Below are 461,373 nucleotides of genomic sequence, written 5' to 3' on the forward strand. Positions count from 1 at the left end.
CTGAAGGATGCGATTTTTTATGGTTCCCCTTGGTTCAGTTGGGTGATCGCTTCTGGAATTGTTGGGCTCGTTGTTGGTCTGCTTGTGGCTAGAATTGGGATTCATGACGGGGAGTTCGGACGAAAGGAACTGATTCGTTTTAATCTGGCCCAGATTGTAGCAAACGCAATCGCCTGGTTCTTAGTAGCACCTGTACTGGATATTCTAATCTATGCGGAACCAGCGAATAAAGTATTCTCACAAGGACTTATCGCCGGAGCATCCAATATAGTCACTGTAGCAGTGATTGGCTCACTACTCGCAATTGCATATGCAAAGACAAGAACGAAGCAAGGCAGCTTGACCAGAGAAGCCTGAGTAGCATATAATCCAAACCAAAAGCCGGTGGAGATCACCGGCTTTTTTATGGCTGTAAAACATATAATGGAAGTGAAATTCTTCAAACGAAGCTAAGAGGAAGGTCAAGGATGAAAAAAGCAGTGATTGAATTTAAGGATTTTAGTTTTCAATATCGAGCACAGCAGGAGCCTACACTCACAGATATCAACTTAACGATTGCCGAAGGGGAGAAGGTACTTATTGTGGGACCCTCTGGTTCTGGAAAAAGTACACTGGCTCATTGTATAAACGGACTCATCCCTTTTGCCTATAAAGGTGAAATGTCAGGGTCATTGCGAATTATGGGTCTGGAGCAGAAAGAACTTAGTATTGCGGCATTGTCGGATCAGGTCGGGACTGTACTACAAGACCCGGATGGACAATTTGTTGGATTAACGGTTGGTGAGGATATCGCCTTCAGTCTGGAGAATCACGCGGTTCAACAGGCCGAAATGATAGAAAAGGTAGTGGCTGCGGCAACAGCCGTGGATATCCACGAATATTTGGGAGCGTCACCTCAGGAATTGTCAGGTGGTCAGAAGCAGAAAACAACCTTAGCTGGTGTTCTGGTTGGTAATGTGGACATCCTGTTGTTTGATGAGCCTTTGGCAAACTTAGATCCATATACCGGCACAAAAGCGATTGAGCTTATTGACCGAGTGCAAAAAGAGACCGGTAAAACGGTTATTATTATCGAGCACAGACTCGAGGAAGTACTTCACCGTGCGGTGGACCGCATTATTGTGATCCATGACGGACGCATTGCGGCGGATATGCCAGCCGCTGAGCTATTAAGCACTCGCTTACTTTCAGAAGTAGGTATTCGGGAACCTCTCTATTTAACGGCTTTAAAGTATGCAGGATGTACGATTGCATCAGATATGAATCCACAGCATATAGATGAAATTCGGCTGGACTCTTGCTCCAGCAAGCTTGAGTACTGGTATGATAATAATAATTCGCAGCAGGATAAACGTGAGAGTCTACCTATCCTTGAGTTACATGATGTTTCATTCGGTTATGAGAAGAGCAGACCAGTACTTCATAAACTTAACCTTCTTATTCATAAAGGAGAGATGGTCTGTATAGCTGGGAGAAATGGTGCTGGGAAATCCACGGTATCTAAGCTTATCTGTGGCTTTTATAAGCCCACTTCCGGTTCGATATTGATGAACGGAAGGGATATTGCCAAGGATACGATTAAGGAGCGGGCAGAGCGGATCGGTTTCGTGATGCAGAATCCTAATCATATGATTTCTAAGACGCTTTTATATGATGAGGTTGCGCTAGGCCTTAAATTACGAGGGGTGTCCGAGGAGATTATTCGTGAGCGAGTGCATCATGTTTTGAAAATATGCGGTCTATACGCTTTTCGTAGCTGGCCTATCTCTGCGCTCAGCTACGGACAGAAGAAACGTGTGACTATTGCTTCTATTATGATCCTGGAGCCGGAAGTGATCATATTAGATGAGCCGACTGCAGCACAGGATTATAGGCACTACAACGAAATGATGGAATTTCTTTTGACGCTTCGGGAACAGGGAATGACGGTCATTATGATTACGCATGATATGCATCTTATGCTGGAGTATGCCGATAGAGCTGTAGTGTTGTCTGATGGTGTTAAGCTTGCTGATGATAGCCCTGAGCGAGTATTAACCAATATAGAAGTAGTGAAGAATGCTAATTTGAAAGAGACCTCACTATTTACATTGGCAATGAAGGTCCAATTGGATCAGCCAGAAGAGTTCGTAAGAAGATTTATTGCATACGACAGGAGGAGCCGGGGCGGATGAAGGCCACAATGTTAACTTTTACGAAGCAAGATTCACCTATTCACCGTCTTACAGGCGCTACTAAGCTGATTTTATTTATAGTCTGGTCTGTGACAGGGATGATTACATATGATACAAGATGTTTAATAGTGATGCTATTTTTTAGTTTGATTGCCTTTAGAGTCTCTAAAGTTCAATTTCAGGATTATGCTTTCGTACTATATTTTATCCTGATCTTCTTTGTGCTTAATCATATAGCTATCTTTATTTTTTCTCCTTTGGAAGGTGTAAAGGTTTACGGTTCACGTCATGATATTGTTCATCTTGTAGGTCGGTATACCGTTACATATGAGCAGCTATTCTATCAATTAAATATTGCCCTTAAGTATGCAGTAGTCATTCCTATGGCACTGTTGTTCCTTCTAACGACAAATCCTAGTGAATTCGCAGCATCTTTAAACCGGATTGGCGTGAATTATAAAATTGCATATTCTGTATCGCTTGCGCTGCGGTACATTCCGGATATCCAAAGAGATTATGAGAATATATCGTTCTCTGCTCAGGCACGGGGAATAGACATTTCTCGAAAAGAAAAGCTGCCTAAGCGGCTTAAAAATATCATTTCGATTCTAATGCCCTTGATTCTGACTAGCATTGAGCGAATTGAGAATATTAGTACGGCTATGGAGTTACGTGGCTTCGGAACTAATAGAAAACGGACTTGGTACAGCAGTCGTCCGTTCTCAAGAAATGACTATATTGCTTTAATCTTATTCGCTCTGATCGCAATATCTTCGACGGTAATCACTTTTTACGATGGATCGCGGTTTTATAATATTTTCGATTGAAGTATAATAGTACAGTTGTGGAAAGTTTGGGATCAGGCGTTACAGTATATTGTTACGATTGAAGACGTTTCTCCAGTCTTGACCATACAGGCAGGTAACATAATGGCAGTGCGATTAGCGAGCATACTACATTAAAAATAGTCTGTGCATGGGCAATTTGTGAGGCGGCTCCTCCGCCAATCCATGCAGCAGTTGCTTGTAGGGGACCGATTAGAGGTAGAAACAGTAGCGCACCGCCTACATTGAGCGCAACATGCGACCAAGCGACGAAGACGCCGGAAGATGAGCCGCCGATGGAAGCAATGACTGCCGTGACGCAGGTACCGACATTAGCACCCAGCACGATGGCTATGCCGAGCTCTGGCGGCATGGCACCCGAGGCGGCAATACCCATGGCCATGGCTATAACTGCTGCGCTGCTATGTAACAGGGCAGTTAAGCAGGCACCTGCGGCGAGTCCCCATAGGGCACTTGTGGCGGCATGATTCAGGAACCAGAGGAATAGGCCACTCTCTTGAAGAGTTCCGCCGATGGATTGCATGACTGCGATTCCCCATAAGACTAGGGCGAATCCTGATACAGCCAGGCTGATGAATTGCAGCGGCTCTGATATTTTCCGGCACAGTGCTACCGCCCGTGACGTATGTGGTAACTCGCCTGCTATAACCGCAGCTGCCCACAGACTCAGCGAGGTAGCCAGCAATGGGGAGGCCATGGAATTGATCTGAAGTCCGATCAGTTCTGTGGTCAAAGTAGTGCCGATGTTGCTACCTAAGATAATGCCTAGTGTACGAGCATAGGTGAGCAGGCCGGCATTCACCATACCGATCGTCAACACGGTTACAGCCGTGCTGCTCTGAAGCAGGGCCGACAGCAAGCTACTGGCAATCATTCCTTTGATTGGTGTAGAGGTAGCCTTATTAAGGCTTCTAGTCATCAGAGGGCCTGCGAGCTTGGACAAGGCTGTTTCCATTAGCTTCATGCCAGCCAGAAAGATAATAAGACCATATATGATAGGGAAAAGCAGTTCACGGAACATAGGGCATACTCCTTTGGACGAGGGTTGTACACCAATATATGAAAGTAACAAGTAGGACATGTATAAAATCATTTTTAGAAAAATAGGGAGTTGAAGTCATTGGCATCGGTTATTTTAGAACGCAATCGTAAAAAAAGACTGGAACAGGGCCATCCATGGGTCTACGCAGGTGAAGTTGCATCAGTAGAAGGAAACCCAGAGGCTGGGGGATTAGTTGATGTCCTTAACCATCAAGGTCGGTTTCTGGCTGTAGGATATTACAATCCAGCATCGCAGATTCGGGTGAGAATTGTATCACAGGGACCGTTGGCTATCATGGACACCGCTTTTTTCGCAGAACGGTTTACGAATTGTCTACAGCATAGAGAACGTTTCCTTCCTGGGGCAGATGCTTACCGTTTGGTTTATGGAGAGGCGGACTTTTTGCCAGGGCTTATTGTGGATCGATTCGGGGATATTCTGGTTGTGCAGCTCCTTACACTTGGAATGGACAAGCGCCGTGCAGAGATTGTTGAAGCACTTGTACAGATTATGGCACCGCGTGGTATTTATGAACGCAGTGATGTTAGCGTGCGCGAACTGGAAGGGATGGAGCAGACTACAGGTGTGCTGTACGGGGAATGCCCACGTCATGTTACCGTAAGTGAGAATGGCCTTAAGCTGGTAGTAGATATCGAAGAGGGCCAAAAGACAGGCTACTTCTTTGATCAGCGTGAGAATAGAGCATCCATTGCCCCACTCATGAAGGGCTGGGGTGGACGAAGTGGCATTACGCTGCAAGAAATCGAAGCAGAAGATGGCTCGTTACAAACTTTGCCGGTAAACAAGAGTGGTAAACACGTAACCTTCCCTTATTGGGATGGTGCTACAGTGCTGGAATGTTTCTCGCACACAGGCAGCTTCACTCTGCATGCTTGCAAGTATGGCGCGAAAAAAGTAACCTGCCTTGACGTTTCTGCTCATGCCATAGAGAGTGCCAAGGTCAATGTGGAGCTGAATGGCTTTAGTGATCGAGTGGAATTTGTAGTGGATGATGCTTTTGCTTACCTGCGCAATCAGGTAAAAGGTCTGGAGGAACGTTCGGAGCGGGCGACGATTGCAAGCGGAACGGAATCAACAGTAGCGTCTACAAATGCTAAATCCGGAGGCAAAACAACCAAAACGGATACCTCCAAGCCGATGACAGCAGGTGGAGGTAAAACTTGGGATGTAGTTATCCTAGACCCTCCAGCGTTTGCGAAAACTAAAAGTGCAGTAGCAGGTGCTTGCCGTGGTTACAAGGATATCAATCTACACGGCATGAAGCTGGTGAACGAAGGCGGATATTTGGTTACTGCAAGTTGTTCTTACCACATGCAGCCGGATCTATTCCTTGAGACGATTGCCGACGCAGCTAAAGATGCAGGTAAAGTATTGAGACTTGTGGAATGGCGTGCCGCAGGCAAAGACCATCCGCAGATTCTAGGCGTTAACGAAGGACACTATCTGAAGTTTGCGATTTTTGAAGTGCGGAGTAAGAAATAAGCTGGCTGTTCATATAGGTAATGGATTTTAATCCGTAAAAGGAGTCTTCGATTGAGGCCTCTATTTTACGGATTTTTTGCTATGTTCTAAGAAGAGTAGGATTCGGGATTAACAAGGTATGTCCGCTTAGTCCGAAAAGTTGCCAAAACAGCACGAAATTCATGAATGGCGACTCCTGAGTCCGAATGTAATCCAGAAAGTATAAGCCGCTGTAATGCGGCTTATACTTTATTTTGATGGAAGTCACGATCAAGCTTAATTTTGGGCCTCGGGTACATCACAAGATAATCGATTTACGGGTCGGATCAACAACTTTATCAAGGTGATTTTCCATTACAAGAGGGAAATTTTATCGGTTATTATCTGACTTCATACGATCCAATATTTAACTACTGGCTACTCAGAAAATTGTAAGGTAATATCGCCGTTATTTGTATAAGCAGATAATTTTTTCGAACCATTCTCTTTATTGGCAGGCAAATTGCTATCTCCTTTCTTTACCTTGCTTAAGATCGCGAAATCATCATATGACCCTGAAATTGAACCGCTAATATTTCCGTTTTTTGTTTCAAGGGTTATAGCCGTCCCTACATTCAATTTATCCAGTTGGATATTTCCGTTATTTATGTTTACTTCCACTGTCCCTAAAAACACGATTGTTGGTAATACAATACTTTCATTTGATGTTTTTAAAGTCAAATTTTTTAAAGTTGCATCAGGTATCGATACCTGAATAGTTCTGGTTACTTGCGAGCCTTTTCCTCCGATATAGTCGTTCCATTCCTTATTACTGTCACTTACCATTGACAGTTCTTTATCGTCAGATAGATCAATCTTGTAAAAATCTTTCTCACTTTCATAGTAAACAATATGAATTTGTTCATCTTTAGATTGGAGGATATTTATTTTTTTGTCCTTTACATCAATTGTTAAGCTATCAATCTTTTTGGCAGGTATGGTGTAATTTTTTTCCTCCATGGAAGTGGAGTCGGAGGAACATCCTGCTAATGATATCAATAGTGTCACCAATATGCCTATAGTAGTTATTAATTTTTTTGCAGTACTCTTCATTATAAAACGCTCCTTCGTTAAATCATTTTTCTTTTAAATATAGCCTGTCCTACGAATGCCAATCTTAAGCTGCTATGCAGACAAGTTCCGATATGCAACAAAGCATTAGAGTAATACATGATTTAGTTCTTCATGTTTGCCTTCCTCTCTGGTAATAAATTCATTTTGTATTTCGTTGTGTTTATCAGTTGCATATGTTTTAATCATCATAAACTTTTGTGTTACAAAAAGGTCAAGAGGGTAGATATGAACAACTATTTTACAATTAAGCAAGCAGCAGAGATCGTAGAGATGACCACTGAGACCTTGCGGCACTATGATCGTATTGGATTAGTCAAACCATGCTATAAAGATGAATTGTCGGGATATCGATACTATTCCGAGCAGGAGCTCGTAAAGCTGCAAACCATTGAACTGCTCAAAGCAATGGATCTTACTTTAATGGATATAAAAGATATTTTGCAGCAGAATGATCTCTCTAAAGTAATTGCATTTCTAAAACAAGCAGAAAAAAGAGCAGACGATAAAATTGCTCGTCTGCAGTATGCAAAATCGAAAATTAAACGTGCCTATCTACATTATGAAAATAAGTTCCATGACGGTTATAGTCAAAGTGAAAATTACTTTGTCAGACACATAGAGGAAAGGGTAATTATGCTTTCGAATAAAATGGAAAGCCCCACACTTAAGAATTTATGGGACTATCACAGACATTTCTATCAACAAATTGAAACGTCTCTGCATTCACAATTTCTGTTTGAAGATATGGCAGGAATGTTCACGACTGAAGGAATAACACGATTATTTGCTGTTTGCTTGAAATATCCGTCTTTAGAGGGGCTGACTGTGCTACCTGAAGGGGACTATCTGTGTGCAATCTGTACCGAAGAGAATAAGAATGCTGTATTACAAAATTTACTTGAAAGGGCAAAGACGAAATACGATGTGTGTCCAGATTTTGTTCTTCATAACATTATTGTGACTGGAATATTGCAGTGGGATTATCAGATACAACTGTTCATTAAGAAACGCTCATGTTAGTTTAAATACAAAGGAAAAGGTTTAGGAAAAGAAAAATATTTGATTGAAAGTCGCTAATTTAGCGGCTTTTTTTGATTAAGGAATCACGTTTCTTGCCCCTGACTGAGGACAAGGACGTTATACTTCGCCGATTAGATAAATATTTAACTATAGTTCAATGTTATCTATTAAGCTAACTGGCAGATTAACGCTATAAGCGAACCCGAATCTCGAACCCTAACTCTACGCTCCAAACAGAAAGCATCGAACGTTGCGCACCGGGTATTAACAAACTAGAAATACTAAACAGCAAGTCACCAAAATACGATAGTTGCTGTTTACTTCGTAGCTTTTTTATTGTAAATCATTAGAAAATACTAGCAAACGCATGTTCTGATTTGTGCAGCTATGTTATACTGAGGGGACGAGGAACGACTGAACTTTTTCATTTGGACATTATCAAACGGTGAGTATTTCACCTTGTTTCATATACATTTTCTCCGCTACGGAAGGAGTCTATCATTTATGTCGGTAACCTTTTTACTAGGCCGCTCTGGTAGTGGCAAGACAACAAAAATATGGGAGTCTATCTCATCTTCATTAGAGAAGGAGCCTCTTGGCGCGCCAATCATTATTCTTGTACCGGAACAAGGTTCCTTTGGAGCAGAACGGGGGCTTCTGACCGTAGGGAATGTGAAGGGGAGTATTCGGGCGCAGACACTGAGCTTTTCTCGGCTTGCCTATCGAGTGAAACAGGAAACTGGAGGCAGCGCTAGTCTGCCTATCAGTGAAGAAGGTAAAAAGATGTTGATTTACAAAATCATCAGTCGCCGTAAAGAGGAACTGAAATTATTCGGTGCCTCTGCCGATAGACCGGGTTTTGTCGAACGGTTGAATCAACTGCATACGGAGATGAAGCGTTGCTGCTTGGCTTCCTCTGATTTAGAGGAGCAGTTATCCGCAATGCGAGGCGCTATTGCAAGAAGTCCTATTCTTGAAGGCAAGCTGGATGATTTACAACTGGTATTCAGTGATTTAGAGAAGGAAATGTCACGCCTCTATATCGACGAAGAGGATCGTTTAGCGGAACTAGCTGAGCATATTCCTGATTCCTCTTACATTCGTGGGGCGGAGATTTGGGTTGATGGGTTCCACGGCTTTACCCCGCAGGAATTCGTAGTGCTTCGTGAATTGATGCAGCAAGCATCGAAGCTGACCGTGTCCCTTACACTTGATCGTTCGTATCCCTATGGAGATCAGTTGAATGAGCTTGAATTGTTTCATCCAACTGCAGTTACTTACATTAAACTACGTGGAATAGCTGAAGAGCTAGGCATTGATGTGTGGGACGAGCTTCTAGAGCCAGCGGTTCTTCCGCGTTTTGAAGAAAGTCCTGTTCTTGCTCATCTCGAAAGGGGATATGACCGCCGAAAGGTCTGGATGGGTGCAGATGAACTGGCAAATGAAGCGATATCTATAGGCGCAGCAGTTTCTCACAGAGCAGAGGTTGAGGGAGCACTGCGTGAAATGATCAGACTGGCGCGAGATGAAGGTGCAAAATATGGTGAAATGGCCGTATTGATGCGTAATATTGGAGATTACGAGCAACTGATTAAACCGTTGTTCCAAGATTACGGAGTACCTTTTTTTCTGGACCAGAAGGTAAATGAGCTGCACCATCCATTGGTAGAGTTTGTACGTTCCGCATTGGATGTGGTGCGTCGACGCTGGCGCTTCGAGGATGTATTCCGTTGTGTAAAGACTGAGCTTTTGCTACCGCTGGACGGTAGTATTACGCGTGAGGATATGGACGCCTTAGAGAATTATGTGCTGGCTTGTGGGATTCAAGGGTATCGCTGGACGGATGGCCGTTCATGGAAAGGGATTCCTAGCTTGTCGCTGGAAGGCGGCAGACAGATGGATGAAGAACTGCTTGCTACAATGGAGCGATGCCGTGCTAGTATAACGGGACCTCTATTTGCTTTTGAGAAACGGATACAGAAGAGTAGAAGCGGCCTTGAACTATGTACCGCAGTGTACAAGCTGCTTGATGAGACGGATGTTGCCCGAAAGCTGGAGAAACTTAGTGTCGGTGCTATGGAGAAGGGGCAACCCGAGAAGGCTAGAGAACATAGTCAGCTGTGGGGTGCAGTGCTTGATCTGCTAGATCAGATCGTCGAGATGATGGGCAACGAGAGACTTGAATTTGATGTGTTCACCGGAGTCCTAGAGACAGGACTTGCTGAGCTTAAGAAGGGACTTGTTCCTCCCGCGCTCGATCAAGTACTGGTTGGTAACATGGATCGGACTCGACCAACGGGAGTTAAATACGCTTTTTTGCTTGGATTTAATGAAGGTGTTGTGCCTGCGCAGTTTAAGGAAGATGGAATTCTCTCGGAAGGCGAACGCTCTGTGCTTGAGAACGCCGGTATGGAGCTTGCTCCTGGTGCTTCTCGTAAGCTGCTGGACGAGCGGTTTTTGATCTATAATGCGCTAACGACAGGAAGTCGAAAGCTCTGGATTAGCTACGCCACTGCTGATGATGAGGGCAAGGCGCTTCTTCCCTCTGAGGTAATCCGTCATTTGCATAGAATGTTCCCAAGGGTTCATGAGCACAGCTTGGCAGCACTTCCACCTGCAGGACTACCAGAAGAAGTCAGAGATTCCATTCACCTCGGTTACATTGGTCATCCAGAACAGAGTCTTCGTGCATTGATTATGCAGCTACGCCAGTGGCGCCAGGGGACGGAGATACCTGAATTATGGTGGGATGTGTATAACTGGTTCGCTGCTGATGATATTCGTAGTCTCGAATTGAAACGTCTGCTCAGTTCATTGTTCTACCGTAACGTGGGAACTAAGCTAAAACGTGGAACAAGCCTTAGATTGTACGGTGGATCGACACTGCGAGGCAGTGTGTCCCGGATGGAGAAGTTTGTTGCTTGTTCCTTCTCCCATTTTGCATCTTACGGACTTAGACTGAAGGAACGCCAGCTATATAAGCTGCAAGCACCTGATATTGGACAACTGTTCCATGCTGCGTTAAGTGACATGGCGGTAAGACTGAAAGAAGAGGGCCGCGGCTGGGGAAGCTTGTCTCCAGAGGAATGTCGGCGTGAGGCAAGTGAGACGGTAGAACGTTTATCGCCGATGCTGCAGGGTGAAATTCTGATGAGCTCTAAACGTTACGGATACATCTCACGCAAGCTGAAAAATATTGTTGGACGTGCTTCTGTAATTCTGGGCGAGCATGCCCGCCGAGGCAGCTTTGAGCCGGTAGGGCTGGAGCTGGATTTTGGACCGGATAAGGAGTTGCCTCCTTTAAGAATTACGCTGCCGAATGGCTGTGTGATGGAGGTTGTTGGACGGATTGACCGTGTAGACATGGCCCGAGGAGAGAATGGAATTCTTCTGCGGGTGATTGACTATAAATCGAGTCAAAAAGACCTCAAGCTGCACGAGGTGTACTATGGATTATCGCTACAGATGCTGACCTATCTGGATGTGCTGCTTACGTACTCGGAGCAATGGCTCGGGCAACCGGCGCTTCCAGCAGGGACACTGTATTTCCACGTACATGACCCACTGTTAACCTCATCTAACGGGATGAACAAGGAACAGGCAGAACAAGAATTGCTGAAACGCTTCAAGATGAAAGGACTGCTTACAGCAGACCGCGAGGTAGTATCCCTGATGGATACGACTTTAGACAAAGGGTATTCTTCTATCGTGCCTGTAGCAGTAAAAGCTGATGGCAGTTTTTATAGTAGTGCTTCTGTAGCTACACCAGAGCAATGGGGACACTTATTATCATCCGTTCGGGGAACGATCTCGGATATCGGGACACGCATTACGGAAGGTGATGTGGCGATTGAGCCATACCGGATTGGGCAAGAGACAGCCTGCACATTCTGTTCCTTTAGACCCGTCTGCCAGTTCGATGAAGCCGTGGAAGGCAATGGCTACAACAATCTGGGTAAGCCAGGGAAGGACGTTATTTGGGATCTGCTGTCCCGCAAAGGAGGAACTACACCGTGAGTATGAAGTCTGAAATAGAAGCGAAACCGGTAGGAAGCATATGGAGTGATGACCAGTGGCGCGCCATCGCTGAGAGCGGTGATGATATCCTCGTTGCCGCGGCGGCAGGTTCCGGTAAGACAGCGGTACTTGTAGAACGGATTATTCGCAAAATCAGCAAGGAAGAGAATGGCTTTAGCGTAGATAGATTGCTGGTAGCTACGTTTACCAAAGCTGCTGCTGCCGAGATGCGCCAGCGGATTAGGGAAGCACTAGATCGGGAGCTTGAGGAGAATGGAGAGAATGACCATTTACGCCGTCAGCTGTCGTTGCTCGGGAAAGCCTCGATTACAACACTACACTCCTTCTGTCTGGAAGTGATCCGGCGTTACTATCAGATTATTCCTATAGATCCTGGTTTCCGTATCCTGAACGAACATGAAGCAGAGATGATGCGGCAGGAGCTGCTTCAAGAACTACTGGAGGAAAAATACGGTGAAGTAGGTGAAGATGGCGCGGATAGCGTATTTGTACAGCTTGCTGACTGGTTCAGTGGTGAACGCAGCGATGATGCGGTACATGCGCTCATACAGCGACTGCATGATTATGCCCGCAGCCATCCTTGGCCAGAGCAGTGGCTTCGTGATACCGCAGCTGATTTCTCATTACCAGACACAGATAGCTTAGGTCGAACTCCTTGGGTGCTAAGTATTCTTGAAGAAGCGAAGTTGACCCTTGCGGGTGCAGCCAGTCAGCTTATCCAAGGCCGAGAGATCGCGCTACAGCCGGGTGGTCCGGCGCCTTATGCCGAGAATTTGACGACTGACCTTGAGATGGTAAATGCATTGCAGGAGGCTGTGAATGAACGGCCATGGGCAGAATTATATGATATTTTCATGGAAGTATACTTTGGAAAATTGAAAGCTTGTAAGAAGGATTCGACAGATCCTGGACTGCAGGAAATGGTTAAAGAGCTGCGCGATAGTGTGAAGAAGAGTATTTTAGATCTTCAGAAGGCATTGTTTGGCCGTCCTGCAGATGTTTTTTTGAGAGAACTGAACGAGGCGGCTCCTCTTATGGCAGAGCTTGCTGAGACGGTGATAGCGTTCGGTGAACGTTATCGAATCGAAAAAGCAGGACGGGGTCTCGTCGACTTTAGTGATTTGGAGCATTATTGTCTGCAAATTTTGCGCCATCCAGATTCTCTACCAGGCCATTCCCTGCCTTCTGATGCAGCGATGGAGTACCGTGCCCAATTCGATGAGGTTCTGTTAGATGAATATCAGGATACGAATAGTGTGCAAGAAGAGATTGTGCGGCTTATATCCCGCGAAACACCTGGTAACCGATTTATGGTCGGAGATATGAAGCAAAGTATTTATCGGTTCCGTCTGGCAGAGCCGGGGCTGTTCCTGGATAAATACCGTAGCTTTGGCTCTAAGAATGCCGGAGGTGGCAGTAATACAGTTGGCGAATCCGAGTTAAGTGAGTTATCTGAGAAGCCTAATGAATCGTCCGGCGGTTCGGTTATCGATCTAGCCCGTAATTTCCGTAGTCGTATGGAGGTTGTAAATGCCGTAAATATGATTTTTCGGCAGATTATGAACAGGGCAGTGGCGGAGATTAATTATGACGAACGTGCTGAGCTTGTGTATGGAGCGAATTTCCCGGGTGCAGCAGAAAAGGGGCCAGATACTTTTTTTGCACCAGAGCTATTATTGATCGATCGCGGTGCGGCAGCAGGTAAAGTAGAAGAGACTGAGGATAGTGAGACTCCACTTCAGGAAAGCGAAGCTATTGAGAGTGAGACTGCGCAACTGGAAGCACGGGCGATTGCTCGCCGCATTTCACAGATGACTGGCCTGAATGGAGGATCTCCGCTACTGATTTATGATAAAGGGCTTAAGATTATGCGCCCAGTGATTTATGGTGATATCGTGATTTTGCTTCGTTCGGCGAGAATATGGACCCCTTTAATTATTGAAGAGCTTCGGATGGAGGGAATCCCTGCATACGGGGATCTGAATAAAGGCTATTTTGAAGCTACAGAAGTAGAAATTGCACTCTCACTCTTAAAAATAGTCGATAATCCTCAGCAGGATATTCCACTCGCTGGTGTGCTTCGTTCACCTGTTGTTGGTTTAACTGAAGAGGAACTGGCTAAAGTTCGGATGTACAGCCATGGTTCTTTCTATCATGCTGTACAAATGGCAGCGAACATGCAAGATGGAAAGGAAGCTGAGGAAGAATACGATCTTTTCTCAGCTCATGTGATAGAAACAGCAAGTGCAGCGGAAGAGAAAGTTACCTCAGATAATAATGATGAAATCATTAATGAGGTGGAATCTGGAAGTGGAGCATTACCGCAAATCAGCCTAAAGCTGAAGCATAAGCTTAAGAATTTTCTAGAACGGCTTGAAAGCTGGAGAGATGCGGCTAGACAAGGCAGTCTCAGTGACCTGATCTGGCGTATTTATGGTGAGAGCGGCTACCTGGAATGGGTTGGAGGCTTGCCTGGAGGGTCACAGCGACAGAACAATCTTAAGGCTTTGTATGATCGGGCTGTTCAATTTGAGACTGATACTGCGGCACGTGGATTATTCCGTTTTCTGGTGTTTATTTCACGGCTTCGTGAGAATGGCGGAGATCTTGGTGTAGCTGGTGGTGGCGGTGAAGAGGGCAATGGGGTCAGAATTATGACCATCCATAAATCCAAAGGCTTGGAATTCCCTGTTGTTTTTATAGCGGGCATGGCGAAGCAGTTTAATCGGCAGGATTTGCATTCTCCTTTCCTGATGCACAAGGAGCTTGGCTTTGGGCCACGTTTTGTGGAGCGGGAAACACGGGTCAGCTACCCTACGCTTCCTTATTTGGCTATTAATCGTCGTACACGACTTGAATTATTGGCTGAGGAAATGCGGGTATTATATGTAGCTTTAACTCGTCCGAGAGATAAGATGATTCTAGTAGGCACCGTAAGAGATTTGCCACGCAAAATCGCTAGCTGGAGCAGTGTGCAGAATCGGGATGAGCTGTTGCTTGCGGATCATTTACTAGCCCGGGGACGCAGCTATCTGGACTGGGTTGGACCGGCATTGATCCGGCATCCGGCGGCGGCTATTCTTCGGAAGCTAGGCGGCTCTGAAGGTACCGTCTCGACAGTGCTGCACAGCGATGTCTCAAACTGGAGCATCAGTGTGCAGAATGCTTCCGAACTGAATTCCGGGGCGTTCCTTCCTTCGGATAACTCAGAGGACAAAGCAGAAGAACGTCAATCTGTACTCAAGGCGCTGCAAAAAGGTGAATCTGTAAGTGTCTATGGATCAGTGAATAGCGATGAAATTGCTAGAAGACTAGAATGGCCCTATCCGTTTGCGGCTGCCTCTGGTATTCCTGCCAAAACCTCTGTTACAGAGTTGAAATCTTTGTTGTCGATGCAGGACCAGCCTTCTTATGATCTCTTAGAGGAAAGTGGCTATCCTGTCACCTCAACAGAAAACAATAAACGTACAGATGTGGCAGGAGCAGACAGTCTGCATTTGCGGCGTCCGAAATTTATGGAAAAGCGCAGTCTAACCCCAGCGGAGCGCGGGACAGCCTACCATACGGTTATGCAGCATATTCCGCTGGAGGGTTCTGTTGATCCTAAAGTTGTGGAAGAAACATTAGCCCGTTTGCAGAGATTAGCTATTCTAACTGCTGAGCAGGTGGAGGCGGTATCCCCCGATCAGATAGAGACTTTTTATACGAATGAACTTGGTCGTAGATTAATAGATTCTTCTTGGAAGCTTAGAGAAATGCCGTTCAGTTATATGCTTTCCGCAGGCGAGGCTTATGGAGGGCTCGATTATATGAATAAAGCCGTCACAGAGCTAAGCCATGGAAATAATAATGAAGGCTTTAGTGAAGGAGTGCTGATCCAAGGGGTCATTGACTGCCTGTTCCGCGAAGAGGACCGGATTATTCTGTTAGACTATAAGACGGACTCTGTTTTAGAACATCAGGGTGGGTTAGAAGCTCTTAACGAAAAATATCGTTTTCAGCTAGAGTTATACAGCAAGGCATTACATGATATTTTGGGAGAACCGATCAGCGAGATTTGGCTGTACTTTTTTGACGGCGGACATGCTGTGAAATTATAAATCTATTCATTACCGCGTAGGAGCGGGGAAAGAGGACGAAGATGCGGATATTGCATACGGGAGATTGGCACCTCGGCCGAACGCTGGAAGGAAGAAGCCGGCAGAAGGAGCAAGAGCAGTTCATAGATGAATTGGTGGAGATCGCCGATTTTCATAAAGTGGATTTGATAATGATGGCGGGAGATGTGTACGATTCCGTTAATCCACCAGCGGCTTCAGAACAACTATTCTATGAGGCTGCCGCAAGGCTGACTGCAGGGGGCAGGCCCCTTGTTGTGATTGCCGGAAACCATGATCAACCGGAGCGCGTATCTTCAGTTTCACCGCTTGTATTAAGGCAGGGGATTACATTAGTGGGGCTTCCTACCTCAGAGCCAGTGACTGTTCATGCTGCACGCACGGGTGAGATCGCCAAAATCGCAGCTCTTCCTTATCCCTCCGAGGCGCGTCTCGGTGAACTACTTGCAGGAGATAGCGGAGAAGAGGAGCTTCGACTGGCTTATAGCGCACGGGTAGGCAAGCTCATGCAGCTGTTGGGACGGGAATTTACGCCGCAGACCGTAAATTTAGCGATGAGCCATATTTATGTGCTTGGTGGTGTGGAAAGTGATTCGGAACGTCCGATTCAAGTGGGTGGAGCGTATACCGTTGATCCTTCTGCTTTGGCTTGTGGAGCGCAATATACTGCACTAGGACATCTTCATCGCGCTCAGCGTGTCAAAGGGGAAGGAATGATCCGTTACAGCGGATCTCCGCTGGCATACAGTTTTTCTGAAGCAGGACAGGCCAAATCGGTAACGCTGATTGATGTTGCGCCGGGCGGTGAGCCAATTTTTGAAGAAATTTACCTTCGCTGTGGGCGTCCGCTTGTAAGATGGAGCTCCACAGGTGGATTGCAGGAGGTATATAACTGGCTGGATGAAGGTAGAGATGCTTCTGCTTTTATAGATTTGGAGATTCGGCTTAGTGAAGCTATGTCGATGAATGATATACAGCGTCTGCGCAAGTCACGCGAGGGAATTATTCATATTCGTCCAATTTACCCGCAAATGGAGATGGAGCTTGAACAGACTTCCCGTTCACGTATGCCGGTGCAAGAATTGTTCCGTAAATTCTATCAGCGTCAGACAGGTGGAGCGGAACCGGAGGATAGCTTGATAGAGCTGTTCTTACAGCTAACCGAAGAAGAACGGCGTCAGCCAGAGGAAGGAGAGGAGAACTAAGGTGAAACCTATTCTATTAAAAGTAGCAGGATTACAGAGTTATAGAGAAATGCAAGAAATAGATTTTGAAAGTCTGTGTGAGACGGGTCTGTTTGGGATTTTTGGACCTACGGGCAGCGGCAAGTCTAGCTTGCTGGATGCTATTACTTTGGCGATGTACGGGAAAGTGGAACGTGCCGTTAATGGAACACAGGGGATTATGAACCACTCTGAAGATTTACTCAGCGTAGCGTTTACCTTTGAGCTCACTTCTTCCGCGGGGGCACGTCGTTATCGGGTTGAACGTAAATTCAAACGTACAGGAGAGCAAACCGTCAGCAACACGATTAGCCGTTTCATCGAAATTACATCTGACGGAGATAATGTTATGGCGGATAAGCTCGCAGATGTTACGCGCTGTGTGGAGGAGCATATCGGTCTAAAAATGGATGACTTCACGCGAGCGGTTGTATTGCCGCAGGGGAAATTTGCCGAATTCTTATCGCTTCGTGGCGTAGATCGCCGGCAAATGCTGCAGCGCCTGTTCCATCTGGAACAGTATGGGGATCAGCTTGCGATCAAGCTTAGCCGCCGGGTGAAGGAGAATGAGGCTGCGCTTCGCGCGCTGGAAGCGGAGCAGCAGGGCCTTGGCAGCGCAGGAAAAGGGGATGTAGAGGCAGCGGCGGAGCGCCTCGAGCAGGCCACCCTTTATGCTGCGGAATGCCGCCGCAAACTGGAGGCGGCGCTGCAGGTCTCGGAGCGTTTTGCGCGTATACGCGAGCTCCAGGAGGAACGGACCCGCCGCGAGTTACAGCGGCAGGGGCTGCTCGCCAAGGAGGAGGAGATCCTCCTCCTTGAACAGAAGCTCGGCCAAGCTGACGAGGCCGAGGCAAGGCTTCCCGCGCTGAAAGCATGGCGCAGCGCGGAAGAAGCCTTTAAGAGCCGATTGGCCCGCACGGAGGGCCAAGAGGTGCTGGCCGCCGCCGCCGAGCAGGAGGCGGCGCGTGCCGCTGCTGTCGCGGCTGCTGCGCAGGCCGCGCTTGCGGCGGAAGAGCCGGCCCTCCGGGAGGGAGCCGGCACCTACCGCCGCGCGCTTGAGCTCGAGTCCGAGCTCGGCGCCCTGCGGCGCGAACTCGCGGCTCTGCGCGAGCGCCGCGAAGAGGCCTCCCGCAAGCTGGCGGAGCTGCGGGAGGGAATGGCCCGGGAGCGTGAGCTTTTGGCCAAGGGCCAAAAGCGCCAGCAAGAGCTGCAGCAGAGCTTGCAGCCGCTCGGTGTCCGCTCCCAGGAGCGGCAGTCTTTGCAAGAAGCGATGCAGAGACTGCAAGGGCTACACTCCGCCGAATCCCAGTGGGATAAGGCAGAGAAGGAGCGCCGCGAGCGTGCCGCTGCACTTGCGGCTGCGCAGGCGCGACTCGCGGAGGCCGAGGGCCGTCGCGAGCTGCAGGAAGCTGCTCGCGGGCAACTGATCCGCGAGGCGGCGCTGCATCAAGAGAAGCTGCTGGCGACAGAAGAAGCTGCGCGCGCCGCAGCGGAGCGCCTGGAGCAACATGTCAGCACTTTGGAAGCGGCTATGAAGGATCAAGAGCTTCACAGATTATCGTTAGCACTAGCTAAGGAGCTGGAAGAAGGACAACCCTGCCCTGTATGCGGCAGCGAGCATCATCCTTCACCTGCATTATTGCAGGATAGCTTAGAGCAACAAGAACTGGAAATGAAGCTTCAGCAAGTTCGAACATTGTCTAGACGGGCTTTGGAAGCTCGTCATCTGTTCCGTGGTCTTCGCGAACAGGATCAAGTATGGCTGGAGCAAGTATTTGGAAATGAAGTCATCGAAGCGGCAAACCACCCTGCAGCTGCAGGTTCAGAAGTAAGTAGTGCAGTTACTTCCACCGATTTAATCATTCCAGATGAAAAAGCCTTGGCAGAACTTGAAGCTGCACATTTGGGATTAAAAGGACAGTCAGGTGAACTACGCCGAACTGCGGTGCAGTGGCAGCAATCGATGCAGGAGGTCCAGCAGCTGTGTCTCAAAGAAGCGGCAGGTGTCGCAGGGGAACAGAGCTGGGTAGAAGGAATTGCTGCCAAAGCTGAGGAACTCAGCGCCCAGCTAACGGCTCTACGGCAGAACTGGACACAGCAGTTCCCGGATCTGGCACCTGGAGAAGTGGAACAAGCTTACCGTGATCTGTTAGCTAAGGATGCACAAGCTGAAGAAATTAGATCTCGACTTGATATCAGTGTCAAGTTTCTGGAGGAGAAAAGTGCTTCAGTGCAGAACCTTCAAGAGACCATAACGGGGCTGGATAAAGAGCTGGCTCAGTGGATCACACAGATCGAAGGCAAGGAAGAATTGCAGCGTGAAAAAGAACACCGTCTACTGGAGTGGACGAATGGTCGTGCTGCTGCTCCTCTTCTAGCGGAATGTGAAGGACGTCTGCAGGAATTGTTAACTGCTCTGGAGACAAGCAAGCAGTCACATCTCGCAGCGGCGGAGAAGGCTCAGCATGAGGTTAAGGAAGCAGCGATTACTCGCCAGGCTGCGGAATCTGCGCGTGAACATTACGTAGCAGCTACCAGTCATTGGGAACAAAGCTTGGCTTCTTCACCGTTTAGTTCAGCCACTGAGGTTGAAGGAGCAGCGCTCACATCCGAAGCAAGGGAAATGGCTTATTCCCGCGTACGTGCTCATCGTGCCGAAGAAGCTGAGGTCTCGCTGCAACTGCGTAATATTGAAGAGAAGCTTGACGGAGCCAGCTTAAGTGAAGAAGAATGGCAAGAAAGTCAGGGGATCTTAAGAGAAAGCAAGGCTGAGGATGAAGTATCTCTTCAGGCAAGAGCGCGTGCAGAGCGTGATCTGGAGGACCTGCGGCATCGACATATTCGCTGGATGGAGCTCGAAGCTAAGCGGATTGAGCACGCTTCTATGCAAGATCAACTCTCCAAACTACAGACGGTCTTACGTGGGAACGCCTTTGTTGAGTACATTGCTGAGGAACAATTGATGCAGGTGTGTCAGTCCGCTTCCCAGCGGCTTCGATTCCTGAGTAAGCAGCGTTATGCATTGGAGGTTGATTCGGGTGGCGGCTTTGTGATCCGTGATGACGGGAACGGCGGGGTGAGAAGACCTGTCTCAACCCTGTCTGGTGGAGAGACCTTCCTAACATCCCTTTCGCTGGCACTTGCTCTTTCAGCTCAGATCCAGCTGCGTGGGCAATATCCGTTGCAATTTTTCTTCCTGGATGAAGGGTTTGGTACTCTCGACCCAGAGCTGCTGGATACAGTGATTACTTCACTTGAAAGGTTGCATAATGACCAGCTGTCTGTCGGTATTATCAGCCACGTTCCAGAGCTTCGTGCAAGGTTGCCGCGCAAGCTGGTGGTAGTTCCTGCTGAACAAGGTGGAGGGGGGTCTCGTATCCTTTTGGAAAAAATGTGAAGCATTTTAAACTGTGTGATCGATATCACAGATACAGCATCAACGCGCTGTTATAATACAGCTAAGCCGACATTACTTTAGAAACACCTCGGCGGACGTATGACCGGGAATGTACTCCTTTTCATACGTCCGCCGCCGAATCAGCTTTATAAGCTGTGAAGGGTGTTTCTCTTTTTTTTGCCTTTTTAGGCCCTACGGGTATATATATAGCTCAACTTCATTTGTAAACGGATTTCATTCTGTAATAGATACAGTTTTAGAGTGTGGATGTTGAATCTTCTAGCGTCTTTCGTAATTGGTGATTATCCTGTATGATTATCTTATGATGAAGTGAAATTTCACCAATTTTTAGGAGGCAAGCACTCTATGGAGACCGTGTTTAGCAAAATTATTGAGGGTACTATTCCTTCCAAAAAAGTATTTGAGAACGAACGTATTCTTGCATTCTACGACATCGAGCCGGCTGCACCGGTACATGTGTTGATCATTCCAAAGAAGTTCATTGCTTCCATGAATGATGTCACACCTGAGGATCTTCCGCTAATTGCAGAAATTCACAGTGTAGCGCAACAGATCGCTATCGACCTTGGGATTGCCGAATCTGGTTATCGTTTGATCAATAATTGTGGTCCAGATAGTGGACAAGCTGTGCCTCATCTTCATTATCACTTGCTTGGTGGGGCCAAGCTGGGAGCTCTCACAGGAAACTCAGCTTCTCACGCATAGTACAAACATTAAATGTTGAAGAACTTGCCAGAAAAAAAGAATAACACGAAGGTTGACACCCTATTTCCGTTTGACCTATAATGGAATTTGATAAACCGTGTTATGCTCTTGGACGGTATGGTCGGAGGGAGGGGAAACTGTGTCTGAAACGAAAGTTCGCAAAAACGAGACAATTGATGCTGCACTTCGTCGCTTTAAACGTTCCATCGCAAAAGATGGTGTCTTGGCTGAGGTGAAGAAACGCAAACATTACGAAAAGCCAAGCGTTAAGAAAAAGCTGAAGTCTGAGGCTGCTCGTAAGAGAAAGTTTTAGGAGGATTACCCACGCATGAATCTTAGCGAGAGATTGAACGAAGATATGAAGCAAGCGATGAAGAGTAAGGACAAGTTCACGCTCTCCACGATTCGAATGGTTCGTTCTACAATAAAGTATCTTGAAATAGATTTGAAGAGAACATTGGACGACAACGAAGTGCTTGATATCCTTAGTCGTGAAATCAAACAGCGCAAAGATGCCCTCCAAGAATTTGAATCAGCGGGTCGCGACGAGCTTGCCGCGAGTACGAAGGCAGAAATCGAGATTATTATTAAGTATCTTCCCGAGCAACTTTCCGAAGAAGAAATTAAAGCAATTGTACAGCAGACCATCCAGGAAACCGGTGCTTCTTCGAAAAGTGAAATGGGTAAGGTCATGAGCGCACTGATGCCTAAGGTCAAAGGTCGCGCCGATGGTAAACTCGTGAACCAAGCGGTTCAGCAATTTCTGCAATAATATAGCGCCAGCACCCCTTGTAAAAGGGGTGCTTTTCTTTGTTTTGAAACGTAATTACGCTTACAACGTAATAAAGTTTATGTGTCCCGGGTCAAGTTGAAGAAGGGAGGTAAAAACATTGAAAAGAATACGGAAAATTATGTTAGCCAGCATTCCAGTTGTTTTACTGCTATTGCTCTTAACGCCGTTTATCCCGAACGTCAGCGCTGATGTAACGGTACCAAAAGCACCAAAGGCTGCGAATGGTGAGATGAAGAAAGGCCCTGTGTTTATTATTCCGGTTGATCAGAAAATTGAAAGAGGTCTGCAAAGCTTTTTGGAAAGAGGGTTCGCAGAAGCTGCTAATTATGGAGCGGTTCTAATTGTACTGGAGGTCGATACACCGGGTGGACTGGTGAGTTCAGCAGAACAGATTGGGACGATGGTAAGAGATAGTGACATACCTACGGCTGCTTTTATTAAAGGTGATGCCGCTTCCGCAGGCAGTTACATAGCACTTAACGCAGGTGCAATCATCATGAAGCCGGGCAGCATGATCGGTTCTGCATCTCTAGTAGATAGTAGCGGCCAGAAAGTAGATGACGCGAAGATGGTCTCCTACTGGAAATCAAAAATGATTGGAGCCGCTGCTCTAAATGAGCGTGATCCTGATATTGCTGCGGGAATGGTCGATAGTAATTTGGTTGTGGATAAGCCAGATCTTGGCGTATCTAAAGCGCAGGGCGAAATTATTGCCTTGTCTAGTGACGAAGCTTTAAAAGCTGGTTATGCTGATCAAATTACAACCACTCCAGAAGAGGCGATTACTTGGTTAGGTTATACTACAGATGACATTTTTCGTGTGGAGCATACGGGTGCCGAGAAAATGTCGCAATTTCTGACGAATCCGATTATTATGACGATTTTGCTATTCATCGGGATCACAGGCATTGTGATTGAGTTGATCGTTCCGGGCTTCGGTGCACCTGGGATTATTGGGACATTAGCCTTTGTTTTATATTTTTTCGGAAATTCTGTAGCAGGGTTTGCCGGATCAGAGACTTGGCTTTTGTTCATAATCGGACTTGTCATGCTTGTGCTGGAGCTATTCGTGCCGAGCTTTGGGATATTGGGGATACTTGGTTCCGTGAGCCTTGTGGCAGGTGTCGTACGCGCAGCATACAGCTTCACACATGCATTGTTTAGTCTCGGTATCGCATTCGCGGCTGCAACAGTAGTCATTGTGATTGTGGCTGTCGCATTTAAAGAACGTGGAATTTGGAATAGGTTTATTTTAAAGGATACGCTCTCTAAAGATCAGGGATTTGTACCTGTTGAAGAAAAGTTAAGCTTAGTTGGAGCTATAGGAAACAGTATTACTCCACTTCGTCCATCCGGAACGGCTATGATTGGCGGCGAGCGAGTAGATGTCGTTACTGAAGGCAGCTTTATTAGCGTTAATGCACCGGTCTCTGTTGTGAAAGTTGAGGGCGGACGGATTGTGGTGAAGGAAATTAAGGAATAAGGTAAAAGATAAAGGGTATGGCGAATAGTAGCTCCACAATAATTTACTGGAGGTTGTAAAGTTATGGAAGCATCTTTAATTACTTTTTTGTTGATTGCGGTAGTCGTAGTCATTTTGTTGAGTGTCTTTTTAAGCTTCTTCCCGGTCATGCTCTGGATTTCTGCACTGGCGTCAGGGGTTAGGATTAGTATTATTACCCTAGTAGCGATGAGACTGCGTCGTGTAACACCAAGTCGAATCGTTAATCCAATGATTAAAGCGACTAAGGCAGGTCTTGGACTGAATATTAATCAACTGGAGAGCCACTATCTCGCAGGTGGTAACGTAGACCGGGTGGTTAATGCGCTTATTGCAGCACAACGTGCAGATATTCCTTTGGAATTTACACGCGCAGCGGCTATTGATCTTGCAGGACGCGATGTGCTTCAGGCTGTGCAAATGAGCGTTAACCCTCGTGTAATTGAAACACCAGTTGTTGCGGCTGTCGCTAAAAACGGGATTGAAGTTAAGGTAAAAGCACGTGTAACTGTACGTGCCAATATCGACCGTCTCGTGGGTGGTGCGGGTGAAGAAACAATCATTGCCCGTGTTGGTGAAGGGATTGTAACGACAGTAGGTTCAAGTGATTCACATAAAGATGTCTTGGAAAACCCGGATTTGATTTCTCGGACGGTATTGTCGAAAGGTCTGGATTCAGGTACTGCTTTTGAGATCCTCTCTATTGATATTGCGGATATCGATGTAGGCAAGAACATCGGTGCGTATCTTCAAACCGAACAAGCAGAAGCGGATAAACGTATTGCACAAGCTAAGGCAGAAGAACGCAGAGCAATGGCTGTCGCTCATGAGCAAGAGATGAAAGCGCGTGTAGTTGAGATGAAGGCGCTGGTTGTGGAAGCTGAATCTCAGGTGCCTATGGCGATGGCTGAGGCACTCAGAAATGGTCAAATCGGTGTGATGGACTACATGAACATCAAAAATATCGAGGCAGATACCCAAATGCGCGGTTCCCTCGGCAAAATGAATGATCAGGACGATAATAACCGTCCTAACAATAATAAATAAAAGGGGATGTGAATCTCCATGAGCTGGATCTATATTGTTGCGGTTATTATCTTCGCGATTGTATCCAATGTGAACAAAGCTACGAAGAACAAACCCAAAGGTACTACACGCGGAGGGATGCCGACCTTTGGCGGAGGAGACGGGAATCCTCTCCACCGTAATAAGGATGTAGACGGGAACAGAGATCAGCCAGAACTGTCTGGTAGCGGGTTTCCTGCTCCTGTTACTACATCCTCCCGTGAGTATGACGCATCACCTGCCTTTCCAGAGCCTGCGTACATCCCGACACCAGATTATTCTACTGGAGAAGGTATGTCTTTGGAGCATGCTGATGACGGAGTTGAGTTACGCACACAAAGAATGCAGGAAGAGGTGCGGCGTCTTCAATCTGCTTTTGATGGAATAGCTGGAGCAGATCCCAGGTCGAAGAAGACGAAGAGTTCATCCCCTGATACAGATGTTCAGTCAAATAGAACAGGGAATAGGGATGAGCTGCGTAATGGTGTGGTTTGGGCGGAGATTCTAGGACCTCCGCGTGCTCGCCAGCCGCATTCCTCCCGAAGATCGTAATTTTCGGTCAAGTAACAATTAAGCCTTAGCTTTCTTATCTTAACGATAGGAAAGCTGAGGCTTTTTTATGTTTTTTATACCTGAAAGGTGCTCCTTTATGAGTTCTTCTCATAAACAAAAGCGTTGCCGCATAAGGTGTACAGAAGGCAGGAAGGGGGAGCGTCTACTTATGACCCGTATTGGCCGCAGGCTGCGGGGATGGACAAACGGGGTGTTGGATTTACCACAGGACTTACTACAGGAAATGCCCCGGATCACCCTGATCGGCAATAAGGAACTGTATATCGAGAATCATCGCGGCGTGCTGCATTTTTCCTCAGGCCAGCTTAAGCTCGCGTTAGCTAAAGGATCGCTTGAAATCACAGGCGAGGATCTTGTCATTCGCAATATTCTTGGTCAGGAGCTGGCGGTAGAAGGCATTATCGGAGAGATCAGATATAAAGAAAGCGAGGGGAAATCATGAAGGAACCACCTCTTTCATCACTGCGGGGATTCGTTACACTGCATGTGACGGGGCCTCAGGTGGAGAGATTCATTAATGTCATTTCTGAAGCAGGTATAGTGATTTGGGATGTGAGGCCCGCGGAGGGCGGCGCTTCCCTTAAGCTGCTTCTGAATGATTTTTATGTCCTCCGTCCGATTTTAAAGAAGACAGGCTGTCGGATGCACGTTACAGGAAGAAGCGGACTGCCTTTTTTGATGGCGCGGCTTTGGAAACGTAAATTTTTTGGCATGGGAATATTGATATTCGGGATTATGCTCTTTATGTTATCTACGATGGTGTGGAGCATTAGAGTCGAGGGAAATGAAAAAATTGCCTCCGAGGATATATTGGCAGCTGCTCGCCAGGAGGGGGTGTATCCTTTTCAATGGATATGGCGTCTGGATGAGCCGGACAAGCTCTCTAAGGGGCTCCTAGCCCAATTACCCGGCGTTTCATGGATAGGGGTGCAGCGGACGGGGACGAGCATTAAAATTCAGGTGGTAGAATCTAAACAGCCGGATATCAAACCTCTACTTAGTCAGCGGCATTTGATTAGCAGAACAGATGCGGTGGTAACTGAAATATATGCGGAGCAGGGCAGACCGGTTGTGGCTCGTAACTCACGGGTTAAAAAAGGGGATATCCTGATCTCGGGTGCTTTAGGCGACGAAGAGAATGTACAGTATGTGGTGGCTAAAGGTGAGGTTAAGGGTCTAGTGTGGCATGAATACAATGTAGAAGTGCCTCTTACAACAACAAATAGCTCATATACAGGGGAGCGTAAGGACCGAACCTATCTGGTGCTTGGTAAATGGGCTATCCAGCTATGGGGTTATGGCGATTCTCCTTTTGAGAAATCACGAACACTTACTGAGCACGATCCGCTGTCCTGGCGGTCCATTAAGCTGCCGCTGGGCCTAATGACTGAGAAAGAAATGGAGATTAGTGAAACAAGTGAGACATTAACTCCAGAGGCTGGATTTGAAAAGGGAATAGAGCGAGCGAAGAATGATATTTTGGCACGTTATGGCGTTGATAGCGTCATCAAAAGTCAAAAAGTTTTGCATGAGAAGAAAGAGAATGGTAAAGTTTATATGAAAGTGATCTTTGAAGTAGAAGAAAAAATTTCCGAAGAACTGCCAATAGTAAACAATTGAGGAGAATGAGGCTACTTGTCAGAACAGACTGCAAGCATTCGTATTACTTTGCAAAATGCGGGAGAAGCGCAATCGCTGTTCGGCCCGCAAGATGGATTCCTAAAAATCATCGAGAGTGAAATTCCTGCTATTATTGATTCCCGTGAAGCAGAGTTAACGATACGTGGTGCGGAGCGGGAAGTAGACATGCTGGGACAATTGTTTAATGTGTTACTGTCCCTCATTCGGAGCGGTTACATACTTACTGAACGTGATGTACAGTACGCTGTGGAGCTGGCGAAAGACTTTCGAGTCGATCAATTGCTCGATTTGTTCAAGGGAGAAATTACAACAACTTTTCGTGGAAAGCCTATCCGTGTCAAAACGATTGGCCAGAAGCATTATGTGACAACGATCAAGAAGCGTGATATTGTATTCGGAATCGGTCCTGCAGGAACGGGTAAGACCTACTTGGCGGTAGTGCTTGCAGTTACGGCACTTAAAGAAGGTTCTGTTAAGCGTATCATTCTTACGCGCCCAGCAGTAGAAGCAGGAGAGAGTCTAGGGTTCCTCCCAGGGGATTTGCAAGAAAAGGTAGATCCATACCTTCGTCCGTTATATGATGCCTTATACGACGTTATGGGGCCCGATCAGGTGGCTAAGGCACTTGAACGGGGATTGATTGAAATTGCTCCGCTCGCTTATATGCGTGGTCGTACGCTGGATGATTCATTTATTATTTTGGATGAAGCCCAGAATACAACGCCTGAGCAAATGAAAATGTTTTTGACTCGACTCGGCTTCGGGTCCAAAATGGTGATTACGGGTGACGTTACCCAGATTGACCTGCCTCGCGGCAAGAAATCCGGTTTGATTGAGGCTAAAGCGATTTTATCCGGCATAGAAGAACTCGGTTTTGTTTATTTTGCGGAGCAGGATGTAGTACGGCATTCCCTGGTGCAGAAAATTATCGTTGCCTATGACCGCTCTGCCGAAAACCTCCAATAAAGGGGATTGTCTTCATGGCTTCAAAGCAACCATCTAAATTAAGCGGATTTGTATATACGAACAACGGATGGAAGTATAGCGCGGCGACACGCTATGCTCTTTTCCTGTTACTCGGACTTGTGTTCTACTTTAGTCTGTCGCCCGAGTTACTCCCTAAGCGGTACGATATTAAAGAGAATACGCTCAGCGCTAAGGAGATAACAGCGCCCAAGCAAATTTTGGACAAGAAGGCAACACTAAAGGCGGCGGAAGAAGCGGCCGAAGGTGTATCTCCAAAGTATAAAATCATCCCGATGAGGGCCGATAATCTTGTGACATCGCTGCTGGACCGGATTGATCGCCTGAATCAGGATGATTTGATTTCGCAAAGCGATAAGACTGAGATTTATCGTGATGAGATCCCGCAGAGAGCCAATGATTTTATTTTGAATTTCATAGCCTCAAATCGGGGTGGAGGCACTTATTCCGATCATCTTTTGGAGGAAATGCAATCTGTCATAAAAGAGCAGACCTATGTCATTCCAGATGAAACTTACATTAAGATTCCGCGACTAACCTCTCAGGACATTATCGAAATGAAGCCTGTCGCTCGTGATATTGTGACTAGGCTGATGAACGATCAAATCACGGACGCCCAGACTGCCCGTGCCAAAGTGGCGGAGCAGGTCAGTATCAGCTCTCTGAGTCAGCGTACGGCGCGTGAGGTTGTGCAAGAGTTAGTCCGGCTCGTTATTACAAGCAATAAGTTCTATGACGAAGATGCAACGAAGGAAGCGAAGGTACAGGCTCGTGAGAACACACCTGATGTGTTTATTGAGCAAGGGGAGGTTCTTGTCGCTAAAGGGCAAAAAATCACCCCTGAGCTGTACGCCCTATTGGATGAGAATGGCCTGCTAAGCAATGAGGTCAACTATTGGCCTCAGGTTGGATTGCTATTACTTGCTACCATGCTATCTGCGGGTCTAATGGTGTTTATCCGTTACTCTGGCGGAACCGCGGGCTTCAAGTATAATAATTCCCAGTTATTAATGCTGGTGCTTGTGTTTGTTATTACGATCATCTCCATGCGGTTGACCGCAATTTTGCAGACGGATGTCCATTCCTATCTCGGGTATCTGGCTCCAGTAGCCATTGGTGCTATGCTGATTACCATGCTTCTGGATATGACATTAGCGTATTTCTGTTCTATTCTGATCAGTATACTCGCCAGTATCATTTTGAATGTTCAGCAGAATTCGGTGTTTGATTTTACCTTTGGCTTCTTTTCAATTGTTGTTTGTTATGTAGCTATTTTTGCCACTCATCGTGCAGGCCAGCGTTCCACATTATTAAAAGGCGGGATTATGGTATCCCTTTTTGGCTGTGTGACCGTCTTTATGCTGACCCTCTTAGCTGGTGGTGAATGGAAAGATGTAAGCACGCTGTATGCCGTTGGTTTTGCTTTTGCGAGTGGACTTTTGACTGCAGTGCTTGTGATTGGTCTGATGCCTTTCTTTGAAGCTACCTTTGGTATTCTATCTGCCCTGAAGCTGGTAGAGTTGTCTAATCCGAACCATCCCTTATTGCGCAAGCTTCTTACGGAAACACCAGGAACCTATCACCATAGCGTAATGGTAGGTAACCTGTCAGAAGCGGCCGCAGAAGCGATTGGAGCAGACGGCCTATTGTGCCGGGTAGGATCGTATTATCATGATATTGGTAAAACAAAACGTCCGTTTTATTTTATTGAAAATCAGAATAATATGGAAAACCCACATGATTCTATTGAACCGAAGCTTAGTAAATCTATCATTGTAGCTCACGCCCGCGATGGGGTGGAGATGCAACGAGAATATAAGCTGCCCAAACCGATTCGTGATATTGCTGAGCAGCATCATGGGACGACGTTCCTGCATTATTTTTACCATAAAGCCCTGAAGCTGGCGGAAGAAAAAGGTGTAGAGCCTGATTTTACCGAGGAAGATTTCCGTTATCCTGGCCCGAAAGCCCAGTCGAAGGAATCGGCTGTTGTAGGAATTGCCGACAGTGTTGAAGCTGCGGTGCGATCCTTGCGCAAACCAACCGTCCTTCAGGTGGAAACGATGATTGAGAAAATTATTAAAAGTCGACTGGATGATCATCAGTTTGACGAATGTGATTTAACGATTAAAGAATTGGACATTATTGCACGGACGCTGAAAGAAACGGTCATGGGGATTTTCCATTCACGGATCGAATACCCAGAAGATGTGCGTAAGCCGAAAAAAGAGGAAGGGGCAGCTAACCCATGAGTTTGGAGATCGTTTGGGATAACGAGCAAGAAGAATACGAGATAAAGGACGATCTCATAGCACTGCTGGAGAGCATTTTGCAAAAAGCAGGTGAAGCGGAAGGGATCGATCAGGGAGAGGTTGCGCTTACTTTTGTCGATAACACTCGTATTCATGAGTTGAACTTGGAATACCGGGGAATTGACCGTCCGACGGACGTACTTTCTTTTGCGATGAATGAAAGCGGAGAGGACGAGCTGGACATTATATACGAAGTAGAAGAAGGCGAAGCACTGGAAGATGTTCCGGATGTACTGGGAGATATCATCATTTCCGTAACTCGTGCTCAGGAGCAAGCGCAGGAATATGGTCATTCGCTGGAGCGTGAGCTTGGTTTCCTCTTTGTGCACGGATTTCTGCATTTGTTAGGATATGATCATCAGGATGAAGCTTCAGAGGCTGAAATGATGTCTAAGCAAGAGAAAGTACTAGCTCAGGTTGGGTTGACTCGCTAATGGTGAAGAACACGGCGGTAGGACATAAGAAGTTCTGGCACTCTTTTCGGTTTGCATCGCAAGGCATCGTGTCGGCATTCAAATCCGAGCTTAACATGAAGGTGCATTGCTGTTTGGCTGTGGTTGTACTTGTTGCCGCTGCCGTGTTCAGACTTCCGCTGGCCAGTTGGATGTTGCTGCTCTTCTCAATCACGCTTGTCTTAACCGCCGAGTTGCTCAATACAGCAATTGAAGCGACGGTAGACTTGATCTCGCCGGAGATTCACCCACTGGCTAAGAGAGCAAAAGATACCGCCGCAGGAGCTGTGCTTCTTACGGCGGTGTTTGCTGTCTTAGTCGGGGTCTATGTTTTTTACCACCCGGTGATGGACTGGATTACCGGACTTATGTCATAATCAGGTTACAATTCAATTCAGGGGAGAGGCGGACCCGCGTTTTGCGATTCCGCCTCTTTGGTTACTGGATGTTTAGGAAGCGAGTTTTGTACGAAGTGATTCCACGATGTAGCGCTAACAAAACTTTAGGAGGACCCAAATATGGATTCCGCTCTTCTTATGCAAGAAGCGATTAAAGCACGTGCTAAGGCATATATTCCTTACTCCCGATTCGGAGTTGGAGCCGCCCTTCTTGATCAGGACGGTCATATTCATCACGGATGTAATGTAGAAAATGCTGCTTTTGGCCCAACCAATTGTGCAGAGCGCACCGCGTTATTCCGTGCCATCGCTGACGGTCATGCTATCGGTTCTTTCAAGGCAATTGCCGTTGTTGCCGATTCCGATGGCCCCGTATCTCCTTGTGGTGTATGCCGCCAAGTTCTAATTGAGTTGTGTTCACCCGACATGAAGGTTATCCTTGGAAACATGAAGGGCGATATTGTTGAAACGACGGTGGGAGAATTACTTCCCGGCGCTTTTGGTCCCGTAGATCTGAAGCAAGGACAAGCTCCAGAGTAAAATGAGAGTTTGATTTAATGCCTGTTTAAAAGCAAATCAGGTATAGTTAGACGAAGGTTGCTACTTTAATTGCACAATGTACAGTTAAATGCTACTCTTTCGCACAACAATGAATTTAGTTGCAGATAGTGCAATTAAATTTATGATATAGTCCATATTTGGCTCTTAAGACAGGATTTAATTGCACAGAATACAACTAAAACACCAAAACATAAACTCAAACTCAAATTAGTTGTACAAAGTACAATTAAATGTGCAGTCATCATCAATTAAGCTAGAATGATGCAAATTATATGTTGTTAGAGTAACATTACGAGGTAAGCGCCACGGCGAAGCCGCTAGCGATTCTTTGCACATCGTAACTTGAAACCCTGCCTGTAAGCTGCATCACAGTAATCTTTATCCATGGTGAGCTTAATGCGAACCGTGTTAATAAACGAAAGCGCTCATGCACGACCGTCTCTCTAATCCCGCCGAACGTTGCAGGTACGCCTATTTCCGGGTGTCCAGAGGGCCGGGGCCCTTGGGGTCCCCCTTGGCTAAGGGGGATTTAGGGGGATCGAAAAAGCTTTAAAAAAGATTTAATGATTGAAAAAGATTGAACTAGAAGGAAAGTATGGAAGGAAGATAATATGAAATTCAAATCAGGCTTTGTCGCAATTATCGGCAGACCGAACGTAGGCAAATCGACACTCATGAACCAGGTTATTGGACAGAAGATTGCAATCATGTCGGATAAGCCACAGACCACTAGAAACAAAATCCATGGGGTCTATACAACGAATAATTCGCAAATCGTGTTCCTGGATACACCAGGTATTCATAAAAGACAGTCCAAGCTAGGCGACTACATGAACCAAACTGCAATGAGCACGCTGGGTGAAGTTGAGGCTGTACTGTTCCTTGTGGATGCTGCAGATGGTTTGGGCGGTGGAGACCGATACATTGCTGAGCAATTAAACGGACTTAAGACGCCAGTTATTCTTGTACTCAACAAGATCGATAAAATAGAGCCGGAAGCATTGCTCCCACTTATGGCTCAGTACAACAAGCTGCATAACTTTGCTGAAATCATTCCAATTTCTGCTAAGATGGGTAGCAATGTTAACACGCTGTTAGAGCAAGTCGCTAAGTATTTACCAGAAGGTCCGCAATACTACCCAGAAGATCAAATTACGGATCACCCTGAGCAATTTGTGTGCGCAGAACTAATTCGTGAGAAGATTCTGCATTTGACGCGCGAAGAAGTACCGCATTCCATTGCTGTGGCTATCGAAGATATGAGGGTTGAGCCGAATGGTGTAGTGCATGTGTCTGCCGTTATTTTTGTTGAACGTGATTCTCAGAAGGGGATCATTATCGGTAAGCAAGGTGCGCTGCTGAAAGAGGTTGGCAGACGTGCTCGGACAGACATTGAGAACCTTTTGGGTTCGAAGATTTTTCTGGAGCTATGGGTAAAAGTGAAAAAAGACTGGCGTAATCAGGACCGCGTTCTGCGGGATTTGGGCTTCCATAAAGACCTTTAAGATCTTTATCCGTCATTCCTCGTTTGGCAGGAATTGCAAGGATAGAACCTGGCTCATCGCACATCCTAATTCTTGAAGAGACATCGTCTTTCCCAAGAAAGGATGAATACGAATGCGAAACTTTTCGTGGAAGTATTTTGCAATGACAGGAGACGTCGATGCTTACCTGCTATACAAGGAAGCTGGCTATCCACTTGAAGACAGTGGATTACAGCTAGTGGAAGAAGAGAAGGTCTGTGATGAAGAAGCGCAATAAGGACTGGTTGCTTGCCGAATGGTTGGGGGAAGAGGCATGCTACACAGGGTGGAAGGGATCGTCATCCGCAGCATGGACTACGGCGAGGGGAACGCAATTATTACGCTTTGCACCGAGAACGCCGGGAAAGTAGGAGTTCTGGTACGAGGTGCTAAGAAGGTTAAGAGCCGCCATGCTGCACTGATCCAGCTGTTCACCGTCGGAGAATTTGTTTTTTTTAGAAATAACGGAGGTCTTGGAACGCTGAATTCCGGCGAGATCACGAAGTCTCACCACCCTCTGCGTGAGGATTTGATTAAAGCAGCATATGCATCATACGCTTGTGAACTGCTTGATAAAGTCCTGCATGATGAGGAGACGGGGAGCTTCTGGTTTCGCCAGCTTACGGCCTGCTTGAACGCACTTGAAGAAGATAAGGAACCTGGAGTTATCATAAATGTTTATGAAATGAAGATTTTGCAAGCAGCCGGTTATGGTCCAGAATTCGACACCTGTGTGATATGTGGAGCTGAAAAGCCTGATGAACAACTGCTGATAAGCCCTCGCCTTGGTGGAGCACTCTGCCGCAGCTGTAAACATAATGATCCTCCAGCAATGGAGGTCTCTGCTCGTGCGTTGAAATTACTACGCTTATTCGCCAGACTTGATCTAACTAGATTAGGGAATGTGGATGTCAAAGAAAGCAGCCGTGATGAGCTAAAAAAAATTATGCGTGCCTTTATGGATGTGCAGCTTGGATTAAAGCTAAAATCACAGAATTTCCTGGATCAGCTCGACAAGTACAAGATTTGACGAAATCTGATTTTTCCGTTACTATAGGAACAGTTTAATTATAAGATTATCGCCGTTTTGCTCCACTTTGGGAGAACGTGCATTGATTGGGAAAGTAATGAGCGATATTGTCGCGATTCAGCGAGCTGGGGGTAGTGAGAGCCTGGCGGGACAATGTTCATGAACATGGCACCCGGGAGTACGGATACGGCGAATGAAAGTGGATTTCGTTCTTGTCTTTAGCAAGTGATATTGCTGAATCAAGGATTGGAATCAAGTAGGGTGGAACCGCGGGAGAATAAGTTAAGCTCTCGTCCCTATGTCTGTTAATCAGGCATGGGGGCGGGGGTTTTTTGTTGCTGTCAGGAGCGAAAAATGCCGCCTCCATGGTAAGAAGTTTTAAGCAAGATGAACTAAAAAACTTGTAAAGCGAAGGAGACGGTATTATGAACTTTCAGCAGATGATTTTGACGCTGCAGCAGTTCTGGGCTGAACAGAACTGTATTATCGTACAGCCTTATGACACTGAAAAAGGCGCCGGTACGATGAACCCTATGACATTTTTACGCTCACTAGGTCCTGAACCATGGAGAGTTGCGTATGTAGAGCCTTCACGTCGCCCATCCGATGGACGTTATGGGGAGAATCCGAACCGTCTGTATCAGCATCATCAATTTCAAGTCATTATCAAACCATCGCCTGATAACATTCAAGAGATTTACTTGGATAGCTTGAAAGCACTCGGCATTGATCCGCTCTTGCATGATATCCGTTTTGTTGAGGATAACTGGGAGAACCCTTCACTGGGTTGTGCAGGTCTAGGATGGGAAGTATGGCTAGATGGTATGGAAATCACTCAGTTTACGTACTTCCAACAGGTCGGTGGAATTGAGGCCAATCCAGTTGCAGTAGAAATTACTTACGGAATGGAGCGGCTAGCATCCTACATTCAAGATAAAGAAAATGTATTTGATCTTGAATGGGTTAGCGGCATGACTTATGGTGATGTTTTTCATCAACCGGAGTTTGAACATTCTACTTACACCTTTGAAGTATCTGATGTAAAAATGCTATTTTCACTGTTCAACATGTACGAAGAAGAAGCGCGTAGAGCGATGGAGCAGCATCTTGTGTTCCCTGCCTACGATTACGTGTTGAAATGCTCACATAGCTTTAATCTGCTGGATGCACGTGGAGCCATCAGTGTTACTGAACGGACTGGATTTATTACCCGAGTGCGTAATCTTGCCCGCTCTGTAGCGGCAACATATCTTGAGGAACGCGAGAAGCTTGGCTTCCCGCTGCTGAAGAAAGAAGGTGCTGACCGTGTCTAAAGATATCCTGTTTGAGATCGGTCTGGAGGAAATTCCTGCACGTTTTATCCGCGCTGCGATGGAACAGCTGCAAGATAGAACATCCAAGTGGTTGGATTCTGCACGGATTACCCATGCTGGAGTTACTGCTTATGCAACGCCACGTCGTCTTGCTGTTTTTGTTAAGGATGCGGCTGAAAAACAAGAAGATATCAGCGAAGAAGTCAAAGGACCATCACGCAAAATCGCACTGGATGCAAACGGAGACTGGAGTAAAGCTGCTTTAGGATTTGCCCGTAGTCAGGGTGTATCTCCGGAGCAATTTACGTTCAAAGAGCTAGCTGGAGTAGAGTATATATATGCTACTAGAAATAGTGCTGGGGTAGAGACAGCTTCGCTTCTTTCAGAAGGGCTTTTAGGGATTGTAAATGCGATGACTTTTCCGAAAAACATGCGTTGGGGAGCTTACGATTTTAAATTCGTGCGTCCGATCCGCTGGTTAGTTGCTCTTTTCGGGAAAGATATTATTGATTTGGAAATTACGGATGTAAAAGCGGGTAATGTGAGCCGTGGACATCGTTTTCTGGGTACAGAGACTATAATTTCGGAGCCTGCACAATATGTTGAGAGCATGCGTGCGCAGCATGTCCTTGTAGACGTGAAGGAACGGGAAGAATTGATCCTGAAACAAATCAATCAATTGGCTGAAGAAAAAAGCTGGACGATTGCGATCAAAGAGGATCTTTTGGAGGAAGTACTGTTCCTAGTTGAAACACCAACCGTGTTGTTCGGAACCTTCGACCCATCTTTCTTGAACATTCCACAGGATGTGCTGATTACTTCGATGCGTGAGCATCAGCGGTATTTCCCGGTATTTGATGCAGCGGGTAAACTTCTACCTTTCTTCGTAACGGTGCGTAACGGGAATGCAGTATCTTTGGATGTTATTGCTAAGGGTAATGAGAAGGTACTCCGTGCTCGTCTATCAGATGCCAAATTCTTCTATCAAGAAGATCAAAAGATGAAGATTGACGATGCACTAGCCAAATTGGAGAATATCGTCTACCATGAAGAGCTTGGCAGTGTTGGAGATAAAGTGCGTCGTATTCGCCAAATCTCCGATCGTCTTGCTGTAAAGTTGGGATTGTCTGATATGACCCTTTCTGAAGTAAGTCGGACTGCTGATATTTGCAAATTCGACCTTGTGACTCAAATGGTTTATGAATTCCCAGAACTTCAAGGCACCATGGGTGAAGATTATGCACGCAAAGCAGGAGAACCTGAAACTGTGGCAAAAGCAATCTTTGAGCATTATCAGCCAAGGTTCGCGGGTGATGCAGTACCATCGACAGATGCCGGTTCAGTTGTCAGCATTGCGGACAAGATCGATACGATTGTAGGTTGCTTCTCCATCGGTATTATTCCAACAGGCTCACAGGATCCTTACGCACTGCGTCGCCAGGCTGCTGGGATTGTTCAAATCGTGCTGGAGCATAAATTGCCGATTACGCTGCGCGAGATTTTTGAAGCAGCGATTGAAATTCATAAAAATTCAGGGAATTCGAAACATTCTGACGATGAACTACGTATAAACCTGTACGAGTTCTTCGGTCTGCGTGTTAAACGACTTTTATCCGACAATGTACGCTATGATGTTGTGGACGCTGTTACAGCAGCTGGCTTTGACAACGTGGTAGATGTTGTGGGCAGAAGCCGTGCGCTTATGGGTGCTGTGTTAGACCAAGCAGACTTTAAAATTACAGTAGATTCACTCACTCGTGTCAGTAATTTGGCAGCTAAAGCAACCAGCGAAGTGATTGATCCTTCTTTACTTAAAGAAGATGCTGAGCTGAAGCTGTACAATACATGGCAGGAATTGCACACACCGTATCTTGAAGCGATGTCCGCGAATAATGCCGAAGAAGCACTCCGTATTCTCTCGGGTCTAAAAGATGCTGTTACAGCATTTTTCGATTCCGTTATGGTTATGGCAGAGGATGAGCAGGTACGTGCTAACCGTTTAGCTTTGCTAGCTGGTATTGATGCTGACTCCAAGGCGTTTGCTGATTTTGGCAAGCTCGTTTGGTAAACGACTGAGCACCGGAGTTCCCGGCTGAATTCAAGATTCGACATTTGATCAAAGGACAGCTTTTTGAACAACATCTATAAGAAAAGTTTGTGTCTTATGGTATAGAATGTTGGTTTGGGGTATAAATATACGGAACGGTGCCAATGCGTCATTTGACATCCGTTCCGTATTTATGCATAGAAAGAAGGATTTCTTGCGGTAAGGGCGTATATATATTACACAGGAAATTGGTGATGATCATGGAGAAGAAGTCCCGGTCTAGAACTATAGTCGTGGATGGGGATGCTTGTCCGGTCAAAAAAGAGATTGCTGAAGTTGGCCGCGCCTTTGGTGTGCCGGTACTGATGGTATCTTCTTATGACCATGCACTGAAAGCTGAAGAGGGTGTAACGGTTGTGCAGGTGGACCGGGGAGATCAGAGCGCCGATCTATATATTGCCAATCATATTTCTGCTGGAGATGTGGTATTGACTGGGGACTATGGTCTCGCAGCACTTGCCCTCGGGAAACGTTGCAGTGTTCTTTCTTTTCGTGGCCAGGAATATGACGATTCCAAAATGGATTTTATGTTGGAAGGCAGGCATGCCAGGGCCGTGGAACGAAGACGGGGACATTATTCTAAGGGTCCAAAACCTATAACGGCAGAAGAAAAAATATATTTTCAACATAAAATGACAAAACTTTTAATACTTTTGCAGGAGAATGTGGAGCAATAGCGAATTATATTTATTTGTTAAGAATTGAAGGTGGTTGAAGTGGCTAGCGGACACGGGAATATTCCGGAAGAAGTTATCGAAAGCGTGCTTGCACGTCATGATATTGTCGATACAGTCGGTAAGGTAGTCCATTTGTCCAAGCAGGGGAAATATTTATGGGGCCTCTGCCCGTTCCATTCGGAGAAAACCCCTTCCTTTACAGTTACCCCCGACCGGGGAGTATTTCATTGCTTTGGCTGCGGCATGGGTGGAAATGCCATCAAATTTAGGATGGAAATCGAAGGATTAACCTTCCCCGAAGCCGTCAAAATAATGGCTGAAGAAAGTGATATTCCCGTTCCTGAAGGTAAGGGAGGCCTAATGTCTCCTCCTGATCCGGAACGCGATCGGTTGATTCAAGCTTATGAATGGTCTGCAAAGTTTTATCATTACTTGCTGAAGAATACGGAACACGGCAAAGCCGCAATGGAGTATTTAAGAGCCCGGAACTTCAGCGATAAAATGATTGACCAGTTTCAGATCGGATATGCTCCGGACCGCTGGGATACTTTGCTACAATTTTTGGAGAAACGGAATTTTGACCTTGCTGAGATGGAGAAAGGTGGACTCTTGTCTGCCCGAGGTGAGGGTAAAGGCTATATAGACCGTTTCCGTGGTCGGATTATTTTTCCGATTGCGAACCGCACAGGCAAGGTGATTGCGTTTGCCGGAAGAATTTTTGGTGAAGGACAACCCAAGTATCTTAATTCTCCAGAGAGTAGATTGTTTAACAAAAGCCGGATTTTATACAATTTGCACCAGTCCAAAGCATCCATCCGCAAAACGCGGCAAATCGTCCTCTTTGAAGGATACGGAGATGTCATTTCGGCCTGGGAAGCAGGTGTGCATAACGGTGTAGCAACAATGGGAACATCTTTAACTGAAAGTCATGTAGCACTGATGAAGAGTCTGGCCGATGAAATTGTACTGTCTTATGACGGTGACCGGGCAGGACAAGCAGCTGCTATGAAGTCCATTCCAATGCTTGAAGGCAGTGGCTTGCGTGTAAAGATCGCCTTACTGCCAAGCGGGCTAGATCCAGATGAATTCATCTCAATGCATGGTGGAGAAAGGTTTATGGATCAGGTTATTGATTCAGCGGTTTCATCCATAAAATTTAAGCTTATATATCTGAAAAAAAACCATATACTCCTAGAGGAAGATGGCAAAATTGCCTACGTCAAAGAAGCTTTGGAGGTCATTGCTTCGTTACATTCCTCGACCGAGAGAGAGGTTTACCTAAGGGAAATCGCTTCTGAGCTGGAACTTTCATATGATAGTTTGAAGCAGGATTGTAATTTACTTAGGGCATCGATGCAAAAAAACATCCCTGAAGGGGATAATAACGACAAAAGGTGGAATAATGGTAGGCATAAAAAAGGGCAAGTGCAGACACCAACTTTGCTGCCCGCTTATCATGTCGCGGAACGGCGTCTACTGTCCTTTATGATTCAGGACCCGGAAGCTGCCACGTATGTGGGCGAACGCCTCGGAGAAGATTTCAACATCGATGATCATGCGGCAATTGCCGCTTATCTATATGCCTATTACGCGCAAGGCAAACCACCCGGCATTAGTCGGTTTCTATCATCGCTTCAGGATGATCGTCTAGAGAAAACTGCAACATCAATTTCCATGATGGATACACCTCCAGACTGGAATATGCAGGTGCTGGATGATTGTATCCGTGAAGTACGGAAATACCCACTGCAGCGCAAGATGGATCAGAAGCGTGAAGAGATGATTCAGGCGGAAAAGTCAGGTGACTTTTTGCGTGCGGCACAAATAGCAAGTGAGATTATAGCCCTAGAGAGACAATGAAATGTTGACAGGATGTACCTAGGGAGGAGGGAGTCGAATTATGGCGAACGATCAGCATACTGAATTGGAAGCAGAATTTACTTTGGATCAGGTTAAGGATCAGCTTATTGAGCAAGGCAAGAAAAGATCATCATTGCTATACAAAGATATTATGGAGAAATTATCGCCGTTTGATCAAGACCCCGAGCAAATGGAGGAGTTCTATGAACAACTCAGTGATTTGGGGATTGAAGTTGTAAACGAGAACGATGAGGAGGTTAACAGCCTCCGGCCAAATGAGGACAATGAAGACAAAGAGGGCGATGAGTTCAGCTTTGATGATGATTTGTCACTGCCGCCAGGGATTAAGATTAATGACCCTGTCCGTATGTATCTAAAAGAAATTGGACGCGTTCCGCTGTTGTCGGCTGACGATGAAGTAGAGCTTGCTATGCGTATTAAGAATGGTGACGAGGAAGCCAAACGTCGTCTCGCTGAAGCGAACCTACGTCTTGTAGTAAGTATTGCTAAACGTTATGTTGGACGCGGTATGCTGTTCCTTGATTTGATTCAGGAAGGTAATATGGGTCTGATCAAAGCGGTGGAGAAATTTGACCATAACAAAGGGTTCAAATTTAGTACGTATGCAACTTGGTGGATTCGTCAGGCCATTACCCGCGCGATTGCGGATCAGGCACGTACGATTCGTATTCCTGTACACATGGTTGAGACGATCAACAAGCTGATTCGTGTCTCTCGTCAATTGCTGCAAGAACTGGGACGTGAACCTTCGCCAGAGGAAATTGCGGCTGAGATGGAGCTGACGGTTGAGAAAGTTAGAGAAATCATGAAAATTGCCCAAGAACCAGTATCGCTCGAAACACCGATCGGTGAAGAAGACGATTCACATCTGGGAGATTTCATTGAGGATCAGGAAGCCTTGGCTCCTGCGGATGCAGCAGCTTATGAACTGCTGAAGGAACAGCTGGAGGATGTACTGGACACGCTCACGGAGCGTGAAGAGAATGTACTTCGTCTGCGTTTTGGCCTAGATGATGGCCGGACGAGAACACTTGAAGAAGTGGGCAAAGTATTCGGTGTTACCCGCGAACGGATTCGCCAGATTGAAGCTAAAGCATTACGTAAGCTTCGTCACCCTAGCCGCAGTAAACGGCTTAAGGATTTCCTTGAATAGTATTTCATGAACTGGACCTTCTGCTGCTCAGTAGCAGGAGGTTCTTTTATTTGAATTACGACCCTAAAAGTGCTGACCTTGTGTATCTGGAAAGAAGGATGAGCCAGTGAATTTGGAAAAACGCGAAATTATTATAAAAGAGATACAGTATTGGAGAAATAACAAATTGCTGCCAGAGCAATATTGTGACTTCTTAACCAACCTGTATGATAATGAAGCTGCGGCGAAGGATAACAATCCGATTTCGCTGAAGAATCTACAGCAGGGAAACATCAAAATTTGGCTGTTTGGTTTTGGAATTATTTCCTTGATTTTCTTGATTAGTCTTTATTTTAGCGTTTTTCCCTGGCCTTTGCAACTTGCAACAGCACTATCCGTATTAATTATTTGTTATGGATACTCAGCGGTTTACAGGAACCGAAATCATGTTATTAGTCTTATCCTGGCGGGGCTGAGCAGTGTGTTATCGCTTGGTTTTGGGCTATGGCTGATTGCTTTGCATGATCTTGATCCTCAGCTCTGGAGACCGATTCTAATTGGGGCTTGTGGCTTGTTATGGTGCATTCTGGGATTTGTGCTCCGTATAGGCTTGCTGCAGTATTGCGGTTATGCTTTTTGGGCCTTATTATATGCGGGATTCTTCGGTGGAAAACGCCCTGAGGCTTCGATGCTAGAGCTTGAGCTCTTATGGCTTCCACTCTGTGTAATGATGGTGTGGCTGAGCTGGCTATTACATCACAAAGTTAAAGGCGTTGCCAGTGTTTTTTTTGCAGTGGGAGTATCACTATGGATGATGCCAGAACTCGATGCTCTTTTATTGAGGCAGGATTATCCACAGTGGATTTCGTTTATGCTAATTTTAAAAATTGCGGTAGGCTTGGCCCTGCTGTTCTTGTTTCGAAAAAAATGGATAACGTGGGTGGCAACATGAACAATGTGAAATTATCAGATCGACTTCAGCAATTGCTGGAACAAATTCCGCAAGGAAGCAGGTTGGCAGACATCGGCTCTGATCATGCTCTGCTTCCTGTGGCTGCTGTAGAAAGCGGTAAGGCTGTATTCGCAGTAGCAGGTGAGGTAAACCCGGGTCCCTTTGATGCTGCTTGTAAGGGCGTTGCAGAGGCCGGACTAGGGAAGATAATCTCGGTGCGTCGAGGAGATGGCCTTGAGGTACTGGAACCTGGTGAAGTTAATTGTATCACGATCGCTGGCATGGGAGGGGCTTTAATTGCCTCGATTTTAGACCGTGGTCAGAGTCAAGGTAAGCTAAGGGATGTTACAACACTGGTACTTCAGCCGAATGTGGGCGAGGATATTTTGCGCCGCTGGCTGTTAAATAATAATTGGGTTCTTATTGCTGAAAGTATTCTGGAAGAAGACGGCAAGCTATATGAGGTGTTAACAGCTGTACCAGAGGATGCAGGTGCCGGAATTACAAATGCCAATGTATATCGAGAGGTAACGTTAGGCGATTCCGCTATGGTTCGTGGTCAGGAGACCTTGCTACAGATGGGACCTTTTCTGATTCAAGCACCGAATGAAGTGTTTTTTGCCAAATGGCAGGGAGAGGTTCAAAAATTGGAAGGCATTCTTACTTCATTGTCACGTTCAGAACTCGAATCTGCGGAGAATAAACGAAAATTAATTCGAGAACAGATCAAGGAGATTACGGAGGTGCTGCAATGCTTGCCAAAGGACAAACAGTAATTCAATATATGGAGCAGCTGGCTCCAAAGCATTTAGCTGAAGATTGGGACAAAGTCGGTCTGCAACTAGGTTCCTTACAGAAAGAAATAACCAATGTACTGGTTGCACTGGATGTGAACGATGAAGTCGTTGAAGAGGCAATTCGTCTCGGCTGTAATCTAATCATTGCCCACCATGCGATTATTTTTCGTCCGTTGCAAGGGATTCAAACAGACACTCCAATGGGCCGAATGTATGAAAAATTGATTAAAAATGACATCGCGGTATACATCAGTCATACTAATCTGGATGTTACCGAAGGTGGAATGAACGATTGGATGGCGGAAGCTCTTGGTATAGAGAACGGAGTGCCTATTAAAGACATTCATTCCGAGCAATTGTCAAAGCTGGTTGTGTTTGTGCCGAAGGATCATCATCAGAAGGTACTGGATGCCATTTTGAATGCAGGAGCAGGGGCAATCGGCAACTATAGTCATTGCAGCTTCAATATCGAGGGATACGGGACTTTTATTCCGGGAGAAGGCACAGATCCTTATATCGGGGAAAAAGGGAAGCTGGAGCGTGCTGAGGAGATCCGTATTGAGACAATCGTGCCACACAATATCCGCAATAAAGTGGTACAGGCTATGCTCAAGGCTCATCCTTATGAAGAGGTTGCCTATGATTTGTATACGATGGATCTTAAAGGCCGCAGTTTAGGGCTTGGGCGGGTTGGAAAGCTCAAAGAGCCTACCACACTTGGGCAATTCGTTGAGACGGTAAAAAAAGGTCTGAAAGTTGACCATGTACGTGTTGTAGGTGATTTGGATCGTCCAATTCGTAAAGCGGCTGTTCTCGGCGGTTCGGGTGGAAAGTATTATAACAGTGCTATTTTCCGCGGTGCGGATGTGTTGGTTACGGGAGATCTTGATTACCATACAGCACAGGATGCCGTGCTCGCTGGGATCACTCTGATTGATCCAGGACATAATGCAGAGAAGATCATGAAAGAGAAAGTAGCAGAGTGGATGACTGGGAAACTGGTGGAGCATAAGTACGATACAGCTGTACATGCTTCGCAGGTGAATACGGAGCCATTTAAGTTCCTATAAAATTGCCATTTAATAATACTTGTGCCAGACAGGTGATGTCTGTATAATATATAATGTTGTTCGGAAAGTTTGACAGACAATCGCCGGTGACGTGAAGACGTCACGGGAGGAAAGTCCGGGCTCCATAAGGCAGGATGCTGGATAACGTCCAGTCGGCGCGAGTCGAAGGATAGTGCCACAGAAATGGACCGCCGATGGCCGCCTTAGGGCGGCACAGGCAAGGATGGAACCGAGGTGTAAGAGACCCCGAGGAACGCTGGTGACTTCGTTCCTGGTAAACCCCATCTGGAGCAAGACCTAATGAGACGCAGCAGATTCCTTTATTGGAATAGGCAGCCTTAGCCTGAGGCGCGTCTAGGTTGGTCGCTGGAGCTGTGCAGTAATGTACGGCCTAGATAGATGATTGTCGCTTATGGTGGGAGGGTAGTTCCCGATTGAACCACGACGAGCACAGAACCCGGCTTACGGCAAACTTTCCTAACTGCAACGTTATGATAACAATAACAACCATACAAGCGGCGGCGTATCTCGGGAAACCGGATCACGTCGCTTTTTTAAAATATAAGAAAGTATAAGTTTCACTTTATACATTATCCTTATATTTCTCGCAACGCTTACCATCCTTATAAAGACGCCGAAGGTGTTTATGCTCGTGGCAAGAAGATATGTAGAAAGTGGGAAACGTGTAGCATGGGTAATTATCAGATTTGCGGGTTCTGCGGACATTTATATGAACGAAACAATAAGAGGATGTGCAATAGTTGTGATGAGATGTATCAGAGAATCAGGCGTATCGTAGAGACTTCACCCGACACGATGGTATTAAATATATCCCTTCAGACAGGGGTAAGTGTCAGTCGAATCATGTCTTTCGTTGAAAATGGATATTTTAGACTCAATAAAGATAGCATAGAAGTATCTAAGAAATAAATTACTCTAAGCATGGCTGAGAAATAAAAAAAACCCGTCTTCCTCATCCCATAAAGGATGAAGAAGACGGGTTTTGTCATGCTTATGATCGAATGCCGGTCTGACTCTCCTGCCATTGTACCAACGCCTTATCCAGACGCTGAACAGCAACGGGTACAAGCTCAGGTGGCGTATGTGTGAAATTCAGACGCATCTTATTCTTATGGGGCTGTGATGAATAGAAGACTTCACCTGGAACAAAAGCAACACCGTTCTCTACTGCTAGAGGAAGTAATTCCTTCGTGTTGATCTCTTGGGAAAGCGTTAGCCAAAGGAACATACCGCCTCGTGGCTCCAGAAAATGAGCTCCTTCCCAGTTCTGCGATCGGAGTTCCGCGGATAAGAGCTTCATTCGGGAATAATATTCTCGTGAGATGACACAGATATGCTGCTCAATATCGAAATGCAGCAGCAGTTCATCTAAAGCGCGTTGGTCAATGGTGCTAGAATGCAGATCAGCTGCTTGCTTTGCTTTGGCGATGGTCTTGATTAGATTAGAATCGCCGATAATCCAGCCGGTACGCAGGGCAGGGGCTACGATTTTGGAAAAAGTTCCAGTGTAAGCGACACAATAATCGCCACCATAACTTCTGTCGATGGACGCTAGTGAGGTTGGATAAAGATCTTTATTCTCCTCAAAGGTTATTTCACCGTAGGGATTATCCTCCAAGATAAGAACATTGTAGCGGCGGCAAATTTCCACCACTTTCTCACGGCGTTCCTTACTCCAGGTTGCTCCTGAAGGATTGTTGAAGGTCGGAACTGCATATAGGAGTTTGGGCCGTAATTTTTGTATTTGATCTTCCAGGTGATCTGGCAGAATGCCTTGCTCGTCATTATTTATCGTATGAATATCAGCTCGGTAAGAGCCGAGTACCTGCAAAGCTGCTAGATAAGTGGGGGCTTCAACAAGTACAGCATCACCGGGATCAAGCAGTATTTTACATAATAAATCTATGGCTTGCTGGGAACCTGTAGTCAAGATCATCTCAGATGCTGTAACAGGGATTCCTTGTCGAGTAAGTCTTTCAGCTATTTTGTCACGTAGTGGAGTAAAGCCCTCGGTTAGTCCGTATTGAAGCACTGAGGTATCGCTGAAGAGTACACGGTTATAAGCGTCTCGTACTGCCTCCAAGGGAAACAAATCCTCCCCAGGCAGCCCGCCTGCAAGTGAAATGATGTCATTGCCCTGTGTAACCTTTAGAATCTCACGAACGGCTGATGATCCTAGATGATTGGCTGCGGCCGAGTATTTGATATCCATAAATGAGTTCTCCACCTTTCAATTTGGTGCTATCATAATAGGAGTACTGTATAACAGTAAAGCGTTGAATATAACAGTGGAGGTGAAGGGTTCATGCATATCGATTTGATTCGCAGCGGCAGTAAATCTTTGCCTCATCAAATCAGTGAAACCCTAAGTCAGCGGATTTCATCAGGACTGCTCCAGCAAGGTGTCCGGCTGCCCTCCGTAAGAAGTTTGGCTACAGCTTTGAGAGTAAGCCAGGTTACAGTAAGCAAGGCATACGATGTGCTTGAGAAGCGGGGACTTATTTATTGCAGACAAGGAAAAGGCTGCTTTGTAGCCGACCCTGAACACACTAGACGTCAGGAAGATGGTCGCTGGCAGGATGTATATGATGATTATTTGCCGCGAGCTCAGCTTTGGCGCAATTTTGATTACTCTGAAGTTAAGTATCCCTTTCATATAGCTGCAATTCATAGTGAGTTACTTCCTCTAAAAAATATTGGTGACTCCTTCGCATCATTAGTTACTCAGCAGCCGGAGCTTATGGCAACCTATGGGAACTTCCAAGGTGATCTGGAGCTGCGAGGAATTATGAGAGATCATTTAAAAACACGTGGAATTGCACTTACTTCCTCTGATGTAATGATCACAAGCGGAACTCAGCAAGGCATTGATCTGGTGGCGCGTACCTTTGTCGGACCTGGGGACACAGTGTATCTTGAGGCTCCTAGTTATACAGGGGCTATAGATGTTTTTGCAGGACGAGGTGCAGAGATGATTTTTGTACCTACGGACGGTGAAGGGATGCGGGTGAATATTCTCACAAGAATGTGTGATCAAAGACCGCCTAAGCTAATTTATACCATCCCTACTTTTCAGAATCCAAGTGGAGTAACCATGAGCATAGCAAGAAGACAACGTCTGCTGGAATTAGCCCGCAGTTATCGTTGCCTTATTGTTGAGGATGATCCATTTAGTGATTTATACTTCCATGCGCCTCCGCCGCCTACGATCAAATCAATGGATTCCGAAGGGCATGTAGTTTATATGAAGAGTTTCAGTAAAGTTATTGCACCCGGCTGCAGAATTGCCTGTGTAGCCGCTAGTGGGAATATTCTGTCAAGGCTTATCGCCGCCAAGTCCGCAAGTGATTTAGGGAGTCCGCTGCTTACACAAAGGGCGGTACTGCCATTCATAGCGGGCAAGTACGAAACCTATGCGGCTCAGTTACGAGTTACACTCCGTGGTCGCATGGAAAAGGCGGCGAAGCTTCTGAAGCTTTACGCGCCGCCTGGAGTAAAATACATTCTCCCAAAGGGTGGTCTTAATCTCTGGCTGGAGTTGCCGGCTTCACCTGATATCGGAAGGCTACATGAGCTGGCCGAACAGGAGAGCATTTCTTTTTTACCGGGTGATGTTTGTTACTCTGCGGAGAACCCTTCCCGGCATATCCGTTTGTGTTATTCACAAATGAATGAAACGGATATGGAGGAAGGCTTACGATTATTTCTCCGTTTGCTTGGTAGATTTTTGAAGATGGGTGGTTAAGGTTGTTACTTAGAGTTACTTAATCTTTGTTTCAATTGATTCATTTGTTTTTGGACATGCTGTGGCCATAGCTGTAGTGGAACCTGATTGCCGCTAGCGGCTTGCAATGTTTTATAGATATCGACCTGACCCCAGCCAAAATATTTGTCATGCCCGGGAGTGCCTAAATCAACAGCATTTTTGGTCATAAGATCCATAACTTCCGTATTCGTTAGATTCGGATTTAGTGAACGCACTAGACCCGCCAGCGCAGCGACATGAGGACTGGCCATCGATGTACCGGATAACGCGGCATACTGGCTATCTGGGTAAGTGCTTGCTATGCTTTCTCCGGGTGCTGCGACATCAATATAATCGCCGTAGTTGGAGAAGGAAGCTTTTTCCCCTGAAGCATTAGTTGCAGCTACTGCAATCACTTCGGGATACGCAGCAGGAAAACCTGGTCGTTCTGTATTATCGTTGCCTGCAGCAGATACGAGGACGATATCTCGGTCGTAGGCATATTTGATCGCGTCATGAAGAAACTGGGAATCCGCATAGTTACCTAAACTTAAGTTTATTACTTTCGCACCGTTGTCCGCAGCCCAAATGATTCCTTCTGCAACAGAATAAGTGGTGCCCGCTCCTGAATTATCGAGTGCTTTTACCGGAAGGATCTTGTTGTACCAGCTGATTCCAGCTACTCCCTCTCCATTATTGACCAGGGCGCCTATAATTCCAGATACATGTGTGCCATGTCCTACATCATCTTCTGGAGTGGAGCCATTGGTGATCGCGTTATACCCTGTCAAAAGCTTACCCTTCAAATCCGGATGATTGATCTGGACTCCGGTATCCACTACGGCTACGATCACTTCTTTACTTCCCTTAGAAAGATTCCAGCCCAGCTCCGTTTCGATCGCTGGCAGATTCCATTGATAGGTGGAGAATAACATGTCATTTGGAGTAACTGTTCCCTCTGCGTTTTTAGATATCGTATCATTGGTTAAATACATATAATGAGGCTCCGTATATTCGGGGTGCCATTTATTGGTGAAATAGTCTTTGAGCTCATAATAAGTCATCTTCTCCGAACGGAAAATATAGGCATACCCAAGCTTACGTGGCTTCTTGCCGTTGATATCAGCGGTTATCGTTTGAAGCTGGCCCGGAGTAGGTGAGTTGTTGCGGAAACGGACGACAATTTCATTCTCATAAAAATGGCTGGCGTTTTCGTTATCATGACCGGTCTTAACGGTGATGTCTTTTAAATTATCGGTATGAACGGATTCTACACGGTACTTACCTTCCTTCGGATAAGGAATGAGACGCAGGTTCTTCAGCTGATGGTCTGCCACACGACCAAGCACCTTTTGGTTAATAAGTGCAATGATGCCTACATTTTTTTCTTTGTTCCGCTGAGCGATAAAGTAATATTTCTCTTTACCGATTGTAAACGTTGGAGATTCATAGGATTGATGACCATGGATCGCTGATTTCGCCGTCTTAAGATATTTTTGCAGCTGCTGATTCTCCTGTTCCGTTCCTTGAGGAAATGAAGAGGACTTAAAGGTTTCCGTTTTATGCTTGCGAAAATCAATCCACATAAGCATAGTGATAAATCCGTGGTTCTGCTGCAAACGTTTTGCATACACTGATTTATCATGAAGCGAAGTCATTCCATCCGTTTCAGAGAGGAGCTTAGTCAAATGTCTGCTGACATCCACTCTATTCAGATGATCCGTCGCATCAACATCTTGAGATAAGGAGCTTTTCTTCAATGATTTTTCCTGTGAAGGGTTTGGTGCTGAATGTAGGGCTGAAGTTGGAGCAGGATTTGGTACAGCAACATTAGCGACTTCTCTGGTCGTCGTCCCATTAGTGTCAGGACGTAGCGCAAAGGTAAGTAATACAGCTGTGAACGCAGCTGTTACCAAACCTGCAACCGTTAGATTTTTACGTGACATGATTTCCGCTCCTCTACGCATTGTAATGCCTATAGGTTTAGAAGAGAGCGTATGTTTTATGCATCTTAGAAAAGGATACCTTCCTAACGTTTTTTATGATAATATCAGAGAGAATAAGCATCTTGAGTTCGCATCCTGATATTGCAGGAGATACGTCGATAGATGTTCTTTTAATTTTCAGAAGGCTAGACTTCTCTGTGTTTGCATCCTGATATTGCAAGAATAAAGAGATATGTCTAAAGACTATTTCTTCATAAGATTAACTTTATTGACTACAAGAGCAGGGAATAATAAGGGGGAGCAACCGCCATGTCAGCAGCCAATGTGCAGAAATTATGTGAATCGACGAGAGACAAACTTAAAGATGTAATTGATAAAATGGAAATTTTTCTGAACGAGCATGCATTGCCTCAGCTTGTAACAGAAGATGATGAAGAAACTGTACAATTTTATCAAGGATTTCTGTCCGATGTCCGTCATCTGTTAGTGTTCTCGGAAATGTCTTATGAGAAGCTGGGAGTTGCGCTGCGTCGTGCTACATTCGATGAATCTTTTGCGCAGAAAGCGCTTTATAATGTATATCACTATGGCGTGAATAACTTCTTCTATCCAAAGAACGAAAGCTATTCTGAAGATGGACGTTATGCTTATACTGGACAGGATGCTATCCGTTTCCGTAAAAAGCCAGTTCGTCCGGCGCGTGATATCATTCTAGAAATTACCAAGACCTATGAAGAGCTACGCGATGACCTTACTTATTATGAGAACGACTATTTGACTGAGAAACGTATGCAAAATCAGGTTTAACAGTTAACTCGTTCGTGTAAAGGATCAGCACTTCGTCATAATGACGAGGGCTGATCCTTTTTTGACGTATTAGAATTTATATATTTGGGGCCCCCACAAAGTACCTGGGTACGCATCGAAGCACCCCCCCCCCCCCCCCCCACTTTGTGGGGAAATTTTGCGTGGGCATCGTTACATCAACTGGAAACCGTCCTGTCGAATAGGGGGTAAATCGTGCGGACATAATGAAGCCGAGGTGATAAATATGTCGAGTGTAAAGCCATTAGTCAAATGCAGTGTAAGCAATTGTCATTATTGGGGCGAGCATAATTTATGCCGGGCAGAAGAAATTATTATTGAGATCGACAAGCACGCAGGCAGTGGATTTAAAGAAGAATATGCTGAAGAAATGACGAATGAAGGTCACCACGATCAAGTCGCTACATCGTCTGCAACATGCTGTTTAACATTTAAGCCGAACTCCTAGGAGGCCGCCCTAATGGACAGAGAAAAGGAACATGAATCAGGTTCATCAAATGGACAATCCGGTCCGAGAAAAGTTATTTTGCGTCCACGCAGAGTAGACTATCCACGCCGGGACAGAGAACATCAAGAGGAATATGCCGCAGAGGTGAATCCGGTTTCGATGCCGATCCGGGATACAACACCACGCGTGGCGAGTGAAACTAAGGAGCATGAAGAGGAATATAGTGGAAGCAAAGCGATAGGTTATACTGGGCTAGCTATGGGTATTGCCTCCTTGTTTCTCTGGTCCATCATACTTGGACCCATTTCAGTTGTGATTGGTTATTATGCATATGCCAAGGAGCAAAAAACGCTTGGGGCATGGGCGATGGGGTTAGGGATTGTATCCACACTTAGTTACTTTGTGATGATACCCTTTGCTCGCTAAAAATGAACTGGTAAGTTTGAATTATAACAGGCTTTAGACCTAAATATCAGGGTCTGAAGTCTGTTTTTCATTCCAGCATATAGCAATAATCTCTGATAAATTGTAATATTAAGCCGTAATTCATCGGAATCTAAGGTTAGACCAATAGATATGATTCAACAGGATCAAAGGAGTGCGCCGGTATGGAGATTAATCCCGCTGTAACCAATGGGTTAGGGCAGCTTAAATGGGTAAGCTTAAAGAGTGCAACCGACAAGAGTAGCTCAGCAAATGAAAATGTAAGATCGGGCGCGTCAGCCTCTCAATTTGCAGCAATGCTTCAAGCTGTATCTTCTAACTCGTCTAATGGCGGTGATACAAACTTCTTGACGTCACTTCCGGATGCTTCATCAGTTAGTAGCTTGTTATGGCAACAGATAGGCGGAACAGCTGAAAGCATCGATAGTGTAATTTCCGGGGAAATAACGGATACTAAACCAACAAGCTATGATGATCTGATTCAAACGGCGAGTGCTAAGTACGGGGTGCCAGTCGATTTGATAAAAGCTGTAATTGATACAGAATCTTCCTTTAATCCAAACGTTGTCTCTTCGGCTGGTGCTAAAGGATTAATGCAATTGATGGATGGAACAGCGCGTGGGTTAGGGGTTTCTGATTCATTCAATCCTGCTCAAAATATTGATGGTGGTGTACGCTATCTGTCTTATCAATTGAAACGCTTTGACGGACAGGAAAAGATGGCATTAGCGGCTTACAATGCAGGGCCTGCAAGGGTAATTAACCTTGGAGTAAGCAATGATCAGGAATTATTGGAGAAACTTTCACTGCTTCCTAAAGAGACGCAGTCTTATCTCACTAAAATAGAACGCGCTCGCGCGGAATACGCTGTATAATAAAAAGGATCAAACGGGTATTTCCCTTAAACCACATGCTGGTATTTGGGATCACCGTTTGATCCTTTTTCGAAATTTAAAAAAAGAATGATTCTGTACTTTAAAGAAGTAAAGGAGACAATCGATATATGCTTTACTGGGATTATGCCGCCGCCACACCACCCTATGAAGACGTGGTGAAGACGATGGAACAAATTATGAAGCTACATTATGCTAACCCGTCCTCCTTACACCGTGCCGGTAGTGAAGCGGCAAAGCTGATCAGGCGTTCACGAGAAGTATGCGCGGCTGCGTTATCTGTACAACCAAAGGAGATCCTATTTACATCTGGGGCTACGGAGAGTAACAATTTAGCCATTAAAGGTGCTGCTTTGCAATATCAATCAAGAGGACGTCATCTGATAACTACGGAAATAGAGCATCCCTCTGTGTATGAAAGTTGTCTGCAGCTGCAGCAAAATGGCTGGGAGATTACTTTTGTAGCGCCTGACAGCACTGGAATGATTGATCCAGAGCGAGTGGCTGCTGCAGTACGGCGTGATACCGTACTCGTAAGTGTGATGCATGTAAATAATGAAATTGGAACAATACAGCCGCTGATGGAGATTGGCAGGCTGATTAAATCCGTAAATCCACGAACCTTATTTCATGTGGATGGCGTTCAGGGATATGGTAAGCTTGCTGTTGACCTTAAAGGATGGAAAGCGGATCTTTACAGCTTGTCTCCTCACAAAATTCGAGGTCCTCGCGGAGCGGGGCTTCTCTATATTAAAGAAGGAATCCAACTGTTCCCCTTACTTTCAGGTGGTTCTCATGAAGAGGGACTACGTGCTGGAACTGAGAATGTACCTGCAATTGTTGCTTCTTCCAAAGCCGTGCGGATGGGTGTTGAGCAGCGCGAAACCTTCTATGCCCGATTGCTCCCACTTCGGGATCGGCTGTTACGCTTCTTGCACAGCGTTCCTGAATTTGTTATAAACAGCAGAGAGGATGGAGCCCCTCATATTGTGCATTTCTCATACCCTGGCATGAAAGGGGAAGTGTTCGCCCGTAAGCTGGAGGAACTAGGGATGGCTGTTTCTACTCGATCGGCTTGCTCCTCCCGGCTTGCAGAACCTAGTCGTGTTCTATTATCCATGGGGAAAGATGTCTCTGTAGCTTCAGGAGGCATCCGCATCAGTTTCGGTGATAGTCACACTGAAGAAGATGTCGCAGCGCTTGAGAAAGCACTAATTACTGCGGTACGAGCTTTAAAGATTGCTGAAGGAGGTATGAAGTAACTAATGAGTGTGATGAATCAAGAATCTGCTAAAGGCAGTGCCAATAGTATTGATTATGCCGATATGCTGCTTTTGCGTTTCGGGGAGTTTACATTAAAGGGCAAAAACCGTGCCAGATTTGAGAAAACGGTACTACGTCATGTGAAAGAAATGATTAAGCCATATCCAAAGGTGGTTCTAACCAAAGAATTTGGAAGAATTTACGTGGAACTGAATGGAGAAACTGCTGCCCCATTGGTAGAAGCATTGAAGAATGTATTCGGAATCGCATCTGTTAGTCCGGTAAAGGTGGCCAAGTCAGATCTCGAGGATATTGTGGCTGTCAGCCGTCATTTTTTGGAGATCATCGCTCCTGCACCGGGAACTACATTTAAAGTTAATGCACGCCGGGTGTGGAAAGAGTTCCCATATGGCTCCATGGAGATGAATAAGCTAGTCTCGACACCACTGCTGCAAGGCTATTCCGGACTTACTGTGGATGTAAAGTCACCTCAATTGGAGCTGAAAGTCGAAATTCGTCAAGGTCATACTTTTATATTTTGTGAAAATATTGCTGGTGTTGGTGGATTTCCGCTTGGTACGAATGGAAAAGCGATGTTATTGCTGTCCGGAGGCATTGATAGTCCTGTAGCCGGTTGGTCATCCATGCGTCGTGGACTCGAAGTGGAGTGCGTACATTTCTATAGTTATCCTTATACGAGTGAGCTTGCCCGGCAAAAGGTGGTTGATCTTACGCGGGTATTGTCACGATATGCGGGAGTCATCAAGCTACACTTAGTACCTTTTACAGAGGTGCAGACATCTTTTACCGGAATAGGTCAGGATAATCTGATTATTACGTTGATGCGTCGAGCTATGCTGAGAATTACTACACAGCTTGCTGAACGTGAGGGTGCCCTCGCGATCGTAACCGGTGAAAGTCTTGGACAGGTTGCTAGCCAGACGTTACCAAGTATGAATGTGATCGGCCGTGCGACAGAACTTCCTCTTTTACGTCCGCTGGTAATGATGGACAAAAGTGATATTGTAGAGCTGTCTAAGAATATCGGCACCTATGACCTGTCAATTCTTCCTTATGAGGATTGCTGTACATTATTTGTACCTAAATCACCTACAACGAATCCGAATTTACGGATTGTAGATAAGATTGAAGCTACGCTCCCAGGTTACTCTGCATTACTGGACGCAGCGATTGAAGCCACGGAGACCGTGCTGATCACTCCGTATGGAGATGAGAAGCCTAAAGATGTAGTAAGTGCTCAGGCTGGATTACAGGAAGAATGGTTCTAATATTATAAACAAAAGGCTGTCTCATTCGTAGCAACATCTACGGTTGAGGCAGCTTTTTTGAATTATTATGGCTTGATTGGCGTCTCCAGTGTCCTCCAATTAAGATGCCAACAATGATCACAAATATAAACAGAGCTCTCAATAGTGGATGCTGCTCAAAAAATGGGGATAGCTGCTGCTCATCTGTAATCATGCTTGAGGCTGTAAACCCTAGGACTGCTGAACCAATATAAATAATCCATGGATATTTGTTGATTAATTTAATAAAGAGAGTGCTTCCCCAGACCACAATTGGAACGCTGATTAACAGTCCTATGACAACTAGAGAGATATTGTGCTTAGCGACTCCCGCAATGGCGATGACATTATCCAGTCCCATCGCAGCATCGGCTAGAATGATTGTACCCACAGCGGCCCCTAAGCTTTGACCAGCCTTGATATTCGTTGAATTGTTCTCATCTGTTAACAGCTTATAGGCAATTAGAATAAGTAAAATCCCGCCTGCCAGCAGTAACCAAGGGATTTTTAATAACCATACGACCAGAACCGTTGCGAAAATCCGTAATACGACGGCACCTGCTGTTCCAAGCACAATTGCTTTTTTTTGAGTGCTGTTCGGCAAATTACGCGCAGCAAGTCCGATGACTATGGCATTGTCTCCCGCCAGAATGAGATCTAGAAAAATAATATTGAGCAGTGATAATACAAACTCCCATATGGATGTATTCAAGGCATAGTCACCCCTAAAGTTAGTTAAGATGAGCACGAAGATATGCTTAGTTTTGTATACGCAAAAAAAGGGGCATACATGCTTTCATCCTCAAAAAAAAGTTGGACAGGAAGCATAGCTTGTCACTTCCGAACATACATGTAGTTACATGTGATTCGGGGAGGTAAAAGCGAATGGAATCATTATTGCTCCTTGGTGAAATATTGATGATCAATCTTGTGCTGAGTGGAGATAATGCTATGGTCATCGCGATGGCCAGTAAGGACCTTCCGGAGAAGCACCGGAAGATTGCGGTGTGGTGGGGAGCTGCGGGAGCTGTTATTCTGCGCTGCTTGCTAACTTTTGTTGCGGTATTGCTGTTGAAAATCCCTTATATCCAGGCTGGAGGAGGAATTCTGCTGCTATGGATTGCGTTCAAGCTGCTGCTGGAAGAAGAGGAGGACCTTAGAGTCGCAGAAACATCCTCCGTATGGAAATCCATCCGAACGATTCTCGTGGCTGATTTTATTATGAGTCTTGATAATGTCCTGGCAATTGCCGGTCTAGCCAAAGGCGATTTGGCTTTAATTGTCATCGGGATTGCGCTCAGCATTCCGATTGTAGTATGGGGAAGTGGCCTCATTGTGGGGTGGCTGCATAGATTTCCGATACTCGTATTTATCGGCGCTTATATTTTAGCCTTTACAGCAGGTGATATGATGCTTCAGGATGCAAAATTAGGGACAATGCTCTCCTTTTTGCTCCCATCCACGCATTCCATACTGCCGATCGCTTTAGGAATATTAGTAGTTGTTACAGGAGCAGTTAAACGAAGAACAACATCACTAGGTTAATAAATTGCAATAAAAGGCAATACTACAAGGACATCTCCATAAATTGGAATCGTCCTTTTTTGACGTATCAGAAAGTATATATTTGGGGCCCCCGCAAAGTACCTGAGTACGCATCGAAGCAAAGCGCCACTTTGTGGGGATATTTTGCATGGTCAGTGATGGCATTTTGTGTATGTTTCAGATAATATATGAATAAGAATCCTGTCGTTTTCTGGGTATGAGACGGCAAGGAAATGAGGTAGACGTGAATTTGAAGGGATGGGTGAAGGATGTCTTCCAAGAATGACATGAGACTAGGTATATTCATTGTAGCTGCGGGCGTCTTGATTTTATTCGGTAAGCTGGGGGTCTTCGGATTTTTGGGACGAGCCCTTTGGCCGCTAGTGATTTTACTTCCAGGATTGGTTCTACATATGTTGTTTTTTAGCCGCCGCGCTTCGGCAACAGTATTGATTCCCGCGGGAATATTAACGGTATATGGTTTATTGTTTGGTCTTTGCAATATATGGGGATGGGGGCTTATGAAATATTTATGGCCTGTGCTTCTGCTTGGCATTGCCGTAGGTCTTTATGAATATTCCATAAATTCTCCAAGACGGTCAGGGGGACTATCTGCAATTGCTGTAATATTAGGCGTTCTAAGCATAGCGCTTTGTATTTTCAGTCTTATGGGTACGGGTGTGATCTATCTAATTGGTATTGTATTCATCGTGGCAGGAATTTGGCTGATTACAGGTCGGGGTAGAACTCGTGGCCGAAATAGATGGTATCGAAGTTAATTAATGTTGGATCTTGTGAAAAAAAACGGAATTTGCCAACTGTTTTTTTCATAAAAAGACTTGCTTTTCATAGTGCTTTCACTATAATATTAATGTTATGTTGAAGCGTCGGCTTTCTGCCTGGCGCTTCTTTTGTGAGACTGCCGTGACATGCTAAGAATTTTAACAGTTTTAATTTGATAAATGAGAGGATTTGGATACAAATCATGCATTCAAGAAAAGATATTCGCAACATTGCGATCATTGCCCACGTTGACCATGGCAAAACAACACTCGTCGATCAGCTTCTTCAGCAATCGGGGATCTTCAGCGCACACGAACACGTACAAGAACGCGCTATGGACTCTAACGATATCGAGCGGGAACGCGGAATTACAATCCTAGCTAAAAATACAGCAATTACTTATAAAGAGTTTTTGATCAATATTGTGGATACACCTGGACACGCTGACTTCGGTGGCGAAGTAGAACGGATTATGAAAATGGTTGACGGTGTATTGCTGGTCGTTGATGCTTATGAAGGCTGCATGCCGCAAACGAAATTCGTTCTGCGTAAAGCATTGGAACAAAAACTTACACCGATCGTTGTCGTGAACAAGATTGACCGTCCAGCTGCTCGTCCTAAGGAAGTTATTGATGAAGTGCTCGATTTGTTCATCGAACTTGAAGCAAATGACGAACAATTGGAATTCCCGGTTGTCTATGCATCTGCTCTTAATGGTACATCAAGCATGGTTCCTGAGAAGCAAGATGAGACAATGCTTTCACTTTACGAAACAATCGTTGAGCATATCCCAGCTCCAACTGAAAGTGTAGAAGACCCGCTTCAATTCCTCGTAACGTTGATGGATTATAACGAATACTTGGGTCGTATTGCTATTGGCCGTGTAAACCGCGGTGTAATCAAACAAGGTCAATCTGTAACTGTAATTATGCGTGACGGTAAGAGTAAAACCGCACGTATTGAGAAATTGTTCGGGTTCCAAGGTTTAAAACGTATTGAAACAGAAGAAGCGGGCGCAGGGGATATCGTTGCTATCGCAGGGATCAAGGACATTAACATTGGTGAGACCATTGCTGATCCAGCGAATCCAGAAGCACTGCCTGTTCTTAAGATCGACGAGCCTACGATGCAAATGACTTTCCTTGTGAATAACAGTCCTTTTGCTGGTAAAGAAGGTAAATGGGTAACTTCCCGTAAACTGCGTGAGCGTCTCTTTAAAGAACTTGAGACAGATGTGAGTTTGCGTGTGGATGAAACGGATAGTCCTGATGCATTTATCGTTTCTGGACGCGGTGAGCTTCACCTTGGTATTCTGATCGAGAATATGCGTCGTGAAGGTTATGAAATGCAAGTTTCTAAACCACAAGTAATCATTAAAGAAATCGATGGTGTTAAATCGGAGCCACTTGAGCGTCTTATGATTGACATTCCTGAAGAAAGCATGGGCTCTGTTATGGAAAGTCTGGGCACTCGCAAAGCCGAAATGGTCAACATGATTAACAACGGCACGGGTCAAGTACGTCTGGAGTTCCTGATTCCTGCACGTGGTTTGATTGGTTACAACACTTACTTCTTGACTTTGACACGTGGTTACGGCGTTATGAACCATGCTTTTGACAGCTACGCTCCACTGGTTGCTGGTCAAGTTGGCGGACGTCATCAAGGTGTGCTTGTAGCCAGTGAGACTGGATCAACAACACAATATGGAATAGTGGGCGTTGAGGATCGTGGTATTCTCTTCTTGGATGCAGGTACAGAAATTTATGAAGGTATGATCGTAGGCGAGCATACCCGTGATAACGATATTATCGTTAACATCTGTAGAGAAAAAGCACTTACCAACATGCGTACCTCAGGTAAGGACGATACTGTAAAAATGAAGACACCACGTACCTTCTCTTTGGAAGGCGCACTTGAATATTTGAATGATGATGAATATTGTGAAATCACACCTAAATCCATTCGCTTGCGTAAAAAGATTCTGAACAAAGGCGAACGCGAACGTGTAGAGAAGCAACGTAAAATGGCACAAGCAAACGCGTAAGATCAGCTTATTATAGTAAAGAGCCGTCGGAGGTGTAACTTTCGGCGGTTTTTTTTATAACAAAAACTTCCCTTACTGATGATATAATGTAAACGTATCTTAAATTTGGGAGGAGTGCGGTATCTATGCAAGTCTGGTTTGCTGAGCATCCAATCGTCGCTTATATTGTTATTTTTATATTGCTTACATTTGTGTATAATCAGGTATTTCGTGTGAATCAAAAGTTATCGATTGGCAAAGAGATTATGCTGTACATAATGATGGCAATCGGCTCCGGCATGCTCCTCATTTTTCAACATGATAAGCTACCGATCATTCAGTGTCTGCTGGTCGCCGTCGGATTAATGCTGATGGTACGGATACGTTATATCGTAGAAGCTCGACAGAAGAGAAAGGCTGCAGCTGCAGCAAAAAGACAGTAATCGAAACTTTTACTGCTTATGCAACGTCTATTTAAGTGTAGCAATTTTAATTCCAAATGAAATGAAGAGGACTTTATTCTACTATGAGTACACGAAACAGCAGTTTACCTCCACGAGCAAGTGGTCAACAACCGAATAATAGAAAACAGCCTGTGAAGGGTGCTCCTAAGAAAAAAAAGAAGAAACCGCAAAAGAGAGGCTTTTTTGGCAGATTAGTTAGAATCCTGTTAACCTTACTCATTATTGCGATTCTTGGCGTATTGGGCTACGGGGGCTATCTGTATTGGAAGCTTGAAAATGGGGTCTTTAATGCAGGTAGTAAAGGAACGGTTGCCCCAGGACATTCGGCTACAGAAAAACCACTGACGATGCTTATCCTGGGTACGGATAATAGACCAAAACATCAATCTAGATTGACAGATGTTATTATGGTTGCAGCGCTTAATCCTAAGACAAAATCAGCAACCATTGTCTCTCTTCCACGCGATACCTTAGTTGAGCTCAATGGATACAAGCAAACGAAGATTAACGAATTCTATGCTCGCTTTAAAGGGAAAGAAGATTCTTCTGGTATTTTGGCAGAAGATGAGATGAAGACAATGATGGGGAAATATCTAGATATTGACGTAGATTATACAACGATTCTGGATTTTCAAGGCTTCCGCGATGTGGTGGACGAGCTTGGTGGAGTCAAAGTCAACATTAGCGATAATATGTGTTATACAGACAGCGTTGACGGTACGAATATCAATTTGAAAAAAGGTCCGGCGGAGCTTGATGGAGATAAAGCACTAGATTATGTGCGATACCGTAAATCTAATTGCAAGCCTAAGACTAAGGGTTCAGACGATTTTGATCGGAACAAACGTCAGAATGAGGTCCTTCACTCACTGGTGGATCAGATGCAATCGCTTGGTGGAGTATTAAAGATAGGCAAAGTGCTTGATGCAGTGGATAGTAATATGAAGACTGATATCGAAAATTCGCAGATTAAAGATATGATTGCGACTTATTGGAAGATTTCCAAAGATGATATCGAATTCAAGCCCGTGACTGGAACGTGGCGAAGTCCGTATGTATATATTAATGATGAGGAGCTTGAGGCTGCCAAGAAAAGCTTGCAGGATCGATTAGCAGGAGTTTCTGCTAATTCCACTTCAGAATCCACTGAGGCGCCTTAAAGTCCTTAATAACACTTCGCCCTAAAATTGAATGCAAGTTTCAGCCTGTGCTATAATATAATAAATTGAATGAATTTACGCCGCATAGGGGGCCAGTACTTATGTCCGAAGCCGTTGCTCAGCTGAACGAAACCTTGTTATCGATGCTGCAATCGGAAACTTTTGTTCTTCTCAACACAGTTGATGCGGAATCAGGAGGTCCAACGTCCACGGCCATTTCGTGGATTTATGCAGTTAGTCCTAGTACTGTGCGTCTGGCTGTAGATCATCGTTCCAGACTCGTGAACAACATGAAGGTCAACCCGTTAGTAACCGTCACTGTGTTCGGTGAGGGTACTGTCTATGCTATTAACGGCAGTGCCGTTGTAAAGCAGGATCCACTTCAGGATGTACCTTTCAAGATGTGCTGCTTTGATGTTGAAATTATGGCGGTGCGTAACGCGCTTTTTTATGGAGCGCAGCTTGAATCCGCCCCAAGATATGCAAAGGTTTATGATGGACGTGCCGCTGAGAAGCTGGACGGACAAGTATTTGCTGCCATGAAAAAAGCCTAGTGAGAATATCACTGGGCTTTTTTTGTCCTCACTGTGCATTTTTAATCGGCTTAGTATCCTCTGGCAGCTGCGGCATGATTCGACCGATGATATCAGCCAGTTCGGATGAGAATCCGGAAATTGGATGTCCCTGAGAGATATGGCGGCTCATGTCCGCTAAGCGGCTGGAGAGATCCATATCGGCAGTGACAAGTGCACGTACACTTCTCGGGTCTTTGCGGATAGCTTCCGCGACAGAATATTTAATGCTTCCAACACGTGATCGGTCTAGAGAACCTTCTACGTCAAGACCTACAATGGCTACCTTGTTCATGACTACACAGTGTGCACCATTCACACCAGGAACTCTTTTGGCCAACTGTTCAAAATGGTCCTTAAGTGCAATTTCACTTTCGCCCTTAACACTGACGGTGTGACCAGCTTTTGAGGTTTCCTTAGGATTAGTTGCACCATCGTTGGCCAATTGCCGAACCTCATGGTTTCCCGTACCCTTTACAGCATTCGCAGATTGTTTATTCTGAGGAGAGGGTGATGTCTTTTTATTAGCGATACCGCAGCTTGTCAATAGCAGCAGTACCAGCAACAGACACATTGATTTTCTCATATGTGATTACTCCTTTCAGCCAAGATCGTTTCTGTACCTTATCTTTTCCCTTGGCGGAAAGAGTTATGTATGATCAATCAAACCAGGCGCTGTGGAGGGGATAATATGAACAAGATATTTGTGCTAGATACCAACGTGCTTTTGCACGACCCCAATTCGATTTTCTCTTTCAAGGAGCATGAGGTGGTTATTCCGGCGGTTGTGCTGGAAGAAATCGACTCCAAAAAGCGCAACGCTGACGAAATCGGTCGAAATGCCCGCACGGTTTCCCGATTGCTCGATGGACTTCGTGAGCTAGGTCATTTGCATAGTGGTGTGGAGCTGGAGCATGGAGGCAAGCTGAAGGTAGAACTTAACCATCGCAGTTTTGTGAAGGTACAGGAAATGTTTGGTGAGGTATCTAACGACAATCGGATTTTGGCTGTAGCTCTCAACTATTTAATCGAAGAGAAAGAGAAGCCTGATCCGCGTCCCGTAGTGCTTGTGAGTAAGGATGTGCTGGTTCGTATTAAAGCGGATGTGCTAGGAATTACGCCAGAGGATTACTTGTCAGATCGCACTGGAGATTTAAATGAACTTTACACTGGTTACCAATCTCTGCAGGTACATCCGGCATTGATTGATGAATATTACAGTCACCGCTCTTTAACAGTTAAACAGCTCGGGTTGTCGTATCCCTTGTACCCTCATGAATTTGTGATCCTCAAGGATGAGATAGGCACGGGCAAATCAGCTCTTCTCAAAGTGAATAGTGATGCGACCCGTCTGGAGCCGCTTTATCTGGGCAATGATTCAGTTTGGGGGATCAGCGCCCGAAATGCTCAACAACGAATGGCATTGGAGCTGCTTCTTAATGATGAAATCCCGCTTGTAACCATTACGGGTAAGGCTGGTACAGGGAAGACATTATTGGCGCTTGCTGCCGGACTATTCAAAGTTGAAGATGAGCATAAATACAAAAAACTGCTTATTGCTCGTCCAGTAGTTCCTATGGGTAAAGACATTGGTTATTTACCCGGAGAGAAGGATGAGAAGCTCAGACCCTGGATGCAGCCTATTTATGATAATCTGGAGTTTCTGTTCGACACCAAAAAAGCTGGCGATATCGATAAAATCTTAATGGGCTTAGGCAGCATACAGGTAGAAGCCTTAACTTATATTCGTGGCCGTTCAATCCCTTCGCAGTTCATTATTATTGATGAAGCTCAGAACCTTTCCCGTCATGAGGTGAAGACAATCGTCTCCAGAGCGGGTGAAGGAAGCAAAGTGATTCTTATGGGGGATCCGGAGCAAATCGATCATCCATATTTGGATGCTGCGAGTAACGGACTTAGTTATATTGTTGAGAAGTTTAAGCAGCAAGGGATTAGCGGACACATTACTTTGGAAAAAGGCGAGCGTTCCCGCCTGGCCCAATTGGCAGCAGACCTACTCTAACCTTCAATCCTCTTTTCAGCCGGGAGAAGCATACACTCCCGGCTTTTTCCTGCCCGCCCAGAAATGGCGGAGGGAATTAACGGTTGTGGTGCCTTAGATTGAGCGCGGTCAGCGGAGGGGGAGGAATTGTTCTGTAGAAGCGTTAGCGCTCGCCTTTGTCTCCGGATTTATACCGTTTAGGAATATAATCCATAAATCTGGAGACAACAGCGATCGGAAGAATAATCCGCACACGGAGCGCCCTTAGCGCTAAGATCACCCAGTCTTTTAATTGTCTTCGTCATTTCCCCTATATAATAGAAAGAGAACGTTTTCACATTCTAAAGACAAGCAGCGGCGGGTTTGGTAAAATAGGGGTGACGAATCATGGGGAAGGTGGGGAATTGTGCTGAAACGCAAAAATTATTGGCTGCTTTTTGCAATTTTACTACTATCGCTGACAAGCTTGTCACCCAGTATGGAATTGAATACCAATAACGACCCACATCCTATGAAAAAACCACAAAGTCAGTCGACAAACCCCTCTTCAGGGGAAGAGGGAACTATAGATAGCCTGCGCATTACAGTATCGTTAAATAGTGAGGAATTCAATGAACTGGAGCTTTTAAGCAATCGTTATACTTTAGAAAGTGGAGTAAAGGTAATATTAAGAAATATTGATAGCGAGGATGCAGACGAAGTTTTGAAGCATGATCTAACCATCGGGGATAGCCCGGATATCGTTATGGCGGATGGACGAAGTATTCTCGACTGGGCTACACGTGGATATTTATTGCCGGTGGATGTGTATCAGAGCATTCCGGGAACTGCACCGTTAACTCAGTTAATCCCATGGATGCAATGGAACGGATATAATTGGGGAGTGCCGCTGGATATTGATCCTTATGTACTTGTTTATTCACCACAGCGTCTTGCGGAACTGGGATTCACTACCTTACCAAGAAGTCTGGAACAGTGGAACACATTGCTTCAGAATGTGCTTAAAGAGCAAGGGAAATATTTGCTCGCAATGGATACACGTAATCCATATGGATTGTCCGCTGTTATGGAGAGTATGAACAGCAGCTTGCTATCGGATAACCAAGAAGTGATAAATTGGACTCAGAATGCTCGCAGTTATTTTTACCTTACCAGTCGATATAACAAAGATGTTTGGGATATGATTCAGAGCGGAAGCGTTGCTGTTGCTGCTCTACCGCTATCTGAGTGGAAAAAACACGGGAATTCATCTTTAGTTGCTGAAGCACCACTGACCGCAAGTAACGGGAGAGGACTTGAATCTTATTACAGCCGTTCCTTTGCACTTCCAGCTCAATCCCCAAATCCAAAGGAAGCCGTGAATTGGCTGACATTTATCACTTCTGAGGATTCTCAAATGGATTGGCTGGAGAACACGGGAAGCTTGCCCGCGCTGGATGTCCTATATCGTTCAGAGCATGATTTCAAATATAGGCTTCCTTTTGGAGTCGAATTATTACTGACAGAAGAAACCGCCCCGGAGGTTGAATTCCAAGGCGGCTGGAGTAAGATTGTTGAAGCAGTATCCTTACTGCTTACAGGAAAAATGGATGCGGCTGGGTACAAAGATTTCATCAAGGAAGGCTTAGAATGAGATAGAAAGTTTAACTTGGAGGACGCCTTCTTTACTATCTACTTCTGTGGCACGGAGGAAAGAAACAATTTTTTCAGGGTAAAAGCCTAAATCAAATTCCTCCTCAAGTGTTCTTCTAGTGGTGTCAGGTAATTCGAGACCATTAAATACAACATGATCTACTTGGAATATAAGTCCGTTGATGGGTTCTTCCTGTATGATGTAGTGACCGGTTAATGAAAGGGCTAAAGCTCCACTTTTTCCTGTGGCAGTAATCGTTCCGTCATTAAAATGAAATGCAAAATCGTTAAATAGCTTATTCTGGGACTGAAGGAATTCGTTTAAATCCTCTTCCTTCAGATTCAGAACATAAGTCATCCCCTTACGAGTAAGAACTCCCTCTCGATTCTGGACAAACTGCGGTAATTTATTCATTGCGGAAGACAATGCTTTGAAGTAGGTCTTTACCTCGCGCAAACCAATATTCTCCCAATATAATGTGAATTCTTGAAGTAGAGCGCTCATATTATCAGGATCACTACTGTCTTTAATCCCACCTTCAATTTCTTTATTGAGCGCGGCTACCCGAATTTTCTGTTCCTCCAGAGCGGTTCGTAGCTGTGCAAGATCCTTCGAGCTGCGCTGTGCAGTCTGGAGGGTCTTCTTTAGATCCTTATATTGGTCCTCATATTGTGTGAGAATGTTGCGGTCATTTCCGATAATAATTTCATAATAATCGAATAGTGCCAGGAATCTGCTAATGCTCTTCGCGGATAGAAATGCGGCCAAGAGACCGTCTCTATCCCCCATATAATAAGAACGAAGGACCGCGCCTGCACGCTCTTGTTGGTTTGCGATGGCAGATTTTTTCTGGATAGCTTGCTCTTCTAGGTAATCTACCTTTTCTTCAAGCGCTTTTTGTTCGGCTGTAATCTTGATGATCTCCCGTTCGATTTCTGCGGAAGATAAAGTCTGCTCCAGAAGTTTACGGGTTTCTTCATTATCTGGTATAGAGGAATTGAAAAAAGAACCGCTAGGATCGGCAGACAGGTACATCGTAGATTGTAACGGAAATAATGTACAGCAGAAGAGAATTAGTATGGTTGCCATCATGCGGCTTTGGGCATTGCGGGAGCGCACCACACCACCACCTTTTTTTGAATTTAAGATAAGAATTTATCTGTTTCACTCCATAAATCATCCTTCTATTTCTCGTAGAAACGGAAACTGTCCGTAAAAGACGGCAAAACCGGTTCTTCTTGAATGGATATATGTATGTACTAATAATATGTTTAACCCTTCTAAAATAGCATACATACAAAAAATCCCCACAAAGTGAGGCTATCCTTCAATGCGTACACAGGTATTTGGGGGACCTCATATATAATATATTAACTGATAAACAAAAAAACGGAAGTGATCCTTATTAGATAAGGACCTCATCCGCTTCAAGAGAGCACTGCAATTTATAGTGGAAGACCCATTTGAAAGATCGTCCAATAGCTGAAACCGGTGAAAGTCAAAATCATGTATGCCCAGAAGAGTAGGACATAAGTTTTTTCAGTAAACTTCAAATAACCGAGAATTACGAAAAAAGCGGTTTGCAAAAAGAAAAGCAAGGCCATTTCTGTCAGACCTCCGGCGAAAGCCATCAATCCAATAGCCAATGTAAAAAAACCTAATACCCGAAACATGCGGTCCAAGAGAGAGTCCCCCTTCCAGTATGTATCTCACGAATATTCCTTCGACTTATTATACCCGTTCAGTAAAAATGTGTAAACGAATTCATTGAAAAAAATACACTAATCTTGAAAAAATGTGATTTTTATAATTGACTGAAGTGATTAGCGCTTGAAAAAAGAGAATTTATTACTTAAAGCGTATGATGTGGGCAGATAATGGAAATACAATTTAGTATCAAATAGATTCTATGAACTCTATGAGAAGCATAGAAATGGAGTAAGCAGCTTTTATCCCTATTCACTACCCGGCAGAGCTGTCGGTTATGGAGATGGTTATTTCAAGATGTTGTTAGGAGGTTTGGTTGGATGACAGCCGTTAGACAGGATGCTTGGAGTGCAGAAGATGATCTAATACTGGCAGAAGTAACCTTGCGCCACATTCGGGAGGGCAGTACACAACTTGCTGCTTTTGAAGAAGTGGGTGAGAAAATCGGCAGAACGTCGGCTGCTTGCGGATTCCGCTGGAACAGCTGTGTTCGAAAAAGCTATGAAGGTGCAATTGGAATCGCTAAAGGCCAACGTCAAAAGAGAAGTTACCTGAAAAAGCAGCCGTCGGTAAGAGGAGCGCAGGTAGCGGGTCTGATTCTCGGGGATACCGATGAGGAATTCGGGCGGGGCGAAGGATTAAGTGAAAACACATTATCCATTGATGCGGTTATACGTTTCCTGAGACAATGGAAAGGTACAATCCAGGAGGCAGGACGCCAGCTGAAAATGCTGGAGAGAGATTTGCGCGAGAAGGAAGATGAATTAACAGAATTAAGATCTGAGAATGAGCGGTTGTCAAAAGAGGTTAATCTTGCTCAAAGTGACTACCGGGTAGTCAATGATGATTACAAAGCTTTAATTCAGATTATGGATCGTGCGCGTAGGCTAGCTTTCTTAAACGAAGAAGAAGAAGAAATGAAGACTCGTTTCAAAATGGATGGGAATGGAAATTTAGAACGTATTGAATAAAAGATAGGCAAACTAAAACACCCGTAAGTGGTTCGCTTTATTAGCGCCATTTGCGGGCGTTTTGGTTTTGTATTGTCATTTATGGAGGACGACAACGGCGGTTCTTCTTGGTATATTAAGGCTATACTTAGAAAAATTGCGTTTGAGATCAACAGGAGGATCAGATGAAAATCGATATAATCGGTGCGGGTTCACTTGGGCTGCTTTTGGCAGGGAGGCTGGCCCAGTCCGGGAATGAAGTGAGATTGTGGTGTCGAGGGGTAGAGCAGTGCCGGAAATTAAAAAATGAGGGCTTAACTGTGAGCTATGAGGATGGGCGCGATCCAATTTCGATTTCGGGGGATCGATTTGTGTCCGCACCAATAGAGGGATTTGCAGATGCCTATCTCCGTGAGCCCAGTGATTGGATCATAGTAACGGTTAAACAGGACATAATACATAATGTTTTACCTGAATTTCTATCCCCTCTTAGGGAACAACAGGTACACATCATTTGTTTTCAAAATGGCATTGGACATATGGAGATGCTCAGTAACTTGCTGCCGAAAGCTAATTTATATGCTGCCGTAACAACAGAAGCTGCGAAGCGAAAGTCTTTAACTGAGGTTATTCATGCAGGTGCGGGGGAGGTATGGATAGGGAAATGGAGCTTAAAGAATGGACAAGCCCATAGTATACATACTGATTTACAAGTGAATTATTTAATAGAAGTTCTCATTATGGCAGGATTCTCAGCCTTTTTGTCGAATGAAGTGGATACCATGATTTACCGGAAGCTCCTAATCAATGCCGTTATTAATCCGCTCACAGCGATTTGGCGTATTCCAAATGGTGAACTGCTTGCTTCAGAAGAGCGCCTGCAGTTAATGAGAGAACTTTTTAGAGAAGCTACTATGGTATATGATGCCTGCGGAATTATTTATGATCATGATGCGTGGGATAACATCCTTAAAGTGTGCAGGACAACGGCTGGCAATACTTCGTCCATGCTGGCAGATGTTCTAGCTTCAAGAAGCACAGAAATTCATTGGATCAATGGAAGTCTTGTAGAAATGGCAGAACGCACTGGAACATTGGTTCCTTTACATCGCTTGATCTGCCAATTAGTAGAGGGAATATAGGTACGATCTCGGAGGAGAGGTGAAGCTATGGGATTGCTGATGAATTCGATCGGTACTTTAAGCTTGATTCCAATAATACCGTTTTTAATTGTTTATTTCATTGGAAGAGGCTTGAAAAAAGATAAAAAGAAAACTTTTATGCTCGCTATGGACGTGACTACATTTTTTTTATTATTATCGGTCTCCGCATTATTTAACAACTTGTTTAATAACGGTTTTGGGTTTTATCTTATACTACTTATTGTATTAATATCCACTGGATTGATTGGCGGCGCTCAGAATCGACTGAAAGGAAAAGTAGATGGGAAGCGGTTATTTCGGGCAGTTTGGAGACTTTCCTTCTTTTTTATGAGCGTCGGATATTTACTATTTATGTTTGTAGGGCTAATTAAGTACATATCACAAGCGATGTAATGTTCCACTGCTCCGGTGAAGCGGCAACGTCACAAAAGTTTAAAGTTTTAATAAAAAAAGAGTTTTCTGAAAACATACCACTAGATTTTTTTGACCACTGGTTGTATAATCATAAACCATATACCACATTCTATTTAGGGGGAACTGCTAGATGAAGAAGAGTAAAAGTCTATTGCTAATGCTTGCATTAGTACTTGTTATCGGCACAGTGCTTGCTGGTTGCGGCGGAAACAACGCGAACAGCGGCAATAAAGGTAATGCTGGTAACACTGGTAACACGGGAACTGGTAATGCGGCTACAGAAGAGAAATTGGCTGCGGACCAAACACTGAGAATCAACCTAAGCTCTGAGCCTCCAACATTTGACCCAGGATTGGCTCAAGATAGCCAAGCTCACACTGTCCTGACAACAATGTACGAAGGTCTGACTCGCATGAATGCTGAATCTGGTCAAGCTGAACCAGGTGTTGCTGAAAGCTGGGATGTTTCCGCTGACGGTCTGGTATATACTTTCAAACTCCGTGATTCACAATGGAGTAATGGCGATCCTGTAACAACAGAAGACTTCGTTCGCGCTTGGAAACGCGTACTCGATCCTGCTGCTGCATCCGCTGCACCTTACGCTTATCAATTGTACTACATCAAAAATGCTCAAAAGTTCTACAACAAGGAAATTACCGATTTCAGTCAAGTAGGTGTCAAAGCGGTTGATGAGAAAACTCTCGAAGTTACTCTTGAAGCCCCAACTCCTTACTTCCTTGGATTGCTTTCCTTCTACACTTATTACCCTGTACACAAATCCATTGAGAGTAATCCAAAATGGGCAACAAGCAAAGATACTATGATCGTTAACGGTGCTTTCACTCTTACTGAGTGGACTACAGGTCAAACACTTGTTGTAACTAAAAACGATAAATACTGGGATAAAGATTCCATTAAACTTAACAAAATCGACTTCTCCCTTGTAAACAGCGGTGCAACTGAACTGCTCAGCTACAAGAACGGTGAATACGATCGTGCCGGTGGACCAACTGGTGAAATTCCATCAGAGCAAATTCCAATCGTGCAAAAAGAACTTCCTAAAGAATTCAGCCGTAAAGGTATTGCTTCCGTATACTACTACGAATTCAATATCACTGAAAAACCTTTCACAAACGCTAAAATCCGTAAAGCTCTTGCAATGTCGATTAACCGTCAAGCTTTGATTGACAATGTAGTACAAGGTGGACAATTCCCAGCATTCGGTTATGTACCTCCGGGTATCGCTGGTGCTGATGGTGAATACCGTACAGCAGTTAAAGATAGCTACTTCACTGAAGATCTAGAACAAGCTAAAACTTTGCTTGCTGAAGGTCTGAAAGAAGAAGGTATGGATAAACTGCCTACATTCTCTTTGACTTACAACACAAGTGAAGGTCACAAGAAAATCGCTTTGGCGATTGCTGATATGTGGAAAAACAATCTTGGTATCGACGTGCAAACCGTTAACCAAGAGTGGGCTGTATTTATTGAAAACCGTCAAAACCTGAACTACCAAGTTGCACGTGCTGGTTGGACTGCGGATTACAATGATCCAATGACTTTCCTTGATATGTGGGTAACAGGTGGCGGTAACAATGATACTGGTTACGCTAACCCTGAGTATGACAAATTGATCAGCGAAGCTAAAGCAAGTACTGACTTGAAAGTACGTCAAGACAAGTTTGCAGCAGCTGAGAAATTGCTCATCGAGCAAGATCAAGTTTTGATTCCTTTGTACTACTACACTAACAACTCCCTGACTAAAGAGTACCTCAAAGGTGTTACTCTTGACTTCAGTGGTGCAATTGACTTGACTCGTGGATACTTGCTTGAGCACTAAGATTTAGCTCATGTAATTTAAACAGAATAGTTAGTTGACTGAAGTAACACAATACTTCGGGATATATATGTGGAACTCCATATATATCCCTTTTTTTTGTATTTCCGTCTATTTGTTATTTATTGTTATTTATAACATATTTAGAAAATGGACAAAAATCCGTTTTTTTCATAAAATCAATATAATGCTCTCAAAAAATTTGTCGGAGGAGGTGTGATGGGGATGGTTCGTTATGTCGCAAATAAATTCTTCTATATGTTGGTTTCATTATTTGTACTGATTTCAGCAACTTTTTTCTTGATGAAAGCTATTCCAGGGGATCCGTTTACTTCTGAGAAGAAAGTACCGCCAGAAATTAAAGCGCGTTTGATGGAGCAATATGGTCTGGACAAGCCGCTCTCTCATCAGTATTTTAAGTATTTAGGTGATATTATCCAAGGTGATCTGGGTGTATCCATGAAACGCCTGAATCAAGATGTATCACATTTGATCGGTCAAACCTTTTCAGCGTCGCTGAAGCTGGGACTCGTCGCAATTGTTGTGGCGGTTATTGTTGGGGTTCTTCTCGGCATGTTAGCGGCACTCTATCACAGAAAGTTTCTTGACAGCGCCGCGATGGTGTTGGCAGTTCTGGGGATTGCGGTTCCGAGCTTTGTAGTCGCGTCATTATTACAGTATGTGTTCGCTTTCAAATTGGGTTGGGTACCGGTTTCAGGTTTTAAAGGGCCAATCTATTATTTCCTTCCTGTAGCAGCGCTCTCGGCTCAGCCAATAGCATTTATAGCGCGCTTGACACGTTCAAGTATGCTTGAAGTTCTGAATGCGGATTATATCAAAACGGCTAAGGCTAAGGGATTAAGCTGGATGGCTATTCTAAGCCGTCACGTACTTCGTAATGGTATCCTGCCGGTTGTTACTTACATGGGACCTATGACAGCTAACATCGTAACTGGTTCGGTTGTTATCGAGCAGATCTTTGGTGTTGGGGGTATTGGTAAACAGTTCGTGGAAGCTATTGGTGTCCGTGACTATACCGTTATTATGGGGATAACCATTTTCTATGGTGTACTACTCATGGTGGCCCGTTTCATTACTGATATTGCTTATGTATTGATTGACCCACGTATGAAATTAAGTGGAGGAAAGGAGGGCTAAAGAGTGGCATCTGATAATAACTTGTTAAAGAACATGAATCTAAAACCGGAAGACTTTCAAAAAGTCGGTGTAGATGAAAAAGAAGCCGAGGTAATTCAGCGGGAGAGTCTCTCTGCCTGGAAAGATTCTTGGCAACGGTTGCGTCAAAACAAAATGGCGATGACCGCGCTTGGGATTCTAGGCTTGATCGTGCTTGCAGCGATTATCGCTCCTTTATTCTCGAAATATAACTATTACTCCAATGACTTGATGAATACCAATAAGCCCCCTTCCTCCGATCACTGGTTTGGAACGGATGATCTTGGACGTGATATTTTCGTTCGTACTTGGTACGGCGCACGGATCTCCTTGATCGTTGGTCTAGCTGCGGCAGCCATCGACTTGTTTATCGGTGTTATCTATGGAGGTATTATGGGCTTCTTCGGCGGCCGTGTAGATAATATCATGAACAAATTCTCTGAAATTTTGTACTCCATTCCTTATCTGCTTGTTGTAATTTTGCTTTTGGTTGTGCTTGAACCAAGTCTTGGTACCATCATCCTGGCCTTAACCATCACGGGTTGGATTACGATGTCGTGGATTGTACGCGGTGAAATTATGCAGCTCAAGAATCGCGAGTTCGTATTGGCTTCTCGTTCCATGGGTGCAGGTTCTGCGAGACTGTTGTTCAAACACCTTCTGCCGAACGCAGTGGGTCCGATTATTGTAACGATTACACTTTCTGTACCAAATGCAATTTTTGCTGAGGCTTTCCTAAGCTTCTTGGGTCTTGGTGTACAAGCTCCTATCGCTTCACTTGGATCTATGATTAACGATTCACTCACCGGTTGGTTGTACTATCCATGGCGCTTCCTGTTCCCTGCCATTCTGATCAGTTTAACCATGCTTTCTTTCAACATTTTCGGTGATGGTCTTCGTGACGCGCTTGATCCTAAGCTGAAAAAATAGGAGGGTTATGGATGGAACCTATTTTACAAGTCAAAGATTTGCATGTTTCGTTTTTTGTTAAAGGCGGAGAAGTGCAAGCTGTCCGTGGTATGAATTTTGAAATTGGCAAAGGTGAAACGGTTGCCATCGTCGGCGAGTCCGGCAGCGGTAAGAGTGTAACTGCACAATCGATTATGCGGTTGATCCCTTCCCCACCCTCTAAAGTGAAAAAGGGAGAAATTATTTTCCAAGGACAAAATCTGCTAGACAAAAGCATGAAAGAAATGGAATCCATTCGCGGTAAAGATATTGGCATGATTTTTCAAGACCCGATGACTTCTTTGAACCCAACCATCAAAGTGGGCAAACAGATCACTGAAGTTTTGATTAAACATCAGAAAATGTCAGCGGCCGAAGCGAAAAAGCAAGGTATTGAGATGCTCAAATTAGTTGGCATCACAAATGCTGAGGCTCGCTTTAACCAATATCCCCACGAGTTTTCAGGCGGTATGCGCCAGCGTGTAATGATTGCAATCGCGCTAGCCTGCCGTCCGGCTTTACTCATAGCGGACGAGCCTACAACGGCTCTTGACGTAACCATTCAGGCGCAGATCATGGAAGTTATGAGAGAGATGCAGCAAAAACTAGGTACCTCCATCATTTTGATTACCCATGATCTTGGCGTCGTTGCCGGTATGTGTGATCGGGTTATTGTAATGTATGCAGGTGAAGTTGTGGAGACCGGAACAAGATGGGAAATCTTTAAGAATCCACAGCATCCATATACCAAAGGTCTGCTGCGCTCGATGCCGCGTCTGGACCAAAAGAAGGGCGAGCCGCTCATTCCGATCATCGGCACACCGCCAGATCTGATCAAGCCGCCGATCGGCTGTCCGTTCACCGCGCGTTGCAATGAAGCAATGCATGTTTGCGAACAAATCGATCCCGGCGCCACAGAATTCAGCGAAACGCATATGGCGCGTTGCTGGAATCTGCATTCGATGGCCAAGGAGGTGCAGTACTCTTGAGTAAGAACCTAATAGAGGTAGAAGGTCTTAAGAAATATTTTAATGTAGGTCAAGGCAAGGTTCTTAAGGCTGTTGATAATATTAACTTCTCCATCCGTGAGGGCGAGACGCTTGGAATGGTAGGGGAATCCGGTTGTGGTAAGACTACTGCTGGACGTACAATTCTTCGCTTGTATGAGCCAACTGCCGGAAGTGTGAAATATAATGGTACAGACATTTATAAATTGCCTTCTAACAAAATGAAAGCAATGCGCCGTGACATGCAGATGATTTTCCAAGATCCGTACGCATCACTTAACCCGCGTTTTACGGTTTCTGATATCATCGGCGAGGCACTGGACATTCACGGAATGGCTGGCAGTCGTGCAGAACGTAAAAAACGGATCGAAGAGCTGCTCGATATGGTTGGTCTTAACCATGATCACGCTACTCGTTATCCGCATGAATTCTCTGGTGGACAACGCCAACGTATTGGGATTGCCCGTTCATTAGCGGTAAATCCTAAGTTCATCGTTTGTGATGAGCCGATTTCCGCGCTTGACGTATCCATTCAGGCTCAGGTCGTAAACTTGCTTAAAGAATTGCAAGATCGTCTGGGATTGACTTATCTTTTCATCGCGCATGATCTGTCCATGGTTAAACATATCAGTGATCGCGTAGCGGTTATGTATTTGGGTAAAATGGTAGAATTGGCGGAAAGTGAAGAGCTTTATGCAAATCCTATCCACCCTTATACCAAATCTCTCTTGTCAGCTATTCCAATTCCGGATCCGGAAATTGAAGTGAACAAGAAACGTATTCACTTGCATGATGAGCTTGGTAGTCCTATTTATTCTGCTAACGAAAAGAGCAATGATAGTGACTTTGAATTAGTAGAAGTATCCAAAGGACACTGGGTAAGCAAAAAATTTGCTTAAATCTATAGCGAGTATTAGACAGGCGGGAGCGTTATGCTCTCGCCTCTTGTATGTAGTGGGGATATTTAATAATCATTTTAATGGATAAGAAAATAAAACGGCTGCTCTTGCATTGCTTTTTTGCAGGTATGTAATTCTTTTGACGCAGCCCCTGACTTTGGATACAATCATATAGAGTTTACGAACTTGGATTTACATATAACTGCTCAGTAGAACTGGAGGCACTAGCAAATGAATATTGTTAAGGAACCGCTCCCGGGTGGATCTGCACTCGCGCGCGACTATATAGAAAATTTTGAAAAAGTTAGTCATTTGTATGGTGGGGATTTCCGAAGCAAAGAGAGTAGAAGCATTCGGGCAGAATGGCTGGATCGTAGTGAGGGTCTCCGTGCAGACCGGACACAAGTAGCTGCATGTCTACGGCAATATAATGAAAAGCATAATTCACATGATGCGGTGATGTCTTCACTGGCACTTTTAGAACAGCCGGGAACGTTAGTGGTAACTGGCGGACAGCAAAGCGGATTATTTACAGGACCACTACTTGTAGTATATAAAGCAATGACAACCATTATGGCAGCAAAAGAAGCAGCAGAACAGCTCGGTCGACCTGTAGTCCCATTATTCTGGATTGCAGGAGAGGATCATGACTGGGATGAAGTGAATCATACGTATGTATTGAATCGTACGCAAGAGATTACAAAGATTAAGATAGAGAAATCAGAGGAGAAACGCTCCTCGGTGAGTAATATTCGTGTAGAAGATGAAAGCTGGCAGCAAGTAGTGGAACAGCTGGATGCGCTACTTCAAGATAGTGACTTTAAACCGCAAATTATGGAATTTATTCGATCTTCTTCGTTTAGAGCAGATAGTATGACGGATGCTTTTGCCAAGCTGATGGGTTCTTTATTTGGTAAATTTGGTCTGATCCTGCTTGATTCTGCTGATCCTAACCTTCGTAAGTTAGAAGAGCCTTTCTTTACTTCGCTAATTATGCAGAATGATGCACTGGAAACAGCGTACATGAATTCTGCTTCTGATATCGTGAACGCTGGGTATGAGCTTCAAGCTGACGTTACGGCAGGCAATGCCAACCTCTTTTATATACATGAAGGTGTACGATTATTGCTTCATAAGAAAGATGGCGTTTTTGCCGATCGCAAGGGCCAGGTATCGTTCACCCGGGATGAACTACTGGAGGAAGTGAAGGTTCATCCGGAACTATTCAGTAACAACGTGCTGACACGTCCGCTTATGCAGGATTATGTGTTGCCGGTTCTAGCAACGGTGCTAGGTCAAGGTGAGATTGCTTATTGGGCCATTCCGCATCGTGCGTTTGAGACCATTGGGGGACAAATGCCCCTGATCATCCCGCGAATGTCTTTCACAGTGGTGGAAGGTACGCTTCATAAGCATATGGATAAATATCAACTAAGCTTTGAGGATGTAAGACAGGGACTAGATCGTAAAAGACATGAGTGGTTGGCTGCACAGGATGAGCTGGGGATTGAACAACGTTTCGAAGAAACTAAGGCTACTTTCTCCGCCATGTACGAACCACTGATTGAGCAGCTTGGAACCATTCAGGCAGGTCTGCTAAAACTAGGGAATAACAATAAAGATAAGATTTTAGATCAGATCACTTTTTTACAAGCGAAAGCCCAAGATGCAATGGCAAAACAGAATGAAGCTGCAATCCGTCAATGGGAGCGAATCGAGCTGTCGTTAATGCCACTGGGTAAACTGCAAGAAAGAGTGTACAATATCATGTATTACTTGAACCGCTACGGACTTCCATGGTTAGATGAGCTGATGGCTATTGAACCGGATTATAGTGGGACGCATCGCATCATTTATATGTAGAGAAGTATCGCTCTATAAAACAAAGAAGTAACGCTCACAAAACCTGGATTATGCTTACGAAGCGAGTTTTATTGCGAAGTAAAACATAGAAGTATTGCTCCATAAAACAAAGCGTATGCTTACGAAGCAAGTTTTGTACGAAGTAGATTCAATGTAGTAACGCTCACAAAACTTTTAGGAGGTTTCATTATGAGTTCATCAAAACAAAATAGTATCGTGACTGATATGTCACTCGCACCCGAAGGTCATTTGAAAATCGACTGGGTTCGTCAACATATGCCGGTATTGAACCGTATCCGTGAGCAGTTCGAAGCTGAGCAGCCATTCAAAGGACTAAAAGTATCTATTACGCTTCATTTGGAAGCTAAAACCGCTTATCTGGCGAAGGTAGTCAAAGCAGGCGGTGCAGAAGTAACCATTACTGGATCGAATCCACTGTCTACACAGGATGATGTATGTGCGGCGCTTGTAGAGGACGGAATTACCGTATTTGCTAAATACAACCCGTCACCTGAAGAGTTCAAAGCTCTTAATATCAAGGCGCTGGAAAGCAAACCGGATTTGATTATTGATGATGGTGGGGATTTTGCTACATTGCTACATTCGGAGCGTCCTGATCTAATGGAGAATATTCGTGGGGGTGCTGAAGAAACAACAACCGGCATCATTCGTCTAAAAGCTCTTCAAAAGCAAGGTGTGTTGAAGTTCCCAATGGTCGCAGTAAATGATGCTTATTGCAAATATTTGTTTGATAACCGCTATGGCACAGGCCAATCCGCATGGGATGGAATTATTCGAACAACCAACCTGATCGTTGCGGGCAAAACCGTAGTTGTTGTAGGATACGGCTGGTGCGGTAAGGGTGTTGCTATGCGTGCCAAAGGTTTGGGCGCAAAAGTGGTTGTCACAGAAGTGGATGCTATTAAAGCCGTTGAAGCACATATGGACGGTTTCGAAGTTATGCCTATGCTGGAAGCTGCTAAGGTTGGTGATTTCTTCGTTACAGTAACTGGTAATCGTTATGTCATTCGCGGTGAACATTATGATGTGATGAAGGATGGAGCAATCATGTGCAATGCAGGCCATTTCGACGTTGAAGTGAATAAGCCTGAATTGTCTGAAAGATCCGTATCTCAGCGTACTGTTCGCAAAAATATCGAAGAGTACCAGCTTCGCGACGGACGTAAACTATATCTGCTTGCAGAAGGCAGACTTGTAAATCTGGGTGCTGCGGATGGACACCCTGCCGAAATTATGGATACGACCTTTGCGCTACAAGCGCTGTCGTTGAAATATGTAAATGATAATTATAAGAGCATTGGCGTAAAAGTTGAGAATGTTCCTTATGAGCTGGATGAGCAGGTAGCACGCTACAAGCTGCAAAGTCTGGGAATTAACATTGATAGTCTGACTCCAGCACAAGTGGATTATTTGGACAGCTGGAATCTGAACGATTAATTACGGAACGCACAACAATAAAGTATATTAACCAAGTGTACCTTGAACTGAAGCAACTTTTGTAAAATATAAGAGAGTATAAGTTTTACGCTATACATTATCCTTATATTTCTCGCTTAAACGCTTCGGCGTCCTTATAAGGACACCGAAGACGTTTATGTTTGAAAAGCCATGCAGCGGACAAGATTCCGATTGTATGGCTTTTTTTCTGTGGCGAATTGTTTTTTGGGCAACTATCCATTTGATTTAGCAAAAAATTCCTTTCACCAGAAAAAGGTTTTTGATTTTTAATGGCGAATCTATTATGCTTAAGTGGTGAAAAGTGGGGTAAAGTGGGGATTCGGGGATTAGGGGTGGGAAAAAGGATGTTCATGGGAGAGTATCAACACAGCATTGACGACAAAGGCCGAATTATTATTCCGGCTAAACTCCGTGAATTGCTTGGAACCTCCTTTGTGACGACCCGTGGTCTAGACTCCTGTTTATTTGTTTATCCCATGGAAGAATGGGCAATCATGGAACAAAAGCTAAAAAGCCTTTCACTGATGAAATCAGATGCCCGTGCATTCAGTCGCTTTTTTTTCTCAGGCGCAACAGAATGTGTATGGGATAAGCAGGGAAGGGTAAATCTGCCGGCCAATTTAAGGCAGTATGCCAAACTGGACAAAGACTGTGTTATTCTGGGCGTTTCGAACCGGGTGGAAATCTGGAACAAAGAGCTATGGGAGCAGTACTTCGAACAGTCCGAGGAATCGTTCAACGAAATTGCCGAAAAATTGGTGGATTTCAATTTTGATCTATAAAACACAATATCGAATACTGTCCTGGAGGGATGCAGCTTGTTTCACCACATCACGGTGCTTAAAGAAGAAGCGACAGAAGGGCTGCACATCAAAAAAGACGGAATCTATGTAGATTGCACTCTAGGTGGAGCAGGCCACAGCGCACTAATTGCTTCCAAACTTAGCGGCGAAGGCCGATTAATCTGTTTGGATCAAGATGATTGGGCTCTGGAGAACGCAAAAGAAAGACTAGCTGAATACGGAGACAAGGTTGTACTCATTAAGACCAATTTCCGTGATCTGGAGAGTGTACTTAAGGATGTGCCCTTTGTACCACAAAAAGATGGCATTCCCCAAGTGGATGGAGTCCTCTTTGATCTTGGCGTATCCTCTCCCCAGTTTGATGAGGGAGAACGCGGATTTAGTTACAATCATGATGCTCCGCTGGACATGCGGATGGATCAGACAGCGCTATTAACGGCTGCTGATATTGTGAATACGTGGTCTGAGCAGGAGATTGCCCGTGTGCTTTTCCAATATGGAGAAGAGAAGTTCTCGCGGAGAATCGCTAAGAAAATTGTAGACAGAAGAGAAGAAAGTCCTGTGGAGACCACAGGAGAATTAGCTGAGCTTATCAAGGAAGGTATTCCGGCGGCTGCACGAAGAACGGGAGGACACCCCGCTAAACGTAGCTTCCAAGGTTTACGGATTGCTGTAAACGACGAGTTGGGTGCTTTTGAAGAAGGATTACATAGCGCAGTACGTTGCCTTGCACCAGAAGGTAGAGTATCCGTTATCACTTTTCATTCACTCGAGGACCGAATTTGCAAGCAAATACTAAGCAGCTATTTAAGCAGATGTACATGCCCGCCTGACTTTCCGTTTTGTGTATGTGGCGCGAAAGGCACGCTTAAGTTAATCAACCGCAAACCGCTTGTGCCTTCTGAAGAAGAGCTTGAGCTTAATACTCGAGCCCGTTCAGCTAAGCTGCGCATTGCAGAAAAATTGTAATTGACGATAAAGGAGAGTCAGAGATGGCCTATACCCGCGGCAATTTAGCAGTTCAGCCCAAAAGAAAAGAAGAGGTAAACCCCCTTTACCGCGAGAAGACAAAAGTAGTTACCAAACGAAGAGTACTTCCGCTGCAAGAGAAACTTTTGTATATGCTGACGCTAGGAGTATGCGTTTTGGTGGCTATTACCCTGATTTCACGTTACGTTCATATTTATGATTTGAACTTGCAGGCCCAGAAATTAGATAAGGATATAGCGACTGCTAAGAAGCAAATTTCCACGTTTGAGATGGAGAAGCAGAACTTGGAGCAGAAAGTTGCCCAAAAGGCAAAGGATCTTGGATACGTAGCACCGGATGAAAATGCTACAATCTTTATTCCGGCGAATCCGATATCGACAGAAGGCGATAATTAGTGAGCGATTGGCAAGATCGCAATAAAAAAATTGTGAGGTTCGCTTATGGTAAAGAGAATAAAACTTCGCACGCTGTTTATAGGAGGGTGTATTACCCTCTTTTTTCTTGTTTTGATAGCTAGAGTGTTCTGGATTCAAGTTATGGAGGGCTCAGAATGGCAAGAAAAGGCTGCTACACTTTGGGCGCACACTTCGACTATCAAAGCAGAGCGAGGAACGATTTCTGACCGTAATGGGAGTGTGCTCGCAAGTGATGTCCCTGCTTATACTGTGGTTGTAAACCCGGCAGTCATTGCTGAAAAGGGAATTGGTGATGAGGTCGTCAAGGGATTGCATGAGCTACTCGGCAAGCCAGAAGATGAGCTGCGGAAACTGGTTGAAGCGAAAGACGAGAACGGTAAATACCTCAAGAATCGTGAGGTTCGTAACGAAGGCTGGAAGATCGATCAGGAACTTGCGGATAAGGTGAAAGAATTTTATGTAGCCCTAGGTAAAGAGCATAAAATTCAAGAGACTGGGATTGGTCTTGTTAGAGAGCAGAAACGATATTACCCTAAGGGTTCGCTTGCTGCGCATATATTAGGCTATACAGATCGAGATGGCAAGGCAATTATGGGTCTGGAAAAATCCCTAGATGAACAGCTTAAGGGAGCCGATGGCAAGCTGCTTTATCAAAGTGACGGTCAAGGGGTTAAGCTGCCGGATTCAAAAGATACCTATAAACCTGTAGTAAATGGAAGTAATTTCAAGCTTACAATCGACAGTACAATCCAGCAATATATACAAGCGGCCATGGAAAAGGCATATGCGCAATATAAGCCCAAAAGTATGAGTGTCATTGCTGCTGATCCGAATACGATGGAGATTTTGGGGATGGCGAATATGCCTACCTTTGATCCTAATAAATATATGGATACGGGTGCTGATGCAGCGGGTTTCTACAATCATGCTATCAAATCAACTTATGAGCCCGGTTCGACCTTCAAAATTGTAACACTTGCTGCAGCTGTAGAAGAGAAGCTTTTTGATCCCGTAGCTACATTTCTGTCAGGATCTATCAGAATTAAGGGATACAGTAAGGCATTACATGATATTAATCGTGCCGGCTGGGGGCAAATCAGTTTCCTGGAAGGTGTGAAGCGGTCTAGTAACGTTCTTTTTGTAAAACTTTATGAAATGCTCGGACAAGATAGACTTTTACAGTATATTGATGATTTTGGCTTTAATGGGAAGACAGGAATCGATTTGCCAGGGGAAGCCAGTGGGGTCGTTAACCCTAACCTTGGACGTCCTATCGAAATTGCTACACTTGCATATGGGCATGGTAAAGTGCTAGTTACCCCGCTTCAACAATTGGTTGCTGTATCTGCTATCGCCAATGGTGGGAAACTGATGACTCCATATGTGGTAAAAGAGGTTACGGACCCAAACACCGGTGACACTAAGGTTACTCAGCCTAGTGTAGTGCGTCAGGTGATTGATGAGGCAAGCGCCAAGAAAACCGGTGAATACTTGGAGCAGGTAGTTGCCGACCAAGTCAAAGGTACAGGACGCAACGCTCACATAGAAGGTTACCGTGTCGCAGGTAAGACAGGAACGGCTATCAAGGTTGAAGGTAAGGACTACGTGAAGTCCAAAGTACTGGTCTCCTTTATTGGTTATGCGCCTGTGAATGATCCAAAGATCGCTGTTATTGTTATTATTGATGAACCGAACGTTGAGGTTGGCGGCGGTAAAGCTGCAGCTCCTGTATTTAAAGAAATCGTATCTCAGTCTCTGCAATACATGGGAGTTCCAAAGTTAGCGACTGAAACTAGCGATAAGGATAGTAAAAAAACAGTTGAATCTGAAGCGCCTGTGCTCCGGACCACACCTGATCTGATGGGCAAAACGATGAAGGAAGCAAGAGAGACGCTTCTGGATCAAGGATTTGATTTTGAAGTTGTCGGTGAAGAAGCTTCTGTGGAGACCCAATATCCAGAGGCTGGAACGAAGCTTGCTCAAGGTCAGCGTATATACCTATTAAGCAAGCAAGGGGACAAGCCTACCATTCCAAAATTACAAGGAGAGTCGCTGCGTGATGCGCTTGAGATTCTAACACTTCTAAAAGTGGAGATTGCGGTAGAAGGCGAAGGATATGTCTCGGAACAGATTGAAGGAACAAAGAACGGCAAAACATTGGTTACTTTGAAGCTGAAACCATTAAATGATAAGAGTGAAGATGATCCTGCAACTTCGACTGCTGATGAGGGTACGGAATCGGAGAGTGGGCCATAGGCTTGTTCTAACCCCTGTTTGTCCCGAATAGTCATGAAGATAAGAGCTCATGTCTATAGGTGAAAGCGGGGGAGAACGGAATGAAGGTTTCGAAGGTCGTAACACGGCGGAGAATGTTGTGGACGCTGCTGGGACTGGCAGTGTTATTCGGTTCGCTGGTCGTGCGTCTTGGCTTTGTGCAATTATCTCAAGGCGAGAAATTAAGTGACAAGGTAGAAGATTCCTTGCGCCGCAATATTCCTTTTACAGCCAAGCGTGGTGAAATTTTGGATCGTGAAGGTATACCGCTGGCCTATAATATCAGTACGCCTACGGTTTATGCGGTGCCTGTGCAGGTGAAGGAGAAGCAAAAGACAGCGCAGCAATTGGCGCCTCTGCTTGGGATGACCGAGGAGAAGCTGATGAGCTTGCTGACTAAAAAATCAATGTCGGTGAAACTACAGCCCGGCGGCCGCAAAATTACGATGGAACTTGCCGCGAGCATCCGTGATTTGCAGTTGCCGGGCATCGTTGTCGCTGAGGATAGCAAAAGATATTATCCGTACGGCGATCTTGCCGCGCATATACTAGGCTTTACAGGTATTGATAACCAAGGGATTACCGGGGTCGAGAACATATACGATAATTTACTTAAAGGAATAGCAGGCAATATTTCGTATTTGTCTGACGCAGGTGGAAGACTCATGCCTGGATCATCGGAGAAGTATTCTGCCCCTCAGGATGGACTTAATCTGCAATTGACGATTGATAAACAGATTCAATCCATTATGGAACGTGAGCTGGATCAAGCTATGGTAAAATATCAGGCGCAGGGTGCTTGGGCTATAGCGATGAATCCGAAGAATGGTGAAATTCTGGCCATGGCTAGTAGACCGGGTTATGAACCGGATTTATATAAGGAATATGATCCGCAGATCTATAATCGGAATTTACCCATTTGGATGACTTACGAGCCTGGTTCGACGTTCAAAATCATCACACTTGCTGCAGCACTGCAAGAAGGTAAGGTAGACCTGCAAAATGATCATTTCTATGATCCTGGGTTTATCGAAGTGGCGGGTGCCAAGCTGCGCTGTTGGAAAAAAGGCGGCCATGGCAGCCAGACCTTCCTTCAGGTAGTTGAGAACTCCTGTAACCCTGGTTTTGTTGCTCTTGGGCAACGGCTGGGCAAAGAAACCCTCTTCAAATATATTCGTGATTTTGGTTTCGGCAGCAAAACAGGAATTGATCTAAACGGAGAATCAAATGGGATTCTGTTCAAGCTTAGTCAAGTAGGTCCGGTGGAGCTTTCGACTACGGCCTTCGGCCAAGGGGTCTCGGTTACACCTATCCAGCAGATTGCTGCGGTATCCGCGGCTATCAATGGTGGCAATCTCTATAAACCACATGTAACAAAATCATGGGTTAATCCTGAAACGGGAGAGACTGTATCAGAGGTGAAGCCTGAGCTTGTGCGGCAGGTCATTTCGGAGGAGACATCCAAGAAGGTGCGGGCAGCACTTGAGAGCGTGGTTGCCAAAGGCACGGGACGGCCGGCTTTTATCGACGGCTATCGTGTAGGTGGCAAGACGGGTACTGCACAGAAGGTTGTAAATGGACGTTATTCTCCGACAGAGCATATTGTTTCTTTTATTGGTTTTGCGCCGGCAGATGATCCACAGATCGTTGTCTACACTGCAGTGGATAATCCGAAAGGGATTCAATTTGGGGGTGTAGTTGCAGCTCCAATCGTGCAAAATATTTTGGAAGACTCACTGCACTATATGAAGGTTCCTGAACGCAGTGATCAGCTTCCAAAAACTTATAAGTATGGTGAAACTCCGATTGTGACCGTGCCTGACCTTACAGGTGCAACCGTACAAGATATCTATGAGGATTTAAATATGAATTTTAATCTGGCGCGTTCAGGCTCTGGCAATACGGTCATCAATCAGGCTCCGAAAGCTGGGGCAAGAGTAGAACAGGGCTCAACCATCAGGATTTATATGGGAGCTTCTAGTGAATAATGATAAAGGTATAAGGGTTCAGTTTGTATCCGAAAATGTAGAGTGAGGGATTACTATGAAAGTTAATGAATTATCTGCTTGTCTTGCTACTTCGCGTCTATATGGGGACGGGGAGGTGGAGATTACTGATCTTCAGACGGATTCCCGCCGTGTAAGTCCGGGTGATCTGTTTATCTGTTTACCGGGTCACACCGTAGACGGACATAAATTTGCGCCGCAAGCCGTAGCCTCTGGAGCATCTGCTATCGTATGTGAGCATAAGCTAGAGCTTGATATCCCACAGATCGTTGTGGATGACTGCCGTTTTGCGATGTCTGTCATGTCGAATGCGTTCTTTGGCTCACCTAGCAGCCGAATGAGAATGATCGGGGTTACGGGTACAAATGGGAAGACAACAACGACTTATCTTATTGAGCGAATTATGCAAGACCAGAATATGAAGACGGGTCTGATTGGGACCATTCAAATGCGCTATGACGGCAAAAGTTACCCTATGTCAGGGACCACTCCAGAATCGCTAGATCTGCAGCGCTCGCTTCATGATATGGCCTCCAAAGGTGTGGAATGTTGCGTAATGGAAGTCTCCTCCCATGCGCTTCAGCAAGGACGTGTGAAGGGTGCGGACTTCCGTACAGCAATATTTACGAACTTAACCCAGGATCATCTGGATTATCATCATACAATGGAGGAGTATCGGGCGGTTAAAGGTCTATTCTTCTCTAGACTAGGAAATGTGATCTCACCTTGGAAAGAAGAACGCAAATATGCGGTGCTTAATGCTGATGATGAGGCGAGCCACTATTTTGCAACCCAAACTGCAGCGGAAGTGATTACATATGGCATTGATAACAACGCTAATGTCCGAGCTTCGCAAATCTCGATCACTGCAAAAGGAACTTTTTTCCATGTAGATACGTTTAAGGGTGAGACGGACATTTCGCTTCGTATGGTTGGTAAGTTCAATGTCTATAATGCACTTGCGGCGATTACGGCAGCGTTGTTGGAAGATGTGTCACTGTCAGATATCAAGACTAGTCTTGAGGCGATTGATGGGGTAGCTGGACGGGTGGAGTCAGTAGATGAGGGGCAAGAATATGCCGTTATCGTTGACTATGCACATACACCAGACGGGCTGGAAAATGTATTAAGAACGGTCTGCGAATTTGCTACAGGTAAAGTGCTTACTGTGTTTGGCTGCGGAGGAGACAGAGACCGCACGAAACGTCCTTTAATGGGTAAGATAGCTGCAAAATATAGCGACATGATATTCGTAACCTCTGACAACCCTCGGACGGAGGACCCTGGGCTAATTCTGAAGGATATAGAAGCAGGACTAGTAGAGGATGGAGTCACCTCTGACCGGTATCATATGATTGTTGATCGCCGAGAAGCAATTGGGAAGGCTATTGAAATGGCAAGCTCTGGCGATGTAGTATTGATTGCGGGGAAAGGTCATGAGACCTATCAACTGATTGGCGGAGTGGTTCACGATTTCGATGACCGCATCGTCGCGAAAGAAGTTATAAGGGGTCGAAGCTATTGATTACAAGAACACTGGGACAAATTGCTGTGATGTGCGCAGGGGAACTTCCTGCTGCCGAAGCTATGAATATACCACTTACGGGCGTCGTTACTGACTCCCGTAAGATAACTACAGGTTGCCTGTTTGTTCCTCTAACGGGAGACAAATTTGACGGTCATCATTATGCAGCTACAGCTATTGCTGCTGGTGCTGCAGGGACCTTATGGCAGCGTGATAAAGGTCCTGCGCCTGAGGGTGGCGGAGTCATAATTGTTGAAGATACGCTAGAGGCGCTTCAGAAGCTGTCCGCTGCGTATTTAAATGAGGTCGCTCCGAAGGTTGTCGCTGTTACGGGCAGTAATGGCAAAACAACGACAAAAGATATCATTATGGCCTTGCTCGAAATGCAGTACAAGGTGCACAAGACAGAGGGAAACTTCAATAATCATATTGGTCTTCCGCTCACGATTCTATCCATGGCTGAGGATACAGAGATTGCAGTGCTTGAAATGGGTATGAGCTCGCGGGGAGAAATTGCTCTGCTGGCTTCTTTGGCTGCACCAGATGTTGCAGTCATTACTAATATAGGTGAGTCACATCTGCTGCAACTGGGATCCCGCAAAGAAATCGCCCGTGCCAAGCTGGAAATAGTCGAAGGGCTAGTGCCAGGTGGACTGCTAATTTATAACGGTGATGAACCGCTGCTGACTGAGGTAATGCAAGAGTCCACTTTTGAGGCTCCGGAGGGGATGGTGTCCTTTCGTTTCGGTCTGAACGGAGATAATGATGATTATCCGACTGGGATGATGTCCCATAGTGGTGGTATGACGTTTACGTCAAGCCTTCATAAGGAACATGCTTTTACATTACCGCTGCCAGGCCAGCATAACGTTGTTAACGCGTTGGCTGCACTAGCGGTTGCTCGCCATTTTGGAATTACAGAACAAAATGTAGAGAATGGGTTAAGTAATCTTAAGTTGACGGGCATGCGGATTGAAGTGATTCGGACTTCTTCCGGGCTTACACTTTTGAATGATGCTTATAATGCCAGTCCGACTTCTATGAAGGCGGCCATTGATGTGCTTCAAACTATGAAATGCAGTGGCAAAAAAATCGCAGTACTGGGGGACATGCTGGAACTTGGGCCGGATGAAATACAGTTTCATAAAGAAATTGGCTACTACCTAGACCCCGCAGTGACTGATTTTGTATATACCTATGGTCCATTGTCAGTCCATATTTCAGAAGCTGCAAAGGAAAGATTCGGAAACGAGCGTGTGCTGGCTTTTACGGATAAGTCAGAATTAACAGCCGTCCTTATCGAGAAAAGCAGCTCCAAGGATATTGTACTATTCAAAGGATCTAGAGGGATGAGGCTTGAGGAAGTGCTTCAGAGCCTTAATAAAGAGATTAAAGAGACCTAAAAAAATGGAGGGGGTGCACCCATGGATTATCAACTATTGTTATTGACTATTGCTGTTTCCTTTATCCTTGCGGTCATTGCCGCTCCGCTCTTCATTCCGCTACTGCGCAGGATGAAATTCGGACAGCAGGTGCGAGATGACGGACCGCAATCCCATTTAAAGAAAGCGGGAACGCCGACGATGGGCGGTATCGTAATCATCGTGGCTTTTACATTGGCTTATCTGAAATTTTCCGTGGTGAATAACGATTTCTACGTACTACTAGTGGCTACGCTTGGTTTTGGACTGATCGGATTTTTGGATGATTATATCAAAATCGTATTCAAGCGTTCTTTGGGCCTTACGGCGCGTCAAAAATTGTTCGGGCAGCTGTTGGTAGGTGCTGTGATGTGCGGTCTGCTGATTTCTGCAGGACATAGCACAAGTATCAGCGTTCCGGGTACTGATTTCAGCTTTGACTGGGGCGGCTTTTTCTACTATCCATTCATTATTATTATGATGATGGCAGTAACGAATGCTGTTAACTTTACCGATGGAGTAGATGGTTTGCTGTCTGGAGTAAGTGCTATTGCTTTGGCAGCTTATGCTGTTGTAGCGATGCAGGCTACGTCAATTGCAGCTGGCGTGTGTGCAGCGGCAATGATCGGGGCCGTTCTTGGATTTCTGGTTTTTAATGCCCATCCGGCTAAGGTGTTCATGGGAGATACCGGTTCATTTGGTATTGGCGGCGCGATAGGTGCGATTGCTATTGTCACAAAGAGCGAACTGCTGTTTTTAATTATTGGCGGTGTGTTTGTGGTGGAAATGTTATCTGTCGTGATACAGGTGGTTTCTTTCAAAACCCGTGGCAAACGTGTATTCAGAATGAGCCCGATTCACCATCATTTTGAACTTGGTGGCTGGTCGGAATGGCGTGTGGTAATTTCGTTCTGGGCGGTAAGCTTGATATTAGCCGCTGTTGGACTATTTATTAGCAAGGGGTTGTAGCGAATGAAACATCCAGATATGTATCGTGGTGAAGAAGTTGTGGTTCTTGGGCTCGCAAAAAGCGGTGTCCAGGTTGCTAAAGTGCTGCATGATCGAGGCGCTGTAGTTACGGTGAACGATAAAAAGGAAAGAGATCAAAGTCCCGAAGCTTCCGAATTGGAATCTTTGGGAATTTGTGTTATAAGCGGTGGGCATCCGGATGGACTGATTCATGAAGGTGTAAGTCTGGTCATTAAGAATCCAGGCATTCCTTATTCTGCGCCTCCTGTGCAAAAGGCTCTTGAGCTTGGCATTGAAGTAGTTACAGAGGTAGAGGTTGCTTACCGTCTTTGTGCAGCGCCGATGATTGGCATCACGGGATCCAATGGCAAGACGACCACGACGACCTGGGTAGGTCAAATGCTGGACGCTGCAGGTATGAATCCGATTGTTGCAGGTAACATTGGCACGCCTCTCTGTGAGGCTGCGCAAGAAGCTACAGAGGATAACTGGATGGTGGTCGAACTCAGCAGCTTCCAGCTCAAAGGTACGGAGACTTTCCGCCCCAAAATAGGTTGTTTGTTGAATATTGCGGAGACCCACCTGGATTATCATGGGAGCATGAAGGATTATGTCGATTCCAAAGCAAAGCTGTTCGCCAATCAAGTAGATACGGATACGGCTGTGCTGAACTGGGACGATCCTTTTTGCCGGGAACTTGTGCCGTATATGAAAGCTACTATTCTTCCGTTCTCTATGTCCGAGGAGCTCACTCATGGTGTGTTTGTTAGCCCATCCTATATTACGGGTCAAGATGACGATCTGAAGCGCCGCATCATCTATCGCGAATCTGCAGACCAAGAAACAATCATTGCTGATGTAGATTCCATTAGCATTCCGGGACGTTTCAATGTGGGAAATGCACTGGCTGCATGTGGAATTGCCATTGCTGCTGGAGCTGACCCCTCTTTATTGGGTGAAGTGCTTGCTTCATTTCGCGGTGTAGAGCACCGGCTGGAGTATGTGGCTGATAAGGCTGGAGCCACTTATTATAATAACTCCAAAGCAACGAACTCCAAAGCGACGATTATGGCATTAACGTCCTTTGAGCGCCCTGTAGTGCTGATCGCTGGTGGATTAGACCGTGGTTCCGATTATTTGGAGCTGCTGCCTGTCCTGAGCGGTCGTGTTAAAGCGCTAGTGGCGTTAGGAGAAACTAAGGACAAGCTAACGAATGTAGCGCAGCTGGCAGGATTAAAGCAGATTATCTCCGTCGATAATGGGGAGAGTGCCGCTGCCGTGCTTGAGCAAGCTGTGCAGGAAGCTTCCGCTCTGGCGGAAGAAGGAGATATCGTTCTTTTGTCTCCTGCCTGTGCAAGTTGGGATATGTTTACATCCTATGAAGAGCGCGGGCGTATTTTTAAAGAGGCGGTGCATAACCTTTAAGTAGGGGGGTGGATAAGCCCCATCCCTACTACGGATGCAAGAGGTGTGCTCCTGATGAACAAAACTCGTCATGCTCCCGATATTTGGTTGCTGATTCCTATTCTATCTTTGCTGGTGATCGGCATGGTGATGGTATACAGCGCCGGGTCCGTTCTGGGCTTCCGCAATTATGGAGATTCGTTTTACTTTGTAAAAAGACAGCTTTTGTTTGCAGGACTAGGACTAGTCGCAATGTTCGTTACGGCGAATACCGATTACAGGGTGCTGAAAAAGCTGGCTAAGCCGGCACTTCTGATCTGCTTTTTCTTACTTGTTATTGTGCTTATCCCTGGTATTGGTGTAGTACGCGGGGGAGCGCGCAGCTGGCTAGGAATTAGCTCCTTCGGGATCCAGCCTTCCGAATTCATGAAGATGGGGATGATTCTATTCTTAGCCAATTGGCTAGGAAAAGAGGAATACGACATCACTTCCTTCACACGCGGCTTGCTCCCACCACTTGCGCTCATTGGGTCAGCCTTCGCGCTGATCATGCTCCAGCCGGATTTGGGTACAGGTACCGTCATGTTTGGTGCAGCCTTGATGATGGTCTTCACAGCAGGGGCTAGAATGAAGCATTTACTTTCACTTGGAGTAGCTGGTGCGGCAGGGTTTGTTGCTTTGATTGCAGCAGCGCCTTACCGGTTGCAGCGGATTACCGCTTTTCTTGATCCTTGGTCCGACCCCCTTGGTGCAGGCTACCAGATCATTCAGTCGTTATATGCGATTGGTCCTGGTGGGCTCGGTGGCCTTGGATTAGGAATGAGTCGGCAGAAGTACAGCTATGTACCTGAGCCACAAACAGATTTTATTTTTTCTATATTGGCTGAGGAGCTGGGGTTTATCGGTGGTTTGGCTGTGTTGATCCTATTTCTTATTCTAATCTGGCGCGGGATGAAGGTGGCGATGAGTCTACCTGACCGTTTTGGAAGCTATCTGGCCGTTGGCATCGTCTGTATGGTGGCTGTACAAGTCATTATTAATATTGGTGTTGTTATTGGTCTAATGCCTGTAACGGGCATCACGCTTCCTCTGATTAGCTATGGCGGATCTTCACTTACACTGATGCTAACATCCCTTGGCATTCTATTGAACTTATCCCGTTTTGCGAGGTGAAAGAGATGCGTATCGTATTAAGCGGCGGAGGCACGGGTGGACATATCTATCCTGCGGTCGCTGTTGCTAGGCAAATGGAGTTGGAAGATAGCAAATCTACCTTCCTGTATATTGGTGGAACGCGTGGCTTAGAGAGCAAGCTTGTTCCTCAAGAGAATATCCCTTTCAAATCTATTGACATCACTGGTTTTCGGCGCAAGCTATCCATAGACAATGTCAAGACCGTGATGCGTTTCTTGAAGGGTGTTAAGGCGTCCAAAGAAATGTTAAGAGAATTCAAACCAGATGTTGTGATTGGAACAGGCGGTTATGTGTGTGGTCCAGTCGTTTATGCTGCATCCCGGTTGGGCATCCCTACTTTGATCCATGAACAAAATGCCATACCAGGTCTAACCAATCGCTTTCTGAGTCGGTATGCGAGTACAGTTGCCGTAAGCTTTGAAGGAACAGAGTCCTCTTTTCCGGGCAGCAAAAATGTGATCTATACTGGCAATCCACGTGCCACAACAGTTACTACAGCAAGTCCGCAACGTGGATTCGCATCGCTGGGGATTTCGGATGGCAGTACTGTTGTTTTGGTGGTTGGTGGCAGTCAGGGAGCTAAGGCTATTAATAGAGCCATGATTGAAATGGCCCCTAAAGTGGGTAAGGGTAATGGTGTTCATTATGTGTATGTTACAGGTGAACCTTATTTCGAAGAGACTCGGGCGGAATTGCGTCAAAAGCTGGGTAGCATACCAAACTGGTTGCATGTCCTTCCTTACGTTCATAATATGCCAGAGGTGTTGGCTTGTACCTCCTTGATCGTTAATCGAGCGGGAGCCTCTTTTCTCGCTGAGATTACAGCGCTGGGTATTCCCTCTGTACTCATTCCATCTCCTAATGTGACGAATAACCATCAGGAGGCGAATGCAAGACAGTTGGAACGTGAAGGTGCTGCTGTGGTGCTGCTTGAGAAAGATTTAAACGGCACGGCACTATATGAGGCGGTTCAAAAAATCATCGGAACTGAAGCCGTGCGTGAGCAGATGTCCGTGGCCTCCAAACGACTCGGCAAAAGAGATTCTGCAGCAGTAATCACAAGCGAGCTCCGAAGACTTGCGGGTAAGAAGTCTTAAGATATCATCGTTTTCCATACGGGTTTTCCTTATTGGCAGCTCTCTGTCACACACTTGGAGGAACGAACATAGGATAATCCTATAATCGTGACAATCACCCAGGACACTTCCAAACCTGAGATGTAGTGCAGGATATTCTTGAAATATAAGAAAGTATAAGTTTCACGTTATACATTATCCTTATATTTCTCGCTTAAACGCTTATCGTCCTTCTAAAGGACGCCGAAGACGTTTATACTTGTACATTTCATATGAGCTTGTAACGGAAGTGTTTGTGGTGGGTGAGCGGTAATCTCGGAGGTGATACATTGGACAAATTGGTGATTGAGGGTGGAAGTCCCCTGTCAGGCACCATTCGTATCCATGGAGCAAAAAATGCGGCGCTGCCGATTCTAGCGGCAAGCCTGCTGGCCGAAGGAGTTCACTCACTGCATAATGTGCCGAAGCTGCTGGACATCGAGACTATGCTAGACATCCTAGATCGGCTGGGCTGCAGGTGCGTGCATCAAGAGGATACGGTGACGATAGATACGTCTGCCGTCGGGACATCTCATATCCCTGAGGATTTAATGCGGCAGATGAGATCTTCCATTTTTCTAATGGGACCGCTGTTATCCAGATTTGGAGAGGTAACGATCTATCAGCCTGGGGGCTGTGCGATCGGAGAGCGTAAAATCGATCTTCATCTACAGGGACTTAAGGCGTTAGGGGCGGAGATCGAGGAGAGCAACGGAAGAATATTCTGTCGGGGTTCTAAGCTTATAGGGAGTGATATTCATCTCGACTATCCAAGTGTAGGAGCAACGGAGAATATTATGATGGCTGCCGCAAAGGCAGAGGGAACAACAACAATATCGGGGGCAGCGAGAGAGCCGGAGATACAGGACCTACAGCAGTTTCTAAATAGCATGGGTGCTCAGATTATCGGTGCAGGTACGGACACCATTACAATTCAAGGGGTGAAAAACCTATATCCCTGTACGTATGAGGTGATACCTGATCGGATTGTGGCTGGAACCGTAATGATTGCTGCGGCAGCTACACGAGGGAATGTGACTTTGACACATGCCAATGCGGGGCATCTGACTTCGCTTATTCATGTGCTCAAGCGGGCTGGTGTTCAAATCACAGTGTGCAATGATATAATTAATATCAGTTGTATGGGGCGTCCACGTGCTGTTGAGAGAATTGTGACTTCTCCTTATCCTTCTTTCCCAACCGATCTGCAATCTCAGGTCATGGTGCTGTTGTCTCTCGCTGATGGTTTCAGTGTAATCAAGGAGACGGTGTTTGAGGGACGATTCAAGCATGTTGAAGAAATGGCGCGGATGGGCGCTGATATTTCTATTGATTTGAATCGTGCGTTTATTCGCGGCGTTCAGAGATTGTATGGTGCTACTGTGGAAGCTACTGACTTGCGTGCGGGTGCGGCTCTGGTTATTGCTGGGCTTGCTGCACAAGGGACTACAGTCGTTGAGCAAGCACACCATATTGACCGCGGGTATGATGGAATAGAGAAGCTGTTTCAGAAGCTTGGCGCGCGCATAAGCCGCAAGGTACCCGTACCGGATCCACTTGATTTGGCCAATTAAAGCTCCCTGTCTCCTTCAGTTCTACCAAGGAAGGAGACAGGGCCTTATTACGGAGATATGAGAATGACAACAACCCGATTACCTCTTCTTAAAGAGGACAAGCCTAAGAAAAAAATGAGCCGTAAGATTACGGCGATCCTGCTGCTACTGTTCACTGCGCTTCTTGCTGTGATTTTTTTCAGATCGTCTATTAGTCACATTACAGTGATAGATTTTCAGGGAAGCAAGTATTCTACTAGTGAGGAATTACTCTCGCAAAGTGGAATTCATATAGGTGGACAATTCTTTGCCGTTTCTACGAAGTCTGTGGAACAATCTCTGCTGGAGCTTAAGACGGTTAAGGCTGTGGCCGTAAAGAAGGATTTCCCCGGGGTAATCACAGTGAAGATTGAAGAATTCCCTGCGGTGGCCTATGAACTGGAACAGGGCGGCATCTTGAAGGCGATTCTGTCGAGTGGAGCAGCGGTGACTGTTAATGAGACTGGTATTGCTGTAGAGAAACCTATATTAACCAACTGGGATCCAGCTGATCCTAATAAGGCTATCCTATGCCAAACGCTTGGAAGCATTTCTAATGAATTGACAAGTGATATCTCTGAGATTGTTCCCTCGCCAACCTTGTCATTTCCGGATCGTATCAAGCTCTATACTAGATCCCGTTTCGAGGTGATCACTTCCATCTCTTTATTGAAGAGCAAAGTGTCATACTTGAATCAGGTAATAGAGACAAAGGAGCCTGGACTTATCACGATGCTTGAAGCCGACTCGTATGTTCCTTTTCAGGTCGAAAGTGAGGAGCAAAAGGGCGATGAGCAAAAAGATGTGCAAGAGTAGAGTAGAGGTAAATAGTCCCTACTAATAGAGTTCAAAAAATGCTACAATCGGATTTACGGGCAAGAAGCTATATCCCTCTTTTTTCTTCGATTTTTTTGAAATATAATCTTATATATGGTTAGTAATAACCGAATAGGTATATATTTCTTGTGATAATTATCATTCTTATAAAAAATTATGAGTAACTAATCACATTTAGGGATGTTGGAATATTATTCCGTTCAAAAAATTTGTAGAAAAAAGAGGGAAAGGGTTAGGTATGTTGAATATGTACAGAGAAGTTTCCCGGGACCGGGATAAGATTATGCAAATTATTTCGATTATAACAGGAGGTGCCATAGGACTTGAGCAACAATGACATCATTGTTAGTTTGGACATCGGTACATCCAAAGTTCGGGCAATAATTGGGGAAGTTACCAATGGAACCTTTAATATTATTGGCGTTGGATCTGCTGATTCGGAAGGAATACGTAAAGGCGCGATTGTAGATATCGACCAAACTGTGCAATCGATCAAAAGTGCTATAGATCATGCAGAGCAAATGGTGGGTATTCAAATATCAGAAGTTTATGTAGGCATTTCCGGTAATCATATTGGCCTGCAATCCAGCCACGGTGTCGTGGCCGTTCAGAATGAGGATCGTGAAATCGGTGAGGATGATATCGATCGCGTTATTAAAGCTGCGGAAGTCATCGCTATGCCTCCGGAGCGAGAAGTGATTGATGTTGTTCCTAAACAATTTATTGTCGATGGTCTCGAAGGTATTCAGGACCCGCGCGGGATGATTGGTGTTCGTCTAGAAGTGGACGCAACCATCATTACGGGTGCTAAGACGCCAATACATAATCTACTACGATGTGTTGAGAAATCAGGGCTGAAAGTGAAGGATCTTGTGCTGATGTCTCTTGGTGCTGGTGGATTGGCGCTGTCCAAAGACGAGAAATCGATGGGATCTGTTCTGGTTGATATCGGGGCCGGGTCGACAACGATAGCCATATACGAAGAAAGTTCCCTTTGTGCAACCTCTACGATTCCGATCGGCGGAGAATTTGTAACTAATGACATTGCATACGGACTACGTACACTTACTGATCAAGCGGAGAAAGTAAAGCTAAAGTATGGTTGCGCATGGATTGACGATGCAGCCTCTGACGTTGTCTTCAAGGTGCTGCGCATTGGCAGTAATGTAGAGAAGGAATTTAACCAAGAGGATTTAGCGGCAATTATCGAACCACGGGTGCAAGAAATCTTCCATTTGATTAAACAGGAAGTGAAACGGCTTGGTTACAGTGAACTACCTGGAGGTTATATATTAACGGGTGGAACTGTTTCGATGCCTGGCGTATTAAAGGCGGCTCAGACTGAACTGGCTGCATCTGTACGCATCGCTGTACCGGATTATATCGGTGTACGGGACCCTGGGTTTACCGGAGGTGTTGGTATCCTGCATAATGTTGTCCGTAGCTTCCGTGGAAGAAGCAGTGGTGGAAGCAGCAACAAAAAGACGGTCAACCGGAGTAAGCAGAACGCCACTCCAAATCAGGAAACGGTTCAGAAGACCGGGTTTGTCGAGCGTCTAAAGAACATGTTCAGCGAGTTTATATAAGTGTAAGTCCAGATATACTTGGACCGGCCATCCAAGCACATTGAGGGGGAGATGGAACAATATGTTAGAATTTGATTTTGAAATGGAGAGCTTGGCGCAAATAAAAGTCATCGGCGTAGGCGGCGGAGGTAGTAATGCTGTCAACCGGATGATTGAAAATGGCGTTCAGGGTGTAGAATTTATTACGGTTAATACAGACGCCCAAGCGTTGCATATGGCCAAATCGGAGCACAAGCTGCAAATCGGGGACAAGCTGACCCGCGGGTTGGGTGCAGGAGCTAATCCTGAAGTCGGTAAGAAAGCAGCGGAAGAATCCCGTGACTTGATCTCTAATACCCTTAAGGGCGCAGATATGGTGTTTGTTACTGCAGGGATGGGTGGCGGTACAGGAACAGGTGCAGCACCAGTTATAGCTGAGATTGCTAGAGAGTGTGGAGCCTTGACTGTGGGGGTAGTTACTCGCCCGTTCACTTTTGAAGGAAGAAAACGTTATAACCAGGCAATGCTTGGAATCGAAGCTTTGAAAGAAAAGGTCGACACGCTAATCGTCATTCCAAATGACCGTTTGCTTGAGATCGTTGATAAGAAAACACCGATGTTGGAAGCTTTCCGTGAAGCAGATAATGTTCTCCGGCAGGCTGTTCAAGGTATCTCTGACCTAATTAAGGTTCCTGGTCTGATTAACCTTGACTTTGCGGATGTAAAGACGATCATGACAGAGCGCGGTTCAGCGCTTATGGGTATTGGTATTGCAAATGGTGAGAACCGTGCGTCTGAAGCAGCACGTAAAGCCATCATGAGCCCACTCTTGGAAACGTCTATTGAAGGCGCCCGCGGCGTAATCATGAACATTACGGGAGGATCCAACCTCTCTCTCTATGAAGTTAATGAAGCGGCTGAGATCGTTACATCCGCCTCTGATCCTGAAGTGAATATGATCTTTGGTGCGATTATTGATGAAGGCCTGAAGGATGATATCAAAGTAACAGTAATTGCTACTGGCTTTGAACATAAACCATCGCCTGAAACTCCAGGACGTCGTCCGGTCTCGACGAATAACGAGCCTGCGGCAGCACCGGATAAGAGTTCAGCTAATTTACGTCCTTTCGGCAATCAGAGTTCTTCTGACCAGCTCGATATTCCGACGTTCCTGCGTAATCGTACTCGGGGCAATAATGACTAATTAAATAGAATCAAGATTATACGAGAACACCGTATCGCTTAGCTGATTAGCTATAGCGGTACGGTGTTTTTTTTGCGTAAATGTAATAAGGATCAAGCAAGACTATGAACGGCACTGTGTAGCTCAGCGGCAACCATTAACCATCAGATAATCCTGCAAAAATACAGTATTTAATAATAAGTAGATGGTTGAAGTGATGATTCCTGCGAATCTGCAGTAATTCCTGCGCCAAATAAAGATTTCTAGCCAAAAGTGAGGATAATCCTGTATATTTGCAGTTTTTGGACTTCATAAAGCGGAGTTTTGCACAAAAAGTTGTATATTTGCAGGATTCCTCTATTCCATTAAATGATCCAGCGAATGATGGAGCGAATGACGCAGTGAATAAAAGATATAAGAAATTCCATAAAGAAGGAATAAATCCCCACGCGCTATAACTCGACAAAAAAACCGTAAGAATGCCCCCCAAGTTTAGACAGACTTTGAATGCGAGACTTTCTATACTAATCATATCGTCCAAAAACAGAGCCTGATCCAATTTGGCTAGAGGATAGATTCCGCCATTAAGCAGGTGAATGCACTGGTTGTTTATATTGACTTGATATTCGCCGCCAATCTAGTGATCGACGGAATTCTTTTGTGGCTGACAGGCTGGATGGTTAAGCTGAGAATCTCATGGTGGCGTTTAATCCTCTCAGCTCTCGTTGGCGCACTGTATGTAGTGATGATGTTTGTACCGGAGCTGTCTTTCATGTATACCTTCCTTATCAAGTTTGGATTGTCGGTGGTTATGTTATGGATTGCCTTTGGTTTTGGGAGTCTGCAAAGCTACCTTCGCACTATGGGAGCTTTCTATATTATCAATTTTGCAGCCGCAGGTGGAATTGTTGGTATTCACTATTTGCTGCAGAGCTCCAGCGACATTTGGAATGGTATTATGTTCACTGCTTCAGGAGGGCATGCCTACGGCTTAAAGATCGGCTTTTGGTTTGTCATTGCAGTATTCCCCCTGGTGTTAATCTGCTTCAAGGCAGTGCATTCTTCACGAATCAGAAGGGAGCAGCTTGAAACCTATATCGGTGAGGTGGTTGTTGAAATTGATGGTGTAAGTGTTTCCTGTCCTGGCCTGCTAGACACAGGTAATCGTCTCTGTGATCCTTTGACCCGCATACCGGTGATGGTGATGGAATCGACGCTCTGGGAGGGGCATCTGCCTGCTGCATGGAAAGGGAGACTCACTCAGGATGGTGCGGACAGACTTTTGCTAGAAACGGACGGGCAGTCGTTTGCTTGGCAGGATAGGATGCGACTAGTACCTTACAGGGGGATTAACCGAGGGGCATCATTTATGCTCGCACTGAAGCCAGACCTTGTGACGATAAAGCTCGGTGAAGATATCTTTTATAGTAAAAGAGTCTTAATTGGGCTGGATGGCGGGACACTCTCAGGAGATGGAGCCTATCGGGCGGTCATACATCCGGATTTAACTCAAAAAGAGAGCGCCACTGATGCAGCACTACCTTCCTAATCTTTAAAGCTAGCTGAACCAAACTTCTGATGGCTGAAAGCGGGAATTAAAAGCTTCATACGCTAACCGTGTACTTCTTGGAGGAGGAACAATAATGGTCAAATGGAAAATTGCTCTGCAGCTGCAATATTACCGCATGCTGTTTCTACTGGGGCTGAAGAGTCAGGAAATCTATTATATCGGCGGGAGCGAGGCTCTACCTCCACCGCTGACACGGGAAGAAGAAGAGTATCTGCTTCAGCGGCTATCTAGCGGCGATGCTGCTGTTCGTGCGATGCTGATTGAGCGTAACCTGCGCCTCGTAGTGTATATCGCTCGTAAATTTGAGAATACCGGAATCAATATTGAAGACCTTGTTTCGATAGGGGCTATCGGATTAATTAAGGCGGTTAACACTTTTGATCCCGAGAAAAAAATAAAACTAGCAACATATGCATCACGTTGCATAGAGAATGAAATTTTGATGTATTTGCGGCGTAATAGCAAGACACGGAGTGAGGTTTCTTTTGATGAGCCTCTTAATATCGATTGGGATGGTAATGAGTTGCTGCTCTCAGATGTTTTAGGGACGGAAAATGATACCATCTATCGGAACATTGAAGAACAGGTCGATCGCAAGCTGCTGCAAAAGGCGCTGGAAAAGCTGAGCGAACGGGAAAGACTCATTATGGAGCTGCGTTTCGGACTGCGTGGGGGCGAAGAAAAGACGCAAAAAGATGTGGCGGATCTGCTCGGAATTTCCCAATCCTACATTTCTCGTCTGGAGAAACGAATTATTAAGCGGCTGCGTAAGGAGTTTAACAAGATGGTGTAAGGTGAAATTAGCAAGGAATAAAATGGCCAACCCGGGAGATAATGTACAGTAATGTTTCTCCTTGGGAGGTAAATCATCATGACCCGAAATAAAGTCGAGATTTGCGGTGTGGATACTGCTAAGCTGCCTGTTCTAACGAATGTGGAAATGCGGCAACTGTTCACTTCGCTGCAGCAGCAGGGCGAGCGATCCGCCAGAGAGAAATTGGTAAATGGTAATCTTAGGCTCGTTCTAAGTGTTATCCAGAGGTTCAATAATAGGGGAGAATTTGTTGACGATTTGTTCCAGGTGGGCTGCATCGGTCTGATGAAAGCCATCGATAATTTCGATTTATCACAAAACGTTAAGTTCTCCACATATGCGGTTCCGATGATTATTGGTGAGATCCGCCGTTACTTGCGTGATAACAATCCGATTCGAGTATCGCGTTCACTCAGAGACATTGCTTACAAGGCGCTGCAGGTACGCGATAGTCTGACCAATCAGAATTCGCGGGAACCGACGATATTCGAAATCTCTGAAGCACTTGGCGTACCGAAGGAAGATGTAGTCTTTGCCCTTGATGCTATTCAGGATCCAGTGTCCTTATTCGAACCGATCTATCATGACGGTGGCGATCCTATTTATGTAATGGACCAGATTAGCGATGATAAGAATAAGGATGTGTCGTGGATCGAAGAAATCGCCTTACGTGAAGCGATGCGTAAGTTAGGTCAAAGGGAGAAACGAATTTTATCCATGCGGTTTTTCGAAGGGAAAACACAGATGGAGGTCGCAGATGAGATTGGTATCTCACAGGCACAGGTCTCACGTCTAGAGAAATCTGCGATTCAGCAAATGCAAAAGCATGTGAAGTCTTAAATCGTCTGAAATGAGGAGATATCCAGAATCCGTGATAAGGATTTTGGGTGATCTCCTCTTTTTACTGTTTCAGGAATTATATTGAGCCCCCGCAAAGTACCTTGGTAAGCATCTAAGCATAGCCTCACTTTGTGGGGATATTTCATGCATGTGGCCAAGCTTTCATAACATATATTGGACTATAGGTCTGATTGTACAGGGGTGGTGAGATGAACGAGGATTATTTAGGATCAGCCAAAAAAATGAAAATCTCTGATTTTCAGACTAAGGACGTTATTAACATTGTGGACGGCAAGCGGCTGGGCCAAATCAGTGACTTAGAGCTTGATTTACGCCGAGGTGTCATTGATGCAATCGTAATTCCCGGATACACTCGGTTTATGGGGTTGTTCGGAGGCGGAACCGATCTGATTATTCCCTGGCGAAATATTGTCAAAATCGGGTCTGATGTAGTGCTTGTGAAGATTGAAGAATCAAGAATGCCTCAAGGGCAGGACGAGCGAGAAACGATGTATTTGGAACGAGGGGACCGAGGTGAACGGCGCACTTATTAATTAGGTGCGTTTTTTGTTTTTTATAAAATGATTTGAAATCGCATGGCTTAAAAGTTAGTAAATTTGATGTTCTAGCTTAAGCGGCATTTTGTAGGGGTATTTACATGTGGTACACTAAGGCGGAGGTGAGGATATGGAACCGTTTGTGCAGGGGAAGGAAACACTTATGTTGCTCCATCTGGAGCCTTGGCGTGTGAAGCATAAAGAAATTACAGCAGGTTTTACGGGTAGACAGGGAGGGGCTAGCAAAAAGCCTTATGACAGCCTGAATTGTGCATTTCATGTTGGGGATGCTCCGGAAGATGTCTTAACGAATCGTAGAGCGCTTGCGGAAGCTCTTGATTTCAAGCCGGAAGCTTGGACCTGTGGGGAACAAACCCACGGAGCAGAAATAGCAGTGGTAAGGGAAGCCGATCGTGGGCGGGGTCAAAAGGATAGAACCTCGGCATTTCAGGCAACTGATGGTTTGCTTACGGATGTACCGGGAGTTTTGCTGACTTCTTTTTATGCGGATTGTGTACCCCTTTATTTTTATGATCCTGTGCACCAAGTCGTCGGTCTTGCCCATGCGGGCTGGAAGGGAACTGTGGCCCAGATTGCAGCCGCTATGGTGAGTAAAATGGAGACCATTTACGGAAGCCATGCGCAGGACATTATTGCAGCGATCGGACCATCCATTGGTGACTGCTGTTATGAGGTGGACGATTATGTGATGGAGCATGTTCATCGACTGGAAGGTGATCTGAGTAAGCCAACAGAAACAGCCAGTACTGTGGAGCTGTACAGAACATCTGACACAGATGAGAACAAATACATGCTAAACTTGAAAGAAATGAATCGACGCATTATGATTAAAGCAGGAATATTGCCGACTCATATCGAATGTACATCTTGGTGTACAAGCTGTAATCAAGATTTGTTCTTTTCTTATCGTAAAGAAGATGGGGTTACAGGCAGGATGACGAGCTGGATCGGAATAAAGGAGAGTTGAAAGTTGGCTTTAACACTGCAGGAGAGAATTGCTGAGGTAGAGGAACGTGTAGCACGTGCCTGCGCGGCAAGCGGCCGGGATCGAAATGACGTCAAGGTAATTGCAGTGACGAAATATGTTTCTCTGGAAATGGTGTCCTCCGTATTGGAGGCAGGCCTGGAGCATATTGCCGAGAGTCGCTGGCAGGATGCTGAGCACAAATGGAAGGTTTTAGGGGACCAAGGGACATGGCATTTTATCGGGCATTTGCAGACCAATAAGGTTAAAGACGTTATTGGCAAGTTTCAATATATACACTCTTTGGACCGGATATCTCTGGCGCAAGAATTACACAAAAAGGCGATTGCCGCAGATCAAGAAGTGAATGTCTTTCTTCAAGTAAACATCTCTGGAGAAGATACGAAATTTGGTCTGTCGCCTGAGGCGGTACCTGGATTTTTGCGTGAAATTGCTAGTCTAGACCGTGTAAAAGTAATTGGACTAATGACGATGGCACCTTTAGAAGGTGATCCGGAGCTTACCCGCCCTGTATTTCGCGGACTTCGTGAGCTGCGCGATGAGCTCAATCAACTTGCTTTGACACCTGAACCGATTACGGAGCTATCAATGGGAATGTCGAATGATTTTGAAGTGGCGATACAGGAAGGAGCCACCTGGGTACGCCTAGGTACGGTGTTAGTAGGCCATTAGGAGGGATCGTGATGAGCGTTATGAACCGATTTATGAGTTTTTTGGGCTTGCAGGAGGAAGAAGAAGTTGTGGAGCGGGAGCAAATCCACGAAGAGGATGAGTATGAGCCAGCCCCTGTCGAAACCCGCAAAAATCAAAGGGGCAACGTTGTCAGTATCCATTCGCAGAAGAATGTAAAAGTTGTGCTTTATGAGCCACGTTCGTACGATGAGGCTCAGGAAATTGCGGACCATCTCCGTTCTCACCGGACGGTAGTGATCAATCTTCAGCGTGTCCGTAATGATCAGGCAATGAGAATTATTGATTTTTTAAGTGGAACCGTTTATGCCCTTGGGGGAGGAATCTCTAAAATTGGGGGCAATATATTTATGTGCACGCCAGATACCGTTGAAATTCAAGGTGCCATTACGGAAATCCTAGGTGACGATCCAGACTATAACAGAATGAGGTGAATGAGCTTTGCCCCAAATTGATTACATTATTGATATGCTGTTTAATATTTATTTTTACATGATTATTTTCTACGTACTGATGTCGTGGTTACCAAACGTTCGTGAGAACTTTATCGGAGAACTGCTGAGCAAGCTTGTTGAGCCGTATTTGACACCATTTCGTCGGTTTATTCCGCCACTCTTTGGTACGCTTGATATTTCCCCGATCATTGCACTATTCGTCTTGGAATTTGCGGCAGGTGGACTCAAATCCATTTTGCACTTAATTTTTTAGGCAGAAGTGATGAAGACAGAAGTTTACGGGCATTTTCATCCCGATGAAAGACAATTTGTGGACAAGGCTTGGGAATGGGTTACCCATGCTGGAGAATATCATGAGACGAAACTGACCGAATTTCTAGATCCGCGCCAAGGATTTATTCTGCAAAGTCTGGTCAATCGACATCCAGATGTTATCGTTAGATGGGAAGGCGGCCACCCTGAGGCAGAGCGGAAGCGAGCACTCATTGCGCCTGATTACCGTGATCTGGATCATGAGGACATGGAGCTGAGCGTTCTTGCGATAACCTCTGGTGAGCAAAAGTTTCTGGCGTTAGAGCATGGGGACTACATGGGCTCTATTCTGGGTCTTGGAGTAAAACGTGGAAAAATCGGTGATATTCATGTTCTGGACGATGGTTGTCATGTGGTAGTAGCTGCAGATATTGCAGATTATTTAGACATGAATTTAACTGGAGTACACCGAATACAGGTGAGCACGGAGGTATTGCCACTTTCTGCCTTGCGTAATAGTGAGGTGAAGCTGGAAATGATGGATTTGACTGTAGCGTCCCTACGATTGGATGGCATAGCCGCAGATGTAACACGGCTTAGCCGAAGCAAAATTCTTGCTCCCATCAAGGCTGGGCGCGTTCGGGTAAATTGGAAAGTGGAAGAAGACCCTTCCTGCGGACTTAAAGATGGTGACATGGTATCTATTCAAGGATTTGGTCGATTCAAGGTTCTAGAGGTTGGTAGTTTGACGAAAAAGGGCCGATACCGTGTTCAGGTTGGTAAATTTGTGTGAATCCCTTGCAGGAATCCAGCTTTACTTGTCGAAATTGATTATTTCGAGGGAATCAAACATTTTTAAAGCAGGACGCCGATATTTTATAAAAGAGGCGAACCATGAATGGCAGTTGGAACGTCGATACATCCTCTGCCTTTACTTGAAGTACAGTCTTTCTTCTTTGTCTGCTGCGCAGGTATGGTTCAGAGACTTAGAAGGTCCGAAATTTCTAGGAGGTGCACAGCATGCCATTAACACCGCTCGATATACATAACAAGGAGTTCTCTCGGAGACTTCGCGGTTATGATGAGGACGAGGTCAACGAATTTCTGGATCAAGTAATTAAGGATTATGAAAGTGTCATCCGTGAGAACAAAGAGCTGCAGAATCAGCTTTTGTCCATTCAAGAGCGTTTAGATCATTTTGTGAATATTGAAGAGAGTTTATCGAAAACGATCTTAGTCGCTCAGGAAGCGGCGGATGATGTGAAGAACAACTCCAAGAAGGAATCGCAGCTCATTATCAAGGAAGCGGAAAAGAACGCGGATCGGATTATTAACGAAGCGTTATCCAAATCCCGTAAGGTTGCTATTGAGACTGAAGAATTGCGTAAGCAAGCTTCGATCTATCGCACTCGTTTCCGCACATTGGTGGAAGCACAGCTCGAGCTGTTGTCACAGGATGACTGGAATGCCTTGGAGAGTCGTGAGGCAAGCGAGAACGTAACCTTTAAGGATGATGTTCTACATCGTATCTAATGCATTATGATGAATGAATGCTGATTGAATTTATAGGGGGAATTCCCTCTAATTTATAATTTCATGCTATAATCGGCTAAATAGAGGGAGTTATTCCCTCTATTTTTATTTTCCGCTAAAATCGATCATAATAAAGTATTCCGCCTGCACAGGTATACTCCTAATTGCGGATTTGGCTAGCGGTTGTTGACATTTAGACTTAAAAAGTCTATAAATAGAACATATCTGTATATTGTTTATATGTATTCGATGACGGGACAAGTACGACAAGGTAACGTTCTCCAGAGAGTCGGCGATTGCTGAGAGCCGATTGTTCGAACCCTGCCGGAAGATCTTCCCCTAGAAGTTAAGCTGAAGCGTTGATCGTGCGTAAGCTTAGCCGTCCGCCGGACGTTACACCGGACCTGTGCATGAGATTTACGCGCAGGACTGAGATTGTGCTGAATACACTCCCCTTAAGGATGTGCTCATGCGCAGAATTAGGGTGGTATCGCGAGCGTTGTCTCGCCCCTTTGGGGGTGGGATGACGCTTATTTTGTTGTTCCGGGGCGGGCCATCCCCCTAAATCCCCCTTTCTAAGGGGGACCCCAAGGGCTGCCGCCCTCTGGACACCCGTAATGTAAAGCCTCGTGCAAACGGGTACGGTGGTGGAAGCGAACGGACTCATGTGGCTGAAGGAGCGGCCCTTCTTAGGCTCCCCTGGCGGGTTAGCCTGCGGGGCCTTCACTGCTAGAGCAGACCGGCGTTTCACTCGCCGGTCCCAGTGGCACCCCGAGCCCAGTGCTGCCCTGCGGGATCGCGGCTCGGGTACCGAAGGCAAGAGCTGAACCAGACTGCCCAAGGACGAAAAGAGCTTTACAGACTAAACCATGAAAGGATTGACCATCACATGCAAAAAGTAGATGTCAAAGAAAAAGCGCGGGCAAGAGATGTCCGCATACTGAAGAAATGGAGCGACGAAAATACGTTCCGTAAATCGATGGAGAATCGTGAAGGACGTCCGAACTATGTATTTTACGAAGGTCCTCCAACAGCGAACGGTGCACCGCATATCGGGCACGTGCTGGGCCGTGTAATCAAGGATTTCATCGGTCGTTACCAAACGATGAAAGGTTACCGCGTGGTACGTAAAGCGGGCTGGGATACACACGGTTTGCCAGTAGAACTAGGCGTACAAAAGAAGCTTGGCATCTCCGGCAAACAAGAGATCGAGGAATATGGCGTAGAAAAATTCATTCAGGAATGTAAAGACAGCGTCTTCGGTTATGAGAAGCAATGGCGCGAGTTTACAGAGGGTATCGGATACTGGACGGATCTAGATAATCCTTACGTAACTTTGGATAACACATATATCGAGAGCGTGTGGAACATCTTGGCTACTGTGCATGACAAAGGGTTGCTCTACCGCGGACATCGGGTTAGTCCTTACTGCCCAAGCTGTCAGACTACCCTAAGCTCCCATGAAGTAGCCCAAGGCTACAAGACCGTCAAGGATCTCAGTGCGACTGCAAAGTTCAAACTGGATGACAGTGGAGACTACGTACTAGCTTGGACGACTACACCTTGGACGCTGCCAGCACATATGGCGTTAGCCATGAACCCTGACATGGATTATGTACGTGTACAACAAGAAGACGGTATCTACATTGTTGCCAAAAATTTGGTGGAGGAAGTAATGAAAGGCGAGCACACAGTCCTTTCTACACATAAAGGTTCCGAGTTTATCGGCAAAACCTACGCTCCTCCATTCGGATACATCAAGGCAGAGAAAAGCAATGTCATCGTAGGTGCTTCCTTCGTTACAGATTCCAGTGGTACTGGGATCGTACACATGGCACCAGCGCATGGTGAAGATGACTATAAGACTTGCCGCGAGAACGGCATCAGCTTCGTGAACGTGGTTGATAATTCCGGTAAGTATACGGATGTAGTGTCTGATTTTGCTGGACGCTTCGTGAAAGATTGCGATTTGGATATCGTTAAAGCTTTGTCTGAAAAAGGACTGCTTTACGGTAAAGAAAAATACGAGCACAGCTATCCGTTCTGCTGGCGTTGTGATACACCACTCTTGTACTACGCAACAGACAGTTGGTTCATCAACACTACAGCGATCAAAGATCAGCTGATTGCTAACAACAACAGTGTAGATTGGTATCCTGATCATGTACGTGAAGGCCGTTTCGGGAAGTTCCTGGATGAACTGGTGGACTGGAATATCAGCCGTAATCGTTACTGGGGCACACCGCTTAATGTTTGGGTATGTCAAGAAACGGGCAAAGAGTTCGCTCCACACAGCATTGAAGAACTGAGAGCGATGGCGATTGGCGATGTACCTGAGGATATCGAGCTGCATAAGCCTTTTGTAGATAAGATCAAGCTACGCAGTCCTTTCAGCGAAGGGGCAGAGATGGTTCGCACACCAGAAGTTATCGATGTTTGGTTCGATAGTGGTTCGATGCCATTTGCGCAAAGTCATTATCCATTTGAGAACGAGGATAAGCTGAATGATCAATATCCAGCGGATATGATCTGTGAAGGGATCGACCAGACACGTGGATGGTTCTACAGCTTACTAGCTGTATCTACCTTGTTTAAAGGTAAAGCTCCATATAAAGCTGTTATTGCTCACGGTCATATCCTTGATGAGAATGGTCAAAAAATGTCCAAATCAAAAGGCAATGTCATTGATCCTTGGGATATCATGAACGATTACGGCACGGATGCTTTCCGTTGGGCGATTCTATCCGATAGTGCACCGTGGAATAACAAACGTTTCTCTCGTGGCCTTGTAGGTGAAACCAAATCCAAAGTTGTAGATACACTGGTGAATACGCATGCGTTCTTGACGCTTTATGCAGGCATCGATGGTTATGATCCTGCCGATCATCCTTTTAAAGTATCGGAACATAAGTTGGACCGCTGGATTTTGTCCCGTCTGAACAGCTTGATTCTTTTGGTAGACAAAGGACTTGCAGTTAATGACTTCGTGAATACATCCAAAGGTATTGAGAACTTTATAGATGAGCTGAGTAACTGGTATATCCGTCGTTCCCGTGATCGTTTCTGGGGTAGTGGTCTAGGTGAAGATAAGCTGGATGCTTACCGTACACTGACCCATGTGCTTTTGAAGACAGCGTCTTTGATGGCTCCATTTACACCGATGTTGTCTGAAGATATCTTCACGAACCTTGGCGGCGGAGAAAGTGTGCATTTAGCAGATTATCCGGTTGCTGATGAGAGCTTGATCGATAAAGAGCTGGAAGAGGATATGGAAAGTGCGAGACAAATCGTTGAGCTGGCGCGTAACGTGCGTAACGAAACAGGCATTAAGAATCGTCAACCGCTGTCTGAGCTGATCGTTTCGATGAACCGTGACTTCCATTTGGCTGAGTATGAAGAGATCATCAAAGACGAGATCAACATCAAGAACATCGTGCTAGAGACTAGCGATAGTGGATTTGTTGACTTCACACTCAAGCTGAATCTTAAAGTTGCCGGTAAAAAATACGGTAAAAACGTCGGCTTCCTGCAAGGCTTCCTAAAAGCTTTGGGCAGTGACTCTACCCGCAAAGCGGTGCAAGATGGCTCAATCGCGATTGCGACGCCAGAGGGAGAAGAACTGGTGATCACTTCTGAAGAGCTACTCGTTGAAAAAGAAGCTAAAGCAGGTTTCGCCGCAGCTTCCGGATATGGAATTACGGTTGCGCTCAATACCGAAATCACACCTGAGCTTGAACAAGAAGGCTGGGTTCGTGAGATCATTCGTGCGGTTCAAGATTACCGTAAACGTTTGGATCTGCCGATCGAGAAACGGATCGCACTCACGCTGAGTGTAGACGATGAGCTTAAAGCAGCAGTTACAGCCTTTGAGAATGTATTGCGAGACAATGTACTTGTGACTACGGTTGATTTTGGCGGAGAACACGCTTTTGAAACGGTAGATGTCGGTGGTAAATCCATCGGTATCCATATTGAAGTGTAAATCTGCATTACCTGTCCCAAAACAGCATATACTAGCGGCACAAGTATAAACAGAGAACTTCTGTTTATGCGGGAAATATAGTCTTTATATTTCGCCCGCGAAAATAACGAGCCTCGTGCTCAAGGAGATGTATTCTCTTTGACCGGGCTCGTTTACTTTGTGGCGAATATAGACGTATGAGAGGAGCTGTGGCTGTGGAGGATCAGAAGAACAGAATCTCCGTCAAGACATCCGGCAACAAGAACAGCCCAGATAAGGGAGTGGAGAAAAAGGTTATTCCTGAGGAAAACCCTGAGCGTTTAACAGCAGATCATCGCAATCCAGAAGACATTCCACTGGAAGAAAAAATGAATACAATGTATCGATTAACCTTTGAATGGGCCCATATCTTAGAGAAATCACGAATTTATCAGTATACGGAGCTGTTATATTCACCTTGGACTCTAATTTGGAAAAATATTTTATATGGAGCGGCTCGTGGAGTAGGGATCGCGCTTGGTTTTACTTTTTTTGCGGCAACGATCATCTATGTTCTTCAGGTTCTTGGAGCCTTGAATCTACCGATCATCGGAGATTATATTGCGGATATTGTACGAATTGTTCAGCGTCAGCTGGAATTCAAATAGCTTTTTAAGGCGTAGCTGTCTTTACTTGGTTTGTAGGAGAGAGTGGGGTTCGGTCAATCTTCTTTGGTGGATTTATCCAACCTTGGGCTTCTATATTTCTCCCCAGTCCGTACCTTTCCTTTTTTAATCTTTGGAGAGGGCTGCGCTGCTTTTTTTCCTCGTGTATGATGCGTAAGCCTCTCATTAATAATAAATATCGTCGGTCATCTTCATGACTGAGTTGTTGTACATTTTTAAAATAGTCGTGATTCACTTACGTTACACTCCTTGTATGTCGATTTCAGCATGCGTTAGATCAGTTTACCAGCTGAATCTGAACATTTTCTTAACAAAATGACATAGCGCAGAAAAAATAAAAAAACAGCGGGCCATTCCACGATGAAACTGGAACCGCACGCTGTTCATTTTTTTGTGGGGACGATGCTTTTACTCCTCGCCTTCGAGCGGATCAAGCATGTAACTTCCCTCGCCACTATCCTTGTAACGCTCGTAGCTACGTCCCGGTACTACAATTAAATGGTTCCCTGTAATATCGGTGGCGATAAAGTTCTCCCAAGGCTCTACGCAGCCTTCCAGCTCATCAGCTTCAATTTCCATATCATTATAGGAGTCAATGTTGCTACCCTCCGCCATGGCGGGGGAATCGGAGTTTCCATAGCTTTCTACAATCTGCCAGGCATCCTCACCGTCAAATCCGTTTTGATCCTCTCGTTCATCGAGACTCGTACGCCCAAATGGAGGAGACAAAAATTCTTCTTCAATGGGCCGAGTAAAAGGTGCATTTTGACGTGGGGCGTGCTCTTTACAATAAAGCGTGGAGGGAATAGCGGATAGACGCTCAAAAGGGATCGGTTTACCGCTAGCTTTACATATCCCATAGGTGCCTTCATCCATAGCGTTGAGAGCAGCTTCAATATCATCCAGCTCATGCTCGTCCCGCTCTAGCAGTGAAATATCCATGGAGCGGTTATACAAATCGGTGCCTGCATCGCCTGGATGGTTGTCATTCTCGGAAAGTTCTCCGGTGCCATCCCGCATGGATTCCTGTAAGCCGTAATTTTCATTATTCTGAAGCCTGTGCTGAATAGTATCACGGTCTTTTTCTAATCGGGCGCGTAGCTCTGAGAGCTGCTGTACTGTCAGGTGCGTCATGATGAGTAAGCTCCTTTCTGTACTTTTTTAAGAATCCTTCCGACAAACCGATTTGCACCGGATGGTTCTTTGTTAGGTTGACCTGAGAGGCGTTATTTTAGCGATGGAAAATAGTCCCCAAGATTAAGCGCCCGAGAGGTGTCACGCAATAGACGATCTTCTAAGGGCTGTGCTACAATATACAAGTCTAATAACAGTATTCGTACCGCATTTGGCGGGAAAAATAAGAACGGAGTGACAACTTCTGTGGTGTACTATTTGATTGCTCTTATTGTATTTTTGGTGGATCAGGGAACGAAGTATCTCATTGCCACACGTCTGGAGCTTGGGGAACAGATTCCGGTGATCGGGAACTTCTTCCTAATTACCTCACATCGTAATCGCGGGGCTGCTTTTGGGATTCTACAAGGTCAGCAATGGTTCTTCTTTTTAGTTACGGTTGTAGTGGTTGCAGGTATCGTTTGGTACTTGAACAAAACTAGACATTCGCGGAATATGCTATCGGTCGCCCTTGGACTTGTTCTGGGTGGAGCGATAGGTAACTTCCTAGACCGGATGATCAGTGGTGAGGTTGTCGATTTCCTTCTGTTTAATTTTGGAAGCTATAGCTTCCCGATTTTTAACGTTGCGGATTCATGTATCGTCATTGGGGTTGGGTTGATTCTTTTGGACTCCTTCCGCGATCTTAAGAATGGTGAAGAAATCACGGAAATCAAAGAAGTAAAAGAAGCAAAGGAAGTAAAAGAAGGGAATGAATGATTTGAGTAAAGACGTCAATCACCAAGCGGCATCTACGAGCGAAGAAGAGAGGGACGTCACGGAGTGGACCGTTTCAGCAGAGAACGCGCGGGAGCGAATCGATAAATATATAACGGAATCTTGGGAAGAGGATATTTCTCGTTCTCAGGTGCAGCTGTGGATCAGTGGTGGCCATGTTAGGGTTAATGGGGCACCGGTTAAAGCTAACTATAAGCTCTCAGAAGGCGATAAAGTTTCCATTGTCGTACCAGCAGCGGAAGTTACGGACTTGATCCCAGAGAATATTCCTCTTGAAGTTGTATACGAAGACAGCGATGTCATTGTTATAAATAAGCCGCGTGGTATGGTTGTACATCCGGCTGCCGGGCACCCGTCAGGCACCTTGGTAAATGCACTGATGTATCACTGCAAGGATCTGTCCGGTATTAATGGTGAGATTCGTCCAGGTATTGTACACCGTATTGATAAGGATACCTCTGGTCTTATTATGGTGGCTAAAAATGATGCCAGTCACGCGTCGCTCGCAGCACAGCTTAAAGAGCACAGTGTAACACGCCGCTATATAGCAGTTGTACACGGCAATTTGTCGCATGACAAAGGAACGGTTGACGCTCCGATCGGTAGAGATCCACACGATCGCAAGCTATACACTGTAACGGAAAAGAACAGCAAGAAATCTGTGACCCATTTTACGGTTATGGAACGTTTCGGTGACTGTACATTACTGGAGCTGCAGCTGGAAACTGGCCGCACGCATCAGATCAGAGTGCATATGAAATTCATTGGTCATCCGCTTGTGGGTGATCCGATTTATGGACGCAGTAAAGGAACAGCTATGAATGGACAGGCGTTACATGCGGCGGTGCTTGGATTTATTCATCCTACGACAGGTGAATATAAAGAATTCAGCAGACCTATTCCGGAAGACATGGAAGATGTTCTGTTCACATTGCGCAGCAGATAAGTACAAATGAAGTGATAATTAGTCTATGGTATTGAACTCTGCTTTCCATCATATTTAATAACATAAGGATAAAGAGAAGGTTATGCCTTATTCTTTATCCTTATTTTTTATCACAGAAACGGATCTCTAGAAACATAAGCCATCCAAGGGACGGCGAAGCCGTTTCTTCTAAAATTAGAATAGATATCCAGGAGATGAGATGAAAGTATGAGTATTGAACAATACCAAGACAGCTTCATTCAGACTAATTTTGCAGACCGCATCGGCGGTGCGAACTACGGCAAGGACACTTCGATTTATAAATTCGAGAAAATCAAACGTGCTAAAGCATCCGCAAAACAGGACTTTCCTGATATTGAATTGATCGATATGGGCGTAGGCGAGCCAGATGAGATGGCTGATGCAGGTATCGTGGCTAAGCTTGCTGAAGAAGCAGCTAAGGAAGAAAACCGTGGTTATGCGGACAATGGAATTGCTGAGTTTAAGACAGCTGCTGCTGATTATTTGCGGGAAGTATTCCGTGTTGAAGGCATTGATCCCGTAACGGAGGTAGTTCACTCGATCGGTTCTAAGCCTGCACTGGCAATGTTGCCTTCTTGCTTCATTAACCCAGGAGATATTACGATCATGACGGTGCCGGGTTATCCAGTGCTGGGTACACACACTAAATACTTGGGTGGACAAGTGTTTACAGTAGAGCTGAAGAAGGAGAATAACTTCCTTCCAGATCTGAACGAAATTCCAGAAGAAGTTGCTCATAAAGCCAAGCTTCTTTACTTGAACTATCCAAACAATCCGACGGGCGCTAGTGCGACTCCTGAGTTTTTTGCTGAGGTAGTTGCATGGGCTAAAAAATATGATGTAGTCGTTATCCACGATGCACCATATGCTGCCTTGACCTATGACGGTTTGAAGCCGCTTAGCTTCCTCTCTGTGCCAGGTGCTAAAGATGTTGGCGTAGAGCTGCATTCCTTGTCCAAGTCTTACAATATGACAGGCTGGAGAATCGGCTTTGTTGCAGGGAATCCTTTAGTGGTTAAAGCCTTCAGTGATGTGAAGGATAATAATGATTCCGGTCAATTTATCGCGATTCAAAAAGCTGCGGCTTACGGTCTTGCTCATCCAGAGATTACTGAAGCGATTGCTGCCAAGTATTCTCGTCGTCACAACCTTTTGGTAGATGCACTGAACAGCCTGGGCTTCCAAGCTGAGAAACCAAAGGGCTCCTTCTTCCTTTATGTTGCAGCACCTAAGGGTGTCAAAGGTGGTCGCCGTTTCGAATCCGGTGAGGATTTCTCGCAATTCCTGATCCGTGAGAAGCTAATCTCCACCGTGCCTTGGGATGATGCAGGTCCGTTTGTACGTTTCTCTGTTACCTTTATTGCAAAAGGGGAAGAGGAAGAAAGACGTGTCATCTCTGAAATCCAAAGACGCTTAAGCGATGTGGAGTTTGAATTTTAAACATTAGTTAGACATTGAAGCCGCCTAGGGGAAACCTTGGGTGGCTTTTCTTTATGTAGTGGCTAGTCTACTGTGGATTAGACTACTGTAGAATAGAGCCTGTAAGATAGGGAATTCTTCCCTCTAATTTTGTGTTTTAGCTTCAATCCGCTAGAATATAGGGAATTTCCCCCTCTATTTCAGCATATTTGGTTGTATTCAAGGAAATCCTTTAATTTATAGGGAGGAATTCCGCATAAACTGATTATAATGACTATTGTGGCCTAATTATAGGGAGGTTTTCCGGTTTTCCCTATAATACCGCCTTCCTTTTGTTGTTAATAGAAGCAGGCTTGGAAAGTGTTGTAGTTTAGGCAGATAAAGTTGACATGCAGGGTTTGTTCTGTCATAATTCTCATTAAATGAATAGCGCCTTTAATTCAGTCCTGTGAGGCTGGCAAGGTAACGTGAATCGAGGTTCGCGACTCTTAGAAAGGTATCCGTGTGTATACACCGGACTGTCTTTTTATGCGCGCGGCCACCATCTTCTTCATCTGCGGATTTCACTCCTTGCCTGTTATAGGCAAGGAGTTTTTTGATTTCCAGGAACTTGAACAGGCGAAACAAGTGGAGGGTGACAAGATTATGGTTACTGAGAAAAATGTAATTATGGACGAAACGGCGATCCGCCGGGCATTATCGCGTATTGCTCATGAGATTTTGGAGAAGAACAAAGGGATTGAGAATTGTTTGCTGGTCGGTATCCGGACACGAGGCGTATACCTAGCACAGCGTATCGCTGAGCGGATCAAGGAAATTGAAGGCGTCGAGATTCCTTACGGCGAACTCGACATCACGCATTATCGGGATGACCGTGAAGTAGGAGGCAGTGAAGCGGTAGTGAAGAGTAACGTCATTATTACTTCCGGCAGTGATGGCATCCATGATAAGAAGGTCATTTTGTTCGACGATGTGCTTTACACCGGACGCACCATCCGCGCAGCGATGGACGCTTTGATGGATTGCGGACGCCCACGAATGATTCAACTGGCAGTACTGGCTGACCGTGGACACCGCGAGCTGCCGATCCGACCAGACTACATCGGTAAGAATGTACCTACCTCAAAGCATGAGCAGATTGAAGTGGCGCTGAAGGAATACGACGGCAAAGACGAGGTCTACATTATTTCAAACCGGGAGGAACGATAACATCATGACACTTACCAAGGTAAAGGAACGTAGTCTGCTGGGAATAAAAGAGCTTGACCGGTCGGAAATCACTGGGCTGCTGGACAGAACAGCATACTGGGACAATCAGAGCGAGAAGCTAACTCCCATTTTGAACTCGCATTTTATTTCTAACATGTTCTTTGAGAACAGCACACGCACTCGTTTCTCCTTTGAAATGGCAGAGAAACGACTGGGTGCACAAGTACTGAATTTTACGGCTGCAGCTTCTAGTGTAGAAAAAGGGGAGTCGATCTACGATACAGTACGCACACTGGAATCGATGGGGATCGATGCCGGAGTTGTGCGTTTGAAGCCTGCAGGTGTGCTGCAGCAGTTAGCTGAGAAGGTGTCCATACCGCTTATTAATGCGGGTGACGGCAACAATGAACATCCAACACAAGCGCTGCTTGATCTTTACACCATGACCAAAACGTTTGGAGATTTAAAGGGTCTCACGGTTTCTATTATCGGGGACATCATGCATAGCCGGGTAGCACGCTCCAATCTGTGGGGACTTACAAAGCTAGGGGCTAAAGTGCAATTCTGTGCACCGGAGAATATGAAGGCTCCTGAGCTTATGGAATACGCACCTTATGTAACCATAGAAGAAGCTCTTAAAGCAGATGTAGTCATGATGCTTCGTGTGCAGTTGGAACGTCATTCTTCTGGTATCGTACTTTCCGCGGAAGATTACCGCAGACATTATGGTTTAACGGAAGAACGCGCAGCAAAGCTCGCAAAAGATACAATCATTATGCACCCAGCTCCGGTTAACCGGAATGTCGAGATTGATGATGCAGTTGTAGAAAGCAGTCAATCAAGGATTTTCCCGCAAATGTCTAATGGGGTTCCGGTTCGGATGGCAGTTCTCGAAAGAGCTTTATTATAAAGTTTAAAGAATGATGATGAATAAGGACTAATAAATATACACAAACATGAATTTTTATTATATAATAACGAGAGGGCCCGCAGCCGGGATCTGTGGGTAAAGGTAGAATCATGACAGTGATTATTAGAAACGCCAGCGTATTGAATAAGGAAGGCTTGTTAGAGCGGAGACATATTGTGCTTGAAGAAGGTGTTATCTCGGCCTTGATCGATGGAAAAGAAGCTGCTCCAGAAGCTGGAGAGATCATTGATGCTGAAGGCAAGCTGCTCATTCCAGGACTCATTGATATGCATGTGCACTTACGCGAACCGGGATTTGAACACAAGGAAACCGTGGAAACCGGAAGTCGTTCGGCTGCTAAAGGCGGATTTACAACCATCGCTTGTATGCCTAATACCCGTCCAGTAACAGATACCCCGGAAATCGTACAATTTGTCAAAGATAAAGCGCGTGAAGCAGGACTCGTTAAAGTACTTCCTTATGCAGCCATTACAAAAAATGAGCTCGGACGTGAGCTGACTGATTTTGCAGCGCTTAAAGAAGCTGGAGCTATTGGTTATACTGACGACGGCGTGGGCGTGCAAAGTGCTCAAATGATGAAAGATGCTATGAACATCGCCGCAGCACTGGATATGCCAGTCATTGCTCACTGCGAGGATAATTCACTGGTTGAAGGCTGCTGTGTAGCCGAAGGTGAGTTCGCAAGAAAGCATGGCCTGAAAGGAATTCCAAATGAGTCAGAAGCCATCCATGTTGGACGCGATATTTTGCTGGCTGAAGCGACAGGCGTTCATTACCATGTGTGCCATGTAAGTACTGAACAATCGGTGCGACTGATTCGCCAAGCGAAAGAAATCGGCATTAAAGTAACTGCTGAAGTGTGTCCGCATCACTTGCTGCTCTCTGAAGAAGATATTCCAGGCCTTGATGCCAATTGGAAAATGAACCCGCCGCTTCGCTCCCGTCACGATGTTGAAGCATGTATCGAAGGTTTGCTTGACGGCACACTAGATATGATTGTTACGGATCATGCGCCGCATAGTGAGGAAGAGAAAGCTAAAGGCATGCAACTTGCACCTTTTGGTATCGTTGGATTCGAAACAGCTTTCCCACTACTATACACAGCGTTTGTAGCAACAGGGAAATGGGATTTATCCTTACTAGTACAAAGAATGACTGCTGATCCTGCACGGGTATTCAGACTGAACACCGGTGTGATGGATATCGGAGCTCCTGCAGATTTGACACTGATTGATTTGGAGCAGGAGAAAGAAGTAGACCCAGGATCTTTCGCAAGTAAAGGACGGAATACTCCTTTTGGTGGCTGGAAGCTTAAGGGCTGGCCAGTAATGACATGGGTAGACGGCAAAGCCGTATGGACTGAGAAAAACTAGCGGACCGGTGGGGCGGAGTTGCTGATCTTTACGGATGCAGCGATTGTGTACACGTTCACTCCGGAAGGCTTGTAAGGCATAAGCATTAGACTACAGAAACAAGAAGGAGTGGAATGGAATGCAGGCGAGATTGCTGCTGCAAGACGGAACTTTATTTACAGGTACCGCATTTGGCGCTGAGGGCGAGAAGACAGGCGAGGTTGTTTTTAATACAGGAATTACAGGATATCAAGAGGTGCTGTCTGACCCTTCATATTGCGGACAAATCGTTACTATGACTTACCCATTGATCGGGAACTACGGGATTACTCGGGATGACTTTGAATCTGTTCGACCTTTCGTACACGGCTTTGTAGTGCGCCGTCATGAAGAAGTACCTAGTAACTGGCGTGCTGAATATAGTGTGGACGACTTGTTGAAAGAATACGATATTCCAGGGATCAGCGAGATTGATACTCGGATGTTGACTCGGATTATTCGCCACTACGGAACAATGAAAGCGATCCTGACCACCTCTAACAAACGTGTAGAGGAACTGATGGAAATGATGGGAAATACTACGATTGAGGAATTGCGCAATCAGGTAGCTCGTACATCAACTGCAAGTTCGTACAGCAGCCCAGGCAACAAAGAAAGAATTGTACTTGTGGATTACGGTGCGAAGGCTGGTATCCTACGTGAGCTTAACGAACGTGGTTGTGATGTTGTTGTAGTGCCACATGATGTAAAAGCGGAAGAAGTTCGCCGTCTGAACCCAGATGGTATCCTACTGTCCAACGGCCCTGGGGACCCGAAAGATGTGCCTCACGCTGTCAAGACGATTTCCGAATTGCTTGGTGAATATCCGATCTTCGGCATCTGCCTTGGTCATCAGTTGTTTGCACTTGCTTGTGGAGCGGATACAGAGAAGCTGAAATTCGGTCACCGCGGTGGGAATCACCCTGTGAAGGAACTGGAAAGCGGACGCTGCTTCATCACTTCCCAGAACCATGGTTATACCGTGAATGAGGAATCTGTGAAGAACACTGAACTAGAAGTTACTCACATTAATAATAATGATAAGACTGTTGAAGGTATTAAACATACACGTTACCCAGCATTTTCGGTGCAATATCATCCAGAAGCGGCGCCAGGACCACATGACAGCAGCTACTTATTCGATCGCTTCCTCCAATTGATTGCCGATCATAAAGCAAAGACACCTGTTGTTTCACGTCAGGCACAACTTGCGGCAAACGCCAGAATCACGGCGCCAAAAACTAACTTACAGCTTGAAGCCGTGAAAGGAGCTCTATAACATGCCAAAGAACGATAAACTTAAAAAAATACTAGTGATCGGTTCCGGACCGATCGTCATCGGCCAAGCAGCGGAGTTTGACTACGCAGGAACTCAGGCTTGCCAAGCCCTTAAAGAAGAAGGCGTGGAAGTCGTACTGATTAACAGCAATCCAGCAACGATTATGACAGATACAAATATTGCAGATAAAGTGTACATCGAGCCTATTACGCTTGAATTCGTAACTGCGATTATTCGCCAAGAGCGTCCAGATGGATTGCTTCCAACGCTGGGCGGTCAAACTGGCCTAAATATGGCTGTAGAATTGGCTCGTGCAGGTGTACTTGAGCAAGAGAATGTTAAGCTTCTCGGTACACAGCTTGATTCCATTGAGAAAGCAGAAGATCGCGATTTGTTCCGTGATCTAATGCGTGAATTGGATCAACCTGTACCGGACAGCACCATTATCACTACTGTAGATGAAGCAATGAAATTCGCCGAGGAAATTGGATTCCCTCTAATTGTACGTCCAGCTTATACACTTGGCGGCACAGGCGGCGGGATCTGCGATAACGAAGAAGAGCTGCGTGAAACTGTCAAAGCAGGAATTCGTTACAGCCCGATCGGACAATGTCTGGTTGAGAAGAGTATTGCCGGCATGAAGGAAGTTGAATACGAGGTTATGCGTGATGCTAATGACAACTGTATCGTTGTCTGCAACATGGAAAACTTTGATCCTGTAGGCGTACATACAGGTGACAGTATCGTTGTGGCACCTAGCCAGACGTTATCGGATCGTGAATACCAAATGCTGCGCACAGCTTCGCTCAAAATCATCCGCGCCCTGAATATTGAGGGTGGATGTAACGTACAATTCGCACTTGATCCACAAAGTTATCAATATTATGTAATCGAAGTAAACCCGCGTGTCAGCCGTTCCTCGGCTTTGGCGTCCAAAGCAACTGGATATCCGATTGCCAAAATGGCTGCCAAAATCGCTATGGGTTACACGCTGGATGAAATCGTCAATCCGGTTACCGGACAGACTTATGCATGCTTTGAACCTACACTTGACTATATCGTAAGTAAAATTCCACGCTGGCCGTTCGACAAGTTCATTCATGCGAACCGTAAGCTGGGTACGCAAATGAAAGCGACAGGCGAAGTAATGGCGATCGGCCGTACTTTTGAAGAGTCGATTCATAAAGCGATCCGTTCCTTGGAAATTGGTGTTCACCGGTTCCGTCTGCCAGGTGCAGAGTCACTGGAAGAGAGCGTGCTGCGTGAACGTCTTGCTAAGCCTGACGATGAGCGTCTGTTCCTGATTGCTGAAGCTTTCCGCCGTGGTTACGGTTTGCAAGAAATCCAGGATATTACGAACGTGGACTGGTGGTTCCTTTCCAAAATTGAAGGTTTGATTAACTTTGAAGAGGTTATTCGCGGCGAAGAAACTTTGTCTGCGGAAACTCTATACCAAGCGAAACGTAAAGGCTTTACAGACCGTGCGATTGCTGAGATTCGTGCAGAAGGACAAGCGAACGGGAAATTTACCAAAGAAGCTGATGTGCGCGCGCTACGTTTGGAGCAAGGTTTAACACCTGTGTTCAAAATGGTAGATACTTGTGCGGCCGAGTTCGAAGCTTCTACACCTTATTACTACTCGACTTATGAGACTGAGAACGAGGTCATTCATTCTAATAAGCAAAAGGTTATCGTGCTGGGATCTGGTCCAATCCGGATCGGTCAAGGGATTGAGTTCGATTACTCCACAGTCCATGCGGTATGGGCCATTCAAAAGGCTGGATATGAAGCGGTTATCATCAATAATAACCCTGAGACTGTATCTACAGACTTTAATACTTCGGACCGGTTGTACTTTGAACCATTATTCTTCGAAGATGTCATGAACGTAATTGCGCAAGAGAATCCGATTGGAGTTATTGTTCAATTCGGAGGTCAAACAGCGATTAACCTTGCGGCACCTCTAAGTGCTGCTGGTGTGAAGATTCTTGGAACTAGCCTTGATAGCATTGATGAAGCTGAGAACCGTAAGAAATTCGAAGCTTTGCTGGCACGCCTTGATATCGCTCAACCGAAAGGCAAGACGGTTACCGACGTGGATCAAGCTGTAGAAACTGCACAATCCCTTGGGTATCCGGTGCTGGTACGTCCTTCCTACGTACTAGGCGGACGTGCAATGGAAATCGTATATAACGATACTGAACTGCTTAGCTACATGGTAGAAGCGGTGAAAGTGAATCCGGAGCATCCGGTATTGATTGACCGTTACATGCTAGGTAAAGAGGTTGAGGTAGACGCGATTTGTGATGGTGAGACAGTAGTTATTCCGGGCATCATGGAACATGTCGAACGCGCAGGTGTTCACTCCGGTGACTCTATCGCTGTATATCCTCCTCAATATCTGGATGAAGGTCTAAAAGAGAAAATCGCCGAAATCACAATTAAAATCGCTAAGGAACTGAAGACGATTGGACTGGTCAACATCCAGTTTGTTATCTATCAGAACGAAGTATACGTAATCGAAGTAAATCCACGCTCCTCGCGTACGGTTCCTTTCCTGAGTAAGGTGACAGGAATTCCAATGGCGCATTTGGCAACCAAAATCATTCTCGGCAGCAAGCTGAAGGATGACGGTTATACAGAAGGTTTGTGGCCGGAAAGCGATTATGTATCGGTTAAAGTGCCAGTGTTCTCTTTTGCCAAACTGCGCAGAGTAGAACCTACACTCGGACCTGAAATGAAATCAACCGGTGAGGTTATGGGTCGTGATAAATTGTACGCAAAAGCTTTATACAAAGGTCTGATCGGAGCAGGGATGAAAATTCCAGCCACAGGCGCTATCATCGTTACGGTGGCAGATAAAGATAAAGCAGAAGCTGTGGAACTTATGAAGGGCTTCCACTCCATGGGTTACAAAATCATTGCAACTGGAGGCACGGCACAAGCGCTTGAAGAAGCAGGCCTCAACGTAATGAATGTAAACAAGCTGGATGAAGGTGCGCCAAACATTCTCGACTTGATTCGTGGTGGGCAAGCTAACTTCGTCTTTAATACACTGACTAAAGGCAAAACGCCAGAACGTGACGGATTCCGAATCCGCCGTGAAGCGGTTGAAAATGGCGTCGTATGTATGACTTCACTGGATACAGTGACGGCACTTCTCAGAATGCTGCAGACGATCAACTTCTCGTCACAGTCCATGCCTGCTTTTGTCGGACAATTGAACTAATCTCATAAAGAAGCATAGGGCGGTTTGCGTTTACGCAGACCGTTCCGCTATGCCTAGGGTCTAATAAATGAAGGGTGTGGATGTAGTCTGCACTGGATAGGAGCATGGTTATGGGAGTAGGAGAAGTAGAATGGAAAGCAATGGCGAATCGCCTGATGATCGCTTTGGATTATCCTGATGTGACTGGAGCAAGGGCCTTGATCGATAAGCTGGAAGGAATTCCTTGTTATATGAAGGTAGGCATGCAGCTGTTCTATGCGGCAGGACCAGAATTTATTCAAGAGCTGAAATCTCGTGGCTATTCTGTGTTCGTTGACGTGAAAATGCATGATATCCCTAACACGGTAAAAGGTGGCGCTCAAAGTCTTACGAATCTTGGCGCTGATATGTTTAACGTACACGCGGCAGGGGGCTCAGCCATGATGGCTGCAGCACGCGAAGGAGCGGCTTCTGCAGTTAGTGCTAATGCTGCTCTTAAGATGCCTTTGATTATTGCAGTTACCCAGCTAACCAGTACGAGTCAAGAAGTGATGAATAACGAAATTGGGATCGCTGGTGAGGTAGCGGATACTGTGGTAAGATACGCCAAGCTGGCTGCCGATGCGGGTCTAGATGGTGTAGTAGCATCGCCACAAGAGTCCGCAGCTATCGCAGAAGCTTGCGGCCCAGCATTTTGCACGGTTACACCGGGTATCCGGCCAGCAGGTGCTTCCTTGGACGATCAGTCCCGGGTTATGACACCTGGAAAAGCCATTCGTCAGGGTAGTCACTACCTTGTTGTAGGACGGCCGATTACAGCTTCACCAGATCCACGTCAAGCAGCACTAAACATTATTGAGGAGATGACCCTAGCATGAGCTCATTAAATAGAAGTGAACAAGTAGCAAGTTATCTGCTTACGATTGGAGCAGTAGCACTGCGTCCCCAGGAGCCTTTTACATGGACCTCTGGTATCAAATCGCCGATCTATTGCGACAATCGTCTGACTATGGCTTACCCAGAAGTTCGTAACTATATTGCAGATGCCTTCGCGCAGCTTATTAAGAGCGAGTATCCGGACGCTGAAGTGATCGCAGGTACAGCAACCGCGGGTATTCCACACGCGGCTTGGGTAGCAGATAAACTGAACCTGCCAATGGCTTATATCCGTGATAAAGCTAAAGGCCATGGCAAGCAGAATCAGATCGAAGGTCTGATTAAACCGGGACAAAAGGTTGTTGTTATTGAAGATCTGATCTCCACAGGTGGAAGCTCCATCAAAGCGGCTCAGGCCGTGCAAGAAGCTGGCGCAGAAGTGCTGGCTGTACTCGCAATCTTCAGCTATGAGCTGGACCGTGCAGTGGATGCTTTTGCTGCAGCTGAAATGCCATTACAAAGCTTGTCCAACTACAGCACATTGATTGATGTGGCTCTTGCACAAGGTAAAATTGAATCGACGGACGTAGAAGTACTGAAGTCTTGGAGAAAAGATCCTTCATCATTTGGTGTTTAAGCTTAAATAAATGAGTATAGTTTAGGCGAGCCTCTCACTTTTCAGTGAGGGGCTTTTATTTTTTAACAGACACAACATACTCAACTGTCATCCAAGACACGAATAGTTGTATTTTGTACACTTAAACTAACTTTTCTTAGAGGAATTGGCACTATAGTTGTACTTTGTGCAATTATAATCAGCCTAGTATCTGCCGAAACCTTCTAGTAGTGGAGATCGTGTATCTGCAAAAGCTCCTAGTAACATTTTTATGAGAATAATATGAAGAAATCGTAGTATAACTTTAAACGTCCTGTAACTTCCCTTCTTGATTAAAGCTTTATACTGTTACTAGGATTATGGATTATTTATCCATAAGATGTAGAAGAATCAAGTATTTTATGGGAGGATATAATAATGAATCATAAAAACAACAATAAACGGCTGTGGCGCCGCTGGTTAAGCCTTGGGGTATGCGCTGCGCTGATACTACCCTTAATCTCTGATGGGTGGAATACGGCTTGGGCTGAGCCTTCTAAGGCTTCAGTGGAGCAACGTGTATTGCGTATTGGGAGTCTATGGTCTGGGGAGGACGATTCGTTTTTTCGTCAGCAGTTTACGGATATGTATGAGTTGCAGCATCCAGAAATCAAATTGGAGATTATTCCGGCTATAGATACGAATGACCTTCGGTACAATAACACCTCCTCAGACGCAAGCTCTGATAATTTGGAAAATATCCGAGCGATTATGGGCGGGGATAAGCCTGTTGATGTGATCGTCGGTGATAGCGCACTAGTGAAGAGTTTGGTGGATCATAATCTTGTCCAATCGCTGGAGCCGCTTATAGCGCGTGATCAGTATGATTTAAGCAATATGGCGCCTACGATGCTGAATGGAGTTCGTGAACTGGGTGGAGGAAGTCTTTTTGCATTGGCGCCGATCTTCTCGTCTAGTGCGCTTTTTTATAACAAGGGAATCTTTGATGCTGCTGGTGTGGGCTATCCAACGGACAAGATGACTTGGAATGAACTGTTTACGCTGGCAGATAAGGTGACGAAGAAGTCGTCTAATAAAGAAACTCGGATATACGGGTTCTCGATGAACCGTTACTTAAGTGATCCATTCTGGGATATGCAGAGCTATGTCGCACCGCTAGAACTTACGATGTACGATAATAAGGGTCAGCACATGACTGTAAATACCACACAGTGGAATCAGGCTTGGACTACTTACAGCCAGTTGGTTAAGAAACAAATTGTACCTGAGCTAAATGGGTTGGATTTTGCAGGAACAGAAGGGAATGCCTACAGTCCAATCCAAGGCGATCTGTTCCTCACAGGAAAAGCAGCAATGGTCGTTGGAGAATATGGTTATCTCAATGAACTGGCGGGAGTGGCCCGTAATGCTGCTAAGATCAAAAATTACAGTCCCATTAAATGGGGTGTGGTTACTGTACCTACCTTTCAGGAAAAACCGGATGTTGCCATTGGAACATGGCTTGGTAATATGATGGCTATTAGTTCTACGGCTACTAATAAGGAAGATGCCTGGGATTTGATTAAGTTCGTCAACAGTAATGAGGTTGCCAAAATTAAAGCCCATAACAAGAGTGAACTGACTTCCCGCAAGGATTATATTACCGCCCAGACCCCTTCTGTAAACTTGGAAGCTTTTTATACGCTCCGACCATTACCTGCAACGGATCCTTTATTGATTAGTTTACAGATGCAGAAGCCTGGGGTTAGCCGAATTAGTGATGTTGGACGTCAATTATTCATTGATGTTTATCAGGGTAAGAAAACCGTCGAGAATGCACTCAAAGCTTGGGAGAAGCAAGGGAATACCATGCTGGATACACTTGAAAAAGATCCCACGGTCTATTTCGACTCGATCGGTGAATGACTCTGGAATATGCCCTAAGCCACCAGTTTTCTGGTGGCTTATTTTGTGGAACTTGGGCATGATAAGTTCAGAGCGGTGTATCATAAATTTGCGAAAAGGAGAAGAGGGCATCATGAATTGGATATACTTCGCGAAACTGTTCAGGACCAGATTTCAAGCAGGTTGTTTGGCTAAAAGATTGGAGCAAGATGGCTGGATTTACGGTTATCATGACCCGCGTTTTGTAGAAATTTATCGATCCCGTAAGGGAAGGTACGGAGTTAGATTTCTGCCTTAAGAACTTTTATAAATTCTTCCTTGACGTAGACCCAATTTGTAATGTATATTATTTATTGTCGCTGTTTGAATATTTTTTCTGACGCGGGGTGGAGCAGCCCGGTAGCTCGTCGGGCTCATAACCCGAAGGCCGCAGGTTCAAATCCTGCCCCCGCAACCAATTTATTTACAACAGCAATTGTACATTCGGATATTTTTAGATCCGGGCCCTTAGCTCAGTTGGTTAGAGCGGTCGGCTCATAACCGATTGGTCGGGGGTTCGAGTCCCTCAGGGCCCACTTAGAGAAAACCCTTACTTTGTAAGGGTTTTTTGCTGTCTATAGGGTTAGTGATATAAAGAAAATAGGATGGGGAAAGGCCGGGATTTTAAGTTTGCTAACGGATTTGCCAACGTGAATTATTTTTCTGCAGTTTCGAGCTGTTTTTCAGCGTATTTATTCAGTCCTGGTTCAATTTTGTCAACGGCCTCTTCCTGCATGATTGGGAGTAGGTGTGAGTATCGTTCGTTGAACATCGCAGGAGTCATATCCAGTCGTTCAGCAGCTACCTTTGGATTTATATAACCCCCGCCAGGGTAGCAACATACTAAATCATTATCCTCATATGAGTCTCCATATTCTTTTTTATAATCCTCGATTTGCATGTAGCGTTCCTTAAGGTCATCAATAATATTCTGAAAAAGTTTTACCCGTCGTATGGAATCATTCGTTTTCGGACGTTGAATGACTAAACCATCACGTGTCCAGTTGGCCGTCTGGATCACCTTGAGTTCTTTCTTTTCGAAGTCGATATCACCCCAGCGAAGTCCAAGGATCTCACCACGTCTCATTCCAGTATAAATTGCCAATGAAAACACAATAGACTGGCGGGCGCCTCATCAAGCTAACAGGCAGTAAAGTTTAACTTAAAATAAACTTTCCGTTTCCCGCAGTTAACTTAAGGTGTAATCTGAAAGCACCTTTTTTTGAAGGTGATACTCATCAAGAACCGTATTTATGAAGGAGTGACTTAATGCATGCTATTAAATCTATAATAGAGTGTCCAGAGCGTCATATAGAGTTTGCTGAATATGTTAAAGACAAATGGCCAAACGTACAGAAGGTGGTACTACCTAAAATTGACGAAAGTTTATCGGCTGAAGATGGTTTGCCATTAACATTTCTGCTATTAAAAAACGACAAAATAATTGGATTTTATCAATTGATTGAGCAGGAATATATAATTCGAAAAGATTTATCGCCATGGATTGCTCCTCTGTTCATTGACGAGAATGAGCGAGGGCAAGGTTTAGGTTCAGTATTGTTGGAGCATGCCAGAAAAATGGTGGGGCAATTGGGATATACGAAGGTTTATATAACGACTGACCATATTCGTTACTATGAGAAATATGGATTCAGAGAAATCGGTTTGGATAATTTCGAATGGGGACGACCCACCAAAATCTATGAGCACGACACTATAAAGTAATTTATCGCAACATGGTTTGTTTGGGACTTAACTAACGGGAAACGATAGTTGAATCTACAGAGGGATGGTATCAAACATGGACTATGAAATCAAAATAGCAACCTTGGAACATAAAGAAATACTCAGCAACCTGTTACAATTCTATATTTATGATTTCTCAGAATTTATGGAGTTGCAGTTTGAGGCAAACGGTAAATATGGTAATTATCCAATTGATGAATATTGGTCTAAAGACCCCAATTATCCATATTTAATCAGTCTCAATGGGAAATTTGTTGGATTTGTCTTAGTCAAATTAAAAAATCGGGAAGAAGATGACGCATATTTTTCTATTGCTGAATTTTTTATTGCGAAGAAGTATCGTAGGCTGGGATTAGGGAGAATGGTTGCTAAAGATATATTTGATATGCACCAGGGAAAATGGGAAGTTTACCAAATAGATAACAACAAGCCTGCTCAACTCTTTTGGAAAAAGGCAATAGAAGAATATACAGGAGGAAAATTTACTGAACGAATTGAAGTAGGAAGAAGAACACAAGTATTCATTAGTTAATGATATTCAGGACTAGCAAGGGCTTACGCTAACGGGAAACGTGAGTCCAAAAACCAACAGTAGTTCTAGGACTTTTTCTTACCAGTCATATATACATAATGTTCCAAATAATTTATATTAAGGTTCTAGGGTTTGGGAGTAATGGCATTGCAATTTGGAAGAACCTCGCCGGCATTGGCGAGGTTCTTATATTAATGGGGGTTGCTGGTTGACAAAAATGATAATTTTGTTGGTTATTCTTGCTATCATTACTGCTGTTTTTGTATTCAAAGTTTTATCTAGAAAGAAGAGTTACCCTCCCCAAAGTATAGTAATTGATCCACTTAAGATTACGATCCAGGACATAGACCGAATGGAAGACGGAACTGGCTTTGTAGAATATCTATATCGTTTATTTTTGGCCATGGGTTATAGTGATGCATATAAAACGAGAGGAGGCAGAGATTTTGGATCTGACTTAGTGTTTACAGACGGGGAGGGGGTTCGAAATGTTGTTCAGGCAAAGTGTTATTCTTATCCAGTAGGGTTAGAAGCTGTTCAAGAGATCTATAGTTCCATGAGATATTACAGGGCAAAAAAGTCCATGGTAATATCCTCAAATCAATATACCTCAGCGTGTGAAGAACTTGCTAGTTATAACGCCGTAAGTTTACATAGTAGAAGTGACCTTATAGAAATTATAAACTTTTTCAAGTCAGGGCAGATTGATAAAGCAAAGGATATCCTTGAGTCAGGGCCCAGGATTATACTGGAGTCATGGGATAATAAAGTAATTAAGAAGGACTTCAAAGTTGAAAACGATGGGTTGCGAAGAAATAGATAGTTCTTAGAACAAGGAGCTTTTATACTGATGAACAATGAAGATTTTCAATACAGAAATACATACTTTTTCGTAGGGAATCCAACGATTCTATGGATCACCATACTTGGCTTGGTGTTGTTAGGATTTGTATTGTTTTATTTGATTAAGAAATACATAAAGCAGAGAAAATGAAACCAGGTATTTCATTATTGTTCAATAATTATGATGTTGCGAATGAGGAACGACAATCTTTGATGGTTGTAATGATGTGTGGAGCCCTCATATCTATTTGTGGATATAACTATTTGAAAAACAGAAAAGGTGTTGTTATGATGATCGTAGGAGTTATTGTATTAGGATTAGCACTTTGTAACTTATCTTTTTAGAAGTGATCATGTTGAGTGAAATATACAAAGTCCTAAAGACAGACACTGAATTTCTAACGACTGCTTTTTCACAGTCTCAAATGGATATACTTGAACATCGTGGTGATCTAGCTAGCTGTATATTTGATTGTGAGGTCCAGTCCAGAAATGGAGTCCGGTTAGTGTTAAGGTTGCTGATGCTTACTACATGAGAAACAAATTTGAATTTAGGATGGTTTTGGTATAAGGATGTATAACGAATACTCCGTTAACGTAAAAATGGTCGATAGGGTATTTTTTGTATTGAAGAAAACATCCTTTACTCTAAATATAGAACATTTATACATAATGTCCAAATGAATTATCTAAAGTTTATACAGTAAACTTAAATCCTTTTGAATAACATACAAATGTTTCCTAACAGATTTGTTTAATGGTTGTAGAGGCAAGGTAAGTTTTTTAGAAATTAAGAGACGCATGTTTGTCTTGTATCAATTTGAGTTCATAACATACATAAAATAACGCGCTACGCTTTTACTTGATGGGTCTGTTTGTATTTGTTGCTAAAAAAGAAATAGTGGTTCATTATTAAAAACAAACTAATGTGGCTAACATTTGGAGGGTTACGATGATTGAAAGAGAGCAAATAATAGGTAATTATTTTGAGTCTTGGATTAACAAAAACAATGTTATATTAATAAAAATCTTCGACCCGAACATTATCTATTCTGAATGTTATGGACCTGAATATCATGGATTACACGCCATAGAACGTTGGTTTGAAGATTGGAATGAACGTGGTACAGTTCTTGTTTGGAATATAAAGCAGTTTATTCATCAAGGCAGTTTAACCGTTGTTGAATGGTACTTTAAATGTGAGTATGAGGACGAAGTTGGGGAGTTCGACGGTGTATCATTAATTGAATTTAATAACAATAACCTGATTGTGAATTTAAAAGAGTTTCAATCTAAAATCCCACACTATTATCCATACAAGTAAATTTCAGCTGCAATACTTTAAGTGACATCTTTAGAAGCAATGATTTTATTGATTGTGATTATTACTTCTATTTTATTAGTGAAGAAAAATGAGGAGGTATAAACAAAAACAACCCCGTCAACCTTAATTGGTCGGCGGGGTTGTTTTTGCTTATTGTGCTGTATACTCACTTACTTCGAATGAAAGTATCTTGTCATGAATTACATAGTCTGTTCGTTTACTGAAAGGACCCTTGTTATTATCATGCTTATTTATTCCATATTTCGTTGCCCCCGAAGCATTATCATACCAATTTAGAAAATCACTAACTTCAGAAATTGAAAGGTCAAATTCTTTATCAACACCTGTAGTTAGAGTTATCGTTAGTATGGCACGATCCCCAGAGGGTAATTCAGGAGTAGCAGTTGGAGTAGGCTCAGGAGAGTTAGTTGGCTCTGGTGTTGGAATGAGAGTAGGTTCCGGAGCAGGAGTGTAGTTCATTTTTATTTCGCCAATAGTAACAAAATAAGAATATCCACCATTTTGTGAAATGTTTAATCTGTATTTTTTATACTTCTTTTCATTATCGAATGTGAAAACTTTGTCTACTAATACTCTCCAACCGGTTATGTTATTTTGAGTGTCAAGAACAATCCAGTTTTCCCCATCCAAGGCTTCAAAAGTCCAATTTTTCGGAGATTCATATGCTAAACTCTCGCTTTTGCCACGAGCTGTTAATGTATATGAGTTAACATTTTGTGGATTCTCAAATTCATAAGCTATCCATCCATTGGGGATACCTTCTTTAGAAGCCCAACCAGTGTCATTATAATCATTATTAAATGCTTTAAATGCTTGATGTTCACTGCCCCATTCGCTACTTGCACTTGCCACTCCAGATGGAGAAGTATTAGATGTCATAACAGGAATTAAACTTTGTATCGTTGTACTATTTGCTTTGGTAATAGTGACAAAACTAAACAGCAAAAGTACGGATAAAACGATAGGTAAGTAAATTTTCTTTTTCATATGTATCTCCTTTTATATGTTATAGGAATCTAAGATACAAGATGGAGCAAGAATAACCCAAACATAATTTTGTATATATTACTTAATAAGGGTTTTTAACGTTTGATTTCATAAAAATTACAACAAAAGATTATAAATCCATCGGAAATAGAATATATGTTCGATTATAATGCGTACAAATGTTCTTGTTTTTGGAGGCGATCACATGAAGATACGTGTAGGTCAAAGCACTGAAATTATATACCAGGACAAAACGGGCAAGATTACGCAACGTAAGATTGAGATCATCGGCATTCGTACTGACCGGATAAGGGCCAACTGTTTGACTACTGGAGCACCACGTGTTTTTTTTTAGCATCTGGGATATTATCCTGGCGACCTCTACAAGAGAAACGTATGCTTAGTGATACGGCCCGCAAGCTTCTGATGATCATGCGGCATTGCTCGGTGCATCATGGATATATGCCTACGCTAGAGGTACTGGAGAGAAAGAGTGGGCGGACATCGGGAAAGATCCGAGCTGGGCTGCAGGAATTGACAGAGAATAACTACATTCTGTGGGAGTTCGGGAAACCGCTAGAGAGTGCAGTTGTCGTTGAGGGATGGGAACGACCAGATTCAAGGTTAGAAAGGTCTGAGGAAAACTCACCTATTCAATGGGGTGTGGATGGTAGTAACACTGACTACTGGACGATGTATTAGGAGGAGACTTTATGGCTGGGAAATTAGAACTTATGGACTATGGGAGGGAAGCAGGATGATTATGCCGGAGCACAAGAAGCGTATACTATCTGATTCGAGGAAAGAAGAGATACGAAGTAGACCGCAGCTTGATCCTCAAGCGATGGAAGAAATCCAACAGATACTAGCCCGGTCATTGGCGGAGCATAGCGAAATTACTCTCACCTTATTTGACCCAGTGGAGGATAAAGAGATATGTGGTATTGTGATGCGAGTAGATCAGCAATTGCATCAGATAAAGCTACGTATTATTGATGATGATTGGGATTGGATTAAATTAGAGGATGTTGTAAGTGTGAACACATAGTAAATTCGCAGCCGCTTAAGAATTTTAAAAGCTCTGTCAACTTTAACTAGTCGACAGAGCTTTTTTTTGCATATAGATTAAGATATATTCCAGCTGTGACTTTTACCAAAACTTCTACCGTCATGTAGTTATTAATAAGCACTTACAGAACCTTAAAGGGTTGATTAAGGCGAAGCCAACGTTATAGAGAACCTTATAAAACTGTTGTGAATCGCACTCGTTATGCGTTTGTCTATAAAGACCATAAGCCGATAATCAAGTTAGAATTGATAATATTGATATAATCACGAAAACGTGATACTGTTAAGCGGAAAAACGTTGTTATAAGATTTCAGGAAGGGGATTTTATGCACTTTCTTTTTTTGGATACGGATATTCTCATTTATTTAGCAATTGATGAGTATGGAGTAGATGATGAGATCTTAGAGAAAATTGAAATTATTATCGATAATGGAAACCTTAGATTGGTTTTCCCAAAAAATATTATTGACGAATGGGAACGAAATAAACAATTAAAAGTAGTAGAACATCTTTCACGTAAAATAACTAGTAAAGTTAAGAGTTTTAAAGAAGTACGGAAGTATCTAGATGAGGTGGACAATAAGAAGTTAGATGAGATTTTAAAAAAACTATCTGAAAAAAAAGACTACTTTCTTACTACTACTGAAAAAAGAATTGAAAGAATTGAAAAATTATTTAAACATAATTCCTCCTTTGTTCTGCCTCATATTGATGATGTTAAGATAAAAGTAGCAGATTTGGCGCTAGATAATAAAATGCCATTTCAAGCAAATAAAAATAGTGTGGGTGATGCAATAAATTTCCTAACATGTGTTGAGTTTCTACAGGGACAAAAAGTACCATTGTATTTTGTAACTAACAATAAAAATGACTTTGGTTCAGAAAAGGATCGTTCCGTTTTGCATCCAGATTTAGAAGAATTGTGTGAAGATGTGTCTCTTCATTATAGAATTAATATTGCTGATACTTTAAATGAGATACAATCTGGAATTATTGATAAAGATATTGTACGTATTGTTGAAGACGCAGCAAAACGACCACAACTCGACTATTCCTCTTCACCTATAATTCGTTGTGGAAAATGCGGTGCTGAAATAAATCGTTCCTATCATAGCTTTGTGAGGCCTTCTATTTATGGAGATGGTCTTTCAGTATGGTTATCTTGTCCTAAATGTAAAGCAATATTTGATACTGGTGAAGATGTACAGGCTGGTTAATTCTATAAGCTTTTTATTTCAAAATGTTGAAACTTAATGCTAACATTTTTGTAAACGAACTTATTATAAGAGACTTAAATTCATTTTTCCAAATCACTAAAAAGACTACTGAATTCGAACATACTTCTATTAATATTAACCTTTCCCCAAGCTCAGTTGGCTAAAGTGTGTGTACATAAGTATTTCAAGGCGAGTTCATTGGAGAGATTAATTGCGGATGCACTGAAAAAAGCATAAAGAAACCCCGAATTTTGAGCTTGCTAACGGATGCACTGATACCAGATTTATCGCCATGCGCTTGCAGGGATAGTTTAAATCTTTTGAATGCACTAAAGAGCAGAGAGGTTTTATTAAACTTAAATAGAGGTCTGACATTCATTTGAAAAAAGTGCTATGATTATTAAATCAGTGTGTAGAGATATTGGTCTTTTTATTGGGCCAAAAATATATGTCTCATGATACGTCTGCCATCTGAAATATGATTCACGGAGATGACAAACATGCATGGAGACACAAGACTGCCCAGAAACGGAAAAGAAGGTATATTATTTTCACTCATTATTTCAATCATTTCAGTAAATACTATTGCCCCTATTATTGTGGGGTTGGAACGTGGCTTCAGTAAGGAAGTGTATATAGATACACTAAAGGTTATTCCGTTTATGTGGATGATCGTAGTTTTTTCCGTAAGATTAGTTGCAGGGCCGATTGTTGGAAAAGTGATGCCGAAATTCATGGGAAAAACTGATGGATTTAATGCTAGGGTGCTGTTGAATACTTTATTGAATGTTACGGTGTTATCTATTTTACTATCGATTATCGGCACATGGGTTGGGACGAAACAAATAAGCCTGGATCCACTTAAAAACTTCCTTCACATCTGGCCGAGAAACTTTGGAATAGCATTTTGGATTGAACTGTTGGTTGCTCAGCCGATAGCAAGATTTGCGATGAAAACATTACACACAAAACAGGATCGTAAAACAGAAAGTGTAAATGCGTAACTAGCTGAAACGTTGTATACGAATAAGAATCTCAGGAACGTCCATGGTGGGCGTTCTTTTTTTGAGTCCCGTTATCATAGCGGTATTGAACATGTAAAAGAGCCATCTTAGGATTAACCTACTACGGCTCTTTTACACAATGTACTTTCTCTAAAAACAATTCTTCAAAAAAGCTTTGTAAATTTTTTCGTCTATCTCTATTAAACTCTTCTTTCCATCCTTGAACTGAACTGCAATAATATGAACTCCTTTGCTCTTAGCTGAAAGGCTAGCGAGCAACCAACCGGTCCGAGTAGAAATCCTCCCACTAATCCTCTTCCCACAGCACTCACAGCACTTTTGGAATGAGTTTCGTCCATTAACTCATAATCCTCTACAGTGTTTTTGTCTATTGTGATTGTTTTTAAAAAACCAGTTTGCAAATTTATAATTCCAAGAGTAGACATTATTACTTTACCTTCATAGTCACCAGCTATAACTTTATTTTTTGCCACCCATCTAATCACTCCTTCTTAAACATATATATTAATCGACAAAAAAAGGGCGCTGTCGCAAAGCCATGAAATGGTTTTGCAGCAACGCCTTTTTTTTGTATCCAGCTAGACTTTTCTAATGGGTATGGTGCCCGAAAAGTTGTCCCAATCGTTGTTCCTATCGCTATACTCTCGGTTTCCGACCATCATTCTTATGGTTTCATACTATCCCATAGCTGCTGGAATGCCCCGGACTCGACCTCGAAGAATACAGGTGCCTGACCGTAACGTACTAGCCCTTGACCAAACAGCGTCAGCTCTACCCGGGCGTTGTCTTCCAGCTGGAGATACAGAACCTTGCGGTCTTCGCTGTCGTAGATGCCTTGCGCGATAAGTGGCTCTGCTGCCAGCGGTTTGGCTGCTTGGAGTGCCTTCAAGAAGCCATTAAGCGCCTCGTCGTCAGCGAGCGGTGTATACTGCTGCTGTCCGTTGTTCCAACTGTCGAAGCTTTCCCACTGTGCGGAAGTAATTCGACCTTCCAGATTTAGCTTTCCAAATAGATCTGCGCCGCTGTTTACGGTGATCCCGTTTGTATGCTCATACAGTTCGGCGAATACCTCGCCGTTGATTTCCGAATAGGACATAATCAGGAAATTGGAATCATATCCCTTCACGGAATAGATATCCGTTTCGCCAATGTTAGAAGCCAACTCAATATATTTGTCTTTACCGCTCCATTCATCGATGCCACCTGTAGTACGTCCCAGCTTGTCACCACGCAGAGCGGCAGCATCGGCTGCGTTGATTCGAGTCGCAGACTGTGTATAAATGTTATCTTTATATACGACTAGAGCGATCATATCTGCCATAACGCCAGATTTGGTATCTGGCAGTTCCAGCTTGGGGATAACAATGCTTCCGGACGCATTTATGCCAGAATTGTCTGGTTGGTTTGGACCTGGAGTTACCTGAGCGATTTGCCCTTGAGTACTCTGGCCATTTAACTGCTGCCATATATTAGGTGCAGCTAAGCCGATCCCGGCGGCGAGGACGATACTTGCCGCGATATAAACCGTCTTGCGTGGACGTTTCCGCTCCTGCTGTTGCTCCAGTTTGTCGATCAATTCTTTTTTCATCTCTTCACCTGGTTTCATAGAATCCACCGCTTTCTTGTATAATGTTCGAAACTGATCTTCTTTCATTGTGATTCCACTCCTTCCAGCTCCAGTTTTAACAGTTGCCGTCCCCGCTGAAGTCTCATCTTCACGGCAGACTGACTAATCTGCAGAATCTTGCTGATTTCCTGGATGGGATAGTCCTCGTAATAATAAAGATGGATTACGGTTTTATACTTCATAGGCATCGCCATAACTAACTGCAGTAGAGCCAAATCCTCGGGGGTGTCTACCGCAATCGGCTCAGCATTTTCCAGCTTAACCTCGCGCTTGCGCCAGCCTCTGCCCAGTAATGTTTTACAATGATTGGTGATTACCCGGATCAGCCATGCTTTTTGATGTTCAGCGTCTTTGAACTTTGGTGCTTTTTCTATCAGTTTGATGAAGGTATCCTGAGTGGCTTCTTCGGCATCTTGGCGGCTGCCTAAATGGACCAAAGCAATCCGGAACAGCATATCTGCGTAGATTTCGTAACTCTTTATCACATGATTTCCCGGCCGGGTCATGGATCGTTGCATGATTCTATGCCCCCTTTATCTATAACACCATTTAGGACGGCATTTGGTCACATTATGTTCCTGAGAAAATTTGTTAGCGTCTAGATCAAGGGTTAGAATCTAAAAAAGGTGCGATTGCCCCAGCAGCCATATCATGACTGTTGAGACAATCGCACCTTTATAATAGAAGTTCCCCTTTACGGGAGGGTCTCCTCACTATGTTTATATGTATAGTTTGGATCAAACCTTTTTACAAGAGCCATGCTATATTGATAAATCCGATCCTTCTCTTTTCGATAGAATTATTTTTGTTCTTTTCTTCATTAATTCCCTCCATTTAGCTAAAATGTATATATTATAAGATAATATATTGTGACTGGTATGTCATATCTATTGTATCTTTTAATTTACACATTAGAAGGGAGGAAGAAAATGATGCAACAAGAAGAAAAAATACTGGAGCTGGAGCGGCGAATTAAGGTATTAGAGAATCATACTAATCCGAAGCTACCAGGTCTGAGAATCTTATGGTTTATTATTTGGGGAGTTGTGGGTGTGTTCCTCATTCTAATTCTTATTGGTTTGATTCAATTTGTCGCATAACAGAGCTTATAATTATAATTACAAATAAGGCAGCAAATTTCCCGCCGATAGTTAAACCCGCGTAGGTAAAGAATTGCCTGGGTATACTATACTTGCTGCCTTTTTATTATGAACTTACACAAATCATCTTCAGTCGTCTTTGGGTTCTTGCAATAAAATGGAGAAGGTCCCTGTTTCATGATCCACTTCAATCGACTCGATCCCAACAAAATCCGGAATTTCGGGGTGTACTGCATCTACGTTATAATCTGGATGAGTCATCAATAATTCAATTACTTTAATGGCTTCCATATCGATCCCCCTTGCGAGAAATTCCACCATAATTAATGGTCCTTCATTGCGACTAACCTTATTATCTCCGCAGTCATTATTGAATATGTGTTAATCGTTCTTCGTTTCTTCCCATCACGGCCAATAATTGCCCCTGAAAAACACGTCTTTGAATTTGATCAATCCGCTGTAAAGCCAGCTCGCTTGGCACTTGAAATTCTGCTGCAAGATAGCTGATTGCATCTTCCCGTTGCTCAGGCAATGTCATGCGGGAGATCATGGAGTAGGGCATAGCTGCATAAAGAATAAATCGCTCAGATTCATCCTCCTGTGCCCGCGTAAAATGTTCTGGCATCAATATTTGATCAGTACCATGGCGGAGCAGATGACAGAGCTCATGGAGAAACTCTAGCCGCTGCAGACTGGCTGGAAGCCGGTTGTCAATAAACATGGTGTACATCCCCGCTGATGCTTCGATGCTCTTGCTTCTTACATCCAAATAATGAACCCAAATATTAAGCCGTTCTGCAATATAAGCAATCGAAATTTGCGAAGGCTGAGTAAGGTTCAGACGCTTGTATAAATCTTCTGTCCACTTCTCCAGCGCAGTCATTTGATAATAGGATTTCATGTTATTCATATCATTCACCTCATTCAGAATCAGTTATAGGATCGTATGTTCGCATAAATGAGCAAAAGAAAAGCCCGAAGGCTATGTAAAGTAAAAAACATAAGGACACATAAGAACGAGTGTTCTCGTGTGTCCTTAGCATAAAGCAATTAAACACTAATATCAAGTGTTTTTCCTAAATTCGGAGCAACGCTTTTGCCCAGCATTTCCACCATCGTTTGACTCTGGGTTTCAGCCTGATTTTTGGCAATATTCATGACTTGTATTCCTACATTTTGAGCTAAGGATGCCTGGCTCATTGCCATTGATAATGCTGCTATATCCATATTGCACCTCCTTTGTGTATATCCTGTTTATCGACAGTGCCTACCTAATTCATTAGGTGAATAGCATTTGTTTGCCAGTTCGCCCAAACAGCTTATCTCCTTTTTACATATCTTGTGCTGTAGTCATTAATCATTAGGAGGAATTAATTATGGGAATGGAACATTGTGGTTGTAACGTAGGTCCTGTAGTAAGCCCAGTAAATGTAGGTCCGGTGTGTAGTCCTTTTACTTCAACAGGAGCTATTCTGGTACTCTTCATCTTGCTGGTTATCATCACTAAAGCTTGCTTATTCTAAGCTAGCTGATGCACGTTGTAGCCCCATCCGGTATACCGGATGGGGCTATTCTTTTGAAGCACTGTTCACGTTAGCTTATTATTTGAACATAAATTCTACGCGGGTTCCATCCGCATAATCTTCTAACTGATTGCCAACCCAGCTTCCTGCACCGCGGTTATCTTTTGGGGTTATGTATTCAATGTCGGCCCCTTTGCCGCCTTCATTACACATGGCCATGGGCCATTCATCGCGGTCGTAGCCTTTTTTGGTGGGGATCCTTTTTAAGGATTCTTTGCGGTTGTCTTCAGCCTGCTCACGGTTAATCGTGCACGTCGCGGACTCCCCTTTGGCAATCGCGTCCTGAATGTGCTTAGCGGTCTCAGGATAACGATCTGCTGGGAAGATCAGCTGAACAACTTCTGAATCGGATGTGGACGAGGGGGCTGCCGGATCTCCGTTCTGTTCATACCAGTAACCGCCAAAAGCAAGTAACACAACAATGATGAGACTGGTGAGTAATTTCTGTATTTTCAAATCTGCTCCTCCTTTTTTGGAACTTAAAATAGTATATCTTATATCATAATGCAGTGCGATTTAATATACTTAGGAAAAATAAGAGGAGGACGGAATTGGAAATGGAGTATTTGATTACGATTGAAGATCAGACACTTATTGCCTCTGCTGAAGATATTATTACTAGACGTTATGAATGGAAGAGACACCATGTAGGGGCGGCGCTCCGTACTAAGACGGGGGAAATCTTTACAGCGGTACATGTAGAAGCTAGCATGGGACGAATTACAGTCTGTGCAGAAGCGATGGTGATTGGAAAAGCGATATCCGAAGGCTACAAGGAATTTGATACGATTGTTGCGGTAAGGCATTCTGATCCGGACAGCGAGGAAAGAGAAATTAAAGTAGTTTCTCCCTGCGGGATGTGCCGTGAGTTAATTGCTGATTACGGGAAGGATTGCAAAGTTATTGTATCCGAGGACGGCCGGTTAGCTAAATATGATATTTCTGAATTACTACCGCTGAGATATACGAGGTAAATTGGAGATATAGTCAGGAGCCGCCGGGCTCCTTTTTTTATTGAGCCGTGAATTTATTCAGCAGTTCCTTACACTGTCCTAAATTACTTTACAACTTCATGTCCATTCGCTGAGTTCATGTCACTATTGTCCCCATACTATAACTTAAAAAAGTTAAAAGGATGTGAGAGTGGATGGAACAGCGCAATCTTCGAAATATGGTTGATTCGGCATCGAGGTTTGTAAGCGATGTTCAGTGGCAAATCGCGTATCGTAAATTGCAAATGGCTCCGGCGGATTCGGAAACGGTACCTTCTGCTCAGAAATTGTTGAATACCCTTTATTTTCTGCAAGGAAAAGGATGGATTAGTGGACAACATGATTATTTGGAGAGCGCGGATGAGTTCAATGGGAAGCTGAAAAATACTAGCGGGCAATTCGCCGCCCTTCACGGCTATGAGCTGGGGGCAATCAATAATCAGACGGCGGCACTATTAGACAATCAGCGGGATTGGGTCGTTAGCAGTGCTATTCGCTGGTATAAAGCCGGTGGAATCGTAACGATTAGCTATCACGCTCAGTTGCCAGGGACTGCGCCAGCTTGGGATAACGTATCTACGAGCATAAGCAACGCTGATTTTGACAAATATATAACCCCGGGTACCTCTCAGTACAACGCACTGATCGCTGATCTGGATAAGATAGCCCTTTCTTTAAAAAAACTAAATGATGCAGGTGTTCCTGTGCTCTGGCGGCCGTATCATGAAATGAATGGCGGATGGTTCTGGTGGGGGAAGAAGATCAACTACGTGGGACTGTGGAACCTTATGTTTGACCGTTTCACCAGCTATCATAAGCTGCATAATTTATTGTGGGTCTGGAGCCCAAACGCCAAAAATCAGTGGAGTGATGACCCTGCCGAATACTACCCAAGCGGTGACAAAGTAGATGTGCTGGCACTAGATATCTATGATGGGGATTTTAAGGGGAGTCACTATGATAGTCTATGGGATCTGGGGCGTGGAAAAGTGATCGCGATTGGAGAAAATGGAGAGCTACCGTCCCCTGCACTACTATCTAAATCACAGCCTAAATGGTCTTATCAGATGACCTGGGGCAAGCTTCTTTATGAGAAGAATACCGATGCGGTAATTAGAGCCTTTATGAATGACAGCTTTGTATTCACGCGGGAAGAGTATGCTGCTGAGGCGGCAATTGTAGCCGCTAAGGGAGACAGTGTGCTGCAGAGTGGACTATGGGGGCAATATTACAATAACATGACTCTTAGCGGCGCACCTGCGCTGACGCGAACCGATGCTAACATCCAATTTTCGTGGAAACAGGGTTCGCCTGATCCAGCCATTCGTGTCGACGCTTTCTCTGTACGGTGGAGTGGAAAACTGACTGCAGCCTATAGTGAAACCTATACCATTTACTCCTCCTCTGATGACGGGGTACGGGTGTGGATTGATGGAGGGCTGATCATTGATAGCTGGGTGAATCAGAGTGGACAGGAGCGAAAAGGCAGTGTGAATCTGATAGCTGGCAAGCTACATGAAATAAAAGTGGAGTACTATGAGAATGAGGGGGACGCGCGAATTGTATTGCAGTGGGAAAGTCCTAGCCAACCCAAAGGGATTATTCCAGCAGGAGCGTTTTATCTTCCATAAGACGATATCCGAACTGATTCGAGCATTGGAATATTAGCGAAAAAGCCCCGGATTTCGGGGCTTTTTTAATGTGAAAGGTTCTTAGATTTGTTCACGGTAGCTAATGTTGTTGGCGATCTTCTCGTCACGAACAGCTTTGCGCAGAACATCTTTGACGGTTTGGGCATCATGGATTTTTCGGAAAAGAAGCTGAGGCGCTGAGGCATCATCAGAAAATACAGTTAATGTGCCGATGCCGAGCATCCGGTCCATGATAGATTGTGCTACGGATAAATCGCGTACACGCAGTAATTCGATCTCTTCGACATTTTTACCGATAAGTCCGGTCTTTACCATAATGCGCTGGCTTGTAATGGTGTACGTAGTCGTGTTTAGGCGTACGATTCCTTTGAGGCGATCAGAGATACTGGCTGGTTTGCCTTTCCAGAGAACGACCTCTTGAGTAGCGTTTGGATTTGCTGATGGACGGCGGGCGGTCACTGGAGCAGTGCCGTCAATGCTAGATCCGCATTCTCCACAAAATTTAGCGCCCTGCTTATATTCTGATCCGCAGGTTGTGCAATAAGGCATAAATACTCTCCTTCCCTGATTACAATTGAAATAATTATAACATAATAGTCATTTTACATAAATTTCATTTGCGCTTTACACAAACCGACATTATTCTGTTAAGTGGAGGGATAAATAATGAAAAAAGTGTTACTAATAGGAACGCTAATGCTGACTGTCATCCTTAGCGCCTGCAGCAATAATAATTCAACTTCATCGGCTCCTGCCTCGGAAGAAGAAGTGCAGGAAACCGTGCAAAACTTCTACAATGAAATGTCTAAGCTTGATGAATTAGGAAAATCATCTTTAACGGAGTTCAACGAAGCTATTGCTGCTTATTCAGCAGGAGAACTTTCGGACAGGCAGTTGGAGAAGAAGATTAACGAATTCCAAAAGACCGCAACAGACTTATCCAATCAGGCTGAGAAAGTGAAAATTTCCTCTAGCTTGCCCGAAGACATTCGTAAACTGCTTGATGAGTCCAAAATTGCTTTTCAAAGTGCTTATTCTCTAAAAGAACAGGCCTCTCAAGGTGCTGATTCCGCAGAGGTCACTGCTGAGAAGTTCGAGGAATTGAATCAGAACGCTGACGTCGCGATGCTATACGGCATTTCCAAGCTTAATGAAGCAAGAGAAGCAACAGGACTCATCGATGCTGATGGTCAGTCCACCGCTGAATCAGAGAAAGTTCAAGAATAGATCGAAATTTAGACGCTGAACAGTTCAACTGTCAGCGTCTTTTTGATGCGATTTTGAGCTTGAGTAGAGGTAACACTGCCAATCCTATAAATAAGCCAGCTACGATTCCTTTTGTGAGGTCTGAGAGGGTACTGCTTCGATATACGAGGGGGTATAGACATAGGAATAATACGGGAATTAGGATGAGCAGGGCATTGTTTTTTTTCAAGTGGAAAGCTCCTCTCAATTAGATATTCAATATTATACAACTTTTAGATAAAAGAGGAGGATTTTAAAGTGGTATCTTTTTCCTGATTATTGATTATTCAGCGAAGGTGTGGATATAATACAAACATACGTTCGTGTGTAGCGGAATAAGTATAGAAATTAGGGAGGGGTTACCATGGGCAAAAAGCTGGAGAAAAACGGACTGTGGCAAAGTAGTCGAATGATGCTGCCGGAGCACAAGGTAAGAATTATTAGGGATGAACGAGAGACGCTGCGCCGCATTAAGCCTATTCTGGATGAGCAGAAGCTGGAGGAGATCGAATGTACACTGGCCTTATCGTTACGGAGTCATGTGCGCGTCACTGTTGTGCTGTTTGATCCTTTTGAGAATACGACAATTAGTGGTTTTGTGACTTCCATTCACACCCACTCGCGTGAGTTTAAGCTGCAGTGGGCGGAGGAATGGAAGTGGATCAATGTAGATGATCTAGTGGAGGTTTACATCGTCTAATGCTGAGAACCGCTGACTTCACTTTTTTCATAAGCAATTAGGGTCACCGTTGGGTTGCCGGTCAGATTTGCAATGGAAGCTTCGGCATTTCGAATAATTTCGAGTGCTTCTTCCTGCTCGCTCAGGGCAGCAACTTTATAGCTATCGCTATGAATGTCCATATGTGTTCCCACCTTTCGCTAATATTTTGCCCTTTTTTGTAGAAATGATCCAAGGTGAAGAAGCTATGAATAGGTGCTTTTCAGGGGAGATCTCGGGGATACCGGGGTCTTTTTTTAAAATATAAGAAAGTATAAGTTATGCACCTATCCTTTATGTCTTATATTTCTCGCTTAAACGCTTATCGTCCTTCCTTATATGGACGCCGAAGACATTTATGCTTGTATGCTAAGGCAAGCAGGGGTATTAGTACAAGCGAATGGGGAGTCGGGATCATTGATTATACCAAGGGGTGATTCTATGCTGACTTTAGATCAAGTGAGGGACAAATCGGCGGCGAGGCTTGTTGGGCTTCATCCTGTTTTGGCAGCAGGGGCGAAGGCTTTGATACAGCAAAGCTATGCCAGAGGAGTACCCATCATTATTACTCAGGGGTTACGGTCGATTGCTGAACAAAATGCCTTGTATGCTCAGGGGAGAAGTAAGCCTGGACCTATAGTTACCAACGCCAAGGGTGGAACCAGCTATCACAATTATGGCCTTGCGTTTGACTTTGCGCTTTTGCTGCCGGATGGAAAAAGTCTTTCCTGGGATATGAATCGTGATGGTGATAAAGATAAAATAGCGGACTGGCAAGAGGTTGTACAGGTGGGAAAACAGCTAGGGCTTGAGTGGGGAGGAGACTGGACGTCTTTTAAAGATTATTCACATCTGCAAATGGCCTTCGGCTTAACTACGACTCAACTTCGGGCAGGTAAACGTCCTACGACGGATCAGGTCAATGAAGCTTTAAAAAGAATTACTGGGGAGGATGACCAGGTGAACAAAGACGTTAAAGTAACGATAACCTTAAACGGTACTAAACTTACGGATGGTGTTCTTGATACCGGCGTAACATATGTACCCGTGCGTGCTCTGGCTGAGGCGCTTGGAGCAAAGGTTACGTATGACGCAGCGAGCAAGACAGTGAATGTTGTAAAAGAGTAAAGCTATTCATGTATAGACAGTGCCACTCAAGGGGAAATTATCAGTGATAACTAACCATAAAGGGAGGCATAACACTGTGAACAAGCTGATAACAAGCCTTGCATGCGGTACTGTACTGTCAATGAGTATAATGGGAGCTAGTTACGCTAATCCAATCGGGTCAGCCGCTTTAGGCGGTATCCCGAACGCGAATACGGGCATGGATGGTACCGTGAATAACACTCGGATGATGAATACGGAAGGCAATCTAATGAACGGCACGACTGGAACGATGAATCAGCATGAGAGCATTATGAAAGATAAGATTCGCACAGGGGAAAATTATAGACCTAACACCAATAACTACAATGAAAATTACACCCGGGATAACTACAACAGAAATACGGTAACTCCACTATCCAACACTACAACGGACGGTAGATATCGGGCAACCAGTACAACTACGAATACTGGGACTACCAGCAGAGGATCTAACTGGGGCTGGCTCGGATTGTTAGGACTCTTGGGCCTCGTCGGAATGAGAAGCCGAAGCGACGAACGCAGATAATCGACATGTCTAATAACCCGTGTCGGCATACGCTGGTACGGGTTATTTTTAATGTGATAAAACTTTTTTTGAAAAAGGGATTGCGCGTTATCGATATTCATGATATTATATTTCTTGTCGCGTTATACGTAAACATCGTATGAAGCAACAACACATAATATGCCGGGGTGGCGGAACAGGCAGACGCACAGGACTTAAAATCCTGCGGTACGTGAGTACCGTACGGGTTCGACCCCCGTCCTCGGCATCACAGTGAAAACCTTGAGAAATCAAGGTTTTTTTGTTTTTCTTGATTAATTTCGAAAGGGAATTGTATTTAGAACAATTATTAAGCGCACAGGATTTACTCCTTTAATTATGGAGTTTTGTCATGAAAGGTACCCAACTTACTAGCAAGTTCCTCTTCCCCGGTTAAGACCTCGACCATGATGCCCGCCCCCAAGCGAAAACCATACTTGAAAATAGATGTTAACTCCATACCATGAGTTTGAGCATATAAGTCTAATAACGCTTCTAACTCGTCGAATTCCTCCTCTGAAAGTCGCTCCTTCCAAATCTCTATGATTTCAGATGTTTTTTGGCTTAACTTAAAGTATTGCGGGTCATTAGATATGATATTTTCATCTGGATGCAAGCTACCATGATATAGCTTCTCTAAAAGACTTCTCATTTCCTCATCCCCTTCTTTTATAATGTACTTTGTATTCAACAGTGATTTTTATAAATGGAGTATTGTTTTTGACATATCAGAGTTTTTCTTGAATGAATCATATCATAGATTATCATCATTTTGTAGAGTATACTACGTGGATTTTATGGTTAAGACAACTAGATAATGAATCTAAAAGAGGTATTACCTTGAAATCAGAAGAAATATTTGGACAAGTATTAAGGAGCACTCGGAAGAAGCAAAAGATGAGTCAAGAAAAATTAGCGTTCCAAAGTAACCTTGACCGAACCTACATATCTATGCTGGAACGTGGCGTTCACCAGCCTACCCTAAATTCTTTGCTATCTCTTGCTGAAGCTTTGAACATGAAGGCATCGGAGTTAGTGGACCTTGTGGAGCAAAAGATTGCTGAAACCAAATGAATATATTTTTAATGAAAGAATGATTGATTGATGCTGGTCATTCTTTTTTTACATTTACGTGCGTGCCTACCAAGCTAGCACAACTAGTAGATAAAAGATCAACCGAAGTAAGAGCCAAGTCATCTCGTAGCTGACAAGCAACTGGTGGAGAAATCCTAAGGTTGAAGCCCTGTGACAAAGTAACTCCAACGAGCACGAGCAAAAGTTAAGTGGTTGGATATGCGTATAATACTCATGTTTGTAATAATTGTAGCAGTTTCATGGGACAGTATTTCTTGTGTATCGATGGTCGTAAAACAATTTCATGTGGATTGGATGTGTGATGTGAAATATGTTCACTTTTGAAAAAGGTCAAAGATGGATATATGTATTACTACTAGAAGAAGGAAAGCTTTACGTAGGACAAACTGACAATCTAATAAAAAGAATGAAAAAACATGGCACAAAAAAAGGCGCTGAGTGGACTAATATATATAAACCAATTAATTTCCTTAAAATAATAGATAACGGTATTTGTACAGAGGATGAGGTACTGAAAAAAGAAAATGAAGTAACAATTGAAATGATGAACGAATACGGATGGCTAAATGTTAGAGGGGGGAGCTATTCTAGTCCTAATGAACTTCTGATCTATGAAAAGTTAGTAGATAATAATTCATTGCCTTTTGATATAGAACAACCTTTACATAATCCAAAACATATATTGAAAATATCTAAAGGAATGAATCGAAATAGAATTAAACTTGATCTTTTCAAAGAATTTGATGAAGTAACAAAGGCAACAATATTCGCTTCTATAAGTGGTACATTTGGCTCAAGGACAAATAATGATGATAAACTTTATGTCCTTGACCTAGAAAAAATCACAGATTTATGGTTATCAAAGAATGAAACTAAGTATCTACAAATATCGCGAGAGGAAGTTTATGAACAATTTGAAAAGTTAAAAAGAAATAAGATCGATTATAAAACAAAAAACAAAGGAGATTTCCATATTGAAATATGATCAAATAATACTTTTGTACTGAGTTTTCGATTGTTTGGTTCACTGCACCTACAGCAGATTCCACTACACGCTCCCAAAAACCACTCATCATTTCTATTCCTCCTATAATTTATTTTGATTAATATTTCCAAGCTTTAAGGCCGCTGACTGTTTCATATCCAACACTAAATCGTATAACTGTTCATTTGTAATCAGTGATGACATAGGATGATTAGCGAAGTTTAACTTCAATAATCTCACGTCAGCTATTCCGTTTACAATCATATAGGCCAAAGCCTATCCAATAATAAAACCAATATACAAACCAAAGCTCAAGCCTCCAATCATCATAAAAGCAGTACATGATAAAGGAATAAACCCGTAGTACCATTTTCTATAACCCTTCATAGGGTTCTTTAAGACTATAGCTTCTTGGACTAATATATGTTTTTCGAAGCGCTGTTCATCATTATATTTCCTCCAATTTGATTGATAAGCTATTTCAATAACTAAAAGACTAGACCAACTGCCCTTTAAGTTTCTTTCTTGTCTTCAATAAACATATTTGTGTTGTCCATAATACATCCAATAGACACTGTTTAATACTTTCAGGGGTTATAGTTAAAGCTGACGGATGGCAACCGTTTCTACACCTCCCCTCGGATCATACAGAGTTAATAGATAACTAAGGTGATCTCCAGGGGAACGATATTTGTTCTATTATTTTGATCGTAGGGTTCTTTTCGCCACGTTCGATCTGCCCAATGTAAGATGTGTTTACCCCTGCACTTAGTGCAAGCTGCTCCTGACTGAAACCATTTTTCAATCGTAAAATCCTGATACTTTCCCCAATAGATTCGATGCTGTTCATTTCCCTTCACCCCTAATCAAACGATAGATTTTTTTTGGTAGGAGGCTCAACAGGATATAGTGCGGATTTCAGTGCCTATAGTAGAGAATTGATACAGAGTGTGGTTAAACCGTGGATAAAAGCATTTAAGAGAGGTTTTTACATCTGATTATCTGAGGAATACAAATGGGAGTTAATATTTTATAAATGACCATGCTCCTTCAAACTGTAGAAACGGTTGCCACCAATAATTACATGATCAAGGACTTCTATTCCTATGATTTCCCCAGCGGCTAAGAGTCATTTTGTCAGATTCACGTCCTCTATTGATGGCTCCGGGTCTCCGCTCGGGTGGTTGTGAGCGCAAATGAGAGAGGCGCTACAGCGTCTAATCGCTGCGTGAAATACTCCTCTGGGATGAACGATTGCGGCATTCAGAGAGCCTATGGAGATGATTTCTTTGAAGATGAGGCGATTCTTGGTATTGAGGAATAGGCAGATGAAGTGTTCTTTCTGTTCGTAACGTAAGTCTGATTCGAGTAAATTGAAAACATCCTTAGGACTACGAATGATATGTTGATCCTGATCAGGTAAAGTCAGCATCTTTGCAAGTTTTAACATAGCGGTAATTTGCCGGGCTTTTCCTTTGCCGATTCCTTTTATAGAAACTAATTGTTGTTCTGATACATCCATTAGTTCTGTAGCTGTAGGAAAGCGCTGGAAAAGCTCTTGAATTGTGTAGCTGTCGTTGCTTTCTCTTAATGATTCCGATACTAATTGTCTCAAATCATTCTCTTTGAGCTGTTGCATAATGTTTATCCTCCCAAGTAATTTCTGATTATCGTATGTATAATATAGATTTCAAATTTTTGGATTTACGACATATTTACATAATCCCCTTAATTAGAACGCACGTTTGGAAGGTCATGGTAACCTTTTGGCGAATTATGTAATTTGACTTAGTTCAAAAGTCGAAGATCTGATTCTTTCTAGGGTATAGAATCCTTATTTCAAACATCTTGGCTTGGGTCTCATGTTCGTAGTGCCCATTTGTTAATGTTATAACTATCTATTTATATTAAAGAGAATCGGGGTAAAAGTCAGAATGATTGTTTCCACATTTAAATTAGCTCAACTAGATGAAGTTGAGCCTCTAAATGATCCAACCGTATTTGATTTCCCTATTCCGCCATTTCAACGGGTAAGAAGCTTTTCTCCTGAAGAATTTGAAGCCTTTATTGGTGAGTGGGCTATTTCTTGTGCTAAGCAATTATATAAAGACGTTTATAGAATCGGAAGCGCAGGAGATATGGGGCGTGATGTAATCGGAGAATATGATGATGGATCGTGTGATTATTATCAGTGTAAGAGATATGAGGGCAAATTAACCCCAAGTGAGTATTGGCTGGAATTCGGTAAGTTGTGCTACTACACTTTTAATAAGGATATACCGATGCCTAAGAAATATTATATTATTGCATCGCAAGGGATTGGTGCCAAATTCTTAAAAATTATTAAAAGTCCTGAAGAAATAAGAAAAGGACTTATTGAACAATGGGATGCAAAATGTAGCAAAGCAATAACAAGTGGTCAGAAAATAGAATTGAAAGGTTCTTTTCTTGATTATGTAGAACTCTTTGATTTTTCTGTTGTAGATACTTATTCAATGGAACGGATTATTGAAGAACACAGGAAAACTAACTATTTTTATTTTAGGTTTGGGGGATCAATTAAACCTCGAAGAGGAAGAGGAATACTGCCACCAAGTATACCTGAGCAAAGCGAATTCAATTATGTGAATAAAATACTGGCAGCGTATTCTCAATATAAGAAAGCAACTATTGATTTAGATATGCTTCAAGCGATACCTGAATTACTGGTGGATTTTAAAGATAATCGAATTAATTATTATAGTGCCGAATCTTTAAAACGTTCTATAAGGGATATATTCTCTAGTGAAGATCACTTTGGAATATTGAAAAAAGAGATGAATAGTGGTATTAAAGATTTCATGAAAGGTGAGTTTTATGACGGATATAAAAAACTTACTAAAACAATGCATGAGTCAACGAAAGTAAACTTATCAGTGAGCATTGTAGATCGGGATTTGCATTTCGTAACAAATGAAGATAAGAAGGGTATTTGTCACCATCTAGCTAATGAAGATGAAATTGACTGGGTGATATAATGAGTAATTTACTATTTAACACACCATTGGAATTAGGCTTAAGAGGATTATATTTACTGAAGGTCTCATTTCCATTGAAATGTAGTTTGGACAGATTAATTTTTCTTGATTATTTAACTATCTACACAAAGGATTCAGATGTTTCTTTTGATAATTTACATCCAGAATATCCTTTAAGGACCATAGAATTATTTAGTCGAAGGGAAGCAATAAAAAAAGGAATGTTATTAATGGCCTCAAAGGGATTAGTAAACATTGATTGTGAAGAAGAGGGCTTTTTATACTCAGCAAACATTAATACTAATTGGTTTATAGAAGCTTTATCAGAAGAATACTCAAAGAAATTAATGAATAATGCTTCTTTAGTTGAAAAGAGATTTAGGGATTTATCGGATTCTGAGGTTGAAAAGTTTGTTAATACAAATATTAAGTCTTGGGGGAAAGAATATTCGAATTTTTTTCCTTATAAGAATGAGGTGTTCTAAATGTATGGATTTTATATCAAGGAGCTTAGGATAACTGCACCAGGAAAAGAAGATGCAGTTCTTATCTTGGAAAAGGGGCTTAATGTAATTAATGGTCCTTCGAACACAGGGAAATCTTACATCTTTAAGTGTATTGACTACATGTTTGGAGCTGACACATTAAGAGAAATTAAAGAAAGTAAAGGGTATGAAAATATTTTTTTAGAAATAAGAGATTTTAAAGATAATAGTCCCATTACGATACTTAGATACATGAACAAGAAATCTATAGTGTATGCTTTCTCTGATATTAATAATTTTTATAATGCAAAGCCATACAAATTAAAAGAAGATCATGATCCTAATGGTGACGATAATATCTCTAAGTTCCTATTGAAGCTTATAGGGATAACAGAGAACAAATATATGCTAAGTAACAAAAGTGGGAAAAAGAAGACTTTAGGTTTTCGCTCAATAGTCAATCTGTTCATGATTAATGAGACTAAAATAATCTCTGATACAGAATCCCCTGTTTTTAATAAAATAAAAACAGATGAGACCTATTGCAAATCAGTATTTAAATTTTTATTGACAACTTTCGATGATATAAACTGTGAAGAAATTGAAAAAGCAGAGATTAGAAAGGCTAAGATAGATTCAAAAATTGAGTATATCAATAATGAATTAACAAAATTAACTGAAGAGAAATTCGCATTACAAAAACAATTAGAATTAGCCTCCTATGAAAAGATAGTAGATATTAACGAGTACTCCGAAGAGATAAGAAAAATTGAAAAATTAATTGATGAAAAGCGAAATGATATCATTGATAAACAAAACATACAAAATAAACTGAATTTGCAGCGAAACCAGCTATCATTATTATTAGATAAATTCAAAATATTATATGATCAGTATAAAAGTGATCTGGAAAGATTATCATTTCTGCAAACTGGTGATGATTGTCTAAATCAAATTCACATTAATTCTTGTCCAGTTTGTAATAGTGAAATAGACGATAATCTATTTAACGAAGAGTTCTCCTTAGAAATATTAGATGCCTCTCAGCAGGAACAAGTTAAAATAAACTTGCATATTTTAGAACTTAATAAAACAATTGAGTCCACTATTTTAGAAATTAATGAACTCGATTCGACAAATAAAACATATGAGAAAGAAATAAATAAGTGCAAGCAAGATGTTGAAGCGTTCATAGTAAGAGAGCTAACTCCTTTACGTAGCGTATTAAAGGCATATTTAGAGGTGGTCAATTTAGAAAACAAAGTGAAAAGTATTGAGGAAAGATTTGTGTCAAAGAACGAAGAGTTGATAAATTTATCTGAAGCAAAAAAACAAAAACAACCTAAAATCGAATACAAGAGCACCATACCTTCAGGAATTCTAAATGACTATTCTGACGAGATATTTAATACGTTGACTGAATGGGGGTATGAAGATTTAGAGAAGGTCACTTTTGATGAAATGGAACAGGATATTGTAATCAATAATCAAGCAAGGAAAAATAATGGTAAAGGTTTTAGGGCTTTCTTTTACGCCGCTTTCTCGGTATCATTGATGAATTATTTAATAGATCGAAAACTTCCGTTTTCTCGAGTGTTACTATTAGATTCTCCAGTTACAACACTAAAAGAAAATGATTCAAAAGATGGAACCAACAAAGACGATGAGATGATCGATGTATCCATGCAAGACTCATTGTTTATAGCGCTTTCTAAAAAAAGTAGCGATAGACAGGTGATTATTTTTGAAAATAAGGAGTTGCCTCAGCAAGTAGAGAAATGTAATCATATTGAATTTACAAAAGGTAAAAGTGTAGGGAGATATGGTTTCTTTCCGATGAACAATAGTATTGTAACTATATCTTCGAATAATCTATAATTATTCAGATTTTATGAGAAGTTAGAAGAAATATCGAAAATGAAATTAAAGGAAATGTATTGTATTGAAATCATACCGTTTAAACTAGATTATTAAAATGTTTCCATTGTACATGAGGAGGAGAATATGAGCAGCATTGGTGATGCGTATGACTTTATATTGAAGGATTTTCAAAAGACATTGTTTCCACTTCGTTCTGTTCTATTTATCGCAAAATATCAAGTGGATTCGATTTTAGAGTATATTAACAATGAAATTTTTTCTCAAACTTGGCTGCAAACTCTTTTGAATGAAGATGATTACAAAAAAGTAACGCAAATAATGAATAAAGCTCAAATAAAAAGAATTAATGAAAATGCACAATCTTATTTCTTGATTCAACCTTGGGTTTACGCTTTAAAGGATAAAAAACATTATAGACAAACTTTTCAGTTAGATCCCATTTCTTTAATATTCATATACGATTTCGTATATAGAAACAGAACTCACTTCCAAAAACAAGTCTACTCAAACCGTGAATGTTTTGGATATACATTTAATGGAGACAGTTATAGTTCACAAACTGAAGAATACAGGCTATTTATTAATAAGTTACAACTGTTAAAGACTGAGTATGGATTTATGGGGAAAATAGATATATCTAATTTTTTTAATAATATCTATCATCATGATATTGTTAGTTACATAGCAAGAACTATTAATCAACAAGAAGCAGAAAAAATAGGGAAATTTCTAAGGGAAATTAATGAAGGTCGAAGTACCAGTTGTATGCCACAAGGATTATTTCCGATGAAAGTTATAGGGAGCAATTTCTTGAGTTTTATAGAGGCTTCTAGAGAACTTAAAAGTGAATTCATTATACGATTTATGGATGATATATATTTTTTTTCTGATAATGAAGAAACCATTACAAATGATATATTTACTGTTCAAAAATTATTAGGTGAAAAGGGTTTGTGTTTAAATGAAGAGAAAACTCTAATTACAACAGTAGAAAATGAAGAGGAAAATGATATTGAAACAGTTAAGATATCATTGTTAAAAAAGAGAAGACTTATAATTAATTCCTATACCGATGAATTTGATGATTATGATTATGAAATTGAAGATTTAACAGATGAAGAGATTAGTTTTCTAAAGGATATGTTACACAATAGGAAAAGTATTGAGGACGAGGACATAGAACTTATACTCACATTATTGATGACTTCTGAATCAGAAACAATAGAACTGACAAGATTAGTTCTAAATAATTCTCCGCAATTAACAAAAAACTTATATTACAACATTAAAAGAAATTATATGATGATTTCGGATGCTATTATAAGTGAAATTGAAGTTTATCTCGAAAAATCGTTCATTCCAGAATACCAATTGTTTTGGATAACCAAAACAATAATTGACTTTACTGAAATTAATGAGTCAATAGCTGATTTACTAGTTTCAATTTACAGGCACCCATCCGTTACTAATGTTGTGAAGTGTATTATTTTGGAGATACCAGAAAATAATTATGGATTTCTAGAATTGAAAAAAAATATTGCCCGGGGCCATGCTCCTGAACTTATAATTAGTGCTATGGTAGGTTTAGTGAGTCATGAAAAATCAAATAGAAATCAGATATATAAATACGTAGGTAAGACAAATTCAATGCTCCGAACAGTTACTGTTGCATTGTCTGCATTGGAGGTCAATGCACATCAGAAACTGTTAGAGGATTTGGATGAAGTAAATATTAATAAACATAATTATGTGAGAAACAACTTACTCAAAGCTGAACTAAATAACGATCAAATTTTTAAAACAAGTGAAGCTTCGGACATTCCAACAATAGATTTAGATGAGTTAATGGCTGAATTGCATTCAAACACAGCAACAGTTGTGGAGGTAACCTCCCCCGCCCGAGAAGTTAACAACCCATTTGTTATTAGTATCGATGATGATGATTTGCCATTTTAATTTGTTGAAAGCGATATTTAAAATAGTAGTTTAGGCTTTGGGGTCACTATTAATAATTTTGTGAATATTATTAAGTACAGTTATACCTATTAATTGTGACATCATAATTCATAGTAGAGGGGAGACTATATATCAAGATAATTTAATATCAGAGATAAAAAAATCATCGAACAGACATAGTAACTTTTTGATCTGATCTTAAATTAATTAATTTCATTTAACTTTACTAGAGGTGGTAGAGAATTTGATAGATACAGAGTATATGTTAAAGAGATTGAGTGGAGGAGAACTACAGCGGCTTGCATTTGAGCTGTTACCAAGGATGAATCATGAATGGGATGGGCTTATTCATAGTGGAGCAGTTGAGGGTACCCACAAAACTAGAAAGGGTACACCTGATATGTGGAAGGAGTCTGACGATGGTGATCTTATATATGTCCAAGTGACGACTGATTCTAAATTCGGAAAAGTTTATGAGGATATCGCCAAAAGTATTGAGCAGCTTTTGGAGCTGCAAAGAGCTGAAGGTGCACTGTGTATAGCATTTGTAAATACTGAACCTCAGTCAAATGAAATACTTCGATGTCAAGCATTATGCCAGCAGAATGGCTGCCGATTTGAAATTTTTCATAATAGTAAAATTGCTAAAGCTTTGGATCAAGTGTTTAACTATGATTTACGAGAAATGTTTTTGAATATGTCACCGGATACACAAAAAAATGAGAAAGTGGTTTTAATTACTCCAGTACAGAAGAGTGAGTCAACTTCAGAGCCTCAAATTTTTATTTTCATAGGAATGATTCTAAGCGTTATTACAATGGTGATCTATTTAAAATATCAATCTCTTATTTTTTTGGCAGGAACTATCTTTTTTGGTGCAATGGCTTTACTAGCTATGCATCGAATATACATCCTTAAAAAGAAAAATATATTTAAGAAATTAGATTCTAAATACAAAAGAGCACTTTGGACTCCGGTGTTTTGCTGGGTAGGGGCTATAGGGGCTATAAGTGTTACAAAATTTCCTGTTTATAATTCTGAAGAAATTGGATTAGTTAAAGAGCAAATAATCCAGAATGGAATGAATGGCATTGTGTCACGTATCATGGAGTTGTCCTTTCAAAATACAATGGATTTAGTATTCCTTTTTGGACAAGCACTATCTTTATTGTTTCTTTCCTTTTTATCTTTGCTCCTGCTTTCTTTTGAAGTATTTCATACAACACATCTAATTTTGAACAAAAAAGAACGTTCAAAGAGTTTTGTCTTTAAATTTTTTGGTTGGATCAATAAACGAACATCATTCTCACAGTCACTGATTTTCTTAAACGTCTATTTAATTGTAGTGAGTATTTTATTCGGGAGTGGTCTTTTTGCAATTATCATTCAGGGATTTCAAAATTCTACTTTCTCAGTTTTTAATCAGGCGATTGGCTTAGAATAAAAGTGAAGCTAATGTGGAATTCCTTGAAGAAAGAGTGATATTATGACTTTTAAAGAAACCATTGAACTTTTTATGAACCAAGTATCAGATAGCTCATATGAAATATACAAAAATAAAATAATGGTTTTTTATAAGTTCTTAGTTTCTGAAAAGGGAATAAACGATAAGTCTTATAAATCATATCTAGAAGCAATGAAAACAGAAGAAATTATTGAAAGCTTAAACTATTATATAATTGGCAACAAAATTAATAGTGAAAGCGTTGCTTGGCACTATATATCAGTTGTAAAAAGATATTTTCTATTCATTTATGATGCTAAAAATTTGATAATTCAGAATGGTAATTTAATTAAATCATTTAGTTTATCCCATGACAGCAAAGACTCATTTACATACAAAATAAAAAAAGAAATTTTTGAAAGTGGTGACTTAGAGAAAAAAGATTCAAAAACAGAACTTACACAAGAAGAGGTTGAAGTATTAATATCTGAATGTGATCAGCAAATCAAAGAATTACTAAATGGAGACTTGATATTAGAATATAAAAGATACCCTTCACAATATAATGATTTCATTTCATGCATAATAATAAAACTTCTATTATTTACCGGAGCGAAATATCAAGTAATTATAAATCTTAGATTATCAGATTTAAATTTGAAACAGCAAGTGTTAAGAATTAATGGATATTACATTCGACTGCCGATTAATCTCTTCACACAACTTCAAGAATATGTGGCAATAAAACAGCAGATGCAAAGCGATTGTGATAATAAAGACATTTTTTTATTTACTCGCATCAATGGAGAAAAACCCAAAGGGACTTCTTTTATCTCAGATACCTTGGTGCAATTTACGGGAAGAGGAGATACAACAGGAATAATCAAATTCGCTATAATTGAGATGATAAAAAGAGGAATAAACCAAAGCTTAATTCAAGACTTCACAGGAAATGGCAGCAAAATATATGATTATTGCCAATCGAAAGTTAATGGAAGTAAGAATCTATCTGTAAACCGATACTTAGATTCTAAGCTTCGAGGTTTAGAAATATATGATTTATTGTAAACTCCGGGATGTGATTTGTTTCTAACATCGCACGACTATTTATCCTTACAAAGCATTACAAAAAATCTAATCCGTAAGTTTGCTCCTCTTGTTCTGTTCTAGTTTATAGTTGATATAAACCGATAAATAGAAGTCGCTTGATCTCTATTTCAAGATTCATGTTTTAGTTTTTATAGTATTTGGTTTTAACGGTCACATTTTTGGTCGCACTTTTTCATTCTGTAGATCCTTTTTCATACATAAGGGGCGGTAATGTGAAACCTCTGCCCTTCATTTTGCTAACATTTTTGCTAACATGGCTGCATATCCAAATCTCTGAACGCAGAGAGTATGGAACACAAAAAAGCGCCTTTAACCCGCATGGCTAAAGGCTTTATGCTCGATCTTTCCGTAGCGTAGAAAAGGTTCTAAAAGGACTACTTCAGGACTTAAAATCCTGCGGTACGTGAGTACCGTACGGGTTCGACCCCCGTCCTCGGCATCCAATGAAAAAACCTTGAGAAATCAAGGGTTTTTTTCTATTATGATACTTATAGAAACAAGAGAAGCAGTTCTTGGTAACATGGAGAATGTATTTCGTGAATTGGCGAAACATAAAGATAAGTCTCCTGCTTCTCCTGAGGTTCAAAATTTAATAAGTAAATGGAAAAGCTGCCTTGAAGAATTTATGGTCGCTTTATCAATGACTTTAATCATTTTGACAAGCATTGGCGATTATGGCCATATATCAGATAGCCTATCTCATTTCTATGGTATAATTCCATTTTAGAACATCAATCCATTTTGGAAGGGACATTATATGTTTAATTTGAATGATTGTATTGGTTTCATAACGAATACTGCTTCAAAAAAAATAGTAGACGAATTCAACAGGAGACTTAAAGACATTGGAATTACGAAAGTGAAATGGACGGCCCTTTTTTTTATCGGGGAAAAAGATGGAATATCCCAAAAAGAACTATCAAAAAAAATGAATGTTAATGAATCGTCTATAGCCAGGCTTCTTGATCGCATGGAAAGAGAAAAATTATGCTCAAGAGTCAGAGATTCTCAAGATAGAAGAATAATCAGAATTAATCTAACGCAAGAGGGCGAAGCTCTAAGAGCTGAGTTGCTTCCGATAGGTCAAAATTTTCATGATGATGCAACAAATGGAATATCCCAGGAAGAACTGCATATTTTTACGACAGTATTAGATAAGATGGTTCATAATTTGTCAAAAATCCACTAAATCGTTCGATATTATTATAAGGAGGTTTTTTTTACGTAAATACTTTACATAGCAACTATTGCAGTGTAAAGTATTATTATGAAATCATAAGTGAAACAATTCACATGAAAAGGATGGGATTCAATTGAAGAAGGATGTAAGACAAATGCTTCATGATTTTACAAGCGGGTTAGCTACTCTAGCTGAGACTAATGGGGACAGCGTAGATGCATTTATGAATTTGCTGGGAACCAATTATGCTGATGGTGCCTTAGACACCAAAACAAAAGAACTGATCAGTGTAGCGATTGGCGCGTATAATCGTTGCGAGTACTGCATAGTGTTTCACGTTTATAAAGCCTTGGAAGCAGGAGCGACCAGGGAGCAGATCCTTGAATCTGCTATGGTTGCTGTTGCCTTCGGCGGTGGACCTAGCATGGCGTATTCAGTCACATTACTTAAAGATTCTATTGATGAATTTGAACAAGATTTCAAGTAATGATGTCATTTCATTGGCAATCTCTGCGCAATTGGCGGAGGTTGCCAAATTAATGGATACGGTAAATGTGAATAAAACTACACAGCAGACTAGGGGGAATTTATGTGGATATAAAACTTGAACAGCTTACTGGGCATGAAAAAAAATCAAGAGTGGGAAAGATCAACATTTCTGTCGGAGAATCAGTTTCGGTGGGCCAGACCTTATTGCAATTGGAGAGTAAAAAGGGCAATTCCCCGTTTAATTCAAAATATAAATGCGTTATAAATGAGATTCTGGTTGAAGAAGGACAAGAAATTGAGTTAGGCCAGTGTTTATTTAAAGTTACTGCTGAAAATGCAGGAAAAGAAAAACCTAAGCTGGATTATTTTGGAGGAATGATTTACGGTAAAAAGGAGCAGTTGCAAGCAGACCTGTTAATTATTGGGGCGGGACCAGGGGGGTATGTGTCGGCCATCTATGCTGCTAAACGTGGAATTAAAACGGTTATTGTAGAAAAATTGTCTATGGGTGGAACCTGCCTTAATGTAGGTTGTATTCCGACCAAGGCTTTGATTAAATCCTCGGAGGTCTTTCATAATATAATGAAGGCCGAAGATTTTGGCATTACGGTTAAAGATATTCAGCTTGATATGGCTAAAGTAATTGATAAGAAGGATGAGATCAAGAATACATTGGTTTCAGGGATAGATTACTTGCTTTCAAAAAATAATGTGAGAATTATCAGAGGTAGCGCATCCTTTGTAAATGACAAACAGGTTCTTGTCAAGAATGGAAAAGATGAGTATACCATAGAAGCGACGGATACCATTATTGCAACAGGTTCAAAAATTGCCAATATTAATTTACCGGGGATAGATCATGATTTTGTTCTAAACAGTACATCGGCCCTTAAACATAAGGAGAATATAAGTTCTATCACCATTATTGGCGGTGGTGTAATAGGCATGGAGTTTGCCTTCATCTATTCCAATTTTGGAATTCAAGTAAATGTCATTGAGTTTTGTGATAGGCTTTTGACCATGGTGGATGCGGAAGTCTCAGCAGAAATAAAAGAAATAGCTATGGACAGAGGGATTGGAGTCTACACTGGGGCTAAGGTTACAAGAATTGAAAAAGACCAGAGTGGCAAGGCTATTGTTATATTTGAAATGGACAATGCTGAAAAATTTATCACCAGCGAAAAAGTCTTGGTTGCTATTGGAAGAACGCCAAATATAGATGATCTGGAAATAGAAAAGGCGGGTATTGCTTTAAATGAAAAAGGCAAAGGCATATCTGTTAATGAATACCTCCAAACGTCTGCAGAACATATATATGCTATCGGGGATGTAACAAATCGTATTCAGTTGGCGCATGTAGCCTCTCATGAAGGAATAGCAGCTGTGGACCATATTTTAGGGACGCCTTCTCATGTAGACTATGGTATGGTGCCCAATGTAATATTTACATCGCCAGAAATTGCGTCTGTAGGTTTAACAGAAGAGCAGGCTGTGCTTAAAAATATGGACATATCGATTAGCAAGTTTCCTTTTCAGGCTAACGGAAAGGCGTTAACAATGAGAGAGGAAAAGGGCTTCATCAAATTAATTAAAGATTTGTCCAGTGGCAAAATAGTGGGTGCTTCCATTATTGGGCCGGAGGCTTCTGCACTAATAAGCACACTCACAATAATGATGAACAGCAATATCACTGAGGAAGAAATAATACACACTATATTTGCTCATCCTACTACTGGGGAAGCCATTCACGAGGCTGTTTTAGGTTTTAGCATAGGAGCACTCCACTTCGATGAATAAAATTGTCCTTTCCCAAGAGAATGATCCCTATTTTAATTTGGCCTTGGAAGAGGAGCTGTTGAGAAACGCCTGCCACGACGAAGTTGCGTTATATCTATGGCAAAATGATAAGACTGTAGTGATCGGCAGAAATCAAAACCCATACACCGAATGCGACATCGAACAATTAAAGAGTAATGAAGTGAGTCTGGCCAGAAGAATTTCGGGCGGGGGCGCCGTATATCACGACTTGGGGAATCTGAACTTCACCTTTATTTTCAAAAAGGAGCAGGAAAACCTCGAAAAGCAATTAGAGGTCATTAAAGGTGCCGTTGAGAGCTTTGGATTAGAGGTAGCGTTATCTGGTAGAAACGATATAACTTATCAGGGGAAAAAGTTTTCTGGGCATGCTTTTTACGCAGAAGAAGAAAACGGATTTCATCATGGAACATTAATGGTGGAGGTCAACCTGGAGCAGTTGGAGAGAATATTAAAACCGTCAAAATTAAAGCTGGAAGCAAAAGGAATAAGCTCTGTAAAAAGTAGAGTCATCAATCTGAAGGAACTGAATAATGACATATCTGTTGCCAGCTTGACGGAAGCGTTAATAAAAAGCTTCAAGAATGTTTACGGCAACGTTGCTGCTCCGGTGAGATATAGTAAAATGACATATACACCTTTACTTATGGAAAAATATTTTGATAACAAATGGATTTACCGAGAGAGCCCTAAATACAATGTTATTGTAGAAAGAAGTACGCCTTCAGGCAATATTCAGGCTTTTTTTAACGTGGAGCATGGAGTTGTAAAATTTTTGAAAATTTATTCTGACAGCTTAGCTATTTTGAATTTCGAAGAGTTTGAAAATAAATTCATAAATATAGATTTCCATCAAATCATGGAAAAAAATCTTCTTGAAGAAATTTTTCGGGATTTGTATGAGAATAGTTTTATATAAATTTGGCGGCGCTGATACGCTTTGATGCGATTGTGCCGTCCTTCGCCTAAAAAATTAATCATATAAAGCTTCAGTACATTTCCACCCGGGGTGGCAGAACAGGCAGACGCACAGGATTTAAAATCCTGCGGTACGTGAGTACCATACGGGTTCGCCCCCCGTCCTCGGCATCTCAGTGAAAACCTTGAGAAATCAAGGTTTTTTTGTTTTTTGGATTAGTTTCAAAAGAGATTTTTATTTAGAACAATTATTAAGCGCACAGGATTTACGCCTTAAATTATGAAGTTTTGTCATGAAAGGTACCCAACTTACTAGCAAGTTCCTCTTCCCCGGTTAAGACCTCGACCATGATGCCCGCCCCCAAGCGAAATCCATACTTGAAAATAGATGTTAACTCCATGCCATGAGTTTGAGCATATAAGTCTAATAACGCTTCCAACTCGTCGAACTCCTCCTCTGAAAGTCGCTCCTTCCAAATCTCTATGATTTCAGATATTTAGCGCCATTTGAAACAATATTTTTTTAAAATTTCTTGCCAACGCATTGGATAATCAGAATGAGAGGCGACTTAATTGACAAAGAAGAGATGGCTAACTATTTTTATGTTGTTTATAGTCTTATTATCGGGTTGTGAAAAAAACAACTCAGATACTTTAAGTGATACACCAACAGCTAAGGATGAAGAGTATAAACTGATGATTACTAATAACAGTTCGTTGGATTTAAAAAGCGTAGTTGTTACTGTTGATGAAAAAGATACCATCCAAATGGACTCTTTGATCGATAGTAATATTAAGCTTGGAGAAGTTGCAAAGTTCCAGATGAAAAATGGAAAACATGTATTTAAGGTTACACTCAATCGAAAAAAAATTACTCAGTAAGTAGAGAATTCACCAAAATTATTGTCATCAATAACTTAGTCTCTTCTGAACAGAACACTAACATAAACGATATAGTCATTAATCTTTCAGATTTTCTAGAGGGTATGACAGGAGAGCTCCTTGTTAAGAATCCGATAGATTACTTGTTCAACTCTACTTTTGATTTAACAGGCATCGAAGATCAAATCGTTGCCCTATATGCCAAAAAAACGCCATCCTTTCCTATAATTCTACAGAAAGAATAACGTCTTTTTTTGCTTTATGGGTAGTGTAAAACCTTAGCTTGATAGCGATGGGTAGCGTCAGGAAAATACGGTTATCCTGACGCTACCCCGTATACAAGTTAAGTTACAAACAACTAATTTGAACTTAATGCATTATTGACAGTTGCGCTGTCCACGATTTGAATAAATTTTTTAACCTTATCATTCTCATCAAATTCATATAGATGGCAAAAGTCTGCTATAAATGATTTTCCTGTTGCTTTATACGTCCCACTATATTTTCCGTAGACGATAACAGTGTGATTATTAAACGCATAGATTTCATCTTTTGCAGAATAGCCATCCCATTCGGTTCCAAGGCGTTCATGTACGTTTTTCACTACTTCATCTGGACCTACATAAGTACCCGCATAAGGAAATCCAGCAGCTTCTGTCCAAGATACATTATCACTTAAATACATTTTGAAGGCATCCAATTTTCCTTCACCGGTTAATACATACGTTTCATGTAATAATTTTTGGTATATATTCATAACATTACCCCCAAGAAATTTCTTTCGTTACAACTTTTGCACTTAATTCTAATACGCCTTTATTTGCATAGCCTGGATATGCTGCTTCAAGCTTTGCAACAAAATCCGTAGAAGTTTTACTTTCTTCGGAAGCTTTAATTGCAGTTTTTAGATAATTGATAGTTGCAATAAGTGCTTGATTATCTAAGGATTTTTCAATTGAACCATGGCTTGGTACGATTATGTTAGCATTTAACCCTTGTAACACTTTCAAGTTCTCAATCCAAGCTTCCATTGCTTCTTTTGAGCTAGTATCTGCTATGAAAACATGTATTTCGTTGAAAATATCAATGCCACCAATCAATAATTTCAATTCTCTGTTAAATAAGCTAGTTCTGTAATTATCTAAACCTACAAGTTCAAATGTTAAACCTTGAAAGTCAATGGTTTTTTCTGTAAATACTTGAGGCAATACAACATTACTTGGTGCGTTCTCTCCAAGTGCATCTTTCCAGACTTTTAATTTACCTAAGACAGAATGAACAATATGTTCAACAGTGGATTCTGTGGCATACGCAATGGCTTCTGGAAACGCTGCTTTAATACTTTCTAACCCAAAGTAGTAGTCCGGATCTCCATGAATAATAAAAATTTCATCTAAATATAAGTTATTTTTATTTAGGTAATCAACAATTTCTTTCGAATCGGATTGAGTAAATTTCGTATTTATTAAGAATGCATGTCCTGCTTTTTCAACTAAGGTTGCAGTCACCATAAAACTATTTTCTTCAGAACTAAATATCGTCAATTTCACATCATTTTGATTCATTTCGATTGTTTTAAACATAGAATTTTATCTCCTTTTTGGTGAAATTATTTAATAATATAACAATCTTTAAAACGTGCTTCAATTTTATCCGACGTCATTACTCCGCCACCAATAGGGATTAATTGGTTATCCTTGTGTAGAAGTAAAGAGGGATAGCTATTTATACCAAGTTGTTGAACCGTGTTGAAATCATTTTGAACATCTATTATAGTTTCTTGAGATTTTAGTCGCTCTAGTACTTGTTCAGGATCCAAATGATGATCAATAGCTATCTTACGATATGTTTCAGGGTCACTCAGACTTTTTCCATTATAATAAAACGCTTTTTGCATGGCAGAAGTAAATTCTAACAAACGGTTCGGTGCTAATGAACGTAAAGCTGAAAAGCCAATTGCAGCATCTTTTGAATTCATTGTAAAAGTACCTTCTGACAACAAAGCCTGATATGAAGGACCAAATTCTGCACCAGTAAGTTTATTAATTCTTTTATTACCTTCTGATATATATGAGAATTTTTTTATTGGCAGATTATCTAAAAATAATCCTCCGGATAAAACAGTTAACGGAATTTCAGGGTGATTTTTGTAAAAACCTCTAATACTTTCTGAAAATCCATAGCACCATCCACAATATGCATCCCATACATATATAAGGGTGTCTTGTTTTGTCTCCATTAAAAACGCCTACCTTTATTTTTTTATTATTAACCAATCTCGCTGTTACTTAGAAATTCTCAGCTAACTTTTTAGAGCGTAGAATTGCATCTTCTTTAATCTATTGTGCTTTTTCAGGCGCCCTATTATGCCCTTCAACATCGATTGCTTCAAAAGAAGGGACGCAAAAAAAAATCATCATTACCAAAAGATGGCGATGCTCCATTTCTAGTTCTTCAGCTGGACCTTCAGAGTAGAAAGCACCATGTACTTGAATATGCAGTGCTTTTTTATCTGTAACAGGTACTGTTACTACAAGCTGTAACTATTGTAGTTACAACTAGAATGAAAGTCAATTCTTATTGACGAAAAAATTAACTTCCTATTATTGGGCTCAATCTAAAAATTAGTGGTTGATATGTTCAACTCAATAAACGGTGTCGATTGCATTCAATTAAAATGCCCGTCATATAACAACCACGATTGCGTGTGAAGTAGTGCCGGCGTTGGTAAGCTTTGATACGATTATGTCGTCCTTCTACGGTTGCACTCGTCCAACGGCAATGATGGTAGTTCACGATCTCATCCTGCCAATTACGCATGGTTTTCAAGGTGCTTCGCACGGCGCTTTCATACACAAAGGGCAGTAACGCAAAGCGTCTGCCCTTCATTTTGCTAACATTTTTGTTAACATGGCTACATATACAAATTTCTGAACGCAGAAAGTACAGAACACAAAAAAAGTGCCGTCAACCCGCGTGGTTAAAGGATTTGTGTTCGTGCTTTCCGTGGTGTAGAAAAGGGGCTATAAAGGTTGTTTCAGGACTTAAAATCCTGCGGTACGTGAGTACCGTACGGGTTCGACCCCCGTCCTCGGCATCACAGTGAAAACCTTGAAAAATCAAGGTTTTTTTGTTTTATTAATTTTAAAGCTTCCTCCAAAAGCTAAAGGTCCTTTGTACTTAGGAATCACATCCGAGTACACAGAACTCAGGTTGATAATACTCTTATTCAGTGCTTGTCAATTCACAAGTTCTGGAGAGGAGTTTTTTTATATGGAATATTTCATGAACCCCCGTATATCAAACGGTACGTACAGTGGTATGAGAGATCGGAGTTCATTGATTATTGTCGAATAACATCTTAATTTGTTGTATTATTGATTAAGCTATTTTCAAGATTCAAGGAGGTTATAGTTTGCTTACACTGAGAAGAGCCGAGCCGCGTCAAAGTAAAAAGCTCAGTCTCACATCGCTGCTTACGGGCTTGGTTACGCTGGTGGTTCTACTAACCTCAAGCATTCTTCTGATCGGTTCATATGAGTCCAAAAAACAATCATTGATGGAGACTACGCTCCATTTGAATTACTACAACGCTGACCGAATGACCAAGACAATGGACTCCTTATTTCAGTCCATGCGCAGCAGTTTGGAATACAGCGCTGCCACACTCTCCGATGACGATGGCTCAACGCCGAAGCAAGTAGATGATAATTTAGAACTGATGCGCAATAGTAGCAATTACTTCAATTCTATCGCTGTAGTCGATGCCGACGGGCTGGTCCGCAACGTAGTACCGACTAGTTTGGGGACAACAGGCGACCATATTACTTCTAAGGCCAGTTTGGAAGCTCTGGCATTCAAAAAACCTTACATATCCTCCCCCTACATGACCCCAACCACCAAGAGACTAATCGTTTTTATGAGTCAGCCGATTTTCAGCAACAATGGCATATATCGCGGTATTTTGAGCGGCACGTTTTATCTGCAAGAGAACAATATTTTGTCTATGATTTTTGGCGACAACAACGTGGACGATTCTGGCTCTTATTATTATATTGTGGATTCAAGCGGGCATCTGTTGTACCACCCAGATAAGCAGCTCATTGGGGAGGATGTCAGCAGTAACAAGGTTGTACAGAAACTTATGAAAGGGGAAAGCGGGGAACAGCAAGTGCGCAACACCCGTAACGTTGAAATGCTTGCCGGATACTCCAGCGTACCGGCCAATGGCTGGGGAATCGTGGTCGTTTCGCCGATTAGTGTCATTCATCATCAACTGATGGGCCACCTTCGGACAATTCTCGGGTATTCGTTGTTTCCGTTCATTATACTCCTAATGGGCGTCATTCTCGTAGCGTGCAAGTTGGCCCGGCCTTTTGTCTCCCTGGCGAATCTGGTGAGCAGGATGGGCAAGGAGAAGATTGTATTGCCGGAAGCGAAGCCGCAATGGAGCCGAGAGGCAGATCTGCTGACCAAGGCTGTGTTGCTTGCCGCGACGGATATTCAGAAGCAGACGGATCAACTGACCCAAGAGGCTACGACGGATGCACTGACCGGTTTAATGAACCGGAGATCGTTAGAGTATACGATGGACCAGTGGATTGCTTCAGGGCAACCGTTTTCGCTCATTGTGCTGGATGTAGACAAATTTAAACTCGTGAACGATACCTACGGCCATCTCATCGGCGACGAAGTGCTGAAACATGTAGCCAAAGTTATAGTTAACTCGTTTCGCCCAGACGATGTTTGCCACCGTTACGGCGGCGAAGAGTTCATCATCTTGCTGCCCCATACTAGACCCGAGGAAGCTTTCACCGTAGCTGAAAGAGTCCGGCGGACACTGGAACAAAGCAGGGGTCCGATCCCGACACAGATTACGATCTCCCAGGGAATCGCCCATTATCCTGTTCATGCATTGGAGCGGGAGGGGCTGCTGGAGAAGGCCGATCAAGCGTTATACTTGGCCAAGAGCAGGGGAAGAAATCAGACGATGGTCGCAGATGGTTGAAACCATTGCTCGGCATCACAGTGAAAACCTTGAGAGATCAAGGTTTTTTTGTTTTAAGTTCCCAATTAAAGAGTGGTGCACACTGTACACATGCCGGTTCCTAAGGATGGAGACTACAGTCATTTATCAGAGGGGGCAGGATATTGTCCACTAATGGACTCCGGAAGTGATTCTCGTCAAACAACTGATTCAGATGAAATCTACGATGATTGTATTGCAAAACTGAACGAAGTCGGCACAGAGAAAATGGATTGGGAATCTATTGACTGGTTAAAGTGTTCAGCTTATTTTGTATATCAGCAAGGGGATTTCTCATCTGCCTGTTTTTATTTTGCAGGCCTGATCTCATCTTGCAAAGTTATAGTACTTCCAAGGGTAATGGCTTCATCGACCGCGAATGACAGTCTGATATCTATTAAGGCATCCGCTAATGAGTATGCTGAAATTCCCGTGTGCAGGAAGCTGGACATATTCAATAAGGCTTGTCCTATCCCAATCTCTTCATCAGAAAGGGGAGAGGGATGAAACGGGTTCTGAAATAGACTAAGCTGTCCTGCACGCAATTCATGCAAGGAGAGACTTTCCAGACTGCCTTCCTGTCCGCCTTGAATCCGACTAATGTTCATATACTCGGTCTCTTCGGTTCCCAGGCGACGGATAATCTCATTATCGCGAATTTCTCCATGTGATCCGCGGATGAGTACCCGGTTGGTACGGAGGGGCGAGAAATATTGGGAGCGAGTGAAGTCAAGCACAGCGCTTTTGCCGGAGGGAAACACCATAATTGCGATATCCTGCTGCTCTGTCTTCAGGTCATCTTCGGCCTCCCTCCCCCTATAAGAGAAGTCCATGATTGGAACCTCTAGCCGGCGAGCTGTGATTTCACATGCTGTGCCAGTGATCGAGAGCCATTTACGGATCAGGCTGATTCCATGATAACCATGCGCAACAGAGACTTGAACATGACCTACCTCGCCCAAATGTCCGGCTTGAATATAGGCGGTTCTTGCCTGATGGTGAGGCAACAGCGGATATTGCTCGGCTATTTGAATCAGAGGGAAATCAATGGCGCTGGATCGAAGCAGTTCATATTCAGCCGGCCTAGAGGCGGTGGGTGTTTCGGCCAACACAGGTACTTGCAGCGCTGCAAGCTCCAACAGCAGTGAGGCGGCAGCGGTCTTGGACACTGCCAGGACCACAAAATCGCTCTCGGCCGCAAGGCGTTCTATCGAGCTGTACACGGTCAGGTTCCATTTGTCGATCAGTTGCTGGTATTTGGCAGGGTTGCGGATCAATACACCGGTTACCTGAAATTGCTGCGGAAGCAGGTGAGCCAACTTACGATACATTTCCGCCCGCCAGCCGCTTCCGATTATTCCAAAACGAATAGGTCTGTTCATCTTTAAAGTACACCTCTAATGGTTGATTAGTATGTAAATACCTTCGTAGCACAGGCATCAGTTGTCTCTTATTATTGTATATAAAAAATGATAGAGTACATAGGATTATGTATAATGTGAAACTATTACTTTTTACTGTTTTTAGCTAAGCTATCTTTTGCATTTACATACAAAGGAGCGATTATCCAATAACCGGATGATCGCTCCTTTGTATAATCCACTTATAAAATTTCAATCAATGACCCATTCCGTGATTGTTAACGGTGTAAATTGTGGAACCAGTGGAACCTGAATCGACAGCGGAAGCACTTGCAGAGGCGATCATTAAGCTGGAACTAATCAAGACTACGACTGTGAGCAAGAACATTTTCTTTTTCATTAGTTAACTCCCTCTCTATTATAGTTTTCATTATGTTGTGATGCACTTGGAGCTGGGATTGATTAGCATAGACTCTAAGGATCTCAAATAATGCCGCTGCTTTCTTAATGCCTGTATCATCTTTCAGCGTAATACTTAATAGTAAGGTTTCCAGAATTGTGTTTATCGCATCGCACATATTCTCCTGTTTGTAGTGGTACATCGCCAGCAAGAATTTGTAATCCACAAAATATCTTATACTCTCTTGAGTTCCTCGTGCTCCTATGTCGTTAGCGTTTATTTCGAATTCTCTCAGAATCCAATCTACGGAATAGTTATATTTTATCGAGGATTCCAAGATGGTAATTAGTCCCGGTAGTAACTCTTCCTCAGCACTGTTTCTAATAAATTCAACATACTCCTTTAGGACCCCTGTCTTGCCTTCCAAAAGGTCGAGCACGTAGGTATTGGCCTTTGCAATATTACAGTAGTATTTGACTTCATTAATGCCTGCTTCATCTATTCCTTTGATCCAGCTTAATTCAGCATATTTTTGAATACACATTCTAGCTTCAGGGTATTTACCGAGCTTTTGCAGTGCGATTCCCTTTGAACATAAGCTAAATCCGAAATAATAGGGAATACTCCGCTTCAGGTTTTGTTCTTTCATTGTGTCACTGCTTGTCTCATATATGAGTGCAATCTGGATGATCAATCTATCTGCAATTTCAATCATCGCATCCCAATTTTCCAATGAAAAAGATGCTTTAAGCATACAAGTTAAGGAATCAGCATTTAATCCATCCAAGTCCAACTTCAATGCGATCTTCCTTTCTTCAGCATATCATTCATCGGATATTGCTATGTCGTTTGTATCTCTAGATTATTCTTTATTTTACCAATATAGTAAGTGATTTTCATCACTGGAACAAGGAAACAAGAGTTTATTTTATGATTGTCCAAATATAACTAGGGGACAGTGTTTTTACTAAGTTCTTCGAATCGAAGGAATTATGTCTGTTAAGCTGTTTATTTGCCCCTCTATTTTGGGGTTATTTGTACGTAAAATACCGAAATGTACCTATCTTGGAAAACCATATTCAATTATGATCTTCCCGAAAGAAAGCGCTATCAAAGTAATTTTGACCACATTTCATGAGGGGGTAAGGATGATTTGAAGCGAATGGGAAAAAGATTGGGTATGAGTCTCCTAGTATTCATTATTGCAGCAGCACAGTTCGGTTTTACAGGAACGACAGGCAATGTTGCGCTAGCGGCGGAAAAGAGTATGGCTCAAAAGCCGTATATGGGCTGGAGCAGTTACAGTATGCAAGTGTATGATGGGGCAGGAAACTGGACATCGGCGGAGAGCGTTAAGAAGCAGTCGGACGCGATGCATGAGAAGCTGCAAGCCCATGGATATGAATACATTAATATTGATGCGGGCTGGAATGGCGATATGGATGAATATGGGAGACCTATTCCTAGTGAAGTCCTTTATCCGAACGGATTTCAGGAGGTCATTGACTATGTTCATAATAATGGACAAAAGATTGGGATCTATCTGATCCCGGGGGTATCTATCGATGCATATAACCGAAATCTTGAGGTGTATGGGACAGGCGGCGAATGTCGTATTCAGGATATTACGGCCAAGCCGCTTACCATTATGGATTATTGGAATTCCTACACCTATAAAATTGATTTCACGAATCCCTGTGCCCAGAAGTATGTGGATTCCATTGCAGATATGCTTGGTGAGTGGGGGATCGATTTCGTCAAATTCGACAGCGTAACCCCTGGGTCGGGGATTGACAACTTGAGCCGGGATGCACGCGGCGATGTAGAAGCATGGTCCAAGGCTTTGGATAGAAATAACATCTGGTTTGAGCTATCCTGGGCGCTCGACCACAATTACGTAGAATTCTGGAAAAAATATGCTAACGGTTGGCGAATTGATTGGGATGTTGAATCTTATGACGGCAGTGGGTTGACAGCATGGCCGAGTATTTCACGATTATTCCCCAAAGCAGCACTTTGGTGGCGGGATGCAGGCCCTGGCGGTTGGAACGACTTCGATTCTCTGAACGTTGGTAACGGCTCCATGGATGGTCTGACCAAGGATGAGCGGAAGACTGCGATGACGTTTTGGTCCATTTCTTCCGTGCCGCTCTATACAGGGAATGACATGACACGGCTGGATAGTTATGGACTAGAACTGCTTACCAATGATGAGGTAATTGCCGTAAATCAGGCCGGACGTCCTGGTCATCCGGTATCGACGGATACCCAGCAGCAGGTCTGGTACGCCAATAATGGAGATGGGACTTACAGCGTTGCTTTGTTCAATCTGGGTAGTCGGGGTGCGGAGGTTAAAGTCAAATGGAGTGATCTTGGCCTTGATGGTCCGGCTTCAGTGCGCGACCTATGGAGCCATTCCGAGCTGGGAACCTTTGAGAAGGAATTCAGCGGTGGCATCCTTGAACCCCATGCCTCTCGCATGCTTAAAGTAACCGCGCTAAGCGGTACATCAGCTGTCAATAACGATGATACAGGGATGCGCTACAGCGGAGATTGGAAGCGAAATGGAGGCAAGGAGCTGTTAGAGGGGAAGCAGGATCTGAGCATTACAATCAAGGATTCCAGTGCTGCTACGAACACTCCTCAAGAGGATGCTCTTAACTCTGGGGCTGACCCTACTGCGGATTCAGCTTCGGCAAGCAATACCACCGTTACGGATGTGGTTTACATTAATGATAATGACAGCGGCATTAAATACAACGGCACATGGCAGGTAAGCTCAGCCCGAGAACATGGAGATTATAATGGCGATGTGCACTATACCGAGAAGGACGGTGATTCTTTTGAGTACACCTTTACGGGAACGGGCATTGAGCTGCTGACGGAAAAGCATGAATCGCAAGGAGAAATGATTGTTACATTAGACGATGGGGTTGCACAGACTGTAAATGCGTATACAAGTGGACCGAGAGAGGTACAACAATCTCTTTACAGTGTAGCAGGACTTTCTAACGGCCCTCACACGCTTAAGGTAAGCAAGGGATCGGGAAATTATATGCTGCTCGACGCGCTGAGAGTGACAACAGAAAGTCCGGCTGGGGGTCAGAACAGTTCTATCACTCCAACTTCCGCTGGGTTTGATAAAGCAACGGAACAACAGAAGGATGTCACAGTCTCGCTTAATCTGCATGGTAATACGCTGAGTGGTATTGAGAATAATGGAGTGGCACTCCGCGACGAAGATTATACGGTGACTAATGACAAATTGACCATTAAGAAGGAATATCTTGCACAGCAATCTGCTGGCATAACAAGTCTTAACATCAACTTTAATGCCGGTGATCCACAGACACTAGCGGTACACATTAGCGATTCTACAGGCATCCGTTATGTGATGGTTAATAACGACGATCCGGGAATCAAATATAACGGTACTTGGTCCCGCAGTAGTGGAAGAGGAATGGGCGACTACAATGACGATGTGCAGTATGCGGAGCAGAATGGTGATTCTTTTGAATATACCTTCAGAGGAACAGGGATTCAACTGTTCACTGAGGTAGACGAATCACAAGGGGATATGGATATCTATGTAGATGATCAATTCAAGGGCACGGTAAGCGCTTATCGAAACGGGCGATTGTCACAGCAGATTCTGTACAGTATCTCTGGGCTTACAGATGGACAGCACACACTCAAGGCTGTGAAAAAATCAGGCAGATTCATGCTGCTTGACATGCTCAAGGTAGAGATTCCGAATATGATTAATCCGATCGCAGCGAGCTTTGATAAATCGCCTTCTGCTCAGCAGGACATTGAGATTACACTTCTACAACAGCCGGAAAGCTTTATAGGCATTACGAATGGATCATATCATCTGGTTCCTGGGACCGATTATACGGTAGCTGGTGACCGTGTTACACTGAACAAATCTTATCTCGCATCACAACCAGTGGGAAAGCTGAACCTCAGCTTTACTATTGGTGGCGATTATCTTAATGATGTGCATTCAACGACAGTGGACGGCGATTCCTTTGAATATACCTTCAAGGGCACTGGAATCCGCTTGATCACACCTACGGGTCCAGATCAAGGTGAAGTAGATATTTATGTGGACGGACAATGGATTCAGACCGTGAATGCTTATAGTCAGAGTCGACTGACACAACAGGAGATTTACAGTATTTCTGGATTGGCAAGCGGCTTACACACACTTAAAGCTGTGAAGAAATCAGGTAATCTCATGCTGACAGATCAATTGAAATTCACAGTCCCAACCAGTGATGGCGGAACAACGAACCCTACAGAACCTCCAACACCAACGCCGACAGCAACACCTACACCGACTGATGCAGGGGGTCCGTCTATACCAGCTCAGCCTTCATCCACACCTACCCTGACTCCGACGCCAACGCCAACTCCGGCATCTGGAACTGATGGGAAGGATGATGCCGAGACGATGCGACATTCGGCGTATATCAACGGATATCCGGGAGGCTTCTTTAAACCCGATGCTCCCATTACCCGTGCTGAGATGGCAACCATCCTAGCGAAGGTTGCTGAGAAAGATGCCACTGGATCAGGCGTAACATTCAGTGATGTTCCCTCCAGCTATTGGGGGGCAGATGCTATTGCCAAAGTAGCTAAGATGGGACTAATGAACGGTTATATTGATGGTACTTTTAAGCCTAATCAACCATTGACGCGTGCAGAAATGGCTAGTTTAACAGCCATGCTGAGCCCGAATTCTACAACATCGGGCCGCGGCTTCTCTGACATCATCGGTCACTGGGCACAGGCAGCGATAAAGAAAGCCCAAGATATAGGCATAATGAATGGCTACAGTGACGGAACTTTCCGCCCGAATTCCAAGCTTGCTCGTGCGGAAGCCGTTACAGCTATCAATAGAGTTTTGGGCAGGGGCCCGCTTATGTGTGTCACACAGTCAGGGTGGAACGATGTTCCAGTCTCCCACTGGGCATTCGGTGATATTGAGGAGGCTTCGACCGACCATATCTCGAAGCCTAGTACACAAGGCGGAGAACAGTGGACAGAATAAGTTGAGCGATGAATGAACGGAGGGGCCTTCTTTGGCCCCTTTTTTCTGAATGATATGAGATGAGAAAAAGAAGGGGAGATGAGCATGAATATTCTGATTACCGGAGCAAGTGGATTTATCGGAACGGCTCTAGCCAAGTATTTGGCAGATAAACATACAGTAATTTGTCTGTCACGCCAAGCTCCGGAAGGGGCTTTTGCGTATGTTCAGGGTTCTTTTGATTCGGCGGAGGATTTGAGCAGGCTGGACTCGTATGATATTCAGGCGGTGATTCATCTTGCCGCAGTTACTGGCGGCTCTACTGAGGAGGAAAGCCTTGCTGTTAATGTGCTGGGAACAAGGAGATTGTACCGATATCTGCTTGACCACGGTTGCCAAAAGTTCATCACAGCGAGCTCCATTGCCGTGGTGGGTGGACTCACTGAGGATTTTATTCCGCTTGAGCTGCCTATCCCAGATGATCATCCCTGTATGGCAGCGGATGCCTATGGGCTAAGCAAGGGGATGGTCGAGGAGCTGACCCGGTATTTTCATCGCAATCATAAAGATACCGACTTTATCAATCTTCGCTTTGGAGCTGTAGCCTCCCCAGGCTGGATTCCTCCTGTCTTGAAAACTGGATCCAAGCCAACGCTCCCGTTCATCATACTGGGGCATGTCCATGCTGAGGATGTGGTGGAGGGAATTACTGCGGCACTGAAATCTCCACTAAAGCCGGGGGTAAGAACCCTCAATCTGGTTGGGCCGGATGCTAGCAGCAATTTGCCAGTGGCTGAGCTCCTTACCCCCTTGGTGGGGAATGATTATAATTTGGATTATTATCATTTTTGGGGTCAAGAATATAAGCCTTTGTATGCTATGGATCGTTTTAAGGAGGAATTCGGTTTTGTGCCTTCACGTTCTACCCGCCATACGATGGGTACAACTTAGAAGGGTTAACATTGGAAAGATAAAAAAATTCGGATGGTGAATAAAAAGCAGTGATAACGGCGTATATCGCTGCTTTTTATCCAATTCTAAAAGTTTTAACATCTGAAAAATTGGGTTTGCACACTTGACTATTAAGTAAAATGTTTTAATCTATGGTAATGATAGCGCTATCGAAATGATATTAGGGGAGGGGTCACTACGCTTAAATATTCCAATATCTTTCGTAAATTCTTAATCTCCTATGTAGTCATTTTGGTCATTCCCAGCATTGGCGGATATATGTCCTATCTGACTTCGATTTCTGTGACAGAGTCTATCTCTATTGAGAACGGGGTCACCCAGCTCCAGAAAAGTCAGGAAATATTGGAGCGCCGCATGGCGGAAGTAGAAGGGTTTACCAGGCAATTGGCAGTCAATCAGGAGCTAAACGTTCTGATGAATGAAAGAGACAATGAGACGAACGTGTATGGCATTTGGAGAACGATGCGGAATGTCCTGACTTTCGGTCAGACGAATGATTTTTTGCAAAACTATTATATTTACCTCGCCAATTATAATCTTATTCTAACCCCAGGTTCTTCTTACCGTCCGGAACATTACTACTCTAATTTCAACTATAAGGATCTTTCGCTACAGGATTGGACCAAAGAAGTGCTTGAGAAAACCCATCGCAGTGAAATCAAGCCACTCAGTGACTATGTTAGCAGGGGCATGCAAACCTCCGTTATTACCTATATGCAGTCACTCCCTCTGGATAGTTTCAACGATTCCTCACCAGCTGTCGCGGTAGTGATCATAGACGAGAAAATCATTTCTAGTCTGTTATCTGGTTTAACTGAGCGATACGGAGGCTGGGTTCATATCAGCGATGCTGAAGGAAATACGATTGTCCTGCAGGGAAGTGATGAGCAGAAAATGGCCCATATGACCGTTGATTCGGATTTTGATAAAAACAAGGTTAGTCAGTTCTATGAAGACGATCTAGTGATCACGACTCGTTCTGATTCGAACGGCTGGGTATATCAGACAGGGATTCCCCGGCCTATTTTGATGGAGAATGCTAACAAGATCAAGCTAATGTCGATACAAATTACGGGAGGAACATTACTCATCGGCTTGATAGTCGGACTAATACTAGCTTACCGTAACAGCGCTCCAATCAACCATATGCTTAGCGTCATGAAGGAGCAATTTGGCAAGGAAGAGGCCTCCGCCAAGAATGAGTTTGACTTTTTAAGCGGAAATATTGCCAATATGATCACCAAGAATAAGTTGCTGGAAACCGAACTTAATCGTCAGCTTCCGTTGGTCAGGGATGCATTTCTGAAGCGGTTATTAGCAGGTGAATTCAAAACGCATGATGAGATTCTCACTGCCGCTGAGCAGGTGGGGATTAACTTGAAACAGAACACTGGATATGTTGGAATTGTTCAGATTAACGGCTATGCCGGTATGGACAGCGTTGAAATTCTCAATGAGCTGAATGCTTCCCGTTTGCTGCTGAAGCAGTCCCTATCGGATCTCGGAGTGGATGTACTAATGACGGATATGGGCTCCGACAAAGTGGTAACTCTGTTTTTCTCCAAGGAAGAAGAGACCGACAAAGCGTATGAGGCAGAAAATATCACTAACATTCTGGAGAATTTGGCGCAGTACGTTTTTAATGAGTACCGTATTACTACTCAGGCGGGCTTCGGTGATCTTTTCACAGAAATAACGGAGGTTAGCCTTTCCTTTGACCAAGCCAAACAAGCTCTGGAATATGCCGTCTACATGAATAAAAAAGGAATTGTATGGAGTAGCGAAGCCCAAAATGAGAATACGACCTACTATTATCCACTGGATACAGAGCAACGTCTGATCAGTACCATTCGGGCTGGAGAGCTAGAAGAGGCTAAACGGATTGTCCGTGCAATTGTTGCCCAGAACATGGAACAGCGTGAATTATCCATGGAAATGAAGCAACAGCTTGTTGGTGAAATAAAAGGGACGTTTCTTAAGCTTCTGGATCAAAAGGCTTTTACAGAATACCCGGACATCGAGAGTGTGAAGCGGAGGGTCATAGACATTGGTTCATCGGAACGACTCGAAATGATTCAGACCGAATTTTTTGTCATTATGGAAGAACTGTGCGGACTTATTGCAAATAAAAAGAAGGATGTTCATATTCAGATTATTAAGCAGATCAAGGAATATACCGTAGAGAATTATTCGGATACAGAGCTGAGTCTGTACCGGGTAGCTGAACAGGTGGAACGGCCTGAAAAATACATTTCTCAATTGTTTAAAGAGGTTACCGGTGTCAATTTCTCCGATCATCTGATAAAAGTGAGAATGGATCAGGCTGTGATTTTGCTCAAAGATAGTCGGTATACGGTCGATGAGATTGCCATGCGGGTGGGCTATAACAGTTCACATTCTTTCAGACGGGCCTTCAAGCGGTTAATCGGCGTTTCACCGAGCGCTTATAGACAGTCTATTGATGAATAAATAGTTGTTTGGTGAAAATTAAGTATTAGACTGATCCATTAAAAGAAGCAGCGGCGGACCAAGACTTGATAAATAAAGTCTTAGACTGCCGCTGTTGTCGTTCAACTAACGTTTCCCGTTAGCTTTGAGGATCGCCGACGGTCTATGCATCACCAATCTCTGATCTCCGATATACGTGTCTACTTTACTTTATTTAATAAGCTTGTCACCATTCTGCTCAATGTCCCTTGATCGACGAAAGGAGCAAGACTTGCCAGCAGATCTGGGCTAAGATGTTCAGCTTCGACTCCACCAATCAACTTCTCGAGATTTTCCTTGTCCAGAAAAGGTGCGAGGCTTATGATCTGGTCCGCATCGATAGTACCGTCTGCAACCCGGTCTACCAAGCGGCTTAATGTTTCTCTGCTAATAAAGGGTGCCAGCCCTTGAACGGAATGCCAGCTCAAGCTGCTCTCTTCTGCTTGTTGTACCAAGCGATCTACATGTTCTCTTTCCAGAAATGGGGCAATCCCAACAAGATTGTGCACTTCTAAGGAACCGTCAATCGATTTATCTACCAGTCGACTTAATGTGTCGCTGCTGACGAACGGAGCGAGTCCAGTAATGGTATTCCACACAATTTCGCCTTCTTCTGCCTGACGAACCAGTTCATCCAATGTACCTGTTCCAAGGAACGGAGCCAGCTTCATGATCACGTCTAACTTAAGGACGCTGCTGTCTAATCGTTCTGTAACCTTATGCAGAGCGCTTGCTTTTACAAACGGCGCTACTTCTACAAGCTCCTCCAGCTCCGCCTCTCCGGTATTGACCATCTCTGCAACTTGTTCCGGCCTGTTCTCTGCGATCTCCTCAACGATCGTTCCTAGGTGCGGGTGCTCTCGAATTTCTGTATTGTCTCCTGCATTTAAAATGTCGTCTACCGTTTTGCCGAATAATCTCGCAAACTTCGGAAGCGTTCCGATATCCGGTAGCGAGTCGCCCCGTTCCCATTTCGATACCGCTTGATGACTTACATTCAGTTGATCGGCAAGTTCCAATTGGGTCAAATCCTGGTCTTTGCGAAGCTTCGAAATATAAGCTCCAATTTTACGCAAGTCGAGCATTGTATACCTCCAATAAAACAAAATGTACAGTGCGCACTGTCAAAAACAGCATAGCATTTCTGCAAACGCAATCCTATCAAGCGTTGGTTGAATTGTCTCTGCGCTTTATTCAACTGCCGGTAGAATTGTCCAGATTGAAAATCTCCAGAGAGAGGCCTGATTCCGGAAAAATGGCCGTTCTACAGCTATTTTGTTCTCCCTGAATAGGGTTATTTGTACGCTGAAATGCCCAAGTGTACCTTTTCTTTGGGGATAAAAGTCAATTATGATCAACTCGTAGAAAGCGCTATCATAAACTACTGGCGGTTGCTTAGGGGGGATTGTTCTGGAGAAAGAAATAGTATTACATCACAAGTCGTTACCGAAGCGTAAGGGCTCTGTATTTTTACAAAATGCTCGTAGAAGTATGAAAAAGCACTGGCAGCTACATTTGCTCGTGATTCCACCTCTGTTATTTTTCCTCATTTTTAAGTATTATCCAATGCTGAACGCGGTTCTAGCCTTCAAGGACTACAACGTGATTAAAGGAATATGGGGAAGTCCATGGGTTGGATTTCATAATTTTCGATTATTTTTTGATAATCCGCAGTTTTGGACGCTGCTTAAGAACACCATCATGCTTAGTGGTTACCTGCTGCTGGCGGGATTCCCGATTCCTATTATCCTTGCCCTCATGATTAATGAATTGCGCGGGGGAAGGTTCAAAAAGTTCGTTCAACTGGTCTCTTTTGCACCTTATTTCATCTCGACGGTGGTCATGGTGTCCATTATCATGCTATTTATGGCACCTCGTCTTGGATTTGCGAACATCGCTCTCAATTTCTTCGGCCTAGATTCGATCAATTTCCTTGGAGAACCGGGAATGTTTCGTTCGATTTATGTCTGGTCCGATATTTGGCAGACCGCGGGCTACAGTGCCGTTATTTATTTAGCAGCGCTAGCCGGTATAGATCCAACGCTTTATGAGGCGGCCAAAGTTGACGGAGCTTCACGTTTTCAAAAAATTCGTTATATAGATCTGCCAGGTATTGTGCCTACCATCGTCATCATCCTGATTTTGAATGTCGGGAATGTCATGGCTATTGGCTTTGAAAAGGTCTATCTGCTGCAGAACCCGCTCAATCTGGCGAACTCCGAGATCATTGCCACTTATGTTTACCGGGTCGGTTTGCTGAATGCCAATTATAGCTTTGCCACTGCGGTTGGTCTATTCAACTCGGTAATCAACCTTATTTTGTTGCTTACGGTGAATGGCTTGGCTAAACGTATCACTAACAACAGCATCTGGTAGGAAAGGAGCAGCCACATGGCAGCAGTTCAACAAAAAATTAAAGAATCAACCGGTGACAAGCTATTTCTGACCACTATTTATATCCTACTCAGCCTCGTGGTCATCGCGGTAATTTATCCGTTAATTTTTATCATCAGCAGCTCGATTAGCAGCCCGGCTGCTGTAACCTCCGGCCGAGTCTGGCTCTGGCCTGTAGATATTTCCTTCAAAGGTTTCAAGGTTCTGTTAAACACTCCGGAGATCCTTACAGGCTACGGAAATTCTATTTTTTATACAGCCGCAGGAACTTTCATCAGTGTTGTGCTGACAATCATGATCGCGTACCCTTTATCTCGCAGAGGTTTTTTCGGACGCAACACTCTGATGATGATCATCACCTTTACTATGATTTTCAGCGGAGGGTTAATCCCGACCTACATGGTTGTGAAGGAACTACATTTGATTGATACCCGCTGGGCTTTGCTGATTCCGAATGCGATTTGGGTATGGCAGGTCATTATTGCCCGGTCATTCTTTCAATCCTCCATTCCGGAGGAGCTGCTGGAAGCCAGCGAAATCGACGGTTGCAGTGATATGCGGTTTGTCTGGAGCGTTGTCATTCCATTATCGAAGCCCATTATCGCGGTGTTAGTCCTTATGTATGCGGTAGGACAGTGGAATGCATACTTTGACGCTTTGATTTATTTGAAATCAGCGAATTTGTTCCCGCTTCAGCTTGTCTTACGAAGCATCATCATCCAGAACAACAGTGCAGGTACAATGGATGCGATGAAAATGGTGGAGCGGCAGCAGCTTGCTGAGCTACTCAAATATGCACTTATAGTTATCGCTACTCTGCCTGTACTTGTTATCTATCCGTTTGTTCAGCGTTATTTTGTCCAAGGAATGCTGGTCGGTTCAGTTAAAGGCTAATTCACAGCTTTCAGAATCTGGAGAGGGGGAGAGGCACGCAGTAAAATGACAGAAAGATATCGTACCTGCCTAAATTATAAAAGGGAGTGATCGGATTTGAAGAAAAGTATGATGACCTTGTCATTGGTGCTGGTATTAATTCTTACGGTGGTGTTAAGCGGATGTGCTAATAAAAATACAGATAACACATCCTCCGCACCTGCTGACTCAGGTAACTCGGAATCAGCAAGCAAACCGGTGGAAATCAGCGTGTTCTCGGTTCAGGAATCCGGGATCGATGTTCCTACCAATAAATTTTCGAAATTTGTGGAAGACAAATTCAATATTAAATTCAAATGGGAAATCAACCCTTCAGACGGAGCCAAGGAAAAGCGCCAAATCTCACTTGCTAGTGGCGATTACCCTGATGCTTACCTGCTCACTCACTATATCGATCAGTTCTCACAGGCAGATCTTTTGAAGTATGGCAAACAGGGCGTACTGATTCCTCTGAACGATCTAATTGATAAATATGCTCCGAATATTAAAGCGGCTATGGAAAAGAACGATAATTTGAGAACGCTTAACACAGCGCCTGATGGTAATATCTACGGGCTTGTCGCTTACACAGAGTGCTTTCACTGCTCCTATCCGAGCAAAATGTGGCTCAATACCGAGTGGCTGAAGAAGCTGAATCTGGAAATGCCGAAGACAACCGAAGAATTCAAAAAAGTGCTGGAAGCTTTCAAAACACAAGATCCGAACGGGAATGGAAAAGCAGATGAAGTGCCGCTGAGTGGCTCCATTGAGGAGTTTGGTGTACGTATTGTGCCATTCCTCATGAATGCATTTGTATACGATGATGACCGCAATTATCTGAACATGATGGATGGAAAAGTTCAATCGGCGGCTGTCACACCGGAGTGGAAGGAAGGCCTGACCTATATCAAATCTCTGTTTGACGCAGGTTTGATTGATCCAGGGGCATTCACACAGAATGCGGAAGCCTTTAAGAAAATCGGTGAAAATGCCGATGCGGAAATTCTAGGCGCTGGTGCGGGCATGCACCCTGCGATTTTCGTCAATATTGATCCAGGCAATAGAAGCTCGGCACACTACAATCCTGTACCACCGATTAGCGGACCGGAAGGTATCTCCTATGCGACTCATGATGCAGGTGGCGTATCCCCAGGAGCGAAATTTGTCATCACCAACAAAGCTAGCGAGGAAGCACAGATCGCTTTAATTAAAATGGTAGACTACATGTTTACTTCTGAAGGACAGACCAATGGTGGAAGCGGTATGAAGGGCATTGATTGGACTGATCCAGAAGAAGGCGATGTAGCACTGGACAAAGATGTTAAACCAGTGATCAAGACCATTCCTATGGCGGAGGGCGAAGCGCCGCGCAATGCGGGCTGGAGCGGCATGGGTCACTTCTATATGCCAAAAGAGTACCGTGATACCTTCGTTCAAGCTACTGACATCTACGCTTCCAGCGGTTATGAACGCAGATTGTATGATGCGACTCTGCTGTATGAAGGACATGAGCCTAAAGAATTATTCCCGATCTGGTCGATTTGGATTGATCCAAGTGAAATCGATGAAGCGAGCTTACTGCAAACCAATATCAAGAATTATATTGAGCAGAATCAGCTTCAATTCATCACTGGCAACAAGGATCTTAATAAAGATTGGGATGCTTATATAAAAGGTCTGAAAGACTTGAAGTTAGATCGTTATCTCGAAATCTTGCAAAAGGCTTACGAAACTTCTAAAAAATAAAATATTGAAATCAGAATCAGGTGCTGTAAGATATACCCCAGCACCTGATTTCTTGATTTCAAGGAAAAATATACATTTTTATTTACGGAGGATCAGTCATGATAGAAGAGAAACATTGCAGTCATCAATTTGTGGTTCCAAGACGGGGACTACCGAATACAAGCGTAAGACTTGCGGGAAAGGAGCCGGTGACTGTCGCCTTTTTGGGTGGTTCCATTACAGAGGGGGCAGGTGCTTCCGACGCAGACACATTTAGCTGGAGAGCGTTGACTGGTAAGTATCTGCAGGAGCGATTTGCGATTCATGAATTCCGCTTCATCAATGCGGGAGTGGGTGGAACGAATTCCACGCTGGGTGCTCACCGATTACAGTCGCATGTCCTGGAATACGGCAAGATTGATCTTCTATTCGTTGAATTTAGCGTCAATGACGGCAACGACCGGGAAGAATCCATTAGAGGTCTGGAAGGAATTGTGCGCCAGTGCAGACGGTTGTCACCCGGCACTGACATTTGCTTCTTGTATACGGCAGCAGAGAAGAATCTGTCAGGGAGCAATCCCTTTAACATTGCCGTCCACGAAGAAGTAGCTGAGCATTACGATCTTCCATCTGTTAATTTTGCAGCTAGAGTTTATGCACAGACCCAGGCCGGACAAATGGAGTGGACTGAGCTGGCTCCGGATGGATATCACCCCAATGATGACGGACATGCGCTGTATGCTTCTTTTTTACAGGAATATTTGGATGCAGCTCTTGTTCCTGACAACACACATTCAAATACCGGAAGCGCGTTAAGTATTGCTCCTCTGGAGGAGCGAAATTATGAATACGGTAATTTACTGGATTTCAGAGGCGCTGATCATGCAGATGGGTTCGAGCTACGCGAGCTTACCCCTGATGATCCACTGATGAACTGGCGATTTGGAACGGAGCATTTATATACAGACAGCAAAGAGGCATCTTTTTCTTACACAGTAACCGGACAGAGTGTGGGTCTGCTGCTGCTCTACGGCCCGGACAGTGGGATATTCGAATATTCGCTCAATGGCGGTCCCTTTCATGCGGTTAACTTATTCGATGAATGGTGTCCGCTTGCGTTTCGGCCTATTATTGCTATGTTCGGAATCGAGGAACAACGTCAGGAATTGCAAGTAACCGTGCGAATTACAGGGGAAAAGGATGAACAGAGTAAAGGCACCAGTCTGCGCATTTTGCAGCTAATGTACAATTGATTATTCTAACCTAGAGGATTATACTGCCTCTTATTAAGCGTTTACAATGCTAAGAAAGTTGGTGTTGATCATTTCTTTTACAGAACACAACGTCGATTCTTCTCCTATCGTAATCCGCCTGACTGATTATGGTGTTCTGCCGGATTCCGGCTTGGATGCTCAGCCAGCCATGACAAGAGCTATTGAGGCAGCCGCCGAAATAAATGGGCCGGTCCTGCTGGATTGTCCAAATGGCTGCTATCATTTCTATCCGGAAGAGGCGATCCGGAAACCCTACTACATCTCCAACACTACCAGTGAAGAAGAGAATCCTGATGTCACCAAGACTATAGGAATTCTCTTAAAGGGGCTGCACAATTTAACATTTGAGGGCAATGGCTCTCTATTTATCTTCCATGGCAAGCAGACTATGTTCTTGCTGGATGGATGCAAAAATGTAGAGATTCGTAATTTACATACCGACTACGCTCGGCCGACTGTGACAGAGATGGAGATTACTGAAAGCGGTACTCATTATTTCGATGTCCAGGTTCACTCCGATTCACGGTATGAGATCAGGGATGGCAAGCTGGTCTGGATCGGTGAGGGCTGGAGCTTCTCGGAAGGACCAATGCAGACCTATGATCTACTTAGCAATACGACTTGGCGGGTGGACAACTGGTCGGAGCTGGCTGATTCGGTTGAAGAGCTGGAGCCGATGAAGCTCCGCTTGCATTTTGATCATCAGCCTGAGGTTGTCCCCGGGCAAGTCCTGCAAAGCCGTGATGGTATTCGCGATCAGGTAGGTGTCTTCATTGTGGAAAGCTCTAACATCACGATCAGCGATGTGGGGCTGCATTTTTTACACGGACTTGGTGTTGTGGGGCAGTTCAGCGACAATCTCACCTTTCAACGCATGGATATTTCGCCGCGCCTGGAGACAGGCCGAACGGTTACTGGCTTTGCGGATTTCATCCACATGTCCAGCTGCCGAGGTAAAATAACTGTTGCGGACAGCCGTTTTGCCGGTTCTCATGATGACGTCGTCAATGTCCATGGTACCTATCTACGGATCGTGGAGAAGCTGTCTGCGAATAGGGTGAAGGTTCGGTTCATGCATCCGCAGACTTACGGTTTTATGGCCTTCCATCCGGGAGACGAAATTGAATTTGTTCGTTCAGGCTCTCTGACCACCTATGCTGCTAATGAAGTGATAGAGGTTACGCGTCTCAACCCACGGGAGCTAATATTGACTTTAGCACAGTCTATTCCTGAAGGAATTGGCAGCCATGATGTGATCGAGAATGTAACCTGGACACCGGAGGTTGAAGTCGTAAATAATCACCTCGCTCGGGTACCGACCCGCGGTATCCTTGTGACAACCCGGCGTAAAGTAGAGATTAAGAGGAATGTTTTTGATCGGATGCAAATGAGTGCGATTCTGGTTGCCCTGGATGCGGAGTCTTGGTATGAGTCTGGCAAGGTGGAGGATGTAACCATCGCTGACAATCATTTTATTGAATGCGGGGGCATCGAGCATCCGGTTATTTTCATTTCGCCAGAGAACACAGAGGTTGATGAGAGCACTCCTGTTCATCAGGATATAGTTATTAAGAACAACAGGTTCGAGACTGGTGAAACGTTAGTCCTTAGTGCCAAGAGTACCCGCGGACTGGTCTTCAGTGCTAACGAAATTGTCATGGGTGGGGAAAGGACAAACTGTCTTTCCAGTGTTGAGGATGCGATACGTTTTACCGCCTGTAGCGAGGTCGACATTCAGGATAATTAGTTCAATGAGTTAGGGCAGGTTGTGTTAGATCGCGATATGGATCGGTAGATCGATGTATAGAAAACGCTTTATCTGATCTTTATAATGAGGGCAGACTTGGGGGAATACATTATTTAATTCATGACAGATCGTGAGGGAGAGAACCAATGAAACTTCAATATGACAAGCCAGCAAATGTATGGACCGAAGGGCTTCCGATTGGGAATGGCCGTCTGGGTGGTATGATCTTCGGCGGTGTGGAACAGGAGAAAGTCAGTCTAAACGAGGATACATTATGGTCGGGATTCCCGAAGGATGGGAACAATCCAGGTGCTAAGGAAGCTTTGCCAAAGGTTCGAAAGCTGATTCAGGAGGGCCGGTATACAGAAGCGGACACCCTGACTAGAGAGATGCTAGGTCCGTACACCCAATCATATCTGCCTTTCGGAGATTTACTACTTCGTTTTGAGCATGGTGGTGTTTATCAATCCTATCGGCGGACATTAGATATTGAACATGCGGTTCACCGCATTGAATACAAGATTGGTAAGGTTACTTATACCCGTGAGATGTTCGCTTCACATCCTGATCAGTTGCTCGTGCTGCGTCTGACTGCAAGTGCACTGGGAGCGCTGAATGTACATGCTACGCTAGATAGTTCGCTTCGGCATAGCCTTCACGCTCAGGGTGATAACTTTGTACTCTCGGGAACTGCACCGGAGCATGTTGATCCAAGCTATTTTTGGAGTGACAATCCGATCCAATACGGAGAACCTGGCAAGAGCAAGGGCATGGCCTTTGAAGGACAACTCTCCGTAGTAGCAGAGGATGGGGAAGTTACCGTTGACGGTAGTGGAATTCATCTGTTGGGAGGAACGGCTGCAACCTTCTATTTCAGCGCGGCTACAGGCTTTAATGGCTTTGACAAAATCCCGGGAGCTGAGGGGAAAGATGCTTCTGCTATTGCAGCTTCTTACTTGGCAGATGTGAATGGAAAGTCTTACGACAGCTTGCTTCAAGCACATGTCGAGGATTACCGATCACTTTTTGACCGAGTGAAGCTCCAATTAGGTAAGACACAAGCCCCGGAGTCGATGTCCACGGAGCAACGGATTACGACATACGCGGCACAAGACCCTGGTCTTGTCGAGTTGCTGTTTCATTACGGGCGCTATTTGATGATCGCAAGCTCGCGCCCCGGAACACAGGCTACTAATCTGCAGGGAATATGGAATGCGGTTACCCGTCCTCCGTGGAGTAGCAACTATACACTGAACATCAATACAGAGATGAATTATTGGCCAGCTGAAATTTGTAATCTGGCGGAATGTCATGAGCCGCTGCTGGATATGATCGGAAATTTGGCGAAGATGGGTGCGGAGACTGCTCAAGTCAATTATGGTGCCCGAGGCTGGGTGGCTCATCATAATACGGATCTTTGGGCACAGACAGCACCAGTGGGGGATTATGGTGACGGAGATCCAAGCTGGGCTTACTGGACGATGAGTGGCGTTTGGCTGACACAACATCTCTGGGAGCATTATGCTTTTGGCGGGGACGAGGAATATTTACGGACTTCCGCTTATCCTGTGATGAAGGAGGCGGCTCTGTTTGCACTGGATTGGCTTATTGACGATGGTAACGGAAGGCTCGTGACCTCCCCATCCACTTCACCAGAGCATAAATTCCAGACAGCGGAGGGCTTGGCTGCAGTCAGCGCAGGTGCTACTATGGATATTTCGCTCATCTGGGAGCTGTTTACGAATTGTATCGAGGCTTCGGAAACGCTTGGAACGGATGAGGATTTGCGTGCAGAATTGGTAAGTGCTCGTGAACGTTTATTGCCACTGCAGGTTGGTAAGTACGGACAGTTGCAGGAATGGTCCTTAGACTTTGAGGATGAAGATATGTATCACAGACATACCTCGCATTTGGTCGGTATCTATCCGGGCCGGCAGTTGTCAGAAGAAGAGACCCCTGAGCTGTTCGCTGCCGCCAAAACTTCGCTTGAACGGCGTGGGGACGAGAGCACGGGCTGGAGTCTGGGCTGGAGAGTTGCGCTCTGGAGCCGCTTCCGGGATGGCAACCGCTCACTGCGCCTGCTCTCAAACATGCTGCGGCTGGTGAAGGATGGGGAGTCCGAACAGTATAGTCACGGCGGTGTTTATGCCAATTTGCTTGGCGCACATCCACCGTTCCAAATTGATGGTAACTTCGCCGCTTCTGCCGGAATTGCTGAGATGCTACTGCAATCTCACCTCGGGTATCTCGATCTGCTGCCTGCACTGCCAGATGAATGGCAGGAGGGAAGCGTGGCGGGGCTACGTGCCCGCGGTGGCTTTGAAGTTGGCATTCAGTGGGATAGAGGCCATCTCGTGGAAGCACAGATTACCTCCCTTCTAGGCAATGAATGTGTGATCCGCACAGATGCTTCGCTTATGGTGAGTAATGGCGGCAGCGAGATGAAGTATGAACGTTCTGCAGATGGAACGGTGAGCTTTCCAACGACCGCAGGCCAGACCTATAAGCTTATAGTTGGTAAGTAATATTAGTCAGTTTGATACGAATATGGACAGCAGCAGGGACCTGAAATACAGGTTCTGCTGCTGTTTTTTTGTATGAATATAATGCTGATCAACAATTAGGGAAAAACTCCCTGAAATTCGGAGATTTTTGCTCGCAAGACTAACAATCAGGGAATTTCTCCCTGAAATTCATCCGATCTGGTGGTGAATTTGGAATTCACTCTGTTTTTTAGGGAGGAATTCCCTCATTACATTGGAATATAGCGTTTTCTGGATTTTTTTAGGGAGGTTTTCCCTAATCTATCTCTTCTAGCTGCCCGAAGGTGAAAACGGAGTGTGGATTCGAAATTGTTGAGCATGAACAGTATTTTATGTACAGCCTCTTCTTCTTGTCATAGACATGAATATTAGGGAAATTAAGGTTTGTGCTAGATGTGTTAGATCGCGGTATGGATCGGAAGATCGTTGTATAGAAAACGCTTTATCTGATCTTTATAATGAGGGCATACTTGGGGGACACAGGTACAGAGCCTGCCGCCTTCAAGGTCCAAAACGCAGTAACAAGGAGGCAAATCATGCTAACTGATAGTGCTACAACGGTAAAAGTGAATACGGACACAGCATCTCTTATCCGTGTAACCAATGATGAGGTGAATCTAGAGATTGATCTCGGGACGGGTGAAGCATCCGTTGCCCGCGGAAACACTTCTCATGTAAAAGGGATTCGCAGTGCATTCCGCTGGCAAGGTCGGGAATACAACACGGAACATTATCAGAGCCACACACTGAAGTCTCAGGAAGTGGTAGTTCGTGAGGGCTTTGGAAAAGGTGTTCACGTAGTCATTTTGCACGAAACGTCCCTGCTGCCACAGCTGGAGCAGCATTTCTATATTTATGAATCTTCATCATTTGTATTGATGCAAATCGTAATCGCAAGCGATGAAGAGATCAAGGCAAACCGGATGGCTGTCCTTCAGACCAAATCGGTGTCACTTGGCGGGGAGTCAGTGCAACCCGAAGAACCAAGCATTCTGCGTGTGCCGTACGACAACGACAAGTGGGTCAGATATACAGTAGTGAAGCCGCCGATGGATACGGAAAGCTATGAAGTAACTGCATTGTTCGCGCCGGAAAGCCGGCAGGGAATTATTATGGGTTCCATTACGCACAAGGTGTGGAAGACAGGGATTCGTATCAAAAGCGAACGGAGCGGAGGGATCGAGGAGCTGGATCTTTACGGCGGCGCTGTAAGTGAAATGACCCGCGATTTCCAGCCACATGGTTATGTGAAAGGAACAAGAGTAGAGTCACCGCTCGTTTTCGTAGGGTTCTATGATGATTATAGAAAAGGGCTTGAAGCGTACGGTCAGGCTAATACCTGGATAGAGGCTCCTCTGTCATGGGATGGCGGCGTTCCTATCGGCTGGAATAGCTGGTCTGCGGCAATGGCTGAGCTTGATTACGATCTGTATACATCCACCAGTAATTTTCTGAAAAATGAAGTGCAGCCGCTAGGATTCCAGAATGAGGACACACTGTACATCAACTTTGACGCTTTCTGGGACAATTTCACACCAGAAGAAATGAAGAATGCACTAGACCTGGTTCGGGAGAACGGTCATAGACCGGGAACTTACTGGACGCCTTTTGCCTTCTGGGGAAGTCCGGCTCAGTTTGGAGATCTCGTGGAAGGTACAAACGGCAAATACACTTATGGTGATATCTTGCTGCGAGACAGCGAAGGAGAAATTTTGCCGGATGTTGATGGAGGGCTGGCCATTGACCCGACACATCCAGGCAACCTGCAAAGAATAGATTGGTATACGAATAAATTCATCTCGGAAGGCTTCGAGTATGTCAAGCTAGACTTCTTGGCACATGGTGCACTGGAAGGGCAACATTACAATCCGGAAATTACGACGGGAATTGCGGCATATCACTATGGGATGACTTACTTGCAGAACAAGCTCTCACCAGAGGTGATCGGTCGGCCGTTCTTTATCAATCTATCCATCGCGCCATTGTTCCCTTATGCATTTGCGCATAGCCGCCGGGTTTCCTGTGATGTCTTCGGCACGCTACACGATACGGAATATTTGCTGAACTCGGTGACACATGGGTGGTGGATGAGTCATACCTTGTACCATTACAATGACCCGGATCATTCCGTGCTCTACAAGAGCCACAACCAAGATGCCACTGACTGGCATGAAGGACGGAGCCGACTGACTGCTTCGGTCATCGCTGGAACGGTACTTCTGCTAGGCGATGATTTCCGAAAAGAAGAAGCAGCCGCACGGGCCAAAGCGTGGCTGGGCAATAAAGAGATTATGGATGTTGCCCGTCTAGGGAAGACCTTCCACCCTGTCGAAGGGGATCTTGGCAAGCAAGCTTCCGATACTTTCGTACTTGAAGATGCAGAAGATGATGTATTCTATCTTGCTGTCTTCAACTATGATGCTGCGAATTCTGCTCATAAATCTATCTCCTTGGAGCGTGCAGGGCTGAAGGGTCAAACAGCTTATCAACTGCTTGATCTATGGGAAGGCACACAAGGGGAAACAGCGGGAGAGCTTGTAGTTACGCTCGAACCGGCAGAGTCCAAAATCTTCAAATTAACGGCAAAAGCCAACTGATTATACACATTGAAAAAAGAATACGCGCAACCGCTTCTCGCGGATAGCGCGTATTCTTTTTTGTTGGAGTCTTACATTCGTATTCGGCTTTGCGGATTAAGGCGGTATTGTGTTGGATTAATGCCGTAGCAGGTACTGAAATGTCTGGAGAAAGGATGGATGGAAGGATAACCCAGCTTCTCAGCGATCGCAGTCACACTAAGCTCACTCTCCAGAAGCAGTCCTGCCGCCCGCCTCATGACTAAATTATGATGATAGACGCGTGGCGTCATTCCGGTCTCCCGTAGAAACAGCTCATGGAAATATGTCCGCTTGAGCCCGCAGAACTGTGCCCAATCTTCGATAGACTTACCACGCTCGGGGTGGGTGTTCAAATATTCCAGCAGGCGGACAATACGATAATCACTTGGCTGATGCTGATGGAGGGCATTATACCAGCTCAAGATCCAGCCGTACAGATAGCTATTGGCCGTCTCATTACGATAGAACAGCGCGTCATTGTAAGACTTGGCAATCATCACAAGACTATCGTATAGCAGGGGATATTTAGCTAGTGGAAATACGCAAGGCAACTCGTTCAGCTCGGCACAGGGTGCTTCGGTGGCTTTTTTTTCAAATTGTAAGACTTCAGGGGCATGGATAAATGAAAGGTTATTAGATACTGGAGTGCGGTTGTCCCATAAATCAAAATAGATGTTGTAGGACGACAGTGGATGAGAAGGCATGATATGAAAAGCATGGGGTTGACCGGGACGGAGAAAGACAAGCGTCCTCCGTTCAATCGGATAACGTATTCCGTCGATTTCCATCTCACCGGGGCCATCAGTAAACAAGTGGAACGCGTATGCATTACCGACTCTCAGATGCTCATTGCTGCTGCCGTCGTACACATAAGGCATGATTGCGCCGACATACGGAGTCATTTCAGATAGTTTATTCATGCGGCCCCTCTTTTCTTTTCTTACCGTACAAATCGTCAAATAATCGAACAGGTCAACAAAGACAGTGATTCATTCAAATGATACGATAAATACAGTGAATCCGCAACATAATGGATAGGTTTAAGAAAGTATGATTCATCTTGAAAGAGATGGAATTATGAATTGTTTCAAATTATATAGCGGATTAATTAACAACATTTTTTAGAGGGTTATCGCGCTTGCACAGATTCTACTATGGACAGGAGAAAATAAAATGAGCGATTTTAGATTATGGTATTCTACCCCTGCAACAGATTGGTCACAAGGATTGCCACTGGGCAACGGAAGAATAGGTGCAGTAGTGATAGCTGCTCCGTATCGTGAGGTATGGAACATGACCGAGGTTACCTACTGGTCGGGTCAAGCTGAGTCAGAGCCTGCTCCTTTCGGAGGCAAAGCTGCGCTGGAAGAGATGCGGAAGTACTTCTTTGCTGGCGATTATAATGAAGGTGACCGTCTAGCCAAACAACATCTGCAGCCGAAGAAACGAAATTTCGGTACGAACCTTGGTTTATGCGAGGTTGTCATTGACTTTGCAGAACAGGACACGGATTCCAGGTCAGCAGCGGCTATCGAGCGAGAGCTGGATTTGACCTGTGCGGTGGCTCAGACAGTGGTTCAAAGTAGAGGAACAACGCTGCATCGTGAGATTTTTGCCTCCCATGCTGATGATCTGGTGGTCTCAAGAATTTGGAGCGATGAACCGGGAGGTGTATCCTTTACGATCAGTCTGGAGGGTGGTTCAGAGTCGTTTACGACTCAAGTCGTGAATGACGACACTATTGAATTCAGAGGACAAGCCACAGAGAATGTGCATAGTGACGGCACTTGCGGGGTATGGGCAAAGGGACAAATTAAGGTAAGCGTTTCCGGTGGTACGATGTACAGAGGGGACGGTCAATTGAGAATTGCCGGGGCCAATGAGGCGCGAATTTATTTTGCCGTCAGCACCGATTACAACCGTAGTAACTCGGAGTGGGAAATGGAGAGCAGCAGCACATTGCAGCAGGCTTTGATTAAAGGATATGCGCAGTTAAAAGAAGATCATATCGAAGATTATGAGCAAGAATATGGTAAGGTGTCTATCCAATTAGGTACCACTGGGAAGGTGAATCTGCCGACTGACAGGCGTATTCGATTACTGGCACAGGGCCAGGAGGAGGATTCGCAGTTGTTCGCGTTGTTCCTGCAGTACGGACGTTACCTGACTATCGCTGGAGCACGGGCAGACTCCCCGTTACCGCTGAATTTACAGGGAATATGGAATGATGGTGAGGCTTGCCGTATGGGGTGGAGCTGTGACTATCATTTGGACATCAATACGCAAATGAATTACTTTCCGACGGAAGTCGTAAATCTTGGGGATAGTCATTTACCATTAATGCGCTATATTGAGGGTTTGTCTCATGCTGGAAAGTCAAGCGCTCGCGATTTCTATGGCAGCAAAGGCTGGGTAGCACATGTATTCTCGAATGTCTGGGGATTCACGGCTCCGGGCTGGGAGACATCTTGGGGGCTAAACGTTACAGGTGGACTATGGATTGCGACGCATCTGATGGAGCACTATGAATACAGTCAAGACCGTGTGTTTCTGAAGCAACAGGCATATCCAGTGCTAAAAGAAGCCGCAGCATTCTTCCTGGATTATATGACCATTCATCCAAAATACGGCTGGCTGGTGACCGGACCTTCGAACTCGCCGGAGAACCATTTCTATCCTACGGATAGCAGTGATGGGGCACAGCAGCTGTCTATGGGTACCACTATGGATCAGATGCTGGTGAAAGACCTTTTTGAGTTCTGTTTGAAGTCTGCGAAACTACTGAATACGGACGAGGAACTACAGGAGCAGCTGGAGCAAGCGATATCCAAGCTGCCACCGTTTCAGATCGGCAAGAGAGGACAGCTGCAAGAATGGCTCGAGGACTACGAGGAAGCGCAGCCGGAGCATCGGCATTTGGCCCATTTGTTCGCGGTATATCCAAGTAATCAGATCACACCAGGTAAGACACCTGAACTTAGCGCTGCGGTGAGAGTAACACTTGAGAACCGGATGGTTCAGGAAGAACTGGAGGATGTGGAATTTACCGCCGCATTGTTCGGTCTCGGCTTTGCCAGATTGTATGACGGGGAAAAGGCCTTTAATCATATTTCTCATTTGATTGGTGGACTCAGTTTCGATAATTTATTTAGCTTTTCCAAATCGGGCATTGGAGGAGCGGAGTGCAATATTTTTGTGATCGATGGGAATTTCGGGGGTACGGCTGTTATTGCCGAGATGCTGCTGCAAAGCCATGAGGGTGAGATTCATCTGCTGCCTGCACTTCCAAAAGCATGGGGTACAGGATCAGTCTCTGGACTGCGGGCCAAAGGAAATGCTGAGGTTGATGTAGCTTGGGACAATGGTCAATTGGTGAAAGCTACGATCCGTACCTACTCGCCAGGAACCGTGACACTTCGGTTGGGAGATAGAAGAGCTACTGTTCAAGGAGAAATAGGAGGAAGCTACTATTTTAACAGTCAGTTAGAGTTGGTATAATGATTCAGCGGGGGTGATATGAACCCCCGCTTTAATTATGCTGGGTTATTAGCGCATGATTAAAGGGCTATCCGGTCTGTTATGGACGGATAGCCCTTTTGCCGATGTCTGCAAATTAACGATTCATGCCTGAAAATAACTTTCATTTATTTGGATCATAGTAGCCTAAGGGGAAAAGAATATAATAGAAGAAACAGATGCAGACAACAAAGAGGAGGGGACATCAGTGTATAGTATTTTTCTAGTTGATGATGAAGAAATAGGCCTTGAGATGATGAGAGATTATATTCGCTGGGAAGAAATGGGTATTTATGTCGTCGGAACTGCGAGTAATGGTAGAGAGGCTCTAGAGAAGATAGAGGCCATTAGACCTGATATTATTCTTACAGATGTCCAGATGCCGATTATGAACGGTATTGAAATGGCTAAAAAAATACATGAGAGCTATGACTGGATGCAGCTAATGTTCCTGACTGGGCATGACGAATTCAACTATGTAAAATCGGCCCTAAATGTAGGTGCTGTTGGATATTTACTGAAGCCCCTCGACTTGAATGAAATTGGAAGCGTTATCGCAAAGGTGAAGCAGCGCTGTGAGGAAGTTCAAATGAAGAAACGTTCCATGGAGGCCGCTAAAACGAACCTTCTTAAGGAGCTTTCCTATGAAAAAAATGCGGAACATGCCGCTGATCTGGCGACCAGCTATTGCAAGCTTACCCGTGAGTCTGAGAGGAATCGCTACGCAATGGCGCTGTTCAGTATCGATCCGATTGAGGCAGAGGCGGAACAGCAGAGTCTGGAGGATTGTAAGAACCGGTTGGTAGCTTTTCTGGATCATTTCTTCAAGTCGAAGAATATAGAGACGGTATTTGTGCCCTACAAAGATGGGGAGGTAGGTGTGTTTATGGAAGCACGCCAACAGCCTGGGTATTATGCGTGGGAGGATTTGGCCGCGGCTATCCGAAGTGGACTGGATTTCACAGTGACGGCAGCAGTCGGTGCGCAGGAAACCGAATTAACGGAGGTACATTGTCTGTACAAGCAGACGCGTGAAATCCTAAACGAGCGTTTCTATAAAGGTACGGGTTCAATTATTCATGCCTTGGCGATTTCAAACCAGTTTGATAGTGAACATGTGCCGCCATTTAATAGAAAAGAGTGGTTTGAAGCTATCAATCAGCTAGATTTCGAGCAAGCCGCACAGAAGCTGCATCAGTATTTCGAGGGGCTAGCCCTACTAAGAATCAAGAAAAAAAATATCTACGATTGGGCGATTGATCTTGTCGACGAGCTGCTGGAGCAACTGCATCAACCTGTTCCTGAGGGGGTTAAACGGGCGGAGTTATATCATTCCATCTATAATGCACTGACTTTAAATGAGATTGAGGATTTGATCCTGGGCACTGCAGGCAATGCCATGAGCTTGCTGGGTGAGCGTCTTATGGACAAAAACACGAAGCTAGTTCACAAGGTTCGCAGTATGATCGACCAGAATTTTGATCAGCCGATTACGATCAATAGCTTATCTGATCAGGTTTATTTGTCGCCCAACTATTTACGCTCCATCTTTAAAGACAAGACTGGTATCACGATTCACGATTATTTAACACGTATCCGGCTCGATAAGGCTACAGAGTTGCTGGCTGACGGCTCGCTCAAAATTCAGGATATCGCCCAAAGAGTCGGTTACGAAAGCACGTCTTATTTTATCTCCCTATTTCTGAAGAACCAAGGAGTTACACCTAACGAGTATAGGAAGAGTCTATGATTGTGCCAGCGCTTCAGTTCGGCAAATAGGAAATAAAGTTACTTTCCCTTACGAATAGTAAACTTGCGATATGGATATTAATCCCTCTGCTTTTTACAATTAAGCATGTATTATAACTAGCACATGTGAGGGGCTTCATTCATCAAGGCAATCAAAGGAGTTTTAGTTCATCGAAAATCGGTAGCGCTTTCAAGATGCTTCTTAACCAACTCCTTTGATGACTTGATGGACAGATATCGCCTGAATATCACAAAAGTGCAAGGAGACCTACAAACGGAGGGATTAAATGTTTGGGAAAGCAATGAAAAGAGGATTTTTGTTCTTTGTCATCATCTGCTTGGTAATAGGCAGTGGCGGTCAGTTTGTCAGTACGGTTTATGCCGATGATACGGAGAATACTACCTATGAAGCTGAAGCTGATGGAAATGCTATGACTGGCAATGCTTCTATTTCTGAACACCCAGCGGCTTCCGGGGGGCAGAAAGTCGGAGGCATGTATCAAGGAAGCACTTTGCAGTTTAATCATGTGACTGTAAGTGAGAGTGGGAATTATAAAATTACAGTGTACTATATCTCTGGCGATTCGCGGCCATTCAATATCAGTGCCAATGGCGGCGATAAGCAGTTTGAAGAACCACCCAAGACAGTGGATTGGGATACGGTGGGAACTTATGATGTGACACTTCCGCTGAATGCTGGAGAGAACAGCATCCTGATTGATGACAACAACTGGTATTCTCCAGACATCGACAAGATCGTAATTCGTGGACTGGACGACAGCGACCCAGGTGAAGGATCTGGAGGCGACTGGAAGGAGAAGCTGCATGGTGCAATCATAGAAGCTGAAGCGCCTGAAAATATAATTACAGGCAACGCCAAAATAGCGGACAGCAGCGTTGGTTCCGGTGGAAAAATTGTAAAGGATATGAATAAAAACAGTACTTTACAGTTCACAAATGTCACTGTGCCGGCAGCGGGAACGTATTTGATCCGTATTTCCTATATTTCCGGTGACCAGCGACCTGTCTATATGCAGGTGAATGATGGACTGGATGAATTGGTTGATCTGCCAAAGACAGCAAGTTGGGATACGGTAGGAACTTATGATGTAGAAGCCTCCTTGCAGGAAGGGCTGAACACGATCACTTTCTCGGATCATGACTGGTACTCTCCAGATTTCGACCGGATTGAAGTCATTCCGTATACGATCAGTTATGAAGCGGAGTCTCCGGTCAATGATTTAACTGGAGAAGCACGAGTTGGCGATAGCCCGAATGCTTCCGGTGGACAGAAGGTAGGGTATCTGAATGGCGGCAGTTCCTTAACTTTCAATAAGATTACGGCTCCGATGACAGGGGATTATCGGATCACGGTAGCTTATTTCTCAGGTGACCCGCGCAGCTTATACGTCAGCGCTAATGGTGGGGCAGAGCAGTATTATGAACTGCCAAAGACACCAGACTGGGATACGGCGCTCACATATGAGCTTACACTGCCCCTGAACGAAGGCGAGAATACAATCAAATTCTCAGACGGCAACTGGTACGCGCCAGATCTGGATCGAATTATTGTAGAACCGGCATTGGGTACAGATCCTAATCCTCCAGTTGAAGCGGATGGTGATCTGGGGACACCAGGGACTTCGAATAACTACGGGGCCATCACCGTTACCGAATATACTTATGGAACGCTCGTATCGAATGGACAATATGAGGTTTCCTTTAATACTAAGTCTGGATACGCAAGCTACAAGTGGACGGATGGTCAGAAGCTGCAAGGAATCTATAGCAGCATCAAACTCGGTGATACTCTCGTTGAGACTACAAGCTATGAGAATCATGCAAGCGCTGGTGCTCCAGTAGAAATTCAGGATGGCTTTGGCAAAGGAGTGGAGCTTACTTTTGTTCATACCTCAGCTGGACAGCCAACGCTCAAACAGGTTTACAAGTTTTATGACGATCAGAAGTATTTCTTAACTCGTCTGGATGCCATTAGCGATACGGCGCTACAGACTAATTATATGTCACCTATTACCGTAAAACGTTCAGGTGGAGTGGATATCGGTGCCAGTGCAGATAACCGGGTACTGACCGTTCCTTTTGACAATGATGCTTGGATTCGTTATAAATCTCAATCTATGAACCGAGCGGATACCAGCTATGAAATGACGACTATATTCAATAACTCGACACGCAGCGGCCTTGTGCTCGGGTCGGTAACTCATGATACGTGGAAGACCGGGATCGACTGGAAAGGTTCTTCTAATCGGCTGAATGAGCTAGCGGTTTATGGCGGAGCAGCCAGCGACGTTACACGGGATACCCAGCCTCATGGCATCCTTACAGGCGCAGAATTGTCTTCGCCGATGATTATGGTGGGGGCATTCAGTGATTACCGCACAGGACTTGAGGAATACGGAAAAGCTAATGCGATCATCACACCTCCACTGTTGCTGAATCCTGAGTTGCCGCAAGGCGTACCTGTTGGTTTTAACAGCTGGGGAGCTTACGAAGGTACACTTTCATACCAAGACGTTGTGGATGTCTCCAATTATTATAAGGAGCACCTAAATGATTTCAATAATAACGGTAATGTATTTATTAATATGGATTCCTATTGGGACAATTTGAATGATAAGCAGCTTGCTGACGCTGTATCAGTAATTAAGGGCAATGGCCAGCATGCAGGTATCTATTGGGCACCATTTGTATATTGGGGCAACAATATGAGCCAGCCGGTAGAGGGTACCGACAATAAGTATACGTATGGCGATATTGTCCTCAAAGATGCCGAGGGTAAACCGCTGCCGACGCTGGATGGGGCTTTTCCTCTGGATGTGACACATCCAGGTGCTAAACTGCGCATGAATTATTTTTTGGACAAATTTAAGGATCTGGGCTTTACCTTCATCAAATTGGATTTCTTGACGCACGGTTCGCTTGAGGGACAACATTTCGATCCAACCGTAACGACAGGGATTCAAGCTTACAATGAAGGAATGCTTTATGTGAAGGATCGTTTGGATGGAAAAATGTTCATTAGCGCATCTATTGCGCCAATCTTTCCAAGCCAATATGCACACAGCAGACGTATTTCCTGCGACACCTACGGCAAGATCAATGAAACGGAGTACATGCTGAATTCGTTAACTTATGGCTTCTGGCAAAATGGCACGATCTACTCCTATACGGATCCCGATCATTTGGCGTTGGCCCGCGCTTCCAGCTTAACTGAAGCTCGCAGTCGAATGAACTCTGGCGTTATCGCCGGTACCGTACTTCTCGGCTCTGATGATGTTAACGATCCAAAGGCACAGGAGTACATGACTGCCTTGTTTAACAACAAGGAGGTTCTCGAATTAGCGTTAAAAGGAAAAGTGTTCAAGCCGCTGGAAGGAAATACGAATGCAAATGCAGCGGATACTTTTGTGATGAAAGACGGCAATGATTATTATATGGCCTTATTCAACTACAGTGCAAATGCCGCGGCAGACAAAGCAGTGAATCTCGGTCGCGCTGGACTGGATGCAGCGGAATCGTACACGATGCAAGACCTTTGGACAGGAGAGGTTTCGACGATTACAGGAACACTCGCATTGTCCTTGCAGCCGACTGAATCAAAATTGGTAAAATTAACAGCTGCACCTAAGAAAGTAACAGGTGTAACGCTAGATAAGACAGAGCTAACATTGACCGCTGGTGAAACCGGAAAGCTGACGGCTACGCTATCTCCGGAAGAGGCGGCGAATAAAGCAGTACACTGGACTTCGAGCGATACGTCAGTAGCTACCGTAGTGTATGGAACGGTAACGGCTGTAAATGCTGGGAAAACCACAATTACTGTGGAAACAGTAGACGGCGGCTTCAAAGCTGCGGCAGAAGTTACAGTCAAAGCGGCCTCCCCTGGAGAACCGGGAAATCCTGAAGTACCAGGTAATCCGGGCAACAATAACGGTACCCCTGGTAGCAATGCAGGTCAAAATAATGCTACAGGAACCTTGCTTCTTACGTCAGAGATGCTGAAAGTGGATAGTGTGTCTGGTGAAGTAGTCGTGGAGATAAAGGGAGACATACAGCAAATACAATTATCTTCTGAGGTAGTTCGTCAGTTGGCGAATCATACGCTGGTTTTGAAGTCCGGTAAGTTCTCCATAAAGGTGCCTGCGGATCTGCTACGTCAATTGCAGAACAAGCTACCGGAAGCTCAGCGGGATGATAGCACGATAACCCTGAAATTAGTACCACTGAGCAATAAGGCTAATGAGGTCATTGCAGCAGCGGCGGGAACTACTCATGCACAGGTTAGACTCATGGGGGATGTCTATGAGTTCAGTCTGTCAGTGACCACGAAAACTGGCACAATAGAAACGCTCTCTACGTTTGATCAACCCATTACGCTAAGCCTGACAGTAGGAGAAGGTTTTGATTCCAAGCGTGGAGGCATTTACTATATTGCGGATAACGGTAAGCTGGAATATATCCCTGCAAATTATGCTGGCGGTGTAATGACAGCAGAAGTTAATCACTTCAGCAAATATGCTGTTCTGGAGCTCAAACGGACCTTTGTAGATGTGCCAGCCAATCACTGGGCTAGTTCTGCAATCCAAGAGCTGGCAGCGAAGCTGTATGTTCAAGGGACTAGCAAAGACAAGTTTGAACCAAACCGTGCGATTACGCGTGCCGAGTTCACCTCTATGCTCGTTCATTCCCTTGGGTTGACCACAAGGGGGGATGTTAGCTTTGCTGATGTTGCACCGTCTGCTTGGTATGCGGAGTCCATTTCTATCGCTTACAAGGCGGGCATCGTGAGCGGCAGAAGTGCGACCAAGTTCGAGCCGGCTGCGCAGATTACCCGTGAAGAAATCACGGTCATGTTAATGAAAGCCTATGAGCTGAAGAATGGCAAAGTAACTGTTGCTTCAACTGATGTGACATTCAAAGATATGAAGCAGGTCTCCTCTTGGGCAGCCGCTTCTGTAAAGGGAGCAGCCAGCCTAGGACTGGTTCAAGGTCAAAATGAAGGTCTATTTGCACCAAAAGGGATCGCTTCCCGAGCAGAAGCGACCCAAGTGATTTATAACTTGATTATGAAGTAATGTTAATAGAGGCTGTCTCAAAAGTAGAGTAACTACTTTGAGGCAGCCTCTTTCTGTCCCTACATTTCCTTTTGCGGCAAGCGAATTTGCACAGTGGTTCCTATTCCGAGCCTACTAAACACCGTAACGCCGTAATGCTCACCAAATCTCAGTTTTATTCTTCGATCTACGTTTGAAATTCCATACCCTCGTCCGGGTTTATCGTCAAGCAAAGTATGAAGTGTCTCTCGGCTCATCCCCATGCCATCATCAATTACAGATAGAATAATATCACTATCCTCGACTACGCCTTTGATATGGATATTTAGCGGGCTTTCCTGATTCCACACCGCATGAAGCACCGCATTTTCTACAAAAGGCTGCAAGGCTAGCTTGACTGTAGAGTAAGGTAAGATCGCTTCATCAATATTGTAGGTGATGTTCAGTTGTCCTTTGAATCGGATCAGTTGAATGGCATTGTAACTTTGCGTCAGCTTCAATTCTTCATTAATAGTTAAGATGCTCTTTCCTTTATTCAGGGAGATGCGATAAAACTTGGCGAGATGAAGCACCAAATCCTGAATGCGGGTATCTTGATGTTTTAGGGCAAGAGACGAAATGGAGCCCAGTGTATTGTACAGAAAATGGGGGTTGATCTGGGCCTGAAGCAGGTCAAGCTCTGCCTCCTTATTCTGTAGCTCCTTCTGATACACTTCGGTGATTAGACTCTTTAAGCGTGTAGTCATTTGCTTGAAGGCAAAATGAAGCTGGCCAATCTCATCATTGCCTAAATATTCATCATTCGTAGGGTTGAAGTCACCACGTTCTAGCCGCCGGATCATTCGGATTAACATTCGAATACGCTTGCTAAACATCGATGCAGTAATGTATATCAGCAATAATGCGACGACTATAAAGCCTAAAGAAATTTTGATGATGAGCTCTGACAGTGATTTCGCATCCTGAATGATACTGTCATAAGGGAATATAGAGACGGTTTTCCATCCATTTGTGAGCGTGTTATAGACGGCGAAAGCCTTTTCCCCTTTATATGTAGTATCAAATCTGCCAGAAGGCAATTCATCAAAGCTTCGATCAAGCATTTCCGGCAGACTTGTATTTAATAATTGTTTGTCGGCGGCTGATAAAATAAGGCCCTTGTCATTAACAATAAAAATATCTTTGCCGCCTGCTTCTTTCTCCATTAAAGAATAGATCACCGATTCGGATATTTCGAAGACCAGAATACCGTAGGGATATTGGTTGCGATTATTGTTCAGTAACCTAGCCAGTGTAAACATTGCGGGATTATCTTGTGACTGCGGTGAGGACAGATGAATAATATTCCCGTGAGACTGCATCAGCTGCTTGTAAAGCTCTGTCTCCTTCACTTCGGGTGTAACCGGCTTGATATAGTAATTATCTTTGGGCAGTGATGGATTGTCGGAATAAATGAAAACGCTACCAAAATCGGGATAGGCAGCCATTACCGTGTCTATACGATTGCCAATATATTGATAGACGTCTAGATAAGATGGATCATCTTGATATTCGCTCGTGAGGTAAGTGGCTAGCCTATTATCCAAGTAAATAGAAGCGGAAATATGCTCATAGCTGTCCAGTTTGTTCTCCAGATTCTTGTTGATCTGGGCCGTTGAATTCATCATATTGATGTAGATTTGATCGGTCAGCTTTGATTTTGTAAGTTCGAATGAAAAATAGACAAAAAGCATCATTGGAATAATGGTGACCAGAACGAACACGAGGAATAGCTTGGAGCGAAAGCTAAGGTCGATAAAAGGCATATAAATATACTTTTTGTAAAAATGACGCATCGTAGAAGTCCCTTCTTTACTGTGAATTCACGGAAAGCCAAGTTTATCATATCAGACTGAATATCGAAATCCAATGCTCGAATGTTCAGAAACTCCTTTAAAAAGCGCTATCATTCGGAGGATTGAAGTATAGAAAGGAGCCCTATACGGACTTAAGATAAATAGGAGAGAAGCTGAATCGAGATGTAGCAGGGCATGCTGCACTAAATAAAAAGGGAGGGTATTTGATGCATAAAGCAAGCGCTATCAAAACAGTCAGGGGCAATAATTTTTGGTACAGATTAAAAGAGCAGAAATGGTTATTTTTGCTAATGCTCCCTGCCATAATTGCGACATTGCTATTTTCCTATGGACCTATGTTTGGTATGTATATGGCATTTACAAACTATCAACCGGGTGGAGGAACATTTTTTCAACAATTTTTCCATGCTGACTTTGTTGGCTTTAAGTGGTTTGAATATTTCTTTACCACAGGAGACTTCTACCGTGTAATGCGTAATACGCTTGCGACAAGCCTCTTGACCTTGTTATTCGGGTTTCCTGCGCCGATCATACTCGCGCTTGTGCTGAATGAAGCAAAACAGGGATTTTTCAAACGTTTTACGCAGACGGTTTCTTATCTACCGCATTTTATCTCATGGGTTATCGCCGCTAACATTGTAATTACGCTGCTAGCTTCCGATGGGATGTTCAACAATCTTCTAGTAACGCTCGGGATTGTTGACGAACCGGTAGCTTTTCTACAAAACGGACCTTTATTCTGGTGGATTATCGCCTTATCTAATATGTGGAAAGAAATGGGTTTTAGCGCCATTATGTACCTAGCTGCAATCTCCGCTATTAATCCGGAGCTTTACGAAGCCGCAAGAGTAGATGGAGCTAGCCGATTCAAGCAAATGTGGAATATTACGCTCCCTGCTTTACGTCCAACTATTGTGATATTGGCCATTCTTGCAGTCGGAGGGATTTTGAATGCTGGCTTTGAACAACAATATCTGTTGCAAAATAACACTGTACTTGAGTACTCGGAAGTTATCGATATTTATGCATACAAATACGGGTTACAAAACAGCATGTTCTCATACGGGGCTGCCGTGGGGGTATTCAAATCCGTTATTGCCTTCATTCTTGTTGTAATCGTGAATCGAATTTCTAGAAAAGTGAACGACCAAGCGTTGTTCTAAATAACAAAATGGAGAGGAGCGCTTGAGATGTTTTTGAACAGATACGGAGATCATATCTTTAAGTGTTTTGTATATTTGATTCTTATCCTTGTGTTGCTAGTTACCTTTTTACCTTTTTGGAATATTCTCGTTCTTTCATTAAATGCTGCTGAGGATACTGTGCGTGGTGGCGTCTACTTTTGGCCAAGAGATATCACCTTTGATAGCTACAAACAAATTTTGAAAGATACCGAAATTATGAACGGGATATGGGTAACGGTTAAACGGACCGTAATTGGTGCACCACTATCAGTTCTTGTGATTACGATGCTTGCTTATCCGCTAAGCCGGCGGAATTTGATGGGACGCAAGGGTTGGAACCTTTACTTTGTCTTTACGATGTATTTCGGAGGCGGGCTGATTCCTTACTACATGGTGCTTAAAGCCCTGAATATGATCGACACCTTCTCCGTTTTTATTCTGCCAGGCTTGATGAATGTCTTCTATATGATTATTGTCCGTACTTTTATGGAGGGATTACCTGGTGAGATTGAGGAGTCAGCGAAAGTAGATGGAGCGAATGATTTAATGATTTTCTTCCGGATTGTGCTGCCGTTAACAACACCAGTACTCGCGACAGTGGGCCTCTTTCAGGCAATATCGCACTGGAACTCGTGGTTTGACTCCTATGCATTTACTTACAGCTCAGACCTGAAGACCTTGCAAGCTGTCCTCGTCAAAATACTGAGTCAATTCCAGACCGGAGGTATGGTATCGCAATCGCAAATGCTGGCAAACTCCGCCAAGCGAAATGCTGTTTCAAGCGATACGATCCGGATGGCAGCGACGATGGTTGCAACATTGCCTATCGTTCTAGTATATCCGTTCCTGCAAAAGTATTTTGTTAAGGGTATGACTTTGGGAGCTGTTAAGAGTTAATATGATTAAATAACCGAACGCCAGCCGGAGAGGAGTTGTCCAGCTGGCGGCCCTGAAGGGGGGTGAGCGGACAGACTTGCTTGGTTGCTTGATAGACTTGTGACGTAACTTAATTAATGGGAGGAATTAGGGTGTCTATGATAAAGAAAAACAAATGGTTGAGCGTAAGTATGACTGCTGCATTATCTGTGGGTCTATTAGCAGGCTGTGGCTCTAATGGTGGAACAGACAATACAAACAAAGCGGCTGGAGACAATACAAAACAAGAGCCGATTACACTTACATGGTTTGATTCGAATACTAAGGGAGAGCCTTTTACTGATGCTGTTGCCCAAGAAATCACTAAAAAGACTGGCATTGAGATCTCCATTCAGCAGCCAACAGGAAATCCGACAGAGAAGCTAAGCTTGATGCTTGCCAGCGGTGACTATCCAGATGTGGTCGTGATGAGCCGTGGGGATGCTTCACTTGATAAATACATCACAAGCGGTGCCTTTATTCCACTCGATGAGCTGATTGAGAAGAATGGCCCTGATATCAAGGAAATGTATGGCGACACACTGACCAAGACTCGTTATAAAGACGGAAAGAACTATTACTTGGCTAACTGGTATGGACTAGATAGTGATCCAGTCTTCGGGATGCTGATGAGAAAAAATCTGCTTGCAGATCTGGCTCCGGAAAAAGCAGATGGCAGAGCACCGCTTACAACAGATGAATTAGAAGCGATTTTGAAGGATTTTAAAGCAAAAAATAAGACGATTGATGGAAAAGAATCCATTCCAATGACCATGAACGGCGAGAATATGGGCGCCAACCTTGGAACATTCAAAGGCATGTGGGGTCTGAAAACTTACTATGATAACAATGGAACATTGCAATATGATGTTAAGGATCCAAAGTATCGTGAAATGTTGCTCTACGTAAATAAATTATACAGAGAAGGTCTGATTGAGAAGGAATTTGCTATTAGCAAAACGCAAACTTGGGTTCAAAAGCTGGCTACTGGCGCAGTATTCTCCACACCAGGCGCTTACTGGGATCCAGGTAACGGGAACGGAACTTTGAAGAAGGATGGCGGAGAAGATAATCAGCTCTTCCCATACAAGGTTGTTGCCCCTGGAGTAGACCCTGCCCAAACGACATTTGGACCAAGAAGCTCACTTGGATGGGATGCTATCGCTATTACGAAGAACAACAAGCACCCTGAAGAAACAATGAAGCTGTTCAATTTCTTGGCAAGTGATGAAGGACAGCATTTGCTGCTGTGGGGCCAAGAAGGCGTTCAATACACCATGGTGGATGGCAAGAGAAAACCGGACCCTGCATTCTTGGATAGCTTCAAGGAAAACTGGGACGACACAGTCAAGAAGAGCGGTGTCCGCAAATGGTTGTGGTTTATCAAGAATGGTCTGGATGCAAATGAACAGCCTTACGATATGGCCGTTAAATATCAACGCAGTGAAGTAGATCAGATGGCAATCAAGAGTCTTGGAGATTCCGTATGGGATACAGCGGCATATGACAACTTGAGCCCTGATGGCGGAACACCTGAAGCACTGACTGCACAGAAGGTAAAAGATATTATGGATCAAAGCATTACGAGAGTAATCATTGCTCCTACTGAAGCCGAAGCCAACGCGACATTCGATAAGATGCTTGCGGAAATGAAAAAGGCCGGGGATGAGAAAGTAGAAGAAATCATTAACCAGAAGTACGCAGAGCGTATGGAGCTGTGGAATTCAAAATAATTATTGTAAGGGCTTCCTCTCTGCATTCAGGCAGAGGGGGAGCCTTTTTCTATGTTTTCAAATGTTAATTAACTAGTCTATTAGCATGCGCATTCTTGCGGAAATCCAGCGGGGCCTGGTGATAGTACTTTTTGAATTGATGATAGAAATGGCTGACATTGTCAAAGCCGGATTCCAGAGCAATTTCGACCACACGTAGTTCAGTAGTAAGTAGCAGATTACGTGCCACGTTGAGCCTAAGTTGGTTGATATATTCTGTTGGTGTCTGGTTCAAGTACTGGCGGAAGGCACGATTGACATGACCGGCGCTTCTGCCCGACAACTCGTACAGGGCATGAAGGCCTTTGTTTAAGTTTTCTTTTAGATGCATCTTGGAAACGGCATGTTCGAGCCACAGTGGGAATTCTGGCTGCTCGATGGTTTCTGGAGAGAAAAAATGCTGGGTAAGTGTATCTACGAGTATTCCTTTCAGATAAATCCTGGACTTTACTTTGTCTAAGGTAGAAAGCATTCGGATGCGTTCGAAAGAACGAATGAAATCATCCATCTCCAGTTGAGATAACATGGCGATTCTAGGGAGCGGAGTATTTAATAGCCCGTACAGGAATTCTTCTTCATTCAGGTAACTAAAGGCATCATTAATGAGGCTTTTTCGGCAGGGAATGTTCAGAAAGCGGCAATCGCTATCCCCGTCAGCTTCATAGAGATGGGTATCATCGGGCCGGATGAAGACAAGGCAGCCAGATTGAAGAAGCTGGGCAGCCCCGTTGACGATATGCCGGCATCGGCCTTCGGTGAGTATAAAAAATTCATAAAAATCATGCGTATGTTCTGGGGATACCTGACTCAGAGATTCTACCCAGAAGGGATCAGCTAGCAATTCGGGGTTTATATGGCTTGCCTCGGTGTATTTGATCATGTTTTTCCTCCAGTGTTAGTGATGTTAAAATAGCACACTATTTTTGCGAACACAATAGAAGAAATATATACATATTATTGTTAACATTTTAATATAAGAAGTCAAAATAGCACATTTGTGGAGGCGAAAATATGCAACTTGTCAATCTAAACGGAAAATGGAAAATGAAACGGCTTCATGAAGCGAAATGGCTGGAAGCCAGCGTGCCAGGCTCTGTCTACCATGATTTGTTGAATGCCGGTGAAATGCCAGATCCGTTCTATCGCGAGCAGGAGTATGAGGTTCTGGAACTGTCCAATTACGACTACGAATATAAGCGTAGTTTTCAGCTGGAAGCAGGCGTACTAGAGCATGACCGAGTATTTCTGCTGTGTGAAGGGTTGGATACGCTTTGTGAGCTTTCCCTGAATGGAACTAATATTCTGAACAGTGACAATATGCACCGGACGTATGAAGTGGATATCAAGTCTGTATTGACGCCTGGTGAGAATACTATCCACGCCATTTTTCGCTCCCCAGTAGAATTCACTCTACGGAAGCAAGCAGAATTGCCGCTCAGTGGATGTGCTGATGCGGTAGAGGGAATATCGCATCTGCGCAAAGCACACTCCATGTTCGGCTGGGACTGGGGTCCAAAGTTACCTGATCTAGGAATCTGGCGTAGTCTCTCTATTCAGGGTTACAACAGTGCTCGCCTTGATGATGTTTATATTACTCAATTCCATGAGAAGGATAAGGTCATGCTGGATGTTCGAGTTAGAACAGAGAGCTGGCAAGCGGCTGATCGAGAAATTGTGGTTAAAGTTCACACACCAGCGGGTCTGTGCATTGAGCATCGCGTGTCTGAAATGATTGGGACGGATCATCATATTGCACTGGAAATTATGGAGCCAGAGCTGTGGTGGCCGAATAATCTCGGTGCTCAGCCACTGTATAACGTAGAGGTTGTAATTGAGGAAAAGGCGCAGGAGTTAGATCGTAGAGAATTGCGGATTGGACTTAGAACCATTACTGTGAAGCAGGAAGAAGATCAGTGGGGAGAATCGTTTGCTTTTGAAGTCAACGGTGTGCTTATTTTCTCTACAGGTGCCGACTATATTCTGGAAGATAATCTTCTACCTCGCGTGACTAGGGAGCGCACAGATCGCTTGCTCCAAAGCTGTGTCGCTGCCAATTTCAATACGATTCGTGTATGGGGTGGCGGGTATTACCCGGATGACTATTTCTATGATCTCTGCGATGAATATGGTCTCATCGTCTGGCAGGATCATCTGTATGCCTGCGGCATTTATGCTCTGACAGAAGCCTTCGAGGAGAATATCACTCACGAGACCATCGATAACATGAAACGTCTTCGCCATCATGCTTCGCTAGGCTTGTGGTGCGGCAACAATGAGCAGGAGCTGGCTTGGGACGAATGGGACTGGGAGAAGCATTACTCACTGCAGCTTAAGGCAGATTATATTAAGCAATATGAGGTGCTTCTACCGGCAATCGCTAAAGAAATTGATCCGAATACCTTCTATTGGCGTGCTTCACCCTCCTCCAAGGGTAGCTTTGATAAGCCGAATGACGAGAATTACGGAGATATGCATTACTGGGGGGTCTGGCATGGGAAGGAACCGTTTACCGATTACCGGAAGCTATATCCGCGCTATATGTCTGAATTCGGGTTGCAGTCTTTTCCGGGCCTGAAGACCATCGAGTCGTTTACGCTGCCGGAGGATCGCAATATCTTCTCTTATGTCATGGAGTCCCATCAGAAGAACAATACCGGGAATGAGAAAATTCTCTACTATATCGGGGAGACTTACAAATATCCGAAAGATTTTGAGTCTGTGTTATATGCCTCGCAGTTGATCCAAGCAGAAGGGATGCGCTGCGGCGTTGAGCACTGGCGCAGACATAGAGGTCGCTGTATGGGTGCGTTGTATTGGCAGTTGAACGACTGCTGGCCGGTAGCTTCTTGGTCCAGTATCGACTATTATGGCCGGTGGAAGGCTATGCATTATGCGGCTAAACATTTCTTCGCGCCGATTCTTGTTTCTGCCCATGACGAAGGAACGAAGGTCTCCCTTCATGTCTCTAACGAAAGCAGAGAACAAGTTATTGGTGAACTGAGTTGGAGGCTGCTCACTCGGGCATCGGAGGTCTTGCTGGAAGGCACAAAGCCAGTGGAGATTGCCGCGTTAAGTACTGCTGAGTTCGAGCAGCTTGATTTCGGCCACATTTTGGATACGAAAGGGAAGAAACGTGAGACTTATCTGGAATATTCTTTTGAGGTAGAGGGCGAGACAAAGAGTGGCGGCACGGTCCTGTTTGTTAAACCGAAGCATTTTAGCTTCGTTAACCCTGAACTTGAAGCTGTACTTACCGAGGAAGAAGAACAATTCGTCATTACTGTGAAGGCTACGGCGTATGCTCGTTTTGTCGGCCTAGACTTCAAGGAAAGAGATGCCATCTTCAGTGATAACTATTTTGATATGTCAGGTGGTACAACTAGGACCATTACCATCGCTAAAAAAGATCTCGACAAACCAGCTACTGCGGAAGAACTTCGTGCACAGCTTACTGTACGCTCCGTATTTGATATTTAAATAGGAAGATTCACAGGAAGCAGGCCCTTAACTTGGGGCCTCTTTTTTTATGTATTTTTTTTACTATAGCCGCTAATAATCATTTATTGTTTTGCAAAGCTTAATAACATGAAATTGAATTTTTTATAGATCAATATTTTACTACTTAAGGTATAGATATTAAGATTGTATCCCCTTCCAATTATCTTTAAAATAGACTTCAAACAACAAGATAAATTAAGCCAGTTATATTTCAACAAGATCTGATAAGAAGAGTAGGAGGATATTATGAGTATTTATTATGATGACAGCCGCAAGGTGTTTCATTTACAGTCTGAGCAATCCAGCTACGTTATTGAAGTCGTTAGAGGTGAGCTTCCAGCGCATGTTTATTGGGGTCCTAAGTTAGAAGGAATAGTGCAACCGCTGAATTTGGTGGAACGTTGCTCTTTTAGCCCGACCTACACAATGGAGGACAAGAGAATCTCCCTCGACACTATTCCAAGTGAATTTCCGTCTTATGGGAATGGTGATTTCCGGGAACCAGCGCTTGAGGTTCATTTGGTAGATGGTACGACCGTTACGGATTTCCTTTATAAGAGCTATAAGATCAATAAAGGAAAGCCTGAGTTAAAGGGACTGCCTTCCACTTATGTTGAAAGTGAAGAAGAAGCAGACACACTGGAGCTTTTTCTTCAGGATGACAAAAGTGGACTGATTGCTGTATTAAGCTACACAGTGTTTAATAATCAGGATGTGATCACACGTTCTGTACGGATTGAGAATCAAGGTAAGGACAATGTGGTGCTGAAGCGTGTATTAAGCGCAAATGTTGACTTCCATGATTCCGATTATGACATGCTGCAATTATCCGGTACTTGGACGAGAGAACGTCATATCCATAAAAGACCGCTTGTACCTGGTATCCACCGAATTGACAGTAAGCGCGGTGCGAGTAGCTCCACGCAGAATCCTTTTATGGCTTTGCTTGCAAAAGATGCAACAGAGGACCACGGTGAAGTATACGGGTTCAGCCTTGTGTACAGCGGAAGCTTTCTTGCGCAAGCAGAAGTGGATCCATACGGCATTTCCAGAGTGGGGATCGGCATTCAACCGTTTAATTTTCAATGGCTGCTTGAACCTGGCGAATCCTTCCAGGCCCCTGAAGCTGTGCTGGTAAGATCCAGTCAAGGGCTTGGTGGATTATCAAGAACCTACCACCGTCTGTATCGGACCCGGTTATGCAGAGGCGAATTTCGTGATCGTAAGCGCCCTATTCTCATCAACAACTGGGAAGCGACCTATTTTAATTTTAATGCAGATAAAATCAAAGAAATCGCTCAAGCAGGCAAAGATCTCGGACTTGAACTGTTTGTCTTAGATGACGGCTGGTTTGGGAAACGAGACAATGATGATAGCTCCCTCGGAGATTGGGTAGAGGATCGCCGCAAGCTTCCTGAAGGTCTTGGAAAACTTGGAGAAGATATTACGGCAATGGGCATGGAATTCGGATTATGGTTCGAACCGGAAATGGTATCGCCAGAAAGTGATCTTTATCGTGAACATCCAGATTGGTGTCTTCATGTGCCAGGTCACAAAAGAACGCTAGCTCGCCAGCAGCTTGTTCTGGATTTATCCCGTAAGGATGTATGTGATTATATTGTGGAATCGGTTAGCTCCGTACTGTCATCGGCTCCAATTACTTATGTGAAATGGGATATGAACCGGAATATGACGGAGATTGGGTCTGCTCTTCTTCCTGCAGAACGTCAACGTGAAACGGCTCACCGTTATATTCTAGGACTTTATGATGTGTTGGAACGTATCGTCACCCGTTTCCCTCATATTCTGTTCGAGAGCTGCTCCGGCGGCGGCGGACGATATGATCCGGGAATGCTGTACTATATGCCACAGACCTGGACCAGTGATGATTCGGACGCTATTGAAAGATTGAAGATCCAATATGGAACAAGCATGGTGTATCCTGCAAGCTCTATGTGTGCTCACGTATCGGCTGTTCCTAACCATCAGGTGCACCGTATCACACCACTCGAAACACGCGGTCATGTTGCGATGTCTGGTAACTTCGGCTACGAACTAGATATGACCAAGCTTACTGAAGCTGAACGCGAAGATATCCGCAAGCAGGTTTCTGAGTACAAGGAACTGAGAATGCTGATTCAGTTCGGTGATTTCTATCGACTGCTTAGTCCATTTGAGGGGAATCAGACGGCGTGGATGTTTGTTTCGGATGATAAAAAAGAAGCTTTTGCCACGTACTTCAGAGTTCTGGCCGAGCCTAATGCACCTCTCCGTAGATTGCGGTTGAAAGGACTCGACCCAGCTAAGAACTACAAACTTGAGCTTAACGGTGAAGTGTACAGAGGGGATGAGCTGATGCACTTCGGACTCTCACTTCCACAGCTTGAGGGCGATTTCAAAAGCTTATTATTTGTACTCAAAGAGGTTTAATAAGAAAAGGAGTAAGCCACTGGCTTGCTCCTTTTTTATATGGATCAATTTTCGAAAAATACATGTTTGGTTTGGAACGCTAGATCCTGTTCGCGGTAAGTCGAAGGATTGACCCCAAAATAGGACCGGAAAACCTTTCCGAAGTAGCTGGCATTATCAAATCCGGTTTCCGTCGCAATCTGGTTGATACTCAAATCTGTTGTTTTAAGCTTGGAAGCTGCCAACTCGATCCGCCGTCTTTTTAAATATTCAAAGGGTGAAAGATTGATGTTTTTTTGAAACAATCTGCAAAGATGATGTTTGGAAACACCAACATGAGCGGCAACATCGTCTAAGCTTAGATTATTATTATGCAGATCATCCTTCATGAATTGAATAGCGGCGTGAAGCTTGTCATTTTTTATATAAGTGGTTAACAAATTTGGTTTCTTGAGGTATTTCTCCATGGACAAGATCCACTGAAAGACTTTTCCCGTTAAAAGATGCAAATCTCTTTCTTCATGAACCTGAATGTCCTTGAATGTACTCCACAATAAATCTATCGAAACCGATTCTTGGGGGAGTTCTACAATTGGACCGCAATGAGCAGCGAGTTGGTTCCAAAGCGAAATCGCTAAAGGCCCCCGTAGATTGAGCCATAAAACTTCCCAAGGCTCGGTGCCTTCTTCCGGATAATAGTACCTGTGTATGCTGGGGACAGTCACTAGAAAAGCTTTGCCCTTCGTTAACCGATGAACAACCCCATCTATTTCAATTCTACCCTCTCCCGATAATGTGTACTGAAAAATAACACAACTTCTCTCCGTCCGGTTCTGGCCGTTGAAGGAGTAGGCAGGTGAATCGAGTTGTTCCCAACCGATAGAATCAAACAGAAGCATGGAAGCTTCTTCTTCCGAACGAAAGGTGTAGGAGGAACAGAACATTAGCAAAATTCCTTTCTAGAAAAAGCTTTTGAGTACAGATCAATAATTTACTACTGTTGTTTACTCTATCAAAGTGTAAACTTTTTTCGTTGTCTGTTCAATCTCTGTTGAATACGCAGGTCTGGATGCTCATTTTTTATAGCACATGGATGCACTCTAATGAACTGTGATCTCGTTCGGTCTGGATTAGATTATTCTCAGCTTTAAAAAAATCAGATCTGGTGTGGTGGGGGAAATTACCTCACCTTTTTTGTTGCTTAAAATTCCCGATTACGCATATAATACAAACAAGTGTTCTTATTTTTATGGAGGCGATCGCATGCAAATCAGCATCGGCCAAATAATTGAAATTATATATCAGGATAAGGCGAGAAATATCAGCCAGCGGAAAATAGAAATACACAGTATCCGTGACGGACGCATACGAGCTAGCTGTCTGACTACAGGAACGCCTCGCATGTTCTTGGCAGCAAATATTCTTTCATGGCAGCCCGTGCAGGAACAACGTCATGCCTAAGAATCGTGTCATTCTACTGTCGGATTGCCAGGCATTTTACGCCTCTGTGGAGAAAGCTGCCCACCCTGAATATCGAGATAAACCTGTTGCAGTGGGGGATCCAACAAGAATGAACGGTATTGTGTTGGCGGCCTGCCCGCTTGCAAAAGCGAAGGGGGTAACAACGGCTTCGCGTGTAGGTGAAGCTTTAGCAAAATGCCCAGAGCTAATCGTAATAAGGCCACGCATGGGGACTTACATTAAAGTATCACTCTTAATATCAGAGATTTACCGAACATATACCGATCTGGTAGAACCCTACAGTATCGATGAGCAGTTTCTGGATGTCACAGGATCTCTTGCGTATTTCGGAGGATCGCTGCAGGATATGATTCATAAAATTCAGCACCATGTTTTACTTTCGACGGGAGTCTGGACACGGGTAGGTATTGGATCTACTAAGGTTATGGCAAAGATGGCGACAGATAACTACGCCAAAAAGATGAAGGATGGGATATATGAACTTTCTTTTGACCAATTAGAGACGACCCTTTGGAAACTTCCCGTGCAGGATATGTTTATGGTAGCGGCTAGAATGACCAAGAATTTTTGGCGTATGGGTATATCCACAATTGGAGATATTGCGCGAATGGAACTGTCAGAATTTAAGCGACGAATGCGAACTACCATGGGTAAGCAAAGTGATATTCAAGCGGAATATTATTGGCAAACTGCGCGCGGGCTAGATCCTAGTCCAGTGGTCACAGGAATGCGTCATCAAATCAAATCAGTGGGACATGGCAAGGCTTTGCGCTGGAATTTATACACCAGGCATACGGATATTGAGGTTGTGCTGCTTGAGCTCGTCATTGAAGTATGCCAGCGAGCCCGGCGGTATGGTTATATGGGATCGGTAGTATCTATTTCAGTTTTAGAGACGGACGGAGAGCGTTCAAATGCTTACGAGCGTCAGATGACATTGCCCGAACCCACATCACTAACACACGAAGTAGCTGCTGCTGCGCAAAAATTATTTGCAGACAACTGGTCGGGCCTTCCCATAGGTCGATTAGCGATTTCCTTGACTAACCTATCAGATGATAGCGTCATCCAACTTACACTCTTTGATGACAGGGTTCGGGCTTACAACAAAGAACGTGCAATCGATCAAATAAAAGCTCGTTATGGCAGTAAAGCTCTAATCAGAGCTTCATCTATGCTTGAATCCGGTGTTGCCTTAGAAAGAGCTGAACAGATTGGAGGTCACTATAAATGAGTAAACTTGAGGGTAATGAACGCTGGAAAACGAAAATGATCATGACCGAGCATGTTGAGCAGTACGAGGAACAGCAGCGTGAGAACCCAGATAAAATGATAACTATGGAGGAACGTACGATGGTTCGAGACCTCATTTTGCTTCCTTATATAGATACTATGGTTAGCAAGAGCCTGAAAGAGATCGAGCCCTCCAGCAACATTCTTAAACGTGCCTATCTGATGGCTGGTCAAGCCATTCAACGCCGGATCATGCAGGATACTTATCGGCTGCAAAAAGAGCTGAAACAGCGGAATATCAGGGTGCTGGCAGATGAACAGGAGGAATTCTTGGTGTATTACAAAATCTTTTGCCGAGGATATCAAGAACGCTTTGGATTAACTCGAGATGTTATGCGTACAGAGATAAGCTTAAGGTTGACTAAATACACAGCTGAACTCGGAGCAATATTAAAAGATCATTTGAAATAAAACAAGGCTTTGTCAGTAATTATACTGGCGTGGTCTTGTTTTATGTGAACCAGAAATTAATCCCGGAGACCTTCTACTGATGGAATAATCGCCCAGGGATATGATAAGCTCATGTAGAGTTATCATATCCCTAAACAGAGGAGGGAAATCTATGAGCCGTTTGATCACAGGGAACACTTATTATGGATTTCAGGTTGTTAATGAGGAATTTATCCCGGAGAACGAATCCAACGTATTCACGCTGGAACATCTGAAGAGCGGCGCCAGGCTGCTGTTCGTGCAGAATCAGGATGACAACAAGGTATTTAGTGTAAGCTTCAGGACCCCGCCTGAAGATAGTACGGGGGTCTTTCATATTTTGGAGCATTCCGTATTATGTGGTTCAGAGAAATATCCGGTCAAGGAACCTTTTGTAGAATTACTGAAAGGCTCGATGCAGACGTTCCTGAACGCATTTACGTTTGGGGATAAGACGATGTATCCAGTAGCGAGCCGGAACGATCAGGACTTCTCTAATTTGGTGGAGGTTTATCTGGATAGTGTTTTTCAACCGAATATTTATAAGCAACAAGAAATTTTTGAGCAAGAGGGCTGGCACTACGAGCTTCAGCATCCCGAAGATGAGTTAATCTATAAAGGCGTGGTTTACAACGAGATGAAAGGTTCATATTCCTCGCCGACTACGGTATTGATGGATAGAATCAAAAAGTCATTGTATCCGGACACGATTTACCGTCATTCTTCAGGTGGAGATCCACAGGAAATTCCTGCGCTAACCTATGAGCAGTTTCTCAAGGCGCACAGCAACTATTATCATCCGTCTAACAGTTATTTTTATCTCTACGGAGACGTTAATATTGAAGAAAAGCTGCAATTTATAGACCAGGAATATCTTGGGTCTTATGAACGAAATAGCTTCGATACTTCCATTGCCCTACAACAGCCCATTGGAATGACGGAGCTGGTAGCGGATTATCCGATTCTGGAAGCAGAAGCAGCCACTGATAAGACTTATTTGAGTCTGAATTATGTGATTGGAACTTCTACTGATCGGGAACTGAACCTAGCTTTTGATATTTTAAAAAGCATGCTGATGGACAGCAACGCAGCTCCGCTCAAGCAAGCCTTGCTCGAAAGTGGACTTGGCAAAGACGCGTTTGCTTTTTATTCCGACAGTATGGTTCAACCGCTGCTAGGTATTACGCTGACGCATTCCAATGCCTCCTCCAAAGATGCCTTTGTGGAGCTGGTGAAGACTACATTAAAGCGTTTGGTCCAGGACGGACTAGATGAGAAGCTGGTGCTGGCAGCGGTCAACAGTAAGGAATTTGAGCTGCGGGAAGCGGACTTTAACCAGTATCCGAAGGGTCTTACTTACAATATCGAAGTGATGAAATCCTGGCTCTATGACGGTCAGCCGACTACTCACATGCGCTATGAAGAGGTGCTCACGGCCATTCGGGAAAAGCTTGCGGGCCGTTATTTTGAGAAGCTGATTGAGGACTATTTGCTGAACAGCGATCATTGCAGTGTGGTGGTACTGAACCCGTCCAAGACGATCGCAGCGGAAAAGGAAGCATTTACTCAGCATCAATTGAGTGAATACAAAGCGTCACTGCAACCAGATCAGTTGGAGCAGCTTGTTCAGAGTACACAGCATCTTCTGGCGCGGCAGAGTCGTGCGGATGCAGCCGAAGATTTACAGAAGCTACCGAGCTTGTCTTTACAGGATATTAACCGCTGCGTAGAACCTCAGGTGCCGACCCATGAACAAATCCATGAGGGCATAAAGGTGATCCACCATGAGGTAGCTACCCATAAGATTGCCTACTGCAAGCTTTATTGGGATACGGGGGTTATAGCTCCTGAACGAATTCCTTATTTGGTGCTATTGGCAGAGGTATTGGGCCAAATGGAGACTGCCTCTTACGCTATTAAAGAGCTCACCAGTGAAATCGGGATTAAAACCGGAGGCATATATTTCAGGAATGAGCTCTATGGCGCTGCAAAAGCTACGGGGGCGAGTTATCAGCCTAAATTCTCTGCGCTGGTGAAGGTGATGGCGGGGCATATTGGTGAATCACTGGACCTACTGCGAGAGATACTCTACACAAGTGCGCTCGACAATCTGACCAAGCTGCAGGAAATCGTCCGCCGGGAAGCCTCGCAGATGGAATCGATTCTGAATCAAAGAGGGAATGAGATTGCGGCCAGCCGTCTGATGTCCTATTTCTCGGACATGGGAGCGTATCAGGAACAACAGGGCGGCGTTACTTATTATCGCTTTATCCGCGAGCTTGCCGAGACGTTCGATCAGCAGGGAGCTCAGGTGGCAGACACATTGAAGGGCATCTGTGGGGATTTGTTCAATAAAAACAATTTGGTCATCAGCGTGACTGGTACGCCTGATTTGTATGAAGAATTCATAGCTAATGCAGCGAAGCTGGGTATCCAGGATCGGCCAGTAGTAAATAAGCCTAAGATTACGGCACAGGGACATGCGGACAATGAAGGATTCATGTCTTCCAGCCAGGTGCAATATGTGGTTAAGGGATACGACTTCACTAAGCTAGGATTCACATATTCAGGCAAAATGCAGGTGCTCAAGAAAATCATGAGCCTTACCTATCTGTGGAATGCCGTACGTGTGAAGGGCGGTGCGTATGGCGGGAACCTGGTTCTGCGCAGAGATGGGACAATGATGTTCACCTCCTACCGTGATCCGAATTTGCAGGAGACGCTGGAGGTTTATGATCAGGCTTATCGATTTGTTGAGGGGTATGAAGCAGATCCCGATGAGATGACCAAAGCGATCATTGGTACCTTATCTATGCTGGATCAGCCTCTTAGTCCCAGCGCACAGGGACGGCGGGCGGACCGACATTATTTTGAACAGGTGACAGAGGCCGAACTGCAGCGAGAGCGGGATGAAATCTTGTCGACAACACCAGAAGATATCAGACAGTACACCGATTTACTTAAGGCTGTGACGGAACAAAATTATTTCACGGTGGTCGGCAATGCTTCAAAGCTGAAATCGACAAAAGGATTATTCGGAAGTTTAGAGGAACTTGTGAAGTAACAAGAAAACAGGATTCTGAAGAAGGACATCCATGCATTACGCTTTCCGTTCATTGAACGGGAGGCGTTTTTGTTTTGGAAAAGTTGGAATCCGTCTTTGAACAACCTGCACCGTTGACGTCCCCGTAAAGGGCGTTTATAGTACAATGAGGTTTAAACAGAATTTTTGACCCTTGAATTTATTCAAAGGTTGGAGGAGCCAGATCATGAAAAGACCCAGCTCACTGAGAAGTAAAATTAATGTTTATTTTATTACGATGCTAGTCGTTATTTTGGGTATTTTTAGTTTAGCCATCACCCAATATTTTAAAGAAACTTTTCGTGAGAATGCGGTTAGTAATGGAGAACAACTCGTCGGGCAATCCATATCGACTATGGATACATACTTCAGCCATCTCAAGAAGATCATCCAAGTCTTAGGTAGTAATGAAAATATCTTAAAGGCTGTCCAGTATCGCAACTCCGTGGACGAGATCGACTACAAATATGAGCTAGCTAACAAGTGGACTGTTGAATATGCGATGCAAAATGCAATCGGTTACAATTATGATATTAAAGACATTATAATTATCGGCAAAGAAGGCACCGCTTTATATCATTCTGGAGGCTCTATCAAAAGTGATTATAACTTTTGGGAGCAAGATTGGTTTCCTTCAAAGCAGGATGACTATGCCATCGTAAAATTCACAGGCTTACACGAACAAGATTATTATTTTAATAAAACAGATGAGCAAACGATCTCCATGTTCATCCCAGTTAAAGACTACCGAAATGTACATAAAGACTATAACGCGACATTAGTGTTCAACTTTTATGTGGACAAGATGTTTTACTCTGGAGATTTATCTTTTTCACATGCGATCATGATCGTTGACTCCCAAGGAAATACCGTCTGGAACACCTCGAATAACTTGAATGGAGAGCAGATGTTGCAAATGAAGCAGCAGCTTATCGGTGATAAAGGTAGCTTTATTGTCGATCAGACGGACTCAGATACATCTCCATATTCAGTGGTGTATGATACTTCGCAGATCACTGGCTGGAAAAATATTGGTCTCAAATCGCTGGATGAAGTAGATCGTCACATTCATGTATTGATCATGTTCTCTTTCTACTCCGTACTAGCTACCATCGCTGCCGTACTAATATCATCCATGATCATTTCAAAAAGTATTACGAAACCGATTACAAAGTTAGCTCAGAAATTCAAAAGGATTCCATTGGAAAGCTTAGAAGTAGATTTATACGATGACAGTACTAAGGAAATTCTTATTTTATCTGCCACAGCAGACAAAATGATTAACAAAATTAAAGATCTAAATCACGAGGTTTTGTTTGAACAGGCTAGTGCGAAAGATGCCCAAGTACGGGCACTCCAGCATCAAATCAATCCGCACTTTTTAAATAATACATTGCAAATTATTAAAGCATTAGCATTAAGTAATGATTCACAAGCTATATCTGAAATTTCAACGATTCTAGGTAAAATGTTGACTTACTCCATATACCAGCCTTATGAAATGGTAGAACTGATGAAAGAAATTCATCACGCAGAGAACTTTCTTAAGATTCAAATGTACAGGTATCCCAATATGTTTGATTACGAGGTAGTTTTTCCAGAAGATTTATCAAGCGTGAAAGTTCCTAAGTTGATCCTACAGCCCATTGTAGAAAATGCAATTCAACATGGGATATTAAAGAAGGGTCACGGTTATTTAGTAATCTCAATTCAAGAAGAAGATGAGCATATCCTTATTTCTGTAATCGATAATGGCGGGTGTATGTCAACGGAGGAACAAGAGCAGATAGAAAATGAACTTAAAAACAATCAGGTAGGAAGCAAATCAAGTAGTATCGGTCTTGCGAATATTCATGAGAGGGTTAAGATCTCATACGGTGGAAATTGCGGCATCCGTATAAACTCGGAATATGGTAAACAGACCACAATATCTATTGTTATTCAGAAATAACAATACTACCGGATAAAGAAGGGGAGACAGCTATGATCAGCGCATTAATTGTAGATGATGAGCTTTTGACGGTGCGTATGTTGGAGAATACAATTGACTGGAAGTTTTATGGTATTCAAGTTATTGCAACTGCGCAATCTGGGGAACAAGCTTTAGCTCTGTATCGTAATTACCAAGCCGAGTTGATCATTACCGATATTAACATGCCCGGTATGAATGGGATTGAGTTCATTAAACAAGTCAGAGAAATAAACAAAGAGACTAGGATTATTCTGCTAAGTGGGTTTGGAGAGTTTCAGTATGCGAAGCAAGCATTGAAATATGGAGCGTCTGCCTATATTTTAAAACCATTTGATGAGCTGGAATTAGATATGGCTTTAAAGGAAGTTGTAAATGAAATTTCTTCTAACAAAAAAACACAGAAGATGATTCAGCAAAATAAGCATATTTCTCAAAGCAGAATGATAAAAGGATTTATGAAAAAAACGGTCGCAGAGAGATCTCTTCAAGGGATGTCCAGTGAGCTTAATTTTAGTTTTGATAATTATGTCTTGTTCAGTATGAATATAGAGAATGAAACGATTAATGAATTTATGGACATCAGTAACATACTTCTTTCTAAGAGCAGTTATATTCAGGAGATTTTATCAAGTGTTTTAAGCGAATATGGTGAACTCATAATTTTGGAATATGAAGAGGACGGGTGGTATATTCTAATTTCTCAAATTCACTTAGACCAGGCCCCGCAATGTGCACAAGAAATGATACATTCATTCATGGAAACGTTCGCAATAAAGTCTAACGTATGTTTTAGCAGTTGTTATCATGCACTTAAAGAACTCCCGCTAGCTTACGATGAAGTAGAGAAATTGAAACGCCTAAGTCAATATACAAATAACTGTACAGTTCTGGGTCACGGATACAATTATAAGGCTACCGCGTTCGATAAATTACAGATGATTGAAGACGAGAAGACGATTGTGTCTTACATTCTGAGTGGCAAAATTGTCCCAGCTCGTGAAAAGTTGGTTGAAATCTTACAACATACTATTCATATCAATCCTTCTTCTCTGGATGATGTGTATGATTTTTGCTTTAACATCCTTACTGAAATTAGGAAATATCTTTTAGAGGGGAAATATATTTCTTCGATCTCTAATGTAATCATGAACGTGAACTATCAAGACTTACTCAAGCTATCGACCATCGATCAACTTACAAACTTTATGACGAAAATGATCAATAGCATTACTACCCTTGAAAATAAAGGGAATTCCAGTGTCAATCAGTCTGTGGAGAAGTGTATTCAATATCTGGAAGAGCATTATAGCGAGAATATTTCTTTGGAAGAAGTATGTGAACATGTAGCGATGAGCAAAAACTATTTTTGCTATTTATTCAAACGTGAAACGGGAAAGAGTATGTGGGTCTCATTGACTGAGATAAGAATGGATAAGGCTAGGTATATGTTAGAGCATACCGATATGAAAAGTTACGAGATTTCTTATAATATCGGCTATGATAATCCAAGTTACTTTTCTAAACTCTTCAAAAAGATGCACGGTATGACACCTAATGAATACAAGAATAAACACATAACAAAGTGATATAAAACGATAATATATTTCGTGTTGGAGTTGTTAGCTCGATGATACAATGACGAGATCATAGAACTCTGAGGGAGTGATCTTGTTGAATATTACATTTGAATTGTTAGAGAGCGAGCATTGGTATGGCGGGTATTCACATCATGGGTGGGCCCAGCCTTTTGGAGGGAACTCTGAAATAGAATTGGATCTGACCATCAATAACACCGTAAACCAAGCGATGCCATTTTTCGTTTCGACGAAGGGAAGATATATTTGGTGTGCAGACGGGTTCCATATTCAATTTAAAAAAGACAGCATATCGATCGATTATTTTAAGAGTGAGCCCATATTGAATGCACAGTTTAATACTCTTAAAGAGGCATATAACGATGCATGCGCCAAGCACTTTCCTGTCCAAAAGGGATCTATTGGGATGAATCTATTTACAGCGCCACAGTATAACACTTGGATTGAACTGACCTTTAATCAAAATCAGATGGATGTAATGAAATATGCAGCCGATATCACAGGACATGGTTTACCAAGCGGTGTTCTGATGATTGATGACGGTTGGAGTGATTATTATGGGAAGTGGTCATTTAACAAAGAGAAATTCCCTGACGCCAAACAAATGATCGAGGACCTACATCAACAAGGTTTTAAGGTAATGTTATGGATATGCCCTTTTATAACGCCAGATACGACGGAATTCAGGTTTCTAAGAGATCGCCACATGCTTATTCAAACGAACGATAAGGAACCTTTTATCACCAAATGGTGGAATGGGTATTCGGCGATATTAGATATGTCTAATCCAGATACGACCGAATGGCTAGATCAGCAGCTCGGTGTGCTAATGGAAGAATTTGGGGTGGACGGATTCAAATTTGATGCTGGTGATAGTGTGTATTATTGTGATGACATGATTACCAATAGACCGACGGATCAGAATACGCAATCTCGTTTATGGGCGGAGTATGGAAGTAAATACGAATATAATGAGTTTCGGGTGACGTGGAAAGCGGCAGGCTTACCTCTTATGCAGAGACTAGCCGATAAAAATCATAGCTGGGACGAGCATGGAATACAATCGCTGATTCCTAACACACTTGTACAGGGAATAACAGGTCATCCGTTTGTATGTACCGATATGATTGGCGGGGGGGAATATTTGAACTTCCATCAGAACCGTCAGCACTTGGATGAGGAATTGTTTGTTCGCCATGCAGAGATTGCTTGTCTGCTTCCCACGATGCAATTTTCTGCTGCTCCATGGAGAGTACTCAGTCCGGAGAACTTTGATCTTATTAAGAAAAGTGTTCAGCTTCGAAATGAATATCTCCCGCTGATCCTTCAACTGGTGGAGAATGCCCGTCTTACAGGTGAACCGATCGCCAGATTCATGGATTACGTCTTTCCTAATCAAGGTTTGGAGAACATCAATGATCAATTTATGTTGGGCAATCAAGTATTAGTCGCACCTGTACTTCTAAAAGATGCTACCGATCGATGGGTAAGGTTGCCTAAGGGAAGCTGGAAAGATCGATACGGTCATGTATTGGAAGGTGGAGCCACTGCTGTTTTGTCCCCAATAGAGGGTGAACCCATCGTATTGGAACTTCAATCATAAGCTACTGATTCCTAACGCCTACGACATTGCCAGTGATTTTATGCCGGCATTGTGTGGGCGTTTTTATATGAAAATGACGATCGGAATATAGTGTTAGAATATATTTGCATTTGTTTGCTCCATCGTAATCTGCGTTAACATTCGGCCTCCATGCTCGCTTAAAACCATAATAATGTATTAAAAGATCATGAATATTATTGATTTATTACCCTTTTAGGAAGCGCTATCATTGAGAGGTAAAGAAGAGATCATAATACTAATTTCGGAGGGGTACACATGAAAAAAGCATTAGCGTTGCTGCTTACTGCTATATTAGTCATTTCGGTAGTTTCCGGTTGTGCGAAGTCGGAATCGAAACCAAATGCTAATTCTGACAAAAAATCTGCCGCAAATACTGAAGTCAAGAAGGTTAAAGTTCGCCTCATGGCTTACAACCAGGAGAGTATTCGAAAATCGTACCTGGAATTCTTAAAAAAGGAGCTTCCGAATATTGAAGTGGAGTTTCAATTTGTTGCCTTAGATCAGTTTAACAGTGTCTTAAACACACAGCTTGCCTCCAAGGAAGGACCGGATCTGATTGAGACCGGCGGAGAAACAACTCTCTTAGCTTCAGCAGGATATCTGTTAGATCTTACAGATCAAGACTTTATCAGTAATTATATAGAAACAGGATTCCAAGCTTATACACTCAAAGATAAGATTTATGCTGCGCCGCTACAGTCCTGGTTCGAAGGTATTTACTATAACAAAGCTATCTTTAAAGAAAATGGATTGACTCCACCTCAAACGTTTGACGAGTGGATGCAAATTCATAAATCCTTGAAGGATAAAGGAATTAAACCGCAGTCTATGGGGGCGTCCTCTTGGGAACCTATGATGAAGCAATCCATGGGCATGGTGCTGAATGAGTTTTATTCCAAGTCAGAAAACAAAGGCTTCGATGACAAGTTTAATGCTGGTGAAGTGTTGCTTGCGGACAACTGGAGTAAAGCACTTAAAGATTGGAGCAAAACTATAGAGTTGGGATATTTAGATTCGAACATGTTGGGTATGGATTATGATCAGGCGCTGGATGAGTTCGCAACAGGTAAGTCAGCGATGTGGCAATCAGGCCCTTGGGCATTAGAAACGATCAAACAGAAGAGTCCCAATCTTGAACTAGGCATGTTCCCGTTCCCAGGTGTTGAAAAAGGACCGGGCTGGATGATCGGTGGACCGGGCAGTGCTTTAGCGATTAACAAAGATTCGAAAAATGTGGAAGCAGCATTAGAAGTTCTAAGAGTTACAGCAACGCCTGAGGCTCAAAAAGCTCTGATCGCAGATAATGTAGGCAGTTCTTTCGTGAAGGGTGTAGAGGTGGATTTAGGTGAAGAATTTGCAGACGCTGCTGCAGCCTTTGAAGCCGGGAATGTATATGGTCCGTGGCTGTATTGGTTGGGCGGAAACCCAATTGTTGAAAGCTACGGTAAGGCACTTCAGGAAGTACTTGCAGGCTCAAAGACAACAGATCAAGCGCTGAAAGATGCCGATCAAACGGCAAAAACAATCAGAGATTCCATGTAGATTTAACAGACTAGATATGTTGGAAGAAAGGGGCTATCATAGCCCCTTCTGCTTAGGGGAGGAACACATATGAAGGTGATATTCACGAAAACCCTGCGGAATCACTACGTGTATTTATTGATGATTGCCCCAGCACTCATTGGGTTTAGCATTTTATTTATTTTGCCGACACTGATGAACTTTGGATACAGTTTGACGAATTGGTCTGTGTATAAACCTAATTACAGCTTTATCGGAATTAAGAATTTTGTAGAGCTATTTCATGATGTGCAGACAACGGCCGCGGTTAAGAATGCATTTGTTTATGCGATAGTTATGACCCTTTTACAGAATATTTTAGCCATTCCTTTGGCGATTGCCCTATCTCTAAAGCTCAAATCAGCCAATTTATTAAAAACAGTATTTTTTGCTCCAGCTATTCTGAGTATTTTAATCGTAGGTTATCTATGGTCATTTATCATGACCTCAGCAGATCATGGTTTGTTGAATCAACTGGTTCACTTGTTCGGGTTTCAGCCCGTTAATTGGCTTGGTAACCCCAAACTCGCCCTATTTTCCGTCTTGTTCACGCAATTATGGCAATGGACAGGATGGGCTATGGTAATCTATCTAGCAAACATTCAAAGTATAGATGAGTCTTTGTATGAGGCAGCGAAGATCGATGGTGCTAATGCATGGCATAGATTCTTTAAGGTTACGCTTCCTTTGCTTTACCCATCAGTCTCTTTTAACGTTATGATGAGTATGATCGGTGGTTTAAAGGTATTTGATATTATCTTTTCCATGACTTCAGGTGGACCTGGATATTCTACAGAAACGATTACTACCATGTTGATTCGCAGAGGATTTACAGAGGGAAGAACCGCATATGCGGCTGCCTTTGGCGTGATTTTCTTTTTACTTGTATTAATAGTTTCCAAGGTTATTACCTGGAGCTTTAATAAATGGGAGGAGAAAATATCATGAACAAACGTAGCCTGATCATACTAGAAATTGTTTTACTCATTCTTGCCGTTATCATGCTGATCCCGATTTATTATCTGCTTGTTACGACATTTAAGACACCTGCAGAGGCAGCGCTCAGCCCAATGGGACTACCTCAGAGCTTCATGCTGGACAATTATATTAAAGCCTTTATCGCAATGAATTACCCTCGAGCGCTTCTGAACAACGTTATTATTAATGTGTCTTCCGTGTCATTATTGGTAGCATTCTCATCCATGGCCGCTTATGTAATTGCACGAAGACCAGAAAAAATGTATAAACGAATTTATGGGATATTCATGATTGGGCTGATGGTTCCCTTTCAGATTTCATTGATTCCGTTATACAAAGTTGTATCTGGATTAGGCGTAATGAACTCATTAGTGGGTGTTATATTAGTGAGTGTCTTTTGTATTAATATGTCGTTCTCTATATTTTTGTTTAAGGGCTTTATTAATACGATTCCCTATGAGTTAGAAGAGGCGGCGGCTATTGATGGATGTAATAAGCTCCGCGTTTATTGGGTAATTGTATTTCCATTGCTCAAGCCTATCATCGCAACCGTATGTATCTTAAATGCGCTGGCGGTCTGGAACGACTTCATGACTCCACTTTTGTTCCTACAGAGCCCTTCCAAAGCAGTGATTTTACTAGAGGTTTATAAAAATGTTGGGCCGTTCTCTACAGATTGGACCGCATTTTTCCCTATGATGGTATTGGGCGTATTGCCAATGATTATATTCTACTTATTTATGCAGAGATTTATTATTAACGGGGTTGTTGCAGGATCAGTAAAAGGATAAGAATAACGAATAAGAGCGAAGGTCTTTTGTAGACTTTCGCTCTTATTTTCTTTAGAGATTTTATTTAGTTAGAACATTGACAGTTAGAGTTCTAACTATTATGATAATGATGTTACTTAGAGTTCTAACTAATACGAATGCGGAGGAAATAACAATGAGCAAACCCGTTGGAAATACACCATTTTCTAATTTGATTCGAGAGATCGGGATGAAACTAAAAAGTACAGCTGACGCCAGGCTGAATGAGCTAGGGCTGAATTCACAGCAAGGACGCATGATCGGTTATATTTTTGAGCATCAAGAAAAAGGTGTGATTCAAAAGGATTTGGCGGAAGTCTTTAATAGAAAAGGGGCGAGTATCACCAGCATGCTTCAAGGGTTAGAAAAGAAAGGCTATATCAAGCGTGTCACACCTGAAAATGATGAACGGCAGAAGAGCATTTTTGTTTTGGAAAAGGGCGCTCTTTTGGTCGAGGAGTTCAATGAGATTTTCTCAGGGGTAGAAGCAAGCATTACAAAAGCACTCAGTCCGGAAGAAACAGCAAACTTAAAGTCTTTACTGCAAAAAGTTAATTCAAGTCTATAAACGTTCGGAGGGTTAATCATGGAAACAGAAGTCTCCAATCAATATTATTTAGAATCGGCGCCGATCAAGAAGGCAATTGCTCATTTATCCATTCCTATGATGATCGGGATGTCTGTAGGTACCATCTATAATGTAATCAATGCTTATTTCATTGGCTTACTCCACAATACTAGTATGCTGACTGCCATTACGCTGGGTCTACCCATTTTCACAGTCTTAATGGCCTTTGGGAATATGCTTGGCGTAGGTGGCGGAACATTTATTACAAGGCTCGCGGGGCAAAAGGATACGGAGAAGGGAAAGAAGGTTGCCGGATACACTTTTTATGGAAGCATTATTGTGGGTATTCTTATTGCTCTAATAGCGATGTTAGCGATTGATCCAATTACGAGAATACTAGGCGCAGATGCTGCTACTCTAGACTTTACTAAGGCTTATGCTTTGACTCTTTTTGCCGGCGGATTTTCCATTGTGCTTAATTTTGCCTTGGAACAGCTAGTCCGTTCCGAAGGTGCCTCCAAAGAATCGATGTACGGTATCTTTATTAGTACGGCTTTAAGTTTAATTTTTGATCCACTCTTTATTCTTGTACTGAAATGGCATGTGGCAGGTGCTGCGTTGGCGATGGTTTTAGCGAATGTGGGTTCCGCGATTTATTATGTCTATTTTTTAGAAACGAAAAGTGAGCATTTAAGGGGGTTTTTGAAGCATTTCAAGATATCTGTTCGAGATCAATTAGAAGTATACAAAATAGGTGTATCGGAGTTATTGCAATTCAGTTTTGTGATTGTGAGCACGCTTTTGTTAAATAACTTCGCGATTCAATATGGAGAAAATGTGGTTGCTGGATTTGGTGTGGCCTTAAGAATTGTACAAGTTCCGGAGTTCTTATCAATGGGCTTATTCTTAGGTTTGATTCCACTATTTGCGTTTAACTTTGCTAGTCAAAATATGGCGAGACTTAAATCAACGATTAAACATGCTTTTGCCTATATCGGAGGTATTGCTTTTGTCTTTGTAGGTCTAGTGTTTCTGTTTAGAGGAACGATCCTGCATTTCTTCTCTAATGACCCTTCAGTGTTAAGTATGGGAACTTATATTTTGGTAGCCATGCTGATTTCTGCTTTATTTAATGGATTTACAGGTTTGTTTATGAGTATTTTTCAAGCGACCGGACAGGGGATACCAACTAACATTATGGCCATCACACAAGGCGTATTGTTTATCCCTATGATTATCGTGTTACATTCTGTCTTTGGACTTCATGGCGTGATCTGGTCAATGACCATAACAGAAGTTATAACGAGCTTAATGGGCGTCATTTTGTTTATGATTTTTAGTAAGAAGCTGAAAAGCACTGGCAGGGATGGAAAAGGTGTTGTAGAGGTTGCGTCCGTGTAAAACGCTCTTTGCTATACGTGGAAAAATAGAAATGTAGTGGATGGCGGGAGTATGGCTCGCGCTTTTTTTACAAATATAAGAAAGTATAAGTTTTACAATATACTTTATGTCTTATATTTCTCGCATAAACACCTTTGGCGTCCTTATAAGGACGCCAAAGGTGTTTATACTTGGTTGTCTAGAAGATTTCGCAACTAAAGGATCGGTAAAATTAGTTCCAAAATGAACAATTATAGTTCTTATGATCACATCTTACTTTTTCTACAATTAGGATAAGTAAAGGAGGAGAATTATGATACGAAAATTTCATCTTAAAATGGATACGCGCGAAGCAATCGCTGGGTATTTATTCGTCACTCCACTAATGTTGGGGCTGATTATCTTGACCCTGATCCCTGTCCTGGGTTCACTATTGTTAAGCTTCACGAACTGGAACTTTGTAGCTGGTCTAGGGGGGATTAAGTTCGCGGGCTTCGATAATTTCATAAGGCTGTTTCATGATGATGCCTTTATGAAAAGCTTGCTGAACAATTTGCTCTTTATTATTACAGTACCGGTTACGATCATCGTTGCTCTGCTGTTAGCGATCCTGATTGATAAACAGGTTTTCCTGAAGGATTTATTTAAAGTAATTTACTTCCTTCCCTACATTTCCAGTGTAGTTGCCATCGCTATGGTTTGGCAGGTTATGTTTCACCCCTCCCTAGGGCCTGTCAATCAATTTCTGATGTCACTGGGATGGGATTCTCCACCCAAATGGCTGGCTGATATCCATTATGCGTTGCCGTCGCTGATGATGATCCAGATTTGGATTCAGCTCGGGTACAACATTATTATTTTTATCGCGGGTTTACAGAGTATTCCGAAGGACCTTTATGAAGCGGCTGATATTGACGGTGCCAATGTCTGGCGGAAATTCCGAAACATCACGGTTCCCTGCATATCGCCAACTACCTTTTTCCTGCTGGTTACAGGGGTCATCGGCTCCTTTAAAATCTTTGATCTCATACAAGTACTGACACAGGGCGGACCGGCTAACTCCACGACTGTTATTGTCTATGAGCTGTATGACACTGCCTTCAATCAATTGAAGACGGGTTATGCTTCTAGCATGGCACTTGTCCTGTTCCTCATCTGCCTGATCATTACAGCCCTGCAGATGTTAGCGCAAAAAAAATGGGTCAATTATTAAAGGCGGAAAGGAGAAATTACAGTGAGAAAAGAGCTTCTATCCAGAACCATCTGGACAATCGCAATGGGACTGCTAGGTATCGCATTTCTTTTACCGTTTCTATGGATGTTATCCACTTCCTTTAAACTGGAGAAAGATGTGTTTAATTTTCCAATAGAATGGTTGCCTCAGCAGTGGAATCTTATTGAAAATTACAAACAGGTTTGGTCCGGTGATTTCGCTCGTTATTACGGAAATTCCATTTATATTACGCTGGCCACGACTATAATTAATGTGCTGATATGCGCGCTGGCGGCTTACGGGTTCTCCAAGCTGCGTTTTCCGGGTAGAGATGCAATGTTTATAGTTGTGTTGGCCCTTTACATGGTTCCTCCACAGGCTTCACTGGTTCCGCAGTTTCTGCTGTTTAACTGGTTGAATCTGATTGATACACATCTAGGGTTGATCTTAATTAACAGTTTTAGTATTATTGGTGCGTTTATGCTCAAGCAATTTTTTATGGGAGTAAACAACGAGTATCTTGAATCCGCGCGGATAGATGGAGCAGGTCATTTTCGTTCTTTTCTACAAATTGCATTTCCGCTGATCCGTCCCGCTGTAGCTACTTATGCTATTCTGCGTTTTATCTGGACCTGGAACGACTATCAGTATCCACTCATTTTTTTGAAATCTAAAGAGCTGTTTACTATTCAGCTAGGTATTCGGTTGTTTGGGGACCAATACGGGGATGTTTATTCCCTCATGATGGCTGGTGCAGTATCTGCAATTCTGCCACTGCTGATTATTTTTGCTCTCGGTCAGAAGCAGGTTATTGAGGGAATTGCCCTCGGAGGTGTGAAAGGATAATAAAAGTCAAAATAGTTTCTCTTCGGTAGAATATGAGAACTTTCCTCGTCTATCCTGCATGTTAGGATGTTCTTGTAAGCAGTTACATAGCTTTGGCTGTAAAGCGAGGTATACCCAACACATTTATAGGAGGGTCTATATGAAAAAGAAATTATTATCCGTGCTTATGATCACATCTATGGCGTTGTCACTCACCGCATGCGGTGGAAATGCGAAAACAAATAATGCAGGAGCAACAGATGCGCCTGATGCTGGTGGAAATAAGGAGCCTGCAGCAGAGAAGGTTACGCTGAAGCTGAGTACCTGGCAGACGGAAGCCAAAGCGAAGTGGAGCACGATTATCGCAGAGTTTGAGAAGGCGCATCCCGACATTCATGTAGAAGTGGATCTACTGAATGAAAAAGGCGATTCTGTAGCCTCCATGCAGAAGCTGGATTTGATGGCCGCTGCAAGTGACCCGCTGGATATTGTCGAACTGCCGTATACCAACTATTCGCAGCGTGCAGATATCGGTGTGTTAGCACCGATGGACGAATATATTCAGAAAGAAGGGTATAAGCTCTCCGATGAATATCTAGTGGACACTACGGTCAATGGCAAAGTCTATGCGTTACCGTCATCTATGCAGCGCTGGTTCGTGCTTCTTAACAAAGAAATGCTAGATGAGGCTGGTCTGCCGGTTCCGACCGACTGGACTTGGGCGGATTTCGAAGAGTATGCCAAGAAAATGACCAAGGGTGAGGGCGCAACGAAGCGTTTTGGCGCCTATCTGCACAATTGGCCGGATTATTTCCAACTCCAGCTGATGAGTAAACCTGAGGATAATACTTTTCTAAAATCTGACGGAACCTCCAATGCCCTGGACCCGCAATTTAAGGCTAATCTGCAGATGATGAAGAAGATGATGTATGAAGATAAGAGCGCTACTCCTTACGAGGATATTATTTCGCAGAAGCTTGCCTACCGGAATCAGTATTTTAATGGTTTAGCAGCGATGCTTCCGATGGGTGACTGGATGGTTGCGGAATCGGGTGGAACGGATGCCATTCCAGCAACCTTCGTTACCGCGTTTGCACCGATCCCTCGACTGGATAGTGAGAGCAAACATTACTCGCCTGTTCAGCCAACCTATATGGGGATAGCTGCTAAATCCAAGCATAAGGAAGCAGCTTACACCTTTGTACGCTGGTATACCTCAGAAGGACTGGAAATTGGCGGACGTGTCTTCTCTGGTTGGGCGAAATCGGATACGAACAAATTGGTGGATACGATTGTGAGTGGTTCTAAGGATCCATCTATGATTGATGTTGATTCCCTGAAATATACGATGGAGAATTCGGCACCTGGTGCGACGCAAGTTCCGGCTAAATATGCGGATGAAGCTAAGAACAACGTTATTCCAGAAGCGGAAATGTATCTCCTTGGCCAACAGGATCTGGATGTCACAGTTGCCAATATCGATAAGAAAATTTCGGAAGTCGTTCAGAACAACAGCGGAAAGTAGGCGGAGACTGATTGTACGCTTCCCCAAGGGGGCTTATAATGTGGGGGCAGGAAAGCAATTCTGCCTCCTGCTCCAAATTTAAAACAGATATGGGGCCTGTCATCCGTGTTTAGAAAGCATCAATCACTTCGAATGAAACTTGTCTGGTCTTCAATGATTTGCGTACTGATCCCGCTAGTCTGCATTTACATGGTTACAGATTATTTAACCCGGGATCTGATTCTGGAGAAGGCCGTTGGCAGCGCAAGAGAATCTCTCAATGCGTCCAGTGCCAATATGAATGCCATTTTTGAACAAACGCTGGAGCAGTCCAATTTTGTGCTTCAGAACAGCGAAATCAGGCAGATGATGTCTGCTGTTCCAGAGTCGCTCCATTCAGCGAAAGAGATCATCCAGTATAACCGTATGTCGCGGATGCTGGATGATATGTTCGTTCTTTCAGAGTATTTGAAAGTGACGCTGATCGGTAAGAATGGATTTATTTATACGAGTTATCCTTATAGCGACTTTAATCCGAAAACCTTTTATAGCGAGCGTTGGATGTCACTATTGAAACAAACTCAGCCGATTTCGACTTTCTGGAGAGCGGAGCACGACACCTACTACAACTATTCTGATAAGGGCTCAGCCAATTGGGTAACTATTGCGAGACCTATACAATCGACCTCCAGCAGCACGATCGGATATATGATTATCAACATCAATGAGCGTAAACTCCGCCCTTATCTGAACAATGACAATGGCAAAGAGATGATGCTTTTGGATGACAAGGGAACTGTAGTCTCACATGCTGATCCAGCCCGAATTGGTGAAACAATGACGTGGTGGAAAAAGGAAGGTCGGCTTGATACTGTCGAGATCAGTGGGGAGAAATTTTTGTATGTTGACCAGGAGCTGAGCAGCAACAGATGGCAGATGGTGAGCATTATCCCTATGAAGGCGGCATTGTCAAAGAATAAACAGATTCTATTTATCAGCTTAGCCGTGCAAATTCTATTCTTTACCTTCTTTTCCGTTCTCTTAACCGTTCTAATCTCTAAGCTGACTCAGCCCATCGTGAAATTAAGTGCTTTTGTAAAGCGAATAGGTCGTGGTCAATTGGACGAACGTTCGCTAATCCGTGGGAATAATGAGGCGGCTCAACTGGCCCGTACCATCGACCAAATGCTAGATCGAATCGAGTCCATGATTGAACAAATCACCTATGAGCAAACAGGGAAAAGAAAAGCTGAACTGGAAATGCTGCAGGCACAGATCAATCCGCACTTTATGTTTAATCTGTTGAATTCGATCCGGTTAAATATTCTGATGCAAGGAGACAAGGAGAACGCCGAGTTGATTGGTTCGTTGTCGTCTTTGCTCCGTATGACCTTTAACAGAGACAATGAGTTTATCCCGCTTCGTGAGGAGACAGATACGATATCTCATTATGTGACTTTGATGAATTTTCGTCATGCCAATCAGGTCAGGCTGGAAATGAATTTAGCAGACGGAACTGCTGAAGCACTAGTGCCTCGGTTTATGATTCAGCCTATGATCGAGAATGCCATCATCCATGGTTTCGAGCAGTTTGGTGGTGAGATCTTTATTGAAGCTCGTATTATTGCAACTACAGGAACCTTGGTTATCACCATTAAGGATAATGGTATCGGAATGTCACAGGAGAATTTAAAAAGACTTCGTGAAACCGCATACAGTAGTGAGCAAATTGCAGAAGAGGACAGAAAAGGATTCTCCGGCATAGGCTTACGTAATGTGGCCCAACGCCTCAGTATGATTTATGGTGCTTCATTTAAGTTGAATATATCAAGCGAACCTGATGTGGGTACGGAGATTTGTTTGGAGTTTCCACTGAACTACGGAAAGGTGGGTATAGAGAATGCTGACGGCAATTTTGGTGGATGATGACTATCCGGTTATCCGTTATTTGTCGCAGGCCGTGTCATGGAGTGAGCTCGGGATTGAACTCACCGGATGTTATTATAGCGGTCTTGAGGCTTGGGAAAAAGCACGGCAGAATCCACCGGATCTGATTATCACCGATATTGGCATGCCTAAGATGAACGGACTGGAGATGCTTGAGAAATTCAGAGCGATGAAGCCCGGAATTCGTGCGATTATTCTGTCCTGCCACAACGAGTTCAAATACGCTCAGCAGGCGCTGAAATTAAACGTAGGAGAATATATTTTAAAAGAATCACTGAATATCGAGCAGCTGGAACATGCACTCAGAACACTTGTGAAGGAAGTGGGTCTGAACAGGCAGCAGCATACCGAGATGCAGGTATATAAGCAAAAGCAATCACAAAACCGTGCTGCGCTAAAAGAAAAGTTTCTAAAAGATACGTTATACCAATCTTGGGACAAGGTAGCTTGGATCGAGCAAGCCCGGTCAAACGGAATTATGATCCATGCCAAGACCTACATTCCAATGCTTATAGTGATTGACCGTCCAGAGGAAGCCTCACGGGTGCGCCGTATGAGTGAATATACGATTTCTTTTGCCGTCGAGAATATTATGCAGGAAGTGCTTGAGGCTGATCACAGTTTATTTATTTCGAGATACAGCCATAAGGAGATTGTTATTCTTTTCTGCAGCGATCAGTCTTCCAGAGACCACCAAGCGATCTATCATTCCATTCAAAATGCAGCCTCTGCGGTACAGAAATATCTCAAGCTGTCTGTCTCCTGCATATTTGGTGCTGAGGCACGCAGTCCTGAGGAAATTCGCGGAACATTGCAGCGGATGCTAAAGGAGAAGATCCAGCGGTTTTATTTTCCAGCGGCGGGCATCCACCGTTTTGAAGAGATTAGCTTTTCGCGGGATGATATTTATGCCGAATATGGAAGTCTGTACGCTGTTATTAATGATGATATTGCCCTGAATAGGGAAACAGAGCTTCGTGTTCATGTAAAGGAATGGCGAGAATGGGTGGCAATGAAAAAGTTTCATCCAAATGAGGTTAAGGAATGTGTTCTCCGGTTGCTGATGGACTTGCAATTGAAGACGAAACAGCTGCTCCAGTCTCCATTGCCTATGGCCGAAGAAAAGCTGTTTAGCGTGGTGAGTGACATTGATACCCTCGAGCATTTGGAAGAGTGGCTAGTTCAGTACTTGGAAGAATTAGCGCGGAAAATAAGTATATTCTCTATCAAGTCTAAACGCAGCGAGGTTATTAAAGCCCAGCAGTTCGTGATCAGTCATGTAACGGAGAAAATAACGCTGGAGGACATGGCTGGACGCCTGAACTTGAATGCCAGCTATTTCAGCCGCTTGTTCAAACGGGAAACAAACCAGAATTTCATCGAATATGTAAATATGCTAAAGCTTCAGAAGGCAAAAGAGCTGCTTAATCAGTCTGGAAAGACTGTGGAAGAGATCTCCGAGTATCTGGGATATGCCAACAAAAGTTATTTTATCAAGCTGTTTAAACGGGAAATGGGCATGAGGCCCAGTGAATATGCGGCTTGGCATTGAGTTTGGATTGGAGGAACCATTACTGTGGAACTGAAGGGTACTAAAAATGAATTACAAATGTTCTTAAATGACCTATATGCTCCGCTGGAGAGTCGATTTACTTCTGGATGTGCAGGAATCGATATGGGAGCTACTGGATCAATATACAATGAAGCTACCGCGCTTATGGAAGCCTTCGCTCGTCCGTTATGGGGGCTTGTTCCCCATGCCAGCGGGGGAGGGGAAAGTGCGCTTTGGCCGAAGTTCCTCGAAGGGATCGTCAATGGGACTGACCCTGAACATGAAGAATACTGGGGTGAGTTCTCAACCAAAGACCAGCGTATGGTGGAACAGGCTGTACTGGGACTGGGGCTTGCTCTTGCGCCGCATAAGCTGTGGGAGCCGCTGAGTGATGTTCAGAAAATGCAGGTATATAACTGGTTGAACCAGATCAATCACGTGGATCGTTCGAACCCGAATAACTGGCTGATGTTCACGGTTCTTGTGAATGTGGGCTTTAAGAAAGTCGGATTGCCCTACGATCAAGAGATAATGAATAATTATTTGGAGAAGATTGATACCTATTACTTGAGTGATGGCTGGTATTCCGACGGGCTGACCGATCAGAGAGACTATTATATTGCTTTTGCTATGCATTATTATACGCTGATATATGCTAAATTGATGGCGGATGATGATCCTCAGAGGGCTGCAGTTTACCGGGAAAGATCTGCGCAATTTGCCAAAGATTTTATGTATTGGTTTGCTGAGGACGGAAGTGCGATTCCTTTCGGACGTAGTCTGACCTATCGTTTTGCGCAGGTCTCTTTCTGGAGTGCGCTGGTGTATGCCGAGGTCCTTCCTTTTTCATATGGCGTTCTCAAAGGAATTATAATGCGTCATTTTCGTTGGTGGTTTGAGAAACCTATTATGGGAATAGACGGATTACTAAGTATCGGATATGCTTACCCGAATCTGGTAATGACGGAGAACTACAATGCCCCCGGATCACCGTATTGGGCCTTTAAAGCTATGCTTATTCTTGCCTTGCCGGATGATCATCCTTTTTGGCAAGCGGAAGAAGAACCACTGCCTGTATTGAAAGAGATGTTACCACTCGAAGAGGCACGTATGCTGGTGAGTCGTCCGGAAGGAAATAAGCATGTTATTGCCTATACCTCTGGTCAGATGGCTAACTTTGATATGGCCCATAGCGCAGCTAAATATTCCAAGTTTGCTTACTCCACGCTGTTCGGATTCAGTGTGCCGAAGGCGGGTTATGGCTTAGTTCAAGGCGCTTACGACTCTACATTAGCATTGTGTGAATGCGATGAGCATTACCGGGTACGCAGATTCTGCGAGACGTGGGAAATTGGAGAGAATTATGTATATTCACGCTGGCATCCCTGGAGCGATGTACATGTGAAGACATGGATTATTCCAGCGGGTCTGTGGCATGTCCGTATTCACAGCATTCATAGCGCCCGGTGTCTCGACGTAGCGGAGGGTGGATTTGCCATTGGCCAGTCTGCTGGCTTCTCACGAAGTGATCGGGAAACCATTCATGTATCTAACACTGCTGTCTCGGTGCAATTGCCCTGGGGAATCAGTGCCATACATATGCTAAGCGGTTTTGACCGGGGAGAATGCGTGCTACCCGAACCGAATACTAATCTGCTGAAGCCTCGGACGTTTCTTCCGAGCTTATGTTCCAGACTGGAGCCGGGAGATCAAGTACTGATATCTGCTGTCTTTGGAGCAACGAATACTCTGGAGAATCAGGCCAGTCTGGCTTCGCCGCCGCTTATTCAGTGGCAGTCAGACGGAAGGATTGCTGTATACGATTCTAGTAACGATGCACATTTGCATACTGTTGATTTATTGGAAAGGAGCAACAAAGATGTGGACTAAGGCCATTGAGGATGCGATTCACAAAATTGGGAGTAACATTACTAACCATCCGGGCAAATTGCCTCATATCGCCGAGGGGCAACAATACGAATGGGGAGACAATGATGATTGGATAGAGGGATTCTATGTGGGCATGATGTGGCTTGCCTACGAATATGGTAAAGATTCATTCTTTAAGGAGGCGGCAGCCTCATGGCTAGGGGACTTCAAGCATCGTTTGGATCAGCACATCGCCTTAGATCATCATGATATTGGCTTTTTGTATTCACTAACTGCAGTAGCAGAGTGGAAAATAACAGGCAGTGAAGCGGCGCGGGCTGTCGGTCTGCAGGCTGCAGATACGTTGTGTAAACGCTGGCGTGAAACAGCTGGAATTCTCCAGGCTTGGGGTCTAGAGAGTGATCCTGAGAACGGGGGGCGTATCATTATTGACTGTTTGATGAATTTGCCTCTGCTGTTCTGGGCTGCGGAGGAAACGGGGGACAATCGCTACTATGATATAGCCCTTCAGCATGCGTTAAAGAGCCGAAAATTTCTTGTGCGCGGGGATGCTTCCTCTTATCATACTTTTTACTTTGATCCGGCTACGGGGAGTGCGATTCGTGGAGGAACTCATCAAGGGTATGAGGATGGTTCGACCTGGACTCGTGGTCAAGCCTGGGGAATATACGGTTTTGCGCTGGCGTATCGCTATACGCAGAATGAGGAATTTCTTATTACTTCTAAAAGCCTGGCTCATTATTTTATAAGCCATCTTCCGGAGGATAGTGTGGCTTATTGGGATTTCGATGTGCCTGTGGAAGCGGGGACCCCTCGCGACAGCTCGGCTTCAGCCATTGCGGCTTCCGGTCTTTTGGAGTTGCTGGATCTTCTGGACGCAGATGACCCGGATCGTGCTATTTATGAAGCAGCCTTACTCCGCAGCATGAAATCCTTAGCGGAACATTATGCGACATCCGGAAATCCGGAGGCGGAGGGGCTTCTAAAGCATGGTTCCTATCATGTCAGAGGTGGACGTGTGCCTGATGGCCATATGATTTGGGGAGATTATTATTATTTGGAAGCGCTGATCCGTATGCAGACGGGAATCCGAGGATATTGGTAGTAGAAGTCAATAGCAGTGCCCCTTTCTCGATAAGTCGGAGGAAGGGGCACTGCTTTATTTATTCCCCTGCTTTAGTTACAACATTTAAACGCAAGTGACGAGAAACTGCTCTCTGTGTAAGGTAATACTCATTATGCAAAGCAAAATGGGTTAGTGTTAGCTCTGGATAAATATATGTTATATTAATGCTTATCGGTGCTAGGAGAACAGTGAAGATAGATTACGGCATACAAATGGGGGATCAAACGTTGATGGTACGGATTATAAGAAGTATAAAATCTTTGATAAACACTAACTCGAAAAAATTAGCATTTAAAATACCATTTGCCTATTTTTTAGTCATTTTGCTTACGGTGGGTTTCAGTTATGGGGTGTTGAATCAAATATCTACTAATTCAGCCCAAAAGAAAATTAACGAGGCTTCTTTGCAAACGATTACTTCTATACAGACAAACGTTGATTTAATGATTGAAAACGTAAACAATTACTCTAAAATGATATTTTCCGATCGTAATCTGCAAAACTTGTTAAGGCAGGGAGGGGTATATTCCAATCTGGATACACAATCTAAAGTTAGCGCCTATTTGTATAATCTTATGCAAGCGGTTCCTATAATTGATTCTGTTAATATTTTCGACAATACGGGGCATCGTTTTTCCGTCGGAACACAGGAATTACCAACTTTTATGGAAGCGGACATAAAGGATGCCTCATGGTATGAGCAAGTTGTAAGTAATAAAGGGAAATATATTCTAAGATTAAATGGCAGCGGAGCTTTTTCAAGGATGGGAGCCGATGAAAATTTCGTATCTTTTATACGGTTGATTCGGGATATTGATAACACTTCTCCCTTAGGGGTTTTGGTTATTAATATCAAAGACGACGCCTTTGTACAGGCGTATTCCAATCTGCTGAATCAGAGTTCCTTTGAAATTGCTATTTTAGATGAAAATAATCATATCATCGTATCCGATTCCACCCAAGATCAACATAATTCAGTCTATAAAGAGATCCTTATGACAAACAGAGAGAGGCTGGAACAACAATTTCAGAAAAGCAACTCAGGATCTCTTACATTGAATTCTGGTTCACAGAAGTATAGAATCTCTTATCTCTCAGGTGGAGAATTTAATTGGAAATTTGTAAGTATTACACCCTACAATACAATTGATTCGCGGAATAAATCGCTTGTACTCTTGGCATTGCTTCTATTGATTATCAACGGAAGTATTTTCTTTTTTAGTTCCTTCATCATTTCGCGCAGTATTATTAATCCGATACATAAGCTCCTCCGATCCATGAACAAAGCTCCTAGGGGTAATTTTATGAAAGTAAAAGTAGAACGCAATATTTATGAATTCGAACAGTTGTTTAACGGTTATAATCACATGATTGAGGAAATGGATCAGCTTCTGACCCGAATCGTCGAAGAGCAGAAGATGATTCGTAAAGCTGAATTGAATACACTGCAATCCCAGATCAAACCGCATTTTTTATATAACACGCTGGACTCCATTACTTCGTTGGCATTGTCTGGATTAAACGATCAGCTATGTGAAATGATTGAGGCATTGGGAAATTATTATCGTATGAGTGTCAGCAAGGGCTTAGACGTTATCACGGTCGGTGAAGAAATTGAAATGGTTCGTAATTATTTGAAAATCCAAAATATCCGTTATCAGGATGTCTTTGAGGCTCAGTTCGACGTGGATGAAGACTGCCTGCAATATCCTATACCCAAGCTGGTTATACAACCATTGGTTGAAAATGCGCTTTATCATGGTATTCGGCCTAAAGGAACGAAAGGAACGATTACAATCAGCGCACGAAGTATGAAGGATGAAGTGAGAATATCCATATCTGATGATGGTGTTGGGATGTTGGAAGAAGAGATTATGCAAATTCTTGAAAGGAAGGATCAATTAAAGAGCTTTGGATTGTGGGGAACTATGGAGCGCTTGCGTATTTTTTATGGAAATAAAAACTGTATTAAAATCGAAAGCGAATTAGGAAAAGGGATGACGATAACGATAATTATACCGAAGGGATAGATACGCAATGGAAAAATTAAAGGTTTTGATTGTTGATGATGAATATTTGATAAGGAACCTGCTTAGGATGCGTGTTGACTGGGAAAAGCAAGGCCTAACTATTATAGGAGAAGCTTCCAATGCACACGAAGCTTTGGATATGGTGGATGAACAGAGACCGGACATTATTTTTACGGATATTTATATGCCCTCTATCAACGGAATTGAGTTTAGCAGGGAAGTTTTAGCAAAGTATCCGGATATAAAAATTGTTATCGTTACAGGTCATGACGAATTTGAATATGCACATCAGAGCATCAAAATGGGAATTTCTGATTTCATTCTAAAACCGATTCGTGCTTCAGATTTGCTCAATGTGATTGATAAGCTGAAAAATAAAATATACGAGGAGCGTACGCGAGATAAGGAATTAGAGAGATTGAAAGAAGATTTAGAGCGGAATTTTCCATATCTCAGAGAAAAATATTTATATCAGTGGTTAAAGGGCGATCTTTCCAAAGAAGAGATTCATGAAAAAGCGGAATATTTTAAACTGCCGATGTTCCTAAGCAAAGAGGCCTTTCAAATCGCTATTCTAGAAATTACCTCAGCATCCGTAAAGCAATCAGAGGAACAGTTGATTCTCTTGGGAATGGAATGCAGATACAAAGTGGAATCGTTCTTCCAGAACGACAATCAAGTGATTATTTTAACAGATACCCGAAACCAAATTGTAGTCATTTCATTTAACCAAGCTACGAATCTTGTCAGCGATTGTGAATCACTTATAACCAATCTGTGCGAATCCTACAAATGCTATGTTAACATCGGGATCGGGCGCAAACGTATACATATAGAAGAAGCGCACCTTGGATATCAGGAAGCATGTCGTGCGGTGCAATACAAGGTCTTTGTTGGAAATAATCAGGTTGTTTGCTTCGAGGATATTGTAGGAAACAGGGAGGCGCATTACCAGTCGAATCCAGATCGCCTTCAGCAGCTGCAGTTCTATATCAGCGTTGGTTCGGGCGAGCATGCAATTCAAAGTCTAACGCAGATCTTTGATGTTGCTTTCTCCAGTATAGCTCAGTTTCGTCTAGCAGCGATGGATGTGATCAATGAATGCCAACGTGCTGCGATAGAGCAACAGGTCGAGGATGAAGAAGTGTCCAATAAAGAAACATGGGTCTCTATTCTCACTGCAGACAATTTACCGGAATTAATGAACCTATTGGAGAGTTATGTCCTTCACGTATCAAGAATTATTTATTCAAAAAACCAAACAAAAGAAGGGGACCTCATCAGTCAGGTGAAAGAGTATCTCGAGAAAAATTTGGATGATCCCAAATTAGGATTAGCTAGTACAGCTGGGACTTTCTTCGTCAGTCCAGGTCATTTGGGACGGCTTATGAAGAAAGAAACGGGGCAGACCTTTGTGGAGTATCTTACGAACATACGTATGAAAAAGGCGGAAAGCCTGCTGAAGAATACGGATTTAAAAGGATACGAGGTTGGTGAACAGGTTGGAATCAAGGATGCGCACTATTTTAGCATCTTGTTTAAGAGGTTTACGGGGATGTCGATGAATCAGTACAGAAACGGTAAATGATTAAGAGGATATGTTCGAATAATGAAAGGTATATGTTGGTATTTTGAATGGAGTTATCATGGTAGCTTCCCTAAACTAATACTAGAAAGAACAAATTTCATTTGGGGGGTTTATTGATGAAAGCGTTATTAAGAAAGACGATGAGCATAACATTGGCTATAGGAATCGTAGGTAGTGTAACTGCATGTTCATCCGAATCATCTGGAGGAACTCAGTCGAAAAGTGGAAGTGTTAAGTTGACATTATGGGACCAATCCGTAGGTAATACTGATCCATCTGCAAAATTATTGCCGGAAATCGTTGAGAAGTGGAACAAGGAGCATCCAGAAATTCAAGTTGTACGATCAGGAACGACTGGTGAGCAGTACAAAACCAAAATTAAGACTTCACTTGCCGCAGGTGAAGCACCTGACATTTTTTATGGAATGGGTGGAGGCAGCTTCATGCAGCCTTATATCGAATCCGGCAATGTGCTTGAAATTAGCAGCTATTTAACGGACGAAATTAAATCGAAGATGGCTCCAGGTATGTCTGAAGCTATCGAGGTTGATGGGAAAATCTATACACTGCCTGTCTATACCCATATCGCTAATCTTTTTGTAAATACTGAGTTGTTCGATAAAGCAGGAGCCAAAATTCCGACTACCTATTCAGAGCTGCTCGATGCGGGAGAGAAACTAAAGGCAGCGGGGATCACCCCGGCTCTCATTGGAGAGAAGGACCGCTGGCCCGGTATGTATTGGTACGATATGATTGCGATGCGCCAAGCAGGAAATGATGCGGTCATTGAGGCATTTAAGGATCCTTCCAAATGGAATTCACCAGATTTCGTTGCTGCAGCTACTAAAATGCAGGAACTTGGAAAAACAGGCTTCTTCAATAGCAGTATGTTCAGCATGAGCTATGATGAAATGCTTGGAGCGTTTAATGCAGGACAAGGGGCTATGATGTTTCAAGCCAACTGGGTAAATGCAGGTATCGAAGATCCATCCTCGGCCGTCAAAGGCAAGGTCAAAGTGATTCCTTTCCCGGTATTTGAAGACGGTAAGGGAAAGAGTACTGAAATCTTCGGAGGAGCGGTGGATGGCTTTTATGTCAGCAATACCACAAAGCAACCCAAAGAAGCCGTTGAGTTTCTTATGTATCTAAGCGAGCAGCTCGGTACACAGGGCTTCCTTGCCGGAGCAGGGCTTCCTAGCTGGAACATTGACGCTCTTGATACTTCTGGTCTGTCCGAACTTGATAAATCCGCAGCAGATATTATGAAAACAGCAACTTCTTTTATTGCATGGTGGGACAATATTCTCCCGGCTGATTCTGCGGAAGCTCACAAGAACTTAATCGCGCAACTCTTGGCGGGAGACATCACTCCTGATGAATTCTGCAAACAGATGGCACAGCTTAAACCAACGGAACTAAGCCTCTGATCTGTGAAAAAAACGAAGTGAGATGTGGTCAGAGACTGTCTCTGACCACATTTTTGAGAGGAGAACCATGATGAACTCTGTATTTTCGAACAAGAGGGCTATTGCTATATTTGTCCTGCCTACCCTCCTCATATTTTGTTCCATTGTATTAGTTCCGATCTTTATCTCCAGTTACTATAGTTTATTAGATTGGAATGGCATCGGTAAAGGTGCGTTTATCGGACTAGACAATTATGTGGAGATGTTCACAGATTCACGAGCATTAAATTCCATAAAAAATTCTATGCTGTTCGCGGCAGCATCAATTTTTATTCAGTTGCCTATATCGCTTTTACTTGCCCTTATATTGGCCTCCTCGGTCAAGGGTGAAGGGTTTTATCGTGCAATATACTTCATTCCAGTGCTTATCTCGACCGTTGTAATCGCGCAGCTGTGGTCTAAAATTTATAATGCGGATTACGGACTTTTGAATTGGTTACTCGAAAGCGTGGGTCTTTCAAATCTGGCACAAGATTGGCTTGGTAAAAAAGATACCGCCCTTGTCGCCTCCTTTATTCCGACCCTGTGGCAGTATGTCGGCTATCATATGTTACTGATGTATGCTGGGGCAAAGTCCGTTTCACAAGATATTCTCGAAGCCGCTAAAATTGATGGAGCTTCCCGAATAAGAACTGCATTCTCAATTACAATTCCACTAATGAGGCCTATTCTGAAAGTATGTCTTGTCTTTTCAGTCATTGGTGCCTTTAAAGTATTCGATCTAATTTATGTATTGACGGGCGGAGGTCCTTTATTCTCCACTGAAGTACCGAGCACGTTGATGTATACAACTATTTTTGACACTTACAGATATGGATATGGTAGTGCGGTATCTGTTTTCATAATTCTGGAATGTTTAGTGTTTACAGTAATTGTTAATAAATTTTTCAAGACTGAATAGAGGTGAGGAAAGTGAGTACTGCAAAAGTGGTGTTGCGAAAAAGGTCGAATTATTTTGGGAAAATACTACTGCAATTGTTTCTAATAATTGTGGCAATCGTACAAATTTACCCCCTTATCTGGCTGGCATTTTTCTCGCTGAAAGATAATAGTGAAATATTCAGTGGTGATGTCGTAGGCCTTCCTAAGGAATTTCTCTGGAGTAACTATGTTAAAGCCTTATCAGACGGTAATGTATTAACTTATTTTTTTAACAGCGTGTTGGTAACGTCTGTATCCATTATTCTGGTACTGATTCTTGCTTCTATGACTGGTTATGCCGTGGCGAGGATGAACTGGAAATTCAGTGAATTAACGATGACCCTGATCCTCCTAGGGATGATGGTGCCAATTCATGCGGCCCTGCTGCCGCTGTTTATGGTCCTGAAGAACTTACATTTGCTGAATACGTATTGGTCCTTGATTATTCCTTATGTTGCTTTTGGTATCCCTTTGGCTGTGTTCATCGTCAGCAGCTTTTTTAAGGGGCTCCCCCGTGAATTGGAAGAATCAGCGGTCATTGATGGATGCGGCATTTACAGAACGTTCTTTTCCATTATGTTGCCGCTTATAAGTCCTGCTATTGCAACAGTTGCGATATTTACATTCCTATCTTGTTGGAACGAGCTGATGTTTGCGACTACGTTCATTAATGACTCACTCTATCAAACTTTAACCGTGGGTATGATGTCCATGGTGGGAACCTACATTACACAGTGGGGGATTATTGGAGCGGGACTCATGATTGCTACGATTCCAACGATTGTAATCTACTTGTTGCTCAACAAGCAGGTACAGAAGAGTATGATCGCAGGCGCAATCAAGGGATAAGGGATACAAAAATAGAAGGAGGATATTTTAATGAAAGCTACGGTTACTGTTAATACTGATCAGTCGCGCGGAACGATCAGTCGTCATATTTATGGGCATTTTGCCGAGCATCTTGGACGTTGTATCTACGAAGGGATCTGGGTAGGGGAGGATTCACCGATTCCTAATACCCGTGGCATTCGGAATGATGTTCTAGAGGCGCTGCGAGCTCTTAGCATACCAGTGCTCAGATGGCCGGGCGGGTGCTATGCTGATGAGTATCACTGGAAGGATGGCGTTGGTCCACGCGAGGGGCGCAAGCATATGGTTAATACGAACTGGGGTGGCGTTGTAGAGAACAACCACTTCGGTACCCATGAATTCTTCGACCTTTGTGAACTGCTGGACACGGAGCCTTATATCTGCGGAAATGTTGGCAGTGGCACCGTTCAGGAGATGCAGGAGTGGGTGGAGTATATGACCTTTGACGGCGAATCACCTATGGCCAAATGGCGGAAGGCTAATGGCCGGGAGAAGCCTTGGAAGCTCAAATATTTTGGCGTCGGAAATGAGAATTGGGGTTGTGGCGGCAACATGCGGGCGGAGTACTACGCCGACGAATACCGCCGTTTCCAAACGTATGTCCGTAATTACGGACATAATCAAGTCTATAAGATCGCTGGCGGTGCTAACGTTGATGATTACCACTGGACGGAGACGTTAATACGTGAAGCCGGTGGACTTATGGATGGTCTCAGTCTGCACAACTACACGGTGCCTGGAGGATTTGAGATCAAGCGGCCGGCGACTGGCTTTGATGAAGCGGAATGGTTCGAGACCATGCAGCTCGCGCTCCAAATGGACGAGCTCATTACCCGACACACGGCGATCATGGATCAACACGATCCGAAGAAACGTGTGGGCTTAATTGTCGACGAGTGGGGTACCTGGTTCCAAGTAGAACCGGGTACAAATCCTGGCTTCTTGTACCAGCAGAACACGCTGCGTGATGCGCTTGTTGCGGGACTGCATTTCCACGTCTTCCACCGTCATTGCGACCGTGTCCACATGGCGAACATTGCCCAGACAGTCAACGTACTACAGGCGATGATTCTAACGGAAGGTGATAAGATGTTGCTGACGCCGACCTATCACGTGTTCGAAATGTTCAAGGTGCACCAGGATGCAGAGGCGCTCGCGATTCACTTAGAGATTGGCGAATACCGTGTGGGCGATGAATCTCTTCCGCAAGTCAGTGCATCGGCTTCGAAGCGGCCTAATGGAACGATCGACATCAGCCTTTGTAACATCGACCCCCATCACCAAGTAGATATATCTCTAGGGTTACGTGGGTTGGGAGGAATGTTGAATGTTAGCGGCCGGGTACTGACGCATACAGATATGAATGCTCACAACACATTTGGGCAACCGGAGAGGGTGAAACCACAGTCATTTAACGGCGTTACGAGTGTAAGTGACGACGCTTTACTGGCAACGCTGCCGCCGATGTCCGTGGTCGTGTTGACACTCAATTAAGGATTGTGTACTTAGATGCGGCGTTGACATGGCATTATACCGCAGCAATAATGGATGTATATGAGGCTTTCATAGGATGTGAATCGGAAGGAGTAATATAATGGCTAAATTATCATTAGTTCATAAGGTCCCAACTCAGGAGAAGGTAGTCGCTTTTACGTTCGACGATGGGCCGCATCCATTATATACGAAAGAGTTGCTGGATATCTTCCATAAACATAATGGTAAAGCGACTTTTTTTATGATCGGTCAAGAGCTCAATATGTACGAGGCTATCGCAGCACAGGTTCATATGGCCGGACATGAGATTGCCAATCATACCTACTCCCATCCTGATTTGACAACACTGACTTTAGACGAAGCAAGAGCTGAATTGCAGCGGGCGGATGATACGATTCGTAAAGTGACGGGAACGCATGTATCGAACTTTAGACCACCTTTTTTTGGTGTTAACGATGATATTCTTAGGCTTGCTGCAGAATTCGGATACCATTCGATTGGCGCTGTAAACGGTGAGGCGAAGGATTGGGAACAGCCCGGTGTCGATTTTATTCTGGATCATACGAGACCAACCATCGAAAATGGAAGCATTTTTTTGTTTCATGATGGGTATGGCGAACGAGCTCAAACCATTGAAGCTGTCCGGATATTGGTGGAAGAGCTTGATGCCGAGGGTTATCGATTCGTGACTTTAAGTGAGTTGTTTGGAATCGCTGATCTCCAGCTATAAAGATTAGCCAAAGGTAAGCATAATTTCCAGACGCTGTTGTCTCCGGATTTTCTGAATTGTTTCGCTTTTAGCGATTAATGATTCCTTCATAACCTATTAGCAGGACCCCTTCCTCAATAAAATCGAGGAAGGGGTCCTGCTTTATTGTGTAATGGCTGTACTCTCTGCTTGCTTTAGGTTTTTTATTTTATACGTTTTTACTAGATTGATGTATTATCTCTATCCATTTGGATGTTGTGTGGATTCCCGAACGATCAGATTAGACGGAAGGAGAATTTCAACAAAAGGCTCATCAGGATGGTCAATACGCCAGAAGAGCTGTTCAACAGCTTTACGTCCAAAGTAAGACAAATCTACATTCATCGTTGTAGTCAACGGTGTTGTTATTCGTGACAATTGTCCATTATCGAAGCTGACAATGGATACATCTTGGGGAATTCGATACCCAAGCTTGTACACAACGGAATTGATCAAGAATCCAAATCCGTCATTGACACAGAACCATGCCGTAGGCTGCTTATCGAGCGCTTGTACAGCGTTGAATACATCATCCATTTCTTCTATTACACGATCGATTACCCATATCGGGTTGTATTCAATTCCAGCCTGGTATAGAGCCAGGCGATAACCTTCTAAGCGCTCGTAATAGCTTGGTGAGAATTGTATATTGCCGATGAAGCCAATACGGGTATGTCCCAATTCAATTAAATGCTGTACTGCAGTAAAAGCGGCATAGCGATTATTGGTTAGAATACTATCGGCCTTAAGATCAGGGTGATGGTGATCAATTAACACGGTGGGAATACCTGTATTGGTCACTGCCTGAATATAAGGGTTCGTAATATGGGATAGGATCAAGACCCCTTCTACAGATTGATCCAATAATATAGGAGGCAGGATTAAATTCTCAGAAGAATGCTTATCAATAGATTGAATAACCATACGCTTATTCCGCTTCGCTGCTTCCTTCTCAATGCTCAAATAAATTTCTCCAAAAAAGTTTCGTTTGGAAAATGCAAATTCCGATGCCAAGATGGCAAAGGTTCCTACTTCTTCTTCAGTGCTTTTACGCCCTCGCGAATAGATGTAACCCATCTCATTCGCTGTATCGATAATTAATTGCCTTGTTTCTTCGCTGACACCGTCTTTACCAGACAGAGCCTGAGAAACAGAGTTCTTCGATATATTTAATCGATCGGCGATATCTTGCATAGTTACCTTCACCTTCATGCGAAGATACGTCCTTTCTAATAAGAAGTGTAATGAATATTCTTCCATACTGTCTCTCATAATACTAAAGATTATGCTGCAAAACTACATTACAATTCTAAATTATTATAACATTACAAAATAATATTGTAAAGTTAATGCATAGTGTGTGTAATTGTGTCGATTGTATAAATAATCGAAGAATAGGTTGACAATTTCGCTTAAAACTATAATAATAGCAAATGTAACGCTTACAAAACATTGTTTTAAGTGATATTGTAACGTTACAAAAATTGATTTATAGATTACTAAATGCTGTACGAAAGTGCATCTATACTTTAGGGAGGTTTTATTTTATGAAGAAAAAGCTTGCAGTATTAATGTCACTTACGCTTGTATTCACGATTCTTGCCGGTTGTGGATCGAAGAGTAGTAATTCAGGCACTTCAGCAGATGGAGTAACAACTATTGAGTTCTGGGCTGCACCTAACCCGACTCAACAAGCATATTGGCAAAAAATCGCCAAAGAGTATGAGACTGTTAATCCTAAAGTGAAAATCAATGTAAGTGCGATCAAGGAGTCCCCTACTTCTGAGGCGAGTATCCAAGCTGCAATCGCAGGTGGAAGTGCTCCAACGATGACTGAGAATATTAGCCGTGGTTTTGCAGCACAACTTGCGAACAGTAAAGCGTTAGTTCCTTTGGATACAATAGCAGGTTTCGATGATATTGTGACAAAACGTAATATGTCCAAAACGATTGAGCCTTGGGAATTTGCGGATGGTCATCAATATGTTCTTCCAATCTACTCGAATGCGATGATGTTCGGATGGAGAACGGATATCTTGAAAGAAGCTGGTGTGAACGAAATTCCGAGAACATACAGTGAAGTGATTGAGGCAACGAAAAAATTAAAAGCAAAATACCCGGATAAATATCTTTGGGCGAAGCCAGACTTAGCAGATCCTACATCATGGAAAAGATGGTTCGACTTCTTTATGTTGTACAATGCAGCATCTGATGGTAACAAATTCATTGAGGGTAGCCAATTTGTTGGCGATGAAAAAGCTGGTATAGACGTACTTTCTTACGTGGACAATCTTCGTAAGGAGAAAGGGCTCTTGACTCAGAACGTAACGGAACCTTTCGAAAATGGCGTGGGTGTATTTACGGATGTCGGTCCTTGGACATTTAACATGTGGGCTGAGAAATATCCGGAACTTGAGTACAAAAAGAACTTTGAAGTCACATTGCCTCCTGTTCCGGACGGTATGGATCCAGCAAATGCGAAAACTTTTGCGGATGCTAAAGGAATTGTTATCTATGCATCGGCAAGCCCAGAGCAACAGGCTGCTGCAATAGAATTCATCAAGTGGGTATACTCGGATGTTCAAAACGATGTTGCCTTTTTCCAAGAAACGAACTTGCCTCCAGCACGTGATGATGTAGGTACGAATGAAGCATTTAAACCTGTATTTGAAAAAACGCCTGTATTGCAAGAGTATGCAAAAGCAATCCCGAATGCTGTTCCATCCATGGACAATCCGAAATTCAACGAATTGCAAACCTTTATTGGTCAAGAGGCCTTTAACAAAATCGTTCGTGGTGAGATTGATCCGAAAACGGGTTGGGACAATATGAAGAAGGCGATTGAAGGGGAACTTCAATAATGATTGAAAAAAATAATAATCGGTTAGGCTGGCTTTTTGCCAGCCCTTACCTTATTTTTTCGACTGTGTTTTTCTTGGGCCCGCTTATCTGGTCTCTATATTTGTCTTTTACTAACTGGGACTTGATTTCACCAACTTATGATTTTGTAGGATTCAAGAACTTTACCAAAGCATTAGGCACACCAGGGGTAAGATCGGCATTTTGGGTAACGTACAAATTTATGATCGTATTTGTACCGATTGTCACAGCCATGTCGCTTTTTGTAGCGGTAATTGTAAAAGGCTTACCTAAATTAAAAACCGTATTTCTTATTGGATTTTTCTTGCCTTACCTATCCTCAGGGGTTGTTGCATCCCTTATTGTTAAAGGTTTTTTGTCACATACAAGTCCTGTTCAGACGTTTCTAAGGGATCGGTTAGGTCTTGATATTGACTGGCTCGGCGGATCTTTCTCGGCATTGTTCGTCGTTGCGATGATTATGGCTTGGAAATTTACAGGTTACTATGCGTTAATTCTTACTTCAGGTTTAGAAAGCATTGATCAGGAAGTATATGAAGCAGCGGCAATTGATGGCGTGAAGGACAGCCAAAGGTTCTGGAGAATTACGTTGCCTTTGCTTTACCCTGCGATTTATACAACCTTAATTTTATCCTTTGGTGCAACATTCGGTATCTTTACTGAGGTCTACCAATTAACAGGCGGCGGACCGAACTATGCAACGAATACATGGCAAATGGAAATATACAGTCAAGCATTTAAGAACCTGCAGGCAGGTTACGCGTCAGCTATCGCGATTATGGCTGCGGTTGCGACATTTATATCTATCTTCGTAATCCGAAAAATTCTGGAAATGTGGGGTAAGCGCAATGGTTGGGTCTAATTCAAACATCAAGCTCCGGCTGTCGATCCGCTATCTGATTGCGATCGTACTGCTCGTGATTATGGTATTCCCCTATTTATATATGGTATTGAACTCACTTGCAGATTGGTCACAGGTAGACCGGAAGCTGATACCGACGAAATTTACGCTGCGCTCGTATCAATGGCTCTTTACAGGTGGTGAGACCGGGATTACAAGACCATGGATTCACGCCTTCTTTAACAGTGTGTTCGTTTCCCTGGTATCTACAGCCTTAATGATGATGTTCGCGATTATGGTCGCTTATGCGTTGGCGAAGCTGAAATTCCGCGGGAGAGACTCTATTAACAACTTTGTGTTGTTTCATATGTTCTTTCCGGCAATCATTCTGATCATCCCTAACTTTTTGATTATTCAAAAAGTAGGACTGTTCGATACGTATTGGGCGCTCATTATTCCCAAGGCGATGAGTTTATGGGGGATCTTCATGTACACCAACTTCTTTAAGGCGGTACCCGACGCTTTCATTGAAGCTGCCAAGCTGGATGGGGCATCCGATTTCAAAATCCTGTATAAGATTATGATGCCGATGTCGAAGTCCATTACGACCGTTGTATTCCTATTCCTGCTAATGGAACGCTGGACAGAGCTCCTATGGGATATGATCGTCGTCCGAAGTGACGGCATGTTAACATTGAACGTTTTATTATCTCAGATGTTCGGTCCGTATCAATCGTATCCGGGTCCGATGTATGCCGGTGCAGTGATGCTCACCTTGCCAATCATTATCTTGTTCATTATTTTCGGCAAGAAGTTCCAGGAAGGCATGCAATTTAACTTGAAATAGGTCTGCACAGGAGGGGTTATCGGTTGGAACAGCCGTGGTGGAAAGGGACGGTATTCTATGAAGTGTATATGCCAAGCTTCTGTGATAGTAACGGGGATGGGATTGGTGATTTCGGCGGTCTTACTTCCAAGCTGGATTATTTGCGGGAACTTGGCATCGGAGGGATTTGGCTAACGCCGTTCTATAAGTCTCCAAAAGTAGATAACGGGTATGACATTGCAGATTATTGTCAGATTGATCCAGACTTTGGAACGATGGAAGATTTCGAACGGTTTATTCAGGAAGCGAAGGCTCGCGGGATCAGAGTGATTGCCGATCTTGTCCTGAATCATACGTCTTCAGAGCATGCATGGTTCAAGGAATCCCGATCTTCAAGGACGAACCCGAAGCGGGATTGGTACATTTGGAAGGACGCTGTGAACGGCGGCGTACCTAATAACTGGGAATCGTTTTTTGGTGGAACCGCGTGGGAATGGGATGCTGCAACAGAACAGTATTACTATCATGGGTTTGCGAAAGAACAGGTCGATTTGAACTGGGCGAATCCCGAAGTTAAAGAAGCGATGAAGGATATTATGGCTTATTGGCTGGGCAAAGGCGTAAGTGGCTTCCGGTTAGATGTTATCAACTTCTTATCGGTGTCCGATCAATTCCCGGATAACCCGATGGATGAAGTAACGGGTGAGCAGAAGCATGTTCATGATCAGAATCAAGATGGAATTATGGATGCCATCGAGGAAATTAGCAGGTTTGTTCATGCGCATAGCGGAATGTTCATGGTAGGTGAAGTCGGCTCTGAAGATATGGACATGCTGAAGCGTTACAGCGGAACGGGTAAGTTTGATGTGGTCTTTAATTTCAATCTGGGAAGCCAAAAGGAATTTAGTCCAGAGAATTTGTTCGCCGAGCTTAAGACGATGGAGAAGGTGCACCGTACAGATCAGATTCCAACGTTATTCTTCGGTAGTCATGATATGGACCGCGTAATTTCGCGTTTTGGTGAAGGGGACGCGGAGATTGAGCAAGAACGGGCCCGCCTTATGGCAACGTTGGCCTTGACCGCAAAAGGGGTACCTTTCTTATATTTCGGTGAAGAGATTGGGATGCGGAATTTCGTAGCCCATAAGCTGGAAGATATGCGGGACATCCAAGGATTGAAGGCATATGAAATCGCACTACAGCGGGGGATCACTCCAACGGAAGCCCTAAAAATTGCGAATGCAAAGGGAAGAGATGCGTCCCGCTCTCCAATGCAATGGAACGCAAGTCCACATGGCGGGTTTACGTCAGGAACACCATGGATTGGCATGGGCCCGAATTATCAGCAATTAAACGTGGAGTCCGAATGCAATCAACCGAATTCATTATTACATTATTATAAAAAGCTTCTCCACTTGCGCAATACACAGGATGTATTTCAATTCGGGGATTATGACGTGCTGGAACGCAGAGGCAATCTTATTTTATATGTAAGAACATTGAAAGAACCCAATACCAGAGCGCTCGTAGCCTTGAATTACGATAATCAGAGCATAGAGATTGATCCTAGTGAGCTGCTGGATGGGCAAGCAACTAATATATTGTCAAGCCGCCGAGACATAGTGAGCGGTACAGACTTGGTAACTCTGTTGCCGAATGAAGCCGCAATATGGATGCGTGCACCGCTATTATTTGACTAGAGAGGAATTTTATTATTATGAAACTGCTCAAGAATGCTGTGAAGACATGTGAACAACTGCTCATGGAATACGCGATGAAAGAAGTATCCGTAACCAATACACAGAAATTAACATTCACAGGTGTAGATCATAAAGATGTCTACAATATTACAGCTCCATTCCAAGATGAGGGTGAGTGGGTGATTGCGGGTCGGGTTGAATCCCGTGACAGCGAGCATTCCGATGTCGTTTTTTTTGTCGAACGTGATGGACAATGGGTACCCCGTGAAGGAGCGCCTACCCTTGAACTTCAAGATCCTTTTTTCACGAAAATTAATGGCGAATTGATAGTTGGAGGCGTTCAAATTTATCCGCATCCTGTAAAGGCTGATGCCTTAATGTGGCGTACAGTATTCTACCGCGGAAAGAACATCGCGAGCTTAGAACCATTCTTTAAAGGACCGGATGGCATGAAAGATCTGCGCCTAGTGGATCTGAAAGATAGCATCGGAGTACTGACCCGCCCTCAAGGAGATAAAGGAGGACGCGGTAAAATCGGCTTTACCCGCATTGCATCGTTAGAAGCGTTATCCATTCCATTGATCGAAGAAACACCGTTATTGGATGGACAGTTTGTTGATGAAGAGTGGGGCGGTGCGAATGAAGCACACTTGCTAAAGAACGGACTGCTCGGTGTTCTTGGGCATATCGCATCTTTTGATGATTCGGGCGATCGTCACTATTACCCGATGGTATTCGCTATCGATCCGGCAACAGGTGAGTACTCGGATATTCAATTAATCGCTGTACGCAATCAGTTCTTGCCAGGCGTTGCCAAACGTCCTGATTTGGAGGATGTCGTGTTCAGCGGAGGGCTCGTACGTCATGAGGACGGTACAGCTAATATATATGCAGGAATCAGCGATGCGGAAGCACAACGAGCAACAATCCCTGATCCTTTTGCTCAATTTGAAATTTTATAAGTATGAAATCCATTTGGTTAAGGGAGTTATTACAACATGAAAATCTATCGTTATGAACAAAATCCACTTATTACACCGGCGGACGTTAAGCCGTATCACGATGACTTTGAAGTGATTGGTGCATTTAATGCCGGTATTGCTAGCTATAATGGTGAAATATTAATGTTTCTCCGTGTAGCAGAACGCCCGATTAGCAAGGATCCAAAAATTGTGAAAGCTCCGATTTATAATCCGGAGACCAATGAATTGGATATTTTGGATCTGAATACAGATGATGAGCGCTTCGACTTCTCTGATCCGCGTGTGATTAAGAATAAATCCGCTAGTGCTACATTTCAGTACTTGACTTCATTATCTTATATCCGAATCGCTCGAAGTAAGGATGGACATCATTTTACGGTGGATGAGAAGCCATTTGTGTACCCTTCCAATTCACTGGAGACGTTCGGGGTAGAAGATCCTCGGGTAACCCAAATTGGGGATACCTACTATATTTATTTCTCGGCAGTCTCCCCTGTGGGCGTTGGAGAATCGCTGGTATCAACTAAAGATTTCATGAATGTAACTCACCACGGCATGATCTTTGGGCCGGATAATAAAGACGTATTGATTTTCCCAGAGAAAATTAACGGCAAATATTATGCATTGCACCGTCCAACGACGAAAAGCACGGGAGATCCGGAAATATGGATCGCAGAATCGGACAACTTATTATATTGGGGTAACCATAAGCATCTGATCGGTTTGCGTGAGGGGATGTGGGATAGCGGCCGGATTGGCGGCGGTGCGGTTCCATTCAAGACCGAGAAAGGCTGGCTGGAGCTGTATCATGGAGCCACGTTGGAACATCGTTATTGCATGGGAGCAGTTTTGCTAGATCTAAATGACCCCTCGAAGGTGATTGCGCGCTCCAATGCTCCTATCATGGAGCCGGAAGCGGATTATGAGAAGAACGGATTCTTCGGCGATGTTGTATTCTCTTGCGGTGCACTTGTGGAAGGCGATGTTGTTAAAATGTATTACGGAGTCGCTGATACATCAATGGCTTGCGCAGAACTTAGTGTACAAGAAATTTTAGATAGCTTGATATACGTATAACAATAAAACGTCAAAACCGAAGTGGTTTTGGCGTTTTAATTTGGGAGAGAGGATGAAGAGAATGAACATTAAATTAACTGAAAACTGGAAACTTCGTGATTTTCATGTGGGGGAAGCCCGGGATCTTGAAGTTGCATCGCCAGAGTTTATTGATTATTTCTGGATGACCACCTCAGTGCCCGGTGACATCCATACGACGCTTCGTGAGAAAGGCATTATTGATGATCCTTTCTTTGGCCACCAAGATCAGAAATGCCGTTGGATTGAAGAAAAGGTATGGTGGTATCGTACGGTCTTTTCATACGATTCTGATCTTAAACCTGGTGAGAAGATGGAGCTATTATTCGAAGGGTTAGATACCTATGCAACCGTATATCTCAACGGTGTGGAGCTTGGATCAACAGATAATATGTTCATTAGCCATTCATTTGATGTAACCCGTGAATTAAATAAAGGGAAAAATACGCTTGCCGTAAAATTTGATCCTATTCATGTACACGCAGGCGATAAAGTCCAATATTATTGGTCGGGCTATAGTAAGAAGCGGATTTGGACACGTAAAGCGCAGAGTCATTTTGGCTGGGACTGGGGTCCGCGTCTGGTCTGTGCAGGCATATGGAAAGAGGTAAAGTTGATCAAACGGCGTCATGCACATTTAGATCATGTGTTTGCCCGTACAACTTCGATAGAGGGTCAAGTAGGTGTTGTTGATGTGGATTTATGCGCACATGCCTTTGATCGCGGATGTTCGTATACGGCGCGTGTGGAACTATTAGACGGGACGGAGCATGTTGCGGAAGCGAATGTCGCTTTGGACAGAGCTTCAGGGATTACAGTTGACGGGGCGATTACAGCGCGTACGCTTCATCATTCAGTTACCTTGCAGGTGATGGATCCAAAGTTATGGTGGACCCATGATCTAGGAACGCCTTTCTTATATCATCTACGCGTTACGTTATTTGCTGATGGGGAGCTAATAGATACCTATGAGCAGCCATTTGGGATTCGAAAGATCGAATTGATGCAGCTGGATGAAGAAGGGCGCCATGCTTTCACTTTTGTATTGAACGGCGTAAAAGTTTTTGCTAAAGGTGCAAATTGGATCCCTATTGATAGCTTTATTGCGAACGTGCCAGATAGCCGCTATACACATCTGCTTCAGATGGCCAAGGATGCCAATATGAATATGATTCGCGCTTGGGGTGGAGGCATTTATGAGCGGGATATTTTCTTTGATGAATGTGATCGGTTAGGAATTTTAATCTGGCAGGACTTCATGTTCGCTTGTGCGTTGTATCCAGATTACAATCGTAATTTCATGAATAATGTTCACCGCGAAATTGAGCAGGTCGTAAAACGTCTTCGCAGTCGTACGAGCCTTGCTCTATGGTGTGGGAATAACGAGAATGATTGGTTGTATGAGGCACTGTCCTCTAACGGCGAGATCACACATCCCTTTTATGGAGAAAAAATTTATCATGAGCTCATGCCCGCAGTACTAGAGCAACTCGATCCCACACGAACGTTTTGGCCTAGCTCGCCTTTTGGCGGCAATGATCACAATTCACGTGATGTGGGCGATACCCATAACTGGCAAGTCTGGCATGGGAATAATGAGCCGCGTCAGTTTGGTGAACCGCAGACACAGGATTATAGTGTTGAAGGGATATCGTTCAAACGATTCAAGTCAGACTTCACGAAATTCGCCAGTGAATTCGGTTTACATGCGGCTTCCAATCGTTATACTTTAGCGAAAAACATGCCGGACGATCAGTTCTTCTGGGATAGCGATGAAATGAAGTACCGTAATAAAGATGTCCATTATCCAAAGGGCATTATGCTCATGGAAGGTTATACTGGAATTCCGAAGGATATCTATGAATATATTCAATTCTCGATGCTAACCCAGGCAGAGGGTTTAAGGTATGGCATTGAGCATTACCGCCGTAATAAGCCGGATACGAGCGGGGCTTTATTCTGGCAGTTCAATGATTGCTGGCCGGGAACGAGCTGGTCTGTCATCGACTACTATGGTTTACCAAAGGCGAGCTACCACTATGCGCGTAAATTCTTTGCACCGGTACTCTTATGTGTGGATCATGATCCGAATGGACCGCTGCAGCTATGGGCTCTCAATGATCGCCGCGAAGCTTATCAGGATGAGGCTGAATTAACGATTTATCGGATGGATGGTACAATTGTATATCAGCGTGCATTCGATGTTACCGTTGAAGCGAATAGTAAAGTTAATTTTGCCAAGTTAACTGAAGCTGAGGTACTGCAACAGCATAGCCCGCGCGAGGTTGTGGCTGTACTTCGTTCGAAGAAGATGGCGACAGAAGATTATGTACTCTATTTAAGAGACTATAAGGACATGAATTTTCAACCTGCACATATTCAGATCTCTGTGGATGAAGCGAAAGGACATATCCGCTTGATCACAGATCTTGTGGCACGGATGGTGATGATCGAACTAGATGCACCCTGGGTGATTATGGACGATAATTTCTTTGATCTGATTCCGGGTGAGGAGAAGACGGTTCGTGTGCATCATGTGGATGCCGGGGCACTGCCTTGGGAAACCTTACGTGTAACGGCAATGAATGATGTGGGTTTACAAAAACTAGGAATTAAGGAGATGAGCTAAGATGAAGGCGGCTGTATTTCAAGGAACTAAGCGCATTGAATTTAAGGACTGGGAAGCTCCGGCTGTTGGCTCCAAAGAAGTTAAACTTCGTGTGAAATGCTGCGGGATCTGTGGTACAGATCAGCATATTTATCATGGATACCCAGGGTCTGCGGAGGTGACAGCTCCGATTGTGTTAGGACATGAGCTTGCGGGCGAAATAGTGGCTGTGGGTGATGAGGTTACGACCTTACAAGTGGGGGACCGTGTATCGGTTGATCCGAACATCTATTGTGGAAACTGTTATTTTTGCCGGAATGGAAAAGTGCATTTATGCGATAACTTGCAGGCTGTTGGGGTGACTCGAGACGGCGGCATGGGCGAATATTGTGTTGTTCCTGTAGCGAACTGTTACTTGCTACCTGATGAAATGAGCTGGATCGAAGGGGCAATGATTGAACCTTTAGGTTGTGTGCTTCATGGCTATAAGAAGCTGGGTATCCGTAAGGCACACCAAGTCCTGATTATCGGCGGTGGTTTTATTGGTCAATTGTTCTTGCAGCTCGTCAAAGCTGCGGGTGTTAAAGGGATCATTGTCAGTGAGCCGGAAGTGTTCAAACATGACCGATTAGTCGAATTAGGTGCGGATGAAGCCGTATCTCCTACAGCAGAAGGCGTGATGGAAGCTCTCCATCATCAATTTGATATTGTGATCGAATGTGTAGGCCGGGCGGATTCCATGGAGCTGGCGGTTAAGGCATCACGTAAGGGTGGACAAGTCTTAATGTTTGGAGTTGCTTCCCCGGACACGTTGATTCAAGTCTCACCATTCGAAATTTTTACAAAAGAGTTGAACATCATGGGCTCTTTCATTAATCCATATACACATGAGGAATCGATTGCGTTAATTGAGAAGGGGATCGTTCAGATTGAGTCGTTGATTAGCCATCAGTTTTCGCTGAAAGATATACCGGAAATCATGGGCGAATATCCGAAACTGCGTGTTTCTAAAGGGATTATTGTGCACGAGAGGTAGTATTTAATCATAGTAAGCGTACAACAACGATGACTGTTGGCTATTTGCCATAGGTCATCGTTTTTTTGTGGGCAAAAACTGGCTGCGACGAGGTCTCTCTTTATAAAATATTGAAATTAATATTCAGTTGAGAATCCCTTCACTATCAGTTTACGATTCAGAGTTAGAGTTAAAGGAGGCCATGAGAAAAAGGAGCTTTGTCATGAACACAGATCCTAAAGTACTTATTGTTACGTCGGCATTTGGGGACGGGCATATGAAAGTGGCTGAGGCCATCGAACATTCATTTAGACGTCGGGGGATTAATCGGATTACAACTCTGGATCTATTCGCTGCAGTCCACCCTACCTTGAATGAGCTATCCCGAAGGTTCTATTTAAACAACACGGGGTATACGCAAGAATTTTATGGATTCTTGTACACAATGACGAGCAAGATGAGGCCAGAGCAGTTCATGGGTAGACTCATCCATTCTATAGGCAAACGAAAAGTACAAAGGATCATCGACGAGATACAGCCGGATATTATTATTCATACCTTTCCTTATTTGGCTGCTGCTGAACTAGCTTCAACAACAGGAAGTCGAATACCTCTGTTCACGGTTATGACGGATTATGTAGTTCATGGCAGGTGGCTTCACCCACGAACGACGAAATATTTTATCGCTTCAGAAAGCATGAAGGCGACTCTGATGTCAGCAGGGATCGCTGAAGAGAAGCTTGTGGTCAGTGGGATTCCCATTCGCGAGGCTTTTGAACAGTCTCAGGATCGTGAAGCGCTTTTGCGCAAACATGGGTTAAAAGGAAATCGTCAATATCTATTACTAGCGGCAGGAGCTTACGGCGTATTAAGTGACATTGGCGGTTTAATAAAACGAGTACTGCTTCAATCAAGCTTCGATGTCATCGTATTGTGCGGGAATAATCATAAGCTTCGAGAAGCTACGGGGGAGCTTTTTCAAGAGAACCCTCGAGTTCACATTTTGGGATATACCGAAGAAATGCAGGAGCTGATGTGCATAGCTTCCTGTCTATTGACCAAAGCTGGCGGGATTACCTTGACTGAGGCGATGGCTCAAACACTTCCAGTTATCGTCTATCGACCCCTCCCCGGTCAGGAGGCAGGCAATGCAGAATGGTTATCTGGGCAGCATTTGATAGAGATTGCACGAAATGAGGAGCAGTTAGTAGAGCAGCTCCAGCGATTGGAGCATATGGCGTACAGAGATGAAAGGGAACAGCATATGAAGGTCTTTTCGCGGAAATCAGCCTCGGATGCTATCGTTACCGAAGCTTTAGAGGCTATTAAATTGCGTCAGCCCTCTGTTCCCGCAGCAAAATCCATGCTTGTTGAAGGGCAGGCGAAGACGATTCATGGATATTATTAGGAAGAAAGAAAGACAACAGCAGACGTTTACCCGCCTCGCAATGATTCTCTTTTTTATAGAGTGGATAAGAGGGGCTGTCCTAATCACGTTCTTACCCACTTATATATTGACGAGCTGGGGGCTTACAACGTCAGTAGTTGGCATTGCGGTCTCCGTACACTATTTAACGGACAGCTTGATCAAAAGCTTCATCGGCTATCTCTTGGATAGATATCCTGGGCGTACCGTGCTTCATGGAGGGTTCTTTCTTGGGTTCGTTGGACTGTTATTGATGGTGACAACGCATAGTCCGTGGATGCTTATTGTAGCCTCTGCTTGCTTGGGTGCTGGATTCTCACCGATCTGGATCCTATGTATGAGCCAGGTATCAGAGGAAAAACGAGCACAACAGATGGGAACCTTGTACGTATACTGGATGGCTGGTCTAGGTCTGGGTCCCGTAATGATGAATTTGTTAATTGGTGGTGGGCTGTCACTGTCCCTTGCTGTCATTGGATTATTTTTTGTAGCGGGCTGGATCATGGTAGGTCTTGTAAAGATGAACAAGGTCTCGGTGCAGAGTGTGAATATATCCGTAGGTGAGCAGTTTGTATCTCTATGGAACAAAGTAAAAAAGGGAGGATTTCTGGTCCCTGGCATGCTGCTGCAGACTACAGCGGGCGGGATACTAGTCCCTTTTCTAACAAGCTTTGCTATTTCGCATCTGGGTCTTTCCCATTCTCAGCTGTCTATCGTGTTATTTATGGGAGGAGCAGGCGTAGTTCTATTTCTTGTGCCCATGGGAAAATGGTTTGATCAAGTCGGAGGGAAGTGGTTCCTTGTCATTGGGTTCGGCGTATTTGCGGTTGCCTTGTTCGGCTTAACTTCTATTAATTCCTTCTCCGCCGCCATTGGGCTCTCGCTTCTGCTAGGGTGTGCTTATGCTGCTTTACTTCCCTCTTGGAATGCTTTAATGGCCAGTTACATTCCCGAAGATTCTGTAGGGATCAGCTGGGGACTATTGTTTTCCATAGAGGGTTTAGGGGTGGTTATTGGTCCGCTAATTGGAGGCTGGCTGGGAAGCTCAGGAAATCAATTGCTGCCTTTTCAAGTCAGTGCCTGTTTGTTTGGATTGATTAGTGTTGTCTACTTGCTATCCCCCGCCCGGTTATTTATTCATAGAAACAGAGGGATGGAGAAGCTTCCAAATGTATCGTAGTTAAGATTGATTTAATAGACTCTTCACAATTCCTGCAACTCCCCTGACTTCCGGCGCCGCCGACTCATGAATACCAAAGACAATGCAATGATCGTGAGAATAATCCCAAGTACTTGAAATCCCTCAAAGCTGAACTTGCCTCTCATTACGATGCCTATCAACAAGGAAGAGAGAATGGTTCCCAAATATCTTGAAGTATTAAATAAACCGGATGCTACGCCGATCATTTCCTTGGGTGAACTTTGGAACAAAACTGCTTGCATACCTATATTATTCAACCCATTGCTAATCCCGAATGCAGCCAGTGCCAGGCACACGCTAATAACCGGTGAAGATTGATTCAATGTCACGAGCCATACCGATCCCGCAGTCATCAATACAGCAGACACTAGTAGTGCCGGTCCTGGTCCGGATTTATCGATCCATCGTCCTGCTATTGGAGAAGTAACTAGAGAGCATAGGCCTAAGGTTAGCATAAGTATCCCTGTTTGATACTCGCTGACATGGCGAACCATTTGCAAGTAGGACGGAACTCCGAAAAAGAGTGAGTAAAAGAGTACATTAACGAGCATGAATTCCACATTAACCCATGTCATTGCAGGATATTTAACAAATGTGCGTAAAGGGATAAAAGGCGAAGTCGCTTTTAACTCATGTCGTACGAACACCCCTAGCAGAGCGAGTCCTATCAGTGAAACAATGACATTTCCTAAAGCAATGTGCCCGGATGATTTTGCTGAGAGCAATCCAATGAGCAGGGCAACCAGACCCATTGTGAAGAGCAGAATCCCTGATCCATCTATCCAATCGAACCATTTGTGAAGAGACATGCCCGGTGCAACGGTTAATGACGAGTTTTCCTTAGGGATATTTCTCCAAGATAATAGAAAGCTCACTACCACAAATGGAATATTGACGAAAAAGATAGCGGGCCAGCCCCACCAGTGTATAATAACCCCTCCAATAAAGGGTCCAATGGCTGCCGCACCAGATAGGAAGATGGACAAAACAGACAGCGCTGTCGCTTGTTTTTCCGTTACATGAATTCGCACTATAGCCATCCCAACGGCAACCATCATGCTTGTTCCAATGGCTTGCACAATGCGGAACACGAGGAGCCACGCGAAGCTTGGTGCGAATGGAGCTAATAATGAGGCAATGAAGGCTACTACAAGCCCGGTAAGAAATATTTTCCTCCTACCAAATAAATCGCTGGCCTTTCCCATGACGGGTTGAGCGATGCTACTAGCAATGTAGAAAGAAAAAATAATCCAGGAAACACCTGTATAGTCAAGTTGGAATACATTTTGCAATCTTGGAATAGCAACAGAAACCATTGAAGAGTTTAATGGGTTCAATAGTATCCCTAGACCCACTGAAATCATTAACCACCAATTCCGAGCACTCATTTTGTGTCCCCCTAAAGCGTATTAATGTCATCCTACTTGATTTTAATTATTCATTCCAACGCATTTTATGTTATATTCTCATTGACTTAAAGGAATGAATGGGGTGCGAAATGGAACTTCTACAGCTGCAATATTTTCTCGCGGTAGCTCGGTTGGAACATGTGACTGAAGCTGCGCGAAATCTGCACGTTACTCAATCATCACTTAGCAAAACAATACAGCGCTTGGAGGAGGATCTAGGGGTCCCTTTATTCGATAGAGTAGGGCGGAACCTGCGTCTGAATGAGTTCGGAAGCAGATTTCTTCGCCGTACAGAAAGAGCTTTGTTTGAATTGGAGCAGGGGAAGCAGGAGCTTAGCGATTTATCTCACCCGGAACATAACACGCTTGAATTAGCAGTGACCACCGCCAGTACATTACCCAATATCCTTCGCGAGTTTCGAAAAAAGCGACCTGATATTCAATTTCATGTGCAGATGCTGACTACGAAGGAAATGGTTACACTTTTGGATAGAGGAGAGGTGGATTTCTGCTTGTCCTCACCCCCTTTAGAAGGGGACGACATCGAATGCCAGGTCGTATTTATCGACCCAATCCTTGTAGCGGTTCCTAAGGGGCATCGGTTGGCAGATCGAAGCAGCGTATCTTTGATAGAGCTGAGAGATGAATGGTTCGTCGGGGTTAAGAGTGGTTATGGAACTCGGGATTTAATAGACTCTGTGTGCCAATCGGTTGGATTTACGCCTAAATATGTATATGAGGGGGATGAACCTGCAAGGTTGATCACTCTTGTGGAAGCTGAGATTGGACTTGCCTTCATACCAAGTACAGCAAGAAATTCACGGGAAGACATCAAATATCTCCAAATAGAGAATCACGAATTGGTACGGGAAATTGCTCTAATATGGCACAAGAGTCGGTACATTTCTCGGGCTGCTTTGGAATTTCGTGAGGTAGTTGTAGAATATTTCGGATCGTTATCCAAAGAGGTTTAAGACAATTGGGGATGGTTATCTAGAGGTATTTAACTGGATGCAAAAGAACAATTGCATCCAACTCAAGGACGCATAGTCTATAGAAATATTTTATAATGAAGATGTAGAAAAATCAGGTAGTGTTTAGTTATCTGATGTTGGTTCTTCCATAAACCATGAGATATGGGTGCATCTCTTACAAATAAGTATAGCAGCGTTTTTATTCGCCCAGTCAAATCCTAGAAAGGATGCTCCGCTTGTGTTAAGCAGTTTATAATCCAGATCAAAGGTATCGTTTTGACAACAAGGACAGGTTATTCGCGCGCCTGCAGCACTGTATCTCATTTTAAAAACCTCCTGTGAATTTGTATAGTTCTTTAACGCATCTGAGGTTATTAAGGTTTCATGTACTCGAACTTACTAGTTAATTTGGGGTGAAATTATGAATAGCTGGGAAACAGCTTTATCAAAAGTATGTGAGCTTTATTTTTCATCGGAAGTGAATTCGAAATTAGAATGGATCTTGGTGGGCTCGGTGGGTTCGGTTTTACAGGGCTGTGAAATGACTCCGGGAGACGTTGATATTTATACAAAAAATAAAGAAGGGATTGCACAATTTGCAGAACTTCTGAAGGAATATTCCTTGCTGGATAAATGTGAATTCCCTCATGGGGAGAGCTGGTTATCCTCTTTAGAAGAACCTACATACAGTCAGACCTTTTCTTCGGGCTTCTCATGGACAAAGGGGAGTTGGATCATCGATGGGTTTAAAGTGGAAGTCGTTCATATCTCCAATTCAGCGGGAATTCCTGATTCTATGGATGGCGATGGGATATGGGAAGGTGGACAATTCATTTGGAATCATTTTAGGAATGTGACAATCGGACGGTACACTATTCCTACGGTTCCTCTAGAAATACAGCTAGAATCAAATTTAAGAAGACAACGATCAGACAGGACACAAGCGATTATTACTACATTGCAAAAATATGGCTACGATCAAGAACTAATCGAAAAAGCTCTATCAAAGAAACACTTACCTTATTTTTATTCTCAAATGAATTGAGCAATGGAGATTGTTTAAAAAAAAGGAATTAACTGGTATAATATGGTTTATAATCGAGAAAGGTGTTGATTTCTATGTCTGACTTTTTTGATCCAGGACCTAATCCGAATGTGACGGACCCTGGCGGTCATAAAGCAAACCATGATGTCAATGCGCAAAAATATCATACACAAGGTGTTCCCGGATTTTGGAGCGAGGTAACCAATCTGTTCATCGTGGTGGCAATAATTGCAGTTATTTTCTTACTCATATGGATCTTCTAATGGTCTTGTAATGAAAAAATGACAGCCCTCATTTAACTCGAGGGCTGTCATTATCGTTATTGAGCTGAGTATCCTCCATCGATGACTATTTCCGAACCTGTAATGTATGAAGATTCATCTGTTGCCAGAAATAGCGCCGCTTGGGCAATATCGATGGCTTGACCCAAACGCTGCAGAGGTGTTGCCTGAATCAATCGGTCTAGCAAGTCCTTTGAAGTACTTAAAGCTTGAGTCATTGGCGTTTCAATAATTCCAGGGAAAAGAGTGTTTACCCTTACGCCTTGATGGCCGAAGGTTGTAGCAGCCGCTTTAGATAATGCGCGAACTGCGCCTTTGGATGCCGAGTAGTGATTAAAGCCTTGACCGATCAGAGCTGTATAAGAAGAAATATTGATGATCGAACCTTTCTTTTGGGCTGCCATATAAGGAGCGACATGTTTAATCCCAGCGAAAGGGCCATAACCATTGATGGAATTGATTTTCTGCCAATCCTCAATATTGATTTGATCAAATGGCTTTTCAGAAGAGATGCCTGCGTTATTGACAAGAATATCAATCTTACCAAAACGATCATGTACTTCCTTTGCCAGCACTTTCCAATCCTCATCTGAGGCAACATTCAATTTCATTCCATAAACATTCTGTTTCTGGCTTACTTTCTCTATCGCTGCCTCATTGATATCTGCGGCAATAACGATAGCGCCTTCTTGAGCAAACAGATCTGCCATGCTTTCACCAATACCGGAAGCCCCACCTGTAATAATAGCCACTTTATTATCTAATCTTTTCATTTTATATTCTCCTAACGAATTAAAAGATAACTGTTGGAATAACAACTGCCATTACTAATATGCCCAAAAAGATGTAGGTATATCTCTAGCCTTCGCTAGCGATTAAGTTACCTGCCATAGGTTGAAGGATAGCTCCGAATATACCACCTGAAGCTACCGTAATTCCCATGTTCCCCAATTCATTTCCTTGAGATCTTTATTCAAATGAACAGGAAGTCAATTTAGTGGGAAGGTAAAGGGAGGGGGCAGTCTAGCTGCCCCCTCCCTTTAATTTGGTGCACACCTGTCTTGTGCAGACAGGTGTGCACCAGTTCTACTTCTTAATGTGAAAGTGACTTGCCCTTTTCCAAATAGCTGGTATCGCCGACTTTTCCTACCGTAAATTTGCCGTTCTCCCATTCCACGATCGTCACGCTGGAATTCGGCAAACCACCTTTGCTCATATCCCAAGCGTTAGGATCAAGACCCATGACCAAATCCAAAATGGTGATGCCGTGGGAAACGACAATGATATTCTTTTTTGACCCTTGGTTATCGGCAATGATTTGGTCTACTGCCGCTTTTGTCCGGGCAAAAACCTGAGCCATGTTTTCTCCGTTCACCGAGGTGTAATCGAGTTTCTGGAACGAAGCAACGTTTGTATGCTTCATAATATCTGCTTGATAAGCGCCTTCCAAGTCACCGAAGTTCATTTCTCTCAAGCGTTTATCCGTTTTCAGAATCATGTTTCGGCCTTCCAAAATGGAATCGGCCGTATCTATCGCACGTCCGCTAGAGCTGCTGTATGCTGCGCTGAACGGAATGTCGTGCAAGCCTCGTGCCAGGTCCTCGGCTACCTTGATGCCTTCTTCCGTGAGCGGAGCATCCGAGAGGCCCTGCATCCTTTTTTGCACGTTAAACAGCGTTTCGCCGTGACGAACGAAGTAGAACGTGAGCTTGTTTTGACCGTTTTCCGCATAGCTCTGATCGCCGACTTTTTGCACCGTATATTTGCCGTCTTTCCACTGAATCTTCGTTACGCTGGAATTCGGCAAGCCGCCCTTGTTCATATCCCAGGCTTTCGGGTCGAGACCCATGACCAAATCGAGAATGGTGATGCCATGCGAAACGACAAGCACATTCCCGCCTTTTGTTTTGTTTGCTTCAACCATTTGATCCAGCGATGCTTTAGCCCGCTCGAACACGCCTTGCATATTCTCGCCGTTCACCGAGGTGTAATCGAGTTTCTGGAACGAAGCAACATTTGTATGCTTCATAACATCTGCTTGATAAGCGCCTTCCAAGTCACCGAAATTGATTTCTCTCAACCGCTTGTCTTTGATCAGCTTGAGATTGCGGCCTTCAAGAACGATATCGGCCGTGTCGCTTGCCCGTTCGCTCGTACTGCTGTACGCGGCAACGAACGGAATGTTCTTTAAGCCTCTGCCTAGATTCTCGGCTACTTCAATTCCTTTCTCTGTTAGAGGAGAGTCGGAGAACCCTTGCATACGTTCTTGTACATTAAATATCGTTTCTCCATGCCGTACCAGATAGAAAGTAATCTCTTGGTCTTCCTTTTTAGCGGTATTATCTGCATTTGCACCTACATTGCCTACACTAAATGTACTTAAAACGAAGAAAGCCATCATGACAGTAAATAACTTAGATAAACGCTTGTTCATACATATATCCCCTTTACTATCTATTTTGAAAGCGTTAACATTGTAATTATATCGAGGGGATCAAATTCAAAATATCCATTTTTTAAGCAAAATTAAGGCTTATTTTTTCGTGTTTCGTTTGAATGGGAGATGTACTTATATATCCAAATTAAAAAAAGCTATTATATAAAAATTTATTTGCGGAGTATAATGCTAGGATTAAGAGAGGTGAACGGTGGTTTTGGATTACATTTATGAAAGCATTCAAATGAACAATGATTTGCCAATTAATATATTTCTTCATAATGCGCAATTTGTGGAGGACCACTGGCATGACAGCATTGAGTTACTGTTCGTTCTCAAAGGGAAAGTCGATGTCTATATTGAAAAGAAAAGATTCACCCTACAAGAAGAGGATGTCTTGATCATCAACAGCAATGAAATTCATTCCATTCAATCCCATGAGAATAATTTGGTGCTTGCCTTGCAGATTCCCATTTCATTCATTAAAACTGAATTTGCAGATATCGATCAAGTTAGGTTCCTATGCAAATCCTTTCTATATGGAGAGGAAGAGCAAGAAAAATTTAATGAAATTCGCTCTTTATTAGCCGAAATGATGTGGGTATATAACAAAGAAAATTATAGCTATGAGCTCAAAATAAAGTCGTTACTATTCCAGCTAATTTACGTACTGCTTTGGAAATTCAGAGAGAGTCGCGAAGATAATAGTAGTCGAATTGGTTCGAAGTACACAGAGCGTATGTTAAGTATCGTGAACTACATCCAAGGCAACTATATGAAATCACTTAGCTTGTTCGATATTGCAGAGCAGGAACACTTATCGGTTCCATATTTGTCTAGTTTTTTTCAGAAAAGTATGGGGAAGTCCTTTAGTCAGTATGTCAATCAGCTTCGATTGAAGCATGCTGTCAGAGATATCACTTACACGGATCATTCCATTACTCAAATTGCTATGGATCATGGATTTCCGAGTTTAAAATCATTTCACAAGGTGTTTAAGGAAGTTTATAAAATAACACCGATTCAATACCGTAAGGATTTGCAAAGGTATGAGGAGCATGAGAACCTGCCTTCAAATGATTATGCAACTTACTTGGATTTTGATCGTGAGAATGCGTATGAGGCTTTGTTCAAGTATTTGCCTTCACCTGATCAGCAAACATCCGATAAGACGCTTGATAAAGGTGTAGTCACAAAAGAAATTAAGGTGCATCTCTCCGGTAAGAGTACGTTGATTAAACCTTATTGGCGAAAAATATGTACGATAAGCAAGGCGAAGGAAATTTTAATGAGTGAAGTGCAATCGCATTTAAAGTTGATTCAGGAAAAGGTCCAGTTTAGTCATATTAGGTTTCATGGGATATTTGATGATGAGATGATGGTTTATCGCGAGGATGCACAAGGCAATCCGATTTTTAATTTCTTCTATGTCGGACAATTAATAGATTTCATACGAAGCATTGGACTTCGCCCTTACATTGAGTTTGGCTTCATGCCTAAAGATTTAGCGAGTAGTGAGTCTTCTTTCTTCTATAAGAAGAGTAATCTGAGTAAACCCAAGGACATAGGGAAGTGGAGAAAGCTCGTGGAGCAATTACTTTTGTTCTGCAAAAACCGTTATGGCGAAGAAGAGATGAAGCATTGGTATTTTGCTTGCTGGAATGAACCTGATTTGCAAGTTTTTTGGCCGGATGCGTTCGAAGATTATGGCGAAATGTATATTCAGACTTATCAAGCGGTTAAAGCTAGCTGTCCTAAATTCCAAATGGGGGGCCCAGATCTTTTTTCAGAAACGGTATATCAAGAGTCTTGGTTAGATCATTATTTAGATTTCTGTATCACAAATCATTGTATTCCCGATGTTATTTCGTTCCACAGTTATCCAGTACGAGAGCAGCGAGTAGTAGATAAACCAATATCTTGGATACATTTAAGTAACGATAATTATTTGAATGAAACGATTCATTTGTTAAAAGATAAACTGAAAGCAAAGCTCTCGCAAGTGCCTGATGTTCAAGTAACGGAATGGAATTCAACACCATTTCACCGCGATTTGACGAACGATACCTGTTATAAAGCAGCCTATATTGTGAAGAATGTACTAGAGAATCTAGATGAACTGCAGAGCTTAGCTTACTGGTCCTTGACGGACTTACTGGAGGAGCTGCCACCAGCAGAGGAACCCTTTCATGGTGGATTGGGCTTAGTTACGAGCAATGGAATTCTAAAGCCAGGTTATTATGCTTATGAGTTGTTAGGCAAGCTTGGTGATCGCCTAATGGAGCTTGGCGCTGGATATTGTCTCACAAAATCGTCGCAAGGCTATCAATTGATGGTGTACCATTATTGTCATTTTGATCGATTGTATGGGACGTCTGATTCACTAGGAATTGACGCTTTGAATCGATATCACGTCTTCAAAGACACGAATAATTTAGAGATGAGTTTTGTGATCCAAGGAATACCAAGTGGTGTATACAAGCTTCGTCAAACTACGATAAATCGGGATCACGGCAGCGCCTATGATACATGGCTTGAGATGGGTGCTCCAAGTTCACTTGATGCAGATGAAGTGGCCTATTTGAATCGTAAGGCTGTACCCAATCAAGTGAGGAAGACGATTGATATCCAAAGTTCGCTCGATATTAAATGTAAATTAAACCCTCATGAAGTTCGATTATATGAACTATGGCCTGTGTATGATGCATAGTGCTTTTAAATGAAATCTAATAGGCTGACCCTAGCATCCATTTCATGGATTTGGGTCAGCCTTTTTTTATGATTTTATTGAAAGCGCTTAATTTACTAATCATAAAAATCATGAAATTTGGTCTATTTTTGATTAAGAAACGGAAAGTTGAATGGATGAAAATTGTCTATAATCACAAATGTAAGGGATTACAATACGGTTGGTCGAAGCTTCCTTACCATGATATTTACAGGGGGTACATGTATGAATAAACAAGTTTCATGGAAAGAAAGAATTAGTTATGGTCTAGGAGATACGGCTTCTAATCTTATTTTCCAGACGGTTACCTTATATTTAATGTTTTACTACACGGATGTATATGGGTTGAATGTCGCAGCTGTAGGAACCTTATTCCTTTTAGCGAGAATTATTGATGCGTTCGACGGACCTATATTTGGAGTCTTAATTGACCGCACGACTTCGAAATATGGGAAATCCAGACCCTGGTTTCTTTGGTTATCGATTCCGTTCGCGGCAATTGCAATTCTTGCGTTCCTGTCGCCGGATTTCGGGGATACAGGAAAATTGGCTTACGCGTATATTACCTATATTCTACTGAATGTTTTATACGCAGGTATTAACTTGCCACTCACTTCGATTTTGCCAAGCATGTCAAGTGATTCACAGGAAAGAACAGTAGTGTCATCGGTTCGTATGATTCTGGCGCAAGTAGGAGCTATATTTGTCAGTATTGCGACACTGCCTCTTGTTGATGCGTTAGGAAAAGGTGATCAAAAACAGGGTTTTATGTTAACGATGATGATCTATGCTGGTGTAGCAGTCGTATTTTTCTTGATTACATTTAAAAATGTAAGGGAACGTGTTCAAGTTGAAGGCAATCGTCCCGTCCCATTTAAAGAAGGAATAAAGGCAATTAAAGGGAACACCCCTTGGTGGATCCTTTTGGCTACTGGCCTGTTCGTATTTATCGGAGTTACAGCAAAGGGTCCTGCTACTATTTATTACTTTAAATATAACCTAGGTAGAGAAGACTTAATTCCGCTTGTTAATGGCCTTAACGTTCTAATGTTGCTTGCGATTATATTAGTTCCTTATTTTAGTAAGAAATTAGGTAAACGCAATGTGGTCTTTACGGGGATGATCATTGGTATTGTGGGGCAAGTCATTATCTATCTAGGTGCACAGATGATGTCTGTTCCTGTTGCATTAACAGGTGTCATAATCAGTAATTTTGGTGGGGGATTTGCATTTGGTCTACTGTTCGCGATGATTGCTGACACGATTGATTATGGAGAATGGAAATCAGGAGTAAGGGCACCAGGCTTACTATCTGCCGCAAGCAGTTTTGGTGCTAAGTTCGGAATGGGGCTCGGGGGTGCGATTGCAGCTTGGGTTCTAGCCTTAGGGAAATATGCACCGAATCAAGTGCAAGCGCCATCGGCTTTGCTAGCAATTGAATTCAATTTTGTATGGTTACCCTTAATTGCGAATGTCATTGTTATTCTATTATTCCTGTTCTATAAGCTAGATAAAGATGAGCCCCAAATGATTAGTGACTTGAAAGCTCGTAGAGGCCCGGGAATTGGAGCCTAAATAAGAATTATTTAATTAAACCTAAGAATTTAACTAGGAGATGAAGGACATCATGGAAAAATATCTATATGAAAATCTGTTGGCGGAACTAGAGAGACGGACAGAGGTTAAGAACGTCAAAGGTCTAGATATGATAATTAAAAAGCTTCCAGATTCAGATGCTGAGGGAGAAATGGACGCTCGTGTTTTGCAGACAACAATCGAAAGTGCTGAAAAGATGGCTGCGATGGGTAAGCCACCTGAGGGAGAGTTCGATTTAATGGCAATGGTTCAGGGGATGCGTGCAATGATGGGCTCGCCGAATACAGATGTAACAACAACGGATATTCGTACAGAATCGAGAGATATAGAAGGTTCAGAGGACTCTATCCCAGTTCGGATCTATTCTCCAGCTGAAAGCTCGAATGTCCCGGCGGTAGTCTTCTTCCACGGTGGTGGTTTCCTGGGAGGTACTTTGGATGTAGTGGAGAATCCTTGTAAAGCAATTGCTGAGAAAGCAAATGCAGTTGTTGTTTAAGTGGATTACCGTCTTGCACCTGAGCATCCGTTCCCTGTAGGATTAAATGATTGCTTTGATGCTGTTACCTGGGTATATGAGCATGCGGCAGAACTGAATGTAAATCCGAATCAAATCGCAGTATGTGGCGATAGCGCAGGTGGGAACTTATCAACAGTATGCGCGATGAAGGATAGAGATCTAGGAACAGGTATGATTAAATTCCAGGCTTTGCTTTATCCGACGGTGAACATGGCTGGGGCAGCAACGGATGATTTCGAATGGAATATCGAAGAGTACACGATTAACAATCATCATGAGCTGATCAAGGGACTATTAATGGGTATGGGTGATATGACGGCTATGCTGGACAATATTTATTTACAAGGTAAGATTCCCGCAACAAGCGCCTATACTTCTCCCTTATTAGTAGAAGATTTAAGCGGTATGCCTGACACGTTAATTATTACTGCACAGTATGATTATTTGACACTTGAGTGTGAAGCCTACGCTAGAAAACTACAACGTGCAGGCGTTAATACACAGTATATCCGATATAATGGAATGGACCACGCGTTCATGGATAAAATCGGCGTTTACCCACAAGCAGAGGATTGTATGAACGAAATTGCTAGAGGAATTAAGCGCATTTTCGGATAATAACGTGCATAATAATATAAAAGATCGCTCTCCTTATCTTGTCTAATCAGCAAGATGAAAGAGGGCGATTTTTATTAAAATCTCACCACTTCCTTTTTATTAACACACAGCTTTTTTAGTACTGGGAAATTTGAATGTTCAGCAAGCCTTAGTATTAGTTTTTTTCGTGAAGAAAATAAGATTCCAGACACATCTCAAGAGCTGTGTCTCTTTGACGTACTTGTATAAATACGCGCTATCCCAAATCTCATTCCTCAGACGGAGAAAGTATCCATCTGGAGCCAGTTATCTAAATTTAGATACTAAAATAAAATAAATTTAACAATGGAATCACTCTTTTAAATCGTACGGGAGAGGATGGTTATAAGGTGGAGAAAATTATAGAAGTACGGGGGATTAGCAAGGTCTACGAGAAAAGAAAGACGAAAGAGAAAATACATGCCGTTCGTGATGTTTCTTTTCATGTAAATCGTGGAGAGGTTCTCGGTTTACTAGGCCCCAACGGTGCTGGGAAAACATCAACAATAAAGATGCTCTGTGGTTTGTTAGAATCGGATGGGGGTTCTATATCCATTAATGGCTTAGATATTTGTAAGAAGAGACTCAAAGCGCTAGAGCATATCAGTGCTGTATTAGAAGGGAACCGGAATTTATATTGGCGTCTTACGGTTCGGGAAAATTTAGAATATTTTGCAGGTAACCGGGGGTACTCTCGGAAGCAAATTGCCGATCAGACAGATAAATTATTAGAGCAATTCAACCTTAAAGAAAAGGAGAATGAGCTGGTTAATGGATTATCTCGGGGGATGCAACAAAAGCTGGCAATCGCTGTGGCGCTATTAGCTAATACGGATGTCATCTTGCTGGATGAGCCAACGCTCGGTTTGGATGTTGAGGTTAGTTATGAATTACGAAATATTCTAAAAACGATAGTGAGGGAAGAGAAACGTACGATCATTATTAGCTCACATGATATGCCTGTCGTTCAGGAGCTGTGTGACCGTGCCATTATCATTAACAAAGGTGAGGTTGTGATTGACGACAGGGTGGAGAATTTACTTAAGTTATTTGAAACAAGGGCATATTCCATTAAATTAGGTGAGCAATTAAGCCCTGAACAGGAGAATAAACTGTTGAGTATATTCCCTTTAAGTACTTATAAAGCAAGCTCTCATGAAACGATCGTGGAAGTGAATTTAGAGCATGGTCAGGATATCTACGAGTTGTTCGATCTTCTGAAAGAGGAAGGAACGATGGTGGAAAGTATTGATCGAATAACCATTGATTTTGAACAAGTGTTTATTCAGATTGTGAAGGGAGGTAAGACTCATGAAATGGCTCCATTTGTTCAATGCTAATTTTCGTAAGGAATATATTGAGATGAAACGTTATCTACCGAACACAATCGCGTTAGTAGTCACTTTTTATATTATATTTCTGGCTGCATTTTTTGGAATTATGTTCATAGGAGATCCAGCCAGCTTTGATACGAATGTCCAATATTCAATTGTAAGTGTAGTCTTTTGGAGCTTAACGATGATGACGATGAACTTTATTGGTTATTCGGTAATCACAGAAGCGACGCGTGGAACGTTAGAGCAGTTATATATGTCTCCCATGGGTGTGTGGAAAATTATGCTCACGCGGATCGTCAGTCAATTGGGCTTACAGTCCGTCATTATGATTCTCTTGCTGTTTGGTGCGATGCTAACCTCGGGACAATGGTTGAGTCTTAATCCCATGACAACGATCCCAATCATTATAGTTACTATGATAAGCATGGTAGGCGTTAGTTTTATGATTGCTGGTTTGGCTATTATTGTGAAACAAATTCAAGCATTTCTACAGATTTTCCAATTTGTCTTGATGGGACTTGTATTTGTTCCGATCACTGTAGCTCCGTTTTTAGCTTTTGCCCCATTCGTTAAAGGCGTGAATATGGTAAGAACGGTGATGCTGGAGAATCTAACGTTAACGGATCTATCTTTATCTGACTATGGCGTATTAATATTAAATTCGCTAGTTTATTTGATTCTAGGGCTCGTTGTGTTTGATCGCTGTGAGAAAATAGCCATGAAGAAGGGGCTTCTGGGGCAATACTAGCGCACCCAATCGTTTATTTATTAGGTATAGCTAATACTTATAACCTGCCATAACTCATTGGTGTAACGGTATAGGCAATCGGATATGCTATATTAATTTTAATAATTTGTTCACGAGGAGATTAATATATGAGCACTCAAACCGAACCTAAAAAGCGAACCGTTACTCCATTTCGATATGATATTGTTGGCAGCTTCCTGCGCCCTCAGGCATTGAAAGAGGCTAGATTAAAATTCAAGAACAGCGAAATTACTGCCGAGCAGTTGAAGGAAGTAGAGAATGACGAGATTGTAAAGCTCGTGCAAAAACAAAAAGAGGTAGGTCTTCAAGCTGTAACCGACGGCGAATTCCGCCGCTCTTGGTGGCATCTCGACTTCTTCTGGGGCTTTGATGGTGTAGAGCGGACCATTATTGATCAAGGCTACCAATTTAATGGAGCAGAATCCAGACCAGAAACCGCACGACTGACCGGAAAAATAAGCTACAGCAGCCACCCTTTTGTAGCGCATTATGAATTCTTAAAAGGCGCTGCTGGTGAGGATGTTGTTGCGCGTCAATCGATTCCTGCAGCAGCGCAATTCCTGTTTGAGCTGGATCGGGTAGAAAATAAGGAAAGCACGAATGAATTATACCCGAATCGTGAAGAGCTAATTTCGGATATTGCCAAAGCATACAAAGCGTCAATCCTTGCCTTTTATGCAGCGGGCTGCCGCAGCATTCAAATCGACGATTGCACGTGGGGAGCGCTGTGCGACGAACAGTTTATAGCATTTATGAATCAGGTTGGTGTGAATGTAGCTGAATATGCGAACGAGCTTGCGAAGTTGAACGAAGAAGTGGTATCCGGACTGCCGGAAGATCTCGTTGTAACGACACATGTATGCCGAGGCAATTATGTTTCTACTTATGCTGGTGTAGGCGGAGGTTATGAACCTATCGCGCAAACACTTCTGAACATCAATAACTACTCAGGTTACTATCTGGAGTTTGATACTGAACGTGCAGGTGACTTCAAACCATTACGCTTCCTAAAAGACAATCAGCAGGTCGTGCTTGGCCTGTTCTCTTCCAAATTTGGTGAGCTGGAGAGTAAGGAAGATATTCTAAAGCGTATTGAGGAAGCGAAGCAATATGTCGATCTAAACCGGATTTGCCTGAGCCCGCAATGCGGCTTTGCTTCCACGGAAGAAGGTAACCACCTTACAGAAGAGCAGCAATGGCGCAAGCTTGCTTATATTAAAGAGATTGCTGAAGAGATCTGGAATTAACTCTAATTAAAAAGTAGACAGAGAAAATACACCTTTAACCATTCGGATGTTCATCCGTACGGTTAAAGGTGTATTTTGATTTAAAGAGTGTACATGGATTTACTTGGCGTGCTGTCACTATCCAGTGGATTGAGAGTAATTAGGGAAAAGCTCCCTAATAAAAGCCGATAATTGCTTTAAATGAATGGAATTAGGGAATTCCTCCCTAAAAAACAGAGTGAAATCAAGTTTTACCGTCAAATCAGTCGAATTTCAGGGAGAAATTCCCTAATCTATCAATGTCTTGATATGAAAGGGGGCACCGAAAAGTAAAAAAAAGGGAAGTCTCATTTACGAGACTCCCTGTTTGTACTCATCCTATTTTGTATAGTTATCGAAGTAACCTTGAATATAAATCATCGGTGTTCCTTTATCGCCACTACCAGAAGTCAAATCAGATAATGAACCAATCAGGTCCGTTAATCTACGAGGAGTAGTCCCTTGTGCTTCCATCGCACCAACCAGGTCATCATTTTTATTCTGGATGTATTTAGAAATGGCTTGTTTCAGCTCTTCACCACGAAGATGAGAGAAGTTGTTATCGGCCAAATATTTCAATTTCACTTCATTTGGTGTTCCATCAAGTCCTGCAGTGTAAGCAGGGGATACAACTGGATCTGCCAGTTCCCATATTTTACCGACTGGATCTTTGAATGCTCCATCGCCATAAACCATAACTTCTACAGTTTTACCTGTAATTTCTTTGATTTTTGCTTGGATACCATCTACGATAGGTTGGCAGTTGTTTGGAAATAGTTTTACGCTTTCTTCTGTTGCTTTATTGGATCCAAGCAGACCATAAGCTTCGTTAAAGCCACTGCCATCAATGGATTGTGTAAGAATATCATCCAAGCCAAATACTTTTTCAGCACCGTTGTTTGTGAGAATGCGTTTGGTTCTGAAGCGAGTGTGAATATCGCAAGTTAATACATTTTTTGTATAGTTTAAAATGGTTTTTGGGTTGTTGGAGAAGATGACTTCGCAAGCCACACCTTCAGCTTCAATCAAACCTTTATAATATTCGATATAGTCAACACCTGTGAATGGGTGCTTAATATAGCCGAAAAACTCACGGAATTGAGCCTCTGTTAACACATCCGTCCATGGATTAACGCCCTTAGCATCTAATTCGTCGATGTCTACAAGATGGTTGCCCACTTCATCAGATGGATAGCTTAGCATTAAGACTACTTTTTTTGCTCCTTTGGCAATTCCACGCAAGCAGTTAGCAAATCGGTTACGGCTAAGGATAGGGAAAATAACACCCACAGTTTCTTCACCAAATTTTGCCTTTATATCAGCAGCAATATTATCAATTGTCGCATAGTTTCCTTGTGCCCGAGCCACAATGGATTCCGTTACGGTTACAATATCACGATCCTCGATCGAGAAACCTTCGACTGTTGCTGCATTCAATACCGTTTGCACTACGATTTCTTCAATGTTATCCCCATTGTTAATGATAGGCCCGCGGAGTCCACGTACCACTGTTCCAACTACTCTTTCCAATATGATCTCTCCTCTTATAAGGGTATACTCTATATATAAGTAATGGTTATAGACCCTATATTACTATACCCTTTTAGAGCGATATAAGTAAAATTAATGTTTATAATATCTAATATAAAAATGATTTATAGATATAGAAGCTTTTAGAGATTTTTAACATTGCCGTTAGAGATAGAAAAACAATTTCTCGGGGAGGGAGAGTCGTATGAACAAAATGGACCGTTTGTTAGCTATAGTGCTTGAATTGCAGCGTAATAAAGTGTTGCGAGCGGAGGATTTGGCGGCTACGTTTGAAACGAGCGTGAGAACTATTTATCGGGATATTCAGGCACTTAGTGAAGCGGGCGTATCCATAATAGGAGCGCCAGGGCAGGGCTACTCCTTGATTGAGGGCTATTTCCTGCCACCCGTTAGTTTCACGCTGGACGAAGCAGTGACATTGCTTATCGGGACTAACTTTATCGAGCAGTGGTTTGATGCCCACTATGGCAATAAGGCTAGAAGTTCTAAAGCAAAAATAGAAGCTATCCTGCCAGAAGCCATCCGCAGTGAAGCATCACAGATCCGCAAAAGTTTTCGTTTATTTGCATCCACAGCAGATATAGCACCAATACAAGAAAAGGCATGTCTGGAAGCCATTCGTCGAGCGATATTGGAGGAAAGGAAAATAAGATTTCGTTATTCCAAAAGAATCGCCGAAGCTGATGGGAACCGTCAAAGTATTCGTACGGTTGCTCCTTACGGACTTGTGCTTCATCAAGGATCATGGGTACTCGTCGCCTGGTGTGAATTGCGTCAAGACATCCGTCATTTCCGGTTATCCCGAATGAGGGAGCTTATTGAACTGGAAGATAAATTTATACGGCCAGCCGATTTTCAATTGGAGGTATACCAACCTCCTGATGATCGTAACGTTCATGTGGTTATCTTAGTCCATTCTGACATAGCTGATAAGGTAAGGGAATCGAATAATTTCTATATGGAAACTATAGAGGATCATGCGGAAGGCTTACGGGTTACTTTTCGAGTTCGAGAGCCAGCGGAATTGCTGCAATGGGTGCTGGGCTGGGGAGGCGGCATGGTTGTGCTAGAGCCGGAATCTTTTCGCCATCAAGTTAGAAACGAACTAGAAATAATGTTAAAACGCTACTGACATAACGCTGTCAGTAGCGTTTTTGTATACTTGGATAATCAATGACTACAGGAGCTGATATATAATGATTACAACAAAAGAAGCCTTACAACGTTTTGAAGAAACTGCGACATACTATATTCAAGAAGTAGAGCGATTCAATCTGGAGCAGCTGAAGCAAAAGCCAAGTGAAAACGAGTGGTCCATCGGACAGATGGTTCAACATCTCATTAACTCGGCACTGTATATGCAGCTTCGTAATATTGATCAATGTCTGGTGCCAAGCCAAGATCCCTTGGTATCCCATGTGGGGAAAACCGAGGATGGTGCGGCTATATTTGCACAAGGAAGCTTTCCATCCATTCGTATTCAGGTTCCGCCTTCCGCCCAATATACGCCGGAGCAGCCGGAGAGTAAGGAACAATTAATTCAAGGGTTACATTCAGTCATCCAAAGAATGAGAGAGATCGAACCGCGCCTCGAAAAAGCGTCTAAACAAAATACCGTATCTCACCCGCGATTCGGTGGACTATGCGCGGAGGAATGGTTCCTGCTTATTGAGATGCACTATCGTCATCATCTTCTGCAGCTGGAGCGGTTAAACAAAGAATTGTTTCGGAAAGTGATGTAATACCAAAAAAGAGGCCTTTGCTGATCTACAGCAAAGGCCTTTCGTCATAAAAGAAAGGATCTTAATTTCCTGAGCCAAGCGTCGCTTGAACATAATCTTTATATTCACTCGGATTAACTCCAAAATGCTTCTTGAAAAGTCTGGTGAAAAAAATTGATCGTGTATACCGATTTGCGTAGAAATCTCTTTGACATAAGTCTATCTTGCATGATCTAGAGAATCCGAGACAACTTGCGATACGCCCGCGGAGAAATCCCCTCATTCGCCGTGAACACCCTGCTGAAATAATGGATATCGGGATAGCCGACCTGATCGCCCACCCGTTCAATCGGCCAATCCGTTTCTCGCAGCAGCTTACGCGCTTCCCTATGCCGGATCGAGCGGAGGTATTCTCCGGGGGGCATACCTGCGACCTCACGAAAGAGCTTGGCAAAGTGGTCCTCATGCATATTCATGGATGTGGCCATGGATTTATTGGTCCAGCGTTCTGCTAACCGCTCTTCTATCTCGTCTATTAATGCCCTGATCCGCTCGGTGTGAACTGAAGACTTAGCTGCATCTCGGGAGCTTTGCGTTCGAAGCAGCGAAGTCAGAATACCAAGTAGTAGCCCTCGACAGACCCACTCATAGCCGGCAGGCCGCATAGTGAATTCATGAACGAGCTGTTCCATGGCATGAACACATTCGGGTGGCGGGGAGTAGATCGGTTCTTGTGACAATGGCATGAAGGGGACAGTTACGGCTTCAAAGGCGAATTTATCGTGTATGACTTCATCCTCATTAACTACCATATCTTCATCATGTGTAATAATTGATTCCCCAAAGAAATCAAAATGGATTCCAATAAGCTTAGTATCTGAATCTGACAGGATAACATTCTGATGAAATACCCCGGATGAGAGGAAAATTAGCTGCCCAGCGTTCAGTATATATTCTTCCGTATCCATCTTTGTTAATAATTTGCCCTGGCGAACATATAGTAGCTCGAAGTCATATAGCCTTCTTCTTTGGAAGGTGCAGGGCGGAAGTGTCTGCAATTGTGCATAGTGAATTCCGGGTGCCCAATCACGAGAGGGTACCTGCTTTCTCAGTGGGTAAGAGGGATCTTTGTCAGACATGTCACTGCCTCCTGAATGATTAATAGAATAGACCGGAATAATGCAAAAAGTCTCTTCTTCGCCTAAATAAATCGAATTTTAAATCTAGTATAATATAAATAATTAAAGGATACAAAGTGCATCTAAGCCTAGGAAGTGAAAAACGGAAAAGAACAAATAGGAGGAGGATTCAAATGAAAAAGGGAATAAACATCTGGTCGTTTCGCGAAGGAACTGAAATTAAAGAATGCGTACGTCTAGCCAAAGCGGCTGGATTTGAGGGGATCGAGCTGTCATTAAATGAGTCAGGTGAACTTGGCCTGCAAACCACTGAGAAAGAAGCGCGTATCCTTCGTGATTCTATTAATGAAACGGGTCTGGAGATCGCGGGTTTGGCAACAGGTCTATATTGGTCTTATGCGATGACTAGTGAATCTGAAGCGAATCGAACCAAGGCAATCGACGTATGCAAAAAGCAACTGGAGCTGGCGGCTGCGCTTGGTGTAGATACGATTCTTGTCATTCCTGGTGCTGTTGGTGTGGATTTCATCGAGGGCTGTGAGGTTGTTGATTATGAAAAAGCTTATGATAGAGCGCTGGAAGCGATTAGTCATTTAGCCAAGGATGCTGAGCAAGCAGGCGTTTCTATTGGTCTTGAAAATGTGTGGAATAAATTCTTACTGTCTCCACTTGAATTACGTACTTTTATTGATACGATCGGTTCCAGTTATGTAGGTTCCTATCTTGATGTTGGGAATATCGTGCATTCCGGTTATCCAGAGCAGTGGATACGGATTCTAGGCCATAGAATTAAAAAGGTGCATTTCAAGGATTACCGTCGGACGGCTGGTGGGCTTCACGGATTTGTTGATCTGCTCGCTGGGGATGTGGATTATCCAGCAGTCATGAAAGCGCTTGAAGACATTGGATACAACAATTATGTTACCGGTGAAATGATACCATCATACACACATTATACGGAGCAAATTATTTTTAATACTTCTGCAGCTATGGATGCCATTCTCGGACGTACCACTTTCAAAGCTTAAAGTAAGGGGGAAGGCGATGCTCAGCCTATAGCAATCATTGAGGCTGAGATACAATCCGCTGGGCTGGAAGGTGCTTGGATAAAGCTTGTTTAATTATTAATCATTTAGCTGGGGAGGCTTCACTATGTTGAAAATAGGTTTGATTGGCTTTGGATTTATGGGCCGGATGCATTTTGATAATTATGTTCGCTTAACGGAAGAGGGGCATCCCATCACACTTAAAGCCATCTGTGACTTGCGAATTGAGGAATTGAAAGACGGTAAAGCGGACGGCAATATGAGTACCGCTCAAGAAGTGTATGATTTAACAGCTTACAGTCTCTATGATGATCTGGAGAAAATGATAGCGAATGAGGAACTGGATATGATCGATATTGCAGTTCCTACTTACCTGCATGCTGAAATGGCTTGTTCGCTGCTGGAACGAGGATATCATGTCTTTTGTGAGAAGCCGATGGCTAGAACTTCAGTAGAAGCGCAGAAAATGGTAGAAGCGGCGGAGCGCAGTGGAAAGAAATTGATGATCGGACAGTGCCTTCGTTTTTGGCCTGGGTATGAGTATTTGAAAGAAGTTGTGGAAACTGAACAATTTGGTAAAGTGACAGAAGGGTATTTCTACCGTGGTTCAGGGGCTCCTAAAGATTGGTTTCTGGATGAGAAGCTAAGCGGTGGATGCATTGTGGATATGCATATTCACGATACGGATATGATTAACTATCTGTTCGGCAGACCGGATAAAGTATCGACCTTGGGACGGAACGTTCTACCGGGAAGTGGTTATGACATAGCGTCTACACACTATTTTTATAAGGATGCAAAGGTGATCAATGCTCAGGTGGACTGGACGCTGGAGGGGGACTTTGGATTCTACATGGGGTACAGGGTTAACTTCGAGCGAGGAAATGTTGTATTTGATGGTAGTGGAGTCAAGGTGAATCCTAATGATGGAGCAGGCTTTACGGTAGAGCTTTCCCCGGATGCGGGCTACTACAGAGAGCTGGTCTATTTCTTGGATGCGATTATTCAAGATAAGCCTATTATCATTTGTACGCCTGAGAGTGCAGCAGAATCTTTGGAAATCATAGAGGCGGAAGTACAGTCAGCAAATGCCGAAGGAGAATGGATTGTACTTAACTAGCAGGGTATAGAGTATGCATAGGCGTGACTGGAGGAAAGATCATTGTAGATGATTTCTCCAGTCACGTCTTTTTGGCATGCATTCTCATCTAACCTTTATTGCGCTGGAATTTTGTATTGTCCCTAGCATAGTGTGATACGGAGCCGTCATATCTTCTAAGGCGTACCTGTACATCGGAGAACTCTTCAACGATTCCTGAGGCAACCTCAGAATACATTCCATCAGGGTCAAGCTGTAGGGCAGTGATATAAGTTTGGGATAAAGCGGCTATGAAAAAATCAATATTTTTATTAAGTGTATGTGGCATGGTATTCCCTCCGGTGATATCTTCAACATGTATGAATATAAATAATCCTAAGGAACTATTTTACCACGATTTGCGGATGAATTTGAGGAGGAATTACTTGATTTGGGTCAAAAATATGCGAAATTTGGTTGTAATTGTATTAAAATCCGAAGATCATCCGAGGGCAGGTAGCGAAGTTGTTTCGCTGTCTGTCTTTTTTTTACTTTCTGGTTTGAAAAGAAAACTGCGGACGGATATGATTTGTGTAGTGAAAGGATGATCGCCAAATGACAGAACAGCGACAAAGAGCCAAGGAGTTATACACACGATTCCTGGGTCATTTTTTAGATATGCATAAGGCAGGTTTGCTTAAGGAGTATAAGCGTTTTGAAATTCCTAGAGAACAAGAGATAGAATGGCTCAATGAAATGGCCTTGGCGTACGCCGAGCAGTTGTCAATCCGAGATTGGGATGCAATTACTGCACTAGATGCCTTATCGAGAAACTATCAAGACAGCTGGATTGTGGAGAAGGTATCTTCTTTTGCCTCGCGGAATATGATGAGTGCGGATAGTCTGGTTAGATTGATCTACGCAGAGAAACTGGTAGGAATTATTGGTTCTCATAAACAAGTGATCTCAAAAGAGCTGTTATTTGGGGCCTGTAAAGTTGCCGTCCAAATCCTCGAAAATGTAATTTCGCAGCCGATGGTCATTGACCCTGGACATGAGCTTAAGGAGCTTGGCCTTAAAGATAAGAGAGCTTTGAACAGTCGTGCAGAGCAAAGCTTAGAACAGGTGAAGGTGCTAATTAATTAACCGTTGGAGGGGAAATATGAGATTACTCGTAGCGCAACCTAATCACGAACCACATTTGGAGCATTTGCTCAAAGAAATGAGCAGACAGGATTCTTTTGACGCGGTGTTGTATCCAGAAGGTTATGTAGCAGATGAAGCCAGTGTAAAGGCCTTATGTGAAGTTGCCAAAACATATAAAAAGCTGATCATTACAGGATATAGGAACAGCAATAACAAGGATAGAGCACTAATGATTCATCCTTCTGGGGACATCATTTTGGAACGAGCCAAATCGCCGATGGATGAACAGCTGTATCGCCCGTCAGTTGCGGAAGCGGATGGCCTCAGTATTGGTTATTTGCTGTGTGTTGAGCTTCTGCAAGGATGCGTTGGTTTGGAAGGACAGGCTAAGTCGTTATATTTCATCGCACATCCGATTGGGGTAGGCATGTTCAGCGAAGAACAATTTGAATTATGGATCGAGGAAGCCACTAGGATTGCTGTGAAATATAACACGATGATTATTGGGACAAGCCATGCTGACGGATCTTACCGAAATTGTGGGATTTCGATTCCCATCTCATATTGGATCGACTCTACCGGACAACCTATTTATATTTCGCGTAATGATACGAGAAGTCGAATGATTAATCTCGAGACTAGGCAGGTTAATGTTCTAGAGTAGGGAATGGCCGAAGTTGACATACTGTTGTCAAATTGGGTGTGCTACGATTTCATAACAGATTAACCTCTGATGATTTATAGAAGAAAATGAGGGATACACGATGGCGGAACCTTTAAAAGCGATGTACAATGAACAATTCCTGCATGGTTTTGGCGAAAAGATTCGCAGTATATATAGTGTTTTCGACACTGATGCATTTGTAATTTCGGCTATGGCGGAACCTTGGGATACGCTCGAACTGAAGGCAAGGATGCGGCGGATTACGGAGACACTGGGAAGTCATTTACAGCTTCCTTATGAGGAAGCGCTGGCGATTCTGTTCGCTATTACTGAGGATTGTGTGGGATTTCCATACTTGATCTTTCCAGATTTTGTAGAGGTATTTGGTCAAGGGGCTGAGCATTGGGAGCTGTCTATGCAGGCGCTGGAAAGGTTCACACCGAAGTCGTCAGCAGAATTTGCGGTTAGACCGTTTCTCTTGCGTGAACCGGAGCGGATGATGGAGCAAATGTTAGTATGGTCGAAGCACCCCGATGAGCATGTGCGCCGGTTAGCAAGTGAGGGGTGTCGTCCTCGTCTTCCATGGGGACAGGCTCTCCCCATGTTTAAGCTAGATCCAGCCCCTGTGCTGCCTGTACTTGAGCAGCTTAAGGCGGATTCTTCCCTATATGTGCGCAAGAGCGTGGCTAACCATTTGAACGATATTGCGAAGGATCACCCGGAGGTGGTACTTGAGACAGCTCGCCGCTGGATAGGTATAGATCCCCTCACAGACTGGATTGTGCGGCATGGTTGTCGTTCTTTAATCCGAAAAGCTAATCCAGAGATTATGGCTTTATTCGGATATGCGGAGCAAGCAGACGAAGCAACACCACTCATAACGAGTGCTTCTATAACGATTGATCCTACCCTATTGCGAATTGGAGAAAACTCTGAATTACAATATAAACTTCAAATTTGTGAAGGAACTCCTGCCCGTGTTCGAATAGAATATGGCATTTATTTCGTGAAGGCTACAGGTCGAACCTCTCGTAAATCTTTCTTACTATCGGATAAAACAGTACCTGGGGGTACAATTCTGACAGGCAAACGGACGCATCGCTGGGCGGATTTAACCACTCGTCGTCATTATCCCGGGGAACATCGGATTGTACTGTTGGTTAACGGGCGGGAAGTTGCAGATACGTTGTTGAAACTTGAGGGGGATCAGTAAATGAAAAAAGAAGTATTGATTTTTATTTCTAATGGATATGCAGATTGGGAAGCTGGCTATATAAGTGCCGAACTAAACAAGCCAGAAAGTGAATACAAAGTTAAGACAGTTTCTTTAAATAGCGACAATGTACAATCTATGGGCGGATTTACTGTTATTCCAGACTATACTATAGATAGTTTACCCGCCCAGTTTGAAATGTTAATTTTAATTGGGGGTACAGGCTGGAAAGATAATTCAGTGATTACTCCAGTGATTGAAAGTTGTATACAGAATAGAACTCCTATAGCGGCTATATGTGACGCATCAACCTTTTTGGCAGAACATGGCTATTTAGATGAGATTCCTCACACTGGAAATTCATTAGATTACTTAAAAGAGTTCGCTCCTAATTATAAAGGACACGCAAATTTTTTAGAAAAACAGACCGTTTCGAGTGACGATATCATTACTGCTAATGGTACGGCTTCTTTGGAATTTACAAGAGAAGTCTTGAAGAAGTTAAAAGTTATGCCATTAGAACAAATCGATGGATGGTATAACTTTTTCAAAAATGGGTTTTATCAAGAATAATGAAGTCATGAAAAAAGGTGTTCTCAGGTCTTATCGACTTGAGAGCACCTTTTTACTTATTTTTTCACTTCTGTAACACCCGTTACTTTTCCTTGATCCGAGGTATCGAAGGTGGATTGATACTTAGCATCTGCGAAGTAAACATTCCCTTCAACCGTTGCATTTACTAAACTGAAGCCATCTGCTTCGACGTATACATCACCAATAAATGTGCCGCCTTGAATACGGGCGTTTTTACTTTTGATCGTAAGTTTTGGTGCAGTTAGTTTATAGGAGTTAGTAATATTGTGCTCTGCATCTTGTGTGTAGAGAGCGATTTTTCGAGCAGGTTCATCTTTATTCGTGAATTGTCCGTCCAGCACGAGATCCTCGGTGAAGGTTAAGTCTTTCAGCGTAGCAGCAATCCAAGTACCGTCCGCACTGATTGCCTTTTTAAAGGCCTCTTCATTATCCACTACCGACGCTGAGGTTACAGCATCAGTGGTGTTATTAGTGTTGCCAGCGTTATTGGTGTTACCAGGTGTAGTGGTGGCGGTAGGGGTAACATTGGCATTGTTATTGGTTGAGTTTCCGCATCCGACCAACAGCACAATTGCAAATACTGCGGCTACGCTTGCTATCTTTCTCATCTGTATAACCTCCCTGAGTAATTGTACTGATATCCTTCGAGCTTAATATAGACTGATTAGATAGTATTAATGTGGTGTAAGCACAAACGCTTACCGTCCTTGAGGTACGCTGAAGGCGTTTCTGCTTGTGGACACAATAATATTTACCGATCATTCTACAAATGGTAATATAGGCCTGGACATCTCTGGCGTATAGTATGACCTGGAAAATATGAATTATTCGAAGAAATTCACGAAAAATAACATTCTTCTTTTGATGAAGAAGCATTTGGATTACAATAAGTTAAGGTGAAAAAAGGAGCTGTACCAATGGCTAAACAGAAATATTATGTAGTATGGGAAGGCAAGCAGCCGGGAGTCTATAGCACTTGGGCGGAATGCCAGGCGCAGACCGATCACTATACCGGAGCCAAATATAAATCGTATGAATCTAAAGCGGCGGCAGATGCGGCATACACAGCGGGCTGGAAAGGTAATTGGGGAACAGGGTCATCAGCATCCGGTGCGGCTAAGTCTAAGGGGACAAGTTCTTTTAAACGAAGCGCTGCAGTGGAGACCTCAGCGGAAATCGATTACAACAGCATTTCTGTGGATGTAGGAACTCGTGGCAATCCGGGTCCAGTCGAATATAAGGGTGTGGATACGCAAACCGGAGATATTATCTTCTCTTGTGGGCCGATCAAGAAGGGCACTAATAATTTAGGTGAGTTTTTAGCGATTGTGCATGCCTTGGCGCTCCTGAAGAAAGAGGGAAGTAATAAGACAGTCTACAGCGACTCTGTGAATGCAATGAAGTGGGTAAAGCAGAAGAAAGTAGCGACAACCTTGCCACGCGATGCTTCAACAGAGGAAATATGGGTACTTATTGATCGGGCAGAGCATTGGTTGCAAACCAATACATATGACAATAAAGTGCTTAAGTGGCAGACTAAAGAGTGGGGCGAAATTAAAGCAGATTATGGTCGGAAATAGTTGCAGTAAGGTTCTGGGTTTCGGCTAGAGGAGGAGAATTGGGGATGTTCGGCAACGATTGGGATGAGATATTACAAGATGAAATGCAAAAGCCCTATTTTCTGGAGCTGATGGCTAGTCTGGAAAGTGAATATAAGGAACATACAGTCTATCCGCCAAAAGAATTACTGTTCACGGCGTTAAAGCATACACCTTATAGTGAGACAAGGGTTGTTATTTTGGGACAGGACCCATACCATGGAGCGGGACAAGCACATGGTTTAAGCTTCTCGGTAAATCCGGGGGTGCGTATACCGCCTTCACTGCGTAATATTTATACGGAGCTATCGGAGGATATCGGTGTACCAATTCCAAATCACGGATCCTTACTGCGATGGGCAGAACAGGGAGTGCTTATGCTCAACTCGGTACTAACGGTACGTGAGGGAGAGCCGAATTCTCATAAAGGTCTAGGCTGGGAGTCATTCACAGACACCATAATGAAGAAGTTAAATGAAAGAACTACGCCGATGGTGTTTATTTTATGGGGAAGTCATTCACAGAAAAAAGGTGCCTTCATAGACCAAAGTCGTCATGAGGTTATTCAGTCTCCACATCCGAGTCCGCTCTCGTCGTATCGTGGATTCTTTGGTAGCCGTCCTTTTTCGAAGGTCAATCAGTTTTTGGAGTCGAAGGGAATGAAAGGAATCGATTGGTTCATTTCGGACATATAACTAATGGGATGTTGGGAAGGGGGAGGGAGCAATGAAGCATTGGGTTGGTAAACCGGTTATCATGTACTGCGGGGACGAACCTTACACGATCATGAAAGGCATTCTTCGCAAATGGGATCTTTCCGCTTCTGTAGCGGTCATCGGTCATCAGGAAATTGCCGTGCCATTTCGGGATATTGTGGTCATCAAAGCTTTGGCTCCTAGAGAAAGAGCACTGCCTCCAGTCTTGCATTCTGTGGGTTATGTGATGAGGGAACGGCAGCAATTTGATAATGCAGTATATTTTAAATCGGCTGTAAGTGTTTGGAAAGAAGATCGGCTGATTGCTCTGAATACGACCATCATTTCGCATACCAAAGGTTCAGTTACACTTCAGGATGGACAGAACCTTATGAAAGGCAATCACATATTTGTAGTTCGTTCTTTGCGAGGTTAAATTCAGTAATCCAATAATGAAGCACGAAAAGGTACATCTCTAATTGGAGAAGTACCTTTTTTTATTTATGAAACCTCATTCAGTTCGTAAGTGCTATAGATTCTCATGCTTGAGAGGCTCAGTCTCTTCCTCTCGATCTGCAACAATAATCTCATACACTCGTAAAAAAATAATTTTGGCAATCATATAGACGGGCAGCGCAATAAGCACACCAATAATACCGTAGAAATCCCCACCTATAAGAACAAGAAGGACCGTGGTCAGTGGATGCACATCTAATGATTTGCCGTAAATGATCGGTGAGAGTACATTATCTTGGATTTGCTGTGCAATGAATATGACGACCAGCGACCATATTGCCATCGTGGGTGATTCAATGAATCCAACAATAACTACGGGTACTCCCGCAAGGAAAGAACCCACATAAGGAATGAAATTGAGCGGTACTGAAATTACTGCGAGCAGCAGTGAATAAGGCAATCCGATGATAAGGAAACCGATATACAACATAATACCGAGTACGACGTTTAGCACCACACGTGTGACGATGAAACTGCTCAGTGCGCTGTCGATATCCCCGAACATTTCTTTGCCTTCTTTACGGTACTTTCTAGGGATTAAGCCCTGTAGTTTTGGTGACAGCTTATAGTCATCTTTTAGCATGTAATACAAAATGATGGGCAAGGTAGCGATTAGAATAACAATGCTGGAAACTACGCCGATCAAATTGGACATCGAATTGGTCACCCAAGTAATAGCCTCGCTAAGATATTCTGATATACGGGCAGCTATGTCGGAGTCCCCCTGGAAAAAGCGTGAGAGTGTCGGATTATCCCTTAATGCATTGAACTGATCCTGTAATCCCTGAACAAGGTAAGGTGTGTTATCAATAAAGTTCTGAATTTGTTCTTGCAGTGTCGGCCAGACTAGAACCCAGAAGAGAATAAACAATCCGGCAAACAAGAAATAAATGAGCAGGATGGAGAACGCCCGGTTTAATTTTCTTTTCTCAAGAACTCTTACTAACGGTCGTAACAAGTAGTACATGAAACCTGATAGTACCATGGGAACGAGTAATAATCTGATAATGGCAGCCAGTGGTGCGAATAGAAACATTACTTTGGAGCCCAAGTACAAAATAAGTAAAAAAGCGATAATAGCAAGACTTGTCCGAAAATACTTCTGTTGTTGCAATAGGAACATCCCCCAAGTTCAAAATATAATCTATGTAGTTTAATAACCCTAATTCACATGACTTGATTCAAAAGAATGGATTACTCTCCTATAGGTAGTTCTTGGCATATCCGTGGAGGATGACCCTATGACTGAGGCTACGCCAAGTAAGTTGTTCACAACACATAACCATAACATCATCATATAAATCGCTCGGGGGCTTTGTGGATCATCTTAACTTCCGTCTAGAAGGTTTCTTCGTGGAAAGGGTGAATATTTCTGGTACTTTAACCTCGCCTCCGGTTTCCTTCGTAACTTGTCTTGCCTTGACGAGAGATAAAAAAGCAAAAAATTCCCCTAAAGTGGCCAGTGCGGCAGCAATGATTTCATAATCTTCAGCACTTAATTCTGCTGCTTCCTCACTATTACCGTTCCCGTTGTTATTTCCATTACTATTTCCGTTACTCTTAGCATTGCTGTTACTCCCCATTTTTTTGTTATTTCTTCCGTTGGCCATTTCTGATCACCCGCTTTTTCCTATATGTAGTATTAATATGTTTTAAACATCAGTGAGGAGATAGGCAATTGGTATGTAATTTTCTTATGGGCTTGTTTCACCTTGAGCAAAGCATGAAATCATTCCATTTTTTACATTTTGCCGGAGTATCATTTTTAATGTTAAAGCGCTTTACAGATGATGAAAACGCTGTTAAAATCATAAACGAGCACAAATGATCAATAACAGTCATATATAATCAAATAATGGTCATGGATTTCCAAAGATAAGCGCATTTAATAAATGGGATAGCACTGTAACTTAAAGGAGCGAACCACGATGTTGTTTGAGGAAGAGAGAAAACAAAGAATCGTGCTTTTTGTGGAAAAGAATTCAAGAGCTTCGGTACAGGAGCTAAGTCAGGAACTGGGCGTGTCTGAGTCTACTGTGCGCCGTGACCTGAAAGAGCTTGAAGAAGCCAAGTTGCTGAAACGAACGCACGGCGGGGCAGTATCCCTGCAGAGTGTTAACTATGAGGCGACTTATCCAGATAAGGAAGATCGATTATTGGATGAGAAGCAGAGGATAGCACGCAAGGCCGTAGAGATGATTCAGGAAGGCGATGCTATTCTGCTGGATGCTGGAACCACAACGCTACAGATTGCCAAAGAGCTGAGGGCTTTTTCTAATATCAAAGTCATTACGAATTCGATTATGGCGCTTAATGAACTGCGGGATTGTCGCAATATAGAAGTCTCGATTACAGGCGGAATGTTAAGGCCGGATACATTGGCTTTTGTAGGACCGATGACAGAGCGCTCTTTAGAGATGGTAAGAGTTGATAAAACCTTTCTTGCAACCAACGGATTAGACTTACGAGAAGGAATCACTACACCTAATATGCTTGAAGCAGCGACCAAACGTAAGATGATCTCGGTTGCGAAGCAAGTAATTCTTCTGGCTGATCATAGCAAGCTCGGTCAAGTATCCTTCTGTAAGGTTGCCGACGTGACGGAAATGGATCACTGCATTATTGATTCTGGTGCGTCTGAAAAGTTCATCCGTGAGATTACGCAAATGGGCGTAGATTTCTCGCTGGTATGACCTTAGGTGGAGGATGTTCTACGGTTAGAAAATGTCTTAATTTGAGTGGTATGGAATCATTGTAAGATCGTTTGGAGAAATTACATTTGCCGCATGTTTAGCCGGTAATCTATGGCTTAGAAAACCAAAATAATTGAGGGATAATTATGATCTATACAGTAACGCTTAATCCTTCCATCGATTACATCGTGGAAGTTGAAGATTTGAGACTTGGTGGCTTGAACCGGATGAAACGTGATTTGAAGCTTCCTGGAGGTAAAGGGATCAACGTATCACGCGTGTTAAATCAGCTTGAGGTTCAGAATAAAGCTATAGGCTTCCTTGGTGGATTCACTGGACGATATATTGAGGAATGGTTGCGGAAAGAGTCGATTTCAAGTGATTTCGTATTTGTTTCTGATGATACCCGAATTAATATCAAGCTTAAGCATGGAGAGGAAACGGAGATTAATGGTGCAGGGCCTATCATCCGAGATACGGAGGCAGAGGCATTATTACAGAAGATGGCTGTTCTGAATACAGGCGATGTTGTGATATTGTCCGGAAGTGTTCCTCCTTCACTGGGTGCTGATTTCTATGACAAGTTGATATCTGTATGCAAGCAAAGAGGGGCCGAATTTGTCATTGATACTACAGGTTCAGCGCTGAAAAAGGCACTCCCTCATCAGCCGTTGCTCGTTAAGCCTAATCATCATGAGCTTGCAGAGCTATTCGGCGTTACGATACAGACTAAGGAAGAAATTATTACTTATGGTCGCAAGCTGCTCGAAGCTGGCGCGAAGCATGTGTTAGTTTCAATGGCTGGTGAAGGTGCCTTGTTCATTACGGAACAGGGGGTATACCACGCCAATGCTCCAAAAGGAGCAGTAAAGAATTCTGTAGGCGCAGGCGATTCTATGATCGCTGGATTCGTTGGCACATTTTCTTTGACTGGAGATTTAATGGAAGCTTTCCGTGCAGGTGTTGCCTCAGGTAGCGCAACAGCTTTCTCTGATGACCTGGCCGATAGAGCATTCATTGAGCAGCTGAGACCGCTGATCAACATCTCAGAAGTGTAAGCTAACAGCATTCAAAGTACTCAAGGGAGTTGGAAGATGTGAGAATTACGGATTTGATGATAAAAGATACAATGATTATGGATTTAAAAGCAACCACTAAAGAAGGTGCAATTGATGAATTGATTGCCAGTCTTGCCGCAAGTGGTCGTATCAATGATCCTGTTCTATTTAAAGAGATGATCCTGAAGCGTGAAGAGCAGTCCAGTACTGGGATTGGTGGCGGTATTGCAATGCCACATGCCAAGACTAAAGCGGTGAATGAAGCGACAGTTGTGTTTGCCAAGAGTGCGACGGGCGTCGAATTCGAATCACTTGATGATGAGCCGGCTCGGATCTTCTTTATGATTGCCGCCCCAGAAGGAGCGGGCAACATGCATCTTCGTACATTGGCCTCGCTGTCCAGACTGTTGATCGATAGCGAATTCATTGAACAGCTGATGAATACCCGAACTCCAGATGAGGTATCCGCCTTGTTCGATGCGAAGCAGGCGGAAGGAGAAGCCAAGGAGAAAGAGAGCGAAGCTGCTGAAGCTGTCAAGAAGTCAGAACCTGAAAAGCTAATCGTCGGCAACCCGGATTCCCAAGCATTCGTCGTAGCTGTTACTGCTTGTCCTACTGGAATTGCGCATACCTTTATGGCTGAAGATGCGCTCAAGAAGAAGGCTCTGGAAATGGGAGTTAATATCCGTGTAGAGACAAATGGTTCAGAAGGTGCCAAAAATGTCTTAACACCCGACGAGATTCGGCGTGCAAGTGGTGTAATTGTGGCAGCCGATAAACAAGTGGAAATGGCCCGTTTTGATGGTAAGCCAGTACTGCAAAGACCGGTTAGTGACGGTATTCGCAAATCGGAAGAGCTCATTCGCAAAGCAATGAACGGCGATGCACCGATTTACCATAATGAAGGTCGTAGTGGTAATGAGGGAGAGTCGAAAGAGAAATCCGGCAGTATCGGCAGTAAAATATACAAGGACTTGATGAACGGTATCTCTCACATGCTGCCGTTTGTAGTCGGCGGTGGTATTCTGCTGGCGATCTCCTTCCTGATTGAACAAGTCGGTGGAGAGAATCACCCTCTATTCCAGCTGCTGCAGACGATTGGTGGCGGTGATGGTGCCTTCCATTTCCTAATTCCGGTTCTTGCTGGATTTATTGCGATTAGTATTGGTGACCGTCCAGCCCTGATGCCAGGTATGGTTGGCGGTTACATGGCCTTGAATTCCAACGCTGGATTCCTCGGCGGTCTGGCTGCAGGTTTCTTGGCTGGTTATGTTGTTATCGGTCTGCGCAAACTGTTTGCAGGTCTGCCAAAAACGCTCGACGGATTAAAGCCGATTCTGTTATATCCGGTATTTGGTCTATTGATAACCGGTGGATTGATGTATTACCTGTTCGATCCGATCTTTAGTTGGATGAACGTAGGACTTATTAATTGGCTTAACGATCTTGGAACCGTTAATGCAGTCATTCTGGGTCTCGTTCTCGGTGGAATGATGGCTATTGATATGGGAGGTCCTTTCAATAAAGCGGCCTACACTTTTGCCATCGGGGTATTCACTACCAGTGGAAATACTAACGGATTCATGATGGCGGCTGTAATGGCAGGCGGTATGGTTCCTCCACTTGCAATAGCGCTTGCTACTACCTTCTTTAAGAACAAATTTACAGAATCAGAACGTAAGTCAGGGTTAACAAACTATGTATTGGGCTTATCGTTCATTACAGAAGGGGCGATTCCATTCGCTGCTGCCGATCCACTGCGTGTCCTGACTTCTTGTATCCTAGGTTCAGCCGTAGCAGGTGGACTCACTCAGTTTTGGAATATCAACGTTCCAGCACCGCATGGTGGGATCTTTGTAGCCGCGCTTTCGAGTCATGCGTTGTTGTTCCTATTGGCCGTTCTGATCGGATCTGTTATTTCCGGATTAATGCTCGGATTATGGAAGAAACCTCTTGAGGCAAAGTAATAAAATAAATAATTTGAACTGCTGGGTGCCAGACGCTTCTTCTGGTGCTCGGCAGTTTTTCGCAGAAACGATCATCGTCCCTAAGAGGAAGCCGAAGGCGTTTCTTCAAACTTTGACCACGCATGCCCCTCTACCCTTGCGAGAATAATCTCCTTCATTGAGGTTTATTTTTGTATAATTGAAAATATATATAACAAGAGGGCAAAGGAGCGAGCGAGATGATACTGCACAAGGGGGAGGTCTTGTTCCGTCAAGGGGACAGCTGCGAATTCTTATATAAGGTGAAAAATGGGCTGTTCAAGGTAACAAGGCTTCATGAAAATGGGAACATGGTGTTATTCAACATCTTGTATCCTGGTGAGATGGTTCCCCATCATTCACTCATTTCGCCAAAGGAGGCGCATGGAACAGCGGTTGCGATGATGAAGAGCGAGGTGGAGGCAGTTCCTTCAGCGGAATGGTATCAACAGGTACGGGATGAGCCAGGTCGAGCGATGGAAATCGCCATCCTTCTTCAGGAGAAGGTACGGTTTATGCAGACTCGGCTAGATCACCTTACTGTTGGAACACCCGCAGAACGTATGGAGCTCTTAACCCGTTGGTTCAATGACTACTCTCATGGCGCAGCGCTAACAGAGCTTTTGACACAGGAAGAAATTGGACAATTGATCGGTGTGAGACGCGAAACAGTCAATCGTTTGTTGCGTACCGTGGAGTGATTCCTGCCTATTTTTATAGCGAAGTGTTTAGAGTGGGGGATCTCCGTGGTATAATGTATTTAGAACTTATTAAATTACAGAAAGGATCAGGATACCATGTGTCCCCGAAGGACGATTCCCCAAAGGACGATTTGGAAACGTTATGATCTGTCTTATACTTAGCTTCCCTGTAGAAGGTGCGTGAACCGTTGTTACTCGACGAACCGCCTCTGCGAGGGGAAGGAGTATATATATGCGAAGGAGCAATACCTCCGGTTTTACCCGTCGTAGAGGTTGGTGGGACGTTTAGCCGCCATATACGATAAGGGGAGACCTGTATGAGGAACCACAATTACGGAGTGAATGTACTGCTCCGGTTGACAGTCATTTTGTTTGGAACATTTTTGCTTGCATTTGCTTATTATCACATCAATTTTCAGAACCATTTGTCTGAGGGCGGATTCGTAGGATTATCGCTACTCGGCAAATATGTATTAGGAATTTCACCTTCAATTTCAACTCTGCTTCTAGACGTTCCAGTACTCTTGATTGCATGGATGTTCAAAGGGAAAGCGTTCGTGTGCAACACCTTTGTTTCTGTAGGAGCTTTTACAATCTTTTACGGACTCATGGAACGTTATTCCGGTTTGGTCATCAACTTGCAGAGCAACTTGGCATTAGCAGCTCTTTTGTCTGGCGTACTGACAGGTTTAGGCGCGGGAATTATTCTGCGAAGCGGCGGCGCAAGTGGTGGAGACGATATTTTGTCGCTGCTGATCAGTGAATGGAAGGGAATTAAAGTAGGTACAGTATTCATCATGTTGGACGTAGTCGTTCTGGCATTATCACTCTTTTATATGCCTGTTAGAGAAACGATGTATACGGTGATGGCGGTAGTTGTAGCTGGTTATGTGATCACCTTTACAACCTCTTTAGGTAAACCAAAGTTAGTGAAGGCGCCAAAGATTCAGTCTACGCTGCGTAAGCCACATGATGGTACGGTAATATGAATAAGACTGTATAAACAGCTTATTTCGGGGATATACTATATTTAAGGTCAGCCAGAATTTCTGGTTGACTTTTTTTGTTGTATAAGTGACGTGATTTAAAGGGTTGAAGATCTCAGGGGCGTTGCTTGGACGTTTCGCTCATAACAAAAGGTGGCGTACAGTGAAAATCATGTACGCCACCTTTTAGTTAATTTAAGACTCTCTTGTGCTCGTCTTTGAATCGTGTAGAGACATTTGCGACCAGCTTGCCCTTTTATTTAGCCCACGGCATTCGTGATAGCTTCGCATTCGTCCGAGCAATGACCACTGTGCTGTGCTTCACAGTCCTCACAGCAAATATGCTGAAGGTGGCAAGCATCGTTGGCGCAGTTGATGAATTGGTCAGCTGGATGACCGCAGTGATGGCAACGACCAACAATGATATCCTCGTCGGTATGATTAATCTGTACGGAGATCCGCTCATCGAAGACATAACATTTTCCATCAAACAGTTGGCCCTGTACCTCAGGGTCTTTACCATAAGTCACAATGCCGCCATCCAGCTGGTACACCTGCTGGAAGCCTTCCTTCATCATAAACCCGCTTAATTTCTCGCAGCGGATTCCGCCTGTACAGTAGGTTAGGATTGGTTTATCTTTTAGCTCGCTCATATTCTCGCGAATCCAGTCCGGGAATTCTTTGAAGCTGTCTACTTCAGGGCGGATGGAACCACGGAAATGACCAAGATCGAATTCGTAGCCGGTACGACCATCCAGAATTACCACATCATCGCGCTGCATCATTTCATAGAAATCTTTAGGCGCCAGATGCTCTCCGGTGATCACGTTAGGGTCCAGTTCATCCTCGACCCGGAACGTAACGAGTTCCTTTTTATAACGAACGAAGATCTTTTTGAAGGCATGACCATCAGCCTCATCGATCTTGAAGACGATATCGCTAAACAGCGGATTTGCGCGCAAATCCTTCATGTATTGCTCGGTTTGGGCAATCGTACCGGACAGTGTCCCGTTAATGCCCTCATCTGAGATGAGAATTCGTCCCTTTACGTCAAGCTCTTTGCAGTAAGCCAAATGCTCCTGAGCGAATTGTTCTGCATCCGGCACTTTTACAAATTTATAGTATAGCAGAATTGCATATTCCGATTGTGGTTTCATTCTTTTCACCTTTATCATTAGAATTAGACTACTAAATAAACGTTTAAGTATAAAAAGTATTGTAACATATTATCAAGACTTGAAAAAGATACTCTTGAATCGGTAATGGTTAAAACTTGGATATTAGTAAGAAAAACAACGCAAGGAATATGTCTGAATCATCTACCTATGGGGATTAGTCTGCGAATTGGCGGCGCGAGTGGAGGAGACGGTATTTTGTCGCTGCTGATCAGTGGATGTAGGAGTCAAAGTAGGTACTGTATTCATCCTGTTGGATGTAGTCGTTTTGTCGGCTGGGATAACCTGCATTTTTCAGGGATACTACGATTAAGGTCAGCCAGAATTTTGGTTGACTTTTTTGCTGGATATAGGCGAATAACATGGATAGTTATGATTGGCGAAACCGTGAATCACAACTTGCGTATTAATTTTCATTCGAAGAGTCACATGGTGACTTTAATAATAAGGAGGAACTGCGGGATGAGTGCTCACGAGATTGATTATGTCATTATGGGCGAGGAAATTCAGTGTGTGGAGGTGCAGCTTGACCCCGGAGAGAGTGTAATTGCCGAAGCTGGAAGCTTCATGATGATGGATCAGGAAATTACGATGGAGACGATCTTTGGTGATGGTAGTGGGGGGACGCGCGGAAGCGGACTGATGGGTAAGCTGATGGGTGCGGGCAAGCGTCTGTTGACAGGGGAAAGCTTGTTCATGACCGTATTCACACACAGCGGTTCTTATGGACGAAAAAGTGTCACCTTTGCTGCTCCATATCCAGGAAAAATCATCCCGCTCGATCTTCAGCAATACGCTGGAAAAGTGATCTGTCAAAAGGATTCATTCCTCTGTGCGGCGAAGGGCGTCTCGATCGGTATTGAATTTCAGCGCAAGCTGGGCACCGGCTTTTTTGGTGGAGAAGGCTTTATTATGCAAAAGCTGGAGGGCGACGGTCTTGCATTCGTACACTCTGGTGGCTACGTTATGGAACGCACACTGCAGCCGGGAGAGACGCTCAAGCTGGACACTGGCTGTCTTGTCGCTATGACATCTTCCGTGGATTATAATATTGAGTTTGTAAAAGGTGTCAAAACCGCGCTATTCGGCGGAGAGGGCCTGTTCTTCGCCACACTGCGCGGACCCGGCAAGGTGTGGGTGCAGTCACTGCCATTCAGCCGTATGGCTGACCGCATTCTGTCCGCAGCCGGTAACAGTGGACGCAAAGAAGAAGGCAGCGTACTTGGGGGACTCGGCAATCTGCTGGATGGCAGATAGGTTTGGGCGAGGTTGATGGGTAGAACATTCGAGGCACAGAATAAGCGGTTTTAGCGAGTGGCTTATTAGGGGGAGACAAGGGCAGAAATACCCTTGTCTTGTGCGTGTTGGCCCGAATAGCGCGAAAGAGGGGCAAAAATGCCCTTGATTTGCACGGATTGAGCGGGTCCAGCCAAAAGAACGGTATAAATCCCGTAGAAATAGCCGGATCCAGTTCTAATTGCTTCAGCAAGACATTGGTTACTTATGTTCGATGTGATATCACCATTCGACGTTTGAATTATCGACTCTGTGATGTCCACCGCTACTGTATTTGCAACTAACTATATAGTGAGACCCGTGAATGATTATGCTCATTCACGGGTCTTTTTTAGAGGTTGGGCTTGGGATAGTTTAATTCATAACCATCAAATACCTACCTCGCGTTAGGCATGACGATTTGCCTCACGTTACGCTTGGCGACCTGCCTAGCTTTACGCTGATGATCTATCATACAATCTCCCTAACAATTTGACTAACCCTGTCCGCGATGTATATATTATTTGGCAAAGCCCTTATAAGAGGTTGTTCAAAAAGTCCGCTTTTGATCACGAAGTATTTCAAGAAGATTATTCGACATCGAATATTGAATTCAGGCGAAACTTCCGGTGCTCACGTAGCTTCCACTACGCTCCGCTCCTCAGTTTCTACCTTCATCCAATCTTCTCGGTGCTGAAAACCGTACTTTTTGAACACGTACTATAATGTTAAGGCTGTGACCGGAGGCATGATATGTTCAAAATATTTATTATAGAAGATGACCGTGGACTGGTGGCTCTGCTGCAGGATTATTTACATAAGTTTGGATATGAAACACAGGCTGTGAATGATTTCGAGCGTGTTCGCACTCAGTTTGAGACGTTCGCTCCGCACTTGGTTCTTTTAGATGTTAATTTGCCAAAATACGATGGGTATTACTGGTGCCGCCAGATTCGTGGGATTTCCACCTGCCCTATCCTTTTTATATCTGCCCGCGATGGCAAAATGGATCAGGTGATGGCGTTGGAGAACGGAGCCGACGATTATATTACGAAGCCCTTTGATTACGAAATTGCGATGGCCAAAATCAAAAGCCAGCTGCGACGCGCCTACGGTACCTATGCGGGAAGCAACAATGAGCGTACCCTAACCGTTGCCGGAATGGCACTGGATGTGGAGCGACTAGTCCTTACTCGAGGAGAAGCCAAGGTGGATTTAAGTCACACGGAAGCCAAGATACTAGATGAGCTGATGCAAAAGTCTGGAACTATCGTTACCCGCGACAGACTGCTCGAAAAAATCTGGGATGATCAAGCCTTTGTGGATGAGAATACGCTTAATGTCTATGTCACCCGTGTACGTAAAAAGCTTGCCTCTCTTGAGATTACGGACGGTCTACAAACCGTTCGAGGTCAAGGCTACCGCTTGATTCCGAATTGGGGGGATGAGGATTGAAGCTATTTTTAAGGGAGCAGATCCCTTTAATTGTTGTCTATCTAGCACAGCTCATCTTGATCACACTAGTATATCGGCTGGATGGGGGCAGTGGTGTGAGTGTTAGTCTGTACGCTGCTCTTCTCAGTACTTGTCTGCTGCTTGGCTACCTCGCTTATCGGTATATCAGCAATCGTACGTTCTATGAAAGACTGGAGACTGTACCCACCTCTCTAGATGAAGCTGGCGGTCCATTACAGGATTCTCCGCTTGCCGTGAGTTTACGAGGACTACTAGGGTCACAATTCCGCCTCTACAAAAATGATTTACACAGCTACCGCCACAAGCTGGAAGAACATATTCACTTTATTAATCAGTGGGTGCATGGGATGAAGACGCCATTGTCTGTCATCCATTTGATGATTCAAGATAAAGACGGACCGCCTTTTACGGCGATAGGTGATGAACTAGACCGTCTGAAAAAAGGACTGGACACTGTACTTTACACGGCTCGGTTAGATACTTTTGAGCATGATTTTTACGTGGAACGTTTGGATTTGGAAACCCTCGTACGTAGCGTGACCTCAGAGCAGAAGCGTCTGTTCATACGTAACCGTATATTTCCTACTATTAAAATAGATGAACGAATCTCTGTAACCACAGATGAGAAATGGCTAAGTTTTGTTCTTACGCAGATAATTACGAATGCAATACGTTATACGACGGAAGTCGGCAAACATGTATATTTTCATGGGTACATACAAGAAGAAAAGAGAGCAGTACTGGAGATACGAGATGAAGGAGTTGGCATCCCAGCAGGTGATCTGCCGCGTGTGTTTGATCCTTATTTTACAGGTGTGAATGGACGAACCTTTCAAGAATCCACGGGGATGGGTCTATATCTTGTGAAACAGATCTGCGGAAAACTTGGTCACGAGGTGAGCATTTGCTCAGAAGAAGGTAAGGGCACGACCGTGCGGATAGTGTTTAGAGAGTCCTACCTTACAAAAATGTAAGGTCATTGTAAGTTAGAGAAATGGCAGCCTGTGTATACACTTTGTATAATGAAGGCAATCCAGTCGAAAGAAGGAGAGGTAACACTTGCCCATTCTAGATGTTCATAATTTATCAAAAATATATGAGGGTAAAGTGTCCACTCAGGCATTGAATCATATTCGTTTTTCTGTTGAAAAAGGGGAGTTTGTTGGCATTATGGGACCTTCGGGGAGTGGAAAAACAACACTGCTCAACACGATCGCCACCATCGACCAGCCGACCTCCGGTCAGATTCTGATCAACGGTCGAGATCCCAATCTGCTTAGCAGAAAAGAAAAGGCACTCTTTCGCCGCCATGAGCTTGGTTTCGTCTTTCAGCATTTCAATCTGCTGGATACGCTCACTGTAGAGGAGAACATTGTGCTGCCTCTCACGCTTGCTGGTGTCCGTGTTACGGAAATGGAGAGCAGATTGAAAGAAGTAGCAAGTATGCTGGACATTGAGCATTTGCTGCAAAAAAGGACATACGAGATTTCAGGTGGACAGATGCAGCGGACCGCCATCGCCCGGGCGATGATTCATCGTCCTTCATTGATTTTAGCAGATGAGCCTACAGGGAATCTGGATTCCAAAGCTTCAGGTGAAGTCATGAATATGCTGACAGAGGTGAATCAGGAAGAAGGGGCAACCGTGCTGATGGTCACACATGACGCAGTGGCTGCGAGCTTTTGTAACCGAGTCATCTTTATTAAAGACGGACGTTTCTATAGTGAAATGTACAGGGGGAGCAGCAGAGGCGCCTTCTTCCAAAGTATCATTGATATGTTGTCTCTGCTTGGGGGAACTAGCCATGACCTTTCGGCAATTCGCTTATAGGAATGTTACACGTAACAAGCGTAAATATGCGGCTTATTTTGTCGTCAGTGCTTTTTCAGTGATGATCTTTTTTGTGTGCGCATTGTTTATTTACCATCCGGATATTTCTAAGAGCTTGGTTTATAGTACAGCTGCTCATACAATGATGGCGGCAGAAGCCATTATTTATGTGTTTTGCTCCTTGTTCGTTCTTGTATCGGTCGGATCATTCCTGCAGTCACGTAAGATGGAGTTTGGGATTTTATTGATGCATGGAATGACGAAGCGACAGCTGAACATGATGGTATTTTTGGAAAATATGATGATCGGCACCTCTGCCATCCTGACAGGTACTTTACTAGGGTTAATTCTGGGCAAGTTGTTTTTGATGATCGGATCTACTTTTCTAGGGATACCTCTTTTAACGTTTCATCTTCCATGGCAGGCGCTTGTACTAACGATATGTAGCTTTGCGCTGTTATTTATTCTAATCTCGCTAAGCACGTTCTTCTTTATTGGGAATGAATCACTGATGCGGCTGTTTCAGGGAGAACGAAAAGCAGAAGAGGAACCTAAAGTTTCCTTGGTGTTATCTATACTGTCTGCTTTATTGCTGTTAACGGGCTATTTTATGGCGGCTACAGCACAAGCGGCTTCGGTTGAAAAGGTGATGTTCCCGGTCGTTATAATTACGGTTGCGGGTACCTATCTCTTTTATACTCAGCTCAGTATTTACACTGTTAAACTACTTAAGGCGATCCGGCGCCTGTATTGGAACCACACGAATATCATTACTTTATCGGGCTTGTCTTACCGCTGGAAAGAGAATGCCCGAATGTTTTTTATGGTGACGATTGTATCCGCAGTCTCTTTTACTTCAGTGGGAGTATTCGCATCGATCCATACGCTTTCCAGAGAGTTGAAATTGGACTATCCCGCAGCAGTTGGTTATGTAGCCAAAGGCAATCAATTGCAGGATCCTTTTGATCAGCATTTGGACGAAATTAAGGAAGAGCTTACAACGCTCGGTTTACCCTATGAGACACTTAGTATTCCGATTAAATACGCAGAGGTGGAATCTCAGACCGGGCCAGATCGCACGTTAAGGCTTCCCTTGATTGCTTACAGTGATTATAAGCTTGCTCTGCTTCGTGCAGGGTTTACGACGGATGAGCAGCCTCTAAGTGGAGATGAAGGACTGGTGATGATCGGTTCGCAACGAGACCGGAGTCTGCAAGCGGGTAGAGTAAAGCCGGTATATACCTTGAAGCAAGGTCTTTCCATTCGAGAAATGGGTTATACCCAGCATGTTCCGATTGCCGAATATCTATTGCCGGAGCTGGATGGAAGGGATGGGGGAGATTTCAGTGGTGTTGTGATTAGCGATGAGCTTTACAAGGCTATTCATCCCGTACAGACCGATTTGTATACAGGATTTTACATGGATGACTTCCCGCGAACAGTAGGTATAGCGGCGGATCTTGCTCATAAAGGGAAACGGTCCTATGAAAGTAACTCGCCATACGCGATTGTTGTTAGCGGCACGCTGTTTGAAATACAGAGAACATTGTACAACACGATGCTATTCGCTTCTTTACTGGTGGGTACTGTCTTTTTCATTGCAGCAGGCAGCTTCCTTTACTTCCGGCTCTATACAGATCTAGATCATGATCGTCATCAATATTCTACATTGTCCAAAATGGGACTTACAGATCAAGAGCTAAACCGAATTGTAACGATACAATTGTCGTTGTTGTTTTTTGTTCCGGTTGGGGTAGCCATTTTGCATAGTGTGTTTGCCTTTATTGCGCTTCAGCGGTTGTTTTACTTATCTATTGCTGTGGAGACCGGGGCGGTGTTATTGGGATATTTGGCTGTCCAGGGACTTTACTTCTTTTTTATTCGCAGCCGTTATTTACGCAACTTGAAGAAGAACTTGATCTGAATAATGGGGGTTACGAAATGCAAGCATGGATTACAGATTTTATGGAGCAGTTTGGTTACTTTGGTATTTTCCTGATGCTCGCTTTTGAAAATATATTTCCACCGATTCCTTCCGAAGTGATCCTTCCTTTTGGCGGATTCATGACAACCACAACGAATTTGACCATTCCTGGTGTAATTATTGCTGCTACGCTTGGCTCACTGCTGGGTGCAGTGATTCTCTATTATATCGGTCGTTTGTTGGATGTAAATCGCTTGGAAAAGATCGTTGAACGCTGGGGCGGCCTACTCCGGATTAGCAAAAAGGACATCCACAAGGCTGACGCTTGGTTTGACAAATATGGCTATTGGACCGTACTATTTTGTCGGATGGTTCCACTAGTGCGTAGTTTGATTTCGATCCCTGCAGGGATGTCGGGCATGAAATTTGGAGTGTTTATGATCTTCACAACGATTGGTACGCTGGGATGGAATCTATTGCTGGTGCTTATTGGTGCGGCATTGGGTGAGTCCTGGGAAGACATCGCCATGTATATGGATATGTACTCCAACGTAGTGTACGTGCTTCTTGCAGGTGGAGTAGTGATCCTTGGGTATTTGTTCTTCCGCAAGCGCAGCCGGAAAATGAACACCGAAGGTTGAGCCGAGAAGGACTTATAGATAAAAGTTATGATTAAAAGGAGGAGAACAAATGGAGCTATTAACGATTATTAAAGCTATTATTTTGGGAATTGTTGAAGGATTGACTGAATTTGCTCCGGTATCCTCCACAGGTCATATGATTATTGTTGATGATATGTGGTTAAAATCGACAGAGTTATTTGGGCAATATACGGCCAATACGTTCAAAGTGGTTATACAGCTGGGGTCAATATTAGCAGTTGTAGTTATTTTTAGAAATCGGTTCATTGAATTGCTGGGCTTAAAGCGTTTCAGCCGCAAGCAGTTGGATCCTGTAACCGAGCAACAACCACAGCTTGAAAAAGGGGGCCACCTGAAGCTTACACAGGTGCTTGTAGGTTTAGTGCCAGCAGGCGTGCTGGGGGTTCTGTTTAATGATTATATTGACGAGCATTTATTCTCTACATCCACCGTGTTAATCGGTCTAGTAGTCGGTGCTGTATTAATGATTATTGCGGATCTATTCGGACCAAAGAAGATTCAAACGGAGAGTGTCGATCAGATTACATATAAGCAGGCGCTAGGTGTTGGTCTGGTCCAGTGCTTCTCCTTGTGGCCGGGATTTTCTCGTTCCGGGTCGACGATTTCTGGTGGTGTTCTTCTGGGTATGAGTCATCGCGCTGCTGCTGATTTCACATTTATTATGGCTGTTCCAATCATGGCAGGCGCCAGTTTACTCTCACTGATGAAGAACTGGCAATATTTCACCATCGATGCCCTGCCGTTCTTCATTGCAGGTTTTATCAGTGCCTTTGTATTTGCACTATTATCGATGCGTTTCTTCTTGAAATTGATCAACCGGATTAAGCTTTTACCATTTGCTATATATCGCATAGTACTTGCTGCAGTAGTATATTTCGTGTTTTTCTAAATCCGTTATAAGGAATCGATATAACAAAAGCCCCCGTAATCTATTGCAGATGACGGGGGCTTTCACGTATGATGACATCAGATTTAAGACACTCACTTTATCCTTATAATTCTCGCATAAACGCTTACCGTCCTTAAAAGGACGCTGAAGGCGTTTTAGCAATTAAATTATAAGAAAGTAAAAGTTTCACGAAATACTTTCTTATAATTCTCGCATAAACGCTTACCGTCCTTAAAAGGACGCTGAAGGCGTTTTAGCAATTAAATTATAAGAAAGTAAAAGTTTCACGAAATACTTTCTTATAATTCTCGCATAAACGCTTACCGTCCTTAAAAGGACGCTGAAGGCGTTTTAGCAATTAAATTATAAGAAAGTAAAAGTTTCACGAAATACTTTCTTATAATTCTCGCATAAACGCTTACCGTCCTTAAAAGGACGCCAAAGGCGTTTTAGCTTGACAATATCGGAGACAGGTGCTTGCCGGAAATTAGTAATTCGGTAGGCTTAATAGGGAAATTCGGTTTGAAGCCGATGCGGTCCCGCCACTGTAACGGAAGAGTCCATAGCAACATATGTCACTGGCAATTTACTACTGCTGGGAAGACTGCTAAGGATGTTGACACCGCTAGCCAGGAGACCTGCCTGTTTCAACAGCACTGCTACACCTACGGAGGATAGGAAGGTGTTAGACGTTAACCATAGGTATATTATGGGCGTCTTTCCCTTTGACTTTTTTAGGGAAGGGCGCTCTTTTTTATAGGAATGCAAGTGATATCGAGTCCAAAATAAGAAGATGGAGAAGGGGAGCTGCAAAGTGACGAACAAAGTAAAAGTAAGCAATCTTGGCTATCCAAGAATCGGGAAAAACCGCGAGTGGAAGAAAACGTTGGAAGCCTTCTGGGCGGGAAAAATAAATGAGGAAGAGTTCCGTTCTGAAATGACAGGAATTCAGCTTCAGCATTTGAAGACTCAGCAGGAGGCAGGAATTGATTTAATTCCGGTAAATGATTTTACGTTCTACGATCATGTGCTAGATACAGCTGTAATGTTCGGGATCGTACCTCCACGTTATGCGTATGATGGTGGCGACATTGGGCTTGATCTTTATTTTGCGATGGCTAGAGGAAATGCTGAGGCTACCGCTTGCGAGATGACTAAATGGTTCAATACGAACTATCATTACATCGTTCCAGAGATCGGTGCACAAACGCCGCGTCTGACCGAGAATAAACCACTGGCAGCTTATCGTTTTGCCAAGTCCCAAGCGGGAATTGAGGGTAAACCTGTGGTTTTAGGCCTTTATACATTCCTTAAGTTGTCAAAAGGTTTTGCATCTGCGGATATTGCGAAGATTGCTGCTCGGTTTCTTCCGGTTTACGTTCAGCTGTTGCAGGAACTGAAGCAAGAAGGAGTAAGCTGGGTACAAATTGATGAGCCAGCGATTGTTACAGGAATTAATGAATCAGAATTATCATTACTTAACTCGATTTACACAGAAATTGCTGAATCCGTGCCTGGATTAAATATTATTCTGCAGACTTACTTTGAAGCTGCTGAACCGCTGGAGGCACTGTTCAAGCTTCCGGTACAAGGTTTAGGTCTCGATTTTGTCCATGATGGCGGGACGAACCTGGCATCGATTGAACGTCTTGGCTGGCCTGAGGATAAGTGGCTGGGAGCGGGTATTATTGACGGACGCAACATCTGGCGCTCGGATCTGGATGCTAAGCTGCAGCTAATCGAGAAGCTGAGTGTACATGTACCGCTTGATCGTCTTATTCTACAGCCTTCTTGCAGTTTGCTGCATGTTCCGGTTACTGTTCAGGGTGAGGTGAAGCTGAAGGCCACCGTTAAGGCTGCTTTAGCTTTTGCTGATGAGAAGCTTAGAGAGCTTGGCCTGCTTGCTGCAGCCTTAGAGGGGACAGCAGAAGCTGCTGCCGCGTTGACAGCCAGTCGCGAAGCCCTTACAGCCTTCCGTGCACTTCCTGAACGCGGTCGTAAGGATGTGGCTGAGCAAGTTTTCGGACTTACAGATTTACCAGACCAACGTAGCCTACCTTTTGCTGAGCGCCTGAAGGTGCAGCAGGAGAAGTGGCAGTTGCCACTTCTGCCAACGACAACAATCGGAAGCTTTCCACAGACCGTAGAAGTGCGCCAGGCAAGGTTGAAATGGCGTAAAGGTGTATGGAATCAAGAGCGTTACGACGGGTTCGTTCGTGAGCAGATTGCAGATGCAATCACTTTCCAAGAAAAGCTGGGTCTGGATGTACTCGTGCACGGTGAGTTCGAAAGAACCGATATGGTGGAGTTTTTCGGGGAGAAGTTGGATGGTTACTTATTTACTAGTAATGGCTGGGTTCAATCCTACGGATCACGCTGCGTTAAGCCGCCAGTTATTTATGCGGATATAGCTTTTATCCAGCCTATGACTGTAAAAGAAAGCGTCTATGCTCAGTCGTTAACTTCCCTTCCTGTTAAAGGTATGTTGACTGGTCCTGTTACAATTCTCAATTGGTCTTTCGTACGTGATGATCTTAGTCGGGAAGCAGTAGCGAATCAAATTGCCTTAGCGCTCCGTCATGAAGTTAAAGCTTTGGAGGATGCAGGCATAGAGATGATTCAAGTAGATGAACCGGCTATCCGTGAAGGACTTCCTTTGAAGGCTGAAGATCATGAGGCATACTTGAATTGGGCGGTGAAGTCGTTCCGTATCGCGACGAATCATGTGAAGGCTACGACACAAATTCATACCCACATGTGCTATAGCGAATTTAATGACATGATAGACTCCATTTCAGCGATGGATGCGGATGTTATCTCTATTGAGACTTCACGTAGCCATGGGGAACTGATCGTTAGCTTTGAGGAGCAGGAGTATGATAAAGGAATTGGTCTTGGTGTATATGATATCCATAGTCCACGGGTTCCTGCAGTAGAAGAGATGACAGCTAATATTGATCGTGCACTGCGGGTGCTTGATCCTGAACAATTCTGGATTAATCCGGATTGCGGTCTTAAGACACGTGGCTGGCAGGAGACGGAAGATGCACTTCGTAACATGGTAAAGGCTGCCGCTATTGCAAGAGAAAATGCAGGAGTTAGTGCTTCCAAATAACATAAGAGGTATACAATAAATCATAGCCGGGGAATTTCTCCCTGGCTTTTTATTTCAGCCACTTGATAATAATTCTCATTCTTGATAGAATGAGAAAAGAAAAGAAGGAACCGTGGAGGGTCCCTTCAAATCATCACCTTATTTGCTTTCGAAAGTCTTGCAATCTGTTTCTTCTGCACGTGTAGGTTCTTGGGAACTGTGGAAAGCTACAAAGATAGAATCAGCACTGCATTTGTTCTCTTCTGCCCAGTGGGTGCAGGAGTTAACTTCGCAAATTACGTCTTTTGCCATGAGGGTTCACCTCCCCTTTTGTAATAGACAGCATTATTAAAAAACTTCTCTGTTCAACAAGGTGGAGCTTGTCCGAACAGAACCGTGTTCTGCCCTCATTCATTATGAATAGAGGGTTTTTGGTATTTTTTTACGTGGTTAGACGTGGTAATTGTACCAAATAAAGTGCGTGTAAGCAAATGGGTTATTCGAATGGATATGTTGTCCCATATGTCACTAGAAGTGGTTTGACTAGAAGAATCTCTCAGCCTGTATACAACAGTGCTTCTGTATAATAGCTTAAACTAAAAGAGTTGCAGAAATGCTACTCTTTTTTATTTAGAGAACATAATTCATAAGAAACTGTACGCAATTCCATTTTTCAGTGCAACCTTCCAAGTTTTGGAACGTCTTAGTAAAGAGTGACGGAAGAGATCTGCTTAGAACAAGACATTCCGTAACGATATTATGATCCGTGCAAGCGGTATCTATTACATTTTTGGAGGAATGAGAATGCGTAAATGGGGTCTGCATTACTTATGTTTATTAATTCTTGCGGTAGTCTTGGCGGGTTGTGGCTCAGCGGATAGGAATTCAGCGGCAGATAGTTCGGCGAAAGAAAATGGTAGTACGAGTAACGACGCAGCAGTAGAGGTACAGTCGCAGAGCTCGATGGCCTCAACAGCGAATCAAAGCACTTCGGCAGCTCCTGAGGTAGAAGCAACTGGCAGCGAGAACTTGGCTGTAAAGGGCTCCACATCAGAAAATACAGTTCAAGCAAGTGCAGGATTTACTGGTAGTGATGTAGTAGCGGGCTTGAACAAGAAGCTGATCTATAAAGCGAATCTTAACATGGAAGTAGAAGACTATGGAAAAGCACAGACTGAAATACGTAATTTAGTAACCATGGCCAATGGATATATTATTGAGTTTAATGAAAATATGTCGCAGTACGAGCAAGGTGGAACGTTTATCCTTAAGGTGCCTGCCTCCGGATTCTCACCTTTTCTGAATAAATTAGAACAAGTAAAACACGAATCTCTACAGCGCAGCATTCAAGGTCAGGATGTCTCTGAAGAGTATGTTGATCTGGAGTCACGTTTGAAGGCAAAGCAGCTAATGGAAGCACAATATACAGAGTTTATGAAAAAAGCAACGAAATCCACTGATCTGGTCGCCTTCGCGAACGAGCTTGGTTCGATTCAAGAGAGCATTGAACAGATTAAAGGTAGAATGCGTTATATCAATCAGAATGTATCCTTTTCTACAGTAGAATTGAGAGTGTATCAGACGGATGAAAGCATTGCTGTCAAAGAGAAGAAGGAGCAAGGGCCATTACTGGAACGTGCTTCAGATGCTTTAAATGGAAGCTTAAATGCACTATCTGTGATGTTTCAGTGGATTGTCGTTATCCTTGCAGGAGCGTTACCGATACTTATCGGGGCTGCCATTATTTTAGCTATTGTATTAGTTTCCCGTAAAAATATCCGCGAGCGTCGGGAGCAGCAGACTGAGAGAATTCGTCAGCGAAATAAGGAGCTAAACAGAGAGCAAGCCTTCCCTGCGGCAACAGAGCCTAAGGAGGCAGTTTCAGAGGATGATTCGAAGGCTAATAAGGACTCAGAGGACTCAAAGAAAGAATAGCCCTACAAGCATAAACGCCCTCGGCGTCTTTATAAAGTCGGTAAGCGTTTAAGTGAGAAATATAAGAATAATGTATTACGTGAAACTTATACTTTCTTATATATTAAGTGAAAAAAACGGTTGTCATCCTAAAAGGACGACAACCGTTTTTTTTTATGTGCTGAGGATTGATGTTTAGGCAGGCTGGAAGAGTATGCGATACTCCCCGTATCCTTCCTTCTCCAAATCCTCCTTCGGTACAAATCGTAGCGCCGCCGAATTTATGCAGTAGCGTAAACCGTTTTCTCCGGGACCATCGTCAAAGACATGGCCTAGATGGGAATCCGCTACTTTGCTGCGCACTTCAGTGCGGACCATCAAATGACTGAGATCCGTCTTTTCTTTCACAGCGTAGTCCCGGATGGGACGAGTAAAGCTTGGCCAGCCGCAACCGGAATCGTATTTATCCTGCGAGCTGAATAACGGTTCGCCAGATACGATGTCTACATAAATACCATCTCCATGGTGATCCCAAAAATCATTCCGGAAAGGAGATTCTGTTGCACTGTTCTGAGTGACTTCATATTGAAGAGGGGTTAAACGTTCTTTCAAACTTTGTTTGTCCTCTTTATGTGTCCAGTGGGTTTCGATAAAATCCTCTCGGCCAGAACCTTTGCGATAACGTTTGTAGTGGCCTGGATTCTTATGATGGTAGCCTTGATGATATTCTTCGGCAGGATAGAAGGTGGTTGCCGGGAGAATCGGGGTTACAATCGGACTAGAGAACCGACCGCTTGCTTGCAGAGCTGCCTTGGAAGCTTCTGCTTGTTCTTTTTGTTCCTCCGAATGGGTAAAGATTGCAGTTCCGTAAGAAGTCCCGCGATCATGGAATTGTCCACCTGCGTCGGTAGGGTCAATTTGCTGCCAGAACAGCTCAAGTAACTTGCTATAAGGGAAAATATCTGGGTTGAACGTAATTTGTACAGCTTCAACATGTCCTGTCGTTTCAGAACAAACCTCTTCATAGGTTGGGTTCACTGTATGACCGCCGGTATAGCCAGAGACGACACTAATGATACCTGGCAATTCTTCGAACGGCGAGACCATGCACCAGAAGCATCCACCTGCAAAGGTTGCTCTTTCCGTCTTGGTATTTATATGGTTAGTCTGATGTTCACTCATTGATATCCCTCCATTCACATAATGCAATTAAATAGATCACAATTTAATTATAAAGCAAATACTAACTGCCTGCCAGTTTGTAACCGATAAGTTCTTTCGCTATCGGCTGTTCTTCGCTTCTTGAGAGCGCGGACGCAAGCTCAGTCCAGCGATAATTAGCACAGCGGCATAGGCGATGATGGCAATAACCGCACTTACAGGGTCCTGAAACAGATGATCCCCAAGGAAAGCGTATAGTGCAATCCCCGGTATTTTTCCTATGCCGGAAGCTGCAATATAACTCCAAAAAGGCAGACCGGCAGCTCCAGCGTAGATGTTAACCGCTGTTTGGGGAATGATTGGCATGAGTCGTGCTAGGACAATCGAAGCGAAAGGTCGCCGTTCAATGGCTACTGTGAACTTTTCGAGTGCGGGAATGGAGGCTAAATAAGCTCTCGCTTGGCTTTGAAACAAGTACTTCACAATACCAAAAAGGATTGCGGCAGCCAAATTAGTAGCTAACCAGCAAATCAAGGCTCCCGCTAAACCTCCGTATGCATAACCGAAGAATCCGATGACAGCTTTATAAGGGACAACTGGAAACAGGGCCAGTAAAGTTGCAACCCCTATAGAACTGAAAAGATTATGATCCTCTTTCATCCAGCTTAGGATGTCATATCTGTAGATAAACGCAAGGATTGTACCCGAAACATAAAGAACAATTGAGAACCATTTCTTCATAGATAATATGCCCCTTCTTCCACTCATTCATCTCATCATACGGGATATGAAGTAAATATTGAAGTAAAGATCAATTGTCAGAGAATGAGAAGCAGGTATAATAGCATTTGTAGAGAACAAAGAGAAAAGAATGATATATTGAAGTGTTAAGAGGGGGATGGATCAGTGATTGTACCTGAACGTAAAAGAGTCGCCATAATAGGAATCGGCAATATAGCCCGCAAAGTATATTTACCACTGCTCTCTCAGCATGATTATGCCGAGGTAGTTGGTGTTCTCAGTCATTCACCGACAACGGTGGAGCAGGCCGTTCATACCTACCGTTTTCCTAAAGGGACGACGAAGCTGGAAGAGCTGTTATCTTGGGATCTGGATGCAGTATTTGTACATAGCCCAACAACTACTCATTATGATATAGTAACAAAATGTCTCGAACGTGGGATTTCGGTATATGTAGATAAACCACTTTCCTATGATCTAGAAGAGTCCAGAAGGATGGCAGAGCTAGCACAAGATAAGGGGCTTTTGCTAGGAGTGGGCTTTAATCGCCGTTTTGCCCCAATGTATGTCACCGCCAAGCAATGGCTTGAAGAAGTTGGCGGAATTAGCCATTGCAGTGCGATTAAACATCGAACGAAGCTACAGACAAGCACCAGCCGCGAAACCGTACATGATGATCTTATCCATATGCTTGATTTGCTGTTGTGGTTGTGTGGAGATCAGTATGAACTGCTTCGTAGTCATCTTCACTCTAGTGGAGAAGGTCGTCTGCTGCAGGCATCTGGAATGCTAGGCTGGAAAGATAGTGCAGTTGGGATGTACAGTATGGTTCGTGAAGCTGGTGTGGATTTGGAGAAGCTTGAGCTGCACGGAAATGGCAGATCGGTGGAAGTAGTGGATCTAGAAAAAGCCATTCTTTTTGAAAAAGATACCTTACCGCATATTCAAGGCTTTGGAAGCTGGGATACTGTACTCGATAGAAGAGGTTTTAGTGGAGTGGTGAATAATTTTCTTAGCAACATAAATACACCGGAGCTATGCAGCATTGCTGCTTCAGCGGTTCTGCCTAGTCATATGCTGGCGGCACAGCTTGCTGAATGAGGTCTCTGAGAAAGGAGAAGAATATATGGAGGATAACCGTAAATTAGTGGAGGAACAGATCATCGAAAGCTATAAGCGCGAAGAAGAGATGATGATTCTTGTATTCGCTCAGTGGTGTGTAAATAATGGACTCGATCCACATGCTCTATACTTGCAGGCTTATCCGCAGCAGGAAGGGAATGAAGCCTTGCGTCAGGCACTTGCCCTCACGGTTTCCGCGGAGGAAGCGGGGGACATTTCTGATGACACCGTTCTGGGTGTACTTTCGCTTTTTGGAAATGATGACTTGGCACAAATCGTAACTGAAGCGATTGCTCTAAGGGGATCTAAAGGACCAATGGGGGATTGACATTGGGGATATAATAATAGAGTCAGATGAACTTTTTTCGGTAAACGATGTTCATCATGGTTAAAATGTGTTAATATTATATATACTAACTAATAGTAAGTTTCGCTAGTGAGAGGTGAGAACAATGGAAGAACATCAATTTGCGATGTGTCCCAGATTTGAAACAGCCTTCTCTTTCTTAGGCAAACGTTGGAATGGACTTATTATTCAGACATTGATGAGTGGACCGAAGCGTTTTAAAGATATCTCCGGCCTCATTCCTTCAATGAGCGATAAGATGCTGTCCGAGCGGATGAAGGATTTGGAAGGTGAGGGTATCCTGGTTAGGCATGTATACCCAGAAACACCCGTACGTATTGAGTACGAATTAACAGACAAAGGCCGTGCGTTGCAGCCTGTTATGCAGCAGATTCAGTCTTGGGCTGAGAGCTGGGTAGACTAAAATTCACAGTAATGTTGTGGCCCTTTTTCCGGAATGGTGGAGAAGGGGCTTTTCAATTTCTAAATATTAGACAGTGACAGTTTTGTTCCAATCCTTTATGCTTGAAAAAAACTTGCACAGTTTAAAAATAATTGTAATATAATAGAAAAACATTGTATGATCCTTGAATGGAAACGCTCGCGTATTGGTTTTTGCTCAAATCTACTCAGCTGGAGTACAGGCATAGCAAAACTATTAGGAGGCGAGGGAGATGAAGACGAAGACGACCCTGTTTTCCCGGGAAATAACGTATGGAAAAAAGGATGTTGCTGAGCTAGAGAATGCTTCTATCAAAGTACAGCTCATCTATGACAAGACGTTGTTCATGCTGCATAGCCATCTTCCTGATTCCTTATGGGATGCGTGGATTGGCGTGCCTTACAGCATTATCTCTTCACTCTACAAAGGAAACAATGATAGTGGGACTATTTTTCAAAAATGGATTCAAAGTCCGACCGGCTGGAAGTGTATTGGTTGTGAACGGCATTGTCTGGAGTCCACGGAACCTCCACTGGATGTAAATGCGGCGAATCATGGGCGACAATATAAGTTTCATAACGGCATTCGCCAGAGTATGGTGCTTCAAGCCTTAATTTGGTCCATGTACGAGAATACCGTATTATTCAAACCCTTTTTAGGCGACGAGCCTTTTTTTGACGATGATGATTTGCATACGATATCCTCTTATTTCGTTCCAACTTATCTTAATGAGTTCCACCTTATTGAGCGGTCTAAGCCATGTAAAGAATACAAAGATCAGGATATACGAGTCTTTCAGGAATGGATTTCCGCACCTGATCTTGTCCTTAAATGGAATGGTGGCTTGACGGAAGGCAGATGGATGACCGGTGTTTATATGGATCACTCCCGTTTTGCCGGATTAGGACCTTATTTGAAGGATTCAAAGGGACAGCGGACGTATATGCAGGCTTATGTGCAATAAAGTGAGTTGAAAAAGCACCTTTGTAGGCAAAGGTGCTTTTTGCGTTTACTTTGCATGTACATCAATCTCCAATTTCGTTCAAAAATAAGATACAATTTCCGTGCGTACAATCACAAGTCAAAGTTCCTTTCAGGGTTAAGGTGAAGAAGTGGATAAGATTTATTCAGAACCTAATCCCATAACCCAAGGAGGAGCTATAATGGAAACTAAACAACTTAATGATAGTATTTCGGATTCGAAGCAAGCACAATCGGTACAGGCTGGGTTTACCCCAGATGCACTAGTGAGGGATATTGTATTACAGTTCCCTAAAGCGGCAGATTATTTCAAAGCAAAACGGATTGATTTCTGTTGCGGTGGAGCTAAACCTCTTGCTGAAGCAGCTGCTGAGCGTGGTCTGGATCACGAGATAATCATTGGCGATCTAAACAAGCTGTTCGAAGAGTATCCAGTACCCCAAGAGGAAATCGTTTGGAATACTGCACCTTCAGAAGAATTAATTGACCATATTATTAACAAACACCACCGTTATCTTCGTGAAGAGCTACCCCTCATTAGCCAAAATGTAACTAAGGTATATCGAGTGCATGGCGGAGATTCTCCCCATTTGGTGGAGTTATATAACTTGTTCAACACACTTAAGGAAGATTTACTTGAGCATACGGCTAAAGAAGAAGAAGATGAGTTTCCTAAGCTGTTGACATACGCTGCTAATCCTAGTGAAGAAGGCCTGACATCGCTTCGTGAGTCATTGTCTGAGCTGGAGAGTGAGCATGATGGTGCGGGCGATATTTTGAGAAAAATACGTAGTATAACAGATGATTTCACTCCACCGGCGCATGCTTGCACTACCTATCGATTGACATATGCCCGGCTGGAAGAGCTGGAGAGTATGACTTTTGAACACGTTCATTTGGAGAATAATATATTGTTCCCTAGGTTTCAGTGAAGATGAATAGTGTTCTAAAGAGTCCCTTAGGGGGCTTTTTTTATAGGGAATTATAGAATGTACAGAAAAGCGGATAACTCCGTTGAAAAAGGTAGAAGAAATGATCGTGAAAAATATGGGTAAGATCGATTGATGGATGGATGGCAGGCAGGTTGGCGGAAGGATGCTTAAACGCGGACTACGAGATAGCGCCGAATGAGCAAAAAGAGGGGAATAAAGGTTAGCTTTCAAAGTTTTTTGCCAATTTTTAATATCATTGGGGAGATAATTAAAGGTACTGAGAAGTAAGCTTATTATTACTTATTTGAGAACATGGCTTGTTTAAGTTATCCTTAAAAAGACAGTATACATAACTTTACAAGCCTGAGACGCTATATGGTCATTAGGCGGGACAAGGCGGTGCCAGGATGCCCATGCGATCTTTGTGGAAATTGATGTTAGGATTAGTCATTGTATTCATAATAGGTGGATGCTCTACTAACAATGACGGCAATAGTAATGCTAATAATGGTGTGGCAGGATCAGAGGGACCGACAATATCGATAAGGGTTGGTGATAATGAACTGCTTACTAAACCATCAGATAGGTTACTTAGTGGGAGTTATAGAAATGGAATATCGATCATGGAGCTACTGAAAGGTAGTAATGTTGTCACATTTGCTGAGGATAACTCAAGCATTGTTTCGGTAAAGGATTTTTCGCTAGAGGCGGGAATGGTTTGGGAGCTTCAGATGGGCGGTCAAATCATTGGGAATGCGGATTGGAATAATACTGTAGGGTATGATTCACAGCTAGTCTTCACCGCGAAGTCGAAGGACCATCAAGCACCACTTCAAACTGTAAGGCTGACCTTGAACGGTGGAAGTGTAGAAGTAGACTTGCATCATACGTATATTATGTTATTTAAAGAGGATTTAACTGTAAGAGATTTGCTCAAAAGCTGTAGCAGCGTACATTTGGCCGATGACAATAAAAAGGTGCTTTCCGTCGACGATTATACTCCTCTTAGTAATGAAGAATGGAAGCTGAAGGTGAACGGAAAACAACTACTCGATGATGGAATGGATATGAAGCTCAGGGCTCAAGATGAATTGGAGATTTTATTGACTTTACGCTAAAAAATCGTACATTAAGCCAGATCAACGGTTGTTCAGAATCGTTAATCGGGCTTTTTATGTGGAAAAGATATCTAACAATTATCAGTACACTAAAGTGTGAAAATATTCACAATTGAAGTGACTGCAATCACAATGACGACTTGAATTTGAACCGTATAATTCCAATATGTAGAAGAGAAATTGATCAGGTATTCATAAGCTTGAGGAGGCACCTAACCATGACAACGATAAGAGAAAAACTAGTATTAGTCGGCAACGGTATGGCAGGCATAGGTACGATTGAGCAGATATTGAAGCTGGGTGGAGCTTATGACATCACGGTTTTTGGAAGTGAACCTCACCCCAATTACAATCGGATCATGTTGTCTTATGTTCTTGAAGGAAGTAAGAGCCTTAATGATATCATCCTAAACGACTGGAATTGGTATGAAGACAATAATATAACTCTACACACGGGAACAACGGTCACACGAATTGATGAAGGCTCGAAGCAAGTTGTTACGGATAGTGGGATGATAGTCCCCTACGACAAGGTAATTATTGCGACAGGCTCGAATTCGTTTATTTTACCTGTACCTGGCAGTGATAAAGAGGGCGTTGTAGGATTCCGGGACATTTCAGACTGTGATGCGATGCTGGCAGCGGCCAAACAATACAGCAAAGCAGCTGTTATCGGCGGAGGTTTGCTTGGGTTGGAAGCGGCAAAAGGTCTTGTGAACCTTGGTATGGATGTTACCGTAGTTCATTTGATGGAAGATCTGATGGAGCGTCAGCTTGATCGGAATGCCTCCTCGATGCTGCAAGCTGAGCTGGAGCGTCAAGGCGTGAAATTTGCTATGGGCAAACAAACGGTAGAATTGAGCGGGGAACAGAGAGTAAGTGGATTGCGTTTTAGTGATGGCAGTACGCTTGCTGCAGATTTTGTGGTAATGGCTGTTGGAATCAAACCGAACGTGACATTGGCAAAACATAGCGGAATCTCCGTAAATCGTGGGATCGTGGTGGATGATTATTTGCAAACTTCCATGCAGAATGTATATTCCATCGGCGAATGTGCTGAGCATCGCGGTATGTGTTACGGACTGGTGGCTCCACTATTTGAACAAGGCATGGTTCTAGCTAAACATTTATGTGGTAGCGATACCAAGCCTTATGAAGGTTCGATTGTTTCCACGAAGCTTAAAATATCTGGGGTGGATGTATTTTCTGCAGGTGAGTTTTTGGATTCTACTGAACACACTGTGATCTCAAGCAAAGATGAATGGAAGAAAACTTATAAGAAAATTTTGCTCAAAAATAATGTGATTGTCGGTGCGGTCTTATTCGGTGATGTGACGGAGTCTGCGAATCTTCAAAAGTTAGTAAAACAAGGCGCAGTAATGACCGATGAGATTTATACGGAGGTTATGGGAACAGGCTGCTGCGGTGGCGGAGCTAAGAAGAGCACATCCGTGGAAGCAATGGCGGACGAAGAAATTGTCTGCGGCTGCAATGGTGTAACTAAAAAAGCGATCGTAGATGCTGTTACTGAACATGGTTTTACTACTGTGGATGAGATCAAAGCATGCACTGGCGCTACTCGCTCTTGTGGTGGTTGTAAACCCGTAGTAGAACAAATCCTGCAATTTGTCTTAGGTGACAGTTTCCAGCAAGCTGCTAAGCAAGGTATTTGTGGGTGCACAACGCTTAGCCGTGATGAAATTGTTGCTGAAATTACAGCTAAAGGTCTTAAAACAACAAAAGAGGTCATGAATGTACTCGGTTGGAAACAAGAGGAAGGCTGCTCTAAGTGTCGTCCGGCGATTAACTATTATCTAGGGATGATGAACCCTGATACCCATCAAGATGAGAAAGAATCCCGATTTGTAAATGAAAGAATGGGTGCGAATATTCAAAAAGATGGAACCTACACCGTGATACCTCGCATGTATGGTGGGGTAACAACGCCGGAGGATTTGAAGAAAATCGCCGATGTCTCCCTTAAATATGATGTGAAAGTAGTGAAGGTAACTGGAGGGCAACGCCTGGATCTAATCGGTGTGAAGAAGGAAGATTTGCCTAAGGTATGGGAAGAGCTGGATATGCCTTCCGGCTACGGTTATGCCAAATCCCTGCGTACGGTTAAGACTTGTGTGGGCTCCCAGTTCTGCCGCTTTGGCACACAAGATTCGCTGGGAATGGGCGCGCTCATAGAACGTAAGTATGAACGTCTTGATTTTCCTGCCAAGTTTAAAATAGCTGTCAACGGCTGTCCACGTAACTGTGCGGAATCCTGCACGAAGGATATTGGCATCGTTGGAAATGATGGTGGTTGGGAAGTGTTTATCGGTGGTAACGGTGGGATCAAGCCACGGATCGCAGACTCCTTCTGCAAAATTAAGACCGATGAAGAGTTGATTGAAGTGTGCTCCGCTGTGATGCAATATTACCGTGAGACCGGCAATTATTTGGAGAGAACTTCCGAGTGGGTTGAGCGTATGGGACTTGAGCAGATTCAAATGGTTATTTTGAATAATGAAGATAACCGCAAAGAGCTGGCCGCACGGATTGACTTTGCTCTGACTCAGGTTACGGATCCTTGGAAAAAAATGCTCAATGACAGCAGCACTCGTGCTGCGCTTTTTGAAGAAACAAGAGTCTAGCGGGATATAACGCACACAGAAGGGGAGAGACCAATGAATAAGACAACACAAACGTATCCAATAGGATCAGTACAGGATTTCCTGCTGCAGATTGGCCGTGTGGTGATTGCTGGAAATGTGGAGCTGGCTGTATTTCGTACCTCTGACGGAGCGATCTATGCACTTGAGAATCGGAGCCCTCATCCAAAAGGGGGGCCGCTTGCGGAAGGGATCGTTTCGGGTCACTTTCTTTATGATCCACTGTATGATTGGAAAATAGATCTTCGTACGGGTGAAGTTCAGGCACCGGATCAAGGTATCGTTATGACTTATCCAGTCTCCCTTGTCGGAGACATTGTGACAGTGAGCTTGTAGACACCGAAGCTTGTAGTAAAGGATGAAATAGAAAACGGTGGGGTGGAGTACTATGTTTACTCAAAGTGTGGAAAACATTGTCGAGGCGGCAGTCAGCAAGCGAGACCAAATGAATGAAAGTTTACCAAGATATTTTCTAGCAGCCCTTTTGGCAGGAGCATATGTAGGCATTGGGATTATCCTTATATTTTCGCTGGGAGCGCCTCTAGCGGCTGCCAAATCGCCTTTCCAACCCCTCATTATGGGTGCATCCTTCGGTATTGCCTTGACTCTTGTTGTGTTTGCAGGCTCAGAGCTGTTTACCGGAAATAATATGTTCTTTACGGTTAGTACACTAGCTGGTAGAACAAGTATCTGGGATACTGTCAAGAACTGGGTGCTTGTGTTTGTAGGGAATGTGGTAGGGGCAGTGATTTTAGCACTTTTGATTCGAGGAACTGGACTATTCAGTGCGGCTCCCCCAGAGCATCTGATCTTTGCGGCTGCAGCCAAGAAAATGAGCCTTCCGTTTTCGGAGCTATTTTTCCGTGGAATTCTATGTAACTGGCTGGTCTGTCTAGCGCTATGGATGGCCTCACGCGCTAAAAGTGAAACTGCGAAGCTGGTTCTAATCTGGTGGTGTTTGTTTGCCTTTATTGCGAGTGGATATGAGCACAGTGTGGCTAATATGACGCTGCTGAGTGTTGCTGTATTGCTCCCGAATCACCCGGACACCGTTACAATTGCCGGATGGATGCACAATATGATACCCGTTACATTAGGGAATATAATTGGTGGTGGCGTATTCGTTGGCATGGCCTACTGGATGATCTCTCCCGTGCGTGGTACACAGACCAAGCGTTAAGAGTATATTTATAGTTATAGGGCTGACCCAATTTCGGGTTCAGCTCTTTTTCTAAATATAAGAAAGTATAAGTTTCACGCTATAAATTATCCTTATATTTCTCGCATAAACGCTTACCGTCCATTAGGGACGCCGAAGGCGTTTTTGCTTGTCTTGTGGTATAAAAAAAGACGCCTATGTTAGGCGCCTTTGACCACTCTATTTTATAATGTGTAGAATAATTGGGTCATGTATGTTTCATTGAGGAGAATAGAGGGTACATTATAATGGAATTAAATTCGGCAGATCTCGTTTGGACACATTTCGCAGTGGCAAATTTCCTGCAGCATGCCAAGATCCTTGATGACAATCATACCGTTCTCGTACTCAACCGCGTCTTTTTTACGCAAGTCACTCAGCATCCGGTTTACACTCTCACGAGTGGCACCGATCATGTTGGACAGATCTGTATGCGTAATTTTTTTGTTGATGAGGATGTTCTCACCATCGCTGCTCTTCTCACCATAAGTATTACCAAGTCGAATGAGAGTGGAACAAAGTGCGCCTGGTTTGCCATACATCATCAGATCACGGAATTTCGTTTGAGTTAGACGGTGATGAATGCCCATCCATTTCATAAAGTCGATGGCAAAATCACAATGTTGGCAAATGAGAATTTCTAAATCCTTTTGCTCGATAACGCCAACTTCACTTTCTTCAATCACTTCTGCAGTAAAGCTGTGTTTGGTGCTGAAGAATGGGTCCGCTTGACCTACCATATCGCCGGCTTGGTACATATAAAGAATAAGTTCTTTACCTTCATCCGTTGATTTAGTTAATTTCACACGTCCACGTTTGATATAAAACAATTTATCCGAGTAGTCGCCTTCCCAGAAAAGATGTGAACCCTCTGGAACAACGCGTTCTTTCATAGTAACAAGAAGTCTGTTGAAATTCTGTTCGGAGAAACAGTTTGTATTTCCGTGGGCTTCGATGACATTGTAATGTTCTTTTAGCATAATCGACATCCCCTTTATTCCCTCAGTTTTTCAGTAAATTTTAAATTAATTATACCTCTAAAATCTTCGATTTGGTTAAGAAAAACCATTTAAAAGTGTCGAATTTTCAACATTGTGATTATTTTCACTTCAAAAGTGCTAGATGTAATATGATTTTTAACTAAAAAGGAGTAAGAAGTATATGTTCTTTATATATCAGCAGTGGCAATCCATTATTCTCAAATAATGGGTCTGTTGCTGTTTTTTTTTTGTTCTTATTAGATTCTACATATTATACTGCAAAAATTCATGATATAGAAATCCGTTCGATTTCAACTCCGTATAAATGCACACATCTTCATTAAGGTCAGACATTGGCGCAACGGGTATGGAACGATATCCTGAGAATGGAGCAAAAACCAGGAGAAGGGGAAATCATACATGGCTAAAGTGGCAGACAAATATCTTAAGGTAGATCCTTGGGCAATTATTGAAGAGGGCTTTGATCCAGAACGAAATCGGACCTCGGAATCTATTTTTTCACTGGGAAATGAGTATATGGGTGTGCGGGGGTATGCTGAGGAAGGTTACTCTGGGGATTCCCTGCAAGGCAGTTATTTCAACGGGCTAAATGAACAATTGGACATTGGCAATCATTATAAAGGGATTATTCGCTCGCTGAGATATATGGTAAATGCGGTGGACTGGCTGTATACGCGGATCACTGTGAATGGTGAAAAGCTTGATCTGGCAAAAAGTAAAATATCGGATTATGTGCGCAAACTGGATCTTCGTAGTGGGACCTATCGGCGGGAGCTAATCTGGCACCTAGATGATGGGAAAAGCTTAAAAGTTGTCTTTACACGCTTGGTAAGTATGACGATGTCTCATCTGGGACTACAACGGGTGGAATTTGAGCCCCTTAATTTCTCGGGCAGCGTGGACATTTGTGCAGGTCTTGATTTCAGCATTATTCATGAGGAACGCGGCGAATGTATGTGGAGTAGTCTCCGCAGTGGAGAACAAGGATCTACCACAGCTATTATGGCGAGAACAGTGAATACAGCTAACAAGCTATTCTCTAGCTTTTCGTTACAATCTTCACAGCCGCTTCAGCTTACGCGAGTTGAATATGATAAATTTATTGGACAAAGCTTTACTATGGATCTTGCTCAGGGAAAAGCGACCCATTTTACAAAGCTGGTTATCAACTGTTCGGATAGTGAATCTGCCCATACAGCTGAAGAGCTGTGGAGCAAGGGGATAGCTCTTGCTGAAAGTGCAAGCCAACTGAGCGATACTCAAATATTCGCGGATCAGACGGCATATTGGAATGGAATCTGGGAGACAAGTGATATTCGGATCGAGGGCGATCCTGAGAATCAGCAGGGCATTCGTTTTTGCATTTTCCAGCTTTATCAGACTTATCATGGTGATCATCCTGGGTTCAACATCGGCGCTAAAGGATTGACGGGAGAAGTGTATCGTGGTTTGGCGTTTTGGGATACAGAGTCGTATTGCTTACCATTCTATATGTTTAATAATCCTAAGGCTGCACGGAGTTTACTGGACTTTAGATATAAGACATTACCTCAGGCTATGCAACGTGCTAAAGATGTTGATTGCGATGGCGCTTGCTACCCTATTGCTACAATAGACGGAACTGAAAGCTGTGATCTCTGGCAGCATTCGAATCTTCAGCTTCATGTAGGGACTGCTATTTCCTATGGTATCTGGCATTATGTTAAAAATACTGGGGATAAAGAATTCCTGCACAGTAAAGGTGCTGAAATGCTGATTCAGATCAGTAGATTCTATGCTACACGCGGTCAATGGGGTCAACAGAGTGGGAAATATGGATATTTTGGCGTAATGGGTCCTGATGAGTTCCAATTGATGGTGAATAATAACTGCTATATTAATTTGATGGCCCAAAAATCATTTGAATACACCCGTGACACCCTGAGTGAAATGAAAAAACAGGCACCAGAGGCTTTTGCATTGGTTGCGGAAAAGACGGGGCTTCATGACGAAGAACTTACCGATTGGAAAAATAAAGCAGACAATATGAAGATTCCGGTTGACGAAGTGACAGGAGTATTTGAGGAGCATGATGGATTCTTCGATATGCCACATATTGATATTCATTCCATTCCTGTAACAGAGTTTCCGCTCTACTCGAACTGGTCGTATGATCGATTGTACCGTTATGACATGATTAAGCAACCGGATGTTCTCATGTTTATGTTCTTATATAATGGACAATTCTCTAAAGAAGCGAAGCTGGCTAACTATGAATATTACGAGTCTAGATGTATTCATGAGTCTTCACTTTCACCTTCGATCCATTCGATACTGGCAAGCGAAATCTGCAAGCCAGAAGAAGCCTATTCGTTCTTTGAATTTGCGACAAGACTGGATTTAGACAATTACAACCGTAACACACGCGAAGGATTGCACACGACTTCGATTGCAGCCGCTTGGATGAATATTGTGTATGGCTTTGGAGGTATGCGTTCAGATGGGGATCGTTTGTCCTTCCAGCCTTCATTGCCTGAGCGCTGGAACGAGTATAGCTTCCAAGTGATGTATGAAGGGGTATTACTACGTATTTTGGTCAACAAGACTTCAGTAACGCTAACCGCAATTAATGGGGGTAGCACTGATATTATAGTGTATGGGCAGTCAATTACGGTGGACGCATCCGGGACGACGCTTCCGCTAGGTGAAGGGATGTTGGCTCGATGAGCTGGGCGGTTAGGGATAGCTGTTTTGACAAGCAACTGGTGACGACGAACGGGAACAAATATATGTTAGGCAATGGCTATATGGGGTATCGCGGGACTCTTGAGGAATTCGGTAAAACTGAGTTGGTTGCCGTAACTTTAGCTGGTCTATATGACAAAGCGGGAGATAAGTGGAGAGAACCTGTCAATGCTCCAAATGGATTATGGACCAAGATTGTCTGCAACGGTCAACCTTTAAGTGTGCTAGAGCGTGAACCGAGCTCTCATGTTCAGGAGCTGAATATTCGTAGTGCCATTCATCATCGGAGCACTGGCTATATTCTATCTGATGGTAGGATGTTGACATTTACAGCAGATCGTTTCGTAAGCCGGGACAATCTTCACCTGCTCGTTAGTAAATACTCTATCCATAGTACACAGGACTGCCAAATTGTGATTGAGACCGGGATTGACGTAGATGTATGGGATATCAATGGTCCCCACCTCTATGGTCAAAAAGTACAGTCACAGGGTGAGGTACTAGTCTCTTCCTCCACTAGTGGAGAATTGAACATTCCGGTAGTTGTGGCGGAGAGAGCCGTATTTAATTTCGGAGATCAGCAACTGGATGTGGGCGCTAGTATTCGCCGGATTTCTTTTGAAGCGCGTGCGGGTGAGACCTATGAATGGTTTAAGTACGTTGCGGTATATACTGGACTTGATGTTAGTGTACCGGAGTCAGAAGCAGTAAAGTCTGTCCTAGCTGCTGAATCGCTCGGTTATGACGAGTTATTACAGGCTCATCGCCAGCAGTGGGAAGAAAGATGGTCACTTAGCGATGTCATTATCGAAGGTGATGAGGATGCCCAGTTTGCTCTAAGATACAGTATTTATCAGCTGTTAATTATTGCACCTACAGTTTCGGAAAAGGTTTCTATCCCGGCTCGAGGTTTATCGGGTCAGGTCTATAAAGGGGCCGTATTCTGGGATACGGAGATGTTTATGCTGCCTTTCTTCCTGCATACTGATCCAACGGTTGCTCGCAACCTGATGATGTACCGGATTCATACCTTGGACGGAGCTCGCCGGAAGGCCGCGGAATATGGTTTTTTGGGAGCATTCTATGCTTGGGAAAGTCAGGATACAGGAGACGATGCTTGTACTCTGTTTAATGTGAATGATGTATTTACCGGTCGACCAATGCGGACTTATTTCCGCGATAAGCAGGTTCATATCAGTGGGGATGTTGTACATGGGATCTGGAAATACGTTCAATTTACAGGTGACGAGAGTCTGCTGACTAGCGGAGGGGCGGAAGTGATCTGGGAATGTGCCCGGTTCTTCTACTCTTATGCTTACTATAATTCAGTAAAAGAACGCTTCGAGATTCTAGATGTAACAGGTCCAGACGAATATCATGAGCGTGTGAACAATAATGCTTTTACGAATGCTCTGGTTAAGGAGACACTGGAGATTGCCTTGCGCACAGCAGAATTGCTGCAAGATAAGTATCCGGAAGTGTACAATCAACTCTCTACAGAGTTTAGCGAAGGTCCGTTTCTGACAGAGTTCAAAGCTATGCTGGATAGCTTCTATGTTCCGCAGCCAGACCCTGCCAGTCTTGTCATCGAACAATTCGACCGTTACTTCACCTTAGAAGATGTTAGGCTGCCAGATTTGAAATCCCGTGTACTTAACAAAAATGAGTATTTGGGTGGCGGTAATGGATTAGCCACAACCACAACAATACTGAAGCAAGCGGATGTCGTATTGATGTTAAATCTATTCAAACATTCCTTCACCAAGGAAGTGAAACAAGCGAACTGGGAATTCTACGAACCGCGCACCGAGCATGGGTCAAGTCTTAGTCCTTGTATCTACGCTTTGGTAGCTGCCGATATTGGTTCGCCGGATTGGGGATATCCATATTTTATGCGCACGGCTACTGTTGATCTCACGGGAGAATCTAAGCAGTACGTAGGCGATCTTTATATCGGTGGTACCCACCCAGCCGCTAACGGTGGTGCTTGGATGGCTGCGGTGCTTGGTTTTGCAGGGTTGGATTATGATGGGGAAACTGTCCATATCAAACCTTCACTGCCTAAACATTGGCAGTCTGTTGAGCTTCCGGTTACGCTTCGGGGAGATACCTTTAAACTGCGGATCAGCAAGGATGAAGTTACAGTTACCACAGCAGCTGACTACAGCGGGACTCTGGTGTTCTCGGTACAAGGGGGAGAAGGAAAGTCCTGTGGTGCAGGTGAGAGCTTGCGGCTAACCTTGGCTGAAGCAACAGTATAGACATTAACTAACAACGGAGAGGAAGTAAATCCATGTTGCAAAATATGAAGGGTGCCATTTTCGATCTGGACGGCGTTATCGTAGATACGGCCAAATATCATTATTTGGCTTGGGCGAGTCTTGCTGACGAGCTAGGCTTTACATTTACAGAGGAGGATAACGAACGTCTTAAGGGCGTGAGCCGGATGAGATCGCTCGATATTCTTCTGGAAGTTGGTGGCCTACAATTTGAAGAAGCGGAGAAGCTTGCGATGGCGGAGAAGAAGAATCGCCTATATGTAGAGTACATCTCTAAGCTTGAGGAGTCGGAACTGCTTCCTGGGGTCAAAGAATACTTAACTGGACTGAGGACGCGCGGGATTGGAATTGCGTTAGGTTCAGCTAGTAAGAATGCAGAGTTTATTTTGAATAAGCTGAACATTACGGATCTGTTCGATGCCGTAGTTGACGGTAACAAAGTGTCACTTGCCAAACCGGACCCGGAGGTATTCTTGATCGCTGGTCAGGAGCTAGGCTTACAGCCGGACGAATGTGTCGTGTTTGAGGATGCGGAAGCGGGCGTTCAAGCAGGTAAGGCTGCAGGTATGAAGGTAGTAGGTATAGGTAAGCCGGAAGTACTGAAGGAAGCCGATATGGTTGTAAAAGGATTGTATGAGTTGTTGAGTTAAATAAAAAGGTGACCGACTCCAAAGTAGCTGATGCTACTGTGGGGTCGGTCTTTTTTTGCTTTAAATTCCTGTGCTCACGCTGTGTATTCAGCTATCAAGTACAACTGCGCACACCAAGTAGTAATGTCGCTCATTGGGTAATCCAATCGCTCATCCAAAAGCTCAACAAATGTGAAGCCCACAACAGTGTAAAACAGAGGAGAATAATACCTCTCATAGCCCCACGCAGTGGCCTTCACTCTCCCTCCCTTTTTTCTGTTTTCGGTTTTTAGGAGTTCCGTTGATGGAGTTGCGAAGTGGAGGTTTGGAGCTGAAGAAACGAAGTGGTCGCCTTTATCCTCGGATTTCTACCGCCAAGCGGTATAAAATCAGGAAATCTGAGGATAACAGCGATCGTAAGCCCAAACGCTCCACGAAGTGACGTCTATATCACCGTACCCTCATAATCCTTCCAAGAAATGACCAGTTATAAGTGTCCCCCAAAGCCCCACGCAGTGGTCCCTGCCCGCCCTCCCTTTTTTCTGTTTTCGGTTTTTTTGAGAGGGAAGAAGGTCATGGAGAGGAATTTTGGAACTGGAGGAGCGAAAGCGTCCGCCTTTGTCTCCGGATTTTATCCGCCAGTGGCGGTATAAATCAGAAAATCTGGAGACAACAGCGGCCGTAAGTCCAAAGTTTCCTCGTAATGACACCATGATTCCCTCTCATTCAAATCCGCACAACAGAAAAAAACTACATACAAATGACCATAAAAAACTTTAAAATGAACATATGTAAGCGTTTATCTCTTTGATATAGTTATTGAACCCGGAGGTGTGATTATAGTGTTGTCTAGGCTGATTAGATTGATTCGAAAGCTGAGCGTCAAGCAGCAGCTCATCCTACTATTCCTGATTATGATATCTCCTATTTTCTTTTTGAACATATTTGGGAATTTGAAGGCGGAGCAAATACTGAAGCGCCATGTTACGAATGCATATGTGGAATTGAACAAGCAGAACTTTACGATCATTAATCGGGATATCGATACAGTAAATAAAATCACTACCACCGTGATTCAAAATCCTCTGATTCAGCAAATGAATATGACTGGCTCGGATACCATACTGGAGCGGGTCAAACGATATGAGACAATAGAGAAACTCTTGGTCAGTTACTCTCAGGGGGCTGAACGTGGTGATGGCATCTATTACTCCCTTTATATATACGATCCGAATGATTATTACTTTTTTGCTCCCAATTTTCCACAGGTTAAGAAGGCGGGAGTTTATTTCTTTTCTAAAGTCGAAGAGCCTTACTGGTTTGAGGAGGTTGTTCAGAAGAAAGGACGCGGCTCGCTGAAGTTCACAGAGAGGCTAAGCGCACAAGCGGAGAATTTAAAGACACTTACTTACATGAGAGCTGTAAACAACATTTCCAGAAAAGCGGAGACCATTGGAGTGTTGGTTATCACCAAAATGGACTCAAAAATTGGAGAATCCCTCAAATCCATCTCTTTGCCTGACGGCGAAATTTACTTAACAGATTTAAACAATCGTGTTCTCGCCTCCACTACGAATAATACTGGAGAAGTGATTGAGCTGCCGGAGACGGTTGTTGCCGAGGATCTGGAAGGTACAGTGGATGTGATTACCTCTGATTTTATCTATGTGGTTAACAATAACCATGCGCTTGGACAAAAACTGGTTTACAAAGTTCCGGTGAAGGCGCTACTGCAGCAACAGAACGAAATGAAAAGTGTTATTCAATATATCACCGTGGCTTATGCAGTATTTGGACTAATTATGATTACGTACTTCTGGCGTTCATTAATGACTCCTTTGCAAAAGCTGGCTTTTTTCGTGCGAAAATACGAGCCGGGTAATCGAGTTCCAGAGACACCACGGAGGGGGAGTAACGATGAGGTCAGTGTGCTGATTGCTTCTACCTATGATATGGCCCGAAGGCTGAACGGATTAATCACATACAAATATCAGATGGAGCTTAAACAGAAGGAATCCCAGCTTCAACTTCTATATCAACAAATCAACCCTCATTTGCTTTACAACACCCTAGAGAGCATTTATTGGAAAAGCTCTTTAGAAGGAAATGTCGAATCCGCCGAGATGATCAAGGAATTGTCCAAACTAATGAAGATCAGTCTTAGTCGGGGAAGGGAGCTGATCAGCCTTGAAGAAGAGCTGGAGCATGCAACGGCCTATATCAAGCTACAGCAGCACCGTTATGATTATGTATTTCAAGTTGTGATGAATATTCACCCGGATACGAAAAGCAACCTAATTCCAAAAATCACGCTGCAGCCATTAATAGAAAATGCTATTATTCATGGGGTTAAAAATATGGGCGAGGATGGCGAGATCATCATTACTGCAGTATGTGAGGATGAAACTGTTAGGATCTCTATTGAAGATAACGGCTATAAGTCTGTTGACTATGAGGCCATAGAAGCTGTATTGAATGATGAAAGCCCCAATCCCACTAGCGGTTATGGTATCCGCAATATTAACCAGCGTATTCATTTACATTTTGGCTCTGATTATGGCATCAGCTATACCCCTCGTACAGAAGGCGGAACGCTAGTAACAGTTAAGCTTCCGAAATCGGAGAATCAGGACTAAGGAAGGGGAGCATGCAGATATGTTCAATATATTGGTTGTGGATGACGAACCATTGATTTGTAAAGGATTGAGCAATTTATTAGCTTCATCCGGGCTGGATATTTCTAATATCTATACAGCTAATAGTGGATTTGAAGCACTAGACTGTATACGTATGGAGGAAATTGATCTGCTCGTTACGGACATACAGATGGGTGCGATGAGTGGAATTGATTTGATGCAGCATGCCAAACTAGCCAAACCATGGGTACAGACCATCGTGATTTCTGCTCATGAGACGTTTCAATATGCTCAAATGGCTGTTAGGCTCGGGGCAAAGGACTATTTAATCAAGCCTTTGAATAGTGAGCAGTTTTTGGATTCGGTCCGAAATGTGCTCCTTAAGATGGGGAAGCCCTCACCAGAACTAGATGTCTTCATGTCTGGAATTAACGAAAGCTTTCGACTGGAAGAGCCGCTGCCGGAATATAGCAAGCTCTTGAACGAATTGCTCACTGACCCTGGAGTTGTACTAGCTGAGGGAGATAACCTCCTGAAGCTGGATAACCTGAAGCTACAAGGGCCGTATTTTTCCGTCTTAAAACTTAAGGTGCCACTGTCTGGAGCGAACCAGGAAAAGCAGTATACTATGCGGGACAGACGGCTTCTTTGTTATGCTGCGCTGAACATTGCCAAAGAATTAATGGATCAGGAATGGAACTCGATAGCCTTTTATGCGCCGGATGGAGAAATTACGATCATTATTCAATGGGATGAAAAAAGCTATGAGGATTCTTCTGCCGGCCAAATCAACAGGCTAGATATACTTGGTCGTAGTCTACATTTTAATATCCATAAATATTTACATCTGAACGTAGTCATTGGCATTAGCCAGATTTTAAAGGGGCTTTCGTTTATGGCCGTTTTGAACCGCCAAGCCTCTAATGCAATTCTCTGGAATAATGAGCATAGTGACCATTACGTGTTCTATTATGGGGATTTCAACTGGAACAGTTACACGAGTGATCCTTCTGTAGAAGAACTTCATACGCATAGCAATCTGATCGTACAAAAAGCAAAAGAATATATTGACGAGAACTATGCTCAAAAAGGACTGACGATTCACGATGTGGCTAAGAAAAATCATGTTAGCCCCAATTATTTGAGCTACCTATTTAAGAAAAATACAGGTTATAACCTGTGGGAATATGTAATTAAGCTCCGGATGGAGGAAAGTCGGGAGATGATTTTGAATACCGATCTTCGCAGATACGAAATTGCGGAACGTGTGGGTTATGAATCGCCCGAGCATTTTAGTAAAATTTTCAAAAAATATTATGGGATTAGCCCCAGCGAATTGAAGAAGTAAAAACACTCATGACTTCGGTAGATATAGACATGTTCAGTACAACCCTCATTTCCTACAATTTAAGGTAGGAAGCATTTTGCGAAAAATGCTGATAGAACAATGGAATGAGGGAGCCTGATGAATCAAACCGCAGTAGTAACCGAAAACCCGGCGACGCTGAAGGGGACACCGTACAAGCAAAACCGCTGGAAGAAAAACTTTTGGGGATATATGTTCCTCGTACCTGCCGTAATTATTTTTATTATGTTCTTGTGGGTTCCAATTTTTAAAGGCTTACTGTACAGCTTCTACCATGTTGATTTTGTGAAAGGTAATAGCTTTGTAGGCTTTGAGAACTACAGTAGAGCACTTAGTGATCCAGATGTTTTGACCGCATTAAAGAACACTGGGTATTACATGTTTCTATGTCTTATTATCGGTTTTTGGGTTCCGATTGCTTTTGCTATCATGATCTCGGAGCTGAGAAAGTTTGGGGGCTTTGTACGTGTAGCGGCTTACCTTCCTTTCGTAATGCCTGGTGTGGTTCTCTATGGACTGTGGAGATGGCTTTATGATCCGGTGGGCCCGATTAATGCGTTACTAGGCACAATGGGTGTGGATCAGGTTGCCTTCTTAACAGATACAAGATGGTCGATGATTTCCCTTGTGTTTATGGAAACATGGCAGCAGTTCGGATCAGGGATGCTAATATACTTAGCTGCTGTACTCAGCATTCCAAGAGATTGGTATGAAGCCGCTGAGATTGATGGAGCAGGTATATGGGCACGTATAAAGTACATCACATTGCCTTCACTGCGTAATTTAATCTTTTTGATGCTGATCCTGCAAATTATTGGTACTTCACAAGGGTACCAGTCACAGATGGCGCTGCTTGATGGTGGGCCAAATAATACTACGCTTACCTATGCGCTGTTGATCGTGAAATATGCATTTACAAGACTCGATTATGGAACAGCTACTGCGCTTGGCATGTTAATGTTCATTGTCCTAGGTGGTTTGGGCATTTTACAGTTCAAGCTTAACAAGGAGGACTACTAAGATGAAAAGCGCAGATAGAGGAATTCTTTCAGAACACGATTTGAAAAAAACAAGTAATAAGATTGTTTATGGCTTGATGTGCGTAGTCATTTTGGTTATGGTTTTTAGCATGCTGTACCCGATTTGTATGACGTTATTCAACGGGTTGAAGTCGAATCAAGAGGTGAATTCATTCCCGCCTCATTTTTTCCCTCAGGAATGGCACTTCAGTAACCTTAAAGACGCGATGAACTACATTGATCTACCCATGTTCCTTAGAAACACCATTTATATCTTTTTAGGGAATATGGTCGTGACTCTTGTGGTTTTGGGAATGTCAGCTTTTAGTATTTCTCGTATGAATGTTCCTTACAAAAGAGCTATTTACTTCTTCTTTCTTATGACATTGTTTATTCCGGCTACCAGTTACATGATCCCGAACTTTGTCAATTTGAAGGAGCTTGGATTGCTAAATCAGTACGCGGCCTTCTGGTTGCCAGCGGGAGCGAACACGTTCTACTTTCTATTGTTAAAGAACTTTTTTGACGGAATTCACCCGGAAATCTTTGAAGCAGCACGAATTGATGGCGCCTCTGAGCCGAGAAGCTTTTTCTCCATTGCCGTGCCACTATCCATTCCGATTTTTGCTACATTAGCGATCTTTATCTTTTCTACCGCATGGAATGACTGGTTCTGGCCATCTCTGGTTATGCACAGTGAAGAGAAATATACGCTTGCGACAGCCATTTATAAATACGTTATTAATGTGAAGGCACTCAATACTAATATTAAATTTGCAATCCTGTTTATAGTATCCTTGCCTCCAATCATTGTCTTCTTGATTTTCCAGAAATTCATTATGCGTGGGGTTGCTTTGTCGGCAGTGAAAGGATAAGCAATTATCGACGAATTTACCCACGGATCGTAAACATGCACATGAAAGGAATATAAATGCACCTCGTTTGTAAACGGTTTCTAATTTATGATCGCTATGTAAGATAATTATGAGTTGAAAAGGGGAGTTTCAATGCGTAAGTACTCTAGCGTTCTACTAAGCGTACTTGTAGCCGGATCGTTGTTATCTGCTTGCAGCGGCAACAATAACGGAAACACAGCGGGAAACAAAGGCGGGGAAGCATCTACTGCGCCAACAAATGCGGTAACTGATAATACAGCAACCGCTACAGAGGCGCCAGTGGATGACATTACTCAAAGAAAAGTGACGATCAAGATTCACTATCCAACACCTGACTTGACTGAAGTGAGAGCGCAAGAAGATGACAAGATTAAACGTTTCCAGGCTGAATATCCAAATGTTGAAATTGTTAAAGACGACTGGCAGTACAATGTAAGTGAAATCGGAATCAAAATGGCTGCGAATGAAGCACCAACCTTCTTTAACACCTATGCTACAGAAGCTAAATTCCTGGTGGAAAAGGGCTGGGTTGCTGACATTACGGATCTTTGGAACAAATACGAATTTAAGGATCAAATTAACCCAGTACTGCAAAATCAGTTCATCATTGATGGTAAAGTTTTCGGAGTAACTCAAAAAGGTTATGTAACAACTACTATGATCAACAAAAAAATGCTGGATGAAAAAGGCGTTGCGGTCCCACCAATGGATTGGACTTGGGATGATATGCTGAATACGGCTAAAGGCGTAGCTGATGTCAAAAAAGGTATTTCCGGTATTGCTCCAATGGGTAAAGGTAACGAAGCAGGCTGGAACTGGACCAACTTCCTGTTCGAAGCTGGCGGTGAAATTCAAAAGGTTGAAGGCGGGAAGGTTGTCGCTACCTTTAATTCCGATGCTGGTGTTAAAGCACTGGATTTCTACAAGAAACTTAGATGGGAAGCTAACGCGATTCCTCAGGACTGGGCACTTGGCTGGGGCGATGCTGTAGGAGCATTCCAACAAAGTCGTACAGCTATGGTAATGGCTGGGTCCGATGGCGTAATCGAGCAAGCACTGAATCAAGGTGGACTGAAACCTGAGGATGTGCTCACATATCCAATGCCTGCTATGGAAAAAGGCGGCAAGCATACGGGGGTACTTGGTGGTGATTACCTCGTAATTAATCCGAATGCAACACCAGATGAGCAAGAAATGGCATTCCGTTATATCACATTTGATTACTTCTCTGATAAAGGTTTGGAAGCACTGGATGCAGTTCTTCAACAACGTACAGCTGATGGTAAATACTTTATCCCGCCACTCTTAGATTACTACTCAGCAGATTCTGAGTTTGGTAAGAAGACCAAAGCGGTTTATGACAAGTACACCAACGTATACCAATATAGCCCTGACATTATGGGACTTTTGGATGGTAAACCTGAAGCTCAATACAATACACAGGACTACTACGCAACCATGTCCAATGTCATTCAAGAGCTGTTCTCCAAAAAAGGAACGGATTCCAAGAGCCAGCTAGAAGCAGCAGCTAAAACAGTACAAGAGAAATTCTTTGATACGATTAAAGCGGAATAGTTTAATGCAAAAACCGGCCCCTTTGGGGCCGGTTTTTTTGTTGTGAAGATTTATAAATTTATAAATCTTCAGAAATAGTGATAATCTATTGGAAATTATTACAGTGTAGGAAAATCGTAATTGACTTTGATGAAGAGAATATATTTTTGTGTACTGATTTTAGATATATGGAATAAAAAGGAGCTGAAATTTTGCTTATTAAAGTATAATTCTAAGATTTAAAGGGTTTTATAGCACATAAAATGGTAAAAAGACTATAATATGATCGAATGAAAGCGCTTTGAAAACAAATCAAAAAAACTTTATACTTTGTGAAAGATTTCACTATACAAGGTGGAAATCATGTGATAAGATAAATGTGTAGAGAAAAACAACTAAAAATTGACAGGAGGACGAGGGAGATGGCAGTTAAGAACGAAGTCGCCGCCCAAGTTAAACAAGTTACCGCTGAAGAGTATATTCAGAATTTAGTGGATAAAGCAAAAAAAGCGCATGAGGCGTTCATGGCGCTAGACCAAGAGCAAGTTGACACAATCGTTCATGCAATGGCGTTGGCTGGACTCGACAAACATATGTACCTCGCAAAATTGGCCGTAGAAGAAACTGGACGCGGCGTATACGAAGACAAAATTACGAAGAACATCTTCTCAACTGAATATATCTGGCACGGAATTAAATACGATAAAACAGTAGGCGTTATTGAAGACAACGCTTATGATAGCTTCCAAAAAATTGCTGAACCCGTCGGAATTGTTATGGGTATCACACCGGTAACCAACCCTACATCCACCACGATGTTTAAAGCGTTGATTTCGATTAAGACACGGAACCCTATTATATTCGGTTTCCACCCATCTGCGCAAGAGTGTAGTGCAGCTGCTGCAAAAATTCTTCATGATGCTGCCGTGAAAGCTGGCGCTCCTGAGAACTGTATCCAATGGATTGAAATGCCAACAATGGACAAGACAAACGCATTGATGAACAACCCAGACGTTGCTCTTATCTTGGCAACTGGTGGTTCTGCAATGGTAAAAGCAGCTTATAGCTGTGGTAAACCAGCACTTGGCGTAGGCCCTGGTAACGTACCTGCTTTCATTGAAAAGAGCGCGGATATTGATCAAGCCGTAACGGACATCATTCTTTCTAAAACATTTGATAATGGTATGATCTGTGCTTCCGAGCAAGCTGTTATTATCGAAGAACCAATCTTCGATCAAGTGAAGAAAAAAATGATTGCTAATGGCTGCTACTTTGTGAATAAAGAAGAAGCTGCCAAACTGACTAGTGGAGCAATGAATGTAGATAAATGTGCGGTTAACCCAGCAATCGTAGGTCAATCCGCAGTGAAAATTGCTGAAATGTGTGGCATTCAAGTCCCTGCCGGCACAAAGATTCTGGTAGCAGAACTTGAAGGTGTAGGCACTAAATATCCACTTTCCGCTGAAAAATTAAGCCCGGTTCTTGCTTGCTACAAAGTTAAAAATGCAGATCAAGGTATCGAACGCGCAGCTCAAATTGTTGAATTTGGTGGTATGGGACATAGCTCGGCTATCCACTCCAACAACGAAGAAGTAATCATGAAGTTCTCTAACCGTCTGCAAACAGGACGTATTCTCGTTAACTCGCCTTCCACACATGGTGCGATCGGCGATATCTATAACACTAATATCCCTTCGTTGACTCTGGGTTGTGGATCTTATGGTCGTAACTCCGTGTCGCAAAACGTTACAGCAATCAATTTGATCAACGTGAAAAGGGTGAATCGTCGTACCGTGAATATGCAATGGTTTAAAGTACCTGACAAGATCTATTTCGAAAAAGGCGCTACTCAGTACCTGACCAAAATGCCTGATATCACACGTGTCGCAATTATCACTGACCCAATGATGGTTAAGCTTGGATATGTTGAAAGAGTTGAACATTACCTGCGTCAACGTCAAACTCCTGTAGCTATCGAAGTGTTCTCTGAAGTTGAACCAGATCCATCGACAACTACAGTTGAAAAAGGTACTGCAATGATGAACAGATTCCAACCGGACTGCATTATCGCACTTGGCGGCGGTTCCCCAATGGATGCTGCAAAAGGAATGTGGTTATTCTATGAACATCCAGACGCAGACTTTAATGGTCTGAAACAAAAATTCATGGATATCCGTAAACGGGTATATAAATTCCCTAAACTTGGTAACAAAGCTAAGTTTGTAGCGATTCCAACAACTTCGGGTACAGGTTCGGAAGTAACATCTTTCGCAGTTATTACCGATAAAACAACTGAACAGCACACTAAATATCCTTTGGCTGACTACGAGTTAACTCCAGATGTGGCTATCATTGATCCAGAGTTCGTATACAGCTTGCCAAAAACTGCAGTTGCTGATACAGGTATGGACGTATTGACACATGCTATCGAAGCTTATGTATCTGTTATGGCGAGTGACTATACTGATGGTCTAGCTATTAAAGCGATCCAACTGGTATTCCAATACCTTGAAAAATCAGCGCTGGAAGGCGACAGAGTAGCACGTGAGAAAATGCATAACGCATCAACACTTGCTGGTATGGCCTTTGCCAATGCATTCTTGGGTATTAACCACAGTTTGGCGCATAAATGGGGCGGACAGTACCACACTGCTCATGGTCGTACTAACGCGATCCTTATGCCACACGTTATCCGCTACAATGCTAAAAAACCTACGAAGTTCGCTTCGTTCCCTAAATATTCGCACTTCGTAGCTGATGAGCGTTATGCTGAAATTGCCCGTATTCTGGGATTGCCAGCTCGCACAACTGAAGAAGGTGTAACTAGCCTGATCAATGCTATTCGCGATATGAATAAAAAATTGGGCATCGAAGAATCGTTCCAACAACTGGGCTTTGATCCTAAGGACTTCGAATCCCGCGTAGATTACTTGGCTGACCGTGCGTTTGAAGATCAATGTACAACTGCCAATCCTAAGCTGCCACTGGTATCTGAGCTTGCTGATGTATACCGTAATGCGTTCTACGGAAGATTTGATAATTAATAAATGGTTAAATAGAGAATAGGATAGTTGTGGACTTAGATAAAGGTGACAAATATCACTCGAAAGGTGATATTTGTCACAGTGTTTTTATAGAAAATAAACTAGAATGTTTATATAAACAACGGTCCCACATATGAAATGTTGATTGTGAAATTTGGAACAACCACATCTTTTTGGGGATCACGAGACACGGGATCAACCTTCAAGCCCGCGATCTCTACAAATATAATAAATATAGATGGAGGGATTTAGCATGTCGGTGATTGAAAAAGAAGTAAATGAAGTGAAATCCGGTTGGAGAAGTTTTACAAAAGGTAAATGGTCCAAGAAAGTTGACGTTAACAATTTTATTGCTAGTAACATTAAGCCTTATGAAGGTAACGAAGAGTTCCTCGTAGGTCCTACTAGTAACACAACTGAACTATGGAAGATTATTTCTCAACTGAGCAAGGAAGAAAGAGAAAGAGGCGGCGTATGGGATGTTTCCCTAGATACTGTCTCCACAATCACTTCACACGCTCCAGGCTACATTGACAAGGACAAGGAACAAATCGTAGGCGTACAGACTGACGCTCCTTTCAGACGTTCCATTCAGCCATTCGGCGGGATCAAGATGATGGTCGATGCTACGAAGGCTTATGGCTTCGAGCTTCCACAAAACATCGTCGACATGTTCACGAACATTCGCAAAACGCATAACCAAGGCGTATTTGATGCATATACACCAGACATGAGAGCAGTACGTAAATCCGGCGTTATCACAGGTCTTCCTGATGCTTACGGCCGTGGACGTATTATCGGCGACTACCGCCGCATTGCTCTGTACGGTATTGATTTCTTGATTAAAGACAAAAAGCAACAACTAACTGAGCTTGAAGTTGATTCCATGACAGAAGAAGTAATTCGTTTGCGTGAAGAGCTGTCTGAGCAAATTCGTGCACTGGGCGAATTGAAAGAAATGGCAGCAGCTCACGGTATGGATATTTCCAAACCAGCGACGAACTTCAAGGAAGCTACTCAATGGGTATACTTTGGATATCTGGCAGCAGTTAAAGAACAAAATGGTGCGGCGATGTCCCTGGGACGTGTTTCTTCCTTCCTAGACATCTATGCAGAACGCGATATTGAAGAAGGTACTTTGACTGAAGAACAAGTACAAGAAATTGTCGATCATTTCGTAATGAAACTGCGTATCGTGAAATTCTTGCGTACACCTGACTATAATGATCTGTTCTCCGGCGACCCTACTTGGGTAACTGAATCCATCGGTGGTATGGCTGAAGATGGAACCACTCGTGTTACCAAGAACAGCTTCCGTTTCCTGAACACCCTGTACAACTTGGGTCCAGCTCCGGAACCAAACTTAACTGTTCTGTGGTCCGAGAGATTGCCTGAAGGCTTCAAGAAATATTGTGCTAAGGTTTCCATCGAAACTAGTGCAATTCAGTATGAAAATGACGATCTAATGCGTCCATACTGGGGTGACGATTATGCTATTGCTTGCTGCGTATCTCCAATGCGTATCGGTAAACAAATGCAGTTCTTCGGCGCTCGTGCCAACCTGGCAAAAGCTTTGCTGTATGCTATTAATGGTGGTAAAGACGAAAAATCCGGAGCACAAGTTGGACCGGAATTCCCAGCGATCACTTCTGAATATCTGGATTATGACGAAGTAATGAAACGCTTCAAACCGATGATGGAGTGGTTGGCTAAGACTTACGTTAACACTTTGAACATCATTCACTATATGCATGACAAATATTCTTACGAACGTATCGAAATGGCACTGCATGATCGCGACATTCTGCGTACGATGGCTTGCGGTATCGCTGGTCTGTCCGTTGCAGCTGACTCGCTGAGTGCTATTAAATACGCGAAGGTTAAACCGATCCGTAACGAACAAGGTATTGCAATTGACTTCGAAACCGAAGGCGAATTCCCTTGCTACGGTAACAATGACGATGCTGTAGACAGCATCGCAGTAGAATTGGTTGAAACCTTCATGACAATGATCCGTAAAAACAAAACTTATCGTGATGCTGTGCCAACTCAATCGGTATTGACCATTACTTCGAATGTAGTGTACGGTAAGAAGACAGGTACAACACCTGACGGACGTAAAAAAGGCGAACCATTCGCACCAGGTGCTAACCCAATGCACGGACGCGACAAGAAAGGTGCTCTGGCTTCACTGAACTCTGTAGCCAAACTGCCTTACTCCGATGCACAAGATGGTATCTCCAATACGTTCTCTATCGTACCTAAGGCACTAGGTAAAGACGATGAATCCTGTAAGTCTAACCTGGTACACATGATGGACGGATACTTCCATAATAACGCTCAGCATTTGAACGTTAACGTATTTAACCGTGAACAGCTGATGGACGCTATGGATCACCCAGAGAACTATCCACAATTGACTATCCGCGTATCCGGTTATGCAGTTAACTTCATCAAGCTGACTCGCGAACAGCAAATGGACGTAATTAACCGTACGTTCCATGGTTCGATGTAATTCGTTCCTATTTATAAAGATCTTTGATTTAAATTCTACATTGAAATAGTTGCAAGGAAGATACCGCCCTTGTCTCAAGGGCGGTAATATCTTGTTTGAGAATGGTTAAAATTTTAAATTTCACAGCCGCGATTAAGGGGAATGACAGTCTCAAGGACAGGGAGCTTCTTCGTGAAAGAGGGACTGTTAGTCTATCGTGGCGAAAGGATGACATCCTATGATTAAAGGTCGCATACACTCTTTGGAAACCTTTGGGACCGTTGACGGGCCTGGTATTCGTTTTGTCTTATTCATGCAGGGCTGCTTGTTGAAGTGCCAATATTGTCATAACCCTGATACTTGGGCTTTAGATGAAGGCAAAGAAATGAGTCTGGAAGAAGTGCTTTCTGAGATCGAGCCTTATTTGAACTACTATCGTTCTTCCGGAGGCGGACTGACTGTATCCGGTGGAGAACCTACTTTGCAGGCACAATTTGTAAAGCAGTTATTTACGGAAGTTAAGAAACGTTGGAATTTGCACACTACACTAGATAGTAATGGTTATAATGAAGGTGACAAGATTAATGACTTGTTGGATGTTACGGACTTGGTAATGCTTGACTTGAAGCATATTGATGAAGAAGCACACATTAAGTTAACTGGAAAATCTAATGACCGGACCTTGAAGCTTGCACGCTGGCTATCGGATCATAACCGTAAGATGTGGATTAGACATGTATACGTTCCAGGCATTCATGACCGTGAAGAGGATCTTATTAATTTAGGTCGTTATATTGGAACCTTAAATGGCGTTGAGAAGTTTGAAATCTTACCTTATCATCAAATGGGTATCTATAAATGGGAAATGCTTGGCAAGGCTTATGAATTGGATGGAGTGCCATCCCCTACGGATGAAGAAGTTCAGCGGGCGTACCGCTTAGTCGAAGAAGGTCGTAAGCAGACAGCGTTGGTATAATTCTTACCTACATTAAGTGGAGCCGTTCCTTCAGTGATTTACTGCTGAAGGAACGGCTTTTTTTGTTATGAGGGACGTCTGATGTCATTTAAAGGGGTAATTTTGTATTTTCGCTTTAAAAAAATGGTATATTTACTGCTGTTAATTAACGACTTGGAAATACGTTATGATATATATTGTATCATTGCATTGAGTTTTTATGATTATTTTCAAAGTATATGTATGGTTAAATCACGCTATAAAGCTTTTAATCGTAATTATTACTGAAATAAAGTTATATTATATTACATGTTGTGTAGTTGATTCCGCTTTCATTAGAGATTTTTATCCCTATAGTGGATGAATCTTAACCTTACGAGAATGGAATCTGTTTTCTATAATAAGAAGTGTAAAGCACAACATTATATGGGGGGTCACAAGAAATGAAAAAAGGTATGACTTTGCTATTGTCCCTGATTTTTGTATCATCAGCTTTACTGGCAGGTTGCGGAGGCAACAACAATGCATCTTCTAACAAAGGAGATGGAAACGCTACCGCGACGAATTCAGCGGATGCTACAAATGCTCCAGCAACAGAAGAACCGGTTAGTAGCGAGCCGTTCGAAATGACGATTCGTCACACTCAAATCGGTGCCGACAAACAGAAACGTTTAGCTATTCTGCAAGAAGTAGTGAAAAAGGTAGAAGGCGATGTACCGGGTCTGACCTTTAAGCTTGATGGAGTAGATTCGGATGTAAACCGTAAAGAAAAATTACGTGGTGAAATGGCTGCAGGTAATCCACCAGAGATCTTCGATCTTTTCGGAAGCCCTGACTCTAAGATCTATGCTAAAGAAGGTAAATTACTCGATCTGACTCCAATCCTAGAGGAACTTGGAATTAAGGATAAATTCTCAAATCTTGATCCTTTCACTTATGAAGGAAAAATTTACGGATTGCCTATCGGTGGATCTGGTGAAGGCTTCTTCTACAACAAAGAATACTACAATAGCAAGGGTTGGAAAGCTCCAACAACATTTGCTGAATTGGAACAACAATTGGCTGACATCAAGGCTGACGGCAAAGTACCTTTGGCTGGTGCATCTAAGGCTGGTTGGGTACCACTTATGCTAGCTAACCACTTGTGGTCACGTTATGCAGGTCCAGATGTAACTGCTAAGTTTGCAACAGGCGAAGCTAAATGGACTGATCCAAACGTTGTAAAAGGTTTTGCGAAGTACAAAGAATGGGTTGACAAAGGATACTTCAAAAAAGGCGAACTTGGTTTCGAGTATGCTGAATATACAACACAATTCACTAGTAGTGAAGCAATCCTCTTGTATGATGGTACTTGGAAATCTTCCGTATTTAAAGAAGGACAATCTGGCGAAGGTTTGATCGGTAAAGTTGGATTCTTCAATATTCCTCCAGTTGATGGTGGCGTAGGCGACCAAACTGCATTGATGCGCGATGTAAACAATGGCTACGGTTTCTCTGCTTCTGCTGAGAAAGATCCACGTCAATTGGCTGCTGTGAAATCTTTCATCAAAAACTTGTTTAACGAAGAAATGCAATTACGTGGTCTTGTTGAAGATGGCGTATTGCCAGCAATGAAAATTGATCAAAACGTGCTGAATGAAAATATTACGGATGATCTGATGAGCGAAATCGTAGGTGTACTTAATAACTCACAATCTTCGTTCCCAGCATTTGACTCACTTGTTCAAGCTGATGTAACTACAGAAATCAGTAACATTCAAATTCAAAAGCTAATTGGTGGTCAGACAACTCCAGAGAAAATGGGCGAAGCTTTACAGAAGGTACAAGAAGAAGCAAACGCAGCAGTTGAATAAGTAGCTGCAAATTGAATGTACCCTGGTGCCAGAACCAGGGTACATTTTTAAACTCAAAGAAATTATGTGTTTGCAAAGATCTAAAACATTCATTGTTCGCCAGATGTCAAAGCAACCGGAGGTAGTCATGAATAAAGCACTAAGAAATCCATTGGTATTTTTCCTTTTTATTCTTCCAGCACTGATCTTGTTCACGATGTTCTTCATCTATCCCATCTTTAGTTCAATCTATTACAGCTTTACTAGCTGGAATGGGGTATCTGACACAGTCAAGTCTGCCGGAATCAGTAATTTTGAGAAGGCATTAGGAGACGAACGATTCTGGATATCTGTCAAAAATAACGGTTTCTTTATTCTTTTCTCCTGTTTTGTACAGGTACCGTTAATCATATTCTTCTCGTTATTGATATCGAATGTAAAGAAGCTAAAAGGCTTGTATAAGACAGCGGTCTTCATGCCTTCTATTATGTCTACAGCAGTTATCGGTATTCTATGGGGCTTCATTTATGAGCCCAACATTGGACTTTTAAATAAGGTTCTAGGCTTAGTTGGTATTGATCCACTTTACTGGCTGTCGGATGAAAGATTCGCAATGTTATCCATCCTGATCACGAATGCTTGGCAATGGACCGGATTCTACATTGTAATGGTACTTGCAGCTATTCTGTCGATACCAGGTGAATTGGATGAAGCAGCTGCCATTGATGGCGCAACTGGATTCCAACGTGCTACACGCATCACGCTTCCACTAATTGTTCCAATCATCTCTGTTGTGATCATGTTGTCCATTGCTGGAGCAATGAAAGCGGCGGATATCGTCATTGTAATGACTAAGGGTGGACCTGCTGGTTCAACCGATGTAATGGCAACTTATATGATTAAATATGCTATCACTAACTTTAAGTACGGGTACGGTAATGCCATTGCAGTCCTGATCTTTGTATTTACACTGGTGGTTACAGCCGTTTATCAGCTGCTGATAGCCCGACGCACAGAAAGGATTGAATACTGATGCCACGCGCCCTGAAAAAAAGTTTGCCACATGTCGCACTTTTGTCCTATCTACTAGTTATTCTATTTCCTTTCCTGTTCGTGTTATTCTCCTCTGTGAAAAAGGATAATAATGCAATAGCACTTAACCCTTTTGGAATTCCAAAGGAGTTCGTCTTCAATAACTACGTTGAAGCTTGGGTAAATGCCAAGATCAGCACCTACTTTTTTAACAGTTTGTACATTTCCATATTGGCTTCTGTAGTATCTATCATTCTAGCGTCTATGTTTGCTTTTGCAGTTACTCGGATGCGCCAAGGCAAATGGAATACGATTTTGTTCACCTTAGTTATGGTGGGAATGCTCATTCCAAATAACGCATTGATGCTTCCTATTTATACGATTGTACGTAAGATGGGGATTCTGAATACGCACTGGGCGTTGATTATCCCTTATATCGCGAATGCAATTCCGTTTACGATAATTATATTGGCTGCATTTATGCGCTCGTTGCCTAGAGAAATTGAAGAGGCAGCGGTCATGGATGGGTTGAAGGCACCAGGTATCTTTGCTAAAATTATTGTACCTCTAACCGTACCTGCCATGGTTACTGTATTCATTGTTAATTTCCTGGGCAATTGGAACGAATTCTTGCTGGCAAACTACTTCCTATCAAATGATGAATTACGTACGCTCCCAGTGGGTATGGTTCAATTCCGTGATCAATATCAGATGAACTATGCACAAATGTCAGCGGGTATCGTCTTCAGCGTTCTGCCAGTAATTGTGATTTATGCGATTTTACAGGAAAAAATTATTGAAGGCGTAACTGCGGGTGGCGTAAAAGGATAACTTTTTTTCTCAGTCAGGAGCACTAGCCGATGAATTTGCGCTATAAATTATTTACGGCATTTTTGGGCCTGATAATCATTCCCTTATTTATTCTAGGCATGCTTATGTTTTTCGTGACGTATAACTCTATTGAAAAGAAGTACAGTCAACAGTCGGAATACTCACTCAAAGCAATTAGTTACAGTATATCAAATGTGTTAAAAGATATGGATAACGTTACAGACAACGGAATTGCTACCTCGGTTTTTCATATGGCACTTAGCGCAGAAGATCCTTCTAATCAAGATTTGACTGATGCTGAGCAACTCAATTTGAATGCAAGCCAGCGCAATTTCCGTAGTCTGTTGTTTAACCATCCATCGATTAGCTATGCTTTTTTATACAATTTTAACGGTAGAGGTAACTCTGAAATCGTGTCGCTTTTTAATAAGGAAAATTTCCGAACGCTACCCTATGATACTTTCAAAAAAAGTGATTTGTACCAGGAAGTAATGGATTTGAATGGCGTGCCAAAATGGCTGGCTCCTCATGAGTATCCCGAACTTACAGGAACTGAACCTGTGTTTACACAAATTCGACTCGTGAAGGAACTGAGCTTCTTTCAGAACATAGGTATCCTTGTTGTACAGATCAAAAATTGGGAGCTCGAATCGATATTTCGCAATTTAAAAATTGGGGATAGTAATCAGGATGTTTCGTTTATGCTAGTAAATGATGACGGAATGATTCTATTTGACCCAGATCAAAAGCTGGATGGGCAGGATATTCAGTCATTCGCGAATAAAGAGATTACCTTCAAAAAAGGGTTTCAGAGTTTTAAAACAGAGTATAACGGGGAGAAGAGTATTCTCTCCATGTATCATTTGAAAGATTATCCTTGGAGTCTAGTGTCTGTAACCTCATGGGACTCTTTATCTCGAGAAGTTACAGTATTTGCACGCTGGTTTGTAGGGGTTATCTTCCTTTGCTTTTTGGCAGCGGTGATCTTCAATCTATTCTTTATGAATCGCATTACTGGTGCAATAGCCGTAATTGTTCGTTTTATGCGACGTGTTGAGGATGGAGATCTAACTTCGCGGGTAGAAGTGAAGGGGAATGATGAGTTAACGCTTCTTGGTAAGGGCTTTAATGATCTTATGGATAAAATTAACCGATTGTTTAACAGAATCCATTTGGAACAGCGTCGCAAGAATCAAGCCGAGATGCGTGTTCTACAGGCTCAGATTAAACCGCATTTTTTATTCAATACGTTAGAGTCGATTAATGTTCTGGCTATACAGAATGAAGGCAAGAAAGTCAGTGAGATGGTCTACCGACTGGCAAGTATTTTACGTATTAGCATTCAGGATCGAGAAGAAATTACACTGGATGAAGAGATTAAACATCTTCGCAATTATTTGGATATTCAAAAATTTAGATTTGAGGATTTATTTGAATACGATATTGATATCCCACAAGAATTGATGAGTTGCGGCATTTTAAAGCTTACTTTGCAACCGCTTGTAGAGAATAGCATTCAGCATGGATTTGAGGGTATTGATTACAAAGGTCAAGTTTCTGTGAAAGTTTGGGAGAAGCAAGGGGACTTAATTTTACGAATTGAAGATAACGGTATTGGAATTACACCATCTCAGTTGTCTATTTTCCAATATATTGTGAATGATCCTGTGGAGCAAGAGGTTGAAGTTGAACGGGAAAACCGGATGAATCTTGAACGTAGAGGCCTTGGCATTCGCAGTGTAGCGGATCGCATCCGCATTGAATACGGTGACAGATATGGAATATTTATTTGTTCCAGTCCAGGATATGGTACTATTATTCAATGTGTCATACCTAAATACGAGCAGGGGGAAGATCATTATGCTAAAAGTATTATTGGTAGATGACGAAGCCCCAATTCTGAATAATCTGAAGAGAGTGTTGCCATGGCAGGAGATGGGGATGGAGGTCGTCGGTATGGCGCGAAGCGGCATGGACGCCTTGCGCATTGCTGAAGAGGAGCAACCCGATCTTGTGTTGAGTGACATTCGTATGCCAGTGATGGACGGGTTAACTTTTGTAGGAAAGCTGCGGGAATTGGGATTGGATAGTGAGGTACTGCTTCTTACCGGGTATCAGGAATTTGACTATGCACGGGAAGCGATCCGGCTTGGGGTAAAAGAATACATTTGTAAGCCGATACATTATGAGGAACTTGGCAATAAGGTACGTGAGATCGGAGCTAATATCCGTAGTAAACAGTTTAAGAATAAACTGTATAATAGCATCCCTTTGTTTCAAGAGATTCCTGAAGTTGACAATGGCAAAAAAACGCCGGATCAGCTAATGAACTTGGCCGCTCAATACATCACTGAACATCTTCATTCAGATATCGGGATTGAGGAAGTGGCGAATAAGATCGGCATCAGTGGCAGTTACTTCTGCCTCTTGTTTAAGAACCGTTTTGCAATGACTTTCGTGGAATACGTAACACAACAACGAATTGAAGCTGCCAAGTTTATGCTTACTAACAGCGATAAGAGCATTACGGTGATTGGTTCCGGAGTCGGTTATCAGGAACGACGTTATTTCACGAAGGTATTTCAGAAGCAGACGGGGATGTCTCCTAAGGAGTATCGTGACCGAAACGCGGTGAGGTCGGCTTCACTCTGAGGATGTTTGGACTTCCGGTCGCTGTTATCCTCGGATTTCTTGATTGGAAACCGCTGCTCGCGGTTGAAATCCGAGGATAGCATATGCTTCCGAGGTAGCTTTCCAAGGAAAGCTTTTAGGCGAACGCTCCGCTCCTACAGTTCCAAACCTCCTCTCCGTTCCTTCTCCCTCACCACACTTCGTTGTGGGTATGGGGTCATCCCACTCCTGCGGATGTGGGGACTCCCTTGGGAATGCATGGACTATCGACCAGCCAGCAGCTGTGATAAAGATACATAAGTTATAACCAATTAAATGTTTTTAAACAGTAGAGATGATTATCCTTAGTTATTGAGGATAATCATCTCTTTTTTTATAGAAATATAATATGCTCCCTATACTCCCAAAATTTATCATATGTTTTAATTAGAGTGTAAGAAGGAAGTGCAAGGCGATAGCCAAGCAAGCGTGAAAAAGGCTCTAGATTGGGACGATGTGGAAATGGGGGAACAGAACATGAGTGTGACGAATCCTTCCGTCAGCTTATCAGAAGTAGAAAAACGCGGCAGGGGGAGAGTGCCGAATTTTCTGAGAGTGATGAAGAAATATTGGGTGTTCTATTTGATGATGCTCCCAGCCATTATTATTCTGATCATCAATAACTACATACCGATGTTAGGGACGGTAATTGCTTTTAAGGATATCAATTACCAGAAGGGCATTCTAGGCAGTGATTGGGTCGGGTTCTCGAACTTCAAATATTTATTCTCGACAGAGACGGCGTGGATCATTACAAGAAATACCCTGTTGTACAACACTGCGTTTATTGTACTCACACTATTTTTTTCACTGGCTTTTGCGATTATGTTTAACGAAATGCGCAGCAGATGGCTATCGAAATTCCATCAGAGTGCGATGTTTCTCCCATATTTTCTCTCATGGGTCGTCGTCAGTTATTTAGTATACGGCTTTCTAAGTGCTGAGCACGGGTTCATGAACAAGACACTGCTTCCGTTCTTTGGGCTTGATCCAATTGAATGGTATTCGCAGTCGCAATATTGGCCGGGGATTCTAGTGATCGTAAAGCTGTGGAAAGAGATTGGCTATACGACGGTCATTTATATGGCCGCGATCATCGGCATAGATCACGAATATTATGAGGCTGCGCTGATTGACGGTGCTTCTAAATGGAAGCAGATTCGTAAAATCACGCTGCCGCTGATCAGTCCGGTTATCATCGTAATGACGCTACTGCAGATTGGTAGGATTTTTAACGCAGACTTCGGATTGTTCTTTCAGGTTACTAGAAACGCAGGAGCATTATACTCCACTACGCAAGTTATCGACACCTATGTATATCAGACCTTCCTGGCGATTGGTGATATTGGGATGTCCTCTGCCGCGGGTCTCGTTCAATCTGTTGTAGGATTTCTACTGATATTCTTAGCAAATCTAGCAGTACGGCGAATAAGTAAAGATGATGCGTTATTTTAGAGGGAGGTGGGCGTGTTGAGCCAGACAGAAACTGCAATCGGGCCGTCGGGTCGTACAGGAAAGAGAGCTAAACGGCAAAAACAACCCAATGAAATTTCTAATATCTCCAATTTGTTAATTAATATATTCTTCTGGATCTATACGGCGATTTGTGTGGTCCCACTGATCCTCGTGATTATCGTATCGTTCTCAGATGAACAATCGGTTGTGCAGCACGGCTACAGCTTTTTCCCGAACAAGTGGGATATCTCGTCATATGAATTTCTGTTAAAAGATTATTGGCAAATCATAGATGCGGCTGCCGTTTCCTTATTTGTGACGGTGGTTGGAACGATTCTGAGTCTCGTAATTATGGCAATGTATGCCTATCCTATCTCGCGTGGGGATTTTCCACATCGTAATTTCTTTTCGTTCTTTATGTTTTTTACACTTTTGTTTAATGGAGGCTTAGTGCCCTGGTATCTAGTTTATACTCAAATGATGCATTTGAAAGATACGCTATGGATTCTGATTATGCCACTGCTGGTTTCAGCATTCTTTGTCATCATTTTACGAACCTTTTTTGCAAACACAATCCCGCCGGCACTGGTTGAGTCTGCTAAAATCGACGGGGCACCGGAGTTTCGGATCTTCGTTCAAATCATTTTACCTTTGTCGTTACCGGTGCTAGCTACAGTGGGATTATTTCAAACCTTGGCGTATTGGAACGACTGGTATCTCAGCTTGATCTTTATTTCACCTGAAGGGCATGTCAATCTGCAGTATCTAATGTATAAGACGATGTTGAACGTTCAGTTCCTGACTGCAAGCCCCCAAGCGATGGCTGCCCTAGCTGCACAAGGTGTAGAAATCAATCTGCCGACAGAGACAGTAAGAATGGCAATGGCTGTTATTGGGATCGGTCCTATCGTATTCGTTTACTCCTTCTTCCAAAAGTATTTTATCAAAGGACTTACCGTTGGTGCTGTTAAAGGCTAATGAGGATTGGAATGGCTTAATTCGGCGCTCCATGCAAGTGTGTGAACGTCCGATTCAGCATATGTAAATATTTTGAGGGAGGTTATGGTGTACATGAAGGCTATTCGAACAAGCACACTTTTAACGCTGATGCTTATCGTAGTACTCAGTCTTAGCTTAGCTGGATGCGGAGGGAATAACGGGAATAATGAAGGAGCCTCACCAGCGCCAAGTGAAAATGCAACCGCTACCAATGCTGCGGCAACAGATGAGCCCGCTGCAGATCCTACAGCTGAACCGGAGAAGAAATTAGATCCTTATACTGTTAAGTTAATCTATGTCGGTGCCGTTCAAAAGGATGAGCAGGTTGTAGAAGACGCTATCAATAAGCTTCTGGAACCTAAAATTAACGCCAAATTGGATATCGCACCGATCGACTGGGGTCCATGGGACAATGATGTCAATCTGAAGATTGCCAGTCAGGAGAAATTTGATATTATTTTTACAGCCCAATGGAAAAATTATGTAACCAATTCAGCTAAAGGTGCTTACCTCCCACTTAATGATGATAGCGGCAAGTACGGTAATCTATTGAATGAATATGGCCAAGGGATTCTTAAAAATCTCGACCCGCAATTCTTAAAAGGTTCTGCGATCAATGGTGTGAATTATGCCGTTCCTACGAATAAGGAGCTAGCAGCACAAGGCGGGATCGTTTATCGCTCCGATATTGCTGATGAACTGGGTATTGATATGTCGAATGTAAAGACCATTCAAGATTTGGATGTCGTGCTCAAAGTCGTAAAGGAGAAGAGACCTGACCTAACTCCACTGTACTTCAAGCAAGGAGAGACTTTTAACTCCCAGTACATGGCGCAGTACGATACGCTTGGTGATGCTTCAATTCCGGGCGTTCTGCTTAAGGATTCATCGGATACTAAAATCCAATCCATGATTGAACTGGATCGTTATAAAGAAATCATTAAACTTACTCGTGAATATATGAAGAAAGGTTATATTAACAAAGATGCGGCTGTGGCTACAAATTCAACGCAAGATGCAATGAAGGCCGGTAATGTCTTTATGACAGTACAATCACTTAAACCTGGTAAAGATAGTGAATTGGCTAATGCTACAGGTTTGGTCGGAAAACTGAAACAAATTGCTTTTAACGAACCGACGATTTCTACTAGTGATGCAGCAGGATCAATGTTAGCGATCTCCGCTTCCTCGGGTGATCCAGCTCGTGCCATGATGGTATTAGATCTTTTGCACACGGATAAAGAAATCAATAATCTGCTCGTATTTGGTGTAAAAGGTGTCCATTATGATGTTGTTAGCGGTGATACGATTAAAGCTACTGACAAAACGGGTGACTATAATACCGCTGCCGCCTGGATGCTTGGAAGCCAATTCCTGAATCCTGTATGGGAAAGTGAAGCTCCAGACAAATGGGAGCAATTCAAGGCCTTCAACTCCAAAGGTAAAGCTTCTGTTGCGCTCGGTTTTAACTTCGACGCATCCTCTATGAAGACTGAAATGGCAGCTTGTAAAGCTGTAATGGATGAATACGATATCAGTTTGGATACGGGTTCTGTTGATCCCGATACCGTATTGACTAAGTACGCCGACAAGCTGAAGAAAGCCGGACTTGATAAGATTATTGCAGAGAAACAAAAACAATTAGATGCTTTCTTGGCTGCTCAAAAATAAATACTTTAAATGAAACTAAAAGGCTATCCCCGGCATGATTACTGCGCTGGGGATAGCCTTTATTGTACGCTTGGTGAATAGGTTAGCGGAAAGAAGTATCTATTTTTTGCGCTACCTGAATGGCAAGTGACCAAGCCTGCTCGGGATCTAGCTTACCTTGCTCGGCTTTGGTTAAATACTCGAGCATATTTGTTTCTACATCGGCGTGGTGCGGACCGTAGTAGGTGGGAACTACTTCTTGTGCTGCTGTAGAGAGGACACGTCCAACCTCCGAATTAGGAAAATAGGGATCAGACAAGTTATGAATCTCTGGATCGTCATAAATTTCGGACGTGGAGGGAAATGCCCCTTCTGACTTAAATGAAATTAGCTGTTGTGCGGGCTCGGTTAACCATTTGATAAGCGCGAATGACTCCTCTGGATGACTGCCTGTTCTAGGCAAGGTAAGGACGGAACCTCCTCGATTAGCGCTATTTCCTGGGATGGTCGTTACATTCCATAATCCGCTGGCTGTTGGAGCACTACTCTTGATATGATCAATCATCCAAGCAGGACAGAGCATCACTGCAAAGTCGCCGTTTAGCAGACCTGCGCCCCAGCGCTGTGTATCTACAGCAATACCTGCGGATAGATTCAGCTTCAGAGCTTGAATTGCAAAGTCCCAGGCCCCTTTTACTGCTGGATTATTTCCTATGATCAGCTCTTGGGAAGTGGGGCTGTAATATTGAAGCTTGGACTGACGCAGAAGGGTTAGATAAAGATTCTCTAAGTCATTGACAAAGGCTTTGCCTGTTGCCTCATAGACTCTAGTGCCGGCCTTGAGGAATTGGTCCCAAGTTTGGATTCGCTTTGCTACTTCTTCAGGTTTGGTAGGGAGTCCAGATAACGCGAATATGTCAGTTCGATACAACATAGCATAGGGACCAATATCAGTCGGTAATCCGAAGATAAAATCATTACCGAGCACCTCCTGCCATTTCCAACTCAGAAATTGATTCTTTAGATCATTCGCTCCAAATGTTGTTAGATTATAAAAATAATCGGGGAACTGTTTGAAACGATCCAAATAGCTAATATCAATGGCCGCCACATCAGGGGAACTATATCCTGCTGCGAATGAAGTTTGCAGCTTGGCGGGAAGCTGCGTGGAGGTTGAGGTCTGAATATGGATTTCTAGCTCGGGATGCTGCAATTGATACTCTGCTATAAGCGGCTCAAGACCTGATCCAGCCGTAAGCCAGATGTTCAGCTGGATCGGGTCTTGAAGGTCGATATCTTCCTTAGAAGGAGAGATCTGGCAACCGCTTGTATGAAGCAGCAATCCAAAGCTTAACAGGATAGTCAACAGCTTAGCATTCACATGCAAGAGAACACACCTCGTCTTTATTTGTTGTGCTTCTGAAATTCCTGAGGAGTCATACCCATGTATTTCTTGAATATGAGGCTGAAGTACGCAGGATCTTTAAAGCCAACTAATTCGCTAACTTCGTAAACTTTGAGCGTAACATTATTTAACAGTTCTATCGCTTTTTGAATACGAAGCTTGGTAAGAAAACTAGAGAAGCATTCTCCTACATCGTCTTTGAACAGACGGCCCAGATAGGTTGGATTCATGTATAATTCATCTGCAATCATTTTGAGAGAGAGGTTCTCTTGGAGTCGCGAATTCATAGCCTCAATCATCATAGAGATTACCCTGCGTGTAGCCTTTACCTGTAGTTGTTCCGTAAGCTGTGGAGAAGCTGAGCACATGGATACATCACTATAATAGATAACGGGTCGGGTACTATCCTTTTTGAGCTGTTGGCATGCCTGCAGGCTCTCATGATAAGCTGTTGCGAGGGCTCCAAGATCATAGTGAGGGTTGGAGACACCCGCGCAGAAAGGTGATTTCAAGAGGCTAGACAGCTTAATCATCATTTCCTGAGTTAGTGCCTCATCGATTCTTTCGGATTGTTCATGGGGATAAAACAACATGATTATCGCTTCTTGCTCCTCTTGAATGCCGACAACATTAGCGTAAAGCGAAAAACACTCTTCTAATATATTGATTACGGCTGCATACATCGCTTGTTCAGACCAGTACTGTGGCATAACATCACCTAGGTGATTTACAGTAATGATGACAAAAGAATGAAAGGGAGGTATGAGCTGTTCTTCAAAGTAGGGTAATGGAATGCCATAAAGTAGATCAGAAAGGCGTTTCTCCCGAAGGTTCTTTTCTCGCAGCTGCGAGACTTGCCTGTGTTGCTTCTTCAATTCCAGACGTTCATACACACTTGTTACGACTTCGAGGATATTTTCAACTGAATTTGGTTTGACCAGATATTCTCGTACACCGTACCTTATGGCTTGGCTGGCATAGGAGAAATCCTGATAACCAGTGAGCAGTATCGTCTCGGTGTCAGGGTAACATTCATGGATATGCTTAGAAAGCTCGAGTCCATCCATGCCAGGCATACGTATGTCTGATATTACAAGGTCGACTGCCTGCTCTTTTAACAGTTGTATCGCTTCTAATCCGTTCTCTACTGAACCAATGATGCTAAAATTATGGTTCGCACTTCCCAGCATGTCTGACAGGGATCGTCGGACAAAACTTTCGTCGTCAACAATTAACACTTTCATCACTTCGCCCCCTACCCTTGATCGAACTGTAATGGAACAGTGACTTTTACGAGTAAGCCTCCGAGCTCGCTGGTTGATAAATGAAGGCCAAATCCATGTCCATAGATTAGTTCTATACGATGATTCAGATTGGAGAGACCGATACCCGTGTGGAGCAGCTTCTCCGGATTAACCTCGCCGCTGATTAAGGCCTCTGCCATTCTTGCCTCGCTCATGCCTTCTCCGTTATCTTCTACTGTTAGCACAAGTGAGTTGCCTTCACTATAGGCCCGAATACGTATAAGCCATACTTCGCGCAGTGTAGGTTCAAGTCCATGCGTGATAGCATTCTCTACAAGGGGCTGAAGGGTTAGCTTCATGAGCTGCCTATTCATGACCTCAGGATTCACGTGCAGATCAACCTGTAGTTTGTCCTCGTAGCGTAGTTTTTGCAGGTAAATGAACCTTTCTAGTTGTTGTAAATCTTCCTCAACCGTAACAAATTCCGATCCACGATCAATGCTGTATCGAAGCAAATCGCTTAGTGCAATAACCATCTGTGACTCTTCTCGCATATGTTTATTAGCCAGTGACCAATAGATGGTGTTCAATGTATTGTAGAGAAAATGAGGGCGAAACTGTGCTTTAAGAGCTACGATCTGAGCTTGTTTTTCACTGATTTGTTTGCTTGAGAGGTCAGCAATCGTATGGTCTAGGTTTTGAAGCATGGAGTTATAGCTTGAGTATAGGATAGCCATTTCTTTATTCATGGTTGTTTTTACAAACGGTAGCGTGGTTCCGCGTTCGACGTTGCTTAGCTTGGTTGCGAGATTACGAAGCGGCTTAGACAGTGTCCACGAGAAAAAGAAGGTAAATAATAACGCTGCGGCCATCCCGAACAGGCCAATTAAAATAATATTTCTGCGAATGCCATTTAAATCTTTAACAGCTTCTTTAGAATCAATGTAAGCAAAAATGCTCCACTCGCTGTAGGGGGAATAAGCGTAGGATACGAACATATTGCGGGAGTTTATGGTATTTGGGATGATTCGTGCTTTATGATTACTGAATTGACTTAGAATTCTATCATCCATATACAGACCTATCTCATCTGGATCGGTGGAATAAACAATGGTGTTGAAGGAATCAACAATTTGAATTTTCTCATTCTTACCAAGATGAAATTGGCTGACAGCGTTATGGATAACCTCCACAGGAAGGACGAGAAATAGGGTTCCTAGCCGATTTAAATCATTCCAATCATTAATTTGCCTAGCTCCCATGACCACAGGGATCGTACCGTTCTGCCATACATCTACACCAAACCAGAGCATACGGCCGTTATTCTGGGCTATAGCTGGAAACCAATAGGCGCCGCGGATTTCTCTCTCGCTGTCCCAGATTACTTTTAAGGAGCTGCTATTGGTATATACCTGATTATCTGAAAGTCCGAGCAGCTTGAACTGGATGTCATAATTGATGGAACGTGTCTGTTGATCGATGTAGCGGGTGATATCCATAGCGTCAGTAGGAGGTGTGCGGGATTCTGCTAAGTCTCCTAGTGTTTCTTGAATCAAGGGACTGAACATGATCGTAGAAGAGAGTTTGTCGTTATCTTGAAGAATAGCGTCCATTTTACCTTGAAGCTGTTTGACGGACTCCAGAATATATTGGTTCGACCGGTTAAGAACGGCTTGGGATGACGATCGGTAGGACAAAAAAATCGTAAAGGCTACGATAGTGAAAATGATCAGTGAGAAACCCATGATTAATTGAACGAGGATGGAGATTTTCTTGGACATGTCATCACCCGCATAAAAAGATATTCTTCCATACATTGTAACAAAAGCAAATGAAAGCGAATATACCTTGCTGTAAAATACACATATTTATATGGATAATCTCATATTTTTCGGGTAGCGGATGAAAGGTTGTTTTTGCTTGTTTTAATACTGGGTTAATCTTTCTTTACTTTAAAATGAAACTTTTTGCGGTCGGATGCGTCTAATACTATGTTTTGTTATAACGAACGTGGCAAAAAGCAATCTTCCGCTCCGCTGAGAGCGGTTGCGTTTTTGCGGGGAATATAAGAGGAGTATGAAAAAGACAGAGACCTACTTATATTTACAAATAGGAGCAGAGGAGTCATATCATGGATTTGAAGAAATTAACGTTAGTTGCTGTTTTGGCCATATCTCAGGCCGCCTCGGCAGTGCCGGCTTTTGCTGAATCTGTCAATAGTACCTCAGGTAATACCAATGCAGTAGGAGCAGCTGCCACATCTGCGACGGATGTAATGCCAGAAGCTACTGACCCATTGCCGCCAATGCCAACTGAGGTACCAGGGGGAGTCGTATCACCTACACCAACTCCAACTCCAATCCCTGGGGCAACAGCTGAACCGACGACAACAACTGAACCGACAACAACATCCGAACCTACAGCAACAACTGCACCAACTGCTACACCACTCCCAAGTGCAACACCTGAAACCACTACACAACCTACACCAACGGATGGTGTTCGTGCTGCAGCTAGTAATCAGCTTGTACTTATGATGAACAGCAACAAAATGTACCAAAACGGCGTTGAGTATTTGGCTAATCAGCCAATGGCCGTGAAGAATGGCGTCTCATACGTTTCGATCCGAGCTATGGTAGAACGCGTAGGTGTGAAATACATTTACGATTATAAAACGAAAGAGACCATTGTTACCAAAGGAAGCGACGTAATGCGCTTTAAAACGGACAGTAAGATCTATTCCGTTAATGGTAAAAATGTGACGATGAAAGGTCCAGCTTACCAAACTAATGGTACATTCATGGTTCCTTTGACGTCCATCACCGGGGCATTAGGCATTCCTTATACCGTTGATAATGTGCAAAAACGAGTAATTCTTACGCTGAACACGAAGCCAAAAGCTTCTTTTACAGTGCCAACTGAAATTTATGCTGGTGATCCTGTGAATTTTGTAACTTCCAGCTCTTCACCGAATGGTACGGCCATTGTCGATGAACGCTGGGAAGGAAATAAGCAAGATATCTATGATACACCAGGATTTTATGTAGTATCCTATTCCGTTATGGATGCGAATGGACAGTGGAGTGATCCTTACTCTGTGACCATCAACGTACTAAAACCAAATACACCGCCAGTCGCTAATTTCACGACAGACAAAGATTCTTACAAGATGGGTGAAATGATCACTTATTCGGATCTAAGCAGCGACCCAGACGGTGATCCAATTGAAGTGACTTGGACGAACAAAGCAGAAGCTTTCTTTACACCAGGTCCAGCAACAGTCGCTATTCAAGTCAAAGATTCACATGGCGCAATCAGCACTTTTGAGAAGACCATCAATATTTCAGATGAAATCTTGTACAGTAAAGAAGATTTCTATAGATTATTCGGTGCTCCGGGTAGCGTATTTAACATCGACGGATCGATGGTTCCAACTTGGCAGAAGGTAGCCTATAATCTTTCTTCTGAGCCATATAACCTTATTCGCAGTAATAGTCCAGAAACAGTGAATACGGAAGGTATCACATATAAAGAAACATCATTCGGCGGAACTCGCTTCTTGGTCCACCACAAGAATAATATGAATATTAAAACGAAGGTGTATGTGATTGCTAAGAATAACAATCTGTACCCTACTACAATTACAACAGAGTATGTAGGCTTTGGCGGTCCAAGTTCATTTCCAGAAGGCACTGGTAAAATGTCTGTGGAACGTTACTGGAAGTCTATGATTACTAGGGAACATTATAAGACAACAGTCCTTCAACCAGGAGAAAGCGTATCGATTCTTACGGATCTAAACAAAATTGCAATGAAACCAGGCGAGATTGTATCCCTCCAAGCGGATTTATTTAGCGATTATCCTATTGAATATAATGTCATGATGATCGAAGCGAATAAAGATCCTCTAACTACACTTCCTACACTTCCAATATTGGATCGTGATGGCGTGCATAACCGAGGAACTTATGCTGATTCTACACGCATCATCACGGTTACCGACGAAGTAGGAACAACTCCTGCGAGACTTCTTCTCGGTGACAATTCGAGTGATTTGAATTTGACCGGTGTAGACCCAATGAATGGTACTGAAGCATCCAATGCAGGTAATTTCGGCGTGTTATACAAAATCAAATTTGACCGTGTTGCACCTAATTCATTGATTACGTTTAATCCACGTGGCGGTAATTACATGGGACCAGTTATGGTTAATGGTCAAATCGTACAAATGCCGAATTCAGGAAGTCTCTCTAGTGCTGACATGAACAGTGTGATTTATCGTACTGGCGACTATGGCGGCTCCGTGGAGATTTTGTTCACAGCAGCTTCTGGTAGTAACTTGCCGGTGAATTTCCTGGTTACACCGCTGCCAGCGAAGAAATAACAAAATAGGTTCATCCATTAAGTTATTTGGGATTCACCTGAAATAAAAGTCCGGCTGAATATTCCGCAAAGGAATACTCAGCTGGACTTTTTGTATTTATATGTATGATTTTACTCTGATGAGCGCTCATACGCTTGGTTGTTTCATTGACGGGGCATTTATTTTGGGGCATTATTAAGAGAGTGAAATATAAATGAACTGAAATGTTATGGGAGATGAGCGTATGCTGTCGACAGAACAAATATTAGAGGTCATGTCGGGGCAAGGTCTGCGAATCACCGACCAACGCAAAACGCTTGCCAAGTTATTCGGCGAGAATAAGGGTTATTTGTCAGCGAAGGATGTCTATGAGCATATGGGCCGCAAGTATAGCGGACTTAGCTTTGATACCGTGTACCGCAATCTGCGTGTAATGGAAGAGCTTGGTGTACTTGAACAAATCGTCTTTGAAGACGGAGTGAAATTCAAGGGAAGCTGTAATCATCAGGATCACCATCATCATATGATCTGCCTTCAATGCGAGAAAACCTACCCGATTAATTTCTGCCCGATGAATTTAACGGATACTCCTGATCAATTCCGGGTAGTCAAGCATAAATTTGAGGTGTTCGGTTATTGCAAGGAATGTGAAGAGAACCGGGAAGAAGAACTAGTCGCAGCAGCTAATCGCAAAAAAGGGGTCTAAGAATGGCGACCCTTCGTAGAACGATTCAGGCTCCCATTCGGGTGTACCGCAAGTACATTTCCCCGATTAAGCCTGCCACTTGTCGCTTCTATCCAACCTGCTCTGCCTATGCACTAGAAGCTATTGAAGTCCATGGTCCACTTAAAGGTTCATGGCTTGCTGCCAAGCGGATTGCTAGATGCCATCCCTTCAATCCAGGGGGACTTGATCCGGTTCCGCCTCTTGAGGAACACCCCACGAAGAAGGATTCTGCTCGCGCGACTTGACACGAGCCCTTGCCATTGGGTATATTCACAGGTAATAGTATGAATTCCGAGGAACGGATGAGTAAATCGGTACGCCCATTACAGAGAGCCGGAACGAGCTGAAAGCCGGTATGGAGCGTTAGATTGAATATGGTCCGGGAGGAACTGTGTTCGAGCGGGAACTGCAATTGAGGTTCACGTAAGATAACGGCGTGTTCCAGCGTTAATGGACAGTTCCCGAGAGGGAACTGGCGAAGCCTGATCTCTGTGAAGAGACAGGAAATTTGGGTGGTATCGCGTGAGTTATACTCTCGCCCCATTAAAGGGGCGGGAGTTTTTTGTCTTTTTATGAAAGAAAGGATGATTAATCAATGAGCGAAAAGAAAACTTTTTACTTAACTACACCTATCTACTATCCGAGTGATAAGCTGCATATCGGACATGCTTATTCTACCGTAGCTGGAGATGCAATGGCCCGCTACAAACGTCTACGCGGCTATGATGTAAGGTATCTTACAGGTACAGACGAGCATGGTCAAAAGATTGAACGGAAGGCAGAGGAAGCAGGTAAAACCCCTCAGCAGTTCGTAGATGACATCGTTGTTGGCATTAAGGAATTATGGCGCAAGCTAGACATCTCCAATGATGACTTCATCCGTACAACGGAAGAGCGTCATAAAAAGGTTGTTCAGGATATTTTTGATCGACTGCTCAAGCAAGGTGACATCTATAAAGGCGAATATGAAGGCTGGTACAGTATTCCGGATGAAACCTTCTATACAGAAACACAATTGGTTGATATCGTTCGAGATGACAATGGCGTAATCATTGGTGCAAAAAGCCCTGATAGCGGTCATCCGGTTGAACTGGTGAAGGAAGCGAGTTATTTCTTCCGGATGAGTAAATATGCAGATCGATTGCTGCAATTTTATGAGGAGAATCCGGAGTTTATTTTGCCTGAATCCCGTAAAAACGAAATGATCAACAACTTTATAAAGCCTGGTCTGGAGGATCTTGCGGTTTCCCGTACGACTTTCGATTGGGGTGTTAAGGTTAAAGGCGATGAAAAGCATGTAGTGTACGTATGGATCGATGCATTGACAAATTACATTACTGCTTTGGGTTACGGTTCCGAGGATCGAAGTCTGTACGATAATTTCTGGCCTGCTGATGTGCATATTGTCGGCAAAGAAATCGTCCGTTTCCATACGATTTACTGGCCAATCATTCTAATGGCGCTGGGTGAGCCTCTTCCGAAAAAGGTATTTGCTCATGGCTGGCTGCTCATGAAGGATGGCAAAATGTCAAAATCCAAAGGGAACGTAGTAGATCCAGTTACATTAATTGATCGTTACGGCCTGGATGCACTTCGTTATTACCTGCTACGGGAAGTACCGTTTGGTTCGGATGGTACATTCACACCTGAAAGCTTTGTAGATCGGGTTAACTATGATCTTGCTAATGACCTTGGTAACCTGTTGAACCGGACAGGTGCGATGGTAGAGAAGTATTTCGGTGGAGAGCTTCCAGCGTATGAAGGAAATGTAACAGCATTTGATGGTGAGCTTCAAGCTGCGGCAGAGAATACTTATGCCAAAGTAGAAGAAGCGATGGAAAAAATGGAGTTCTCCGTAGCGCTAACAGCGATCGGGATCTTTATCAGCCGCACCAATAAATATATTGATGAGACACAGCCTTGGGTGCTTGCTAAGGATGAGAGCAGAACAGCTGAGTTGGCTTCCGTAATGAGACATCTTGTGGAAGGTCTTCGCACCGCTTCCATTCTACTGCAGCCGTTCTTGACGCAAACCCCAGCGAAGATTTGGGAACAGCTTGGCATCGAAGTTGGTGAATTAACGACATGGGACAGCGGCAAGACCTTTGGTCTGATTCCGGCAGGAACAAAGCTGGTGAAAGGCAATCCAATCTTCCCTCGTCTGGATGTGGAGCAAGAGGTAGCTTATATCGCCGAAGCCATGGGCGCTGGTAAACCGGCTGCTGAAGCGACCGAAGCAGCACCTGCGGCTCCTGTGGTATCCGAGCCTGAGGAAGAGCATAAAGAAGAGATCGGCATCGACGATTTCGCCAAGGCTGAGCTTCGGGTAGCTCAGGTCATTGCAGCTGAGCCTGTGAAGAAAGCCGACAAGCTGCTGAAGCTGCAGCTGGATCTAGGTTATGAGCAGCGTCAAGTCGTTTCTGGTATCGCGAAGTTTTACACACCGGAAGAGCTGGTAGGCCAAAAAGTGATTTGTATTGTGAACCTGAAGCCAGTGAAACTGCGCGGAGAATTGTCCCAAGGGATGATTTTAGCGGCTTCTAAAGGTGACCAGTTAACCATCGCCACAGTACCAGATAGCATGCCAAATGGAGCTATTGTGAAGTAAGATTCGTTATGTAGAATCTATATATGTAATTGTTATATAAGAAAGGGAATGCTCCTTCAGCCAGCTAGGCTGTGGGAACATTCCTTTTTTCAACGTATAAGCAGGGATAAAATTCAGAATCATCTTATTAGGATTTATTGTTGACTTATCGTAATGATTACTATTATACTTCTAATAGTAAAGATTACGATTTGAGAGGGAGATCAATTTAATGGTTGCTATGAAGTCACGAATAAGTCTGCTTATACTTGCATTGGTGCTTGTATTTACACTCACTGCATGTGGACCAAAGAGCAGTGGAAGTATAGTTGAAGGGAAAGTAAATGTTGTAACTACTTTTTATCCTATTTATGAGTTTACTCGGGAAATTGGCGGAGATGATATAAATGCCATTAATCTTCTTCCGGTTGGTGTAGAGCCGCATGATTGGACACCACGCAGTCAGGATATTGTCAATACCTCCAAAGCGCAATTGTTCTTGTACAATGGAGCAGGGCTTGAGGGATGGGTTCCTAATTTTCTAAAAGGACTTGATAGCAGCAGTAAAGTGGAAGCTGTTGAAGTAAGTAAAGGTGTTGATTTAATAATGACCGATGAAGGTGACGGACATGATCATGGGGGAAGCGGCGAAGAGGATCATCACGAAGATGATGCTGATCATAATAGCCATTCTTCTGAGGACAGCCTTCATACGGACCCACATACCTGGGTAAGTCCGAAATCAGCGATCATCATGGCGCGCAATATAAAAGAAAGTCTTCAATCTGTGGACCCTGAGCATAAAGATGGTTATGAAGAGCGTTACAATAAGCTTGCTGAACGTTTACAGGCTTTGGATAGTAAGTTTGAACAGGAGCTTACCAAGCTGCCTAACCACAAAATTGTAGTTTCGCACCAAGCTTTTGCCTATCTTGCCCGTGACTATAAGCTTGAGCAGCATGCGATTATGGGATTATCCCCAGACGCTGAGCCGCGTGGACAGGATTTAGTAAACCTGGCGAAGATGGTTAAAGAGGAGAAAATTCAATACATCTTTTTTGAAGAGCTTGTCTCCGATAAACTGGCTAAGACGTTAGCGGCTGAAGCTGGTGTGTCTACTATGGTTCTTAATCCGGTAGAGGGTCTTACTGCGGAGCAAGAAAAGAACGGGGATAACTACTTCACCTTGATGGAGAAAAATTTGCAAAATCTGATTATGGCTTTACAATAAAAAGGAAAGTATAAGGAAAAGGCGGTGCTAAAGCATGCAATCGGTATCCTTGGACTGCCATCAGCATATCATCGATATACAGGATCTTTCTTTTTCATATGGTGAACAGAAGGTGATCTCGAATCTTAACTATAGTGTAAGAGAACGAGACTTCCTTGGTATCATTGGTTCTAATGGCGCTGGTAAAACAACACTGATGAAGATGATCGTCGGTTTGCTTCCGGCAAGCAGTGGTGAAATCAAATTATTTGGAACGCCTGTCCGCAAATTTAAAGACTGGGAACGGATAGGTTATGTTCCACAAAAGAACGCCTTCAACCCGCTGTTTCCAGCAACGGTGCGTGAAGTAGTGCTATCTGGTTTGTACAACAACAAGAATCTTATTCGAAGAGTATCTAAGGCTCAGCATCGTCAGTGCGAAGATGCACTTGAAGTGATGCGGATACAGGATATTGCGGAGAAAAGAGTAGGCCAGCTGTCAGGCGGCCAGCAGCAGCGTGTATTTCTAGCACGTGCGTTGATCAACCATCCGGATCTGCTGATTTTGGATGAGCCTACAGTCGGTATTGATGCTGAATCACAAGCAGGATTCTTTGAATTAATTACACATATGCATGCCCATCATCATATGACATTCCTAATGGTGTCGCATGATATTGACATGATTAAGAATTACTTAGGGAATGAACCTGTGCAAACAAACGGTAAGATTAACTTTTTCTCCCGTCATTCTCATGATTTGCAGAATTGTACAGAGGAGAACCTGCAGCACACGCTCTCTTAGGTCATAGTTAAACTCTGGTAGTAAAAGGGAACCTTCGATTATTGGGGGCGTACATAGAGCATCGGATATGTTCAGTAACCCCACCTCCTACGCCAGTTGCACTTGACGGGTTCCAGAGGGCAGAGCCCTTGGGGCCCTCCCTTAGGAGGGAGGGCTTGGGAGGGATCGAAAAAAGATTTTAATAAAAGCTTTAAAAAATGTTTCAATTGTTCTACGGAGGAGAGTTAAAGTTGGAAATTCTATTTAGCGATTTTTTTCAGCGAGCGCTTGCGGGCGGTCTTCTGATTGGCATTACAGCGCCGCTTATAGGCGTTTTTCTTGTGCTCAGACGTTTATCTATGATTGGGGATACGCTGGCTCATGTTACGATTGCCGGTGTGGCACTTGGTTTTTTGACAGGATTTTACCCGCTGGGAGCAGGTCTTATTTTTGCAGTGGTGGCTTCCTTCGCGATAGAGAAGCTGCGCAAGGCTTATAAGAGTTATGCAGAGCTCTCGATAGCCATAATTATGTCGGGCGGAGTGGCTTTAGCCTCACTCTTTTTCACTTTAGGAAAAGGTTATAATGCAGATGTTATGAGTTATTTGTTCGGTAGCATTTATACGCTAGACAATACCGATTTAATCGTAGTAGGGATCGTAACGATAGCAGTTGTAGTAGTAGTATCGCTGTTCTTTAAGGAGTTCTTCTTACTTAGCTTTGAAGAGGATGCTGCTAGTGTCAGCGGACTCCCAGTGAAACTGCTTAACATGTTGATTACCATTCTGACGGCGCTTGTAATCAGTACTGCGATTAAAATTGTTGGATCTTTGCTAGTATCAGCTCTACTGACCATTCCTGTGGCCATCAGCTTATTGTTATCTCGAAGCTTTAAATCCTCGGTCATTCTATCCGTCATCATTTCGGAAATTGCTGTTGTAGGCGGACTAGTGGTTGCAGGAGTTTGGAATCTGGCCCCTGGTGCAACCATTGTGCTTTTACTCATATCACTATTAGTGTTGACTTTGATCGGTAAAAAGGGTTTGCCAGCATAAACAGCGAATAAAATATAGGGTATGCCCTGAAGTGATTCGAATGCTGGAAGGAGAGCCGCTACCTTGTCTAATATCAATGCAGGAATAGCCTTAGCAGCAGGGGTAGCATCATTTATATCACCCTGCTGCTTACCGCTTTATCCCTCTTATTTATCGTATATTACCGGATTATCCGTTCAGCAATTGAAGTCAGGCAGCAATACCAAAGAGGTCCGTATACGCACAATAACCCATACATTGGCATTTATTTTAGGTTTTTCAGCGGTTTTTTACACCTTAGGATTTGGTGCAGGACTATTTGGACAATTTTTTAATGGACAGCGTGATCTGATCCGGCAATTATCGGCGATTTTGATTATTGTGATGGGATTATTTTTGCTTGGGATCTTTCAGCCGCAATTTCTACTTCGCGAACGTAAGCTTGATTTAAAATGGAAGCCGGCGGGTTATGTGGGATCCTTTATTTTTGGGATCGGTTTTTCAGCGGGCTGGTCTCCATGTATTGGACCGATTTTAACTGCGATTATCGCACTTTCTGCAAGTGAGCCAGGCACGTGGTTTACGTTAATTACGGCTTATAGTATAGGGTTCGCATTGCCATTCTTTGTCTTAGCCTTCTTTCTTGGAGGAGCCAGACGTATCCTTAAATATTCAAATGTGCTGATGAAGATTGGTGGCGTTCTCATGGTATTTATGGGCGTTCTGCTCTTTACAGATCAAATGTTTCGGATCACAGTTTGGCTACAGGGAATCACACCAGAGTGGCTCATTTTTTAGGTGAAATAATCAATTCCTGCTTCTGGAAAATGTTCGAATATCCGCTCTGTGATAAACTCTCGCAGGGCGGTTTGTTGTTCATCTGGATAGACATATTTATTTTGTCCCCAGCGTCCCCATTTCTTCTTACGCTTCTCCATGTCCATTTCTAGCTTGGATTTGGGGTAGCGCTTCTCTATAACCGTCTTAGCGGTTTTGGTGAATCGATGCTGAATCATTTCGAAGGTTAATCCTTTTCCGACTTCAGGGGGGAGAGTCTGGGCTAACTTGGCCAGTAGCTCAGCATAACCTTCTTGCCAGCCGTCATACCAAATAATTGGAGCAATGATAAAGCCAAGTGGATAACCCGCCCGTGCTACCTTTCCAGCGGCTTCAATACGCTCCTCAAAGCGGGAGGTGGCAGGCTCGAAATTTTTGATTACATAATCTGCGTTGACGCTGAAGCGAACTCGGGTATGTCCGTTATGCTCCAAAGCAAGCAGTGGTTCAACATGTTGGTATTTGGTCACAAAGCGCAGACGCCCAAGGGGTTCTTTTGCCATAAATGTAATTAGTTCTGCCAGAGAGCCGGTAATATGCTCAAGTCCTAAAGGATCTGATGTGCAGGCAGCTTCAAAAGTGGTGATTTCTGGATTGCGCTCCTCAATATATTTTTTGGCAGCATCTATAATGTCACCTGTGTTTACATATACGCGAATGTAGGGCTTTGCTCCTAAGGTAGTCTGCAAATAGCAATAATGGCAGTGCCCCATACAGCCGGTGGCAATGGGAATAGCATAATCAGCCGATGGCTTGGATTGGTCAAATTTCAAAGTTTTGCGTAGGCCGACAACAAGCGTTCTTTTGGCAATTTTATATTGCTCGACCTCAGTTTCACCAGGGAAATTCATAATACGATTATGTGATGTGGTCATACGGTATGGGATATTGTTAGCCTTTACCCATTCCATTATTTTTTCACCTTTAGGGTAATTTAAAGCATTTGGTTCGAAGAAAACAAGCTCTGGAAGAAAAAGTGCAGTAGGTTTTCTGGGTCTTTTTACAGTAGAGGGCTCTGGCGTCACTATAGTCATAAATTCACGCTCCTTTTTGAATGACGAGTATGTTTATTATGTCTAACTCAGCCCCAATAGAAGCATGGTAAACATGTGCAACTCATCTGTAAGTTCCTTTGAAGGACTTGCCAAGGTGCGTTAGAAACATGTATCATTGTTAGAGCAAGGTTTGGCCCGGCGCCATGCTCATTATAGAAAAGAGGTAAAGTTTAATGCCAACACCCAGCATGGAGGATTATTTGGAGCGCATATACAAGCTCATAGATGAGAAAGGTTATGCGCGGGTCTCGGATATTGCCGAGGGACTGGAAGTACACCCCTCCTCTGTGACCAAGATGATCCAAAAACTGGATAAGGACGAATATCTCATCTATGAGAAATATCGTGGGCTTGTCCTAACCAACAAAGGGAAAAAAGTAGGAAAACGTCTGGTTGATCGTCATCAACTATTGGAGGAATTCCTCGGATTGATCGGAGTACAGCAGGAATACATTTATAATGATGTTGAAGGAATCGAGCATCACTTAAGTTGGGATTCGATTACGCGTATTGAAACATTGGTAGAATATTTCCGCCGCGACGAAGAACGTGTACAGACTTTATATGCGATTCACAACGAACTGACAAGCGATTCTTGAAATGTTTTTCCCGAAACGGATACTGTCCTAAAAGTTATGCGCAGCAAGGCTTTCGTGAGCATAATCAGTGGATAGTATAGCCGTTTCTATTTTGTTTAGTGCAACCTTTCCCAGTTTTTAGCGTCAAAACGGATACAGTCCTTTTAAAAATATAAGAGAGTATGAGTTTTATTCGGTACTTCTTATATTTTTTGCAGAGACAGATACCCCCTTTTTAGAAGGAGGCATTCTCTCATCTGCTTGAAGGATTTATCCGTTTTTTCTTATTTTTGGATACATATTTTTTAGATTTGGGGAGGAATTATGAATTATCGTAAATGGATGTTGAGCTTGTTAGTACTTATGTTGTTTCTGCCTTTATGGTCTCCTGGTGCACGCGCGGCAGCGGTGCAAATTACGATTGAACTGGATGGAGAGGCGCTGGTTAGTGATGTGCCTCCGTATATCACAACTTCTAATGTAACGATGGTGCCAATAAGTGTGATCAGTAAAGGATTAAATGCCGGCGTAGTATGGAATCAAAATAGTAAGACTGTAACGATCACTCAAGGAGATACGGTTCTTAAGCTGACCAGTGGCCTGAAAAACGCATGGGTAAACGATACTTCGGTAGCGCTGGATACATCCGTGCAGATTAAGCAGGGGCGGGTAATGGTACCCATTCGTTTTGTAAGTGAGCAATTGGGACTGCAGGTGTTATGGGATCAGGTTAATAAGCATATTTCCTTGATCTCCAACACTGAACCACCACAATCTGTCGATCCAGAAACACCAACGACACCGACGACACCAACAGTGCCGACGTTACCGACTATCCCTGGTGGATCGACTGGTAAGGAGATGAAGGGGGCTTGGATCTCTACCGTATTCAACCTGGACTGGCCTTCAACGTCTTCGGCAGGAAATGAAGCGAAACAAAAACAGGAGTTTGATAATTTGTTAGACAAGCTAAAGGCTGTTGGCTTCAATGCTGTATTTGTTCAGGTTAGACCTTCAGCAGATAGTTTGTATCCATCGACTTTAGTTCCTTGGTCTAAGGTATTGACGGGTACACAAGGGAAGAATCCGGGATATGATCCTCTAAGCTATATGGTCAGTGCTGCGCATTCCCGCGGCATGCAGTTTCATGCTTGGTTCAACCCATTCCGTGCAACGACGGATGCTTCCACCTCAGCGTTAGCAAGTAACCATGTGGCAAAAGCACATCCAGAATGGATTGTGAATGCCGATGGTAAGAAATACATTAATCCAGGTATTCCGGAGGCTCGCCAACATATCATCGACACGGTGATGGAAGTGGTTAAAGGTTACGATATCGATGGTGTCCATTTGGATGATTACTTTTATCCTTCAAATGTTACTTTTGCCGATGATGCTGCTTATTCTATCTATAATACGAAAAAGCTTTCTAAAGCTGATTGGCGCCGAGATAATATTAATGAATTTGTCCGTCAGTTGGGAGAACAGATTCATAAGGTGAAGCCAAAGGCTTCTTATGGGATCAGTCCTTTTGGAGTATGGCGAAATATTAAAAATGATAGTACAGGTTCGGACACGACTGCAGGGGTATCTGCTTATGACAGCATGTATGCGGATGTTCGGACATGGATTAGGCAGGGCTGGATTGATTATGTCGCTCCGCAAATTTATTGGAGTTTGTCCTTTAGCACAGCTCGTTATGATAAGTTAGTTGATTGGTGGGTAAAAGAAGTCGAGAATACGAATGTTAAACTCTACATCGGGTTAGCTGGTTATAAGGTCGGAGCCAGTGATCAAAAGGCTGAATGGCAAAGTGGAGATCAAATTATTAATCAGCTCAAATATAATGAGAAGTACGAAGAGGTTGCAGGTAGTATTATGTTTAGAGCGAATGACGTCGTAGTCCGCAATCCGTTCGGATTGTCGAGCTTACTGACTTTTTATTTTAAATCCTAATAGTTTAGCTGTTATTCATAAGGAGTCATGAATGTTCCCCCGTGCTCATAGATAAGCAATAGAATCTATGGGAAACGGGGGATTTTTGTGTATGGAGATTAACGCAGTATTTGAAGGAGGAGGCGTAAAGGGGATTTCTCTTGCGGGAGCAGTTGAAGCTACAGAAAGGGCAGGCTGGACTTTTAAAAGGGTAGCAGGAACCTCCTCAGGTTCGATTGTAGCCACTTTACTAGCAGCGGGCTATGAAGGGGAGGAAATGTGTCGGATAATCCAAGGGACATCCTTTTCATCGTTTCTGAAGCGAGGTCCCATTTACAATACGGCTATCGTTGGTCCTGCGCTGCGAGTGTTATTGAAGAAAGGATTATATTCTGGGGAAGCCTTGGAGTCCTGGATAAGAGCATTATTACTGAAAAAGGGGATCATCACCTTCCGTGATCTGCCTGCCGGTAAATTATCTATTATCGCATCCGATATCACAAATGGAAGGATATTGGTCTTGCCAGATGGCTTGGAGCAGTATGGGATCTCTCCGGAGCATTTTGAAGTGGCCAAGGCAGTGCGAATGAGCTGCAGCATTCCTTATTTTTTTGATCCTGTGATGTTAAGACTAAACGGGCAGGCAGGAAGAGGGAAATCCTTTGCCGAGCAGTTTGTGTATGTTGTAGATGGTGGGCTCTTGAGTAATTTTCCTTTGTGGCTATTTGACAGCAAGAATAATGGGAGCAAACAACCTGGGAGCAGAATTCCTACGGTAGGTTATCAAACGGTAGGTAAGACCGATCCACAGCCGCATAAAATTAGAGGGCCATTTAGTATGCTTCAAGCTCTGGTAACCACCATGCTCTCTGCTCATGATGAGAAGTTTATTGAAGGGGATAAATTTGTTCGTACGGTAAAAATTCCAACGCTTGGGATTGGAACGACTCAATTTGAAATTACAAAAGCGCAAAGCGATGAAATGTATGCTGCTGGACTCAAAGCAGGAGAAGATTTCTTTAAGGAGTGGCGACCAAGATAACGAGCGAGGTATCCATATGAGAAAAAAGCATCCCGCACGTTACTAAAAACGTGGAGATGCTTTTTGGAGTTCTTATGAAGTTAGTGATACTTCGGAAGCTGATCATCATTTTTCCCTTTACTTCCTTCGATCACTTGGAAAGGATAGCTTTTGCGTTTGCCTGGTGCAGCTTGAGTCTTGCGAATTCCTGCTACCTTTGACATGGTCTTCTGGGAAGGCTTCACTTTAACCTTAGATCCACTGCTGCTACGAGCGTATTTGCCTGGTCCCATTTTTTTGTAAGCATAATAAATGATTGCTAACAGTACTAAGGGGAGAATCAGCTTCGACAGCGTAAAAAAGGGCTCAGTCAAGACTCCAATCACAAAACCGAAAATCGCAAGCGTAACCGTAATCCAAAAAATTAAAGCATGCCTGATCATAGATCACTCATCCTTTCGCAGGATCCAATATGCCGCCTGACACACTTGCCTCCGAATATCCTCTTGCTTCAATCGCAGCATCAAGCTCACGCATACGGTTAAAAGAGGCAATAGATACTTCTACCTGATCGTCTTTTGGCTCTTTGGTTGTAAGGAGTTGCAGCCACAATCCAGGGTAACCCAGATATTTAAGGCCTGGTACTTCTCTTACCGCATTGGTTCCCTTTAGAACTTCGAACGATACACCAATTACGACTGGCAACAAGATTATCCGCTGGATCACTCGTTCCCAAAGATTATCCCATGGGACTACGGAGTAAATGATCACACCGAGGATAATCGTCAGCATCATAAAGCTACTTCCACAGCGGTAATGCAGACGGCTGTATTTCTGAACGTTCTGAACAGTCAGTTCTTCGCCTGCTTCAAAAGCGCTGATGACTTTATGTTCGGCGCCGTGATACTGGAACAGTCGCTTGATCACAGGTGTTTGAGAAATCGCCCATAAATAGACCAGCAAGAGAATCATTTTGATGCCGCCTTCTATGAGGTTGTGCAGTACGTAGTTATCAAATACATTTTTAAATAAAAAATCCTCTACAAATACCGGAACAAGCGTAAAAATGAGCTTTCCGAACAAGAAGGAGAGAATACCCATTACAGCAACCCCGAAAATCATTCCAAGGCTCCAGCCCTCATCCTTTTTCTTCGGCTTCGCTTTTTCCTTCTCGATATCTTCCGGTTCCAATTCATCTTCAGCGTAGGATTCGGCTGAATAGTTCAAGTGCTTAGAGCCTTTAGCGCTGGCATCTATTATACTGACAAGGCCGCGAAGCAGCGGAATCTTGCGCAGTTTCGTGACCCAGCTCTTATCGCTTTTGGGTACTTCTAAAAATGTGATTTCCTGATTCTTGCGTCGCACGGCTGTTACATTGATATGCTTACCGCCGAACATGACGCCTTCAATGACGGCTTGGCCGCCGTAACTGGGGGTTTCCTGGGACAACCAATTCACCTTCTCGTATTTAATATGATTTATATAATACATTGTAACTAATTTTTGAAGACATTACTAGTTGGATCGCCTTTTGCTGTACATACTATCTTCTAGAGAGAACGAGAGATAAATCGGCATTGAAAATAAAGAAAGCGAGGCAATTTCATGAGCAAATCTCATCAACAACAATCGGGGCATACAAATATTTGGCTTTTTGCACTCGAATTAGGTTTTTTTGCAGGATTAATTTGGGGTGGACTTCATTGGCTAGTCTATTGGTTCAGTTTTACCAAAGTAAGCCCTGGCTTTATCGCAGAGCCTTTTTTCAGGCATGCGTTTTTGACAACAGCATTTGGACATTTCGTGGGATATATGATGTTTATTGTATTTTCCGTCATCGCCTCCATGCTGTATGTACTGCTTCTCCGTAAGCTGAAGGGACCTTGGCCAGGCCTGGTCTACGGCGTTTTATGGTGGGCGATTATATTTATTCCCGGTTCGCAGATGTTTCTTATGCAGCCCCCATTCAAGCTGCCTTGGAACACGGTCATTAGTGAGTTCTGCATTTTTCTGCTATGGGGAATGTTCATTGGATATACAGCAGCGATCGAGTATACGGACGAACGGAAGCGTGAGCAAAGTACAGCGCTTGCCTAACGGCGCGAAAAAACTTCTCAAGGGGATATCCCTATGTTAAAATACAATGTGGCTATTTCGAGAGGAGAATGAAAATGGGTAACAAGCGTGTCTCCAAGCTGCGTAAGGTTTTGCAGGATCAAGGATTGGATGCAATGTTGATAACTAGCGGTTATAACCGCCGCTATTTAAGTGGATTTACCGGATCGTCCGGTTATGTACTGGTGACAAGTGATGATTGTTATCTGCTGACTGACTTCAGGTATATGACACAGGCCGCGGACCAAGCAATGGGGGTTAAAGTTGTAGAACATACAACTAAGTTCATTGATACAGTTCGCGAGCTTCTGCCTTCTGGTAAAGAGGTACGTATCGGTTTCGAACAGGATGATGTTTCATTCAGCGCGTACACCTCATATGCAGAAGCACTTAAGCCGGCAGTGTTAGTTCCAATTTCCAAAGCTGTGGAAGACCTTCGTATGTTCAAGGATGAGGAAGAGCTTGCCGTTATGCAACGTGCAGCAGATCTGGCCGATGCTACATTCAGTCATATTCTGAACGTGATCAAGCCAGGCATGACTGAGCGCGATGTTGATTTGGAAATGGAATTTTATATGCGTACCCATGGTGCAACTTCTTCATCGTTTGATACGATTGTTGCTTCAGGTGAACGTTCGTCCATGCCACACGGCGTAGCAAGCAGCCGTGTAATTCAAGGCAATGAATTCATTACCCTTGATTTCGGTGCATTACTTGATGGCTATTGCTCAGATGTGACAAGAACCATCGCACTCGGAGCACCGGATCCGAAGCTGAAAGAGATCTATGATATTGTGCTGGAAGCTCAGCTACATACTTTAGCACATATCAAGCCGGGTATGACTGGACGGGAATGTGATGCCTTGGCACGTGATATCATTGCTAGCTACGGATATGGTGAACAATTTGGACACAGCACAGGCCATGGACTTGGAATGGAAGTTCATGAGTGGCCGCGTTTGTCCAAACTTAGCGACGATGTTATGCAGCCGGGGATGGTCGTAACTGTGGAGCCTGGTATTTATTTGCCGGGAATTGGCGGAGTACGTATTGAAGACGACATTGTGATCACGGAGAGCGGAATATCACTGCTGACCCATTCGTCTAAAGAATATACAGTACTGTAAGTAAGCGTGATGTATTAGATTGATTATAAATTTTGGAGGGATTTTTAGTGATTTCAGTAAATGATTTTAAAACAGGTTTGACCGTAGAGGTAGAGGGAGATATTTTTACCGTTATTGATTTCCAACACGTTAAGCCAGGTAAAGGCGCAGCATTTGTTCGTTCTAAGCTTAAGAACTTGCGTAACGGTAATACAGTAGAGCGTACATTCCGTGCAGGTGAAACGATTGGCCGTGCTATTATCGAAAACCGTGGTGTACAATATCTCTATGCCAGTGGATCGGACCACGTATTCATGGATAACGAAACTTATGACCAATTCGAATTGTCCGAAAAGCAATTGGAATGGGAATTGAATTTCCTTAAAGAGAACATGACTGTAAACATCGTTAGTTACAAAGGTGAGATTCTTGGGATCAACCTTCCTACCAGCGTAGAGTTGAAGGTTGTTGAAACTGAGCCTGGCGTTAAAGGAAACACGGCACAAGGTGCTACGAAATCGGCCAAGCTTGAAACCGGACATAGTGTTCAGGTTCCATTGTTCATCAACGAAGAAGACATCTTGCTGGTTGATACTCGTGAAGGTAAATATATCTCCCGCGCGTAGGAAACAGAACAATAACCTAGATATTACCAGAGGAGCCTCCCCGTTTATACGGTGGAGGTTTTTTTATGAACAGTAACGGATAAAGATGCTATGGAAACCTACATTAAAATACTGGAATTTGAGTAAAATAAGCACAGCTGAAGGGTTGATGCTGACCTTATCTTTTTTTTCACAGCGGGGAAATTTAATAAATTTTTTATGAAACCATTAACGCAAGGCACTGTTTTCGTATTATACTGATTTAAAGCGGGAAACCGATTAGAAGCAACTACATAGACCGATATGGGGAGTGAATGGGACTTTGTCACTTTATGTTATGAAATTCGGAGGCAGCTCCGTCGGCGACACTGAACGAATGAAACGCGTCGCCAAGCGCATCGCAGACAAGCAAGATGAGGGACATCGCTGCGTTGTGGTTGTATCTGCAATGGGGGATACAACAGATGATTTGATCGATACGGCGAAGCAACTAAACGGGCAGCCGCCCGCACGTGAAATGGATATGTTGATGACGACAGGTGAACAAATCTCCGTCGCTCTATTGTCCATTGCCCTGCATGGGATCGGGCGGAATGCAGTTTCTTATACAGGATGGCAGGCTGGATTCCGAACAGACGAAACTCACGGCAGAGCTCGTATCAATGAAATTGACCCGCGTCGTGTATTAGCGTCTTTGAAGCGTGAACAGATCGTGATCGTTGCAGGCTTTCAGGGAATGACTATGGACGGTGAGATCACCACATTAGGCCGCGGTGGTTCGGACACTACAGCCGTAGCATTGGCTGCTGCTATTCAAGCAGACGTATGCGAGATCTATACCGATGTAGATGGTATCTACTCCACAGACCCACGTATCGTGAAGACGGCACGTAAGCTGAAGGAAATCTCTTACGATGAAATGCTGGAGCTTGCCAATCTGGGAGCAGCTGTATTACATCCACGTGCAGTAGAGTACGCTAAGCGTCATCAAGTTAAGCTGGTCGTCAGATCGAGCTTTAATCATAATGAAGGTACTGTTGTGAAGGAGGAAACAAGCATGGAGCAGGGAATCGTAGTTAGTGGTATTGCATTTGATAAGAATGTAGCACGTGTCAGTATTCTTGGAGTTCCTGATGTACCAGGTGTACTCGCTCAGGTCTTCGGCAAGCTTGCTGATGAGGGCGTTAACGTAGATATCATCGTACAAAGTGGTGTTCAGAATGAGCAGGCTGACTTCTCATTTACAGTTTCTCTTGATGAGCTGGATCGGGCGAAGGAAGTTATTAAAGAAATTCATAAAACTTTGCCTTATCGTGAAGTTACCTCCGAGGATAACCTGGTGAAGGTATCCATCGTTGGTGCTGGTATGGTCAGCCATCCAGGGGTAGCGGCTCAAATGTTTGAAGTACTCTCCCAAGAGGGGGTAAGCATCAAGATGGTCAGCACTTCTGAGATCAAAGTATCTTGCGTTATTGAATCAGGCAATTTGCCATCAATCATACAGGCGCTGCATACCGCCTACAATCTCGATACAACAGAGCAGGCTTTCGTCGGAGGTCCTAAAGATCGCCGATAAGAGCTGCTGAGTAAACAAAGAGGGATGCCTTACAGCCAAATGGCTGCGGGCATCCCTTTTTTTTATTGTTTAGGAAATTATACAATACAAAAAAATGTGGATAACTCCGAAGAAAGAGGAAGGAGGGGTGAACGTGAAGAATCAGGAGACATGAAATAAACGAAGAGTCATCCGTCAGATTCTAAAAACCGAGCGGACCTTATATCTTCTGAAATGCATGTTTTAGTCGAGCCTACGGACAAATGTATGCGAAAAACCGAATACAATGTGCCGACGATAACATAAACGAGTCAAATGTATGCGAAAAACCGAATACAATGTGCCGCCGGTAACGTAAATGAGCCAAATGTATGCGAAAAATCGAATACAATGTGCCGCCGGTAACGTAAACAAGCCAAATGTATGCGAAAAATCGAATACAAATGTGCCGCCGGTAACGTAAACGAGCCAAATGTATGCGAAAAATCGAATATAATGTGCCGCCGGTAACGTAAACGAGCCAGCGCTGTTATTCGCCCCAGATCACCGGGAAGGGGCTTGTTATTAGGGAATAAGTGCAATACGGTCCGTCCCTAATATATGTGCTCATTTCATCGAAATAAAGCCATTCGGTCCGTAAGCGGAACCTCACTACGAAGGTGTATATGGATACGAGTATGGAATTACGGATGTACTCAGCTTGTAACTCTACCTCCAAGGACGACGTCAGGCGTTTTTCTTGTTTAGACTTACAAACCGAGTTTGTTGCGGTATTCCTGCGGTGTTATGCCATAATGCTTCTTGAATAGATGAATGAAATAGCTAGGTTTTTGATAGCCAAGCAAGGTAGAAATTTCATAGATTTTTTCAGGCGACTGCTCTAGCAAGAGAATTGCATTCTCCATACGAATACGAAGCGTATATTCACTGATTCCTTCACCAGTTTCAAGTTTGTAAATCTTCGAGAGATATGAAGGATTCAGATATACGCTTGAAGATATAGTCTGTAGTGAAGCTGTACCAGGGTTCTGCGCGATGTAATCCTGTACCTTGCGGATAATGGAGTTTCGGGAATCCTTCTCCACACTGCTAACCGAGCGTCGGTAGCTGGCGATGACCCGTTCACTCCAGTTGCGTAACTCATCGACTGTTTGCATAGGCTGCCCGCTAGTAACGGTGTAGAAATCTTCACCGATCGTGTCAGCCAGCCATTTTTTGGTGCGATGAATAAGTGAAGAAATGGAGGAGGCAATGGCGAAATAAGCTTCAAGGATATGCTCCTGTGAGTCTCGCCATTCTTCTTCCAGCTCTTTCAGGATTGCTGCCAGCTTATCGTTGGCTGCTTCCCATTGGCCCATTTCCAGCAGCAATCCGAGAGTCGGTGTTAGGTAGAGCTCATTTAGCTGCTGCATTTCACCGCGGTTTGGTTCCTTGGCTAGTGAAATGAACAATTCGGTATCCCTTCCGATGAAATGCCTGAAACTCGCCAGTAAGGACTGATACATGGTCCGGATATCTTGCGGAAATTGGCCTCTTTTACTCGTTAGAACGGATACGCCTACCTTTAAGTAGGATTTAGCCGCACGTTGGAGCTGAAAGGCCTGTGTTTCAATCCAGACATCGAGTTCCTCTTTCGCTTATCTTTGTTGATTCAATCGTATTTGGAAGGGACTTATCTGACAGCAAGCAGACGATAAATCCGTGCATATCTGTACAATGCCATAACGCCATACGGGGGCCGAACAGCTCAGCAGCAATGTTAGTCAGTGCATATTCAATGAGTGTCTCATCACTTTGATCGTACTCACCTTCTGTTGTGTCTATCCTCAGCAGCATCATGCTGTAGGAAGTGCCTCTGGCAATGGGAACTTCATACATTTGAAGTTTTTTGGAAAGTGGACCTATGGCCGGGTCCTGCTTGCCGGTAATCAGATCCCGCAGTAGATATTCCCGTAGCTTAGGCAGCTGTTCTCTAAGCGTATAATTAATTTTTTGAATCGAAATGATTTCTTGCCACTCTTGTTCAAGCTCGTCTAGTGCTTTGCGAACGGCGCTCATTAATTCTTCGTCTTCAACTGGTTTAAGGAGATAATCGCTGGATCTCAGCTTCAGCGCCTGTTGACGAAACCGATTGGAATAGCAGCAAATATGTTGAGCCAATCACACTTACAACGGTTAAGGCCATTGGTAATAACTATTACTATAAACCCGGCGAGAGTCTGGAGAACAACGTTCTTAACACTTATATGAAAGATAATCTGGGCATTGATGTGAAATATGATTGGGTTGTCACCGACACCAACCAAGCCTATCAGACGAAGATTAGACTTATGTTGTCTTCAGGTGATAAAATGCCGGACGTGATCACTTACCGTGGCGATATGGAAACGGTCAATATGCTGATTGACTCCGGACAGTTCACAGATGTTGGTGGTTTGATTGACAAGTACGCTGGCGATGTATACAAGAAGGGTATGGAGCTTAATCCGGATACATTGTTACCAGTAACACGCGATGGCAAAGTTATGGCGCTTCCGGTTCTGGATTACGCTTATAATGACGACATGGTTCTCTGGCTGCGTCAAGATTGGATGGATAAGCTGGGTCTGCAGGCTCCTAAGACACTTGCTGATTTTGAGAACATCATGGACGCTTTTGTAAACAAAGATCCTGATGGCAACTGTAAGAAAGACACCCTTGGTCTCGCAACCGGTTTTAAAAGATATCAGCTGGTTGTTCGGTGATTTCGGCACCATGCCAGAACAATGGAACAAAGGTGCAGATGGTACGCTGAGCTATGGCTCGATCGATCCAGGTGCGAAGCAAGCATTGTCTACACTGAAGACATGGATGGAAAAAGGCTATATCACTAAAGATGCAGGTCTTGTCGATGAAAATGGTGGTTACGAACAATTCACTAAAGGTCAAGCGGGTGCAATTGTAGGCCGCAACTGGCTTTCAGATTGGCCGTTTGGTGATCTGCTGAACAACGTACCTGGTGCAAAATACAAAGCTTATGCAATTCCTGCCGGTCCTGATGGCAAAATTGGTACACAAAGTGGTAACCCGTCTGTTAACCTATGAATGCTGATCAATAAAGATTCGAAGCATCAAGAAGCACTGCTGCGTAATTATAACTTCTTATTCGATAACTGGGCGAATCCACAAAAAGGTGGCATTTTTGAAAATGGCTTTGCTGAAGGTTATGACTATGCCAAGCAAGCAGATGGTACTGTAGTTAAAGACCCGGCGAAATATCCGGATCTATTCCCTGGCTATGGCGACCGGACACATTTAGTTGAACCGATCTACTACTCTCTTACCTTTGACGGTGCCCGTGAGCCGGGATTGTACGCAGAGACGATGAACAAACTGGCAAACGGTGGTACGCCTGAAACACCGTATGAGATCGCTACAGCTGCGGTTCGGAAACCGGAGAATATTGAAGCGATGAAGATCGTCTTGGAGCAAAAGGATATTCGTATGAAGAATTACTTCCAAGGACCTCTGACTGAAACCATGAAATCCAAAAATGAGCTATTAAAGAAATTGGTACTTCAAACGTATTCCAAGATCATTTACGGTCAATCCCCTATCGAAGAGTTCGATACGATGGTGGCCAACTGGAAGAAATCTGGCGGTGATGAAATTACTAAGGAAGTGAATGACTGGTATATTTCCGCTAGTAAAAAATAAGCAAATAGCATCACTTATAAATGAAAAGGAACGCTGCAGATTTGAATGCAGCGTTCCTTTTCATTTATATAACAGCAAGGGAGGTAGATCCCTGAATTTATCCTAATCGTTTGAACCGGCCCTGAATCTCTACAGTCTCCACAACATTGACGAAGGAGCTTGGGTCTGCCTCAAGAATAGTTCTCCGCAGATTTGCAAGTTCATACCGAGTCGTTACAGTCATTAGCATGGTATTTCCCTCATGACTGTATCCACCCTCTGCATTGACGACAGTGATGCCATGAGGTAACTCTCTGAGACGGGTCAGCATCATCTCCCGTTCTTTGGTAACGATAAAGCAGGTCAGCTTCACATGGCGAATATGGATCATATCGACTACTCTACTCTTTACAAAAATACAGAGCATAGCGTATAAGGCGGAATCCCAGCTTTTAAAGAAGCCTAAACTCAGAATAACTAATCCATCCATTAAGAACATGATATTCCCCATGGGAATATCCCGTTTACGTGAAATAATCGAGCCTAATATATCAAATCCCCCAGAAGAGCCCCCAGTACGGAGAGAAAACCCAACGCCCCCAGCAATAATTACTCCGCCGAAAATACTTGCAAGAATGGGGTCCTTGGTCATTTGCACCTCAGGAATAATGGTAATGAACCAGGTGGTGGCCACGACGGAAAGCAAGCTTAGTAAGATGTACTTTTTCCCCACTGCAATAAATCCCCAGACAATTAAAGGAAGGTTTATTACAAAATAAAGTTTAGAAATGTACTTCGGATCCGTTAAATAACCGACGACCGAAGCCACCCCTGCTACCCCACCGCTCAGAAGCTGATGAGGAATTAGAAACAATCGCATCCCGCTTGCAATTAAAAAGGCTGAAAAAATAATGATAGCTACTTCCTTGAGTGGTCTGACTACGGTCCGCATGTTTTGCGGTAACCCGTAACTTCGAACTTGCATGACACAAATCCCCTCTTTTTCTTATGTCTTTATAGTCTGCTCTTTTTGAAAATATAAACCCACTATATTTCCAATTAACAAGGATACCACAGATGGAAGTGTTCGTAAAAAATAATTTTATCGTACTGATTATATTTATTTATATAGGTGTGTACTATGAACTCTTTCACAGTAGGACTTGCAATTCTGTCATTTCTCCTTGTCTAAAGTGAGTAATTATCGCATATCCATGGATAAGAGAAGGACAAACAAGCCCTGAATATCATTCTCTGTGAAATAGTAAAAGTTAGGAGTGGAGTGGATTGGACAAGTATGTAAGCTGGATGGCGACTCTTCGGCTGTTCTCGGGTAGTGCGGAGATTATAGCTGCACTGATTATGCTGCGGTTGAATCAGGTAGACAAGGCGCTTGCAGTCAATTCTGGACTAGCTTTGGTAGGCCCGACGATCTTGATATTGACGACTGCGATCGGACTTACAGGGATGGCTCAGCAGTTGTCCTGGAGCAAACTGGGCTGGGTCGGTTGCGGTGTAGCCTTTCTCTTAATCGGGATTCTAAAAAAATGATAGATGATAGGCATATTGAGCGCGTACAAGCATAAATATGGAATAAAGCAATTAGATAGAGGACAACTTGGGGGTACTTTGTATGGCAGATGATTGGTTGCAATTGTTTCCTGAAAAAGTAAGAGCGCTATTAAAGTGCCTTCCCCTTCCGCTACTTGGAATGGTGGAAGAGATTCGGGTCCGTGAAGGTCGTCCGCTGGAGATTAACTATTCAGGTAAATATCACTTTCTTAGAGCAAATGGCAGCGTAACGCAAAGGCCGGAAGAAGCCTATAGGCCGGATCGGGAGGACACTCATAGACTGCTAGATCTGATCAGCAACCATTCATTATATACGATGGAAGAAGAGCTGAGAAAGGGATTTATTACGATTCCTGGCGGCCATCGAATAGGACTTGCTGGTCGGACGGTGCTGAGTGGTGGTGGTGTGGAGCATCTACGCGACATTACAAGCTTCAATGTCCGCATAGCCCGTGAGGTTCCCGGAGTCGCGGATAAAGTGCTACCTTATCTGCTGGACAAGGGGAGGCAGCGAATGATGCACACCTTGATCCTCTCGCCTCCACAGCACGGGAAGACAACTCTTCTTCGCGATATCGCAAGACAAATCTCCTTAGGAGATTTGGGGAAACGTGAAGGCGGAAGACCCGGTTTGAAGGTGGGGATTGTCGATGAACGTTCTGAGATTGCCGGAAGCAGACGCGGGATTCCCGCCTTTGATGTTGGTCCGCGCACAGATATCCTCGACGGCTGTCCCAAAGCTGAAGGCATGATGATGATGATTCGTTCCTTGTCACCGGATGTATTGATCGCTGATGAGATTGGTCGTCCTGAAGACGCTGAAGCAGTCACAGAAGCGCTGCATGCTGGAATATCAGTCGTTGCTTCGGCTCACGGTAAAGAAGTAATAGAACTGGCTCGTAGACCCGGGCTTGGCGGGCTATTGGAACAAAAGATGTTCGAAAGATACGTCATTCTGCATCGCTCAGAAGCAGGACTCTCCTTTCGTGTTCTGGATGGACAGAAACGCGGATTACTTCTTATCTCACCCGGGGATCGATTAGGTGGTGATTTACATGCTTAAGCTATTCGGTGCCGTTCTGATTGTGCTGGCTGGTACGCTAGCAGGGCTCCAATTTGCAAAACAATATGCAGACAGGCCAAGACATATCAGAGGCTTGATAGCAGCGCTACAGCGGCTGGAAACAGAAATTATGTACGGCTTTACCCCATTGCCTGAAGCTATGCGGCGCATTGGGATTCAGTCTAAGGAACCGCTCAAAACGTTGTTTATTAAAACAGCTGAGGAGATGAGCCCACCCCATGATCGAAGTGCCCAGGATGCCATTCAGAGGGCTATGGACTCGCATTGGAAGTCTACCGCATTGAAGGGGACAGAAAAAGAGATTCTCCGCCAGCTCAGTTGTACTCTCGGTACAAGCGATAGGTCCAATCAGAGCACTCATATCGCGTTAGCATTGCAGCAATTGAAGCAGGAGGAGTCGGTGGCCAGAGAGGATCAAGGCAAATATGAAAAATTGAGTAAAAGCCTGGGTCTGCTGCTTGGAGCATTGATCGTCATTTTGATCTTTTAGCGAGGTGCCAGGAATGAATATTGAAGTCAATGCGATTTTTCAAATTGCCGGCATTGGCATAATTATCGCCATGATACACACGGTGCTTAAACAGATGGGAAAAGAAGATTTCGCACATTGGGTTACTGTGATCGGGTTCGTCGTTGTGCTATTTATGGTTATTCGAATGCTGGACGGACTGTTGCAGGAAATAAAAACGATCTTTCTTTTTCAATAGGCGTGCTATGGAGATCATTCAAGTTGTTGGAATAGGGCTGATATCGACCATATTGATTCTCGTGCTGAAGGAACAAAAACCGATGTTTGCCTTTCTCCTCGCTACTGCCACAGGGATTCTGATCTTCCTGTTTCTAATCGGCAAGATTGGAATGATACTTTCCACACTGGAGCGGGTGGCAGAGTCATCGGGGATGGAAATGATCTATTTGAAGACCGTGTTCAAAATCATCGGAATTTCATATATCGCTGAATTTGGTGCACAGATTGTGCGTGATGCAGGGCAGGAATCGATTGCTTCCAAAATAGAGCTCGCCGGAAAAGTCCTCATTATGGTACTAGCTGTACCCATTATCAGCATCATTATTGAAACGGTCATGAAGCTGCTACCTGCTTAAAGCAATTGAAGGAAGCTAAGCAACGATTAGGGAGGAGAAGTTATGCAAAAGTGCAGTGTTTTTCGTCCTCCAAAATTAAAAATAATACTGTTGCTGCTTCCATGCTTCTTCATTCTATGGTTTGCAGGTACAGCTCAGGTGGCCAAAGCTTCTCCAGCAACTCCAGCACCTGGATCGGGGAACTCCTCCCCAGTAGACCAGTGGGTCAAGGGTCAGGTGAACAATCTGCCAACAGATAAGGTGGAGTCGTACTGGGATCAACTGATGAAGGATTACGGAGGTTTTTTTCCAGACGGGGCAACACCATCACTTATGGACATGCTGCTTCCAGGGGATAAGGGACTCAGCTTACAAGGTGTATTATCTGGGCTTCTTGGATTTATGTGGCATGAGGTGCTGTACAACGGAAGGCTGCTGGTCACGATTGTCATGGTCAGTGTGCTCAGCATGATACTGGAGACGCTACAAACCGCTTTTGAGCGAAAAACGGTCAGCAAGGTGGCTTATACGCTCTGTTATATGGTAGTGCTCGTTATTGCCGTGAACAGCTTCAATATCGCTATAGGTTATGCGAAGGATGCTATCGACCGGATGATTGATTTTATGATGGCCATGATTCCGCTACTGTTCGCGTTACTAGCTTCCATGGGGAACATTGTTACCGTCTCGGTCACACATCCACTAATTGTTTTTATGATTCATACCGTTGGCACACTGATCCACACCATTGTCTTTCCACTATTATTCTTCTCGGCGGTGCTGCATCTCGTAAGTGCATTGTCGGAGAAATACAAGCTGACCCAGTTGGCGAATCTGCTAAGAAATATCGGAGCTGGATTACTAGGAGTACTGCTCACTGTGTTCCTCGGTGTGATTTCAGTCAGGGGAATTACGAGTTCAGTGACAGATGGTGTTACGATCCGGGCCGCTAAATATATTACAGGCAACTTTGTTCCGGTCATCGGAAAAATGTTCGCAGATGCAACAGACACAGTGATCTCAGCTTCACTCCTGGTGAAGAACGCTATTGGGCTATCCGGAGTGATCATCATTTTGTTCCTTTGCGCTTTTCCGGCGATCAAAATTCTGGTGCTTGCTCTGATCTACAATGTAGCTGCTGCTGTAATGCAGCCATTAGGAGAGACGCCGATTGTGGTCTGCCTCCAGACCATCGGAAAAAGCATGGTGTACGTATTCGCTGCTTTGGCAGCTGTATCGTTAATGTTTTTTATGGCCGTCACGATCATGCTAACCGCTGGCAATTTAACCGTCATGATGAGGTGAGCTTGAAGGCTATGCTAACAAAACTTAGCGGGTGCTTACGAAGCTAGTTTTGTACGTAGAAATTCTCTGAAGGCTATGCTAACAAAACTTTTAGGAGGGAAACGATGAGCTGGTTGGGCGATTGGCTACGAGAGATCATACTTGTCGTGCTGCTAGCATCATTCGTTGAATTACTGCTCCCAAGCAAATCCATGGAGCGTTATGCAAGGCTGGTGCTGAGCCTCCTGATCTTACTTACCATGCTTAGCCCGATCGTTTCTCTCCTTAAAGGTGACGCAATAGCCGAGCTGAGTATAGCCATGGGGCGTCAGGAGAAAGAGGGAGGCTTATTCACAGGAGGGGGAAGTGGAGATCCCTCTTTGGAAAAGATTCTGGCAGATGGTCAAAAGCTTGCGCAAGGGCGACAGGATCAAAGTCTAAAACTGGCCGCAGAAGAGGTTGCTGAGCAAATGAGGGAGCAGATCATCAGCGAGACCGGCAAACGCGGGGTTAATGTCACTGTAACGCTCGGTATGGGGAAATCCGGCGGCTCTGGTAATGAAGATATTCCTGTCATCTCCGCAGTGAAGGTCTCAATGTCCCAAGCAACAGCTAATTCCATAGGGGCTTCCGGTACTTCCAGCGCAGCTGCTGCTCCGCCGATTGCAATCGCTCCTGTAGAGCCTGTAGAAGTAAAGATCGGTACGAATCCAGAGAATGGATCAGCTTCTGCAGATGAGCCCAAAGCAGTGAACGGAAATGTAACAGAAAATAACACGCCTTCAAGTGAAACGGAGTCCATCGTAAAGCTGTTGGAACAAAAATGGGATTTGGATCCCAAAGTAATCCAAGTAGATGGCGGCGTTGTGAATAACGTCAAGTTATGAGTCTGTAGCTTCTAAACTATCAATGTTAGGAGGGATAGGAGTGGGCAATTGGCTGAAAAAGCTGGAGCAATGGGCTGGGGGTGGGGCTGGCAGTCCGAAGAGAAGTCATACTTTCCGCTGGCTAATCATTCTGGGTCTGCTGGGTGCAGCGATTATGCTGTTTAATTCCTTCGTCAATGTGAAGAAGATTGATAACGAGAATACGGGGCGTGAGCCACCGTTGAATCAGTCCTCCCAAACGGCGCTGGTGCAGAGTGATCCTGGAGCGACTAACTCGTTCGAGAGTATTGAACAGACACTGGAGAACCGGACGAAGGAGATTTTGGAAAAAATCGTTGGTGTCGGTACCGTTGATATCATGGTCACTGTGGAATCCACGGAAGAAATTGTCGTGGTGCGAAATATGAACGACTCCCAGCAGCTTAGTGAGGAGACGGATGCCAGTGGTGGAAAACGTCACACGACACAATATACGAGGGATGGCGAAATCGTAACCTACTCGCAATCGGGTGATGAAACACCTATTGTGACGAAGCGGATTAAGCCTCAGGTACGCGGCGTACTGGTAGTTGCCAAAGGTGCAGAGAACAAAGTCGTTCGTGGACTTATCGAGCAGGCTATCGAAAAAGGCTTGAATGTCCCAATTCAGCGCATTTCAGTAGTACCACGCAAACAAGAGTAGCAGGAGAAAGTCAAGAAGTGAGTGCTTCCGAAGCAGCCACTAGATTAAATTTTAGGAGGAATTAAGAATGAACGGCAAAAGACAAACAATATGGTTGGTTTCTATGCTCAGTTTGATGGTTGTACTCTCGGCATACTATTTATTTACTGAAGATTCAGGTGCATCGGTTCCAAAAGACACAGCAGGAACTATACAGGTAGACTCCTTGAAAAAAGATACAGCAAACGCAGCATTACCAACGGTTGGCGACAAAGGTATCGTTGTGAACGAAGTGGTCAATCAAGGAGATGTTGTTGCTGATGGAGGCGTTGTAGATAACGCTACAGCCACTGACGATAGTGCAGCTACTGCAACTACTGATGACAGTGCAACTACAGCGGTTAAGGATGATAGCAGTAAAGCTGCAGCAGACAGCGGTAACTCTGAGAAAGCTTCGACGGACACTGCTGCAAAAGACTCCAGTAAAACTTCTGACACGGCAGCTAAGGACACAGCAGCTAAGGATACAGCAACTAAGGACACAGCAGCTAAGGATACAGCAACTAAGGATACGGCAGCTAAGGATACAGCGGCTACTACAACATCCAAAACCCCTGCTAAGAATGATAAAGAAATCCTGGATGAAGTAGCTTCACAAAGTGTATCGGCGAGCAGCATGTTCACTAACTACCTGTATGAACGTGAGCAAAAGAATCTAAAGAGCCAACAAGACTTACTGGCTTTGATTAACGATATGGAGAAGACGCCTGCTGATAACGCAGTTGCTCAAGAACAGCTCCTTAACCTTGAAGAAAAAGAATCTAAAATTACGGGCATCGAAGAACAGCTTCAACAAAAATATGGGGAAGCCATCGTGAAGGAAGAAGCTGGGGACAGCTATAAAGTAGTCGTACTGAGTGACAAGCTGGATGTAAAACAAGCGGTTAGCATCGTTGATCTCGTAATGAAGGAACTGAGTGTGTCTCAGGATAAAGTTAGTGTTCAATACGTTTCCGAGAAATAATAAGACGTGAAATTATAGGAAAAATGACGAAAGAGCTCGGGTTCTCCCGGGCTCTTTCCATTTCTAGCGTTTATGATATAATACATAAAGTTATCTTGTCCGCTTAAGAAGTGGCTTCGAGAGAAAGCTGAAGGAGTGAACTAATGTATGTTCAAGTTGAGCGAAATTAAGGAATTAATTAAATTGCTGGACCAGACCTCCTCTGTACATGAGTTGGAGATCGAAAGCGAAGGAATGAAGCTTGCAATTCGCAAACCGGATCGCCCTGAAGCTGATGGAACAGCAGTACTGGCGACTCCTTATAATGCCTATCCCTTTACGCCTGCCCCGCAGCCGCAGAGCGTGCAGCAAGTGTCCTATCCAGTAATCAGTGAGGTTCCTCCAGCGCAGCAGCCACAAGCCGTCGCAGAAGGCAATCTACATAAAATTGTATCTCCAATGGTGGGAACATTTTATAGTGCCGCTTCTCCGGAAATGCCATCGTTCGTTAATGTTGGAGACCGTGTTGGTGAGAAAACAACGGTATGCATTATCGAAGCGATGAAGCTGATGAATGAGCTGGAAGCGGAGATTAAAGGTGAAATCGTGTCCGTACTGGCCGAGAATGGTCAGCTTGTAGAATACGGTCAACCACTATTCTTGGTTAAACCGGAATAAATACCGCAGATTACTTATGGAGCGGAAGCTTCGCAAAACTTTGGGAGGAAACGCATGAACATTCAAAAAGTGTTGATTGCCAACCGCGGCGAAATCGCGGTCCGCATTATTAGGGCCTGCCGAGAACTAGGCATTTCCACCGTCGCGGTCTATTCGGAACCCGACCGGGATTCACTGCATGTCCGGTTGGCTGATGAAGCTTACTGCATCGGTCCGATGCCGTCCAAGGACAGCTATCTGAACTTTACAAATATTATGAGTGTAGCCACCTTAACAGAATGTGATGCCATCCATCCTGGTTATGGATTTTTAGCTGAGAATGCAGATTTTGCAGAAATTTGTGAATCTTGCAATATTATCTTCATTGGGCCATCTCCAGATGCAATCAACCGTATGGGTGATAAAGCTGTGGCGAAGGAAACCATGAAGCTGGCTGGAGTTCCGATCATCCCGGGCTCAGATGGCCTTGTAGGTGATGTTGAGGAAGCCGTCATGCTGGGTCGTGATATCGGATACCCGATTATCATTAAGGCTACCGCAGGTGGCGGGGGTAAGGGCATTCGGATTGCTGAGGACGAGGAATCATTGGTGAAACAGATTAATGCTGCACAACAGGAAGCGCAGAAGGCGTTCGGCAACGCTGGTGTATATTTGGAAAAGTACCTTACAGGTATGAAGCACGTAGAGATTCAAATTATTGCAGATAAGCATGGTAATGTAGTGCATTTAGGTGAACGCGACTGTTCCGTACAGCGTCGTCGCCAAAAGCTGATTGAAGAGGCACCTTGTTCTGTACTTACACCGGATATACGTGAAGCGATGGGGAATGCAGCAGTTCGTGCAGCACTCGCTGTGAATTATTCGGGAGCGGGAACGCTTGAATTCTTGCTTGGACCGGATGGACAGTTCTACTTCATGGAGATGAATACTCGTATTCAGGTAGAGCATCCGGTAACGGAAATGGTTACGGGTGTGGATTTGATCAAGGAAATGATTTCGGTTGCAGAAGGAAATCCTTTGTCATTTACACAGGAAGATATCGTGATTAATGGCTGGTCGATTGAATGCCGTATCAATGCGGAAGATCCAGAACGTAATTTTATGCCTTCACCAGGTAAAATCGGCTTTTATTTGCCGCCTGGAGGTCTCGGTGTTCGTGTAGACAGCGCGGCGTACCCTGGGTATACGATTTCCCCTTTCTATGATTCTATGATTGCAAAGCTGATTGTATGGGCACCCACACGTCAGGAAGCGATTGCAAAGATGAAGCGCGCCTTGGCTGAATTTGCCGTGGAGGGAATCCATACTACGATCCCTTTCCATCAGAAACTGTTGGAGCATCCTGTATTTCTGGATGGTAATTTTGACATCAAGTTTCTGGAAGAGTATGAAATTTAGGACGACTTCGCTTTGTTTGTCATAAAGTTCGTCAAATGATATAGTATGTTTAATAAGAGACGTGCTTTACGCTTGAATTTATGAGAATCTTTGTTGAAAGGTGTGAAGTCTAAAATGAGTACATTGCCGACAGAATACGAACGGACAGAAATCGGTGAGATCCAGATTGCTCCTGAAGTGATCGAGGTGATCGCAGGTTTAGCGACCGTTGAGGTTAAAGGTGTAGCTGGCATGAGCGGTGGTTTCGCCGGTGGTATTGTTGAGCTTCTCGGACGTAAGAACTTGTCTAAAGGAGTTAAAGTAGAGGTTGGACAACGCGAAGCTGCAGTGGATGTTTCTGTAATCATTGAATATGGTAACCGTCTTCCTGAAGTGGCTGCTGAAATTCAGCGTAATGTTAAGCGTTCCATCGAGACTATGACTGGTCTGACTGTTGTGGAAGTGAATGTGCATATTCATGATGTGCAATTCAAGAACAACAACACTGTAGACAAGAACGAGGAAGCTGAAACGGTTCTTCGCGTGAAATAACAGTCGTCGTTCTTCCATAAACCCCCGACAGCAAAGTCGAGGGTTTACTCTAATTTAAGGAGGTTATGAGACTCGTGGCAAAAATTTTGGACAGACTTTTGCTGTTTGTCTACAGCTTAAGTATCGGAATATTATCTGTTATTGCCATCCTCCTCTTGAGCGGTGCTATTCCTAAAACTTTGGAGATTGAGAATGGACCAGCAGCTTATATTACTGCAATTGTAGTAGCAGTTGTCTTGTTCCTTCTGAGCATCCGATTTTTCTACATCTCTTTGCGTCGTGATCGCGCTTCTTTACCTTCTGTTGATCAGCGTACAGAGTATGGGGATATCCAGATTTCAGTGGAGACCATTGAGAATCTGAGTCTGAAGGCTGCCGGTAAAGTGAAGGGAATCAGAGATCTCAAATCGCGTATTCGCGTTTCTCAGGCGGGCCTTGAAATTACAATTCGCGCAGTAGTGGATGGTGAACATTCATTGCCGCTACTAACCACAGAAGTGCAACGTCAGGTGCATGATTTTGTGCAGGAGACAACCGGAATTCCGGTTGCGGATGTGTCTGTATACATTGCTAACCTCACGCAGTCTCCAAGCTTCAAAAGTCGAGTGGAATAGAGGTGAATTTCCCTTATGTCTTGGAAAGAAGTATGGGAAAGTCACGGGGGTAGAATCGCCGGAGTGACTTTCGGCATTGGTCTAGGTTTGATATATTTAATTTGCGGTTTTTGGGATATGTTGTTCTTTGCACTGGTAGTGTTCATCGGATATACGTTCGGCAAAAGAAAGGATAACGCAGAGGCTCCCCTGTTTCAGTGGCAGGAGCTGATTACGCGTCTATCCGGACGCTGGCGTCCCTTCAAGTGAACCGCGATAGTCTTTTTCCCGGAGCAGGAAGCCGTAAGTTTGTGTTGTCCAATGCCCCTGGAAGAAAGACTTTGCGGTTTTTTTAATTGTGAAAGATATCTTTAACGGACATCGGACAATAATCCTCTAAGGATTAGGGATAGAATTCGAAGGATTTGGGCTTAAAATAATTATAGGCGATGTGATTAAAGTCTGAATTATTATCACACTTGAGGTGTGAAGTTATATTTATGGTTGCCCGACGTTTTAGAAGTTTGAGTAAAGATGTTAATGCGATATAAGATTTTAGGAGGAACACATGAAAAGACGTATAGCGAGAGAGATTATTGTCCAAAGCCTGTATCAGATGGAAATGAACGATGTAGAGAGCGCGGAAGCTGTAGAAATGCTGCTGGAGGAAGCTTCAGAGGAGAATGAAACCGAGCGTGTAATTACGGATGAAATTCAGCTTAAGCACTATGTGGTGGAGCATGTAAACGGTGTGTGGGAGCACAAGGTTGCAATTGACGATATGCTTGAGCATTACTTGAAAGGCTGGCAAATGAGCCGTCTGTCACGTGTGGATCGTCAAATTTTACGTCTTGCGGCGTATGAAATGGTGTTCGCGAATGATGTTCCGGCTAAGGTTGCTGTGAATGAGGCTATAGATTTGGCCAAGCATTTTGGAACGGATGATTCCGGTAAGTTTGTAAACGGTGTGCTTGGTAAGATGATCCAGGAGATAGATACAATTAAAGCTGACCATTCTTAATTTTTAAAAATATAAGCAAGTATAAGTTATTCACCTATTCTTTATGTTTTATATTTCTCGCATAAACGCTTACCGTCCACGTAAGGACGCCGAAGGCGTTTATGCTTGTACAATAGTAAAGTATATAAAAGGGGAGAGACTATCATGACAGCAGCAATCATCAGTGGTAAACAAGTATCTGAGGAAATTCGTATTGGTATTGCCCAGGAGGTTGCTGAACTGGCGAAACGTGGCGTGAAGCCCGGTCTGGCAGTAATTCTAGTAGGTGAAGATCCAGGATCACAAGTTTATGTTCGCAACAAGGAAAAATCTTGTATCAGCCTTGGTTTCCATTCGGAAGTGCATAAACTGGATGAGTCTACTACTCAAGAAGAATTGCTGGCTCTCGTAGAGCAGCTTAATGGACGCGATGATATTGATGGGATTCTAGTTCAACTTCCATTGCCTAAGCATATTGAGGAAAAAGCTGTTATTGATGCGATCTCCGTGGAGAAAGACGTTGACGGCTTCCACCCTGTAAATGTAGGTAACCTAGTGATTGGTGCTGACAGTCTGCTTCCTTGTACACCTGCAGGTGTAATTGAACTAATCAAACGTACAGGAACAGGAATGGCTGGTAAACATGCTGTGGTCATTGGCCGCAGTAATATTGTAGGTAAGCCAGTGTCTTTGTTATTGCAACGTGAGAATGCTACTGTGACGATGTGCCATTCCCGTACAGCTAATATGCAAGAAATTAGCCGTCAAGCAGATATTCTAGTTGTTGCGATCGGACGCGCGAATTTCATTGACGCTTCTTACGTGAAACCGGGTGCTGTTGTCATTGATGTGGGTATGAACCGTTTGGATAACGGTAAGCTTGCGGGTGACGTTGATTATGATAGTGCAAAAGAAGTTGCCGGATACATCACACCTGTTCCGGGTGGGGTTGGACCGATGACAATTACAATGCTGATGAGCAACACGCTGATTGCGGCTAAGCGCCGTCACGGCTTGGAATAGGGGTAGGAATTCATGGCGGCAGAGCGGCAGGTCTATTCGATAAAAGAACTCAACCGTTACATCCGCATGAAGCTAGACTCGGATAATTTACTTTCGGATGTATGGATTCGCGGAGAGATTTCCAACTTTACGCATCATGGTAGCGGTCATATGTATTTCACGCTAAAGGATGAGAGCAGTCGGATCAAGGCGATTATGTTTGCTTCTCATAACCAGCGCCTACCCTTTATTCCGAAGGAAGGTGCTCGGGTAATTGCTAGAGGTAATGTGACCGTATATGAACGGGACGGGCAGTACCAGTTCTATGCCACACACATGCAGCCAGATGGAATTGGTAGTCTATATTTAGCCTATGAGCAGCTGAAGAGCAAGCTTGAGCAAGAGGGGCTGTTTGCAGAAGCGCGTAAACGTCCTTTGCCTCGCTTTCCAAAGTGCATTGGCGTGATTACTTCGCCAACGGGGGCAGCTGTGCGAGATATCGTGATTACACTCCAGCGGCGGTTTCCGCAGGTGGCTATTGTAATCTATCCCGTACTGGTGCAAGGCAAAGGCGCCGCGCCATCGATCGTGAAGGCGATTGGAGCGTTGAACCGCATGGATGAGGCCGACGTGCTTATCGTCGGCCGCGGCGGCGGTTCGCTCGAGGAGCTGTGGGCGTTCAACGAGGAGGAAGTCGCGAGAGCGATATCGGCATCAAGGATTCCGGTCATCTCGGCCGTTGGCCACGAGACCGATTTCACGATTGCCGATTTCGCCGCTGATCTCCGCGCGGCTACACCCACAGCGGCCGCGGAGCTGGCCGTGCCACACGCCGGCGAGCTAGCTGCGCAGCTTCGCCAGCAACAGCAGCGGCTGCGCCAAGCGCTGCAAAGACGCGCCCAGCGCGGACGCGAGCGTCACGCGGGGCTGGAACGCTCGCTGGCGCTGGCAGGCCCGCGCCGCTCGCTGATGCAGCACACGCAGCGGCTGGATCAGCTGCGTGAGCGGCTCCAGCGCTCAGCGGATGCACGGCTCAGCCGTTCCCGCGAGCGCAAAGCTGTGCTGCATCATAGTCTGCAGCGGTTTCATCCGCACGGCAGTGTTGCCGCTGCGCGTCAGCGCACCGAAAGCATACGCCGTGAGCTGATGGGTGCTATGCAGGCCCGCCTGCAGGAGAAGCGAGCTCGCTATGTAGCGGAGATTCGTCATCTGGATGCACTGAGCCCTCTTAAAGTTATGTCGAGAGGCTACAGCTTAGTCTATGACGAAGCGGAAGAACATTTAATCAAATCGCTGACCGAAGTACAGCTTGGCGATCTTGTAGTGATAAAGATGAATGACGGACAGCTGAACTGCCAGGTATGGGGAATGAAGGAGGATGGCAAAGACGATGACGAAGGAAGCGGAACTTGATTTTGAAGGCGCCATGGACCGGCTGGAGGAAATCGTACGTGAGCTTGAACACGGCGACGTTCCCCTGGAGAAGGCCATCGATTTATTTCAGCAAGGTATGAAGTTATCTCAGCTTTGCGGCAGCAAGCTTGAGCAGGTAGAGCGTAAGATCGAAATGATTACCCTAGAGGACGGAGAACTGCGTAAGAAGCCGTTTGGTGCACGTCTGGAAGGGGACGCCGATGACTCGCTTTGAGCATGAGCTTGAGAGAAACTCTGAAGGAGAAACAGTGCGTCAGCCACTGGAGGATTACATCGCGTCCTTAAGCGATCTAGTCTCACATGAACTAGAGGTTATTCTCCCCACACAATGGATGGTTCCAGAGAATTTGCAGCAAGCCATGAAGTATTCACTTATGGCTGGGGGCAAACGCCTCCGGCCACTGCTGGTGATTATCGCATGTGAAGCACTGGGAGGAAATCGAGAGGCTGCCCTGCCTGTCGCTGCTGCTATAGAGATGGTACATACCTACTCGTTAGTTCATGATGATTTGCCTGCCATGGATAATGATGATTATCGGCGCGGGAAGCTGACGAATCATAAAGTCTTTGGGGAAGCGACCGCTATTCTTGCGGGTGATGCCCTTCTGACCCATGCTTTCTACAGTGTGGTACAAGCCTCGCGTAAATTTGGCGTCCCTGCGGAAAGTGTTCTATCCATCGTGGAGGATTTGGCGGAAATGGCAGGTCCTCGTGGTATGGTTGGCGGTCAGATTGCAGATATGGAAGGCGAGCAGGGTCTAACCGATCTTGCACAGCTAAAGTACATTCATCTGCATAAGACAGGAGATTTGATTATCTTTTCGCTACTAGCTGGCGGTCGTATTGCAGGTGCTAACGAGCAGCAGCTTGAGGCTTTGCATAAATTTGGAACAGCCATTGGACTCGCTTTTCAAATCCAGGATGACATTCTGGATTTGGTTGGAGACGAAGGTAAACTTGGCAAAAAAACAGGCAGTGATGTTAAGCAGCATAAAGTAACTTATCCTTATTTTATTGGCCTCGAAGCATCGCGAGAAGAAGTGAAGCAGCTTACAGAAACAGCCCGAAATGCTGTTCTGAACGGTGGTTTTCATGACAGCCAGCGCCTGCTGGAAATTGCAGATTACTTAATGGCACGTGATCACTAATTATGAACTTTCGAAACGGCTGTATTTCGACAGCCGTTTCGTTTGTGTTATAATGGGTTTTATATAATTTACAACATCTAGGAAAGCGGGGAACTATACGTGCTGCTTCCACAAATAAATGATCCTAAGCAACTAAAATCATTGTCAGTCGATGAATTAACTACCTTAGCGGAGGAAATTCGTCGATTTCTGATTGAGAAGCTTACAGCAACTGGGGGGCACCTCGGATCCAATCTAGGAGTCGTGGAGCTCACTTTGGCTTTGCATTATTGTTATAACAGCCCTCGTGACAAAATGATTTACGACGTTGGGCACCAGGCTTATGTTCACAAGATCCTGACTGGTCGTCAAGACCGCTTCGATACCCTGCGTAAATATCAGGGCTTGTGCGGCTTCGTTAAGCGCTCCGAAAGTGAGCATGATGTATGGGAAGCTGGACATAGCAGTACCTCATTATCGGCAGCAATGGGGATGGCGATGGCTCGCGATCTCAAGGGTGAAGACAATAAGGTTATTGCCGTGATTGGTGACGGTGCTCTTACTGGTGGAATGGCGTTTGAAGCACTTAACCATATTGGCCATGAGAAGCGTAAGCTGATGGTTATTTTGAACGATAATGAAATGTCAATTGCTCCTAATGTAGGGGCGATGCATAATTATCTAAGTAAAATACGTTCAGATCGCCACTATTTGCGTGCCAAAGATGAAGTAGAAGGGCTGCTTAAGAAGATTCCGGCCATCGGAGGACGATTAGCAAAGACTGCTGAACAGTTAAAAAATAGTCTCAAATATATGATGGTACCTGGAGTATTGTTTGAAGAGCTCGGCTTTACGTATCTCGGTCCTGTAGACGGACATGATCTGGAGAAGATGATTGACACCTTCCACCAAGCAGATAACGTGGCTGGACCTGTGTTGGTACATGTACTAACAACTAAAGGTAAGGGCTACAAACCCGCTGAGACCGATTTCTATAAATCACATGCCATTTCACCATACAAAATTGAGTCGGGTCAGGCGCTTAAAGCTGTGGGTCCTCCAATGTACACGGAAGTATTTGGCGAGACGCTGATCGAACTGGGTCGGGAAGATTCCCGTCTGATTGCTGTTACACCTGCGATGCCAGGAGGCTCGGGTTTATTTCCTTTTGCTAAGGAATTTCCCGATCGTATGATTGATGTCGGGATTGCTGAGCAACATGCGGCTACGCTTTGTGCAGCTTTGGCTATGGAAGGGATGAAGCCGGTATATGCGGTGTATTCTACCTTCATGCAGCGTGCCTATGATCAGATTGTCCATGATATTTGCCGACATAACGCGAATGTTATGTTCGCCATTGACCGCGCGGGGTTTGTAGGTGCGGATGGTGAGACTCATCAGGGTGTGTACGATGTTGCTTTTATGCGCCATATTCCAAATATGGTGATGATGATGCCAAAAGACGAAAATGAGCTGCGTCATATGATGAAGACGGCGCTTGAATATAATGACGGTCCGATTGCTTATCGCTATCCGCGTATTAATGGTACAGGGGTAGCAATGGATCCTGAGCTGCGTACTATTCCAATCGGATCATGGGAACGACTGCGTACAGGCGAAGGTTATGCTGTTGTGGCCTGCGGACCTATGGTTCAAGTGGCTGAAGAAGCCGCTGATTTACTCAAGCGGGAAGGGATTCAGGTAGGCGTCGTAAATGCGCGGTTCCTGAAGCCACTCGACAACTCCATGCTGCTTGATTTGGCTCACGCTGGAACCAACATGGTTGTTATTGAAGAGGCTTGCCAAGCGGGAAGCCTCGGCAGCTCGGTATTAGAATTCTACGCAGAGAATGAAATTTATGACGCTCGTGTACATCTGATGGGTGTACCTGACATCTTTGTGGAGCACGGCTCTATTAAAGAACAGCGCCAGGAAACAGGTCTTACTGTAGAGGCGCTATGTGCACGTATCAAGTCCATGATGGCTTTGAGTGCTTATAACTACAAAACAACTTCGTCTTCCTAAATGGAAGCCGGAAATTAGCAACCCTTTGAACGATCGGGAGATGACCATGGAACACCGTAAAGAACGGATAGATGTACTACTTGTTGAGCAAGGTTTTTATGAAAGCCGTGAGAAGGCTAAAGCAGCCATTATGGCAGGACTGGTGCTCGCGGATGAAGAACGCATTGAAAAGGCTGGTATGAAGGTGTCACGGGAGGCAACCCTTAAGGTTAAAGGCTCTGTGCATCCTTATGTCAGTCGTGGGGGACTAAAGCTGGAGAAGGCTCTACGCCAATTTAATATTGATCTTACGGGACGGACCATGCTGGACATCGGTGCTTCTACTGGAGGCTTTACGGATTGTGCACTTCAGAATGGGGTAAACCATGTGTACGCGATTGATGTTGGCTATAATCAGCTGGATTGGTCGCTGCGTAATGATGAACGCGTTAGTGTGATGGAACGAACGAATTTCCGATATATGACGCCTCCAGATTTGGTGGGTCCGATTCCAGATTTTGCGAGTATTGATGTTTCATTTATCTCTTTAAAAATAATTCTTCCACCGCTCAAAGCTTTGCTTAAGCGCCCGGCGGATATTGCTGCGCTGATCAAGCCGCAGTTTGAGGCAGGACGGGAGAAGGTTGGTAAATCGGGTGTAATTCGTGATTCTGCTGTTCATAAAGAGGTATTAATTAATGTACTGACCATGGCGGCAGAGCTAGGTTACCAGCTGCAGGGATTAACTTTTTCACCGATTACAGGCGGGGAAGGCAATATTGAGTTTCTTGCTCACTGGAGACTAACACCTGAATTGGCGGAAGCTGAAGAAGGTACATTACAGCCTTCAGATGCTGTATCATCAGTCATTCCAGTGGAGGATTTCCCATCCCTAGCGGATGAAGTGATTAAGCAGGCTACGGGTACTTTTAATGTAAATTCGACTCATGGAAACTCATCGCGCCGGTGAGTTTCTTTTTCCATATGGAAAATAACAATTATTTGGAAAGCTTCTAAAAAGGCAGCTTAGAAGAAGGAATTGGCATGGCTTCACGCGAATAAATCACCGAGGTGATTGATAGTGGCGGGTAGCTCTGACAAGGTCGTCATGGCGTTTATTGGAGTAGCATTATCGATTTTTATAATTTATCGGATATATATATGGCTGCAAAATTCTCCGCGTTCTTTCATGAAGGATCAGATCCCGTTTAATAAAGTGATTATTCCTCACCCATCTATAGACATACTAGAGGATGAAGGGTACGAGGTCGTTGGAGGGAAGCTCAAAATCCCGTTGTCCTTCAACGTAAACGGGGCGCAGATGTATAGCCGGTTATTTATAGATTATGTGGCGACTAAAGAGGAAGGATCAATATATTTGGTTATCCTTTCTAGACCACGCAAACCTTTGGATTTCACAGGCAGTGGCTTACGAGATACCTTGCTTCCGTACTTGCTGATTTATCCGGAATGTAGCGGAGTTTTGTATGTTAATACTGCAGCGGGATCTATTCAAGTAATTAAGCTTGGCAGAGATGACGGAGAATCAAACTGAGTCCATATTTAACTAGGTGTATGCTTCCGAAGTAGTTTTGCCGAAGCAATTCGGGGAGCATCGCTTACAAAACTAAGTCCATGCTTCCGATGTAGTTTTGTCGCTGCTAATCTGGAAGTGTCGCTTACAAAACTTTTAGGAGGCAACAATGAAGGGTCAACGACATATTAAGATACGTGAGATTATTACGCAAAAGGATATCGAGACACAGGACGAGCTGGTAGAAGCCTTGCGTGAATCTGGTTTTCAGGTTACTCAAGCTACAGTATCTCGAGACATTAAAGAGCTATTGCTCATCAAGGTTCCTATGGATGATGGAAGATACAAATATTCGCTACCAACTGACCAACGGTACAATCCAATACAGAAGCTGAAGCGCGTTTTGGTGGATAATTTTGTGCAGATCGATTCATCGGCTAATCTTGTGGTGATGAAATGCTTACCAGGGACGGCTAACTCAGTCGCTGCTTTGATTGATAATATTGACTGGCCACAAATTATGGGGACCATCTCTGGTGATGATACCATTCTAATTATTTGCCGCCAGCCTGAGGACAGTAAGACTGTAATTTCACAAATCATGGGTTACATTTCTTAAATTATAAGAAAGTATAAATTTCATTATATTCTTATCATCTTCTCGGAGGTGCTCTATTAGTGTTAGAAACCTTGTCTATCCGCAATCTAGCCGTCGTTGAGGCGGTAGATGTGCATTTTTATCCTGGCTTCCATGTGCTCACAGGGGAGACTGGGGCAGGTAAATCCATTATTATTGATGCGCTTGGACTGATTGCCGGAGGGCGCGGCTCCGCGGATTCTATTCGTTACGGTTGTGAAAAAGCAGAGATGGAAGCGCTCTTCAGCCTCCCAAGCGGTCATCCCGTCTGGGATACTTTAGAGCGTCTTGGCATTGAGGCTCAGCGTGAGGAGCATCTTATAATACGCCGTGAGCTCACCTCTCAGGGTAAAAGTACATCACGAGTAAACGGACAGATGGTCAATCTTACTATGCTACGTGAAATTGGCGAGCAGCTGGTTAATATTCATGGACAGCATGAACACCAAAACTTATTGAAGGCAGAACGACATTTGGGACTGTTAGATACATACGGAGAACCCATTATCGGGCCGCTAAAAGCGGTATATCAGGAAAAGTATTCAGCCTTTGCAAAAGTGGAGAAAGAGCTCCGAGAGCTGCAGGAATCCAGCCAAAAGGCTTATCAAATGCTTGATTTGTACCGTTTTCAGTTAGAAGAAATTTCATCTGCAGCATTAAAACCGGGAGAAGATGAATTACTTGCCGAAGAACGGGTCAAACTATCCCACAGTGAGAAAATGATGGATTCCGTATCCGGTGCATATGAGCTTCTCTACGATAGACAAGGCTTAGAATCCATAGGTAATGTCATTTCCAGACTCGAGGATGCGGTTCGTTATGATGAAAAGGGTCTTAAATCCGTGCTTGAGCAGCTGCAATCTTCTTATTATCAACTCGAGGATGCTGCATTTCAGCTTCGTGATTACCGAGAAGAGATCGAATTCAATCCACAGCGACTCGAAGAAATCGAGAATCGTCTCGATTTAATTACCGGCCTCCGCCGTAAATACGGAGATAGTGTAGAACAGATCTTGGCTTATTATGAACAAATCCATCGGGAAACCGATCTGCTTGAGAATAAAGATGAATATCTGGAGAAACTGACGACCAAACGCGATGCATTGCTGTCTGTATTGATGGAAGCAGCTACTGAATTAAGTGAAGCACGGAAGCTGTGTGCGTCTGATTTAGCCACGCAAGTGGAGAGTGAGCTTAAAGATCTTCAAATGGAAAGAACTTCGCTACAGGTTAAATTAGACACGTTGGAGGACCCACGTGGAGTTGATTATAAGGGTCGGCGTATTCGTCTTACAAGACAAGGGATCGACAGTGCGGAATTTATGATTTCCCCTAACCCTGGCGAGCCGTTAAGACCTCTTGGCAAAATTGCCTCGGGTGGTGAGTTGTCGCGAATTATGTTGGCAATGAAGAGTATTTTTGCGCGTCATGATGCGATTCCAGTTCTGATTTTTGATGAGGTAGATACCGGTGTGAGTGGTCGGGCTGCTCAATCCATTGCAGATAAACTGTATAAGCTGTCCTCCACTTGTCAGGTGTTCTCCATTACGCACTTACCGCAGGTGGCTTGTATGGCTGATCATCAGTACTTAATCCGCAAAAAGGTTGAGGACGGAAGAACCATGACGGAAGTGGAATCACTCTCGAATGATGGACGTGTAATGGAGCTGGCCCGAATGCTGGGTGGGGTGGAAATTACCGAAAAAACATTGCACCATTCGCAGGAAATGCTTAATTTGGCCGAGGCAAGTAAGGCTGCAACAAGCTAAGCGGAACAATGATTGACAGTAATAAAAGCCTGGGGGCAAGGTTATCTTATAGGTACGCAATTGGCGACCACCTTTTTCGTCAAGCGAAAGAAGCAAAAGGGAGCGTGACAGCCATTGAAGCCTAACCTCAGGAAGTTAATGCCAGGCCTTTTATTTGCCTTCTTTCTTAGTTTATCGGGCATAACGGGAACCCACCAAAGTTTTGCCGCACCACTGAACAGTGAACCTGCCAAGGTGACTGCGCATGGAATGAAACCGGAACTGAAGGTGATCCCGGGAGGTCAAACGATCGGAGTAAAGGTGAAATCAGCAGGTGTTCTGGTTGTTGGACATCATCTGATTGAAGTATCCGAGAAATCCAAGCTTTCCCCAGGTGAGGTCAGCGGTTTGGTGCCAGGTGATTTGATGATCTCCATTGATGGAGAGAAGTTGGACGAGTTATCTAAGGTGGCCAAGCTTGTGGATCGTGCTGGAAAAGCGAATAATTCTCTGACGATTGTCTTTAAACGCGCTGGGAAAGAGCATACAGCCAAGCTGAAACCCGCGTATGATATTAATGACAAAGTCTGGAGGTTAGGCCTGTACATTCGAGATTCTGCAGCGGGTGTCGGCACGTTAACTTTTTATGCCCCGAAACAGGGGGTTTATGGAGCTTTAGGACATGTGATTACGGACATGAATACAGGAACACCAATTGTTGTTGGCAGCGGTCATATTGTTCAGTCCAGTGTAACTTCGATTTCTAAAAGCCAGGATGGCGATCCGGGTGAGAAACGAGCCCATTTCTTAAAAGAAAGCCAAGTGCTTGGTAATGTGGAGAGTAACACAGATTTTGGCATCTTCGGTAAAATGAGTCGTAATCCCGAGCATAGTCTTTATAAAGAACCTATTCCTGTGGCAATGAGCAATCAAGTCAAGGAAGGTCCAGCTGAAATTCTTACCGTTGTAGATGGGCAGCAGGTAGAACGATTTAAGGTTGAGATCATTCATGTGGCACATCAGCAGACGCCGGCGACAAAGGGTATGGTCATTCGTATCACAGATCCGCGACTGATCGATAAGACAGGTGGTATCGTTCAAGGGATGAGCGGAAGTCCAATCGTTCAAAATGGACGGCTCATCGGCGCTGTAACTCATGTGTTTGTAAATGATCCTAAGTCCGGCTACGGTTGCTTCATCGAATGGATGCTTAAGGATTCTGGTGTAACCCTACAGGAGAATAGGTATCCATTAAATCTTAAGGCGGTTTAGCCTTAAGATTTTTTTGTCGAAGGATTACGAAGATCATCGAACTTTGAAATAAAATATTTAATTATAATCCATGCCAGAAAAAAAATAAAGAAAAATAATTTTCGACAGAAGGGAATTCAATCTCCATGTCGAAAATGTTAAGAGACAAGAAAAAAATGTTATTTTCGAATAGCAGATATAATTAAGGAGGAAGCAGCCAGTGCAGAATATTGAAGTGTTGTTGGCCGATGATAACAGGGAGTTTACGAATTTGCTTTCCGAATACATTTCTGAACAAGAAGATATGACGGTAACGGGTATCGCCTACAATGGTGAAGAAGTGCTTCAAATGCTAAGCGAAGCACGCAAAGTTCCCGATGTCCTTATTCTTGATATCATCATGCCACATTTAGACGGTCTGGGTGTCTTGGAACGTCTGCGTGATATGGATCTGAATCCTCAACCGAAGATCATCATGCTGACCGCTTTTGGTCAGGAGAACATCACTCAAAGAGCTGTACAGCTTGGTGCATCCTATTATATTTTGAAACCGTTCGATATGGAGGTCCTGGCAAATCGTGTACGTCAGCTTGTAGGGGTCCAAGGCAGCATGAGCTCATCCTCTAACATGTACAACTATTCGTCGACGTCCAGATCGAATGTAGTGCCGCTTACGAAGGGCAAGAATCTTGATGCTAACATTACCTCGATCATCCATGAAATCGGTGTTCCAGCACATATCAAGGGCTATCAGTACCTGCGCGAAGCGATCACCATGGTATATAACAATATCGAGATCCTTGGTGCGATTACAAAAACACTCTATCCAGCCATAGCAGAGAAATTCAAGACCACGCCTTCACGCGTAGAACGTGCGATTCGCCATGCAATTGAAGTGGCTTGGACCCGTGGCAACATCGACTCCATCAGCCATTTATTCGGCTACACGATTAATATCTCCAAATCTAAGCCTACTAACTCGGAATTTATTGCCATGGTAGCCGACAAGCTGCGGATTGAGCATAAGGTTAGTTGAAAGGGTTAGGGGCAGTGCGTGGTAAGGAATTGTAGGTTGCTGGTAGGTGTTTACAGTCAGTATTTAAAAACCGATAAACTTGTTTTGAAACCGATAAACTTTTTCCATCTCACCCGATAAACCTATATGGTTTATTGGGTTTTGTTTTTGTAGGGAAAGAGACGGAGGATTTGTATGAAGTTATCGGATTTGGAGTTTTTCTTAGAAGACTTTTTAGCATATTGTCAGAACAAAAATTTATCACGTAAGACCATTAACTCTTATGAACAATCTTTGAAGTTATTTGTTGCTTATTTAAAGAATCAGCATGATGTGGATAAGGTGAAAGAAGTACGTGTTGGACATATCAGGCAATATATTGCCTTTCTTCAAGAGCGAGGGAAGTATACGGTAGTAAATCGGGAGTCGTCTAAATTGGTCAATTTTCCAGAAAATAGAATGGACTTTAGAAAAGAGGTTTCATCAATCACAATTAATAACTACATTCGTAACATAAAGGTTTTCTTTAATTGGTTGAAACAAGAAGGAGAGTTACTTAAAAATCCTGTTGAGAATATCACACAAATAAAAACTGTAAGAAGACAGAAAAAGGGGATAAGTCAAGAAGAGTTTAATGGATTGATTGAAAAGTTTGATTATACCAAGTTTCATGGATATCGAAATAAACTCATCGTATTATTGTTGCAAGATACTGGCATGAGAATTGGTGAATGCTTGGAATTAATCGTAGATGCAATCGACTTCAAGAATAAAATGATTTTATTGACCAAAACTAAAGGTAACAAAGAACGTTATGTCTATTTTTCCAATGTGATGCAAAGGGAATTAAAGCAATATCTAAAATTTAAAGACCGTTACACAGAATCTGAATTACTATTTCCGACGACAAAAGGAACTCCTTTAAGTATTCAATCATTCGAGAAGCAATTAAAAGATGTTAGTAAGATGGCTGGCATAGATGTTCACCCTCACATGATTCGGAATAATTTCGCAAGGCATTATTTGTTGAACGGCGGAGATTTCTATACGTTATCTCGTATTCTTGGTCATAGCTCAGTTACGGTTACAGAGCAAGCCTATATGGATTTAACCCGTGAAGAAATAGCGAGGAAGTATCAAAATCATTCACCACTTAGCAAGTGGAAATTACAAAAGTAATATTATGTTTTATGCGATGAATTGGAGTGTCCGCAATCGCTTGTGAGACCTCGATAGAGGGGGTTGTAACTCCCTTTGTGAGGGTGTGATTTCTTTCTTGGAAGCACGTAGAGAAGCGGTTGAACGGAAATGATAGAGTTGGATTATATTTTAAGCTTTCGCAGTTTCGAAGCAATCTTTGTATATATAATTGATTTTTGTAATTGATAGCTTGACGATAAAGGAGAGAATACAAATCCAAATTATAATTGAAGGTAATGCTTTCGTTTACATTTATTTAAAGTCCACAGACAATCACAAAAGAATTGGCAAGTGTTTATCTGATGTGAGGTGTAGTCTACTATATGATAGTAATGAAAACTTAATTGGCATGAAACTATTTAATGCACGTAATAATTCTGATATTAGCTTAAATGGGATACCACTCACAGAAAATATCAAACTACCTACTGTTGGATATGTAGATGCACCTAGTCATAATGTCACTATTACTGAGACAGAAAATGAGATTTCTATAATGTTTGATGGTAACTCTGTAATTCGTCGAGTGAAGAAGAAGTATGTAATATTGACCTATGTAAAGAAGGTATACTTGGCATTGAGTTGATGCCTGTAGCATATATGGGGAATAAAGAAGTAATAAAGCCGTTTATTATAGAAGATATGCTACTAACATTAACTAGGTTAAATTAGTGGAGTTTAATATATGGTAGATTCTTTATAGCACTTTGCGGTATTAGAAATCGTTAAAAGAGCCTTATCAGGTTAGAGTGACTGATAAGGCTCTTTTTTATTTAGTCTTGCACCGAACAGTAATATACAAAGCCGAAGACGGGTAACATACCTTGAGACCATACGATACTGGGTCTGTAGTAGTTATCAGTTATTCTTCATCTCATAATAGGTTTAGAAATCATCCGTGTATCTAACGATATTATCTTCCTACAAAGTCCTTCTCTAATAAATGGACTCGGATTTTATTTATAGCACATATATCATTATTGGATGTGAAAGCTTAAATCTAAAATAAATTCCGTTCCTGAATTTTGTCTATAGAAATCTCTAAATTCCTTGATTGAGAAATCAAAATATCCGTAAATTGAATGAAACTTTCGGTGCATTTCTTCACTTAAACATATACCTAGTCCATATTTTTTGTGTAATGAATCATTCCAGTAGTTGATAGTTTGAATTTCTTCGACAGCATACTCTTCCATATTGTCTCTGATAATTATGTTACTTTTCCCGATTACTTCTTCGAGTATTTTTGAAAATGGATAAATATGGTGTACTTCCGCGGAATTTTGTCCTGTAATTACATATTTATCATTTGAGACCTCTATGCTGAGTCCTCTCCATTTCTTTAGTCTAGCCCTACAATGTTGGCGAAGAGTAGCTGTCCCCTTAAAATGAGTTTCACTTGCCCTTTCTTTTTGTAGGCATCCACACGAGAGTGTATGACCACTTCTTAAAGAGCATCCTTGTATATCTTTAGTATCACCACATTCGCAATGACAAGTATAGAAGTTTCCTCTTTCATCTAGTGAATATGCCCATTTTAAAACAGTTAAACGTCCAAATTTTTGTCCGATAGTGATATCATTATAAATTTTATTTCTGTAGCACCCACATGATTGCACACTTCCATCCAATAATCGGGAATATGGAATGTCTTTGATTTTTCCACATGTACATTTACATATCCACAAAGAGTAAAATTGATGTTTCTTTAAGCTTCTCCCTAAAACAGATAACCAACCAAATTTTTTTCCAGTTAAATCCTTGAATATTTTCAAACATCCACATGATTTAATTTTTCCGCTCGTTAAATCACCCTGAATTACTTGTGTTAGTTCACCACATTCGCATTCGCATTCGCATTCACACTCCCAAACACTTAAGCCAAATTTTCCATCATTGATTTGTCGTATTGCAGTTAATTTATTATACTTCCGACCACTAATATCTTTTTTTCGACGTTGACTTGAAAGACTTCTTGCTAAACACCCACAACTTTTTGACCTCCCATTAATTAATCTGGATTGTTCGACTTGTCTAGCGGGTTTTCCACAATCACATTTGCACACCCAATAATAATTTTTCTTGTCATATCTGCCAAATTCAATTACTGTCCATAGACCAAACGTTTGTCCTATTAGATTTTTTTCCTTCTTTCGTGAACATCCACATGACTTAATACTATTGTTTCTTAATGAATTTGTAGTGACTTCTGTTAACTCTTCATTGTCACATTGACATTGGCAGTACCAATAGATATTCCTATTTTTATCCGTTTTACTTGATTTCTTTATTACAAGCAGCTTGTTGAATTTTTGCCCAATCAAATTAGATAATTCACTCATGTAATTTCCTCATAGGTATGGATTTTGTGAGGTAAAGATGCAAGTTTGTCCCCTAACGATGGGGAGTAAACCAATGTCTTCAATTGTTTTCACCTCTTGAGAAATATAATGTTCATATAACGGAGGTTTTATTCATGAGGACAACTTATTTATTCTCTCCAAATGCCAAAGAAAGTATTCCTAATTAAGAAAGGTATTTGCAACACTCCAAATATAGAGGAGGTGTGCAAAACGCTATTGTGGTAATGGTTGGTGATTTCGCAAAAAAATGAGTCTCACAAAAATATAGGGGGTAGTAACGGTTTCAAAAAACGACAAGCCCCTTATTTAATGTAGTTTTAAAGTTCACTTATCACTATTGAAATTTAGAAATGATTAAAAGTTTTTTCAAGCTGACGTTTGCGGGTTCAGGTTTTTCTGATATCTTTGATATATTGATACATGGAAAGGAGGAAATAGAAAAGGTGGGGCATGCACTTACCAAAATTATGTACGGATACATACATAGTTGACTTAAATGATGTATTAATCCATACATTTATTTAGTTAGATTATCAAAATCATGTATGCACACATACATCATCTAGACAGTAGATACCATAAAAAGAATAAAACATAAAAACAAACCATACATAACATGAATTGAAAACATAATGCTGGAGGATGATAGTGCGCTAATAAGGGGCGATATCATTTATGAGTTACGTAGCAATACCTAATAGAATGTTTGCACATGAAACAGAGTATTTTACCACCAATGATGAATATCTGGTATTTTATCATATTGGAACTTTAGTTAGTGCAAGGAATCCAAACCTTGCCCATCTCAACATAGAGTTACTCAACTCAATTATAATGCTAGATGAAAACAATCTACCGAGGGGGAAGAATAGAATTAAAGTCGCCCTTCTTGGATTACATTCCAAGAACTATATAAATCTAGATTTTAAAGATGATAAACTTAAATATAATACGATGCTAGATATTTTTTTTCCTAATACCGAACACCCTATATATACAGAAGCAGTTGAAAGTGGTGGCTCAAAATATAAAGGTTTCACTGCGGTAACTGACGATATGTTCTACTCTACAAATTCTGTCATTGAACTGAAAGTATTAACATATGTTGAATGGCGTTCTAAGATAAGTTACAGTATTGCATATTCAGAGTGGGAATGTGTTCTAGATGTATGCCATCAGACGGCGGTAAATATTATTTCTGATTGTAATAATAAAGGTCTTATTAAGAAACATAGAGGGGATTACTTCACAACTTCAAGCGGAGATATACGTCAAGAAACAAACAAGTACTATAGAAAATCGATTGAACAAGAACCTATTTTTGAAAAAAAAGAAAATACTGTATTGAAGTTAATGAAATCTTCAAGTGAATCAACGGAGACTCGTCTACATAAATGGTTCTCAGACGAATTTTTAGACGAAAACGATATGTATGTATATATAACTACAACGTGTGATTTGATAAAGAAACAGGCTAAAAAACGCATTGATGCTATATCTAAAAATGCATCTGGAAAGCCACGTATGGATAAACTACTAAAGAGAGCAAATGAAAAATTAAAAAAAGAAGAGTCAGAGATGCAGGTTGTGAAGTTTTATTCAAAACTTAGTGATGAGATGATGGGAATGAATGGATGTGAATCTGATGATACTTATGAAGAAACATATAGACGAACTCAGCAGTCATCAACAAAGAACAATAGAGATTATAGTTACTTATTAGGAAATGATTAGTGATGAATATATTGGAACAGTTAGTGAATGCCTGTAACTATAAAAAGTAATTTTCTATTCTTGAGAACAACCGATATTGTACCGATACATCTACGAAAAGGATAAATAGTGTTCAACTACAGCTACTAGGCTTCTGAACGTCTCTGATTAGTTGGGCAATGGACTGTAACACATTAGAGGTTCTCTAGGATTTCTGATGATTTTTGTTGCAGTGAGGGATAAAATCCGAACGATTTTTGGTCTGTTTCAGATAAGGGGTATGAACGGCTATATAAGGACTCGCCACTCTCAATATGAGTGGTTTTTTATGTTGGAGCGGGTGGGCGTGCTTTAGAGTTAGAATGTTAATTATTTGTGGGGGGAATGCACTTACGAATTTATCCAGTAACTTGTAAAAGGTAACGAAGAGATACCATTAAGACTAGTAATAAATAATAAGAACGCGATTGCTTATTATGAGTTAATCCAATCTCTACACAGCAGATTATGAAGGTATTGACTATAGATATCCAATTTGTGTTCTTTAAATGATAAAAGAACTGAATAAGTGTTATGGAAAAAATATCATGAAAAAATAGTTAGTATACATAGACTAATAATTCTAGGAATAATTAAATTAATAGTGATACTTATTAACCATAAAAGCATTGCTAATTAGTAACAAAGTATGATATTGTAGTCAAGGTTGTTATTATGGTATAATTTACCTAACAAAAAACGAGTGGTGACTCATGAAAAGTATAGACGATATTAGAAAGAATTTGGCAAAGAGACAAAAGTACTTGTCTATTAGAGTTGTTGTTGTAGCACTTTTAGTAGTATTTGGTTTAGATGGTCTTTATACCACAAGTAGTATTAGTGATACAGTAGTTCTCAATACTCTGATGCTTTTTACATTACCATTGTTATTGGAATATTATTTGGGTATGGACTCATATAGTGGTTATACGAACTTCTTTCGATGGTCTGGATTCTTTTTGCATTTAACCCTGTTTTCAGTTTGCATTGTTGGTTATATGGGCACAATAACTTTAGGTTATTCTAACAACGAATTATTAGCCAGCATTACGTTATTCGGTGGATTATATATACCAGTAATTTTTATAAAAATCCTTTCTTATCTAAGTATGGTGATAACTATTTTTGATTTTATTTTCACTTTTAATAGTCGAGAAATGTTTTATTTAAATGCACAAGAAGATGTTGAAAAGTCAATTGAAACGAATTATCAAAAATATAAAGATGAACAGTCATTTGAAAAACGAAGTCAACGTTTTAAATCAAAGATATTGGTCGATTTAGAGCAGCAAAAAGGATAGGAAAGGGTGTGACTGCTGTGGATATTAGAATAGCAATTATCGTATTGATATCTTCGCTAATTGTAGCAATAACGCTAAGATTTATTAGCTTAGGTATGAATTGGTCTGATGCCATTCGGGCAACACTTACTTTTCCAATCGAGATATGCTACATACACTATGTATTATATAGAAAACTCAAAAATGAAAAAAACAAACATTCAATAAAATTGTTATTCCTTCCTATAACAGATTTGCCAAGAACAATTATTAGTTATGCGGATATGAAAATAGATATAAAAGTTAAATTAAGAGTAACTAAAGAGCTATTATCTGAAACTAAAAAAACAGATAGGAAAAAACTAATTAAAATTTTAAGTGAAAATGGTGTGAGATTAGAAGAAGTTAATGTAAAATTACCCGTCATTAAAAATAAAACCAAACCCATAAATAAGGGCAAGCCTAATCTACCTCTTAGTTATCAATTGTTTACTTTCATAAAAAAAACAATAGGTAATTTACTTAAAAAAATTAATGATGGTATAAGATTGGGCAGTTATGAAGATTCACTTCATCACAAAATATCTTAATAAAATTAGAGTCCAAGAAATGGGCTCTTTTTTTGTGGAAGTGTGAGCTTCTTATTTATATAATGTACTTATGATGGATAATATCAGCTACAATTGATATGAGTAATAAAGTTATGCAAAAAACTGCAGATGTAATATATAAGGACTAACCACTCGATATGAGTGGTTTTTTATGTTAAGGCGGGTGGGAGCGTGGTTTACAGTTGGTATTTCGTTTAGATATAAAGTGAACAGATGCACACATACGCGCTGAACCCCTTATTTGGATATTTACGATACGAAAGCTGTTTTTATTTTACTAAATTCTTTCTAAATAGATGTATGGACTTAAGAAACTTAGCAACTCATAGAAAATCATTTCCATAGCCATCGATGGTTTGATTTTCTAAAATGTATGATATGCCGTATATCGCATGTTCTTCTCTGCCAAAATCGATTAACTATTTAAGCTGGAATCACTTAAATAGTTAAGAAGGTAATTTGAGGAGGAATAGAGATGGAATTTAATATGAGTATAAGACAGGGTTATCAGATACTACGCAAACAACAGAAGATTAAATTAAAAGACCTTTCTGTAATAGTTGGTGTTTCAGTGCCTATGTTATCTATGTATGAGAATGAGATTGTCAATCTTCATAAAGAAAAGGAAAAGAAATATCGTGAGTTTATTATTAGTCCTTCTAATGTAAAAAGGGATAGGCTTTGAAGAAGTCACTAAATAGAGAATATTTCTTACCCTTGTTCAATATTTTTCGAAATGAACAAGGGTTTTTCTTGTATCTGCTAGCGAAGTTATAAGCTTAGTTAAGTGGAGAGAGCATGAACAGAAGCCTATGAGTAGATTACATGCTCGTAGGCTTTCTTTTAATAAAGCCAAATACGATTTAGATACAATTTGAATGGGAGTGAATATTATCAGTAACGCAACTATTGTACAGACTAATGATAATATTTTTATAGGTTCGGATTCAGCAACATCCGCAATGCTAGATGGACAATTATATAGGATAGATGAAAAAGCAACTAAGCTATATCAAATCAATAATATGGTGTTATTTTGTTCTGGGAATCTAGACTATTGTTATAATTTAGTTGAAGAATTCCTAAAACAAGAGGTCAAAAATGCTAATGTTATTAAAAATTTATTGAAAGCAAGTTACGATGGAGAGAAAATAGACATTTTGCTTTGTGAATTTAAAGAAGGTAAGACATTCGTATATCAGATATCTCCTTATAATAATTTTGAAATTGTTTGTTTTACAGATATTCCTGTTGGCGCTGTAAATGTGTTGACAGCAGGGATGAAAACCTTAGAATCTCACAGTTTAGCCTATGAAAACCTGCTCAAAAGGATGACTATTTCTAAATTGTATAAGTCGGTATTTGGTAGTATTTCATATGAAGGTATTGGTGGGACATTATCTGTATATAGGTTAGATGAAAATAAAGTAAGTGAGTATCTAACACATGAAATTGAAGAGAAGACAGATTTGAAAATTCTTACTATAGAAGTTATTTCGAATCAATTTAAGACACAGATGATTGTAGGAGAAAGAATCTATGGGAAAGTCTTCATAGGTGTAAATCTTGCTCTCGAAGATGAAGAAGGCGTGTTGAAGTTTCAAGGCTCCAAGGGTGAAATCTTTGACCGTAATGGAAGGCTTGTAATGAAGCTAGGACTCGTCCACGAAGAACCTGATACATTTGGTCTTTGGTCATTTAACGATGTCACCAGAGTCAAAGTAGACCAGTTAGAGGGCTTTTTAATTGACAAGGCTACCACAGATATAGTGAAGCGTCCTGATGGATGGGAAAAAGTCTTGTGGGCAGACCCTAAAGATGGAACCATTTATGCCAAAGGGCTTGTTGCTCAAAATATTAAGATTGTCAATAATATTGGAGATACGATATTAGATGCTGAAAATAGCTATTTCGATATTGGCGACTTTGACACTATTGTAATGGATAATAAACTCACATCAATGGAAAAGATGCAAATCATTACAGAACTGTACAAGATTAATTCTGGATATCACAGAACGCTTGAACAGGCAGAAGAGTATAAACGTTCTCAGTGCGATGATGTGTTTGATATGGAAGCACAATTCTTTTCTAAGACCCCAAGTACAATTGATTTGTACTCAACAACACCATTAACACAAGCATATTTCGCATTGATTATATTTCTCAGTACATTGAAGTTGTGTCACCAGACCCATTAAACATTAACATCAATTCTCCGATGACTGACCAAACAAGCGAAATTCCAGATAGAGCAGAGTTTATCTTGAAGTTTAAGAATTACTATGATGAAGAGATGAACCTTCGTAACAAAATTGAAGATGCACAATTCTATTCAGGACTTAATATGGGTCAATACTACAATAATGTTGTTATTGGTCAATATGGATTCATTGCTTTGCGTAGTGATGGTAAGTATCGCTCAGTATTGAATGCAACGAATGGCTTGGCATTGCAAAAGTGGGAAAGAAATAAGTGGGTCAATAAAGTATACGCATCAATCGGTAATTCTTCATATGAAGATGGAACGCTCATTGCCGAGGACTTAGTAGCTAAGAGATTGAGAATTGAGACGAAACAAGGAAATGTATTGTTAGATGCAGACGCATTAAACATTGACTTTAGTGCTCTTGACTCTATCATTCTTGATGACGTTATTGTTTCAACGGAAAAGATAACATTAGCCAACCAATATAAAAGTATCACGAAACAATACACAACTCTTAAAGAACAGCTGGATTGGTACATAACGACTATTTATAATGACAGGAATTCATCCTATCTTTGACTTGATACAGATAGAGCGCAACTTGTTTCCGCAGGGAATGAATTAGATTCAACGTACAGTTCTTTAACTATTTATATGAATCCAGTGTTTGCTAATATGAATGCCACAACCCATATCGTCAATGACCTACACAGTACTAGGCTTATCTTTCATACTAAGTGGGAAGATTTCTTCAAGGCATACGAAGGTGGTAGAGCGAAGCTTGCTGACTTCTTAGAGAAAAGTTCATTACAGTTAGGTAGAAACTATAACAATACTGTTATAGACGCTGAGAATGGCGTTGTGGTTAACAGAGGGAACATGATGAACAAAACAACGTTGAATGCAACAGAAGGCATTAAAATAGAGCGTAATGATGGCTCTGTACAATCCCCATCGTGGTATAAAGTGTTCTACGTTGATATTGAAGGTAACCTGTTCGCAGAAGACTTGTCTACAAAAAGACTTAGAATTCTAGATGCAGAGTTAGGCGATGCAATCATATTTGATTCAATTGAAGGTATCACAATTAACGGAGAACATGGTGAAGTAATCAGATTGAATGCAAATGAAGGAATCGTTATCAAAGTTAACGGAGAAAAAAGGTTTTGGATTCATAACGATGGAACGCTTCGCGCGAGAAAACTGATTATTGAACCAGGTATAGATGGTGGACTCGTACTTGATGAAGAAACCGATGGATATATTTCTGATTTGATGGTAAATAGTTTGAAGGCAGTAGAAATAAACGGAGAAAAACAGGATTATGTGTATATACGTAATAACTTCTTAAAGCTAAATACAGGTACGTCATCCCAAAGCGATATAACAAAGTTTATGTTACATTTAAATGAAGAAAATTCAAATTTAGACTATAGCTATCCAGAAATGATTTGGGGGCAAGGTAATGGAATCGGCGGTAATACTGGGTATATTCGAAAAACATCAGATGCGTTCCAGTTTCAATATACTAATGACTTAGGGAATATGAGAGCATTGGAGTTTAACGCGACTCAAGGCAGCGCTGTTAAGATGTATGCTGTTGGTGGAGAAATCAGGGTTGAATCTGATACAAACGTTACTATTAAATGTGGTTCTAGTTCTATTACATTAACTCCTAGTGGAGTTAAGATTACAGGCTCCGTAATTGATTTGAACTAAGAAACTATGTAAGCATCAAATAGCTCAAACCTTTTTATTTAAGATTAAGGCTATTTGACGCTTACCATAAGATAAGAGGGGTCATAAAAGTATTTTATGAGCTATAACATATCCGTTCCCTAGACTCTTATTGAATATTTACGATACGATTCGGCAATGAACGTATTATTATATTATTTTCCTTAGCTAATAAAGGTTAATGATATGCATCTCAAATTGAGATAGGATTAGGTAAATAGCTGAAAATGTAAGGGCATATTATATGTTCTTGATATTTGCCGATAGAGTACCAATACCTCTACGATGGGGATAAATAGCCTTCAAGTACAAATATTTAGATTGATACAGAAAAAAGAACGTCCTTTATGGACGTTTAATTTGATTGCTGTTCGTACTCTTTAACTCGACGATAGAATGTATTAGGCTTCATATTAAGCCTTCTCATAGCTTCCACAGCTGTAATCATTTCTTGTTTCCATTCTACATATGTACGTTTGAAATCATCTGTAATTACCTGTTTGGGACGTCCAAACACTACTCCTTTACTTAACGCTGTAGCAATACCCTCCGCTTGTCTGCCATTTATCTTCTCTCTCTCTCGTTCAGCCATGTACGACAATAATTCGAGGACAATACTTGAGATAAGTTTTTCTAATCCATTCTGATACTGTCTAGTGTCAAGGATGGGCATATCAAGTATTACGATGTGAGCGCCTATTTCCTGTGTTATCTCTTGCCACTCTCGTTTGATATCTTGTGCATTGCGTCCCAATCTATCAAGTTCCTTAATGAATAGAATATCTCCTTTTCTAAGGCTATTCTTCATAGACTGGTATCCAGTTCGATTAGTATCCTTGCCACTCTGTTTATCTATGTACATGTCACGTTGGAGTATTCCTAAGTCTTTCATTGCTTCTAATTGTCTTGTTTCATTCTGGTCTTTGCTAGATACTCGCACATAGCCAAAATGCCTGATATCACTCATTACCATCGCCCTTTCCATGTTTTTTATGAATATATTATATCATTTGTATGTCAAAACATATAACAGATTTATGACATGTTTCAAAATGTTTAATTGATTTATTAACACGTTTCTAAACGTAGTGAATTGCATTTTTGACACATGTGGCTTAAATTATACTTTTTGACAAAAGGTATTGTTAAGGTGTCGAAGATTATCTTGATATTTTATTTGTTATTTAACAAGATAATAAGAGTACAACATTAAGTATTAGATAGGGGACAGGATAACAGTTGGAGGGTGGAATGTCTTTTTTCTAAAAGGTTATAACACATATGTGCAGAAACTCGATATGATATAGAATCGATACGGGAAAGTACATAGTTCCAACATATGGTATAATATGATGGGTGATTGCAATTATATAATCAGGGACAAACAATCTACCATCAAGTAGATGGCGTTATTCCTATTTTTGTTATACAGAAAATTAAGGAGATACATAAATTATTTAATATATTGGAGGTATAGAAATGCCAAATGATAATAAACAAAAACTTCCAAAGAATTATACTTTGAAATCAGAAGCAGCATCAGATGTAATTAAAAATATAGGTGTAACATCAATTACATCAGATGCAAATAAGAATTGGGGTTTAGCATCAGATGTAATTAAAAATATAGGTGTAACATCAATTACATCAGATGCAAATAAGAATTGGGGTTTAGCATCAGATGTAATTAAAAATATAGGTGTAACATCAATTACATCAGATGCAAATAAGAATTGGGGTTTAGCATCAGATGTAATTAAAAATATAGGTGTAGCATCAATTACATCAGATGCAAATAAGAATTGGGGTTTAGCATCAGATGTAATTAAAAATATAGGTGTAACATCAATTACATCAGATGCAAATAAGAATTGGGGTTTAGCATCAGATGTAATTAAAAATATAGGTGTAGCATCAATTACATCAGATGCAAATAAGAATTGGGGTTTAGCATCAGATGTAATTAAAAATATAGGTGTAACATCAATTACATCAGATGCAAATAAGAATTGGGGTTTAGCATCAGATGTAATTAAAAATATAGGTGTAACATCAATTACATCAGATGTAAGTATATTCAAAAACTTAATAGTACCAAATGAAACTGTAGTAAGGGCTTTTCCTTACTTGCAGGTTAATAAACAAGATGTGAAAAATATTCTATCTGGAATTTCTCCATCTAAGTACACAATAGAGAGCGATTTGAAGGAAGAAGAGGATAAGTTTGACTCTTTTCTAGTTCTGAATAGCACGAATGAGAAAATATCTTTAAAATCAATGGTAAGTACTGTTAGTTCAATTGACCTTCTTAATAATATAACAAAGGATGAAGTGTTATTATTTTATAATCATTTAGCTAGTTATCCTATGTTGGGTCTTGAACATGAAGTAGGGAGGAAAATATTTCATGAAATAAATAATATCAAAGTTCGAACTATTCAGAACAAGATTTTATATAGAGCAAGACTTAGAGATATTAATGAAAGAGAAATACCATACTCCTCAGAGGAGATGCTTTCTGCTCCCTATGGAGTTTCTGGACTTGGGAGATATAATTATTTAGGGCATGGCGAACTGTATACTTGTGATAATAAAGATGTTGCAATAAAAGAATGTTCTAAAGGTGGAAATATCATTGTCGATTTAATGAAACTTGAATTGAAAAGAAGTGTTGATTTAATTGATTTAACTGATAAAAATAATTCTTTGGTGCAATATTGTAGCTTTAGTGCGAATACTGCATCTGGCTTGGAATATTTAGTACCAACATTTATTGCTCAATGTGCAAAAATGAAGGGAATAACAGGAGTTATATTCAACAGTACTCAAGATGATAATGCGTTAAACTATGTTTTCTTTGATTATTTAAAGGGATGGTTTAATTTGAAAGTCATGGGTGACATTGGGGTGAGATGAGGGGACGAAGTTGATGGATACAGAAATGCTTTGTAACGATTATCCATTGATTAGTTAAACCAATTATAGAAATGAGTACGACAACTAAAGAGCGAAATAAAGAATGATTTCGACACTATGGAGCCACTCAATATGAGTGGTTTTTTGTTGTGTTGGAGCGGGTATGGGGCATGGTTTACAGTCAGAAAGTGAGTATAGTTATAACAAAATGTATGTACACATACAGCCAGATACTCGACAGTATTTTGAGTCGTTATATTGATACAAATTAGGACTGGTAAAGAATACGTTCTATAGATTTTATAAGAAGATTGTGAAACAGAATAGTATAAGAACGATGATTAATCAAAACATAATGGTCCGTTCATATTACTTTGTGACGTACAAATGTCTGTCAATAATAAAAGTCGAATAATACTTTGAAAATAGATATAATTTTTATATCTAAATTTGTAAAATAATGTACAATGATTTGAAATGGATTTTCTTATAAGGGGGATGTTTTTATGAGGCTAAAGAAGTTTAGTGTGGCAAATTACAAAATTTTTAATGAAAAATTTAGTATTAATTTCTCGGAAAAAGACATTGTTATACTAACTGGAAAAAACAACACTGGGAAATCGACATTTCTTGAAGCAATTAATCAATTTTACCTTCCTACCGTAGCAAAAACAAAAATCCCAATAGAATGCTATTCAAATCAAGACGAGAATAAAGTTATTGAGCTAGAAGCTGTATTTATAGTAGATGAAAAAGAAGTAACTCTCCTTAAGAAATATGCAAATGACAATGGTAAATTTTTTGACGAAGATGGTAAAGAAATAAAGAAAGGTCATACATTAAAGACCGTACTAGATAAGATATTGGAGAACTCTCCATATTACATAACTCCTTATATGACAACTGATGAAGTGGACAAGCAAGTACAAGGGATATATTCACAGTTAATAACATCCGAGTTAACAAGACTTGAGAATGATGAAACAGATGAATCAAAATCCAAAATAGAATATTTAGAACTTAAAAAAGCTATTCCAAAATTGCTTTCGCAACTAAAAAGTAGTACAGACGTAGCTTTAAGGGCAGTTAGTGAAAATGTTTCGAGAAATTTACAAAATTTATTTTCAAACAAGGATTTACTACTTGCAGTGACGGGTGGTGAAAGCAATGGCTTTTCAATAACAGATATAGTAAAGTCTACAAACTCAAGTGTTACAATTGGAAATAAGCAGTATCAAGGGATGCCATTGTCAACACAAGGTACTGGAATACAGAGGATGAGTCTTATCTACATTTTTCAAAATATGATTGAACAGGGACTACTTGGGGAAAATGACGATAAAATGCTATTGATTGATGAACCAGAAGCATTCTTGCATCCAGAAGCAGTTCGTGCATTAAGCCGTTCTTTATATACAATTGGAAGGAAAATGCCATTAATTATTTCGACACATTCACCTGTGTTGATTGACTTATCAGAAAACCATACTTCTATTCAAGTCTTTAGAATCGGCACTAACAAAGCGATTGAATTGTATCAATCATCAAATTCTGTCTTTGACGAAAATGATATTGCCAACATGAAGATACTTAACTATGTAGATTCATATATAAATGAATTTTTTTTCGCGAAAAATATTGTTGTAGTTGAAGGAGATACAGAGTACATTGCATTACAACATTTCATCAAAGATAGAGGATTATCGCTCCATGTTATAAGAGCAAGAGGGAAAGGAACAATATGCTCATTAATGAAAATTTTGAACCAGTTCAAAGCGCCATACTTTATCATACATGATATGGATAATAACCTAAAATACCAGAAAAAAACACTCAAAGCACAGCTAACGAACTGTGAAAATATATATAAATTGAAGATGAAGGATACCCAAATTTTTGCGTCAATCGCGAACTTTGAGCAGGCAATTGGTATTGGAGATATACCTGACAGAAAAAAGACAGAAACAATTTTCAGAATAATGAATGAGACAGATGGCTTGCTAGTTAAAAAAAGAATATATTCGTTTTTTGATGGTGTATTCGATATTCAAAAATCGGACAAGGTAGAAATGAACATTGTTCAGATAACAGACGAAAGTATGTATGAAGAATTTTTCTTACCACTTATTGAAAATGAACAAGTAGCAACGACTGTAGAGGCTATTGATGAGTAACATCCTATCACTTTCTCTAGATACGTTCTCTTTTAGATAGATAATAAACGTGATAATATCATATGGATGCGCCGTTACGCTTTTCAAAACGCTGCATCCGTAGCGACTATGTCTTGACTACTGAACTACTTTTTATGCTTTTTTATTGTAAATTTTTTAGAGTTTATAGGCTTTGAACTTGTCTTCCTATTTAACTCATAATACAATATTCACAGACCAATAAATTATGGTCATAAAACCTATAAATACCTAGTGAGATGGGGAAAGTAGATGGTTTTAGATATCGTTAAACCCTTACGGCTCTAGGCGGCAACATCGACTCCATCAGCCATTTATTCGGCTACACCATTAATATCTCCAAATCTAAGCCTACTAACTCGGAATTTATTGCCATGGTAGCAGACAAGCTGCGGATTGAGCATAAGGTTAGTTGAAAGGGTTAGGGGCAGTGCGTGGTAAGGGATTGTGGGTTTCTGGTAGGTGTTTAGGCTGAAACGATCTTGCCTATAAACTTCTTTTTGTATATGTATAAATTTCACTCCTTTATTGGGTTGGTAAATCCAATGGAGGAGTGTTTGTTTATGACTTTTTTTGAATTTCAGATTGATAATTTTATGTTGTACTGTACGTCGCAGGGAATATCTTATAAAACATCTTGTGCAAAATGAATTAGAAGCAGATGAACAGTTAACTTTCTTCAATAGAGTTGATTATAGAGATTATCTAATGGAAATTTAGCATCTGATAAAACAAATATTTTATCTAAAAGGAGACATATGAACTTGAAAAAATAGTGGGAGTGTGAAATATGAAAAAAATATTATTGGTTTGTATTATGATAATGTTGATGCTAGCATCGGCTTGTGCAAATGTTGAAATGACATCAAATCCAAATACTTCTAGTGAGCCTAAATCTGAAACGGATGAGTCTATTATTCCAAAAAACACATCCGTATATTGTGCTCAAGAAAGTATAAATTTGAATAGTGAAACTGAAAAATATTTCTATGGAACTTGGAAAGTTGAGAAGCTTTTAGGATTTGCAAATTCATATAATGATGCTTCTGAATATCCAACAGGGCAAAAATTTATTGGAGATGAAATTATCATCAAAAAAGACTTTTTTTCATCAAAAGGACTTAAAAACTATAGTGTTTATCAATATGAATTAAAAAAACCATTATATGAGATTACAGCGACATGTTATAACTCTGACTCTTTTTATAGATTATATAAAATAGATATCCCAGACTTAAATATAAATGATGTAGTAAAAGTAATAAATATAAGTGACCCTTCTACAAACCTTGGAATACCTTTAAGTTTTTTTGTTGTTAATAGCGATAGGCTTATCTTGTTATCAGAGGCAACTATTTTTGAGCTGAAAAAAATACTGATTAAATGAATGCGATTCTGAAAATGCATGTTGATATGGAATGGTGTTTATTATTTGCGTTGTATATAGAGATCCCCAACAAATTTCTATGACCAAAAATGTATTGGGAAAGATTTTTAATGATAAGTGAACCACTGTCCGCGGAAAGAACTATCAACAAATCAATGCAGTAAAAAGACACTGAGATCTTATTCATCAGTGTCTTTTTTATAGACATTTTTCCACCAGAGGATTGTAATTTTTAAAGCAGCTTAATCAGCTCTTCTAGCTCGTCAACCATACCTTTTGCAAGTTCAAAATTATTGTCTTTTAAAGCTAATTCTATTTTCATTTCAACTGCTTTTTTATTTTGTTCATTTTCTAAATAATCTTTATCAAAATGACTGGCATAAATCATCTTTCTGAATTTTCGCATACTCATTTTTCTAATCGTCTTATCGTCAATGATTAATACATAATCCATACCATTTACTACAGAATAGAAATCATGAGAAATCATGAGAATCGCACCTTTATAGTCTTCAATGGCTTTCTCCAGTGCGATTTGTGTATAGGTGTCTAAATGGCTTGTCGGTTCATCAAGAAGCAATAAGTTTGCTTTGCTAGCAGAAACTTTTGCCAATTGCAGTATATTTTTTTCGCCACCAGATAAAGATTCTATCTTTTGATTAAGAATTTCTCCTTCAAAGCCATAGTTTGAAAGATGTGCTCTAATCTCGTCATAAGTTGCAAACCCAGCATCGATGAAGTCTTCTAGTATGGTATTAGAATCCTTTAGCACTTCGTCTTGAAGCTGAGAAAGATAAGCCACTTTAATATCAGCATTTATTTCAATTGAATCATTATTATTTTTAAAGATATCTCGGAGTAAAGTCGTTTTCCCGGTACCGTTTGGACCGATAAGGGCTACTTTATCTGTAGGTTTCATCTCAAAACTAACATTTTCTAAAATCAACTCATCAAAGGAAACACTATAATTACTCACATTTAAAACAGTGATGTCTTCTTCAATTTCATTGTCCACACCAAAACTGATTTTCGGTTGCTTAATATCAACGAATGGCGCTTTAATTTTTCGCGCTTCCAATCTTTCTTGAAACTTAACCCTAGCTTTTAACGCTCTCCCTCTAGATGCTTCTGAATTATAGGTTGCGATCGCTCTAAGATTATCAATAATGTTGTCGTATCTCTCAATTTCTTCTTGTTCAGCGACTGCGATTTCTTGTAACTCAATTTTCGTCTGAAGTAATGAGAAGTTATACTCAATATATCGCCCATCGAACTCTTGGATCTCCATGTTTTCAAGGTGTATAATTTTGTTAAAACAATGATTCAATAGATAACGGTTATGCGTAACAACTAGCAATATTCCTTTGTGAGCATTAATAAGATTTTTAAGTGCATTTAGGTTTTCAAAATCTAAAAATACATCGGGCTCATCCATAATCATTAAGTCTGGACTAGTCAGCATTTCCTTCATCACTTGAATAAGCTTGAATTCCCCACCACTTAGGTCGGATACCCTAGCATCTTTTAGCTTCAAGAGGTTGGCTAAATTTAGTTTCTTATTAATATTGCTTTCAAAATCATTTCCATCCATTAAATCAAAGGCATCTAGAGCTAATTGATACTTTTCGAGTAATGAATCAATATCTGATGATGTTTCCATTTCAGTGAGAATAGCTGTTATTTCATTTTGTATCTTAATAAATTCTTCTCCTATATATTCGAAAACGGTTGTTTCTTTAGATTTGTCTAGTTGCGAAAACTGACTTACATACCCAATTTTGCAGGTTGGGTCCATCTCTAGCTTGCCTTCGAACAAATATTTTTCTGGATCCATCAGTATATCGATCAGTGTACTTTTACCACTGCCGCTTGTTCCTATAAAAGCGCAATGTTGTGCTTCTTCAAGCGTAAATGAAATGTTTTTATATAGTTCTTTTTGCGGGAATGCGAAGGATAAGTTATCAACTTTTATCATAGTGTTACCTTTCTTTATAACTAAAATAGTGACTACTAATAGAGGTATTGAGGAGCATAAGATTTTGAGTTTACCGTTGATAGAGTAACACTGTTTACAAACAACTTCAATCATTTCGAAATAAAGTTGTTTGTGAAATCGAAAAACACAACTTAGAACAATAGGATCAAGCTTACTCAGATGGCTTCTTATAGCTAGATTACATATGGCAGAAGTAAATGAAACAGTAATTTAAGAAGAGCTTGATATACAAAAAAACACTCCTTTATTGGGTTCGGAAAATCCAATAAAGGAGTGTTTTTTTGATTGAATCTAAAATTCCCAAATCATTGCTCGCCCAATTCTTTTACTTTAAATTATGAATTTATGATTTAGTAGGGCCCACGAATTGATTTCTAGAAGCACCTAGACCAAATATAAAGAGTAAGACAGATGCGCCAACTAATATGAAGAGTGGAAGGGTCCAACTGTTTGTTACATCATGCAAATATCCGATTAACGCCGGGCCAATTGCAGCAAGCAGGTATCCAATGGATTGTGCCATACCGGATAGTTCTGCAGCCTGATGTGCATTAACTGTACGTAAGCTGAAAAACATCATGGACAAACTAAAAGCGAAACCTCCTCCGATTCCGAGTATAATGATCCACAAAAGAATCATACTTGGACTCCCGTAAATTAATCCTAGTGTTCCAATCAAAAGCAGAGCCGATGTAATGGCAACTAAAGAACGTTGGCTAGACATGCGCCCAGCAATGATAGGAACGATAAAAGTAAATGGAAGTAGTGCCAGCTGCATGATTGAGAGAAACCAACCCGATTGACTAGAACTGATGCCTTGATGTTTTAGGATTTCAGGTAACCATGCAATTAGAACATAAAATATTGTAGATTGTATCCCCATAAACAAGGTGACTTGCCAAGCAAGCGGGGATCGCCATATATTTACATGATTGTTGACCACCTGCTTATTGCCATCAACAGAAGTTTGTTTCGTCCGATATTTCATTTGTGGTAACCAAAAAATTATGGATACAATGCTTAGAATACCCCAGATTCCCAACGCACCTTGCCATTTCAAACCTAATCCAACTGCAAGAGGAATACTAATACCAGAAGCAATCGCGCCACATAGATTCATGGAAATGGCATAAACACCTGTCATCGTACCAACTTGTTTAGGAAACTCCCGTTTAATAAGACTCGGCAATAATACATTACACACTGCGATTGCAAATCCAATGATAGCCGTTCCGATATACAAATTAACCGCTCCAGTCAGGGAACGTAAAGCAATGCCAATGGTTAAAAAAATGAGGGAAATCAGAATGATGAGTTCCGCTCCAAACTTTTGACCTAATTTAGGCACAAAAGGTGATAACAAGGCAAAAGCAAGCAGAGGGACTGTGGAGATCAAGCCTGCTAAAGTATTGGAAATATGAGTGTTGTCCCGGATGAGACTTACTAAAGGTCCAACCGAGGTTAGGGGAGCACGTAGATTTGCCGCAATAACAATAATCCCCAGTATAATTATCCATCTTGCAGATTGCATGTGGTTTTTATGACTTGATGTTTCATCTTTACTATTAATAAATTGGTTTTGCGAACTCATGATGTCTCCTCCTACATAATTATCTTAAAAATAAATCAATACTTGTACTATCTTTTTATCTTTTCTTCTGATCTTTAAAATCTCAACCATTCGCGCGAATAAAATAAGTATATTATAATTAATATATTATAACAACTGGTATATTATAATATATTAATTTGAATTCAACTTCTTTATATTCATAAGTCTTTAATTGGTTATCTTTAAAATGAGCAAAAAAATTACACAAAGAATCCTCGTTGAATGAAGATTCTTTGTGTAATTTGAAAATAAAACAAACCGGAATTTTCCGAATATTAAATTCCATATTTTAAGGTGATATGTAGAACAACTTCGCTGTTCGTATGATTTGAATATGAATGTGAACCATCTGCACGAAAACTAATCGAATCATATTGATTCAATGTGTAGATTTCTTCATTAACATGAATGGTAATGGTGCCTGTCATTACCGTCGCAATTTCGGTTGTATTCATATGATGAACTTCCGGATGGTAAGAGCTGTTAGGTTGTAAATATGCACGGTACATTTCGATATCATGGCTTGCATTTTTAAATATTGGTTCAACAACCCAATTCTTTTGATCACTAGCAAATCGTAGTCCTTCACCGGCTCGGTAAAGATTTACAGGATTTTCTGATGAGAACAAAGCCATAAACGGTAAAGATATGCCTTTTGAGATTTTCCATAACATTCCAACCGTTGGATTTGTTTCTCCGCGTTCAATATTTCCAAGGGTAAGTTTGCTCACACCCGTCAGTTCTGATAATTCTTCAAGGCTCAGTTGTTTTTCTTTTCGAAGTTTTTTGAGTGTTGAGCCAACCTGTAATATAATTTGTTTTGGATCATCAACTTCCACTTGATTTCCACCTCATTCGTAGCAAATATATTGTTAAGTATATTAGTTTTCAGGATTCATTACAAAGTCAGTTTGTCATCCTAACTGAAATTTGTATTAGTTCAAATTAAGTTTCAAAGCATGTCCATCAAATGAACTTTTTGAAAATAATGAAGTGAATATTCTTTCGCTTGACCATGATCAAGGTGAAGACACCGAGGGAAATGAGCTGAAGAATGGGTATGATTTTGTGAAATACTTTTGTGAGCATGGTTTAAGAGTAAATAAAATTTATCAACATACGGATAATCCTGTAGGCAGAATGAATATGTACGAAACCTTGTTGGCTGCTCAACGAAGAGGTTTTATAAATAAGGATATAGAAATTTATTATTATCCCATAACAGTTAGTAAGTATAGTGGAGATTGATAAAAGAGGATTCAGAGGTTAGATTTGTTATACTTCATGTAAAGATGTCCTAATTACTACATAACTTTATACCCTAAAAGCGAGGCGTAACGAAATGAATACATCTGAGTTTCAACAGTATGTGAAGAAGTTCAGTGAAACCAAAGGTTTTGACACGAGCTCCATTGAGCAGAGAATGCTGTACTTAATGACTGAAGTAGGGGAATTGTCCAAAGAGGTGCTATCCGTATCCTTCGACCCCGGTGCAGAGAAGAAAGAAAACTTGGGATTTGAGATGTACGACGTGGTGTGGAATATTTTTGATCTGGCCAATAAACTGGATATTGATCTAGAGCAGGCATTTAAACGTAAGCTGGAAATCAATGAACAGAGATCATGGGAGTAATACAAAACAATCCAAGGACATCCCGCTCGGGAAGCCTTGGATTTTTTGATCTAAATTTTTTATTTAAATGAAGCATAACCTTCATCAGCCATTACAACACTACCGTTAATTGCACTAGCTTCTGGTAAGGAGAGCAAGTATACAGTGTCTGCAACTTGTTCAGGCAATGTTAATTTGTTACCCATTACTTTGCTCTTCATCTGGTCGACCATTCCTTGATCTTTATATCCTTGGATAATTGGCGTATCTACAGCGCCTGGAGCAACGGCAAGCACGCGGATGCCATGAACGGACATTTCAAGTGCTGCGGATTTAGTCATCATAATGACCGCACCTTTGGAGGCGTGATATGCGAATGTACCTGGGGAAGCTAGGAATCCAAATACAGAAGCTGTATTGATGATGACCCCTTTGATGCTGAGCTCACGCATTTTTTTACCTGCTGCGATAATACCGTGGGCAACACCATGCTGATTGACATTAATAACACTATGATAATCTTTAAGGTCTTGGTCTAGTACAGGAGTGACGCGGCCGATCCCGGCATTGTTGAACATAACGTCAATTCTTCCATATGTGGCAACGGTTTTCTCAACCAGTGCTTCTACCTCTTCGTATTTTGAAACATCCGTTTTGACGAAAATAGCTTCGCCACCATTTTTGATAATCTGTGCGACCGTTTCTTCACCTAATTGTTGATTGAAATCGGCAACGACCACTTGATCACCTTTACTTGCAAATTTAATTGCGGTTTGTTTCCCGATTCCACTGGCTCCACCTGTAATTACGGCTACTCTTTTGTCTGTCATTTGGGACTCCTCCTCGAGAAATATAGTTATACTAGAAATATAGGTTCATAAGGTGAAAAGGTTATTTACTAACTTATTTACATTGTAGCACTTGTCTAAATTAATTAAAATTTAAGTAAATTTAATAGGTGTTAAGTAAATATTAACTTAGGGAGTGATTCAAATGAATTTAGAGCAATGCGAGAATATCGTAGAAGTCGCAAAGATTGGTTCATTAACCAAAGCTGCTCAGAATCGTCATATCACCCTGTCTGCCATAAGCCAGTCCATAACACTGCTGGAAGCGGAGCTTGGAGTTACTTTGTTCATTCGTTCGCGAGGCCAACGAGCAGTTCCCACAGCAGAGGGACAAGCCATTATCGGCAAAGCAAATGAAGTCTTGATGAAAGTAAATGAATTAAAAGCTGAAGCACAGATCTACAGCGATGCGCTTAGTGGTCATTTGAAGATTGCTACGATTCCGGGACCCATGCATCTAATCGTGAAGGTCATATCCGGTTTTAAAGCGGATTTTCCAAATGTGAAAATAGAGATTTTTGAAAAGGGGCCTAAAGAAATTCTGGATAATGTGCTTCAGGATGAAATGGATATCGGACTGATGGTCTCCCCAGAGGGCTTATCAGAGAAACATAAAGGGGTCGTATTCGAGGAATTAATGGAAGGTAAGATTGTTGTAGGCGTACATCCTCAATCACCACTAGCTCTAAATACAATAATTACGCCCGAACAGTTAGTAGGCCAGACGTTGGTTTTATACGATGATCATTACATACAGGACTTTGTGGAGCGTTATTTACTGAAAGTTGGGCCGATGAATATTCTTTTTACAAGCAATAACACCCGTGCCATTGATAATGCAGTTGCGTCAGGACTCGCGATCACGATTGGGATGGATTATTCTTTTCTAAAAACATTTGAGGGTTCTCAGAAGATCATGAAGACGATCGAGCTACGATCACCAGATCATAATACTCCGGGGTCCATTGTTTCAGCTTCTAAACAAGGATCGAAAACGGTCAGAAGATTCATCAACAGGTTGAAACATGAATTTGAGGAGGGGATTAGAAGAAGTTAACAGTATGCCTTGGTAAATTTTATCTAACCTTTACGCTTCCTAGTTAATATAAACCCTATGATGTTGTCCAAGCTCAGATCGTTATTAGGACAGCCAAGTGGGGAGGATGTCAACACAGTGAGAAGGTATCTAAGGCAAATTAATGTGGCAGTTATTTTTGTTTTGTTGATTTCGTTGTTGCAGCCGGGAGTATTTGTTCACGCTTCCATTTCTGATTTACCAGCAACAAACTACGGAACCGTTATTGATGTACGGCAAACAGAGCTCGCACCTGGGGCGATGTACACCTGGATGGATCTTCAGAATGAACGTGGTTTACAAAAGATTCATGCAGTGGAGTTCAACCCGCAACAAGGCCATTTAGAACTGAGGGCAGGTACGAAAGATGGAAAGGTATACGGTATGAAGGGTGTTACAGAAATGGCCGCTTATGCGGATTCGCCTGGAAACCGGGTGATCGCAGGGATTAACGGTGATTTCTATGAAATCTCCGGTTTTGCCACGGGTGTTCCGAATGGATTATTTATGGATGATGGTGTAATCCTGAACAGTTCGATTTCAGCTTTTACTTTCGGTTTAAAAGAAGATGGCAGCTCGATTTATGGGGTGCCGAAGCTGACCAAGAACGTAACGATTAATGGAAAAACAACTAATCTAACCAGCATCAACCGTTATCGAAATACGAATGAGCTGGTTCTTTATACGGAAGATTATAATACAACTACAAAGTCGACCAATGAGGGTGACGAGGTTGTTCTAGATATTGTCGAGGGAGAAGTGAAGAGCGGTCAGACCTTGAAGCTGAAGGTATCTGAGATTCGCAACAATCAAGGCAATACGCCGCTTACCAAAGGAAAAGTAGTTTTGTCTGCTAACGGAACGTCTCGTGCTGTTCTGCAGGGGTTATCGGTTGGCGATAACGTTACTGCGACCTTTGCGCTTAGCGGAGAATGGAATGATGTGAAGGTAGCCATTGGCGGCGAAGGGCCGATGGTAAAAGACGGAATAGTTCAACAAGGTGTAGGGCCTTTAGGAATTCATCCACGTACAGCCATTGGGACAAAAGCGGACGGAAGTCTCGTTCTATTCGAAGTGGATGGAAGATCTCCAGGTTTTAGCGAAGGTGTAGATACGGATGAGCTTGGCTACATTCTGAAGGATATGGGCGTAGTGAACGCCATGAATCTGGATGGTGGCGGCTCTTCTACTTTTGTGGCCAGAATGCCGGGTGCATCTGGTGTCAAAATGATGAATCAGGGCTCTGATGGCTATGAACGTAAAACCGGCAACGGTTTGCTGGTCGTCAACACAGCCCCAGAGCAATCTACAGCTTCTAAGCTGGTTGTGCAGCCGAATGCGGAACGTATTTTGCAAGGCTCCAGCTTTATGTTCAAAGCAGCAGGAGTGGACGAGAACGGCCATCCGGCACCTTATTCGGGTACGCTGAATTGGCAGGTGGACGCTAACCTTGGTACTGTCGATGCGAACGGAGTCTTCACCGCAGGAACCACTGCCGGGACAGGAACGGTAATTGTAGAGGCTGGGGCAGTCAAAGGCAGTGGGGAAATCGAAGTCGTGGATAAGCTCACAGACCTTAGGTTTCCTGATGAGATCAAAACTTATTCTTCAGGTGCTGCTGCGCAATTAACTGTGAAGGCGCTACGTAATGGACAGGTAATTCAAGCTGACAACCATAGTTTTGAATGGCGGGTTGAGGGCGAGATCGGAAGTGTGGACGAGAAAGGTCTGTTTCAAGCGACGAGTGAAAACGGGAAGGATGGGAAGATTTATGCTAAGTTCGGGGACGCCCAGACCTCTTTTGAAGTAAATGTAGGGTTACCGCCTGTAATGCTGGAGGATTTTGAGAATGGCATTGATAAATATATTGCCTCCAGTGCAGCAGCTAACAGTGTGGCGATTCAGGAAGTGACGGATCAGGATTTTGTCCGTAATGGGGATAAAGCCTTAAAGCTGGAATATGATTTTGTTAATAAAACAGGCACATCGGGTGCTTATTTAGCCGCAAGCTCAACTGCCAATCGGATTCAGATTCCGGGGTATCCTGAGAAGATCAGTATGTGGATCTACGGAGATGGCAAAAAGCACTGGCTGCGGGGACAAATTCGTGATGGCAATAATGCGGCAGTGCCCGTGGATTTTACCGATCAGGTAAATGGTGTGAACTGGACGGGTTGGAAATACGTCGAAGTATCCGTGCCTAAGGGAAAAACCACCCCGTTAACGATGGATATGCCTGTCCGCTATATGGAGACAAGCAATCTTAACAAGAGCGCAGGTGCAATTTACGTTGATGATATTCGTGCCATTTATGGTCCGATAGAGGAGGATAGAACACCTCCTGTGCTTAAAGATGCCTATCCTGGCGTGAACGCAATTGTCAAAACAGCTACACCGACCCTTTCCGTCAATGGTGAGGATGATGGTTATGATCCTGTGGTGCATCCGGGAACGACCTTAATCGATCCGGACAAAACACGTGTGTATGTTGACGATCAATTAGTGGAGCATGGCTTTTATCCTCCAAAAGGTCAAATCACCTATAAACCAAAGGTTTCGCTTACAGAAGGCCGTCATAAAGTAAAAGTTGCCATTCGCGATTTGAGCGGTAACCAGACGATAAAAGAATGGTATTTCACAGTGAATTTGGGCTCTCCATTCTATGTGTACAAAACACCAGAAGTCGTTTATGCCGGGAACACTTACACTTTGGATGTAACGGCAGAGAAGGCGGGCAAGCTGAAGGAAGGAAATCTTACGTTTGTTTTTAATCCGGCTGCAGTTAAAGATTTGCAGGTAATTCGAGGGGATAAGGTATCAGAAACGCAAATGGAGTCAATCATTGATCCAGCTTTGGGCACTGTGCGTCTTAACCTAACGAATATCAATTCCTCCAATCTACGAGATACGGATCTCATCGGACAAATTCAATATACGGTTCGAAATGATTATGTGGGTCCCTTTACTCAGGAGCAGCTCGCTGGGGATACAAGCAAACCTTTTGTAATTGAAAATACATCCGGATCTATAACTTCGACAGAAGGTACCGGGGTTCCTATTTCTTTTATTGGAGCGGCTGTTGAATCTGTTGTAAAGACACAGTTGATGCTCACTTGGAACCATTATGATCTTGCGAAGGGCTTTGATGCGTCTTTTGCGGTAAAAGATCTGAATGGAAGTGTTGTTGAAGGTGCGAAACTGCTGTTCGATGGATTGGAGGTACAAGGCGCAACTTCAGGGGGAAGTGGGGCACTTACTACTGGCCTTGTCACTTCAGAAGAAGGAACTTTTAAATTGCAGGCGGTAAAAGGAAATACCTATAGTCCTGTAATGACGTTCAAGGTTGCTCCATATGACGGTACTGCTGCCCCGCGTAATGTTAATGTTACGATGGGCCAGGATGCAGCGACTTCTCGCCAGTTTACTTGGCAGACAGAACCGCTAACCGTGAATACTGTAGTAGAACTTGTGGAAAAAGCAGAGTTCACAAGCTTTCAATCTGCGAATGTAATGAAAATTACCGGCAACAGTTCAATTTACAACACCAACAATGATGGAACGATGCGAGTTCATAAAGCGGAGGCAGTAGGGCTTATCCCTGGAACCGAATATATATATCGTGTGGGGGATGGGGAGTCAATTGTAAGTGGGCAAGGAACCTTCGTTACAAGCGGGGGAGAGAGCGCTTCTACAAAATTCCTGTTTATCGGAGATTCTCAAGCAGATTCTAAAGCGGGATTTGGCCTTTGGGGCAATACGATTGAGGCTGCTTTTGCCTATATGCCGGATGCTGAAATGCTGGTCCACGCTGGAGATATGGTGGATAAAGGCTTTGAACAAGAGCAGTGGAACTGGTGGTTTGATGCAGCCCAAAAGCAGCTGATGAATACCACGCTTGTTCCGATTATTGGGAACCATGAAGTGATGGGAACCAATGGCGATGGGGATTACCTGGCGCAATTCAATAACCCGCAAAACGGTGCGGCGAGCGTAAAAGGTACGAATTATTCTTTTGACATTCAGGATACACATTTTGTGGTTATGAATACAGAGCATTCAGGTGCTCCGTTCACTGAACAGGCAGAGTGGCTGGATCAGGATCTATCCGCTACAGATAAAAAGTGGAAGGTGATTTTTTTCCATCAAGGGCCCTATGGCAGCATCTATTCGAATGAACAGGTGCAAGCAAAGTGGGTGCCGGTGTTTGATAAGCATAATGTGGATCTAGTGATGAACGGTCATGATCATATTTACTTGCGAACTTTTCCAATGAAGGATGGTAAGCAGGTAGCAGAAGGCGAAGGCACACGATATGTTATCGGCGGTTCTTCCGGTCCTAAGTTCTATGCGCTGACGCCACGTTTTTGGCAGGAAAAAATATATGACGAAGATGAGCAAATCTATACGGCTGTTGAGATTGGGAAGAACGAGATTACGGTTACGGCAAGAACGGTAGACGGTGTAGAAATTGACCGTTTAGTGATCGGAAATTTTGTTCCAAAAACCATTACGCTGGATCAAACAGCTGTTGAGCTTGAGCCTGGTGCTAGTCTGCAATTGCAAGCTAAGGTAGTGCCGGATGAGGCTAATCATCTGACAAAACTTTGGTCCATCGTTCCTGAAAGGGCAGAATCAGTAGTTACCGTAGATGGAAATGGCTTGGTTACAGCGCTAAAACCAGGGACAGCTAAGGTGAGAGTCACAGTGGCAGGTTACCCGAATATTTTTGCGGAAAGTAAGATAACTGTAGATGCGCTGCAAGCGATTAAGCTTCAGGGCAAAGGACAACTTAAACCAGCAGAGGTCAACCAGACAGTCACCGAAGCTGTCTATGCATCCGGTAAACGAATCCCGATATTGGATGGACTTCATTATTCCAGCTCGAATGAGCATATTGCTACAATCAATGAACAGGGCTTGGTCCAGGCTCATCAGGAAGGCTCTACTGTGATCTCAGTAACCTACAGGGAGTTCGCCTCGGAGTATAGTCTCGTCGTAACAAATGATGAGGCTCCTATTCTTACAGAAATAACGATAAAAGGGCCGGATTCGCTGGAACAGGGAAATAAAGGCTCCGTTGTTATTCAGGCGGTATATAGTGACGGAAGCAAGCAAGAATTGGTCGAGGGAGTAAGGTATGATACATCTGATCATTCCATTGCAATGATTAGTGAGAATGGGGAAATTCATGCATTGAGTGCTGGTATAACAAAAGTCAGCGCTGTTTATAAGGGGTTCAGTACTGAATATATTTTGACAGTGACTGAGAGCACGCCAGGTACGACTCCGACACCAAGCCCAGAGCCAACACCGGAACCAACACCAAGTCCAGAGCCAACACCAACACCAGGAGGCTGGGTGCCGGGACCTGCGGTGACACCAACGCCGACTGCTACACCGACACCAACTCCGTCGGCATCTGCACAAGCGGGTGTAGTAACCATAACAGCCTCTCAACTGTCAGAGAACAAGAATGCTCAAGGAGAAGTTGTGGTTTCAGTTGACGGATCGGTTACGGAGTTGCTTTTACCAGGCAATGCAGCAGAACTGCTTGGACGCGCACCGCTTAGAGTGGTTATGCAGGATTTATCCGTTACGATTCCTGCTACAGTACTGGCAGAACTTAGTAAGCTAATCTCAGCTGAGGCTCTTGCCAAGAGTACGATTTCACTACGGTTGAACACTTTAGCTAGTAATACAGCCGTGGATCTGTTGGATCGTGCAGGTACACTAGCTGGAGCACAATTGAGAGCGAAAAGTGATCTGCGAGAATGGTCGCTCAGCATCCTCACAGAAAATGGCCAGTCCTTCTCATTAAGACAGTTTGCAGAGCCGATCACGATTTCATATAAGGTCGGTGCGACTGTAGAGCAAAGCTTACTGGGTATTTATTTTATGGATGATGCCGGTAAGTTGGAGTATATGAGCAGTACATGGATGAATGGTTATCTATCTGCTGCTGTCAGTCATTTTAGTAAATACGTTGTATTAGAATATGACAAAACATTCAATGATCTGAAGTCGGATCACTGGGCTTACCTTGCTGTTAAGCAGCTTGCGGCAAAACAGCTTGTACAGGGGGTAGCTGTGGATCGTTTTGATCCAAACCGTGCGGTTACACGTGCGGAGTTTACAGCGATGTTAGTCCGTGCGCTTGGCTTAAAAGGTCAAGCAGAAGCTGGTTTCACTGATGTACCTGCTGATAAATGGTATGCAGAAGCAGTAGGGTTAGCAAAACAAGCTGGAATTGTTAACGGTCAGACCGCTTTACTGTTTGAACCGGTTGCCAAGATCTCTCGTCAAGAGATGGCAGCGATGCTGGCTCGTGCATATGCATACGCCAAGAACAGCGTATCTGTAGCTAGTCTTAACGTTTCAGCATTTAATGATATTGGCACTGCACCACAATGGGCTCAAGTGGCTATCAGCGAGGTGTACAGACTTGGATTGATGCAGGGACGTGCTATAGAGCAATTTGCTCCGAAGCAAAACGGCACACGTGCCGAAAGTGCACAGATGATCCTCAATCTGTTGAGTGTTTTGGAGTAACGATTATGGCCAGTTCCAGGTTGTTGGGACTGGCTGTTTTTTTAACAAATTGGATTAGCTGGAAGCACACAATGGTTTGCATACAGTAGATGGTTTGGGATCATTATGGACTGTATTGCAGCTATTTCAACTTTTGGATGGTCTTTTTCCAAGTTTTCGGACATCACAGCTCTTATTGTCATAATTTTGCACCGAACCGTAGTATATTTTAATGAACAGTTGCATCTGAGTCCGATAGCTGAGTGACATGGCACAAATCAGCTTAATAAGATCCCCTCGGTCCGATACGCTGTAATTCCCAACCAACGATTACAATCCAGAGCCTGGCAGATAAGTATCAAATCTTCTCCTATCTTTTGGTGATGTAGTATTATATTGGGTTTTTGGTACTGAGAATCACCCTTGAGAGGCAAGTAATTACTAGTATTAATTGTTATAAGCCAACACAAATTGTTATGTTGTGTTATGATAGTAGGGAGGTGACTCCCATGAATGATTTTGAGAACTATCCCGATGAGCTGGGTAATTTCATTCGGCACATCAGAAAGACGAGAGGGTTAACCTTAAGAGGACTGGAAGAAAAGAGCGGCATAAGTTATTCACAGCTTAGCAAGATCGAGCGTGGAGAGAGCATTCCGCTAAAAGACAATCTGGACAAGATCATCGAAGCACTTGGAACAGATCTGAAGAATCGGATGTATCATTTGGCAGACTATATGCCAGATATTGAATATATCAAGACCTTAAAGCATGGTTATGAGCTGCCACAGCTTAAACAGTCTCAGGACTACATTTATGAGACGGCATTTAACAAGCTTAAGGAATTCAGGGCAAAGGAAGGTAAAGAAACATCTTACGTTTCCTTTGATTCTAATGAAGTCATAGTTTATGAAACGGAATATGGGGCAGGAATGGTAATAGAGAAGATTGAGAAATACAATCTTACCGACGTCCTGAACGATAAGTTTGAGGGTTGCCTCGACTCCTTAAGAAAGAGCCCTCGGAAAGGGCGTCAAGCCTTTCTATTTGGCGAGTGGTTACGGGAGTGCGTTTATGAGCTGAAGGAAGAAGAACAGGATCAGGTCATACAAGCGCTCAAAGAATTTACGCAGTTTAAAGTACAACAGATAAAGGGTGCTTATAAATAATGTGTGTTTCATAAATGATCTCAAAAATGAATAATGTTGCCCTTTCTTGCAGCCATCTATTCATCTTGATCCATAAACTAACAACTAAAAATGGTTTGACAGAAAAGGGGATATTAATAATGAAAATTAACATGAAGTTTACCAGCAAGGGAAAAGTCGCTATAGAGAATTTTAATAACGAGGAATTGCTGGAGATCTTCGCACGATACATCAAGACATTATCCAAAAAGTATGATATCGAAGTTGATGTTCCTCTTGAAGAGAATCAAAATATTGTTGGTGATGGCGCTGTAATTGCGACTGCACAAAATGTGAAATGCGATGTAGAAACATTTTTCAAAGAGCTGGGTAGAGATATTAAAGTTCCTTTGAAGAAAAGACTTGGCGGAAAATTGGAAAATGTATTTAAAACGGAAATTACGGAGTAGAAGATTACTCTATTTCAGGGAGTAGTCCTTACTGAATATAAAGAAGGTAGGGCCTTCAGGAGGCTCTACCTTCTTTATGTTGATGATGTTAACATGAAGACAATCTAGAGAACACTCGCAGTGAAGCCATAGGAAGTTATGTAATTATTTCATAATTTGCGAAATAATTTGTGTATGGGGATGTTATGATTTTTCAGTTTGAATGAGATCTCTACTGTCTAAGATCTCTCTAACAATCTCTATGAAATCTGGTAAAGCTTGTGCCTCAAGCGCTAATTTATAGATGTTAAGTAATTCTTCATCAGATATTGATTCAAGAGATGAGGGGCGTGGTGAGGGATGAAAATAGTAATTCATTTGGTTCCTCCATCATATATTTGTTTTTATTACACATTTATATATATGGTATCATTTGGAATACAATCCGTCTCCTGTCATTCATCCTACGAATTTTCCTTTACATCTTAGGGGAATTATGGCATAATGACTATTTTTATGTGATAATAGATTGGTTTACTTTGGATTTTAATAAACAAAAACAATCCCGACATGTACAGTACATGTCGGGATTGTTTTAATCAGAGTCTTTCTTATGAGTAGATAAGTACTTCTTTAGGCGAGGTTCATTGGATTCCGAAACGGTAGTGAACTGCTTACCTTGATTAAAGCATACAATCTTGCGTCCGGGATCATAGCCTTCTATGTTGTTGATATTAACGACGTTGCTGCGGTCAAGGCGTTCGAATCCCTTACCCTCATACGCTACGGAAAGATCGGAAAGCGTGGTGGGGAGAATAAATTCGCCTTCTTTCGTATGGACGAATATTGTATTCTTATAATTCGAGAAATACAATATATCTTCCTCTAGAATATCACTAGAGGAACCGTCTTTCTGTAAGACACGCATCTTTTCCCCATCCTTGTTTGATTACTTGCGCAGTTCTTTCGGAACTTCAGGACTGTAAAGTGCTGGTTTTAGAATTGTTGCAAAAACAACAGCAGAAGTAGCTAGTATGTTAGATGCATAACGAGCTAAATTTTTCTTCATTTGATTGGCCTCCTTTGTAATGGAATTATAACTGTAAAGGATTGAACTAAAAATGCCAATCCAATGACAGACGAATGGATCCAAAAATTCAAAGAAACCAGAATTATGGAAATGATCTTTAAACCCAAATACCATTCTTTAGGAATCTGAGCATTAGCATCAGGATTTGGAGCACATAGAATCATTACAAGCAAAGAAAAAAGATTAATCCAAATGAAATGGTTATGTACTAGATAAGTTATATGAGGGATCAGTGAACAGATAAAGATAGATACAATATTGCAAGCCCTTGCGGTTTTTAGATGCACACCACCAGAAGACATTCTTAGGAGTATGAAGCTAAATAAGGCTAAGAATGTTTCCTTTAGCTGTCCTGTGAGCCCGCCAATGCATAACGAGGTTATAATGATTAATAAAGTATTCAGAATAATGCTAAGGGCATAATGCATGATTTCGATGGAATGTGTTTGCTCGGGATTGCTTTTCTTAATGACCTCAACAATCTTAAGAGTTAAATGATTCATAATTATTTCTATCCTTTTTGTAGGAGAAATAAAGATATCCCCATAATATTATTCCATAGAAAATTGGGATCAAGAAAAAGAAAAAGGATTCAAGAAAGTAGCTGATTGAAGTAATGACAATTAGTGTAGGAAGATTAAGAGCGAATAGTATTTTTTCGCTAGTCGTTGGTTTGATTTTTACATCGGGTTTATCAGGTACAAAGTCAAATCCAATACGTTTATGACCCACATACATACCAATGAGAATCGCGGTTAATGCTGATAAGATCTGCATTGTAATCATGTTTATTGTAATTGGGTTCGAAGTATTTAGAGACATGTTGATTACAGAGTCTAATAGATACATAAGACTGGGTTGAATCACAAAGTATGTTTGATAGACCATCCCGGTTAATATAGAAGCATAGAAGGGATGAATCCGGAATAACAGCCACATAAAACTAAGCATTAGCGCATATTGTGTGAGGATATCTAATTGAAATAACTCATAGTTGATTCTAACTGAATAAGAAAAAAAGCCCATGATAAAACTAGCAAACACCATCTCTTTATGATAAATGTCAATTTTAAAGATTTTGAAAGCCAGAAAGAACATTGCATATGTCTCTAGTCCTGAAAATAATATAAACAGAATAAAATCTATCATGCCGACACTCCCGATGTCTTCTAGTATAACTAACCCTATTATTGCAAGTATCGTATAAAATGGACTAAAATACAACAACTACAGTATAATTTTCCTCCTATTTTTTCAAAAAAATTCAAAATGAGAGGGGTTTAGACATGGATCGACGTCCAGAAAGCAGTGAGTATCTTGAAGAATTATCAAAGTATGTCGATTTAGTGCCAGTTGAAGGGGACATTTGTACTGTTTTTAGAACGCAGACGGATGAGATTTGTAGCTTTATTTCGAACCTTACGGAAGAACAAGGAAAGCATCGTTACGCTCCTGATAAATGGAGTATTAAGCAAATGGTTGGCCATCTAGCGGATACTGGAAGAATTATGTCTTATCGTTTGTTGCGCGTTGCAAGAGGAGATACGACTCCGCTGGCGGGCTTTGATGAAAAGGACTATGTGCCTACCGCAAATTTTGAAGCACACACTCTAGAAAAACTACTGGCTCATTACAAGCTTGTCCGAGAGTCAACGCAAGCTCTTTTGGATACTTTGCCGGAAGATGCATGGACTCGTAAGGGAACGGTTAACAATGCAACCATCTCCGCGAGAGCAGTGGCGTGCGTAATGATTGGGCATGATCATCATCATTTGAATATTCTTAAAGAAAGATATCTGGTTTAATCGAGTTTTATTTTAAAAAAAGCATTCCTGAAGCCATTGCGGCTTCGGAATGCTTTTTTAGCTAAAGGTATATATTTGGGGCCCCCGCAAAGTACCTGAGTAAGCATCGAAGCAAAGCCTCACTTTGTGGTTATATTTTATAGTGGAGGATTCTTGTGACATTTACGGCATACTGGATAGTAGGCTTCATTGCCGCCAATTTGGATTTGCTTGCCGCTGTATACAGGCTTACCATTTTCTACTCTTAGAGCCATCGTTGCTTTGCGCTCGCAGAACCAGCAAATGGTCTTCATTTCCTCGATTTTATCAGCGTAAATCAGCATGTATTTGCTGCCTTCAAATAGCTGGTTCTGGAAATCATTTTTAAGTCCAAATGCCATAACGGGAATGCCTAGTTCATCCACAATCCGTACTAGCTGAAGAATGCAGTCCTTGCTTAGAAATTGACATTCATCAATTAGTACACAGTGGGGTTTGGGCTGGTTACTGCTGACGATATTATAAATATCGGTTTTCTCGTCGACGGGTATGGCCTGTTTCCGCAGCCCAATACGGGAGGAGATAAAACCAACTTCGTCCCGATCGTCTATGGATGGAGTGAAAATGAGCACCGATTTCCCTTGCTCTTCATAATTATGCGCAACCTTGAGTATCTCAATAGATTTACCGCTGTTCATTGCTCCGTATTTGAAAAACAATTGTGCCACTTCCATCTATCCTTTCGTATAAGCCAATTATCTAATCTTAAAAATGCGACCTTATTAGAGTATCATATTCGTGTCAGCTGTATCCAGTGAAAACATTGCGATAGAATTGAATGTGGTATGATAAAAGGAACCATGTGATTGGAAAGGAAGTAATATGTGTGACTGAAAAAATAGACGAATACAAGGAACGGTTAGCTCTGATTCAGCAGAATGGAAATCTTTCTATCGAGGCTGAGGCTTTGCTGGAAGAGATGATGGCAGATTTGGTGGAATTGAATCGAAGCAATAAAGCGCTGCGGCGGGCAATAATGAAAACTGGGCAGGCCTCCACAATGTCGACTCGTTTAAGGGATGCACTGTACGAATAGAAAAAGAGGGTATGCGAATGGGTTTGATTTTCTCTTTTCTCAAAAAATATAAAGTCGCTGCAATAGCTGCCCTTGTGATGATGCTTATTGAACTAGCGGTGGAATTGTCACAGCCTTTACTCATTTCCAAAATTATTGACCAGGGCATTAAAGAACAAAATTCCTCCGTAGTATGGCTCTGGGGCGGTGTATTGATCGGCAGCGCAGTAGTCGCGTTTATAGCTGGTGTATTAAGTTCTTTTTTTGCTGCCCATGCGAGTCAGAGCTTTGCGTTTGATCTTAGGGACAAGTTATATGAAAAGGTACAATCCTTTACATATGAAGTATTCAATCGGTTTGCTACCTCGTCGCTGATCACGCGTCTGACCGGCGATGTATCGCAGCTGCAGGACACTATATTTATGAGCCTCCGCTTTATGACACGGGTGCCACTGGTTGTGGTGGGCAGTGTGATTATGGCATTGGTTGTTCATGTGAAGCTGGGGTTATTTCTCACTGTAGCTCTACCTTTGTTGCTTCTCTTCCTTTACTTCATCATGAGAAAAGCTTCTTTGTTATTTCGCAACGTACAAAATCGGCTAGACGGTGTGAATGGTGTAATCCAGGAGAATTTAACGGGAATTCGCTTAATCCGTGTGTTCGTGCGCATGGGGCATGAGATTGGACGTTTTACGCTCTTTAGCGGGAATTTGATGAAATCCACGGTATCTGCGCTACGTTTGACGGAGACAACGATGCCATTTGTTATGCTTATTGTGAATGCAGCGATTATGTCGATCCTATGGTTTGGACGGATTGAGATTGCAAATGGGGATGCTACTTTAGGAGAAACTGTTGCAGTTATTAACTACTCTTTACGAACCATAGGAGCGTTGTCAGCTATATCTGGACTTGTCGTTACAATTTCCCGAGCACGTGCCTCCTCACAGCGTATTACAGAAGTGATGTCAGCAGGCGCTGGAGTTAAGGAAGGCGGAGCCGCAAAGGGCGAACCAATACAGGGTCACGTCCAATTTGAAGGCATCAGCTTCAAGTATCCTGAGAGTGATATTTCGGTGCTAGAGGATATTACTTTTGAAGTTGCTGCTGGTGAGCGGGTAGCGATTATGGGAGCCACCGGATCAGGAAAGTCTTCTCTTGTCGGTCTAATCCCACGTTTATATGAAGAGACAGAAGGTATCATTCGCATTGATGGGCAAAAGAGCACTGATATCGATATTTCAAGATTGCGGCGATCGATCGGCTACGTTCCTCAAGAACTGCAGCTCTTCAGCGGATCGATTCGCGATAATATTGCTTGGGGCAATGAACATGCTACACAGGAACAAATCGAACACGCAGCGGCTGCTGCACAAATTCACGCAACTGTGATGGGTCTGCCCAAAGGTTATGACACAATGCTTGGTCAGCGAGGGGTAAATCTGTCTGGTGGGCAAAAGCAACGGTTGACCATTGCTCGGGCGCTTGTGAGGAAACCTGCTATTTTGATCCTCGATGACAGTACGAGTGCGCTTGATGCTGTGACAGAAGGACTTTTGCTGGAGGCACTAAAAGAGATTTCATGTACAACCTTCCTGATTACTCAGAAGATTAGTTCTACTGCATCTGCAGATTTGATTCTGCTGTTGGACGAAGGACGCTTAATCGGTAAGGGAACACATGACGAGCTTATGACAAGCTCTGCGCTGTACCGCAAGATTTATGAATCACAGGTAGAGGAGGCGAAGCAGCATGTTCAAAGCAATTCTTGAACCCTTTCGTCACCCAAAACCCGTCATTGAGCTTGGAGCAGGAAGAAGCCTTGGTTCAGCTGCTGGAGGGAAGCCAAAAGCAAAGGCGAAGGATTGGGGCGGCACGCTCATGCGGATTTGGAGCTACCTTGCCGAGCGTAAAGCTAAGCTTTTTCTCGTTCTGTTAATGGTAGTCTTCAGCTCGGCTTTAGCACTGCTCGGGCCTTATATGATTGGTAAAGCTGTGGATGATTATCTGGAAGGCACTGGCGGACGATCGTGGACGATTTTTCTGATCAGCCTAGCTAGTGTTTATATCTTCTATTCATTAACTTCTTGGCTGCAAAATATATGGATGATTGAAATTGCCCAGGAGACTGTATTTCGGATGCGCACGGAGTTGTTTTCCCATCTTCATCGGTTGCCCATCTCATTTTTTAATCGGAGACAGCAGGGCGAAATTATGAGTCGCCTCACCAACGATATTGAGAACGTCAGCTCTACGCTGAATAGCTCAGCTATTCAGATCTTTTCCAGTGTTTTGACATTGCTCGGAACGGTGGGGGTAATGCTCTGGCTCAGTCCTCTATTGACGCTGCTCACGTTCCTTGTTGTGCCGTTGATGTTATTAGGCATGCGCTGGATTACTCGGCGTACGGGTCCACTTTTTAAAGAACGTCAGCGCAATGTGGGTGAGTTAAACGGTTATATAGAAGAGACGTTATCCGGTCAACGGATTATCAAGGCTTTTTCACAAGAGGAACGGGTCATCGCTGGTTTTCATGAACGCAATGAGCGAATTATGCTCTCTGGATACTGGGCACAGTCGATTTCTGGCTTCATTCCTAAGCTGATGAATGGACTCAATAATTTGAGCTTCGCTATTGTGGCTGGAGTCGGTGGTTTGTTAGCGATTCGCGGAGCGATTACGGTCGGTGTGATTATTGTGTTTGTAGAATATACGCGTCAATTTACTCGCCCTCTTAATGACTTAGCGAATCAGTGGAATACACTACTGTCAGCGGTTGCGGGAGCGGAAAGAGTGTTTGAAGTGCTGGACGAAGAGACGGAAGCTAAAGATGAAGGTGCAGCCACTTCGCTGGTTAAAGTTGAAGGTGCAGTGAAGTTCGAAAAGGTATCTTTTTCATATGACGGAAGTTCTAACACACTGCATGATATTAGCTTTGAAGCGAAGCCTGGTGAGATGATTGCCTTAGTAGGACCTACCGGTGCCGGCAAAACAACACTTATCGGGCTGTTATCTCGTTTCTATGATCCTAATCAGGGTAAGATTACGCTGGATGGCTTAGATGTCACTTCGATTCGGCGTGAAAGCCTGAGGAGCCATATGGCGTTTGTATTGCAGGACTCCTTTTTATTCAAGGGCAGCATCCGCGATAATATTCGTTACGGTAGACTGGATGCTTCCGATGAAGAGGTCGAGGCGGCGGCCAAGCTTGCTAACGCTCATTCTTTTATTATCCGTATGCCGGAAGGTTATGATCGAATGCTCTCTGCAGATGGTAGCGGTATAAGCCAAGGACAGAAGCAATTGCTATCCATTGCAAGAGCCATTCTTGCCAATCCTTCGATGCTTGTTCTTGATGAAGCCACTAGCAGTATCGATACGGTGACCGAAATCAAGATTCAGGAAGGACTTCAGGCGTTAATGAAGGGACGGACCAGCTTCGTTATTGCCCATAGACTGGGCACTATCCGTGCAGCTGATCGAATTCTTGTTCTTCAAGGGGGCAGATTGCTGCAGCAGGGCTCCCATGAGGAGTTGTTGAAGCAAGGTGGCTTGTACAGCGAGTTGGTGCAAGGCGGTCGTAGGGAAGTACTTGATAAGGCTAGGCTTTAAGCTGTGCATAAAAAGGCGGGAGTTTTCAAGGAAGCGTAGGTCGCGTCCATGAATACTCTCGCCTTTATGTAATGTGTGGATATTCATTATACATTTGAAGTGAGTTGTCGGATGGTTTAATTGCAGAATGTGCAATAGATTTCGGTTGTACAATGAGGGGATGATTAAGCTGCTTATGAGATCGTTTCTTGCGCGGCAGCTTGTTTCGCTTTTTGTTTCTCCTTGAACCGAGGGCCAACATAATTACGTTTGCGGTCTCTTGTTAGAATCCAGCCGCCAAGGAAAGTCATACCTGCTGCAAAGAGAAGAAACCCTCCGCCGAAATGCAGCCAAGCGAAATCTGGAACAACGGAGTCATCGCCATGCATAGAGATATAATCAAAAATATCGTCCTTCATCATTAAGAAGCCCTTCATTGCGATTAAACCAGGAAACACAAGAATAAGGATGGCAATGAAGCGTGAAATTAATAGTTTCATAAGTGTCTCCTACCCCTCTTAGCCCATTAGATTCAACCATATGATAACGCTTTAGTAAGAAAAAGTCCATTTGGATATGACGTTTATAAGTTTTGTAATACTCTAAAAAGAGAGTACAATATACAATGTAAAATGAACTTACGTGTAATGACTGGAGGATACATATCATGACAATTTCATGTGACGTGGCCATACTTGGCGGAGGAACCGGGGGATATGTGGCAGCCATTCGCGCTGCACAGCTTGGAAAGTCCGTCGTCGTCATCGAAATGGACAAACTGGGAGGAACCTGCCTGCACCGTGGCTGCATTCCTAGCAAATCGCTGCTCAGAAGCGCAGAGGTATATGCTGAAATCAATGAGAGCGAGAGCTATGGCATTGAGACAAGCGGTGTACAGCTTGTATTCCCAAAAGTACAAAAGCGCAAGGAAGCGGTAGTTGAACAACTTCATCAGGGCGTACAATATTTGATGCGCAAAAATAAAATACAAGTAATTAAAGGCAAGGGGCGCGTGACGGGTCCCTCTATTTTTTCCCCGCGTAGTGGTGCTGTTGCTGTGGAACTAGAAGACGGTGAAATGGAAACAGTGGTCTCTAACCAGCTTATTATTGCTACAGGATCTCGTCCGCGCGTATTACCTGGTCTGGAACCAGACGGGAAAGTTATTCTTAGCAGTGATGAAGCGCTCACGCTCGACGAGTTACCTTCTTCCATCATTATTGTTGGAGGCGGAGTAATTGGGGTGGAATGGGCCTCTATGCTGGTTGATTTCGGAGTACAGGTTACGGTAGTTGAAGCTGCTAGTCAGTTACTACCTCAAGAGGATGAAGAAGTAGCTAAAGAACTGCAACGTTTACTTAAAAAACGTGGTGTTAAAGTACTGACTGAAACTACAGTGGATGCTGCAACCTGCAAGGTAACGGACGATGGTATTTCGATTGATGCCCGTAAAGGAGAGCAAACTCAAAGTCTATCCGCAGAAAAGCTGCTTGTATCCGTAGGTAGAGTAGCGAATGTAGAGAATATTGGTCTGGAAAATACAGATATTCGCTTTGATAAAGGAATTATTGCTGTAAATGCTAGTATGCAGACGGCTGAGCCACATATTTATGCGATTGGTGACTGTATTGGTGGACTACAACTAGCTCATGCAGCCAGCCATGAAGGCATTATGGCGGTCAACCATCTCGCTGGTGAGAAACTTCACCCTTATCATACACATCTTGTACCGCGTTGTGTCTACACACGTCCTGAAGTTGCGAGTGTGGGTCACACTGAGAAGGAAGCTAAAGCATTGGGACATGATGTAGTAACTGGTAAATTCCCCTTCTCGGCCATTGGCAAGGCGATTGTATACGGTCAGAAGGACGGGTTTGTTAAAGTTGTGGCGGACCGAAGCAGCGGAGATATTCTTGGTGTGCAGATGATAGGTCCGCATGTTACGGATCTAATCGGGGAAGCTGCATTGGCTCAACTGCTGGATGCAACACCTTGGGAGGTTGGCGAGGCTATTCATGCTCACCCTACACTTTCGGAGATCATTGGAGAAGCAATGTTAGCTGTAGATGGAAGATCTATCGGGATTTAGCTTTTCTTTTTGGGTAGAAAGGGATTATAATAAACTCAAGCCAAGTCTTAGTACCAGGTTTTAAGATCAGGATACAATTGGTCTTAAATCCTGTAAGACTCAGGCTTTATGAATAAGGAGGTATCTCTTTATGGAATCCCAAGATACTGTAGAAACGATTAACAGACATAAGCAGCTTGGACTAAGTGACGGCCAGGTCATCGATATGTACAGATATATGCTGCTCGCACGTAAATACGACGAGCGCAGTCTGCTGCTTCAGCGCGCTGGCAAGATTAACTTTCATGTCTCCGGCATTGGCCAGGAGGCGGGTCAGGTAGCAGCAGCATTTGCGCTGGACCGGCAGAATGATTATTTTTTACCTTATTACCGTGATTATGCTTTTGTACTCTCCGTGGGTATGACTACTCGTGAATTGATGCTGTCTGTGTTCGCAAAGGCAGAAGATCCAAACAGTGGTGGGCGGCAAATGCCAGGTCACTTTGGTAGTAAGCGTCTGCGTATTGTGACAGGCTCAAGTCCTGTAACCACGCAGGTCCCTCATGCGGTTGGTTTTGCTTTGGCAGCCAAAATGCAAAAGAAAAAATTCGTCTCATTTGTAACCTTCGGGGAAGGCTCTAGCAACCAAGGCGATTTTCATGAAGCTTGTAACTTTGCCGGAGTGAATAAGCTGCCGGTTATTATCATGTGTCAGAATAATCAGTACGCGATCTCTATTCCTGCTCACAAACAGCTTGGCGGTAAGGTCAGCGATCGTGCTCTAGGTTATGGATTTCCAGGTGTGCGTGTAGACGGCAATGATCCACTGGAAGTATATCGTGTCGTTAAGGAAGCTCGGGAAAGAGCACTTGCGGGTGAAGGTCCTACGTTAATCGAAGCCATGATGTACCGTTTATCTCCACACTCCACCTCGGACAATGATTTGGCTTATCGGACCAAAGAAGAGGTTGATGAGAATTGGAAGAAGGACGGCGTAGCAGGATTCCGTAATTACCTGATCGGTCTGGGACTTTGGAGTGACGAGCAGGAACAAGATCTTATTGCTGAATGCAATCTTGAGCTTAAAGCAGCAATCGAATATGCTGACAACGCTCCGTTCCCGAAACCGGAAGATACACTGCTGCATGTTTACAGTGATTCCGACCTGAAAGGAGGAGCATAAATCATGGCTATAATGGAATATATCGATGCTATTCGGCTCGCGATGAAGGAAGAAATGGAACGCGATGAATCCGTGTTTGTGCTTGGTGAGGACGTGGGGCTCAAAGGTGGCGTATTTACCACAACAAAAGGCCTGCAAGAACAGTTCGGAGAAGAGCGTGTACTAGATACACCGTTAGCGGAATCAGCTATAGCTGGTGTGGCGATTGGTGCAGCTATGTATGGTATGAAGCCGATTGCTGAAATGCAGTACTCTGACTTCATGCTTCCAGCAACGAATCAAATCATTAGCGAAGCGGCCAAAATCCGCTATCGTTCAAATAACGATTGGAATTGCCCGGTTGTCATACGTGCGCCTATCGGCGGCGGTGTATTCGGCGGTCTGTACCATTCTCAGTGTCCGGAATCGATTTTCTTCGGTACACCAGGATTGAAAATTGTCGCACCTTACTCTGCTTACGATGCAAAAGGACTATTGAAGGCAGCCGTACGTGATCCTGATCCGGTTTTATTCTTCGAGAACAAAAAGTGCTATAAGCTGATCAAGGAAGAAGTGCCAGAAGGTGATTACACCGTTCCAATTGGCGAAGCTAATCTGCTGCGTAAGGGAACAGATATTACGGTTATTGGTTATAGTTTGCCGTTGCATTTTGCGATGCAAGCAGCAGAAGAATTGGAGCGCGAAGAAGGCATTACAGCGCATATTCTGGATCTGCGGACCTTGCAGCCTCTTGATCGTGAGGCGATCATAGCTGCTGCTCGTGAGACAGGGAAGGTTCTTATTGTGCACGAGGACAATAAAACGGGCGGTATTGGTGGCGAAGTGGCGGCGATTATCGCTGAGCATTGTCTATTTGAACTAGACGCACCGATCTTCCGTCTTTGTGGTCCCGATGTTCCAGCGATGCCAATCAGCCCGCCAATGGAGAAGTTCTTCATGCTTAGCAAAGAAAAAGTGAAGGCGGAAATGCTTCGACTGGCGCAATATTAAAATAGTTGAGTGGACGCGAAGCTTCGTACAACTTAAAGATTATGCTTACGATGCAAGTTTTACTGCGCAGTATTTCTAAGAAGCAAAGCTTCGTAAAACTTTTGAGGAGTGAAAAGATGTCTGACAACCAAAAGTTGACTGACGTGATTATGCCGCAGCTGGCGGAATCGCTAGTATCGGCGACGATCGGCAAATGGCTGAAGAAACCGGGCGATCCGGTAGAGCAATACGAACCAATATGTGAGCTTATTACAGATAAGGTAAATGCTGAATTGCCTTCAACGATAGATGGAGTTATGGGTGAACTATTAGCGGAAGAAGGTCAGGTTGTCAATGTCGGCGAAGTCATTTGTCGTATTGCCGTGCCTGTGACTGCACCTGCTGCTGTAAACGTGACTAACACTAATACAGTTGTAGCTAATAATGTTGCAGAACAAAATGCGACTTCAACTGCTAACGATACGATGCGTGCACGCTACTCTCCTGCGGTACAGACTTTGGCGGCTGAGCATAACATCGACCTGACTTTAGTTATGGGTACTGGTATGGGTGGCCGAATTACCCGTAAGGATGTGCTGGCCTTCATCGAAAGTGGCGGAGCTACATCTCCAGCTTCGATTTCTGCTAGTCAACCAACCCCAGTGGTGTCACAACCGCCTGCTCCACAGTTCGTTCAAGCCCAAGAGAAGAAGGCGGAAGAGCCTCTTCGCCATTCGGGTCTACATTTGAGCGAATCTCCTCGTATTCCAACAATTGAAGTCGAGGGTGGACGAGGCAACAGTTCGGAATACCTGATTGATGTAACACCAATCCGGAATACAATCGCTACAAGAATGCGCCAAAGTGTCTCGGAGATTCCGCATGCTTGGACAATGATTGAGGTAGATGTGACTAATCTGGTCGCACTGCGCAATAAACATAAGGATGAGTTCAAGCGTAAAGAAGGTATCAATCTAACCTATCTGGCTTTCATGATGAAGGCTGTTGTGAGTGCGATTAAGGATTACCCGATTATGAACTCTGTCTGGGCTGTAGACAAAATTATTGTCAAACGTGATATCAATATCTCGTTAGCGGTAGGTACTGAAGATTCGGTTATCACTCCTGTAATTAAGAAGGCTGATCAGAAAAACGTTGCCGGGCTGGCACGTGAGATTGATGAATTGGCACAAAAAACCCGCGAAGGCAAACTGAGTCTGGAAGATTTGCAGGGAGGGACTTTCACTGTAAATAATACCGGCTCATTTGGCTCCATTCTTTCTTATCCAATCATTAACTATCCACAGGCAGCGATTTTAACGTTTGAATCGATTGTAAAAAGACCTGTGGTCATTAACGATATGATAGGTGTAAGATCAATGGCTAATATTTGTCTGTCGCTGGATCATCGGATTCTGGACGGAGTGATTTGCGGTCGTTTCTTGCAACGCGTCAAGGATAACATTGAAGGATATACCCCAGATACGAAACTTTACTAAAAAATAATAACGAGCCAAACTGTGCAGGCATGAGACTGAAAAAGGGGACCTGACGGTATGAATAATTCGGATATTCGTAAGCTGCAGATTTCATATGACCCTATTATGGAGTATGGGGAGGCTTGGGATCTGCAAAAGGAAAGCGTGCACGCCATTGATGCTGGTGAGCAACCGGAACGATTGATTCTTTTGCAGCATCCGCCTACCTATACTATTGGTTCACAGAATCATCCCGAACATCTTCTTCTAGATGAAGAGCAGCTCAAAGAAAAAGGAATTGCGCTGTTTGAAATCGACCGGGGAGGAGATATTACATATCACGGACCGGGTCAGCTTGTAGGTTATCCGATCCTTATGCTCGGTGAAGAAGGTAAGGTGGATTTACGTGGGTACTTGCGCAGTCTGGAAGCAGTGATTATTGATTATTTGGCATCCTACGGAATTGTAGGAGAACGGAAGCCGGAGTATACAGGGGTATGGGTTGGCGACGAGAAGATCTGTGCCATTGGTGTTAAGTTTAATAAAAGCAAATTCCGAAGAGGGTTTGTTACTAGCCATGGTTTTGCTTTTAACATTTCTGAAGGAATATCTGGATACGGCTTTCAAGGGATTATTCCATGCGGTATCACTGAATTTGGAGTAACTTCCCTAGAGGAGTGTGCAGGTCGTCATTTTGAACTTCAAGATGTGGCCAAAGAATTGGTTCCGTATTTTCTAAGACACTTTCCTTATGAAGAGCAGGATGAGTTCTTTGGCACTATGGCTTAAGGTTGATTAACGAACTAACAGGCAAGCCAAATAGCGGCAAGGGGGTCCCTAGCCGCTATTATCAATGTTCCTTGTGAAGAGATTATCCTGCAAGGAAAGGCTCGATAACCATAAAGAGCGTAGAGGCAATCATGGCGAACAACATGACGTAGATGAAGATTTTGAACCACTTATTACGTTGCATGAGTAACTCCTTTAGATTTAGTTTAAGTTAATAGCATGAAGATGGATGGTCTTTCTGTACAACCATTGTAACGTATTCACGAAAGAGAGGGAAGTCCAGTGATTTCACAAGACAGATTGATTCAAGAATTTATGGAGCTTGTCCAAGTTGATAGTGAAACAAGAAATGAACGGCAGATTGCCGATGTGCTCAAGAGCAAATTTAACGCTCTTGGCTTAGAAGTTACCGAAGATGATTCCCAGGAAAGAACTGGACATGGAGCGGGTAATCTGTTCATTACCTGGCCGGCTGAGAACGGTGGATCTGCGCCAAAGCTTCTGTTCACTTGCCACATGGATACAGTTGTTCCTGGACAAAATATCAAGCCTACGCTCGGCGAGGATGGATGGATTACAAGTGACGGCACTACGATCCTTGGAGCAGATGACAAAGCTGGGCTAGCTGCACTGTTCGAAGCGATCAGAGTGATTCAAGAGCAAAAATTGCCACATGGTCAGATTCAGTTCGTAATTACTGCGGGTGAAGAATCTGGATTGCTAGGTGCACGTTCGATGGATCCGAGCAATTTGGATGCAGACTTCGGTTTCGCACTCGATTCCAATGGTGAAGTCGGTGCGATTGCAGTTGCGGCACCTACACAAGCTAAGATTACGATGCAAATCTTCGGAAAATCAGCTCATGCAGGTGTTAATCCAGAAGACGGCATCAGTGCGATTCAAGTAGCCAGCAAAGCGATTGCTGCCATGAAGCTTGGTCGGATCGACAACGAAACGACTGCGAATATCGGTAAATTCGCTGGCGGCGGACCTACGAATGTGGTGTGCGATCACGTTCAATTGGACGCAGAAGCACGTAGTATCGTGCAGGAAAAAGTTGGCGATCAAATCGCCTCGATGCGTGAAGCACTGGAGACCACGGTCCGCGAATACGGTGCAGAATGCGAATTCCGCAGTGAAATTATTTATCCAGCGTTCAGCTTTAATGAAAATGATCCAGTGGTACAGCTTGCACAGCGGGCTATCACTTCTATGGGTCTTACGCCCCGTCTGTTCCACTCTGGTGGAGGAAGTGACGCTAACGTATTCAATGGCCTAGATGTTCCGACCATTAATCTCGCTGTAGGATACGAGCATATCCATACCACTAAGGAACGGATTAAAGCCGAAGATATCGTTAAAGTGGCTGAGCTTGTAGTAAATATTGTTAAAGAGAGTGTGAAGGGCTAACCTTCTTATAAAATAACAGAGCAGCGATCCTACCGTAACGGAGGATTGCTGCTCTGTATTTTTTTATGGGGAGTTTAATGCAGCCAGATTTAGGGGCATCCAAAAAAGTTATTTGAGGCTAAAGGACCCAGATGACACTATAAGCAAATTTATCGCCTTTTGGGACACCTCTATATTCGGATGCACATGTATGATTAAATCCTAAAGGAGAGAGTGAATTTACCCTGCTTTGGTTGGAATGATCTTGGATTGATCCTTTAGGGAGAGAATGTATGAGAGAGGCATATCGGGCCCATACCGCTCTATCCACCTAGCTAAAATGGCCTTGATTTCCTCCGGTTTACCTACCATTGTAACTGCGGATGAGCTTGTACGGCTGAAGATTTCGTTCATCTGAAATTCCTTCTTTCCCTTTAAGTTTGCTATAATACACCGTATGCACAATAGAGAAAAAGGAGACCAGAAACTTTATGGGAGAACAATATTTGCACAGCAAACCCGAGCTTGATGAAGTGACATTGTCTACACAGCCTGTTTTTGATGGGAAGATTATATCTTTACAGGTGGACACAGTGAGACTGCCTGATGGAAATACTGCGACACGTGAAGTCGTGAAGCATCCCGGCGCCGTAGCGGTGCTTGCTTTAAACAACAACAAAATGCTTGTTGTAGAGCAATACCGTCAGCCCATGCAACGCACTGAAGTAGAAATTCCGGCTGGGAAGCTGGATAAAGGTGAAGATCCATTAGTTGCGGCTGGTCGTGAACTTCAAGAAGAGACTGGATTTCACAGTGGTGATCTGAAATTGCTTAAATCCTTCTATACTTCTCCCGGCTTCGCCGATGAGATTATTCATTTGTATGTGACTACTAATGCAAAGTCAGGGGATATGTCCCTGGACGAGGACGAATTTCTAGAAGTTTCGGAACTTACCCTGGAGGAAGCGTATCAATATATGGCTGACGGGCGCATCGCGGACGCGAAGACGATGATGGCAGTGTATGCTTGGCATCTATACACGCTGACAGGCCAATGGAATTAACAACTGAATTGAAGAGTTTCTATTGCGATCTGCATGTTCATATTGGACGAACGTCGGAAGGACAAGCGGTCAAAATCAGCGGCAGCCGCGAGCTTACCTTTGCGGGCATTGCCAAAGAGGCTGCAGAGCGCAAGGGACTAGAAATGATCGGTATTATTGATAGTCATTCACCAGGCGTTCTACGTGATATTCAGCTTTCCTTGGAATCTGGAGAGATGACGTTAGCTGAAGGTGGAGGGATTGCTTACCGAGGGACTACGATCATTCTGGGAACAGAGATTGAAATCCGCGAGCCTGGGCGAAAAGAGTGCCATGTGCTCGCCTACATGCCGGACGTGGAGCGCATGACCGATTTTAGTGCGTGGATGAGCCGCTATATGCGGAATGTGAATCTAAGTTCCCAGCGCCTGTATGCTCCGGCTAGGGAGCTTCAGGATGAGATTTATGGGCGGGGAGGCATTCTTATCCCTGCACATATTTTCACGCCTCACAAGGGCTTGTACGGCTGTGCAGCGGAGCGTATGGCAGACATCTTTGATCTGGATCGCATAGCAGCAGTTGAGCTAGGGCTGAGTGCAGATTCGGAAATGGCGGGTTATCTTTCTGAGCTGGATGACTTCACATTCCTAACGAACTCTGATGCGCATTCACTGGGCAAACTAGGTCGAGAGTATAATGTAATGGCGTTGGCAAGACCTTCTTATGCTGAACTACGACTCGCACTAGAACGTAAGGAAGGGCGGAAGGTAACAGCCAATTTCGGACTTAACCCCCGGCTTGGTAAATACCACCGAACCTACTGCGGAGGTTGTGGCAGTATTATTGACGAAGCTTATGTCACATCGGAACGCTGCCAGTATTGTGGCAGTCTTAAATTGGTGAGAGGTGTATTTGACCGGATCCTAGATATCGCAGACCGCAAGACGCCTCTAGTACCCGCAAACCGTCCACCTTATCACTATCAGGTTCCGCTTGAATTTATACCAGGCCTCGGGAAGGCTAAGATGAACGCGTTACTGCAAGCTTTTGGCACGGAGATGAACATTTTACATGGTTGTGGAGAAGCGGAAATTGCTAGCGTAGTAGGAGTGGATTTGGCGGCTATGATCGTTCGGGCCCGCTCAGGCATATTGGAATTATCAGCAGGCGGTGGGGGAACATACGGTAAAGTCGTACAACCTGGAAAGTAGAGTTATTGTCCTAAGGACAAGTCATATCGCGGGACGTTTTCTCATATGGTGTAACATGTAACCGGAAAGGGGAACGTCTCGATGCGTAATTTAAGGCTGATGATGAAGGAACAGACGCCTCTGTATATTTTTGTCGGCGTATTATTTCTGGTAGGTGTTGTATTTGGAGCTCTTATCGTTAGTGCGCTTACGATGGATCAGCAACAGGAGCTGGGGGATTATCTAGGAAATTTCTTTGTAACGGTTGATCAGCAGGGTCTACCCGCAGCACCTGATTCGTACTGGAGTATAGCGGCCTTAAATCTGAAATGGATTGGGCTGATCTGGATCCTTGGATTATCAGTCATTGGGCTGCCGGGAATCTTGATTCTTGATTTTCTTAAAGGGGTATTGATCGGCTTTACGGTCGGTTGTCTAGTTAGTCAATATTCATGGCATGGAATGCTGTTCGCATTAGTCTCCGTGGCTCCGCACAATCTGGTACTGATTCCTGTGTTGTTAGTAAGTAGTGCAGCGGCGATCGCCTTTTCCTTACAGATGATTCGTAGCCGAGTGCTAGGACAACGTCGGACGCCAGTGACTCGACCTTTTACTATGTACACCATATTGTCACTTGTAATGGCACTGTTGATTCTGGGCATTTCTAGTTTTGAGACCTATGTTACGCCGATCATGATGCGCTGGGTTACGCCTTCACTTGTACAAGCAGTGACTACCTTGGGCTTGCAGTAAAAGCGTTTGACTTCTCAAAGCGACACCCCCTATAATGGAAGAAGTGGTTTGAAGACCGGTGAGGTTATTTTCCAAGGGGGAGGGAGACAATGGAAGCTCGGATAGACAAAATTAAGCAACAGTTACAATCCCAAGGATACAAGCTTACACCCCAACGGGAAGCGACCTTAAGAGTGCTGCTGGAGAATGAAGAAGATCATCTTAGCGCAGAAGATGTTTTTATGCTCGTGAAAGAGAAAGCTCCCGAGATCGGTCTTGCGACTGTATATCGTACCCTGGAACTTCTTAGCGAGCTTCACGTCGTAGAAAAGATTAACTTCGGTGACGGTGTCGCCCGTTATGATCTGCGAACAGATACTGCGAAGCACCATCATCATCATTTGATTTGTGTGCAATGCGGTAGTATGGATGAGATTCGCGAGGATTGGTTAGGTCCGCTAGAAGAGCGACTGGAGAAAGAATTTAATTTCACAGTGCTTGATCATAGACTTGATTTTCATGGGATATGCTATCGGTGTAGCGATAAGAATAATTCAAACGGAAATCCGTCCTAAGTCATCTTATAATGAAATTCACTTCATAAGCTCTCCCCGGTTTTTTACCGGAGAGAGCTTTTTAAATGATTGGTCTATTGGAGGTATACATATCAGTCCGTTTTGATGCATAAGGTGAAGGACGAGCAGATCTTAACTGTATGTTAGAGGGAGGCGTCCTTATGATCGTTTCTGTGCCCAAAACAGTTCGAAAGCTGTATTTTATGATCATGTTTGTGGCTCTAAGCTATTTGCTCTACAGTGCTATGAGCTGGCTTGGTGAATGGATCAGTCCGATAGAGAATTATGGAATTCCTGAAGGCTCCGCTGTTCGGGCTTTTGATCATGCCGATCGTGGTGATGATGGTCTGGATACAAGACAGCGTTTGCGCTTCTATTACTGGTATGGAGAATGAAAGCTTCGCAGGAAGCAGGAACAAGTGAGAAGAATGTCGAAGAAAACAAGGTGGATTCATGCAGCGTATACTAAATGTACACATCTGCAGAACCCTCATGCTGAATGTGCTGCAGGAAGTCACTATGAGTAGCTGCGCCAGGACAGGAGCGTGAAATAATGAAGTCACACTTGCAGCCGTTTTTACATTATTTGTCCGGAGATAAAGGTTTGTCCCCGAATACACTGGAATCTTACGGTAGGGATGTATCGCAGTTTCTGGAGTTCGCTGAAGAGCGGGGGGCTAGTCAGCCTGATGAGATCCGAAGATCGCATGTGATATTATATCTTGGCTCATTACGCGGAGCTGGTCGAGCAACAGCAACGTTGAACAGGAGCGCAGTGTCCCTCCGTGCTTTTTTTCATTATTTGCTGAAGGAACGTTTGATTGAGCAGGATCCAACACTGGACATGGAGACCATGAAGCCTGATAAGAAACCTCCTATGGTGCTTACCATTTCGGAAATAGAGCAGTTATTGGCTGCGCCGGATGTAAGTACGCCACAAGGGATGCGCGATAAGGCTATGCTGGAATTACTCTATGCAACAGGCATTAAGGTCTCTGAATTAATCTCACTTAACGTGGATGATGTGCACACGGATATGAAATTTGCGCGTTGTACAGGAACTTCTGGCAAGGAGCGGGTAGTTCCCATTGGAACCCTTGCAGCTGAGAGTGTAGCGGCTTACACTTCACTTATGCGGGACAAGCTGCTTCGTGATCACCAGGAGGAACCAGCCATGTTCCTGAATAGTCTAGGCGGAAGATTAACCCGACAAGGCTTTTGGAAAATCATAAAAAAATATGCTCGGGAAGCAAACATTGAGCAGGATATTACCCCGCATACACTTAGGCATTCCTTCGCAGCCCATTTACTGGAAGGCGGAGCAGATTTGCGTTCCGTACAACAAATGCTGGGTCATGCCGATATTTCGACGACTCAGATTTATAACGGTATAGCGCGTAAGAATATGAAGGAAGTATATGAGAGCCACCATCCTAGAGCTCGATAATTCTGCTTTAAAGATGCTTTTTGTGAGTAAGATGGTTATGATGGAATCATACTGAAAGGATAGACTGGGGAATGATCCGCAGGTTATCTTTTAGCAGAAACGGATACCTGATAAGCGGTACATTGTATCGCTAACTTCGGAAGCGTATGTCTTCTGGAAGACGGTACAGCCGTTTCTTCTTGTTGGTACGAAAGAATATCTATATTAAAAAAGGAGTGAAGACAACAATGTCCTCATTTAAACGAATTGGTTTTATTGTTCTAGATAGTGTTGGTATCGGTGAAGCGCCAGATGCTGCGAATTTCGGTGATGCTGGGTCGCACACGCTTGGTCATATATTGGATCGTGTTCCTGGTTTGAAGCTTCCTAATCTCCAGAAGCTCGGTTTAGCTAATATTGCTCCGCTGCCACCGCTAGAGCCTGTAGCTTCACCAACAGGGTACTACGGCAAAATGCAGGAAGTATCTGTAGGCAAGGATACGATGACTGGACACTGGGAGCTAATGGGGCTGAAGATTGAGGTTCCTTTCAATACGTATCCTGACGGTTTTCCAGCAGAATTGATTGAGAAGTTCGAAGCGGCAACTGGTCGTAAGGTAATCGGGAATAAACCGGCTTCCGGTACGGAGATTCTTGTTGAATACGGCGAAGAGCAAATGAAAACCGGTGCTTGGATTGTCTATACCTCTGCGGACAGCGTATTCCAGCTTGCTGCACATGAAGATATCATTCCACTCGAAGAGCTGTACAGCGCTTGTAAAATAGCCCGTGAGCTGACGATGGCTCCAGAATTCTCGGTTGGTCGCGTGATTGCTCGTCCATATGTTGGCGAACCAGGGAAATTCGTTCGGACGCCAAACCGGCATGACTATGCTGTGAAGCCGCCAGAACCAACGGTAATGAACGCGCTGACTGATATCGGTAAGGATGTTATCGCGGTTGGTAAGATCAACGATATCTTTACAGGAGAAGGAGTTACGGCTTCTTATCCAACGAAGAGCAATGAACATGGAATCGAAGTTACTATTGAGCAGCTTCGTCAACCGTTTGACGGTTTCCTGTTTACGAATCTGGTGGATTTTGATTCTTTGTATGGACATCGTCGTGACCCAGAAGGATACGGCCGTGCACTGGAAGTGTTCGATCAGGCCCTGCCTGAAATTCTATCTACGCTCGGTGAAGATGATCTATTGATTATTTCTGCAGACCATGGTAACGATCCGATCCATAGTGGAACTGATCATACCCGTGAATATGTACCGCTCTTAATCTATAGCCCGCGGTTTAAACATCCAGAAAGTTTGGGCATTCGTGAAACCTTCTCTGATGTAGCTGCAACCATTGCAGATAACTTTGGTGCGAAGGCGCCGCAGTATGGGACAAGCTTTTTAGCGAAACTGCAATAAAAGGGTTGTGGGTTGCTCCACAACATCAATGAAGGAGGATCATCCATGAGCGCATTAACTCAAAAAGAAATTCAAGAAGCAGCCATTTATATAAAAGACAAATGTCCGGTGGCTCCGGAAATTGGATTGATCCTTGGTTCAGGCCTCGGTGTGCTTGCAGACCTTATTACGGATGGAGTAAGCATTCCATATGATGAGATTCCTCACTTTCCTGTTTCTACTGTAGAAGGACATGAGGGCGAGCTATTAATTGGTATGATCGAAGGCCGCCGAGTCGTGATGATGAAGGGCCGCTTTCATATGTATGAGGGTTATGGACCGGAGGTAACGGCATTCCCTGTACGGGTTATGAAAGAGCTTGGTATAGCCAGTTTACTAGTAACGAATGCAGCTGGTGGAGTGAACACTGACTTCACGCCGGGTGATCTTATGCTTCTTACGGATCATCTTAATATGACTGGACGGAATCCTTTAATAGGA

At 43.3% G+C, this 461,373-nt stretch carries 397 protein-coding genes, 6 tRNA genes, 1 other RNA gene, 7 pseudogenes, 1 riboswitch and 1 other annotated feature (2 of these 413 only partly in view); of the genes and pseudogenes, 334 read left to right on the forward strand and 77 right to left on the reverse strand.

Annotation, left to right across the window (positions count from 1 at the left end; translation table 11 throughout):
- The 3 genes from MKY52_RS15955 to MKY52_RS15965 form a co-directional block, all read left to right on the forward strand.
- A protein-coding gene (locus tag MKY52_RS15955; protein ID WP_341052248.1) for an ECF-type riboflavin transporter substrate-binding protein crosses the window boundary here: on the forward strand, nt 1–357 show its 3' portion. It extends 204 nt beyond the left edge of the window; 357 of the gene's 561 nt are visible here — the last part of the coding sequence; its start codon lies off the left edge, out of view; the stop codon is at nt 355–357.
- A 110-nt stretch (nt 358–467) separates the two neighbouring features.
- A complete protein-coding gene (locus tag MKY52_RS15960) occupies nt 468–2,174 on the forward strand; it encodes an ABC transporter ATP-binding protein (RefSeq protein WP_341052250.1) in 1,707 nt (568 codons plus the stop codon).
- Nucleotides 2,171–3,001, forward strand: coding sequence for an energy-coupling factor transporter transmembrane component T family protein (locus tag MKY52_RS15965; protein WP_341052251.1), 831 nt, complete (start codon nt 2,171–2,173; stop codon nt 2,999–3,001). The genes MKY52_RS15960 and MKY52_RS15965 overlap by 4 nt, the downstream gene beginning before the upstream one ends.
- Before the next feature lie 52 nt (nt 3,002–3,053).
- Here the strand turns inward: MKY52_RS15965 and MKY52_RS15970 are convergent, their stop codons facing one another.
- Nucleotides 3,054–4,040 carry a Na/Pi cotransporter family protein gene (locus MKY52_RS15970; RefSeq protein WP_341052252.1) on the reverse strand — a complete coding sequence of 329 codons (987 nt, stop codon included), beginning with the start codon at nt 4,038–4,040 and terminating at the stop codon, nt 3,054–3,056.
- A 99-nt stretch (nt 4,041–4,139) separates the two neighbouring features.
- Here MKY52_RS15970 and MKY52_RS15975 point away from each other — a divergent pair, with 99 nt between their 5' ends.
- Nucleotides 4,140–5,564, forward strand: coding sequence for a class I SAM-dependent rRNA methyltransferase (locus MKY52_RS15975; RefSeq protein ID WP_341052255.1), 1,425 nt, complete (start codon nt 4,140–4,142; stop codon nt 5,562–5,564).
- Nucleotides 5,565–5,960: 396 nt separating this feature from the next.
- On the opposite strand, the gene MKY52_RS15980 is transcribed toward MKY52_RS15975, so the two are convergent.
- Nucleotides 5,961–6,635 carry a DUF4097 family beta strand repeat-containing protein gene (locus MKY52_RS15980; RefSeq protein ID WP_341052257.1) on the reverse strand — a complete coding sequence of 225 codons (675 nt, stop codon included), beginning with the start codon at nt 6,633–6,635 and terminating at the stop codon, nt 5,961–5,963.
- Nucleotides 6,636–6,881: 246 nt separating this feature from the next.
- Here MKY52_RS15980 and MKY52_RS15985 point away from each other — a divergent pair, with 246 nt between their 5' ends.
- The 30 genes from MKY52_RS15985 to rnpB all read left to right on the forward strand — a co-directional run bounded on the left by MKY52_RS15985 (nt 6,882) and on the right by rnpB (nt 44,420).
- The gene (locus MKY52_RS15985; protein ID WP_341052258.1) at nt 6,882–7,676 is read left to right on the forward strand and encodes a MerR family transcriptional regulator; all 795 of its coding nucleotides are present in this window, start codon (nt 6,882–6,884) and stop codon (nt 7,674–7,676) included.
- 504 nt (nt 7,677–8,180) lie between these two features.
- Entirely contained in the window at nt 8,181–11,693 is a 3,513-nt protein-coding gene (gene addB / locus MKY52_RS15990; protein WP_341052259.1) for a helicase-exonuclease AddAB subunit AddB, read from the forward strand.
- 2 nt (nt 11,694–11,695) lie between these two features.
- Nucleotides 11,696–15,814, forward strand: coding sequence for a helicase-exonuclease AddAB subunit AddA (gene addA, locus MKY52_RS15995; protein WP_341053431.1), 4,119 nt, complete (start codon nt 11,696–11,698; stop codon nt 15,812–15,814).
- 41 nt (nt 15,815–15,855) lie between these two features.
- Complete coding sequence (locus MKY52_RS16000) at nt 15,856–17,037, forward strand: exonuclease SbcCD subunit D (RefSeq protein ID WP_076284787.1); 1,182 nt, start codon at nt 15,856–15,858, stop codon at nt 17,035–17,037.
- A gap of 1 nt (nt 17,038) precedes the next feature.
- Nucleotides 17,039–20,452 (forward strand): AAA family ATPase, encoded by a 3,414-nt coding sequence (locus MKY52_RS16005; RefSeq protein ID WP_341052265.1) that lies wholly within the window; start codon nt 17,039–17,041, stop codon nt 20,450–20,452.
- 366 nt (nt 20,453–20,818) lie between these two features.
- Complete coding sequence (locus MKY52_RS16010; RefSeq protein WP_042130338.1) at nt 20,819–21,178, forward strand: histidine triad nucleotide-binding protein; 360 nt, start codon at nt 20,819–20,821, stop codon at nt 21,176–21,178.
- A gap of 139 nt (nt 21,179–21,317) precedes the next feature.
- On the forward strand, nt 21,318–21,491 hold the full coding sequence (rpsU, locus tag MKY52_RS16015) for a 30S ribosomal protein S21 (protein WP_036657994.1): 174 nt from the start codon (nt 21,318–21,320) through the stop codon (nt 21,489–21,491).
- A gap of 15 nt (nt 21,492–21,506) precedes the next feature.
- Nucleotides 21,507–21,950 carry a GatB/YqeY domain-containing protein gene (locus MKY52_RS16020; RefSeq protein ID WP_042190953.1) on the forward strand — a complete coding sequence of 148 codons (444 nt, stop codon included), beginning with the start codon at nt 21,507–21,509 and terminating at the stop codon, nt 21,948–21,950.
- 139 nt (nt 21,951–22,089) lie between these two features.
- Nucleotides 22,090–23,454, forward strand: coding sequence for an NfeD family protein (locus tag MKY52_RS16025; RefSeq protein WP_149647677.1), 1,365 nt, complete (start codon nt 22,090–22,092; stop codon nt 23,452–23,454).
- 63 nt (nt 23,455–23,517) lie between these two features.
- Nucleotides 23,518–24,519, forward strand: coding sequence for a flotillin-like protein FloA (floA, locus tag MKY52_RS16030; RefSeq protein WP_042190951.1), 1,002 nt, complete (start codon nt 23,518–23,520; stop codon nt 24,517–24,519).
- Nucleotides 24,520–24,537: 18 nt separating this feature from the next.
- Entirely contained in the window at nt 24,538–25,089 is a 552-nt protein-coding gene (locus MKY52_RS16035; RefSeq protein ID WP_076299665.1) for a hypothetical protein, read from the forward strand.
- A 169-nt stretch (nt 25,090–25,258) separates the two neighbouring features.
- Nucleotides 25,259–25,552 (forward strand): sporulation protein YqfC, encoded by a 294-nt coding sequence (gene yqfC / locus MKY52_RS16040; RefSeq protein ID WP_060621997.1) that lies wholly within the window; start codon nt 25,259–25,261, stop codon nt 25,550–25,552.
- Nucleotides 25,549–26,730: a sporulation protein YqfD gene (gene yqfD, locus MKY52_RS16045; RefSeq protein ID WP_341052268.1), complete on the forward strand. Its 1,182-nt coding sequence runs from the start codon at nt 25,549–25,551 to the stop codon at nt 26,728–26,730. Before yqfC ends, yqfD begins: the two co-directional genes overlap by 4 nt.
- A 15-nt stretch (nt 26,731–26,745) precedes the next feature.
- Nucleotides 26,746–27,717, forward strand: a complete 972-nt coding sequence (locus MKY52_RS16050) for a PhoH family protein (protein WP_042190944.1) — start codon at nt 26,746–26,748, stop codon at nt 27,715–27,717.
- Between the two features lie 14 nt (nt 27,718–27,731).
- Complete coding sequence (locus tag MKY52_RS16055; RefSeq protein ID WP_341052270.1) at nt 27,732–29,987, forward strand: HD family phosphohydrolase; 2,256 nt, start codon at nt 27,732–27,734, stop codon at nt 29,985–29,987.
- Entirely contained in the window at nt 29,984–30,481 is a 498-nt protein-coding gene (gene ybeY / locus MKY52_RS16060) for an rRNA maturation RNase YbeY (RefSeq protein ID WP_076117315.1), read from the forward strand. The genes MKY52_RS16055 and ybeY overlap by 4 nt, the downstream gene beginning before the upstream one ends.
- Nucleotides 30,481–30,876, forward strand: a complete 396-nt coding sequence (locus MKY52_RS16065; RefSeq protein WP_042190936.1) for a diacylglycerol kinase family protein — start codon at nt 30,481–30,483, stop codon at nt 30,874–30,876. The genes ybeY and MKY52_RS16065 overlap by 1 nt, the downstream gene beginning before the upstream one ends.
- A gap of 141 nt (nt 30,877–31,017) precedes the next feature.
- Nucleotides 31,018–31,437 (forward strand): cytidine deaminase, encoded by a 420-nt coding sequence (locus MKY52_RS16070; RefSeq protein ID WP_149647613.1) that lies wholly within the window; start codon nt 31,018–31,020, stop codon nt 31,435–31,437.
- A gap of 632 nt (nt 31,438–32,069) precedes the next feature.
- Nucleotides 32,070–32,963, forward strand: a complete 894-nt coding sequence (gene era, locus MKY52_RS16075; RefSeq protein ID WP_042190933.1) for a GTPase Era — start codon at nt 32,070–32,072, stop codon at nt 32,961–32,963.
- 112 nt (nt 32,964–33,075) lie between these two features.
- Entirely contained in the window at nt 33,076–33,219 is a 144-nt protein-coding gene (locus tag MKY52_RS16080) for a YqzL family protein (RefSeq protein WP_076117313.1), read from the forward strand.
- A gap of 36 nt (nt 33,220–33,255) precedes the next feature.
- Nucleotides 33,256–34,011, forward strand: a complete 756-nt coding sequence (gene recO / locus MKY52_RS16085; protein ID WP_042190931.1) for a DNA repair protein RecO — start codon at nt 33,256–33,258, stop codon at nt 34,009–34,011.
- 425 nt (nt 34,012–34,436) lie between these two features.
- Nucleotides 34,437–35,324, forward strand: coding sequence for a glycine--tRNA ligase subunit alpha (glyQ, locus tag MKY52_RS16090; protein WP_042130314.1), 888 nt, complete (start codon nt 34,437–34,439; stop codon nt 35,322–35,324).
- Complete coding sequence (gene glyS / locus MKY52_RS16095) at nt 35,317–37,392, forward strand: glycine--tRNA ligase subunit beta (protein ID WP_341052271.1); 2,076 nt, start codon at nt 35,317–35,319, stop codon at nt 37,390–37,392. The genes glyQ and glyS overlap by 8 nt, the downstream gene beginning before the upstream one ends.
- A gap of 239 nt (nt 37,393–37,631) precedes the next feature.
- A complete protein-coding gene (locus tag MKY52_RS16100; RefSeq protein WP_042194373.1) occupies nt 37,632–38,108 on the forward strand; it encodes a YaiI/YqxD family protein in 477 nt (158 codons plus the stop codon).
- Between the two features lie 39 nt (nt 38,109–38,147).
- Nucleotides 38,148–39,968: a DNA primase gene (dnaG, locus tag MKY52_RS16105; protein ID WP_042190927.1), complete on the forward strand. Its 1,821-nt coding sequence runs from the start codon at nt 38,148–38,150 to the stop codon at nt 39,966–39,968.
- Nucleotides 39,969–40,008: 40 nt separating this feature from the next.
- A complete protein-coding gene (gene rpoD / locus MKY52_RS16110; protein ID WP_042130309.1) occupies nt 40,009–41,142 on the forward strand; it encodes an RNA polymerase sigma factor RpoD in 1,134 nt (377 codons plus the stop codon).
- A gap of 106 nt (nt 41,143–41,248) precedes the next feature.
- Nucleotides 41,249–42,073 (forward strand): hypothetical protein, encoded by an 825-nt coding sequence (locus tag MKY52_RS16115; RefSeq protein WP_341052274.1) that lies wholly within the window; start codon nt 41,249–41,251, stop codon nt 42,071–42,073.
- Nucleotides 42,074–42,078: 5 nt separating this feature from the next.
- Nucleotides 42,079–42,849: a tRNA (adenine(22)-N(1))-methyltransferase gene (locus MKY52_RS16120; protein WP_341053432.1), complete on the forward strand. Its 771-nt coding sequence runs from the start codon at nt 42,079–42,081 to the stop codon at nt 42,847–42,849.
- Entirely contained in the window at nt 42,825–43,940 is a 1,116-nt protein-coding gene (locus MKY52_RS16125) for a Nif3-like dinuclear metal center hexameric protein (RefSeq protein ID WP_076284780.1), read from the forward strand. The genes MKY52_RS16120 and MKY52_RS16125 overlap by 25 nt, the downstream gene beginning before the upstream one ends.
- Before the next feature lie 64 nt (nt 43,941–44,004).
- Nucleotides 44,005–44,420: RNase P RNA component class A (gene rnpB / locus MKY52_RS16130), an RNA gene on the forward strand.
- A gap of 532 nt (nt 44,421–44,952) precedes the next feature.
- Here the strand turns inward: rnpB and MKY52_RS16135 are convergent.
- On the reverse strand, nt 44,953–46,173 hold the full coding sequence (locus MKY52_RS16135; RefSeq protein ID WP_341052275.1) for an aminotransferase-like domain-containing protein: 1,221 nt from the start codon (nt 46,171–46,173) through the stop codon (nt 44,953–44,955).
- 93 nt (nt 46,174–46,266) lie between these two features.
- Here MKY52_RS16135 and pdxR point away from each other — a divergent pair, with 93 nt between their 5' ends.
- A complete protein-coding gene (gene pdxR, locus MKY52_RS16140; protein ID WP_341052277.1) occupies nt 46,267–47,706 on the forward strand; it encodes a MocR-like pyridoxine biosynthesis transcription factor PdxR in 1,440 nt (479 codons plus the stop codon).
- Nucleotides 47,707–47,711: 5 nt separating this feature from the next.
- On the opposite strand, the gene MKY52_RS16145 is transcribed toward pdxR, so the two are convergent.
- Nucleotides 47,712–49,652 carry a S8 family peptidase gene (locus tag MKY52_RS16145; RefSeq protein WP_341052279.1) on the reverse strand — a complete coding sequence of 647 codons (1,941 nt, stop codon included), beginning with the start codon at nt 49,650–49,652 and terminating at the stop codon, nt 47,712–47,714.
- A gap of 309 nt (nt 49,653–49,961) precedes the next feature.
- Here MKY52_RS16145 and MKY52_RS16150 point away from each other — a divergent pair, with 309 nt between their 5' ends.
- From MKY52_RS16150 to thiI, 6 genes are all read left to right on the forward strand, one after another.
- Nucleotides 49,962–50,459 carry a YpuI family protein gene (locus tag MKY52_RS16150; RefSeq protein WP_042190914.1) on the forward strand — a complete coding sequence of 166 codons (498 nt, stop codon included), beginning with the start codon at nt 49,962–49,964 and terminating at the stop codon, nt 50,457–50,459.
- A 244-nt stretch (nt 50,460–50,703) separates the two neighbouring features.
- Nucleotides 50,704–50,925 (forward strand): DUF1540 domain-containing protein, encoded by a 222-nt coding sequence (locus MKY52_RS16155; RefSeq protein WP_042190912.1) that lies wholly within the window; start codon nt 50,704–50,706, stop codon nt 50,923–50,925.
- A gap of 12 nt (nt 50,926–50,937) precedes the next feature.
- Nucleotides 50,938–51,351 carry a hypothetical protein gene (locus tag MKY52_RS16160; protein ID WP_341052281.1) on the forward strand — a complete coding sequence of 138 codons (414 nt, stop codon included), beginning with the start codon at nt 50,938–50,940 and terminating at the stop codon, nt 51,349–51,351.
- A gap of 182 nt (nt 51,352–51,533) precedes the next feature.
- A complete protein-coding gene (locus MKY52_RS16165; protein ID WP_341052283.1) occupies nt 51,534–52,244 on the forward strand; it encodes a lytic transglycosylase domain-containing protein in 711 nt (236 codons plus the stop codon).
- A 128-nt stretch (nt 52,245–52,372) separates the two neighbouring features.
- Entirely contained in the window at nt 52,373–53,524 is a 1,152-nt protein-coding gene (locus MKY52_RS16170) for a cysteine desulfurase family protein (protein ID WP_076284775.1), read from the forward strand.
- 3 nt (nt 53,525–53,527) lie between these two features.
- Nucleotides 53,528–54,814 (forward strand): tRNA uracil 4-sulfurtransferase ThiI, encoded by a 1,287-nt coding sequence (thiI, locus tag MKY52_RS16175; protein WP_231573334.1) that lies wholly within the window; start codon nt 53,528–53,530, stop codon nt 54,812–54,814.
- Between the two features lie 37 nt (nt 54,815–54,851).
- Here the strand turns inward: thiI and MKY52_RS16180 are convergent, their stop codons facing one another.
- On the reverse strand, nt 54,852–55,544 hold the full coding sequence (locus MKY52_RS16180) for a TerC family protein (protein WP_042190906.1): 693 nt from the start codon (nt 55,542–55,544) through the stop codon (nt 54,852–54,854).
- A gap of 173 nt (nt 55,545–55,717) precedes the next feature.
- Between MKY52_RS16180 and MKY52_RS16185 the strand changes: the two genes are divergently transcribed.
- The 6 genes from MKY52_RS16185 (at nt 55,718) to MKY52_RS16210 (ending at nt 61,361) form a co-directional block, all read left to right on the forward strand.
- Entirely contained in the window at nt 55,718–56,377 is a 660-nt protein-coding gene (locus MKY52_RS16185) for a TerC family protein (protein WP_341052285.1), read from the forward strand.
- Between the two features lie 269 nt (nt 56,378–56,646).
- Entirely contained in the window at nt 56,647–57,156 is a 510-nt protein-coding gene (locus MKY52_RS16190) for a hypothetical protein (RefSeq protein WP_042190902.1), read from the forward strand.
- A gap of 206 nt (nt 57,157–57,362) precedes the next feature.
- On the forward strand, nt 57,363–59,204 hold the full coding sequence (typA, locus tag MKY52_RS16195; RefSeq protein ID WP_042190900.1) for a translational GTPase TypA: 1,842 nt from the start codon (nt 57,363–57,365) through the stop codon (nt 59,202–59,204).
- 125 nt (nt 59,205–59,329) lie between these two features.
- Nucleotides 59,330–59,626 (forward strand): YlaH-like family protein, encoded by a 297-nt coding sequence (locus MKY52_RS16200; RefSeq protein WP_042190898.1) that lies wholly within the window; start codon nt 59,330–59,332, stop codon nt 59,624–59,626.
- A gap of 83 nt (nt 59,627–59,709) precedes the next feature.
- Entirely contained in the window at nt 59,710–60,807 is a 1,098-nt protein-coding gene (locus MKY52_RS16205) for an LCP family protein (RefSeq protein WP_042190896.1), read from the forward strand.
- Nucleotides 60,808–60,908: 101 nt separating this feature from the next.
- Entirely contained in the window at nt 60,909–61,361 is a 453-nt protein-coding gene (locus MKY52_RS16210) for a pyridoxamine 5'-phosphate oxidase family protein (RefSeq protein ID WP_076299659.1), read from the forward strand.
- Nucleotides 61,362–61,389: 28 nt separating this feature from the next.
- Here the strand turns inward: MKY52_RS16210 and MKY52_RS16215 are convergent, their stop codons facing one another.
- Nucleotides 61,390–61,965, reverse strand: a complete 576-nt coding sequence (locus tag MKY52_RS16215; protein WP_341052287.1) for a YhcN/YlaJ family sporulation lipoprotein — start codon at nt 61,963–61,965, stop codon at nt 61,390–61,392.
- Between the two features lie 105 nt (nt 61,966–62,070).
- Between MKY52_RS16215 and MKY52_RS16220 the strand changes: the two genes are divergently transcribed.
- Nucleotides 62,071–63,402 carry a PhoH family protein gene (locus tag MKY52_RS16220; RefSeq protein ID WP_149647601.1) on the forward strand — a complete coding sequence of 444 codons (1,332 nt, stop codon included), beginning with the start codon at nt 62,071–62,073 and terminating at the stop codon, nt 63,400–63,402.
- A 385-nt stretch (nt 63,403–63,787) separates the two neighbouring features.
- On the forward strand, nt 63,788–65,014 hold the full coding sequence (locus tag MKY52_RS16225) for an extracellular solute-binding protein (protein ID WP_149647600.1): 1,227 nt from the start codon (nt 63,788–63,790) through the stop codon (nt 65,012–65,014).
- Here MKY52_RS16225 and MKY52_RS16230 read toward each other — a convergent pair.
- Nucleotides 65,006–66,133, reverse strand: coding sequence for a coiled-coil domain-containing protein (locus tag MKY52_RS16230; protein WP_341052291.1), 1,128 nt, complete (start codon nt 66,131–66,133; stop codon nt 65,006–65,008). The two genes, MKY52_RS16225 and MKY52_RS16230, sit on opposite strands and share 9 nt — an antisense overlap.
- 326 nt (nt 66,134–66,459) lie before the next feature.
- Nucleotides 66,460–66,696 carry a DUF2626 family protein gene (locus MKY52_RS16235; RefSeq protein ID WP_042130273.1) on the reverse strand — a complete coding sequence of 79 codons (237 nt, stop codon included), beginning with the start codon at nt 66,694–66,696 and terminating at the stop codon, nt 66,460–66,462.
- Between the two features lie 345 nt (nt 66,697–67,041).
- On the opposite strand from MKY52_RS16235, the gene MKY52_RS16240 reads away from it, so the two are divergent.
- The 37 genes from MKY52_RS16240 to MKY52_RS16420 all read left to right on the forward strand — a co-directional run bounded on the left by MKY52_RS16240 (nt 67,042) and on the right by MKY52_RS16420 (nt 110,076).
- The gene (locus tag MKY52_RS16240) at nt 67,042–67,692 is read left to right on the forward strand and encodes an RsfA family transcriptional regulator (RefSeq protein WP_042130271.1); all 651 of its coding nucleotides are present in this window, start codon (nt 67,042–67,044) and stop codon (nt 67,690–67,692) included.
- Nucleotides 67,693–67,856: 164 nt separating this feature from the next.
- Nucleotides 67,857–68,813: a ketopantoate reductase family protein gene (locus MKY52_RS16245; RefSeq protein WP_341052294.1), complete on the forward strand. Its 957-nt coding sequence runs from the start codon at nt 67,857–67,859 to the stop codon at nt 68,811–68,813.
- Between the two features lie 27 nt (nt 68,814–68,840).
- Entirely contained in the window at nt 68,841–69,227 is a 387-nt protein-coding gene (locus MKY52_RS16250) for a DUF3397 domain-containing protein (RefSeq protein ID WP_341052297.1), read from the forward strand.
- A 151-nt stretch (nt 69,228–69,378) separates the two neighbouring features.
- Nucleotides 69,379–71,088 carry a peptide ABC transporter substrate-binding protein gene (locus MKY52_RS16255; RefSeq protein ID WP_042190881.1) on the forward strand — a complete coding sequence of 570 codons (1,710 nt, stop codon included), beginning with the start codon at nt 69,379–69,381 and terminating at the stop codon, nt 71,086–71,088.
- A 222-nt stretch (nt 71,089–71,310) separates the two neighbouring features.
- Entirely contained in the window at nt 71,311–72,243 is a 933-nt protein-coding gene (locus tag MKY52_RS16260) for an ABC transporter permease (protein WP_042190878.1), read from the forward strand.
- Nucleotides 72,244–72,276: 33 nt separating this feature from the next.
- Nucleotides 72,277–73,191: an ABC transporter permease gene (locus tag MKY52_RS16265; protein WP_042194363.1), complete on the forward strand. Its 915-nt coding sequence runs from the start codon at nt 72,277–72,279 to the stop codon at nt 73,189–73,191.
- Between the two features lie 11 nt (nt 73,192–73,202).
- A complete protein-coding gene (locus MKY52_RS16270) occupies nt 73,203–74,198 on the forward strand; it encodes an ABC transporter ATP-binding protein (RefSeq protein WP_042190876.1) in 996 nt (331 codons plus the stop codon).
- Complete coding sequence (locus tag MKY52_RS16275; RefSeq protein ID WP_042190873.1) at nt 74,195–75,115, forward strand: ABC transporter ATP-binding protein; 921 nt, start codon at nt 74,195–74,197, stop codon at nt 75,113–75,115. The genes MKY52_RS16270 and MKY52_RS16275 overlap by 4 nt, the downstream gene beginning before the upstream one ends.
- A 231-nt stretch (nt 75,116–75,346) precedes the next feature.
- Nucleotides 75,347–76,978, forward strand: a complete 1,632-nt coding sequence (gene bshC / locus MKY52_RS16280) for a bacillithiol biosynthesis cysteine-adding enzyme BshC (protein WP_341052299.1) — start codon at nt 75,347–75,349, stop codon at nt 76,976–76,978.
- 186 nt (nt 76,979–77,164) lie between these two features.
- The gene (locus MKY52_RS16285; protein ID WP_341053434.1) at nt 77,165–78,436 is read left to right on the forward strand and encodes an adenosylhomocysteinase; all 1,272 of its coding nucleotides are present in this window, start codon (nt 77,165–77,167) and stop codon (nt 78,434–78,436) included.
- A 365-nt stretch (nt 78,437–78,801) separates the two neighbouring features.
- Nucleotides 78,802–79,239 carry a division/cell wall cluster transcriptional repressor MraZ gene (gene mraZ, locus MKY52_RS16290; protein WP_036683674.1) on the forward strand — a complete coding sequence of 146 codons (438 nt, stop codon included), beginning with the start codon at nt 78,802–78,804 and terminating at the stop codon, nt 79,237–79,239.
- Between the two features lie 36 nt (nt 79,240–79,275).
- Nucleotides 79,276–80,229 (forward strand): 16S rRNA (cytosine(1402)-N(4))-methyltransferase RsmH, encoded by a 954-nt coding sequence (rsmH, locus tag MKY52_RS16295; RefSeq protein ID WP_042190866.1) that lies wholly within the window; start codon nt 79,276–79,278, stop codon nt 80,227–80,229.
- Nucleotides 80,230–80,252: 23 nt separating this feature from the next.
- A complete protein-coding gene (locus MKY52_RS16300) occupies nt 80,253–80,645 on the forward strand; it encodes a septum formation initiator family protein (protein WP_076284765.1) in 393 nt (130 codons plus the stop codon).
- Nucleotides 80,646–80,690: 45 nt separating this feature from the next.
- Nucleotides 80,691–82,922: a penicillin-binding transpeptidase domain-containing protein gene (locus tag MKY52_RS16305; protein ID WP_341052300.1), complete on the forward strand. Its 2,232-nt coding sequence runs from the start codon at nt 80,691–80,693 to the stop codon at nt 82,920–82,922.
- Between the two features lie 80 nt (nt 82,923–83,002).
- A complete protein-coding gene (locus MKY52_RS16310) occupies nt 83,003–84,928 on the forward strand; it encodes a stage V sporulation protein D (protein WP_341052301.1) in 1,926 nt (641 codons plus the stop codon).
- A 55-nt stretch (nt 84,929–84,983) separates the two neighbouring features.
- On the forward strand, nt 84,984–86,471 hold the full coding sequence (locus MKY52_RS16315; RefSeq protein ID WP_339243128.1) for a UDP-N-acetylmuramoyl-L-alanyl-D-glutamate--2,6-diaminopimelate ligase: 1,488 nt from the start codon (nt 84,984–84,986) through the stop codon (nt 86,469–86,471).
- Nucleotides 86,471–87,874, forward strand: coding sequence for a UDP-N-acetylmuramoyl-tripeptide--D-alanyl-D-alanine ligase (locus tag MKY52_RS16320; RefSeq protein ID WP_341053435.1), 1,404 nt, complete (start codon nt 86,471–86,473; stop codon nt 87,872–87,874). Before MKY52_RS16315 ends, MKY52_RS16320 begins: the two co-directional genes overlap by 1 nt.
- A 21-nt stretch (nt 87,875–87,895) precedes the next feature.
- Nucleotides 87,896–88,861 (forward strand): phospho-N-acetylmuramoyl-pentapeptide-transferase, encoded by a 966-nt coding sequence (gene mraY, locus MKY52_RS16325; RefSeq protein WP_042190854.1) that lies wholly within the window; start codon nt 87,896–87,898, stop codon nt 88,859–88,861.
- Nucleotides 88,862–88,864: 3 nt separating this feature from the next.
- On the forward strand, nt 88,865–90,286 hold the full coding sequence (murD, locus tag MKY52_RS16330; RefSeq protein ID WP_149647593.1) for a UDP-N-acetylmuramoyl-L-alanine--D-glutamate ligase: 1,422 nt from the start codon (nt 88,865–88,867) through the stop codon (nt 90,284–90,286).
- Nucleotides 90,287–90,340: 54 nt separating this feature from the next.
- Complete coding sequence (spoVE, locus tag MKY52_RS16335) at nt 90,341–91,438, forward strand: stage V sporulation protein E (RefSeq protein WP_042130238.1); 1,098 nt, start codon at nt 90,341–90,343, stop codon at nt 91,436–91,438.
- 5 nt (nt 91,439–91,443) lie between these two features.
- Nucleotides 91,444–92,556, forward strand: a complete 1,113-nt coding sequence (gene murG / locus MKY52_RS16340) for an undecaprenyldiphospho-muramoylpentapeptide beta-N-acetylglucosaminyltransferase (protein WP_042190850.1) — start codon at nt 91,444–91,446, stop codon at nt 92,554–92,556.
- 308 nt (nt 92,557–92,864) lie between these two features.
- Entirely contained in the window at nt 92,865–94,148 is a 1,284-nt protein-coding gene (gene murA / locus MKY52_RS16345) for a UDP-N-acetylglucosamine 1-carboxyvinyltransferase (RefSeq protein ID WP_042190848.1), read from the forward strand.
- A gap of 63 nt (nt 94,149–94,211) precedes the next feature.
- Nucleotides 94,212–94,982 carry a cell division protein FtsQ/DivIB gene (locus MKY52_RS16350; RefSeq protein WP_042190846.1) on the forward strand — a complete coding sequence of 257 codons (771 nt, stop codon included), beginning with the start codon at nt 94,212–94,214 and terminating at the stop codon, nt 94,980–94,982.
- A 344-nt stretch (nt 94,983–95,326) separates the two neighbouring features.
- Nucleotides 95,327–96,589, forward strand: a complete 1,263-nt coding sequence (ftsA, locus tag MKY52_RS16355) for a cell division protein FtsA (RefSeq protein ID WP_042190844.1) — start codon at nt 95,327–95,329, stop codon at nt 96,587–96,589.
- Between the two features lie 61 nt (nt 96,590–96,650).
- On the forward strand, nt 96,651–97,772 hold the full coding sequence (gene ftsZ / locus MKY52_RS16360; RefSeq protein ID WP_042130228.1) for a cell division protein FtsZ: 1,122 nt from the start codon (nt 96,651–96,653) through the stop codon (nt 97,770–97,772).
- A 580-nt stretch (nt 97,773–98,352) separates the two neighbouring features.
- Nucleotides 98,353–99,300, forward strand: coding sequence for a sigma-E processing peptidase SpoIIGA (gene spoIIGA, locus MKY52_RS16365; RefSeq protein WP_042194361.1), 948 nt, complete (start codon nt 98,353–98,355; stop codon nt 99,298–99,300).
- 91 nt (nt 99,301–99,391) lie between these two features.
- Nucleotides 99,392–100,114, forward strand: a complete 723-nt coding sequence (gene sigE, locus MKY52_RS16370; protein WP_028530613.1) for an RNA polymerase sporulation sigma factor SigE — start codon at nt 99,392–99,394, stop codon at nt 100,112–100,114.
- 78 nt (nt 100,115–100,192) lie between these two features.
- On the forward strand, nt 100,193–100,975 hold the full coding sequence (sigG, locus tag MKY52_RS16375; protein ID WP_036683631.1) for an RNA polymerase sporulation sigma factor SigG: 783 nt from the start codon (nt 100,193–100,195) through the stop codon (nt 100,973–100,975).
- Nucleotides 100,976–101,184: 209 nt separating this feature from the next.
- Nucleotides 101,185–101,529 (forward strand): YlmC/YmxH family sporulation protein, encoded by a 345-nt coding sequence (locus MKY52_RS16380; protein WP_076284758.1) that lies wholly within the window; start codon nt 101,185–101,187, stop codon nt 101,527–101,529.
- A 133-nt stretch (nt 101,530–101,662) separates the two neighbouring features.
- A complete protein-coding gene (gene pgeF, locus MKY52_RS16385) occupies nt 101,663–102,520 on the forward strand; it encodes a peptidoglycan editing factor PgeF (RefSeq protein ID WP_341052307.1) in 858 nt (285 codons plus the stop codon).
- Nucleotides 102,521–102,523: 3 nt separating this feature from the next.
- Complete coding sequence (locus tag MKY52_RS16390; protein WP_042190837.1) at nt 102,524–103,210, forward strand: YggS family pyridoxal phosphate-dependent enzyme; 687 nt, start codon at nt 102,524–102,526, stop codon at nt 103,208–103,210.
- An 11-nt stretch (nt 103,211–103,221) separates the two neighbouring features.
- Nucleotides 103,222–103,662 carry a cell division protein SepF gene (locus MKY52_RS16395; RefSeq protein WP_042190833.1) on the forward strand — a complete coding sequence of 147 codons (441 nt, stop codon included), beginning with the start codon at nt 103,222–103,224 and terminating at the stop codon, nt 103,660–103,662.
- Between the two features lie 34 nt (nt 103,663–103,696).
- On the forward strand, nt 103,697–103,936 hold the full coding sequence (locus tag MKY52_RS16400; protein WP_042194359.1) for a YggT family protein: 240 nt from the start codon (nt 103,697–103,699) through the stop codon (nt 103,934–103,936).
- Between the two features lie 9 nt (nt 103,937–103,945).
- Nucleotides 103,946–104,728 carry a YlmH family RNA-binding protein gene (locus tag MKY52_RS16405; protein ID WP_042190831.1) on the forward strand — a complete coding sequence of 261 codons (783 nt, stop codon included), beginning with the start codon at nt 103,946–103,948 and terminating at the stop codon, nt 104,726–104,728.
- Between the two features lie 227 nt (nt 104,729–104,955).
- On the forward strand, nt 104,956–105,468 hold the full coding sequence (locus MKY52_RS16410) for a DivIVA domain-containing protein (RefSeq protein ID WP_042130215.1): 513 nt from the start codon (nt 104,956–104,958) through the stop codon (nt 105,466–105,468).
- Between the two features lie 240 nt (nt 105,469–105,708).
- Nucleotides 105,709–105,983: a binding site (T-box leader), on the forward strand.
- A gap of 374 nt (nt 105,984–106,357) precedes the next feature.
- A complete protein-coding gene (gene ileS, locus MKY52_RS16415; RefSeq protein WP_341052309.1) occupies nt 106,358–109,450 on the forward strand; it encodes an isoleucine--tRNA ligase in 3,093 nt (1,030 codons plus the stop codon).
- 335 nt (nt 109,451–109,785) lie between these two features.
- Nucleotides 109,786–110,076, forward strand: coding sequence for a DUF5665 domain-containing protein (locus MKY52_RS16420; protein ID WP_371915735.1), 291 nt, complete (start codon nt 109,786–109,788; stop codon nt 110,074–110,076).
- Nucleotides 110,077–110,502: 426 nt separating this feature from the next.
- On the opposite strand, the gene MKY52_RS16425 is transcribed toward MKY52_RS16420, so the two are convergent.
- Nucleotides 110,503–111,228: a TraR/DksA C4-type zinc finger protein gene (locus tag MKY52_RS16425; RefSeq protein WP_341052310.1), complete on the reverse strand. Its 726-nt coding sequence runs from the start codon at nt 111,226–111,228 to the stop codon at nt 110,503–110,505.
- Between the two features lie 246 nt (nt 111,229–111,474).
- On the opposite strand from MKY52_RS16425, the gene lspA reads away from it, so the two are divergent.
- The 14 genes from lspA to MKY52_RS16495 all read left to right on the forward strand — a co-directional run bounded on the left by lspA (nt 111,475) and on the right by MKY52_RS16495 (nt 126,360).
- Nucleotides 111,475–111,987 (forward strand): signal peptidase II, encoded by a 513-nt coding sequence (gene lspA, locus MKY52_RS16430; RefSeq protein ID WP_341053436.1) that lies wholly within the window; start codon nt 111,475–111,477, stop codon nt 111,985–111,987.
- Nucleotides 111,980–112,951, forward strand: coding sequence for an RluA family pseudouridine synthase (locus MKY52_RS16435; RefSeq protein WP_341052312.1), 972 nt, complete (start codon nt 111,980–111,982; stop codon nt 112,949–112,951). The genes lspA and MKY52_RS16435 overlap by 8 nt, the downstream gene beginning before the upstream one ends.
- 207 nt (nt 112,952–113,158) lie before the next feature.
- Nucleotides 113,159–114,412, forward strand: coding sequence for an LL-diaminopimelate aminotransferase (locus tag MKY52_RS16440; RefSeq protein WP_076299647.1), 1,254 nt, complete (start codon nt 113,159–113,161; stop codon nt 114,410–114,412).
- A 624-nt stretch (nt 114,413–115,036) separates the two neighbouring features.
- The gene (gene pyrR, locus MKY52_RS16445) at nt 115,037–115,600 is read left to right on the forward strand and encodes a bifunctional pyr operon transcriptional regulator/uracil phosphoribosyltransferase PyrR (protein ID WP_042130202.1); all 564 of its coding nucleotides are present in this window, start codon (nt 115,037–115,039) and stop codon (nt 115,598–115,600) included.
- A 4-nt stretch (nt 115,601–115,604) separates the two neighbouring features.
- Nucleotides 115,605–116,510 (forward strand): aspartate carbamoyltransferase catalytic subunit, encoded by a 906-nt coding sequence (locus tag MKY52_RS16450; RefSeq protein WP_042190812.1) that lies wholly within the window; start codon nt 115,605–115,607, stop codon nt 116,508–116,510.
- Between the two features lie 110 nt (nt 116,511–116,620).
- A complete protein-coding gene (locus tag MKY52_RS16455; RefSeq protein ID WP_341052314.1) occupies nt 116,621–117,904 on the forward strand; it encodes a dihydroorotase in 1,284 nt (427 codons plus the stop codon).
- 118 nt (nt 117,905–118,022) lie between these two features.
- A complete protein-coding gene (gene carA, locus MKY52_RS16460; protein ID WP_042190808.1) occupies nt 118,023–119,201 on the forward strand; it encodes a glutamine-hydrolyzing carbamoyl-phosphate synthase small subunit in 1,179 nt (392 codons plus the stop codon).
- A gap of 1 nt (nt 119,202) precedes the next feature.
- Entirely contained in the window at nt 119,203–122,430 is a 3,228-nt protein-coding gene (carB, locus tag MKY52_RS16465; protein WP_341052316.1) for a carbamoyl-phosphate synthase large subunit, read from the forward strand.
- A 110-nt stretch (nt 122,431–122,540) separates the two neighbouring features.
- Nucleotides 122,541–123,287: an orotidine-5'-phosphate decarboxylase gene (gene pyrF / locus MKY52_RS16470; RefSeq protein ID WP_341052318.1), complete on the forward strand. Its 747-nt coding sequence runs from the start codon at nt 122,541–122,543 to the stop codon at nt 123,285–123,287.
- Nucleotides 123,284–123,922, forward strand: a complete 639-nt coding sequence (gene pyrE / locus MKY52_RS16475; protein ID WP_341052319.1) for an orotate phosphoribosyltransferase — start codon at nt 123,284–123,286, stop codon at nt 123,920–123,922. Before pyrF ends, pyrE begins: the two co-directional genes overlap by 4 nt.
- 396 nt (nt 123,923–124,318) lie before the next feature.
- Nucleotides 124,319–125,806, forward strand: coding sequence for an ABC transporter substrate-binding protein (locus MKY52_RS16480; protein ID WP_341052321.1), 1,488 nt, complete (start codon nt 124,319–124,321; stop codon nt 125,804–125,806).
- 112 nt (nt 125,807–125,918) lie between these two features.
- On the forward strand, nt 125,919–126,083 hold the full coding sequence (locus MKY52_RS16485; RefSeq protein ID WP_019909365.1) for a hypothetical protein: 165 nt from the start codon (nt 125,919–125,921) through the stop codon (nt 126,081–126,083).
- An 82-nt stretch (nt 126,084–126,165) separates the two neighbouring features.
- Nucleotides 126,166–126,242, forward strand: a tRNA-Met gene (locus MKY52_RS16490).
- 44 nt (nt 126,243–126,286) lie between these two features.
- A tRNA-Ile gene (locus MKY52_RS16495) sits at nt 126,287–126,360 on the forward strand.
- A 119-nt stretch (nt 126,361–126,479) separates the two neighbouring features.
- Here MKY52_RS16495 and MKY52_RS16500 read toward each other — a convergent pair.
- The gene (locus tag MKY52_RS16500) at nt 126,480–126,941 is read right to left on the reverse strand and encodes a site-specific integrase (protein ID WP_341053438.1); all 462 of its coding nucleotides are present in this window, start codon (nt 126,939–126,941) and stop codon (nt 126,480–126,482) included.
- 152 nt (nt 126,942–127,093) lie between these two features.
- On the opposite strand from MKY52_RS16500, the gene MKY52_RS16505 reads away from it, so the two are divergent.
- The 4 genes from MKY52_RS16505 (at nt 127,094) to MKY52_RS16520 (ending at nt 130,269) form a co-directional block, all read left to right on the forward strand.
- Entirely contained in the window at nt 127,094–127,549 is a 456-nt protein-coding gene (locus tag MKY52_RS16505; RefSeq protein ID WP_341052322.1) for a GNAT family N-acetyltransferase, read from the forward strand.
- Between the two features lie 76 nt (nt 127,550–127,625).
- Complete coding sequence (locus MKY52_RS16510) at nt 127,626–128,102, forward strand: GNAT family N-acetyltransferase (RefSeq protein WP_341052323.1); 477 nt, start codon at nt 127,626–127,628, stop codon at nt 128,100–128,102.
- A gap of 217 nt (nt 128,103–128,319) precedes the next feature.
- Nucleotides 128,320–128,925 (forward strand): restriction endonuclease, encoded by a 606-nt coding sequence (locus MKY52_RS16515; protein ID WP_341053439.1) that lies wholly within the window; start codon nt 128,320–128,322, stop codon nt 128,923–128,925.
- 972 nt (nt 128,926–129,897) lie between these two features.
- The gene (locus MKY52_RS16520; protein ID WP_341052326.1) at nt 129,898–130,269 is read left to right on the forward strand and encodes a nuclear transport factor 2 family protein; all 372 of its coding nucleotides are present in this window, start codon (nt 129,898–129,900) and stop codon (nt 130,267–130,269) included.
- 150 nt (nt 130,270–130,419) lie between these two features.
- Here the strand turns inward: MKY52_RS16520 and MKY52_RS16525 are convergent, their stop codons facing one another.
- Complete coding sequence (locus MKY52_RS16525; protein WP_341052327.1) at nt 130,420–131,277, reverse strand: discoidin domain-containing protein; 858 nt, start codon at nt 131,275–131,277, stop codon at nt 130,420–130,422.
- Between the two features lie 205 nt (nt 131,278–131,482).
- Here MKY52_RS16525 and MKY52_RS16530 point away from each other — a divergent pair, with 205 nt between their 5' ends.
- The 5 genes from MKY52_RS16530 (at nt 131,483) to MKY52_RS16550 (ending at nt 134,567) form a co-directional block, all read left to right on the forward strand.
- On the forward strand, nt 131,483–131,632 hold the full coding sequence (locus MKY52_RS16530; RefSeq protein ID WP_341052328.1) for a hypothetical protein: 150 nt from the start codon (nt 131,483–131,485) through the stop codon (nt 131,630–131,632).
- A 41-nt stretch (nt 131,633–131,673) separates the two neighbouring features.
- Nucleotides 131,674–131,979: a helix-turn-helix domain-containing protein gene (locus MKY52_RS16535; protein ID WP_341052329.1), complete on the forward strand. Its 306-nt coding sequence runs from the start codon at nt 131,674–131,676 to the stop codon at nt 131,977–131,979.
- Nucleotides 131,980–132,034: 55 nt separating this feature from the next.
- Nucleotides 132,035–132,325, forward strand: coding sequence for a YolD-like family protein (locus MKY52_RS16540; RefSeq protein WP_341052331.1), 291 nt, complete (start codon nt 132,035–132,037; stop codon nt 132,323–132,325).
- A gap of 347 nt (nt 132,326–132,672) precedes the next feature.
- Nucleotides 132,673–133,563 carry a PIN domain-containing protein gene (locus MKY52_RS16545; protein ID WP_341052332.1) on the forward strand — a complete coding sequence of 297 codons (891 nt, stop codon included), beginning with the start codon at nt 132,673–132,675 and terminating at the stop codon, nt 133,561–133,563.
- A 500-nt stretch (nt 133,564–134,063) separates the two neighbouring features.
- Nucleotides 134,064–134,567 carry a hypothetical protein gene (locus tag MKY52_RS16550; RefSeq protein WP_341052333.1) on the forward strand — a complete coding sequence of 168 codons (504 nt, stop codon included), beginning with the start codon at nt 134,064–134,066 and terminating at the stop codon, nt 134,565–134,567.
- Nucleotides 134,568–134,767: 200 nt separating this feature from the next.
- On the opposite strand, the gene MKY52_RS16555 is transcribed toward MKY52_RS16550, so the two are convergent.
- The 3 genes from MKY52_RS16555 to MKY52_RS16565 form a co-directional block, all read right to left on the reverse strand.
- The gene (locus MKY52_RS16555; RefSeq protein WP_341052334.1) at nt 134,768–135,061 is read right to left on the reverse strand and encodes a hypothetical protein; all 294 of its coding nucleotides are present in this window, start codon (nt 135,059–135,061) and stop codon (nt 134,768–134,770) included.
- Between the two features lie 191 nt (nt 135,062–135,252).
- Nucleotides 135,253–136,242 (reverse strand): hypothetical protein, encoded by a 990-nt coding sequence (locus MKY52_RS16560; protein ID WP_341052335.1) that lies wholly within the window; start codon nt 136,240–136,242, stop codon nt 135,253–135,255.
- Nucleotides 136,239–136,733: an RNA polymerase sigma factor gene (locus MKY52_RS16565; protein WP_042190786.1), complete on the reverse strand. Its 495-nt coding sequence runs from the start codon at nt 136,731–136,733 to the stop codon at nt 136,239–136,241. Before MKY52_RS16565 ends, MKY52_RS16560 begins: the two co-directional genes overlap by 4 nt.
- Nucleotides 136,734–137,144: 411 nt before the next feature.
- Here MKY52_RS16565 and MKY52_RS16570 point away from each other — a divergent pair, with 411 nt between their 5' ends.
- Nucleotides 137,145–137,315 carry a hypothetical protein gene (locus MKY52_RS16570; protein WP_341052336.1) on the forward strand — a complete coding sequence of 57 codons (171 nt, stop codon included), beginning with the start codon at nt 137,145–137,147 and terminating at the stop codon, nt 137,313–137,315.
- Between the two features lie 129 nt (nt 137,316–137,444).
- Here MKY52_RS16570 and MKY52_RS16575 read toward each other — a convergent pair whose 3' ends face one another.
- The 3 genes from MKY52_RS16575 to MKY52_RS16585 all read right to left on the reverse strand — a co-directional run bounded on the left by MKY52_RS16575 (nt 137,445) and on the right by MKY52_RS16585 (nt 138,542).
- On the reverse strand, nt 137,445–137,606 hold the full coding sequence (locus tag MKY52_RS16575) for a hypothetical protein (protein WP_170880221.1): 162 nt from the start codon (nt 137,604–137,606) through the stop codon (nt 137,445–137,447).
- Between the two features lie 76 nt (nt 137,607–137,682).
- Entirely contained in the window at nt 137,683–138,225 is a 543-nt protein-coding gene (locus tag MKY52_RS16580; RefSeq protein WP_231573332.1) for an ImmA/IrrE family metallo-endopeptidase, read from the reverse strand.
- Between the two features lie 140 nt (nt 138,226–138,365).
- Nucleotides 138,366–138,542 (reverse strand): YjfB family protein, encoded by a 177-nt coding sequence (locus MKY52_RS16585; RefSeq protein ID WP_076098563.1) that lies wholly within the window; start codon nt 138,540–138,542, stop codon nt 138,366–138,368.
- A 149-nt stretch (nt 138,543–138,691) separates the two neighbouring features.
- Here MKY52_RS16585 and MKY52_RS16590 point away from each other — a divergent pair, with 149 nt between their 5' ends.
- Nucleotides 138,692–138,838 (forward strand): hypothetical protein, encoded by a 147-nt coding sequence (locus MKY52_RS16590; protein WP_156113170.1) that lies wholly within the window; start codon nt 138,692–138,694, stop codon nt 138,836–138,838.
- Between the two features lie 78 nt (nt 138,839–138,916).
- Here the strand turns inward: MKY52_RS16590 and MKY52_RS16595 are convergent, their stop codons facing one another.
- Nucleotides 138,917–139,348, reverse strand: a complete 432-nt coding sequence (locus MKY52_RS16595) for a NucA/NucB deoxyribonuclease domain-containing protein (protein ID WP_341053440.1) — start codon at nt 139,346–139,348, stop codon at nt 138,917–138,919.
- A gap of 107 nt (nt 139,349–139,455) precedes the next feature.
- On the opposite strand from MKY52_RS16595, the gene MKY52_RS16600 reads away from it, so the two are divergent.
- Together MKY52_RS16600 and MKY52_RS16605 are read left to right on the forward strand one after the other, a co-directional pair.
- Nucleotides 139,456–139,872 (forward strand): cytidine deaminase, encoded by a 417-nt coding sequence (locus MKY52_RS16600; protein ID WP_341053441.1) that lies wholly within the window; start codon nt 139,456–139,458, stop codon nt 139,870–139,872.
- A 173-nt stretch (nt 139,873–140,045) separates the two neighbouring features.
- The gene (locus MKY52_RS16605) at nt 140,046–141,521 is read left to right on the forward strand and encodes a glycosyl hydrolase (RefSeq protein WP_341052337.1); all 1,476 of its coding nucleotides are present in this window, start codon (nt 140,046–140,048) and stop codon (nt 141,519–141,521) included.
- 81 nt (nt 141,522–141,602) lie between these two features.
- On the opposite strand, the gene MKY52_RS16610 is transcribed toward MKY52_RS16605, so the two are convergent.
- Complete coding sequence (locus MKY52_RS16610; RefSeq protein ID WP_149646644.1) at nt 141,603–142,091, reverse strand: PH domain-containing protein; 489 nt, start codon at nt 142,089–142,091, stop codon at nt 141,603–141,605.
- Between the two features lie 117 nt (nt 142,092–142,208).
- Between MKY52_RS16610 and MKY52_RS16615 the strand changes: the two genes are divergently transcribed.
- Nucleotides 142,209–142,769 carry a hypothetical protein gene (locus MKY52_RS16615; protein WP_339243088.1) on the forward strand — a complete coding sequence of 187 codons (561 nt, stop codon included), beginning with the start codon at nt 142,209–142,211 and terminating at the stop codon, nt 142,767–142,769.
- A 382-nt stretch (nt 142,770–143,151) separates the two neighbouring features.
- Nucleotides 143,152–143,487, forward strand: a complete 336-nt coding sequence (locus MKY52_RS16620; protein ID WP_341052338.1) for a YolD-like family protein — start codon at nt 143,152–143,154, stop codon at nt 143,485–143,487.
- On the opposite strand, the gene MKY52_RS16625 is transcribed toward MKY52_RS16620, so the two are convergent.
- Nucleotides 143,484–143,648, reverse strand: a complete 165-nt coding sequence (locus MKY52_RS16625) for a hypothetical protein (RefSeq protein ID WP_179283823.1) — start codon at nt 143,646–143,648, stop codon at nt 143,484–143,486. The two genes, MKY52_RS16620 and MKY52_RS16625, sit on opposite strands and share 4 nt — an antisense overlap.
- A 298-nt stretch (nt 143,649–143,946) precedes the next feature.
- Here MKY52_RS16625 and MKY52_RS16630 point away from each other — a divergent pair, with 298 nt between their 5' ends.
- The 3 genes from MKY52_RS16630 (at nt 143,947) to MKY52_RS16640 (ending at nt 145,427) form a co-directional block, all read left to right on the forward strand.
- Nucleotides 143,947–144,633, forward strand: a complete 687-nt coding sequence (locus tag MKY52_RS16630) for a M15 family metallopeptidase (protein WP_341052340.1) — start codon at nt 143,947–143,949, stop codon at nt 144,631–144,633.
- Between the two features lie 76 nt (nt 144,634–144,709).
- Nucleotides 144,710–145,180 (forward strand): WGxxGxxG-CTERM domain-containing protein, encoded by a 471-nt coding sequence (locus tag MKY52_RS16635; protein ID WP_339243084.1) that lies wholly within the window; start codon nt 144,710–144,712, stop codon nt 145,178–145,180.
- A 161-nt stretch (nt 145,181–145,341) separates the two neighbouring features.
- Nucleotides 145,342–145,427, forward strand: a tRNA-Leu gene (locus tag MKY52_RS16640).
- A 108-nt stretch (nt 145,428–145,535) separates the two neighbouring features.
- Here the strand turns inward: MKY52_RS16640 and MKY52_RS16645 are convergent.
- Complete coding sequence (locus tag MKY52_RS16645; protein ID WP_341052343.1) at nt 145,536–145,850, reverse strand: DUF6809 family protein; 315 nt, start codon at nt 145,848–145,850, stop codon at nt 145,536–145,538.
- Nucleotides 145,851–146,038: 188 nt separating this feature from the next.
- Between MKY52_RS16645 and MKY52_RS16650 the strand changes: the two genes are divergently transcribed.
- Both MKY52_RS16650 and MKY52_RS16655 read left to right on the forward strand, forming a co-directional pair.
- Nucleotides 146,039–146,272 (forward strand): helix-turn-helix domain-containing protein, encoded by a 234-nt coding sequence (locus tag MKY52_RS16650; RefSeq protein WP_341052349.1) that lies wholly within the window; start codon nt 146,039–146,041, stop codon nt 146,270–146,272.
- Nucleotides 146,273–146,603: 331 nt separating this feature from the next.
- Entirely contained in the window at nt 146,604–147,278 is a 675-nt protein-coding gene (locus MKY52_RS16655; RefSeq protein WP_341052351.1) for a GIY-YIG nuclease family protein, read from the forward strand.
- A 664-nt stretch (nt 147,279–147,942) separates the two neighbouring features.
- Here the strand turns inward: MKY52_RS16655 and MKY52_RS16660 are convergent.
- Nucleotides 147,943–148,128 carry a helix-turn-helix domain-containing protein gene (locus MKY52_RS16660; RefSeq protein WP_341052354.1) on the reverse strand — a complete coding sequence of 62 codons (186 nt, stop codon included), beginning with the start codon at nt 148,126–148,128 and terminating at the stop codon, nt 147,943–147,945.
- Nucleotides 148,129–148,308: 180 nt separating this feature from the next.
- Nucleotides 148,309–148,917: pseudogene (radC, locus tag MKY52_RS16665) on the reverse strand (RadC family protein).
- Between the two features lie 295 nt (nt 148,918–149,212).
- On the opposite strand from radC, the gene MKY52_RS16670 reads away from it, so the two are divergent.
- From MKY52_RS16670 to MKY52_RS16730, 13 genes are all read left to right on the forward strand, one after another.
- Nucleotides 149,213–150,295 carry an ABC-three component system protein gene (locus MKY52_RS16670; RefSeq protein WP_341052355.1) on the forward strand — a complete coding sequence of 361 codons (1,083 nt, stop codon included), beginning with the start codon at nt 149,213–149,215 and terminating at the stop codon, nt 150,293–150,295.
- Entirely contained in the window at nt 150,295–150,780 is a 486-nt protein-coding gene (locus MKY52_RS16675) for an ABC-three component system middle component 2 (protein ID WP_341052357.1), read from the forward strand. The genes MKY52_RS16670 and MKY52_RS16675 overlap by 1 nt, the downstream gene beginning before the upstream one ends.
- Nucleotides 150,781–152,658, forward strand: coding sequence for an AAA family ATPase (locus MKY52_RS16680; protein ID WP_341052359.1), 1,878 nt, complete (start codon nt 150,781–150,783; stop codon nt 152,656–152,658).
- Between the two features lie 126 nt (nt 152,659–152,784).
- Nucleotides 152,785–154,617, forward strand: a complete 1,833-nt coding sequence (locus MKY52_RS16685; protein ID WP_341052361.1) for an RNA-directed DNA polymerase — start codon at nt 152,785–152,787, stop codon at nt 154,615–154,617.
- Nucleotides 154,618–154,861: 244 nt separating this feature from the next.
- Nucleotides 154,862–156,061 carry a hypothetical protein gene (locus MKY52_RS16690; RefSeq protein WP_341052362.1) on the forward strand — a complete coding sequence of 400 codons (1,200 nt, stop codon included), beginning with the start codon at nt 154,862–154,864 and terminating at the stop codon, nt 156,059–156,061.
- 42 nt (nt 156,062–156,103) lie between these two features.
- Nucleotides 156,104–157,129 carry a hypothetical protein gene (locus MKY52_RS16695; RefSeq protein WP_341052363.1) on the forward strand — a complete coding sequence of 342 codons (1,026 nt, stop codon included), beginning with the start codon at nt 156,104–156,106 and terminating at the stop codon, nt 157,127–157,129.
- Nucleotides 157,130–157,522: 393 nt separating this feature from the next.
- Nucleotides 157,523–157,610: transfer RNA gene (locus MKY52_RS16700), tRNA-OTHER, on the forward strand.
- Nucleotides 157,611–157,652: 42 nt separating this feature from the next.
- The gene (locus MKY52_RS16705) at nt 157,653–157,898 is read left to right on the forward strand and encodes a TipAS antibiotic-recognition domain-containing protein (RefSeq protein WP_179085775.1); all 246 of its coding nucleotides are present in this window, start codon (nt 157,653–157,655) and stop codon (nt 157,896–157,898) included.
- A gap of 30 nt (nt 157,899–157,928) precedes the next feature.
- Complete coding sequence (locus MKY52_RS16710; RefSeq protein WP_341052366.1) at nt 157,929–158,360, forward strand: MarR family winged helix-turn-helix transcriptional regulator; 432 nt, start codon at nt 157,929–157,931, stop codon at nt 158,358–158,360.
- 124 nt (nt 158,361–158,484) lie between these two features.
- Nucleotides 158,485–158,838 carry a carboxymuconolactone decarboxylase family protein gene (locus MKY52_RS16715; protein ID WP_341052368.1) on the forward strand — a complete coding sequence of 118 codons (354 nt, stop codon included), beginning with the start codon at nt 158,485–158,487 and terminating at the stop codon, nt 158,836–158,838.
- Nucleotides 158,839–158,942: 104 nt separating this feature from the next.
- Nucleotides 158,943–160,637 carry a dihydrolipoyl dehydrogenase gene (gene lpdA, locus MKY52_RS16720; RefSeq protein ID WP_341052369.1) on the forward strand — a complete coding sequence of 565 codons (1,695 nt, stop codon included), beginning with the start codon at nt 158,943–158,945 and terminating at the stop codon, nt 160,635–160,637.
- Nucleotides 160,630–161,574, forward strand: a complete 945-nt coding sequence (locus tag MKY52_RS16725; protein WP_341052371.1) for a lipoate--protein ligase — start codon at nt 160,630–160,632, stop codon at nt 161,572–161,574. Before lpdA (MKY52_RS16720) ends, MKY52_RS16725 begins: the two co-directional genes overlap by 8 nt.
- A gap of 85 nt (nt 161,575–161,659) precedes the next feature.
- A tRNA-Leu gene (locus tag MKY52_RS16730) sits at nt 161,660–161,744 on the forward strand.
- 107 nt (nt 161,745–161,851) lie between these two features.
- Here MKY52_RS16730 and MKY52_RS16735 read toward each other — a convergent pair.
- A complete protein-coding gene (locus MKY52_RS16735; RefSeq protein ID WP_341053442.1) occupies nt 161,852–162,070 on the reverse strand; it encodes a DUF6809 family protein in 219 nt (72 codons plus the stop codon).
- Between the two features lie 76 nt (nt 162,071–162,146).
- Between MKY52_RS16735 and MKY52_RS16740 the strand changes: the two genes are divergently transcribed.
- Complete coding sequence (locus MKY52_RS16740) at nt 162,147–162,455, forward strand: hypothetical protein (protein ID WP_341052373.1); 309 nt, start codon at nt 162,147–162,149, stop codon at nt 162,453–162,455.
- Nucleotides 162,456–162,813: 358 nt separating this feature from the next.
- Here MKY52_RS16740 and MKY52_RS16745 read toward each other — a convergent pair whose 3' ends face one another.
- From MKY52_RS16745 to MKY52_RS16765, 5 genes and pseudogenes are all read right to left on the reverse strand, one after another.
- Nucleotides 162,814–163,212: a nuclear transport factor 2 family protein gene (locus MKY52_RS16745; protein ID WP_076284730.1), complete on the reverse strand. Its 399-nt coding sequence runs from the start codon at nt 163,210–163,212 to the stop codon at nt 162,814–162,816.
- 4 nt (nt 163,213–163,216) lie between these two features.
- The gene (locus MKY52_RS16750) at nt 163,217–164,038 is read right to left on the reverse strand and encodes a cytoplasmic protein (RefSeq protein WP_341052374.1); all 822 of its coding nucleotides are present in this window, start codon (nt 164,036–164,038) and stop codon (nt 163,217–163,219) included.
- 26 nt (nt 164,039–164,064) lie between these two features.
- Nucleotides 164,065–164,694: a DsbA family protein gene (locus tag MKY52_RS16755; RefSeq protein WP_076284728.1), complete on the reverse strand. Its 630-nt coding sequence runs from the start codon at nt 164,692–164,694 to the stop codon at nt 164,065–164,067.
- A 100-nt stretch (nt 164,695–164,794) separates the two neighbouring features.
- A pseudogene (locus MKY52_RS16760) lies at nt 164,795–164,974 on the reverse strand (FMN-dependent NADH-azoreductase); the annotation flags it as partial.
- Between the two features lie 121 nt (nt 164,975–165,095).
- Nucleotides 165,096–165,299: pseudogene (locus MKY52_RS16765) on the reverse strand (transposase); the annotation flags it as partial.
- A 160-nt stretch (nt 165,300–165,459) separates the two neighbouring features.
- Here MKY52_RS16765 and MKY52_RS16770 point away from each other — a divergent pair.
- Together MKY52_RS16770 and MKY52_RS16775 are read left to right on the forward strand one after the other, a co-directional pair.
- Nucleotides 165,460–165,552: transfer RNA gene (locus MKY52_RS16770), tRNA-OTHER, on the forward strand.
- A gap of 318 nt (nt 165,553–165,870) precedes the next feature.
- The gene (locus MKY52_RS16775) at nt 165,871–167,463 is read left to right on the forward strand and encodes a sensor domain-containing diguanylate cyclase (protein ID WP_341052376.1); all 1,593 of its coding nucleotides are present in this window, start codon (nt 165,871–165,873) and stop codon (nt 167,461–167,463) included.
- A 326-nt stretch (nt 167,464–167,789) separates the two neighbouring features.
- Here MKY52_RS16775 and MKY52_RS16780 read toward each other — a convergent pair whose 3' ends face one another.
- Both MKY52_RS16780 and MKY52_RS16785 read right to left on the reverse strand, forming a co-directional pair.
- Nucleotides 167,790–168,863: a Gfo/Idh/MocA family oxidoreductase gene (locus MKY52_RS16780; protein WP_341052377.1), complete on the reverse strand. Its 1,074-nt coding sequence runs from the start codon at nt 168,861–168,863 to the stop codon at nt 167,790–167,792.
- A 335-nt stretch (nt 168,864–169,198) separates the two neighbouring features.
- The gene (locus MKY52_RS16785) at nt 169,199–170,035 is read right to left on the reverse strand and encodes a DNA-binding protein (RefSeq protein WP_341052379.1); all 837 of its coding nucleotides are present in this window, start codon (nt 170,033–170,035) and stop codon (nt 169,199–169,201) included.
- Between the two features lie 369 nt (nt 170,036–170,404).
- On the opposite strand from MKY52_RS16785, the gene MKY52_RS16790 reads away from it, so the two are divergent.
- From MKY52_RS16790 to MKY52_RS16800, 3 genes are all read left to right on the forward strand, one after another.
- Nucleotides 170,405–174,298, forward strand: a complete 3,894-nt coding sequence (locus MKY52_RS16790; RefSeq protein ID WP_341053443.1) for a X2-like carbohydrate binding domain-containing protein — start codon at nt 170,405–170,407, stop codon at nt 174,296–174,298.
- Nucleotides 174,299–174,382: 84 nt separating this feature from the next.
- Nucleotides 174,383–175,228, forward strand: a complete 846-nt coding sequence (locus MKY52_RS16795; protein ID WP_341052380.1) for an NAD-dependent epimerase/dehydratase family protein — start codon at nt 174,383–174,385, stop codon at nt 175,226–175,228.
- A 279-nt stretch (nt 175,229–175,507) separates the two neighbouring features.
- A complete protein-coding gene (locus tag MKY52_RS16800) occupies nt 175,508–177,718 on the forward strand; it encodes a helix-turn-helix domain-containing protein (RefSeq protein WP_341052382.1) in 2,211 nt (736 codons plus the stop codon).
- A 179-nt stretch (nt 177,719–177,897) separates the two neighbouring features.
- Here the strand turns inward: MKY52_RS16800 and MKY52_RS16805 are convergent, their stop codons facing one another.
- Nucleotides 177,898–178,821 carry a helix-turn-helix transcriptional regulator gene (locus MKY52_RS16805; RefSeq protein WP_341052383.1) on the reverse strand — a complete coding sequence of 308 codons (924 nt, stop codon included), beginning with the start codon at nt 178,819–178,821 and terminating at the stop codon, nt 177,898–177,900.
- 406 nt (nt 178,822–179,227) lie between these two features.
- Between MKY52_RS16805 and MKY52_RS16810 the strand changes: the two genes are divergently transcribed.
- The 7 genes from MKY52_RS16810 (at nt 179,228) to MKY52_RS16840 (ending at nt 190,928) form a co-directional block, all read left to right on the forward strand.
- Entirely contained in the window at nt 179,228–180,112 is an 885-nt protein-coding gene (locus MKY52_RS16810) for an ABC transporter permease (RefSeq protein WP_341052384.1), read from the forward strand.
- 15 nt (nt 180,113–180,127) lie between these two features.
- Nucleotides 180,128–181,024, forward strand: coding sequence for a carbohydrate ABC transporter permease (locus MKY52_RS16815; RefSeq protein WP_341052386.1), 897 nt, complete (start codon nt 180,128–180,130; stop codon nt 181,022–181,024).
- A 108-nt stretch (nt 181,025–181,132) separates the two neighbouring features.
- Nucleotides 181,133–182,788, forward strand: a complete 1,656-nt coding sequence (locus MKY52_RS16820) for an extracellular solute-binding protein (protein WP_042194338.1) — start codon at nt 181,133–181,135, stop codon at nt 182,786–182,788.
- 98 nt (nt 182,789–182,886) lie between these two features.
- Nucleotides 182,887–184,020 (forward strand): SGNH/GDSL hydrolase family protein, encoded by a 1,134-nt coding sequence (locus MKY52_RS16825; protein ID WP_341052387.1) that lies wholly within the window; start codon nt 182,887–182,889, stop codon nt 184,018–184,020.
- A 46-nt stretch (nt 184,021–184,066) separates the two neighbouring features.
- A complete protein-coding gene (locus MKY52_RS16830; protein WP_341052388.1) occupies nt 184,067–185,788 on the forward strand; it encodes an alpha-1,3-galactosidase-related protein in 1,722 nt (573 codons plus the stop codon).
- Nucleotides 185,789–185,934: 146 nt separating this feature from the next.
- Entirely contained in the window at nt 185,935–188,313 is a 2,379-nt protein-coding gene (locus MKY52_RS16835; protein WP_341052389.1) for a glycoside hydrolase family 95 protein, read from the forward strand.
- 554 nt (nt 188,314–188,867) lie between these two features.
- Entirely contained in the window at nt 188,868–190,928 is a 2,061-nt protein-coding gene (locus tag MKY52_RS16840; protein ID WP_341052390.1) for an alpha-galactosidase, read from the forward strand.
- 71 nt (nt 190,929–190,999) lie between these two features.
- Here MKY52_RS16840 and MKY52_RS16845 read toward each other — a convergent pair whose 3' ends face one another.
- Nucleotides 191,000–191,869 carry a helix-turn-helix domain-containing protein gene (locus MKY52_RS16845; RefSeq protein WP_341052391.1) on the reverse strand — a complete coding sequence of 290 codons (870 nt, stop codon included), beginning with the start codon at nt 191,867–191,869 and terminating at the stop codon, nt 191,000–191,002.
- Nucleotides 191,870–192,122: 253 nt separating this feature from the next.
- Between MKY52_RS16845 and MKY52_RS16850 the strand changes: the two genes are divergently transcribed.
- The 3 genes from MKY52_RS16850 (at nt 192,123) to MKY52_RS16860 (ending at nt 201,310) form a co-directional block, all read left to right on the forward strand.
- Entirely contained in the window at nt 192,123–194,447 is a 2,325-nt protein-coding gene (locus tag MKY52_RS16850; protein WP_341052392.1) for a glycoside hydrolase family 95 protein, read from the forward strand.
- Nucleotides 194,448–194,673: 226 nt separating this feature from the next.
- Entirely contained in the window at nt 194,674–196,215 is a 1,542-nt protein-coding gene (locus MKY52_RS16855) for a response regulator (RefSeq protein ID WP_341052394.1), read from the forward strand.
- Nucleotides 196,216–196,501: 286 nt separating this feature from the next.
- Nucleotides 196,502–201,310 (forward strand): S-layer homology domain-containing protein, encoded by a 4,809-nt coding sequence (locus MKY52_RS16860; RefSeq protein WP_341052396.1) that lies wholly within the window; start codon nt 196,502–196,504, stop codon nt 201,308–201,310.
- 59 nt (nt 201,311–201,369) lie between these two features.
- Here MKY52_RS16860 and MKY52_RS16865 read toward each other — a convergent pair whose 3' ends face one another.
- Entirely contained in the window at nt 201,370–203,124 is a 1,755-nt protein-coding gene (locus MKY52_RS16865; protein ID WP_341052399.1) for a cache domain-containing sensor histidine kinase, read from the reverse strand.
- A gap of 227 nt (nt 203,125–203,351) precedes the next feature.
- On the opposite strand from MKY52_RS16865, the gene MKY52_RS16870 reads away from it, so the two are divergent.
- The 3 genes from MKY52_RS16870 (at nt 203,352) to MKY52_RS16880 (ending at nt 206,977) form a co-directional block, all read left to right on the forward strand.
- Nucleotides 203,352–204,308 (forward strand): ABC transporter permease, encoded by a 957-nt coding sequence (locus MKY52_RS16870; protein ID WP_094876932.1) that lies wholly within the window; start codon nt 203,352–203,354, stop codon nt 204,306–204,308.
- Between the two features lie 27 nt (nt 204,309–204,335).
- Nucleotides 204,336–205,226, forward strand: a complete 891-nt coding sequence (locus MKY52_RS16875; RefSeq protein WP_042190738.1) for a carbohydrate ABC transporter permease — start codon at nt 204,336–204,338, stop codon at nt 205,224–205,226.
- Nucleotides 205,227–205,363: 137 nt separating this feature from the next.
- Nucleotides 205,364–206,977 (forward strand): extracellular solute-binding protein, encoded by a 1,614-nt coding sequence (locus MKY52_RS16880; protein WP_341053444.1) that lies wholly within the window; start codon nt 205,364–205,366, stop codon nt 206,975–206,977.
- Between the two features lie 64 nt (nt 206,978–207,041).
- On the opposite strand, the gene MKY52_RS16885 is transcribed toward MKY52_RS16880, so the two are convergent.
- Complete coding sequence (locus MKY52_RS16885; protein WP_341052401.1) at nt 207,042–207,896, reverse strand: helix-turn-helix domain-containing protein; 855 nt, start codon at nt 207,894–207,896, stop codon at nt 207,042–207,044.
- A 131-nt stretch (nt 207,897–208,027) separates the two neighbouring features.
- Here MKY52_RS16885 and MKY52_RS16890 point away from each other — a divergent pair, with 131 nt between their 5' ends.
- Both MKY52_RS16890 and MKY52_RS16895 read left to right on the forward strand, forming a co-directional pair.
- A complete protein-coding gene (locus tag MKY52_RS16890) occupies nt 208,028–210,493 on the forward strand; it encodes a beta-mannosidase (RefSeq protein ID WP_341052404.1) in 2,466 nt (821 codons plus the stop codon).
- A 267-nt stretch (nt 210,494–210,760) separates the two neighbouring features.
- The gene (locus MKY52_RS16895) at nt 210,761–212,944 is read left to right on the forward strand and encodes an alpha-galactosidase (protein ID WP_341052405.1); all 2,184 of its coding nucleotides are present in this window, start codon (nt 210,761–210,763) and stop codon (nt 212,942–212,944) included.
- A gap of 44 nt (nt 212,945–212,988) precedes the next feature.
- On the opposite strand, the gene MKY52_RS16900 is transcribed toward MKY52_RS16895, so the two are convergent.
- Nucleotides 212,989–213,867 (reverse strand): helix-turn-helix transcriptional regulator, encoded by an 879-nt coding sequence (locus MKY52_RS16900; protein ID WP_341052406.1) that lies wholly within the window; start codon nt 213,865–213,867, stop codon nt 212,989–212,991.
- Nucleotides 213,868–214,186: 319 nt separating this feature from the next.
- On the opposite strand from MKY52_RS16900, the gene MKY52_RS16905 reads away from it, so the two are divergent.
- From MKY52_RS16905 to MKY52_RS17030, 26 genes are all read left to right on the forward strand, one after another.
- Entirely contained in the window at nt 214,187–214,384 is a 198-nt protein-coding gene (locus MKY52_RS16905; RefSeq protein ID WP_042190727.1) for a hypothetical protein, read from the forward strand.
- Nucleotides 214,377–215,639 carry a DNA polymerase IV gene (locus MKY52_RS16910; protein ID WP_149646672.1) on the forward strand — a complete coding sequence of 421 codons (1,263 nt, stop codon included), beginning with the start codon at nt 214,377–214,379 and terminating at the stop codon, nt 215,637–215,639. Before MKY52_RS16905 ends, MKY52_RS16910 begins: the two co-directional genes overlap by 8 nt.
- Nucleotides 215,636–216,109: a hypothetical protein gene (locus MKY52_RS16915; protein ID WP_042190722.1), complete on the forward strand. Its 474-nt coding sequence runs from the start codon at nt 215,636–215,638 to the stop codon at nt 216,107–216,109. Before MKY52_RS16910 ends, MKY52_RS16915 begins: the two co-directional genes overlap by 4 nt.
- A gap of 151 nt (nt 216,110–216,260) precedes the next feature.
- Nucleotides 216,261–219,191, forward strand: coding sequence for an insulinase family protein (locus MKY52_RS16920; RefSeq protein WP_341052408.1), 2,931 nt, complete (start codon nt 216,261–216,263; stop codon nt 219,189–219,191).
- Between the two features lie 205 nt (nt 219,192–219,396).
- A complete protein-coding gene (locus MKY52_RS16925) occupies nt 219,397–221,160 on the forward strand; it encodes a sensor histidine kinase (RefSeq protein WP_341052410.1) in 1,764 nt (587 codons plus the stop codon).
- A gap of 32 nt (nt 221,161–221,192) precedes the next feature.
- Nucleotides 221,193–222,767 (forward strand): response regulator transcription factor, encoded by a 1,575-nt coding sequence (locus MKY52_RS16930; protein WP_341052412.1) that lies wholly within the window; start codon nt 221,193–221,195, stop codon nt 222,765–222,767.
- Between the two features lie 85 nt (nt 222,768–222,852).
- Complete coding sequence (locus MKY52_RS16935; protein WP_341052414.1) at nt 222,853–224,379, forward strand: glycoside hydrolase family 31 protein; 1,527 nt, start codon at nt 222,853–222,855, stop codon at nt 224,377–224,379.
- Between the two features lie 276 nt (nt 224,380–224,655).
- Nucleotides 224,656–225,942: an ABC transporter substrate-binding protein gene (locus MKY52_RS16940; RefSeq protein ID WP_341052416.1), complete on the forward strand. Its 1,287-nt coding sequence runs from the start codon at nt 224,656–224,658 to the stop codon at nt 225,940–225,942.
- A 69-nt stretch (nt 225,943–226,011) separates the two neighbouring features.
- Complete coding sequence (locus tag MKY52_RS16945; RefSeq protein ID WP_341052417.1) at nt 226,012–226,908, forward strand: carbohydrate ABC transporter permease; 897 nt, start codon at nt 226,012–226,014, stop codon at nt 226,906–226,908.
- Nucleotides 226,905–227,729, forward strand: a complete 825-nt coding sequence (locus tag MKY52_RS16950; protein WP_341052420.1) for a carbohydrate ABC transporter permease — start codon at nt 226,905–226,907, stop codon at nt 227,727–227,729. The genes MKY52_RS16945 and MKY52_RS16950 overlap by 4 nt, the downstream gene beginning before the upstream one ends.
- Before the next feature lie 154 nt (nt 227,730–227,883).
- Nucleotides 227,884–228,315: a MarR family winged helix-turn-helix transcriptional regulator gene (locus MKY52_RS16955; RefSeq protein ID WP_341052421.1), complete on the forward strand. Its 432-nt coding sequence runs from the start codon at nt 227,884–227,886 to the stop codon at nt 228,313–228,315.
- A gap of 18 nt (nt 228,316–228,333) precedes the next feature.
- A complete protein-coding gene (locus MKY52_RS16960; RefSeq protein WP_341052423.1) occupies nt 228,334–229,716 on the forward strand; it encodes an MATE family efflux transporter in 1,383 nt (460 codons plus the stop codon).
- A gap of 292 nt (nt 229,717–230,008) precedes the next feature.
- Entirely contained in the window at nt 230,009–230,908 is a 900-nt protein-coding gene (locus tag MKY52_RS16965; RefSeq protein WP_094869471.1) for a carbohydrate ABC transporter permease, read from the forward strand.
- A gap of 63 nt (nt 230,909–230,971) precedes the next feature.
- Entirely contained in the window at nt 230,972–231,754 is a 783-nt protein-coding gene (locus tag MKY52_RS16970; RefSeq protein WP_094869525.1) for a carbohydrate ABC transporter permease, read from the forward strand.
- Nucleotides 231,755–231,893: 139 nt separating this feature from the next.
- Entirely contained in the window at nt 231,894–233,258 is a 1,365-nt protein-coding gene (locus tag MKY52_RS16975; protein ID WP_341052426.1) for an ABC transporter substrate-binding protein, read from the forward strand.
- Nucleotides 233,259–233,363: 105 nt separating this feature from the next.
- The gene (locus MKY52_RS16980; RefSeq protein ID WP_256716403.1) at nt 233,364–235,163 is read left to right on the forward strand and encodes a cache domain-containing sensor histidine kinase; all 1,800 of its coding nucleotides are present in this window, start codon (nt 233,364–233,366) and stop codon (nt 235,161–235,163) included.
- Nucleotides 235,138–236,736, forward strand: a complete 1,599-nt coding sequence (locus tag MKY52_RS16985; protein WP_341052427.1) for a response regulator transcription factor — start codon at nt 235,138–235,140, stop codon at nt 236,734–236,736. The genes MKY52_RS16980 and MKY52_RS16985 overlap by 26 nt, the downstream gene beginning before the upstream one ends.
- Before the next feature lie 24 nt (nt 236,737–236,760).
- Entirely contained in the window at nt 236,761–238,626 is a 1,866-nt protein-coding gene (locus MKY52_RS16990) for a DUF2264 domain-containing protein (protein ID WP_341052428.1), read from the forward strand.
- Nucleotides 238,616–239,731 (forward strand): glycoside hydrolase family 88 protein, encoded by a 1,116-nt coding sequence (locus tag MKY52_RS16995; protein ID WP_341052432.1) that lies wholly within the window; start codon nt 238,616–238,618, stop codon nt 239,729–239,731. The genes MKY52_RS16990 and MKY52_RS16995 overlap by 11 nt, the downstream gene beginning before the upstream one ends.
- A gap of 371 nt (nt 239,732–240,102) precedes the next feature.
- Nucleotides 240,103–241,782 carry a sensor histidine kinase gene (locus MKY52_RS17000; RefSeq protein ID WP_341052435.1) on the forward strand — a complete coding sequence of 560 codons (1,680 nt, stop codon included), beginning with the start codon at nt 240,103–240,105 and terminating at the stop codon, nt 241,780–241,782.
- 7 nt (nt 241,783–241,789) lie between these two features.
- Nucleotides 241,790–243,370 (forward strand): response regulator, encoded by a 1,581-nt coding sequence (locus tag MKY52_RS17005; protein ID WP_341052438.1) that lies wholly within the window; start codon nt 241,790–241,792, stop codon nt 243,368–243,370.
- A gap of 116 nt (nt 243,371–243,486) precedes the next feature.
- Nucleotides 243,487–244,797: an extracellular solute-binding protein gene (locus MKY52_RS17010; RefSeq protein ID WP_341052440.1), complete on the forward strand. Its 1,311-nt coding sequence runs from the start codon at nt 243,487–243,489 to the stop codon at nt 244,795–244,797.
- A 67-nt stretch (nt 244,798–244,864) separates the two neighbouring features.
- Nucleotides 244,865–245,737 carry a carbohydrate ABC transporter permease gene (locus tag MKY52_RS17015; RefSeq protein WP_341052442.1) on the forward strand — a complete coding sequence of 291 codons (873 nt, stop codon included), beginning with the start codon at nt 244,865–244,867 and terminating at the stop codon, nt 245,735–245,737.
- An 11-nt stretch (nt 245,738–245,748) separates the two neighbouring features.
- Nucleotides 245,749–246,606, forward strand: a complete 858-nt coding sequence (locus tag MKY52_RS17020; RefSeq protein ID WP_341052445.1) for a carbohydrate ABC transporter permease — start codon at nt 245,749–245,751, stop codon at nt 246,604–246,606.
- Nucleotides 246,607–246,636: 30 nt separating this feature from the next.
- Nucleotides 246,637–248,121, forward strand: a complete 1,485-nt coding sequence (locus MKY52_RS17025) for an alpha-N-arabinofuranosidase (protein ID WP_341052447.1) — start codon at nt 246,637–246,639, stop codon at nt 248,119–248,121.
- Between the two features lie 100 nt (nt 248,122–248,221).
- On the forward strand, nt 248,222–248,851 hold the full coding sequence (locus MKY52_RS17030) for a polysaccharide deacetylase family protein (RefSeq protein ID WP_341052449.1): 630 nt from the start codon (nt 248,222–248,224) through the stop codon (nt 248,849–248,851).
- Nucleotides 248,852–249,070: 219 nt separating this feature from the next.
- Here the strand turns inward: MKY52_RS17030 and MKY52_RS17035 are convergent, their stop codons facing one another.
- Nucleotides 249,071–250,081 carry a LacI family DNA-binding transcriptional regulator gene (locus tag MKY52_RS17035; protein ID WP_341052452.1) on the reverse strand — a complete coding sequence of 337 codons (1,011 nt, stop codon included), beginning with the start codon at nt 250,079–250,081 and terminating at the stop codon, nt 249,071–249,073.
- A 335-nt stretch (nt 250,082–250,416) separates the two neighbouring features.
- Here MKY52_RS17035 and MKY52_RS17040 point away from each other — a divergent pair, with 335 nt between their 5' ends.
- From MKY52_RS17040 to MKY52_RS17085, 10 genes are all read left to right on the forward strand, one after another.
- Nucleotides 250,417–251,730 (forward strand): ABC transporter substrate-binding protein, encoded by a 1,314-nt coding sequence (locus MKY52_RS17040; RefSeq protein ID WP_341052454.1) that lies wholly within the window; start codon nt 250,417–250,419, stop codon nt 251,728–251,730.
- Between the two features lie 2 nt (nt 251,731–251,732).
- A complete protein-coding gene (locus MKY52_RS17045; protein ID WP_179085781.1) occupies nt 251,733–252,611 on the forward strand; it encodes a carbohydrate ABC transporter permease in 879 nt (292 codons plus the stop codon).
- Nucleotides 252,598–253,437, forward strand: a complete 840-nt coding sequence (locus MKY52_RS17050; protein WP_076284699.1) for a carbohydrate ABC transporter permease — start codon at nt 252,598–252,600, stop codon at nt 253,435–253,437. The genes MKY52_RS17045 and MKY52_RS17050 overlap by 14 nt, the downstream gene beginning before the upstream one ends.
- A 23-nt stretch (nt 253,438–253,460) precedes the next feature.
- Nucleotides 253,461–255,116 carry an alpha-glucosidase gene (locus tag MKY52_RS17055; RefSeq protein WP_341052456.1) on the forward strand — a complete coding sequence of 552 codons (1,656 nt, stop codon included), beginning with the start codon at nt 253,461–253,463 and terminating at the stop codon, nt 255,114–255,116.
- Nucleotides 255,117–255,133: 17 nt separating this feature from the next.
- Nucleotides 255,134–256,078 (forward strand): MTP-1 family protein, encoded by a 945-nt coding sequence (locus MKY52_RS17060; RefSeq protein ID WP_445670995.1) that lies wholly within the window; start codon nt 255,134–255,136, stop codon nt 256,076–256,078.
- A gap of 36 nt (nt 256,079–256,114) precedes the next feature.
- Nucleotides 256,115–257,176, forward strand: a complete 1,062-nt coding sequence (locus MKY52_RS17065; RefSeq protein ID WP_341052457.1) for a BtaManbiosPhlase — start codon at nt 256,115–256,117, stop codon at nt 257,174–257,176.
- Between the two features lie 61 nt (nt 257,177–257,237).
- A complete protein-coding gene (locus tag MKY52_RS17070) occupies nt 257,238–259,823 on the forward strand; it encodes a beta-mannosidase (RefSeq protein WP_445670996.1) in 2,586 nt (861 codons plus the stop codon).
- 1 nt (nt 259,824) lies between these two features.
- Nucleotides 259,825–260,838, forward strand: a complete 1,014-nt coding sequence (locus MKY52_RS17075; protein WP_341052459.1) for a zinc-dependent alcohol dehydrogenase family protein — start codon at nt 259,825–259,827, stop codon at nt 260,836–260,838.
- Nucleotides 260,839–261,040: 202 nt separating this feature from the next.
- Nucleotides 261,041–262,225 carry an MGDG synthase family glycosyltransferase gene (locus MKY52_RS17080; protein ID WP_341052462.1) on the forward strand — a complete coding sequence of 395 codons (1,185 nt, stop codon included), beginning with the start codon at nt 261,041–261,043 and terminating at the stop codon, nt 262,223–262,225.
- Nucleotides 262,212–263,423 (forward strand): MFS transporter, encoded by a 1,212-nt coding sequence (locus tag MKY52_RS17085; RefSeq protein ID WP_076284695.1) that lies wholly within the window; start codon nt 262,212–262,214, stop codon nt 263,421–263,423. The genes MKY52_RS17080 and MKY52_RS17085 overlap by 14 nt, the downstream gene beginning before the upstream one ends.
- Before the next feature lie 23 nt (nt 263,424–263,446).
- Here the strand turns inward: MKY52_RS17085 and MKY52_RS17090 are convergent, their stop codons facing one another.
- Nucleotides 263,447–264,832, reverse strand: a complete 1,386-nt coding sequence (locus tag MKY52_RS17090; protein WP_341052465.1) for an MFS transporter — start codon at nt 264,830–264,832, stop codon at nt 263,447–263,449.
- Nucleotides 264,833–264,942: 110 nt separating this feature from the next.
- Between MKY52_RS17090 and MKY52_RS17095 the strand changes: the two genes are divergently transcribed.
- Entirely contained in the window at nt 264,943–265,827 is an 885-nt protein-coding gene (locus tag MKY52_RS17095; protein WP_341052467.1) for a LysR family transcriptional regulator, read from the forward strand.
- A 123-nt stretch (nt 265,828–265,950) separates the two neighbouring features.
- On the opposite strand, the gene MKY52_RS17100 is transcribed toward MKY52_RS17095, so the two are convergent.
- On the reverse strand, nt 265,951–266,151 hold the full coding sequence (locus MKY52_RS17100) for a hypothetical protein (RefSeq protein WP_042129998.1): 201 nt from the start codon (nt 266,149–266,151) through the stop codon (nt 265,951–265,953).
- A gap of 97 nt (nt 266,152–266,248) precedes the next feature.
- Here MKY52_RS17100 and MKY52_RS17105 point away from each other — a divergent pair, with 97 nt between their 5' ends.
- Nucleotides 266,249–266,872 (forward strand): hypothetical protein, encoded by a 624-nt coding sequence (locus MKY52_RS17105; RefSeq protein ID WP_341052469.1) that lies wholly within the window; start codon nt 266,249–266,251, stop codon nt 266,870–266,872.
- A 74-nt stretch (nt 266,873–266,946) separates the two neighbouring features.
- Complete coding sequence (locus tag MKY52_RS17110; RefSeq protein ID WP_042190658.1) at nt 266,947–267,135, forward strand: hypothetical protein; 189 nt, start codon at nt 266,947–266,949, stop codon at nt 267,133–267,135.
- Between the two features lie 56 nt (nt 267,136–267,191).
- Here the strand turns inward: MKY52_RS17110 and MKY52_RS17115 are convergent, their stop codons facing one another.
- Nucleotides 267,192–267,926: an SDR family NAD(P)-dependent oxidoreductase gene (locus MKY52_RS17115; RefSeq protein ID WP_341052470.1), complete on the reverse strand. Its 735-nt coding sequence runs from the start codon at nt 267,924–267,926 to the stop codon at nt 267,192–267,194.
- 320 nt (nt 267,927–268,246) lie between these two features.
- Nucleotides 268,247–269,587, reverse strand: coding sequence for a histidine phosphatase family protein (locus MKY52_RS17120; RefSeq protein ID WP_341052472.1), 1,341 nt, complete (start codon nt 269,585–269,587; stop codon nt 268,247–268,249).
- Nucleotides 269,588–269,807: 220 nt separating this feature from the next.
- Between MKY52_RS17120 and MKY52_RS17125 the strand changes: the two genes are divergently transcribed.
- The 6 genes and pseudogenes from MKY52_RS17125 (at nt 269,808) to MKY52_RS17150 (ending at nt 278,420) form a co-directional block, all read left to right on the forward strand.
- Nucleotides 269,808–272,300, forward strand: coding sequence for a GH39 family glycosyl hydrolase (locus tag MKY52_RS17125; protein WP_341052474.1), 2,493 nt, complete (start codon nt 269,808–269,810; stop codon nt 272,298–272,300).
- Nucleotides 272,301–272,543: 243 nt separating this feature from the next.
- Nucleotides 272,544–273,893 carry an MFS transporter gene (locus MKY52_RS17130; protein ID WP_341052476.1) on the forward strand — a complete coding sequence of 450 codons (1,350 nt, stop codon included), beginning with the start codon at nt 272,544–272,546 and terminating at the stop codon, nt 273,891–273,893.
- 289 nt (nt 273,894–274,182) lie between these two features.
- A pseudogene (locus tag MKY52_RS17135) lies at nt 274,183–275,049 on the forward strand (alpha/beta hydrolase).
- Between the two features lie 368 nt (nt 275,050–275,417).
- On the forward strand, nt 275,418–276,407 hold the full coding sequence (locus MKY52_RS17140; RefSeq protein ID WP_341052478.1) for an ABC transporter ATP-binding protein: 990 nt from the start codon (nt 275,418–275,420) through the stop codon (nt 276,405–276,407).
- Nucleotides 276,379–277,152 (forward strand): ABC transporter permease, encoded by a 774-nt coding sequence (locus MKY52_RS17145; protein ID WP_341052480.1) that lies wholly within the window; start codon nt 276,379–276,381, stop codon nt 277,150–277,152. Before MKY52_RS17140 ends, MKY52_RS17145 begins: the two co-directional genes overlap by 29 nt.
- Nucleotides 277,153–277,280: 128 nt before the next feature.
- Nucleotides 277,281–278,420 (forward strand): 5-methyltetrahydropteroyltriglutamate--homocysteine S-methyltransferase, encoded by a 1,140-nt coding sequence (locus MKY52_RS17150; protein WP_042190650.1) that lies wholly within the window; start codon nt 277,281–277,283, stop codon nt 278,418–278,420.
- Between the two features lie 357 nt (nt 278,421–278,777).
- On the opposite strand, the gene MKY52_RS17155 is transcribed toward MKY52_RS17150, so the two are convergent.
- Nucleotides 278,778–279,968, reverse strand: a complete 1,191-nt coding sequence (locus tag MKY52_RS17155; RefSeq protein ID WP_076300779.1) for a coenzyme F420-0:L-glutamate ligase — start codon at nt 279,966–279,968, stop codon at nt 278,778–278,780.
- Nucleotides 279,969–280,173: 205 nt separating this feature from the next.
- Here MKY52_RS17155 and MKY52_RS17160 point away from each other — a divergent pair, with 205 nt between their 5' ends.
- Both MKY52_RS17160 and MKY52_RS17165 read left to right on the forward strand, forming a co-directional pair.
- Entirely contained in the window at nt 280,174–281,121 is a 948-nt protein-coding gene (locus MKY52_RS17160) for a helix-turn-helix transcriptional regulator (protein ID WP_341052483.1), read from the forward strand.
- Between the two features lie 64 nt (nt 281,122–281,185).
- Nucleotides 281,186–281,731 carry a DinB family protein gene (locus MKY52_RS17165; RefSeq protein WP_445667130.1) on the forward strand — a complete coding sequence of 182 codons (546 nt, stop codon included), beginning with the start codon at nt 281,186–281,188 and terminating at the stop codon, nt 281,729–281,731.
- Nucleotides 281,732–281,943: 212 nt separating this feature from the next.
- Here MKY52_RS17165 and MKY52_RS17170 read toward each other — a convergent pair whose 3' ends face one another.
- Nucleotides 281,944–282,849, reverse strand: coding sequence for an AraC family transcriptional regulator (locus MKY52_RS17170; protein WP_341052485.1), 906 nt, complete (start codon nt 282,847–282,849; stop codon nt 281,944–281,946).
- A gap of 173 nt (nt 282,850–283,022) precedes the next feature.
- Here MKY52_RS17170 and MKY52_RS17175 point away from each other — a divergent pair, with 173 nt between their 5' ends.
- Both MKY52_RS17175 and MKY52_RS17180 read left to right on the forward strand, forming a co-directional pair.
- Nucleotides 283,023–283,877 (forward strand): sugar phosphate isomerase/epimerase family protein, encoded by an 855-nt coding sequence (locus MKY52_RS17175; RefSeq protein ID WP_341052487.1) that lies wholly within the window; start codon nt 283,023–283,025, stop codon nt 283,875–283,877.
- Between the two features lie 124 nt (nt 283,878–284,001).
- Nucleotides 284,002–285,015, forward strand: coding sequence for a Gfo/Idh/MocA family protein (locus tag MKY52_RS17180; RefSeq protein ID WP_341052488.1), 1,014 nt, complete (start codon nt 284,002–284,004; stop codon nt 285,013–285,015).
- Nucleotides 285,016–285,103: 88 nt separating this feature from the next.
- On the opposite strand, the gene MKY52_RS17185 is transcribed toward MKY52_RS17180, so the two are convergent.
- Entirely contained in the window at nt 285,104–285,322 is a 219-nt protein-coding gene (locus tag MKY52_RS17185) for a hypothetical protein (protein ID WP_042190628.1), read from the reverse strand.
- 266 nt (nt 285,323–285,588) lie between these two features.
- On the opposite strand from MKY52_RS17185, the gene MKY52_RS17190 reads away from it, so the two are divergent.
- The 4 genes from MKY52_RS17190 to MKY52_RS17205 all read left to right on the forward strand — a co-directional run bounded on the left by MKY52_RS17190 (nt 285,589) and on the right by MKY52_RS17205 (nt 288,569).
- Nucleotides 285,589–286,119 carry a hypothetical protein gene (locus MKY52_RS17190; RefSeq protein ID WP_341052490.1) on the forward strand — a complete coding sequence of 177 codons (531 nt, stop codon included), beginning with the start codon at nt 285,589–285,591 and terminating at the stop codon, nt 286,117–286,119.
- A gap of 16 nt (nt 286,120–286,135) precedes the next feature.
- Entirely contained in the window at nt 286,136–286,783 is a 648-nt protein-coding gene (locus MKY52_RS17195) for a hypothetical protein (RefSeq protein ID WP_341052491.1), read from the forward strand.
- Between the two features lie 100 nt (nt 286,784–286,883).
- Nucleotides 286,884–287,996, forward strand: a complete 1,113-nt coding sequence (locus tag MKY52_RS17200) for a hypothetical protein (RefSeq protein WP_341052493.1) — start codon at nt 286,884–286,886, stop codon at nt 287,994–287,996.
- The gene (locus MKY52_RS17205; RefSeq protein ID WP_341052494.1) at nt 287,997–288,569 is read left to right on the forward strand and encodes a type 1 glutamine amidotransferase family protein; all 573 of its coding nucleotides are present in this window, start codon (nt 287,997–287,999) and stop codon (nt 288,567–288,569) included.
- Nucleotides 288,570–288,625: 56 nt separating this feature from the next.
- Here the strand turns inward: MKY52_RS17205 and MKY52_RS17210 are convergent, their stop codons facing one another.
- Nucleotides 288,626–289,198, reverse strand: a complete 573-nt coding sequence (locus MKY52_RS17210) for a hypothetical protein (protein ID WP_042190616.1) — start codon at nt 289,196–289,198, stop codon at nt 288,626–288,628.
- A 309-nt stretch (nt 289,199–289,507) separates the two neighbouring features.
- On the opposite strand from MKY52_RS17210, the gene rnhA reads away from it, so the two are divergent.
- The 3 genes from rnhA to MKY52_RS17225 are packed head-to-tail and all read left to right on the forward strand — an operon-like array spanning nt 289,508 to nt 291,319.
- Complete coding sequence (gene rnhA, locus MKY52_RS17215; protein ID WP_341052496.1) at nt 289,508–290,170, forward strand: ribonuclease H; 663 nt, start codon at nt 289,508–289,510, stop codon at nt 290,168–290,170.
- 44 nt (nt 290,171–290,214) lie between these two features.
- Nucleotides 290,215–290,883: a uracil-DNA glycosylase gene (locus tag MKY52_RS17220; RefSeq protein ID WP_341052497.1), complete on the forward strand. Its 669-nt coding sequence runs from the start codon at nt 290,215–290,217 to the stop codon at nt 290,881–290,883.
- A gap of 31 nt (nt 290,884–290,914) precedes the next feature.
- Nucleotides 290,915–291,319, forward strand: coding sequence for a hypothetical protein (locus tag MKY52_RS17225; RefSeq protein ID WP_042190609.1), 405 nt, complete (start codon nt 290,915–290,917; stop codon nt 291,317–291,319).
- 93 nt (nt 291,320–291,412) lie between these two features.
- On the opposite strand, the gene MKY52_RS17230 is transcribed toward MKY52_RS17225, so the two are convergent.
- Nucleotides 291,413–292,522, reverse strand: coding sequence for an AI-2E family transporter (locus MKY52_RS17230; RefSeq protein ID WP_341052498.1), 1,110 nt, complete (start codon nt 292,520–292,522; stop codon nt 291,413–291,415).
- A gap of 199 nt (nt 292,523–292,721) precedes the next feature.
- Complete coding sequence (locus MKY52_RS17235; protein WP_149646708.1) at nt 292,722–293,009, reverse strand: hypothetical protein; 288 nt, start codon at nt 293,007–293,009, stop codon at nt 292,722–292,724.
- Between the two features lie 309 nt (nt 293,010–293,318).
- Here MKY52_RS17235 and MKY52_RS17240 point away from each other — a divergent pair.
- The 6 genes and pseudogenes from MKY52_RS17240 to MKY52_RS17265 all read left to right on the forward strand — a co-directional run.
- Nucleotides 293,319–293,501: pseudogene (locus MKY52_RS17240) on the forward strand (DeoR family transcriptional regulator); the annotation flags it as partial.
- Between the two features lie 3 nt (nt 293,502–293,504).
- Nucleotides 293,505–294,092 (forward strand): DeoR/GlpR family DNA-binding transcription regulator, encoded by a 588-nt coding sequence (locus MKY52_RS17245; protein WP_341053449.1) that lies wholly within the window; start codon nt 293,505–293,507, stop codon nt 294,090–294,092.
- 146 nt (nt 294,093–294,238) lie between these two features.
- Nucleotides 294,239–295,150, forward strand: coding sequence for a 1-phosphofructokinase (gene pfkB, locus MKY52_RS17250; protein WP_341052500.1), 912 nt, complete (start codon nt 294,239–294,241; stop codon nt 295,148–295,150).
- A gap of 38 nt (nt 295,151–295,188) precedes the next feature.
- Nucleotides 295,189–297,117: a PTS fructose transporter subunit IIABC gene (locus MKY52_RS17255; protein ID WP_042190597.1), complete on the forward strand. Its 1,929-nt coding sequence runs from the start codon at nt 295,189–295,191 to the stop codon at nt 297,115–297,117.
- Nucleotides 297,118–297,335: 218 nt separating this feature from the next.
- Entirely contained in the window at nt 297,336–297,836 is a 501-nt protein-coding gene (locus MKY52_RS17260; protein WP_042190595.1) for a Crp/Fnr family transcriptional regulator, read from the forward strand.
- Nucleotides 297,837–298,153: 317 nt separating this feature from the next.
- A complete protein-coding gene (locus MKY52_RS17265; RefSeq protein WP_076284668.1) occupies nt 298,154–298,825 on the forward strand; it encodes a YitT family protein in 672 nt (223 codons plus the stop codon).
- A 257-nt stretch (nt 298,826–299,082) separates the two neighbouring features.
- Here the strand turns inward: MKY52_RS17265 and trhO are convergent, their stop codons facing one another.
- On the reverse strand, nt 299,083–299,979 hold the full coding sequence (gene trhO, locus MKY52_RS17270) for an oxygen-dependent tRNA uridine(34) hydroxylase TrhO (protein WP_341052503.1): 897 nt from the start codon (nt 299,977–299,979) through the stop codon (nt 299,083–299,085).
- A 480-nt stretch (nt 299,980–300,459) separates the two neighbouring features.
- Here trhO and MKY52_RS17275 point away from each other — a divergent pair, with 480 nt between their 5' ends.
- From MKY52_RS17275 to metE, 8 genes are all read left to right on the forward strand, one after another.
- The gene (locus MKY52_RS17275) at nt 300,460–301,254 is read left to right on the forward strand and encodes a TIGR00266 family protein (RefSeq protein WP_042190589.1); all 795 of its coding nucleotides are present in this window, start codon (nt 300,460–300,462) and stop codon (nt 301,252–301,254) included.
- 771 nt (nt 301,255–302,025) lie between these two features.
- A complete protein-coding gene (locus tag MKY52_RS17280; RefSeq protein WP_341052505.1) occupies nt 302,026–302,727 on the forward strand; it encodes a response regulator transcription factor in 702 nt (233 codons plus the stop codon).
- Nucleotides 302,724–303,722, forward strand: a complete 999-nt coding sequence (locus tag MKY52_RS17285; protein ID WP_341052507.1) for a sensor histidine kinase — start codon at nt 302,724–302,726, stop codon at nt 303,720–303,722. The genes MKY52_RS17280 and MKY52_RS17285 overlap by 4 nt, the downstream gene beginning before the upstream one ends.
- An 85-nt stretch (nt 303,723–303,807) precedes the next feature.
- Complete coding sequence (locus tag MKY52_RS17290; protein ID WP_076300832.1) at nt 303,808–304,578, forward strand: ABC transporter ATP-binding protein; 771 nt, start codon at nt 303,808–303,810, stop codon at nt 304,576–304,578.
- Complete coding sequence (locus tag MKY52_RS17295; protein WP_341052509.1) at nt 304,553–306,502, forward strand: ABC transporter permease; 1,950 nt, start codon at nt 304,553–304,555, stop codon at nt 306,500–306,502. The genes MKY52_RS17290 and MKY52_RS17295 overlap by 26 nt, the downstream gene beginning before the upstream one ends.
- A gap of 17 nt (nt 306,503–306,519) precedes the next feature.
- Complete coding sequence (locus tag MKY52_RS17300; protein WP_042190577.1) at nt 306,520–307,143, forward strand: DedA family protein; 624 nt, start codon at nt 306,520–306,522, stop codon at nt 307,141–307,143.
- 49 nt (nt 307,144–307,192) lie between these two features.
- On the forward strand, nt 307,193–308,053 hold the full coding sequence (locus MKY52_RS17305; RefSeq protein ID WP_042190575.1) for an undecaprenyl-diphosphate phosphatase: 861 nt from the start codon (nt 307,193–307,195) through the stop codon (nt 308,051–308,053).
- A 454-nt stretch (nt 308,054–308,507) separates the two neighbouring features.
- Nucleotides 308,508–308,713, forward strand: a riboswitch (cobalamin riboswitch).
- A gap of 133 nt (nt 308,714–308,846) precedes the next feature.
- Nucleotides 308,847–311,168, forward strand: a complete 2,322-nt coding sequence (gene metE, locus MKY52_RS17310; protein WP_445670997.1) for a 5-methyltetrahydropteroyltriglutamate--homocysteine S-methyltransferase — start codon at nt 308,847–308,849, stop codon at nt 311,166–311,168.
- Nucleotides 311,169–311,306: 138 nt separating this feature from the next.
- Here the strand turns inward: metE and MKY52_RS17315 are convergent, their stop codons facing one another.
- Nucleotides 311,307–311,459, reverse strand: coding sequence for a DUF1540 domain-containing protein (locus MKY52_RS17315; RefSeq protein ID WP_076120659.1), 153 nt, complete (start codon nt 311,457–311,459; stop codon nt 311,307–311,309).
- A gap of 492 nt (nt 311,460–311,951) precedes the next feature.
- On the opposite strand from MKY52_RS17315, the gene MKY52_RS17320 reads away from it, so the two are divergent.
- On the forward strand, nt 311,952–313,082 hold the full coding sequence (locus tag MKY52_RS17320; protein ID WP_341052515.1) for a DUF4349 domain-containing protein: 1,131 nt from the start codon (nt 311,952–311,954) through the stop codon (nt 313,080–313,082).
- 174 nt (nt 313,083–313,256) lie between these two features.
- On the opposite strand, the gene msrA is transcribed toward MKY52_RS17320, so the two are convergent.
- Both msrA and MKY52_RS17330 read right to left on the reverse strand, forming a co-directional pair.
- Nucleotides 313,257–314,243 (reverse strand): peptide-methionine (S)-S-oxide reductase MsrA, encoded by a 987-nt coding sequence (msrA, locus tag MKY52_RS17325; RefSeq protein WP_341052519.1) that lies wholly within the window; start codon nt 314,241–314,243, stop codon nt 313,257–313,259.
- A gap of 99 nt (nt 314,244–314,342) precedes the next feature.
- Entirely contained in the window at nt 314,343–314,963 is a 621-nt protein-coding gene (locus tag MKY52_RS17330; protein WP_341052520.1) for a TVP38/TMEM64 family protein, read from the reverse strand.
- A 165-nt stretch (nt 314,964–315,128) separates the two neighbouring features.
- Between MKY52_RS17330 and MKY52_RS17335 the strand changes: the two genes are divergently transcribed.
- The 9 genes from MKY52_RS17335 (at nt 315,129) to MKY52_RS17375 (ending at nt 323,744) form a co-directional block, all read left to right on the forward strand.
- The gene (locus tag MKY52_RS17335; protein ID WP_149646721.1) at nt 315,129–316,064 is read left to right on the forward strand and encodes a Gfo/Idh/MocA family protein; all 936 of its coding nucleotides are present in this window, start codon (nt 315,129–315,131) and stop codon (nt 316,062–316,064) included.
- 25 nt (nt 316,065–316,089) lie between these two features.
- On the forward strand, nt 316,090–316,413 hold the full coding sequence (locus MKY52_RS17340) for a hypothetical protein (RefSeq protein WP_042190561.1): 324 nt from the start codon (nt 316,090–316,092) through the stop codon (nt 316,411–316,413).
- A gap of 124 nt (nt 316,414–316,537) precedes the next feature.
- Nucleotides 316,538–316,855, forward strand: a complete 318-nt coding sequence (locus tag MKY52_RS17345) for a winged helix-turn-helix transcriptional regulator (protein WP_042129916.1) — start codon at nt 316,538–316,540, stop codon at nt 316,853–316,855.
- A gap of 250 nt (nt 316,856–317,105) precedes the next feature.
- The gene (locus tag MKY52_RS17350; RefSeq protein WP_341052522.1) at nt 317,106–317,837 is read left to right on the forward strand and encodes a hypothetical protein; all 732 of its coding nucleotides are present in this window, start codon (nt 317,106–317,108) and stop codon (nt 317,835–317,837) included.
- A gap of 199 nt (nt 317,838–318,036) precedes the next feature.
- Nucleotides 318,037–318,786, forward strand: coding sequence for an iron-sulfur cluster repair di-iron protein (ric, locus tag MKY52_RS17355; RefSeq protein ID WP_076284448.1), 750 nt, complete (start codon nt 318,037–318,039; stop codon nt 318,784–318,786).
- A 407-nt stretch (nt 318,787–319,193) separates the two neighbouring features.
- A complete protein-coding gene (locus MKY52_RS17360) occupies nt 319,194–319,904 on the forward strand; it encodes a hypothetical protein (RefSeq protein WP_341052524.1) in 711 nt (236 codons plus the stop codon).
- A 218-nt stretch (nt 319,905–320,122) separates the two neighbouring features.
- Nucleotides 320,123–322,546, forward strand: coding sequence for a nitrite reductase large subunit NirB (nirB, locus tag MKY52_RS17365; RefSeq protein ID WP_341052527.1), 2,424 nt, complete (start codon nt 320,123–320,125; stop codon nt 322,544–322,546).
- Between the two features lie 33 nt (nt 322,547–322,579).
- The gene (locus MKY52_RS17370) at nt 322,580–322,900 is read left to right on the forward strand and encodes a nitrite reductase (NAD(P)H) small subunit (protein WP_042190549.1); all 321 of its coding nucleotides are present in this window, start codon (nt 322,580–322,582) and stop codon (nt 322,898–322,900) included.
- 52 nt (nt 322,901–322,952) lie between these two features.
- The gene (locus tag MKY52_RS17375; protein WP_341052530.1) at nt 322,953–323,744 is read left to right on the forward strand and encodes a formate/nitrite transporter family protein; all 792 of its coding nucleotides are present in this window, start codon (nt 322,953–322,955) and stop codon (nt 323,742–323,744) included.
- 272 nt (nt 323,745–324,016) lie between these two features.
- Here MKY52_RS17375 and MKY52_RS17380 read toward each other — a convergent pair whose 3' ends face one another.
- On the reverse strand, nt 324,017–324,742 hold the full coding sequence (locus tag MKY52_RS17380; RefSeq protein ID WP_042129903.1) for a Crp/Fnr family transcriptional regulator: 726 nt from the start codon (nt 324,740–324,742) through the stop codon (nt 324,017–324,019).
- A gap of 420 nt (nt 324,743–325,162) precedes the next feature.
- Here MKY52_RS17380 and MKY52_RS17385 point away from each other — a divergent pair, with 420 nt between their 5' ends.
- Genes MKY52_RS17385 through pgmB form a run of 3 tightly spaced genes read left to right on the forward strand, consistent with a single transcriptional unit; the run spans nt 325,163 to nt 330,416 of the window.
- Nucleotides 325,163–327,469, forward strand: coding sequence for a glycoside hydrolase family 65 protein (locus tag MKY52_RS17385; protein WP_341052533.1), 2,307 nt, complete (start codon nt 325,163–325,165; stop codon nt 327,467–327,469).
- Nucleotides 327,466–329,748 carry a glycosyl hydrolase family 65 protein gene (locus MKY52_RS17390; RefSeq protein WP_341052536.1) on the forward strand — a complete coding sequence of 761 codons (2,283 nt, stop codon included), beginning with the start codon at nt 327,466–327,468 and terminating at the stop codon, nt 329,746–329,748. Before MKY52_RS17385 ends, MKY52_RS17390 begins: the two co-directional genes overlap by 4 nt.
- A 32-nt stretch (nt 329,749–329,780) precedes the next feature.
- Entirely contained in the window at nt 329,781–330,416 is a 636-nt protein-coding gene (gene pgmB / locus MKY52_RS17395) for a beta-phosphoglucomutase (RefSeq protein WP_076300843.1), read from the forward strand.
- 74 nt (nt 330,417–330,490) lie between these two features.
- Here the strand turns inward: pgmB and MKY52_RS17400 are convergent, their stop codons facing one another.
- On the reverse strand, nt 330,491–330,655 hold the full coding sequence (locus tag MKY52_RS17400; protein WP_341052540.1) for a hypothetical protein: 165 nt from the start codon (nt 330,653–330,655) through the stop codon (nt 330,491–330,493).
- Between the two features lie 44 nt (nt 330,656–330,699).
- Here MKY52_RS17400 and MKY52_RS17405 point away from each other — a divergent pair, with 44 nt between their 5' ends.
- The 17 genes from MKY52_RS17405 (at nt 330,700) to MKY52_RS17485 (ending at nt 354,849) form a co-directional block, all read left to right on the forward strand.
- On the forward strand, nt 330,700–330,837 hold the full coding sequence (locus MKY52_RS17405; protein ID WP_341052541.1) for a hypothetical protein: 138 nt from the start codon (nt 330,700–330,702) through the stop codon (nt 330,835–330,837).
- 400 nt (nt 330,838–331,237) lie between these two features.
- A complete protein-coding gene (locus MKY52_RS17410) occupies nt 331,238–333,031 on the forward strand; it encodes a cache domain-containing sensor histidine kinase (protein WP_445667129.1) in 1,794 nt (597 codons plus the stop codon).
- A gap of 19 nt (nt 333,032–333,050) precedes the next feature.
- A complete protein-coding gene (locus MKY52_RS17415; protein WP_341052543.1) occupies nt 333,051–334,379 on the forward strand; it encodes a response regulator in 1,329 nt (442 codons plus the stop codon).
- Nucleotides 334,380–334,496: 117 nt separating this feature from the next.
- Nucleotides 334,497–335,417, forward strand: coding sequence for a carbohydrate ABC transporter permease (locus tag MKY52_RS17420; RefSeq protein WP_042129891.1), 921 nt, complete (start codon nt 334,497–334,499; stop codon nt 335,415–335,417).
- 1 nt (nt 335,418) lies between these two features.
- The gene (locus MKY52_RS17425) at nt 335,419–336,291 is read left to right on the forward strand and encodes a carbohydrate ABC transporter permease (RefSeq protein WP_042190530.1); all 873 of its coding nucleotides are present in this window, start codon (nt 335,419–335,421) and stop codon (nt 336,289–336,291) included.
- Between the two features lie 132 nt (nt 336,292–336,423).
- Entirely contained in the window at nt 336,424–337,887 is a 1,464-nt protein-coding gene (locus MKY52_RS17430) for an ABC transporter substrate-binding protein (RefSeq protein ID WP_341052546.1), read from the forward strand.
- A gap of 401 nt (nt 337,888–338,288) precedes the next feature.
- A complete protein-coding gene (adhE, locus tag MKY52_RS17435) occupies nt 338,289–340,910 on the forward strand; it encodes a bifunctional acetaldehyde-CoA/alcohol dehydrogenase (protein WP_042129885.1) in 2,622 nt (873 codons plus the stop codon).
- A 253-nt stretch (nt 340,911–341,163) separates the two neighbouring features.
- Entirely contained in the window at nt 341,164–343,425 is a 2,262-nt protein-coding gene (pflB, locus tag MKY52_RS17440) for a formate C-acetyltransferase (RefSeq protein WP_341052549.1), read from the forward strand.
- 217 nt (nt 343,426–343,642) lie between these two features.
- Entirely contained in the window at nt 343,643–344,380 is a 738-nt protein-coding gene (gene pflA / locus MKY52_RS17445) for a pyruvate formate-lyase-activating protein (protein WP_076284458.1), read from the forward strand.
- A 422-nt stretch (nt 344,381–344,802) separates the two neighbouring features.
- Nucleotides 344,803–346,212, forward strand: coding sequence for an extracellular solute-binding protein (locus MKY52_RS17450; RefSeq protein WP_042190521.1), 1,410 nt, complete (start codon nt 344,803–344,805; stop codon nt 346,210–346,212).
- 127 nt (nt 346,213–346,339) lie between these two features.
- Nucleotides 346,340–347,224 (forward strand): carbohydrate ABC transporter permease, encoded by an 885-nt coding sequence (locus tag MKY52_RS17455; protein WP_341052551.1) that lies wholly within the window; start codon nt 346,340–346,342, stop codon nt 347,222–347,224.
- Nucleotides 347,224–348,054, forward strand: coding sequence for a carbohydrate ABC transporter permease (locus MKY52_RS17460; protein WP_042129876.1), 831 nt, complete (start codon nt 347,224–347,226; stop codon nt 348,052–348,054). The genes MKY52_RS17455 and MKY52_RS17460 overlap by 1 nt, the downstream gene beginning before the upstream one ends.
- Nucleotides 348,055–348,083: 29 nt before the next feature.
- Nucleotides 348,084–349,940 carry a cache domain-containing sensor histidine kinase gene (locus tag MKY52_RS17465; RefSeq protein WP_076284461.1) on the forward strand — a complete coding sequence of 619 codons (1,857 nt, stop codon included), beginning with the start codon at nt 348,084–348,086 and terminating at the stop codon, nt 349,938–349,940.
- On the forward strand, nt 349,915–350,706 hold the full coding sequence (locus tag MKY52_RS17470; RefSeq protein ID WP_340971878.1) for a response regulator transcription factor: 792 nt from the start codon (nt 349,915–349,917) through the stop codon (nt 350,704–350,706). The genes MKY52_RS17465 and MKY52_RS17470 overlap by 26 nt, the downstream gene beginning before the upstream one ends.
- A 495-nt stretch (nt 350,707–351,201) precedes the next feature.
- Entirely contained in the window at nt 351,202–352,179 is a 978-nt protein-coding gene (locus MKY52_RS17475) for an ABC transporter permease (protein WP_341052554.1), read from the forward strand.
- A 15-nt stretch (nt 352,180–352,194) separates the two neighbouring features.
- Entirely contained in the window at nt 352,195–353,157 is a 963-nt protein-coding gene (locus MKY52_RS17480; RefSeq protein ID WP_256716416.1) for a carbohydrate ABC transporter permease, read from the forward strand.
- Nucleotides 353,158–353,250: 93 nt separating this feature from the next.
- The gene (locus tag MKY52_RS17485; RefSeq protein WP_341052555.1) at nt 353,251–354,849 is read left to right on the forward strand and encodes an ABC transporter substrate-binding protein; all 1,599 of its coding nucleotides are present in this window, start codon (nt 353,251–353,253) and stop codon (nt 354,847–354,849) included.
- Between the two features lie 82 nt (nt 354,850–354,931).
- On the opposite strand, the gene MKY52_RS17490 is transcribed toward MKY52_RS17485, so the two are convergent.
- Genes MKY52_RS17490 through MKY52_RS17500 form a run of 3 tightly spaced genes read right to left on the reverse strand, consistent with a single transcriptional unit; the run spans nt 354,932 to nt 359,258 of the window.
- Nucleotides 354,932–356,209, reverse strand: coding sequence for an ABC transporter substrate-binding protein (locus tag MKY52_RS17490; protein WP_341053451.1), 1,278 nt, complete (start codon nt 356,207–356,209; stop codon nt 354,932–354,934).
- A gap of 23 nt (nt 356,210–356,232) precedes the next feature.
- Nucleotides 356,233–357,477 (reverse strand): response regulator, encoded by a 1,245-nt coding sequence (locus MKY52_RS17495; RefSeq protein ID WP_341052556.1) that lies wholly within the window; start codon nt 357,475–357,477, stop codon nt 356,233–356,235.
- Between the two features lie 11 nt (nt 357,478–357,488).
- Nucleotides 357,489–359,258 (reverse strand): sensor histidine kinase, encoded by a 1,770-nt coding sequence (locus tag MKY52_RS17500; protein ID WP_341052558.1) that lies wholly within the window; start codon nt 359,256–359,258, stop codon nt 357,489–357,491.
- 350 nt (nt 359,259–359,608) lie between these two features.
- Between MKY52_RS17500 and MKY52_RS17505 the strand changes: the two genes are divergently transcribed.
- The 8 genes from MKY52_RS17505 to MKY52_RS17540 all read left to right on the forward strand — a co-directional run bounded on the left by MKY52_RS17505 (nt 359,609) and on the right by MKY52_RS17540 (nt 368,980).
- Nucleotides 359,609–361,861 (forward strand): copper amine oxidase N-terminal domain-containing protein, encoded by a 2,253-nt coding sequence (locus tag MKY52_RS17505; RefSeq protein WP_042190505.1) that lies wholly within the window; start codon nt 359,609–359,611, stop codon nt 361,859–361,861.
- Nucleotides 361,862–362,084: 223 nt separating this feature from the next.
- A complete protein-coding gene (locus MKY52_RS17510) occupies nt 362,085–362,546 on the forward strand; it encodes a Fur family transcriptional regulator (RefSeq protein ID WP_042190503.1) in 462 nt (153 codons plus the stop codon).
- A gap of 2 nt (nt 362,547–362,548) precedes the next feature.
- Nucleotides 362,549–362,812 carry a membrane protein insertion efficiency factor YidD gene (yidD, locus tag MKY52_RS17515; protein ID WP_042190501.1) on the forward strand — a complete coding sequence of 88 codons (264 nt, stop codon included), beginning with the start codon at nt 362,549–362,551 and terminating at the stop codon, nt 362,810–362,812.
- A gap of 350 nt (nt 362,813–363,162) precedes the next feature.
- A complete protein-coding gene (gene metG / locus MKY52_RS17520) occupies nt 363,163–365,175 on the forward strand; it encodes a methionine--tRNA ligase (protein ID WP_076284468.1) in 2,013 nt (670 codons plus the stop codon).
- A 211-nt stretch (nt 365,176–365,386) separates the two neighbouring features.
- A complete protein-coding gene (locus tag MKY52_RS17525; protein ID WP_445670998.1) occupies nt 365,387–366,385 on the forward strand; it encodes a metal ABC transporter solute-binding protein, Zn/Mn family in 999 nt (332 codons plus the stop codon).
- 34 nt (nt 366,386–366,419) lie between these two features.
- Nucleotides 366,420–367,169: a metal ABC transporter ATP-binding protein gene (locus MKY52_RS17530; protein ID WP_042190495.1), complete on the forward strand. Its 750-nt coding sequence runs from the start codon at nt 366,420–366,422 to the stop codon at nt 367,167–367,169.
- Nucleotides 367,170–367,399: 230 nt separating this feature from the next.
- Nucleotides 367,400–368,203 (forward strand): metal ABC transporter permease, encoded by an 804-nt coding sequence (locus MKY52_RS17535; RefSeq protein WP_042194307.1) that lies wholly within the window; start codon nt 367,400–367,402, stop codon nt 368,201–368,203.
- 63 nt (nt 368,204–368,266) lie between these two features.
- Nucleotides 368,267–368,980, forward strand: coding sequence for a cytochrome c biogenesis CcdA family protein (locus MKY52_RS17540; protein WP_341052561.1), 714 nt, complete (start codon nt 368,267–368,269; stop codon nt 368,978–368,980).
- Here MKY52_RS17540 and splB read toward each other — a convergent pair.
- Nucleotides 368,977–370,053: a spore photoproduct lyase gene (gene splB / locus MKY52_RS17545; RefSeq protein WP_339242876.1), complete on the reverse strand. Its 1,077-nt coding sequence runs from the start codon at nt 370,051–370,053 to the stop codon at nt 368,977–368,979. The two genes, MKY52_RS17540 and splB, sit on opposite strands and share 4 nt — an antisense overlap.
- Before the next feature lie 194 nt (nt 370,054–370,247).
- Here splB and mntR point away from each other — a divergent pair, with 194 nt between their 5' ends.
- The 3 genes from mntR (at nt 370,248) to MKY52_RS17560 (ending at nt 373,629) form a co-directional block, all read left to right on the forward strand.
- A complete protein-coding gene (mntR, locus tag MKY52_RS17550; RefSeq protein WP_042190488.1) occupies nt 370,248–370,673 on the forward strand; it encodes a transcriptional regulator MntR in 426 nt (141 codons plus the stop codon).
- A gap of 303 nt (nt 370,674–370,976) precedes the next feature.
- Nucleotides 370,977–372,608: a family 10 glycosylhydrolase gene (locus MKY52_RS17555; protein ID WP_341052564.1), complete on the forward strand. Its 1,632-nt coding sequence runs from the start codon at nt 370,977–370,979 to the stop codon at nt 372,606–372,608.
- A gap of 91 nt (nt 372,609–372,699) precedes the next feature.
- Complete coding sequence (locus MKY52_RS17560) at nt 372,700–373,629, forward strand: patatin-like phospholipase family protein (protein ID WP_341052565.1); 930 nt, start codon at nt 372,700–372,702, stop codon at nt 373,627–373,629.
- Nucleotides 373,630–373,709: 80 nt separating this feature from the next.
- Here the strand turns inward: MKY52_RS17560 and MKY52_RS17565 are convergent, their stop codons facing one another.
- The gene (locus MKY52_RS17565; protein WP_042190481.1) at nt 373,710–374,051 is read right to left on the reverse strand and encodes a hypothetical protein; all 342 of its coding nucleotides are present in this window, start codon (nt 374,049–374,051) and stop codon (nt 373,710–373,712) included.
- Between the two features lie 7 nt (nt 374,052–374,058).
- Nucleotides 374,059–375,006, reverse strand: coding sequence for a DUF1385 domain-containing protein (locus MKY52_RS17570; protein WP_371916578.1), 948 nt, complete (start codon nt 375,004–375,006; stop codon nt 374,059–374,061).
- Nucleotides 375,007–375,213: 207 nt separating this feature from the next.
- On the opposite strand from MKY52_RS17570, the gene MKY52_RS17575 reads away from it, so the two are divergent.
- The 4 genes from MKY52_RS17575 (at nt 375,214) to MKY52_RS17590 (ending at nt 379,010) form a co-directional block, all read left to right on the forward strand.
- Complete coding sequence (locus MKY52_RS17575) at nt 375,214–375,705, forward strand: YqhR family membrane protein (protein ID WP_076284474.1); 492 nt, start codon at nt 375,214–375,216, stop codon at nt 375,703–375,705.
- A 74-nt stretch (nt 375,706–375,779) separates the two neighbouring features.
- Entirely contained in the window at nt 375,780–376,850 is a 1,071-nt protein-coding gene (locus MKY52_RS17580) for a M24 family metallopeptidase (RefSeq protein ID WP_341052566.1), read from the forward strand.
- Nucleotides 376,851–376,897: 47 nt separating this feature from the next.
- Nucleotides 376,898–377,455 (forward strand): elongation factor P, encoded by a 558-nt coding sequence (efp, locus tag MKY52_RS17585; protein ID WP_042190473.1) that lies wholly within the window; start codon nt 376,898–376,900, stop codon nt 377,453–377,455.
- Nucleotides 377,456–377,756: 301 nt separating this feature from the next.
- Nucleotides 377,757–379,010, forward strand: a complete 1,254-nt coding sequence (locus tag MKY52_RS17590; protein ID WP_341052569.1) for an aspartate kinase — start codon at nt 377,757–377,759, stop codon at nt 379,008–379,010.
- 728 nt (nt 379,011–379,738) lie between these two features.
- Here the strand turns inward: MKY52_RS17590 and MKY52_RS17595 are convergent.
- Nucleotides 379,739–380,494 carry a helix-turn-helix transcriptional regulator gene (locus MKY52_RS17595; protein WP_341052570.1) on the reverse strand — a complete coding sequence of 252 codons (756 nt, stop codon included), beginning with the start codon at nt 380,492–380,494 and terminating at the stop codon, nt 379,739–379,741.
- A 103-nt stretch (nt 380,495–380,597) separates the two neighbouring features.
- Nucleotides 380,598–381,149, reverse strand: a complete 552-nt coding sequence (locus MKY52_RS17600) for a hypothetical protein (protein ID WP_341052571.1) — start codon at nt 381,147–381,149, stop codon at nt 380,598–380,600.
- A gap of 86 nt (nt 381,150–381,235) precedes the next feature.
- Here MKY52_RS17600 and MKY52_RS17605 point away from each other — a divergent pair, with 86 nt between their 5' ends.
- The 3 genes from MKY52_RS17605 to MKY52_RS17615 are packed head-to-tail and all read left to right on the forward strand — an operon-like array spanning nt 381,236 to nt 382,685.
- The gene (locus MKY52_RS17605; protein ID WP_341052573.1) at nt 381,236–381,733 is read left to right on the forward strand and encodes an extracellular solute-binding protein; all 498 of its coding nucleotides are present in this window, start codon (nt 381,236–381,238) and stop codon (nt 381,731–381,733) included.
- A gap of 10 nt (nt 381,734–381,743) precedes the next feature.
- Nucleotides 381,744–382,073 (forward strand): hypothetical protein, encoded by a 330-nt coding sequence (locus MKY52_RS17610; protein WP_341052574.1) that lies wholly within the window; start codon nt 381,744–381,746, stop codon nt 382,071–382,073.
- Entirely contained in the window at nt 382,074–382,685 is a 612-nt protein-coding gene (locus tag MKY52_RS17615; protein ID WP_341052575.1) for a hypothetical protein, read from the forward strand. It begins immediately after the preceding gene.
- A gap of 97 nt (nt 382,686–382,782) precedes the next feature.
- Here MKY52_RS17615 and MKY52_RS17620 read toward each other — a convergent pair whose 3' ends face one another.
- Nucleotides 382,783–383,649 carry a YitT family protein gene (locus MKY52_RS17620; protein WP_081382878.1) on the reverse strand — a complete coding sequence of 289 codons (867 nt, stop codon included), beginning with the start codon at nt 383,647–383,649 and terminating at the stop codon, nt 382,783–382,785.
- Nucleotides 383,650–383,951: 302 nt separating this feature from the next.
- Here MKY52_RS17620 and MKY52_RS17625 point away from each other — a divergent pair, with 302 nt between their 5' ends.
- The 27 genes from MKY52_RS17625 (at nt 383,952) to MKY52_RS17755 (ending at nt 407,369) form a co-directional block, all read left to right on the forward strand.
- Nucleotides 383,952–384,215, forward strand: coding sequence for a YqhV family protein (locus tag MKY52_RS17625; protein WP_371915730.1), 264 nt, complete (start codon nt 383,952–383,954; stop codon nt 384,213–384,215).
- An 82-nt stretch (nt 384,216–384,297) separates the two neighbouring features.
- Complete coding sequence (gene spoIIIAA, locus MKY52_RS17630; protein WP_076284476.1) at nt 384,298–385,299, forward strand: stage III sporulation protein AA; 1,002 nt, start codon at nt 384,298–384,300, stop codon at nt 385,297–385,299.
- Nucleotides 385,292–385,810, forward strand: coding sequence for a stage III sporulation protein SpoIIIAB (gene spoIIIAB, locus MKY52_RS17635; RefSeq protein WP_042190466.1), 519 nt, complete (start codon nt 385,292–385,294; stop codon nt 385,808–385,810). The genes spoIIIAA and spoIIIAB overlap by 8 nt, the downstream gene beginning before the upstream one ends.
- A gap of 13 nt (nt 385,811–385,823) precedes the next feature.
- Nucleotides 385,824–386,027 (forward strand): stage III sporulation protein AC, encoded by a 204-nt coding sequence (spoIIIAC, locus tag MKY52_RS17640; protein WP_036682849.1) that lies wholly within the window; start codon nt 385,824–385,826, stop codon nt 386,025–386,027.
- Between the two features lie 7 nt (nt 386,028–386,034).
- On the forward strand, nt 386,035–386,424 hold the full coding sequence (gene spoIIIAD, locus MKY52_RS17645; protein ID WP_042129828.1) for a stage III sporulation protein AD: 390 nt from the start codon (nt 386,035–386,037) through the stop codon (nt 386,422–386,424).
- A gap of 42 nt (nt 386,425–386,466) precedes the next feature.
- Entirely contained in the window at nt 386,467–387,708 is a 1,242-nt protein-coding gene (spoIIIAE, locus tag MKY52_RS17650) for a stage III sporulation protein AE (RefSeq protein ID WP_149646744.1), read from the forward strand.
- 104 nt (nt 387,709–387,812) lie between these two features.
- Nucleotides 387,813–388,574 carry a stage III sporulation protein AF gene (gene spoIIIAF / locus MKY52_RS17655; protein WP_341052576.1) on the forward strand — a complete coding sequence of 254 codons (762 nt, stop codon included), beginning with the start codon at nt 387,813–387,815 and terminating at the stop codon, nt 388,572–388,574.
- A 40-nt stretch (nt 388,575–388,614) separates the two neighbouring features.
- Complete coding sequence (gene spoIIIAG, locus MKY52_RS17660) at nt 388,615–389,256, forward strand: stage III sporulation protein AG (protein WP_042190462.1); 642 nt, start codon at nt 388,615–388,617, stop codon at nt 389,254–389,256.
- A 67-nt stretch (nt 389,257–389,323) separates the two neighbouring features.
- Complete coding sequence (locus MKY52_RS17665) at nt 389,324–390,259, forward strand: SpoIIIAH-like family protein (protein ID WP_341052579.1); 936 nt, start codon at nt 389,324–389,326, stop codon at nt 390,257–390,259.
- 147 nt (nt 390,260–390,406) lie between these two features.
- Nucleotides 390,407–390,916: an acetyl-CoA carboxylase biotin carboxyl carrier protein gene (accB, locus tag MKY52_RS17670; protein ID WP_076284481.1), complete on the forward strand. Its 510-nt coding sequence runs from the start codon at nt 390,407–390,409 to the stop codon at nt 390,914–390,916.
- 54 nt (nt 390,917–390,970) lie between these two features.
- A complete protein-coding gene (accC, locus tag MKY52_RS17675) occupies nt 390,971–392,314 on the forward strand; it encodes an acetyl-CoA carboxylase biotin carboxylase subunit (RefSeq protein WP_341052581.1) in 1,344 nt (447 codons plus the stop codon).
- 114 nt (nt 392,315–392,428) lie between these two features.
- Nucleotides 392,429–392,845 (forward strand): Asp23/Gls24 family envelope stress response protein, encoded by a 417-nt coding sequence (locus MKY52_RS17680; RefSeq protein WP_042132343.1) that lies wholly within the window; start codon nt 392,429–392,431, stop codon nt 392,843–392,845.
- A 74-nt stretch (nt 392,846–392,919) separates the two neighbouring features.
- Nucleotides 392,920–393,459: an alkaline shock response membrane anchor protein AmaP gene (gene amaP, locus MKY52_RS17685; protein WP_042129814.1), complete on the forward strand. Its 540-nt coding sequence runs from the start codon at nt 392,920–392,922 to the stop codon at nt 393,457–393,459.
- Between the two features lie 15 nt (nt 393,460–393,474).
- Nucleotides 393,475–393,708 carry a DUF2273 domain-containing protein gene (locus tag MKY52_RS17690; protein ID WP_042190453.1) on the forward strand — a complete coding sequence of 78 codons (234 nt, stop codon included), beginning with the start codon at nt 393,475–393,477 and terminating at the stop codon, nt 393,706–393,708.
- Nucleotides 393,709–394,006: 298 nt separating this feature from the next.
- Entirely contained in the window at nt 394,007–394,459 is a 453-nt protein-coding gene (gene nusB / locus MKY52_RS17695) for a transcription antitermination factor NusB (RefSeq protein ID WP_042190451.1), read from the forward strand.
- 144 nt (nt 394,460–394,603) lie between these two features.
- On the forward strand, nt 394,604–395,461 hold the full coding sequence (folD, locus tag MKY52_RS17700) for a bifunctional methylenetetrahydrofolate dehydrogenase/methenyltetrahydrofolate cyclohydrolase FolD (protein WP_076299518.1): 858 nt from the start codon (nt 394,604–394,606) through the stop codon (nt 395,459–395,461).
- A gap of 12 nt (nt 395,462–395,473) precedes the next feature.
- The gene (xseA, locus tag MKY52_RS17705) at nt 395,474–396,853 is read left to right on the forward strand and encodes an exodeoxyribonuclease VII large subunit (RefSeq protein ID WP_341052582.1); all 1,380 of its coding nucleotides are present in this window, start codon (nt 395,474–395,476) and stop codon (nt 396,851–396,853) included.
- A complete protein-coding gene (gene xseB, locus MKY52_RS17710; protein WP_042129807.1) occupies nt 396,831–397,088 on the forward strand; it encodes an exodeoxyribonuclease VII small subunit in 258 nt (85 codons plus the stop codon). Before xseA ends, xseB begins: the two co-directional genes overlap by 23 nt.
- Nucleotides 397,075–398,022, forward strand: a complete 948-nt coding sequence (locus tag MKY52_RS17715) for a polyprenyl synthetase family protein (RefSeq protein WP_076284484.1) — start codon at nt 397,075–397,077, stop codon at nt 398,020–398,022. The genes xseB and MKY52_RS17715 overlap by 14 nt, the downstream gene beginning before the upstream one ends.
- Before the next feature lie 99 nt (nt 398,023–398,121).
- Nucleotides 398,122–400,026: a 1-deoxy-D-xylulose-5-phosphate synthase gene (dxs, locus tag MKY52_RS17720; protein WP_076284485.1), complete on the forward strand. Its 1,905-nt coding sequence runs from the start codon at nt 398,122–398,124 to the stop codon at nt 400,024–400,026.
- A gap of 46 nt (nt 400,027–400,072) precedes the next feature.
- Nucleotides 400,073–400,975: a TlyA family RNA methyltransferase gene (locus MKY52_RS17725; protein ID WP_341052583.1), complete on the forward strand. Its 903-nt coding sequence runs from the start codon at nt 400,073–400,075 to the stop codon at nt 400,973–400,975.
- Nucleotides 400,976–401,086: 111 nt separating this feature from the next.
- Nucleotides 401,087–401,560: a hypothetical protein gene (locus MKY52_RS17730; protein WP_256716299.1), complete on the forward strand. Its 474-nt coding sequence runs from the start codon at nt 401,087–401,089 to the stop codon at nt 401,558–401,560.
- A 148-nt stretch (nt 401,561–401,708) separates the two neighbouring features.
- Entirely contained in the window at nt 401,709–402,158 is a 450-nt protein-coding gene (gene ahrC, locus MKY52_RS17735; RefSeq protein ID WP_042190440.1) for a transcriptional regulator AhrC/ArgR, read from the forward strand.
- 59 nt (nt 402,159–402,217) lie between these two features.
- A complete protein-coding gene (recN, locus tag MKY52_RS17740; protein WP_339266301.1) occupies nt 402,218–403,945 on the forward strand; it encodes a DNA repair protein RecN in 1,728 nt (575 codons plus the stop codon).
- Between the two features lie 138 nt (nt 403,946–404,083).
- A complete protein-coding gene (gene spoIVB, locus MKY52_RS17745) occupies nt 404,084–405,196 on the forward strand; it encodes a SpoIVB peptidase (protein ID WP_081382880.1) in 1,113 nt (370 codons plus the stop codon).
- Nucleotides 405,197–405,395: 199 nt separating this feature from the next.
- On the forward strand, nt 405,396–406,211 hold the full coding sequence (gene spo0A / locus MKY52_RS17750) for a sporulation transcription factor Spo0A (protein WP_042129795.1): 816 nt from the start codon (nt 405,396–405,398) through the stop codon (nt 406,209–406,211).
- Between the two features lie 174 nt (nt 406,212–406,385).
- Nucleotides 406,386–407,369, forward strand: coding sequence for a tyrosine-type recombinase/integrase (locus MKY52_RS17755; protein WP_341052585.1), 984 nt, complete (start codon nt 406,386–406,388; stop codon nt 407,367–407,369).
- Between the two features lie 998 nt (nt 407,370–408,367).
- Here the strand turns inward: MKY52_RS17755 and MKY52_RS17760 are convergent.
- Nucleotides 408,368–409,732, reverse strand: a complete 1,365-nt coding sequence (locus MKY52_RS17760) for a hypothetical protein (protein WP_341052586.1) — start codon at nt 409,730–409,732, stop codon at nt 408,368–408,370.
- Nucleotides 409,733–410,428: 696 nt separating this feature from the next.
- Between MKY52_RS17760 and MKY52_RS17765 the strand changes: the two genes are divergently transcribed.
- From MKY52_RS17765 to MKY52_RS17795, 7 genes are all read left to right on the forward strand, one after another.
- Nucleotides 410,429–411,487 (forward strand): hypothetical protein, encoded by a 1,059-nt coding sequence (locus MKY52_RS17765; RefSeq protein ID WP_341052587.1) that lies wholly within the window; start codon nt 410,429–410,431, stop codon nt 411,485–411,487.
- Nucleotides 411,488–412,218: 731 nt separating this feature from the next.
- The gene (locus MKY52_RS17770; protein WP_341052588.1) at nt 412,219–412,806 is read left to right on the forward strand and encodes a hypothetical protein; all 588 of its coding nucleotides are present in this window, start codon (nt 412,219–412,221) and stop codon (nt 412,804–412,806) included.
- Between the two features lie 8 nt (nt 412,807–412,814).
- Nucleotides 412,815–413,375 carry a hypothetical protein gene (locus MKY52_RS17775; protein ID WP_341052589.1) on the forward strand — a complete coding sequence of 187 codons (561 nt, stop codon included), beginning with the start codon at nt 412,815–412,817 and terminating at the stop codon, nt 413,373–413,375.
- A 496-nt stretch (nt 413,376–413,871) separates the two neighbouring features.
- Nucleotides 413,872–414,081: a helix-turn-helix domain-containing protein gene (locus tag MKY52_RS17780; protein ID WP_341052591.1), complete on the forward strand. Its 210-nt coding sequence runs from the start codon at nt 413,872–413,874 to the stop codon at nt 414,079–414,081.
- Between the two features lie 193 nt (nt 414,082–414,274).
- Nucleotides 414,275–415,597: a hypothetical protein gene (locus tag MKY52_RS17785; RefSeq protein WP_341052593.1), complete on the forward strand. Its 1,323-nt coding sequence runs from the start codon at nt 414,275–414,277 to the stop codon at nt 415,595–415,597.
- Nucleotides 415,598–415,662: 65 nt separating this feature from the next.
- Nucleotides 415,663–416,184 (forward strand): hypothetical protein, encoded by a 522-nt coding sequence (locus tag MKY52_RS17790; protein ID WP_341052594.1) that lies wholly within the window; start codon nt 415,663–415,665, stop codon nt 416,182–416,184.
- A gap of 96 nt (nt 416,185–416,280) precedes the next feature.
- The gene (locus tag MKY52_RS17795; protein ID WP_341052595.1) at nt 416,281–417,324 is read left to right on the forward strand and encodes a hypothetical protein; all 1,044 of its coding nucleotides are present in this window, start codon (nt 416,281–416,283) and stop codon (nt 417,322–417,324) included.
- A 373-nt stretch (nt 417,325–417,697) separates the two neighbouring features.
- On the opposite strand, the gene MKY52_RS17800 is transcribed toward MKY52_RS17795, so the two are convergent.
- A complete protein-coding gene (locus MKY52_RS17800; RefSeq protein ID WP_341052596.1) occupies nt 417,698–418,309 on the reverse strand; it encodes a recombinase family protein in 612 nt (203 codons plus the stop codon).
- A 512-nt stretch (nt 418,310–418,821) separates the two neighbouring features.
- Here MKY52_RS17800 and MKY52_RS17805 point away from each other — a divergent pair.
- The 4 genes and pseudogenes from MKY52_RS17805 (at nt 418,822) to MKY52_RS17820 (ending at nt 423,837) form a co-directional block, all read left to right on the forward strand.
- Nucleotides 418,822–420,258, forward strand: coding sequence for an RES family NAD+ phosphorylase (locus tag MKY52_RS17805; RefSeq protein ID WP_341052597.1), 1,437 nt, complete (start codon nt 418,822–418,824; stop codon nt 420,256–420,258).
- A gap of 506 nt (nt 420,259–420,764) precedes the next feature.
- The gene (locus MKY52_RS17810; protein WP_341052600.1) at nt 420,765–422,432 is read left to right on the forward strand and encodes an ATP-dependent nuclease; all 1,668 of its coding nucleotides are present in this window, start codon (nt 420,765–420,767) and stop codon (nt 422,430–422,432) included.
- 308 nt (nt 422,433–422,740) lie between these two features.
- A pseudogene (locus MKY52_RS17815) lies at nt 422,741–422,866 on the forward strand (sporulation initiation factor Spo0A C-terminal domain-containing protein); the annotation flags it as partial.
- 374 nt (nt 422,867–423,240) lie between these two features.
- The gene (locus tag MKY52_RS17820; protein ID WP_341052602.1) at nt 423,241–423,837 is read left to right on the forward strand and encodes a hypothetical protein; all 597 of its coding nucleotides are present in this window, start codon (nt 423,241–423,243) and stop codon (nt 423,835–423,837) included.
- 232 nt (nt 423,838–424,069) lie between these two features.
- Here MKY52_RS17820 and MKY52_RS17825 read toward each other — a convergent pair whose 3' ends face one another.
- From MKY52_RS17825 to MKY52_RS17835, 3 genes are all read right to left on the reverse strand, one after another.
- Complete coding sequence (locus MKY52_RS17825) at nt 424,070–425,812, reverse strand: ABC-F family ATP-binding cassette domain-containing protein (RefSeq protein ID WP_341052603.1); 1,743 nt, start codon at nt 425,810–425,812, stop codon at nt 424,070–424,072.
- A gap of 364 nt (nt 425,813–426,176) precedes the next feature.
- Nucleotides 426,177–427,424 carry a CynX/NimT family MFS transporter gene (locus MKY52_RS17830; protein WP_341052605.1) on the reverse strand — a complete coding sequence of 416 codons (1,248 nt, stop codon included), beginning with the start codon at nt 427,422–427,424 and terminating at the stop codon, nt 426,177–426,179.
- 296 nt (nt 427,425–427,720) lie between these two features.
- On the reverse strand, nt 427,721–428,284 hold the full coding sequence (locus MKY52_RS17835) for a helix-turn-helix domain-containing protein (protein WP_076284496.1): 564 nt from the start codon (nt 428,282–428,284) through the stop codon (nt 427,721–427,723).
- Nucleotides 428,285–428,429: 145 nt separating this feature from the next.
- Between MKY52_RS17835 and MKY52_RS17840 the strand changes: the two are divergent.
- Nucleotides 428,430–428,693, forward strand: a pseudogene (locus tag MKY52_RS17840) (cyclic-phosphate processing receiver domain-containing protein); the annotation flags it as partial.
- Nucleotides 428,694–428,787: 94 nt separating this feature from the next.
- Nucleotides 428,788–429,078, forward strand: a complete 291-nt coding sequence (locus tag MKY52_RS17845) for a MazG nucleotide pyrophosphohydrolase domain-containing protein (protein ID WP_042190426.1) — start codon at nt 428,788–428,790, stop codon at nt 429,076–429,078.
- Between the two features lie 59 nt (nt 429,079–429,137).
- Here the strand turns inward: MKY52_RS17845 and MKY52_RS17850 are convergent, their stop codons facing one another.
- A complete protein-coding gene (locus tag MKY52_RS17850) occupies nt 429,138–429,887 on the reverse strand; it encodes an SDR family NAD(P)-dependent oxidoreductase (RefSeq protein WP_341052607.1) in 750 nt (249 codons plus the stop codon).
- Between the two features lie 163 nt (nt 429,888–430,050).
- Here MKY52_RS17850 and MKY52_RS17855 point away from each other — a divergent pair, with 163 nt between their 5' ends.
- From MKY52_RS17855 to MKY52_RS17870, 4 genes are all read left to right on the forward strand, one after another.
- Nucleotides 430,051–430,962 (forward strand): LysR family transcriptional regulator, encoded by a 912-nt coding sequence (locus MKY52_RS17855; protein ID WP_076284497.1) that lies wholly within the window; start codon nt 430,051–430,053, stop codon nt 430,960–430,962.
- A gap of 117 nt (nt 430,963–431,079) precedes the next feature.
- On the forward strand, nt 431,080–437,529 hold the full coding sequence (locus tag MKY52_RS17860) for a phosphodiester glycosidase family protein (RefSeq protein WP_341052609.1): 6,450 nt from the start codon (nt 431,080–431,082) through the stop codon (nt 437,527–437,529).
- 488 nt (nt 437,530–438,017) lie between these two features.
- Entirely contained in the window at nt 438,018–438,677 is a 660-nt protein-coding gene (locus MKY52_RS17865; protein ID WP_042190416.1) for a helix-turn-helix domain-containing protein, read from the forward strand.
- Nucleotides 438,678–438,796: 119 nt separating this feature from the next.
- Nucleotides 438,797–439,105 carry a hypothetical protein gene (locus MKY52_RS17870; RefSeq protein ID WP_042190413.1) on the forward strand — a complete coding sequence of 103 codons (309 nt, stop codon included), beginning with the start codon at nt 438,797–438,799 and terminating at the stop codon, nt 439,103–439,105.
- Between the two features lie 183 nt (nt 439,106–439,288).
- Here MKY52_RS17870 and sda read toward each other — a convergent pair whose 3' ends face one another.
- The 5 genes from sda to MKY52_RS17890 form a co-directional block, all read right to left on the reverse strand.
- Nucleotides 439,289–439,462: a sporulation histidine kinase inhibitor Sda gene (sda, locus tag MKY52_RS17875; RefSeq protein WP_081382883.1), complete on the reverse strand. Its 174-nt coding sequence runs from the start codon at nt 439,460–439,462 to the stop codon at nt 439,289–439,291.
- Nucleotides 439,463–439,679: 217 nt separating this feature from the next.
- Complete coding sequence (locus MKY52_RS17880; RefSeq protein ID WP_042190411.1) at nt 439,680–440,012, reverse strand: LytTR family DNA-binding domain-containing protein; 333 nt, start codon at nt 440,010–440,012, stop codon at nt 439,680–439,682.
- A 21-nt stretch (nt 440,013–440,033) separates the two neighbouring features.
- The gene (locus MKY52_RS17885; RefSeq protein WP_143759448.1) at nt 440,034–440,153 is read right to left on the reverse strand and encodes a cyclic lactone autoinducer peptide; all 120 of its coding nucleotides are present in this window, start codon (nt 440,151–440,153) and stop codon (nt 440,034–440,036) included.
- The gene (locus tag MKY52_RS30375; RefSeq protein WP_081382884.1) at nt 440,150–440,677 is read right to left on the reverse strand and encodes an accessory gene regulator ArgB-like protein; all 528 of its coding nucleotides are present in this window, start codon (nt 440,675–440,677) and stop codon (nt 440,150–440,152) included. Before MKY52_RS30375 ends, MKY52_RS17885 begins: the two co-directional genes overlap by 4 nt.
- Nucleotides 440,658–441,323, reverse strand: a complete 666-nt coding sequence (locus MKY52_RS17890; RefSeq protein ID WP_341052612.1) for a hypothetical protein — start codon at nt 441,321–441,323, stop codon at nt 440,658–440,660. The genes MKY52_RS30375 and MKY52_RS17890 overlap by 20 nt, the downstream gene beginning before the upstream one ends.
- Before the next feature lie 137 nt (nt 441,324–441,460).
- Here MKY52_RS17890 and MKY52_RS17895 point away from each other — a divergent pair, with 137 nt between their 5' ends.
- Nucleotides 441,461–441,979 (forward strand): DinB family protein, encoded by a 519-nt coding sequence (locus tag MKY52_RS17895; RefSeq protein ID WP_341052615.1) that lies wholly within the window; start codon nt 441,461–441,463, stop codon nt 441,977–441,979.
- 137 nt (nt 441,980–442,116) lie between these two features.
- On the opposite strand, the gene MKY52_RS17900 is transcribed toward MKY52_RS17895, so the two are convergent.
- Nucleotides 442,117–442,686 (reverse strand): thymidine kinase, encoded by a 570-nt coding sequence (locus MKY52_RS17900; RefSeq protein WP_341052618.1) that lies wholly within the window; start codon nt 442,684–442,686, stop codon nt 442,117–442,119.
- A gap of 158 nt (nt 442,687–442,844) precedes the next feature.
- Here MKY52_RS17900 and MKY52_RS17905 point away from each other — a divergent pair, with 158 nt between their 5' ends.
- From MKY52_RS17905 to MKY52_RS17915, 3 genes are read left to right on the forward strand one after another with little or no spacing between them, the layout of a single operon-like run.
- Entirely contained in the window at nt 442,845–443,054 is a 210-nt protein-coding gene (locus tag MKY52_RS17905; protein WP_042129770.1) for a hypothetical protein, read from the forward strand.
- Nucleotides 443,055–443,071: 17 nt separating this feature from the next.
- Nucleotides 443,072–444,805, forward strand: a complete 1,734-nt coding sequence (locus tag MKY52_RS17910; RefSeq protein WP_341052621.1) for an ABC transporter ATP-binding protein — start codon at nt 443,072–443,074, stop codon at nt 444,803–444,805.
- Nucleotides 444,786–446,645, forward strand: a complete 1,860-nt coding sequence (locus tag MKY52_RS17915; RefSeq protein ID WP_042190395.1) for an ABC transporter ATP-binding protein — start codon at nt 444,786–444,788, stop codon at nt 446,643–446,645. The genes MKY52_RS17910 and MKY52_RS17915 overlap by 20 nt, the downstream gene beginning before the upstream one ends.
- A gap of 173 nt (nt 446,646–446,818) precedes the next feature.
- Here the strand turns inward: MKY52_RS17915 and MKY52_RS17920 are convergent, their stop codons facing one another.
- Nucleotides 446,819–447,124, reverse strand: a complete 306-nt coding sequence (locus MKY52_RS17920; protein ID WP_060622617.1) for a DUF2627 domain-containing protein — start codon at nt 447,122–447,124, stop codon at nt 446,819–446,821.
- A 167-nt stretch (nt 447,125–447,291) separates the two neighbouring features.
- On the opposite strand from MKY52_RS17920, the gene lpdA (MKY52_RS17925) reads away from it, so the two are divergent.
- The 5 genes from lpdA (MKY52_RS17925) to lipB all read left to right on the forward strand — a co-directional run bounded on the left by lpdA (MKY52_RS17925) (nt 447,292) and on the right by lipB (nt 453,111).
- Nucleotides 447,292–448,713 (forward strand): dihydrolipoyl dehydrogenase, encoded by a 1,422-nt coding sequence (gene lpdA / locus MKY52_RS17925; RefSeq protein WP_341052622.1) that lies wholly within the window; start codon nt 447,292–447,294, stop codon nt 448,711–448,713.
- Nucleotides 448,714–448,843: 130 nt separating this feature from the next.
- The gene (locus MKY52_RS17930; RefSeq protein WP_042190387.1) at nt 448,844–449,875 is read left to right on the forward strand and encodes a thiamine pyrophosphate-dependent dehydrogenase E1 component subunit alpha; all 1,032 of its coding nucleotides are present in this window, start codon (nt 448,844–448,846) and stop codon (nt 449,873–449,875) included.
- Between the two features lie 3 nt (nt 449,876–449,878).
- Nucleotides 449,879–450,865, forward strand: a complete 987-nt coding sequence (locus tag MKY52_RS17935) for an alpha-ketoacid dehydrogenase subunit beta (RefSeq protein WP_042190385.1) — start codon at nt 449,879–449,881, stop codon at nt 450,863–450,865.
- 116 nt (nt 450,866–450,981) lie between these two features.
- A complete protein-coding gene (locus tag MKY52_RS17940) occupies nt 450,982–452,343 on the forward strand; it encodes a dihydrolipoamide acetyltransferase family protein (RefSeq protein WP_341052623.1) in 1,362 nt (453 codons plus the stop codon).
- A 57-nt stretch (nt 452,344–452,400) separates the two neighbouring features.
- A complete protein-coding gene (lipB, locus tag MKY52_RS17945; RefSeq protein ID WP_076284505.1) occupies nt 452,401–453,111 on the forward strand; it encodes a lipoyl(octanoyl) transferase LipB in 711 nt (236 codons plus the stop codon).
- An 82-nt stretch (nt 453,112–453,193) separates the two neighbouring features.
- On the opposite strand, the gene prli42 is transcribed toward lipB, so the two are convergent.
- The gene (gene prli42 / locus MKY52_RS17950) at nt 453,194–453,295 is read right to left on the reverse strand and encodes a stressosome-associated protein Prli42 (RefSeq protein ID WP_094872112.1); all 102 of its coding nucleotides are present in this window, start codon (nt 453,293–453,295) and stop codon (nt 453,194–453,196) included.
- Nucleotides 453,296–453,393: 98 nt separating this feature from the next.
- Between prli42 and MKY52_RS17955 the strand changes: the two genes are divergently transcribed.
- Entirely contained in the window at nt 453,394–454,521 is a 1,128-nt protein-coding gene (locus MKY52_RS17955) for a tripeptidase T (RefSeq protein ID WP_341052626.1), read from the forward strand.
- Between the two features lie 219 nt (nt 454,522–454,740).
- Here the strand turns inward: MKY52_RS17955 and MKY52_RS17960 are convergent, their stop codons facing one another.
- Entirely contained in the window at nt 454,741–454,914 is a 174-nt protein-coding gene (locus MKY52_RS17960; RefSeq protein WP_179085764.1) for a hypothetical protein, read from the reverse strand.
- 77 nt (nt 454,915–454,991) lie between these two features.
- On the opposite strand from MKY52_RS17960, the gene MKY52_RS17965 reads away from it, so the two are divergent.
- From MKY52_RS17965 to MKY52_RS18000, 8 genes are all read left to right on the forward strand, one after another.
- Nucleotides 454,992–455,564, forward strand: coding sequence for an NUDIX hydrolase (locus MKY52_RS17965; protein ID WP_341052627.1), 573 nt, complete (start codon nt 454,992–454,994; stop codon nt 455,562–455,564).
- On the forward strand, nt 455,555–456,754 hold the full coding sequence (locus tag MKY52_RS17970; protein ID WP_341052629.1) for an endonuclease Q family protein: 1,200 nt from the start codon (nt 455,555–455,557) through the stop codon (nt 456,752–456,754). Before MKY52_RS17965 ends, MKY52_RS17970 begins: the two co-directional genes overlap by 10 nt.
- An 81-nt stretch (nt 456,755–456,835) precedes the next feature.
- Entirely contained in the window at nt 456,836–457,486 is a 651-nt protein-coding gene (gene spoIIM, locus MKY52_RS17975) for a stage II sporulation protein M (protein ID WP_076284509.1), read from the forward strand.
- 89 nt (nt 457,487–457,575) lie between these two features.
- Nucleotides 457,576–458,040, forward strand: a complete 465-nt coding sequence (gene fur, locus MKY52_RS17980) for a ferric iron uptake transcriptional regulator (protein WP_042129744.1) — start codon at nt 457,576–457,578, stop codon at nt 458,038–458,040.
- A 161-nt stretch (nt 458,041–458,201) separates the two neighbouring features.
- Nucleotides 458,202–458,435: a DUF4227 family protein gene (locus MKY52_RS17985; RefSeq protein ID WP_188114651.1), complete on the forward strand. Its 234-nt coding sequence runs from the start codon at nt 458,202–458,204 to the stop codon at nt 458,433–458,435.
- Between the two features lie 158 nt (nt 458,436–458,593).
- On the forward strand, nt 458,594–459,487 hold the full coding sequence (xerD, locus tag MKY52_RS17990; protein WP_042190365.1) for a site-specific tyrosine recombinase XerD: 894 nt from the start codon (nt 458,594–458,596) through the stop codon (nt 459,485–459,487).
- Between the two features lie 227 nt (nt 459,488–459,714).
- Entirely contained in the window at nt 459,715–460,893 is a 1,179-nt protein-coding gene (gene deoB, locus MKY52_RS17995; RefSeq protein WP_042190363.1) for a phosphopentomutase, read from the forward strand.
- A 45-nt stretch (nt 460,894–460,938) separates the two neighbouring features.
- Nucleotides 460,939–461,373, forward strand: the 5' portion of a protein-coding gene (locus tag MKY52_RS18000) for a purine-nucleoside phosphorylase (RefSeq protein WP_076284512.1). 390 nt of this gene lie beyond the right edge of the window; the window shows 435 of its 825 coding nt (coding positions 1–435); its start codon is at nt 460,939–460,941; its stop codon lies beyond the right edge, outside the window.

The sequence above is a fragment of the Paenibacillus sp. FSL P4-0184 genome, assembly GCF_038004625.1.
GTDB lineage: Bacteria > Bacillota > Bacilli > Paenibacillales > Paenibacillaceae > Paenibacillus_AQ.

Bases quoted from the DNA above. Each gene is read 5' to 3' on its own strand.
- MKY52_RS17665 (WP_341052579.1), top strand. From the start codon at position 389,324: ATGAACGGCAAAAGACAAACAATATGGTTGGTTTCTATGCTCAGTTTG.
- MKY52_RS16830 (WP_341052388.1), top strand. From the start codon at position 184,067: ATGCTAAGAAAGTTGGTGTTGATCATTTCTTTTACAGAACACAACGTC.
- MKY52_RS17030 (WP_341052449.1), top strand. From the start codon at position 248,222: ATGGCTAAATTATCATTAGTTCATAAGGTCCCAACTCAGGAGAAGGTA.
- MKY52_RS17770 (WP_341052588.1), top strand. From the start codon at position 412,219: ATGAAAAGTATAGACGATATTAGAAAGAATTTGGCAAAGAGACAAAAG.
- MKY52_RS16975 (WP_341052426.1), top strand. From the start codon at position 231,894: ATGAAAAAGAAATTATTATCCGTGCTTATGATCACATCTATGGCGTTG.
- MKY52_RS16055 (WP_341052270.1), top strand. From the start codon at position 27,732: ATGGCTTCAAAGCAACCATCTAAATTAAGCGGATTTGTATATACGAAC.
- MKY52_RS16620 (WP_341052338.1), top strand. From the start codon at position 143,152: ATGGGCAAAAAGCTGGAGAAAAACGGACTGTGGCAAAGTAGTCGAATG.
- MKY52_RS16615 (WP_339243088.1), top strand. From the start codon at position 142,209: ATGAAAAAAGTGTTACTAATAGGAACGCTAATGCTGACTGTCATCCTT.
- MKY52_RS16560 (WP_341052335.1), bottom strand. From the start codon at position 136,242: ATGAAAGAAGATCAGTTTCGAACATTATACAAGAAAGCGGTGGATTCT.
- MKY52_RS17040 (WP_341052454.1), top strand. From the start codon at position 250,417: ATGAAGAAAAAGCTTGCAGTATTAATGTCACTTACGCTTGTATTCACG.
- MKY52_RS17810 (WP_341052600.1), top strand. From the start codon at position 420,765: ATGAGGCTAAAGAAGTTTAGTGTGGCAAATTACAAAATTTTTAATGAA.
- MKY52_RS17475 (WP_341052554.1), top strand. From the start codon at position 351,202: ATGAGTGTGACGAATCCTTCCGTCAGCTTATCAGAAGTAGAAAAACGC.
- addA (WP_341053431.1), top strand. From the start codon at position 11,696: ATGAAGTCTGAAATAGAAGCGAAACCGGTAGGAAGCATATGGAGTGAT.
- MKY52_RS17085 (WP_076284695.1), top strand. From the start codon at position 262,212: ATGGATATTATTAGGAAGAAAGAAAGACAACAGCAGACGTTTACCCGC.
- MKY52_RS17885 (WP_143759448.1), bottom strand. From the start codon at position 440,153: ATGAAGAAAAATTTAGCTCGTTATGCATCTAACATACTAGCTACTTCT.
- MKY52_RS16515 (WP_341053439.1), top strand. From the start codon at position 128,320: ATGATAATTTTGTTGGTTATTCTTGCTATCATTACTGCTGTTTTTGTA.
- MKY52_RS17340 (WP_042190561.1), top strand. From the start codon at position 316,090: ATGGAGGATAACCGTAAATTAGTGGAGGAACAGATCATCGAAAGCTAT.
- MKY52_RS17380 (WP_042129903.1), bottom strand. From the start codon at position 324,742: ATGCTAAAAGAACATTACAATGTCATCGAAGCCCACGGAAATACAAAC.
- splB (WP_339242876.1), bottom strand. From the start codon at position 370,053: ATGACTATAGTGACGCCAGAGCCCTCTACTGTAAAAAGACCCAGAAAA.
- MKY52_RS17035 (WP_341052452.1), bottom strand. From the start codon at position 250,081: ATGAAGGTGAAGGTAACTATGCAAGATATCGCCGATCGATTAAATATA.
- MKY52_RS17420 (WP_042129891.1), top strand. From the start codon at position 334,497: ATGAATCAAACCGCAGTAGTAACCGAAAACCCGGCGACGCTGAAGGGG.
- MKY52_RS17610 (WP_341052574.1), top strand. From the start codon at position 381,744: ATGCCAGAACAATGGAACAAAGGTGCAGATGGTACGCTGAGCTATGGC.
- MKY52_RS17760 (WP_341052586.1), bottom strand. From the start codon at position 409,732: ATGAGTGAATTATCTAATTTGATTGGGCAAAAATTCAACAAGCTGCTT.
- MKY52_RS17450 (WP_042190521.1), top strand. From the start codon at position 344,803: ATGAAAAAAGGTATGACTTTGCTATTGTCCCTGATTTTTGTATCATCA.
- MKY52_RS16305 (WP_341052300.1), top strand. From the start codon at position 80,691: ATGGTAAAGAGAATAAAACTTCGCACGCTGTTTATAGGAGGGTGTATT.
- MKY52_RS16520 (WP_341052326.1), top strand. From the start codon at position 129,898: ATGATTGAAAGAGAGCAAATAATAGGTAATTATTTTGAGTCTTGGATT.
- MKY52_RS16310 (WP_341052301.1), top strand. From the start codon at position 83,003: ATGAAGGTTTCGAAGGTCGTAACACGGCGGAGAATGTTGTGGACGCTG.
- MKY52_RS16455 (WP_341052314.1), top strand. From the start codon at position 116,621: ATGACAGTGATTATTAGAAACGCCAGCGTATTGAATAAGGAAGGCTTG.
- MKY52_RS17855 (WP_076284497.1), top strand. From the start codon at position 430,051: ATGAATTTAGAGCAATGCGAGAATATCGTAGAAGTCGCAAAGATTGGT.
- MKY52_RS16265 (WP_042194363.1), top strand. From the start codon at position 72,277: ATGAATCTAAAACCGGAAGACTTTCAAAAAGTCGGTGTAGATGAAAAA.
- MKY52_RS15960 (WP_341052250.1), top strand. From the start codon at position 468: ATGAAAAAAGCAGTGATTGAATTTAAGGATTTTAGTTTTCAATATCGA.
- MKY52_RS17910 (WP_341052621.1), top strand. From the start codon at position 443,072: ATGGGTTTGATTTTCTCTTTTCTCAAAAAATATAAAGTCGCTGCAATA.
- MKY52_RS16630 (WP_341052340.1), top strand. From the start codon at position 143,947: ATGCTGACTTTAGATCAAGTGAGGGACAAATCGGCGGCGAGGCTTGTT.
- MKY52_RS16575 (WP_170880221.1), bottom strand. From the start codon at position 137,606: ATGGAAGCCATTAAAGTAATTGAATTATTGATGACTCATCCAGATTAT.
- MKY52_RS17205 (WP_341052494.1), top strand. From the start codon at position 287,997: ATGAAAAAAGAAGTATTGATTTTTATTTCTAATGGATATGCAGATTGG.
- MKY52_RS17130 (WP_341052476.1), top strand. From the start codon at position 272,544: ATGAATAAACAAGTTTCATGGAAAGAAAGAATTAGTTATGGTCTAGGA.
- MKY52_RS17455 (WP_341052551.1), top strand. From the start codon at position 346,340: ATGAATAAAGCACTAAGAAATCCATTGGTATTTTTCCTTTTTATTCTT.
- MKY52_RS17075 (WP_341052459.1), top strand. From the start codon at position 259,825: ATGAAGGCGGCTGTATTTCAAGGAACTAAGCGCATTGAATTTAAGGAC.
- lpdA (WP_341052622.1), top strand. From the start codon at position 447,292: ATGACAATTTCATGTGACGTGGCCATACTTGGCGGAGGAACCGGGGGA.
- MKY52_RS16810 (WP_341052384.1), top strand. From the start codon at position 179,228: ATGAAAAAGCACTGGCAGCTACATTTGCTCGTGATTCCACCTCTGTTA.
- pyrE (WP_341052319.1), top strand. From the start codon at position 123,284: ATGAGCTCATTAAATAGAAGTGAACAAGTAGCAAGTTATCTGCTTACG.
- MKY52_RS17780 (WP_341052591.1), top strand. From the start codon at position 413,872: ATGGAATTTAATATGAGTATAAGACAGGGTTATCAGATACTACGCAAA.
- MKY52_RS17050 (WP_076284699.1), top strand. From the start codon at position 252,598: ATGGTTGGGTCTAATTCAAACATCAAGCTCCGGCTGTCGATCCGCTAT.
- MKY52_RS16215 (WP_341052287.1), bottom strand. From the start codon at position 61,965: ATGAGAAAATCAATGTGTCTGTTGCTGGTACTGCTGCTATTGACAAGC.
- nusB (WP_042190451.1), top strand. From the start codon at position 394,007: ATGAAAAGACGTATAGCGAGAGAGATTATTGTCCAAAGCCTGTATCAG.
- MKY52_RS16135 (WP_341052275.1), bottom strand. From the start codon at position 46,173: ATGGATATCAAATACTCGGCCGCAGCCAATCATCTAGGATCATCAGCC.
- MKY52_RS16150 (WP_042190914.1), top strand. From the start codon at position 49,962: ATGTCAGCAGCCAATGTGCAGAAATTATGTGAATCGACGAGAGACAAA.
- pdxR (WP_341052277.1), top strand. From the start codon at position 46,267: ATGCATATCGATTTGATTCGCAGCGGCAGTAAATCTTTGCCTCATCAA.
- MKY52_RS16025 (WP_149647677.1), top strand. From the start codon at position 22,090: ATGTTAGCCAGCATTCCAGTTGTTTTACTGCTATTGCTCTTAACGCCG.
- MKY52_RS16570 (WP_341052336.1), top strand. From the start codon at position 137,145: ATGATGCAACAAGAAGAAAAAATACTGGAGCTGGAGCGGCGAATTAAG.
- MKY52_RS16920 (WP_341052408.1), top strand. From the start codon at position 216,261: ATGAGCCGTTTGATCACAGGGAACACTTATTATGGATTTCAGGTTGTT.
- MKY52_RS17850 (WP_341052607.1), bottom strand. From the start codon at position 429,887: ATGACAGACAAAAGAGTAGCCGTAATTACAGGTGGAGCCAGTGGAATC.
- MKY52_RS17560 (WP_341052565.1), top strand. From the start codon at position 372,700: ATGGAGATTAACGCAGTATTTGAAGGAGGAGGCGTAAAGGGGATTTCT.
- ric (WP_076284448.1), top strand. From the start codon at position 318,037: ATGGAAACTAAACAACTTAATGATAGTATTTCGGATTCGAAGCAAGCA.
- MKY52_RS17180 (WP_341052488.1), top strand. From the start codon at position 284,002: ATGTTGAAAATAGGTTTGATTGGCTTTGGATTTATGGGCCGGATGCAT.
- MKY52_RS17915 (WP_042190395.1), top strand. From the start codon at position 444,786: ATGTTCAAAGCAATTCTTGAACCCTTTCGTCACCCAAAACCCGTCATT.
- MKY52_RS16905 (WP_042190727.1), top strand. From the start codon at position 214,187: ATGCAAATCAGCATCGGCCAAATAATTGAAATTATATATCAGGATAAG.
- MKY52_RS16660 (WP_341052354.1), bottom strand. From the start codon at position 148,128: ATGAACAGCATCGAATCTATTGGGGAAAGTATCAGGATTTTACGATTG.
- MKY52_RS17100 (WP_042129998.1), bottom strand. From the start codon at position 266,151: ATGAGATACAGTGCTGCAGGCGCGCGAATAACCTGTCCTTGTTGTCAA.
- MKY52_RS17095 (WP_341052467.1), top strand. From the start codon at position 264,943: ATGGAACTTCTACAGCTGCAATATTTTCTCGCGGTAGCTCGGTTGGAA.
- MKY52_RS17315 (WP_076120659.1), bottom strand. From the start codon at position 311,459: ATGGCAAAAGACGTAATTTGCGAAGTTAACTCCTGCACCCACTGGGCA.
- MKY52_RS17845 (WP_042190426.1), top strand. From the start codon at position 428,788: ATGAATACATCTGAGTTTCAACAGTATGTGAAGAAGTTCAGTGAAACC.
- MKY52_RS17800 (WP_341052596.1), bottom strand. From the start codon at position 418,309: ATGAGTGATATCAGGCATTTTGGCTATGTGCGAGTATCTAGCAAAGAC.
- MKY52_RS16600 (WP_341053441.1), top strand. From the start codon at position 139,456: ATGGAGTATTTGATTACGATTGAAGATCAGACACTTATTGCCTCTGCT.
- pflA (WP_076284458.1), top strand. From the start codon at position 343,643: ATGATTAAAGGTCGCATACACTCTTTGGAAACCTTTGGGACCGTTGAC.
- MKY52_RS16860 (WP_341052396.1), top strand. From the start codon at position 196,502: ATGTTTGGGAAAGCAATGAAAAGAGGATTTTTGTTCTTTGTCATCATC.
- MKY52_RS16350 (WP_042190846.1), top strand. From the start codon at position 94,212: ATGACAACAACCCGATTACCTCTTCTTAAAGAGGACAAGCCTAAGAAA.
- MKY52_RS16670 (WP_341052355.1), top strand. From the start codon at position 149,213: ATGATTGTTTCCACATTTAAATTAGCTCAACTAGATGAAGTTGAGCCT.
- MKY52_RS16795 (WP_341052380.1), top strand. From the start codon at position 174,383: ATGAATATTCTGATTACCGGAGCAAGTGGATTTATCGGAACGGCTCTA.
- MKY52_RS16145 (WP_341052279.1), bottom strand. From the start codon at position 49,652: ATGTCACGTAAAAATCTAACGGTTGCAGGTTTGGTAACAGCTGCGTTC.
- MKY52_RS16510 (WP_341052323.1), top strand. From the start codon at position 127,626: ATGGACTATGAAATCAAAATAGCAACCTTGGAACATAAAGAAATACTC.
- MKY52_RS16485 (WP_019909365.1), top strand. From the start codon at position 125,919: ATGAATTGGATATACTTCGCGAAACTGTTCAGGACCAGATTTCAAGCA.
- era (WP_042190933.1), top strand. From the start codon at position 32,070: ATGAAATTCAAATCAGGCTTTGTCGCAATTATCGGCAGACCGAACGTA.
- pfkB (WP_341052500.1), top strand. From the start codon at position 294,239: ATGATCTATACAGTAACGCTTAATCCTTCCATCGATTACATCGTGGAA.
- MKY52_RS17425 (WP_042190530.1), top strand. From the start codon at position 335,419: ATGAAAAGCGCAGATAGAGGAATTCTTTCAGAACACGATTTGAAAAAA.
- MKY52_RS16790 (WP_341053443.1), top strand. From the start codon at position 170,405: ATGGGAAAAAGATTGGGTATGAGTCTCCTAGTATTCATTATTGCAGCA.
- MKY52_RS17080 (WP_341052462.1), top strand. From the start codon at position 261,041: ATGAACACAGATCCTAAAGTACTTATTGTTACGTCGGCATTTGGGGAC.
- MKY52_RS16405 (WP_042190831.1), top strand. From the start codon at position 103,946: ATGAAGACAGAAGTTTACGGGCATTTTCATCCCGATGAAAGACAATTT.
- MKY52_RS16450 (WP_042190812.1), top strand. From the start codon at position 115,605: ATGACACTTACCAAGGTAAAGGAACGTAGTCTGCTGGGAATAAAAGAG.
- MKY52_RS16995 (WP_341052432.1), top strand. From the start codon at position 238,616: ATGTGGACTAAGGCCATTGAGGATGCGATTCACAAAATTGGGAGTAAC.
- MKY52_RS16900 (WP_341052406.1), bottom strand. From the start codon at position 213,867: ATGTTCTGTTCCTCCTACACCTTTCGTTCGGAAGAAGAAGCTTCCATG.
- sigG (WP_036683631.1), top strand. From the start codon at position 100,193: ATGACCCGAAATAAAGTCGAGATTTGCGGTGTGGATACTGCTAAGCTG.
- metE (WP_445670997.1), top strand. From the start codon at position 308,847: ATGGAGAAGGGGAGCTGCAAAGTGACGAACAAAGTAAAAGTAAGCAAT.
- MKY52_RS16565 (WP_042190786.1), bottom strand. From the start codon at position 136,733: ATGCAACGATCCATGACCCGGCCGGGAAATCATGTGATAAAGAGTTAC.
- MKY52_RS17115 (WP_341052470.1), bottom strand. From the start codon at position 267,926: ATGAAAAGATTAGATAATAAAGTGGCTATTATTACAGGTGGGGCTTCC.
- MKY52_RS16965 (WP_094869471.1), top strand. From the start codon at position 230,009: ATGATACGAAAATTTCATCTTAAAATGGATACGCGCGAAGCAATCGCT.
- MKY52_RS17460 (WP_042129876.1), top strand. From the start codon at position 347,224: ATGCCACGCGCCCTGAAAAAAAGTTTGCCACATGTCGCACTTTTGTCC.
- MKY52_RS17715 (WP_076284484.1), top strand. From the start codon at position 397,075: ATGACTCGCTTTGAGCATGAGCTTGAGAGAAACTCTGAAGGAGAAACA.
- MKY52_RS17195 (WP_341052491.1), top strand. From the start codon at position 286,136: ATGAGATTACTCGTAGCGCAACCTAATCACGAACCACATTTGGAGCAT.
- MKY52_RS16585 (WP_076098563.1), bottom strand. From the start codon at position 138,542: ATGGATATAGCAGCATTATCAATGGCAATGAGCCAGGCATCCTTAGCT.
- MKY52_RS16985 (WP_341052427.1), top strand. From the start codon at position 235,138: ATGCTGACGGCAATTTTGGTGGATGATGACTATCCGGTTATCCGTTAT.
- spoVE (WP_042130238.1), top strand. From the start codon at position 90,341: ATGAACAAAACTCGTCATGCTCCCGATATTTGGTTGCTGATTCCTATT.
- MKY52_RS16590 (WP_156113170.1), top strand. From the start codon at position 138,692: ATGGGAATGGAACATTGTGGTTGTAACGTAGGTCCTGTAGTAAGCCCA.
- spoIIIAA (WP_076284476.1), top strand. From the start codon at position 384,298: ATGGCAGATGATTGGTTGCAATTGTTTCCTGAAAAAGTAAGAGCGCTA.
- MKY52_RS17370 (WP_042190549.1), top strand. From the start codon at position 322,580: ATGAATAAGACAACACAAACGTATCCAATAGGATCAGTACAGGATTTC.
- MKY52_RS17765 (WP_341052587.1), top strand. From the start codon at position 410,429: ATGAGTTACGTAGCAATACCTAATAGAATGTTTGCACATGAAACAGAG.
- pflB (WP_341052549.1), top strand. From the start codon at position 341,164: ATGTCGGTGATTGAAAAAGAAGTAAATGAAGTGAAATCCGGTTGGAGA.
- spoIIIAE (WP_149646744.1), top strand. From the start codon at position 386,467: ATGCAAAAGTGCAGTGTTTTTCGTCCTCCAAAATTAAAAATAATACTG.
- MKY52_RS16865 (WP_341052399.1), bottom strand. From the start codon at position 203,124: ATGCGTCATTTTTACAAAAAGTATATTTATATGCCTTTTATCGACCTT.
- spoIIIAB (WP_042190466.1), top strand. From the start codon at position 385,292: ATGCTTAAGCTATTCGGTGCCGTTCTGATTGTGCTGGCTGGTACGCTA.
- pyrR (WP_042130202.1), top strand. From the start codon at position 115,037: ATGGTTACTGAGAAAAATGTAATTATGGACGAAACGGCGATCCGCCGG.
- MKY52_RS16845 (WP_341052391.1), bottom strand. From the start codon at position 191,869: ATGAATAAACTATCTGAAATGACTCCGTATGTCGGCGCAATCATGCCT.
- MKY52_RS17965 (WP_341052627.1), top strand. From the start codon at position 454,992: ATGGGAGAACAATATTTGCACAGCAAACCCGAGCTTGATGAAGTGACA.
- xseB (WP_042129807.1), top strand. From the start codon at position 396,831: ATGACGAAGGAAGCGGAACTTGATTTTGAAGGCGCCATGGACCGGCTG.
- sda (WP_081382883.1), bottom strand. From the start codon at position 439,462: ATGAATTACTATTTTCATCCCTCACCACGCCCCTCATCTCTTGAATCA.
- MKY52_RS17470 (WP_340971878.1), top strand. From the start codon at position 349,915: ATGCTAAAAGTATTATTGGTAGATGACGAAGCCCCAATTCTGAATAAT.
- MKY52_RS17970 (WP_341052629.1), top strand. From the start codon at position 455,555: ATGGAATTAACAACTGAATTGAAGAGTTTCTATTGCGATCTGCATGTT.
- MKY52_RS17430 (WP_341052546.1), top strand. From the start codon at position 336,424: ATGCGTAAGTACTCTAGCGTTCTACTAAGCGTACTTGTAGCCGGATCG.
- MKY52_RS17330 (WP_341052520.1), bottom strand. From the start codon at position 314,963: ATGAAGAAATGGTTCTCAATTGTTCTTTATGTTTCGGGTACAATCCTT.
- MKY52_RS17150 (WP_042190650.1), top strand. From the start codon at position 277,281: ATGAGCACTCAAACCGAACCTAAAAAGCGAACCGTTACTCCATTTCGA.
- MKY52_RS16270 (WP_042190876.1), top strand. From the start codon at position 73,203: ATGGAACCTATTTTACAAGTCAAAGATTTGCATGTTTCGTTTTTTGTT.
- MKY52_RS16190 (WP_042190902.1), top strand. From the start codon at position 56,647: ATGTCTTCCAAGAATGACATGAGACTAGGTATATTCATTGTAGCTGCG.
- MKY52_RS16535 (WP_341052329.1), top strand. From the start codon at position 131,674: ATGCTTAGTGATACGGCCCGCAAGCTTCTGATGATCATGCGGCATTGC.
- MKY52_RS17785 (WP_341052593.1), top strand. From the start codon at position 414,275: ATGGGAGTGAATATTATCAGTAACGCAACTATTGTACAGACTAATGAT.
- MKY52_RS17940 (WP_341052623.1), top strand. From the start codon at position 450,982: ATGTCTGACAACCAAAAGTTGACTGACGTGATTATGCCGCAGCTGGCG.
- spoIIIAD (WP_042129828.1), top strand. From the start codon at position 386,035: ATGGAGATCATTCAAGTTGTTGGAATAGGGCTGATATCGACCATATTG.
- MKY52_RS17415 (WP_341052543.1), top strand. From the start codon at position 333,051: ATGTTCAATATATTGGTTGTGGATGACGAACCATTGATTTGTAAAGGA.
- MKY52_RS16945 (WP_341052417.1), top strand. From the start codon at position 226,012: ATGAAGGTGATATTCACGAAAACCCTGCGGAATCACTACGTGTATTTA.
- MKY52_RS16155 (WP_042190912.1), top strand. From the start codon at position 50,704: ATGTCGAGTGTAAAGCCATTAGTCAAATGCAGTGTAAGCAATTGTCAT.
- MKY52_RS16680 (WP_341052359.1), top strand. From the start codon at position 150,781: ATGTATGGATTTTATATCAAGGAGCTTAGGATAACTGCACCAGGAAAA.
- MKY52_RS17350 (WP_341052522.1), top strand. From the start codon at position 317,106: ATGAAGACGAAGACGACCCTGTTTTCCCGGGAAATAACGTATGGAAAA.
- recO (WP_042190931.1), top strand. From the start codon at position 33,256: ATGCTACACAGGGTGGAAGGGATCGTCATCCGCAGCATGGACTACGGC.
- MKY52_RS16010 (WP_042130338.1), top strand. From the start codon at position 20,819: ATGGAGACCGTGTTTAGCAAAATTATTGAGGGTACTATTCCTTCCAAA.
- MKY52_RS16910 (WP_149646672.1), top strand. From the start codon at position 214,377: ATGCCTAAGAATCGTGTCATTCTACTGTCGGATTGCCAGGCATTTTAC.
- trhO (WP_341052503.1), bottom strand. From the start codon at position 299,979: ATGAAACCACAATCGGAATATGCAATTCTGCTATACTATAAATTTGTA.
- MKY52_RS17235 (WP_149646708.1), bottom strand. From the start codon at position 293,009: ATGGCCAACGGAAGAAATAACAAAAAAATGGGGAGTAACAGCAATGCT.
- MKY52_RS16685 (WP_341052361.1), top strand. From the start codon at position 152,785: ATGAGCAGCATTGGTGATGCGTATGACTTTATATTGAAGGATTTTCAA.
- MKY52_RS17605 (WP_341052573.1), top strand. From the start codon at position 381,236: ATGAAAGATAATCTGGGCATTGATGTGAAATATGATTGGGTTGTCACC.
- MKY52_RS16645 (WP_341052343.1), bottom strand. From the start codon at position 145,850: ATGAGAAGTCTTTTAGAGAAGCTATATCATGGTAGCTTGCATCCAGAT.
- MKY52_RS17555 (WP_341052564.1), top strand. From the start codon at position 370,977: ATGAATTATCGTAAATGGATGTTGAGCTTGTTAGTACTTATGTTGTTT.
- MKY52_RS16960 (WP_341052423.1), top strand. From the start codon at position 228,334: ATGGAAACAGAAGTCTCCAATCAATATTATTTAGAATCGGCGCCGATC.
- MKY52_RS17010 (WP_341052440.1), top strand. From the start codon at position 243,487: ATGAAAGCGTTATTAAGAAAGACGATGAGCATAACATTGGCTATAGGA.
- MKY52_RS17985 (WP_188114651.1), top strand. From the start codon at position 458,202: ATGATCGTTTCTGTGCCCAAAACAGTTCGAAAGCTGTATTTTATGATC.
- carB (WP_341052316.1), top strand. From the start codon at position 119,203: ATGCCAAAGAACGATAAACTTAAAAAAATACTAGTGATCGGTTCCGGA.
- MKY52_RS16395 (WP_042190833.1), top strand. From the start codon at position 103,222: ATGAGCGTTATGAACCGATTTATGAGTTTTTTGGGCTTGCAGGAGGAA.
- MKY52_RS16070 (WP_149647613.1), top strand. From the start codon at position 31,018: ATGGATTCCGCTCTTCTTATGCAAGAAGCGATTAAAGCACGTGCTAAG.
- MKY52_RS17895 (WP_341052615.1), top strand. From the start codon at position 441,461: ATGGATCGACGTCCAGAAAGCAGTGAGTATCTTGAAGAATTATCAAAG.
- MKY52_RS16950 (WP_341052420.1), top strand. From the start codon at position 226,905: ATGAACAAACGTAGCCTGATCATACTAGAAATTGTTTTACTCATTCTT.
- MKY52_RS16210 (WP_076299659.1), top strand. From the start codon at position 60,909: ATGTCCGAAGCCGTTGCTCAGCTGAACGAAACCTTGTTATCGATGCTG.
- spoIIM (WP_076284509.1), top strand. From the start codon at position 456,836: ATGCGTAATTTAAGGCTGATGATGAAGGAACAGACGCCTCTGTATATT.
- MKY52_RS17680 (WP_042132343.1), top strand. From the start codon at position 392,429: ATGAGTACATTGCCGACAGAATACGAACGGACAGAAATCGGTGAGATC.
- MKY52_RS17160 (WP_341052483.1), top strand. From the start codon at position 280,174: ATGAACAAAATGGACCGTTTGTTAGCTATAGTGCTTGAATTGCAGCGT.
- MKY52_RS16425 (WP_341052310.1), bottom strand. From the start codon at position 111,228: ATGACGCACCTGACAGTACAGCAGCTCTCAGAGCTACGCGCCCGATTA.
- MKY52_RS17405 (WP_341052541.1), top strand. From the start codon at position 330,700: ATGGAGTTGCGAAGTGGAGGTTTGGAGCTGAAGAAACGAAGTGGTCGC.
- MKY52_RS16400 (WP_042194359.1), top strand. From the start codon at position 103,697: ATGCTGTTTAATATTTATTTTTACATGATTATTTTCTACGTACTGATG.
- MKY52_RS16970 (WP_094869525.1), top strand. From the start codon at position 230,972: ATGGGACTGCTAGGTATCGCATTTCTTTTACCGTTTCTATGGATGTTA.
- MKY52_RS17865 (WP_042190416.1), top strand. From the start codon at position 438,018: ATGAATGATTTTGAGAACTATCCCGATGAGCTGGGTAATTTCATTCGG.
- MKY52_RS16035 (WP_076299665.1), top strand. From the start codon at position 24,538: ATGAGCTGGATCTATATTGTTGCGGTTATTATCTTCGCGATTGTATCC.
- MKY52_RS15980 (WP_341052257.1), bottom strand. From the start codon at position 6,635: ATGAAGAGTACTGCAAAAAAATTAATAACTACTATAGGCATATTGGTG.
- MKY52_RS17620 (WP_081382878.1), bottom strand. From the start codon at position 383,649: ATGCAAGTTCGAAGTTACGGGTTACCGCAAAACATGCGGACCGTAGTC.
- bshC (WP_341052299.1), top strand. From the start codon at position 75,347: ATGAATATTGTTAAGGAACCGCTCCCGGGTGGATCTGCACTCGCGCGC.
- MKY52_RS17060 (WP_445670995.1), top strand. From the start codon at position 255,134: ATGAAACTGCTCAAGAATGCTGTGAAGACATGTGAACAACTGCTCATG.
- MKY52_RS16880 (WP_341053444.1), top strand. From the start codon at position 205,364: ATGATAAAGAAAAACAAATGGTTGAGCGTAAGTATGACTGCTGCATTA.
- ftsZ (WP_042130228.1), top strand. From the start codon at position 96,651: ATGTTAGAATTTGATTTTGAAATGGAGAGCTTGGCGCAAATAAAAGTC.
- MKY52_RS16895 (WP_341052405.1), top strand. From the start codon at position 210,761: ATGAGTATTTATTATGATGACAGCCGCAAGGTGTTTCATTTACAGTCT.
- MKY52_RS17025 (WP_341052447.1), top strand. From the start codon at position 246,637: ATGAAAGCTACGGTTACTGTTAATACTGATCAGTCGCGCGGAACGATC.
- MKY52_RS17615 (WP_341052575.1), top strand. From the start codon at position 382,074: ATGCTGATCAATAAAGATTCGAAGCATCAAGAAGCACTGCTGCGTAAT.
- MKY52_RS17820 (WP_341052602.1), top strand. From the start codon at position 423,241: ATGAAAAAAATATTATTGGTTTGTATTATGATAATGTTGATGCTAGCA.
- MKY52_RS16065 (WP_042190936.1), top strand. From the start codon at position 30,481: ATGGTGAAGAACACGGCGGTAGGACATAAGAAGTTCTGGCACTCTTTT.
- MKY52_RS15985 (WP_341052258.1), top strand. From the start codon at position 6,882: ATGAACAACTATTTTACAATTAAGCAAGCAGCAGAGATCGTAGAGATG.
- MKY52_RS17300 (WP_042190577.1), top strand. From the start codon at position 306,520: ATGCAAGCATGGATTACAGATTTTATGGAGCAGTTTGGTTACTTTGGT.
- adhE (WP_042129885.1), top strand. From the start codon at position 338,289: ATGGCAGTTAAGAACGAAGTCGCCGCCCAAGTTAAACAAGTTACCGCT.
- MKY52_RS17880 (WP_042190411.1), bottom strand. From the start codon at position 440,012: ATGCGTGTCTTACAGAAAGACGGTTCCTCTAGTGATATTCTAGAGGAA.
- ileS (WP_341052309.1), top strand. From the start codon at position 106,358: ATGCAAAAAGTAGATGTCAAAGAAAAAGCGCGGGCAAGAGATGTCCGC.
- MKY52_RS16260 (WP_042190878.1), top strand. From the start codon at position 71,311: ATGGTTCGTTATGTCGCAAATAAATTCTTCTATATGTTGGTTTCATTA.
- murD (WP_149647593.1), top strand. From the start codon at position 88,865: ATGAAACATCCAGATATGTATCGTGGTGAAGAAGTTGTGGTTCTTGGG.
- carA (WP_042190808.1), top strand. From the start codon at position 118,023: ATGCAGGCGAGATTGCTGCTGCAAGACGGAACTTTATTTACAGGTACC.
- MKY52_RS16435 (WP_341052312.1), top strand. From the start codon at position 111,980: ATGAATGATTTGAGTAAAGACGTCAATCACCAAGCGGCATCTACGAGC.
- floA (WP_042190951.1), top strand. From the start codon at position 23,518: ATGGAAGCATCTTTAATTACTTTTTTGTTGATTGCGGTAGTCGTAGTC.
- MKY52_RS30375 (WP_081382884.1), bottom strand. From the start codon at position 440,677: ATGAATCATTTAACTCTTAAGATTGTTGAGGTCATTAAGAAAAGCAAT.
- MKY52_RS17825 (WP_341052603.1), bottom strand. From the start codon at position 425,812: ATGATAAAAGTTGATAACTTATCCTTCGCATTCCCGCAAAAAGAACTA.
- rpoD (WP_042130309.1), top strand. From the start codon at position 40,009: ATGGCGAACGATCAGCATACTGAATTGGAAGCAGAATTTACTTTGGAT.
- glyQ (WP_042130314.1), top strand. From the start codon at position 34,437: ATGAACTTTCAGCAGATGATTTTGACGCTGCAGCAGTTCTGGGCTGAA.
- spoIIIAC (WP_036682849.1), top strand. From the start codon at position 385,824: ATGAATATTGAAGTCAATGCGATTTTTCAAATTGCCGGCATTGGCATA.
- MKY52_RS17935 (WP_042190385.1), top strand. From the start codon at position 449,879: ATGGCTATAATGGAATATATCGATGCTATTCGGCTCGCGATGAAGGAA.
- MKY52_RS17320 (WP_341052515.1), top strand. From the start codon at position 311,952: ATGCGTAAATGGGGTCTGCATTACTTATGTTTATTAATTCTTGCGGTA.
- MKY52_RS16525 (WP_341052327.1), bottom strand. From the start codon at position 131,277: ATGAAAAAGAAAATTTACTTACCTATCGTTTTATCCGTACTTTTGCTG.
- ybeY (WP_076117315.1), top strand. From the start codon at position 29,984: ATGAGTTTGGAGATCGTTTGGGATAACGAGCAAGAAGAATACGAGATA.
- MKY52_RS16540 (WP_341052331.1), top strand. From the start codon at position 132,035: ATGATTATGCCGGAGCACAAGAAGCGTATACTATCTGATTCGAGGAAA.
- MKY52_RS17505 (WP_042190505.1), top strand. From the start codon at position 359,609: ATGGATTTGAAGAAATTAACGTTAGTTGCTGTTTTGGCCATATCTCAG.
- MKY52_RS16380 (WP_076284758.1), top strand. From the start codon at position 101,185: ATGAACGAGGATTATTTAGGATCAGCCAAAAAAATGAAAATCTCTGAT.
- MKY52_RS17265 (WP_076284668.1), top strand. From the start codon at position 298,154: ATGAGGAACCACAATTACGGAGTGAATGTACTGCTCCGGTTGACAGTC.
- MKY52_RS16315 (WP_339243128.1), top strand. From the start codon at position 84,984: ATGAAAGTTAATGAATTATCTGCTTGTCTTGCTACTTCGCGTCTATAT.
- pgeF (WP_341052307.1), top strand. From the start codon at position 101,663: ATGGAACCGTTTGTGCAGGGGAAGGAAACACTTATGTTGCTCCATCTG.
- pgmB (WP_076300843.1), top strand. From the start codon at position 329,781: ATGTTGCAAAATATGAAGGGTGCCATTTTCGATCTGGACGGCGTTATC.
- MKY52_RS16695 (WP_341052363.1), top strand. From the start codon at position 156,104: ATGACTTTTAAAGAAACCATTGAACTTTTTATGAACCAAGTATCAGAT.
- MKY52_RS16220 (WP_149647601.1), top strand. From the start codon at position 62,071: ATGAACAAGATATTTGTGCTAGATACCAACGTGCTTTTGCACGACCCC.
- yqfC (WP_060621997.1), top strand. From the start codon at position 25,259: ATGACCCGTATTGGCCGCAGGCTGCGGGGATGGACAAACGGGGTGTTG.
- MKY52_RS17930 (WP_042190387.1), top strand. From the start codon at position 448,844: ATGGAATCCCAAGATACTGTAGAAACGATTAACAGACATAAGCAGCTT.
- MKY52_RS16255 (WP_042190881.1), top strand. From the start codon at position 69,379: ATGAAGAAGAGTAAAAGTCTATTGCTAATGCTTGCATTAGTACTTGTT.
- MKY52_RS17830 (WP_341052605.1), bottom strand. From the start codon at position 427,424: ATGAGTTCGCAAAACCAATTTATTAATAGTAAAGATGAAACATCAAGT.
- MKY52_RS17120 (WP_341052472.1), bottom strand. From the start codon at position 269,587: ATGAACAAGCGTTTATCTAAGTTATTTACTGTCATGATGGCTTTCTTC.
- MKY52_RS16825 (WP_341052387.1), top strand. From the start codon at position 182,887: ATGATAGAAGAGAAACATTGCAGTCATCAATTTGTGGTTCCAAGACGG.
- MKY52_RS16300 (WP_076284765.1), top strand. From the start codon at position 80,253: ATGGCCTATACCCGCGGCAATTTAGCAGTTCAGCCCAAAAGAAAAGAA.
- xerD (WP_042190365.1), top strand. From the start codon at position 458,594: ATGAAGTCACACTTGCAGCCGTTTTTACATTATTTGTCCGGAGATAAA.
- lipB (WP_076284505.1), top strand. From the start codon at position 452,401: ATGAATAATTCGGATATTCGTAAGCTGCAGATTTCATATGACCCTATT.
- MKY52_RS17110 (WP_042190658.1), top strand. From the start codon at position 266,947: ATGTCTGACTTTTTTGATCCAGGACCTAATCCGAATGTGACGGACCCT.
- MKY52_RS17090 (WP_341052465.1), bottom strand. From the start codon at position 264,832: ATGAGTGCTCGGAATTGGTGGTTAATGATTTCAGTGGGTCTAGGGATA.
- MKY52_RS17390 (WP_341052536.1), top strand. From the start codon at position 327,466: ATGAGCTGGGCGGTTAGGGATAGCTGTTTTGACAAGCAACTGGTGACG.
- MKY52_RS17385 (WP_341052533.1), top strand. From the start codon at position 325,163: ATGGCTAAAGTGGCAGACAAATATCTTAAGGTAGATCCTTGGGCAATT.
- xseA (WP_341052582.1), top strand. From the start codon at position 395,474: ATGGCGGCAGAGCGGCAGGTCTATTCGATAAAAGAACTCAACCGTTAC.
- MKY52_RS17755 (WP_341052585.1), top strand. From the start codon at position 406,386: ATGAAGTTATCGGATTTGGAGTTTTTCTTAGAAGACTTTTTAGCATAT.
- MKY52_RS17465 (WP_076284461.1), top strand. From the start codon at position 348,084: ATGAATTTGCGCTATAAATTATTTACGGCATTTTTGGGCCTGATAATC.
- MKY52_RS16705 (WP_179085775.1), top strand. From the start codon at position 157,653: ATGATACTTATAGAAACAAGAGAAGCAGTTCTTGGTAACATGGAGAAT.
- MKY52_RS17185 (WP_042190628.1), bottom strand. From the start codon at position 285,322: ATGCCACATACACTTAATAAAAATATTGATTTTTTCATAGCCGCTTTA.
- deoB (WP_042190363.1), top strand. From the start codon at position 459,715: ATGTCCTCATTTAAACGAATTGGTTTTATTGTTCTAGATAGTGTTGGT.
- MKY52_RS16160 (WP_341052281.1), top strand. From the start codon at position 50,938: ATGGACAGAGAAAAGGAACATGAATCAGGTTCATCAAATGGACAATCC.
- MKY52_RS16850 (WP_341052392.1), top strand. From the start codon at position 192,123: ATGAGCGATTTTAGATTATGGTATTCTACCCCTGCAACAGATTGGTCA.
- MKY52_RS17230 (WP_341052498.1), bottom strand. From the start codon at position 292,522: ATGTTCCTATTGCAACAACAGAAGTATTTTCGGACAAGTCTTGCTATT.
- mraY (WP_042190854.1), top strand. From the start codon at position 87,896: ATGGATTATCAACTATTGTTATTGACTATTGCTGTTTCCTTTATCCTT.
- MKY52_RS16710 (WP_341052366.1), top strand. From the start codon at position 157,929: ATGTTTAATTTGAATGATTGTATTGGTTTCATAACGAATACTGCTTCA.
- MKY52_RS16875 (WP_042190738.1), top strand. From the start codon at position 204,336: ATGTTTTTGAACAGATACGGAGATCATATCTTTAAGTGTTTTGTATAT.
- MKY52_RS17305 (WP_042190575.1), top strand. From the start codon at position 307,193: ATGGAGCTATTAACGATTATTAAAGCTATTATTTTGGGAATTGTTGAA.
- MKY52_RS16440 (WP_076299647.1), top strand. From the start codon at position 113,159: ATGAGTATTGAACAATACCAAGACAGCTTCATTCAGACTAATTTTGCA.
- MKY52_RS17105 (WP_341052469.1), top strand. From the start codon at position 266,249: ATGAATAGCTGGGAAACAGCTTTATCAAAAGTATGTGAGCTTTATTTT.
- MKY52_RS17345 (WP_042129916.1), top strand. From the start codon at position 316,538: ATGGAAGAACATCAATTTGCGATGTGTCCCAGATTTGAAACAGCCTTC.
- MKY52_RS16545 (WP_341052332.1), top strand. From the start codon at position 132,673: ATGCACTTTCTTTTTTTGGATACGGATATTCTCATTTATTTAGCAATT.
- MKY52_RS17795 (WP_341052595.1), top strand. From the start codon at position 416,281: ATGAATGCCACAACCCATATCGTCAATGACCTACACAGTACTAGGCTT.
- MKY52_RS17580 (WP_341052566.1), top strand. From the start codon at position 375,780: ATGGGTAACAAGCGTGTCTCCAAGCTGCGTAAGGTTTTGCAGGATCAA.
- MKY52_RS16125 (WP_076284780.1), top strand. From the start codon at position 42,825: ATGCTTGCCAAAGGACAAACAGTAATTCAATATATGGAGCAGCTGGCT.
- MKY52_RS16800 (WP_341052382.1), top strand. From the start codon at position 175,508: ATGTCCTATCTGACTTCGATTTCTGTGACAGAGTCTATCTCTATTGAG.
- MKY52_RS16505 (WP_341052322.1), top strand. From the start codon at position 127,094: ATGCATGCTATTAAATCTATAATAGAGTGTCCAGAGCGTCATATAGAG.
- MKY52_RS16840 (WP_341052390.1), top strand. From the start codon at position 188,868: ATGCTAACTGATAGTGCTACAACGGTAAAAGTGAATACGGACACAGCA.
- MKY52_RS16240 (WP_042130271.1), top strand. From the start codon at position 67,042: ATGACAGCCGTTAGACAGGATGCTTGGAGTGCAGAAGATGATCTAATA.
- MKY52_RS16820 (WP_042194338.1), top strand. From the start codon at position 181,133: ATGATGACCTTGTCATTGGTGCTGGTATTAATTCTTACGGTGGTGTTA.
- metG (WP_076284468.1), top strand. From the start codon at position 363,163: ATGAGCGAAAAGAAAACTTTTTACTTAACTACACCTATCTACTATCCG.
- MKY52_RS17165 (WP_445667130.1), top strand. From the start codon at position 281,186: ATGATTACAACAAAAGAAGCCTTACAACGTTTTGAAGAAACTGCGACA.
- MKY52_RS17220 (WP_341052497.1), top strand. From the start codon at position 290,215: ATGTTCGGCAACGATTGGGATGAGATATTACAAGATGAAATGCAAAAG.
- MKY52_RS16915 (WP_042190722.1), top strand. From the start codon at position 215,636: ATGAGTAAACTTGAGGGTAATGAACGCTGGAAAACGAAAATGATCATG.
- MKY52_RS17595 (WP_341052570.1), bottom strand. From the start codon at position 380,494: ATGTATCAGTCCTTACTGGCGAGTTTCAGGCATTTCATCGGAAGGGAT.
- MKY52_RS16940 (WP_341052416.1), top strand. From the start codon at position 224,656: ATGAAAAAAGCATTAGCGTTGCTGCTTACTGCTATATTAGTCATTTCG.
- MKY52_RS16870 (WP_094876932.1), top strand. From the start codon at position 203,352: ATGCATAAAGCAAGCGCTATCAAAACAGTCAGGGGCAATAATTTTTGG.
- MKY52_RS16480 (WP_341052321.1), top strand. From the start codon at position 124,319: ATGAATCATAAAAACAACAATAAACGGCTGTGGCGCCGCTGGTTAAGC.
- MKY52_RS16930 (WP_341052412.1), top strand. From the start codon at position 221,193: ATGATCAGCGCATTAATTGTAGATGATGAGCTTTTGACGGTGCGTATG.
- MKY52_RS16655 (WP_341052351.1), top strand. From the start codon at position 146,604: ATGTTCACTTTTGAAAAAGGTCAAAGATGGATATATGTATTACTACTA.
- MKY52_RS16020 (WP_042190953.1), top strand. From the start codon at position 21,507: ATGAATCTTAGCGAGAGATTGAACGAAGATATGAAGCAAGCGATGAAG.
- MKY52_RS16890 (WP_341052404.1), top strand. From the start codon at position 208,028: ATGCAACTTGTCAATCTAAACGGAAAATGGAAAATGAAACGGCTTCAT.
- MKY52_RS17295 (WP_341052509.1), top strand. From the start codon at position 304,553: ATGACCTTTCGGCAATTCGCTTATAGGAATGTTACACGTAACAAGCGT.
- MKY52_RS17375 (WP_341052530.1), top strand. From the start codon at position 322,953: ATGTTTACTCAAAGTGTGGAAAACATTGTCGAGGCGGCAGTCAGCAAG.
- MKY52_RS16815 (WP_341052386.1), top strand. From the start codon at position 180,128: ATGGCAGCAGTTCAACAAAAAATTAAAGAATCAACCGGTGACAAGCTA.
- MKY52_RS16580 (WP_231573332.1), bottom strand. From the start codon at position 138,225: ATGAATAACATGAAATCCTATTATCAAATGACTGCGCTGGAGAAGTGG.
- MKY52_RS15965 (WP_341052251.1), top strand. From the start codon at position 2,171: ATGAAGGCCACAATGTTAACTTTTACGAAGCAAGATTCACCTATTCAC.
- MKY52_RS16165 (WP_341052283.1), top strand. From the start codon at position 51,534: ATGGAGATTAATCCCGCTGTAACCAATGGGTTAGGGCAGCTTAAATGG.
- accC (WP_341052581.1), top strand. From the start codon at position 390,971: ATGAACATTCAAAAAGTGTTGATTGCCAACCGCGGCGAAATCGCGGTC.
- spoIIIAF (WP_341052576.1), top strand. From the start codon at position 387,813: ATGAGCTGGTTGGGCGATTGGCTACGAGAGATCATACTTGTCGTGCTG.
- MKY52_RS16925 (WP_341052410.1), top strand. From the start codon at position 219,397: ATGAAAAGACCCAGCTCACTGAGAAGTAAAATTAATGTTTATTTTATT.
- MKY52_RS17575 (WP_076284474.1), top strand. From the start codon at position 375,214: ATGAGCAAATCTCATCAACAACAATCGGGGCATACAAATATTTGGCTT.
- MKY52_RS17920 (WP_060622617.1), bottom strand. From the start codon at position 447,124: ATGAAACTATTAATTTCACGCTTCATTGCCATCCTTATTCTTGTGTTT.
- MKY52_RS16185 (WP_341052285.1), top strand. From the start codon at position 55,718: ATGGAATCATTATTGCTCCTTGGTGAAATATTGATGATCAATCTTGTG.
- MKY52_RS17570 (WP_371916578.1), bottom strand. From the start codon at position 375,006: ATGTTCGGCGGTAAGCATATCAATGTAACAGCCGTGCGACGCAAGAAT.
- addB (WP_341052259.1), top strand. From the start codon at position 8,181: ATGTCGGTAACCTTTTTACTAGGCCGCTCTGGTAGTGGCAAGACAACA.
- MKY52_RS16745 (WP_076284730.1), bottom strand. From the start codon at position 163,212: ATGAATATATACCAAAAATTATTACATGAAACGTATGTATTAACCGGT.
- rnhA (WP_341052496.1), top strand. From the start codon at position 289,508: ATGGCTAAACAGAAATATTATGTAGTATGGGAAGGCAAGCAGCCGGGA.
- MKY52_RS17525 (WP_445670998.1), top strand. From the start codon at position 365,387: ATGGTTGCTATGAAGTCACGAATAAGTCTGCTTATACTTGCATTGGTG.
- MKY52_RS16100 (WP_042194373.1), top strand. From the start codon at position 37,632: ATGGAGAAGAAGTCCCGGTCTAGAACTATAGTCGTGGATGGGGATGCT.
- MKY52_RS17275 (WP_042190589.1), top strand. From the start codon at position 300,460: ATGAGTGCTCACGAGATTGATTATGTCATTATGGGCGAGGAAATTCAG.
- MKY52_RS17485 (WP_341052555.1), top strand. From the start codon at position 353,251: ATGAAGGCTATTCGAACAAGCACACTTTTAACGCTGATGCTTATCGTA.
- MKY52_RS17015 (WP_341052442.1), top strand. From the start codon at position 244,865: ATGATGAACTCTGTATTTTCGAACAAGAGGGCTATTGCTATATTTGTC.
- MKY52_RS17495 (WP_341052556.1), bottom strand. From the start codon at position 357,477: ATGAAAGTGTTAATTGTTGACGACGAAAGTTTTGTCCGACGATCCCTG.
- MKY52_RS17690 (WP_042190453.1), top strand. From the start codon at position 393,475: ATGTCTTGGAAAGAAGTATGGGAAAGTCACGGGGGTAGAATCGCCGGA.
- MKY52_RS16000 (WP_076284787.1), top strand. From the start codon at position 15,856: ATGCGGATATTGCATACGGGAGATTGGCACCTCGGCCGAACGCTGGAA.
- MKY52_RS17225 (WP_042190609.1), top strand. From the start codon at position 290,915: ATGAAGCATTGGGTTGGTAAACCGGTTATCATGTACTGCGGGGACGAA.
- MKY52_RS17725 (WP_341052583.1), top strand. From the start codon at position 400,073: ATGGAACACCGTAAAGAACGGATAGATGTACTACTTGTTGAGCAAGGT.
- typA (WP_042190900.1), top strand. From the start codon at position 57,363: ATGCATTCAAGAAAAGATATTCGCAACATTGCGATCATTGCCCACGTT.
- MKY52_RS17530 (WP_042190495.1), top strand. From the start codon at position 366,420: ATGCAATCGGTATCCTTGGACTGCCATCAGCATATCATCGATATACAG.
- MKY52_RS16250 (WP_341052297.1), top strand. From the start codon at position 68,841: ATGGGATTGCTGATGAATTCGATCGGTACTTTAAGCTTGATTCCAATA.
- MKY52_RS17890 (WP_341052612.1), bottom strand. From the start codon at position 441,323: ATGATAGATTTTATTCTGTTTATATTATTTTCAGGACTAGAGACATAT.
- MKY52_RS16550 (WP_341052333.1), top strand. From the start codon at position 134,064: ATGCATGGAGACACAAGACTGCCCAGAAACGGAAAAGAAGGTATATTA.
- MKY52_RS16410 (WP_042130215.1), top strand. From the start codon at position 104,956: ATGCCATTAACACCGCTCGATATACATAACAAGGAGTTCTCTCGGAGA.
- MKY52_RS15970 (WP_341052252.1), bottom strand. From the start codon at position 4,040: ATGTTCCGTGAACTGCTTTTCCCTATCATATATGGTCTTATTATCTTT.
- MKY52_RS17260 (WP_042190595.1), top strand. From the start codon at position 297,336: ATGATACTGCACAAGGGGGAGGTCTTGTTCCGTCAAGGGGACAGCTGC.
- yqfD (WP_341052268.1), top strand. From the start codon at position 25,549: ATGAAGGAACCACCTCTTTCATCACTGCGGGGATTCGTTACACTGCAT.
- MKY52_RS17200 (WP_341052493.1), top strand. From the start codon at position 286,884: ATGGCGGAACCTTTAAAAGCGATGTACAATGAACAATTCCTGCATGGT.
- MKY52_RS17805 (WP_341052597.1), top strand. From the start codon at position 418,822: ATGCCAAATGATAATAAACAAAAACTTCCAAAGAATTATACTTTGAAA.
- MKY52_RS16605 (WP_341052337.1), top strand. From the start codon at position 140,046: ATGGAACAGCGCAATCTTCGAAATATGGTTGATTCGGCATCGAGGTTT.
- prli42 (WP_094872112.1), bottom strand. From the start codon at position 453,295: ATGCAACGTAATAAGTGGTTCAAAATCTTCATCTACGTCATGTTGTTC.
- MKY52_RS16080 (WP_076117313.1), top strand. From the start codon at position 33,076: ATGCGAAACTTTTCGTGGAAGTATTTTGCAATGACAGGAGACGTCGAT.
- MKY52_RS17070 (WP_445670996.1), top strand. From the start codon at position 257,238: ATGAACATTAAATTAACTGAAAACTGGAAACTTCGTGATTTTCATGTG.
- MKY52_RS16780 (WP_341052377.1), bottom strand. From the start codon at position 168,863: ATGAACAGACCTATTCGTTTTGGAATAATCGGAAGCGGCTGGCGGGCG.
- MKY52_RS16625 (WP_179283823.1), bottom strand. From the start codon at position 143,648: ATGGACATTCATAGCGATAGCTATAAAGTTGCTGCCCTGAGCGAGCAG.
- MKY52_RS17170 (WP_341052485.1), bottom strand. From the start codon at position 282,849: ATGTCTGACAAAGATCCCTCTTACCCACTGAGAAAGCAGGTACCCTCT.
- MKY52_RS16205 (WP_042190896.1), top strand. From the start codon at position 59,710: ATGAGTACACGAAACAGCAGTTTACCTCCACGAGCAAGTGGTCAACAA.
- mraZ (WP_036683674.1), top strand. From the start codon at position 78,802: ATGTTCATGGGAGAGTATCAACACAGCATTGACGACAAAGGCCGAATT.
- MKY52_RS16755 (WP_076284728.1), bottom strand. From the start codon at position 164,694: ATGGAGACAAAACAAGACACCCTTATATATGTATGGGATGCATATTGT.
- MKY52_RS17870 (WP_042190413.1), top strand. From the start codon at position 438,797: ATGAAAATTAACATGAAGTTTACCAGCAAGGGAAAAGTCGCTATAGAG.
- MKY52_RS17145 (WP_341052480.1), top strand. From the start codon at position 276,379: ATGAAATGGCTCCATTTGTTCAATGCTAATTTTCGTAAGGAATATATT.
- nirB (WP_341052527.1), top strand. From the start codon at position 320,123: ATGACAACGATAAGAGAAAAACTAGTATTAGTCGGCAACGGTATGGCA.
- MKY52_RS16245 (WP_341052294.1), top strand. From the start codon at position 67,857: ATGAAAATCGATATAATCGGTGCGGGTTCACTTGGGCTGCTTTTGGCA.
- MKY52_RS16200 (WP_042190898.1), top strand. From the start codon at position 59,330: ATGCAAGTCTGGTTTGCTGAGCATCCAATCGTCGCTTATATTGTTATT.
- accB (WP_076284481.1), top strand. From the start codon at position 390,407: ATGTTCAAGTTGAGCGAAATTAAGGAATTAATTAAATTGCTGGACCAG.
- MKY52_RS17500 (WP_341052558.1), bottom strand. From the start codon at position 359,258: ATGTCCAAGAAAATCTCCATCCTCGTTCAATTAATCATGGGTTTCTCA.
- fur (WP_042129744.1), top strand. From the start codon at position 457,576: ATGGAAGCTCGGATAGACAAAATTAAGCAACAGTTACAATCCCAAGGA.
- MKY52_RS16885 (WP_341052401.1), bottom strand. From the start codon at position 207,896: ATGATCAAATACACCGAGGCAAGCCATATAAACCCCGAATTGCTAGCT.
- MKY52_RS16530 (WP_341052328.1), top strand. From the start codon at position 131,483: ATGAAGATACGTGTAGGTCAAAGCACTGAAATTATATACCAGGACAAA.
- MKY52_RS16955 (WP_341052421.1), top strand. From the start codon at position 227,884: ATGAGCAAACCCGTTGGAAATACACCATTTTCTAATTTGATTCGAGAG.
- MKY52_RS17210 (WP_042190616.1), bottom strand. From the start codon at position 289,198: ATGAGAAAGATAGCAAGCGTAGCCGCAGTATTTGCAATTGTGCTGTTG.
- pyrF (WP_341052318.1), top strand. From the start codon at position 122,541: ATGGGAGTAGGAGAAGTAGAATGGAAAGCAATGGCGAATCGCCTGATG.
- MKY52_RS17510 (WP_042190503.1), top strand. From the start codon at position 362,085: ATGCTGTCGACAGAACAAATATTAGAGGTCATGTCGGGGCAAGGTCTG.
- MKY52_RS16675 (WP_341052357.1), top strand. From the start codon at position 150,295: ATGAGTAATTTACTATTTAACACACCATTGGAATTAGGCTTAAGAGGA.
- MKY52_RS17005 (WP_341052438.1), top strand. From the start codon at position 241,790: ATGGAAAAATTAAAGGTTTTGATTGTTGATGATGAATATTTGATAAGG.
- MKY52_RS16805 (WP_341052383.1), bottom strand. From the start codon at position 178,821: ATGCTCGACTTGCGTAAAATTGGAGCTTATATTTCGAAGCTTCGCAAA.
- MKY52_RS16750 (WP_341052374.1), bottom strand. From the start codon at position 164,038: ATGTTTAAAACAATCGAAATGAATCAAAATGATGTGAAATTGACGATA.
- MKY52_RS16610 (WP_149646644.1), bottom strand. From the start codon at position 142,091: ATGCCTTATTGCACAACCTGCGGATCAGAATATAAGCAGGGCGCTAAA.
- MKY52_RS17065 (WP_341052457.1), top strand. From the start codon at position 256,115: ATGAAAATCTATCGTTATGAACAAAATCCACTTATTACACCGGCGGAC.
- ahrC (WP_042190440.1), top strand. From the start codon at position 401,709: ATGAAGGGTCAACGACATATTAAGATACGTGAGATTATTACGCAAAAG.
- MKY52_RS17360 (WP_341052524.1), top strand. From the start codon at position 319,194: ATGCCCATGCGATCTTTGTGGAAATTGATGTTAGGATTAGTCATTGTA.
- MKY52_RS17565 (WP_042190481.1), bottom strand. From the start codon at position 374,051: ATGATCAGGCATGCTTTAATTTTTTGGATTACGGTTACGCTTGCGATT.
- msrA (WP_341052519.1), bottom strand. From the start codon at position 314,243: ATGAGTGAACATCAGACTAACCATATAAATACCAAGACGGAAAGAGCA.
- MKY52_RS16725 (WP_341052371.1), top strand. From the start codon at position 160,630: ATGAATAAAATTGTCCTTTCCCAAGAGAATGATCCCTATTTTAATTTG.
- folD (WP_076299518.1), top strand. From the start codon at position 394,604: ATGACAGCAGCAATCATCAGTGGTAAACAAGTATCTGAGGAAATTCGT.
- MKY52_RS17190 (WP_341052490.1), top strand. From the start codon at position 285,589: ATGACAGAACAGCGACAAAGAGCCAAGGAGTTATACACACGATTCCTG.
- yidD (WP_042190501.1), top strand. From the start codon at position 362,549: ATGGCGACCCTTCGTAGAACGATTCAGGCTCCCATTCGGGTGTACCGC.
- MKY52_RS16835 (WP_341052389.1), top strand. From the start codon at position 185,935: ATGAAACTTCAATATGACAAGCCAGCAAATGTATGGACCGAAGGGCTT.
- MKY52_RS16170 (WP_076284775.1), top strand. From the start codon at position 52,373: ATGCTTTACTGGGATTATGCCGCCGCCACACCACCCTATGAAGACGTG.
- MKY52_RS17960 (WP_179085764.1), bottom strand. From the start codon at position 454,914: ATGAACGAAATCTTCAGCCGTACAAGCTCATCCGCAGTTACAATGGTA.
- thiI (WP_231573334.1), top strand. From the start codon at position 53,528: ATGAGTGTGATGAATCAAGAATCTGCTAAAGGCAGTGCCAATAGTATT.
- murG (WP_042190850.1), top strand. From the start codon at position 91,444: ATGCGTATCGTATTAAGCGGCGGAGGCACGGGTGGACATATCTATCCT.
- spoIVB (WP_081382880.1), top strand. From the start codon at position 404,084: ATGCCAGGCCTTTTATTTGCCTTCTTTCTTAGTTTATCGGGCATAACG.
- MKY52_RS17175 (WP_341052487.1), top strand. From the start codon at position 283,023: ATGAAAAAGGGAATAAACATCTGGTCGTTTCGCGAAGGAACTGAAATT.
- MKY52_RS17280 (WP_341052505.1), top strand. From the start codon at position 302,026: ATGTTCAAAATATTTATTATAGAAGATGACCGTGGACTGGTGGCTCTG.
- mntR (WP_042190488.1), top strand. From the start codon at position 370,248: ATGCCAACACCCAGCATGGAGGATTATTTGGAGCGCATATACAAGCTC.